The following is a 455,428-nucleotide window of genomic DNA, read 5'->3' on the forward strand; positions in this document are numbered from 1 at the left end:
CTCCGAAGTTGTACACATAAATCCGAGAACACCGTTCGAGAAGGGCATCGAACGCCCATTCGTCGAGATGGCCGCATTGTCCGAAAGGTCAATGGTGGTTGGAGAGCGCTCGTCGCGAGTCATCAGTGGCGGGGCGAAGTTCAGGAACGGTGACACGTTGCTGGCGCGTATCACCCCTTGCATCGAGAATGGAAAGACCGGGTTCGTCCAGTTTCTGGATAGTGATGATGCGGTCGCCAGTGGATCGACCGAGTTCATAGTTCTCCGCAGTGCCAAGGTCAATCCATGGTGGGTCTACTGCATGGCACGCGAAGATAGCTTTCGCGAGCACGCGATTCGTAGCATGTCGGGTTCCGACGGCCGTCAGCGGGTGAACACGAAAGCGCTCTCACAGTTCGAGGTGCTGTTACCACCACAGAGTTTGCTGGCCCAGTTCGCGGAGATGGTGGGCGGTTCGTTCACTCAGATCGAGCAGCTGGCTAGTCAGAACAGCGTGCTGGTCAAAGCCCGTGATGCCCTGCTCCCCAAGCTGATGAGCGGACAACTGGACGTCTCCGGCGTCCCCCTGCCGCAGCCTGAAGCGGCTTAGCCAGGCGGATAGGTTTTCGAGACATCAACGAATGCATTACTGTTTACGTGCACGAACGCCCGGAGTCTCGCCATGCCCATCACCTCGCAGGACATCGTGCCCTTCAACAAGGCCCGCGCCGACCTGACCGGGCTGGCCGATGAAGTCCGCGCCGGCCACAAAAAGATCATCACTCGCAACGGCGAGAGCTATGTGGCGCTGGTGGACGCCCGCAAGCTGGACAACTACCACCGGCTGGAGCGCGAAACGCTGGCACGGGCCAACTCCCAACTTGGCCTGCTGAACGACGTGGCCGCCGGTTTGCAGGCCATTCGCGCGGGCAAGCCCGGCATCCCGGTGGAGGAGGCCAGGGTGCGGTCGCAGACCCGGCTGGACGCGGCCAGGGCCGCACGCAAGACGGACGTCTGACGCATGCAGGTCGTCCTGGGTGCAGTCTACGAGCGCCGACTGGACGAGGCTGTGGCGTACCTGATCGGCGTTTGCGCGGATGCCGCGGCGCAGGAGCTGCTGGACGACGCCTATGACGCCTTGCCCAAGGGCTTGGCTCACGCGCCCCGCATCGGGCGCGAATTCATCGCGCACAACCCTGAAGCGCCCGAAGTGCTCGCTGCTTGGACAGCCGTGCGCGACCTACTGGGCGATGACATCGAGCTGCGCGAGTACATTCTGGAAAAATACCTGGCGCTATATGCCATCCATCAGGACTGCATCCATCTGCTGACGCTGCGCCATCACCGCCAGTGCGGCTTCGACTTCAGCGAAGCGTAAGGCGATGAACGCACGGGGGGATTACAGCGAAGACGGGATGATCCAGAAGAATGCCGCCGCAATTCTGGGTGAGCTTGGCTGGTCGTCGATCCACGCCCAGACCGAGACCGAGGACAGGCCGCATCTCACCGGCCGTAGCAACTTCACCGAGACGGTGCTTAAGCCCGACCTGCGCGCCGCGCTGGAGCGGCTCAATCCCGGTCTGCCCGAAGAGGCCTACCAGCAGGCCATCGACCAGGCGACCGCCCACGATCATGCCAAGACCCTGGTCGCCATCAACCAAGACAAGTACGAGCTGTTGCGCAACGGTGCGCTGGTTCGGTTCAAGGACGGCGCCGGGCGAAGCGTGGAACGCCGCCTGCGCGTGGTGGATTTCAGCGAGCCCGACAACAACAGCTTCAAGGCCGTGCGCGAACTGTGGGTGCGCGGGAGGAACTACTTGCGCCGCGCCGACCTGGTGGGCTTCGTCAACGGCCTTCCGCTGGTGTTCGTCGAACTCAAGCGCTTCGACGTGGACCACAACGAGGCCTACAAGAAGAACTACCGCGACTATCGCGGCACCGATGAATCTGGCAAGCAGGCCGCCATCGAGGGCAGCGTCGAGCAGTTGTTCCATTGGAACCAGTTCGTGGTGTTCTCCAATGGTCACATCGCCAGGTACGCCAGCATCACGGCCACGCCCGAGCACCACTACCAGTGGAAGCGTCTGGACGAGGACGATCCGGAGCCGGGAAAGAGCACTATGCAGCTTCCGCTGCTGCTGCGCGGAATGATGGACAGGGCGCGGCTGCTGGACATCGTCGAGAACTTCATCCTGTTCGACACCAGCGAAGGCGGCGCCGCCAAGATCGTGGCCCGCAATCACCAGTATCTGGGGGTGAATCGCGTCATTGCGCGCCTGCAGTCGGACGATGACAAGGTGAAAGCGGAGCTGGCGAAAGGTCAGCTCGGCGTGTTCTGGCATACCCAGGGTTCGGGCAAGTCGTACTCCATCGTATTCCTGAGCGAGAAGATCCGGCGCAGGGTGTCGGCGGGCTACACATTTGTTGTCGTCACTGATCGCAGCGAGCTGGATGACCAGATCGCCGGCACCTACACCCATTGCGGGCGCGCAAATGCCAAAGATGACCAAGCCCAGAGCGGGGCGAGCCTGCGCGCCATGCTTCGCGACAGCAACCGCAGCCATGTGTTCACCCTGATCCAGAAGTACCGCGAGCGCGTGACGGAGCCTTATTCGGAGCGCGACGACATCATCGTGATCAGCGACGAGGCGCATCGCAGCCAGTACGGACGCCTGGCCCTGAACATGCGCAAGGGATTGCCCAATGCCAAGTTCATCGGCTTCACAGGCACCCCGCTGATCGAAGCGGCGGAGAGACAACTGACCCGCGAAGTGTTTGGCGGCTACGTCTCTGTCTACGACTTCCAGCGTGCGGTCGCTGATGGCGCGACCCTGCCGCTGAAGTACGAGAACCACGGTGAGAAGCTGAAGATCGTTGATGACGATCTGAACGAGAAGATCACCCGCTACATCGAGGAAGCCAGACTCGACTCCACGGCGGAAGACCCGTGGACGGACGAGAAGGAAGACAAGCTCTACCGGAAGCTGGCCAGGGAGTACACCATCTTTACCTCGCCCACGCGCCTGGACGCGGTGGCCGAGGATTTCGTCAAGCACTACTCGCAGCGCCGCAATGCCGTTTCCGGTGGCAACAGCAAGGCGCTGATGGTCTGCATCGACAAGATCACCTGCGTGAAGATGTACGACCTGATCGCAGACAAGTGGAAGGCGTTGGGCGACAAGCTGGAAGCGGAGCTGCTCGCCGATGAGGCGACCTTCAATGCCAAGTATCCGCAGCGTCCCCTGCCCAGGATCCTGCAGCAAAAGCGCGAACGCCTAGAGTGGATGCGCGAAACCGAGTTCTGCGTGGTGGTGTCCAGCGAGCAGGGCGAGGTGGAAGAGTTCAGGAAGTGGACCAACCATCGGGGTGAGCCGCTCGACATTGCGCCGCATCGGGCCAAGATGACCTCGCGCAACCTGGAGCAGGAGTTCAAGAAGGCCGAGAACCCGTTCCGGGTCGCCATCGTCTGCGCGATGTGGCTGACCGGCTTCGACGTGAAGTCGCTGGCCACCCTTTACCTGGACAAGCCGATGCAGGGCCACACCCTGATGCAGGCGATTGCCCGGGTGAACCGCGTTGGCGGGGGCAAGGCCAACGGCCTGATCATCGACTACAACGGCATGATCAAGAGCCTGCGGAAGGCGTTGGCGACGTTCGCCCAGGGCGACCGCGACGGCAAGCTGGAAGTTGGCGAAGGCGAGGACCCCGGCTATCTGGAAGACGACGCCGAAGGGATTGCCGAGTATGCCGCGAGCATCGAGCATGCGGCCGAGTTCCTGGCGGACCTTGGCTTCGAGCTGCAGGACCTAATCGTCGCCCAGGGCATGGACAAGGGCGAGAAGATCTTGGAGGCCTGCGATCTGCTGGCGGCCAGCAATGAGCGGCGCAAGACCTTTATGGTGATCGTGGAGGACGTTGCGGCAAAGTATCGCGGCCTGTTCCCGAATCCCGGCCTGTTCGCCTATGACGAGCAAGAGAGCGCCCTCAACGCCATCTACAACAAGCTGCAGGCGGCGCGCACGTCGCCGGATATCACCAAGCTGCTGCAAGGCTTCTATGACGTAGTCGACCTGGGCATTGGTCTTGAGCAGGGGGCCAGCAAGGCGCCCGCGCAGTTCGACCTGAGCACCATCGACTTCGACCGGTTACGGGCGGAATTCCAGAACATCAAGCAGAAGAACTTGGTCGCGCTGAACCTCATGGAGAAGATCGAGGAGCGACTGAAGGCCATGCTGGCGGAGAACCCGACACGGGTGGATCTGTACGAGAAGTTCCAGCGCATAGTTGCCGAGTACAACACTGACAAGGACGAGGCCGAGATCCAGAGGGTGATGGCGGAACTGTTCGCTCACCATGACGAGTTGGATGACGAGGCCAGGCGCTTCCAGCGCGAAGGCCTGGGGACCGAGCAGCAACTCGCCGTGTTCGACCTGTTACGGAAGAAGTCACTCAGCCGGAAGGATCGCGAGGCCGTTAAGAGGGCGGCCGTCGAGCTGCTAGCCAAGCTGGAGGAGCGCAATCTGCTGATGGGCCACCTGCGCGACATGGCAGCGAAGCAGGCGCAGTTGCGTCACGAGATCGAGAACCATCTGTGGGACAGCGGAATCGCCGACATGGGCTATTCCGAAGACGAGGTGGTGAGCAAGCGCGACGCCGTGTTCGCCTATCTGTTTGCCGGTGCTGCCAGCGGCAGTGCGCGGATGCTTCACTGACAGCAAGTCGAGTGGCTCTCGCATTTGACCGTGTAGCCGAATCGCCCGGCTTCTGAAGCAGACCGTTCGCACCCGACTGACGACGCCAATTTTCTAGACCGGTTGACGGCGAAGACGGCCAAGCTGCCGCCACGGGTGACGAAGCGTATCGCCCCGGACCTCTGCTGATTGGTAGCGATGGGGGTTGGGGTGGGGCCAACCACGACTGCGTCACGGCCGGAGAACGGATCGCGTGGGCAGTGACAGAACGGGAAGCAATGGCTCCCCGTTCGCGTATGTGCTTGATTCCGCGGCCGATCGTTCCGTGACCAGCGTTGATTGGTAGCGGGAAAGAGGCGTTTGCAGAAACCTTGATTTTTTCTCCATCGGTTTCCGTTTCGCCATGGGCTTCAATGCTCCGCAGCTGGATCCCATCCAGCCAGGAACTCCGGCCGGATTCCTTCCTATCACGACCCAAATCAAAAGGAATCCAACATGGAACACCACACGAACCGTCCGTCGTCGAACGCGGACTGTAATCAGCCTACCCATGAAGCCACGCGTGCGGATGGGGTCACCACCGGCTGGCCGGATGGCCCGATCCTGCGCCTCAAGGACCTTCTCAAGATGCTCTCCGTCAGCAAGAGCAAGGCGTACGAGCTGATGAAGACCGATCCGGAATTCCCGAAGGGCGTCCCGCTCTACGAGAGTGACCGGTCTCCCAAGTTTTATTGGTCCCACGAAGCGATCGCGTGGATCGAAGGCCGCGCCTCCAAGTTCCGCACCCAGCAGGAGGGCAACTGATCATGAGCATCATCACTGAAACCTGGCCAGGTGCGAGCAACCCGCTGCAGGAACTTGAACTGGCCTTGCAGCAGGAGCTGACTGGCGGCAAGAGCAAGCTCGAGATCGACTTCAAGGAGGCCTATCCGCTGTTCGAAAGGCACCTTGCACAACGGATGCGCAAGCGCAAGCTGATGGACCAGTTCAATGCTGCCTACAAGCATGATCTGAATCTCGCCCAGTTCCGCAAGTTTCTGAACGCGGAACGTGAGCGCCGCGAGACGTCGGGCGATGTGTTGGCATGTGCGGCCTGCGGGCAGCCAACGATCGCTGCCTGTACGGACATCATGGAGGGTGAGTGATGTCCGGAATGTTTACCAGGCTGCCACCGAAGTATCCGCTGGATGAGTTTCTCGTGGTTGTGCGTGATGCCGGGCACGAGCTTGTCCGTAACGTACAGGCACCGGATGCGCTGATCGGCATGGCGCTTGTCAATGCGATCTCGATGTCCTGTCAAGGACTGATTGATGTGAGGCTGCCGACCGGGCACGTGCGCCCCGTTACACAGAACTTGCTGCTTGTGGCTGAATCGGGGGAACGCAAGTCGACGGTGGCGTCGCTTTTGCTCGCTCCGTTTCGCGAAGCGGACAGGCAAGCAGCGGCAAGCCATAAGCTGAATACGGATCAGTACCGGGCTGAACTGGGATCGTGGGAGGCGAAGTCGAAAGGGATGCGTCGCGCGATTAGCACAGCGGCGAGCAAGTGCAAGCCGACTGCTGAACTCGAGGCCCTGCTGCTTGAGCACAATCGACTGAAGCCTGGCGAGCCCCGTCTTCGCTATTTTCTGCGCGAAGACATTACCGCCAAAGCTGTCATGGAGGCCTTGCAGGGTGACGGCGAATCGATCGCGATCACGACCGACGAAGGCCACATGCTCTTCAAGAGTGAAGCCATGGGCAACTTGGGACTGCTCAATCGCCTGTGGGACTCGCCCGAAGTGCTGCCGCGGGATCGTGCAGAGCACGAGTATCTGTTGGCAATGAATCCTCGCGTCTCGATGAGCATCATGACGCAGCACGCGCCGCTTAAAGCCTTCTTGGAGAAGCGCGGATCGATCGCCAGGGGCAGCGGACATTGGGCGCGGTACTTGGTCGGCTGGCCGCGTTCGACGATGGGTTATCGCGAGGTCTTCGCGAGTGAGCCGGTGTGGGAACACCTGTCGATCTTTCATGCGCGCGTCCGAATTCTGCTGGCGGAGTACTGCGCCATGATTGAATCGGGCAAGGTCGAACGCAAAATCATCGGGTTTACATTCGATGCCAAAGCGCGCTGGATTGAATTGGCAGGACAAACAGAGTGGATGTTGCGAGAGGGTGAGTACCTCAGCGACATCAATGACTTCGCCTCTAAGGTGATGGAGATCCTCGCCCGGCTCGCGGCAGCCATGCACTACTTCAGTGGCGAACTTGGGGATATTACGCTCGACACACTGGAACGTGCATTTGCCATCGTTCGTTGGCATGCCGAAGAGTATAAATACATCTTCTCACCGCAGTTCGTAGCACCCCAGCAAATGGTGGATGCGCAGGCGATAGCATCCTACCTCAGCGCCCGCATCTGGCAGGGGCCTGCGTCCGACACGTACGTTCCGAAGAACCATGTATTGCGCAATGGTCCGGTACGCAACGGCACCCGGTTGAACGCCGCTCTAGACCTGCTGCAGGCTAAGGAGGCATTGCGGGTGACGACAGGCTATCTGGACAAGAGGGCCTATCTGCAGTTGAACAACGCCTTTTTTAATGAGGTCCCCATGGCCTTGTAGGAGTTGCCAAGCGGAGCGGACCATAGCCCCGACTTGAGTCGGGGCTTTATTTCCATCGGGGGAGGCAGTATGCCAAGCGATTCTGCGACTTTGTCGCAGAATCGCGTCTCAGGGATAGCGGTGGGTCTTTGAACGCATCATGCCGCTGCTGCCGAACCGATCCTGCATTCAACATACAAAGCCTTCTCAACGTCAGCCATGCCCTCGATTAAGCGCTGCCCCAAGTGGCGTTCAGCACGCCGCTGCACGCCTTGATCACGCAGACTGCGGTGATCGACACGGGCTTTGTGCCCGTATTCGGCAAGCACTTCGTTCTCCGTGTCTGCGACAAGCTTGCGGCTCGCGGTCACCTGCTGCCGCAACTCCATTGGGCTCTTGCCCCCGCTGTCTTTGCGGCAACCGCCTGCCCTTGGCCGATTCGCGTTATAGCGGGCAAACATCCGGTCCGGTGTGCGGTCGATTCCATCTGGGATCCGGTCCGAGCACATCAGGTGGACATGGGGGTTCTGAATACCTCCCAGTTTTCCCTCCGGTGCATGGATCGCGTACTGGTACGGCTTGTTTCCGATCAAGCTACGAACCAGTCTCTCAACAAGGTCGATCAGTTGCGCCACTGTTAGTTCGTTCGGCAGAGCAATCTCATGCTCGCGATAGGCCGCACCGTTGGATCGTTCATGCCGGTCGGCCATGCTCCAGAACAGGTTAGGATCGCCGGCGGTCCAGTCCGGCATGTTTCCGTAGCTGGAGTGGATCAAGTCTCCCCGCGTGCTGTACGAACCTTGGCGATCGATGTACGTAGCGTGTCTGCGTGCACTGCCCTTCTTGCCGCTCTTGATGCTGTAGTGGAAGCTTGCCATTGGTGTATCACCCTTTCTCCATAGATAAACAAGAGCTGGCAGGAGCGCTCCTGCTAGCTGTCGTGGAGACGGGTTGCAGCCCGATCTTGGTTGTCTTGGAAGAAAAGGTAAGTGCGCGTGCTCTTCCTTCTCCTATCCGATGCATCAGCTCAGTGATCTGTCTGTGTCATCGGACTGCTGGTTCCATCTCCATATAGATGAGGGTGATGGAGTAAATATTTACCGATTCATGTCCGATTGCTCGATCACGATGTCCTTGGCCTTGTCCAAGCAAAGGAAGTTGATGCCCATCAGGCCAGTGACAACGGCGATGATGTCGTTGAGCTGGATGATGCGCAGGTACGCATCCAGACGGGACACCTGGTACTGCATCCATGCCTGATAGCTTTCACTTGTTCCAGTGAATGCTGCCTGGAACTCGTAGAGCCGATTGAGATAGATCTGGATCACGCCTTGGTGCTGGTGAGGGTCGTTCTTCCTACGTCCTTTGTCGAAGAGTCGTTGCGGGTCCTTTCCTTGATCGACCTGTCCAGGCCAGTAAGGCTTGTAGTCACTGCCAGCTACCTGTAGATATCGGAACGAACAAAGTGCGGCAACGATGTCATAAACGGACAGAATCTTGGCGTCGGCGTCGGTGCTATCGAATGAGCGATATCCATACGAGGTCAATAGTGCTTTAACCCTGACGATATGGGCTTTCAGCTGTCTCGTTGTGGTTTCGAAACCAGTTGCAAGCTCGACCAGAGATGTGACTTCCTTGGGCCATCCAAAGACGAAATGATGGAAGTTGTTGACGGAGAAGACCCGGTCGAAGGGGCTCAGTTGAGAGTGGCGGCCTTTACCGGCGAGTTGACATAGCTTATGCGCCGCGTCGCAGATGTCCCCGATCTCGTGTCCAATTCGTGTCTCTTCGAGATGCTTCGGATAATGTTGCACAAAATGACGGAATGCCAAGGTCTCCAAGTAAACGAAAGCGGATTCACTTGAAGAAGTGGCTAATTCTTGCGTGCGCTTGACGAAGATTGAGTCCATCAGGGCGGACAGCGTTCTGTACGCACTGGCCAGTTGTCGGTCATCGCCCACGACCCCGCTGGTTAGGATGTGAGTCACTTCGTCAGCGGCATGTTCGGCGTGGAGGAGCAGCTTCTCCGCGGTAGAGTGCATCTCCTTGTCACCCAGCATCCGAGAGAAGAGCTTTAGCTTCTCTGGATCAATATCGAAGGACAGGCGTTTCACCATCGAGCTGATGAGCACGGGCGCATTCTTGTCGCGCGGGATGGTGGTGACGGTGCTGAACTCCATCGTCGCTTCGTCACTCCCCTTGGGCGGCGCGAGTAGGAGGAACAAGTTCGTTTCGCAATTGGCGTCCTCAAGGTAGAGCATCTTGATCGTCTTTAGCGTCGAAACAGGAAGTTCCCGATCCGAGCTGGCTAGATCGACGCCAATGGACTGCTTGATGAACGAAAGTGTTCTTTCGAGACTCTTGACCGTGATCGGTTCGCCATTTTTCTTTGGATGTTCGACATTGAGATCTGCGATGAGATCGCGAAGGCTTCCGACATCTTCACTATGTTTGAAGTCGTAGCGCGACATTTGATTTCTGTGTTTGGGCGCGTTCATGACGTTAAGTCTAAATCACCCGGGCGCGGCTCTTACTCGGCGCCTTGCCTGGATCCGACTGGCGTGTCTAGTTCAAGATTCTGGGTGATGAAAGCGCGGTGCTTTCTTAGTTCCGGTTGAGGCCGTGGTCTCGCGAGAGCAGAACAGACTTCCAATGGCTTTCGCGTTCGCAAATGTCGGCTTCGGTGGCCGACAGGTCAGCGATTTCTAGGACGGCAAAGCGCAAGGCGTGCCGGCGCTCTTCTGTTGCCGCGATGCCGAATTCTTGGCGCAGGGCGACGTTGCCGCCGTGCCCGTTGGCTGCGTACGCGCACCAGCGCCCCCAGATGCCGCTGGCGCCCGATGCCTTGCCGACGTAGAGCCGGCCGGTGGCCGTGTCGGTGATGACGTAGACCCCCTTCACCGACGACAGGGCCGCGCGCCAGGAGGCGGACTGGTTGCGCACCACAATGTCCAGCTGCGCCTTGGTGAGGTTCACCGCCTTGAAGCCTGGAAAGTCTGCGATCGACAGTCGCTCGGGTAGCAGTTCGGCCACAGTGAGATCGTTGGCCAAAGTCTCGCCGCGGAGGTAGGAGGCCGCCCCGTGTAGACGCTTTCCAGATAGAGGCGGCCGACCCACGCCTCGCAGGAGTGCACCCGCTCAAGGGTGTAGAAGTAGTGGGGCTTCGGGTCGGCTTCTTCCGCATAGTCGATGGATCGGAATAGTCCAGCGTAGAGCCAGCGCGTGGGGGAGCCCGTGTTGACCAGCGACACGACGAACTCGCGTTGGAAGTTGCGCTTCGTCTGCCAGCGCTGCCACCAGTCGAAGGTCCCTTCCAGGAACACGTCCAGCGGCCGCTCGTTGCCGTTGTAACGCGCCAAGTGGATTTTGGCCTTCGGTGGGTCGAACGCGGGCTCCCAGACCTTGAGCAGGTCGAACAGTCGCATCGGCTTATGGTCCCGAACGGCGAGCCTGGCACCGTGCCGCGTGATCGGCCAAGTGAGCCGGGTTAGGGCGGTAGGTCGTTGAAGCGGGCAGAATCAGCTCCTTACCCTGCAAGGCAGCATAGTCGGTGGTGAGGAGGGACGGTGCCAAGGCCACCGTATGCACGGGGGTGATCCACAGTAGATGGCAATCAAAGAGCGTGTGGAGGTCGGCGCGCAGCAACAGGCCGTTGTCCAACCGGTTCGTATGCGCGCCCTTGTAAGGCAGCACGTGCGCGGCTTCCAGCACCTCCAGCGCCGAGCATCCTGTGATGGCGCAGCGACCACCGTAGGCGTCCAGCAGCTTGGCGCGGAACAACGGCTGGCCGCGGCGCTGGGTCACGGCGCGCATCGCCCACACGCGGGCGTCGTGGTCGCTGTCCACTGGAGAGGTGAACGCCTCTGCCTGCGCGTCTGCCTCCACCCGCGCCTGGTCGTCCATGAGCAGGGGCATGACTTTCCACTTTCCGTCGCCGCCCTTTTGCAGGTCCACGTGCCCGTGGTCCGCCGGTTTGAACAACACATAGCGGGTGCGCCGCGGCGGGCCGGGATCGACCAGCTTGAACAAGCGGTCGTGCGGGTGGTACTGGTCGCTGCGCCAGTTCGTGCGCGAGTAGTTGTAATGGATTCGGCTGGGGGAGTTGACCGTGAAGAGCTCCAAGTCGGCGCGGGCGTTGCCCAGCGGGTCGTGAGGGTAGTGCGACCGGTCCCACTCCTCGACCTCGACCAGCGAGGCGCTGCTCAACGCCTCGATCGCATCGACGGCTCGCCAATACTTGACGCCATCGCGTCCAGGCTTCCGTTTGGCGGCCATTGGCTACTTCCCCCGTCCAGTTGTCGCCACGCCCCGCCGAGGTGAGTCTCAAGCGCTGGGCGATGAAGAAGGCGGGATAGTACTTTCCTGTACAAGGAGGGACCATTGCTCTTCCACTCACATCGATCGTCAGGCTTCGAATCCAGTCCCTGTTCGGGGAATGTGAGTAACGATGCGAGTAAGAGCAGCCGGGCGCCTAGATTAAGTTCTTCCCTAACAACCTCTTGGGGGATGAATGTGATTGCTGGTGGGCCACCATCTCCAGATTGGTGTCAGCGAATTGAGGGCGGTGGTGCGGCGCAGCTCAGTCTGACAGCACCAGTTTTGCAGACGCAGAGATTCTCAGGCCCTCCAGAGGCTGTGTGATGGTTGGAAGCCTCCCTCGTTCCCAAGCTGCTAGACCGTTCATGGCACCGAAAACCTGACTGAGGGGGCTTGATGCTGCGCACACGTGCGGTGTGTGCGTTTCGCAACATCCTTACACCCGCACCGCTACATTGATTGATACCTGAATACGATCTGGTGGGCTTTCGGTGCGACGACGTGATGTTCTGAAGACTGCCATCGCAGCGCCGATGTTGACTGGATGGTGGCCGGCGCTGGCTGCGGCTGCCGCGCGGGCAGCCCCCGCTTCATTCGATGCCGACACGGTGCTGCAGCTTGCCCGTGCGCTGGCGGCCGAGGCATACATACCTCCCGATACGACAATGCCGCCGGCGCTCGCTGGTGCGAATTACGACCAGTACCGCGACTTCCGCTACCGCGCCGACAAGGCGCTGTGGCGTGATCGGCCGGGTGTCGATTTTCAGGCCCAGTTTTTTCATCGCGGCTTCCTGTTCAAACCGCGCATCGAGATACATGTCGTCGAGGGGGGGCAGGCGCGCGAGCTACCGTTTTCGACATCGCTGTTCGACTACAGCCCGAATCCGACGCCCGCGCTGGGCGACACCCTCGGCTTTGCCGGCTTCCGTCTGCACGCGCCGTTGAACAGCCGTGCGTATTTCGACGAACTGTGCGTCTTCCTGGGCGCGAGCTATTTCCGCGCAGTGGGCAAGGGCCTTGCGTATGGCCTGTCGGCGCGGGGACTCGCACTCGGCAGTGGCGATCCGGCGCCGGAAGAGTTTCCGGTATTCCGCGCGTTCTGGTTGCACAGTCCCGAAGCCGGCAGCGATACCATGACGATCGATGCACTGCTGGACAGCCCGAGCGTATCGGGCGCCTATCGCTTCCGGATCCAGCCGGGCGCAGACACCATATTTGATGTCGATGCGCGTCTGTTCCCACGCGTGGATCTCGACCACGCCGGCATCGCGCCGCTGACCAGCATGTACCAGTTCGATGCCGCCGATCGCACCGGCATCGACGACTACCGGCCTTCGGTGCACGACTCCGACGGCCTCGGTCTGCTGACCGGCACCGATGAGCAGGTCTGGCGACCGCTGCACAATCCATCGTCGATCCAGCACAGCGGGTTCCAGGACAGGACGCCGCGCGGGTTCGGACTGATGCAGCGCAAGCGTGGATTCGACGATTTCGAGGACGCCGAGGCAGGCTATGAGAGGCGTCCTTCTGCGTGGGTCGAACCGCTCGACGACTGGGGCAGCGGCGAAGTGCATCTGGTGGAAATTCCGACGGCCGACGAGTACCAGGACAACATCGTTGCGTTCTGGCGACCTGCCGAGCCATTGAAGGCCGGCAGCGAGAGCCGGTGGCGCTACCGGCTGCACTGGACGGACACCAAGCTGTGGAAGCCCGAGCTCGCACATGTGGCGGCAACCCGTATCGGCGCGCGCCCGGGCGAGGACCGTTCGATCCGATTGATCGTCATCGATTTCGACGGCGACATTGGCAGCGAATTGCCCCAGGTCGAGGTGGCCGCGAACAGCGGGCGCATCGCCAATCCGGTCGTGCATGCGCGGCCGGGCGGTGGCTGGCGCGTCGGCTTCGAGTTCATGCCAGAGGGGCGCACGAGCAGCGAACTGCGCGCGCGCCTGCACCGCGAGGGTGCTGCTGTGTCCGAGACCTGGATCTACCGGTGGAGTGCATGAGCGCCCTCGACCACCGCCGGATGCCGGACACATCGCCGCTGCAGATGCCGGTCCAATCCCTCCGCGAAGGCAGACTGGCCACGCGCCCGTTGCCCAGTGCGCCTACAGGCATGTTTTGGCGCCGCGCTTTTATCGTGTCGACGGCCGCGGTACTGACCATCTTCGCGACGTACCAGATCTGGTGGCTGTTGCGCATCGGCGGGATCGACCTGCTTGAGGCCTTGATGCTGCTGGTCTTCGTCCCGCTGTTCGCGTGGATCGTGCAGTCCTTCGCGAGCTCGCTCGCAGGCTTCGTGCTCGCGCTGATGAAGCGGCCGGCGCGGCTCGGTATCGATCCACAGGCGCCATTGCCCACGCTCACCGTGCGCACGGCGCTGTTGATGCCGACCTACAACGAGGATCCCGAGCGCCTGCTCGCCGGATTGCAGGCGATTGTCGAATCCCTCCAGGCGACCGGGCGCGGCGACCATTTCGATCTGTTCGTGCTCAGCGACACGCGCGATGCGGACATCCAGCAGCGCGAGGTTGTCGCATTCGAACGGCTGCGCGCGACGATGCCACAAGCACGGCTCTATTACCGGCTGCGCGAGGACAACCACGAGCGCAAGGCCGGCAATATCGCCGACTGGGTGCGGCGCTGGGGCGGCGGTTATCCGCAGTTTCTGATCCTCGATGCCGACAGCCTGATGACCGGCGACACGCTGGTGCGACTCGCGGCGGCAATGGAAGCGAACGACGACGTCGCGCTGGTGCAGACACTCCCGGTCATCGTCAACGGCGCGACCGTGTTCGCGCGCATGCAGGAGTTCTCCGGCCGGATGTACGGCCCGGTGATCGCGCACGGCGTTGCCTGGTGGCACGGCGCGGAGAGCAACTACTGGGGGCACAACGCGCTGATCCGCACGGCGGCCTTCGCCGCGCATGGTGGTCTGCCCGAACTGGACGGCACCACGCCGTTCCGCGGCGCAGTGCTGAGCCACGATTTCGTGGAGGCCGCCCTGCTGCGCCGCGGCGGCTGGGCGCTGCACATGATTCCGACGCTCGAGGGCAGCTATGAGGAAGGTCCGCCGACGCTGACCGACATGCTGGTGCGCGACCGGCGCTGGTGCCAGGGAAATCTGCAGCACGGCGGTGTACTGCCGGCGCGTGGCCTGCACTGGGTGAGCCGCTGGCATCTGCTGATCGGCATCGGCCATTACCTCACCGCGCCGTTGTGGGCGATGCTGGTGCTGATCGGACTGGCCGTGCCCTTGCAGCACGGCGCGTTCAACGATGGTCTTTCGCCTGCCGCGTACTGGATGGCGATCGACGACGGCCGCTTCCTCGGGGTGTTCGTGCTGACGATGGCGATGCTGTTCGCGCCCAAGATCCTGGGCTATATCGCGACGCTGGCCGATGCGCGCATGCGACGTGGCGTCGGCGGTGCATGGCGCGGGCTCGTGAGCCTGCTGATCGAGAACGTCCTCGCCGCATTGATGGCGCCGATCACGATGTACGTGCAGTCGCGCGGAGTGGCCGAGGTTCTGGCGGGCCGCGACTCGGGCTGGGACGCGCAGCAGCGTGACGACGGGCGTCAGACCTGGGGCGACCTGTGGCGCAACTATCGAGGGACCACGCTGCTCGGCGTGATCATGGGCGTGGGCGCCTGGATGATGTCGCCGGGTCTCGCGTTGTGGATGTCGCCGATGATCGTGGGCCTCGTGGGATCGATTCCGATCGTGCGATTGACGTCCTCGCGCCGCGTCGGTCTGGCACTGCGCCGCGCCGGATTGTTCACCACACCCGAGGAGCAGTCACCGCCCGAGGTGCTGGTGCGCGCCGCCGCACTGCGCGCCGTGGCACACCCGCCCGAAGCCGCCGTGATGATCGAGACAGGCGCGCGCGGCTAGGCGTGCGGGGTGGAGCGCTTACACTGGCGCTTCCCACCGTTTCCCGATTGCGCATGGACTTCAAGACACCCGCACTGCTCGACGCCATCGAACGCGAGACCGGTCCCACGCCATCCTGGAGCGTGATCTGGCTGCACGGCCTTGGCGCCGATGCCAACGACTTCGTCCCGCTGGTGCCGGAGCTTCTGCGCACGCACTGGCCGGCGATCCGCTTCGTGTTTCCGAATGCACCGGTGCGCGCGGTGACGATCAACAACGGCGTGCGCATGCGCGCCTGGTACGACATCGTCGATTTCGATCTCGCCAACCGCGCGGATGAAACCGGCGTGCTCGAATCGGTGGCGCAGATCGATGCATTGATCGAACGCGAAGCCGCGCGCGGGGTCCCAGCATCGCGTGTGATTCTCGCGGGCTTCTCGCAAGGCGGCGCGGTGACGCTGGCCACAGGCTTGCGGCGCGGCGTGCCGCTGGCCGGACTGGTCGCCTTGTCCACCTATCTGCCCGCGGTGCGCAATGCCGCCGCTGCACTGGTCGACGGCGCGACCTGCCAACCGGTGTTCATGGCGCACGGCACGCAGGACCCCGTGGTCCCATTGCGCGCCGGTGAACAGAGCGCCCACTGGCTGCGGGAGGCCGGCTTCGACGTCGCCTGGCATCAATACCCGATGCCCCATTCGGTCTGTGCCGAAGAGGTCGTCGCGCTCGGCGACTGGTTCGACGCGCGGTTCGCGGCAGGCTGAGCGTGACGGCGCCGGCAGTCGACGGCCTCTGGTTGCCGGACCTGTGCCGGCTGCGGCGCCTGTTGACGATGTTGGGCCTCGCCCAGCTCACGGTGCTGATCGTGCTGCTGGTGCCGAATCCCGCGGCCCTCTGGAATCTGTCGGCATTCGTCTCTGCGAGCGGTTATGCGTTGTGGCTCGCCCTGTCGGTCTCGGTGCTGGTATGCGCGTGCAGGAAGCCGTTATCGCGGTTTCCGGTGCGCGTCGGCGCGGTGCTCGCGGTCGCACTGGCGATGGCGGTCGCGCTGGTCGCCTCGGCCATCGTGCACGGTCTGTTCGCCAGTGTCGGCGCGGCGGAATTGCCGGGCTTCGGCCGCTTCGTCGGCGGCAGCGCTGCCGTCGTCGGCCTGCTCACGGGTATCGCGTTGCGCTACTTCTACGTCATCGATCGCTGGCAGGGCCAGGTGGCGGCGCACGCGCGTGCAGAAGCGGACGCGTTGCAGGCGCGGATCCGTCCGCATTTCCTGTTCAACAGCATGAACATGATCGCCACGCTGTTGCGCCGGGATCCGGTGGTGGCCGAACGCGCGGTACTCGACCTGTCGGATCTGTTCCGCGCCGCGCTTGGCGCGGGCGAGGGCACGTCGACGCTGTCCGAAGAAGTGTCGCTGGCCGAGCGTTACCTCTCGATCGAGCAGCTGCGTCTCGGCGACCGGCTCCGCGTGGACTGGCACAGGCAGGGCGACCTGCCGTGGCAGCTGGCGATGCCGCGTCTCGTGCTGCAGCCGGTGCTCGAGAACGCGGTGCTGCACGGCATCTCGCGGTTGCCCGAGGGCGGCACCATCGACGTGTATCTGACGATGGAGGCCGGCGTGCTCGAAATCGAAGTCGCCAATCCGTCGCTGCCGCCGGACGATGCGCCCGCGCAGGGCGCGGGTCACGCCCAGCGCAGCATCGCGCAGCGGCTGGGCTTCGCATTCGGGCCACGGGCACGCATGCGCTACGGGTGGAACGACGGACGCTATGCGTGCACCATCCAGGTGCCGGTGCCGATGGACGGCACCGCGTCGGTCCCGGGAGGACGCACGCCATGAAGGTGGTGATCGCCGACGACGAACCGCTCGCGCGCGAGCGCTTGCGGGTACTGCTGGCGCAGGTGCCGGGCATCGAAATCGTCGCCGAGGTCGGCGACGGCCGCAGCGCGCTGGAAGCCTGCGCCGCGCATGATCCGGCGCTCGTGCTGCTGGACATCGCGATGCCCGGCATCGACGGTCTGGAAGTCGCGCGCCATCTGAGCGCGTTCGAACCGCGCCCCGCCATCGTGTTCTGCACCGCATACGACGCGCACGCACTGAAGGCCTTCGAGGCTGCCGCCGTCGACTATCTCGTCAAGCCGGTGCGCCCCGAGCGGCTGCAGGCGGCGGTCGAACGCGCGCGCACCTTCACCGCCGGCCGTGAAGTCGGCGCCGGCACCGACGGCGCCGGCGACAAGCGCCGCACGCATCTGTGTGCGCGACTGCGTGGCAGCCTGCGGTTGATCCCGGTCGAAGACATCCGCTATCTGCAGGCCGAGGAAAAGTACGTCGTCGTGCATCACGCGCGTGGCGAGGACCTGGTCGAGGAATCGCTCAAATCGCTCGAGGACGAGTTCGGCGACCGCTTCGTGCGCATCCATCGCAACTGTCTGGTCGCCCGGCACGAGCTGGTCGAACTGCGACGCGATCTCGAAGGTCACGTGCATGCGGTGCTGCGTCACGGTGACCGGCCACTGGAAGTCAGCCGCCGCTGCGTATCGCAGTTGCGCGACACCGTGCGCCAGCTCTGATCCTGCGGCAAGCGGGCGTGGCGACGATCGCCGATAATGCCCGGATGGATCGCCTGCGCATCGCTACACGCAAAAGTCCGCTCGCCTTGTGGCAGAGCGAGCACGTGGCCGCCGCCCTGCGCGCGCGCCACCCCGGCCTGGACGTCGAACTCGTACCGCTGAGCACGCGCGGCGACGAGGTGCTGGACCGTTCGCTGGCCGCGATCGGCGGCAAGGGTCTGTTCCTCAAGGAGCTCGAGATCGCGATGCAGGCCGGCGAGGCCGACTGCGCGGTGCATTCGCTCAAGGACGTGCCGATGGCGCTCGAGCCCGGATTCGCCCTGCCGGCGATCCTGCCGCGCGCCGATCATGCCGATGGCTTCGTCAGCAATGCGTTCGATGGCATCGACGCGTTGCCGATCGGCGCGCGCGTCGGGACGTCTTCGTTGCGTCGCCAGGCACAGCTGCGCGCGCGGCGGCCGGATCTCCAGCTCGTGGACCTGCGGGGCAACGTCAACACGCGGCTGGCCAAACTCGACGCCGGGGACTACGACGCGATCGTGCTGGCCTGCGCAGGTCTGCAGCGGCTGGGCCTCGAGACGCGCATCCGCGCGCGGCTCGACGCACCCGACTGGTTGCCGGCGCCGGCGCAAGGGGCGATCGCGATCGAATGCCGCGACGATGCCCCGCAGCTGCACACCCTGCTGGCCACGCTCGACGATGCGCCGACGCGGCGCTGCGTCGAGGCCGAGCGCGCGATGAACCGGGCGCTGCACGGCAGTTGCCACGTGCCGGTCGCGGCGTATGCCTGGCTCGACGGCGAGCGGCTGCGACTCGAAGGCCTGGTCGGGTCGGCGCAGGACGGCCGCGCGGTGCGCGCGGGTGGCGAGTCGACGCATGCAGAGGGCGATGCGCTCGGCGCGCGGGTCGCGTCACTGTTGCTGGAAGCTGGCGCCGGGGCTTTTTTGCCGGGCTAGCAGATCCAGCGATCCGGGCGACGGGTTTCGCTGCGCGCTCCCCGAACCCACGGCAGCGCTGCGAGGTCAGAACGTGCGTCGGAGTTTGACCGAGCCTTCGGTGTCCGTGCTGCCGCGGCCGCCGTTACCCAAGGTGTCGTGGCGGAGCTCGAAATCCGAGCGCAGCGTCCATTCCGGGAACAGTTCGTAGTCGAACGCGAGCGTCTGCCGCAGGAAGGTGTTCTCGCGCCCGGTCTCCACCTGCACCTCCTGGGTGAAGGAGGCGCGACTGCCCAGTTCCTGCGACAGCCGCACCTGGCCGGTCGCGATCGGACCCATCGCCGCGGTACCGAAGTCGGTGTAGGGCTCGATCCGCACGCCAGTGCCGAATTCCAGACGCAACGAGGTCTCCGGGCTGCGGATCGCCTCGAGGCCGTACCGGGTATCCCACTTCACGTGGTTGCCGCCCGAGCGCACGAACTCCCGGCTCGAGAATGGCGAGTGCAGTGGCGCCAGACGCCGGTCCGGCAGCTTGACCAGCGGCTGGGCGACGGTCCGCGGACGCACGCCGGGTGCCTTCGGCGACCAGATCCGCTGGCGCGCGGCGCCCGCCGTCCACTCCGCGTCGCGGCATGACAGCCGATAGCAGGGACGGCGCAATGGCACCTGCCGCGCCGCCACGGCGACGACGGCGGGCAGCTCCGGTGCGGCAGGGAGCGGTTGTGTATAGATCGGCAGGCCCGCGACGGCCAGCCACCAGCCAGCAAGCATTTCAGCTATTCATGTAAGCGGTTACAGCTTGATTATGCCGAAGCCTTCGCCGGAGTTGGCACTTTCCGCGGATCGCCGTCGAGGCTGGCTTCAGGAATCGTGACCGGCATCGCGCTGCAGCCCGGTGCCTTCGTCGAGGAACAATCGGTGTTCCAGGGCGGCGGCGCCAAGCAGGGCGGCGGCTGCCAGCAGCAGCGGCACGAGTGGCGGCAGGCCACCGCCCAGCGCCATCAGCCAGCACAGCAGCGGCGCGCCGGCGGCGAGGCCCATGACCGCGATGCGCGCGCGCCGAAGCGGCGACGGCGCGATGCCGAACGCCGGCAACTGGTCCAAGGCGCGCCAGTAGAGGCCTTTGCACAGGGCCAGGCAGGCGCCGAGTCCGGTCAGTGTCGCCAGCATCGTGCGACCGTCGTTGCCGGATACGAACAGCCGGTCCATCAGCAAATAGAGCAGGGCGAGGCCGGTGCTCATTGCGAACAGCAGCTGCACCGGCAGCACCAGCGGTTGCTGCCAGGGTGCGGGCGCCGCAGGGCCCGCGAATCCATGCGCAGTCGCGGCAACGGTGCCGAAGGCGGCCAGCAGCGACAGCAGGCCCAGGCCCACGAGCAGTGGGCCGGGCGCCTCCGACGAGCCGACGGCCAGCAGCGCCCACAGCAGGGCAGCGCTTGCCAGCGTTGCCAGCAGCAGCGCGCGCGCTGCATGGGAGGTGCTCGGAACAGCGGGGCGCGCGAATCGCCGCGCCAGTGTCCCGCCCGCTACGAGGATCCAACCCGCCAGCAGGCCGAGCAGCTGCAGCTGGTGCAGCGTCGAAGGAGCATCGGGCCGCATCTGCAGCAGCGCGGTCGTCATGCCGCTCCACATCAGCAGGCCCAGGCCGGCGCCAGTCAGCGGCATCGCGGCGATCCTCAGCATCTGGCGCATCCTGCAGTCCGGTCGGGTGGTCGCCGCGCAGCGTGCCACGCGGCCCGGGCGCTGCACAGTCAGAACGGGAAGAAGCGCGGAATGAGCAGCGTGGCGGTGACCAGGAAGATGAGGTTGAGCGGCAGGCCGATCTTCACGAAATCGCTGAAACGGTAGTTGCCGGCGGTGTAGACCATCGTGTTGGTCTGATAGCTGATCGGCGTGGCGAAACTGGTCGATGCGGCAAACGCGACCGCGATCAGGAAGGGCTTGGGATCCACACCCAGCGAATCGGCGGTGGCGATGGCGATCGGCACCAGCAGCACGGCCGAGGCGTTGTTGCTCATGAACTCGGTCAACGTCGAGGTCATCAGGTAGATCGCCGCCAGCGTGGCCGTGGGGCCGTAATGCCCGACCAGATTGATCAACTGGTCGGCCGCCAGCACCGCGCCGCCGGTTTTCTGCAGCGCGATGCCGAGCGGAATGATGCCGGCCAGCAGCAGGATCACGCGCCAGTCGATGGCCTCGTAGGCTTCGTCCGGATCCAGCAGGCGCAGCACCACGAGGGCGACGCAGCCGAGCAGGGCGGAGGCCACGATCGACATCCAGCCGAGCGCAGCGGCCGCGATCGCCGCGGCCATGACGATCGCAGACAGGGTCGCCTTGGTCGTATCGACTTTCCGCTGCGCGCGCGAGCCCAGCACGATCAGGCCGCGGTCGATGCGCAGATCGGCGATCGCCTTCACCGGCGCATCCAGCAGCAGCACGTCGCCGACATGCAGCGGCACCTGGTCGAGCGGCTGGCGGATGCCGAGCTGACGGCGGTGCAGGCCATGCACGCGGGCCCGGTAGGTATGGCCGAAGCGCATGCCGGCCAGCGTGTGGCCGATCAGGTGCGAACCCGGCGCGACCATGGCTTCGACGTGCAGGCGCTCGGCATTGAGATCGCCGTCGAGATCGCGCGCCACGTGGTCGAACTTGAGCTTCATGGACTTGCGCGTCGCGTCGATGTCCTGCCACAGGCCACGCAGCAGCAGGCGATCGCCGGCCTCGACCCGCACATCGTCTCCACGCACCGCCGCGCCATTGCGCAGGATCTCGAGCACGGTCACATCGTTGCTGCCGTCGGGCAGCACCTCGCTGCGTTGGCGACCGATCACCGCGGCGCCCTCGGCCACCAGCAACTCGGCGACATAGCGGCCGATGTGGTCGGCAGTGGCGCTGCCCGGCACGCCGCGATCCGGCAGCAGCAGGCGCCCGACCGTCATCAGGTAGACCATGCAGATGCCGACGAACACGACGCCGAGCGGGGCGAATTCGAACAGCGTGAAGCCAACGGCGTCGGCTTCGCGGGCCATCGAGTCGACCAGCAGGTTGGTCGAGGTGCCGATCAAGGTGCACACGCCAGCAGCCTGCGAGATGTAGGACAGCGGGATCAGGAACTTCGAAGGCGCCCAGCGGTTGGCGGTCGTGGCGGCCAGCACCAGCGGCAGGAACACCGCGACGGTCGCGGTGTTGTTGACGAACGCGGCCACGCCCGCGACCAGACTCATCATCACCAGCAGGAACAGCCACTTCCAGCGGATGCGTGCCAGCAGATCGCCGAGCGCGACCAGCGCGCCGTTGCGCTGCAGCGCGCCGCTGAGCACGAACATCGCCGCGACCATCACCGTCGCCTGGTTGCTGAAGCCCGACAGCGCCTCGGGCAGCGTGACCACGCCCAGCACCAGCAGCGACACCGCAACCAGCAACGCGACCACGTCGACGCGCAGCTTCTCGGTCACGAACAGGAACACCGCACCGGCCATCACCGCCAGCGTCAACCACAGATCCACGCTGTCTCCTTCTTCATCGTGCGGTCCCGCTGCCGTCTGCGGCAGTCCGGCAAGAGTGCCACCGCGGGCGCTCGCAGCGGGTGAGGCGGCGCGCCATCGCCGTGGCGCGCCATGGTACGGAAGCGGATGGGATACTGCGCGTCCCCGATGGCGCAGGACCCCCGATGACCGCAGACGCAGCCGCCCCGGCCCCGGCCCTGGACGATGTCGACGTGCTGGTGATCGGCGGCGGCGCGAGCGGCGCCCTGGTGGCGCTGCATCTGCTGGATCACGATGGCCTGCACGTGGCGCTGGCCGAGCCGCGGCCGGCGCCGGCGCGCGGGGTCGCGTATTCGACGCCGCGCGTCGAGCATGTGCTCAACGTCAACGCCGCGCGCATGAGCGCCTTCGATGCGGCGCCTGACGATTTTGTCGCCTGGCTGCGCACCCAGCCCGAATCCGTCGGCATCGACGACGCAGCGCTGGCCGCGCAGTTCGCGCCGCGGCGTGTCTACGGTCGCTATCTCCAGGCGCGGCTCGATGCGCATCCGGCGCGTGCGTCGCTGGCCCTGCGGTCGGAGGCCGTCGTGGATCTGGAGCGTGATGGCACAGGTTTTATCGCGACGTGTGCGTCCGGCGCGCAACTGCGCGCGAGCGCCGTGGTCCTGGCGATCGGCAACCAGCCGGCAGCGTTGCCCGGGGGCGCGCAGGTCGCGGGCACGGTCGAGGCCTGGGATTACGACGCAGTCGCGGCGATCGCGACCGACGCCGATGTGGCCATCGTCGGTGCGGGGCTGAGCATGGTCGACGTGCTGCTGACCCTGCAGGCGAACGGACATCGCGGACGCGTGTTGGCGATCTCGCGCAACGGCCTGATGCCGCTGGCGCATGCGCCGGGCACCGTGCCGCAGCCCGGCGGCGTGGATGCGCTGATGCCGCTCGGCGTGCGCGCCCGCATGCGCCTGTTGCGGCAATGGGCGAGGGAGGCGGTTGCGCAGGGTCGCCCCTGGCAGGACGCGCTGGAGCGTCTGCGTCCGCACGTGCGCGCGCTGTGGCAGGCCTGGCCCGAGACCGAGCGTCGCCGCTTCCTGCGCCACGCCGTGCGGCAGTGGGACATCCACCGCCATCGCATCGCGCCTGGCGTTGCGGCGGTCGTCGAAGACATGCAGGCGTCGGACCGTTTTTCGTTGCAGGCCGGGCGCGTGTCGTGCATCGAGGCGCGCGATGGTCGCGTGGGCATCGACTGGACGCCGCGCGGCAGCGCGCCGACGTCGACGATCGTCGATGTCGTGGTCAACGCAACCGGCATGGAGAAGCGGCTGGCACGTGCGCCGGGGCCGCTGCTGCCCGCATTGCATGCGCGCGGCCTGGTCGCGCCCGGCCCACTCGATCTGGGGCTCGCGACGCACGGCGACGGCGAACTCCTCGACGCGAACGGTGATGTGGTGCCCGGGCTGTGGACGCTCGGCGCGACGCGCATCGGTGATCTGTGGGAAACCATCGCGATGCCCGAACTGCGCGGGCAGGCAGAACGCGTGGCCGCCGGCGTGCGGCAGGCGCGCGCCGTCAGCTGAGCCTTACAGGCAGAACTGCTGCAGGCGACGGATCTCCTCGCGGGTCAGCTCCGCATCGCCGCCGGTGCCGAGGTTGCCGATGTTGCGCCGGATCTGCGGGCAGGGATCCTGGTTGTAGACGGGCCCGCCGAACAGCTGACCGATGCCCTTTGCGATGTCTGCGGGTGTGATCGGGCCCCGCATCGCGAAGCGGCCGTCCGCAGCTGGTGGCGGCCGATGTTGCAGCGGGTCGTGCGCGAAGTCCGCGGCCGGCGCCTGCTGGCGCGCCCAGTCTCCGGCCTGTTCCAGCAGCGCCGTGGCAGTCGGCAGCGGGGCTTGCGCCTTGTCCGGTGGGCTCGCAACGTCCACGGCCTGCAGTGCGCTGCGCGGCGTGCGCACGCGAGACGATGGTGGCGGCGTGTCGGTGGTGGCGCGTGCGGGTGCCGGATGCAGCGAGTCTGGCGGGATCGCGGGCGGCGGCCGTTCGATGAAGGTCACCGCCAGCGCGGTGTCGTCGCGCTCGGGCGCTGCATGCCGCAGGCCCATCAGCCACCAGGCGATGCCTGCGTGCACCAGCACTGTCGCGCCCAGCGCGATGCCGACGGTCCTGTTCCGCGTTCCCTGCGTCATGTCGATCCGGTCGCACTCCGATGCGGGAGTCTAGGCGGCCGCGGCCGCCGCACGCGTTAACCACCTGTTATCCGGTCGACGGTCACGCCGTCGCGGCAGACTGGCGCCATAATCGGCCGCATGGACCGATACGAACGCATTCTCTCGCTGCATCGCATCCTCAAGACCTCGCGCTATCCGGTGACGGTGGCCAAGCTGCAGGACGAGCTCGAATGCTCGCGGGCAACGGTCTATCGCGATCTGGCCTTTCTCCGCGACGCATTGATGGCGCCGATCGTCGGCGACGGCGACGCGGGCTTCCGCTACGACACCGACGAGGGCGGTCGCTTCGAATTGCCGGGGTTGTGGCTCAACTCCGAAGAGCTGCACGCCCTGCTCGCGGCGCAGCAGCTGATGTCGCGCAGCAGCGGCGGCGTGCTGTCGAGTGCGCTGGCGCCGTTGCAGTCGCGGATCGAGAAGCTGCTCGACGAACACTCGGCCGGCAAGCAGTGGCCGGTGCAGCGCGTGCGCGTGATCCCGCACCGCGGGCGGCGCATGGACGAGCACGCGTTCCGCAACGTCTGCTCCGCGGTGCTGCAGCGCAAGCAGCTCGCATTCGAATACCGCGCGCGTTCGACCGACGAGAAGACCCGCCGCACCGTGTCGCCGCAGCGCATCACCCATTACCGCGACAACTGGTATCTCGACGCCTGGGACCACGAGCGCGACGCGCTGCGCAGCTTCTCGGTCGACCGCATCGCGAACGCCCGGGTCCTCGCCGCCGATGCGCGCGATATCGAGGACGCCGAACTCGACACGCATCTGGCCGGCAGCTACGGCATCTTCTCCGGTCCGCCCAAGGGCATCGCCACGATCCTCTTCAGTGCCAAGGCCGCGCGTTGGGTGGCCGACGAACACTGGCACTCCCAGCAGCAGGGACGGTTCCTGCCCGATGGCCGTTTCGAATTGAAGGTGCCCTACAGCGGCGCCCGCGAGCTGTTGATGGACGTGCTGCATTACGGCGCCGATGCCGAAGTGATCGAGCCGGTCGCCCTGCGCGAACAGGCACGTTCGTTGCTGATGATGGCGCTGCAGAAGTACGAAGGCTGAGCACCTGTTCAATGTCCGACTGCGCTTGCCCGCTGGCGCGCGTGCGATGCCCGGAAGCAGCCGCGCGGCAGCGGTTAATGGCAGCGTGCGTCGCTGGTCCGCACGGTGGGCGGCATGCGTGGCGTCCACAATGCGCACGTACCACGCGCCACCTGGTGGCGCCCGTAGCGGACCTTGAACAGGTTCCGGGAAAATCGCATGAAGATGCCTGAGCCTGTCGCACTGGCGCTGGGCGCCGGCGGCGCGCGCGGCCTCGCGCAGATCGGCGTCATCGAAGTGCTGGAGGAGCGCGGCTTTCCGATCGTCACGGTCTCGGGCGCCTCCAGTGGCGCCTTGGTCGGTGGCATCTATGCCGCCGGGCGGCTGCGCGAGTTCGATGCGCGGATCCGTGCGATGTCCCGGCGCGATTTCATCCGTCTGCTCGATCCCGGCTTCCGTCGCGCGGGCGTGCTCGCCGGCAGGCGGCTTGTGGACACGATGCGAGAGGTGGTCGGCGATCCGTTGATCGAGACGCTGCCGATCGAGTTCACCGCGGTCGCGGTCGACCTGCAGCGTCAGCGCGAAGTCTGGATCCAGGACGGTCCACTGTGGGATGCGCTGCGCGCGTCGTTCGCGATCCCCGGCGTGTTCACCCCGCACGTCGTCAATGGACGGCCGCTGGTCGATGGCGGCCTGCTGTCGCCGTTGCCCATCGCCGCGACGCGGCTGTCGGACGCGTCGCGCCTGATCGCGGTCGACATGCACGGCTGGCCCTCGCAGCCGCCGGGCTCCCCGGCGCGACAGGGTGAAGCGCAGGACGATACCGACGCCGCGCCGCGCGGTCTTGTCGAGGTGATGTCGCGTTCGCTCGACACCATGCAGGCACAGATCTCGCGCGTGCAGCTGGCGCTCGATCCGCCGGAACTCGTCATCCGCATCCCGCGCGATGTCTGCCAGTTCTACGAGTTCTGGCGGGCCGCGGAACTGATCGATATCGGTCGCCACCAGGCGACGCGCGCGCTGGACGAAGCCGGGTACTGAGCGGCTGTCCGGCCGAACGAAAAACGGTGAGCAGCTTTCCCTCCGGGAGAGCGCCTGCCCCGGACTCGATCCGGGGGCGACGCGCATCGCGCGTCGGGTGAGGGTTGGACTTTCAAGTGGTCTCGGCGGTCCGGCTTTAGGTCGGTGCTCTGATTTTTTCCTCGGACAGCCCAAGGGTCGCAGCCCATGAGATGCGCGCCGCACAGACTGCGGCCATGCCCAGCCGGGCCATCGATCACCGCGTCCAGGAGCTGCCGAGATGTCCCGTATCGCCCATGCCTCGCCCGATGCCGATGTTTCCGCCGATGCCACCCTGCGCGCGATGCTGACCGCAGCGATGTTCTTGGGCGCGGTCGCGCTCCTGTCGTTTCCCGGTCTGCGGACCGGTGTCACCGCGGTCGGCTGGCCGCCGCTGTGGCTGATCGGCATGCCGGCGGTCGCCTGGCTCACCCTGTTCCTGCGTCGCCTGCCGCGCCGCCGCAAGCTGGCCTCGTCAGCGGTCTTGCGGCGGCGTCGGCCAGGCCTTGCCCAGGCCCGGCGCCAGCCGGCACCACGTCGTCGCGGGCGGATTTCGGTGCGTGCGGCCCTCGCTGCGGCCGGGCTGTTGCCGCTGCTGCGCTGACCGACAGCGGCGGCGCCCGAAGCCGCCGCATCGTGACTTTGGTCATGCGGCCCGCGACCGGGCTGCGTGCTAGCGTTGGCGGCTGTCTGTCCATGCGCCACCGGAGTCGTCATGTCCCAACTGTCCAAGCTCTGCCTCGCCGCGGCCGTCGTCGCCGGCCTGTCGATGGGCGCCGCATCTGCCCAGGAGGCCGCCGTGTCCGATCCCCACCAGTGGCTCGAAGCCGTCACCGACGAGAAGGCGCTGGATTGGGTCCGCGCGCAGAACGCCCAAGCCGAAGCCGAACTGGCCGCGACGCCGGAGTTCAAGCAGCTCGAATCCGACCTGCTGGGCATCTACGACTCCGACGACAAGATTCCCGCCGTCTACAAGCAGGGCGAGTGGTACTACAACTTCTGGCGCGACCGGAACCACGAGCGCGGCATCTGGCGCCGCACCACGCTCGAGGAATACCGCAAGCCGCAGCCGAAGTGGGAGACCGTGCTCGACCTCGACGCACTCAACACCGCCGAAGGCGAGAACTGGGTGTGGCATGGCGCGAATTGCCTGCGTCCGGCGTATACGCGCTGCCTGATCGCGCTGTCGCGTGGCGGCGCCGATGCCGATGTCACCCGCGAGTTCGATGTCGCATCGAAGTCCTGGGTCGACGGCGGTTTCTTCCGCGAGGAAGCCAAGGGCGCGCTGGGCTGGATCGACCAGGACAACGTCTATGTCTACACCGACTTCGGCGACGGCTCGCTGACGTCTTCGGGTTACCCGCGCATCGTCAAGCAGCTCGCGCGCGGCCAGTCGATGGACCAGGCCACGCTGGTCTACGAAGGCCAGCCGGACGACATGTACATCGCCGCGATGCACGACGACACGCCGGGCTTCGAGCGTGATTTCGTCAGCCGCACGCTGGCTTTCTACAACGACGAGCTCTACCTGCGCGGCGCCGATGGCCAGCTGACCAGGATCGACGCGCCGAATTCGGCGAACAAGTCCGTCCACCACGACTGGCTGATGCTGGAACTGCGCGAGGCCTGGGAGGTGGGCGGTCGCACGTATCCGGCCGGATCGCTGCTGGCGACGAACTTCGACGCCTTCATGGGCGGCGAGCGCGCGTTCGACGTGCTGTTCGAGCCGAGCGAGACCACATCGCTCGCCGGTGCGACATGGACCAAGAACCACCTCGTCATCAACGTGCTCGAGGACGTCAAGAACAAGCTCACCGTGCTGACGCCCGGTGCGGACGGCTGGGCGCGCAGTGCCTTGGCCGGCGTGCCGGAACTCGGCACCGTCGCGGTCAGCGCTGTCGACAGCGACGAGTCCGACGCGGTGTGGATGACGGTCACCGACTACCTGACGCCGAGCACGCTGATGCTGGCCGAGGTGGGCGGCACCGCCGCGCCGGAAACGCTCAAGACCATGCCGGCGTTCTTCGACGCCAGCACGCATGAAGTCGAGCAGCACTTCGCCACCTCCAAAGATGGCACGCGCGTGCCGTACTTCCTCGTGCGTCCGAAGGACATGCAGCTCGACGGCAGCAATCCGACGCTGCTCTACGGCTACGGCGGCTTCGAGATCTCGCTGACGCCCGGCTACTCCGGCGGCGTCGGCAAGGGCTGGCTGGAGAAGGGCGGCGTGTACGCGGTCGCCAACATCCGCGGCGGTGGCGAGTACGGCCCGCGCTGGCACCAGGCGGCGCTCAAGGCCAACCGCCACAAGGCCTATGAGGACTTCGCCGCGGTCGCGCAGGACATGATCGAGCGCAAGATCACGTCCCCGGCGCATCTGGGTATCCGCGGCGGCAGCAACGGTGGTCTGCTGACCGGCAACATGCTCACGCAGTATCCGGAGCTGTTCGGCGCGGTCGTGATCCAGGTGCCGTTGCTCGACATGCAGCGTTATCACAAGCTGCTGGCGGGCGCGTCGTGGATGGCCGAGTACGGCAATCCGGACAAGCCGGAAGAGTGGGAATTCATCCGCACCTTCTCGCCCTATCACCTGTTCGATGCCGCGAAGGACTACCCGCCGACGCTGATCCTCACCTCGACCCGCGACGACCGCGTGCACCCCGGCCACGCCCGCAAGATGCACGCGTTGATGTCCGAAGCCGGCAAGGACGTGCGCTACTACGAGAACATCGAAGGCGGCCACGGCGGCGCCGCGAACAACCGGCAGCAGGCGCACATGGACGCGCTCTACCTGACGTTCCTGTGGCAGCAACTGGGCAAGTGATTCGATCCCGCACCGGCCGCATTCGCGGCCGGTGTCTTATCTGGCGTTGCAATCGCGACGAATGGACCCAACGATGAAGACACCTTTTCCCCGCGCCGCCCTGTTGCTGGCCGCGCCGATCCTGACGAGCCTGAGCCTGATGAGTGTTTCCCCCGCTACACGTGCCGCCGCGCCGGTCCCGCCCGACGCCGAGCAGCGCCCGCACACCGTCAAGGCGCCGCACGGTGCGACGCGCGAAGACGTCTACTACTGGCTGCGCGACGACACGCGTGAAAACCCGGAGATGCTGGCCTATCTCAACGCCGAGAACGCCTACGCCGACGCGATGCTCGCGTCGCTGAAGCCGGTCGAGGACACGCTGTACGACGAGATCGTCGGCCGCATCCAGCAGGACGACAGCTCGGTGCCGTACCGCGACCGCGGCTTCTGGTACTACTCGCGCTTCGAAACCGGCAAGGACTATCCGGTGCACGCGCGCCGCGCCGATGGCGCCGGCGTCGATGCGCTGTCGATCCAGGCCGCGAACGCGCGTGGCGATTTCAGCGGCGAGCAGGTCATGCTCGACGTCAACACGCTCGCCGACGGCAAGGACTACTACGCGGTCGGCGACTGGGACGTGACCCGCGACAACCGCATCCTCGCCTACGCCGACGACACCAACGGCCGTCGCCAGTACACGATCCGCTTCAAGAATCTGGAAACGGGCGAGATCTATCCCGAATCGATTCCGGGCGTGTCGGCGAATCTCGTCTGGGCCGACGACAACAGGACCCTGTTCTACGTCGAGAACGATCCGGAAACGCTGCTGACCGTGCGGGTGAAGAAGCACGTGCTCGGCACGCCGGTCACTGATGACGTGCTGGTGTACGAAGAGAAGGACGACAGCTTCTACATGGGCATCGACCGCACGCGCGACGACAAGTACATCGTCATCGGCGTCGGCAGCACCGTGTCGAGCGAAACGCGTTACACCCCGGCCGACAATCCCGAGACCTTCGCCGTGCTCGCGCCGCGTGCGCGCGATGTCGAATACGACGCCGACCATTACGACGGCCGCTGGGTGATCCGCACCAACGCCGACAAGGCGACGAACTTCAAGCTCGTCACCGCGCCCAGCGACGCGACCTCGCGCCGGCAGTGGACCGACTTCGTGCCGCATCGAGACGACGTCTACATCGAAGGCTTTGAACTGTTCGATGGCTTCACCGCGATCGAGGAGCGCGCCGAGGCGTTGACCCGCGTGCGCGTGCTCAAGCGCGATGGCAGCGACGAATTCGTGCAGGCCGACGAACCTGCGTACGCGATGGGTCTGGCGGTGAACTCCGAGCCCGACACCGACTGGCTGCGCTACGGCTATACCTCGCTGACCACGCCGGCGACGACGTTCGAGGTCAACACGAAGACGGGCGAGCGTCGCCAGCTCAAGCAGCAGGCGGTGATCGGCTACGAGCCGTCGAACTACGTCACCGAACGTGTGTGGACGACGGCGCGCGACGGCAAGCGCATTCCGGTGTCGCTGGTCTACCGCAAGGGCTTCGAGAAGGACGGAACCGCGGCGCTGCTGCAATACGGCTACGGCAGCTACGGCGCGTCGATGGATCCCGGGTTCTCGGTCACCAACGTCAGCCTGCTCGACCGCGGCATGGTCTACGCCATCGCGCACATCCGCGGGGGCGAGGAAATGGGCCGCGCCTGGTACGACGACGGCAAGCTGCTCAACAAGATCAACACCTTCACCGACTTCATCGACGTCACCGATGATCTGGTCAGGCAGGGCTACGCCGCGCCGGACCGCGTCGCGGCCTTCGGCGGCAGCGCCGGTGGCCTGCTGATGGGTGCGATTTCGAACATGGCCCCGGAGAAGTACCGCGCGATCCTGTCGCAGGTGCCGTTCGTCGACGTGGTCACGACGATGCTCGACCCGAGCATCCCGCTGACCACCAACGAATACGACGAGTGGGGCAACCCGGAAGACAAGCGCTACTACGACTACATCCTCGGCTATTCGCCCTACGACAATCTCGAGGCCAAGGCCTATCCGGCGATGTTCATCGGCACCGGCCTGTGGGACTCGCAGGTCCAGTACTGGGAGCCGGCGAAGTACGTGGCCAAGCTGCGCGACCTCAACACCGGTGCGTTCCCGGTGGTGTTCCGCACCAATATGGAAGCCGGCCACGGCGGCAAGTCGGGCCGCTTCCGTCGCTACCGAGAATCGGCGGAGATGTACGCCTTCATGCTCGATCAGCTGGGCCTCGCGGCCGCACCGTCGGCGAAGTGACGTGACCGCGGCGCGGTCGGCATGTCCGGCCGCGCCGATTGACGCAGACGCGAGGCTTGGGCAGAATGCGCGGCTCGTCGCGGGAAGTTCCGCACGACCGATGGCTATGTAGCTCAGCCGGTTAGAGCACGTCACTCATAATGACGGGGTCGGTGGTTCGAGTCCACCCATAGCCACCAACGCGAAAGCGTCGAGAAAAACCCGCCGGAAGGCGGGTTTTTTGTGGGGCAACGCCTACGTTCAGTTCCGGCTTGTTCCCCAGGGCGGCGCGTGGCAGAGTCGATGCCAGTGACGCAAGTCAATCGCATTAGGAGTCCGCATCGTGATCGATCCGGACGGGTTCAGGCCCAATGTCGGCATCGTGCTGATGCACCCGGACGGCCGTGTCTTCTGGGCGCGTCGGGTCCGGCGTGATGGCTGGCAGTTCCCGCAGGGCGGGATGAATACCGACGAGACGCCGCTCGAGGCCATGTACCGCGAGCTGCACGAGGAAACCGGACTGCTGCCGGAGCACGTCGCCGTGCTCGGCGCGACACCGGGCTGGTTGCGCTACCGCTTGCCGCAGCGCGCGATCCGTCGCAACGACCGCATCGTCTGCGTCGGCCAGAAGCAGGTCTGGTTCCTGCTCAAGTTCGTCGGGGATGAGGCGCATCTGCGGCTGGATCTCACCGAGACCCCGGAGTTCGACCATTGGCGCTGGGTCGATTTCTGGTACCCGCTCGAGCATGTGGTGATCTTCAAGCGGGGCGTCTACACCAGCGCGCTGAGCCATCTGGCCAAGTACGCCCGCCAGGTGGCAGGCGCGCAGGCCATTCCGCAGCCTGCGATCGAGCTGCGACCCCGCGGTCGTCGTCCGCAGCGGCGGGGACCGCGGCGCGGTCCGGAAGCCGTGGTACGCGGCCGCGATGACAGCGGCGCGGGCTGAACAGTTCTTATTTGACACTGATTCTCGTTTATGGCGGAATGGCGACTCCAGCCCTCCGCCAGGACCACAGCCTTGTACGTGTGCATCTGCAACGGCGTCACCGACTCCCAGATCCGCCAGGCTGCCGTCAACGGTTGCCGGGAAACGAGTGAGCTGACGATGCGCACCGGCTGCGGTGCGACCTGCGGCAGTTGCCTGGACATGGCGACGGCCCTGCTGGACGACTATCACGCCGCGCGCCGTGCACCGGTCATCGATCTGCCGCTGATCGCGTCGGCCGCCTGATCCACGGCGCTCGTCGCCGCGCCCCGACTAATGATCACGATTCGCGTTCCGTCATGCGGTGCGCGCGATCGCTAGAGTGTGCGCATTCCGCGATATCAGGAGCACCCTCGATGAAGGGCGACGCGCAGGTCATCCGCTTTCTCAACCAGGCGCTCTACAACGAGCTCACGGCGATCAACCAGTACTTCCTGCACGCCAAGATGCTGAAGAACTGGGGCCTGGACGAACTCGGCAAGCGCGCCTACAAGGCGTCGATCGACGAGATGAAGCATGCCGACAAGCTGTCGGAGCGCATCCTGTTTCTCGAGGGCCTGCCGAACTTCCAGGCGCTGGGCAAATTGCGCATCGGCGAGGCGCCGGTCGAGACGCTGGAATGCGATCTCGCGCTGGAGATGGACGGTCTGCCGACATTGCGCGAGGGCATTGCGCACTGCGAGACCGCCGGCGATTTCGTCAGCCGCAAGCTGCTGGTCGAGATCCTCGAATCCGAAGAGGAACATGTCGACTGGCTGGAAACCCAGCTCGATCTCGTCTCGCGCATCGGCGTCGAGAACTATCTGCAGAGCCAGATCGACGACGACTGAGCCTGACCCGCTTCACCCGCCCGCATGCTGCGGGCGGTGGCGTCAGGTGACGCCCTGGACCCGGCCTTCGCGCAGCATCCGCCGCGCACGCGCGAATTCGTTCGACACCAGTGCAACGGCCACGGCCGGGCGTTCCAGATTGCGCTCACGGGCGCCTGCCTCGATGCGCCGCGCCGCCGCCGACAGCGACATCGCGCCGAGATTCGCACTCGACGATTTGAGCGAATGCGCGGCATCGCGCAGACCGTCGTAGTCCGGTCCGTCGACCGCGTTCTCCAGCGCCGACAGCAGGCGCGGGGTGTCGTCGAGGAAAAGATCGATCAGCCGATCGACCTCGTCGCCGAGCACGCTCCTCAGATCATCGAGGACTTCGTGGTCGATGACCGGTGGTAGCGGCCCGCGGTCCAGGACGGGGCCGGGTGCTGACACGGGAATCGCGGCGGGCATCGGCGTATCGATTGCATCCGGCTGGGGCGGCGTCGACTGCGTCGGGGTGGTCCACTCGTCGGGCGACATCGGCTGGCTGATCGCCTCGGGCGCGGGACTCGCGTGTTCGAGGACGGCGGGCGCGGCGTCCGGATCCCACCAGCGATAGATGCAGCGTTCGAGTTCGCTGCGCGTGACCGGCTTGGCGAGGTAGTCGTCCATGCCCGCATCGAGGCACTTCTGGCGATCGCCGGCCATCGCATTGGCGGTCATCGCGATGATCGGCAGACGGCGCGCGCTGCGCTCGGCGGCTTCGTGTTCGCGCCAGCGGCGCGTCGCGGTATAGCCGTCCATGACCGGCATCTGGCAATCCATCAGCACGATGTCGTAGCGCGACGCGGCGATGCGCAGCAATGCGGCTTCGCCGTTGCTGGCCGTGTCGCAGGTGATGCCCAGCACCGACAGCAGGCGTTGGCCGACCATCAGATTGACCGGATTGTCTTCGACCAGCAGCACGCGCGGTTTGCGCGGACCGTCGCTGCGGGCAGCCTCGATAGCGCCGACGGTTGGCGGGATGGGAGAAGAAGGCGCCTGCGCACCAGTGGTAGCCGATCCGAACGCCGGCGACGTGGCGCCATCGTCACGCCCGAGCGAGGCAGGCGCGTTCGACTCGATCAGCGACGGATAGGACGGCTCACTGGGCGCGGGGGCACTCTCGGTATCGAGGACCGCTTCGCGCAGGTCGGCGTCGGGCGATTGCCGGCTCAACAGCGTCGCCCCCTGGCGCAGTTCCTCCGAGACCGGCTCGTCGCCATACAGGCACACCAGACGCAGACCGCCATAGGCCGACTGACGGGTCACGTTGCGATACAGCGCAACCGCGGTATTGCGCATGCCGGCGAGGTCGGCGACGACGACCGAGTAGGCCCACGGCGGCCCCTGGTTCGCGGCGGTGCGCAGACGGTCCAGGGCCTCCTGCGTGGTTTCCACCGAGCTCACCCGCAATCCCCAGTTGGGCAGCAGCATGCTCAGGCGCAGACGCAGGCGCGGATCGGCACTGAGCAGCAGCGCGCGTCCGTCGCGGGGAGTCGCGTCCTCGGCCGGCATGTCGCCCTGGGTCTTGCGCAGCGGGATCTCGAACCAGAACGTCGAGCCGGCGCCGGGCTCGGAGTCCACGCCGATCCGGCCGTCCATCAGTTCCACGATCCTGCGCGAAATCGCCAGACCGAGCCCGGTCCCCCCATACAGGCGCGTGGTGGATGCGTCGGCCTGGCTGAAGGCCTGGAACAACCGCGTACGGCCTTCGGCACTGATGCCGATGCCGGTATCGCGGACTTCGAAGCGCAGCTGATGTTGCGCCGCGGTCTCACCGAGCCGGCGCACATGCACGGACACGCTGCCGCGCTCGGTGAACTTGACCGCGTTGCTGATCAGGTTGCCCAGGACCTGGCGCAGACGGACAGGGTCTCCACGGACGGGCAGGCGCACGACCGGATCGATCTGCAGTCCCAGCCGCAGCCCCTTGGTCTGCGCGGCGCGCTCCATGACCTGGATCACGCCGTCCATCAGCTCGCGCAGGTTGAACCCGGTGACCTCGAGATCGAGCTTGTTCGATTCGAGTTTGGAGTAGTCGAGGATGTCGTCGACGATGCGCTGCATCTGCTGCGAGGACAGGAACGCAGTGCGCACCAGCTCGGCGTGGTCGGGGGCGAGTCCGGCGTGCATCAGCAGGTCGAGCATCGGCGTGATGCCGTTGAGCGGTGTGCGGATCTCGTGGCTCATCGTGGCGAGGAACTCGCCTTTGGCCATCACCGCCGATTCCGCGGCGTTCTTGGCCTGGCGGAGCTCTTTTTCCAGCTCGGTGCGTTCTTCGAGTTCGCGCTGCAGTTCACCCAGCGCCAGCTCGTCCTGGCGCAGACGCTCATCGGCCGCTTCGAGTTCGCGCACACCCTGGTGCATGTGCACGCTGACGCCGATCGATGCGGCCACGGCCACCAGCGACAGTGCCAGCGCCAGCAGTTGCCACGGACCGGGGATCGCCAGCGCAGCCAGGCCCATGGTCAGCGCGGCACCGCCGGCTGCCCCCAGCGCAAGCCAACGCAGCACGAGGGCGGATGGGCGACGGCGCGCGATCATAAGCGTCTGCAGGCCCTAGAGCACGGAGTGGTGGAAGTCGAAATCGAGGACGTTCGCAACGCGCTGGACGAGATTGCCCTGGATGAAATCGATGCCGCTCATCCAGAGCGTCGCCGCCGCTTGCGGGTCTTCGACCTGCTGGCCGATCACCTGCAGCCCGAGCCGGTGCGCGTGTTCCACCGCGACCCGCATCTCGTCCCGGACGCGGGGTTCGTCGAGCTGGCGCGAGTAACGCGCCGCGAGGCGCACGAAGCCGAGCGGCAGCTGCGCGAGCAGCGCGTCGGCCTCTTCGCTCGCGCTGTACTGGCCCAGGCACAGCTGCACCCCGGCCGGCACCATGCGCGCGCAGAAATCCTGCAGCGAGAGTGCATGGATGAGTGCATCGTCCTGACGCACGTCGATGACCAGCGACGCGCCCGGCACACCGGACAGCTCGATCTGCTCCAGCAGCCAGTCGGCGTAGCCGCCCTGGATCAGGCTGCGCGAGGACTGCGACACGAACAGGCGCATCGTGCTGCCCACGCGCTGGCGCTCGACGAGAGTCGCGATCGCCAGTTCGACGACGCGGCGGTCGATCTCGAGCAGCAGGCCCGCGACTTCAGCGGCCGGCAGCACGCGCGCGGCCGAATGCAGTTCGCCGTCGCGCCCCCGCAGGCGCAGCAGCGTCTGGTACTGGGCCTCGTCGCCGCCGGCGACCGCAACGATCGGCTGGAATGCGAGCTCGATGCGCTGCTCGGCCAGCGCATCGCGCAGATCGTCGGCCAGGCCACCCTGGGCTTCGCCGGGTGCGACGCGGGGCGCAGGAATATGCACGGCGATGCCGATCGGCGTGCCACGCGACTCGCGCAAGGCCTGCTCGGCGGCGGCCAGCGCAGTGCCGGGCTCGTCGTAGCCGTGGACGAGGTCGGCATAGCCGACCAGCGCGCGCAGGCGGATGGTCTGGTCGGCGAGCGGGAACGGATGGCTGCCGATCCCGTCCCGCAGGCTGCGGGCCCAGGCGTCGAGATCGATACGCGCCACGTCCGGCGCGAACACCAGGAAGGTGTTGTCGTTGAGCCGTGTCGCGGACGCGTCGCCCACCAGCGTCCGCAGATGTCGCCCGGCGTCGGTAAGCACGGTCTCCAGGCCTGCATAGCCGTAGCGGTCGCGCAGCGCCGTGATGCCTTCCACCTCGACGAAACCGAGCGCGCCACGCGGCGCTGCCGGAATGGCATCGGCCAGATGCTGCAGCAGTTGCAGGCGGCTGTTGAGGCCGGTCAGCGCATTGCGCCCGGGATCGGGCATCTGCTGCAGCGCGCGGGCGCGACGGATGCGGTTCTGCACCGCGGCGATCAGATGCCTGGGGCGCACCGGCTTGGTCAGGAAGTCGTCTGCGCCGACTTCGAGGGCTTCGAACTGCCGCTCGGGATCGGCGTCGCCAGTCAGAAACACCACCGGAATATGGGAGAACGCCGCCTGGCCACGTAGCAGCGCGGTCAATTCGGAACCGTCCATGCCGGGCATGTGCAGGTCCATCAGCACGAGGTCGGGCTGGAACTCACCGAGCGTTGCCATGAATTCCGAAGCGACCGCCACGACCCTGGCCTGCAGGCCAGCCCCATTGAGCACGCTCTCGGCGAACAGCGCCTGGCTGGGATCGTCCTCGACGATCAGCACGCGATGCGGTGCCTCGGTCGCGTCGCCCGGCTGCGCAATCGACGGCGCGGCGGCAGCGCCTGCAGCGTCGGCGGCGGGATCTCCGGGGAGCGTGGGTTGACCGGCGTCGGCGACCCAACGCCGCCAGTAGGCGGACGGGGGGAACTCGGCGCGTTGCTTGCTGTCGGCATCGGACATAGGAGCGGCACTGTGACGCGATGTGGGGGATCAGGCAACTTTAACCGGCACCCCTTGAATCGCGGCCGCAACAGCCGACCTGGGCGGTTTTCAAACGGCCCCGGTCGCCCGCGGCGCGCGATGCGACAGACGTCGCCACAGCCACCACACCGCCACCGCGAAGGGCAGCGCGAATGCGGCCACCAGCGCCAGCGCCAGCCACGGCGACACCAGCGCCAGCGACAGTGCGCCGACGGTGACGACATCTTCGGTCATGGAGGCGGCGAGGTTGCTGACCGGCTCGGGCGAGGCATTGAGCAGCAGGCGGCCACCGGCCTTGAGCGCATGGCTGGCGAAGGCCACACCGGCGCCGGTCGCCAGCATGCCGGCGCCGAGATCCCCGTCGGGCGACAACGTCGCGGCAGCGAGAAACGCACCCGCCGGTACGCGGGCCAGCGTCTGCAGCAGATCCCAGCCCGAATCTACACCGGGAATCTTGTCGGCGAAGAATTCCACCAGGGCCAGCGCGCCGGACACCCCCAGCACCCAGGGTGATGCGGCGGCTTCGAGCGCAGGCGGCAGATCCAGCCAGCCGAACACGCCGGCCAGTCCGACCCCGAAGACCGTCAGATAGGCGCGCACACCGGCCAACCAGGCGAGCAGCACGCCGGCGGCGAAGAGGTGGGCTTCCGACATCGCGACGCTCCGTGGCAAAAGACAACGCGTGCACAACGCGGGCGAGTATAGGACCGGCTTCGCCTTGACGCGGTGCGACGGCGCTGGCTATACCGTGGCGATGACCGACACCCCACCTCCTGTCGCCAAGCCGCCCGCGGCCAGCCGCCGCGCGCGCGGCCCACGCATCGTCATCGTCCTCGCGGGGGTTGTCGCCCTCTCGTTGCTGTTCGGCCTCTGGGGCGCTTGGCAGACCTTCGTGCCGGGCTCGGATAACCCGCAGCGCCAGCTCGCCGAGCAGCAGAACGCGCTCGAACGCCTGCAGCAGCAGGTGTCCACGCTGACGCGATCCGACCAGATCAGCCGCGATGCGAACCGCGAGCTGCAGGGCACGCTGGCCGAGCGCGACGAGGAGATCGCCGCGCTGCGGGCCGATGTCGCGTTCTATGAGCGCTTCGTCGGCGCGACCGCGCAGCGCAAGGGACTGACCGTGCACGAGCTGCGGATGCAGGCCCGCACCGACCAGGGCTGGCACTACACCGCGACGCTGACCCAGAGCCTGAGTCGCGAGGCGGCCAGCGTGGGCACGATGCGGCTGTCGATCGAGGGCACGCGCGACGGGCGTCTGGAGACGCTGGAGTGGGACCAGTTGCGCCAGCGCGACGATGCAGCCCGCGTCGCCTACTCGTTCAAGTACTTCCAGCAGGTCGAAGGCGACATCGTGCTGCCGGACGGTTTCCAGCCCCTGCGTGTGCTGGTACGGCTCGAGCCCGAGCGCGGCAGCGCGGTCGAGCGCTCGTTCAGCTGGGCCGACGTGACGCCACGTTCCGCGCCCGGCGCTTGAAGCGGGGGGCACGCAGCCCCATCCTGTGTGCCATGAATGACGTGCTCACCATCGAAGGTCCCGGCTACCAGTCGCTCGAACGCCCACTGGATTTCACGCCGGCTGCCGCCGCCAAGGTGCGCGAGCTGATCGAGGGTGAAGGCAATGCCGCGCTCAATCTGCGCGTGTACATCCAGGGTGGTGGCTGTTCGGGCTTCCAGTACGGGTTCGAGTTCGACGAGCAGCGCACCGACGACGACCTGGCCGTGGTGACCGACGACGTGACCCTGGTGGTCGACCCGCTGAGCCTGCAGTACCTGATGGGCGCGTCGGTCGATTACGTCGAAAGCCTGCACGGTGCGCAGTTCACGATCCGCAACCCGAACGCCAAGTCGACCTGCGGCTGCGGCAGCAGCTTCAACGTCTGACCGCGTCGGCTGCCTGACGACGCCAGACGCCGCGCAGGGCGATAATCCGACGATGGACTTCAGTTTCGTCGACGCGCCGCTCGACCGCGCAGAACATCTCCGCACCGATTCCCACGCGCTCGCGCGCCTGTGGCCGGAGGCCCGTGTGCTGGTGCTCGACGCCAGAGGCGATGCACACGTGGATGCGCACGGCATGCCGCCCGCGCTCGACGGCACGGTCGTCGGCACACGCCCTGCATCTGCGGTGTTCCTTGGCCTGCACGAGACGCAGGGCTGGTTCGCACTGCCCGCGGTCGATGCACCGTCCACGCTCGCCGTGCCTGCGACGATCGATCTGCGCACCGCCGCTGCGCAGTGGCCGGTCCGTGAAGCGACCGCCTTCGCGCAGGCGCGCGCGGTGCTGCACTGGCGTGACCGCCACCGCTTCTGCGGTGCCTGCGGTGCGCCGCTCGACTATGCGCGTGCCGGCTGGCTGGGGCGCTGCACCGGGTGCGGCATCGAGCACTACCCGCGCACCGACCCGGCGGTGATCGTCGCGGTGACCGACGGGTCGCGTCTGCTGCTGGGGCGTCAGGCCGCGTGGTCGCCAGGCCGGTATTCGACGCTTGCAGGTTTCGTCGAGCCGGGCGAGACGCTCGAGCAGACCGTCGTGCGCGAAGTGTTCGAGGAAAGTGCGGTGCGCGTGACCGGGTGCCGCTATCTTGCCTCGCAGCCGTGGCCGTTTCCCGCTTCGCTGATGCTCGGCTTCATCGCCGACGCCGGGCCCGATGCGCCGCAGGTCACCGACGAGCTGGAAGACGCGCGCTGGTTCGACGTCGACACGATCGGCGCCGCGTTGCGCGATGCGCATCCGGAATTGAAGCTGTCGCCGAAGTCGTCGATCTCGCGCTGGTTGATCGCGCACTGGCATGCGCAGCAGACGGGCACCACGACTGGCTGAATATTGAGATCAGCCCGGCGCGAGCAGGGTGAACGGAAACCACGGCAGGTTGCGCGCGATCCAGTACACCAGCAGCAGCGCGACCCAAGGTTTCCAGTCTGCGGCAACGCGGGCAAGCCGCTGCAGCCACGGCGGACGCCAGCCCCAGTGCCAGGCCACGAGCAGCGGTGCCAGCGCGAGCAGCGCGAACAGCAACGGGTTCATCGAGAACGCACGCGGCAGATCGCCGTGCGCCAACGCGTGCAGGCATCGCGTCAGGCCACAGGCCGGGCAATGCCAGCCGGTGGCGCTGTAGAACATGCACGGCGGAAACGGATTGCCGGGCGCATTCGGATCGAAGGTGCGCAGCAGCCACGCGCCGGTCGCCACGAGTGCCACGCCGCCGCCTGCGAAGGCGACGGTCGAGGCACGGATGCGGCGTGGCGCGTGGCTGCCGGCCACCGACATCAGCTGCCGGCCTGCATCTGATCCATGATCATCTGCCACTGCGCCATGCCGCCGCCGAGCGTGAACGAGTAGATCGTCCACAGCAGGCCGATGATGCACAGACCGGTGGTGACCCAGCACCAGACCTTGGCGGTGTTCGACGCGCGCTGGGCGCCGGGCAGATCGCCCTGGCCGAGCAGCGTGTTGACCTTGGCCGAGAACACGATGGCGACGATGCCCGGAATCGTGCCGACGATGCAGCACAGGCACAGCGACAGCACGGTCACCACGATGGACCAGGCGAGGTAGTTGGGCACGGTGCCCGGTGCGATCGGCGTGCCGGGAAGCGGCGCCTCCGGCGTGCCGTAGGTGCCCGGGGGCGGCGGCGGAATCGAACTCATCGAAAAAACTCCTTGTGCTGCAACGGATGGGAACTGTCGATGACCGCCGTCCTTGGACGGGGACGGCTTACTGTAGCGCCAGACATGCGCGATGCGCCGCCGCCGCGCGCCTCAGGCCGCGTCGCCGCGCAACATCCGCACCTGGGCTTCGAGGGTACCGGCATCGATCGATGCACCGTCTTCGATCCGCGGACCGGCGACGACATCGACGTGCGCGCGCGCCCGGCGCGGGACACGCATCCGGCCCAAGCGGGAATCGCGATGGCTCCACATGCTCGACCACATGCCGCGCAGCGCCATCGGCACCACCGGCACGCGTTGGCCACGTTCCGCTGCGCGCGCGAGGATGCGCTCGACGCCCGACTTGAACGCGGCGATCTCGCCGTCGCGTGTCAGCTTGCCCTCGGGGAAGATGCCGACCAGCTCGCCTTCGGCCAGCGCTGCATCCACTGCGTCGAACGCGCGCTGCATGAGCTCGGGATCTTCCTTCGCGCCGGCGATCGGAATCGCCTTCGCGTTGCGGAAGATCCAGTGCATGCCGGGCACGTTGTAGATGCGGTGATACATGACGAATCGCACCGGCCGGGGGATCGCCGCCGACAGGATCAGCGCGTCCATGTAGCTGACATGGTTGCAGACGATCAGGGCCGGGCCGTCCGACGGTACCGAGGACTCGATGTCGCGCAGCCGCAGCCGGTAGAGCACGCGCACAAGCAGCATGCTGACGAAGCGCATCAGGAACTCGGGCACGATCGTGAAGATCCACAGGGCGACGAGTCCGTTGGCGATCGCCAGCGCCAGGAACACCTGCGGAATGCTCAGTCCGGGCAACGGAATGCGCATGCTGCCGATAGTGAAGCCGTCCATCTGCAGCAGCACGCCGAGGATCGCGGCGGTCACGATGAACAGCGAGTTCTGGATATTGAGCCCGGCGATCACGCGCGAGAGCTCCGACTTCGGTGTGCGGCTCTGGATCAGTGCGAACAGCGGCACGACGAAGAAGCCGGTGAACATGCCGATGCCGGTCAGGTCGATGACGATGCGCCAGCCGGTCCAGTCGCCGAGGAACTGCGCGATCGTCAGGCCGGTGGCCGGCGGAGCGCCGGGTCGCGCCAGATACAGGTCCAGCAGGAACGCGGTGATGCCGATCGCGCCGACGGGCACGAGGCCGATCTCGACCGAGCGGCCCGACAGTTTTTCGCACAGCAGCGAGCCGACGCCGACGCCGATCGAGAACAGCGCCAGCGCGAAGATGTACAGCGCGGTGTCGTTGGCCACGCCGCCCAAGTGCAGCTCGGCGTAGGTCGGCAGCTGCGCGGTCAGCACCGTGCCGACGAACCAGAACCACGACACGCCGAGGATGGCGTTGCGCACCGCCAGCTGGCGCTTGGCCAGACGCAGGATCGCGCGCGATTCGGGAATCGGATTCCAGTTGACCTTGAGTTCGGGCGCGCCGGCATCGACTTTCGGAATCATCCGCGCGACCACATTGCCCGCTACCGCCAGCGTGACCACCGACAGCGCCGCCGCCTCGGGACCAAAGCTGCCGGCGATCTTGAACACCAGGCCGCCATAGATCATGCCGGCGAGGATCGCGATCGACGTGCCCATTTCGACCAGGCCGTTGCCGCCGGTGAGCTCTTCCGGCCGCAGTACCGACGGCAGGATCGAGTACTTCACCGGGCCGAACAGCGTGGACTGCGTGCCGGTCAGAAACAGCGCGACCAGCAGCACCGGCATGTTCTCGAGCAGGAAACCCGCGGCCGCGATCGACATGATCACGATCTCCATCGTCGTGGTGATGACGATGAGCTTCTGTTTTTCCACCTTCTCGGCAATCTGCCCGGCGATCGCCGAGAACAGGAAGTACGGCAGGATGAAGAGCGCCGGCGCGAGGTTGGCGTAGAGCGTGCGCTCCGACATGCTGACGCCGAGAAACAGCAGCAGCGCGATGATCGACTGGCGGTAGACGTTGTCGTTGAACGCGCCCAGGGCCTGGACGGTGAAATAGGGCAGGAAACGGCGCTGCTTCAGCAGTGCGAACTGGGACTGGCCGGCCATGCAGGCTCCTCGACGGATGCGCGGAGCCTAGCAAAGCCGCATGTCACTACGCGATCAGTCGGTCGCGTCGGGAAATGTCTCGCGGACGGCGCGGTAGCGCTGCTCGAGTTCCTGGCGGATCTCGCGGCGCTGGCGCCCCTGTTCGAACCGTCGCCGTTCTTCGGCCGTCTGCGGTTCGCGTGGCGGCACCGGTGTCGAGCGGCCGTCCTCGTCCATCGCCACCATCGTGAAGAAGCAGCTGTTGGTGTGGCGCACCGCGCGGTTGCGGATGTCCTCGGTGATGACCTTGATGCCGACTTCCATCGACGTGCGCCCGGTGTAGTTCACCGACGCGAGGAAGGTCACCAGCTCGCCGACGTGGATCGGCTCGCGGAACGTCACCTGGTCGACCGACAGCGTGACCACGTAACGACCGGCGTAGCGGCTGGCGCAGGCGTAGGCCACTTCATCGAGATACTTCAGCAGCGTGCCGCCGTGGACGTTGCCGGAGAAGTTCGCCATGTCCGGCGTCATCAGCACGGTCATGCTCAGCTGGGCGTTGCCTGGGATCACGTGTGTGGCCTTGGCGGGAGGGAAGGGGTCAGGCGTCGCCGCGTTCGCGTGCGATCGCGCGCCAGCCGATGTCGTGGCGATGGAACTCGCCCTGCCAGGAGATGCCGGCGAGCTCGCCGTAGGCGCGCGTCTGCGCATCGGCGACGGTCTCACCCAGCGCAGCCACACATAGTACGCGGCCGCCGGCGGTGACGGCCTGGCCGTGCGCGTCGAGCTTCGTGCCGGCATGGAACACCTTGGTGTCGGCCAGCGGCGGCGTGTCCCAGGTATTGATGACGTCGCCGGTGCGCGGCGTGTCCGGGTAGCGTTCGGCGGCCATCACCACGCCGAGCGAGGGACGCGGATCCCATTGCGCCTCCACGCCATCGAGCCTGCCGTCGATCGCGGCTTCGACCAGATCCAGCAGGTCGGACTGCAGACGCAGCATCACCGGCTGGGTTTCCGGATCGCCGAAGCGCACGTTGAACTCGATGACCTTCGGCGCGCCGTGCGGGTCGATCATCAGGCCGGCATACAGAAACCCGGTGAACGGCACGCCGTCTTCGATCATGCCGCGCACGGTCGGCTCGACGACCTCGCGCATCACGCGCGCGTGCACGTCCGGGGTCACCACCGGCGCGGGCGAATACGCGCCCATGCCGCCGGTGTTGGGGCCGGTGTCGCCATCGCCGACGCGCTTGTGGTCCTGGCTGGTCGCCATCGGCAATGCGGTCGCGCCATCGACGATCGAGATGAAGCTCGCCTCCTCGCCGTCGAGAAATTCTTCGATCACCACGCGCGCGCCTGCCGCGCCGAAGGCGTTGCCCGAGAGCATGTCGGCGATCGCCGCTTCGGCCTCCTCCAGCGACATCGCGACGATCACGCCCTTGCCCGCGGCAAGACCGTCGGCCTTGATGACGATCGGCGCGCCGTGCTGGCGCACGTATTCGACCGCGGTGTCGGCGTCGGTGAACACCGCGTAGCCCGCGGTCGGAATCGCGTGGCGTGCGAGGAAATCCTTGGCGAAGGCCTTGCTGCCTTCGAGCTGCGCGGCGGCCGCAGTGGGGCCGAAGATGCGCAGGCCGGCCGCGCGGAAGCGATCGACCACGCCGGCGACCAGCGGCGCCTCGGGACCGACCACGGTCACATCGACCGCTTCGGATGTCGCCAGCGCCAGCAGCGCATCGAGATCGGTCGCTGCCACGTCGACATTGCGGCAACCGGGTTCCTTCGCCGTGCCGGCATTGCCCGGCGCGACCAGCACCTCGCCGACTTGCGACGACTGCGCGAGCTTCCAAGCCAGCGCGTGTTCGCGACCGCCGGAACCGATGACGAGGACCTTCTTCATGCGCGACAGACCGGATGCAAAGGGGCACCAGTTTACGGCGTGGCAGCGCCCCTCGCTGCGCGTGGCGTCGGCGGTGCTGCACTGTCGACCGGACGTCGCGGATGCGGATGCTAGGCTCGATCGCTTCGCCCGCAACGGAACCCTGCCCGCCGATGGATCTGGTCCAGCTGATCGAGCGCACCCTCTCGCCCATCGTCGGCGGCATCAACGGCGTGCTGTGGAACTACTTGCTGGTCGGCGTGCTGCCCCTGGTCGGCCTCTGGTTCAGCGCGCGCCTCGGCTTCATCCAGTTCCGCCGGTTTCCCAAGATGATCTCCGGCCTCGTGCGGGGCACAGGAGACGACACCGCCGGCATCTCGCCGCTGCAGTCGCTGTGCACGAGTCTGGCGTCGCGCGTGGGCACCGGAAACCTGGTCGGCGTGGCCATCGCGCTGACCGTCGGCGGTCCCGGCGCGATCTTCTGGATGTGGCTGGTCGCCTGCTTCGGCATGGCTACCGCGTATGTCGAGAGTGCGCTGGCGCAGCTGTACAAGCGTCGCGACGCCGAGGGCCAGTACCGGGGCGGCCCCGCGCTGTACATGGCGTACGGCCTGCGCAAGCCCTGGCTGGGCGCGATCTTCTCGGTGTGCCTGATCCTCGCGTTCGGGCTGGTGTTCAGTGCGGTGCAGGCCAATTCGATCTCCGAAGCAGCGCGTGGCGCCTGGGGCATCGAGCCGGTGTGGACCGCCGCCATCCTCGTCGCGCTCGCAGCGCCGGTGATCTTCGGTGGGCTGCGCCGGGTGGCGAAGCTGTCGGAAGTGATCGTCCCGGCGATGGCGCTCGCCTATCTGGCGCTGGCGGCGTGGGTGATCGTCGGCAATCTCACCGAGGTGCCGGCGATGCTGGCCCTGATCGTGCGCAGCGCCTTCGGTCTCGACCAGGCGGCCGGCGGCGTGCTCGGCGGACTCGCGGTCGCGCTGCTCAACGGGGTCAAGCGCGGTCTGTTCTCCAACGAGGCCGGCATGGGCAGCGCGCCGAACATCGCCGCCTCGGCCACGCCGGCGCCGCACCATCCGGCCAGCCAGGGCCTGGTACAGGCGTTCGGCGTGTTCGTCGACACGCTGGTGATCTGCACGGCGACGGCCTTGATGATCCTGCTGTCGGGTGCGCTCGACACCGCAGGCGGCGACGGGGTGGTGCTCACCCAGCAGGCCATGGCGATTCACTTCGGCGGCTGGGGCCCGGTGTTCATCGCCGTGGCGCTGTCGTTCTTCGCGCTCACGTCGATCCTGGGCAACTACGCCTACGCCGAAAGTGCGGTGGTCTTCCTGCGCGGCGGGCGCGCCGGCATCCTGCTGCTGCGCCTGGGGTGTCTGGCGATGGTGGCCTGGGGGGCGTTCGCCAAGCTCGATCTCGTCTGGGACACCGCCGATGCCGCGATGGGTCTGATGGCGATGGTGAACCTGATCGCCGTGATGCTGCTGTCGGGCGTTGTGATCAAGCTGACGCGCGATTACGACCGCAAGATCCGCGCCGGTGAAGTCTCGCCGCGGCTCGATGCGGACGATTTCCCCGAGCTCGGCGACACGATCGACCGCAGCATCTGGACAGCGGAGAAGACGGTGGCGCCGGTCGCAGCTCCGAAATAGGGACGCGTCGGCAGAATCGCCTGCGCGGTCCCTGCATCGCGTCACGGCACGGCCGACGGTACGAATTCCGCGCTGGCCGCATGCTGCAGCGCGTTGGCATCGCTCAATCGCAGCCTTCGCGCTGCAGCGCTTCGGGCACGGTCCAAGTGCCGCTTGCCGCATCGAACGGGACCAGTTGGGTGCGCTCGACGCGGCGGCCGCAGGCTTCGCCCTCTTCGCGCACGCGCAGCGGCCACGCGACTGCGTCGGCCTTGCGATTGTCGAGTGCGAGGTCGAACGTCAGGTCGTAGGCCGTATCCGGCGCGCAGTCGTCGCGCTCGGCGCAGCCCGCCATCGCACCCAGATTGTCGAGGCTGCTGCGCAGCGACGCGGCGACCTTGAACCCGTCGCCTTCGGGCAGAACGAGACTGGTGTTGCCGACCGTGATGCCCTGCGCGGTGAAGCCATCCTCGACGACGAATCCGTAAAGGCGCGGGCCGAAGCGGCGCACGTCGACGCCGGCGACATCGCCGGTGCTGCCGAAGCCGTCCATGTGTGCGCGTGCGGCGGCGGTCACGGTGTCTCCGTTCGTCTGCAACAGGAAGAGGTCGATGCGCGCGGTGGTCGCATGCCCGGCGTCGTCCGGCACGCCGCACACGGCGACGAGTTCGGCTGGCGCATCCGGCGTGCCCATTGCCTCGCGTGCGCAGACCTCGCGCGACGCAGCATCGGTGCCGAGATCCCCGGCGAGCGGCGTGCCCGGCCAATCGCCCGAAAGTTGCGCGAGTTCACCGTACTGGCTGACGAGAAACGTACGGACTGCGCCGCCATCGAGACCGGCGACCGGCATCGCCGCGTCGCCCGGCAATTCAACCGGACGTGCGGTGATCGCGTCCGCGGTCGAGGCCGGCGGCACTGCGGCGGCCGGTGGCACGGATGATTCGCCACAGGCGCCGAGTGGCAGCAGCAGACAGGCGGGAAGTGCGGCGCGCGACAGCGTCGAGCGGGCGTACAACATCGGCGCATCCTGCGGAAAAGATGCGCCGGACTCTAGCAGCGGCGTCGGCGCGCACCATTCACGTCGACGTGCATGCGCGATCAGTGACGGAAGTGGCGCACGCCGGTGAACACCATCGCGATACCGTGCGCGTCTGCAGCGGCGATCACCTCGCTGTCGCGCATCGAACCGCCGGGCTGGATGACGGCTCGGATGCCGGCTTCGGCGGCGGCGTCGATACCGTCGCGGAACGGGAAGAACGCATCCGATGCCATGACCGAACCCGGCACGACAAGCCCGGCATCGCCGGCCTTGATGCCGGCGATGCGCGCCGAATACACGCGGCTCATCTGTCCGGCGCCGACGCCGATCGTGCGGTGGTCCCTGGCGTAGACGATCGCGTTGGACTTCACGAACTTGGCGACCTTCCATGCGAACAGCAGATCGTCGAGCTGCGCGGCAGTGGGCACGACCTGCGTGACCACCTTGAGCTCGTCGCGCGCGACGTCGCGGTTGTCGGCGCTCTGCATCAACAGGCCCGAGCCCACGCGCTTGACGTCGACGGTGTTGCGGCCGTCGCCATGCGGGATGCGCAGCACGCGAACGTTGGCCTTCTTGCCTGCGTACGCCAGCGCGGCGGCATCGAAGTCGGGCGCGATCAGCACCTCGACGAACTGGCGGTCGAGAATGACCTTCGCCGTCGCCGCATCGAGCTTACGGTTGAACGCGATGATGCCACCGAACGCCGAGGTCGGATCGGTCGCGTAGGCGAGCTCGTAGGCATCGCCGCAGGCCGCGCCCACCGCCACGCCGCAGGGATTGGCGTGCTTGACGATCACGCAGGCCGGCGCATCGAACTGGCGCACGCATTCCCAGGCGGAATCGGCGTCGGCGATGTTGTTGTAGGAAAGCGCTTTGCCCTGCAGCTGTTCGAATGTCGCCAGCGTGCCCGGCGCCGGATACAGGTCGCGATAGAACGCCGCCTGCTGGTGCGGGTTCTCGCCGTAGCGCAGGTCCATGACCTTGACGAAATTGCCGTTGCTCTGGCCGCCGAAGGGCGCGCGCTGCGCGGCGCCGGCATCGGAGGGTTCGGCAATCGACGACAGCACGTCGCTGATGCGCGCGTCGTACTGCGCGACCCGGTTGAACGCGGCGACCGACAGCGCGAAGCGCGTCTGCGCCGATAGCGCGCCGCCGTTGGCGTCGAGTTCTGCCAGCAGCGCGTCGTACTGCGCCGGATCGGTGGCGACCGCGACATGGGCGAAGTTCTTCGCCGCCGCGCGCAGCATCGCCGGGCCACCGATGTCGATGTTCTCGACGATGTCGTCGAACTTCGCGTCGGGCGCGTAGGCCACGCGCTCGAAGGGATAGAGGTTGAGCACCAGCAGGTCGATCGCGTCGATGCCGTGTTCGGCCATCACCGCATCGTCGGTACCGCGGCGCCCGAGCAGGCCGCCGTGTACTTTCGGGTGCAGCGTCTTGACCCGGCCGTCCATGATCTCGGGAAAGCCGGTCACGTCACTGACGTCGCGCACCGGCAGGCCGGCTTCGCGCAGCGCCTTCGCGGTACCGCCGGTCGACAGCAGTTCGACGTTGCGCGCTGCGAGCGCGCGGGCGAGATCGAGCAGGCCGGTTTTGTCGGAGACCGACAACAGGGCGCGACGGATCGCGGTGGGCGCGCCGGACGGAACGGAAACGGTCATGGGAATCGACTGCGGGCGAGGGAGCCGGGAATTATAACGGCCGTGCGCCGGCGACTCAGACCAGCGCGTACTCGCGCAGTTTCTTGCGCAGCGTGGCGCGATGGATACCGAGCATCGCCGCTGCGCGGCTCTGGTTGCCGTCGCAGAAGTTCAGCACCTCGACGAACAGCGGAATCTCGAGTTCGCGCAGCGCGACCTCGTAGAGATTGTCGGTGTCGTTGCCGTTGAGATCGCCGAGGTAGCGCTGGATCGAGGTCGCGACATGTTCGCGCAGGGGCGTGCGCGGCGCTTCGCGCGTGCTGCTGTCGGTGCGGTCTGCGTTCAAGTCGACTCTCGGAAATTCAGCGTCGCTGTGGCAACGTCGGGTCGATGACGACGGCACGCGCGGACGGCGGAACGGCCGGCCAGTCTAGCGCGGCCCTTGGGCACCTGCCAGCGTGCGCTCAGAGAAAATCGAAGGCGAACGACACCGCGCGCGCGTCCGGTTCCACCAGCTGCAGGCGCGCCTGCGCGGTGTCGCCAGCGGCCAGCGCCGGCGGGTGCATCGCAACGTCCAGATACTCCTGCGACGTGAACACGCGGGTGCCCACCGCGCGCCCGTCGATGTCGGACAGCGTCAGTTGCAACCGGGGCCAGGCCTGCGCCCAGCGTGCATCGTTGCGGAACGTCGCGGTGGCGACCAGCTGGCCGGGATGCGCGCGGTCTGGGCGCACGTCGCGTGCCAGCACGGTGAGCGCGGTCGGTTCACGCCACGGCGGCAGACTGCAGCCCAGCACGCCGCACAGGCGCGCGAGCGTCGGCCGCCAACCGGGATCGCGCGCGAGACGTGCGCGGTCGGCCAGCAGCACCTGCAGGCCGAGCAGCAGCGTCAGCGCGACGACGGCCCCGGACAACAGGCGATGCTGGCGACGCGTGGGCGCATCCGGCGCGCCCGAGACGCCGCGGCGCGCGAAGCTCGGCGAGGTGCGTACGGCGATGGATTTCGATGCAGGCGTGGCCGCTGCAACACGCGTCTCTGCGGCGGCGGACGCGGTGTCGTGTGCGCCCGTGATCATGTCCACGTCGGCGTCGTCGGTGACGACGGGATCGACCGTGTCGGCAGGGGCGACCGGCGCGCCACGCTCGTCCTGCTTGGACACACGCGGTGTGGACACCTCGGTCCGAAACGCGTCAGGCTCGTCCGACGCGTTCATCGCGGGCGGAACAGGCGCGAGGACGACAGGTGCGACTGGCGGTTCGTGCGGCGGCGCTGGATCGACGAGCGGCGTCGGTGTCTTCAGCAGCGACGCGACCGACAGCTGCGGCACGGCACTGCGCAACACGCCACGGCAACGCGGGCAGCGTTCCGGCGGCTGATCGGTCGCGGGGTCGGTGGCAACCAGCGAACCGCAGTGCTTGCAGTTGATGAACATGCGGCTATTGAATCACGCCGCCGCGCTGTCGGATGCGGCCCGTCAGGCCGGCTTGCGGACGCCGTCGATGCGCACCCAGTCGCCTTCGCGGGTGACCGCCAGTTGTTCGAACCAGGGTCGGTAGCGACGCAGGAGCTCTTCTTCCTGGCCGTCGAGAATGCCCGACAGCGCAATGCGACCCCCCAGCGCGACGCGCTCGGCCAGCGTCTCGGCGAGTGCGTCGAGCGCGGTGGCGAGGATATTGGCGACGACGACCGGATACGTGCCCTGCGGCGCTTCGGCCGGCAGGAACACATCGAGCGCGGCGCCGACCTCGTTGCGGTCGGCGTTGTCGCGCGAGGCGATCAGGGCCTGCGGATCGTTGTCGATACCGACCGCACGCGCGGCGCCGAGCTTGAGCGCGGCGAGCGCGAGAATGCCACTGCCACAGCCGTAATCGAGCACTTCGGCATCGGCGAGCACGCCATCGGCCGAGAGCGCGTCCAGCCACTGCAGGCACAGCGACGTGGTCGGATGCGTGCCGGAACCGAAGGCCAGGCCCGGGTCCAGCCGGATCACGACGGCATCGTCGCCGGCGGCCTCGGGCAGCTCCGCATTCCACGGCACAATCCAGGTGCGCGCACCGAACTGCAGCGGCGCGTACTGGTCCATCCACGCGCGTTCCCAGTCCTGGTCCTCGACCTTGCGGAAGCTCGCGCGGCTCCAGTCGAGGCCCGCGTCGAACGCCTCCAGCGCGGACAACACCAGCAGCGCATCGGTATCGTCCTCGAACAACGCAGTCAGCACGATCGCGTGCCACAGCGGCGTTTCACCGACGCCCGGTTCCAGAATCGCCTGTTCGTCTGTGGTGTCGGCATCGGCATCGATCATCGTCACCGCCAACGCACCGATGTCTTCGAGGGCGTGGGCGTAGCGCGGCTGCTCGGCTTCGGTGCAGCGCAGGCTCAGTTCGAGGAAAGGCATCGGGTGGTCCGGGTGGCGCAGGGGGCCGGGCATCTTGGTGCCCCGGTGGGGGCGCGTAAAGAGGCAAACGCGGCAGCGCCTCCGGGCCGGCCTGCGTGTGTCCGGGTGGGATGTGCGCGCCGTCGCGGTCAGGACGGGAATGGGCGCACGTGCCGCACGGCAAGACTGTGGACCCGGCGGCGGTCGGCTAGAATCGCGTTCCGAACTGCGTCGTCGCCTCTGCGACGCCGTCGACCGGCTCGCCGACAGGTGGCCGGCTGCCGCAGGATCCGACGTGACCGTCCGAGTGTTCGCCACCATCGCGCTGCTGGGAATCCTCGTCGCCACCCTGGTGATGTGGCGTCCCGTCGTGCCCGGCGCGGGCGAGGTGGATGTCGACGTCGATGCCGACGCAGCCTGGATCAACGATGCCGAGCGTCCCGTGTTCATCGGTGCTTCCACGGCGGCCTCCGCGCCGACGGTGGCGGATATGGACCCGATCGCCGCGTGGTCGGGGTCGACGGTGCGTCCGCTGCGACGCGCGTTCGAGCGCGCCGAGGATCTGTTCGCGTTCCGCCAGCAGTTGCAGCCGCTGGCCGAGTCCGGCGACGCCGATGCCCACTGGGTGCTCAGTCGCGTCGACGAATACTGCGCCGGCTTCGCGCGTGATCCGGCCGGTTTCGAGCGCGACAGCGTGCTGATATCGGACCTGCCACTCGATGCGGCGCGCGCGCTGGGCGCGGCCCGCGACCGCATCGGCACACGCTGCGGCCGCTTCGTGCCGCGCGATGCGCCGACATTCGTGCAGCTGGTCGAACGGCGACAGGATGCGGCCGAGGCCGGCAGCCTCGCCGCCGAGGCCGCGCTGCTGGCGATGGGTACGCCGTTGCAGGACGACGTGGATTATCGCCGCGGGCTGGTGGAGCGCGTGCAGGCATCGCGCGATCCGGAAGCGTTCTTTGCGCTGTCGCCGGCGATGGGCGTCGCGGCCAGCGGCGACGTGGCGCTGGCCGCAACGGTCGCCGGGACCCAGGCCAGCGAACTGGCCTGGCAGCTCGCCGCCTGCGATCTCGGTCTGGACTGCAGCGCCAGTGGTGCGCTGATGACCGAGTACTGCGCCAACGGCGGCATCTGCGCGCGCGATGCGCGGCAGGACTTTTCCTCGTTCGTGCGCGATGCGGCGGTGCCGCGTCAGGGTGCGGAAGAGATCGATCGGATGAAGAAGACCCTGGTCGAGGGCGCCCCCGCGTCCCGACACCTGCTCGGAATGGTGACACCATGAAACGCATGCTCCCCCGCAAGCTCCGCTTCTGGCTCTGGGCCGCCCTGTTCGTCGGGTACTCGGTCGCGGTCGCTGGCGTCGTCGTCGACGCCGTCGGCGAGAACTACCGGCGCCTGACCCAGGTCGCGCAGACCACGACGACTGCGCCGCTCGAACAGCGTCAGCTGGGCGCCGCGCAGATCGCCGCGCTGTACCGCGCGCAGAGTCCCACCCCGTTCCTGGCGCTGCCCCCGGGCAACACCTTCCGTGTGGTGTGGCCGGACGGATCCACCGAACTGGTGCGGATCGTCAGCCAGTCGAGCGCGCATGGCGCGGTGCCGGTGGACGGCAGCCAGATCGAGGCCGCCCCCGTGCTGGATGGTGCGCAGGCGGAGCTGCAGGTAGTGCCGGTTTCGGTGGCGCCCCGCCGGACAGCGGTCGCGGAGTAAGCCGCTCAGCCCACGCGGCGTCGCACGGCACGTGCATGGCGTCGTCGTTCGACGACGCCCGCCCAGAACATTGCCGAGTGGAACTGCGCGACGCAGAGCGCGAGCAGCGTCCAGGCGACGTCGAGATTGAGATACACCCCCGCCGCGCGATTCACGGCTGTCCACTCCGACCGCCGCATCGCCAGGCTGCCTTCGCCGAACACGCGGTGCAGGACCTGACCGGTCGACAGCGACTGCCAGTCACCGAAGCGCAGCAGGCCGGACGCGCCCATGCCGATACAGGCCACGATCCCAAGCGCCCAGGCGATCGCCAGCCACATCGGCGCGCTGTGCAGCATGCGTGCGCGAGGTGACAACTGGATCGCACCGAAGGACCACGCCAGCAGGAGCAGCGCGGACATCTGGAGAAACACCATCGACGGCTTCCTGCGCGCAGCTAAAAGGCGCCACAGGATGACGGGCCCACGCCGGCTGCGGGATGAAGCCGCGTGACGGGGTGTATCCTGACGCCCCGTCGCGGCGGGCGCCCGAGCGTCATCGGCCGCTGCGCGATCCGCCTTCCACGCGCCCCTCAGCCCCGCAGACACGATGACCGGTTCCAAGCTCCCGTCCTACGACGCGCATGCCGATGTCTACGCGGCATCGCTGCGTCTGTCCGTCGCGCCAATGATGGACTGGACCGATGTGCAGTGCCGCGAATTCCACCGGCTGCTGGCACCGGGCGCGCGGCTGTACACGGAAATGGTGCATGCGAAGGCGGTGATCCACGGCGACCGCACGCGGCTGCTGGCGAAGACGCCGCTGCAGTCGCCGCTCGCGTTGCAACTGGGGGGCAGCGAGCCGGACGCACTCGCGCAGGCCGCGCGCATCGCGGCCGATCACGGCTTCGACGAGATCAACCTCAACTGCGGCTGCCCGTCGGATCGCGTGCAGGCCGGGCGTTTCGGCGCCTGTCTGATGCGCGAACCGGCGCTGGTCGCCGACTGCGTCGCGGCGATGGTGGCCGCCAGCGACGTCCCGGTGACGGTGAAGTGCCGGCTGGGTGTGGACGACGACGACGATTACGACACCTTCGCGCGCTTCATCGACGGCGCGGTGGCTGCAGGCGCATCGATGATCGTCGTGCATGCCCGTAATGCATGGCTCAGCGGACTGTCGCCGAAAGAGAACCGCGACATCCCGCCGCTGCGCTACGACTGGGCGCACCGGCTCAAGCGCGAGCGGCCCACGCTGCCGGTCGTACTCAACGGCGGCATCGCCACGCGCGCGCTCGCGCTCGAACACCTGTCGCACGTCGATGGCGTGATGCTGGGGCGCGCGGCGTATCACGATCCCTACCTGCTGCATGCGCTGGACGCCGCGCTGTCCGGCGCCACGCTGCGGCCGCGCGCCGAATTGCTGCGCGCCTTGCGACCCTATGTGGAAGCGCGGATGGCCGAGGGTGTGGCCCTCAAGCACATCGTCCGGCATCTGCTCGGCCTCTTCCATGGCCAGCCCGGCGGCCGGTTGTACCGGCAGGTGCTCAGCGAAGGATCGCACCTGCCCGGTGCCGACTGGTCACTGTTCGAGCAGGCGCTCGCCGCGACGGAAGCGTCCGCTGCCCGGTACGCGGCATAGCGGGTGTGACGGGCCGATCGTGCGGAAAGCCCGGCGTCATGCGGTTTGGGCTGAACGGATACAGCCTTGTCAACGAAAAGTTAAGGACGGATTCACCGCTTTCCGTCGACCATCGGGCGTCTGAAAGATCGCCCGCCCCATCAGGAGTGACTGTGTCCGTGCCGTCGTACCGTCATCCGTTGTGCGCCCTGACCGCGGTGCTGCTGTGCGCGGCCGCGACGGCCGTGGCCGCGCAGGATCCGCCCCCGCAGGGGGCCGCAACACGCGGCCCCGACATGCGTGCGTCGGCGCCGCGGCCGGAGAGTGGTCGCCGGCGTGCGCAGGACTCGATGACTGAATCCGTGCGGCGGATCGAGCGCAATACCCGCGGCCGGGTGCTCAGCATCGAGCAGATGCATTCCGACGGTCGCGACCTCAACCGCGTCAAGGTGATGGACGACAGCGGCCGCGTGCGTATCTACGTCGACGATCCCGGACAGCGCGCCCCGACGTCCCGTGCACGCGGCGACGACGATTGATCCTGCATCCTCGCCCCCATTCACGGCCGGGCCGGCCGTCAGACCGGAGTTGACCCATGCGAATCCTGCTCGTCGAAGACGAAGCCCCCCTGCGTGAGACCCTCGCCGCGCGCCTGAAGCGCGAAGGCTTCGCCGTCGATGCCGCACAGGATGGCGAGGAAGGGCTGTACATGGGGCGCGAGGTGCCGTTCGATGTCGGCATCATCGACCTCGGCCTGCCGAAAATGTCGGGCATGGAGCTGATCAAGGCCCTGCGCGAGGAAGGCAAGCAGTTCCCGGTGTTGATCCTCACTGCGCGTTCGAGCTGGCAGGACAAGGTCGACGGCCTCAAGCAGGGCGCCGACGACTATCTCGTCAAGCCGTTCCACGTCGAGGAGCTGCTGGCGCGCATCAATGCGCTGGTGCGTCGTGCCGCGGGCTGGAGCAAGCCGACGCTCGAATGCGGCACGGTCACGCTGGATCTGGCCGCACAGACCGTGAGCGTCGAGGGCAAGAACGTCGACCTGACGAGCTACGAGTACAAGGTGCTCGAGTATCTGATGATGCATGCCGGCGAGCTGGTCTCGAAGGCCGACCTGACCGAACACATCTACCAGCAGGACTTCGACCGCGACTCCAACGTGCTGGAGGTCTTCATTGGCCGTCTGCGCAAGAAGCTCGATCCCGAAGGCACGCTCAAGCCGATCGAAACCGTGCGCGGTCGGGGTTACCGGTTCGCGATTCCCCGCAACGGCGAGGGATGAGTTGGCGACGCCGGTCGCGGATTTCCGCGCTGGCGCCGCGCCTGTCCGTCCTGCCGTCGTGCTTGCGGCTTGCGTGTTCGATCTGACCGATGGCTGATACACGACTCACTGCGCGGCTGCGTCCGCGGTCCCTGCGGGCGCGCCAGTTGCTGGCCGCCAGTATTGGCCTGCTCGCATTCCTGGCGTTGGCTGGTTACGCGCTCGACCGCGCCTTCATCGACGTCGCCAGCGAGGGTCAGCGCGACCGTTTGCGCAATTACGTGTATGCCTACGCCGGGGACATCGAGTTTCTGCGCAGCGGCGATATCTATCCCTCCGAATCGCAGCCCGACGACCGCTTCCTGCGGCCTGGCAGTGGCCTGTATGCGGAGGTGGTGCTGCCATCCGGGGATTCATGGAGATCTCCTTCGGCCTCGGGACCGCAGTTGCCGGAAGCGACAATGCTGTCGGCGCGCGAGGAGAAGTTCGACGGTCCGCTGCCGATGGTGCGCAGCGACGGTACGCCCGGCGAGGCCTATCGCTACGGTCTCGGATTGGTCTGGTCGCCGGACGGCCGTAGCGACACGGAGTTCGCCTACACCATCTATGTGATGGAAGACGCCGGCATCGTGCCGCGCCAGGTCCGCATCTTCCGGGCCGCGCTGTGGGTCAACCTCGGCGTGGCGGGCGTGATTCTGCTGCTTCTCCAGGGTCTGATCGTGCGCTGGAGCCTGTGGCCGCTGCGCCGCGTCGAGCACGAGCTCGTCCGCGTGCAGCGCGGCCTGTCCGATCGCATGGGCATGCAGCATCCGCATGAGCTGCAGCCGTTGACGGAGAGCATCAACGCCCTCATCGACAGCGAGCGCGAGCATCTGACGCGCCAGCGCAACACGATGTCCGACCTCGCGCACAGCCTGAAGACGCCGCTCGCGGTGTTGCGCTCGCGCCTCGATGCGGGCAGCGACGACGCCGAGTTGCGCGAGGAAGTGGAGACCCAGCTGCAGCGCATGAACGACCTGGTGACCTACCAGCTCGCACGCGCGGCCTCGAGCGGGCATCAGCTGTTCTCGGCCCCGATCGAGATCGAACCCAGCGCCGAGCAGATCGTGCGCGGCCTGGAGAAGATCTACGCGGCCAAGGGCGCGGTCTGCGAGTTCGAAATCGACCCGAGCGCGCGCTTCCACGGCGAGCAGGGCGACCTGCAGGAACTGCTCGGCAACCTGCTCGAGAACGCGTTCAAGTGGGCGAAGTCGCGCGTGCTCTTGACCGTCCGTCCCGGTGAGACCGCGCCGAACCGGCGCCCGGGTCTGGTGCTGGTGGTCGAGGACGATGGTCCAGGCATTCCCGCCGATCGTGTGGCGTCGATCCTGCAGCGCGGTGTACGCGGCGACGAGCGCGTGCAGGGGCACGGCATCGGCCTGTCGATCGTGCAGGACATCGTGCACAGCTATCGCGGCGAGCTGCATGTGGGCCGCTCCGAGGAACTCGGCGGCGCCTGCTTCTCGGTGCGCCTGCCGCCGGGGTTCTAGGGTTTCGCGTCGAATGGCGAGGGGCCGTAGAACCGCGCCAGATGCGCGGCGACATCCGGCAGGACTTCCCGCAGCAGCGCGGGCGCACTGAAGTGGTATTCGCTGCAGACGGCGAAGAATTCTTCCGGCGCTTCGGCGGCATAGGGATCGATCGGCATCTCCTCTCCGGCATCCACGCGCTCGACGAAGGCATCGAAGCTGCGCTGGAAATCCGAGGCCCACGCGCGCTGCCAGTCCCGCGGCAGCGGCGGCGTGCCGTCGAGCAGACCGTCGAGCGCATCGATCTTGTGCGCCATCTCGTGCACCGCGACGCAGAAGCCGGCATCGGGCTCGGCGATATCGGACGCGACATCCGCCCACGACAGCACCATCGGGCCACTCTCCCAGGACTCGCCGATCAGTTCGTCATCCCACTCGTGCATCACGCCCGCGGCATCGACGTGGCTGCGGTTCACCCGGAACGCTTCGGGATAGACGATCAATTGCGACCAGCCGTGCAGGCCTTCCTCGCCGAACTCGATCAACGGCAGGCAGCACAACGTGGCCAGCGCGAGGCGGTCCCCGGTGTCCAGCGCCAGGCCGCCGACCGGCGTGATCGCTTTACGGTGCAGGAACTGTGCGGCCAGTGCGCGCAGCGTCGACTGTGCGGCGGGATCGCATGCGCGCACCCATGGCAGACGATCGACGGCAGCCGACCAGTCGGTGTCGGGAATCGGTGGCGGCGCGCCCGCGAACAGGCTGCGGATCAACGAACGCACGTGCCTGGACAGGCCGTCAGCGGAACATGCCCGGCAGGAAACTGTGCCAGCGCGGCCCACGCGCCGGACTTTCCGTCTCGCCGCCACCGCTGACGGACGGGCGGACCTTGGACGCGCTGCCTGCTGCGGGCGCACGGCGCACGTTGGCGGTGTCCAGCGACGGCTCACTCTGCGGGGCATTGGCCGTCGGCGGGCACGGCGTGTCGGCAGCCGGGTCCGTGATGGCATCACGCGCAACGACCGGCAGGCTCGCGCCCAGCAACAGCATGCAGACCATCAGACGTGCGGACATCGGTTCACCCTGGAAGGAAGCAGGACGCGCAGCCCACTGATCATAGCGCAGGTTCCGCCGGAGCAACGCCGTGCCGCGGGGCAGGGCGACACCCGGCGCCACGCTCGCCGATAATCGGTGGAATGCCTCCCATGCCACCACCCGCGCTTCCGACCGAGCAGCCGTCCGAACGCGCACTGCTGCAGCGCCTGATCGAGGGGCCGGTATCGGGTCTTGCGCTGGCCCGGGAATCGGGCCACACCCGGGCAGCGGTCTGGAAGCGGATCTCCTTGCTGCGCGAGGCGGGCGTGCCGATCGTCGCGCGTCCCGGCGCCGGCTACGCCCTGGCACAGCCACTGACGCTACTCGACGCCGACGCGATCCTCGGCGCGCTGCGACCCGCTGACCGCGCGCGCCTGGCGTCGCTGGAGGTGGCCTGGAGCATCGATTCGACCAATGCCGAACTGCTGCGTCGGCCGACGCCCGGCATGAAGGCGAACGTGCTGTTGGCCGAACGCCAGACCGGCGGCCGCGGGCGCCGCGGGCGCCGCTGGGAATCGCCATTGGCCGCGCATCTGTATCTGTCGTTCCAGCGGGGCTTCGAAGGCGGGCTCGCGCGGCTCGGCGGGTTGAGCCTGGTCGCGGGCGTCGCCGCGGTCGAGGCGTTGCGGGCGCTCGGAATCGAGGCCGTGTGCCTGAAGTGGCCGAACGATCTGGTCGTCGTCGACACGGACGGCCTGCGCAAGCTCGGCGGCATCCTGGTCGAGGGCGGCGGCGAGCATGGCGGCCCGGTCCGTGCGGTACTGGGCATCGGTGTCAATGTGCGCATGCCCGAGGCGCACGCCGTCATGATCGACCAGCCGTGGACGGATCTCGCCACCTGCTGTGCGGATGCGCCGCCTGCGCGCGATGCGCTGGCGACGGCGCTGGTGCAGGCGTGGGTGCAGGCCCTGGACGTGTTCGACCGCGACGGCCTCGCGCCGTTCCGCGCGCGCTATGCCGCCATCGATGCGCTCCAGGGCGCGCCTGTGGCGATCCGTACCGGCAACGAGACGCTGCACGGCATCGCCGAAGGGATCGAGGACGACGGCGCGCTGCGTGTTCGCGTGGACGGCGCGCTGCGCGCCTTCCATGCGGGCGAGGTCAGCGTTCGCAGGGAGGGACATGCATGAGCACCTGGCTGTTCGATCTGGGCAACACCCGGCTGAAGTTCGCGCCGCTCGCTGACGACGGCCAAGTCGGCGCGGTGCAGGGGACCGCGCATGTCGAGGGCGGGTTCGATCCCGACTGGCTCGAGGGACTGCCGGCACACATCGACGTCGCGATCGTCGCCAGCGTCGCGTCGCCCGCGCTGCGGATGATCCTGCTCGATGCGCTGGCCGCCCGCGGCGCGCAGGTGCAGCTGGCGCACACGCTGCCAGCGCTCGATGGCCTCACGATCGCCTATGCCGATCCGTCGCGTCTCGGCGTCGATCGCTTCCTCGCGCTGCTCTCCGCGCATGCCGAAGGCGTGCCGGTGCTGGTGGTCGGAGTGGGCACTGCACTAACCATCGATCTGGTCGATGGCGCCGGACGCCATCTCGGCGGACGCATCGCACCATCGCCGACGTTGATGCGCGAGGCATTGCACCGGCGGGTGGCCCAGCTCGCACCCAGTGGCGGTGCGTATGTCGAATTCGCCGACGACACCGACGACGCCTTGGCGTCGGGCTGTGAAGGTGCCGCGCTGGGACTGGTGGAGCGCAGTCTGCTGGAGGCGACCGCGCAGCTGGGCGCGCGGCCCCGCCTGCTGCTGCACGGCGGCGGCGGCGAGGCGCTGCGTGGCCGGCTGCCCGACGCACGGTGGCGCGCCGATCTGGTGCTGCACGGACTCGCGCGCTGGCACCGCGCGAATGCCGGCGTCGTGTCTCCGGAAGGTTAGGATCGCCCCATGCTGCTGCGCGCGACCGTCGTCCTGCTGGTGATCCTCAACTTCGGTGTTGCGGCGTGGTGGACCTTGCGTGGTGAACCGGGCGACGCCGCCGCGCTGGCCGACGCCGGGCCATCGACGTTGCAACTGGTCGGTGAGCCGGCAGTGCCTGGCGCCGACGTGTCCGCGTCCGTCGAGTCCGGATCAATCGAGTCCGGTCCGATGGAGGTCCCTGCCGGGACAGACGAGGACGCGACTGTGGATACCTCGCCGCGCGCTGCCGATCCCGCGCAATGCGTCGCCCTGGGGCCGTTCGCCGATGCGGGGGCCCGCGATGCGGCGTTGGCACAACTCTCGCCGGTGGCCGTGCAGGTCGCCGCGCGCGATGTCGGCGAAACGCCGCGCGGCTGGCGCGTCTGGATGGCGCCGCTGGCCGACCGCGCCGCGGCCGATGCGATGGTGGTGCGGCTGCTCGCGGCCGGCTTCAACGACTACTACGTCATCGCCGATGGCGCCGAGGCCCACGGTATCGCCCTGGGCCGGTTCGGCAGCGAGCCCGCGGCCCAGGCCCGTGCGGGGGCGCTGCGCGATGCCGGCTTCGACGCCGATGCTGCGCCGCTTGGCAGCACGCTCACGCGCCACTGGATCGACGCGACGCTGGCCGAAGGCGACACCGGTGAGGCCCTGCGCGCACGCATCGGCGCCGCACGTGTCGAGACGCGCGAATGCAACGCGCAGCAGGTTGCAGGTTAGAATTCCGCAGCGGCCCCGCCGCATGCCATGCCGGCATAGCTCAGTTGGTAGAGCAACCGCCTTGTAAGCGGTAGGTCCCCAGTTCGAATCCGGGTGCCGGCACCAGTTCCGACGTCGTTTTCGCGTGCGCCCGCGCCTGCCTGGCGCCTCCCCATGGCCACCCGGCGTCGATGCCATTCCCCGCCACCGCCCGTGCGCGATGGCCGCGCATTCGCTCAGGAGAGGTCATGCTGCAGACGTATTCCCCCGTTTCGATCTTCGGCGTGCCCACCGACGTCGGTGCCGGTCGCCGCGGCGCCTCGATGGGTCCCGAGGGCCTGCGTGTCGCCGGCCTGGTCGAGGCGTTGATCGCGCGGGGCGTCGATGTCGACGACCTGGGGGATCTCAAGGGTCCGAAGAATCCCTGGACCGGACCTCGCGAGGGCTATCGGCATCTCGACGAGGTGGTCGCCTGGAACCGCGCGGTGCTGGAAGCGTCCAGCGCGGAACTCGCGCGCGGGCGTATGCCGATCATGCTCGGTGGTGACCACTGCCTGGCGATCGGCTCGATCGCTGCGGTCGCCAACCACTGCCGCACGACCGGCCGCAAGCTGCGCGTGCTGTGGCTGGACGCGCACACCGACTTCAATACCTCGCAGATCACGCCCTCGGGCAACGTGCACGGCATGCCCGTGGCCTGCCTGTGCGGGATCGGCCCGGATGCGTTGACCGGGCTCGGTGGCGTGTCGCCGTCGATGCAGGTCGCGCAGTTCCGCCAGATCGGCATCCGCTCGGTCGATCCCGACGAGAAGCGCCTGGTCAAGGAACACGGGCTCGATATCTACGACATGCGCTACATCGACGAGGTGGGCATGCGCCGGGTGGTCGAGGAGGCGCTGGATGGGCTCGACGACGAGACCCATCTGCATGTGAGCTTCGACGTCGACGTACTCGACCCCACCATCGCGCCCGGCACGGGGACGCCGGTGCCGGGCGGCATCAACTATCGCGAGGCGCAGCTGGTGATGGAGATGATCGCCGACAGTGGACGACTGGGCTCGCTGGACATCGTCGAGGTCAACACCGCGCTCGACCAGGGCAACACGACGGCGGAACTCGCCGTGGACCTCGTGGAAAGCCTGTTCGGCAAATCCACGCTGATGCGCGACTGAACTCGCGGCCTTCACGCTGTGCGCGCATCATTGAACGCGCGATGCGGACGTCCGGAGAGGTGCACGCGGCTTTCACGGCGCAGGTTCCTATAGTCGCCTCCATGGTTGCGGAAGTCCGCAGCTGTTCGCAACGAAACCGGAATCCTGGAGAATCCCATGAAGCGTTTGACCGCACTGATGCTGCTCGCCATGTTCACCGTTGGCACCCTGTCCGCCTGCAACACCATGAAGGGCGCGGGCCAGGACGTGCAGAAGGTTGGCGAGAAGGTGGAAGAGAGCGCCAACAACACCGGCGGCACCACCACGCGTCCCTGATCCACGCAGTCCATCGCACGAAGAAGGCCGGCATTGCCGGCCTTTTTTTATGCGTGGGGTCCGCGCCTGGTGGAGCGCTCACTCAGCGAGGTGACGACCCGGCTTACGAATTCTCGACCCTGGTTTGATGGCCGCGATGCGAAGGTGGCTTCGCGGTGACGGAACACGCATGCGCCAATGCGTCCGCGCCGCATCCACCCGAAGACAGGAACAATCGCCATGAACAAAGACATCATTGCCGGCAAGTGGACCCAGGTGAAGGGCAAGGCGCAGGCCAAGTGGGGCGACCTGACCGACGACGTGTTCGATGTCGCGGCCGGCGACAGCAAGTATCTCGCGGGCAAGCTGCAGGAAAAGTACGGCTGGGAGCGCGATCGCGCCGAGCAGGAAGTCAAAGACTTCGAGAAGACGCTCGACGGTTGAGGCGTACCCCGGGCGTTGCGGCGCACGGGGCCGAGAAACGAGAACGGACCGGGCTGCCCCGGTCCGTTTGCATGTACGGCGTCGAAAAATCCGCGTGGATCAGGGGTTGGGTACGAAGCCGCCGGGAAACGCTTCGGGGCGAGGCGCTAATGCCCAAGCGCGATGCCGCGGCAGCACGCCACGAGCCACCAGCGCATCGACGCTGTCGTAGCGCAGCGTGGTCACCTGCACCGGATTGCGCGTGGCCCGCTCGAACGCAGTCGACGACACCGGCGACCATTCGCGTGCGCCATGGCCTGTGCCGATGCTCTGGCGCTCGGCGCGCATGTCTGAGGCGCTTGATTCGGCCGCAGCCGCCGAGCGTCCGTGCGCACCGGGCGCAGGCGGCGATGGCGATGCCGGATAGGGCGACCGGGAGACCGCGACGGGCGGCGGCGGTGCGCGCTCGCCGAACACGGCGACGCCGATCATGCCGACATTGTCCGGACGACCGGTACGCGCCGCATAACTGTCGCCGAGCGCAGCGAACTCAAAGCGTGCGACATCCGCGTGCGACTTGCGCCAGCCGGTGATCTCGGTCGTCTGCCAGGGCGCGAGCACGTAGCCGGTCTGCGATGGCGCAGCGGTTTCGCCGCTGATCGCATTGATGCCGTCGACCGACAGCACGACCAGGACGCGCGCGCCGGTCGTATTGGTCAGGCGGATCGCGTACGGCGCGCCGGGGGTCCCGGCGATCCAGGTGTCGCCACGATGCGACACGGGCTGGGCAGTGATGCCGGTGTCGCGGTCGACCACCTCGATGCGGACACGTTCGTGCGCCTTCCAGGCGCGGGCCGCATGGGCGGCGGGCATCGCCAGCAGGCTGCTCAGCAGCAACCAGGCGGCGGCGGATCGGACGGAACGGGATGCGTGCATGGCGGTCTCTCGCGGGTGGTGGGATGACGAACGGCCCCGCGTCGCCAGTGGGGTTAAGGCCGGCCGCACGTCGGCCAGCGGTTAGACTGGCGCCCTGTTTTCCGCAGCCTGTCGCCCATGTCCCAGCGTCCCCAGCGCGTCCTCACCGGCATCACCACGTCCGGCACGCCGCACCTCGGCAACTACGTCGGCGCCGTGCGTCCGGCGATCACCGCCAGCCGCGCGCCGAACACCGAGAGCTTTTATTTCCTCGCCGACCTGCACAGCCTGATCAAGGCCCAGGACCCGGCCCGCACCCAGCGCTCGACGCTGGAGATCGCGGCCACGTGGCTCGCGGCCGGACTGGATCCGTCGAAGGTGTGGTTCTACCGCCAGAGCGATGTGCCGGAGACGACCGAACTGATGTGGCTGCTGACCTGCGTCGCAGGCAAGGGCATCCTCAACCGCGCGCATGCGTACAAGGCGGCGGTCGACAAAAACCGCGCCGACGGCGAGGACGACGATGCCGCGGTGACGGCCGGTCTCTTCATGTACCCGGTGCTGATGGCCGCCGACATCCTGATCTTCAATGCCGACCGGGTGCCGGTGGGTCGCGACCAGATCCAGCACATCGAGATGGCGCGCGATTTCGCCCAGCGCTTCAACCATGTCTACGGCCGTGACTGGTTCACGCTGCCGGAGGCTGCGATCGACGACAACGTGGCGACGTTGCCCGGCCTCGACGGCCGCAAGATGAGCAAGAGCTACGACAACACCATTCCGTTGTTCGTACCGCAGGCGCAGCTGAAGAAACTGGTGTTCTCGATCCTCACCGATTCGAAGATGCCCGGCGAAGCGAAGTCGACCGACGGATCGGCACTGTTCCAGCTCTACCAGGCGTTCGCGACGCCGGACGAGACCGCGGGTTTCGCGACCGCATTCGCCGACGGCATCGGCTGGGGCGACGCCAAGCAGCAGCTGTTCGACGTCGTCGAGCGCGAGATCGCGCCGATGCGCGCACGCTACGAGGATCTGATCGCGAAGCCGGGCGACATCGAGGACATCCTGCGCGATGGCGGCCAGCGTCTGCGCGAGCGCTATGCGATTCCACTGCTGCGCGAACTGCGCGACGCGGTGGGCCTGCGCGATCTGGGCAAGGTGGCGGTCGCGACCGGAGACACGGCGGACGTCGCGCCCGCCGCGCGGCCGCTGGCGGTGTTCAAGCAGTACCGCGAACCGGACGGCAGGTTCTATTTCAAGCTCGTCGATGGCGAACGCGTGCTGCTGCAGAGCCATGCATTCGATGCACCGCGCGATGCGGGCCAGACCATCGCGCGCCTGCGCAATGGCGAACTTGCGCTCGCCGATGCGCCGGCGTCGCCGGGTGAGGGCATTGAAGCCGCCACGGTGCAGGCGGCGCTCGACGCGCTCGCTGCCGCGGATGCCGAGAAGGCCGCCTCGTGAACCCGGCCGTCGCCCAGAATCTGGCGCTGCTGCTGTTCCTGCCGTGGTTCCTGATCCTCGGCGTGCTGTTCTGGGCCTATCCGCGCCAGCCGCGCGGCACGCGGCGCATCGTCTTCGATCTCGTCAGCCTCGCGGCGTCGGCGATCGCGTTCCTGCTGTCGATCCACTGGGCGCACGCGGTGGCCGATCGCGGTCACGGTTCGATGTGGGCGCAGATCCTGGCGACCGCGGTCGGTTACGGGGTGTTTCTCGCGGTGCTGGGCAGCGCATTCGCGCTGCGCACGCGCGTGCTGCGACGTCGTCTCTGAGCGGTTTCGACCCAGGTCGTATCGGGCGTCTACATCGCGCGCCCTAGACTGTCGGTTCTGTCCAACGGGAGACGCGCGATGCAGGATCATGCGATCACGATCATCGACACCGGCTACGTCCGCCCCGGCCTGTGCGCGGCCTATCTCGTCGAATCCGGCGGCCGCGCGGCCCTGATCGACTGCGGGACCGCGACCTGCGCGCAGACCGTGCTCGATGCGATCGACGCGGCCGGCGTCGCGCGCGACGCGATCGACTGGCTGATGGTCACCCACGTGCATCTGGACCACGCCGGTGCGGCGGGTCCGCTGATCCGCGCGTTGCCGAACGCGACGCTCGTCGTGCATCCGCGCGGCGCGCCGCACATGATCGATCCCACGAAACTGATCGCAGGTGCAAAGGCCGTCTACGGCGAGGCGATGTTCGAGCGCGACCACGCGGGCATGCTGCCGGTCGCCGAGGAGCGCGTGGTCATCGCCGAGGACGGGCATGTCGTCGAACTCGCCGGACGCCCGCTGCTGTGCATCGACACGCCCGGCCACGCGCTGCATCACTACAGCGTCTGGGACGCCACGACGCGCAGCTGGTTCGCGGGCGACACGTTCGGACTGTCGTATCGCGAACTCGACACCGCGCACGGCGCGTTCGCGTTGCCGACGACCTCGCCGGTGCAGTTCGATCCCGACCAGATGCATGCCTCGATCAACAGGCTGCTCGCGAAGTCGCCGGTCTCGATCCGCATCGCGCATTACGGCGAGGTCACCGAGTGCACGCGGCTCGCCGCCGATCTGCACGCGCAGATCGACGCGATGGTCGAGATCGCCCGCGATGCGCACGGGCATGCCGACCGCCATGACCGCATCGTCGACGGCCTGACGCGGCTCTATTCCGATCGAGCGCTCGCGCACGGCATCGACGATGCGGAGGCGCGCGTGCAGGCGATCCTAGGCGACGACATTGTCATCAACGCGCAGGGCCTCGGCGTCTGGCTGGACCGGCAGGCGCGCGCCGGCTGAGTCCGCCCCGTCGCACGGAGTGACGCCCGCTCGGCGCCTGGTTCACGCAGAAGATCATGCCTGCGTCCGCACACCGACGCGTGGCGTGCGCCCTCAGGCGTCGCTGCCGCGCCCGGGCCCGACGTGCGTGCGCACCTCGAACAGTTCGGGGAAGAAGGTCAGCTCCAGCGCCTGCTTCAGGAATCCGACGCCGCTCGATCCACCGGTGCCGCGCTTGAAGCCGATGATGCGCATCACCGTGCGCATGTGGCGGAAGCGCCAGAGCTGGAACTGGGTTTCCAGATCCACCAGGTCCTCGCACAGCGCGTATTCCCGCCAGTAGCGGTCGGTGTCCTCGTAGATCGATTCGAACACCGGCACCAGGGTGCCATCGAAGGTATGCGGCTGGCGCCAGTCGCGCTGCAGGTGCCGCGGATCGACCGGATGGCCCCAGCGGGCGAGATAGCACAGGAACTCGTCATAGAGGCCGGGCGCCTCGAGCACGCCCTGCAATGCCGCCTGGCCATCGGGGTCATGCGCGAACACATCCAGCATCGCCGCGTTCTTGTTGCCGAGCAGGAACTCGACCGTGCGGTACTGCAGCGACTGGAAACCGGACGAGGGGCCAAGTACGTCGCGGAATTCCATGTATTCGGCCGGCGTCATCGTCTCCAGCACCGACCACTGCTCGGTCAGCTGCCGCAACACCTGCTTGCAGCGCGCCAGCACCTTTCGGCAGCGCCAGACCTCGTCGCGCCGCAGGTGGCTGATCGCAGCCGACAGCTCGTGGATCATCAGCTTGAGCCACAGCTCCGAGACCTGGTGCTGCACGACGAACAGCATCTCGTCGTGGTGCGGCGGCTGCGACAGTGGCTGCTGCGCGGCCAGCAGCAGGTCTAGGCGCAGGTAGCCGCCGTAGGTGATGCGGCCGGAGAGGTCGCGATGGATGCCGTCTTCGAGAGGGCGCTGGTTGCGTTCGATCGTCATCGGCGCAGATTACCGCAGCGCCGGACGGGCTGACGCGTTGTGACCGGAAGTGCCGATCTGCGTCATGCAATCGACATTGATCAGGGGCACAATCGGGCCCGAGGCGCTGTCGCCGGGAACTCCATGGGGATTCACGCATGACTCGAAACACCCGCCGGCTGCTGTCGGCCTTGTTGCTGTGTGGCGCCGTGGGCGCCGCGCAGGCAGATGTCGTTGTCAGCCAGGCCTATGGCGGCGGCGGCAATAGCGGCGCGCCCTACAACGCGGACTTCATCGAGCTGCTCAACACCGGCGATCTGCCGGTCTCGCTCGGTGGCAAGTCGGTGCAGTACGCCAGCGCCAGCGGCACCGGCAATTTCGGCTCGGGCGCGGGCCAGATCGTGGTCCTGCCGGATGTGGAGATTCCGGCCGGTGGCTACTTCCTCGTCGGCCTGGCCGGCGGCGCGACCGGCGGTCCGCTGCCGACGCCCGATGCCAGCGGCACGATCAACATGTCCGGCACGGCCGGCAAGGTCGTGCTGGCCGATACCACCACCAGCCTGGGCTGCAACGGCGGCAGCACCGCCTGCACGCCGACGCAGCAGGCGCTGATCCTCGATCTGGTCGGGTTCGGCAGCGCGAACTTCTTCGAAGGCGGCGCGCCTGCACCGGCGCCGAGCAACAGCACGTCGATCCTGCGCGCCGGTGACGGCTGCACGGACACCAATGACAACGCCGCCGACTTCGCGACCGGCGCACCGGCGCCGCGCAACGCCGCCAGCATTCCGAACATCTGCAGCGGCGGCAGCACGCTCTATCTGAGCATCACCGACGCCAGCGGCGCCGAGGGTGACAGCGGCGCCACACCGTTCTTCGTGACCGTGTCGCTGAACCAGCCGGCCGGCCCCGAGGGCGTCAGCTTCACCTACACGACCGCCGATGGCACCGCGACCGTCGCCGGCAGCGACTACATCGCGCGCTCCGGCACGATCAGCTTCGCCGAGGGCGAGCGCGAACTGACCCTCAGCGTGGATGTCGTCGGCGATGAGGCCGTCGAGCCCGACGAGATCTTCTACATCAACCTCAGCGAGGTGTCGGGCGCGGAAGTGGCGAAGGCCCAGGCCATCGTCACGATCCTCAACGACGACGTGACCACGCTGCCGATCCACGCGATCCAGGGCAGCGGCGAACGCTCGCCGGTCGACGGCCAGCCGGTCGCGACCACGGGCATCGTCACCGGCCGCAAGAACAACGGCTTTTTCATCCAGACGCCGGATGGCGAGGACGATGGCAATCCGGCGACATCGGAAGGCCTGTTCGTGTTCACCAGCAGCCCGCCTTCGGCCGATGTTGTGGTCGGCAACAACGTGCTGGTGCAGGGCACGGTGACCGAGTACGTGCCGGCCGCCGATCCACTGCAGCTGCCGCTGACCCAGATCACCAACGCCTCGGTGGTCAAGCTGTCGGAGGGCAACCCGCTGCCGGCCGCGATCGCGCTGACCAACGACATGCCCAATGCCACCGGCGGCCTCGGCCAGCTGGAACATCTGGAAGGCATGCGCGTCACCGCGCCCAGCTTCACGGTGGTCGCGCCGACCACGGGCAACACCAACGAAGCGCAGGCGACCGGCAGCAGCAATGGCCGCTTCGCCGTCGTCGTCACCGGCACGGCGCGTCCGTTCCGCGAGCCGGGCATCCAGATTCCGGATCCCGATCCGCTGGGCAGCAGCGCGCCGAACATCCCGCGCTGGGATTACAACCCCGAACTGATCGCGGTCAACAGCGCCACGATCGGTGCACCGACTGCGGATCTCGCGGCCGGTTGCCGCATCACCGACGGGTCGTTGACCGGCCCGCTCGACTACACCTTCCGTCGCTACACGATCTATCCGGAAGGCGCGCTCACCAGTGACTGCACGGGCGCCGGCGAACCGCGTCCATCGATGCTGCCGGGTCCCGACCATGTGACCTTCGCGACCTACAACCTGCAGCGCTTCTTCGACACGGTGAACGATGCCAACAGCGGTCCGACACTGACTGCCGAGGCGCTCGAACGTCGTCTGTCGAAGGCGTCGATCGGCATCCGTGCATATCTGCATACCCCGGACGTCGTCGGTGTCACCGAGGTCGAGAACCTGTCGGTGCTGCAGACGCTCGCCAACCGCATCAACGCCGATGCGATCGCCGCTGCCCAGCCGGATCCGGGCTATGTCGCGTATCTGGAAGAAGGCTTCGACGTGGGCGGCATCGATGTCGGCTTCCTGGTCAAGACCGCGTCGGTCGGCAGCGTCGCCCGCATCGCGGTGGGCGCGGTCGAGCAGGTCGGCACCGAGGAAGTGCTGACCAATCCGAACGGTTCGACCAGCGTGCTCAACGACCGTCCGCCGCTGGTGCTCGACGCAGTGGCGCACTTCGCCGACGGCCGCCGCTATCCGTTCACCGCGATCGTCGTGCACCAGCGTTCGCTGAGCGGCATCGAAGCCGATGCCGCCGGCAGCAACGGCTGGGCCACCGGCGGCCAGCGCGTGCGCGACAAGCGTCAGAAGCAGGCCGAGTACCTGGCGACGTTGATCGACGGCATGCAGCAGGAGGATCCGACGCGCCACGTCGTGGTGCTGGGTGACTTCAACGCCTTCGAGTTCAACGACGGCTACGTTGACGCGATGGGCACGGTCACTGGACTGCCGTCGCCCGATGGCGAAACCGCGGTCGACAACGATGGCGCGGTACTGATTGCGCCGTCGCTGCTCAACATGACCCTGGAAGCGTCCGAGGAGGAGCGCTACTCGTTCGTGTTCGACTACCAGGCGCAGTCGCTCGACCATGTGCTGGTGAACCAGGCGCTGGTCGATTCGCCGATGGTCGTCGGGCTCGACGTCAGCCACGCGCGCATCAATGCCGACTTCCCCGAAGTCGCGCGCAACGATGCGGCCACGCCGACGCGTCTGTCCGATCACGATCCGACGGTTCTGCTGGTGCGTCTGCAGCCGGCGACCGTCGCTGATCTGGGCATCACGGTGGAAGCGGCGAATGCGGAAGTGTTAGCGGGCGACACGCTGGCGTTTACCGCAACGCTGGTCAACGCCGGTCCGGATGCCGCGCATTTCCCGGGTTTCGGTGCGGTGCTCGACGCCGAGCTCGATGACCTGCTGGTCACGCCGCCGGCCGACTGGAGCTGCGATACGCCGGCCGTGGCCGACGGCAGGACCACACTGTCGTGCAGCAGCGAGACGCTGGCGAATGACGGCGAGGCAGTGTTCGCCTTGTCGGCACTCGCGCCCGAGTCGCTGATCGACGAGACCGTGACGCTGACCGTCGCCGCGAGTTCGCAGACGCAGGATCCGAACGCGGCCAACGACAGTGCCGTCGCAGCGGTGTCCATCGTCGAGGATCCGGCGACGGCCGCACAGCCGCTGGTCAACGGCGTGCAGGTTGGCGGCATCGAAGGAGCGGCGGGCGAATCGCGTCTGTTCCGCATCGACGTGCCGGCCGGTGCGCGCAACCTGCGCATCCTCACGGCCGGCGGCACCGGTGACGTCTCGCTGTATGCGAGTCACGACGTGCTGCCGACGGCCGATGCCTGGCAGCTGCGTTCGCAGCGTCCGGGCAACAACGAAACGGTGACGCTCGCGGCGCCGCAGGCGGGCACGTGGTATGTGCGCGTCGTCGGCGAACGCGCCTTCGGCCGTCTGACGGTGCGGGCCAGCTACACGCCCTGATCGTCGACACGGATCGACGGAAAACCCCGGCCACGTGCCGGGGTTTTTCGTTGGAAGGGGGCCGGCCGGCGCGGCGACACGCGAAGCGGGGCTGCTAGGATGCCGGGTCGAATGCCAGCAGGGGAGACCGTCGAATGCGCCAGCCCAGTCCCGAGATCGCCGCGCCGCGCGGTGTCGTCGCCCGTTTCCTCGATGCCGTCGAACGGGTCGGCAACAAGCTGCCAGATCCGGCGGTGCTGTTCCTCGGCCTGATGCTGGTGGTCTGGGTGGTGTCGGCGCTGCTGGCCAACGTCAGCTTCGCCGAGATCGATCCGCGCAGCGGCGATCCGATCCAGATCCGCAACCTGCTGGCAGGCACCAGCTTCACGACCTTCATGGCCGACATGGTCCGGACCTTCGTGACCTTCGCGCCGCTGGGCGTGGTGCTGGTGGCGATGCTGGGCCTGGGCGTCGCCGAGCACACCGGTTTCATCAACGCCGCGCTGCGCGCAGTGCTGTCGGTGACGCCGAAGATGCTGCTCACCCCGATGCTGATCGCGGTGGGCATTTTCAGCCATGTCGCGGTGGATGCCGGCTACGTGCTGGTGATCCCGCTGGGCGCGGTGATCTTCTACGCGGCCGGGCGCCATCCGCTAGCGGGTATCGCCGCGGCGTTCGCCGGCGTGTCGGGCGGCTTCTCGGCGACCTTCATTCCGTCGAGCCTCGACCCGCTGCTCGCCGGCCTGACCCAGGAAGCGGCGAACCTCATCGACCCGTCGGTGATCGTCAATCCGCTCAACAACTACTACTTCACCACCGCGTCGACGGTGCTGATCGTGCTGGTCGGCTGGTTCCTGACCGACCGCGTCATCGAACCGCGCCTGCGCGGCACGCCGGTCGACGGCGACGCCCAGGACATGCCGACGATGGAGGCGCTGACCGCGCCCGAGCGTCGCGGCCTGTGGCTGGCGGTGCTGGCGATGCTGGTGGTGGCCGTTGCCGTTGCAGTCACGGCAATGGCCGCCGGTTCGGCCTGGCGCGCGCCTGCGGATGCGGCGACGGGCGCGGGCGAACTGCTGGTGGCCAATGCGCCGCTGATGCAGTCGATCGTGCCGCTGATCTTCATCCTGTTCGTCGTGCCGGGCATCGTCTACGGCTACGCGTCCGGCGGGGTCAAGAGCCACCGCGACATCATCGCCGGCATGAGCAAGGCGATGAGCGGCATGGGTTACTACATCGTCATGGCGTTCTTCGCCGCGCAGTTCATCTATGCCTTCGGCCAGAGCAACCTCGGCGCACTGCTGGCGATCAAGGGGGCGAACGGCCTGCAGGCGCTGGGCCTGCCGACCGGCGTGACGCTGGTCGGCATCGTGTTCCTGTCGGGCTTCGTCAACCTGCTGGTGGGTTCGGCGTCGGCCAAGTGGGCGCTGATCGGCGCGATCATGGTGCCGATGCTGATGCAGCTGGGCATCTCGCCGGATCTGACCCAGGCCGCGTACCGCGTGGGAGATTCGAGCACCAACATCATCACCCCGCTGTTGCCGTACTTCCCGCTGATCGTGGTGTTCTGCCAGCGCTACGTGAAGTCCAGCGGCATCGGCACGCTGCTGGCGCTGATGCTGCCGTTCTCGATCACGCTGCTGATCGTCTGGTCCGGATTCCTGCTGTCGTTCTGGGCGCTGGGCATTCCGCTCGGTGTCGGCGCGAGCTACGTCTACCCCGCGGGCTGAATACGCGGATGACATCGGCGGGCCGATGCGTTGCGACACGCGTCGGCCTGCAGGGGTGGCAATGGTCACTTTCCATGTGGTCCGGGCGCCGCTAAGTTAGCGCGTCGCCCGGGCCAGGCCCGGGGCACTCGATCAACGTCAGGAGTCGCCCTACGTGTCAATGAATCCGTACGCCGCCGAGGAACAGAAAACCATCCTCGGCCATCCGCGCGGCCTGTTCGTGCTGTTCTTCGCCGAAATGTGGGAGCGGTTCTCCTACTACGGCATGCGCGCGCTGCTGATCTTCTATCTCGTGCAGCACTGGATGTACTCGGATTCCGAGGCGTCGGTGATCTACGGCGCGTACACCGCGCTCGTCTACATCGCACCGGTGGTCGGCGGCTATCTGGCCGACCGCTACCTGGGACAACGCAAGGCCGTAGTCTTCGGCGCGGTGTTGCTCACCTTCGGTCATTTCCTGATGGCATTCGAAGGCGACGGCGGCCAGTCCGCGGCCGAGATCAACATCTTCTGGCTGGCGCTGGCCTTCATCATCGTGGGTTCGGGCTTCCTGAAGGCCAACATCTCGGTGATGGTCGGCCAGCTGTATCCGCGGACCGACATCCGCCGTGACCCCGCGTACACAATCTTCTACATGGGCATCAATCTCGGCGCGGCGCTGGGTGCATTGATTGCCGGTTACCTCGGCCAGACCCACGGCTGGGCCTACGGCTTCGGTGCTGCGGGCGTCGGCATGCTGCTGGGCCTGATCGTGTTCGTGCTCGGCAAGCCGCTGCTGATGGGTCGTGGCGAATCGAAGGTGCCGGAGCGTCTGGCGGCGCCGGTCATGGGCATCCGCTTCGAGTGGCTGCTCTATGTCTCCGGCGTACTCGCCGTCGGCGTGGTCTGGTTTCTGATCCAGTACCAGAAGCTCGTCGGTGGCCTGCTGATGGGCACCGGTGCGCTGCTGATGGGCTTTGTGCTGTACACGGCCGTGTTCAAGCTCGAGCGTGAGGCGCGCAACCGGATTTTCGCCGCGCTGATCCTGATTGTCGGCTCGATCCTGTTCTGGGCACTGTTCGAACAGGCAGGCGCGTCGCTGAATCTGTTCACCGACCGCTCGGTGGATCGTCAGATCTTCGGTTGGGAAGTGCCAGCATCGATGTTCCAGTCGTTGAACTCGATCTACATCATCCTGCTTGCACCGATATTCGCGATGGCCTGGCTGTGGCTGGGGCGCCGCGGCTGGGAGCCGTCGACGCCGATGAAGTTCGCGCTCGCCGTGATCCAGGTGGGCTTGGGCTTTCTGGTCCTGGTCTGGGGTGCCAACAGCGTGGGTCCGGGCGAAATGACGCCGGTGCTCTTCATCTTCCTGATCTATCTGATCCACACGACGGGTGAGCTGTGCCTGTCGCCGGTCGGCCTGTCGGCGATGAACCGTCTGGCGCCCGCGCACATGGCCAGCCTGATCATGGGCACCTGGTTCTTCGCATCGGCGACCGGCAACTTCGCTGCAGGTCTGATTTCGGCCGCTACTGGCGGCGAAGGCGCTGGTCCGGGACGCGTGCTCGAGGTCTATTCGAACGTGGGTTGGCTGGCGGTCGGTGTCGGCATCCTGATGATGCTGGTGTCGCCTCTGATCCGCCGCCTGATGCATCTCGACACGCTGAAGGACGACGAGCCCTCGCTCGCCGGCCAGGACGTGATCGGCGAACCGATTGCTGCCGGGACCCGGCTTGACGAGGAACGCCGTCCATAACCGGACGGATCTTCCGACACGAAAACAGCGCCCTCGGGCGCTGTTTTTTTTTATGGAGTCGCTGACGCAAACGTGCCGCGCAGCGTCAATCCTTCAGCGGCGCCTCGAGCTTGGCCATCATCGCGGCGAAGGTCGCGCGCTCGGCTTCGTCCAGCGGCGCCAGCACGTTGCGCTGGTATTCGAGCGCCAGCGGCACGATGACATCGTAGACCGCGTGGCCGGCTTCGCTGAGTTCGAGCACCGATCGGCGACGGTCACTGTCGTGCATCTCGCGTTCGATCAGCGCGCGTTCGAGCAGGCGCGCGACTGCGCGACTCACTGCCACCTTGTCCATCGCCGTGCGCTCGGCTACGCCATTCGCCGACAGGCCCGGATAGCGTCCCAGCACTGCGATCACCCGCCACTCGGTCACGCTGATCCCGAACCGCTCGCTGTAGATGTCGGCCAGGCCGCGGCTGATGCGGTTGGTCAGCACGCTCAGCCGGTACGGCAGAAACTGCTCGAGATCGAGGCGCCGGTGACCGTGGCCTGCGTGGGCGTCGTCGGGATCATTCGGAGCAGCAGGGGGAGCCGCGGCGTGGGTCATGGTGCGATGCGCCTTGCAATTAGGTTGCATTCGTAACTATAAAGGACGATCTGAAACCGCCCGTTCCCGGCCGGCCCCATCGCCACGGAGTATCCCATGAGCGCTCACGCACACACCGCCCCCAATCTCGGCATGGAAGTGACCACGTTCGAGAACCCGATGGGCATCGACGGCTTCGAGTTCGTCGAGTTCGCCGCGCCTGCGGGCCAGGCGGATTTCATGCACGCCTATTTCCGCAACATGGGCTTCACCGCGGTGCTCAAGCACCGGTCGCGGGCGATCACCGTGTACCGGCAGGGTGGCGTGAACTTCCTGCTCAACGAAGACCCGGATTCCTTCGCCGCCGAGTTCGCCAAAGCGCACGGACCGTCGGCGTGTGGCTTCGCGATCCGTTTCAAACAGCCGGCGAACGAGGTCTACGGCAAGGTGCTCGAGAACGGCGGCGAAGCGATCGGTGCGCGCGAATCGAGCAAGGCCGTCGACGCACCGGTGGTCAAGGGCATCGGCGATTGCATGCTGTATCTGGTCGACCGCTATGGCGCGTCGGGTTCGATGTATGACGACTACGTCGCGATCGACGGCGCCGACCAGCACCCGACCGGGTTCGGTCTGACCTTCATCGACCATCTCACGCACAACCTCTACTTCGGCAACATGCAGAAGTGGTCGGACTACTACGAGAAGCTGTTCAACTTCCGCGAGATCCGCTACTTCGACATCAAGGGCGCCAAAACCGGCCTGAAGTCGAAGGCGATGACCGCGCCGGACGGCGTGGTGCGCATTCCGCTCAACGAGTCGAACGATCCGAAGTCGCAGATCAACGAGTACCTCGATGCGTACAAGGGCGAGGGCATCCAGCACATCGCCTGTTTCACCGACGACATCTACGCGACGATCGAACGGATGCGCGAGAAGGGCATCTCCTTCCTCGATACGCCGGAAACCTACTTCGATGTCATCGACCAGCGTATCCCCGAGCATGGCGAGGACGTCGAGCGCCTGCGCCGCAACAAGATCCTGATCGACGCCGATCCCGAGACCAAGCAGCGCAAGCTGCTGCAGATCTTCACCACCAACGCGTTCGGTCCGATCTTCTTCGAGATCATCCAGCGCAAGGGCAACGAGGGCTTCGGCGAAGGCAACTTCCAGGCGCTGTTCGAGAGCATCGAACGCGACCAGATGAAGCGCGGCGTGCTCTGACACATCGATGCAGCGTCGCATTCCGCGCCCGTGAGGCGCGGGGCGACGCAGGCGGCAGGGCTGCAGCCGTGGTGCCTGCACACGCGGGCAGGCGCGGCACAACATTTTCCCGGGTGAAGTGATGAACGCATCGACCGACGACACCGTCATTCCGTTGCCGCGCAACGGCGCGCACGCGCCCGCGCCGCGTGAGTACATGTCCGGTTTCGGCAACGAATTCGCGACCGAGGCCGAGCCCGGCACCTTGCCTATCGGCCGCAACTCGCCGCAGCGGGTCGCGCATGGCCTGTATGCAGAGCAGCTGTCGGGCACCGCGTTCACCGCGCCACGCGGCGAGAACCGACGCAGCTGGCTGTACCGCATCCGCCCGGCGGCGATGCACGGCACGTTCTCGCCGTTCCAGCAGCCGCGCTTCCACGACGGATTCGATCGCGGCCCGGTGCCGCCGGACCAGATGCGCTGGAGCCCGTTGCCGATCCCGGAGACGCCGGTCGATTTCGTCGATGGTCTGTTCTCGATGGCCGGCACCGGTGGTCCCGGCGCGCATGAGGGCGTGGGCATCCACGTCTATGCGGCGAACGCGTCGATGACCGATCGCTTTTTCTACAGCGCCGACGGCGAGCTGCTGCTCGTGCCGCAGCAGGGACGCCTGGTGCTGGCGACCGAGTTCGGCGTGCTCGACGTCGAGCCGCAGGAGATCGCAGTGATCCCACGCGGTGTGCGCTTCCGCGTCGAACTGCCCGATGGCCCGAGCCGCGGCTACGTCTGCGAGAACCAGGGCCTTGCGATGCGCCTGCCTGATCTCGGCCCGATCGGCGCGAACGGGCTCGCCAATCCGCGCGATTTCCTCGCGCCCGTGGCCGCGTACGAAGACATCGAAGGCGATTTCACCCTGATCGCCAAGTTCCAGGGCCACCTGTGGCAGGCGCCGATCGATCACTCGCCACTCGATGTCGTCGGTTGGCACGGCAATTACGCGCCGTACAAATACGACCTGCGCCGCTTCAATGCGATCGGCTCGATCAGCTTCGACCATCCCGATCCGAGCATCTTCACCGTGCTCACCTCGCCCAGCGACACGCCCGGCACCGCGAACATGGATTTCGCGATCTTCCCGCCGCGCTGGCTGGTCGCGCAGGACACGTTCCGCCCACCGTGGTTCCACCGCAACGTCGCCAGCGAGTTCATGGGCCTGGTGCACGGCCAGTACGACGCCAAGGCCGACGGTTTCTCGCCCGGCGCGTGCTCGCTGCACAACTGCATGAGTGGACACGGTCCGGACGCGGCGACGTTCGAGAAGGCCAGCGCGGCCGATCTGTCGAAGCCGGACGTCATCAGCGGCACGATGGCCTTCATGTTCGAGACGCGCGCAGTGATCCGGCCGACGCGGCAGGCGCTGGATGCCGTGCACCGCCAGGGCGATTACCAGGATTGCTGGGCGGGGTTGCAGCGCAACTTCGTACCGCCGCGCGGCTGAGCGATGCGCGGTGGCGTCAGGCCACCGCGCCGTCTGCGCTTTCGAGCGAGAGTGCGGCCAGCGCCGGCAGGTGCGGCTCCGGTAGGACCTCGGCCACGCGTTCGCGCACGCGTGATGCGTATCCGGCCTTGGTGAAGGCTGGCAAGCCAGCAATCGCATCGAGGATGGCGGCAACGGTCGCAGCCTCGTCTGCGCTGCCGACCAGGCGCGCGCGCAATTCAACCGCGGCCGGCGCGCGCTGGAGCTCCAGCATGCTTTGCACGTAGATGCGCGCCGCGCTCAGCGACCGGCGGCGTGCTGTGACGTGTTGCAAGGGCGGCGCGCCATGGACGACGCCAGCAGGCGCGGGTGCAGGCGAGGCGCCGGCCGCATCGACTGCTTCGAGATAGCCCAGCACCTGCAACTGCAACAGCAACGCGGGCGTATCCGGCCCGAGCATCCGCGTGAGTTCGGGCGTCGTGCGCTGCCCGTCGCAGAGGATCAGCGCGCGGCGCTGCCGCAGGTCGAGCGGCGCGCCATGGGTGGCCAGCGCGCAATGTGCGAGTTCGGTCTTGCGGGCAGGCACGGACAGCGGCTTCCAGCGGCAGGCGTGCAGCATGGAAAGTCACGATGAAACGTCCGTGACAGGGACGGCCGCCCACCTCGATCCCCGGGCCACATCCTGTTCACGGGCGCGCGCTAGTCTCGCCCGGTCACTGTCCAGGAGCTTTCGCATGCATTTCCATCGCGCCTTGCCGGCCATCGCCGTGCTGTCCCTCGCGCTCGCCGCCTGCCAGGGCGAAACGCCGCCTGCCGAGCCTGTTGCCCCGGCGTCCGCGCCGGCCGATCCCGCAGCGCCTGCTCCCGTCGGCGACCAGCCCGACGCGCACGTGCCGCCGGCCACTGCGATGGGCACGAATGTGCCCGAGGTTGTTGACGGCGTGGTGACCTTCCAGGGTTTCGGCCCCGCTGTTTTCGGCAGCGACGCCGAGCAGGTCCGCATGGCCTGGGGCAACGATCTCGGCGACGCCTCGCCCTCCGAACCGGGCGGCTGCTATTACCTGACACCGCCGCCGGTGGGCACCACGCGCTACGACATCGGCTTCATGATCGAGGGCGACCGCTTCTCGCGTATCGATGTCGGCAACGACGGCTATACCGCGCCAGGCGGTGGCAAGGTCGGCATGGCGCGTGCGGAAATCGAGCGGGTGTATGCAGGCCGGGTCGAGGCATCCCCGCACAAGTACGTCGAAGGTGCGCACACGCTGCGCGTGACCGATACCGGCGGCGGCACATCCGCGCTGGTGTTCGAGACCGATGCAGGCGGCACGGTGACCGGCTGGCGCGTCGGCGTGCCGCCGCAGGTCGATTACGTCGAACGTTGTGGTTGAAGCCTGACGCCGGGTCGCGCGTGTCGCGGCCCGGTTTCAGTTGCGGTCGGACGGTGCCGGATCCTCGCGATCGACCATGCGCTCGTCCGCATCCGGTGTGCGCTCGGGATGTGGCGGGCGCTCGTCCATCAGCGACAGCGCTGCGCGCGACATGAGATGTGCACTGATCGGTGCGGTCAGGAACAGGAATACGGTGATCAGCAGCTCGCGTGGATGCACGCCGCTGCCGTTGACCCAGTGGTAGATGATCGACGCGAACAGGATGCAGCCCACGCCCAGCGTGCTGGCTTTCGCCGGTCCGTGCAGGCGACGGAAGAAGTCCGACAGCTTCACCATCGCCACGCCGCCGAGCAGGGTGAAGAAACAGCCGATCACCAGCAGGGTCACGACGACGATCTCGAAGAGGGTGCTCATTCGACGATATCCCTCCGGATGACGTACTTGCTCAGCACCACGGTGCCGACGAAGCCGAGCATCGCGATGATCAGCGCCGCCTCGAAGTACACCTCGGTGTCGAGCAGCATGCCGAACAGGATGAGCTGCGCGATCGCGCTGATGTACAGCGTGTCCAGCGCGAGGATGCGGTCGGGTGCGGTGGGGCCGCGCAACAGGCGCCACAGCGCAAAGATCATGGCGAGGCCGACCAGATGCATGCCGGCGACGATGACGATGTCGATCATGGAAAGATCTCCCTCAGCGGCGCTTCGTACCGGGTCTTGATCTGCATCACCAGCGCGTCGGGATCGTCGACGCTCAGGCAATGCAGCAGCAGGTACCGCCGGTCTTCGGACAGCTCGGCCGACACGGTGCCGGGCGTCAGCGTGCAGACGCTGGCGAGCGCGGAAATGCCGTGGATGTTGGTCAGGTCCAGCGGCACCCAGACGAACTGCGATTTGAGTCGCGATTCGGGCCCCAGCACCTGGCGGGCGACCGTGACGTTGGCGACCACGATGTCGCGCAGCACGACGCCCATCAGGCGCAGGCCCCCGCGCAGCCGGCCCAGGCGCGCGAACTCGCGTTCCAGGCGCGCGGCCAGCAGCGGCATCAACCAGGCCAGCAGCAGCGCGAGGATCACGTTGCCCGCGCTCACGTCCTGGGCCATCAGCAGCCAGAACGCGAAGACCGTCAGGCTCTGCGGGATCGAAGGCAGCATGCGACGCTTCATCGTGCGGGCTCCCGGATCAGCGGCGCGGTGTCACGCAACACCTGGATGTAGGTGTCCACGTCCAGCACCTGCGCGGCCGCGGCGTCGGTGTAGCGCAGCACCGGGCCGGCGAACAGCGTCATCGCCACGCCGTACCCCAACAGGATCACCGTGGCGGCGATTTCCGAGCGCCGCAATGGCGGGCCGGGCGTGGTGTCGGGCGCGGGATCGACCCGCCAGAACAGCCGCGTGCCGCTGCGCGACAGGCCGATGATCGTCATCAGGCTGCTGCCCAGGATCACGGTCCAGATCCAGCCCATCTGGGCCTCGGGCACCGAGTTGAGCAGCTGCAGCTTGCCGATGAAGCCCGACAGCGGCGGCAGGCCTGCGATCGATACCGCGGCGATCAGGAACAGCGCTGCCGGCAGCGTCTTGTTCGGCATCGAGGCGATCGGCATCAGATAGTCGCCGTTGCTGCCGCGATGGCGCTGGATGATGTCGGCCAGCAGGAACAACGCGGCGCTGACAAACACGCTGTGCGCCAGGTAATAGAGACCTGCCGAGATCGCACCGGCATTGCCCAGCGAGAACGCCACGAACAGCGTGCCGGCCGACAGCAGCACCAGATAAGCCACGCCGATGCGCAGCCGCGGTGCGCCGATGACGCCGAGCGCGGCGAGGACGACCGTCGCCGCGCCGGCGGGCAGCAGCCAGTCCCAGGCGATGTTCGCCAGAGGCCCCGCGGCCTCGCCGAACATCAGCGTGTAGACGCGCAGGATCGCGTACAGACCGACCTTGGTCATCACCGTGAACAGCGCCGCGACCGCGGCGGGCGCGCGCGCATAGGCCTCGGGCAGCCACAGGTACAGCGGCAGCAGCGCAGCCTTGGCGCAGAACACCAGCAGCAGGAGCCCGGCGCCGGCGTGGATCAGCATCGTCCGCTCCGGCGGCGCGACTGCGATGCGTGCCGCCATCTCGGTCATGTTGAGCGTGCCGAGCATGCCGTAGAGCAGGCCGAGTGCGAGCAGGAACACCACCGAAGCCGCGATGTTGAACACCACGTAATGCATGCCGGCCTTGATCCGTGCACCACGCGCGCCGCTGAGCAGCAGGCCGTAGGACGCGATCAGCATCACTTCGAAGAACACGAACAGGTTGAACAGGTCGCCGGTCAGGAACGCGCCGTTGAGACCGGCCAGCTGCATCTGGAACAGGGCATGGAAATGCAGCGCACGCTTGTCCCAGCCCGCGCACGCGTACAGCAGACAGGGAATCGCCAGCAGCGTGGTGGTGAGCACCATCAGCGTCGACAGGCGGTCGGCCACCAGCGTGATGCCGAGGCGCGCCGGCCAGTCGCCGAGCAGGTAGACGAGCATGTCCTCGCGTTGCACCTGCACCAGCAGCGCGACATTGACCGCCAGCAGCGCGAGCATGCCGATCCACGCCCAGGTCCGCAGCACCGAGGTGCGATGGCGGCGCTCGAGCAGCAGGAGCAACGCGCCGGTGACAATGGGCACCAGGACGGGAAGCACGGGCAGATGGTTCATCGCGCGCCTCCCTGCTGCTGCTCGTCGGGTTCCTCACCGTCGACGTGGTCGGTGTGCAGGTCTGCGTGCTCGCGCATCGCCACCACGACCGCGACCGCGGTCATCGCGAACGCGATCACGATGGCGGTCAGCACCAGCGCCTGGGGCAGCGGGTCGGCGTAGTTGGCGAGCGTATGCTCGACGCCGTCGCGCAGCACCGGCGGCTTGCCGACGACCGGTCGGCCGGCGGCAAAGATCATCAGGTTGGTCGCATACGACAGCAGGGTCAGGCCGAGGATCACATCGAAGGTGCGTGCACGCAGCATCAGGTACAGACCCGACGCGGCCAGCACGCCGATGGCGGTGGCGATTGCGAATTCCATCAGTGCACCTCCTGCTGGGCCTGGCGATGTTTGACCGTACCCAGCGTGGCGAGCATCAGCAGCGTGCCGGAGAACACCACGAAATAGACGCCGGTATCGAAGACCAGCGCGCTGGCCAGCGGCAGCATGCCGATCAGCGGCAGTTCCAGATCGAGGTGGCCACTGGTCATGTACGGCAACCCGAACCACCACGAGCCCACGCCGCCCAGCACTGCCAGCAGCAGGCCGATCGCGATGCCGCGCAGGTAGTCGAAGCCGAACGTGGCCTCGACCACGCGCGCGCCCTGCAGCACGTACATCACCAGCACCGGCACCGCGAACACCAGGCCGGCGATGAAGCCGCCGCCCGGCGCGTTGTGACCGCGCAGGAACAGGTAGATCGAGACCGTCAGTGCCAGCGGGAACAGCAACTGGGTCAGGTCGGTGGCGATCGGCAGGTGCACGGGCGGGCCGGGCATGATCTCGTCCGGCTCCAGGCGCGACCAGCGCAGCAGGGCATGCACCACCAGCGCAGCGACGCCGAACACGGCGATCTCGCCGAAGGTATCGAAGCCGCGGAAGTCGACCAGGGTCACGTTGACCACGTTGCGGCCGTAGGCTTCGGGCAGCGCACGCACCAGCAGCTCGCTGGAGATCGTGTCGGCCGGCGACATCATCATCGCGTAGGCCAGCACCGCCAGGCCGCCGCCGGCGACGACCGCGAGCGCGAGATCACGCGCCCGGCGCAGCGGCCGATGCGAGACCTTGGACTGCTTGGGCAGATAGTTCAGCGCCATCATCATCAGCGCGATGGTCACCATCTCGACCAGCAGCTGGGTCAGCGCCAGATCCGGCGCCGAGAGATAGACGAACACCAGGCTGACCGCCAAACCGACCGCGCCGATGACGACCAGTGCGGTCAGGCGCTTGGCGTGGACGACCACGGTGCCGACGGTCGCGGCGATCAACAGTCCCCACAGCACCCAGCCGATCACCGGCAGCGGTTGCGGCGCGCCCAGACCCATCAGCAGGGGCAGGGTGCGGCCCAGCATCGGGACGCCGGCCAGCACCACGCCGACCGCGATCATCAGGAACAGGCTGCGCTGCAGGCTGCCGTTGGCGACGCGCGCGGTGAACCGGCGGGCCAGCGCGAACAACGCCTCGACGTTGACATGGAAGGCGTTGCGCCCGATCGAGCGGGTGACCACCGCGTGGAAATCCAGCAGCCGGCGCAGGCCGAAGTACAGCGCCACGCCGAGCACCAGGCTGGCGATGCTCATCATCAGCGGCAGGTTGAAGCCGTGCCAGACCGACAGGCTGAATTCCGGCGCGGCATCGCCCAGCGTGCCGCGGACCATCGTGTGCAGCAGCGGGCCGATGGTCAGCGCCGGGATCATGCCGACGATCACGCACAGGATCGCCAGTACGCCGACCGGAATGCGCATCCAGCGCGGCGGCTCGTGCGGCACCACGTCGAGCGCGCGCGGGCCGTTGCCGAAGAAGGTGTCGTGCACGAAGCGCAGGCTGTAGGCGATGCCGAAGATGCCCGCCAGCAGCGCGGCGATGCTGAGGATCACCCGCATCGTGCCGTGGCCACCGATCTCCAGTGCTTCGGCAAAGAACATTTCCTTCGACAGGAAGCCGTTGAGCAGCGGGATGCCGGCCATCGCCAGCGACGCGACGATTGCCAGCGCGCTGGTCATCGGCATGTAGCGTCTGAGATTGCCCAGCCGCCGCATGTCGCGCGTCCCGCACTCGTGGTCGATGATGCCGGCGGCCATGAACAGCGAGGCCTTGAACGTCGCGTGGTTGAGGATGTGGAACAGACCCGCGACCACCGCCATCTCGGTCGAGATGCCGAACAGCAGCGTGATCAGGCCGAGGTGGGAGATCGTCGAGTACGCCAGCAGGCCCTTGAGGTCGTGCTGGAAGATCGCGAACCAGGCGCCGACCAGCAGGGTCGTCGCGCCGACGCTGGTGACCACGTAGAAGAAGAGATCCGTGCCGGCGAGCGCCGGATGCAGGCGCGCCAGCAGGAACACGCCGGCCTTCACCATCGTCGCCGAGTGCAGATAGGCTGACACCGGCGTCGGCGCGGCCATCGCGTGCGGCAGCCAGAAGTGGAACGGGAACTGCGCGCTCTTGGTGAAGATGCCGAGCAGCACCAGCGCCAGCGCCCACGGATACAGATGGCTGGCGCGGATCAGGTCGCCGGAGGCCAGCACCACGTCGAGGTCGTAGCTGCCGACGATGCGGCCGATCAGCAGCACGCCGCCGAGCAGCGCCAGGCCGCCCATGCCGGTGATCGTCAGCGCCATGCGCGCGCCCTGGCGGGCGTCCTGGCGATGCGACCAGAAGCCGATCAGCAGGAACGAGCTGATCGAAGTCAGCTCCCAGAAGATCGCGAGCAGCAACAGGTTGCCGGCAGTGACCATGCCGACCATCGCGCCCATGAAGAGCATCAGATAGGTGAAGAACCGCCGCGGGCTGTCCTTCGCCGACAGGTAGTAGTGGCCGTACAGCACCACCAGGCCGCCGATTCCGAGCACCAGCAGGCCGAACGTCCAGGCCAGTCCGTCGATACGCAGGCTGAAATCGAGCCCGGCCTCGGGAATCCAGGCATAACTCGCCCGCGCGATTTCGCCGTCGAAGACGCTGCCTGCCAGCAGCGCGAGGATGCCCAGTCCGAGCAGGGGGGCCAGGCCGGCGAGCACGGCAATGCTGCGACGGGAGGCATTGCGCGACAGCGCAATGACCAGCGCCAGCACGAAGGGCAGGGCCAATAGAAGTTCGAGCATCGGGCTCCTTGTGGAGGCAGGTCGGCCAGTCGGCCGGCGGGTCACGCAAGGGCCGAACAGTCTAACCGATGCCTGTCGACGGCGGGTGGTCGCGGCCCGATATGCTATGTCCCATGACGTCGACGCCTGCCGTTCCGCCCGCCCGCCCGCGTCATGCACTGGTCTTCGGTGCCAGCGGCGCGATCGGTGCCGCCCTGCTGGCGCGGCTGCTCAATGCGGGCTGGTCGGTCGACGCGCTCTCGCGCGTCGACCGCGCCGATGTCGGGCGACTGCGGTGGCATACGGGCGCATTCGATGCGATGCCGGGCACCCTGCCGGCCCGGGTCGACGCGATCTTCAGTTGCGGGCCGCTGGACCGGTTTTCGCTGTGGTACGCCGGGTCCGCGATCGCGTGCCCGCGCATCGTCGCGTTCGGGTCGACCAGCGACGCGACCAAGCAGTCGGCCCGGGACCCGGCCGAACGTGAGCTGGCCACGCGCCTGCGCACGTCGGGCGAGCGTGTGTTCGCGGCGGCCGGCGCGCGTGGCGCGACGGCGACCCTGCTTCGGCCGACGCTGGTCTACGGCAGCGGGCGCGATCGCAACCTCAGCCTGATCGTCGCGCTGGCGCGTCGCGCCGGCGTGTTCGTGCTGCCCATGGATGCGCGCGGCAGACGCCAGCCGGTGCATGTCGACGATCTCGCCGCGGCGGCGCAGGCCGCGCTCGACGCGCCCGCCGCGCACGGGCATGCCTTCGCATTGCCGGGCGGCGAGACCCTCGACTACCGCACGATGGTCGCCCGCACGCTGACCTGTCTGCGGCCCGCGCCGCGCCTGCTGGTGGTGCCGGGCGCGCTGTTCGATGCGGCGCTGTGGGCGGCGCATCGCGCCGGCCGCCTGCAGGGTCTGCCATCCGGCGCGGTGGCGCGCATGCGCGAGGATCTGGTGTTCGACGCCGCACCTGCACGCGAGGCGTTCGGCTATGCGCCGCGGGCGTTCCGCCCAGATCCCGCGATGTTCGGCGTCGCCTGACGCGCGCGTTCGCGCGCGGATCGGATTACGGTCCCGCCATCGGCTCCTCGACCAGCTTGCGCGATTTCTGCAGGGCGCGCAGCGCGATCACCAGCACGCCGCCGAGGACCATCGCGCCGCCGATCCACAGGCGTGGGCCCGGCCGGTCGCCCCAGAACGCGACGCCCAGCCCGATCGCCAGCACCGGCACCAGCAGCAGCCACGGCGTGACCATCGCGACCGGATAGCGCTGCATCAGCACGTAGTACAGGCCGTGGCCGAGCAGCGAGGACACGAACGCCGCATAGGCCGCGCCGCCCCAGCCGGCCCAACCGGCGTTGCCCAGTTGCGCGAGACCGCCAGGTTCGAACAGCAGGCTGATCGCCAGCAACGGCAGCACGCTGATTACCGCGGTCCAGCCCTGCATGTTCCACACGTCGACCTTGCGCAGCGGTTTCATCAACACCGTGCCGATCGCCAGCATCGCTGCCGACGCCAGCATCGTCAGCAGCGCGGTCGGGTTGGCCAGCACCACCGGATCGAAGCCCAGTACCAGCACGCCGCAGAAGCTCACGCCGATCGCCAGGCCCGTGCGCCAGGCGAAGCGCTCACCCAGCACCAGCCAGGCGAGCAGCGCCGTCATCGGGATGTAGCTCTGCATGACGATGGCCGGCGACGACAGGTCGCTCGACAGCCGCAGCGCGAGGAAGCTCAGGCCGAAATGCAGCACGCCGATGCACAGGCACACCGCGATCAGCCGCGGCCATTGCCCCGGGGCTGGTGGCCGCAGCAGCCACACCAGCGGCAGCGCCAGCATCGCGAAGCGCACGGCGGTAAACAGGAATGGCGGAATCTCGCGCAGCGCATTGGCCGAGACGAGGAAGTTCAGCGCCCAGGCGATGCAGACGAGGAGAACGAGAACGAGATCGCGGGGCGACACGGCGGGCACCGGAGACGGGCGCGCAAGCATCTCACGTCACCGGCGCTGCTTCCCGCGCAGCCGGGGAAGGTCGACGCTCAGTAACGCCAGCCGAGCCTGCGATACAGCTTCGCCAGTACCCAGGCCGGACCGATCAGCAGATACGTCAGATCCGTCAGGAAGCTCGGTTTCTGGCCTTCGACCTTGTGGCCGACGAACTGTGCGATCCAGGCCACGACGAACACCGCGATGGCGGCCGTCAGCAGTCCGCGCGTGCCCAGCGCCTGATGCAGCGCCCAGGTCAACGCCGCCAGCAGCAGGAACACCGCGAACATGCCGAATCCCAGTCGCGGCGACGCGCGCTGGTAGAACCGCCACGCGGCGAACATCGCCAGCGCCGCCCAGATGCCGGGCTTGAAGATCGTGCCGCCGGGAATGCACCACAACAACGCGATCACGCTCCACAGGATCGCCGGAACGGCGAACACGTGGATCCACTGGTTGGTGTCGTTTCGATGGTCGGCCGAATAGCTGGCGAACCAGCGGTCGATCGGACGCGTCTGCGCGTCGTCGTGTGTGGCGTTCATCCGCCCTCCCCGGGTCGATTCGTGTCGACGTTCGAGAATACCGGCAATCCGGCGCGCGGGACGCAGCCTTCAGTCGATCGAGATGTCGGCCAGCTTCTGCAGCGCTTCGGCGTAGCGCGCGCGGGTGCGTTCGATGACTTCGGCCGGCAACTTGGGGCCGGGCGCGGTCTTGTCCCAGTCCGTGGTTTCCAGATAGTCGCGGACGATCTGCTTGTCGTAGCTCGGAGGGCTGGTGCCCACTTCATACGCATCGGCCGGCCAGTAGCGCGACGAATCCGGGGTCAGCACCTCGTCCATGACATAGAGACGGCCGTCGGCATCAGTACCGAACTCGAATTTGGTGTCGGCGAGGATGATGCCGCGCTCGGCGGCATAGGCGGCCGCGAACGTGTACAGGCGTAGCGTGGCTTCGCGCACCTGCTCGGCGAGGTCGGCGCCGATGAGGCGGACCATCGTGTCGAAATCGATGTTCTCGTCATGGTCGCCGACGGCGGCCTTGGTCGACGGGGTGAAGATCGGCTGGGGCAGGCGCTCGGCCTGGCGCAGGCCGTCGGGCAGGGCGATGCCGCTGACGCGCCCGGTGCGCTGGTAATCCTTCCAGCCGCTGCCGATCAGATAGCCACGCGCGATCGCCTCGACCGGCACCGGCTTGAGCTTCTTCGTCACCACCGCGCGCTTCGCATACAGCGCCGGGTCGACGCCCTCGGGCAGCACGCTGTCGACATCGATGCCGGTCAGGTGGTTGGGCATCAGCGCCGCGGTCTGTTCGAACCAGAAATTGCTGATCTGGCAGAGCATCTCGCCCTTGCCGGGAATCGGATCCGGCAGCACCACGTCGAATGCGCTCAGGCGGTCGGTCGCGACGATCAGCAGGCGCTCGTCGCCGAGTTCGAACACGTCGCGGACCTTGCCGCGGTGACGCAGGTGAAGGCCGGGGAGGTTCGCTTCGAGCAGGGTCGTCGACACGGTTGACATTCCGGGTGGATCGCAAGCGGCCGGCAAGTGTAGTGCGAACCGCAGCGCCTTGCAGTGAGCCGCAACCGCTGGCATCACGGTGGCCGGCTACACTGTCGGCCATGCAACGCTGGTACGGAAAACTGCTGGGCTTCATCGCCGGATGGCTGCTGCTGCGCCACCCGGCCGGCGGCGTGATCGGCGCCGTCATCGGCCATGCTTTCGATGCCGGCTGGCTCGCGCCGCGTCGCTACAAGGATCACCAGGTGTTCGGTCTGGGTCCGGACGCGAGCCGCGAAGAGATCGACCAGGCCTATCGCAAACTGATTTCCCAGTACCACCCCGATCGCGTCGCAGGCGCAGCGCCGGAACTGCGCGCCCAGGCCGAAGCGCGCGCCGCCGAACTCAATGCCGCCTACGACCGCCTGCGTCGCGGCCGCGACGGCCGCAAGACGCGCCGCTGACGCGTCGCGCGTCTTCTCCGTCCGCAGCTTCGCGCGAGCCGACCGATCGCAGGATGGGTAGAGCGTAGCTGACCCATCGTTGCCATCCCGCCGCCCGCGACAGCAGTTCGCGGAGTAATGCTGCGCGCGCGCAGCGTGGGGTTCCGGGCGGACGACAGAACACACGGCATGGCATGCCTCATCCAGTCGCACGCGCAGTCCGTGGTGCGCAGAAGCGATGGGCTTCGCTGTGCTCCATCCGCTACAGACGCAAAAAAAAGAAGCCGGCTTGCGCCGGCTCCCTCATGACTCGGTGACGCTGTCGCGATGGATCAGAAGCGCCAGTTGACCGTGGCGCGCGCGGCGCCGTAGTCGAAGTCCTTGTCGCTGCGGCGCATGTCGGTGCCGGCCGGGTTGACGATCAGGAAGGGGTTGCTCGCAGGCGCGGTGCCCGGACCCGTGCGCACGCGCTGGTCGTCGGCTTCCAGGCTCGTGAACAGGTATTCCAGGCCGACCGACACGTTCTGGCCGAGCTTGCGCTCGTAACCCACGCCGGCCTGCCAGCCGAAGCCGGAGGTGTCGCCGTTGCTGGTGAACGAATTGGCGCCGTTGCTGGTGGTGAACTCGTTGTCGATCTTGGCATGCGCCATGCCGCCGGTCAGGTAGACCAGGTTCGCCGAGTCGGCGCCGAAGGCGTAGCCCGAACGCAGACGCAGGGCGGCGATGCGGTCGACCTTGCGGAACATCGTGTAATAGGCGGGCGTGGTGCTGAACGAGCTCACGGCATCGCGGACGTCGTTCGCGCCGTACTCGCCGACGACACCGAAGACCCAGCTGCCCATCTGCCAGTCGTAACCACCGCGCACGCCGTAATCGGCGCCGCCGCGGTTCTTGGTGCAGCCTGCCGCAGGCGTCGCGCCCTGGGCCGCGCCGTTGCAGGAGCCGGGCGAGAACGCGTCGGCGCCGGCGCCGGTGCGCACGGTGTCACCGTACACGCGGTCGAGATTGGTATCGAAGATGAAGCGGTCGTCGCTGTTGTCTTCGGGGCTGTCCACGACACCGCCGTACAGACCGACGTAGCCGCCGGTCCAGGTGTCGTCGGTGGACTGGGCAAATGCGGCGCCGGTGCTGGCGGCGAGCAGCGCGATGCTGGCGGATGCGGCGTGGATCATCTTCATGGGGTAGCTCTCCATTCTTGTTTTTGCCGGCCGAACTCTGTCGGCGCGGTGCGGGGCACGGTCGCCGGGGGACGGCCGCGCGAGAGAGATACGCAGGCAAGCGTGACGGGGGATGCATCCACGCATCAGATAAATGAATGAATGCGGCTATGAAGTTCAGGGATCTCGCCGGAAGGACCGTGGGGGGTGCGGGGCTGCCGCGGGTTCCACGCCTTAGAATGTCGCGCTGCGGCCGTCAGTCCGCGCCCACTTCACGATCTGGAATCGCCCATGCAGCCCGCCGTCATCGCGCCTTCGATCCTGTCCGCGAACTTCGCCCGTCTCGGCGAGGAGGTCGACAACGTGCTCGCCGCCGGCACCGACTGGGTGCATTTCGACGTGATGGACAACCATTACGTGCCGAACCTGACGATCGGCCCGATGATCTGCGAGGCGCTGCGCAAGCACGGCGTGACCGCGCCGATCGACGTCCACCTGATGGTCGAGCCGGTGGACCGCATCGTGCCCGACTTCGCCAAGGCCGGCGCGTCGCTGATCAGCTTCCATCCCGAGGCCAGCCGCCACGTGCACCGCACGATCCAGCTGATCAAGGCCGAAGGGTGCCAGGCCGGTCTCGTGCTCAATCCGGCGACGCCGCTCGATGTCCTCGACTACGTGCTGGAGGATCTCGACATGGTGCTGTTGATGTCGGTCAATCCCGGCTTCGGCGGCCAGGCCTTCATTCCGTCGACGCTCGACAAGCTGCGTCAGGTGCGCGCGCGCATCGACGCGACCGGCAAGCCGATCCGGCTCGAGATCGACGGTGGCGTGAAGCCGGACAACATCGGCGAGATCGCCGCGGCGGGCGCCGACACCTTCGTCGCCGGTTCGGCGATCTTCGGCAAGCCGGACTACCGCGCGGTGGTCGAGGCGATGCGCGCCGAGATCGCACGCGCGACCTCACTGCGCGCGTGAGCACGGGCATCGTCACCTGCGATCTCTGCGACGCGCACCCGGATGCGGTGCGCGTGCTCGATCTGCCGCTGCGCGATTTTGGTGGGCGTATCGCGTTCGCCGGCATCGTCAGCACGGTGCTCGCGCTGGAGGACAATTCGCGCGTGCGCGAGGCTGTTGCAGAGCCTGGCGCGGGCCGCGTGCTGGTGATCGATGGCGGCGGCGCCACGCGCCGTTCGATGCTCGGCGACCTGCTGGCCGAACAGGCGGTCGCCAACGGCTGGGCCGGGGTGCTGGTGCATGGCGCGATCCGCGACAGCGTCGCGATCGGCCAGCTCGATCTCGGCGTCAAGGCACTGGGCACGGTGCCGCTGAAGACCGAGAAGCGCGGGCAGGGCGTGCGCGATGTGTCGGTGACCTTCGGCGGCATGACGATCCGGCCCGGCGACTGGCTGGCCGCGGATTCGGATGGTGTGCTGGTGGCGGATCGGCCGCTGGTCTGAGCGCTGCACGTTCGTCCGGTGTTCGAGCATCCGGGAATTACCGGGCATTCGCCCTTACCCGCCCTCACCCCACCGTCCGCGCTGTGGACGGTTCCCCCCTCTCCCGCGCATGCGGGAGAGGGGCCTCGGCATCCTCCGCTGCGCGGAAGATGCATTTTGTTTTGGAGGCTGATCCTGCCTCCGCCCGTCGTCCCTGCTATGGCCTTCCATGCTCCGGGCGTTCGATGACCGGCTGATGACACGCGTGAGGACCGATTAACGGCGGCGCGTCGGGCATCCGCTACGCTCCGCGCCACCTCCACCACCCGCACGACCGCCCGCATGCCTGCACCGCTTTGGCGCCTGATCCTCAATGGCAAATCCGCGGACGACGAGGCCGTGCGCAACGCGGTCGCGGCCATCCGTGCGCGCGGGGTCCATATCGATGTCCGGGTGACCTGGGAAGCCGGCGACGCCGAGCGATACGTCGCCGAGGCGCTGGTGGAGTCGGTGGACACGATCATCGCGGCCGGCGGCGACGGCACGCTCAATGCCGTGGTCTCGGTGCTCGCCGCGCAGTCCGCCGATGCGAATGACCTGCCGTCGCTGGCGCTGCTGCCGCTCGGCACCGCCAACGATTTCGCGACTGCTGCCGAACTTCCCGAATTGCCGGAAAATGCGTTGGCCCTGGCGCTCGACAGGCCGGCCGTGCCGGTCGACGTGCTGCGCATCGAAACCGGGGAGGGTGTGCACTGGTGCGCGAATCTCGGTTCCGGTGGCTTCGGCACGCAGGTGACCGTGGAGACGCATGCCGGACTGAAGAAAGTACTCGGCGGACTCGCGTACTTCATCACCGGCCTGTCGCGCCTCGGCCGCATCGAGCCGCTACAGGCGCGGATCACCGGGCCGGATTTCGCGTGGGCTGGCGATTTCATCGCATTGGGCATCGGCAACGGCCGTCAGGCCGGCGGCGGGCAGGCGCTGTGTCCCGATGCCTGCATCGACGACGGCCTGATCGACGTCACCATCGTTCCCGAACTCGAAGGCGAGCTGGTCAACACGTTGCGCACCGCGCTGACCGAGGGCAAGGTCGCCGCGCTGGACCAGGTCGCCGTGCGCGCGCAGCTGACCGAGCTCGTCGTCGAGTCGGACACGCCGCTGGTGCTCAATCTCGATGGCGAGCCCGCGCGCGCGCGCCGGTTTGCGATCACCTGCGTGCCCGGACGTCTGCGGCTGCACCTGCCGCAGGACTGCCCGCTGCTCGTCGGGTCCCGGCGCGCCGCCACGGCCTGAGGCTGTCGCGCGTTTCCGGCCGAGCCGCTACAGTAGCCGCCATGCACGCGTCCGCACTCCCGCATTTCCGTTTGCCCGACGCCGGCTGGCGATGGTGGCGTACCGCCTCCGTTGCCCCCGTTCGTCCGACTGACCAGGAAATGCCGCGTGATCACGCAGACCGAGTTCCAGCACTACGCCGCTGACGGCCACACCCACGTTCCCGTGGTCCGCGAGGTCCTGAGCGATCTCGACACGCCGCTCTCGGTCTATCTCAAGCTCGCCGACGGCCCGCATACCTATCTGTTCGAATCAGTGGAAGGCGGCGAGCGCTTCGGCCGGTACTCGATCATCGGTCTGCCGGCCGAGCGCGTGTACGCGTTCCACGGCCACACGCTGACGGTGCGCGAGCATGGCGAAATCATCGAAACGCGCCAGGTCGACGATCCATTCGCCGAAGTCGAGCGCCTGCGCACCGCGCATTCGGTGCCGCAGATCGACGGCCTGCCGGACTTCACCGGCGGCCTCGTCGGCTGGTTCGGCTTCGAATGCATCGAGTACATCGAACCGCGTCTGCGCGACGCCCAGCGCGCCGACGTGCGCGACGAACTCGGCACGCCCGACATCCTGCTGATGCTGAGCACCGAGGTGGCGGTGTTCGACAACCTCAAGGGCCGGCTGTATCTCGTGGTCCACGCCGACACGCGCGAACCGCAGGCCTGGCTGCGCGCGAACCGCCGTCTGGATGCACTGACGCATCGCCTGCGCCAGGGCGGTGCCGGGTATCCGGAAACGCTGCAACCGGCTGCGCTCGACGAATCGGATTTCGTGTCCGGCTTCACCCGCGAGGGCTTCATCGACGCGGTCGCGAAGACGAAGGAATTCATCGCCGCCGGCGACGCTTTCCAGGTCGTGCTGTCGCAGCGCATGTCGGTGCCGTTCAATGCGCGACCGGTCGACGTCTATCGCGCACTGCGCGCCTTGAACCCGTCGCCCTACATGTATTTCCTCGATGTCGGCGGCACCCAGGTCGTCGGCTCCTCGCCGGAAATCCTCGTGCGCCTTAAGGATGGCGAGGTCACCGTGCGCCCGATCGCCGGCACGCGGCCGCGGGGCGCGACGCCGGCCCAGGACCAGGCGCTGGAAGCCGAGCTCCTCGCCGATCCCAAGGAGCGCGCCGAGCACCTGATGCTGATCGACCTGGGCCGCAATGACGTGGGCCACGTGTCGGCGCCGGGCACGGTCGAACTGGGCGAGCGCTTCGTCATCGAGCGCTACAGCCACGTCATGCACATCGTCAGCGAAGTGACCGGTCGGCTGAAGGACGGCCTGAGCTACGCCGACGTCCTGCGCGCGACGTTCCCGGCCGGCACCGTCAGCGGCGCGCCCAAGGTGCGCGCGCTGGAGATCATCCGCAGCCTCGAACCGGTGAAGCGCAATGTCTACTCGGGCGCGGTCGGTTACATCGGCTGGCACGGCGACGCCGACACCGCGATCGCGATCCGCACTGCGGTGATCCAGGACGGCCGCCTCTACGTGCAGGCCGGCGCCGGCATCGTCTACGACTCGGATCCGGACATGGAATGGGCCGAGACCATGAACAAGGGCCGCGCATTGTTCCGCGCGGTCGCGCAGGCGGCGAAGGGCTTGTGATGCGACGCGCCGATCCCTCTTTGAATGCCCGATCAGCCGGAACCGCCCCATGCTGTTGATGCTCGACAACTACGACAGCTTCACCTGGAACCTCGTGCAGTACCTCCAGACGCTGGGCGCCGAGGTGCGGGTGGAGCGCAACGATGCGCTGACGGTCGACGAGATCCAGAAGCTCGCACCCGAGCGCATCGTGATCTCGCCGGGTCCGTGCACGCCGAACGAGGCGGGCGTGTCGCTGGAGGTCATCGAGCGTCTCGGCGCGACGACGCCGATCCTCGGCGTGTGCCTCGGGCACCAGGGCATCGGCCAGGCCTACGGCGGCAAGGTCATCCGGGCGCAGCGGATCATGCACGGCAAGACCTCGGCGATCCGCCACGCAGGCCGCGGCGTGTTCGCCGGTCTGCCGGACGGGTACGAGGCCACGCGCTACCACTCGCTGGTGGTCGAGCAGTCATCGCTGCCGGCATGCCTCGAAGTCACCGCGTGGACCGAGCACGACGACGGCAGCCGCGAGGAGATCATGGGGCTGCGCCATCGCACGCATCCGGTCGAAGGCGTGCAGTTCCATCCCGAGTCGATCCTGACCGAGCATGGGCATGCGCTGCTGAAGAATTTTCTGGAGAGGTGAAGCGACCGGCGTCCGGATGCCCGTCATACCCGCTTGCGCGAGCATGACCGCACGTTTTTTTACGAATCACGAATCACGAATCACGGCTTTCGACGGACGAACGTCCGGTCATCACGAATCACGAGTTCCCCATGCCCATCACCCCCAACGAAGCCCTGCAACGCACCATCGAGCACCGCGAGATCTTCCGCGACGAGATGGTCGAGCTGATGCGCCAGATCATGCGTGGCGAGGTGTCGCCGCTGATGACCGCGGCCATCCTCTCCGGCCTGCGGGTCAAGAAGGAAACGGTCGACGAGATCGCCGGCGCGGCGCAGGTGATGCGCGAGTTCGCGCTGCCGGTGCCGGTCGCAGACGCGGATCGCGCGCATCTGGTGGACATCGTCGGTACCGGCGGTGATGGCGCGCACACCTTCAACATCTCGACGGCGAGCATGTTCGTCGTGGCCGCGGCCGGGGCGAAGGTGGCCAAGCACGGCAACCGCAGCGTGTCGTCGAAGTCCGGCAGCGCGGATGTGCTCGAAGCCCTCGGCGCGCGCATCGATCTGCAGCCGGCCGATGTCGCGCGTTGCATTGCCGCGACCGGCATCGGTTTCATGTTCGCGCCGGTGCATCACCCGGCGATGCAGGCGGTCGCGCCGGTGCGCCGCGAAATGGGCGTGCGGACGATCTTCAACATCCTCGGGCCGCTGACCAATCCGGCCGGCGCTCCGAACATCCTGATGGGCGTGTTCCACCCCGACCTCGTCGGTATCCAGGTCCGCGTGCTGCGCGAACTCGGCGCGCAGCGCGCGCTTGTGGTCTGGGGCCGCGACGGCATGGATGAAATCTCGCTCGGCGCCGGCACGCTGGTGGGCGAGCTGCGCGACGGCGAGGTGCGCGAGTACGAGATCCATCCCGAGGATTTCGGCATCGCAATGGCGGCCAGCCGCAATCTACGCGTCGAGAACGCCGACGAATCGAAGGCGCTCTTGCGCCAGGCGCTCGACGGCACGCCGGGTCTTGCCCAGGACATCGTGAGCCTCAATGCGGGCGCGGCGCTGTACGTGGCTGGCGTGGCGACGTCGATCGCTGACGGCGTCGAGCGCGCGCGCGGGGCGATCACTTCGGGCGAAGCGCTGCGTCGATTGGAGACGTTCGTCGCGGAAACGCGTAGCACACGGCCCTGAAGCCGCGTTTGCAGTTCCGCACGGTACTGACGACAGGTATGCTGAATACGACGCAAGGATGCGGGCCCCCCGCGATTTCCCAAGCGATCCTGCATGCCTCATTCCGTATTGCCCCGTCCGCCGTATCACGTCGTGATCTTCCGCTACCGTCGCAATGGCGATGCAGCAGGCTACGGCGATGCGCATCGCAACATGATCGAGACGGCGCAACGTCAGCCCGGCTTTCTCGGCGCGGAATCGGTCGAGGGCGCGAGCGGAGACGGCGTGACCCTGAGCTACTGGAGCGACGAGGCCTCGATCCGGGCCTGGCGTGCGCTGGATGCGCAGGGCATGAGCCGCGAGAAGGATCGCCGCGGCTGGTACGACCACTACACCCTGCAGGTCGCGCAGGTCGAACGCGCCTACGATTGGTCGCGCGAGGAAGGGGACGCTCCGGTCAACCCGTCTACGGTCTGAGGGTCCGGCGCACCGTCGCCTGCGTTATCGTGGGCGGCCTTTCCAGACCGGCGCCCTGCGCTGGCCCATGGTGCAGATCTTGAACGACGTCCTGCAGCGCATCCTGGCGCGCAAACACGAAGAAGTCGCTGCGCGTCGCGCGGCAATGCCGTTGGCCGAGGTCGCCGCGCGCGCCGCTGCCGCGCCGCCGGTGCGCGGGTTCGCTGCCGCCATCGAAGCGAAGATTGCTGCCGGCCAGACGGCGATCATTGCCGAGGTCAAGAAGGCCAGCCCGTCCAAGGGCGTGATTCGCGCCGACTTCCGGCCTGCCGACATCGCGCGCAGTTACGCGGCCGGTGGTGCGGCATGCCTGTCGGTACTGACCGATATCGATTTCTTCCAGGGCGCGGACGAATACCTCGTGCAGGCGCGTGCAGCCTGCGCACTGCCGGTGCTGCGCAAGGACTTCATCGTCGATCCCTGGCAGGTCCACGAGGCGCGCGCACTCGGCGCGGATTGCGTGCTGCTGATCGTTGCCGCGCTGGACGATCGCCAGCTGGTCGAGATCGCCGAGCTGGCGATGTCGATCGATCTCGACGTGCTGGTGGAAGTCCACGACATCGACGAGCTCGAACGCGCGCTCCAGGTGCCGGCGCCGCTGCTGGGCATCAACAACCGCAGCCTGCGGTCGTTCGAGGTCTCGCTCGACACCACGCTCTCGCTGCAGAACGCGGTCCCGCGTGACCGTCGTCTGGTCACCGAGAGCGGCATCCATACCACCGCCGACGTCGCGCGCATGCGCGAGGCCGGCATCGACGCATTCCTGGTCGGCGAAGCCTTCATGCGCGAGCCCGATCCGGGGGCCGCGCTGCGCACGCTGTTTGCAATGCCGGGCGCGCATGCGATCGACAGCCGGCCGGTCGCCGATATCTCGGCGATCGCGATCGCCGCCGCGACCACGCCTGCGTCTGTCGCGGCGGATGTGGCTAGCGCCGATCCCGGCGCGCCGGTCGTCGCCCAGTTGCTCAAGGATACGGCCGCCAACAATGCCGTTCGGACCGTGGTCTTCGATTTCGACCACACGCTCTACGACGGAGACTCTGGCACCCATCTGTTCCGCTGGCTGATCACCCGCAGCGCCTGGCGCACGGCGCTCGCCTGTCTGGCCGCGCCGGTGCTCGGTCCGATGATCGCGTGTCTGCCCACGCGCCGCTACGGCATTTCCGGCTTTGTGTGGATCGGTACCGTCGGTCTGCACAGCCGTGGCGTGCTGGACCGGTTGATCGATCGCTACGTGGCCGACAATGCCGCGCTGATCAAGCCCAGACTGTTGCCGATCGCGCTCGATGTGCTGCATGCGCATCGCGTCGCGGGCGACAACGTGGTCATCGCGACCGGCGCGCCGCCGGAGCTCGCGCGTGCGATCCTCGCCTTCGTGGCGCACGAGGCGGTGCCGGTGATCGGCACCGCGGTCGGGCCGAAGTTCGGCGCCGTCGTCGCCACCCGCCACTGCCATGCTGAAGAGAAGATGCGCATGCTGCGCGAGCGCGGCTACGGCGCGATCGACATCGCGTATTCGGATTCCTCGGCCGACCTGCCCCTGCTCAAGGCCGCGAGGGCGCCGGTGGTGGTCAATCCGAAGGCGTCCAACGTCGACATGTTCCGCCGCGCGTTGCCGCCGGGCACGCCGGTGCTCAACTGGGGCTGTGCCGATCGGGGCGGCGATCCCGTGGCTGCTGCGCCCGCCGCCGGCTGAGGGCTAGGCCAGCAGCGTCCGACCGATCTGGTACAGGCTGATCGCCATCACCAGTACGCCCACCGCGAACAGCACCCAGCGCTCGCGCACGTGCTTGACGAACAGCGCAGCCAGCGGCGCGGCGATCACGCCGCCGACCAGCAGACCGAGGATCACGTCGAGGTGCTGCAGGCCCATCGTCAGGAAGAAGGTCACCGAGATCGATACGGTGACCAGGAATTCGGCCGCGTTGACGGTGCCGATCGTGGTCCGCGCCGTGCCGCCGCGGGCCAGCAGCGTGGACGTGGCGACAGGTCCCCAGCCGCCGCCGCCACTCGCATCGAGCAGGCCGGCGAAGAAGCCGAGTAGCGGCACGCGGCGCACTTCTCCCTTCGGCATCAGCCTGCCGGCTGCACGCAGCAGGATCACGATCGACAGGATCAGCAGGTAGGCATAGATGAAGGGCCGGATCACGTCACCCGGAAGCCGGGTCAGCACGTAGGCGCCGATCGCGCCGCCGACCATGCCGGGCAGTGCCAGACGCAGGAACAGGCGCTTGTCGACATTGCGCATCGCCAGATGCGAGGCGCCCGAGGCGCCGGTGGTGAACACCTCGGCGGTGTGCACGCTGGCACTGACCGCTGCCGGGGGGACGCCCATGCTCAGCAGGACCGATGACGACACGAGGCCGAAGGCCATGCCCAGCGCGCCGTCGACCAGCTGCGCGGCCAGTCCGACCAGCACGAAGAACAGGAATTGATCGCCGAGTTCCATGCTGCGGACTCCGAAGGCAGGCGCAGTCTGCAGCGGACGCGTGATTGCCGCGTGTGGCCGCTGTCGCTGCCCGGGTCAGGCGTCGCCGAGCCGCTTGATGAAACGCAGGGTGCCGTCGGAAAAGCCGCAGGCCTTGTAGAACGCGTGTGCGTCGGCGCGTTGCGAACCGCTGACCAGTTCCAGGCGCGCGGCGCCGGCGAAACGGGCCCGGCGATCGGCTTCCTTGAGCAGCTGTCGCCCGAGGCCTTTGCCTTGCGCATCGCTGGTCACGACCAGCGCGGTGATGCGGCAGGTCGTCGAGCCCAGCGGCAGGTAGTACATGAAGTCCAGCGCGATCAGGCCGCACACACGGCCGCCGCTGCGCGCGACGACCAGCGCCTGGCGGTCGTTGGCGGTGATCTGACGGATCCGCTCGCGGGCTTCGGTCTCCGTGCAGGGGTAACCCATCTCCGACAGCAGCGCGGCGACATCGTCGGCGTCTATCGCCGACGCGCTGCGCAGGTCTGCATCGGGCAGGTCGCCACGCGGGCCGAAATGGCCGAGGCTCATGCGGGCCGCGCCTATCGCGTGCCGAACAGCACGATGGTCTTGCCGCGCGCGGTGAGCTTGTTCTCCGCCTGCAGCTTCTTGAGCACGCGACCGGCCATCTCGCGCGAACAGCCGACCAGTCGCGCCAGTTCCTGCCGCGAGATCCGCAACTGGGTGCCCTGGGGATGGCTCATCGCCTCGGGCTCGCGCGTCAGGTCGTGCAGCGTCCGGATGATGCGGTCGGTGACGTCGAGGAATGCGAGACGTCCCGCCTTGCGACTGGTGTCCAGCAGGCGCCGGGACAGCTGCGCACCGATCGCGTACATGATCGAGGTCGCGTCATTGGCCAGCACGCCGTCGAACAACTGGTACAGCCGCTCGTAACTGATCTCGGCAAGTTCGCACTGGGTCCGCGTGCGCAGGATGACCTCGCGCACGTCGGACTCGATGAACAGCCCCATCTCGCCGACCAGTTCGCCGCTGCCGAAATAGCCCAGGATCAGTTCGCGGCCATCGTCCTCCTCGGTGATGATGCTGACCGAGCCGCTGACCACGAAATACAGCGTGCCGGCCGGATCTCCGGGGCGGAACACATCGCTGCGCGGCGGATAGCGGCGGCGGTGGCAATGGGCGAGAAAGCGCTCGATGGCTGCGGGCGTGGGCGCCATCGGGTGCGGGGGGCGGGCGAGGGGATTGATCAGGGCCACGGGTGTCGGGGTCATGGGCTTCGGATCGGGGGAATGAGGCAGAGTAGGCGCTCAGGCTGTCCGGGGCAAACCCGCGTGATCCTCGAGGTCGCAGGGCAAGGGCGCTTTGCCGCATAATCGTCGTTTCGCCCAACCCCCGAGGGTCGACCGCCGTGGTCAAACCGCTCCCGCGCCTGAAGCTCCAGGGCTTCAACAACCTGACCAAGGCTCTGTCGTTCAACATCTACGACGTGTGCTACGCCGCGTCCGAGGACGAGCGCCAGCGCTATATCGCGTACATCGACGAGGTCTACAACGCCGACAGGCTGACCCAGATCCTGACCGACGTGGCCGAGATCATCGGTGCGAACATCCTCAACGTCGCGCGACAGGACTACGAGCCCCAGGGCGCGTCGGTGACCATCCTCATTTCCGAGGAGCCGGTGATCGACAAGGCGCAGGCGAAGGGCGTGATTTCCGACGCGGTTGTCGCCCACCTCGACAAGTCGCACATCACGGTGCACACGTATCCGGAGACCCATCCGGACAACGGCATCGCGACGTTCCGCGCCGACATCGACGTCGCCACCTGCGGCGTGATCTCGCCGCTGAAGGCGTTGAACTATCTGATCGAGAGCCTCGAGTCCGACATCGTGGTGATGGACTACCGCGTGCGCGGGTTCACCCGCGACGTGAAGGGCAAGAAGCACTACATCGACCACAAGATCAATTCGATCCAGGATTACCTGGCGAAAAACATCAAGTCGCGTTACGACGCGCTCGATGTGAACGTCTACCAGGAAAACATCTTCCACACGAAGATGCACCTGAAGGAGTTCGATCTCGACCAGTACCTGTTCGAAGAGAAGGCGCGCAATCTCTCGTTCAAGGAGCGCATGAAGATCGAAGCGCGCCTGCGCCGGGAGATCGAGGAGCTCTATCACGGGCGCAATCTGGTGGATTGATGTGGCGCCGTGATCGGTGATGACCGGACGTTCGTCCGTTGAAAACCGTGATGGGTGATCGGGACACGCGGATCACACGCACAAAAAAGGCCTCGCACGATGCGGGGCCTTTTTTCGTCTGCGGGTCGGAGTTCGAGCCCTGTCAGCCGACGGGCCACCGCTTCGTCGAATCGATTGCCACCCGTCCGGTCTTCCCGCTCACAGCCTGTACGCCACCGCCTTCATCAGACTGGATGCGGTGGCCATCAGCGACGGCACCGGCCACGGCAACACGCGCGCCCCTGCCTGCTCGGCATGCTCGGCGTGGCGGGCCTCGTCTTCCTTCATCTGCTTGAGGATCTCGCGGCTGCGCTGGTCGGCTTCCGGCAGCGTCTGCAGATGTTCGTCGAGATGCGCTTCCACCTGGCGTTCGGTTTCCACGACGAAGCCCAGATTCCAGCCGTCGCCGCGCAGGCCGGCGACGACGCCAAGGGCGTAGCTGCCGCCATACCACAGCGGGTTGAACATGCTGGGTCGGCTGTCGAGTTCGCGCAACCGCTGCGCGCACCAGGCCAGGTGATCGGTTTCCTCCTGCGCGGCGTCGAGCAGGTGCGCACGGGTGTCAGGCTCGCGGGCAACCGCGGCCTGGCCGAAGTACAGGCCTTGGGCGCAGACCTCGCCGACGTGATTGATCCGCATCAGGCCGGCGGCGTGGCGGCGCTCGGCATCGTTGAGCACGACATCCGGTGTTTCGACGGCGGGATTCGGGCGCGTGGCCGACGGATTGCCGAACACCGTGTCGAGCGCGCGCTGGGTTTCGACCAGCAACTGGTCGACGGGATTGAAGCGGGGCCGGGGGAGGGGCATCAGGTCGGATTCCTGCTGCGCGGCAAAAGGCCGCGTCGCGTACCATTCTCGGCCCTTGCCCGGTGCTGCGCCAGCGGCTGGCACCACCACGGCCCTCCAACTTGCGTGGCGGGGGGCAGGCGGCTATCATCCCGCTTCTGTGTTGCACGCTCTACAACGCGAGGCGACGTTCCGCCGGCCACCGGCGCAACCAGCCCGACCAGTCACCCACCGAGTATTCCCATGAAGACCTTTATTGCCAAGAACGAGACCGTCCAGCGCGACTGGTATCTCGTCGACGCTTCCGGCAAGACACTGGGCCGCCTGAGCGCGGAAATCGCCCACCGTCTGCGCGGCAAGCACAAGCCCGTCTACACCCCGCACGTCGACACCGGCGACTACATCATTGTGGTCAACGCCGAGAAGATCGCCGTGACCGGCAAGAAGATGACGGACAAGCTCTACCACCGTTTCACGGGCTACATCGGCAACCTGAAGACCGAGACCCTGGGCCAGGCGCTCGAGCGCCACCCGGAGCGCGTGATCGAGATCGCCGTCAAGGGCATGCTGCCGAAGAACACCCTCGGCCGCGCCATGTACCGCAAGCTCAAGGTCTACAAGGGTGCCGAGCACCCGCACGCCGCCCAGCAGCCGCAGCCCCTGGAACTCTAAGTCATGGCAATTACCCAGAATTACGGCACCGGCCGTCGCAAGTCCTCCGTCGCCCGCGTGTTCCTGCGCAAGGGCAGCGGCAAGATCACCGTCAACGATCGTCCGCTCGACGAGTTCTTCGGCCGTGAGACCGCGCGCATGATCGTGCGCCAGCCGCTTGAGCTGACCCAGAACACCGAGACGTTCGACATCCTGGTGACCACCACCGGTGGTGGCACGACCGGCCAGGCCGGTGCGATCCGCCTCGGCATCTCGCGCGCGCTGGTCGAATACGACGAGACGCTGAAGGTCGAGCTGCGCAAGGCGGGCTTCATGACCCGTGACGCACGTGAAGTCGAGCGCAAGAAGGTCGGTCTGCACAAGGCACGTCGCGCCACGCAGTTCTCGAAGCGCTGATCGCGCTGTGTCGGATCCGCGCGAATGCGTGGATCCGGCGCTCGCCGAAGCTTGCGGAGCACTGCGGTTTCGGCGTTACAATATGTTCATAGCCCCGTCGCCAAGCGGTAAGGCACCTGACTCTGACTCAGGCATTCGGAGGTTCGAATCCTTCCGGGGCTGCCACATCGAAAACAAAAAAGCCCGCCGAAAGGCGGGCTTTTTTGTGGCTGTCCTTTTGCCGGCACTGCGTTCTGCGCGCTGTGGATCACGTTCGCTTCGGCGTGTGCCAGCGTGGTGCGTTTGCCGTTCGATAGAGAATCGATCCGCAGATTCGGGAATCGGGCCGACGTCGGTTGTCTCGCGCGTCCTGGTGTTCCTGCGGTATGCGTGGTGCGCGCAACGACTGCATTCCATGGATGTGCACGCCGATGCGCTGCACGCGCATCGATGCGGCTCTAGAATTCCGCGATGAACGCATTCCCTCCGCCTTACACCGCTGCCGACGCAGTGATCGACACCTTGCGCACACGCGGCTGCGCAGTGCTGGCGCCGTCGACGCTGGCCGCCTGTTGCGGCGTACGCATCGATGAGCTCGAGGCCTGGCGCGCGGACTGGGAGGACCTGCCGCCGGACGCCTATCTCAAGGACGGTGGACGCTATCGCCGACGTCGCCACGGTTGTTTCGTGCAGCACGAGGATGCGCTTGAACAGGTCCCGCATCGCGCGCACTGGCAGTCCGAGGATTACAACGCACTGCACGGCGGCATGCATCGCCGGTTCGAGCCCCTGTCGCAGACGCTGGTCGCCGATCCGGTCTGGACGCGGCTCGTCGCTGGACTCGGCCACGTGTTCGCGCAGGTACGTAGCGACGGCGACTGGCATGTCGAGGCGCACCAGTTCCGCATCGACACCACCGATGGCATCGGCCGGCCGACACCCGAAGGTGCGCATCGCGACGGCGTGGATTTCGTGGCCGTGCTGCTCGTGGGGCGCAGCGGCATCAAGGGCGGCGAGACGCGTGTGTTCGAAGCCGACGGCCCGGCGGGCCAGCGTTTCACCCTGACCGAACCGTGGGCGGTTCTGCTGCTGGACGACCATCGCGTCATCCACGAATCCACACCGATCCAGCCGACGGGCGATGCAGGTCACCGTGACACTCTGGTGCTGACATACCGCGGGCGCGCGTTCCAGGGCGAAGACTGAGCAACTGATACACACGACAGCGCCTGTGCCGACGCGACACATGCCGCTGGTAAAAGAACCGCGCGAAAAGCGGTCTTCTGATGCACATGCGCTGGGTTTGCGAAGATCACGAACAGGCTGCGCAACGCTTCGTTACAATCGCAACAATTAGCCGACGTCAACCGGAGTTGCCATGAAGCTGGGTTCTTTGAAGGAGGGCGGCCGCGACGGCACCCTGATCGTCGTGTCGCGCGACCTGGGCACCGCGGTGCGCGCGACCGGCATTGCGGCGACGCTGCAGCAGGCGCTCGACGACTGGTCGAACGCCGCGCCGCGTCTCAACGCGCTGTACGAATCGCTCAATGCCGGCGACGCCGACGGCGTGTTCGATCTGGATGTCGCGCGCCTGGCCGCGCCACTGCCCCGGGCCTACGAGTTCGTCGACGGCAGCGCCTATCTGCCGCACGTCGAGCGTGTGCGCCGCGCGCGTGGCGCCGAAGTGCCGGAGAGCTTCTACACCGATCCGCTGATGTACCAGGCGACCAGTGCCGGTTTCTACGGCCCGCGCGACACCGTCAAGGTGACCAGCGAAGACCACGGGATCGATCTCGAGGCCGAGATCGTCGTGATCACCGACGACGTCCCGATGGCAGTCACGCCCGAGCAGGCCGCGGGACATATCCAGTTGATCGGTCTGGTCAACGACGTGAGCCTGCGCAGCCTGATCCCGGGCGAGCTGGCCAAGGGCTTCGGCTTCCTGCAGGCCAAGCCGCGTTCGGCGCTGAGCCCGGTGTTCGTCACCCCGGACGAGCTGGGCGTTGCCTGGCAGGACAACAAGCTGCACCTGCCGTTGCTCACGCACATCAACGGCGAGTGGTTCGGCGCGCCCGAAGCGGGCGTCGACATGCAGTTCGACTTCTCGCAGCTGGTCGCGCATGCGGCGAAGACGCGACCGCTGGTCGCCGGCACGATCGTCGGCTCGGGCACGATCGCCAATGCGGACACCTCGAAGGGTGCGTCCTGCTTCGCCGAGAAGCGCACGGTCGAAACCCTGGAGCAGGGCGCGCCGAAAACGCCGTTCATGGCGTTCGGCGACACCGTGCGCATCGAGATGCTCGACGCCGATGGCGCGAGCATCTTCGGTGCGATCGAACAGGTGATCGAACGCCAGGCACTGCCGGAGTAAGCCGATGACCGCCGCGCTGACGCTGCACACCTACTGGCGTTCCAGCGCGGCCTATCGCGTGCGCATCGCTCTGCATCTCAAGGGCTTGGCATTCGACAGCGTGCCGGTGCATCTGGTGCAGGACGGCGGCGAACAGCGCTTGCCGGCATTCGCCGCGCGCAATCCGCAGCGGCTGGTGCCGACGCTGCAGCATGGCGAAGCGGTGCTGACCCAGTCGCTGGCGATCATCGAGTACCTCGACGAGACCTTTCCGGACGTGCCGCTGCTGCCGCGCGATACGCTGCCGCGTCAGCGCGCGCGCGCCCTCGCGCAGCTGGTCGCCTGCGACATCCATCCGCTCGGCAACCTGCGCGTGCTGCAGTACCTCGAGCACGAACTGCAACTGCTGCCGGATGCGCGCACGCGCTGGGTCGCACGCTGGGTGCAGGATGGTCTGGAGGCGTTCGAGGCGCTGTTGCGCCAGTACGGCGCCGGCGACTTCTGCGTCGGCGACGCGCCGACGATCGCCGATTGCGCCCTTGTGCCCCAGCTCTACAATGCGCGTCGTTTCGGGATCGATCTGGCGCCGTATCCGGCGATTTGCCGGATCGAAACGGCCTGCGCCGCGTTGCCCGCTTTCGACGCCGCGGCGCCGGAACGACAGGCGGACGCGCCGCCCGCCTGACCGCGCCTCAGTGGTCGGTGGCAAACACGTCGGCATAGGGGTCGTGACTGCCGGAGCCGCCTTCCGACAGACGGAACTTCAAGTCCAGGCCATCGCGCGAATCTGCCGCGCGCAGGGCGGTCTCGCGCTCGATCCGGCCCTCCTTGTACAGCCGGAACAGGCACTGGTCGAAGGTTTCCATCCCTTCTTCGAGCGAGTCTTCCATCGCCTGCTTGATCTCGTGCACCTGGCCGCGGCGGAGCAGGTCGCGGATCATCGGCGTGTTGAGCAGGACCTCGGTCGCCGGCAGGCGCCGACCGTCCTTGCCGGCCACCAGACGCTGCGAGACCACCGCGCGCAGGTTCAGCGCGAGATTCATCAGCACGTTCTTGTGCGCGGCTTCGGGGAAGAAGTTGAGGATGCGCTCGATCGTCTGGTCGGCGTTGTTGGAGTGCAGCGTCGCCAGGCAGATGTGGCCGGTCTCGGCGAAGGAGATCGCCGCTTCCATCGTCGTCGCGTCGAGGATTTCGCCGATCAGGATGACGTCGGGCGCTTCGCGCATCGCGTTCTTGAGCGCGTTGTGGAAGGTCAGCGTGTCCAGCCCGACCTCACGCTGGTTGACCAGCGACTTCTTGTGCCGGTGCAGGTACTCGATCGGATCCTCGATGGTGAGGATGTGCCCCGAGCTGCTGGCATTGCGGTGGTCGATCATCGAGGCCAGCGTGGTCGACTTGCCCGAGCCGGTGGATCCGACGATCAGCACCAGCCCGCGCGGGGCCATGATGATGTCCTTGAGGACCTGCGGCAGCTGCAGTTCCTCGATGCTCGGAATGTTGCTGCGGATCGCACGGATGACCATGCCCGCCTCGCCGCGCTGCTTGAACACGTTGACGCGGAAGCGCCCGGCGTCCTGCAGCGAATAGGCCATGTTGAGCTCGAAATCGCGCTCGAACTGCTGGATCTGGCTCTCGTCCATCAACGAGTAGGCGATCTTGCGGACCATGCCGGGCGGCAGGCCGGTGCTGCCCAGCGGGTAGAGCTTGCCTTCGACCTTGATGTACACCGGCGCGCCCGTGCTCAGGAACATGTCGGACGCATTTTTCTCGGTCATCAGCTTCAGGAAGTAGCCGATATCCATGTACGAACTCCCCTGGTGCGACCGGCCTGCGTTGCGCATCCGGTGGCGGCTGACCACAATGACCCGATCACGCGTCCGGGCACGATTTTCGATGAACACAAGCTTCGCATACATCCGTCCAATGCTGCAGGGCCTCGCGCTCGCAGGCGTGCTGGGACTCGCCGGTTGTGCGAGTACGCCGCCGCCGACCGAGGAACTCGCCGCTGCGCAACTGTCGATCACCCGCGCTGGTGATGCGGACGCTGACCAGTACGCGTCCGCCGATATCCAGCAGGCCCGCCGCGCGCTGTCGCAGGCGCAGGCCGCGATGGGGATGGACCGTGCCGACGAAGCGCGCACGCTCGCGCTGTCCGCCAGCGCGCTGGCCGATCTCGCCCATGCCCGCGCCCGCCAGGCAGAAACCGAATCCGAACTGTCCGCCCGCCGGGCCGAGATCACCAACCTGCGCCAGCGGCTGCAGGTGGAGGAATGAGCACGATGCGATCGATGACTCCTTACGCGTTGGCGCTCGCCCTGCTGGTGCCGTTCGCCGCCAGCGCCCAGTCCACGCAGGAAGGCGAGGCGGCCCGTCTGCAGACGCGACTGCAGGCGATCGATGCCAATCCCGACACCGCGGGCACTGCCGCCTATGAGCGTCTTCAGGCGCGTCAGTCGCTGGCGGCGTTGCTCGAGGCCCGCAGCAGCCAGCGGGCTTCTGCGCTGCAGATCGCGCAGTGGCGCGTCGAGACGGCCGAACTCGCGGCGCGCACGGAGGCCACGCGCCGCGAGCTGACCCAGCTCGAGCGCGAGCGCAGCGCGCTGATCGTCGAAGCCAGCCGTCAGGACGCCGTGCGCGCCAGGCAGGAAGCAGAGCGCCTGCGCATCCAGGCGCAGATCCAGACCGAGGAAGCCGCGCGTCTGCGTCTGGCGGCCGAGGAAGAAGTCACCGCTCGCCAGCAGGCCGAAACCGTGCTGCAGGGCGTGGCCAGTGGCGAGGCCGCCAAGCTGCGCGCCGCCCGCCAGCGCGACGCGGAATTGCGTCGCCGCGAGGCCGAGTTGCTCAAGAGCCTCGAGCAGCCGTAATCCAGGATGGCCGGCGCCCGCCGGTCCGCACGCGCACTGCACGCCGACGTGCAGCAGTGCGTCGCCTGACGACGGCTTGTTAGTTTTTCGTCAGACTGAATCCAATTGGAATCAATGACTTGAGCGGATTTCCGCGCCTGCGCCGCGTCGTGGCGCGGTTCTTCGATGCGCGCACTGGAAGCGTTTCCGCCCCTGACGACGCGCCCGGTACGCAATCGGGTTTTTCGCCCTTGTGGGGCCTCGATCCGAGGAGTAGGGTCGGTTGTCCGGGTGGCACCGATTTCGTCCGCCATCCGGTTACTGAGCCAGGCCGATGACCGAGATGATCCCCCGCGAGGTCCCCGCATTCCGTCCAGAGGACGGCGACGGAGACCTGATCGGATCAATCGCCCCACGTTCCTGGATGCAGCCCACGTAGCGCCCCGTCCGTCGCCGGTCGGGGCGTTCGTATTTCCAGTCAGGAGGATTCCATGTTCGAAGCGCAATCGCAGACCGAACTCGAAGAGATCATGAAAGGAAACGTCGAGTTCCGGCAGCTCTACTACCGGCACAAAGAGCTGGACAAGAAAGTGCTGAACGCAGAGCTCGGCGTGTTCGCCATCGATGAGACCACGCTGTCGCAGATGAAGCGCGAGAAGCTCGCGGCCAAGGATCGCCTGATTCAGATGTACGACCAGATGCAGAAACACTAGGTTCCGGCTGTCGCGGGCGGTGGCGGCCATCCTCGTCGGTCGCCATCGTCCGCGGATGTTGTCCGCGGGATGCGATAATCGTCGCCTGTCTCGCTGCAACCCGGACCCGCAATGCCGATCGCCGATTCCGTTCTCGACCTGATCGCCGACACGCCCATCGTGCGTGCGCGCCGCCTCGACGCGGGTCCCTGCGAACTCTATTTCAAGCTCGAGAGCCAGAACCCGGGCGGTTCTATCAAGGACCGCATCGGTCTGCGCATGATCGAGGCCGCCGAAGCACGCGGCGACATCGCGCCCGGCGCCACGCTGGTGGAAGGCACCGCCGGCAATACCGGCATCGGCCTGGCGCTGGTGGCCCAGCAGAAGGGCTACAAGCTGATCCTCGTGGTGCCGGACAAGATGAGCCGCGAGAAGATCTTCAACCTCAAGGCGATGGGCGCCGAGGTCGTGCTGACCCGCTCCGATGTCGCCAAGGGTCACCCGGAGTACTACCAGGACCTCGCCGAGCGGATCGCCCGCGAGACGCCTGACGCCTATTTCATCAACCAGTTCGGCAATCCCGACAACCCGGCCGCGCACGAGCACGGTACCGGGCCGGAGATCCTGCGGCAGATGAGTGAGGTGGGTGGGCTGGACGCGATCGTATTCGGTTGCGGCAGCTCGGGCACGATGACCGGCCTGTCGCGCTGCTTCGCCAAGCACGCGCCGGATGTCGAACTCGTGCTGGCCGACCCGGTGGGCTCGATCCTCGCCGAGTACATCAATGACGGCGTGCTCAGCGACAAGTCGGGCAGCTGGATGGTCGAGGGCATCGGCGAGGATTTCCTGCCGGGCATCTCCGACTTCTCGCGGGTGAAGAAGGCGTACGCGATCAGCGACCAGGAAAGCTTCCTCGCCGCGCGCCAGCTGCTGCAGACCGAGGGCATCCTCGGCGGCTCGTCGAGCGGCACATTGCTGGCCGCCGCGCTCAAGTACTGCCGCGAACAGACCACGCCGAAGAAGGTGCTGGTGTTCGTCTGCGATACCGGCAACAAGTACCTCAGCAAGCTCTACAACGACTACTGGATGCTCGACAACGGCTTCCTGGAGCGCGAACAGTACGGCGATCTGCGTGATCTGATTCTCCGTCCGTACTCGCGCCGCGACACCGTGGTGCTGCGGCCGACGGATCTGCTGGTGACGGCCTACCAGCGCATGAAGCTCTACGAGATCTCGCAGCTGCCCGTGATGGACGGCGATCGCATCGTCGGCATCCTCGACGAAAGCGACGTGCTGCTGCACGTCTACGGCGACGAGGCCCGGTTCCGCGAGCCGGTATCGTCGGCGATGGTCAGCAAGCTCGACTTCCTCGACGTCAAGGCGCCGGTCGAAGCCCTGCTGCCCGTGTTCGACCGCGGCCAGGTGGCGATCGTCACCGATGGCGACACATTTCTCGGTCTGATTACCCGGATCGATCTGCTGAACTATCTGCGCCGGCGCGTGCAGTAACCCATACCTGTGGAGCGCCGCGGCTCTGAACCTGTCGTTCAGGGCTGCTGGCTAGAATCTCTCGTCCTTTCAGGAAGCTGTCATGTCCGAATCCAGTTCCCGGCATCGCGATTACGCGCTGGCCACGTTGGCCATCCATGCCGGCCAGTCACCCGACCCGTCGACGGGCGCGGTGATGCCGCCGATCTACGCGACGTCCACGTATGCACAGTCCAGCCCGGGCGAGCACCAGGGCTTCGAGTATTCGCGCACCCACAATCCCACGCGCTTCGCCTACGAGCGCTGCGCGGCGGGCCTGGAAGGCGGCACCCGCGGCTTCGCGTTCGCGTCCGGCATGGCGGCGACGGCGACCTTGCTCGAACTGCTGGACAGCGGCGACCACGTCATTGCGATGGACGACCTCTACGGCGGCAGCTACCGCCTGTTCGAGCGCGTGCGCACGCGCAGTGCGGGGCTGTCCTTCAGCTATGTCGACATGACCGACCCGTCGACGTTTGAAGCCGCGATCACCGACAGGACGAAGCTGCTCTGGATCGAAACGCCGACCAACCCGATGTTGAAGATCGTCGACATTCGGGCAATCGCGGACATCGCGCACAAGCGCGGCCTGATCGTCGTCGTCGACAACACCTTCGCCTCGCCGATCCTGCAGCGCCCGATCGAACACGGCGCCGACATCGTCATGCACTCGGCCACCAAGTACCTCAATGGCCACTCCGACATGGTCGGCGGCATGCTGGTGGTTGGCGACAACGCCGAACTCGCCGAGCAGCTCGCCTTCTTGCAGAACTCCGCCGGCGCCGTGCAGGGGCCGTTCGACAGTTTCCTCGCGCTGCGTGGCCTCAAGACGCTGCACCTGCGCATGAAGGCGCACTGCGAGAACGCGCAGGCGCTGGCCGAATTCCTCGACGCCCACCCGGCGGTCGAGCAGGTGATTTACCCCGGGCTCGTCTCGCACCCGCAGCATGCACTCGCGAAACGCCAGATGGACGGCTTCGGCGGCATCATCTCGGTCCGCATCAAGGGCGGTTTCGACGCCGCGAAGCGTTTCTGCGAACGTACCGAACTGTTCACCCTGGCCGAGTCGCTGGGCGGGGTGGAAAGCCTGGTCAATCATCCGGCGGTGATGACGCATGCATCGGTGCCGGTGGAGCGGCGGGCGGCGCTCGGGATCCACGATGATCTTGTGCGGTTGAGTGTGGGGGTGGAAGACGTTGCCGATCTGCGCGCGGATCTCGATCGCGCCCTTCATGCGGAAGGCTGAGTGGCCATTGCATCTGCGTTCGGGCGGCACAGGGCGCTTGCGCTCCAGCTGACGCGCCGCGACATCGAGGGTCGATATCGCGGCGCGAGCTTCGGCATGCTCTGGTCGTTGATCAGTCCCTTTCTCCTGTTGTTGATCTACACGCTGGCATTCGGTTTCATTCTCAAGAGCCGTTGGCCCGGCACCAGCGGTTCGACCTCGGAATTTGCACTCATCCTGTTCGCGGGATTGACCGTCCATGCATTCTTCGCCGAATGCCTGGTCCGTGCGCCGATGCTCATCGTCGGGCGAACTGCCTACGTCAAGCGTGTGGTGTTTCCGATCGAGATCTTCGGCTGGACCACCATGTTCGCAGCCGCGTTTCACATGGCGATGAACCTTCTGGTTCTCCTGCTGCTCAACCTCTGGTGGCGGGGTGACATGCATGTAACGGCGTTGCTGCTTCCTGTGGTGTTGATGCCACTGGCGGTGCTGGCGGTTGGGGTGGTCTGGCTGGTCTCGGCTCTCGGCGTCTACCTGCGCGACATCGGTCAGGTCGCCGGGGTCGCCGCCACTGCCATGCTGTTCCTTTCGTCGGCGATCATTCCGATCGAATCCATCCCCGAGTCGTACCGGATCATCTTCGAGCTGAATCCAATCACCCTGATCATCGACCAGGTGCGCAACGTCGTGATCTGGGGACGGCTGCCGGACTGGAGCGCGTTGGCTGTATACGCTGCCTTCGCTTCGGTATTCACCGCATTCGCGTATGGCGTCTTCCGTCGCCTGCAGACCGGGTTTGCCGATGTACTCTGATGCGTCCTCGCCACCCGCTGACATCGTCATCTCGGCGTCGGGTGTCACCAAGTCCTACGGACGGCACGACCGCCCGTCGCGCCGGTTGTGGCAGGCGCTGTTCCAGCGTCGCGGCAGCGAGGTAGATGGATTTACCGCGCTGCATGCGCTCGATCTGGAGATTTGTCGCGGCGAGACCGTCGGCATCATCGGACGCAACGGCTCGGGCAAATCCACGCTGCTCCAGATCATCGCCGGAACCCTCACTCCAACGCGTGGCGACGTGCGCGTCAACGGGAAAGTCGCCGCGCTGCTCGAGTTGGGCAGCGGATTCGACCCGGAATTCACGGGGCGCGAGAACGTCTACCTCAATGCGGCGATCCTCGGGCTGTCGCGGGAGCAGGTGGACGCGCGTCTGGAGGATATTCTCGCGTTCGCGGAAATCGGCGACTTCATCGACCAGCCCGTGCGCAACTACTCGAGCGGAATGGCGGTGCGGCTCGCGTTCTCGGTAGTGGCGCATGTCGATGCGGATGTTCTGATCATCGACGAAGCCCTGTCGGTCGGCGACGCTTTTTTTGCGCAGAAATGCATGCGGTTCCTGCGCCGCTTCCAGCGGTCGGGCACCCTGCTTTTCGTCAGTCACGACGCAGCGGCGGTCGTGAACCTGTGCAGACGTGCGATCTGGCTGGATGGAGGCCGCATGCGCATGCAGGGTGCCGCGCAGGACGTGATGGAAGCCTATATGGCCGAGCAGCACGCGGCATCCCGTCAAGGCTCCGATGTGAAAATCGAGCGCAAGCGCCGTGAGCCCCGACCCGATGGCGATATCGACATTCGGGCAGCCCTCATGCGCGAAGAGGGAGTCCGCAACCGGTTCGCGTTGTTCGAGTTCGACCCCGATCTGGTGGGCACCGAATTCGGTGCGCAGGCGGCCCGGATCGAGTCCGTGTTCCTGGAGAATGAGGCCGGAGAGCGGATCTCGGTCTTCGAGGGAGGCGAAGTGGTTCGTCTGGTCGTCGCTGCACGATTACGCGAGCGTCTGGACCAGCTCATCGTCGGCTTCTACGTCAAGGACAGGCTGGGTCAGCGCCTGTTCGGCGACAACACGTTTCTGGCCTACCGGGAGTCGCCACTGTCGGGCAATACAGGCGACGGACTGCGCGTCGCGTTTACTTTCCGGATGCCCTTTATGCCGTCCGGTTCCTACATGATCGACGTCGCCATCGCGTCCGGCGACCAGAACGAGCACACGCAGCAGCACTGGGTCCACGATGCGCTGGAGTTCCGTGCTCTCGACGAGACGATGCGGCATGGTCTGGTCGGCCTTCCCATGCTGGCTATCGACGCGGAGATCGAACACACATGATCGAGTTCACGGGGGAGCGGTTCGTTCCGTCGGAAGACGGAGAGATCGCCTACGAGCACTGGCACCGCTACGGCTGGTGCCGCGAGCTGGTCACCGGACGCCGCGTGCTCGACATCGCCTGCGGCGAGGGATACGGCGCTGCTTTGCTGGCGACGGCTGCATCGGAGGTGGTGGGTGTGGATCTCTCCGAGGAGGCGATCGCCCACGCGATGCAGGCGTATGCCGGGATATCGAATCTGGCGTTTCAACAGGGCAGCGCCACGGCCATTCCGTTTCCGGATGACACCTTCGATGTCGTCGTGTCATTCGAGACCGTGGAGCACCTGGCCGAGCAGGCGACCATGATGGCCGAGTTGCGTCGGGTGCTCCGGCCAGACGGTGTGCTCGTGATCTCCTCCCCGAATCGCATCGTGTATTCGGACGCGCGGGATTACCGCAACGAGTTCCACGTCAGGGAACTCGATCTGGCGGAGTTCATCGCGCTGCTGGAGGTCGAGTTCGGCACGATCCGGTTGTACGGGCAGCGCCTGGCAACCGGGTCGTTCATCCTGCCGGATGCGAGCAGCGAGGAAGCGTACCGGGCGGTGACGCGCGGAGAAGGGGCGAGCCTGCGCTACGAATCCGCCAACCTCGATCGGGTGATGTACTACGTCGCGCTCTGCGCGGCGCGGGGTTGCGATCTCCCCTCGCTCGCGCCCTCGGTATATCTGGATCATTCGGTCGATCTGTATGCGCGTTACCAGGAGGTTGCGCGCTGGGCATCGGATATCGATCGGCAGTTTTCCGAACTCGGGGATGCGCATCGCAGGCTTCAGCGTGAACACGACGAGCGAAGCCGCTGGGCGCTCGAACTCGATCATGAAATCGGGCGGCTGGCGGGGCAGCTGAAGGACTTGCAGGCGGAACTCGACGAGCGGACGCGCTGGGCCATCGAGACCGATCACGCGCGGCTCAAGGCCGCCGAGGATCATGAGGCGCTACAGAAGGCGTTCGAGGAGAAATCCCGTTGGGCGCAGGGGCTGTCGGAGGAACTCGAAGCACTGAAGCGGGGCGCTGCGATCCCCGCGTCTCCCGAACGCCCCAAACACGCGAGCTGAGGGCACACAGCGGGCACGCACGCCTCGGGGCCGCATCCCGCGCACGTGATCTCGTGCGCGGGCACGTCGTCCGGACGGTTCGTCGCTGACGCACCCTGTCCGGGTCAGGACGGGATTATTCGACGCGGAACTCGGTAATTCCAATCGGGATGCTGTCGGCATCGATCTGGACGTTGTACTGGCCGGGGACCATGCCGTCGGCGGCCGAGAAGCTGAAGTTCACGTGCTCACCCGAGGCCCCGGTCTTCGACTCCATTTTGTGGGTCTGGCCGTCCTGGAAGGTCCAGTAGACGTCGTATTTGGTGCTTGCGGCGGCGGCCTTGGCGCTCGCGTAGACGGTATCGCCGCTGGTGTAGGCCGCTTTGGCGGCCGTGGCCTGCCCGGATGCGCCCGCAGCGGTTCCGACGACCACGCTATCGGCGGCCACTTCGGCCGGCACGTAGGCGTTCGGGTCGTCGGCAGGATCGGTCGCCCAAGCGCCGTTGTCGCGTGCTTCGCTTCGTGTTGAAGCCGCGGTGTCGACGTCGGACTGCGCCGGCGCGGGGGGCGCCTCGGCAGAGCAGGCAGCAAGTGCCAAGGCGGCAATCAGGGACATTGGAGCAAGCCGGGTGCGCAGGATCATCGGGCGCGACTCTTGATTGGAGGATCGCGATCCTAAGCAATCGGGCGTGAGCAGCGCAACACGTCGAGCTGGAATCGGCGGTGATGCGTCCGTGCCGACTTCGTGGTGGATCTGGCCGCGGCCAAGGGTGCCCTGTTGCAGCCCTCGTCACTGGTCGGCGGGAGCATCGCCCGCGGTCACCAAGCGCTGGCGCTGATGAACCCGGTCGACAGACTGTATGGCGTTGCGCCGGACGCTTCGCTAGCTCGAGCGCAATATCTCTGGCACGGATACGCACGCCGTCTGGCGTAGAGCCAGACGTCTACTAAGAAATCTTCCTGCGGAACCTCATATAAAAAACGGGCGGCCCGAAGGCCGCCCGTTCCCGTATTGCTACTTGCGCTCGAAATCAGAGCGGGCTGTTGCCCCGGTGCAGCTGGCGCTGCTCGACTTCGGCGTCCGCGTCGGTCAGGTTGGTGATCGTGCCGTTGGTGGTGTTGCGGTTCAGGCCCTGGACCAGCATGCCCTGGAACTCGCCGGTCACTTCCAGACGCCACTTGCCCACGCCGTCACCCAGCGAACCTGCCAGCATCTTGCCGGCATTGCCGTTCTCGAGGTCTTCGGAGTTCACCTGCATCGATGCACCCGACGGGAGGTCGAACGAGACCGAACCATTGCTGCGGTTGCCGGCGTCGTCGATGCCGACGATCGTCACGCGGCCGCCGATGTTCGACGGGTTGATCACGCGCACGAACGACTGGGCGGTAGTGTTACCGGCCGGGTTGACGTGGTAGACGTTGACCACCGAGCCGTTGTACTGCAGCGGGGCAACGTTACAGACCGAACCGGCGAACGCACCGTTCACGCCGTTGCGGACGTTGAAGGTCTGCGCAGCGATCTGGGTCTCGCCGTCCACGGTCACGCAGAGGTTGCCGGCGACGTTAGCGCCGGTGAAGCCGTCGATCTCAAGGGTTGCGAGAGTGCGAGCATCGTTGAAGGTGTAATCACTGTCCGGAATTTCAACCGCACAGGTCGCGTCCGTCGCCCAGAACACGCGGTCGAAGCCGGCAAAGTTACCGACAATTTCCGAATTCACAGTCGTGTCTGCAGTGAACTCAAAGCCCGCGCTGGCGGCGAGAGAGATCGTGCCGAGGCTGGTGGTCGTTTCCTCGCCCGCGCCAATCGCATAGCCGCCGTCTTCAAACGAGACGAAACGCGCCTTCGGGAACTCGCCGCCCACATCGATGCGGTCTGCCGGGTTGGTGGGATCGCAGGTCACCGCAAGGCCACTGGTACGCGTGATGATTTCCTGCGTCGACGACTGCAGCTGGTTGCCGCCAACCGGATCATTGATCTGCACCGACATCCGGGTCGGACCGGTCGTCCGCACGTTCTCGAGGACGAGGCCCTCGAACTGGAGGATCGTGCCGACCGAAACGGTGGCGTTCGCGCTGTCGGGTGCCACGGTGAAGACGGCGTCCGACTCGCCCGGGTTGCCGCCGGCCGCAAGGGCGATCGTCCATTCCCCTTGGAGCCCGGCACCTTGGCTCAAGGCCAGCGTTGCGCCCTGGTCGCCAAACTGAGCGCCATCTTCCAGAGAAACGAGCAGCTGGAAGCCAGTGGTGCGGCCGATGATGACGTCACGGATCTGCACGACCAGGTCAACCGACTCGGCCATGGTGACATCGTTACCCGCCTGGATCGCGATAGCCTCCGCGGTGGTGTCGCCATTGGTCTGAACCTGGAACGCAAATGCGGCGGCGGGCGCCATGAGCGCCGCGACGAGCGCGACGGCCAGGGTCTTCTTGCTGTACTTCGACATGTCGAAACTCCTGAATGACACTGAAAATAAGTTGTGTGGTCGCAGTCGCGCCGGGTTCATGTTGAGGGCCTGGTACCGGGCCGCAACATGAACCTAGCTGTCCGTGGCTAGCGCGTCTTTGGAACCAAGAAGACCCCGGCGGCGCCGAGCCTTCCCCCTTGGACCGCGAACTGCGGACGTGAAACTAACTGACGCCTTAACCCCCGTCAATGCACGGCACGTGAAAACGAAACTTTAGTGCTTTTCGAACATCTTGTTTCGGCTGTTCATTACGGCAATAGGACAACTGGTTAGACTTTTCGACTTCGTATCGCGCCGGTTCCGGTGATGTGCGAGGTGGAATGCGATGACGCACTGGGGCGCTGATGAACATGAATACCGTTGAGCGCTCGCGTGTCGAGCCGGTGCCGTCGATCGCGGCGCGGCTCGGCGATCTGCTGGTGAAGCAGGGGCTGATCAGCGAGGCCGATCTGGCACGTGCCCTCGACCTGCAGACGCGGCTGGGCGGCCGGCTGGGCAGTGTGCTGGTCCGCATGGGCGCGCTGAGCGAGGACAACCTGCTTGCGGTCCTCGGCCAGCAGCTCGGCTTGCCGGTGCTGGGGATCGACCTCCCGTTGCCGGACGAGGACGGTCTTGTGGTGGCAGCCGAACAGGTGCCCGCCGGCGTGGACTGGCTGGTCGATCGCGGGGTGTTGCTGTGGCTCGCGGCGGACGGTCGCGTGCACTGCGGAAGCCGGGATCCCCTGGATCCCGTGCTGCGGGAGCTGATGCGCCACGCGTTGCCGGGTCGCCGTCCCGTCTATTGCCTCGCGCGCTCCCAGGATGTCGATCGCCTGCTGGACGGGCTCGCCCGCCGCGGCGCGTCGGCGGATGCGGCGGGCGATGCGGCCAGTCTGCGTGAGATGGCGGAAGAGGCGCCCACGGTCGAACTGGTCAACAACCTGATGGCCCAAGCAGTGGAGCAGCGCGCCTCGGACATCCACATCGAACCGGAAGAGCGCAGCTTCTCGGTGCGGTTCCGGATTGACGGCGTGCTGTATGCGCGGCTCAGCCTGCCCCGGCAACGATTCGACGCGGTCGCCTCGCGACTCAAGCTGATTTCGGGAATGGACATCGCCGAGCGGCGTCTGCCGCAGGACGGGCGGCTCAGTACGCGTGTGGGCGGCCAGGAGATGGATATCCGCGTCTCGGCTCTGCCGGGGGTTCACGGTGAGTCGATCGTGATGCGTCTTCTGCCCAAGGAGCGCAAGGATCTCGGCCTCGCGCGTCTGGGGTTCGAGCGCGATCACCTCGCCTTGATGGAAGCCTGGACCCGCGAGGCCAACGGCATCGTGCTGGTCACCGGCCCGACCGGGTCGGGCAAATCGACCACCCTGTACGCGGCGCTCGCTGCCGCCAACGACGGGCTCAAGAAGATCATCACGGTCGAGGATCCGGTCGAGTTCCGGCTCCCGGCGATCACCCAGATCCAGGCCCATGCGGACATCGGGTTGACCTTCGCCAATGCGCTGCGTTCGATCCTGCGCCAAGATCCCGACGTGATCATGATCGGCGAGATCCGAGATCTGGAGACCGCCGAGATCGCGATCCAGGCGGCATTGACGGGCCACCTCGTGCTCTCGACGTTGCATACCAACAGCGCGATCAGTGCGTTCACCCGTCTCGTCGACATGGGCGTGGAGCCATTCCTGGTGGCGACACCCGTGCGTGCGGTCCAGGCGCAGCGCCTCGTTCGCCGCCTGTGCGGCTGTTCGCGCCCGGTATCGGTGCCTGAAGCGATCCTCGCGGAGGTTTCGCCCCATGCTGCGCGTGTGCTGGATGGCGTCGGCCCGACGTTCCGGGAGGCCGTGGGGTGCGCGGACTGCATGGGCACCGGCTACCGGGGCCGTCTGGGAATCTACGAGATGATCCCGGTGGATGACGACATGCGGCACCTGATCGTGTCGGGTGCGAGCGTCGAGGAGATGAAGGCGCTCGCGCGCAACCAGGGCCACCGATTCCTGCGCGACGACGGTCTTCTGAAGGCCTGGCAGGGCCTGACGACCGTGGAAGAAGTGCTGCGCGTGGTGGGTCACTGACCGATGCAGTTGTTCGCATACGAGGCGGTGAACGCGGAAGGACGCTCCAGCAACGGGCATCTGCGCGCCGAGAGCGAACGTCAGGCCCTCCGCTCGCTGGAGGGGCGGGGGCTGTCGGTGATCGCGATCCGTGCGAGCTCGGGACCGAATCGCACACGTCGGAGCGCGCGGCTGCGTACGGCCGACGTCATCATCTCGCTCCAGGAGCTGGGCACGATGCTGACATCCGGTGTGCCAGTGGCCGATGCCGTGGCGTCGCAGGCGATGTCGGTGCACCACCCACGGATCGTGTCGGCGTTTGCCGGCATGTCGACCGGTCTCCAGCGAGGGCAGGGCTTTTCGCTGGTGCTGGAGGCGAGCGGATTGCCCCTGCCTGGCTATGTGATCCAGCTCGTCCGGGCCGGCGAACTGACCGGCGAACTCGGTCGCGCGATCCGTGACGCCGGCCAGCAGATGGAGTATGAGCAGCGCGTCCGCAACGAGATCCGGAATGCGCTCGTGTATCCGATGGTGCTGGTGGTCGCCGGCATCGCGGCGGTCGTGCTGATGTTCGTCTTCGTGGTGCCCAAGTTTTCCAACATGCTGGACCGGGCCGACGCGCTGCCGTTTCTGGCCTGGGCTGTTCTGGCCAGCGGCGTCTGGATGCGCGCCAATTTCTTTTTTTTCCTGGGTGGTCTCGTAGCCGTCGCGGTGGCGGCGTACGTGATGTCCCGGCGTCCGCCTGTACGCGTGGCGGCAGTCGATGCGCTGGCACGGCTGCCGCTCGTCGGCGCCTGGCTGATCGAGGCGGACACATCGCGGTGGGCGCGAATAATGTCGGCACTGCTCACCAACCGGGTGCCGTTGATGCGTGCGCTCGAACTCGCGGCGGGTGGCGTGCAGATTCCATCCCGGCAACAGCGCATGCAGGAAGTCACCCGCGCTGTTCGCGGAGGCACTGCCCTGGCGCCTGCGCTCGAGACGCAGGAAGCGCTGACGCCGACAGGCTACAATCTTGTGCGCGTCGGCGAACGCGCCGGAAAGCTGCCGGAGATGCTGGAATCGCTTGCCAGGCTTTACGAAGATTCGGGCCGGAACCGGATGAAGCGGCTGCTGTTGCTGATCGAACCAGTGGCGATCCTTGTGATCGGCAGTGTCATCGGCACGATCATCCTGGGCATCATCCTCGCCATCACCAGTGCGAACGATCTCGCGATCTGAACGAGGCAAACAACATATGAAGTCCAGGCTTTCCCGTTTTTCCGCACGTCGTTCCGCACGTGGTTTCACGCTGCTCGAGATGATCGTCGTACTGGTGATCATCGGCCTGATCATGGGTCTCGTCGGACCGCGTCTGTTCGGGCAGGCGGACAAAGCCAAGGTCCAGGCTGCGAATACACAGATCAAGATGCTTGGTGGTGCGTTGCAGACGATGCGACTCGACATCGGCCGCATGCCGGGCGAGGACGAGGGGCTGTCGCTGCTCGTCCGCCGCCCCTCTGACGAGCGGACTGCTGCGCGCTGGAGCGGTCCCTACATCGACGGTGAGGTCCCGGATGATCCCTGGGGACGTCCATATCGTTATTCACCATCGCCTGCGGCGAGTCAACCGTTCACTCTGTACTCGCATGGCGCGGATGGTGTGCCCGGCGGAGAAGGTCTCGATGCAGACGTGGGCTATCTGCCGTCCAGGTAAGCGGTGCATGCGCGGGTTCACCCTGCTCGAGCTCCTGGTGGTGCTGGCAATTCTGGGCCTGGTCGCGGCTATCGCCGTTCCTGGAGCGATCCGCACCATCGGCGCGTGGCAGCGGCAAGCGCTGCTCGATGAGATCGTGATCCAGGTGCGTGCGTTGCCGGTGCAGGTACGTGCGTCGGGCCGGCCCCTCGTGCTCGAAGCAGTGGGTGAGGTGAGGGACGATTCCTGGGACGCCCTCTCGCTTCCGGAAGGATGGGCGGCGGATGCCGAGCAGCCGCTCCGGGTCGAGGCCAATGGGGCATGTTCGGATGCGCGTCTCGTCTTCGAGGCGGACGGCTGGCGGCGCGCGCTCGCGGTGGAAGCGCCGTTCTGCGACGCGCGCTGGGTGGACTAGTCCATGCACGGGCGCTCGGGCCGCGGACGTCAGTCTGGCTTCACACTTCTCGAGGCGATTGTTGCGCTGGTGATCTTCGGGATCGGGGCGATGTCGCTGTACGCCTGGCTGGGCGTGAGTCTGGAGGCGCTGCAGGCGACTTCACGCGCGCAGGATCGGGTGGTTGCGACCACCGCTGCACTCGAAGTCGTCCGGAACATCAATCCGATGCTTCAGGCATCGGGCGACGTCGAAATTGGCGGAGTTCTTTATAGCTGGAGCGCGCGCCCGGTCGACGGTCCGAAGCAGGCTGTCACGCAACTCGGCGCGCCGACGGTGTTCCAGGTGGCGTTGTTCGACGTGGACGTCGTCGTGACGGGAGCCGACGGCGCAGAGACCCAGAGGCTGACCGTGCGGCAATTGGGCCATCGTCAGTTGCGGCCACTCGAGGAGGACTGACGCATGCGGAAGCAGTCGGGCTTCACGCTGATGGAAGCGCTGGTCGTGCTCATGCTCGTCTCGATCGTGGTCTCGCTGGCCTTCGAAATGCTGGGCGCTTATCGGATTGCGAAGTCGAGAGTGTTCGATACTTCGGCCGCGACGGATCGCCGGGCACTGGTCGAAACGTGGTTCGCCGACTCGATACGTGGGCTGGTGGCACTCGAAGGCGCGATGCCTTCGGGGACTCCGACGCTCCTGGCAGGTGTGACGCTTTCGCCTGCGATGTCGCCTTCTGGCGGGCCGGTTCCGGTGGAGTGGGAACTGGTCGCCGACCTCGACCAGGTTGATCTTGTGTATCGGGAATATGGTCAGGAGAGGTGGCGCGTGCCCACCCGGACTGTGCCCGGCGAGGCACTCTTCTCATATGCGGGTCCGGACGGGCAGTTATCGGACCGCTGGCCGCCCGCCCTCGGCGTGCAGGGCGAGTTGCCGCGGCTGGTCGTGCTTGCACTCGATGGGCAGGATGGGGGCCTTCAGCTGGTGGCCTCGCCCCGCAGCGGCACGCTGACACGTGCCGAAGCGTTCGAAATCGAGACCGATTGACATGCGATTCCAGGCCTCAACCGAGCGGCGCGCGCGCGGGTTCGTCCTCGTACTCGTCCTTGTGATCCTCGTTGTCTTGACCATTCTCGCCACAACCGTGGCCACGCTTGCCCAGTCCGCGCGCGACAACCAGCTGGAGCGTCTGGACGAGGCGGACGCGTCGATCGACATCGAGTCCACGCGTGCGACCGCGCTCTACATGCTGCTGACCCAGCGGGTGACCTTCGCGGGCCTGACGGTCGATGACAGGATGGTGCTGAGCGAGGATGAGCGTGCCATGGCAGGGCAGGGCGACTCTCCCTTCAGTTACATGCCTGTCGGCAACGAGATCGCCCTCGACGGCACGGTGTACCGCGGCCGCGGCCGCGCGATGTTTTCCATCCAGGAGGATGCCGGACGCCTCTCGGTGAACTGGGCGCCCCAGATCGTGCTGGAGCGGTATCTCGGCATCGGTTCGGCGGACCCGACGCCCTTCACGACGCTGCGGAACCGCCTGTTGGACTACCAGGATGCAGACAGTCTGAAGCGCTTGAACAGTATGGAGCGGCAGGATTACCTCGACGCCGATCTTGCGCCCCCGAGCAATCGGGTACTGTCCACGCCGCTCGAACTGCGCCGTATTCCCGGGTGGCGCGAGCGACTTCCTGCTGATGACGCGGCAGTGCTGCATGCCTTGTCGGTCCAGCGACAAGTGGTGGTGAACGTCAATTCCGCCCCGGAGGACGTGATCGCCTCACTGCCGGGATTGGACGGGACGGTGGCGGCTCGCATCATCGCATTGCGTCGTCTGCAACCCTTTTTGACTGTCAGCGCGTTCCAGCAGGCATCGGGTAGCGTGCTGGCAGACGAGAATTACGTGGGCCTGTATCCTTCCTCTTCGGGAACTCTCGCTGTCTGGGTGCCGGGTCGCGGACCTGTACGTACGACGCACTGGATGCTGACTCCGCGTGATGATGGGGGGCGGCCATGGCATGAAACCTATGAACTCTATGTCTCCGCAGCAGATGAGGAACCCGTCGGCATGGCTCGCCCGCCAGCGACGCCGCTTTTTGCCGACCCGGTGGCTGATCAGCCGTGACGGTGTCACGCGCGTGCTCGCCCGTGGGCGACAGGAGGAATGGCTTGTCGGGCGCGAACTCTGTGCGTTCACGTCCATCGATCTTTCCCTCGTGCCGGTGGCAAAACGCAAGACGTATGTGCGAACTGCCGTCCGCCGGCTCGCGCCGTTTCTCGACAGCGACAGTCATGCCGAGTTTTTTGGCGCGAGGGCCATGGTATGGATGTGGGACCGCGCTGCGCTCGCCGAATCGGCGCGCGCGAGCGGTCAACTCGCGAAAGCCGGTCGCATTTTGCCGGAAAGTCTGTTCCGCGGCGCGCCCAATGAGGACTCCGGCATCGAGTTGATCAAGCTGGACGCGGGATGCGAGGCGCGCGCGTGGCGTGGCGGCGCACTGATCGCTTCGGAATGGTGGCCCGATGTGCCGGGTGAGCGCGAATGGGCCGAGTTCGTGCGCGGCGCTGGTTTCGACATGCTGCCTGTTCCGGATGCCTCGTTTGCCCCGTTGTCGGAAACAGCGTGGGGCGGAGGTCGTGCGTCATTACAGGATTTCGGTTCGCGGTTGCGTGCTCCCGGTGCGGTGGTGACAGCGGGTCTTGTGGCTTTGGTATTCGCTGTTCCAATCGGAAGCATTGTTCGATTGAAGGCACAGGAAGCGGCGATCGACAGAGCGATGGATTCCCTGGATCAAGGGCTGCAGACCATCATGCTGGCGCGTGAGAACGCGGAGCGTGACGCCGAAGAGGTGAGCCGTCTGCTGGCATTGCGACCACCGAGCGGTGTGACGAACGCCTGGGCTGCGATGGTCAGCGCTACTCCTGGCGGTAGCTGGCAGCTTCTGGAGTGGAGGCTTCTGGATCCGCGTACGGTCGAAGCAGTGCTGCGGATCGAGCGGCCCGATCTGGAGAGTCTCGTGGCGTCCTGGGAGGCCTCGGGCACATTCGTCGACGTCACTGCCGAGATGGGGCGCACAGCCGACGAAGTGACGATGCGGGCGACGCTTTCAGCAGGCGGGACTCCTTGATGGCGAGGTTCGCATCAGTGCTCGGCCCCTTGCAGGACCAACTGCGCGCGAATGCTCGTCTGCGCTTCGGCGTAATCGCAATTGCAGGAATTCTCGCTGTCTATGTATTTCTCGCGCTGGTGGACTGGCGGGCTTCTGTGGCGGACCGCTATGTGGAGAAGCGCGACCAGTTGTGGAGGATGCAGGCCGTGGCAGGCGAGGATTATTGGGCGGAGCGCGCTGTGGCTGCTGACGCCGCCCGAACCCGGCTTGCGGCGGAGATTCCGGTTGCGAAGACGACCGGTCTCGCTCAGGCCGCCGTCCAGGCGCAAGCCAGGGATTTCGCGGATTCCACGGGAACGAATACCCGGATCCAGCCAGAAGCGCCCACGCGTGTGGAAGGTTGGGACGACATCTATCGTTTGCCTGTCGTAATCAGCGGAACGTTCGAACCTGCCGCGCTGGTGCAACTCGTGCGGCGCATCGAGTCGGGGAGCAACCTGGTCACGATCGAATCGGTGGCGCTCATGAACCGTCAGTCGAAGACGGCCGCGCTCACTCTCGTATTCTTCTACCGGATCGTCCCCGATGATCAGCCGATTGATTGACCGAGCGCGCGCGCGGCCTCAGGCGACTACGGTTGTAGCCGGTCTTCTGATCGGCTTTACGGCGGGCCTGGCGTTGCCTCCGCCGTCGGCGCGAGACTGGACTCCAGGTGACGCGGCTTGGGCGCTCCCCTCGCAGGAACGTCTCGATCGTGTCGCTCCAGGAGCCTTCGAGACGCTACGCAACGCGGCTCCGTTCAGGTCCCAGACGGGAGCCGGGCGTCAGGGTGCGGCTCCTTCGTGGAAGCTTGCCGGTATCATGTCCAACCCGTCGCCCGTGGCGATGGTCATCGGGGACCAAGGCAAAATCCTGCAGGTCCCGCTCGATAGTTCATTGCCTGATGGCGCGCAGCTGACATCCGTTGAGATCGTCTCGATCGGATATACGCGAGACGGCTGCGAATTCACTCGGAAGCTGTACGACGCGACGGAGCACCGTGGCGCCTGTCTGAACGCAGCCGGTGCGGCACAAGAGGAAAACGGTCGGAATGAATAACGCGTTGGTAAGAGCCCTGGTGGTGGTGCTTCTGCTGGGAGGCTGTGCGCGCCCGGTCAAAGTCGACCTTCCTCAGCCGCTGTCGCGCGCGGAGCGCGCGCGGGCTGCCGACGAAGACCAGGCGCTCATGTCGCCGGAGTCCAGGCCCGAGTCGTTGAGGAGGAGTGCGACACCCACCTCGAGCTACGAGCCGGCCGTGGCGGGGACGGGTGCTGGTTTCGGAATTCCGCCTGTCAGGGGGGAGCCACTGAGCGTCAACATCGAAGGCATGCCGGTTCCGGCGTTCATCAACGAGTTTTTCGGAACAATCCTCGGTGTGGGCTTCCAGCTCGATCCGTCGGTGGCGAAGATGAACGATCTGGTGACATTGCGGACGCCCGGCCCGCTTCCGCCGTCCGACTTCTACCAGCTGGCTGTTCGTGTTCTCCGGACCTACGGCGTCGAAGCGCGGTATGAAGGGGATCGGGTGCGTTTCCTTCTGGCGGGCAGGGGGGATGCATTCGAGCCGCCTCTCGTGCTGAGCGGGCGCGCTGCCCCCGAGGTGCCCATTTCGCACCGACCGATCTTCCAGATGGTGGAGTTGAGTTCCGTCCGCAACGCGGACGTTACCAACTGGCTGAAGGTTGCGTTCCGTACGGACGGCTTGGAAATCCAGGACGATCTCAATCGCAATGCGGTGGTCTTGTTCGGGCGGCCCGAAATCGTTCGGCAGGCGGCGGCGGCCATTCGGGTTCTCGACCGTCCCTTCATGCGGGGGCGGGTCAGTACGCGCATCGAACCAGCGTTCGTGAGTGCCGAGGAGCTGGCCGCGAAACTGGTGGACGTGCTGCGCGCCGAGGGATATGCGGCAGCAGTGCATGGCGGCGGCGCAATGCCGCAGGCGAGTGCGATTCTCGTCATGCCAATGGGCGCGGCGAATACCGTGCTCGTGTTTGCAGGTGAGGGACAGGTGTTGGAGCACGTGGTGCAGTGGGCGAGGACGATAGACGCGCCGAATCCTGTGGGCGGCGATCAGAGCCTCTTCTACTACACGGTGCGTAACACGAGCGCGCAGGATGTGGTCTCGACGCTCAACGGCGTGCGCGGGACGACGAGGTCGGGAATCCAGGCGCCACGCAATGCCGTGAGCGGTGCCGACACGGGTTCGCGCTCGAGCGCGAGCCTGAGTGGTGCCCAGGATCCCTCCTCTCAGAGCTCCCCAACGACAACGACAGGGGACCTCGCCGACAACCTCGGCGTGTCCTCGGGACGAGTCATTCTCGACGCTCCGCGCAACGCCATCATTTACCGCGGCGACGCGCAGGACTGGGCCCGTCTTCTGCCGTTGATCAGGCAGATGGACCGTGCCGCGCGGCAGGTCATGATCGAGGTGACGATCGCCGAGGTGACGCTTGATCGTGATGAACAGTTCGGAGTGAGCTGGTTGGCGAAGGGCGGGGTCGACCGGTTTGGTGGCACCGTGACATCCGGCACCCTGGGCGCGACCGAAGCCTTGGGGGGGTTGACGTATCTTCTGGATGTAGCAGGCCAAACTCGCGCTCGCTTGCGTGCGTTCGCCGAAGACAGTCGGGTCACCGTGCTGTCGTCGCCACGTCTCATGGTGAAGAGCGGCGAGCAGGCAAGCATCGATGTCGGTACGGAGATACCGACGCTGTCGTCGCAGACGGCGTCGAACCAGCAGACCGACGGCAACACGAACATTCTGCAATCCATCCAGTACCGCAAGACCGGCATCATTCTCGAAATCAAGCCGATCGTGTATTCGGATGATCGCATCGACTTGGAGATTCGCCAGGAAGTGAGTGAAGCATTGCCACTAGGGGCGAACTCGCCGGTGCAATCACCATCGATTTTCAACCGTGCGGTGTCCAGCAATCTGTCATTACGCGATGGAAGTTCGATTCTGATTGGCGGCCTGATGTCGAACAGGTCGACCACGAGCAACGATGGTGTGCCTTACCTCAAGGATGTTCCGGTACTGGGGAGCCTGTTCCGCAGCAGTGGAAACAACAGGACACGGACCGAACTTGTTCTAATGATCGTGCCCTACATCGTCGAATCCGACGGGCAGGCCGTCGAGCTGACGCGTTCACTTGGTGAGCGGCTGCAATTCCTGGACCTACCGGCTATGGGTACGGAGATGCCAGCGCCGGAACCGTCCTACGATCCGACCCTGCGCCCGCCCGGACCCTGAATACAGGATTCGCTGCAAGAGGGGTTCGCGCCGTGGAGCCAATTGGGCCTAATGCGCTGGCGCCAAGCCTCATGGCGTCAGATCGCCGGTGTTCTTCGTTGCATCTGATCTTCTGTCATCACGAGTTGCGCGTCTAGCTCCGGCTCAGTCGGCAATATCGACTCCATAGCGACGTTCAAGTTCGCGGACTTCACGCGCGAACAGGCGCTGAAGCCAGGGGCGCACGAACCGCGCGGTCCAATCCCGCTGCCAGTCTCCAGAGAAAATTTCCTTGAAGACGGGGCTGTCGTTGAGCGGAGCGACACCGATAAATCTAAACACCCTGTCGAGCGTGTCTTGGGGGGCGTCTCTGAGATCTTGGTTGCGGAGCACGAGGATCTGGTCTTTAGGAAATCTCGCGTATAACGCATCGAGCTGTCGCACATAAAGTCCGCGCGCGATGTAACTATGGCGACGCAACGGTGAGTTCGAAGAGAAGTCCTGCTCATGGCCCTTGAGGCGCCAATGTTCAGCGAGTAGGGCCACTGGCAGTGGCAGGTGTTCGTCACCTCGGCCTTTTTCCATAAAGTAGTGAGAGATTGCACGAGTTGCTGGATCGCGCAGGATCACGATCCATCGCATGGTCGGGTTATACCGAGCAATTCTGCTGACAAACTCGGTATGAAACATCGAAATTGGAGTCGCGTCACCATGCAGGACGCCGGCTCTCTGGTCGAAGCCCCCTTCAAACTTCGATGCGAAGATCGCATCGACTTCATGAGCAGCGATACCCTCATCGAATCGGTCTGTATCGAATACGTGGGCTTCTTTCATGGAGGGCAGCCGGACATCGGGGTGTGCCGAGAGAAAATTTGCGAGGGCGGTCGTTCCACCCTTCTGAACACCACCGAGCATGAAGCCGATCCGGGGAGAGTACGTACCGATATTCATCGGGGCATGCCTGCCGAAAGCCGGATCGCGAGCGAGTCGACATCCGCGTCCGAGTACCAAATTGACCATCTCGCCCGGCCGGAAGAGCGCGCGCGCCTCAAGCCATCGACCAGACGTGCAATGTCCACGCCGGCGTAGACCGGGTTGCTGTTGCGTATCTCGAGATCACCGCGTGGCAACGCACTCAGCCCGGCTGCCTTACGCAATTGGGCTCCCTGTGTTGCAACCATGTCCTCATAGCGCAAGACGGACGAAGATGCGAGGTGATCGTGGAATCGAGTGAAAAACCAGTCGAGGACGATACATTGGCGTTCAATTGTGTCCGGCGTCGCTTCCAAGCGCGTGCGCAGGGCTGAATCGAGTCGCTCCGCTGCAGGTATGCGTCCCCGGCCGACGGGTAGGTCCACCGTGTTCCAAGATGCGAGCACAGCAACCGGATTTCGCACGATGGCCAGCACCGGCATTCGATCACCGAGCTGTGGCAATAGGCTGGTGAATAGCGCGTTGTGTTTGATTGCCAGAGTGAAATTTTCGGGTTGTCGCCCGACATCGATGAGACCACGCCTGGTGCGATCCTGGCGCAACATACCGGGTCCATCTGTCTGGTCGAATGGGTTGTCCGGCACCACGCCGCCACGGTGCTTGCTGGTGCCCCTTCCCTCTAATATCAACTGGCTCCGCATTTCCGAATAAAAATCGGCGATCGCGTCGACGGCGCCGCCGACATTGTCTGGCACGCGCAAAACATCCATCGGTTCGAAGAGTGAGACGGCGCCTTCGCATTCCCCAAGAAGTTGACACGCGAGTGTCGTGCCGCCGCGGGGAACCCCGGTGAGCGCGATATCACGGCCTCTCATATCGAGCTCCAAAGAGTATCCAGCCGATCGAGCACACTATGGAACGCCTCTCGCTCAGCGGACTGAGTGAATGCAAGCGCGGTCTCCTTCCCGACTTTCCGCAACGCGCTGCAAACTGATGTGTCCTGAAGCAGCTCAATTACCGAAGCTGTGATTGCACTTATATTGAGCGGAGGCATCAAGGCGTTCACGTTGTCTCGCGCATAGGCACGATTGCCGATGCAATCAGGCACGACGACCGTGCATCCCAGCGCCATTGCCTCGAGTCCCGGTAGATAGAATCCCTCGTGCCGATGGGGCAGCAGGACTGCAATATCGGCAGCGGCAAGGCGTTCGAGATACTCAGAGCGTGGTATTCGTTGCGTGACCAGCGACACATCCACCGTCGTACCCAGGCTTTCAGCCACCGCAAGGCCGATTGCCGGTTGCTTGATCGCATCTATGAACACAGAGGCAGGCACAACGTCTGGCCGCTCGACTGCAGGTAGGTCGAGCGCTGCTTCAATCACGATAACGGGACCGCGTACACGGCCAGTGGACTCGATCGCATCTGCAACCGCTTGGCTCACGCAGATTCGGACTGCCGGGCGCGAAAGATGCGCCCGTAATGGATGTCCAAGAGCGGCGTGCCGCACATGCTGGACAAGATTGATGACGGGCTTGCCCGGTAGATCCGAGGGGTATGCGACCCAGTCCATGCCTGCGATAAAGAGTGCATCAGCGGCGCAGGGCGAATAATCGCCGACACGCTGATCGCGCAGAGCCGCCCAGGGATTCTGGTCCCATATACTGTTCGTCGTCATGTAAACGGACGGGCGCCAGTTGTCATGTGCCTCGGCATGCCGGAAATAGTCGAAAACCTTTCCATGCCCCCCTGTGTACTCGACGAACTCGCGGTGGAATAGCAGTCGTCTGATCATCGTTCAATATGAATGTCCATAGGGACAGGATACAGGCCGGTGAAAAACTCGCGACTGTCGTCCACGACTTCGAATGACAGAGCGCCTTCTTGGCGCGCAAGCACGGCGGTCTGCGCCAATGATGGCGCGTCGACCACGCGGGTCCTGATCCGATACACCCCTTGCTGAAAAGCGGCGTTCAGACCTATCGTCAGTCGCGATGACTTGCCGACGGATGTCGTCCTCGGAAGCGCAATCCGGCGGCCGCATAGCTGAAGCCCCTTGCCGTCCATGATGTCAACTATTATGGCGGGATGCTGGACATCCTCGCGAAGCGCGACCACTAGGCAGATCTCAAGCTTTGCATCGAATGCAACCGTTGCGTGCCGAGCTCCATTGATGGAGCCTTCCACCACCCGAACATCTTCAAAGCCGTAGCCGTCGTCGAAGCGTTCGACTCCGGCTCCGGACGTTCTCTGGCGCTCTACAAGCGCCTTGCGATGCGTGCGATATAAGTATTCGGTGATAACCTCATCAGGAAGGCCTCGAAGTACCACTTCGCCGCGTTCAAGCAGCATCGCCTCGTGACAGAAGGCCTTCACGGCATTCAGGTCGTGGCCGACAAACAACAGCGTGGTGCCGCGTGCGAGGATCTCGTCTATGCGCGTCATCGCTTTGGCCTGGAACGCTGCATCGCCTACCGCGAGTGCTTCGTCGACAATCAGGATGTCGGGCTCGGTGTGAACCTGGACGGCAAATGCAAGCCGAAGCGCCATTCCGGAACTGTAGGTCTTCACCGGCTCGTCGATGTAGTTCCCGATATCGGCGAAATCGACGATAGCATCGAAGACGCGATCGATCTGCAGGCGCGATAACCCGAGGATCGCAGCGTTGATTCGGATGTTCTCGCGACCGGTCAACTCAGGATTGAAGCCTGATCCAAGCTCGAGCAAGGCGGCGACACGTCCGCTGATCCTGACTTCGCCAGTGCTGGGCGCCATTACCCCCGCAACGATTTGCAACAAGGTGCTCTTGCCGCTTCCGTTCAGGCCCACGATGCCAAGCGCGCGTCCATGCGGAAGCTCGAAGCTAATCCCCTTCAGCGCCTCGTGCCGATGCAGGCGCCGCTCTGCTGCATTCACCAGCCTCGCGGAGAGTCCTGGCATGAATGCTTGGCTTGCCCGGGCCATTCTCATCAGCAGTGGGTATAGAAGCCGAGCGCCGGGAGTGGGCCAGAGGCGGTAGGTCTTGCTGACCTCAGAGACCTGGATCGCAAGTTTGGTGTCGTGTGGCGAGGTATGCATTGGTGCCTATGATCCTCTATCGCCGGGCTCCGGTCACGGCTCCTAATCCGACCTGCCGCGCTTACAATTGTGCATCCCCTCCCCCCGCAGACTCCACCGTCGCGTGGGCCTTGATCGCGCTGGAAATGGAGCATGTCGCAACCCATGAATTGGACCCTACCGATCCGCCACAGATCCCTGATAGGAGTGTTGACCTGGCGCGAGATTGCGGGGCGGTACCGTGGAGCACTCCTGGGTGTCGCGTGGGCTGTCGTCACGCCGTTGCTGATGCTGGCAGTCTTTACCTTGGTCTTCGGCGTGGTGCTTCAGTCACGGTGGCCTCAAACCGAGAACCAGGGCATTGGCATGTTTGCGCTCCAGCTTCTCGCTGGATTGCTGCTCCACGGAATTCTCGCGGAATCATTTGGTCGAGCGCCGACGCTTGTGGTGCAACAGCCCAACTACGTGAACAAAGTCGTATTTCCGCTGGAGGCACTTGCTTGGGTGGCATTGTTGTCGGCCGCGTTCCACGGTGCTGTGGGATTGATGCTGCTCTGGTTGATCAACGGCATCTGGGGGACGGGATTCTCAGTGACTCAGTTGGCATTGCCGCTCGTTGTAGCGCCGTACATCCTGCTGCTGACGGGGCTGACCCTTTTGTTCGCCGCGTTAGGCGTTTATCTCCGCGATCTACAGCAGATCGTGGGATCGCTTGTCATGGTCTGCATGTTTCTAGGTCCCGTTTTATTTCCTCGTTCGAGTATGCCTGCAACGCTACAGGGCTGGCTTTTGCTGAATCCACTCACGGTCCCGGTAGAGCAGTTTCGGCGTGTTCTGTTCCAGGAGGCATGGCCCGACTGGACCCCACTGGCGTCTTATGCCCTTGCGGCCTTGATTGTCTACGCATCGGGTGCAGCCGTGTTTGGTCTGCTGAAGAGAGGGTTTGCAGATGTGGTCTGAGCAAAGGTGAGTTCGTCGAGAATCGCCAGCTTTCCTAGTTAAAGTTAAACATGAAATCTTCTCGATTGGAGCAATCGACTTTTGGCTGAACTGGAAAAATTAAAGTCAGGGGCGCCGTCACCGGTAGCTATCCTTGTTCTCGGTATGCACAGGAGCGGCACCTCCGCTGTCAGTGGCGCGCTTGAAATTGCGGGTGCCGTGCTTGGCAGCAGTTTGATGGCGCCCGGTGCAGACAATCCGAAGGGATTCTTCGAGCACGTTGGGGTCGTGGAAATCCACGATACCCTGCTCATGGCGTTGGGGCGCTCTTGGAACGATCCCCGCCCGTTGCCAAGTGACTGGCTTTACAGCCCGGCTGCCCACAAGGCCTCCGCAGCTCTCGAAGCGCTGTTGCGATCGGAGTTCGGAGATTCCAGCTTGTGGGTTGTCAAGGATCCACGTCTGTGCCGGCTGCTTCCGTTGTGGTGGCCGATTCTGGATCGTATGCGGGTGACGCCAGCTCCCCTGCTCGTCATGCGTGACCCTCGCGAAGTTGCAGCGTCGTTGAAGATGCGAAACGCCTGGCCCGAAGGCCTATCGAAGCTGTTGTGGATTGAGCATCTTCTCGATGCGGAGCAGGCAACGCGAGGCAAGCGGCGGGCAGTACTCTCCTATGCGGAACTTTTGGCCGACGCGCCTGCGACGCTCATGCGAGCACTCAAGAATCTCGGCGTTGCGCAAGTGCTTTCACTCGATGCCCCTCGGGCGGCCCAGATCAGCGACTTCGTGTCGCCCGACGACAGGCATCACATCTCTGGAAAGGTCTGTACGCCGGGCTGGGAACTACCGTGCGCCATGTTCGAAATGGTAGCGGGTGCGGAGGGGGATGCTCTTGCCCAGCTCGCGCCGTTCTCTGAGCGCTTCGAGGAGGCGAGGCATCTGTTCGCCGACGCACTGGAAGGATTCGCGAAGCAGGCGGTCCAGGCGCGGGCCGAACGGGGGGCGCTGCTGGATCGAATTGAAATTTTTGAACGAGATCTCGGCGAGCGTGATCTGGCCATAGACTCGCTCAGTCGGCAATTGGTGGCTCGCCAAGTCAGTTATGACGCTCTGCGAAGCGCTTTGGACGAGCGTACGCACTGGGCACGTACTCTTGAAAAGACGCGCAAGACGCTTGATTCCAAGGTGAGTGAGCTTGTTCGAAACTTCGAGGCGCGTACGCGCTGGGCCGGCTCCTTGGATGACGAGTTGAACTCTCTACGCCTGCGACATATGCAACTCCAGGACGAGTTTGATGAGAGGACAGCTTGGGCGTTGGGGTTGGAAAGCGAGCTGCGCACCTTCGCCTCGCGTTGCTCGGAGATGGAAGTCGAGTTGGAGGAAAGAACGGCTTGGGCGTTGAGGCTTGAGAACGAGCGGGGCACTCTTGCCTCACGGATATCGGAGCTGGGGGACGAGGTTGAGGAGCGGAAACGTTGGGGATTGCGTCTGCAGGTCCGCGTCGAGGAGCTTGTGCGGGAGCATGAGAAACTAGCCGAGATTTTGGGGCTGCCCGGCATCATGGATCACGTGGAAACGTCGTCAGCTGACCAAGAGCTGGACGGAGAGCCGCAGATCGGTTCTCGAAGTCTGGTTGACGCGGTCCGCCAGTTGTCGAGTACCTCAGCGCATCTGTCTCAGAAGGTGGTGTCTCTAGAACACGAGGTAGTCTCGCTACGCGCCTCGCTTGATGCTGTCTTGCATTCCAGATCATGGCGCCTGACCCGACCATTGCGCGTATCAGCGCGCCTGCTCCGCGGTGACTGGACCGGGGTCCTGGAAAGCATGCGCGGCACCTGGTTGGCACGCATGCCTCTCTTGGCGCCTCTGCGTGAGCCCGCGCGGAGGTTTCTGCTTCGCCGACGTGGGCAAGCGCAGCCGCTGGCCCGTGCTGCGCCGGTTACGGAAGCCTCGGTCGAGACCACGCTGGATTCGCTCGAGTTTTCGCCAAGTCTCAGCCCTCGCGTCAGCATCATCATTCCGACCTACGGAAATCTCCCAGTGACCGCTGCGTGTCTGCGTTCGATTGCGGCGCATCCGCCGGCCGCGACTTATGAAATCATCGTCGCTGAGGATGCGTCCGGAGACCCGGAGATTCACCGGCTTGCCGACGTGCCGGGCCTCCGATATCTGAGAAATCCGCAAAATCTCGGTTTTCTCAAATCGTGCAACCGAGCTGCGTCCCAGTCCCGGGGCGAGTTTGTTTATTTCCTCAACAATGATACCGAGGTGACGCGTGGTTGGTTGGACGCTCTGCTGTCAGTGTTCGAGCGCTCCGATGCCGGGCTCGTGGGATCTAAGCTTGTGTATCCGGATGGACGTCTGCAGGAGGCAGGGGGCATCGTTTGGAACGACGGTAGCGCTTGGAACTTCGGACGTCTCGATGATCCTAGAAAGCCCGAGTACTGCTATCTGAAGGAGACAGATTACGTATCAGGAGCGTCGATTATGTTGCGACGCTCGGTGTTCAACCGGTTGGGCGGTTTCGACGAACTCTACGCGCCCGCCTATTACGAGGATACCGATATCGCATTCCGGGTGCGCGATCTGGGCCTGAAGGTCTATCTGCAGCCCGACTCCGTCGTGGTCCATCATGAGGGTGTGTCTAGCGGCGTCGATGAATCCTCAGGCGTGAAAGCCTATCAGGCAATCAATCGCGAAAAATTCTTGGAGCGTTGGTTGCCGCTATTGTCGGCGCACCATTTCCCGAATGGCCAAAACGTCGCGCTCGCGCGCGATCGTTCAAATGGCCGGCCTAGGGTCCTTGTGGTGGATCACTATGTTCCTCAACCGGACCGAGACGCGGGGTCGCGGGCGACGTGGCACGTGATCCAGTGCCTGGTGGAGCGGGGCTATCACGTTACATTCTGGCCGGAAAATCTTCATCGGGATCCCGATTACACTCCAGCGCTACAGCAAATCGGGGTCGAGGTCCTTTATGGAGACGCCCACTGGGGCCGATTCGAGGCTTGGATCGAAGCGTATGGGGAATCGCTGGATGCTGCAGTCCTCAACCGGCCGCACGTCTCGGTGAATTTTATTGATGCGCTTCGCAGTCACAGTCGCGCGCGTGTGGTGTATTACGGTCATGACATTCATCACCTCAGGTTGCTCGAGCAGCTGAAGTTGGGAGCTGACGACGTAATTGAAAAGGAGGTCGGGAAGTTCCGTGCGCTTGAGCACGCATTATGGAAAGCCTCCGATGCCATTCTTTATCCCTCCGACGATGAAACTCGACATGTCACCGATTGGTTGAATGAGAGGGGCCTTGACGCCAAGGCAATGACGGTTCCGCTCTATGCGTACGAGTTCGGTGACGATGAAAAGGTGCCAGGTCCGGGACAGCGTGCCGGCATCCTTTTCGTCGCGGGATTTGCGCACCCACCCAATGTGGATGCGGCATGCTGGTTCGTTCGCGAAGTCTTGCCGCTCGTCCGTCAACAGATTCCGGACATCCACCTTGCGCTGGTTGGTTCCAACCCGCATCCCGCGGTATCGGCGCTTTCCGGTCCCGGGATTGAGGTGACCGGCTACGTGAGTGATGCAAAGTTGGAGGAGTATTACCGGCATCGACGCGTAGCAGTAGCGCCACTGCGTTTCGGCGGCGGTGTGAAGGGGAAGGTGCTTGAGAGTCTTCGCTTCGGATTGCCGTGCGTCACTACGTCCACCGGAATGCAGGGGCTATCTGGTGCGGCGGCCTTCATGCGCGGCGAGGACACGCCGACACGAATGGCCGAGGCGGTGGTGACGCTGTTGCGCGATGATCGAAGCTGGCTCGACGTGTCGTCGCGCTCGCGCATTTTCATCCGCCAATGCTATTCAAAGGATGCGGTGTGGCGGACCTTGTCGGCTGCGCTTGCTAATACGAAGCCAAACTAAACAAGCCCAAAGCCGGCCTAGTCGGCTGGCGGCGGTGTCAAGGATAACTGATGTCCAGCATCAAGCCCCTACATGGCACATCGGCGCGTTGGCGCGGCTTCTTCCGGAGGGGCTGCGGCACGCTCCTCTGCACGGCACTCGCGCTCGCGGCGCTTCTGGTCTTTGCCTACGCCAAGATCGGTGAGTTCCCCGGCATCGATGGACCCATCTCGTTCGACGGTAACTACTACACGCTCATCGGCAGCGAGGGCTACCGCTTCAGCGGAAACATCGAGGAACAGAACAATACAGCGTTCCTGCCGTTGATGGGGCTTGCTATTCAGGGGGCGCGCCTTCTCATACCGGGCCATTTCCCGCTGGCAGAAGTGGCGGCTCTAGGATTTGTAATCCTGCTTGCCACCTTGCTGGGAATTCATCGTCTAACGCTCGCACTTTCCAATGATGTCGGCGCCGCCGCAATAGCTGCCGCGTTCTGGGCCTTCTCGCCCATCGCCTTCTACAATTTTGTGGGATACGCCGATCCGCTTTACGCGCTATTGACTGTGTGGTCGCTGTTCTTCGTAGTGAGGGAGAGGTTCTGGGCTGCGTGCTTCCTTGCGGGCCTAGCAATGCTGACCCGGCCGCAGGCGGCTGTGCTCGTGGTGTTCGTGCTCTGTATGTTGGCCTTGCATCAACGGGCGGACTGGCGATCGATCCTTTCCAGCGCCGCCCCGGCCCAGGCGGCCGTCACGGTAATGCCTATCCTGTTGTTCGCCACCTACTGCGCAGTCGCTTTTGGTGATTCGGCGCTGTATGTCAATTCTCTCGAGGCTTGGCGGAACGGCAGCTTCTTGGATGGAAATCTTCCCGTGTGGAAGGCCGTGCCATACTTCGTTTCCACTGCGTCGGAGGGTGCGAACGCGTTGAGCGTATGGACGATCTTTCTGGCCTCTACGACGCTCTGCCTGGTATTTGGACTCTTGCTGTTTGCGCTTAGCGCATCTCGTGTGGTCGCCGTGTTCTACGTGGCGACTTTGCTATTCCTCGCGGCGACCATCTCTTTCGATGCGATTAACTTCGCGCGGCACATGCTGTTTCTTGTCCCGTGGGCAGTGCTCGCCGCGATCGCGCACGTGCGCGCCGTGCCCACCTGGTGGGCACGCATACCCATTCTTCTGGCGTGGATTGGGTTCTCGCTCTCGGTCAATCTGGTCGCGGTAGGACGTTATTATCGTGGGGAGTGGGTATCGTGACAACGCGCGGAATTGTCACTGCAGCGAACCTGATCCTGATCGCGGGCGGTCTCACTTGGGGCCTGTGCCTGCTGGGAACGGCTCGTAGCAAGGCGGACTACGTGACCGATCGTGTCGGAGATGTGCCGCTTCCGTGTGCCTGGTCCTCGCTCGGGAACCCGGACATAAAGACGCTTGGCCTTAGTCACGAACCTCACCATTCCTGGAGTGATCGGCGCGTCGTCTACATTGCTTTTCGTGCTCCTCCGCTGCCCCAAGGCGGCAGCGCGGAGTTCGAGGTAATCGCACTTCTTGGTAAACGCATCGACGTTGCCATGAGGGGGGAGGATGGACGTGCACGCGTGAAGGATGGCGGTGTCCATCGGATCCCGCTTTCACCTTCGGATACGTCAACCATCCGTGTCATCGAGATGCGGACACAGAGAATGCAACCGCCGACGGCGGGCGGCGACAGCCGTTGGCTGGGCGCCGCGATTAGCCGGTTCAGGGCATGTCCCGCGGGCGAAGGGTGATCCGGCCCACCTTGCCGGTGGCCGGATCTTGAGGTTATTGCGCGCAGTTGATCGGCGCGAACGATGCGCGCGCGAGGACCTGCTGACTCTCCGCCTCAAGCAGAGAAAGTGTCGTGCCGGATGGAACACGAGCAGCCATTTCGAGTGGGAGCGTGTTGTTGTCGTGCTCCGAGATCAGGATGCGCGGATGCCCCGGGGTATCGATCCACAACTGCAGGCGGCCGGCCGCCGCCCCCTGGTTGGCGCGTATTCGGATCATCTGCGCGCCACTCGTGTCACCGCATCCTTCTGCGCCGGCAAAGGCCTGCAGCGTGATTCCCAGCTGAGCCTCGTCACCGTCTACCGTCACCTCAGCGGCTTCAGTTTCCGTCTCGTCGAGCGTTTGTACGAGGCCGGGCACGGTCTGGGCAGATGGGTAAAGTCGATTACGCATCTGGAACGCGGGCGAAAAGATGTTGAGTTGGTGCCCGGCGAGAAGTGCCATCAGGCGTTCGCGCTGCTCCGGGGGGTATTCGCACACCGTCAGGATGTCTGGGCAAGCCGATGCATTCGTGGGGTCGTCGGCTAGACGCTGCATGACCAGTGATGCATTTTGCCAATAGGGCGTCAGATAACGGGGGAGTTGCCAACTCGCACGTGTGACGGCCAGTTGGGTGAGCAGTAACGCAAGTGAGACGACGAGAATGGCCAATGTCTCGATGTCTCGGCGGCGAGTCATCGATGACGGGGAGGTCACGCCGAGCCGGTGGACGAACAAGACCACTATGGCGACTAGGCCCAGCTGATAGAACAGGGCATAACGGGGTTGGTGCAGATAGCCCCAGCCGAAGGTCGGCACACGGCCGAACACGATTCCAGCCGTCAAGGCATAGGACAGCAGCATCAGAAACACGGCGATTGCAAGCACGCGGCTACGGCTGCCCGAACGGGCAGCGGTCAGTGCGACTGCCCAGAAATACACATGCAGCAACCCGACAAAGAGTGCCAGGCTCGCCATGGCTACACCGGGCGACTCCGGAAAGAAACGCTGCAGGTGTTCGGCGTGAACGAGGCCGTCAGAAAACGGGATCATCGCGCCGCGAATCGCCTCGGTCGATAAGAATAATTCGACGAGACTGCGCCCAGAATCTGAAGAGGTTCCGAGGCCGCGGCTCGAAGCGACATAAAGAACGACGCGCGCCACCAGCAGACCGCCGAGCGCAGCTGCTCCCGCCACGATCTTGTTGCGCCGCGACGCCGGCGAGAACAGGCCGATCGCGATGACGGATGCCACGAAAACGATGATCGCCACCTCGTCGATCACCAGGCCTTGCAGCAGTCCAAAGGGCGCCATCCACCAGACATGACGGCCTTCGACGATACATACGGCGGCAATGAAGTAGAGGGTGGCAGCGAGCAACGTGACGTAGATCAGGGTGACGAGCGACCACGTGAAGACGTTGGTGCTGTTGATCGAAAGGCCCAGCACAAACACGAGTGCCAAGACGGCCGGAGTGCATACGTGCGTCAGACCCTCACGCCGCTGCGAAACCCAAGACGCGAGGGTCAACGTACTGCACCATGCGATGCCAAAGACCGTGCCGATCAGCCCTTCCACCCGGAAATCCATGTCGAAGTACCGGGTGTGAAACAACAGGATCAGCTTCTGGAGCGGCTGGGCGTGATCGCTGCCTCCGCGCTGCACGAACAGATCCCAGAAGCGCAAAGAGCCGTCGAGATACTTCGAGACGAACACATCGAGGAAGTACCAAGCGTCGGCCTGCAACAGCGGCCCCGCGGCAACGCTGCTGAAAGCCCATGCATTAAGAACGGCGCAGCCGGCGATAAGCAGGCCAATCCCGAGCCCCGTTCTGATCGCCAATGGCGTCTCCAGCCAACGGCGCCATCGAGGCAACGTGGTGGAGATGCTCCAGGATGCGGAGTGCATCATCGTCAAAGTGTTCCCAGGGCCGCGTCTGCTGCGTCCAGCACCCTGTCTATCTGGTCTTCCAAACCGACCCACAAAGGCAGTCGGACGAGGCGCTCGCTCTGGCGATCCGTCACATTCATAGATCCGCTGTGCCGGCCCACACGCGTGCCCTCCGGAGCGGAATGCAGCGGGATGTAATGGAAAACCGTTTGCACACCAGCCGACTTCATGTGCGAGATGAAATGAGCGCGGGTCTCTTGGTCGGGCAGCAGGAGATAGTACATGTGAGCATTGTGTTGGCAATCCGCCGGTACGACTGGGCGACGCACCAGGCCGCCAGCTTCGTGGCGGTCAGCCCAAGTGTGATAGCGGTCCCAGAGCGCGAGTCGGCGCGCTGTGATGTCGTCCGCGGCCTCCATCTGGGCCGCTAGGAATGCTGCGGTGATTTCACCGGGCAAGTAGGACGACCCCAGATCCACCCATGTGTACTTGTCCACTTGGCCGCGAAAAAAACGACTCCGGTTGGTGCCCTTCTCACGGACGATTTCAGCGCGCTCGGCGAACGTGGCGTCTCGGCAGAGCAGGGCGCCACCTTCGCCCGAAATGATGTTCTTGGTCTCGTGAAAGCTCAGCGCGCCGAGATCGCCGATTGTTCCAAGTGGGTGACCCCTGTAAGTCGACATGACGGCTTGCGCTGCGTCCTCGATCACCCGCAATCCGTGACGCTGAGCGATCTCCATGATGACGTCCATCTCACATGCGACCCCGGCGTAATGAACCACGCAGATCGCCTTCGTGCGGGGGGTGATTGCCGCCTCGATACGCGCCTCGTCGAGATTGAGAGTGTCCTCTCGAATGTCGACGAAGACCGGTACCGCTCCGCGCAGCGCAAACGCATTCGCCGTTGAGACAAACGTGTACGACGGCATAATCACCTCGTCGCCCGGGACGAGGTCTAGCAGCAGCGCAGCCATCTCCAGCGCTGCAGTACAGGAGTGTGTGAGCAAGGCCGTCGAGGCCTGCGTCGTTTCACGTAGCCACGCGTGACACTGCCTCGTGTACGGACCATCCCCAGAAAGATGACCGTTGCTGTGCGCCTGCGCGATGTAGGAGAGCTCGCGGCCGGTCATATAGGGTTTGTTGAATGGAATCATGCCGATCTTCTTCTAGTAACGTGGAGGCGAACCCGGTCAACCTCTGCTGAGGACGGCCAAACCGGCAATGACGAGGAAAAGGCCGACGATCTTCGGACGCGTCAGCGCCTCGCCGAACAGCGGAATAGCCAAAAGACCGACCAGCAGGAAGTTCAGAGCCATAAACGGGTAGGCTTTGCTCAGCTCCAGCCGTGACATGGCCGCCATCCAGCATAACGATGCCAGGAATGCGGCTGCGAGAGCAGAGATCACCCAAGGACGCATAAGCAGGACGATCATTGCCGGCCAGTCATCCATAAAGCGGAATGGCGGTGTAGCGGGCGTTGTGACCTGCCACTTCAGAACGAGCTGGCCGTAGGTGGTCAGCAGGATGGTGGCGGCCACCATCAGCCAGGGAAAGATCATGGGCATATTGGTTATGCTCCGCGCGCCGACGGCGAGACGTTGACGTGGTAGGTGTCAAAAGCGCGATCGATCACGAGCCCGGCGCGGGCCCATACACGTTGCACCCCGTAGTTCCATACTTGCGTAGAGATCACGAGGGACTCGAAGCCAGCGTGGCGATAATGCGCAATGAGAAAGTGCAGCAACGAGGAATAGAGACCTCGGCCGGCCCAAGCCGGATCGGTCGCATTGAGGACAATTTCGATTTCAGAGTGATCCGTTTGCAGTTTGCAGGTTGCGAAACTGCGAACAGCGCCGTCGATACGGTGCACCCAAGTTTGCTTTCCGTCGGAGGGGCGGATCGCGTAATCCAATGCCCATTCGACATAACCCTCGAGGATCGCTACCGCTGGCAGCAGGGGGTTGGCATGGTAATGGTTGCGGTAGCCCTCAAAACTTCGTCGTACAACCGTTTCGAGCGACACGGCATCGCCGCTCTCAGCTTGGCCAATGCTTGCCTCCCTGTTCGAGACAGGTGTGTTTGGCGATGCGTCGAGCGGTATTCGGTAGTAAACGAGCGTATCGGCGTGGATTGGCACCAGCCCGGAGTCCGCCAGAGCGCCGATCTGTCGGACGTCGCCAGCTTCGCAACGAAAAATCGCGATATCGGGGCGCAGAGCGGCGATGTCCGTGCTGACCTGATCGCAGGGGGCGTCCTTGTTGACGACTCCTCTCGCGATCCGCAAGCCGAACCGGTGGGATTCCAGCTCGGAATGCTTCAGCGCGTGCGATGCACCGTCACGCATGCTCCGCTCCCGTGTCGTCGGCAACGATGAAGTTGGGGCGATGCTTTACTTGGCCGTGGAGCTTACCTACGTACAAGCCGACGATGCCTACGCTGGAAACTACCACGCCCCCGACCAGCCATATGGACGCGACGATACTGGTGAAACCGGCGACTGCGATATCACCGACGGCGTAGCGATACACGCTCAGCGCGACTATGCATAGTGAAAGAAACGCGAATGCGAGCCCCGTGCGCACGACAAGCCGCAACGGCTTGTCGGAAAACGAGAGCGCTACATTAGTTGCCAAGCGCATAAGCTGGCGCAAACTGTAGCCGCTTCGCCCCTCTGCGCGTCGTGCATGTGTGACCGGTACGAGTGACGCGGTAAAACCGGTCCATCTAACGAGGAGCGGGAAAAAGCGATCAGCTTCCGGCATCCTGTTTACCGCATCAATGACCTTGCGCGAATATGCGCCGTAATTTGCAGTCGACGCATCGTACGCACTGCCGGTGAGCCATCCCAGCAATCGGTAAAAGCCACGTGACCCAGCTTTCTTGAGATACGAGTCTTGTCTCTCCGTGCGACTTGCGAGTGCCACATCGGCACCTCGGCGCACGGCGGCGAGCAGCGCGGGAATCTCCTCGGGAACATCTTGCAGATCGCAGTCCATCACCACGACCACCCGTCCGCGGCTGTGTACTAGCCCGGCGCTGATCGCAGCGTGCTGACCGAAGTTGCGCGAAAGGCGCAGTCCGCGTACTTCCGGGCGTGCGGACGCGATCTCGGTGATTCGTGACCAGGCGTCGTCGGGGCTCCGGTCATCGACGAGGATGATCTCGTACGAGACGACTTCGGATGCGATGGCGGCTGCAACCCGGTCGACGAGTTCCTCCAGACAACCTCGGCAGCCATATACCGGCGAAACGACGGACAACTCCGGCCCGGGAGACTCATGCGCCGGATGTTGCGTGGACACGACTCGGCTCTCCAAAGTAGAAGCGCTCACGGCGCGCGCAACCGGCCGGCCGCGGCAGCAACGATAACGCAGGTGCAGTCGCGATGCGCAGCTTGATCAGCCATTGAGCTGTGCTTCGAGTTCCGGCAGCACCTTGAACAAATCGCCCACCAGTCCGATGTCCGCGATCTCGAAGATCGCCGAGTCGGCATCCTTGTTGATCGCGACGATGGTGCCGGCGTCCTTGATGCCGGTCAGGTGCTGGATCGCGCCGGAGATGCCGATCGCGATGTAGAGCTCGGGGGCGATGATTTTGCCGGTCTGGCCAACCTGGAGTTCGTTGGGCACGTAGCCGGCATCGACCGCAGCGCGGGAGGCGCCGACGGCGGCGCCGAGCTTGTCGGCGAAATCGAAGATGATCTTGAAGTTCTCTTCCGAGCCGACACCGCGGCCGCCCGAGACGACGCGCTTCGCGCTCTGGAGATCGGGACGGTCGGTGCTGCCTGCGGCAAGGCCGATGAACCGGGTGTGCGTGGGCAGGTCGGCGTCGACACTGGTCGTCTCGACCGAGGCGTTTGCGCCGCGCGCCGCTTCCTGCCAGGACGCGGTGCGCACGGTGGCGACGACCGGCTGATCAGCCGGTGCTTCGACGGTGATGATCGCGTTGCCCGCATAGATCGGGCGCTTGAAGACGTGGCTGCTCTCGACCGTCATCAGGTCGGAGATCTGGTTCACGCCCAGCAGGGCGGCCACGACCGGCATGAGGTCCTTGCCGAAGGTCGTCGATGGCGCGAACACGTGGCTGTAGCTCGCGGCGAGCTTGGCGACCTGCGGGCCCAGCACCTGCGCCAGTGCCTGCGCATTGGACGGGTTGGCGACCGCGAGCACTTTCGATACACCGGCGATAGTGGCCGCGTCGGTGGCGGCGCTGGCCGGATCGGCGGCGAACACCGCGACATCGATGGAGTCGGGCGACAGCGCCTGCGCCGCGGCGACGGTCTTGGCGGTCGCGCTGGCGTTCAGGGTGCCGTCGAGGTGCTCGGCGATGACAAGGACTTTGGACATGTTGGCAATTCTCCGAATACGTCGGGGAGTCGCGCTTCGCGTCGGCGCGCCCTCACCCCAACCCTCTCCCGCGAGCGGGATAGGGGGCTAGAAGCGTTACAGCAGGCCCTTGGCTTTCAGGGCGGCGACAAGCTCGGCTGCGTCCTTGACCATGACACCTTTGCCGCGTTTGGTCGGCGCCTCGTAGTGCGTGGTCTTGAGCGTATCGACGGACTCGACGCCGAGGTCCGCGAACGGAATCGACTCCATCGGCTTGGATTTCGCCTTCATGATGTCCGGCAGCTTAATGAAGCGCGGCTCGTTGAGGCGCAGGTCGGTCGTGACGACGGCCGGCAGGTCGACTTCGAGCGTCTCCAGGCCGGCATCGACCTCGCGCGTCACCGTCGCCTTGCCGTCGGCGATCTCGACCTTGGAGGCGAAGGTCGCCTGCGGACGTCCCCACAGCGTCGCCAGCATCTGGCCGGTCTGGTTGGCGTCGTCGTCGATCGCCTGCTTGCCGAGGATCACCAGGTCCGGCTGTTCCTTCTCGACCAGCTTGAGCAGGGTGCGGGCGGCCGTCAGCGGCTGGATCGCCTCGTCGCAGACCACATGGATGGCGCGGTTGGCGCCCATGGCCAGCCCGTTGCGCAGGTGCGCCTGAGCGTCGGCAGGCGCGATCGTCACCACCACGACCTCGGTCGCGATGCCTTTGTCGCGCAGGCGCAGGGCTGCTTCCAGCGCAATTTCATCGAAGGGGTTGGCCGACAGCTTGACGCCATCGGTGACCACGCCGGAACCGTCCGGCTTGACCTGGATGCGGACGTTGTAGTCCACCACGCGCTTGTAGGCGACGAGGATCTTCACGGAAAAACGCTCCTTGGGTATCAGCTGGAATGCGGCGTTGCAGGGGTGGTCCCGTCACGCGACCCTTGATTCTAACTCGGGGGCATCCAGTTGCGAACTTGACGACGCGTGGGCCGGTGGGTGACGCATGACAACGCGTCAGCCAGCAGCGTTTTCAGACCCTCCCGCGTACAATTGACGGATGGAAACCGCAGCGCACTTCGTATCATCTTCGCGATCCGACGTGTCGTCTGGCGCGTCCGTTCTGGATCGTCTGGAGGCTGAAAGCATCCATATTTTGCGTGAGACGGCTGCCGAGTGTTCGGCGCCTGTCTTGCTCTATTCGATCGGAAAAGACAGTTCCGTCCTGTTGCACCTGTTGCTGAAAGCCTTCGCGCCCGGCAGTCCCTCAATTCCGTTGTTGCACGTCGACACGCGATGGAAGTTTCGAGAAATGATCGAATTCCGCGACCGCCGCGCGGCTGAGACGGGTGTCAGGTTGCACGTGCATATCAATCCAGAAGGTGTGCGCGATGGGATCGATCCGCAGGTGCATGGCGCCGCCCGGCACACAGAGATCATGAAAACCTTTGCTCTCAAACAAGCGCTTGAGGCAGGTCATTACGATGCGGCGATTGGTGGTGCGCGGCGGGACGAGGAGAAATCGCGGGCGAAAGAGCGTGTGTTTTCGTTCCGCGACGGACGGCATCGTTGGGAGCCCAGGCAACAGCGGCCGGAACTTTGGGACCTCTACAATTCGCGTGTCTCGGCGGGCGAAAGTGTGCGTGTGTTTCCGCTTTCAAATTGGACCGAGCTCGATGTCTGGCGTTACATCAGGCGTGAGGACATTCCCGTAGTGCCGCTGTATTTCGCGAAACCCAGGCCGGTCGTGAAACGCAACGGTGTCTATCTGATGGCGGACGATGGGCGGTTCCGGCTGTCGCCTGGCGAAAAGATCGAGATGCGCAGCGTCCGGTTCCGCACACTGGGTTGCTACCCGCTGACGGGCGCCGTGGCGTCAGAGGCGACCGACCTCGACGCCATCATTCTGGAGATGGAATCAGGGCGGCAGTCTGAACGTGCGGGTCGCCTGATCGACCATGCTGAAGGCGATTCGATGGAGAAGAAGAAGCGCGAGGGATACTTCTAATGCCGCGTGACGCCTCTGAATTCCTGCGACTAGTCGCCTGCGGAAATGTCGACGATGGGAAAAGCACACTGATCGGGCGTCTTCTGTATGAAAGCGGCAGCGTGCCTGATGACGAGATCGCGGCTCTGGCGAAAGCAAGTGCGTTGCACGGAACGCGTGGAGGCGAACTCGACTTCGCGTTGTTGCTCGACGGCCTCGAGGCCGAGCGTGAGCAGGGCATCACGATCGACGTGGCATGGCGCCACCTCGATACGCGCACCAGGCGCTTCCTCATCGCCGATTGTCCTGGGCACGTGCAGTACACACGCAACATGGCTACGGGCGCCTCCAAGGCCGATGTCGCGATCATGGTCGTCGATGTTGTCAAAGGGCTTTTGCCGCAGACCTTGCAGCACACCACCATCGTTGCGCTGCTTGGCGTCAAGCATGTGGTGCTTGCGGTCAACAAGATGGATCGGGTCGATTACGACCGTGCGATTTTCGATGACCTCGTCGCGCGCTATCGAGAGCACGCCGCACAGCTTGGCGTGCTCCACGTCGAAGCGTTGCCTGTCTCTGCCGCCCTTGGAGTAAATGTTTCTAGACGTTCGGGAGAGGCTCCTTGGTACGAGGGGCCGAGTGTTCTTGAATTGCTGCAGTCGATCGAAGTGAGTACTGTTCGCTCCGCTCCGCGTCTGGCGATTCAGCAGGTCATACGGGATGATTCGGGCGCGCGCTGGCTGGCCGGGAGCCTGACCGGCGGTTGTCTCGAAACCGGCGCTCGGGTGCGAGTGGAACCCTCCGGTGCCGTCGCTAACGTCGAATCGATTCTGCGTGCAGGTGAGGAGGCGTGCGTCGCGGATGCCGGCGATGCGGTGGCCATTCGTCTTGGCCAGGATGTCGATGCAGGTCGAGGCGACGTGTTGACGCCTGTCGATGCGCCGTTTCAAGTCAGCGACCAGTTCGCGGCCGACGTTTTCTGGTTCGATGACGTTCCGCTGGTGGCAGGAAGGCGCTATCGCTTCAAGCTTGCAAGCCGGACTGTCGGTGCGCGCGTCGTCGAGATTCGCCATCGACTGGATCCGGAAAGCCTACAGTCGTTGGCAGCCCGTCAGCTCGATTTCAACGGTATTGGCGTCATTTCATTGGCGCTCGACGCGCCCGTTGCATTCACACCGTACCGTGAGAACCGTGGGCTTGGCGCCTTCATCCTCATCGACTCGATCAGTAACGCGACCGTCGGGGCTGGGATGATCCGGCATGGCTTGCGTCGTGCGGACAACGTGCCGTGGCAGATGGTCGACGTAGACCAAGCCGCGCGCGCCGCGCTCAAAGGCCATCGCGCGCGCTGTATCTGGTTTACGGGTCTGTCGGGTGCGGGCAAAACGACCATCGCCAACCTGGTGGAGCGGGGACTGGCTTCGCGCGGTCTGCACACTTATCTGCTCGACGGCGACAACCTGCGGCATGGGCTCAATAGCGACCTTGGCTTCACCGACCGCGACCGAATCGAAAGCCAGCGCCGTGTGTCGAATGTGGCCAGACTCATGACAGACGCCGGCTTGCTGGTTCTTGTCAGCTTGATCTCGCCGTTTCGTTCAGAAAGGGATGCGGCACGCGCACTGTTTGCGAAGGGCGACTTCATTGAGGTCTTTGTGGATACGCCGATCGAGATCGCTGAGCGACGCGATGTCAAAGGGTTCTACGCGAAAGCACGCCGTGGTGAGCTGCCTAACTTCACCGGAATCGATTCGCCTTACGAGCTTCCGATGTTTCCGGAGCTGGTGCTGAATACGTCGGAAGCGCCCCCAGAAGTTTTGGCCGAGCAAGTCATCTCCTATCTCTTGGAGAGGTAAGCAGGAGGACGGAGGCAGCTTTGTCCCAAGGTCATTCAGGCGCGAGAGGACGTCATCCCTACCGCTGGGTCCTGCAGGATCGCAGAGATCGCCCGGTTTGGATGGGCGGCTCCGGTCAACTGGGTAACGGTACGTGCTTGCCGATATCCTTTCGGTTTTGCGCATAGCAGATCAGATCCATTCAACAGGAGAGCGTTAGTGCCTATTTGGCTCGTCACCGGCGGCGCCGGCTTCATCGGCGGAAATTTCGTACTGGAGGCCGTGCGTCGCGGCGTCCGCGTGATCAATCTCGATGCCCTGACCTATGCGGGCAACCTGCAGACCCTGGCGTCGATCGAATCCGATCCCAACCATGTGTTCGTGCACGGCGACATCGGCGACCGCGCGCTCGTCGCGGGGCTGCTGGCCGAGCATCAGCCCGATGCGGTGCTGAATTTCGCCGCAGAAAGCCACGTCGACCGTTCGATCGACGGCCCGGCCGCGTTCATCGAAACCAACGTCGTCGGCACGCTCGGCCTGCTCGAGTCGGTGCGCGACTACTGGAAGGCGCTGCCGGACGGCCGCCGCGAGGCATTCCGTTTTCTGCATGTCTCGACGGACGAGGTCTACGGCACGCTGGGTGAAACCGGCAAGTTCTCCGAGACCACGCCTTACGCGCCGAATTCGCCGTATTCGGCTTCCAAGGCCGCGTCCGACCATCTGGTGCGTGCGTTCCACCACACCTACGGATTGCCGGTGCTCACCACCAACTGCTCGAACAATTACGGCCCGTACCATTTCCCGGAGAAGCTCATCCCGCTGGTGATCGCCAAGGCGCTGGCCGGCGAGCCGCTCCCGGTCTACGGCGACGGCAAGCAGGTCCGCGACTGGCTGTTCGTCACCGACCACTGCGCCGCGATCCGCACCGTGCTCGAGAAGGGGCGGGTCGGCGAAACCTACAACGTGGGTGGCGATTCCGAGCGTCAGAACATCGAGGTGGTCGAGACGATCTGTCGTCTGCTCGACGCGCGTCGTCCTCGAGAGGATGGACAGTCGCGCGCCACGCAGATCACCTACGTGACTGATCGTCCGGGCCACGACCGCCGCTATGCGATCGACGCGTCGAAGCTGCAGGGCGAGCTCGGCTGGAAGCCCGAGCACACGTTCGAGAGCGGCATCGAGGCGACCGTGGACTGGTATCTCGACAACCAGCCGTGGGTGCAGCGCATTCTCGATGGCAGTTACCGGCTTGAGCGCATGGGAGCCGACGCATGACCGCGCGCAAGGGCATCATTCTCGCCGGCGGATCGGGCACGCGGCTGTATCCGATCACCAAGGGCGTCAGCAAGCAGCTGCTGCCGGTCTACGACAAGCCGATGATCTATTACCCGCTCAGCGTGCTGATGCTGGCCGGCATCCGCGAGGTGCTGATCATCAACACGCCGCACGAGCAGGTGCTGTTCCAGACCCTGCTCGGCGATGGTTCGCAGTGGGGCATGGACATCCAGTACGCCGTGCAGCCGAGTCCGGATGGTCTGGCACAGGCCTATCTGATCGGTCGCGATTTCGTCGGCGGCAAGCCGAGCTGCCTGGTGCTGGGCGACAACATCTTCCACGGCCACGGCCTGACCGACACGCTGAAGAGCGCCGATGCGCGCGGCGATGGCGCGACGGTGTTCGGCTACTGGGTCAACGATCCGGAGCGCTACGGCGTGGCCGAGTTCGATGCCGCGGGCAAGGTCATCGACATCGCCGAGAAGCCGGAGACGCCGCGTTCGAACTACGCCGTCACGGGCCTGTATTTCTACGACGGGCGTGCCAGCGACTACGCCGCTGAACTGAAGCCTTCACCGCGTGGCGAACTGGAGATCACCGATCTCAATCGCCGCTATCTCGACGAAGGCGCGCTGTATCTCGAGCAGCTCGGTCGCGGCTTTGCGTGGCTCGACACCGGCACGCACCAGTCCCTGCACGAGGCCTCCAATTTCATCCAGACCATCCAGGACCGTCAGGGTCTGCAGGTGTGCTGTCCGGAGGAAATCGCGTACGGCAACGGCTGGATCGACGCCGAGCAGTTGTTGGCGCTCGCCAGGCCGCTGTCCAAGAATGGCTATGGCCAGTACCTGATGTCGCTTCTTGAACGCGGGATTGTGCGTTGAAGATCGTCGAGACAAAACTGCCGGGCGCCTTCGTCATCGAGCCTACGGTGTTCGGTGACGCACGTGGCTTCTTTTTCGAGACCTGGAATGCCGAGCGTTTCGGCCAGCACGGTTTGCCCGCAAACTTCGTGCAGAGCAACGTGTCGTCATCGTCCAAGGGCGTGCTGCGTGGGTTGCATTACCAGTGGCCACGGCCGCAGGGCAAGCTGGTCAGCGTGCTGCGCGGCGAGGTGCTCGATGTTGCCGTCGACATCCGTCGCGGATCGCCGACGTTCGGGCAGTGGGCGGGAATGATCCTCAGCGAGGAGAACAAGCGCCAGTTCTGGATTCCGGAAGGATTTGCGCATGGTTTCGCGGTCCTGTCCGACAGCGCGGTCTTCAGCTACCTCTGCACCGATGTATACGTGAAGGAAGCAGATGCCGGCGTGCGCTGGAACGATCCTGCGATCGGTGTCGATTGGCAGCTTGATGCGCCGCTGCTGTCCGACAAGGACACCCATGCGCCTTTGCTGGCCGACATCGCCGAGGATCGGCTGCCGGTGTTCGCCGCATGATCTCGCTGCTCTTCGGTGCGAACGGGCAGGTGGGGCAGGAACTGCTGCGCGCGCTGGCGCCGATGGGCGAGGTGGTCGCCACGACCCGGACCGGCATGCTGCCCGACGGCGACGCGTGTCTGACCGCTGACTTTTCGGATCCTGGATCGATTGTGGCGCTACTCGACGCAACGCGACCGACACGGGTGATCAATGCCGCCGCGTACACCGCGGTCGACAAGGCCGAGAGCGAGCCCGCGGCGGCGCAGGCCGCGAATGCGGAGACCCCAGGCGCGATCGCGCGCTGGTGCGCCGCGCATGCTGTGCCGCTGGTGCATTACTCCACGGACTATGTGTTCGATGGCAGTGGCTCGCGTCCGTATCGCCCCGATGACGCCACGGCGCCGCTCGGCGTCTACGGCGCGAGCAAGTTCGCGGGCGAAGAAGCGATCCGTGCTGCCGGGGGGCGCCATCTGATCTTCCGCACCGCATGGGTGTATGCCGCACACAGTCAGAATTTCCTGCGCTCGATGCTGCGCGTCGGCGCCGAACGCAATGTGCTGCGCGTCGTGGCCGACCAGATCGGCACGCCGACGCCTGCGGCGTTGATCGCCGACGTCACCGCGCAGATTTTGCGTGCTGACGATCCGGGATCCGGCACCTGGCATCTCACGGCGACCGGGGAAACCAGCTGGCACGGGTTTGCCGGAGCGATCTTCGACGGCGCGGTCAAGCGCGGACTGATCGCACGTGCGCCGAGAGTCGAAGCCATCACCACGGCCGACTATCCGACCCCCGCCAGGCGTCCTGCCTATTCGCGACTGGACACCACGACGCTGGAACACGACTTCGGGATCGCGCTGCCGACCTGGCAGGCCGGGTTGGACGGCGTGCTCGATACGCTGGCAGCCGCGCAGCGCTGAGCCTGCGGTGTCGCGGACATCAGAACGGCGCCGCCGGGCGCCGTTCTGCGTTGAAATGATTCGCGCCGATCAGGCGCGTCCGTAGGTGTCCTCGAAACGCACGATGTCGTCCTCGCCCAGATAGCTGCCCGACTGCACTTCGATCAGTTCCAGCGGCACCTTGCCCGGGTTGCGCAGCCGATGCGTCACGCCGAGCGGAATATAGGTGCTCTGGTTCTCGCCCAGCAGCAGCACGTCGTTGCCGCGCGTGACTTCAGCCGTGCCGCTGACGACGATCCAGTGCTCGGCGCGGTGATGGTGCATCTGCAGGCTCAGCACGCCGCCGGGTTTGACCGTGATGCGTTTGACCTGATGCCGCGGCCCGTTGTCGATCGAGTCGTAGGCGCCCCACGGGCGGTAGACCTTGCGATGCCAGGCCGCCTGCGGCAGCTTCCGTGACTTGAGCTCGGCCACCACGTCCTTGACCTGCTGGATGCGGTCGCTGCGGCCGACCAGGATCGCGTCGGGCGTTTCCACGACGATCGTGTCTTCCAGCCCGATCATCGCGATCAGGCGTTCGCCGTAGGCATAGGTGTTGCGGCAGTCGATCGACACGACCTCGCCATGATGGGCATTGCCGTCGGCGTCCTGCGGGGAGACGTCCCGCAGACTGGCCCACGAGCCGACGTCGCTCCAGCCTGCGTCCAGCGGCATCACCACCGCAGCATCGGTCTTTTCCATGACCGCGTAGTCGATCGAGTCCGACGGACTTGCGGCAAACGCGTCGGCATCGAGACGGGTGAAGTCGACATCCTGGCGCGCGGCCGACCACGATGCGCGCACCGCAGCCAGCATGGCGGGCGCATGGCGCTCCAGTTCTGCGAGATAGACATCGGCGCGGAACAGGAACATGCCGCTGTTCCAGAAGTGATCGCCGGACGCGACGTAGGCCTGCGCGCGCGTCAGATCCGGTTTCTCGACGAAGGCTTCGACTGGCGCGGGACCCTCTCCTGTACCCGTCGTCGCCTTGATGTAGCCGTAGCCGGTTTCCGGCCCGCGCGGCACGACACCGAACGTCACCAGCTTGCCGGCCTCGGCCGCAGGCAGTGCGGCGCGCACAGCGGCGTGGAAGGCCTCGGGGGTCTGCACGACGTGGTCCGACGGCAGCACCAGCAGGACCGCATCCGGGATATTGCGCAGCGCTTCGAGTGCGGCTGCGGCAATTGCTGGCGCCGTGTTGCGACCGACCGGTTCGAGCACGATCGCCGTTGATGTCGCACCGACCTGCTGCAACTGCTCGGCGACAACGAAGCGGTGCGCCTCATTGGCGACGACGATCGGGCCGGCCTCACCTGCCAGCGATGCGACACGGAGCCAGGTGGCCTGCAGCATCGTGTGGTCACCCACCAGCGGCAGAAACTGTTTGGGATGCATTTCGCGTGACAACGGCCACAACCGGGTGCCGGAACCACCGGAAAGCAGGACAGGAACGATCTTGGACATGAAGGAATCTCAGGGCTTGGCCGACAGCAGGTCGGAAATTTCACGGGTACGCGCGTCGAGCAGAGCCTGATTCGCGCGGGTCTCGATATTGAGCCGCAGCAGCGGTTCGGTATTTGAACTGCGCAGGTTGAAGCGCCAGTCGCCGAAGTCGGCGCTGATGCCGTCGGTGCGGTCGATGTCAGGTGACTGCGCTGCGTAATGCGTCATCACGCGATCGACCGCAACTTTCGCATCCGCGACACGGAAGTTGATCTCGCCGCTGCACGGGAATTTCGCGACGCGCTCGGCCACGAGATCGCCCAACGAGCGTCCGCTGGTGGAGACGAGCTCGGCGATCAGCAGCCACGGAATCATGCCGGAGTCGGCATACGCGAACTCGCGGAAGTAGTGATGTGCGCTCATCTCGCCGCCGTAGACCGCGTCTTCGGCGCGCATTTTTTCCTTGATGAAGGCGTGGCCGCTCTTGCACAGCACAGGCACGCCGCCGGCGGCTTCGACCTGCTCGACCGTGTTCCAGACCAGGCGCGGATCGTGCACGACCTTGCCGCCGGGCTGCTTGGCGAGAATCGCCTCGGCCAGCAGGCCGACGAGGTAATAGCCTTCGATGAACGCACCCGTCTCGTCGAAAAAGAAGCAGCGGTCGAAATCGCCGTCCCAGGCGATCCCGAAATCCGCGCCATGTGTGCGCACTGCGTCTGCGGTGGCTTGGCGGTTCTCGGGCAACAAGGGGTTCGGGATGCCGTTCGGGAAGTTGCCGTCGGCCTCATGGAATACGCGGACGAATTCGAACGGCAGATGGGGGGCGAGCAGGTCGATGATCGTGCCCGCGCCGCCGTTGCCGGCATTGACGACGAGCTTGAGCGGACGCAGCGTCGCGCGGTCGACATAGCCGAGCAGGTGAGTGATGTAGGCCGACTTGTCGTGCATGGGTGTCTCGCGGCCCGGCGTCGCGACCGGCCCCGGCAGGTTGCGGGCCTCGACCGCATCGGAGATCGCGAACAGGCCCGTGTCCGAACTGATCGGCCGCGCATGCTCGCGCACCAGCTTCATGCCGTTGTAGTCCATCGGATTGTGGCTCGCGGTCACCATGACGCCGCCGGCGGCGCCGAGGTGATCGACCTGGAAGTAGACCTCTTCCGTGCCGCCGACACCGATGTCGATGATCTCGCGTCCCTGGCTGCGCAGGCCTTCGGACAACGCCGTCTGCAGTTCAGGACTGCTCAGGCGCACGTCGCGGCCCAGCACGATCGCGCCTGGCGGCAGCTGGCCGGCCAGTGCGATGCCGATGTCGCGGGCGAGGGCGGGATTGAGTTCGTCCGGCACGCGGCCGCGGAGGTCGTAGGCCTTGAAGGCGGGCAGGGGCATGTTCGATCCATCGGTGGGGAAGCCCGATTCTAGCGGCTCGCGTGGAGGGGACCGTTTGCGCCACTGCACCAAGGTCCAAGGCCGCGACCACGCGCAGCCGGTAGAATCGAAGGCCGTTGCGCCATGAGGATCACAATGAGCGAGCAGAGTTCCGCCGCGGGTCGACGCGGCAAGCAGTATCCCGATGCCGCGACGGCATTGGCCGACATCGTGGCCGACGGCCAGACCTTCGCGGTCGGCGGCTTCGGCCTGTGCGGCATTCCCGAGGCGCTGATCGCCGCGCTGCGTGATTCAGGCGTCAAGGACATCACCGCGATCTCCAACAACGCGGGCGTCGACGGTTTCGGCCTCGGTCAGCTGCTGGAGACCCGGCAGATCCGCAAGATGATTTCGTCGTATGTCGGCGAGAACAAGGAGTTCGAGCGCCAGTACCTCGGCGGCGAACTGGAGCTGGAATTCAACCCGCAGGGCACGCTGGCCGAGCGGCTGCGCGCCGGCGGTGCCGGCATCCCGGCGTTCTTCACCGCAACCGGCTACGGCACCATCGTCGCCGAGGGCAAGGAAACGCGCGAGTTCGACGGCAAGCACTACGTGCTGGAGACCGCGCTGACCGCCGATGTCGCGCTGGTCAAGGCGTGGAAGGCCGACAAGGCCGGCAATCTGGTGTTCCGCAAGACCGCGCGCAACTTCAACCCCGCCTGCGCGATGGCCGGCAAGATCTGCGTCGCCGAGGTCGAGGAGCTGGTCGAGATCGGTGACATCGATCCCGACCAGGTGCATCTGCCCGGTATCTACGTCGACCGCATCGTCGTCAACGCGACGCCCGAGAAGCGCATCGAACAGCGCACCGTGAAAGTCGGAGGAGCGAACTGATGGCCTGGACCCGCGATGAAATGGCCGCGCGCGCGGCGCGCGAACTGACAGACGGCGCCTACGTGAACCTCGGCATCGGCCTGCCGACGCTGGTGGCCAACCATATTCCGGACGGCATGAACGTCTGGCTGCAGAGCGAGAACGGTCTGCTCGGCATCGGCCCGTTCCCGACCGAAGACGAGGTCGATGCCGACCTCATCAACGCCGGCAAGCAGACCGTCACCGCGCGCATGGGCGCGAGCTACTTCGGCAGCCACGACTCGTTCGCGATGATCCGCGGCGGCCACATCGATCTGGCGATCCTCGGCGCGATGCAGGTCACCGGCAGCGGCGATCTCGCCAACTGGATGGTGCCCGGCAAGATGGTCAAGGGCATGGGCGGCGCGATGGATCTCGTCGCCGGTGTCAAGCGCGTCGTCGTGCTGATGGAGCACGTCGCGAAGGACGGCAGCCACAAGATCCTGCCCGAGTGCACGTTGCCGTTGACCGGCGTCGGCGTGGTCGACCGGATCATCACGGATCTCGCGGTGTTCGATGTGACCGCCGATGGGCTCGTGCTCGTGGAAACTGCCGATGGAGTTGATGCGGTAGAGCTGCAGGCCAGGACAGGCGTGCGTTTTCGCTGATTTAAGTCGCATGCTTTCGAGCGGCTCGCCGGCCAGAGGCGGCGAGCCGCTTGAATTCAGTCGCAGACAGGGCCGGCAACAACGGCGCGCGCGAGTTCGGTTTTCTCATTGCTGTCCTGAAGTACGAAAGTCATGCCGGGTCGCACCCAAGCCCCTGTTTCGCTACTGCCAGCTGCGCCACCCTCTGCAAACAGCTCGCCGGTGTCTTCGACAAGTACATCGACATCCGTCACACCGCTCGATTCGGCGATATCCCAACTGACGACCACGCTTCTAGGTGTGCAATCCAGAAGCGCTGCGGGATCCACGCGCAGCGGATCTGCCACCGGTGCACTACTGGTGATGGCGGGCGCTGCGGGCGCTTCGTGATCGGCGGCAGGGCGGTTGCAGGCTGAGAGGCAACCGATGACGACCGACAAGCTGATCAGTTGAGTGCGCATGCTGGGATAGCTCCTTGTTGATAGATAGCAACGAGATCGACGGTTCAGTCGATTCGGTTCTGCAGAAGGGGAAGTATCTGTGAGCTTGAAGGCTCCAGCCAACTGGTGCTTTGAGGCGGGGCTTCAGTTTCCAGTTGCAAGAGTAAGCTTGTGTTGAGAGATCCCGACATTCTGTTCTATCCAGCCTGGCTACCTCTAGGCGATGCGGATGCGCTGCATTCGGAACTGGTTGATGCCCTTCCTTGGGCCCGCCATCGCCTGCGCATCTTCGGGCGCCAGGTCGAGGCGCCGCGGCTCAGTTGCTGGATAGGCGATCCGGGCGCGATGTATCGATATTCGGGCACGCGGTTCGCGCCGGAGCCTTGGCCTGCGGCATTGGTGCCGGTGCGCGATGCGGTGTCCGAGACGGCGGGCATCGCTTTCAACAGCGTCCTCGCCAATCTGTATCGCGATGGACAGGACGCGATGGGCTGGCACAGCGACGACGAGCGCGAGCTCGGTCCCGAGCCGGTGATCGCGTCGCTGAGCCTCGGCGCGACGCGGCGGTTCGTGCTGAAGGCGCGTGCGCCGTATGCGGACGGCCGGTTCGCACGGCATGTACTCGAACTGCCGCACGGCAGTCTGCTGGTGATGCGCGGCGACACGCAGACCCGGTTCCGGCATGCGCTGCCGAGGACTGCGCGCCCGGTCGGGCCGCGGATCAATCTGACGTTCCGTCAGATTCTGTACTGAGGCGCGCGATGGCGGCCTGATCCACGGATCACGCGCAGCGCCGCAGGCGTCATGCGGCCGCGAAACGAAGGCCGATTGCTGCGCTACATCGGTGGGCTCTGAGCGAAAAACTCATCGCAGCGACGGCGTTGACACCGCAGGCCGGCGATCGTGTGTCGTCTCGTGTGCGTTGCCGGATTCGAGGATCCAGCCCACCATCTCGCCGCTGATGCCCTGGAGTGCAACCGAGAACGCATCGACGACCTGCGCGACTTCGGTGCTGGATGCGGGCTGCGCTGCGAGGAACGTGCGGGAACCCACCACGGTCTGATCAATGTTGTGGATCAGCTTGACGTTGGCCTCGATGGTGGCCGCCGGCAGCACGTTGCCGTTGTAGTCGGCTTCGAAGCGGCGCAGGTCGATGACCAGCTTGTAGTCGGCGGTGATGCCGGCGCCCTGCCGCGCGACCGCGGAGATGTGCCCCGAGTCCTCGAGCGTGCGCAAAACGGTGTCCTGGAGCATGTCGGTCGGTGTCTTGGACCAGCTGGCGCCCCGGTAGACCTGCAGCTCGGCCGGGGTCGGCCGCACCGCGATGCGGAAACTGTCGATCATGCGCGCCGCCGTAGGCGGGCTCAGCATGAGCTGCCAGTTCGCATGCGGCCATGCCGGATTCGCATCGACGCGCGGGTCGGGCGCGTAGATCGTCGAGCGCTCGCGGTCGCCACCACCTCCGCCCAGCAGCGAACTGCAGCCGGCGAGCAGGGTGCCGAAGGCGAGTGCGATGGCGAGACGGGGCAGGACGCGCCGCGCGGAAGTCGTGAGCGTGATCATTCGGGTTCGAATTCCTTGGGCGCGTCGCGACCGAGCAGGTAACGCGCGGGATTGGCATCGAGACGGTCGCTGATGCGGCGCAGGTCGCGAACCAGCGAACGCAGTTCGCCGAGCGTCGGTCCGAGCTGCGACAGTCCGTCGTTGGCGAAGCTGCTGATCGCCGCGCGGTTTTCGTTGAGGATGGTGTCCGCGCCGCCGGCAGCCGAATCCATGCGCGCCAGCGTGCTTTCCAGACTTGCGACGAGCGTCGGCAGCTTCTGCACCAGCTCGCGGTCGAAGTTGGTCATCGCCCGGTTGGTCGTGGTCAGCGTCTGCTCCAGCTGCTCGCTGGCGGTGCGCGCGTTGACGATGATCGCGGCGAGGTCCTCGCGCTGGCCCGCGACCGAGCCGGTCATGCCTTCGATGTTCTCCAGCGTGTTGGAGATGCGCGCGACGTTCTCCTCGCTGAGCACCTGGTCGAGGCGCTCGACCAGGCGGTTCGCGGTATCGGAAATGTTCTGCAGCGCCGAGGCCTCGGTCTGGATGATCGGCACGCGGTCGCTGTCTTCCGACACCAGCATTGGCGCTTCGGGCGAGCCGCCGGTGAGCTGGATGATCGGCGAGCCGGTCAGGCTGGTCATCGACATGCGCGCGCGGGTGTCGGTCTTGACCGGGGCGTTGGCCTGGATGCGCAGGCGCGCGATGACCTGGCGCGGGTCCTGCGGCGCGAGCTGCAGGTTGTCCACCGTGCCCACTGCGATGCCGTTGTACTGCACGCTGCTGCCTTCGCTCAGACCGGTCACCGGCTCACGGAAGACGACGTCGAACTCGTTCCAGCTGCGGTCGGACGAATACTTCGCCGCCCACAGCGCGAAGCCGAGCAGCGCGATCGACGCGATGAGCGTGAACGCGCCGATGAGGACGTAGTTGGCTCTGGTTTCCATCAGTGGGCTCCCGAGGCGTGGGCCTTGGCATCGCGTGCGGCACGGCCGCGCGGGCCGTGGAAATAATCCTGTATCCAGGGGTGATCGACCTGCTCGATCTCCGCCACCGGCGCCACCGCGATCACCTGTTTGTCGGCCAGTACCGCGATCCGGTCACAGATAGCGTACAGAGTGTCGAGGTCGTGTGTGATGAGAAACACCGTCAGTCCCAGCGCTTCCTGCAACGTGCGGATCAGACGGTCGAACGCGGCCGCGCCGATCGGGTCGAGGCCGGCCGTGGGCTCGTCGAGAAACAGCAGCGGCGGATCGAGTGCCAGCGCCCGCGCCAGGCCCGCGCGCTTGCGCATGCCGCCCGACAGTTCCGCCGGCAGCTTGTCGAGTGCGTTGGCCGGCAGGCCGGACAGCTTGACCTTCAGCAGCGCCAGTTCGTAGCGCAGCGAATCGCGCAGGTCCGGGTGGTGTTCCTTCAGCGGCACCTGCACGTTTTCGCCGACGGTCAGGGACGAAAACAGTGCACCGTCCTGGAACAGCACGCCGGTATTGCGCTCGATGTGCCGGCGCTCTTCGACATCGCGCGAGAGCGCATCCGCGCCCAGCACCTCGATGGTGCCGGCCTGCGGCGGACGCAGTCCGAGGATGCTGCGCATCAGCACCGACTTGCCGGTGCCCGAGCCCCCGACCACGCCGAGGATTTCGCCGCGGCGCACGTCGAGATCGAGATTGTCGTGCACGGTCTGCGTGCCGAACTGGTTGACCAGGCCGCGCACACGGATCGCGATCTCGTCGCCGAGGTCGTCCTGCGCTTGCGGGTCGCGGGCGGGCGTCTCGGACATCGTCACCATCCCACGTGCATGAACCAGATCGCGGCGAACGCGTCGAACACGATCACCAGCGAAATCGTCTGCACCACGCTCGAGGTGGTGCGCTCACCGACCGACTGCGCCGTGCCCTTGACCTGCAGGCCTTCCAGACAGCCGATCAGACCGATCACCATCGCGAAGATCGGCGCCTTGGACATGCCGACGAAGAAGTGGCGGACGTTCATGGTCTCGTACATGCGCGCCATATAGGCCTGCGGTGGAATGTCGAGGCTGAAGGCGCCGACGCACAGGCCACCAACGAGGCCGGCAATCATCGCGACGAAGGTCAGCAGCGGCAGCATCACCATCAGCGCGACCACGCGCGGGATCACCAGCAGGTCCACCGGGTCCAGACCGAGGGTGCGGATCGCGTCGACCTCCTCGCGGCTCACCATCGCGCCGATCTGCGCGGTGAACGCGCTGGCGGTGCGACCGGCGAGCAGGATCGCCGTCAGCAGCACGCCGAACTCGCGCAGGAATGCGATCGAGACCAATTCCACGACGAAGATCGTCGCGCCGAATTCCGACAGGACGGTCGAACCGAGAAAGGCGATCACCGCGCCGACCAGGAACGACAGCAGCGCGACCAGCGGCACCGCGTCCAGGCCGACCTGCTCCATGTGGTGCACGGTCGACGTCAGGCGGAAGCGCCGCGGCGACACCACCAGACGGCCGAGCTTGATCAGGGTTTCGCCCAGGAAGCTGACCAGCGAGACGATCTCGCGCCAGTTGTCGTGCATCGTCTCGCCGAGCCGCGCCAGTGCGGCCTGGAAGCCGTAATCGCGCTTCTTCTTCGGGCGGTCGTAGGCGACATCCTCGATCGCTTCGACCAGCGCGTGGTGGTCGTCGCGGAAGCGGAACGTCGAAAAATCGAGGTTGCGCTTGTGGGCGAAGCGCAGCAGTTGCAGCACGCCCACCGAATCCAGCCGGTCGACGCCACTGGCATCCACCACGCCCGACGGCGCCTCTTCCGCGCGCAGCACCCGCTCGATGTCGGTGGCGTGCGCCAGCGTCCACTGCCCGTGCAGCCGCAGCGACCCACCGTCACCGGAATCGGCGCTGGGCGTGGCGTGTCGAGGGACGGTCATGCAGGCATCGGTCGGTCGAGGTGCAAACGCCGGTGAGCATACCGAAATCAGGTGTGACGCTGCGCATCACGGCGGGGCGGCCTACCGGGCGCCGGACGCCCGTGCGATCCTGTACCGATGTCCGGCGCCACTCCGCTCACCACTGCCAGCTACGCCACGCGCATCGCCTTCGTGGTCGAGTTGGCCGAGCATCTGCACGCCTATGGCACCACCGCACAGCGCCTCGAAGGTGCGGTGATCGCGGTGACCCAGCAACTCGGGATCGACTGCGAGCCCTGGGTCAACCCGACCGGCATGGTGCTGTCGTTCAGCGATCCACTGCGGCCGCCGGGTGACAGCGATACCACCCGAGTGATCCGCATGTCGCCGGGCGACGTGGATCTCTACAAACTGTGCGAGACCGACCGGATCGCCGAGCAGGTGATGGCCGGCGAAATGGACCTGGCCGAGGGCTACGCCGCCTTGCGCGCGCTCGACGCGCGCGAGCCGCGCGCTTGGGGCAAGGCGGCGCAGGTCATGGGCTTCGCGATGGTGGCGATGGGCGTCGCCGGTCTGTGGCGGCTGCCGTGGGCCGACATCGCGACGGCCGGCACCATCGGCCTGCTGATCGGCCTGCTCGACATGGTCACGCGCAACGGCACGCGGCTGAAGGAAGCGCACGAGGCGCTGGCCGGCATGCTGGCCGGCCTGGTCGCGATCCTGGTCTCGGCCTTCGTCGCCCCGCTGAATCTCAATACCGTGGTCATCGCCTCGCTGATCGTGATGCTCCCGGGTATGGCGCTCACCAACGCCATCAACGAACTGACCAGTCAGCATCTGGTGTCGGGTACTGCGCGCTTCGCCGGTGCGATCACCACCGTGCTCAAGCTCACCATCGGCACGATCATTGCGCTGACGTTGATGCAGCTGCTCGGTGTCACCCCGAACGTCCGCGCGCTGCGACCGCAGCCGGACTGGGTGGAGTGGGCGGCATTGGCCACTGCGGCGGGTGCGTTCGCGATCCTGTTCCGGGCCGGGCGCCGCGACGTGCTGCTGGTGATGGCCGCCGCTGCATCGGGATATCTGATCTCGCGTTGGGTCGGCGCGGCGCTGGGGCCGAACATCGGCCTGTTCGTTGCGGCGCTGGTGACCACCGCCGCAGGCAACGGCTACGCGCGCTGGGCGAACCGCCCGGGCGCGGTGATCCGGGTGCCGGGCCTGATCATGCTGGTACCCGGCAGCAACAGCCTGCGCGGGCTGATGAATCTGGTCCAGCAGCAGGACATGGCCGCAGGCCAGGAAGCCGCGCTCGTGGTGATGAACATCGTGCTGGCCCTGATCGCCGGTCTGCTGTTCGGCAACGTCGTGTTGCCGGCGCGCAAGAATCTCTGACGCCGCACACGAAAACGCCCTCCATGCGGAGGGCGTCGTCGAGGCGTGTCGCGCGGCTCGCGCCGCCACGATCACTTCTGGATCAGGAACTCTTCCAGCTTGCGGCCCTTCTTGGTGTGCGCGGCCAGCCACAGCGGCTGCTTGCCACGACCGGTCCAGGTCTCGTTCTTGTTCGCGGGGTTGCGGTACTTCGGCGCCACCTTGCCGAGTTTGCGACCCTTGGTCGCGCTCTTGCGCGTCGCCGGGGCTGCGGCCGACGTCGCGCGCGGCGCGCTGCCACCGAACAGCTCGGCGATGCTGTAACCCTCGGCCGCGGCCATGTCGGTCAGCTTCTTGCGGACGGCCGTCAGCGGCTTGCGCTTCTTGAGCGTGGTCTTGCGCTCCTTGGCCTGGGTGATCAGCGCGTCGAGCTGCTGGGGGGAAAACGCATTGAGGTCAAACGCCATTCGAGTCGGCTCCGGCTGATTATTGGGAATACCAGTCCATTGGCATGGGCCGCATCTTAATCCTGTTTATCCCGGGCCAACAAACCCGCCACGCGCGACCGCGCGACCCGCATGGGCGGGCCGCGTGCGGGTCCGGGATTATCCGGCGGTAAATACCGCCGGTTCCGCCGCGGAAACCTTCAGCCGCGCAGGCGCGAAAACAGCGCTTCGCGGTCGAGATTCTCGGCCTCGCTGGCATTGCGTGCGCGATATTCGAACGCGCCCGACTCCAGGCCGCGCGCCGATACCACGACGCGATGCGGGATGCCGATCAGCTCGATGTCGCCGAACATCATGCCCGGGCGCAGGCCACGGTCGTCGAGCACGGTGTCGAAGCCGGCCGCGCCGAGTTCGCGATACAGAGCGTCCGCGGCCTCGGCCACGTGCGCCTCGTTCTTCGGGTTGATCACGCACACCGCCACCTGCCACGGCGCCATCGCGAGCGGCCACAGGATGCCGTTGGCGTCGTGGTTCTGCTCGATCGCCGCGGCGACGATGCGCGACACGCCGATGCCGTAGCAGCCCATGAAGGGCACGGTCGCCTTGCCGTTCGCGTCGAGCACCTTGAAGTTCATGGCCTCGGCATATTTGCGGCCGAGCTGGAACACGTGGCCGACCTCGATGCCACGGGCGACTTTCAGTTCACCGCCGTCTTCGGCGCGATCGCCCGCGACGACGTCACGGATATCGGCGACGATGTCGGCCTCGGGCAGGTCGCGTCCCCAGTTGACGCCGGCGATGTGGAAACCGGATTCGTTGGCACCGACGACGAAGTCGGCAAGTGCGGCGACTTCCAGATCGGCGACGACGCGGATCGGCCTGGCGGCACCGATCGGCCCGAGGAAGCCAGGCGCGGCGCCGAGATGCGCGGCGATTTCCGCTTCGGTCGCCATGCGGTAATCGGCCAGGCCTTCGACCTTGGCGAGCTTGATCGCATTGACCGCGTGGTCGCCGCGCACCAGTGCGAGCACGAAGGCTTCGCCGGCCATCAGTGCGATCGATTTCGCAGTGCGCGCGAGCGGAATGTCGAGCAGGGCGGCGACGTCCTCGCAGGTTTTCTGTGTCGGCGTGTCCACCTTGCGCAGGTCTTCCGACGCTGCCGGACGCGGCGCGGGCGCCGCGGCGCGCGCGGCTTCGACATTCGCGGCGTAGTCCGAGCCGGTCGAGAACACCAGCGCGTCCTCGCCCGAATCGGCGATGACGTGGAACTCCTGCGAGGCGTCACCGCCTATCGCGCCCGAGTCTGCCTGCACGGAGCGGAACTCCAGGCCCAGTCGGGTGAAGATGCGGGTGTAGGCGGCATGCATCTTCTGGTACGAGGCGGCCATGCCGGCCTCGTCGATGTCGAACGAGTAGGCGTCCTTCATCAGGAACTCGCGAGCGCGCATCACGCCGAAACGCGGGCGGATCTCGTCGCGGAACTTGGTCTGGATCTGGTAGAAGTTCACCGGCAGCTGCTTGTAGCTCGCCAGTTCGCTGCGCGCGAAATCGGTGATGACTTCCTCGTGCGTCGGGCCGAAGCAGTACCAGCTCTCCTTGCGATCCTGCATCTTCAGCAGCTGGCCGCCGAATTTTTCCCAGCGGCCGGTTTCTTCCCACAGCTCGCGCGGCTGCACGGCCGGCATCAGCAGTTCGATCGCGCCGGCGGCGTCCATCTCCTCGCGCACGATGCCCTCGACCTTGCGCAGCACGCGCAGGCCCAGCGGAGACCACGTGTAGAGGCCGGCGCCCAGCTTGCGCAGCATGCCGGCCTTGAGCATCAGCTTGTGGCTGGTGACCTCGGCATCGGCGGGCGTTTCTTTCTCGGTGCGGAGATGGAACTGCGACAGGCGCATCGGCGGCTTCTGGCTGGGAACGGGGGGCGATAGTGTGCCACGCGCCCCGCGCGTCCCGGCCCGCCGGCCGGGGTGTCAGCGGCAGTAGGCGCGCACCGCGGCTTCCGACAGCGCGAGCTGGTCGGCGCGTTCGTTGCCGGCCAGTTCGCGCGGCTTGCCGTCGGCACCGAGCTGCTGCACCGCGCCTTCGCCCTTGAGCGCTGCGACGTTGCTGCGGGCGAGTTCGCACTGGCTGGTGTCGCCGCCGGCGTTCGCGGTCGTCGCTGCGGCCGCAGGCGCGGCGACGGGTGCAGGCGTCGTGGGCGTGGACGAGGCGGCCGTGCCGTGCACGTTGCGCACTTCGAAGCGCGTGCCCGCGGGCGGCGGCGTCTGCGAGTAGTGGGTGACGCCGCGCGCGTCCTTCCAGCTGTAGACCTCGCTGGCGGCAAGCGGAGTGGCGAGCAGGGCGGCGGTGATGAGCAGTGCAAGGGCGGTCACGGAAGTGCGGCGCATGGCGGTCCCCGGCAGGTGCTCGAATGTGGCGGCGATTGCAGCACTCCGGGGCCGCATGCGCAACCGCTGTCGCCGGGCGGCCCGATGCAGGCGCTACACTGGCCCGCATGAGCCAACCCGACCCGACCCCGCGCCGCGGCCGCGGCATCTACCTGCTGCCGAACCTCTTCACGACCGGCGGCCTGTTCGCGGGGTTCTTCGCGATCATCGCCGCCTCGCAGGGGCGCTTCAGCGCCGCCTGCATCGCGATCTTCGTCGCCGCGGTACTCGATGGGATCGACGGCCGGGTCGCGCGCCTGACCAATACCCAGAGCGAGTTCGGCGTGCAGTACGACTCGCTGGCCGATCTGATCAGCTTCGGCCTGGCGCCGGCGCTGGTGATGTACCACTGGTCGCTGATGGCGATGCGCCTCGACGGCACGACGCTCGGCAAGATCGGCTGGCTGGGTGCATTCCTCTACGCCGCGTGCGCGGCCTTGCGTCTGGCGCGCTTCAACAGCCAGGTGGCCACCGTCGACAAGCGGTATTTCGTCGGCCTGGCAAGTCCGGCCGCGGCAGGTCTGATGGCGAGTTTCGTCTGGACCTGCCACGAACTCGATTTCACCGGCGACGCGCTGCGCTATGTCGCGCTCGCGGTCACCGTGGTCTGCGGCCTGCTGATGGTCAGCCGGATCCGCTACACCAGCTTCAAGGGCAGCGGCACCGGACCGAAGGCCGATCGCGTGCCGTTCGTCGCGCTGGTCGTCGCGGTCGGCCTGCTGATCGCGATGTGGGTGGATCCGCCCAAGACCCTGCTGATCGCCGCCGTGCTGTACGCACTGTCGGGACCGGGTCTGTGGGTGTGGCGCCGCCGCCGCGGAGGCGCGGAGACCGCATCGTGACCTGGGACGCGCTGCAGATCGCGGCGCTCGATGCGCTGGGCTTTGAGCGCTACCGCGTGCAGGTGCCCGGTCAGGTGTTGCCGGACGATCCGCTGGTGGACCCGTTGCTGCGAGCCGCAGGCCTGCATCGTGATGGCGACGGCGCGTTCGCGCTCGTGCGCAGTCTCGGCGCGTTGTCGGATCTGCGCTCGGCGTCGGCCAAGCGCGCGCTGTGGCCACGCCTGCGCCGGATGCGCCGCAATGGCAGCTGAGCCCGACACCCGGGCGATGCCGGATGTCGCCGCTGCGGCGCGCGACTGGGCGCTGCGGCCGATGCGCGCGACCGATGTCGACGCGGTCATGGAGATCGAACTGCGCGCGTATCCGTTCCCGTGGACGCGCGGCATCTTCGACGACTGCCTGCGCGCGGCGTACCCGGCGTGGGTGCTGCATGTCGACCGGCGGCTCGCCGGCTACGGCGTGCTGAGCGTCGCCGCCGGCGAAGCGCACGTGCTCAACGTGTGCGTCGATCCCGACCTGCAGGGCCGAGGCCACGGCCGCCGCCTGTTCCGCGCGCTGGTGGATCTGGCCCGGCAACACGGCGCGCAGCGCGTGTTTCTCGAAGTGCGACCGTCGAATCCCAATGCGGTTGCGCTCTATCACGACGAAGGCTTCAACGAGATCGGCCGGCGGCCGCGTTACTACCCGGCGCACAACGGCCGCGAGGACGCGATCGTCATGGCCCGCGAACTGTTCGGCGCGGACTGAATCCCGCCGCCGCGTTGCATCCGGCGCGCGCTGCGCGCCCCGACCGGAGGACCGCCATGGGCGAACACACCCGCATCGACAACGAGAAACGCATCGCGCTGCTGATCGATGCCGACAACGCGCCGGCGGCGAAGATCGACGTGATCCTGGCCGAAGTCGCGCGCCATGGCGCCGCCAATGTGCGCCGCGCCTACGGCAACTGGAAGAGCCAGCATCTCGTGAGCTGGGAGAAAGTGCTGCACGAATATGCGATCCGACCGATCCAGCAGTTCGCCTACAGCACCGGCAAGAACGCGTCCGACATGGCGATGGTCATCGACGCGATGGACCTGATGTACGCGCGCAATCTCGACGGCTTCGCCATCGTGTCCAGCGATGCGGATTTCACCCCGCTGGTGATGCGGCTGCGCAACGACGGCTACGCGGTCTACGGTTTCGGACAGGAGAAAACGCCGACGCCGTTCGTCAAGGCATGCTCGACGTTCCTCTATCTGGAAAAACTGCGCGCGGCCGACGAGGTCGACAGCGGCGGCACGACCAAGCCGCGCACCGGCGGCGAACTGCAGGCCGATCGCGAACTCGTGCAATTGCTGCGTAACGCAGTGTCGGCGGGCGCCGACGATGCCGGCTGGTCGCATCTGGGCGAAGTCGGCAGTCACGTGCGCAACCAGGGCTCGTTCGACGCGCGCAACTATGGCTATCGCAATCTCAGTGCACTGATCGATGCGACCGGGCTGTTCGAAGTGCGCCGGGTCGGGCAGGCGGTCGAGATCCGCGAGGCGCCGAAAAAGCCGGCCGCGAAACAGGCCTCGCGGGCACGCGGTCGCCGCAAACCTGCAGCGACCGACTGACGCAACCGCGTTCCGGTCGACTCAGTAGAGATCCACCGGATCCACATCCAGCGACCAGCGTGCGCGGCGCGCTTCGGGCAGCGCGTGGATCAGCGGCAGGGCCGCATCGAGAATGGCGTGCAGGCGCGGACGCTGATCGGTGGCGATCAGCAGTTGCGCGCGATACACGCCGGCGCGGCGCGGCATCGGTGCGACCACCGGGCCATCGAGCAGCAGTGTCGGCATGCCGGCGGCGTCGCGTCCGGCATGCGGGGCCAGCACGCGGCGTGCGGCCTGCAGGAACGCCATCGGCGGTTCCGCCTGCTGCGATTCGGCGCGCAGCAGCGCGAGCGGTGCGAACGGCGGAAAGCCGGCGGATTCGCGCTGCATCAGTTCCTCGGCGGCGAAGGCGTGATAGCCACCGCGGATCAGCGTCAGCAGCAGCGGGTGCTCCGGATGATGGGTCTGCAGCAGCACGGTGCCGGCTTTCTCCGCGCGTCCGGCGCGGCCCGCGACCTGGATCAGCAGTTGCGCGAGTTTCTCGCCGGCGCGGAAGTCGGCCGAGAACAGGCCTTCGTCGATGCCGACCACGCACACGAGTGTGAGATTCGGCAGGTCGTGGCCCTTGGCCAGCATCTGCGTGCCGATCAGGATGCCCGGCTGGCTGCCGAGTTCGCCGAGCAGGCCTTCGAGCGCATCGCGGCGGCGCGTGCTGCCGCGGTCGATGCGCAGCACCGGCACGTCATTGAAGCGCGCGGCCAGCAGCTCTTCGATACGTTCGGTGCCCACGCCCTGTGGCTGCAGGCCCAGACTCGCGCAATCGGGGCAGGCCGGCGGCGCGCTCGCGCGATGGCCGCAGTGATGGCATTGCAGGCGACGGCCGCCGGCGTGCACGGTCATCGGATGCGGACGATCGGGTGTGCTGCAACGCGGGCAGTGCGCACTCCAGCCGCAGTCGTGGCACAGCAGCACCGGTGCGTAGCCGCGGCGGTTCTTGAACACCAGCACCTGTCCACCGGCGGCGAGTGCGGCGGAGATCGCTGCGAACATCTCGGGTGACAGGCCGGCCTCGAGCGGGCGCTTGCGCACATCGAGCACGCGCACGGTCGGCGGCTTGGCCGCACCCGCGCGATGGGTCAGGCGCAGATGCGCGTAGCGGCCGGAGACGGCGTTCTGCAGCGATTCCAGCGACGGCGTCGCGCTGCCCAGCAGCACGGGCACATCGAGCGCCTTGGCGCGCACCAGTGCAAAATCGCGCGCGTGATAGCGGATGCCGTCCTGCTGTTTGTAGCTGCCGTCGTGTTCTTCGTCGACGACGATCAGCCCGGCATCGGGCAGCGGCACGAATACGGCCGACCGGGTGCCGACGACGACGCGCGCCTCACCGCGCGCCGCGGCCGCCCAGACCCGCGCGCGCTCGCCATCGCCCAGCCCCGAGTGCAGCGCGTGGACGGGCACGCCGAGGCGGGCACGGAAGCGCGCCAGCGTCTGCGGGGTCAAGCCGATCTCAGGCACCAGCACCAGCGCCTGCCGTCCGCGCGCCAGGCACTCCGCGATCGCCTGCAGATAGACCTCGGTCTTGCCGCTGCCGGTCACGCCATCGAGCAGCAGCGCGGCGAAACCGGTACACGCGGCGACCGCATCGACCACCTGTTGCTGCTCGTCGTGCAGTGCGGGACCGGGTTGCGGCGTGGGGGCCAACTGCGAGGCGGGAATCGCGAAGCGTTCGGCCAGTCCCCGACCGGCCAGCGTGCGCGCGGCGGCGCGCCAGCCGTCCATCGCCAGATCCAGTGCGTCCTCGTCGCGCGGGGTCGGCGCGAGCAGGGTGGCCAGGCGCTGTGGGCGGCCACCGGCCTTCAGTCCGGACAGCGCCGTCTGGCCGGCTTCGGTCAGTCGCCAGGCCCAGGCGTGGGTGTCGGGCAGTGCCTCGCCGCGGCGCAGGGCCGCGGGCAGTGCCGTCGCCAGGACCTCGCCGAGCGGCGCGTGGGTGTAACGGGCCAGCCAGCGCAGCGACGCGGCGAGCTCGCCGCGCAGCAGCGGGGCATCGTCGCGCCATTCGATGGCGGTGCGCAGTGCCTGCGACGGATCGTCAGGCGGGCCGACCGCGGCGACCACACCGATCAATTCGCGCGGTCCGAAAGGCACCCGCACGCGTCGGCCGACTGCATCCGAAGGGACGGGCGTGCCGCCCGGCGCGATGTAGTCGAACAGGCGCGGCAGCGGCACCGGCAGGGCGACCTGGAGTACGGGAGCAGGAGGGTTCGAAGCGGTCACCGGCAAAGTCTATCGGGTCGCTCGCGGGGGTCACGCATTTGCGCGCGTAACCTCGCTTGACTTGGACGTTGTGGTCGCAAGTGCCGGAAAGGAAAGGGTTTGCCGCTTATCCACACGATCTGTGGATAAGCCTGTGCATACACACGTCCGAATGCGACGTTATGCGGTATTCAGTGCGGTAAAGGATGGGTTGGACAAAAAAGTGCCATATGCCGAATATCCATACATATCAAACACATAGCCGTGAAACATTGTTGTCATGCAGCATCTGCACCTCGTCATCTTCAGCTGGGTGACAGCGTTGTGAACCCTGTGAACAACCACTTGCGCGCGCCGCGGCCTGTGGAACGTTTTCGATGCGCGCTGTCAAGGGTGGGGCAACGGCGCCGGATGGCTATCATGCGCGGTCGCACACGCCGGCCCCGATGACCACGCCCTCCCAGTCAGCGCCCCCAGGTATGTCCTCCGCCGTCGCTGCGTTCCTGCGCGGGGTGGAGCGGCGCGCGGCCGCGTTCGCGCAGTGGCAGAGCGGCGACATCGAGACCGGTGATGCCGCGCTGGCGGCCGCAATGACCGATTTCGGCCAGCTGGCGACCAATACCCCGTTTCCTGACTGGCCGCGCCGGTTCTGGGCCCAGCTGCTGGCCTCGCCGGCGCTGCGTGCGCCGGCGGTGCTGCCCGACGATGCCGATGGCCTGCCGGCACTGGCGGGGCTGTCGGGTGGTCCGCGGGTGACGGTGCTGCTGCGGATGGTGGCCGGACTGCCGGAGCACGAAGCGGCCGCGGTGCTCGGCGTGACCCGGGCCACGTATCGGCTGGGCCTGCAGCGGGCCCTGCCGCATCGCGAGGACGGCAGTCCCGATCCGGAAGCCTGGCGCCGCATCGCGGAAGCCGCGCAGGCGGCCATCCGCGCGCTGCCGCCGGACCGGCTGGCGCGCCTCGCCGGTCTGCGCGAGGCGGCGCTGCGCGGCCAGGTGCCGCCGCTGCGCCGGTTTCCGCTGCAGCGTGCGGTCGTCGCGCCGCCACCGGCGGAGGCCGCCGCGCCGACGGCGCGGACGCGCGCGCGCTGGCTGTGGCCGGCGCAGGCGGTCGTTCTGGTCGCGATGCTGGGCGCGCTGGCCTGGACCTGGCGCGATGCATTGCCGGGTGGCGGTCTCGACGACGACACGACGATCCGGATCGAAGCCTTGCCCGACGCGCAGGCGCCGGCCTCGACCTACGACGACGAGATCGCGCTGCTGACCGCGCCCGAGTTCGAACTGCTGACCGAGACCGACACCGCGATCTGGCGCGAGGACCCCGCGTTCTATGCATGGCTGTCCACGCAGATCGAAACCCCGACCGACGACACCCGTGACGCCCATCTCGACGATGTGCCGGACGCCGCCGATGGCATGGAAACCACCGATGCCGAACTCTGAGCGCGTGCTGTGCAGCGCCGGCCTCGCGTTGCTGCTGCTCGCCGCGCCATTGGCGCAGGCCGCGCTGCCGGCTGCGCTCAAGGCGGACACGCTGCCGGCCGCCGAACGCGCGCAACTCGAAGCCCGGGCCGCGCGTCTGGCGCGGATGACGCCTGCAGAGCGCGACGCACTGCAGGCGCGTCTGGCGGCATGGCAGATCCTGCCGGCCGCCGAACGCGCGCGTCGGCGGATCGCCTGGCAGGCGGCCGACACGCTGCCGCACGCCGAGCGCATGCAGCTGCAGCGGGCGGCTGCGCATTTCGACACGTTGCCAGAACCCGAACAGCGCGCACTGCGACTGGCCTTCGAACAGCTCGATCTGAGCCTGCGCCGCGGCTGGCTGCTGGGCCCGGTGCTCGGCGTCGACTGGCCGCGCCTGCATCCCCTGTTCTCGGCGATGCCAGAAGCACAACGCGTCCCGGTGCTGCTCGCGCTGCGCGCGACTTCGTTGCAGGCGCGCGACGATCTGGCCGCACTCGCGCAACGCACGCCGCCGCACGAACGCGACGCGTTGCGCGCGCAATGGCTGGCGGTGCCGGCCGACACGCGCGATGCGTGGTTGCGCGCCCGGGTGACCGGCACGCCCTGAGGGTTTCGAGCGCGACGCTACAACGCGTACAACGCGTAGCCCGCCATCGGAATGGCGACGCTGAGGAACAAGGCGAAATACAGCATGCCGATGACGGCGAACTTGACCAGTGTCCATGGCCACGACTGGCCGTAGACGCGCTTCTGCATCAGCAGCAGATAGACCGGCATCGCCCACAGCAACAGCGCCTGCAGCAGTCCCACGACGCCGGTTGCCCACGCCGCATGCGTGGTCAGCCAGGGCATCGCGAGCGCGCCGCAGAACACCAGCAGCAGACCCAGCATCAGCGCCGCGTGGCTGTAGAGGCCGACGACGACGTGTTCGAGATACAGCCGCCGCTGGAACAGGTAGAGCAGCTTGAGCAGCACCGCGAACAGCGGCACCAGGATGAACAATGCGGTCGGGGCGACGCCGAGCACCGCGCGCGCATAGAGCTGCGGATCGTCGCGCAGACGCGTGACGTTGCGCTCGATGCGTTCGCCGATCGGGCCGCCGACGGTGGGTGGCGCGCGGGACGTGGCCACCGTGTCAACCGGCGTGGCGGTCGTGGCCGGTGTCTCGGCGGGTGGCGCTGCAGAGTCGGCGAGCGCGGGCGCTGGGGACTCGTCCGGAGATTCCTGCGGCGCGCCGTCAGCTGCCAGTTCCGCAATGCGCGCGTCCGCATGGGCGCGCACCTCCGCCTCCGCGATGTCCAGCTGGGGCGTCACGCCCGGCACCGCGCCCACGGTGCGCCGGGTTTCGGCGATGTCGGCGAGTGCGTCGTCGCGCATCGTCCGCACGGCGTCGATGGTGTGCGCCTGCGAGAATTCGGTGGTGACATCGTCGGTGCGCACCATCTGGCCAGGCTCGAGCGCCTGCATCGCGTCGAGAACGACGAACTTCGCGACGAAGAACGTCAGCAGCGTCAGGATCACGAACAACCGCATCGGGGCCACGTAGCGCACGCGGTGGCCGGCGAGATAGCGGTTGGCGATGCGGCCGGGCACGAACAGGTCGCGCACCGTGCGGAAGATGCGCCCGTCGAGATGCCAGAACGATTCGAACACTTCCTCCACCGCATGCGCGACGTGGCGCACGGGGCTGTGCGTGGACTGGCCGCAGGCGTGACAGAAATCGCCGTGCAGCGGCGTACTGCAGTTCTCGCAGGCGGACGGGTGCGGATGATCGGACGTCAGTGACGGCGGGGCGGCGTGGGACATGCGCGGACGGATTCCTGGCAAGGCCGCAGCGGCGCGGCTGCGGACACGGAAAAAGACGGGGCTGGCGCACCGCGCGTGTCGCTCCCCTGCGCGGCGTGGCGCTAGAATGCCCGTCCTTCGCGCCCCGGTGCCAGCGCACGCATCCGTCGTACGCGCGGCCGCAGTCGCAGAGTCGCCCCATGTCTTCCATCATCACGCCGCCGCCCTTCGGTCACGAAGTGCGGCGCACCGCCGTTCTGGCGGCCCCGCTGGTCGCCGGCCATGTCGCTACCGGCCTGATCGGCTTCGTCGATTCCGTCATCGCCGGCCACCACGGCACCGCCACGCTGGCGGCGGTCGCGGTGGGCACGGCGATCTTCTGGCTGCCGTTGATGGTGCCGATGGGCACGCTGATGGCGGTGCCGCCGTCGGTGTCGCAGCTCGACGGTGAAGGCCGCCACGCCGAAGTCGGCCCGCTGTTCCGCCAGGCGTTGTGGCTGGCGGCGGGGCTGGGGCTGGCGCTGTTCGGGCTGCTGACGGCGTTGGCCGCCGGGCTCGGCCCGTTCGGCATCGCCCCGGACATCGTGCCGGGCGCGACCGCGTTCCTGCACGGCATCCGCTGGGGCGTGCCGGCGCTGACGCTGTACTTCTGCATGCGCTATCTCAGCGACGGCCTGCACTGGACGTTGCCGACGATGGTGTTCGGCTTCGGTGGCCTCGCCGTGCTGGTGCCGATGGGCTATGCGCTCGCGTTCGGTTGGGGGCCGTTCCCCGAGCGCGGCGCCGGCGGCCTGGGGGTCGCGTCGGCGATCATGATGTGGATGCAGTCGATCGCGTTCGCGCTGTATCTGGCGCTGTCGAAGCGCTTCGCCCGCTATCAGCTGTTCACCCGGTTCGATCCACCGCGCTGGGCGGAGATCCGCGCGCTGCTGCGCACCGGCCTGCCGATCGGCGTGACGGTGACGATGGAAGGCAGCCTGTTCGTCGTGACCGCGCTGCTGATCGGCCGGCTCGGCGAGATCGAGGCGGCCGCGCACCAGATCGCGATCAACGTCGCCGCGCTGTGTTTCATGGTGCCCTTCGGCCTGGCCGAGGCGACGACCGTGCGCGTGGGCAATGCGATCGGCCGCGGTCTCGGCAGCGCCGGCGTGCGCCGCGCAGGGTTCGCGGGGCTGACCCTGGTGCTGATCACGCAGACGATTTCGGGTGTGCTGCTGTTGCTGGGCCACGATCACGTCGTGGGGATCTACACCGAGGACGCCGCGGTGGCCGCGCTCGCCGGCTCGCTGCTGCTGTATGCCGCCGCGTTCCAGTTTCCGGACGGCATCCAGGCGCTGTCGGCCGGCGCGCTGCGCGGGCTCAAGGACACCCGCGTGCCGATGTTCCTGGCCGCAGCCGCGTACTGGGGCGTGGGCATGGCGCTGGGCGCCACGCTTGGTCTCGGCCTGGGCTGGGGACCGAAGGGCATGTGGATCGGCCTGATCGCCGGCCTGGCCGTCGCCGCGGTGCTGCTGGGCACCCGATTCCTGCGCAGCAGCCGGCGCGTGCCTGCGCCGACCGTGGATCCGACGGCACAGTGACGACCGGCGCATGCATTGGCCTGCCGCGCCCGGTAGGCTGCGCCCTGGGATGGACCATGGCCGCACCGCTGCCGGCGGCCGACGCCCGACACTTTTTCTGATGGAGCCGTTTCACGCATGAGTACTGTGCAGCCACGCGCGCCGCTGACGCGCTTCATTGTCGGCATCTGGGACGGGATGAATTTCATCCGCCGGTTGATCCTCAATGTCCTGTTCTTCGGCCTGCTGTTCCTGTTCGCGCTGCTGGTGCTGATCGCCATCGTCGGCGGCAGTTCGCGGCAGTCGCCACTGCTCGACCGCACCACGCTGGTCATCGCGCCCGAAGGCGCGCTGGTCGAGCAGTACAGGTCCGACCCGTTCATGCGCGCGCTGGCCGAAAGCAGCGGCAGCGGCGTGGGCGAAGTGCAGCTGCGCGACGTGCTGCGCGCGCTGGAAGCGGCCAAGACCGACGACCGCATCGAACGCGTGCTGCTGCGCACCGATCGCATGACGTTCTCCGGCTACGCGTCGATGCGCGAAGTGGCCGACGCGATTGCCGAAGTCCGCGCGGCCGGCAAGCAGGTCGTCGCGTTCGGCGAGTATTTCGGACAGCAGCAGTATCTGCTCGCCGCGCAGGCCGACGAGGTCTATCTCGATCCCGAAGGCGGCATGATGCTCGAAGGCCTCGCCGGCTACCGCCAGTACTACCGCGAGGCGCTGGAAGACAAGCTCGGCGTGGACGTCCACCTGTTCAAGGTCGGCGAGTACAAGTCGGCGGCCGAGCCCTACATCCTCGACGGCGCGTCGCCGGAGTCCAAGGAAGCCGATCTCTACTGGATGAACGACATCTGGCAGCGGCACATCGCCGACATCGCCAGGGTGCGCGGCACCACGCCCGAGGCGCTCAACGCCGGCGTCGACACGCTGCCGCAGGGCATCGAAGCTGCGCAGGGCGATCTGGCGCAGTACGCCCTGTCGCAGAAGTTCGTCGACGGGCTGAAGACGCGTGGCGAGGTCGAAGACCTGCTGGTCGAACGTGGCGTCGCCGACGAAGATGCCGAGGGCGGGTTCCGCCAGGTCTCGATGCGTGATTTCCTCGCGCACGTGTCGCCGGCCAGTTCGGCTGCGGACCGTCGCGCCCAGGTCGCGGTGGTCGTCGCCGAAGGCGGCATCACCGGTGGCGAGCAGCCGCCGGGCACGATCGGTGGCGAGTCGACCTCGGCCCTGCTGCGCGAAGCGCTCGAAGACGAACACGTGAAGTCGGTCGTGCTGCGCGTGGATTCGGGCGGCGGCGAAGTGTTCGCCTCCGAGCAGATCCGTCGCGAGGTCGATGCGCTCAAGGCCGCAGGCAAGCCGGTGGTGGTGTCGATGGGCGATGTCGCCGCATCGGGCGGCTACTGGATCAGCATGAACGCCGATCGCATCTACGCCGATGCGTCGACGATCACCGGTTCGATCGGCATCTTCGCGCTGGTGCCGACCTTCCCGCGCACGCTGGAAAAGATCGGCGTGCGGACCGACGGCGTCGGCACGACGCGCTTCGCCGGCGCGTTCGATCTGACCCGCGAGCTGCAGCCCGAAGCCGGGCAGGCGATCCAGGCGATCATCGATCGCGGCTACGCCAATTTCATCGGCAAGGTCGGCGAGGCGCGTGGCCGCAGCGCGGACGAGATCGACATGGTCGCCCGCGGTCGCGTGTGGAGCGGCACCCAGGCGCTTGACCGTGGCCTCGTCGACGAACTCGGCGGTCTGCGCACGGCGATCGCCAAGGCTGCCGAGCTCGGTGGGCTGGAGGAAGGCAAGTGGCGCACGCGCTACGTCGAGCGGACCGCGACCCCGTTCGGGCGTTTCCTGACCGGGTTCGTCAGCGGCGGTCTTGGCGGCGCGCTGGTCGGCCACAGCGATATCGCACGCGGCATGCTGGCCCGCGTGGTCCCGCGTGCCGAGCAGGACCTGCAGCTGCTCGAAAGCGTGATCACCCCGCAGCCGGGTCGTCCGGTCAAGGCGGTCGCGTACTGCTTCTGCGAGCTCTGACGCCGCGCAGGTTCCGAAACGCAAACGGCCCGCCAATGGCGGGCCGTTTGCGTTGGTCTGTCACAACCCGCTCAGCGGCGTACGTCGAGCCGCGCGCTGTCGACCAGTGCATCCACGTCGGCGACACCGACCAGATTGAAGTCGCCCGGCACGCTGTGCTTCAGCCGCGCCGCCGCGAGGCCGAACGCGAGCGTGCGCGCGTCGTCCAGGCCCGACAGCACGCCGTGCAGCACGCCGGCAGCGAATGCATCGCCGCCGCCGATCCGGTCGACGATGGCGTCGACGGGCAGGGCGTCGATCCGCTGCACGCTGCCACCGCGGCGCACCAGCAACGCGCCGAGCGCGTGGCGGTCCACGCTGTGCACCGTGCGTTGCGTGCACGCAATGCACTGCAGATGCGGGAACGCGGCGAACGCCCGTGCGGATGCCTGCAGGGTGCGTTCGGCGCTGGCGTGTTCGCCGGTCTCGGATGCCTCCACGCCGAGCGCGAGATCGATATCCCGGTGATCGATGAAGGCGATGTCCGCTTCCGCCAGCAGGCCACGCAGCAATGGCGCCGGTGTGTCGTTCCACGTGACCCACAGTTTCGGACGGAAATTGCCGTCGAACGAAACCGTCGTGCCGCGGGCGCGTGCGGCGCGCACCGCGGCGAGTGCCGCATCGGCCGCATTCGGGCCGACTGCCGGGGTGACGCCCGAAACGTGCAGGCAGTCGATACCCTCGAGCAGGGCCGGCCAGTCGTAGGTGGCCGGCGCAGCGCACGCAAACGCGGAATTGGCCCGGTCGTAGACCACGTCGCTGGGCCGTAATCCGGCGCCGGCGGCAAAGAAGTACAGGCCCATGCGACCGGGGGCCCGGATGACCCGCGAGACATCCACACCATGACGGCGCAATTCGCCCAATGCGCCGTCGCCCAGCGCATTCGCGGCGACCGTACCGGCAAGCGCCGTCTCATGGCCGAAGCGCGCCAGCGAGACCGCGACGTTGGTTTCCGCCCCGCCGACGTGGACGGCCAGATGACGCGATTGCAGCAGCAATTCGCGCCCGGGGGCGCCCAGGCGCAGCAACAGCTCGCCGAAACAGAGAACGCGTTTGCCCATCGTGGCAGTGCCTTTCGATCGGGCCCGGCGGGGGAGCGGGCGAGTGGATGTGGCGGCGCAACATGCTTTGCAGAATCGCCTCTGCTAGCGTTTGACCCGCGGTGTCATTCCGGCACCGGCGAACACCATAGCAAGCGCGTCCATGCAGTCAAGACGCGCCGAGACCGCTTCGCACCCTGGGAGGGGAACGACATGACGCAGTTGTTCGGTACAAAAAAGACACCGGTTACCTTGCTGGCTGCGGGTATCGCCCTCGCGCTGCAGGCGGTGGCCATGCCCGCTTTTGCGCAGACGGCCGGAACCAATGTAGAGGACGGGATCGAAGAGACCGCGACCACCGGTGACGCGACCCAACTGGAGGTCGTGCGCGTGGTCGGCTACCGCGCCAGCGTCGAGAAGGCGCTCGACATCAAGCGCGGCGAAGCCGGCGTGGTGGATGCGATCGTCGCCGAGGACATCGGCAAGTTCCCGGACCTCAATCTCGCCGAATCACTGCAGCGCATCCCGGGCGTGGTGATTGCGCGCGATGCCGGCGAAGGCCGCCAGATCACCGTGCGTGGCCTCGGCCCGGACTTCACGCGCGTGCGCATCAACGGCATGGAAGCGCTGACCACCGTCGGCGCGTCCGACCAGAGCGGCGGTTCCAACCGCGGCCGCGGCTTCGACTTCAACGTGTTCGCGTCCGACCTGTTCTCGCAGCTGATCGTGCGCAAGACCGCATCGGCGGATGTCGAAGAAGGCTCGCTCGGCGCGACCGTCGATCTGCGCACCGCGCGCCCGTTCGATTACGACGGTCTGACGATCGTCGGCAGCGGCCAGGCGAGCTACAGCGACATGGCCAACAAGGCCGATCCGCGCGTCGCCGGCCTGATCGCCAACACCTGGGCGGACGGCAGGTTCGGCGCACTGCTGTCGGTCGCCTACAGCGAGCGGCAGGCGCTCGAGGAAGGCAGCGGAAGCGGCCGCTGGGCCAATGGCGAGAGCAACGGTCGCTTTAACGGCTGTCCGACGCCGACGAATCCTGTCAATACATCGCCATTCCCGAACGCCTGTAACGCCAACGTCTTCCATCCGCGCTTCCCGCGTTACACGCTGATGGAGCATGAGCAGAAGCGCACCGGCGTCACTGCCTCGCTGCAGTTCAAGCCGACCGATCGCCTGGAGTTCTCGCTCGACGGTCTGTATTCGAAGATCGACGCGGTCCGGGACGAGAAGTACATCGAGGCGATCTCGTTCAGTCGTGGTGACAGCCGGTTGAACGGCGTCCAGCAGCCCATCGCTGGAAAACCGCAGACGATCGTCCGCGACGGTGTGATCGACGGGAATGGCGCGCTGGTCTATGGCCTCTTCGACAATGTCGACATCCGCTCGGAGAACCGCCACGACGAGTGGAACACGGTCTTCAAGCAGCTGACGCTCGATGGGAAGTTCGATGTCACCGATGATTTCACCCTGTCCGGAAAGGTTGGTACCTCGAGTTCCGTGCACGAGAACCCGATCCAGACCACGATCATCATGGACAAGTACAACGTCGACGACTACAGCTATGACTATCGTGGTGATCCCTACAAGCCGGTGCTGAACTACGGCATCGACCCGCTCGATCCGAATGGATGGACGCTGGCCGAGATCCGTCTGCGCCCGCAGTACGTCGAGAACGAGTTCGACACCGCACAGCTGGATTTCAACTGGAACATCAGCCCGGGCTTCCGTCTCAAGGGCGGCGTGCAGGCCAAGGACTATTCGTTCTCCACGCGCGAACTGCGCCGCAGTTCGGAGATCAGCGTGCCGCGCTTCGGCAACGGCAGCCTCATCGTGCCGACGGATCTGACCAGCCAGGCCGCGCTCAGCGGAATCGACGGTTCGCCGGGCCGCTGGGTCATTCCGAGCTACGAGCGCATCGCCGATTTCTTCGACATCTACAGCAACACCGGTACGTTCGCCGTGCTCGACCGGCCGGTGAACAACCGCAGTGTCGAGGAAGAAGACCGCGGCGTGTATCTGCAGGGTGAGTTCTCGACCGATCTGGGCTCGATTCCGTTCTCGGGTAACTTCGGCGTGCGCTACGTGCGCACCAAGCAGAGCTCCACCGGCACCGCCACGGTGACCGGCACGGCAGTCGCATCCACGGTCTCGCGCGAGTACAGCGACACGCTGCCGTCGATGAATCTCGTGGCCGAGGTCGCGCCGGACTTTCTGGTCCGTTTCGGCGCAGCGCGGGTCATGTCGCGCCCGACGCTGGGCTCGCTGACACCGGGTGTGACGGTCAACGTAAGCGGCGGCGCCCGTACCGTCAGCGGCGGCAATCCCGCGCTGGATCCGGTGCGCGCCGACACCGCCGATCTGGGCTTCGAGTGGTATTTCGACGAAGGCGCGATGCTCGGTCTGGGCCTGTTCTACAAGGACCTGAAGACCACGATCCAGAACTCGCGCGAAATCCGCAGCTATGCGTCGAGCGGTCTGCCGGCCAGTCTGCTTGATGGCACCGGCGCAAGCGTCAATGACGATTTCGCGTTCACCGTGCCGCTGAACACGCCGGGCGGTCCGCTGAAGGGCTTCGAAGCCAACTACGTGCAGCCGTTTACGTTCCTGTCCGGCTTCTGGAGCGATTTCGGGCTCCAGCTCAACTACACCTACGTCGACACCGAGATCCAGTACCTGACGGCCTCCGGCGCGAACTCGTTGCGCACCTCGCTGCTGGGCTCGTCCAAGACGTCCTGGAACGCGACGCTGTTCTACGAGGGCCAGAGCTTCTCCGGCCGCATCTCCGCAACCAACCGCGACGACTATCTGATCCAGGTGCCCGGCGTCGAGCAGGGATTCACCGACGACGTGCACGGGCAGAACGGCACGACGGTGCTCGATGCATCGCTACGCTACAAGATCAGCGAGCAGATCGAGCTGAGCCTGGAAGGCATCAATCTGACCAACCAGCCGTCGGAATCGTGGGTCGGCGCGAACTCGCGACTGCCGCTCGATTACAGCGAGACCGGTCGCCAGTACCTGCTGGGACTGCGCTACAAGTTCTGATTGCGATGCGTGACGCAACGAAGAGGCCGGAGCGGCGACGCTCCGGCTTTTTTTTTGCGCTGCGATACGCGTCGCAGAACGCATGCGGCACATGCACGGAATCGCGCTTTTGAACGCGCGCATCCGCTGCCGTCTTGTTGCGTTGCAAGATGTCGCTCGCGGCATGCGCTGTTAGGTTACGCGCCTCGATGACCATCGGTGTCATTGATGGCCCAGAGGAGGCGCCGCGCGCGACCTCCCGCAGACAGCACACACCATTCGTTTCGGGGAGAAGCTTGCAAATGGATCGTATCCGTGACTGCCGGAAGACACCGGTTACCTTGCTCGCCGCCGGTATTGCGGTCGCCCTCTCGTCGCCCTTGATGGCGCAGCAGTCCACGGACCAGGAGCGCGCCGTCGACATGGCCGCCGTGACCGTGACCGGTTACCGCGAAAGCCTGCAGAAGTCGCTCGACGAAAAGCGCTACAGCGTGGAACAGGTCGATGCGATCTTCGCCGAGGACATCGGTAAGTTCCCGGACCAGAACCTGGCCGAATCGCTGCAGCGCATCGCCGGCATCTCGATCGACCGCGAAGGCGGCGAGGGCCAGCGCATCTCGGTGCGTGGGCTCGGGTCCGACTTCACCCGCGTGCGCCTCAACGGGCTCGAGGCGCTGGCGACCGCCGGCAGCGGCAGCGCCGGCGTCAACCGCTCGCGCGGTTTCGACTTCAATACCTTCGCTTCGGAGCTCTTCAGCCAGGTCAAGGTCAACAAGACCCAGTCGGCGCAGATGGACGAAGGCTCGCTGGGCTCGACCGTCGACCTGCGCGGCTCGCGTCCGTTCGATTTCGACGGCTTCCGCGCATCCGCCAGCGGCCAGCTCGGCTACAACGAACTCTCGCGCGAGAACGATCCGCGCGTGTCCGGGTTGATCAGCAACACCTGGGCCGACGGCCGTGTCGGCGCGCTGCTGTCGGCGTCCTACAGCCAGCGCACGATCTTCGAGGAAGGCTACAACCCGGTCCGCTGGGAGCACGGCAACCACCGCAACTCCAACCAGTCGACGGCCACCAACAACGGCACCTACGGCTTCTGCTCGCCGCTGGGCTACAACCCGCAGACGCCGCGCAACCCGGTCGCCAGCGAGATCTCGAATCCCAACAACAACAACGGCTACGGCACCTGGGGTGTCGACGCGGCCAATTGCGGTACGGGCCTGCCGCGTCCGGCCGCCACGCCCGAGAACATCGCCGCCTACGAGACGGCGACCAACGCATGGATTCCGCGCTATCCGCGCTACATCCGCACGCAGCACGAGATCGAGCGGCTCGGCGTCACTGGCGCGTTCCAGTTCCGCATCAGCGACGACACGCTGCTGAGCTTCGACGCGATGTACTCCAAGCTCGACAAGGACCAGCGCGAGGATTCACTGGGCGCCAACCTGCATCGCACCGGCAACCTCGGTGGCAAGACCCAGATCGTCGTGCGCGAGGCCGAAGTGGACGACCGCAACCGTCTGCAGTACGGCGTGTTCGACAACGTCGACTTCCGCACTGAATCGAGCCAGATCGAGGAGTCGACCGAGTTCAAGCAGTTCAGCCTGCAGCTCGAACACCGCTTCAATGACGCGGTGCGCCTAGATGCGACGCTCGGCCGCTCGACGTCCGATTATTCGCGCCCGGTGTTCTCGATGGTCAGCTTCGACAATTCGAATCTCGACGGCTTCGTGCTCGACCTGCGCGGCAATCCCGAGATGCCGAGCATGACCTTCCCCTTCGACACCAGCAGCGCCGATGCCTGGCAGTGGCTCGGTTACGGCACCGTGCCGGTCAACAGCAACGGCACCGCGCGCGGCTCCAACATCAGCGAGGTGCGCCTGAATCCGAACTACGTCAGCAACGCCTTCGATACCGCGAAGGTGGACCTGGCGTTCGACGTCAATCCGAGTCTGACCTTCCGCACCGGCCTCGCGTGGAAGGACTACGACATGAGCACCGAGGAATACCGGCACATCAGCTACGGCCGCCTGCCGCAGGCGCTGCCGGCCGGCGTGACCCTGGGCGATCTCAGCACCACGCTCGACGGCTTCGGCCGCAATCTCGACGGCAGCATGCCGCCCTCGTGGCTGATCCCGGATTTCGACCGCATCGCCGAGGCGCTCAACATCTACAGCAATGCCGACAACGGCGTGCCCGGTGGTGACTACCGCCTCGCCGGCGTCGGTCATTTCGGGGCTTCGAACAACAATTTCGAGGTCAACGAGCGCAGCCTGGCCACCTATGCGCAGTTCGATTTCAACACCGATCTGTTCGATCGCGCGCTGCGCGGCAACGTCGGCGCGCGCCTGGTCAAGACCCAGATCTCGGCCTCGGGCTGGGCACCGTGCCCGACCGGCGGCGAGGCGAACTGCACCCGGGTCTTCGGCGTCGCCAACGCGACCTCGGCCGCCGGCGACCGGTTCGTCGTGGGCACCACCGTCGACCACAGCTACACCGACGTGCTGCCGTCGCTCAACCTGTCCTGGGATGTCGCCGACAGCGTGGTGCTGCGTTTCGGCGCGGCCAAGACCATGGCCCGCCCGACGCTGGCCTACATGTCGCCGTCGGTCAGCGGCGGTCCGACCAACTTCTTCGACGACGGCCGCTTCTACTCGATCAACCTCGGCAATCCGAAGCTCGATCCGTTCCGCTCGACCAACTACGACCTCAGCGCCGAGTGGTACTTCGCCGACGGTGGCCTGCTCTCGGCCGCGGTGTTCTACAAGGACATCGAGAGCTACGTGCAGCGCACCCGCCTGCTGACCACGTGGTCGGAGCTCGGCTATTCTCTGGACCTGCTGCCGCCGGGGTTCACCGCCGACACCGTGTTCAACGTGCAGAGCTACTACAACACCCCGGGTGGCCCGCTGAAAGGCTGGGAGCTGACCTACCAGCAGCCCTTCACCTTCCTGCCTGGCTTCTGGAGCAAGTTCGGCGTGCAGATGAACTACACGCACGTCGACTCCGAGATCGAATACCTGTTCAGCACCGCGGCCAGCAGCAACACGCGCGTGGTGACCACGGTGACCGAGAACCAGCTGGTCAACCTGTCGCCGAATTCGTACAACGCCACGCTGTACTACGACGACGGCAGCTTCAGCGCCCGCGTGTCGACCAGCTACCGCGACGGCTACATCGGTGAGGTGCTGAGCCGCGAGAACGTGTTCGACCTCGATGGCAACCAGTTCGCCACGGCCGACGTCACCGGCAAACACAGCGTGCGCAATGTCGACTTCAACATGTCGTACCGGATCAACAGCAAGCTCAGCCTGACGTTCGAGGCCATCAACCTGCTCGACACGCCGGACCGCCGTTACGTCGACTCGGACCTGATGCTGCCGGACCGCTACACCGTCACCGGACGCCAGTACTACGCCGGTGCACGCTACCGTTTCTGAGGCCTCCCCACGTCGCCCGCGGCCGCCGCTCCGGCGGCGGTCGTGGGGGCGTGTCTTGATGCTCGCGCTGCCGGCTCTGGTCGGCTGCGCGACGCAGGCGCCGTATGCGCCTGTGCGCGATTTCGAGGTACGGGCCGACGGCCCGTTCGCGGATGTGCAGACGGCGGTGGACGCCGCCGTCGCCGGCGGGGCGCCCGCGCGCATCCGCATCGCCGCCGGGACGTGGCGCGGCGTCATCGACGTGCCGCCTGATTCGCCGCCGATCACCCTGATCGGTGCTGGATCCACGGCCACCGTCCTGGTCAACGGCCATGCCGCGTCGCAGGTCGATCCGCGCACGGGACGTGCCTACGGCACCTACGGGTCGGCGACGATGTTCGTGCGCGGCGACGATTTCCGCGCCGAACGGTTGACGATCGAGAACGATGCCGGCGCGGTGGGCCAGGCGGTCGCACTGGTGGTGGACGGCACGCGGGCGGCGTTCGACCAGGTCCATGTGCTCGGCCACCAGGACACGCTGTATCTGCGCACTCCCGGGGCCGTCGTCTGGTTCCGCGACTGCCGCATCGAGGGCAGCGTGGACTACATCTTCGGCGCCGCCACCGCGCTGTTCGAGGGCTGCGCTCTGCATTCGCTCGGTAACGGCTACGTCACCGCGGCGTCCACGCCGTCCGGACAGGCGTACGGCTTCGTCTTCCGGCGGTGCCGGCTCAGCGTGTCGGCCGGGGTGTCGCGTGTCTATCTGGGGCGCCCCTGGCGACCGCATGCGGCGGTGCTGTTCGCCGATTGCGCGCTCGATGCCCCGGTGCCCGAGCCGGGCTGGCACGACTGGGATCAACCGGACGCCCGCACGACCGTGCGCTTCGGCACGATCGACACCCGCGGATCGGTCGGAACGTCTCTGCCCGATGCGCCCTGGGGCGGCGAGCCGCCCGCATTGCCGACACCCGTCATGCTGTTCGGCGACTGGAGACCCTTCGAATGAGCCGTTCCGTGCCGGCCGCGCTGCTGTCCGTCGTCCTGCTGCTCTCTGCGGGCGTGACCCCGGCTGCCGGGCCCGCGCGCACCGAGCCGGCCGCCGAGCGCATGCTCGCGGCGCAGACCGCATCCGGCGGCTGGCCCAAACACCTCGCGGGCCGCGCCGTCGTCTACGACCGGCCCTTCGATGCCGCCGCCCAGGCGGCGCTGGATGCTGCCGACCGCGCCGACGAGGCGACGATCGACAACAACGCGACCACGCGCGAGATCCGCTGGCTCGCCGCGGCCTTCGCGACCACCGGCAACCCCGCCTATCGTGATGCTGCGCGCCGCGGCGTGGACTACCTGCTCGGCGCGCAGTATCCGAATGGCGGCTGGCCGCAGTTCCACCCCGACCGGTCGGGCTACCGGGCGCAGATCACCTTCAACGACGACGCGATCGTCCATGTCGTCGAACTGCTGCAGGACATCGCCGACGCCCGCGGCCCGCTGTCGGCGCTCACGCCGGAGCGTGGGCCCCAGGCCGCGGACGCGGCCTCGCGTGCGCTCGCGCTGATCCTCGATCTGCAGGTGGTCCTCGACGGCACGCCGACGGTCTGGGCCGCCCAGTACGACCCCGACACGCTGCAGCCCGCGACCGCGCGCAGCTACGAGCTGCCGTCGCTGGCGAGCAGCGAGTCGGTGTCGATCGTGCGTCTGCTGCTGCGCCAGCCGTCACCGTCGCCGCGCCTGGTCGCCGCCGTCGACGCGGCCGAGATCTGGTTCCGCGCCCGCGGGCTCGCCGATCTCGCCTTCGAACGCAGCGGCCGTGGCGACACCGCCGACGCACGCCTGCGCGCGCAGCCCGGCGCCGTGCTGTGGGCCCGTTTCTACGACCTCGAGCGCCAGCAGCCGCTGCTGGTGGACCGGGGCGGCGTCGTCGTGCCCGCGCTCGACGCGATGTCGCGCGAGCGGCGCGGCGGCTACGCCTGGTACGGCACCTGGCCGCAGCGCCTGCTCGACCGCGACCTGCCGGCGTGGCGCACCCGTCACGGCCTGCCGGCCCCCACTTCACACGCCGTGCGCTGAGCGCACGCAGGCGGTCGCCGCCCCGGGCGGCCGCGTCATTCGCCGAACAGGGAGATCCGATGTCCAGATTCCACCGTCGCCGCATCCTCGCCGCCAGCGTGCTGTCGCTGGCGATCGCCGCCGCACACGCTGCCGATGCGCCGCGCCTGCTGTTCCATGTCTCGGCCGACCAGGATTTCGTCGCCGATACCGCGGCCGGCGATCCGGTGCCCAACTTCAAGGACAAGGTGCGCCTGGTCGATGGCGGCGCACGCGGCCGTGCGATCGAATGGGACGACGACGGCGTGCTGTCGTGGAACGCGCCCGGCAACATCGATGCCGCACGCGGCACGCTGAGCTTCTTCTGGCGTTCGCGTGATCCGGTCGGCGAGGCGCCGTTCGTGATCTTCCGGGTCGGTTATGCCGACCACTCCAGCTGGGACATGGCGTGGATGCGCATCGATTGGAACGGCGAGGGCTTCGATGCCTTCGTCACCGATGCCAACCTGTCGCGCTCGCGCGTCTCGTTCCGCATGGACACGCCACCGTCCGCCGACGCGTGGACGCATGTCGCCTTCGCCTGGGACGAGACCGTGGGCGTGCGCCTGTACGTCGACGGCCGCGAAGTCGCACGCGAGGAACGTCCCGCAAACCAGCAGGCGGGCTTCGACTTCGACGCCGGCCTGGACCAGTTCGGCCTGGCCGCGCGCATCCTCGCGCCGCACCAGGTACAGAGCCGCTACAACTTCCTGCGCGGCAGCGATTTCGACGACATCCGCGTGCACGACCGCATGCTCGATGCCAACGGCGTGCAGGCCGTGCGCGGCTTCCGCGCACCGACGAGTGCCGTGGCGCCGGACGATCGCCATGCCGCATGGCTGTTCCGCCACGGCTGGCAGGACGGCGCCGCGCCGCCGCTACTGAGCACTGCCACGACGTCGATCCGCAAGGTCGAGTTCGCCGATACCAAGGACCTGAAGCAGTGGATGTGGAAGGCCACCGACGGCATCGCCGAGACCACGTGGCCGGGCGTCTACAACCGCTCGCGGCTGCGTGGCCGCGACGATTATTTCCAGCTGCCCGACTGGGACACCTACGTCGACGGCGGCAAGGCGCTGGACCTCACCCTGCCGGACGAGCCCTTCAATCGCATCGAACTGCGCGGCGCCGCGTACGGCGAAGCGACCTACGGCGCCGATGTCGACACGCAGCAGCCGCTGTTCTCGCGGCCGCAGGGCGTAGTGCGCAGCGTCGACGATTTCGACACCCGCCGCGGCGGCCATCTGCGCTTCGCCAACACCGCCCAGGAAACGCCGATCCAGCAGATCTGGGCCTATCACGTCAGTGACGCAGCCGAGCCTGCGGGTTCGGTCAAGCAGGCGTATACGATCCGCAGCAACGCCGAGATCGACTACACCAACCTCGTCGATCTGCGCACGTACATCGAGGGCCGCTTCGCGCCCGAGGAACGCAGCATGGCGCTGGCACTGCCGGGCCGGGCGGCGTTCCGGACGCGCGAGGCGACGCCGGTTGCCGGCGCGCAGCCGGTGGTGCACGTGCTGATTCCCTCGGGCATCGGCGATGCGCCGGCGGCGCAGCCGCTGATCCGCAGCTGGGCGCACAGCTGGGAGAACATGTACGACGGGCTCGACGGCATCGCCATCGACATTCCCGCGCTGGATCTGCCGGCCACGCACACCGTGGACGGCGCGCCGGCGATTCCGCTCAACATCCGCATCAAGGATCCGATCTGGCCGGCGCGCGACATGATCGACGTGTCGGTGTCGGTGACGCCGGGCGAGAAGCGCACGCTGTGGCTGGACCTGCGCGACCGCATCCTGACGAAGGACAGCCTGTGGATCAGCATCGCCTCGGCCGCGCCCGGGTTCGATGCGACGGCGCTCGACGGCGCCGAAGTGCGCATGGTCTACAAGCCGCGCGACGAGGCGATCGCCGAGCATGTCGCCGACCGCTTCAACCAGGTCCGCGACAACTGGGGTTTCCTCGTGGAGGAACACACGACCTCCAAGCGCCAGCGCCTCTACGCGCGCGTGTTCGCCGACATCAGCGATCTGCTGCGGGTGGATCCCGACCACGAACTCAGCCGGCGCTACTGGAACTACATGAGCTACAACAGCCAGGGCCTGCCGCCGTTCGAGCAGCCCGAGGCGCCGGCCGGCGTGCCGCTGTGGGCGTTCCGCCAGCTCGAGGATCTCAAGGCCGTGCGCCGCTTCATCGAATGGTGGGTCGATGAGCGCCAGGTCGAGTTCGGCGATTTTGGCGGCGGCATCTCCGACGACAGCGATCTGTCGCAGCAGTGGCCGGGCCTGGCGCTGATGGGCGTGATGCCCGACAAGCTCAATGCCTCGATCACCGCGCTGGCCGATGCGGCCTATGCCAACGACATCTTCGCCGGCGGCCTGTCGACGATCGAGACCGACGAGCTGCACGCCTACGAGGAGGGCATCAACACCAACAGCGCGATGGCCCTGCTCAACTGGGGCGATCCGCTGACGATGACGCGTCTGATGGAGACCGTGCGCGATCTCGACGAGAAGATCGTGCTGCGCAATCCGCAGGGCCATCTGCTGTTCTCCAGCAACTGGTTCGGCGGCAACAAGGTCTATCGCGAACCGCGCTGGCAATGGCAGAAGCCGTACTCGTTCCCGGTGCTGCATCCGGCCTTCGTGCTCGGCGTGTTCAATGCCGACCCGACCAGCCGCGCGATGATCACCGGCCTGGCGGATGGCTATCTCGCCCACGCCTACACCGACGAGAAGGGCGCGTGGCAGCTGCCCAACGAGATCAACTGGGCGACCGGCGAGCGCCGCGGCGGCGATCTGTTCGACGGCTCGGGCGGCGCCGACACGATGCATCTGTACTGGGCCGCGTGGCGCTGGACCGGTGACGACAAGTACCTGCAGCCGCTGCAGTACCGCGTGGATCGCAGCGGGCCGGCGGGCCTGTCGAATCTCGCCGAGAACTACGTCGATGCACTCGGCAGGCGCGAGGACTGGGGCACGCGTCTGCAGCAGTCGGCCGACAGGGGCGAAACCGGCGTGCAGAGCGTGTTCGCCTGGCAGCAGACCGGCGACAAGGCCTACCTCGAAGCCCTGCATGCCGATGGCATCCAGGCCAAGGCGATGCGCGAATACATGAACACCGAAGGCCACTGGTGGTCGGACCGTGTCGATGCGCCCAGCGAGTTCCTGCAGCGTGCGCGCCTCGGTGGTCTGGCCCTGCGTCGCAACACCACGTATCCCGGCCACACGGTGAGCTGGCGCTTTGCCGACGACGCGCAGGCGGAAGCCGTCGCGTTGCTGGTGTCGGCGCCGTCGCGCGAGGCGTTCAAGGTGATCGCGCACAACACCGGCGCGCGCACCGCCAACGCGGCGATGACCGGCTGGAACGTCGCGCCCGGCCGCTGGCGCATCACCAGTGGTGTGGACCGCAACGACGACGAGGCCATCGACGGCCGTGCGCAGACGCGCGAGGTGATGCTGGAGTCGAGCGCATCGGTGGACCTGTCGTTCGCGTCCGGCCAGACCCAGGTATTCGAGTTCGAACTGATCGAAGCCGGTACGCCGGTCGAGATGCGCGCCGACATCGGCATTGGGCGCGGCGACGTGCGCGTGGTCGACGGGGCGGTCGAAGTGACCGTGCACAGCCTCGGCCATGCCGATGCGCCGGGTGGCGTCGCGATCCTCGAGGACGCGCGGGGCCGCGAGCTCGCCCGCGCCGACATTCCCGCACTCGAAGCGCCACGCGATCTGCGCCCGCGCAACGCGACGCTTCGTCTCGAACACGCAGCGGGTGTCGATCCGCGCGGCGGACGCGTGCGCATCGCGCTGCCGGGCGATGGCGAGGAAGTGACGCGACTCAACAACGTCGTGCAGGTGCGTTGATGCGCGCGCTTCGCGGTCTTCGGGCTGCGCTGCTGGCGGGCGCGATCGCCGGTGCCTGCGCGGCGCCGGCCATCGCCCAGCCGCCGATGGCGCACGGCGTGTGGAGTCCGGACCAAGGCGGCGGCAGCTACATCAATCCGATCCTGGCCGGCGACTATTCCGATCCGGACATCGTCCGGGTCGGCGAGGACTACTACCTCACCGCATCGAGTTTCGCGAATGTGCCCGGCCTGCCGGTGCTGCATTCGCGCGACCTGGTGAACTGGACGCTGATCGGCCATGCGCTGACCCGCCTGCCACAGGCGCATCACGATGTACCGCGTCGCGGCGGTGGCGTGTGGGCACCGGCGATCCGCCATCACGATGGCCTGTTCCGCATCTTCTGGGGTGACCCGGATTTCGGTATCTACACCGTGACCGCGGCCGATCCGGCCGGGCCGTGGAGCGATCCGATCCTGGTCGACAATCCCGGCGGCGCGATCGATCCGGCGCCGTTCTGGGATGACGACGGCCAGGGCTGGATCGTCTATTCGTATGCGAAATCACGCTCGGGCAAGATCAATCTCGTTGCGCTCAAGCGCCTCGACGACAGCGGCACGCGCGCGGTCGGCGAGGAACGCATCATCGTCGATGGCGACGCGCTGGCGCAGGTCGAGACCTCGGACGGGCCGAAAGCCTGGGTCGTCATCGAAGGCGGCAAGCTCTATAAGCGCGACGGCTGGTACTGGCTGTTCGCGCCGTCGGGCGGGGTCAAGGGCGGATGGCAGGGCGTATTCCGCGCGCGCGATATCGCCGGGCCCTACGAGGCCCGCAACGTGCTCGATCAGGGCGACACCCCGGTCAACGGTCCGCACCAGGGCGGCTGGGTCGACACACCGCAGGGCGAATACTGGTTCGTGCATTTCTCCGATGCGGATTCGTACGGGCGCCGCGTCCATCTGCAGCCGATGACCTGGAACGACGACGGCTGGCCGCTGATCGGCGCGCCGCAGCCGGGCACGCATCGCGGACAACCGGTGCTGACGCATGCCAAGCCTGTATTGCCACCGCAGACGGCGCGTGCGCCAGTCGTCGATGACACCTTCGACGACGGCTTTCATCTGGGCTGGCAGTGGCAATCGAACCAGGCGACCGACTGGCACGATGCATCGGCCAAAGGCGTGCTGCGGCTGAAGTCGGCGTCGTCGCCTGCCAATCTGTGGGAAGCCGGGCACGTGCTGTCGCAGAAGCTGCCCGGCATGACGTTCAGCGCGACGACGACGCTGGACTTCGCACCGGTCGCGCTCGGCGAGCGCGCGGGCCTGACGCTGTTCGGCGCGGCCTACGGCTGGATCGGACTCGAGCACACCGCGAACGGCGTGCGCCTTGTACAGGTCACGCGCGAGGACGCGGCGGGGCAGGGCGAAGCGCGCAGTGTCACTGCCGATGTCGCGATCGACGGGCCTGTGCATCTGCGCGTCGATGTCGCGCCAGTCGAGGTCGCAGTCGCGCCGCCGGCGGATCCCACGCGTTACTGGCCGTCGATGGAACGCGCGTATCACGCGCGCGCACAGTTCCACTACAGCCTCGACGGCGACACTTGGACCGCGCTCGGCACCCCCGTGGATGTCCTGCCTGGTCGCTGGGTGGGATCGCAACTGGGCCTGTTCGCGCAGAGCCCGGCGGGCACGCCGGCGTTCACTGCGACACGGGTCGGGTATGCGGACTTCGACGACTTCGAGGTCCGCTAGGGATCAGGCTCGGCGCGCGGCGCCGTGATCCTTTCGGGGTCACCATAGAGCGCCCGGCATCCGCGTCCGTGGACCCGTGATCGGGCGCGATGGCGCGTTGCCGGTAACGCTTTGTTCGTGCGCGAGCGCGCTCCTACAACAGAGCGATCAGCAGCCGACATATGCGGTGTGTCGGGCCGGCACGCCCGCATGCGCGTCCCCTCAGGGAATCAGATTGCGTCTCAGCGCCGGCACCTGCTGCGCGAGTTCGTCGGCGACGATCGCCGCGAACAGCGCGGCGCCCTCGGGCCCGAGATGTGTGTAGTCGAACGCGAGCTTGGCCTGGCCCATCGGCTCGGCGGCGGCGTTGTCCTGCGCGGTGGCGGTCACCGGCGCAGTGGCGGTCGCTGCGGGTGCGGCAGAGGGCGGCGTGCCGATCGTCGTGCCCGCCTGCGCGGCGACGACCTGTTCCGGCATCGCCGGTCGCTGCGCGGCGCGCATCGCGAGCACCGGGCCCATGCCCTGCACGAGGTCCCGGCTGCGCGCGTGCAGATCGACCAGCGGCACGTCGAGTTCGCGCGCGACCGCACGCGTTGCCTCGGCCCAAGGCGCGAGATCGTCGAGCAGACGGCCGTCCTCGAACTGGCGGCGCGTCAACGGTGTCACCAGGACCGGGTGCGCGCCGGCGGCGCGGATCTCGGCGACATAGCGGCGCAGGTTGTCCGGGAACTCGGTGATCAGATCGGTCGAACGGCCGGGCTTGCCCGGCTGGTCGTTGTGGCCGAACTGCACCAGCACGTAGACCGCTTCGAACGGGCCGGTGCGCATCTCGTGCAGCGCGATGACCCAGGAGCCCTCGGCGCGGTAGTTGTAGGTGCTGCGGCCGCCGCGGGCCAGATTGATGCATGCCAGGAACGAGGCCACGTGGCGATCGCAGAACGCGCCGCCCCAGCCGCCCTGCACGGCGGTCGTGGAATCGCCGACGAGTACGATCTTGCTGGCCTGGATCGGCGCGACCGGCGGGCGCATCGGATTGTCCGCGCCGAAGGCGGCGACGGGACAAGCCACCGACAGGACGAGGGTGAGCAGGCGCGGATGGCGCATGGATTGGATTCCGGAAGCGGGGTGGATGCGCGTCGAGCGCGGATATCAACGCACGAAGGGATCGATGGTGCGGATGCGGCCGTCGGCCTCGTGCACGAGTTCGGCCACCTTCGCGCTGCGCAGGTGGGTGCGGTCCGACAGTTCGGTGTCGTGATAGAACAGCCACCAGCGGCCGTCGACCTCGACGATCGAGTGGTGCGTGGTCCAGCCCTGCACTGGCGCCAGCACCACGCCGCGATACGTGAACGGCCCGTACGGCGAGTCGCCGGTGGCGTAGGCGATCGTGTGGGTGTCGCCGGTCGAATACGTGAAGTAGTAACGCCTGTCGTGCCTGTGCACCCACGCGGCTTCGAAGAAGCGCCGGTCGAGATCGCCGCCGCGCAGCGGTGCACCGTCGTCGTCGAGCAGCATCACCTTGCGCGGCCTCTCGGCGAAGGACAGCAGATCGTCGGACAGCCGGGCCACGCGCGGCATCAGCGCCGGCGCCTCGGGTTGCTGCAGGTCGGTGATGCCCATGGACGCGTCGTAGCGGCCCGATACCCAGCGCTGCAGCTGGCCGCCATGGATGCCGCCGAAGTACAGGTAGCGCGCGCCGTCGTCGTCGGCGAACACCGCCGGGTCGATGCTGTAGCTGCCCGGGATCGGCTCGGGCTGCGCGGTGAACGGACCTTCGGGCCGGTCGCCGGTGGCGACGCCGATGCGGAAAATGCCGTCGTGGTCCTTCGCCGGGAAGTAGAGGTAGTAACGGCCGTCGCGCTCGGTCGCATCAGGCGCCCACAGCTGCATCGAGGCCCACGGCACATCCTCGAGCCGCAGGCCAGGCGCGTGCACGGTGACCGCTCCGCCGATGCGGTCCATCGACAGCACGCGGTAGTCGCGCATCACAAAGGCGCTGCCGGGCTCGTCATCGCGCGGTGGCTCGTCGACATCGTGCGAGCCGTAGACGTAGATGCGGCCGTCGAAGACATGCGCGGACGGGTCGGCGATGAACAGGTCGCGGACCAGCGGCGCGTGCCGGAACGTGGCCGCGCCAGCTGCTGGTGTGTCGTTCGCGGTCGAAGCGCAGCCGGCGAGCAGCGCGACGGTTGCGAGGATCACTGCGGCATGGCGTGGGTTCACTGCGTACCTCGCTGGATGAAGGGTGCCTGCTGGTAGAGCATGCGCTCACCGCCGCGTGGATCGTGTTCGAGCCGCGCAGCGGCATCGAACACCATCGTCTCGCGTGCCGCCATCGAGTACGGCGCCCAGACCGGCATGCCGGCATGGTTGGGATCGCCGTTGCGGGCGAAGGCCAGCAGGGCGTCACGCATCGTGTCTGCCACGGCGCGCGCTTCGACCGTGTCGCCGGTCTTCGCGCCGGTGACGCCCGTGTTGCCGAACACCAGGGGGATGTCGAGTGTGTGGAAGGCGCGCATGCGCGCGCCTTCTTCGGTACGTGGATACCAGTCGAGCTGGTAGGCCCAGGTGTTGGTGCCCTGTGCAGCGCGCACTTCGAGCTCCTCGACCGCGCCACGCCACGAGCGTCCGGCGGTGGTCGCCGCGAAGAACACCTCCGACGGTGTGGAGTCCGGATACAGGCGCCGGTACCCGGCGACGACAACTGCTGGATCGAGATCGACGAACTGCTGCGTGCGCAGCTTCGCCGGCAGCGTTTCCCAGGTCAGCGTGAAGTTGTCCGGATCGTTGCCGAGGAAGGCCCGTGTCTCGTCGCGGGTGTTTCCGATGACCATCGGAATGCCGGCCGACTGCGGTGGCGCGTCTGGCCAGAATGGATGCCGCGGCAGGTTGACCGTGTCCACGACCGGTCCAAAGTAGAGCGCGCTCTCTTCCACGCGCGAGGGGTCGCGCACCGTCTGCGCGTCAAGCAGCGCCTGCATCGGCAGCGTGCGCAGCCGGTCGATCTCTGCCGGCTGCACGCCGAGTGCATCGAGGTAGATCTGCGCACGCTGGGTGGCGGCGCGCGGGCCGGCGGCAGTGACCTGCTGGCCGCTCATCGTCCAGGCCCGGTGGAACAGGCCGCGCGCCGCCGGCATCGCCATCAGCGTCGCGATCTTCGCGCCGCCGCCGGACTGGCCGAACACGGTGACGTTTCCGGCGTCGCCGCCGAATTCGGCCGCATGCCTTTTCACCCATTCCAGCGCCTGCACCAAGTCGAACTGGCCGACGTTGCCGGCGTGCGCGAACGAGGCGTCGCCGAGATCGCGCAGATGCAGATACCCGAATGCGTTGAGCCGGTGATTGACGGTGATCACCACGACGTCGCCGCTGCGGCACAACGCGCCGCCATCGTAGAGCGGGTCGCTACCCGAGCCGGTGTTGAAACCGCCGCCGTGGATGTAGACCAGCACCGGGCGCTTTGCGCCGTCGCGCAGCGCGGGCGTCCAGACGTTGATGCGCAGGCAGTCCTCGCTACCGGGCCCCTCGCTGCCGCGCTGCGGCGCAGACGGCCCGTACTCGAACGCATCACGCACGCCGCGCCATGCGGTTGCCTGCAGCGCCGGCTGCCAGCGCCGCGTCGCGGTATCGGCGCCGTAAGGCACGCCGCGGAACACGTGCACGCCCTGTTCGACGCTGCCGCCGATGCGACCGCTTCGCACGCGTGCCACGGTGGTCTGCGGCAATGTGGCGGCGAACGCACCGGGCAGCGCGGACAGCGCCGCGGCGCCGGCGCCGACACGGAGCCAGTGACGGCGAGCGGGATCAGCGGGTAGGTCGGTCATGGGTGTGCAGCCTGTTCCTGGATCCAGTCGAGGGCCAATTGCGGCCAGCGGGCGAGCGCGCCGGCCGCGCCACGCGTGCCGAAGCCGTGTCCGCCGTGCGGGAAGATGTGCAGCGACGCAGGCACGCCTGCGCGCAAGGCGGCGGCATGCATCGCCAGCGCATTGCCGACCGGCACGACATCATCGTCCTGTGCATGCAGCAGAAACAGCGGCGGTGTGTGGTCGTCGACGTGCAGGTCGGGGGAAAGCCGATCCAGCGCCCTGGCTTCGTTCGTGTCGTCTGCCGCCAGCACACGCGCACGTGAGCCGGGGTGCGCCAACGGTGCGTGCATCGAGATCACCGGATAGACGAGCAACGCGAAATCGGGTCGCGATGACTGCGTATCCGCCGCATCGGTGGCGGGGTAGACCGCCTCCTGCGTCGTCGCCAGTCGCGCGGCCACATGGCCGCCCGCGGAAAAGCCCATGACGCCGACCCGTGCAGGATCGATGCCGTACTCGGACGCGTGCGTGCGGATCAGCCGCATCGCGCGCTGCGCATCCGCCAGCGGCGCATCGGCGCCCTCGGCATGGGCGCGATCGGGGAGGCGATAGCGCAGCACGAAGAGGGTGACGCCGGCGGCGTCGACGAAGGCCGGCACCAGCGCGGTGCCCTCCTTGTCGAGCACGATGCGCGCGTAGCCGCCGCCCGGGGTCACCAGCAACGCGATGCCGTTCGGGCGTTCGGGTGCGTAGACGGCGAGATAGGGCGCTCGGACGTCTTCGATGATGCGGTCGGGTACCGCGGCATCCTCGCTGCGCTCGGTGATCCGACCCGGCGAAGCACTGGACCGGGTGTCCCACAGCACGATGGTCGGCACCGCGTCGTCGCGCGCAGGGGCGGCATGAACGATTACAGGCAGCGCGAGCAGAAAGCCGCACAGAATCGCTGAAAATCCGCGTTTTCGCATCGCGACCGCTTCCTCTCCAAACCGCGTATTCGAGCTTTTTGCCGCAGTGCACATTGAAGATGACACCGGTTTACCATACAAGACACTTCCAGGCATCGCGATCTGCGGTGCAGCAAACGGACACAGGCCAGGAGCAACCCGCTTGAACAACGCCTCCGCGCATCCGTCGACGTCGAATCAGACGCCGGGCGACGCCACCCGCGGCATCGTCGACGCCTTCCTCGACGCACGCCGCAACGGGCAGTCGCTGCCCGGTTTCCCCGGTGACATTCCCGACAACCTCGTCGCCGCCTACACGGTCCAGGACGCCGCGATCGCGCAGTGGCCCGACACCGTGGTCGGCTGGAAGGTGGGCTATATCGCACCCGAGAAGCGTGACGCGTCCGGCGACGAGCGCCTGCTGGGACCGGTGTTCCGCAACCGTCTGCAGCAGGCCGGTGACGCCACCGAGTTCCATGTCTTCGCGGGTGGGTTCGGTGCGATCGAGGCGGAATTCGTGCTGAGGCTCGACGCTGACGCACCAGTGGACAAGATCGACTGGACACCCGAAGAAGCCGCCGCAGTGCCGGCTACATTGTTCATCGGCCTGGAGGTCGCCAGCAGCCCGCTGGCCACGATCAACCAGCTCGGCCCGCGGGTCGTGGTGTCCGATTTCGGCAACAACAATGGTCTCGTCGTCGGCAGCGAGATCCCGGACTGGACAACGCTCGACGAAACCACGCTGACCGCCGAAAGCTGGATCGACGACATCCGTGTCGGCACGGGCGGCGCGACCACGCTGCCCGGCGGTCTGCGCGCGGCGTTCGCGTTCGCGCTCTCGCGCTCGGCACGTCGCGGCCGTCCGCTGAAAGCTGGCGAGCTGATCGCGACCGGCAATGCCACCGGTATCCACGACATCCTGCCGGGCCAGCTGGCCCGCGTGGTGTTCCCGGGCCACGGCGAGCTGGTGCTCACCGCACGCGCGGCGACACCGCAGACGGAGGAGAGCGCGGCATGACGACGCGGCGCGCCTTCCTCGCCGGGCTCGGCGCGGCCTGCGCCGCGCCGTTGCTGCCGTCCGTGTTGCGTGCCGACGAGGCGAGCACGGTGCTGACCGCCACCGACGTCCACGTCGCCAACTACCCCACCGTCGAGGCGGTGCAGTGGATCGGCGAGACGATGGCGCGCGAGACCGGTGGCCGCGTGCGCCTGCGCCAGTACCACTCGGGACAGCTGGGCCGCGAGTCGGAAGCGATCGACATGGCGCGCTTCGGCGCGATCGACATGACCCGGGTCTATGCCGGTGCGCTCAACAACGCATTCCCGCTGACCACCGCGTTGTGCCTGCCGTATGCGTTCGACTCGGTCGCGCACATGCGCCATGCGCTCGACAGCGGCGTGGCGCAGACCGTGCTCGACGGCTTCGGCACGCGTGATCTGGTCGGACTGGCGGTCTACGACAGCGGCGCGCGCTGCTTCTACAACACGCGCCATCCGATCGTGACGCCGAAGGACCTGCACGGACTGAAGCTGCGTGTCGCCGCCTCGGACATGTTCATCGATCTGGTGCGGTTGCTCGGCGCCAACCCGACGCCGATGTCGCTCGGTGACACGTTCTCCGGCATGGAGACGCACATGATCGATGGCGCCGAGAACAACATGCGCAGCTTCCATTCCAGCCGCCACTTCGAGGCTGCACGCTACTGGTCGCAGAGCGAGCATTCCTACGCGCCCGACATCCTGCTGATCTCGCGCCGCTCGCTGGATGCGCTGCGTCCCGGCGATCGCGACCTGTTGATCGACACCGCGCGCGCGTCGGTGCCGGTGATGCGTGGCTTGTGGGACGCGTCCGAAGGTGCGGCCCGCGAAACGGTCGCCGATTACGGCATCGCGTTCAACGATGTCGACATGGACGCCTTCCGCACCGCGGCGCAGCCGATCCGCGATCGCTATCTGCAGCAGCCGGATCTGCAGGCCCTCTACCGTCGCATCCGCGACCTCGCCTGATCCGCCAGGATCCGACACGGGAATCCACGATGTCCGAAGACACGATCCTCGCGCCCGAAGACGCGCCCAAGCGCGCGCTCGATCACGTGGCCGATGCCGTCATCGCCGTTGCCGCCACCGCCCTGTTCGGGCTGGTGATCGTGCAGGGCTGGCAGGTGTTCGCCCGCTATGTGATCAACGATTCGCCCAGCTGGACCGAGCCGGTGACGCTGCTGCTTCTGAGCACGGCGATGAGCCTGGGTGCGGCTGTGGGTGTGCATACCAACCGCCATTTCGGCTTCTTCCTGTTGCAGGAGCACATGCGCCCGGCGATCCGGCGCGTGGTCGAACTGCTGGTGCCGCTCGTGATCGTGGCGATCGGCGCGGTCATCGCCTGGTGGGCCACGATCCTGCTGTTCGATGGCCTCGGCATCAAGGCGGCCGGCGCGAATCTGCCACAGAGCATCAACTATCTGCCGCTGGCGATCGGTGGCGCGCTGATGGTGCTGTTCGCACTCGACCGTTTCGCGCGCGTCCTGCGTCCTGCGCCGGCCGGGGAGGGCCACTGACATGGCGATCGCGCTTCTGTTCATCATCTTCGCAGTGCTGCTGATGCTCGGCGTGCCGGTGGCGTTCGCGCTGGCCGCTGCCGCGCTGGCGACGCTCCTCTATCTCGATCTGCCGACGATCGTGCTGGTGCAGCAGATCTCGGCCGGTACCGGCACCGCCTCGCTGATCGCGATTCCGCTCTTCATCTTCGCCGGCGAGATCATGATGCGCGGCGGTATTTCCGAGCGCCTGATCGCGCTTGCGTCGTCGCTGGTGGGCCGGATGCGTGGCGGCCTGGGCCAGGTGTCGGTGCTGTCGTCGCTGTTCTTCGGCGGTGTGTCGGGCTCGGCGATCGCCGACGTGTCGGCCGTCGGCGGCACGATGATCCCGCAGATGGTCAAGCGCGGTTACGACCGCGACTTCGCGGTCAACGTCAGTATCACCGCGGCGCTGGTCGCATTGCTGGTGCCCCCCTCGCACAACCTGATCCTCTACACCGCAGCGGCCGGCGGCGGCCTGTCGATCGCCGATCTGTTCGCGGCCGGCATCATGCCGGCGCTGCTGATGACCGCGGCGCTGATGCTGACCGGCTATCTGGTCGCGCGGCAGCGTGGTTACGGCGTGGAGATCTTCCCGGGCTGGCGTGCTGTGCTGCTGCGGCTGGTGTCGGCGCTGCCGGGCCTCGGCCTGGTCGCGCTGATCTTCGTCGGCATCCGCATGGGCATCTTCACCGCGGTCGAGAGCGCGGCGGTGGCGGTGTTCTACGCGTTGCTGGTGACGACCGTGCTGTACCGCCAGCTGCGGCTGCGCGAGTTCATGGAGACGATCGTGCACGCGGCGCGCAGCACGGGCGTGATCCTGTTCGTGATCGCGACGGCCTCGGTGTTCGGCTGGCTGCTGGCCTATCTCCAGGTGCCGGCGGCGGCGGTCGACTTCCTGCAGTCGTTCGCGCACAGCAAGCTGGCCGTGTTGCTGATGATCATCCTGGTCCTGTTGCTGCTGGGCACGTTCATGGATCTGGCGCCATTGATCCTGATCTGCACGCCGATCTTCCTCCCCGTCGCACGCGCGTACGGCATCGATCCGATCCATTTCGGCCTGGTGCTGGTGCTGGCCGGCGGCCTGGGTCTGGTGACGCCGCCGGTGGGCTCGGTGCTGTTCATCGGCACCGCGATCGGCAAGATCACGGTCGTGGAGAGCATGCGCACGATCTGGCCGTTCTGGATTGCGGGCTTCGTGGTGTTGTTGATCGTGGCGCTGTTCCCGGAAATGTCGTTGTGGTTGCCGGGGGTATTGCGCGCCTGATCGGTGAGTGGTTATTGAACACGAGACGGCCCCGCTTGCGGGGCCGTTTCTTTTTGTTGAACCAGCCTTGCGTTGATTGTGTGTTCGTTTGTGCCTTCGCTTTTCGCTGCTGTTTGCCTTCGCTCCACCGCCGTCATTCCCGCGATCGCGGGAGGCGCTTTTCAACAGCGCTTAGCGTTGGTCATCCATGTTGATTGTGCTTTGGCTATCGTTTCGTCCCTTGCCTTGCCTTGCCTTGCCTTGCCTTGCCTTGGCTTTCAGCTTTTGACTTCAATTGAGCCGTAAAGCGAGCCGAGCATCGCAGGGCGGCGGGGTCGAAGAGCAGCCCATGTCTGAGCGAAGCGAGTTTGGGCTGCGTGCCCCGCTGCCCGAGAAGCGCAGGGGACCGCCGCGGCTGTATCGCGGCGGATCGCGTCCGGCGAAGACGGTTTTGCTTACTTTTGCCAAGACAAAAGTAAGCCGCGCGACAGCGCGGAAGCCCTGTACTTGATCTTCGCGAAGCGGGCGTTTCGCTTCAGTGCGCGTAGCGCCAATGGGGAAGCCAAGGCCAAGGCCGAAAAGCTCAAGCAAGTGCAGGGCTTTCGCCCGCTGCGCGTGCGAGTCCCTTTTGGATGGACCCAAAAGGAACCAAAAGGTCCCTTCGCCGGACGCGAGCCGATGCGATGAAGCCGCATCGGTCCCCTGTGCTCCTCGCCTGACGCGGCACGCAGCCCAAACTCGCTGCGCTCAGACATGGGCTGCTCTTCGGCCCCGCCAGGCTCCGGTGCTCGGCTCGCTTTACGGCTCGATTTCAAATCAAAAGCTGTAAGCCAAAGCCAAAGCCAAAGCCAAAGCCAAAGCCAAAGCCAAAGCCGAACGCGGGGCGGGGTACAGCCAACGTTCCGCTCGGATAGAACACTGGAGCGTGTTCGAGTCCGGCGTCATGGGACGGGCCCAGGCGCTGCGGCACAGGCAGTCTGCGCGCGCGAAGTGTGCCCCTGGCCAAAGCTGTTCGCGCGCAAGCGCGCTCCTACACATCGGGCCGCCTCGTGACTTTGCAGGAGGGCGCTTGCGCGCGAGGACCTTTCCACGTGCGCACGCAGACGCGGAGTGATCTTGCCGGACATCCTTCGCGCGCGAGCGCGCTCCTGCAGGAAGCATCGGATGATCGAATGCAGGTGCCCGGACGCAGCGCCAATGACCGGAGGTCTCAGCGCACGCGCAGGTTCAGGCCATCGCCGCGCGGCGCGCTGCCGCCTGCGCCCATCGGTCGGCAACTGCCGGCGAGGTCAGGCAGGCAACCGTATCGGTCACGGTGGTCACCGCGCGTTCCAGCAACTGGATGTCCGCCTCGTGCTGGCGCGCGACATGTGGATCCTCGAAGAACACCGCGCGCTGACAGCGGCCGGACAGCACCAGGTCCGCGATCTGCGCGTCGCCACCGAGCGGGCCACTCTGGAAGCGCTGCGTCCAGGGCTGATCGATCGGCCAGCCACGCTGCCATGCGAGTTCGTTGAGCAACTGGCCGGTGGTGCCGGTGGCGACGCGCCCATCGAAGCGCGACAGCAGATCGAAATGCTGTTCGACGAACGCGAGCATCCGCGGCTTCATCGCATCGTGGGCGATCAACGCGAGTGTCTGCTGTTCGAACGCGTGCAGATCGTCGGCGCCCGGATCGGCCGGCAGGCCGGCGTGCAGGCGCTCGCTTTCGATGAAATCGCGCGCCGAGGCCACGGTCGACAGGAATGGTTTGCCCTGGATCACACACTGGCGTTTCAAGGCCACCGCTTCGGGAAAGATCGACGACGGATCCACCGGATCGATCAGATAGACCACACCGTCGAGCGTGCGCGCCGGGCCGAGGCCGACGATCTCGGCGACCAGCGTCATCAGGCCGCCTTCGCGCCCGTAGGGATAGCGCTGCAGGCCGGCATGGCCTGGGAGCGCGTCACGTTCGACGATCGCGTCGTACGTACGGCCCACGGCGTGCAGGCCGATGTCCAACGCCCGTATGCCCGCGCCGCTGGCGCGAAGCCAGCGGAACAGGGCGGCATCCGGACGCGCGTGATGCAGCCGGTTCGCCGCCAGCCCCAGCCGCATCAGCCTTCCATCTGCTCGAGTTCGCGGCCGCGGGTCTCGTTGACGTAGCGCAGCACGAACACCACCGACAGCGCCGCGGCGATCGCGTACAGGCCGTAGGCGCCCGCGAGACCGATGCCGGCCAGCAGCATCGGGAAGGTCCAGGTGATCAGGAAGTTCGCGCCCCACTGGAACAGGCCGGCGACCGCCAGGCCCGAGCCGCGGATCTGGTTGGGGAACATCTCGCCGAGCATCACCCACATCACCGGGCCCCACGAGGCGTTGAAGAAGATCACGTAGAGATTCGCGGCGACCAGTGCCAGCATTCCCATCGAGTCGGACAGCACCAGGCGACCGTCATCGCCGAGCGTGCCGGTCCAGAACGCCGCGGTCACCGCCGCCAGCGTGACCGCCATGCCCGCCGAGCCGATCCACAGCAGCGGCTTGCGGCCGATGCGGTCGACCAGCAGCAGCGACACGATGCAGGCGCCGATGCTCAGTGCGCCGGACAGCACGTTGATCAGCAGCGCGTCGTTCTCCGAGAAGCCGACCGCCTGCCAGAGCACCGCGCCGTAATAGAACACGACATTGATGCCGACCAGTTGCTGGAACACCGCCAGACCGATGCCGACCCAGACGATCGGACGCACGCGCCCTGTGACCTTGGACACGAGATCCGAGAACTTGGGGCGGTGCAGATCGGCGGCCAGCGAATCGCGGATCTCGCCGAGTTTGCGGCGTCCATCGACATCACCGTACAGGCGCACCAGCACGCGTTCGGCTTGTGCCAGCCGGCCGCGCGCGACCAGGAAGCGCGGGCTCTCGGGAATCGCGAACAGCGCAACGAGAAACAGCGCCGCCGGGACCATCTCGATCCAGAACATCCAGCGCCAGGCAGCGTAGCCGGCCCAGAATTCCACCGTCGAGCCGCCGGCCACGCGCGCCAGCAGGTAGTTGCTGAGGAACGCCGCGAACAGGCCACCGATGATCGCGATCTGCTGCACCGTCGCCAGCCGGCCGCGGTAGCGCGCCGACGACACTTCGGCGATGTAGGCGGGCGACATGACACTCGCCGCGCCGACGGCGAGGCCGCCGATGATGCGGTAGAGCACGAATTCCAGCGAACCGGTCGCGATACCCGAGCCCCAGGCCGAGACCAGGAACAGCACGGCGGCCACGATCAGCAATGTGCGGCGGCCGAACACGTCGGCCAGCCGGCCGGCGAAGAACGCGCCGACCGCGCAGCCCAGCAGCATGGACGCGACATTGAAGCCGGTGCCCACGGAGTCGGAATTGAACGCCCGCTGCAGGCCGTCGACCGTGCCGTTGATGACGCCGCTGTCGAAGCCGAACAGGAAGCCGCCGATCGTGGCGACACAGCTGATCAGGATGATCAGCCGCGTGTTCTCGCCGCTCTGTGTTGCCGTCATGTGCATCCCCTCCCGAGGGCGTGTCGTGATGTGCGCAGCAGGCTCGAATTCAACACGCGCTTCTCAGCGCCACTCGTCCGCGGCGCTGGCGCGGTTCGCCGGAGCGTAACGCAATCGCGGGCAGGTGCCGCTGCCTGTGGTCGCGATTGGCGACGACGGACGCGTTGCCGCCGTTGCACTCGCGGACCGTGGGCTAAGGGGCGGTACTGCGGCCACATGATGGGCATCGCGCCTGCCACACGCGTGCGAGTGGTCGATCGGCCAGCCGGACCCGGCGAGGGCGATGCACGAAGCGGTTCCGTGGACCGGCCGTTCGAGGCGCCGGGCGCCCGTGCCGAGGCGTGAGACACGATCATGCGTTCCGTACCCGGCGGCCATGCGTGCGGTTGGCTTTCGGTGTCATCCGGTTGTGTCGTTGGGCAGTGTCATCGCCGCACGACTCTAACGGCCGCGCTCGAAAAACCCTTGCTGCGACGCAAAATGCCGGATCGCAACTGCTCTGTTACGGTCGGTTGGCCATCGGTGTCATTTTACGTCCCATGGCGTGTCCCGCTTGATTGCCGTTCCGGAGAACCTGATGCCGTTTTTGAACACACGTGTGCCTGTCCTGCTCGCCGCATGTCTGGTGGGCCTGTCGCTCACTGCTGGGGTTGTCGCCGCGCCGGCGGGACCGGCGGCGTCCAACTGGGCGCGTGGCATCGAGAACCAACGCAAGGCCGATCTCGGAGACGGCACCTTCCTCAACCCGTTGTTCGCCGGCGATCGCCCGGATCCGTCGGTGCTCAAGGATGGAGACGACTACTACCTCACGTCATCCTCGTTCGATGCCTATCCGGGCTTGCCGCTGTGGCATTCGCGCGATCTGGTGAACTGGCAGCCGCTGGGCCATGCGATCACCAAGAACGTCGGTTCGATCTGGGCGCCGGACATCATTAAGCACGGCGCGCGCTACTACATCTATTTCCCCGCGCGCACCGGCGGCACCGAGGGCAGCGAGCGCAGCAACTACGTGGTCTGGGCCGACGACATCAAGGGGCCGTGGAGCGAGCCGGTCAACATCGGCCTCGGCCGCTACATCGATCCCGGCCACGCGGTCGGCGAGGACGGCAAGCGTTATCTGTTCCTCAGCGGCGGCGCCTACGTCCCCCTGTCGGACGATGGCCTCAGCGTGGTCGGCGAGCCGAAGCACGTCTACGACGGCTGGCAGTATCCGGAAGAATGGGATGTCGAGGCCTACGCGCAGGAAGGCCCGAAGATCAATTTCCGTGACGGCTGGTACTACATGACCACCGCCGTCGGCGGCACGGCCGGTCCGCCGACCGGTCACATGGTGATCACCGCGCGCTCGCGTTCGATCCACGGCCCGTGGGAGAACTCGCCGCACAACCCGATCGTGCGCACCGTCGATCGCGCCGAGCCGTGGTGGTCACGCGGCCACGCGACCATCGTAGAGGGCACCGACGACCGCTGGTGGATGATCTATCACGGCTATGAGAACGGATACTGGACGCTCGGTCGGCAGGCGTTGCTCGAGCCGATCGAATGGACCGACGACGGCTGGTTCGTCGCCAAGGGGGGCGATCTCGGCCAGCCACTGGCCAAGCCCGCCGGCGAGTCGGTCGGCCAGCACGGCATGGCGCTCTCCGACGATTTCAGCGGTGACACCCTCGGCGCGCAATGGTCGTTCTACGATCCCACGCAGACCGAATACGAGCGCCTGTCGTTCGGTGACGGCACGCTGACGCTGCAGGGCAAGGGCAGCCAGCCGCGCGACAGTTCGCCGCTGACGGTGATCGCCGGCGACAAGTCCTACGAATTCCAGGTGGAAATGGAGATCGAGCCTGGCGCGCAGGGCGGCGCGCTGCTGTTCTACAGCGACAAGCTGTATGTGGGCGTGGGCAGCAACGGCGAGCGTTTCATCATGCATCGCTACGGCGAGGAGCGCCCCAACCAGATCGCGCCCGCCGCGGGCGGCAAGCTGTGGATGCGGGTGCGCAACGACCAGCACATCGTCACCATCCACACCAGCACCGACGGCGAGACCTGGACCAAATATCCGGTGCAGATGGAAATCTCGGGCTACCACCACAACGTGGCCGGCCGCTTCCTCGCGGTGAAGCCGGCGATCTACGCAGCCGGCGAAGGCAAGGTGCACTTCCGCGACTTCCGGTACCGCGCGCTGGACTGACAGCTCCGCCCGGGTGACCGGCGCCGCCGCACGGCGGCCCGGGAACTGCCGCTAGAATGGAAACCGCGCGACAACCCGACGGACGGAACGGCCGATGCCTGCAGCAAAGAAGACACCCAAGGCGCCGGCCGTGCGGGACCCATCGCGTCCCGCGACGATCAACGACATTGCCCGGCTCGCAGGCGTGTCGAAGAAAACCGTGTCGCGGATCATCAACCACTCGCCACTGGTGCGCCAGGACACGCGCGAGAAGGTCGAGACGCTGATGCGCGAGGTCGGCTATTCGCCCGATCCGCTGGCGCGCGGACTCGCGTTCCGCCGCTCGTTCCTGATCGGCATGGTCTACGACAATCCGACCGCGCAGTTCATCGTCAACATGCAGTACGGTGCGCTGGATTCGTTGCGCGGTTCGGGCTTCGAGCTGGTGGTGCATCCCTGCGACAGCCGCAGCCCCGATTACGTCGACGGCGTGCGCCGGTTCGTGCAGCAGCAGAAGCTGCACGGCGTGATGCTGGTGCCGCGCGTGTCGGAAGATCCGGCGCTGGCGGCGATGCTCGATTCGATCGGCGTGCGCTACGTGCGGATCGCGGCGGTCTCGATGGACAAGCCCGAGCGCATGGTCGTCACCCACGATCACGACGGCGCCGCCGAGGTCGCCGATTACCTGCAGTCGCTGGGTCACCGCGATATCGCCCTGATCACGGGTCCGCGTGACTACCGTTCCTCGATCGAACGCACCGGCGGCTTCCTGTCGGCGCTGCAAAAGCGCGGCATCGAACTGCCGAAGTCGCGTGTCGTCGAGGCGGGCTATACCTTCGAATCCGGCGTCGCCGCGGCGGAAAAACTGCTGTCGGGCAAGAAGCGCCCGACCGCGATCTTCTGCGGCAACGACGAAATGGCCGCGGGCGTCTATCGCGTGGCGATGCGTGACGGCATCAACGTGCCGCGCGACCTGTCGGTGGTCGGCTACGACGACAGCCCCCTGGCCACGCGCCTGTGGCCGCCGCTGACCTCGGTCCGCCGCGACACCCGCGACACCGGCCGCATCGCCGCGGCGATGCTGATCCAGCCCGAAGACGGCCCGAGGCCACTCGCCAGCGTGCGCCCGCATCTGATCCTGCGCGATTCCTGCCAGCCACCCCGCTGAGAAATCATCTGCCGCAGAAGGCGGCAGATACCGATGCCCCTCTCCCTCCGGGAGAGGGGAGGACCGCCTGCGAAGCAGGTGGTGGGGTGAGGGGCTCTTGCGAACCCTCAGCGCACAGCTGCGGCGTATCGTTTCAGTTGACGATCAATCCAACGACCGTCATTCCCGCGAAAGCGGGAATCCAGTGGCTTGGCGTACGCAGGACGCGCGTTGTCGACGTGGGCCACAGATGTTGCTCTTTGACGCGCCGAAGTGCGGGTCAGCAGAAATGCTGATCGTCCAGGATGCCCAAAGGCGCTGGATTCCCGCTTGACCAGATGAAGTCCGCGGGAATGACCGAGGGGGGCTTCCAACCCGCATCACTCGCGAAGCCTCAGCTTGGAACGCTGGGGCATTGTGAAGCGCCACTGCTCGCCAATCACACCCATGCCGCGTCGCGGAATGACACCGGTTACCGGACATCATAGAATGGCCGTCCGCGCAAGAACCCGGCGCCGTGCCGTGGTGACCGTGCCCTGTCCCGTCTGGAGCCCGTCATGTACCAGAAGACCTATCACGCGACCCATCCCGGTGTGATGCAGGGCATCGACAACGACGCACTGCGCGATCTGTACCTGCTCGACGGTCTGTTCGCCGACGACGCGATCCGTCTGAGCTACACGCACTACGAGCGCTTCGTCCTCGGCGGCGCGTCGCCGGTCGCCGGTCCGCTGTCGCTGCCAACGCAGACCGAACCCGCGTCCGCGGCGGGCCGACCGTTCCTGGAGCGTCGCGAACTCGGTATCGTCAACGTCGGTGCAGGCGCCGGTACGGTGACGGTCGACGGCACCGCATACGCGCTCGCGCCGAAGGACGGACTGTACGTGCCGATGGGCAGCGCCGAGGTCGTGTTCGCGTCCGACGATGCATCCGCGCCCGCGAAGTTCTATCTCGCCTCGACCCCCGCGCATGCGCGCTTCGAGACGAAGAAGATCTCGATTTCCGATGCGGTCCCGCTCGAGCGCGGAGCACTGGAGACCAGCAACGAACGCACCATCTACCAGTACATCGTGCCGGCCACCTGCCAGTCCTCGCAGCTGCTGCTGGGTCTGACGATCCTCAAGCCGGGCAGCGTCTGGAACACGATGCCGCCGCATCTGCACGACCGTCGCAGCGAGGTCTATTTCTACTTCGATCTCGGCGACGCCGATCGCGTCTACCACTTCATGGGCGAACCCGACGCGCAGCGCCACATCGTCATGCAGAACAACGAGGCCGTCGTCTCGCCGCCGTGGTCGATCCACATGGGCGCCGGCACGTCGAACTACTGCTTCATCTGGGCAATGGGCGGCGAGAACCTCGATTACACCGACATGCACGTGCTGGACATCTGCCAGCTCAAGTAACCGGCCGCACGTGGCCACTCACGCATCGCAACAGGGAGCAACGCAATGACGAATCCGTTCAGTCTCGAAGGCAAGGTCGCGCTGGTCACCGGCGCCAATACCGGCCTGGGGCAGGGCATCGCAGTGGCACTGGCCGAGGCTGGCGCCGACATCGCCGCGGCCGGCATCAGCCCGCCGACCGAAACCGAAGCCAAGGTCAAGGCGCTGGGTCGGAAATTCGTCGCGATCGAAGCCAATCTGACCAGCATCGAGCCGGTCGCGCGTCTGCTGCGCGAAACGCTCGACGGCCTCGGCGGCGTCGACATCCTGGTCAACAACGCCGGCCTGATCCGCCGCGCCGACGCGGTCGATTTCAGCGAGCAGGACTGGGACGACGTGATGAACGTCAACATCAAGTCCGCGTTCTTCCTGTCGCAGGCCGTCGGCCGCCACTTCATCGCGCAGGGCAGCGGCAAGATCATCAACATCGCCTCGATGCTGTCGTTCCAGGGCGGCATCCGCGTGCCCTCGTACACTGCCAGCAAGTCGGGCATCGCCGGCATCACCCGCCTGCTCGCCAACGAGTGGGCCGGCAAGGGCGTCAACATCAACGCCATCGCGCCGGGCTACATGGCGACCGACAACACCGCGCAGCTGCGCGCGGATGAGGCCCGCAACAAGTCGATCCTCGATCGCATCCCGGCCGCGCGCTGGGGCGAGCCTTCGGATCTCGGCGGCACGGCGGTGTTCCTCGCCAGCCGCGCGTCCGATTACGTCAACGGCGCGGTGATCCCGGTCGACGGCGGCTGGCTCGCCCGCTGATCCCATCCCATTTCCGCGGAGCACGCCGGGCCGGTGTGTTCCGCAGTTCCACCTCCCCTCGAATCACGCAAAGAGAGTCTTCATGAAAATCGCACTGATGCAGGAATTCAGCCAGGCCGCCAAGAACCCGGTCGTGCTGGAACAGCTCAACACCGTCGCCGCCGAGAAGGGCCACACCGTCTTCAACGTCGGCATGGACGGCGACAACGACCACCGCCTGACCTACATCCACCTCGGCATCATCGGCAGCCTGCTGCTGAATTCGAAGGCGGTCGATTTCGTCGTCGCCGGCTGCGGCACGGGCCAGGGCGCGCTGATGTCGCTCAATGCCTGGCCGGGCGTGTACTGCGGCTACTGCATCGAGCCGACCGACGCCTTCCTGTTCGCCCAGGTCAACAACGGCAACGCGCTGGCCATTCCGTTCGCCAAGGGCTACGGCTGGGGCGCGGAAATCAACATCCGCTACATCTTCGAGAAGGCGTTCGACGGCGAGCGCGGCCAGGGCTACCCGGCCGAGCGCAAGGAATCGCAGATGACCAACGCCGGCATCCTGGCCGACGTCAAGAAGGGCGCGTCCAAGGATTTCGTCGAAGGCCTGAAGGCGATCGACCAGGAGCTGGTGAAGCAGGCCGTCGGCGGCGAGCGCTTCCAGAAGGCGTTCTTCGACAACGCCCAGGACGACGCCATCGTCGCCTACGTCAAGGGTGTGCTGGGCAAGTAAGCCCCGCGCGAACCGTTGCACGACGCAGGTCGTCGCCATGGCGCGGCGGCCTGCGGTTCCATCCCGAATTCCGCAGGGCGCCGTCATGATGCAACGTCTGCTGTCGCTCTTGCTCCTGTGTGCCGCGGGCACCGCGTTCGCCGCGCCGCCCGCACCGCACCGCATCTTCATCGCCGGTGATTCCACCGCGGCCGCCTACGGCGCCGAGCGCGCACCGCAGGCCGGCTGGGGCCAGAAGCTATCGAACTGGACGACTGAGGACTGGGATGTCCGCAACCACGCCGTGGGCGGGCGCAGCACGCGCAGCTTCATCGACGAAGGTCGGCTCGACGCCATCGCCGGCGAGATCGGCGCAGGCGACGTCCTGCTGATCCAGTTCGGCCACAACGACGCCAAGCGCGAGGACGCCACGCGCTATACCGACCCCGCCACCGATTACCCGCAGCTGCTGCAGCGCTATGTCGACGTCGCACGCGCAGCCGGCGCCACGCCGATCCTGATCACCCCGGTCGCCCGACTGCTCTACGATTTCCGTTCGCTGGTCGACACGCATGGCCGCTACACGCTGGCGATGCAGGATCTCGCGACACGCGAAGATGTCGCGCTGATCGACCTCAACGCCACGTCCAGCGACTGGATCCGCGCGCACGGCGAAGAGGGCGCCAGGCCCTACTTCATGCACGTGCCCGCGCAGGGCAAGACCGACGGCACCCATTTCAGCGAGGCCGGCGCCGATGCGGTGGCCTGCCTCGTCGCGGCCGGCTGGCGCGGCATCGATGCCGATGCGCCGGTGAAGGCCGTGACCGCGGCCGACTGCGAAGCGCTGCCGGCCCCGCCCGCTGCGCCCGTGTCGCCTTCGGTCGTCGTGCAGGAGCGCGACATCGCGATCACCCAGCCCGGCCCGCACGACGGCCTCGGCACGACCACGGCGTATCCGTTCTTCTCCGATGCGACGGGGTTCGACCTGATCTTCCGCAAGCGCGCCTTCCATCCCGGTGCGACGATCGGCGATCACGTCAACGACAAGGACGAGATCTACTACGTGCTGTCGGGCCGTGGCCGCCTGACCTTGAACGACACCGTGCGCGAGGTCGGCCCCGGCGACGCCATCCTGACCCGCAACGGCGACCGCCATGCGCTGGAACAACTGGGCGACGATGAGCTGGTGATCTTCATCGTGTATCAGCCGGTGAAGCGCTAGGGCCATTTCCAACGAATCGCTTTAGGCGTTCTGACGGGGTAGGTAGGCTTTCGAGCGGTTCGCGAATCGCTGAAATCGTCGTTCCCGCGCAGGCGGAGGTGTCTTGCAACAGCCCGAAGGGCTGGTCAATCCAAGGACGTTTGTGCCTTCCCAAGCGAAAGTCCCTGGATCCCCGCCTTCGCGGGAATGACGGCCGTTTGCCCGATGGTGTCGGAGAAAGCCCCCTCGTTTCTGAGCCCGTGCAGCAAGGCTTCGAGCCACCGCGGAACAGATCCTTGGCGGGCCAAGCGTGAACGCCAGGCCGGGTTTCCGGTGATCGCAGCCAGTTTTAGCAGGCGTCGCAGGGACCTCGCCCAGCCGTGCGATGGCACCGCCCCCGCCAATCGGCGAAAATGTCCCGGCCGCGGATCCCATCCGATCCCCGGTACGGTCACGCACCAGGCGCCCCCGCCGCCAGCGCGACCACCTCTACGCCCGCGAAGGCCGATCGGCCGATGCACCGCACGCCCCCCACCCGACACCGGCGCCCCGCGTCCTGCGTGTCGCGCACGCCCCACGGACACGCTCTTGAACTCGATCTCCGCACCGCCCCCGGCATCCGACGCCGACGACTCCCTGCCGCAGCGCGCACGCATCGCCGCCGACCTGCTCGAGGCGATCCGCGACGACCGCAGCGTGCTCGACGGTCTGCCCGACGAGGTCCGCATCCGCCTGCTGCAGGCGGTCGCACTCGTGCACCATCCCGAGCCGCGCGCGCGTCGCAAGCAGGCCAAGGAAGCGCTGCGCGAAGCCAACCGCGAGAAGGTGCGCCGCACCGAGGCGCTGCTCGACCAGACCGGCATCCGCACGCTGCGCCGCAAGCCGGTGTTCACCACGCCGAACTATTTCCCGCCGCAGCCCCCGGGGCAGCACGATCCGCGCAACGCCGCGCCGGAAGAGCTGCCGTATGCCGAGTCGCCGGAACTGCTGCACTGCTACGTCTGCAAGCAGAAGTACACCCAGGTGCACCACTTCTACGACCAGCTGTGCCCGACCTGCGCGGAACTGAATTTCGTCAAGCGCACCGAAACCGCCGACCTCACTGGGCGCGTCGCGCTGCTGACCGGCGGCCGGGTCAAGATCGGGTACCAGGCCGGCCTGAAGCTGTTGCGCGCCGGCTGCTCGCTGATCGTCACCACGCGTTTCCCGCGCGATTCCGCGCAGCGTTACGCGCAGGAGCCGGACTTCGGCGAGTGGGGCCACCGGCTGGAAGTGTTCGGCCTCGACCTGCGCCACACGCCGAGCGTCGAGGCGTTCTGCGCCGAACTCGTCGCCACCCGCGACCGGCTCGACTTCATCGTCAACAACGCCTGCCAGACCGTGCGCCGTCCGCCGGCGTTCTACGCGCACATGATGGCCGGCGAGACCGCCGCGGTGGAGACGTTGCCCGAGCACGTGCGCAAGCTCGTCGGCGGTTACGAGGGTCTGCGCGCGGCCGATCTGCTGCCGGGCGGCAGCCAGTCGCTGGTCGGCGGCGACACCAGCCGCGCCGGTTTCGCGCGCGCCGCGGAACTGTCGCAGGTGCCGCTGCTCGCCGACGAACTGGTCGGCCAGGCGCATCTGTTCCCGGAAGGCCGCGTCGACAAGGATCTGCAGCAGGTCGATCTGCGCGGGCGCAACTCATGGCGCCTGCAGATGGATGAAGTGCCCGCGGTCGAACTGCTGGAGACGCAGCTGGTCAACGCGGTCGCGCCCTTCATCCTCAACGCGCGCCTGAAGACGCTGATGCTGCGCACGCCCGAGCGCGACAAGCACATCGTCAACGTGTCCGCGGTCGAGGGGCAGTTCTACCGCAACTTCAAGACCACCAAGCACCCGCACACCAACATGGCCAAGGCCGCGCTCAACATGATGACGCGCACCTCGGCCGCGGATTACCACGGCGACGGCATCCACATGAACGCCGTCGACACCGGCTGGGTGACCGACGAGGATCCGGTGGAGATCGCCGAACGCAAGATCGTCGAGGAGCGCTTCCATCCGCCGCTCGACATCGTCGACGGCGCGGCGCGCATCGTCGATCCGATCATCGACGGCCTCAATACCGGCAACCACGTCTGGGGCCAGTTCCTGAAGGACTACAAGCCGACGGACTGGTGAGTCGTCGGAACGCCGGGGCCGCTCAGCCGCCGGCGTCTTCGATCGCCTTGCGTTGACGCTGCGCATCGGCGTCGACGGTTGCCTGCGTCGCGCGCGCGTTGTCGAGTGGCTTTTGCATCGCGTCGCGCAAATGCGTGGCCCGCGGTTCGGTCGGCTTTTCCGTCGGCTCGTTCGGCGGCGGCGTACAGGCCGCGCAGCCGAGCAACAGCAGCGCACCGATGCAGATGCGGACGCGGTGATTGACGGTAGCGGGATGCGGATACACGCGTTGACTGGTCATGCGGCACTCCGACGGACGGGCTCGGCGCTATCCTAACGCCGACACAGATCAGGGAATGACGATGGATCCGCACCGCTGGCGCCTGGATGGACAACTGGCCCTCGTGACGGGCGGCAGCGCCGGCATCGGCCGCGCGATCGCCCGCGAACTGACCGGCTTCGGCGCGACCGTGCTGATCGTCGGCCGCAATGGCGATGCACTGGAATCGACGCGCGACGAACTGCTCGAGGAATTTCCGCAGGCCGACGTGCGCGCGATGATCGCCGACGTCGTCGACGAAGAGCAGCGGCGCGAGATTCTCGACTGGGTCGAAGACCAGGGCGACGGACTCGACATCCTGGTCAACAACGCCGGCGGCAACCTGAGCCGCGCGGCGAACGATTACGCCGAAGACGAGTGGCGCGAGATCTTCGAGGTCAACGTGTTCAGCGCGTTCGAACTTGCGCGTTACGCGCATCCGCTGCTCGCGAGCCGCGGCAGCTCGGCCATCGTCAACGTCGGCAGCGTGTCGGGCATCACCCACGTGCGCAGCGGCGCGCCCTACGGCATGAGCAAGGCGGCGCTGCACCAGATGACCCGCAACCTCGCGGTCGAATGGGCCGAGGACGGCATCCGCGTCAACGCGGTGGCGCCGTGGTACATCCGCACCCGGCGTACCTCGGGCCCGTTGTCGGACCCCGACTATCTCGACGACGTGCTGCTGCGCACGCCGATGGGCCGCATCGGCGAACCGGAAGAAGTCGCCGCAGCGGTCGCGTTCCTGTGCCTGCCGGCATCGGCCTACATCACCGGCGAATGCATTGCCGTCGACGGCGGATTCCTGCGCCATGGTTTCTGAGCCGCTGGATGTCGCGCCGCGCGCACCCTGGCTGGTGCGCAGCACATCGCCGGTGCAGTGCATCCTGGCGTTCGCCGCGGGCGCCGGCCTGCAGCATGCGTTCGGTCTGCCGCTGGCGCCGGAAGGCATTCGCCCCGCGCTGCATCTGACGGGCACCCTGCTCGCCGATGCCGGCCTGGTGCTGGCGGTGTGGGCCTTCGCGCTGTTCGCGCGGCGCAGGACCACGATCATTCCCGCGCATACGCCGGCGCGACTGATCCTGCGCGGCCCGTTCCGGTGGACGCGCAACCCGATCTACCTGGCCCAGGTGCTGGCCTATGTCGGCCTGGCGCTGATGCTGGATCTGCCCTGGGCGCTGCTACTGCTGCCGTTGCCCGTGCTGGCGCTGCAGCACGCGATCATTCCGTTCGAGGAAGCGCGCCTGCGTGCGTGCTTCGGTTCCGAATACGAGGCCTATCGGGCGGCCGTGCCACGCTGGCTCTAGTCGGCTGCGGGCGCGACGGCGGCGCCCGGACCGCACGTGCTGTCGCGCCAGGTGGTGAACAGCTGTTCGTACTCGAAGCGCAGCGGTGGCTGCTCGCGTCTCTGTGCATAGCGCCACCGGAACTCCGCTTCGCGCACGCGCGTCTCCCAGGTGCTGCACAGCGCATCCGCCGGCACCGCCTCGCAGACGTCCGCGACCTGCTCGCAGGCCTGGCCTGCTTGCATGCCGGGCAGTCCGCCGATGCCGACGGTCTGCATCGGGCGGCAGCGCAGTGGCGGTGTGTCGTCTTCGCGCCAGTAGGTGCTGTTGTCGAAGACGCGACAGGCGAACAGTGCAGGCGGTGGATCGGGGGCGTCGTCGTCCTCGCGTGGCACGACCGGTTCGGCGGCGGGCAGGCTTGAGATCAGCGGCACCTGCGGCGGGGCAACGGGCGTTGCCGGCGGCGACACGAATGCGGGCATCGGCGTGGCCATTTCGACGACGCGACGTTCCTGTTTGTGTCCGGTGGGGCAAGCCGTGCCGTTCTGGAACGTCACCGCGCCGGCTGCATCGGTGCAGCGGTAGATGACCGTGGTCACCGCATCACTGCCAGCACTCGCCAGCGCGCACGTGAGCGCGATGGACAACACGACGCCCTGTTTCACCGGTCGCAATCCTGCGACAGACGCGTGTTGATCGCCTGCTCTTCGTTCGTCAGCTGGCTGCGCTCGGTCGGCTGCGCATTGAAGAAGCGGCGGCGGATCTCTTCGCGGCGATTGCCCAGCAGGCTGCAGACTTCGCCCTGCGGCATCTGCCGGCACTCGTCGCGGATCCAGGTGCCCGCGCCGTAATAGCCGCCGCGTGCACGCGGCCGTGTATCGACGCCGGAATCCACTTCGATGCTGCCGCGTCCGCCACCGGCTTCGACACGCGTCGACGCGCCACGTCGCGTGGGCCCGTAGCCGAGCGTCCACAGCGGCACCCAGCGCGGATTGCCGTCGGACGAATCACTGGTGTAGTCGCTGCCATCGGGACGGACGCAGCGGTACATCGGCTGCGGTGGACGCAGGACGATGACCTGCGGCGCCGGCGGATCGACGACGGCCACGGTGGGTTCGCTCGGACGCGGCGGCGGCGGCGTGCCATCCACCGGGCGCAGCATGTTGCGGACTTCCTGCGTCGCGCCGTCCGCGCACGGCGAGTCGCGCAGGGCGACGCGGCCGTTCGCGTCCGTGCACCGGTACACCGTGACCTGCGGCAGTGGCGGGGCCGGAGCGGCCAGCGCCGACATCGCACAGACGCTGCCCAGCAGCATTGAAAACATGCGGCAGGCAGGGCGGGGAACAGGGGCGGTCCGTCGCGTATCCATGTCCGCATCATGCAATGCGCGGCGCCGCACGCGCATGCAGCGTGCGCCACAGGGTCCGTTGCGATTCAGCCGACGGCGGTCCCGGCCGCAGAAAATCTGGGACGTGACTGCTGCAATGCGGCATGTAAACGTTTCCAAGCGGTGCTAGCGTCCGCCTCACTGACGAGGGCGGACGTTCGAATGAGCGCGGGGGCGGTCGGGTACGGAGACCATGCGGCGGCAGGCTGCCGGGCAGCTTCGCCCCTTGAGATCCCGGTGATCGTCCTCGTAGACGGCAGCTCCTCGCAGGATTACGATGCGCGCCGACCCGCTCCACCGCGCCCCCTCGTCACTCGAGGCCGCTCGGCTGGTGCTGGCGCCGGCGCCCGCCGCGATCTCGTGCCCAGGCACGGGCCGCGGCTTGGCGCGATCGGTGGAGACCGATCCGGCCAGGAGATGGATGCGCCCCGGCATCCGCGCTCCGCCCCGTCGACCTACAGGCTCATTCCCGCTTCCGAAGCGCCGGCCCAGGCCGGTGCGCGGTTGCGCGTGGGCGTGCCGCAACGCTGTGCCGCTGTGCCGTTGTCTCGATCCCAAAAAAAAATCAGCAATCACGCAACTGAAGTCCCTCGGAGGGGATGCCATGAAAGCCAATCGCACTTCGCGTGCCCCCAAACCCAGCCTGCTCGCGTGTGCGCTGCTGGGGTGTCTCGTCGTCGCGACGCCCGCGTTCGCACAGTCCACCGGCGCCACGCTGCGCGGTCAGGTGTCCTCGCAGGCGGGCGCTGAAGCCGGCACCACCGTGACGGCCACCAACACCGCGACCGGTGCCGTGCGTCGCACGCAGACCGGTGCGAATGGCAGCTACACCCTGATCGGCTTGCCCCCGGGCACCTATCGCGTCGACGCGGGTGGGACCCAGCAGACCGTGACGCTGTCGGTGGCCTCGACGTCCACCCTCAACCTGCAGGGCACGACCAGCCAGACCGGCACCGCCTCCGGCGATGTGACCGACATCGGCGCCGTCACCGTGACGGCCCCGCTGCTGCGCGACGTCAAGACCTCCGAGGTCGGCAACACGATCTCGCTGCGCCAGATCCAGCAGCTGCCGCAGGCGACGCGCAACTTCCTCGAGTTCGCCGACACCGTGCCGGGCATGGCGTTCACCACCGACGCGCAGGGCTTCACCTCGCTGCGCAGCGGCGCGACCAACAGCTCGTCGGGCAACCTCTACATCGACGGCGTCGGCCAGAAGGGCTACGTCGAGGGTGGTGGTGTCGCCGGCCAGAACAACTCGCGCGGCAACCCGTTCTCGCAGCTGGCGATCGGCGAGTACAAGGTCATCACCTCCAACTACAAGGCCGAGTACGGCCAGGTCACCGGCGCGGCCGTGACTGCCGCGACGAAGTCGGGCACCAACGAATTCGAAGGCGAGGCGTTCTATCGTTTCACCAACGAGGGCCTGCGCGAGAAGCGCCCGGACGAAGAAGCGCCGGGCAAGGAGAAGGTCGACTCGCAGACCAAGGAATGGGGCGTCGCCTTCGGCGGCCCGATCATCCAGGACCGCATGCACTTCTTCGCCGTCTACGAGAAGAAGGACCTGATCACCCCGCGCAGCGTGGTGCCGGATTCCAACGCTTCGCAGTTCGTGCAGTACCTGCCGGCCGACGTGCAGGCGCGTTTCGGCCCGATCAGTGCGCCGTTCGAGGAAGACCTGTACTTCGGCAAGATCAGCTGGAACGTGACCGACGACGACCTAATCGAACTCAGCGCGCAGGTGCGTGACGAGGTCCAGGTGGACTCGGTCGGCGACCAGCGCGCCGCCGAGCATGGCCGCGACGTCATCAACAAGGACAAGCGCATCAACCTGCGTTGGCAGCACAGCGCCGCGTCCTGGAACAACGAACTGATCCTCAGCACCGAGGACACGCAGACCAACCCGTTCCCGATGAGCCTGGGCAACGGCATCATCTACACCTACATCGAGCGCAATCCCAACGGCACCGTCGCCAACGAGCGCACGCTGGTCGAGACCGGTCCGGCCGGTGGCTTCGACGCGTTCCGCCGCGAGCAGGACGGCTGGTCGCTGATCAACAACACCACGTTCCAGGGCTTCGAGTTCGCGGGTGAGCACACCTTCAAGGTGGGCGTGAGCTACAAGGACATCACGCTCGCCTCGCAGGACGCCGGTGCGATCAATCCGCAGTTCCGCTACGAAGTGACGACAGCAGGCGTCAAGCCGACGCCGTTCAACGTCGATTTCCTCTCTCCCTACAACGTGCCCGGCCAGCGTCCGTCGGTGGAGACCGATTCCAAGCAGTACGGGTTCTATATCCAGGACGACTGGCAGGTGAACGACCACCTGATCCTCAACCTGGGCGTGCGCTGGGACTACGAAAAGAATCCGGCCTATACCGACTTCGTGACCTCGCAGGCCTTCGTCGATGCGCTGTACTCGCCGGATCCCGCGCCGCAGAACGCCGGCCAGCCCTGGGCCAACCGCCTGCTCGCCAGCGGCATCGATGCGCGTGACTACATCAGCACAGGCGACAACCGCAGCGACTTCAAGGACGGCTGGGCGCCGCGCTTCGGCTTCGCCTGGGATCTCGATGCCAACGAGCAGCACGTGATCCACGGTGGCGCCGGCCGGTCCTACGACCGCAACCTGTTCAAGCTGCTGTCGCTGGAAGTCAGCAAGGCCGCGCTCTCGCCGGTCAACGTGCGCTTCCAGGATCCCCTCACCGGGCAGTGCTACCGCCCGAACGAGGAAGGCCGTCCGTGCGTCGCCTGGGACGAGCGTTATCTCACCGGCATCGAGCAGCTGTGGTCCATCCCCGGCACCGCCGGCAGCGCCGAGCTCTTCATGCTCAACAACGATCTGCGCACGCCCTACAGCGACCAGTTCAGCCTAGGCATGGCCAACCAAGTCGGCGACTGGCTGACCGACGTGACCATCCAGCGCATCAACAGCTACGACGGTTTCGTGTTCACGCTGATCAACCGCTTTCCCGACGGCAGCTACTTCCAGAACGGTGACGCGCCGTGGGGCCAGGCGGTCCCGGGTTACGCGAACACCATCCTCGGCAGCAACGGCATCGAGACCAAGAACGACCAGTTGCTGATGTCGGCCGAAAAGCCCTACACCAGGGACTCAGGCTGGGGCGTCAGCTTCGCGTACACGAAGACCGACGCGATCCACAACCGTTCGCGTGACGAGGCCTATGCCTTCGACAAGCCGACGATCGAAGGCTATCCCTTCATCTACGCCAATGACGTGCCGGAGCACCGCCTGGTGATGGCGGGTTCGGTGGATGGTCCGTGGGGCCTGACGTTCGGCGCGAAGATCGTGCTCGAGACGCCGCGCTACCTCAACGACGTCCGCGACTACGGCGCGCGTCCGGCCGACGGTTCGTTCGGCCAGCCGATCGCGTTCAAGTCACCGGGCACCGGCAAGTTCCTGGTCGGTGGCGATATCTGGGGCTACCGCACCGTCGACCTGCAGGCGACCAAGGAATTCGCACTGCCGGGCGACACCGCGTTGACCGCGCGACTGAACGTGCTCAACGTGTTCAATTACCAGAACTTCTCGTCGTTCAACCTGATCAGTGCGGGCGCAGGTGGCAACTACTCGCCCAACATCACGGTCAACGAGTTCGGCAACATGTACTACGTGCCGCGTACGCTGAGCGTCGAGCTCGGTGTGAAGTTCTGACGCCTACCCCCGCGTCCGTGTGACCACGACGGGACCTGCGGGTCCCGTCGTGCTGTGTGTCTTCGCCATCGCATCAGGAGACCGGAATGGATCGTCTGCAACGCATCGTCATCGTCGGCGGCGGTACCGCAGGCTGGATGACTGCGGCCGCGCTCGCGCGCGTGCTGGGGCCCGGCTACGACATCACGCTGGTCGAATCGGAACAGATCGGCACCGTCGGCGTGGGCGAAGCGACCGTGCCGCACATCAAGGCGTTCAACCAGCTGCTGCGCATCGACGAGGCCGATTTCGTGCGCAGCACGCAGGGCAGCTTCAAGCTCGGCATCGAGTTCGTCGACTGGCTCGATGTCGGTGAACGCTATATCCACGGCTTCGGCAGCGAGATCGGGCATCCGCTCGGGCTGCTGCCGTTCCACCAGTACTGGCTCAAAGCGCGGCATGCCGGACGCGCGGGTCCGCTCGGCGACTACACCCTCAACACCCTGGCCGCGCAGCGCGGCCGTTTCATGGTGTCGGCGACCGACGTGCCGGCGGGGTCACCGCTCGGCAATATCGCCTACGCCTACCACTTCGATGCCGGACTCTATGCGCGGTATCTGCGCGGCTACGCCGAGCAGCGCGGCGTGCGCCGGCACGAAGGCATGATCGATGACGTCGCGCAGCATGCCGAAAGCGGTTTCGTGACCTCGGTGCGGCTGCACGACGGCACCGTGCTCGAAGGCGATCTGTTCGTCGACTGTTCGGGTTTCCGCGGCCTGCTGATCGAGCAGACGCTCAAGAGCGGCTACCACGATTTCACCCACTGGCTGCCCTGCGACCGCGCGCTGGCCGTACCGAGCGCGAACATCGGACCGCCTGCACCGTTCACCCGATCCACTGCGCGCCCGGCGGGTTGGCAGTGGCGCATTCCGCTGCAGCACCGCACCGGCAACGGGTACGTGTATTCGAGCGCGCACGTCAGCGACGACGAGGCCGCCGCCACGCTGCTGGCGAACCTGGAAGGCGAGGCGCTGGGCGATCCGCGACCGCTGCGTTTCACCACCGGGCGCCGCAAGCAGTGCTGGAACCGCAACGTCGTCGCGATCGGACTGTCGAGCGGATTTCTCGAGCCCCTGGAATCGACCAGCATCCATCTGATCCAGTCGGGCATTTCCAAGCTGCTGGAGCTGCTGCCGCGCGAGGGCTTCAACCCGGTGCTCGCCGAGCGATACAACGCGCAACTCGCGTTCGAGTTCGATCGCATCCGCGATTTCGTCATCCTGCACTACAAGGCGACGCGTCGCGACGACACGGCGTTCTGGCGCCAGTGCCGGACGATGGACGTGCCCGCGGAACTGCAGGGCGTCATCGATCTGTTCCGCGACAGCGGCCGCTTCTTCCGCAATGCCAGCGAGATGTTCGCCGAGATCAGCTGGGTGCAGGTGATGATCGGGCAGGGCATCGTGCCGCAGGGCTGGCATCCGCTGGTCGACAACGTGCCGGACGAAGAGGTCCATCGCTTCATCGACAGCATCGGCCGCACGCTGTCGGCCTGCGTGGATGCGATGCCGCCGCACCAGGCGTTCATCGATCGACACTGCAAGGCGCCGCCGCCGGCCTGATCTGCCAGCGCGTGTCTGGACGTGCGGCGATCCGCGCCTTCCCCCGCGTGCGGGGGTAAGGCCGTCACCAGCGGCAGGCTGAGGCGGATCGCGAGTCGCTCGCGGCAGATCCTCAGATCGCGTCGAGCGCTGCCATCTTCGGACGTGCGCGTTTGCGCAACATGCGCGCGATGCTGGCGGCCGCGTCGCGGCCCTCCTGCACGGCGGTGACGACGAGATCGGCGCCGCGTACGGCATCGCCGCCGGCGAACAGCTTCGGATGCGCGGTCTGGTAGGGCAGGCGACGTTCGCCGCCCACACCGATGCGCCCGTTGCCCTTGGCTTCGACGCCGTGCGTCGTGAGCCACTCGGGCACGACCGGCGAGAAGCCGAACGCGATGATCACGACATCGGCATCCAGCAGCGATTCCGTGCCGTCGACCGGCACCGCGGCGCGGCGGCCGTTGGCATCGGGCTCGCCGAGTGTCGTTTCGACCACGCGCACGCCGGCGACATCGCCGGCCGCGTTCGCTTCGACGCCCAGCGGCTGGCGGTTGAACAGGAAGCGCACGCCTTCCTCACGCGCATTGCCGACCTCGCGCGCCGAGCCGGGCATGTTGGCTTCGTCACGGCGATACGCGCAGGTCACGCTGGCTGCGCCGAGCCGCACCGCGGAACGCACGCAGTCCATGCCGGTGTCGCCGCCGCCGAGCACGACGACGCGCTTGCCTTCGAGTTTGGGCAGCGTCAGCGTAGTTTCCCAACCGGCAACGGGACGGCCCCAGGTATCGCCGCCGGTGACGATGCGGCCGTTGTGCACGAGGAAGGGCAGGGCCGGCAGCACGCCCGGGAGATCCTGGCCGGGCAGGCCGCCGTCGGTGTAGCGGTACGCGCCGGTGCCGACGAACACCGCATCGAACTCTTCGAGCAGGGTGTCGATGGCGACATCGCGACCGATCTCGACGCCGAGGCGGAATTGCACGCCCATGCCTTCGAGCACTTCACGGCGCGTCGCGATCACCGACTTGTCGAGCTTGAAACTCGGGATGCCGAACTGCAGCAGGCCGCCGATCTGCTCGTAACGGTCGTAGACGACGACCTGGATGCCGGCGCGCGCGAGACGGTCCGCGCAGGACAGGCCCGCTGGCCCGGCGCCGATCACCGCGACACGCTGACCGGTTGCCACGACCTTCGACAGATCCGGTCGCCAGCCCTGCGCGAACGCGGTGTCGACGATGTACTTCTCGACCGCGCCGATGGTCACCGCACCGAATCCGTCGTCGAGCGTGCACGCGCCTTCGCACAACCGGTCCTGCGGACACACGCGGCCGCACATCTCGGGCAGCGGATTGGTCTCGTGGCACAGCGCCGCGGCTTCGAGTACGCGGCCTTCCTGCACCAGCTTGAGCCAGTTCGGAATGTAGTTGTGCACCGGACACTTGGCTTCGCAGTACGGATTGCCGCAGTCCAGGCAGCGATCCGCCTGATGCGCCGCCTCGCGATCCTCGAAGCTGCCGTAGAGCTCGTTCCAGTCGCCGTCGGTGCGCAGCGGCAACGGCACCTTCTCTGGCATCTCGCGGGGTTCGTTGAGGAACCGGAAGACGTCGCGCTTGGTCATGAGCGGTAATTCGTGATTGGTAATGACCGGACATTCGTCCGTTGAACGCCGTGATTGGACAGGGCAGTCGTGCGTCGACAGACCGATGGCTGCGCGAGGCAGTCAGACGAACACGCAGAGACCTGTCCGCCCGCGCAGAGCCGCCGTTTCGAATCACGAATTACGAATCCACCAATCACGCCGCCCGCCTCAGATCTTCGGCCAACGCTTCCAGACTCGCAGCCTTCGGCTTGACCAGCCAGAACTTGCCGACGAAATCGCGGAACTCGTCGAGGATGCGCCCGCTCCATGCGCTGCCGGTCAGGCGTGCGTGGGTCTCGATCAGATCGCGCAGGTGCGAGCGGTAGTTGTCGAAGGCTTCCGGCGTGACGCGCAGGATGTCGATCAGTTCGTGGTTGTAGCGGTCGACGAAATCGCGATCGAGATCGAGCACATAGGCGATGCCGCCGGTGAAGCCGGCACCGAAGTTCAGGCCGATGCGGCCGAGCACCGCGACCGCGCCGCCGGTCATGTATTCGCAGCAGTGATCGCCGGCACCTTCGATGACCGCGACCGCGCCCGAGTTGCGCACACCAAAGCGTTCGCCCGCACGGCCTGCGGCGTAGAGTTCGCCGCCGGTCGCGCCGTACAGGCAGGTGTTGCCGAGGATCGGCGTGTTGCGCGAATCGAACACACTGCCCGCCGGCGGACGCAGCACGATGCGGCCGCCGGCCATGCCCTTGCCGACGTAGTCGTTGGCGTCGCCTTCGAGATCGATGTGCAGGCCGCCGGCGTTGAACGCGCCGAGGCTCTGGCCGGCAGTGCCGCGCAGGCGCAGCGTGACCGGACGATCGCTCATCGCGGTGTTGCCGTGATGGCGCGCGATCAGGCCCGACAGACGCGTGCCGATGCTGCGGTCGGTGTTGCGGATCTCGAAATCGAATTCACCACCGTCACCGCGTTCGATCGCCTTCGAGACGCGCGTCTCCAGTGCCGCAGCGAGACCATCGGGCGGGGACTGCAGCGCCGGCGTGCCGCAATAGGACAGCGGCTTGTCCGGATCGCGGCGCAGCAGCATCGACAGGTCGATGTCGACCGCATCGCGGGTGTGGCGCAGATGCTGTTCGAGCAGATCGGTGCGGCCGACGATCTCGTCCAGCGAACGCACGCCGAGCGCGGCCAGATGTTCGCGCACGTCTTCGGCGACGTTGCGGAAGAACGTCTCCACACGCTCGGGCAGGCCCTTGTAGTGATTCGCACGCAGGCGCTCGTCCTGCGTGGCCACGCCGGTCGCGCAGTTGTTGAGATGGCAGATGCGCAGGTACTTGCAGCCCAGCGCGATCATCGGCGCGGTGCCGAAGCCGAAGGTGTCGGCGCCGAGCATCGCGGCCTTGATGACGTCGAGCCCGGTCTTCAGGCCACCATCGGTCTGCAGCAGCACCTGACCGCGCATGTCGTTGTACTGCAGTGCCTGCCGCGCTTCGGACAGGCCGAGTTCCCACGGCGCGCCGGCGTAGCGGATCGAGCCCAGCGGGCTCGCGCCGGTGCCGCCGTCGTGGCCGGAGATCGTGATCAGATCCGCGCCGGCCTTGACCACGCCCGCGGCGATCGTGCCGACGCCCGCATGGCTGACCAGCTTCACAGAGATCAGCGCGTCGGGGTTGACCTGGCGCAGGTCGAAGATCAGCTGCGCGAGATCCTCGATCGAATAGATGTCGTGATGCGGCGGCGGCGAGATCAGGCCGATGCCGGGCTTGGCATAGCGCAGGCGCGCGATCAGCGGATTGACCTTGCTGCCGGGCAGCTGGCCGCCTTCGCCGGGCTTGGCACCCTGCGCGACCTTGATCTGCAGCACCTCGGCGTTGATCAGGTATTCCGGCGTGACGCCGAACCGGCCTGACGCGATCTGCTTGATCTTGCTGCGGCGATCGGTGCCGTAACGCTCGGGATCCTCGCCACCTTCGCCGGAGTTGCTGCGGCCGCCCAGACGGTTCATCGCGATCGCCAGCGCTTCGTGCGCTTCGGGCGACAGCGCACCGAGGCTCATCGCCGCCGAATCGAAGCGGCGCACGATCGAGGCGACCGGCTCCACGTCGTCGATCGAAATCGGCGTTCCCACCTTCGGACGCAACAGATCACGCAGCGCGGCAGGCGGGCGCGTGTCGACGAAATCCGAGTAGCGCTTCCAGTCTTCGCGCTCGCCGGTCAGCACCGCGCGCTGCAGCGAGGTCACCACGTCCGGATTGAACTGGTGGTATTCGCCGCCGTGCACGTAGTGCAGCAGGCCGCCGGGCTCGGGCAGCGCGGTATCGTCCCAGCCCTGCTCGGCGAGATGGCGCGCGTCGGCTTCCAGGCGCGCGAATCCGGCGCCGCCGATGCGCGACGGCGTCGCTTCGAAGCACAGGTCGACGACTTCCGGCGCGAGGCCGACGATCTCGAACAGCTGCGCACCGCGATAACTGGCGATGCTGCCGATGCCCATCTTGGACATGATCTTCAGCAGGCCCTTGCGGATGCCGCGGCGGTAGCTGCGACCGAGCTGCAGATGTTCGTTGCCGACCTTGGTCGCCAGCACGCCGCGGCGGCCAAGCGCGTGCAGGGTCTGGAACGCGAGATAGGGATAGACCGCCGTCGCGCCGAATCCGATCAGGCAGGCGAAGTGGTGCGGGTCGCGCGCGGTGCCGGTTTCGATGACGAGGTTGACGTCGCAGCGCAGGCCGGCGCGCACCAGGTGCAGATGGATCGCACCCGTCGCCAGCAGCGCGTGCACGGGCACGGTGCCGCGCTTGGGATAGCGGTCGCTGAGCAGCAGGATCTCGACCCCTGCACGCGTCGCGGCTTCGGCCTCGGCGCACAGACGGTGCAGCGCGCTTTCGAGGGTTTCGGTGTCGGCGTCGAAGTACAGATCCAGCAGCCGGTTGGATTCCGCGAACCGCGGCAGCGCCAGCAGCTGGCGCAGTTTGCGCTGTGACAGCACCGGCGAGTTCAGCAGCACGTGGTGCACGTTCTCGGCGCGGTCGAAAAAGATGTTGCCCTCGCGGCCGATCTGCGTGGACAGCGTCATGACCGCGCCTTCGCGCAGCGGATCGATCGGCGGATTGGTGACCTGGGCGAACGCCTGGCGGAAACAGTCGTAGAGCGGGCGCACGCGCTGGCTGATTGCCGCCATCGGCACGTCGTCGCCCATCGACCCGATGCCTTCCTGCTCGGTCTCGGCCAGTGGCCGCAGCACCGATTCCTGTTCCTCGCGGGTGAGCTGGAACAGCTTCTGGAACGCGAGCAGGGTGTCGGGCGCGAACGGTTCGGCGGCGAGTGCGGGATCGATCAGTTCGGTGTGCAGATAGCTCATGCCGCGCTTGAGCCATTGCTTGTACGGGGCGCGCGCGCGATTGACCGCGTCGATCGCGTCGTTGTCGAGCAGCGTGCCGGAGGTCAGATCGATCGCGATCATCTCGCCCGGGCCCAGCTTGCCCTTGGCCTTGACGCGTTCGGGCGCGACATCCCAGACGCCGGCCTCCGACGCGATGACGAAGATGCCGTCCTGCGACAGCGTCCAGCGCGCAGGACGCAGGCCGTTGCGGTCGAGCGTGCACGCGGCATGGCGGCCGTCGCACATCACCACGCCGGCCGGGCCGTCCCACGGCTCGGAATTGATCGCGTAGTACTCGTAGAACGCGGCGAGATCGGCGTCCTTGTATTCCAGCGACTGCGTGGCCGGCGGCATCAGGATGCGCATCGCCTGCAGCAGGTCCATGCCGCCGAGCAGCAGCCATTCCAGCATGTTGTCGAGCGTCTGCGAATCGGAGCCGTGCATGGTCACGGTCTCGTCGAACTCGCCGATGTCGAGCTGCGGTGACGCCCACACGCCACGACGCGCCTGCGCCCAGCGACGGTTGCCCTCGATGCTGTTGATCTCGCCGTTGTGCGCCAGGCGCCGGAACGGATGCGCCAGCGGCCAGCGCGGCAGCGTGTTGGTCGAGAAGCGCTGATGGAAGACGACGGTCTTCGCTGCGAGATCTTCGCGCGCGAGATCCGGAAACAGCTGGGTCAGATGTCCCGGCAGCACCATGCCCTTGTAGCCGAGCAGGCCGGGGGTGAGACCGACGACGTAGAAATGTTCATGCGCGCGCAGCGCCTGTTCGGCGCGGCGGCGGGCGAGATACAGCACGCGCTCGAAGCTCTGCACGTCGTCGCCGTCGGCAGTCACGAACACCTGTTCAATGCGCGGCATCGAGTTGCGTGCGAGCGCGCCCAGCGCCGCGTCGTCGATGGGTACTTCGCGCCAGCCGGCGACGCGTACGTCGACATTGCGCAGCAGCTGCGTGAGCGTCTCGCGGCACTGTTCGGCGGCGTCTGCCTCGTGCGGCAGGAACACCATGCCGGCGGCACGGCGCGCGCCTGAGAATTCGAATCCGGCCTCGGTGGCGAGCGTGTCGACGAACGCATCGGCGGCGTAGAGCAGCACGCCGCAGCCGTCGCCCGACAGACCGTCGGCGGCGATGCCGCCGCGATGCGCCATGCGGGACAGCGCCTGCAGTGCACCGTCGACGATCGCGCGCGAGGCGTCGCCGCCGATCGTCGAAATCAGGCCGAAGCCGCAGGCATCGCGTTCGTCAGCGGGGTCGTAGAGGCCCCGATCCGGGTGTTCCCGCATCGTCGTCATCGCAGTCCGTGGAGAGGTGCCAGGCCGGCGCGGGGATCGGAGCGCCAAGGTCCTTGCATCGCGACATCGCGTCCACACCGGGTCTCGACTAGAGCATAGTTTGTGCAGTGCGGCAACCCGGTTTTCCGCGGCATTTCAGTTGCGAATGCAACCTCACGGCAACCGCCGCGATTGCGCGCACAGGCGACGGATTCGAGGCTCCGGTGTGCACGAACGCGTGGCCACCAGCGCGCGCAACGGCGTCGCTTCGGACAACGTCGCAGGGTGGATCAGGCGCGTACCAGGTCTCCGGTCAGCGCGTCGCGGATCGTCGACGGGCCCGTGCGACCGCCGGTCCTGCCGTCGAGCACGCCGTCGACGCGCGTGAGCAGTCGCACATCGAGCGCATCGCGCTCGGCGACCGCGGGCTCGCCGGTCAGGTTCGCGCTGGTGGAGACGAGTGCGCCACCGAACGCCGCGCATAGCGCCACGACATCGGCGTGTGCGCTGACGCGTACCGCGACGCTGGCATGCACGCCGGTGATCCAGGCAGGCACGTCCGCGCGTGCGGGCATCACCCAGGTATTCGGGCCGGGCCAGCTATCGGTCACACGCTGGCGGGTGGCGTCGGGCAGGCGCGTCCAGTCGACGATCGCGTCGAGTTGCGCGCGCGCGCCAGCGATCAGGATCACGCCCTTGTCGACCGGGCGCTGCTTGATGTCGAGCAGACGTTCCACCGCGTCGCGATCGAACGGATCGCAGCCCAGGCCCCACACGCCTTCGGTGGGGTAGGCGATCACGCCGCCGCGCGCGAGCAGCGCGGCGGCGGCGGGGATGTCGAGCACCGGCGCGGGCATGCGCGGCGCCTCAGAACGGCGCGTCGTCCGTGACCGGCGTGTCGCTGCCGGCCTTGACCACGCGCTTCTTGCCCGGCGTGACCTTGGACGCGGTCAGCAGGGGCTTCGCCGGCTCGATCGCAGGCGCGACCGGCCTGGCGGTCTTCTTGGTCGCCTTTTTCGCGGTCTTCTTGGCGGCCTTCTTCGCAGGTGCCTTCTTGGTCGCGGCCTTCTTGACGGCCGGTTCCTTCTTCACGGCGACTTTCTTCGCTGCGACCTTCTTCGCCGGTGCCTTCTTGCCGAAGCCCTTGCGCACCGGCTTGCCGGTTTCCTCGAGCAGCTTCGTCACTTCATCGAAGGTCAGCGACGCCGGCTCGCGATCCTTGGGGATCTTGCCGTTGAGCTTGCCGTCGCTGATGTACGGGCCGAAGCGGCCGTTGAGCACCTGGATATCGCTGTCCGGGAACTCCTTGATGATGCGGTTGCGCGCGATTTCTTCCTTCTCTTCGATCAGGAACACCGCGCGGGCGAGGTCGACCTTGTACGGATCGTCTTCCTTCTTCAGCGAGGCGTAGACGCTGCCGCGCTTGGCGAACGCGCCGAACCGGCCGATGCCGACGCTGACATCCTCGTCCTTGTCCTGGCCGAGGATGCGCGGCAGCAGGAACAGCTCCAGCGCGTCCTCGAGCGAGATCGTGTGCATGCTCTGGCCCGGACGCAGCGATGCGAACTTGGGCTTGTCCTCGGCGTCCTCGGCGGTGCTGCCGATCGCGGCATACGGCCCGAAGCGCCCCAGTCGCACGCTGACCGGCTTGCCGGTCTTGGGATCGGTGCCCAGCTCGCGCGCGCCGGTGGCCTCGTTGCGGTCGACCGATTCGGACTTCTCGTCGACGAGCTCCTTGAACGGGGCCCAGAACTTCTCCATCAACGGGATCCAGTCCTCCTCGCCGCGGCTCACCGCATCGAGATCGTCCTCGAGCTTGGCGGTGAAGTCGTAGTCGACGTAGCGGGTGAAGTGGCTGGACAGAAACTTCGACACCGCCCGGCCGACGTCGCTCGGACGGAAGCTGCGGCCTTCCATCTCGACGTACTTGCGGAACTGCAGCGTCTGGATGATCGAGGCATAGGTCGACGGCCGGCCGATGCCGTATTCCTCGAGCGCCTTCACCAGCGCCGCTTCGGTGAAGCGCGGTGGCGGCTGGGTGAAGTGCTGCTCGGCGATGATGCGGTCGAGCGGCACGCGGTCGCCGGTTTTCATCAGCGGCAGTTTGCGGCCTTCGTCCTCGTCTTCCTTGCCCTTGGTGTCCTTGCCTTCCTCGTAGACCGCGAGGAAGCCGGCGACGACGACGGTGGTGCCGCTAGCGCGGAAGCTGTGTTCGCTGCCCGCGGCCAGATCCACCGACACGGTATTGAGCGTCGCCGGGATCATCTGCGAGGCCACGGCGCGCTTCCAGATCAGTTCGTAGAGGCGGCGCTCGTCGTCGCTGAGGAAACGCGCGACCTGCGCCGGCGTGTGCAGCGCGGACGTCGGGCGCACGGCCTCATGCGCTTCCTGCGCGTTCTTGGATTTGGTCTGGTAGGTGTTGGGCTGGTCGGGCAGCGAACTGGTGCCGTAGTCGCGCGCGATGACGTCGCGGATCTCACTGATGGCGTCCTGCGACAGGCTGACCGAGTCGGTACGCATGTAGGTGATCAGGCCGACCGTGCCTTCGTCGCCGAGCGCGATGCCCTCGTAGAGCTTCTGCGCGACCTGCATGGTCTTGCGCGTGGTGAAGCCAAGCTTGCGCGCGCCTTCCTGCTGCAGCGTCGAGGTGGTGAACGGCGCCGCCGGACGGCGCTTGCGTTCCTTCGCGCCCACGTCGGTGACGTGCAGCGCGCCCTGGGCGGCGGCCTGGATGCGCGCCCGCGCCGATTCGGCGGTGTCGCCGTCGGTGACGGTGAACTGTTCGAACTTCTGCCCGTCGAGCTTGGTCAGGCGCGCGGTGAACGGCTGCACCTGGTGCGCGCACGCGGCGTCGATCGACCAGTACTCGCGGGCGTTGAAGGCTTCGATCTCTTCTTCGCGCTCGACGATCATGCGCAGCGCCGGCGACTGCACGCGGCCGGCCGACAGCCCGCGCTGCACCTTGCGCCACAAAACCGGCGAGAGGTTGAAGCCCACGAGATAGTCGAGCGCGCGGCGCGCCTGCTGGGCATCGACGAGATCCGACGCGATCGCACGCGGCCTGAGCATCGCTTCCTTGATCGCCCGCGGGGTGATCTCGGTGAACACCACGCGCTGCAGGGTCTTGTTCTCGAGCAGGCCGCGCTCTTTCAGGATTTCCGCGATGTGCCAGCTGATCGCCTCGCCCTCGCGGTCCGGGTCGGTCGCCAGGTAGATGTCGTTGGCGCTCTTGGCGGCCTTGGCGATCGCCTCGACGTGCTTCTCGTTCTTCTCGATCAGGTCGTAGCGCATCGCGAAGTTCTGCGTCGGGTCGACCGCGCCTTCTTTTGGGATCAGGTCGCGCACGTGACCGTAGGAGGCGAGGACGTGGAAATCCTTGCCGAGGTATTTGTTGATCGTCTTGGCCTTGGCGGGCGATTCGACGATGAGGAGGTGCTTGGCCATGGCGGCGTGGTCCGGGGCACGCCCGCAGGCGGCCCAACAAAAAAGGTGAAGATGACGACGCCCGGGGACGGACCCCGGGCGTCGGTTGCTTTTATAGTGGAATCACGCACGGGGTGGCCTGTCAAGCGCGGCCGTGGCTGCCGGTCAGGAAAAGGCCGCGATTCCGAGCAGCGCGAGGAGCGCCAGCAGCCCCAGTCCGGCCAGGATGCCGACGAGCACGAGGACCACCACGGTGACCGTGCCCAGCTCCCGGCGCTGCAGTTCCGGCCGGTCGGTGAAGGCCCAGCGGTCGACGACCAGGGTGTCACAGACCATGTCGTGCAGCGCCTGCTTGCGCTGGGTGAACCCGGCCATCAGGAAGCCGATCATCAGGATCAGGCTGCTGAGGATGGTGGCGAAGTAGCGGCCGATGCCGCGCAGGAAGGAGATCCGCGCGCCATCGAGGCGGATCACCTTGATGCCCACGGCCATCTTCCCGGGCGTCGCCATCGCGTACGCGGCGTGGAACCAGGCGAAGTAGAGCGCCGAGAGGGCCAGCGACACCGTATTGACGACGATCTGCTCCAGCCAGAGACCGCGCCCGAAGCCGCCGACGCCCAGCAGCTCGTAGACCAGGCTGCCGACGACCGCGCTGGCGATGCCGACGATCACGGCATCGATGGCATAGGCCGCCAGGCGCTTGCGGAACCCGGCCAGCACCACGTCCCCCCCGTGGACGATGCTGTCGGGCTGGGCCACGTTGGCCGTCGGCGGCGCGTAGGGCGAGCCTGCGTCGCCGGTTCCGCCCGCGCCGGTGGCGGTGAGCGGGCGCCAGCTCGTCTCCGCCTCGTCGCCCGCAGCCGCCGTCTCGGCCGGCGCCACCGGCTCCAGCGCCCACGCCTCGATGCCGGCGACAGGCGCACGGCCCAGCTCGGCGGCCAGTTCACCGAACGGCTGCCAGTCGGCCAGACCGTCGCGCCAGACCAGGGTGTTGTCGCCGACGATGCCGTCCTGGCGGAGCTGCAGCAGCGCGTCCCGTGTGACGGGTCCGTGGCGCGTGTTGCGTGTGTCGGCGTAATACCAGTCGGTCATCGGTGGACGTCCTTGTCGTGTGGTGGATGGGAAAGCAGGGCCGCCTGCCGCGGCACGTCGCGGCTCAGAACGCGGCGGCAATGCCGGCGAGGACGACGAAGCCCACGCCGAGCAGAAGCAGCAGCGCCCAGATCACCAGGATCACCGTCGCCACGGTGCCGAGCGCGCGCTGCTGGCGTTCGGGGTGCTCGGTGTAAGCCCACTGGTCGACGACGTAGGTGCTTGCCACCATGTCGTGCAGGCCCTGCTTGCGCTGGGTGAACAGCGTGACGAGATAGCCGATGTAGAGGGTCAGGTAATTGAGCAGGTGCGATGCCCAGCGGCCGAGCGCGCGGGCGCGTGTGATGCGGGCCCCGTCCAGGCCGGCCACCTTGATGCCGACTGCCATCTTGCCCAGCGTCGCCTGGCGCGCGGACGACTCCATGGTCACGTAATAGAGTCCGCTGATCAGCGGCCAGGACAGGTACACCGCCCCCAGTAGCGCGACGGTGCCGACGCCGAAATCCGGAGTGCCGCTGCCCATCCGGCCCAACGCATCGCCGAGTCCGAACAGCAGGACCGCCGCGATGACGATGGCGTAGTAGACGGCGGTGAGCAGGAGCGAGTCGATCAGGAGAGCCGCGGCGCGCTTGAGGAAGCCGGCGTCGACGACCTCACCGCCATGGACGACCGTCGCCGCGCGCACCACCGGCGCGACCGGCGGCGTATAGGGCGATGCGGCATCGGATACGGCCGCAGACGACGGCGCGTCACGACCGTCATCGCGCGGGTGCCAGGCGCTGTCGACGGCATCGGGCGCGTGGGGCGCCAGCGGTTCCACGGCCGCCTGTTCCGCCGCGATCGCAGGCGCTGCGGGCGTATCGTCCATGGCCGGACCGGCGACGCCCAGTTCGTGCGCCAGCGCGCGCAGCGGCGTCCAGGCCTCCAGCCCGTCTCGCCACAGCAGTGTGTCGTCACCCAGCGTGCCCTGCTGGCGCAGCTGCAGAAGCGCAGGCGTCGTGATGGGCCCCTGGCGGGTGTTGGTGGAGTCGGCGTAGTACCACTCGGTCATCGGGAAAACGTCCTGTGTTGATCGTCGCGCCCTGCCGGTTCGGCCGTACCGGCAGGACAGGTTTCAGTGCCGGCAGACCGTCGGCAGATAGCGCTCGGCGACCGTGCCGCCGCAGGTCCACCGGCCGGACGCCGGGTCCAGCCACCAGCTGAGCCTCTTGCCATCGATCGCCCCCTGCTCGAACCCTTGCAGGTTGACCAGGATCTCGCAACGGACGCCCGGATCGAGGTGCCGTGCGTCCACGTCCAGCGTGCCCCGCGTCGTCAGCACGCTTTCGACGCGTGGATGCGCGAGCAGTCGGGATCGCGCAGCGTCGATATCCGCATCGGAGAGTGCGGTGCGGTCGGCGCCTGGCACGCGACTGGACGTGGTGATCGGACAAGGGCTGCCCTGGGTCTGCGATGCCTGTACCGCCAGCTGCAACGCCGCTGCATGGGCGACTACCTCGGCGAGGCCCGATCGCGCGCGGTAGTCGTTGTAGGCTGGAAACGCGATCGCTGCGAGGATCCCCAGCACGGGCACGGCCAGTCCCGCGACCACCAGCAGCACGATCCAGATCCAGTGCAGTCCGCGACGTGGCGGCACGGTCCGGGGCAGGGGCGGCGGCATCACCGGCAAGCCCAGCGCGGGCGCCACGGACGTCAGGGGCGCCCAGTCGGCCATGCCTTCGCGCCAGACTGGCGTCGATGCGTGGATACGGCCCGCCTGGAACAGGCGCACCAGATCGTCGGCCCGCATCGGGCCGTTGCGCCCGCCGTCGGGCGTCGCGTGGAACCAGGTGTCCGCCATCGAAAATCCCGCGGGCCGGACGTCCGGCCACTCCCCGCGTTCATCCTACAGCGCGGACGGGAACGGCCCAAGGCGCCTGTCGGTCGTCTTTCGGATCGATGCGTCAGTGCACCGGTTCGGGCTCGTCGGCGAACATCTGCGTTTCCATCCATGCATAGGCCGCTTCGCTGCCGGGCTGGTTGAACAGCACCATCAGCACGACCCATTTCAGATCGTCGAGATCCAGCTCGTCCTGGTCGAGCGCCATCGCCCGGTCGAGGACCAGTTCGCGCTGGTCGGCGTCGAGCACGCCGTGCTGTTCGAGGAACAGCAGGAAACCGCGGCAGTCGACATCGAGCCGGTCGAGCTCGGGGCCGGAGAACACGCGGGTGGGACCGTTGGCGCGGACCACCGGCACGGCCGGGCGCTGATCGGCCAGGGCATCGAGCCAATCGAAGGCTTTGCTGACTTCCGCTGGACTGAAGCCGGCCTGGAGCAGGCCGCTCTGGAGGGAATCGCGATCACGGACGAGGTCCGCATCCTCGGTGAAATAGTGTTCGAACAGGTACAGCAGTACATCCAGGATGCTTTCTTTCATTTCCCCTCGGCCTGCGCCCTTGGGCGCGTCGTTTCAGGACTTTCGGGAATACCGACCGTGCAGCAGAGCCACACGTCCATCCAGCTCCATGGACAGCAGCATGGCCGACGCCCGGGCGACCGTCAATCCACTGCGCGCGACCAGTTCATCCATACCGGTTGGGTCGTGCCCGAGGGCTTTCCACAACCGGTGGTAGTCAGGGTCGAGGCTGTCGGGATCGGACGGGACGCCTGCGCCAGCCGTGTTCAGTATCGTCTCGCCGCTCTGGATGGGGGCGTCGAGCCGCTCGCGCAAGGCATCGGCGAGTTCCCCGGCGATCGCCGACAGGGCGCCGGTCACCTCTTCGGGCGCTTCGACCAGGGTCGCGCCGTCTCGAAGCAGCCGATGGCAGCCGCGTGCCATCGGGTTGTGGATCGAGCCCGGGATCGCGAAGACCTCGCGGCCCGCGTCCGCGGCCAGGCGCGCGGTGATCAGCGCGCCCGAGCGCTGCGCGGCCTCGACCACCAGAGTGCCGAGCGCAAGACCGGCGACGATCCGGTTGCGGCTGGGAAACTGCTCGCGCCGCGCCGGCGTGCCTGGCGGGTATTCGCTGACGACGGTGCCCGCTTCGACGATACGTGCGTGCAGGCGCAGGTTCGAGCGCGGATAGGGGGTGTCGATGCCGCTGCCGAGTACGGCGACGGTATCGCCGCCGGCGTCGAGCGCCGCGGTGTGCGCGGACGCGTCGATGCCGCTGGCCAGCCCGCTGACGACGGACAGACCGGCGGCGGCGAAGCGGGCCGCGAACAGCGCCGCGTTGTCGCGCCCGCCCGCAGTGGGCGCGCGGCTGCCGACCACAGCCACGCCGGCGCGCCACAGCCGCCAGGGGTCGCCTTCGACGAACAGGGCCAGCGGCGGCGCCTGCATGCGCTTGAGCAGCACGGGGTAGTCGGGATCGTGCCAGCCGATCACATGGCGGGCGGGGGCGGCTGCGCGCCAGCGTCGCCAGTCGTCGACCGCATCTTCCGGCCCGGCCAGGGCCGCGCGCTGCGCGGCATCGAGACCCGCGTCGCGCCAGGCCGAAGCGCCGCCTGCCAGTGCTGCGGCAGGGCCTTGGGCATGTTCGAGCAGGCGGCGGCGCGGGGCCGCGGCACCGCCGGCGTGAATCAGGCGCAGCAGCGCGTGGAGATCGGCTTCGTGGTCCATGCAGGCAGCCTAGGCCGCACATGAAAACGGCACCCGAAGGTGCCGTCGTCTGATGCCGTCGGGAAAGCCCGCGCAGCGCGGGTCGCCCCTTACTGTTCGGCGTCGGGGTGCTTGAGCGTGTAGCCGACACCGGCCGGCTTCTCGCCTTCCATCACCAGCGCGTAGCTGACGAAGTCGAAGGTCAGGAAGACCATCGCGTGCGCCGCATACTCGTCGGGCAGGCGGTCACGGCGCGTGCCCGCGTTCGGCGACTCGGTGATGCGCGAGGTGTTGGGGTGGTTCACCCGGTCGACGACGTGCGAGCCCGTGCGCCAGACCGAGAACACGGTGCCGTTGTCGACGCCGTTCTGGTGACCGGCCGAAATCGCGATGACATCGCGCGGACCGCCGGTGACCAGCATGTCGGCGACACCGATGACGCGGGCGTCGGACGACAGGGCATCGGCGCTCGGCGGATGCGGGAAGAACTGCAGGTCGTACGGCTGCGGATTCACCGGCACGATGCGGTCGCCAGCGCGGGCCTCGTAGCCGTTGTTGTCCAGCGCCAGCGCGGTGGTGTCGCTTTCCGCGGTCGGGCCGTGCACGACCGTGCCGACGCCCATCTGCACCATCTCGTAGCCGAGGAACGCGTCCTGCTGGCGCGACTCCGGCTGGGTCTGCGACCACAGGTTGCTTTCGCCCGGGATGCGCGCGCCGCGGAAGTCGAGGTCACGCGAACGACGTGCGCCGTAGAACTCGGTGGCCGGGCGCAGCACGGCGTAGCGTTCGCCCGGACGTGCAGCGTCCAGCCCCTTGATGTAGACGTTGCGGTCGACGCTGCCGCGCAGGCGCCCGTCTTCGTAACCGAGCACGTAGGGCAGGGTCTCGAAGTCGAACACGATGCGACGGTTCTTGAGGAACGGCTCGACATCCGACAGCGGGATCGCGCCGATCGGCGCGGCGTCGACCGGGCGCGGGCCCGGACGCATCGTCACGCGGTTGAGATACGCCAGGCTGATCACGTCGCCCGGATAGATCAGGTGCGGATTCGCGATCTGCGGATTGGCCTGCCAGATTTCCGGCCACAGCCATGGCTTGTCGAGGAACCGGCCGGCGATACCCCAGAGGGTGTCGCCGCGGACCACGACATAGGTCTCTGGATGATCGCCGCGCATCTGCTGGGCAGCTGCGAACGTGGTGACAGTCAGCAACGCGACGGCGCAGCCCGTGCGGAACGACCTTGAAAGGCGTTGAAGCTTGCCGGCCATCTACCTGCTCCCCTTGGATTTTTCCCCTTGCAGCGGCGCAATATAGCCTGAAAGGTCTGCGCGGACGCAAGTGTGCGGCACGTTACAATGCTCGTTTCGTCCCCGCGGCTGTGACCGCCTTCGCTCTTCGACCCCATGGCCCTGCTCGAGATCCTCGAATACCCCCATTCCCGCCTGCGCAAACTGGCCGAGCCGGTCGCGGCCGACCGGTTCGCCGATCCGGCGTTCCAGCGCCTGCTCGACGACATGTTCCAGACCATGTACGAGGCGCCCGGCATCGGCCTGGCCGCGACGCAGATCGACACCCACGAGCGCTTCATGGTCATCGACGTGACCGAAGGCCGCGAGCAGCCGCTGGTGTTCGTGAACCCGGAGATCCGTGACCGCTCGGCGGACCTGCGTGTCCATACCGAGGGCTGCCTGTCGATCCCGGGGATCTTTGCCGACGTGACCCGCGCCGACGGGATCACCGTGACCGCGCTCGATCGTCACGGCAAGCCGTTCGAACTCAGTGTCGATGGCCTGCTGGCGACCTGCGTGCTGCACGAGATCGACCATCTCGACGGCAAGCTGTTCATCGATTATCTGTCGCCGCTCAAGCGCGACCGCGCGCTGAAGAAGCTCGAGAAGCTGCGCAAGGACGAGCGCGACTGAGCCGTCCGCCGCGCGCGGCGCCGATGGATCCGACCTGCGCGCGCGGCGTCATCGCGCGCCGTCCCCGCGCTACGCGGCCTGCCCAGGCAGGACGCCTTCCAGGACACAACGCCCCATGAAAATCGTCTTCGCCGGCACGCCGGATTTCGCCGTGCCCTCGCTGCTCGCGGCCGATGCGCGCCATGAAGTGGTCGCCGTCTACACCCAGCCTGATCGTCCCGCCGGCCGCGGCCGTGCGCTGACCGCCTCGCCGGTCAAGCAGATGGCGGTCGAGCGCGGCCTGGCCGTGCACCAGCCCGAGCGCCTGAAGGGCGCCGAAGTGCTCGACACGCTGCGCGCGCTCGAACCCGATCTGATGATCGTCGTCGCCTACGGACTGCTGCTGCCGCAGGCCGTGCTCGACATCCCCAAATACGGTTGCTGGAACGTGCACGCCTCGCTGCTGCCGCGCTGGCGCGGCGCGGCGCCGATCCAGCGCGCGATCCAGGCCGGCGACACCGAGACCGGTGTGTGCCTGATGCAGATGGAGAAGGGTCTCGACACCGGGCCCGTGCTGCTGCGCCAGTCCACGCCGATCGCGCCCGAGGACACCGGCGGCAGCCTGCATGACCGCCTGGCCCAGCTGGGCGCCCAGGTACTGGGCGACGGCCTCGGCCTGTTGCGCGCGGGCATGCGCCTGGGGCAGGCCGTGCAGCCGGAGACCGGCGTCACCTATGCGCACAAGCTCGACAAGGCCGAGGCGCGCCTGGACTGGTCGCGTCCGGCACGTGAACTCGCCGACACGGTACGTGCGTTCAACCCCTGGCCGGTGGCGGAGGCGGATGTCGCCGGCGAACGCCTGCGCATCCATGGCGCGAGTCTCGCGCCGCTGGTGCACGGCCAGTCACCGGGCAGCGTGCTGGCCGCGGGCCGCGAGGGCATCGTGATCGCCTGCGGTGAAGGTGCGCTGCGCCTGCAGCGCGTGCAGCGTGCCGGCGGCCGCGTGATCGATGTCGCCGACTACCTCAACGCGCGCAGCGACCTGCGCCGCTCGGGCGTCTGACGTGGACCACGGCGCACAGGCGCGACTGGTCGCGGCGCGCGTCATCGATGCGGTGCTGCATCACGGGCGCTCGCTGAAGGCCGAGCTCGCGACGGCCCTGGCCGGCATCGAGGACGTGCGCGACCGCGCCCTGGTCGAGGCGATGGCGTTCGCGGCGATCCGTCACCACGGCCGCTATGCCGCCGCGCTGTCGCGCTGGATGCCGCGCCCGCCCGGCGCGCGCGATGCGCCGTTGCGCGCGCTGCTCTACGCCGGCTTCGCCCAGCTCGATCCGATGGGCCTGCCTGCGCACGCCGCGCTCAACGCCACCGTCGACGCGGCGCGTCTGCTCGGCCGTGCGCACCAGGCCAATCTGGTCAACGCGCTTTTGCGGCGCGCGCAGAAGGACGGGCTGCCGCCCGCGGCGGGCGATGCCGCCTGGCCGGCGTGGCTGCTCGCCGAAGTGCGTGCCGACTGGCCCCGCGATGCCGACGCCATCCTCACCGCCAGCGCCGCCGCGGCGCCGCAGTGGCTGCGGGTCAACGCGCGGCGCGGCACACGCGATGCCTATTACACGCGACTGGTCCAGGCCGGCCTGCAGGCCGAGGTGCCGGACGCCATGCCCGAGGCCTTGCGCCTCGCCGCACCGGTGCCGGTGGATGCGCTGCCGGGCTTCGCCGACGGTGACGTGTCGATCCAGGACGGCGCCGCGCAACGCGTGGCCGACGCCCTGCGGCCCGCGTCCGGCGCGCGCGTGCTCGACGCCTGCGCCGCGCCGGGTGGCAAGAGCGCGCATCTGCTGGAACGCGATCCCGCGCTGCGCCTGCTGGCGATCGACATCGCCGCGCCGCGTGTCGCGCGCATCGAGCAGACCTTCGCGCGACTGGGCATCGGCGCACAGGCCCGGGTGCGCACCGCCGACGCGCTCGACCTCGGGCGCTGGTGGGACGGCGCGCCGTTCGATGCCGTGCTGCTGGACGCGCCGTGCTCGGCCACCGGGATCGTGCGCCGCCAGCCCGACGTGCTGCTGCACCGTCGGCCGAGGGATCTCGATGCGCTGGTCGCACTGCAGGCGCAGTTGCTCGATGCGCTGGCGACGGTGCTCGCACCCGGCGGCGTGCTGCTGTATGCCACGTGTTCGATCCTGCGGCGGGAGAACGCCGCGCAGGTGGAGGCCTTCCTCGCGCGCCATCCGGACTTCACGCTCGCGCCGCTCGATCGGCGCTTCGGGCACGACACCGGTGCCGGCCACCAGCGGCTGCCGGGTGAGGGCGGAATGGACGGCTTCTTCTACGCCCGGCTGGTGCGGAGCGCCTGAGGCCCAGCCGCTTTTCCCGTTGCAACGCAGGGTTGGTTAGAATCCAGTGCATGGACAAGCCTGCCGCCAGCGTTGTTTTCAGTACCTACAATCAACCGGACTGGCTGGAGAAAGTCCTGCTCGGCTTCACCGCACAGAATCGGCGGGATTTCGAGGTGGTGATTGCCGACGACGGCTCGAACGCGGAAACCCGCGAGCGTATCGAAGCGATGCGGCCGGGCTTGCCGTTCCCGTTGCAGCATGTCTGGCACCCGGACGACGGGTTTCAGAAATGCCGGATACTCAACAAGGCGATATCGGCGAGCCGTAGTGATTACTTAGTTTTCACGGACGGAGATTGTATTCCCCGAAATGACTTTGTCGCTGCGCATTTGGGCTTGCGCGAGCCGGGCAGGTTCCTCTCCGGCGGCTATTTTAAGTTACCAATGGCAATCAGTCGCGAAATCAATGCCGAGGATATTTCCACCAATCGGGCCTTCAGCCTCGAGTGGCTGCGTACCCGGGGTCTGCCGTTTAGGGCACGCGATGTGAAGCTTGTGGCCCGCGGGAAGGCAGCCTTCCTGCTGGATATGGTAGTGACCACCCGCGCGAGCTGGAATGGACACAACGCCTCATGCTGGAAGTCTGACCTGATTAGCGTCAACGGATTCGATGAGCGGATGGGCTATGGCGGCGAGGATCGTGAGCTCGGTGAACGTTTGACGAATGCCGGTTTGCGTGGAAAGCGGATTAGGCATCGCGCGATCCTCTTGCACCTAGACCACCCCCGCAGCTATGTCCGGGAGGAAATCGTGGCGGCCAATAACGCGGTCCGCGCTGCGACAAAAACTCGGCACTCAACTTGGACCGAGTACGGGCTGATTAAAGGCCCTGGCGGCTAGATTTCCCACGCCGTACATGTGGGTTTTCGGATTAGGTTCAGTGCCGCTTGGCATTCAGCGTGTTAAGGGTCCGATATTTTTCCAGGATGTACACGGAGTTTTCGCGGTGATATGACCAACCGATGCGCCCGTCTATCCAGGCGCCGCGTAGCAGGTACTGCTTGAGCAGATAGGCGGTTGCGTGAACGAGGCCGTCCCATCGGAAAGCACGTTTGCCCGCTGCATGTCGCTGATGGGCCCATAGCGAGGCATACCGCGACAGTTTCTCGACTTGTTCCGCGTGGGAGCGCGCGGTGTCGTGCTCGATCCCGGCGTCAAGTCGGCGTACGGTCTTGTTGGCGAGATCCGGACGTTCGTGCACAAGCTCAGGCAAGAAACGCCACCCTGGACGCACCAGCCTTGCTACCGATTCGCCACCGCGGAGGCGGCGGCCAAGGAACCAATTGCGCCGGGTCAACACCCAGGCATCCGCAGTTTCGACGCGGCCATCGGAAAAAAGCGCGCGTATCGCAGTATCCGCGCCGTCCGCGAGCCATTCATCGGCGTCGAGCATCAGCAGCCATGGCTGCGTCGCGAGCGAAATCGCATGATTCTTTTGCGCGGCGTAGCCGAGCCAAGTCTGGTGCAAGACGCGCGCGCCGAAGTGCGTGCCGACTGGCCCCGCGATGCCGACGCCATCCTCACCGCCAGCGCCGCCGCGGCGCCGCAGTGGCTGCGGGTCAACGCGCGGCGCGGCACACGCGATGCCTATTACACGCGACTGGTCCAGGCCGGCCTGCAGGCCGAGGTGCCGGACGCCATGCCCGAGGCCTTGCGCCTCGCCGCACCGGTGCCGGTGGATGCGCTGCCGGGCTTCGCCGACGGTGACGTGTCGATCCAGGACGGCGCCGCGCAACGCGTGGCCGACGCCCTGCGGCCCGCGTCCGGCGCGCGCGTGCTCGACGCCTGCGCCGCGCCGGGTGGCAAGAGCGCGCATCTGCTGGAACGCGATCCCGCGCTGCGCCTGCTGGCGATCGACATCGCCGCGCCGCGTGTCGCGCGCATCGAGCAGACCTTCGCGCGACTGGGCATCGGCGCACAGGCCCGGGTGCGCACCGCCGACGCGCTCGACCTCGGGCGCTGGTGGGACGGCGCGCCGTTCGATGCCGTGCTGCTGGACGCGCCGTGCTCGGCCACCGGCATCGTGCGCCGCCAGCCGGACGTGCTGCTGCATCGTCGCCCTGGCGATCTCGACGCACTCGCCGCGCTGCAGGCGCAGTTGCTCGATGCGTTGGCCCAGGTCGTCGCACCGGGCGGCGCGCTGGTGTACGCCACGTGTTCGATCCTGCGACGCGAGAACGCAGGGCAGGTGAACGCCTTCCTCGCCCGCCATGCGGACTTCACGCTCGCGCCGCTCGACGACCGCTTCGGACGCGACACCGGCGCCGGCCATCAACGCCTGCCCGGCGAGGACGGGATGGACGGCTTCTTCTACGCCCGGCTGGTGCGCGCCCGATAGAGGCCGGCTGCGCGTGCCCGGTTAGAATCGCGACCATGTCGACGCCTGCCGCCAGCCTGATCATCAGCGCCTACAACAACGCAGACTGGCTGCAACGCTGCCTGTGGGGGTATGCGCATCAGGACCGCACGGATTTCGAAGTTATCGTCACCGACGACGGCTCCGGGCCGGCGGTCGCCGCGCTGGTCGAGCGCATGGCCGGCGAACTGCCGTTTCCGCTGCGCCATGTCTGGCACGAGGATGCGGGCTTCCGCAAATGCACCATCCTCAATCGCGGCATCGAGCAGGCGCGCAGTGATTATCTGATCGTCTCCGACGGCGACTGCGTGCCGCGCGCGGACTTCGTGAGCCAGCACCTGCGCCTGCGCGCGCCGCGGCGGTATCTCGGCGGTGGCTACTGCAAGCTGCCGATGGACGTCAGCCTGAAAATCGACAAGGACGTCATCGCGCGTGGTCTGCACACCGAGCTCGACTGGCTCAAGGCCCAGGGCCTGCCGCGCAAGAAGCGCTCATTGAAACTCTGGGCGCGCCCGGGCTGGCGCGAGCGTCTGCTCAATGCGACCACGCCCATACCGCCGCGCTGGGCCGGCAACAATGCGTCGGGCTGGAAAGCGGATTTGGTGCGCGTCAACGGTTTCGACGAGCGCATGACCTACGGCGGCGAGGATCTCGAACTCGGCGAGCGGCTCGCGAATGCCGGCGTGACCGGCAAGCAGATCCGCTTCTCCGCGGTGTGCATCCATCTCGACCACGCGCGTGGCTACGTGAAGCCGGAAATGAAGGCGGCGAACCAGGCGATCCGCGATGCGGTGAAGGCCGGACGGCTGACCTGGACCGAATTCGGACTGGTGCACGGGCCGAAGGCCTGAGGGCGAGCCAGGGGCGGCGTGCGTGTGCGCATGATGGTTGCGTCGGAGCGGCCGTTCGCGCGCGAGCGCGCTCCTACGATGTGTGTGCGTGCAGATCGCGCAGGTCCTTCCGCGCGGCGTTTGCATCGTCGGCGAGTACGGCGGGCGAGGCCGTTGATCCACAGGGCGGGTACTGGTAATGGCGCTGATCGATCGAACCCGCTGTAGGAGCGCGCTTGCGCGCGATCGGGCATTCCGCGAGCGCCGTTCGCGCGCGAGCGCGCTCCTACAGAATGATGCAAGCAGGCCGATCGCTCAGGACACCGCGCGCAGGCGCCGGTATTTTTCCAGCACGTAACCGGCCTGCGCCTTGTGGAAGCGCCAGCCCTGCGCGCCGTCGAGAAAGGCGCCGCGCAGCAGGTACTGCTTGAGCAGATAGGCGGCTGCGTGCAGCGGGCCGTCGAGTGCATTGGCGCGCTTGCCGGCGTCGTATCGCTGCTGCGCCCACAGCGCGGCGTACTTCGACAGCTTGGTGACGTGCTCGGCGTGGCTGCGCGAGGTGTCGTGTTCGAAATCGGCGTCGAGTTTCGCGACGGTCTTGCCTTCGAGATCCGGGCGTTCGTGCACCTGCGAAGGCAGGTAACGCCAGCCCGCGCGGACCAGCCTTTCCATCGGTTCGCCGCCGCGCAGTCGATGGCCGAGGAACCAGTTGCGACGGGTCAGCAGCCAGGCGTCGGCGGTCTCGACACGCCCGTTCGCGAACAGCGTGCGGATCGTCGCCTCGGTGCCCGGCGACAGCCATTCGTCCGCGTCGAGCAGCAGCAGCCAGCCGTGCGCGGCGAGCGTATTGGCAAAGGTTTTCTGCGCCGCGTAGCCCAGCCAGTCCTGGTGCACGACGCGCGCGCCGTGCGCGGTGGCGACGGAGACGGTGTCGTCGGTCGAGCCGGAATCCACGACGATCAGCTCGGCGCACAGGCCGCGCATCGAATCGAGGCAGCGGCCGATGCGGTCACCCTCGTTCTTGGTGATGACGACGCCGGAGATCGGCAACGGCGCGGCGGGTGCGGGAATCGACATGCGGCGATTGTCGCCGATCGCGCCGGCGGCGTCCGGGCGCGGCGAGGCGCGTTGGTATGATGCCGGCGCCGCATGCGCGGCGTCGCTCCGATGTCCATGACCGCTCCCATCCGCCCCACCGTCAGCGTGCTCGTTTCGAGCTACAACTACGCCGCGTTCGTCGTCGAGGCGATCGAGTCGGTGCTCGCGCAGACGGAAAACGCGCTGGAGATCATCATCGTCGACGACGGCTCGCGCGACGGCTCGCCCGAGCTGCTGCGTCGGCACTACGGCGCCCATCCCAAGGTCACGCTGATCGAGCAGGCCAACGGCGGGCAGCTGCAAGCGTGGATCACCGGTTTCTCACAGGCGCGTGGCGACATCGTCGCGCTGCTCGATTCCGACGACCGCTGGAATCCCGACTACCTGCAGCGCATCGTCGACGTCTACGCCGCGCGCCCCGAAGTCGATTTCGTCTACACGAACATGCAGCTGTTCGGCGATCTCGACGAACCGATGTTCAAGCCCGGTCCGGATCGCGACCTCGGCCTGTCGATCCTGCTCAACGCCTATTACCACCGCTTCCAGGGCGCGGCGACGTCGGCGGTGAGCCTGCGCAGCACCCTGATGGCACGACTGTTGACGTTGCCACCCGAGCGCGCCGCCGACTGGCTCTCGCGTCCCGACGACTGCATCGTCTACGGCGCCGACATCCTCGGCGCGCACAAGGTGTATCTGTCCGACACTCTGGTCGGCCACCGCGAACACGGCAGCAATGCGCTCAAATCCTTTGGGCCGTCGCCGCTGCGCGTGTACCGCCACGTGGTGGGCAGCGAGCGCATGCTCGAGTTCTACCGCCAGCAGGCCGGCATCACGCCGCGCTGGTTGCGCATGGCCAAGGCCGAATTCCGCACCAAGCCGGCGCCGACGTTCTGGGAATTGCGCGCCTACAGCTGGCTGCTGTTCCAGGCGCCGATGCCGCTGGCCAAGCGCATCGAGCACTGGGTCGGCATGCTGTCGCACTACCTCAAATCGCGCCGCTGACCGCGGCGTACTGATTCACCAGCGCAGCGGTCGCCTGGCGATCGCCTGCGCGAGTGTCGCGTGGATGCGCGCGGCATCCTCGAGCGGCAGGAAACGCAGCCGCAGCGGTACGGTCAGCGGATTGGCACCTGCGGTATCGAGCCACACCGAGGCCATGCCGAAGCGACGGTCCAGCGGCGACTGGCGCAGTTCGACGGCCTGCAGCTTGCCGAGTTCGGCGAAACGCCAGGTGCGCGACCACCAGCCCTCGCGCACCGCCACCAGTGCATCGTCGACTGCGTAGCCGGCGCGCGCGGCATGGCGGCGGGCGACGAACATCGACCACGGCAGCCACAGCAGGCCCAGCGCGCCCCACCACTGGAAGAACCAGGCCAGCGCGGCGCACAGGCCCACGGTCACGAACAGATCGCCGAGCATCAGGCGCTGCCAGGCGCGCGGATGCAGCGGCTGCCAGTGTTGCGGCGGCCACGACGGCAGCAGGGCGATGTCGCGCACGATCGCATCGCAGGTGCCCGGCGGCGCGATCGGCGCGAGGGCGTCGAGCCCGCGCTGCGCGTTCGCGTTGCCCTGGCCGTCGCCGGTGCGCGCGCTGGCGGTGTCGATCTCCAGCGTGCGCCGCGCGAACAGGCGATGCAGCACGCCTTCCTGCAGTGTCCACGCCTGGATGCGCCGACGCGGCACGCTGCTCCGCGAGCGACCCAGCAGGCCGCGCTCGACGGTCAGGCGTCGCCCCTGCCGCTGCAGACGGAACCCGTGGTAGCGCAGCAGCGACAGCAGCACCGAGAACGCGCGGATCAGCACCAGCGCCGTCGCGACGACGCCCATCAGCACCAAGCCCTTGGCCATCCACGTCGTTGCGAAGCCGCTGGCGTAGCCGAAGGCCTCGCGGCCGTACTCGACCAGCAATCGCCCCATCGCGCGCTCGGGCATGACCTGGAACGACAGCGCGGCCGCGCCGGCGACGACGATCAGCCCGCGGTTCGAGATCAGGCCGAGCTTGACCACTTCCCAGGTCGACAGCGCCAGCAGCGTGGTGCCTTCGGGCGCGGCGACCGGTGTGCCATCGGGCGTCGCAGTGACCACATCGGCACGGCCGCGATCGCGGATCAGCTGTTCGAGCGCCAGCGCCTCGGGCATCCGCAGCACACGCATCTGCGCTTCGGGCTTCGTGCCACCGGCCGATTCCAGCCGCACTTCGGCGACGCCCATCACGCGGTGCAGCAGCGTCTGGTGGATGGCGACGTTGTGGATGCGCGAATACGGAATCTGCCGGACGCTGCGCTCGAGCAGACCGCTGCGCACGATCAGCCGGTCGTCGTCGATGCGGTAGCGGAAGGTCAGGTACTGCCAGACCGACACGACGACCAGTGCGCCGACGCCGATCATCGGCAGCCACCACGGATACCCGTCGTCGCGGCGGCCGCCGGCGAACAGCAGCACCGCCAGTGGCACGATGAACTGCCGCAGGTTTTGCAGCAGCACGAACAGCCACGAGCCCGGATGCAGGCGGCGCTCGTGGTCTTCGGGCAGCAGCGCCTCGGGTGCGGCCGGCTCAGGCGTCGTCATGATCGTTGTCGCGGGCGGCGCGCGCGGCCAGGGTGTCGCGCAGACGCTCGGCTTCTTCGAAGTCCAGACCCGACAGCGACAGCGCGCTGTTGCGGGTGCCGGCGGTGTGCACGATCAGCGTCGCCAGTCCGAACGCGCGTTCCAGCGGGCCACGGCGCACGTCGAGATGCTGCACGCGATTGCCGGGCACGCGCGTGTCGCTGCGCCACAGGTGTCCGCGGCGCACGCCGAAGCCGTCGTCGTCGAGCCGCCAGCGCGTGCGCAGCCAGCGCCGGCGCGCGATCCAGACCGTCCACGCCGGAATCACCAGCAGCAGCGCGCCGGCGATCGCGAACGACAGCGGCTGGCGGTCGGCGGCGATCAGGCCGACGCCGAGCGCGATTGCGAGCGGAATCAAAGTGCCGATCAGGGTGGCGATCGTCGCCAGCGTGCGTGCACGCAGCGGCAGCGGCTGCCAGACATCGGTCTCGACCTGTGGCGCGGGCGCCACCGGCTCGTCGAAGGGCAGAGGCGGCGGTGTGGACACGTGGTCTTCGCTGGCGGTCATCGGCGCGTGCTCATCGTCGACGTTCGAGGTCGAGATAGGGATTGTCGTCACCCGAGCCGGACGGCCGGGCCTTGTAGCGTTTGTAGGTCCACTGGTACTGCGCCGGATCGCGTCGCGCGATGTGTTCGACGCCGGCGTTGAGCGCGGTGGTCGCCCGCACCAGATCGGTATCGGCGATCGCGGGATGCGCGGGTTCGACGCGCAGCGCGAACTCCGGCCCGTCGCCGATCCGCTCGCAGTACGCGAACAGCACGGTCGCGCCGGTGCGTTCGGCCAAGCGCGAGGCCAGCGTCATCGTCAGCGCGGGCATGCCGAAGAACGGCGCGAATTCGCCGTCGCCGGCCTTGGGCTGCTGGTCCGGCAGGATGCCGACCACGCCGCCGTCCTTGAGCGTCTTCCACAGCTGCCGCACGGCCGGGCCTTCGGCCCGCACCTGGCGCACCCGGTCCGGTACGCCGGCGCGCACGCGGCGCAGGAAGGCTTCGCCGACTGCCGAGTCCGGCGCGCGATAGAGGATCGAGATCGGCGTGCGTGCGGCCAGCCACTGGTTGAGCAGTTCCCAGTTGCCGTAGTGCGGCGCGCAGACGATCAGACCGCGACCATCGGCCAGCGCCGCGTCGAACAGTCCGACGCCGTGCTGCTCGCGCAGCATCCGCAGGTTGCGCGCATGCGGCCGCGTCCACAGGCGCAGCGTTTCCAGCGTCTGCAAAGCGGTCGTGCGCAGCACATTCTTCTGCAGCGCCGCGCGTTCGTCGTCGGTCAGTTCGGGATAGGCGAGTTCGAGATTGCGCAGCGCGACCCGGCTTTCGCGGCTGCCCGCGAGTCGTCCGAGCGCAGCGACCACGCTGGCGATGCCGCGCAGCACCGGCGCCGGCAATGCGCCGACGAGCGTGGCGAGCAGATAAAGGATGCGTGCGATCAGATCGGGCATGCCCGAAGTCTAGGCGGTGTCGCGCGGGTGGGGATAGGTGCCGGAAGTCGGCCGTGTCGCAGACGCTGGCGTCGTACGTCTACGGCCGGGCGAACGCTCGTGCATTGCGTCGGCCTTCGTGACTGTCGTTGCTTCGGCTGTGGCTTCGGCTTCGGCTTTGGCTTTGGCTTCCAGCTTTTGATCTGAATCGAGCCGTAGAGCGAGCCGAGCATCGCAGGGCGGCGGGGTCGAAGAGCAGCCCATGTCTGAGCGCAGCGAGTTTGGGCTGCGTGCCCCGTCGACCGAGAAGCGCAGGGGACCGCCGCGGCTGTATCGCGGCGGATCGCGTCCGGCGAAGACGGTTTTGCTTACTTTTGCCAAGACAAAAGTAAGCCGCGCGACAGCGCGGAAGCCCTGTCTTTGATCTTCGCTCTTGCTGTTGATTCGTTTCTCTCAAGCCGAAGAATCAAGTCGTAAAGCGACAAGCAAAGAGGCGCGAGCAAGTGCACGGCTTTCGCCCGCTGCGCGTGCGAGTCCCTTTTGGATGGACCCAAAAGGAACCAAAAGGTCCCTTCGCCGGACGCGAGCCGATGCGATGAAGCCGCATCGGTGCCCTGTGCTCCTCGCCTGACGCGGCACGCAGCCCAAACTCGCTGCGCTCAGACATGGGCTGCTCTTCGGCCACGCCAGGCTCCGGTGCTCGGCTCGCTCTACGGCTCGATTCGAATCAAAAGCTGAAAGCCAGAGCCAGAGCCAGAGCCAGAGCGAAAGCCAAAAAGCCAACGCGAAAGCCAAAGCCAAAGCCCGCAGACAGCACAAAGCAAAACGCCGCCCGAAGGCGGCGTTTTCACCCAACAACCAGCAATCAGTCGCGGTCGACGTCGATCGCGGTGCGCTCGCTGGCGAACGGGTTGAGGCGACGGATCTTCCACGGCTCGTTCGGCCAGTTGCCGGTCAGCGACGGGTGATCGGGCTCGTTCTGCTCGAGCACGCGACGGGCATCGGCGGCCAGGGTGTCGTTGCCGAGGTTGGCGTAGCTCGCTGCGAGCAGCGCGACCGCGTCGTTCTGGTACTCGCTCTGCGGGTAGGTCTCGAGCAGGTAGGTCGCGCGCTGCGCGGCGGCCACGTAGGCCTCGCGGCGCAGGTAGTACAGGCCGGTCTCGATCTCGTGGCGCGCAAAGGTATTGCGCAGCGTGGCCATCTGCGCGCGGGCGTCGGCGGCGTAGCGGCTGTTGGGGTAGCGGTCGGCCACGGTGTTGAAGTCCGCGTACGCCTGGTTGGGCGAGGCGAGATCGCGGCGGCTGCTGTCCAGGCTCCACACGCGCTGCAGGAACACCGTGTCGCGGTTGGAGTTCACCAGGCCGCGCAGGTAGTACATGTAGGGGATGTTGCGATGCGTGGGATAGGTGCGGATGAAGCGGTCGATGCCCGAGATCGCTTCCTCGTTGTTGCCCATCTTGTAGTGGGCGTACGCGGTCTCGACCAGCGCCTGCTCGGTATACGGGCCGTACGGGTACTGGGCGACCAGGCGGCGGAACGACGTGGCGCCGTTGCTCCAGTTGCCCTTGCGCATCGAGTCGTGGCCCTTCTGGTAGAGCTCGGCGACGGGCACGCCTTCGTTCTCGTCGTCCCTGGTGTCGCGGGAGCAGCCCGCGGCGACCATGACAACCAGCAACAGAAGCATCGAGGTGCGGGCCAGGGCGCGGATCGGCGAGGCGAGGCTTGGGGTCATGGGGGCAATTGGGCGTATGGGCACGAACCGCGGATAATAACAGTCCGGGTGGATCGCCCGGCTTTCCCCGCCTGAACCCGAGCCGTCCCGATGCAGCAAGACCCCAGCGACCACCCCGACCACCGCACCGCCACGGTGCCGGATGCCGCGGCAGGGCGCCGTTTCGACGCCGTGCTCGCCGAACTCTTCCCCCAGTTCTCCCGCTCCAAGCTCACCACCTGGATCAAATCCGGCGAAGTGCTGCTCAACGGTGAGGTGCCGCGCCCGCGCGACGCGGTGGTGGGCGGGGAGACCGTCAGCCTGAACGTCGTGCTGGACACCCAGACCACCGCCGAGCCCCAGGACATCCCGCTGTCGGTGCTGTTCGAGGACGACCAGGTGATCGTGGTCGACAAGCCGGCCGGGCTGGTCGTGCACCCGGGCGCCGGCAACTACGACGGCACGCTGGTCAATGCGCTGCTGTTCCGCGATGCCTCGCTGGCGACGCTGCCGCGCGCGGGCATCGTGCACCGGCTCGACAAGGACACCTCGGGCGTCATGGTGGTCGCGCGCACGCTCGAAGCGCATAACGCGCTGGTCGAGCAGCTGTCGGCGCGCGATGTGCATCGCCAGTACCTGGCCGTCGTGGTCGGTGCGCTGGTCTCGGGCGGCACCGCGGATGCACCGATCGACCGGCATCCGCGCGACCGCCTGCGCATGGGCGTGCGCGAGGACGGCCGTGAAGCCGTGACCCATTACCGTCTGCGCGAACGTTTCCGCGCGCACACCGCGCTCGAATGCCGGCTCGAGACCGGTCGCACGCATCAGATCCGCGTGCATATGGCGCATCTGCGGCATTCGATCCTCGGCGACCCGCTCTACGGCGGTTCGCTGAAGCTGCCCAAGGGCGCGTCCGACGAGATGATCGCGACGCTGCGCGGTTTCCGCCGCCAGGCGCTGCACGCCGAGACGCTGGAGTTCAAACATCCGGTCACCGGCGAAGCCGTGCGCTGCAGCGCGCCGCTGCCGGACGACATGCAGGTCCTGCTGAAAGTGTTGCGCGCGGACGCGATCCAGCACGCGGAGATGGGCCGCCGGTGAGTGCGCTGCTGTACGCCGACTGGCCCGCGCCGCGCGGCGTGCGCGCGCTGACGACGCTGCGCCGCGGCGCCGGCGTGTCGCAGGCCCCGTTCGACAGTTTCAATCTCGGCAACCACCGCAGCGCTGCCGGTGACGCGCCGGAGGCGGTCGCGCGCAATCGCGATGCGCTGGTCGTGATCGCTGGCCTGCCCTCGCCGCCGCACTGGTTGCAGCAGGTGCATGGCGTCGAGGTCGCGCGCTTCGTCGCGCCGGCAGGCGCTGCGCAGCAGGCGCTGGTGGAGGCCGACGCGTCGGTGACGTCGGAAGCGGGCGTGGTGCTCGCGATCCTCACTGCCGACTGCCTGCCGGTGGTGTTCGCCGCCGATGACGGCAGTGAGATCGGCGCGGCGCATGCGGGCTGGCGTGGACTCGCAGCGGGCGTGCTGGAAGCGACGGTCGCGGCGATGCGCACGTCGCCGGCGCAGCTGCGGGTCTGGCTCGGGCCGGGCGCGGGACCGGCGTCGTACGAAATCGGGGCCGAGGTGCGTGATGCGTTCGTCGCAGGCGATCCGGGCGCGGACGCCGCGTTCGTCGCGACGCGCGATGGTCACTGGCGCGTCGATCTGTACGCGCTCGCGCGTCGGCGTCTCGAAGCGGTGGGGATTCGCGGTGATGCGATCCACGGCGGTGATCGAGACACGATCGCCGAACCCGAAACGTTCTTTTCGCATCGTCGGGATCAGCGCACAGGGCGGATCGCGACGCTGGTGTGGATGGCATAAGCCCTCCCCCGCTTGCGGGGGAGGGTTGGGTGGGGGCGAACTTTCAGCGACGCGCTGACAACGATCTCAGCCAAACGTTGCTTGAAGTCCGTCGTCAAGCGCTCGGAGGGTTTGCCCCCATCCCAGCCTTCCACCCGTAAAGGGCGCAATGCCCCGCATACGGGGGAAGGGGCAGGTCATGCGCTCTGCGGCGGCGACGCCTCGATCAGAACGCGTACCGCACCCGCGTGTAGTAGTACGCGCCGCTGCTGCCGATCCCCGACAGCACGTCGTAGGGCAGGTTGCCGAAATAGAAGATGTCCTCGTTCGACAGGTCGGCGTATTCGTCGGTCAGGTTGAGGCCGCCGACGGCGAGCGTCCATTGCGCGCCGAGGCGCACTTCGGCTTCGGCATCGAACTGCCACTTGGCGCCGTAGACCTGCTCGGGCTCGAAGCCGCCGCCGAAGTTGAAGACGCGCTTGGTGCCGCCGTGGCGGGTCACGCGGGCGAGCAGGTTCCAGGTGTCGTCCCCCCAGCTGCCGGTAAACGCCGAGCGCGTGCGCGGCGCGGCGTCGGTCAGCGTGTTGCTTTCCTCGACGCCGAACAGCACCGCGTCCGGCACCACCGCCGACAGCGCGGCCGGTGTCGCGACGATGCGCTTGATCTCGGTGTCGGCGTAGCTCCAGGTGCCGGTCAACAGCAGCGAACCGCCGGCCAGCGGATGGCGCCAGTTGGCGACGGCCTCGGCGCCGCGCGTGCGCGTGTCGGCGGCGTTGGTGAAGAAGCTGACGCTCTGCACACCCGGCACGCCGAACTGCGCGTCGATGAAGTCGGTCAGCGCATCGCTGGTGATCGCTTCCGACAGCGCGACGCGGTCGTCGATGTCGATCTGGAACAGGTCCAGCGAGAAGTCGAAATTCTCACCGACGCGGCTGGTGAAGCCGAGGCTCGCGTTGATCGACTGTTCGGGCGTGAGATCGGTCGCGCCGAGCGCGCGGGCGATCGGGTTGTTGACCGACAGCAGACGGCTCTGGATCAGCTGGCCCGCGGCGTTGTAGCCGGTGCCGGTGGATTCGTAACCGATCTGGCCGAGCGACGGCGCGCGGAAATTCTTCGACAGCGCGCCGCGCAGCGCGAACGCAGGCACGAATTCGTAGCGCGCGGCGAGCTTGCCGGTCACTTCGCCGCCGAAGTCGCTGTAGTGCTCGTAGCGCACGGCGGCATCCGTGCTGAGCTTCTCGCCGAAGCTGCTCGACACGCTGGCGTAGACGCTGGCGACATCGCGGTCGAGGTCGGCTTCGTCCTGCGGGGTCAGGCCGCCGCCGGCCTGCGAGCCCGTCGGGCGATCGGTGAACGGACCGGCCGCGTAGCTCGCCGGATCGCCGGCGCCGGTCTCGTAGTTCTCGACGCGGAATTCCACGCCGGTGGCGAAGGTGTGCAAGGTGTCGCCCTGCGCGAACAGACGGCTGACGTCGACGTTGGCCAGCGTCTGGTCGAACGCGTAGTCGCCGGTCTTGAAGCGCGTCGGGCTGGACGGGCCGAGCGAGGCATTGATCGAATCGCGCAGGCGATAGGTGAACGCGTTGCGGCCGTGGTTGAGGCTCGCGTCGACATCCCAGTCGCCCCACTGCGTGCGCACACCGGCGACGCCGGCGACGTCGAGGTTCTTGCCGATCGACACCGGGCGGAACCCGTTCGGATACACCTCCAGCCAGTTCGCTTCGCCATCGGGATAGCGGAAGTAGTTCGCGCCTTCGGTGTCGCGTTGGGCGTAGGTGCCGAACGCATAGAACGTCGCGGCGTCACCGAGCGCGATCTCGGTATTGAGCCAGCCGTTGATGTCCCGGGCCGCGCCGTTGCCGGCCTGGTAGTTGCGCTGGCCCTGCAGTTCGAGATTGCGCGGCGTCTGGTCCCACGGCGGAATCTGGTCGAAGCCGGCGCGGTTGGTCGGCGAGAGTTCCTTGTATTCCAGGCCCACGCGCAGGAAGCCGTCCTCGCCGAGCGCGGTGCCGACCTTCGCCGCGAGCGATGCGCTCTGGCCGTCGGTGATGCGCTGGTCGGTCGGCTCGAACTTCGTGTGGTGCGCGCCGTAGCTCGCTTCGATCGCGCCGCCATCGCCACCGTCATCGAGGATGATGTTGATCACGCCCGCGACCGCATCGGCGCCGTACTGCGCGCCCGCGCCGTCGCGCAGCACTTCGATGCGCTTGATCGCGCTGAGCGGAATCGCGTTGAAGTCGACCGGCGTGGTGCCGCGTCCGGTCTTCGAGCCCGTGGTCACCAGCGACGAGACATGCCGGCGCTTGCCGTTGATGAGCACCAGAACCTGGTCCGGGGAGAGGCCGCGCAGCTGCGCGGCGCGGATGTGGTCGGCGCCACCGGAGTTCGACTGGCGCGGAATGTTGAACGAGGGCAGCAGGGCCTGCAGTGCGCTGCCGAGTTCGCCGTTGACCGCGCCGGCGCGGCGCAGATCGTCTGCGTCCAGCACGTCGATCGGCGAGGTCGATTCGAGCACCGTGCGATCGGTCGCGCGGGTGCCGGTGACGATGACCGCATCGAGTCGGGTCGCGCCGTCGTCGGGCGTGGCCTGCGCGAACGCGGGCGTGCCCAGGGCGAGGGCGATGGCGGCGGCGAGCGGCGCGGACGCGCGGCGGAGGGACTGCGGCACGGACATTCCTGTGCGGGCGGAGAGGCGTCGCGCGACATCGGACTCCGCCGGCGGGACCGGGGGGAGGTGCGTGCGGAATCCGATGCCGGCGACGCGCGGCCGCGGTGGCCGGCCGCCATTAGTCGCAGAACGCTATCGATGCGTCCATCCGGATAAAGCGATACAGTGTTGCGGCAGCGCAACAATTTCCGGCGCCCCGGCTCCCTACGATGACGGGCCGCCGTTTTCCCAGGAAGTCCTCATGGCCGTTGTTCTTGCCGATCTCCGCGTCCTGCCGCCGCTGCTCGCGGCGCTGTGCCTGGCCGCCTGCGCGGGCACGCCGTGGGCAGGTGCGGCGCCGCCTGCGCAGGTCGCCACCGCCGCTTACCACGGCGATGCCGGGCGCCCGGCCGAGGGCAAGGGCTGGGTGCGCACCGAACTGTATTTCGCGACCGGCCAGTGGAACGCCTCGGCCGAGGATGCCGCCGCTGCCGAGCAGCGTTGGCTCGACTTCCTCGACCGCGAAGTCACGCCGCGCTTTCCCAGCGGCCTGAGCGTGCTCGATGTCTATGGACAATGGCTGCCACCGGGCGCGACCACGCCGTCGCGCCTGCGTTCCAAGGAGCTGGTCGTGCATCATCCCGATACTCCGGAACAGGCCGCCGCGATCGAGGCGATCCGCGTCGCCTGGAAGCAGGAAACCGGCCATCTGTCGGTCTTGCGCTCGCAGCTGCACGCCGACGTTTCGTTCTGACCATCCCGCGTTCCCTTCCGTCCGCCGAGGTTCCTCCGATGTCGTCCAGCCGCGCCCGCCCGACTGCGTTCCGTCCCGCCCGACTTGCCTTCGCGCTCGCCTGCGCGCTGCCGGCAGGGGCCTTCGCCCAGGACGCGGCGACGCCGGCCAGCCCTGCCACGCTGGATGCGGTGCAGGTCACCGCGCAGCGCCGGGTGGAGAACATCCAGGACGTGCCGGTGTCGATCACCACGCTCGATGCCGAGAAGCTCGGCGTGCTCGGCAGCGGCGGCACCGACATCCGCTTCCTGTCGGGCCGCGTGCCCAGCCTCAATATCGAATCGAGCTACGGCCGCGCGTTTCCGCGCTTCTACATCCGCGGCCTCGGCAACACCGACTTCGATCTCAACGCCTCGCAGCCCGTTTCGCTGATCTATGACGACGTGGTGCTGGAAAACCCGCTGCTGAAGGGGTTCCCGGTGTTCGACATCGCCGGCGTCGAAGTGCTGCGCGGCCCGCAGGGCACGCTGTTCGGCCGCAACACGCCGGCCGGCGTGGTGAAGTTCGATTCGGTGCGCCCGAGCCAGGACTTCGAGGGCTACGGCAAGCTCGCCTACGGCAGCGACAACATGTGGAATTTCGAAGGCGCGGTCGGTGGCGCGCTGACCGAGCGCTGGTCGGCGCGCGTGTCGGCGCTGTACCAGCGCCGCGACGATTCGGTGCGCAACACCCTCGCCGGAGCGCCCAACGACGGCTTCGAGGGCTATGACGAATCCGCCGCGCGCGTGCAGTTCCTCTACGAGGGCGACGGCTTCGAAGGCCTGTTCAATCTGCACCGCCGCGATCTCAACGGCACCGCGCGCCTGTTCCGGGCCAACATCGTCGAGCCGGGCAGCAACCGCTTCGTGCCCGGCTTCGATCGGGATTCGGTCTCGCTCGACGGCGTCAACTTCTCCGACCTCGAAACCTGGGGCGGCAGCGCCCGCCTGCGCTGGGATTTCGGCCAGTACAGCCTGTACGCGATCACCGGCTACGAGACGCTGGAATCCTTGAACCGCGGCGACATCGACGGTGGTTTCGGCGCTGCGTTCCTGCCGGTGTCCGGCCCGGGCTTCATCCCGTTCGCGGCCGAATCGGCCGACGGCATTCCGGACCACAAGCAGATCACCCAGGAAGTGCGCCTCGAGTCGAATCTCGACGGCCCCTTCGACTGGCAGGCCGGCGCGTTCTGGTTCCGCGAGGAACTGACCGTCGACAGCCTCAACTACGATTCCCTCGCGCCCGGCAATCCGCAGACCGGCCACGCCGTGCAGGAACAGCGCAACACCGCCTGGGCGCTGTTCGCGTCCGGCGAATACGACGTCAGCGACAAGCTCAAGCTGCGCGGCGGCCTGCGCTACACGCAGGACAAGAAGGACTTCAGCGCCAGCGTGCTGCAGGCCGTGCCGTTCGGTACGCCGGTCGGCGGCCCGTTCTTCGAGAACACCGATGTCGACGACATCAGCTGGGATGCCAGCGCGGTCTACGAGATCAACGACGACGTCAACGTCTACGGCCGTGTCGCCAAGGGCTTCCGCGCACCGTCGATCCAGGGCCGTCTCGCATTCGGCGGCATTTCGGTCGCCGATTCGGAAGAAGTGATTTCGTACGAGGTCGGCATCAAGGCGGACCTGTGGGATCGCCGCGGCCGCATCGGCTTCAACCTGTTCCGCTACAACGTCGACGGCCAGCAGCTGATCGCCGTCGGTGGCGCGACGAACCAGGCGATCCTGCTCAACGCCGACACGTCGATCGGGCAGGGCGCCGAACTCGATCTGCAGGCCTGGCTGACCGACACGCTGCTGGTGACCTGGGGCTCGAGCTACAACGACACCGAGATCCGCGACCCGAATCTCGCGGTCGCGGTCTGCGGCGGCGGCTGTACCGTGACCGATCCGACAGTGGACGGCTTCGCGCTCGTGGACGGCAACCCGCTGCCGCAGGCGCCGAAGTGGATCCACAACCTCACCGCGCGCTGGGCCACGCCGGTCGGCGACGACGCCGAGTTCTACGTCTACACCGACTGGGCGTATCGCGGCCAGGTCAACTTCTTCCTGTACGAATCGCCGGAATTCCGCGGCCGCTCGACGCTGGAAGGCGGCCTGCGCGTGGGCACGAACTGGAACCAGGGCGCCTACGATCTCGCCGTGTTCGGCCGCAACATCACCGACTCCGCGCGCATCGTCGGCGGCATCGACTTCAACAACCTGACGGGTTTCATCAACGAACCGCGGACCTGGGGCGTGGAGTTCACGGCGAGGTTTTGAGGTGGTTTTGCCTTCATCACGATTTCTGTGATGGAACTTGATCCTGTTGGATCGTGCGACGAGATACGGCTGCGCGTGAATCCTATTCTCGTCATTCCGGCGAAAGCCGGGATCCAGTGACTTCCGCTTGCTGCCCACCCTGCCCGCGGGTCAATACGAGATGCATGAGGCGCTGGATTCCGGCTTTCGCCGGAATGACGACTCAAGCGATATCTCGAGGCGCTTCGTCGGCTGCAAGTCCGGCGACTTCTGAACAGTTTCAAGGACCGCTATGTTTTCTGCGCCGAATCCCGCACGCGCTTCGCACGCATCGCCCTCCTGGTTAGTCCCCGGCGACATCAACGGCTTTTTCGGCCTCGTCGTCGACAACCTGTCCATCCTCGGCTTCATCGCCGCGGCGCTGGTCGGGATCTTCGGCGTGCCGGCCGACATCGTGTTCGGGCGCATGTTCCCGGGCACGGCCTTCGGCGTGCTGGTCGGCAACCTGATGTACACGTGGATGGCGCGGCACCTCGCGCAGCGCACCGGGCGCGACGATGTCACCGCAATGCCGCTCGGGCTCGATGCGCCGACCAGCATCGGCATGGCGCTGCTGGTGCTCGGCCCGGCCTTCGTCGCGTTCCGCCAGCAGGGCATGGATGCGGACGCGGCCGGCATCGCGACCTGGCAGCTCGGCATGGCGTCGCTGGTCGTGATGGGCGCGCTGAAACTCGCGCTGTCGTTCGCCGGCGACTGGATCACCCGCGTCGTGCCGCGGGCTGCATTGCTGGGCTCGATCGGCGGCGCGGCGCTGATGCTGCTCGGCTTCCTGCCGCTGATCGAGACGCTGCGCTCGCCGGTCGCCGGTTTCGCGACACTCGGTCTGCTGCTGTACGTGCTGGTCGCGCGTGGGCCGGTGCCGTTCCGGCTGCCCGGCGTGCCGTTCGCCTTGCTCGTCGGCCTCGCGCTGTACTACGGCCTCGGTCTCGCCGGTCTGTCGCCGGGCTTCGCCTTGCCGGAGGCCAGCTGGCCGGCGCCCGCACTGCCGTGGCCGAATCTCGGCTTCGTCGACGGTCTGCCGGCGACACTGCCGTATCTGTCGCTGCTGCTGCCGTTCGGCCTGCTGATGGTCGTCGGCGGCATCAATGTCAGCGAGAGCGCGCGCGCGGCCGGTGACGACTACCGCACGCGTGACGTGCTGCTGGTCGAAGCGGTGTCGACGCTGGTCGCCGGCGTCTGCGGCGGTGTCGCCCAGACCACGCCCTACATCGGCCAGCCGGCTTACAAGCACATGGGCGCGCGCACCGGTTACACGCTGCTGACGGGTCTGTTCATCGGCGTCGGCGGCATGCTCGGCCTCGTGTCGGGGCTCGTGCAGTGGTTGCCGGTCGCGGTGCTCGCGCCAATCATCGTCTTCGTCGGCATCGACATCACCGTGCAGGCCTTCCACAGCACGAAACGCGAACATGCGATCGCGGTGTCGCTGGCGTTCCTGCCGGCCATCGCCTATCTGCTCAACATCAAGTTCGGCAATCCGGCGTGGATCGACCCGGAGCGTATGGCCGCGCTGTACGCGCAGGTCGATGCCGGCCACGGCCTGCCGGAGATGGCGACGATCGTCGTGCTCGGCAACGGCTTCATCATCACCGCGATGCTGTGGGCGACCGCGCTGGTCGCGCTGGTCGACCGGCGCCCCGGCATCGCGGTCGCAACCCTGCTGGCCGCCGCCGTCGCCACCCTGTTCGGCGTGATCCATTCGGTGCATCCGACCGGCGCGCTGGTGCTGCCGTGGCAGCTCGACGGCCTGCGCCAGGCGATCGCGTTCAACTTCGCCGCCGCCTATGCGGTGTTCGCCGCGCTGGTGGGCCTGCTGGCACTGCAACGCCAGCCGACGCCGACAACGCCGGACTGATCGAAGCGGGCGCACAGGCGCTATCCTGCGCCGCCCGGATCCGACCTGCCGCGCGATGACGCCGACCCTCTACCAGACTCTGCTCGGCGCCGCGTTCTTCCGCCTGCCCGACGCCTTGCGTGCGCTGCACGGTGTGCATGGCACGGCGCGCTACGCCGGCGAGGTGACGGTGGTGCGCGGCACAGGGCTGTTGTCGCGCGTATGCGGGCGTCTGGCGGGCATGCCGAGGGCGATGGCCGGGGCGCCGATCACGGTCGATTTCGCCAGCGGCCCGAAGGGCGAGGTCTGGTCACGCGTGTTCGGCACCCCGCCGAAGGCCTCGCGCATGCGCTCGCGCCTGTCGCATCGCGATGGCGAATTGCGCGAGCGCATCGGGCCGGTGCATTTCCGGTTCGTGCTGCATGCCTGGGACGGCACGATCTTCTGGAACGTCGCCGGGGCGCGTCTGCTTGGGGTGCTGCCGCTGCCCGCTGCGCTGTTCCGCGACATCCGCTGCAACGAACGGGATGTCGACGGGCGTTACACGTTTGAGATCGAAGCCGCGTTGCCCCTGGCCGGGCCGGTGGTGCGCTACCACGGCTGGCTGCTGCCCGAGTCCGCCGACGCCGCGTGACCGCGGCCTTGCGGCGGCTTCGCCGATAATGGACGGCCCGACCACAGGAGCCCGTGCCATGACCGCACACAGCCTTGCCGACCTCGCCAGCGTACCGGGTGTCGCCCCGCGCGACGCCGCCACCCGCGATTTCGTGTTCAACCACACCATGCTGCGGATCAAGGATCCGGTGGCGTCGCTCGACTTCTACACCCGCGTGCTCGGCTTCACCCTGGTGCGCAAGGCCGATTTCGAACAGGCGAAGTTCTCGCTGTTCTTCCTCGCGCTGGTCGACGACACCGCCGGCATTCCCGATGATGAGGACGCGCGCCGCGAATGGCTCGCGCGTCGGCCGGGCGTGCTCGAACTCACCCACAACCACGGCACCGAATCGCAGGACGGCGCGGTCTACCACGACGGCAACAGCGACCCGCGCGGCTTCGGCCACATCTGTGTCAGCGTGCCGGACGTGCGCGCGGCGTGTGCGCGATTCGAGGAACTCGGCGTGCCGTTCCAGAAGCGCCTGACCGACGGCACGATGAAGTCGATCGCCTTCATCAAGGATCCGGACGGGTACTGGGTGGAGATCATCCAGCCCGCGAAAATGTGATGTCTTCCGCCGCAGGCGGATGACGCGTTGGCCCCTCTCCCTCTGGGAGAGGGGAGGACCATCGGCGGATGCCGATGGTGGGGTGAGGGCGGGGCTTCGCCGAACTTTTGAGCTCTGTTGCGTAGCGCGCGAAAAGCGCCCTCACCCCAACCCCTCTCCCGGAGGGAGAGGGGCTCAAAGCGCATGCGGCTCGACATCGCGCGATCTATCGGATGCACAACGCGCACCAGCGGACCAGCACCTCTCCCTCCGGGAGAGAGCCTGCCCCGGACCCGATCCGGGGTCGACGCACGCAGTGCGTCGGGTGAGGGTTGAACGTCAGCAGCAACGCCTGCCGATCCGCGGCATCGCGAACCAGACGATCAACCTTCGCGCGCGGGAGATGACGGGTTTTACTTCACTCCAACCATCTTGCGAAACGCGACGGCTCAGCGCCGCGTCGCCGCCAAGCGCGACAGGAAATCCTTCCGCCACGCGTGGATGTCGTACTCGCGGATGCGGGTGATCATCGACTGCCAGCGCTCGCGTCGCGCTTCCAGCGGCATCGTCATCGCCGCCGCAATCGCGTCGGCGACACCGTCGCTGTCGAACGGGTTCACCAGCAGCGCGCCGTCGAGCTCGCGCGCGGCGCCGGCGAAGATCGACAGCACCAGCGCGCCGGGATCCTCGCCGTCCTGCGCGGCCACGTATTCCTTCGCGACCAGGTTCATGCCGTCGCGCAGCGGGGTGACCAGCGCCATGCGCGAGAGACGGTAGAAGCCGGTCAGCGCGGGATGCGGATAGGTGCGGTTGACGTAGCGGACAGGTGTCCAGTCGGGCTCGGCATGGGCGCCATTGATGTGGCCGGCGTATTGCTCGAGCTCGCGCCGCAGCGTGCGGTAGCTGGCGACGCCGCCACGCGAGACCGGTGCGATCTGCAGATAGGTCAACTTGCCGCGCTGGTCGGTGTGGCGCTCGAAGAAGCGCTGGATCGCGCGGAAACGTTCGGGCAGACCCTTCGAGTAGTCGAGCCGGTCGACACCGATCGCCAGTGCGCGGCCGTTGAGGCTCGCGTGCATGCGTTTGGTCGTCGCGCTGCGCGCCGCGGTCTCGGCCAGCGATTCGATCACACCGGCATCGATACCGATCGGGAATGCAGCCGCGGTGAAGCGACGGCCGTCGTGGTCGCGCAGATCGCCCTGGCCGGCGACCTGGCCGCCGCGGAACAGGCGGATGTAGTCCTGGAAGCGTTCGAGATCGCGCTCGGTCTGGAAACCGACGAGATCGTAGGACGACAGCGCGCCGAAGGTCTTCTCGTGGTGCGGCAGGCCGGCGACGATGTCCGCCGACGGAAACGGCACGTGCAGGAAGAAGCCGATGCGTGCGCGCACACCACGCTTGCGCAGCTCCTGCGCCAGCGGGAAGAGGTGGTAGTCCTGCACCCAGACGATGTCGTCGTCGCGCAGTTCCTTCGACAGCTTCTCGGCGAACAGCGCGTTGACGCCGCGATAGGCGGCCTGAGTGAGCGCGTTGTAGTCGACGAGATCGAGCCGGAAATGCAGCAGCGGCCACAGCGTGCGGTTGGAAAAGCCGTTGTAGTAGCCCTCGTAGTCCTCGCGTGACAGATCGACGGTGAGGTATTCGATGCCGTCGGCCTGCTGGTGGTGCAGCTCGCCCGAATGCGCGCGTGCGACCTTGCCGCTCCAGCCGAACCACAGGCCGCCGGTTTCCTGGAGCGCCGCGTCCAGCGCGGTCGCGAGGCCGCCGTTCTGGCTGGCGCCGGGCAGCGCGACGCGGTTGGAAACGACGACCAGGCGGCTCACGCGGCCTCCTGCCAGGACCGCGACAACCGCATCGCCGCCATGATCAGGCCGACATGCGAATAGGTCTGCGGGAAGTTGCCCCAGGCCTCGCCGGTCTCGAACGAGAGATCCTCCGACAGCAGCCCGAGATGGTTGCGGCGCGACAGCAGGGTCTCGAACAGTTGCCGCGCCTCGTGCGTACGACCGATCGACGCCAGCGCGTCGATGTACCAGAACGTGCAGATCGTGAAGCTGGTCTCGGGCGTGCCGAAATCGTCGGGCGTGACGTAGCGGAACAGGCCGTCGCCATGCCGCAGCGACTTGCCGATCGCCTCGACCGTGCCGATGAAGCGCGGATCTTCCGGGGTCACGAAACCGAGGTCGGCGAGCAGCAGCAACGAAGCGTCGAGCCGGTCGCCGCCAAAGGCATCGGCGAAGTGGCCGAGCTGGGCATTCCACGCTTCGCCGAGAATCCGCTCGCGCATGCCGTCGGCGCGCTCACGCCAGTACCCAATGCGATCCTCGATGCCGAGCTGCCCGGCGATGCGGGCCAGACGGTCGCAGGCCGCCCAGCACATCACGGCGGAATAGGTGTGCACATGCGCCTTGCCGCGGAACTCCCACAGGCCGGCGTCGGGCTGATCGAAGAGCTTGAACGCGAGTTCGCCCAGCGGCTCGAGCTTGCGGAACGTCGCCTCGTCGCCGCGGTGTTCCAGCCGGCGATCGAAGAACAGTTGCGTCGAGGCGAGCACGACGCTGCCGTAGGTATCGTGCTGACGCTGCACGTAGGCGAGGTTGCCGCGGCGCACCGGGCCCATGCCGCGATAACCGTCCAGCGCCGGCATCGTCTCTTCGGTCAGTTCATGCTCGAAGCCGATGCCGTAGAGCGGCTGCATGTCGCCGTCGTCGCTGACCGTCAGGTTGAAGATGTAGCGGATGTACTCCTCCATCGTGCGCGTCGCGCCGAGACGGTTGAGCGCGCGCACCACGAACGCCGAATCGCGCATCCAGCAGTAGCGGTAGTCCCAGTTGCGCTCGGTGTCGGCGGCTTCGGGAATCGACGTCGTCATCGCCGCGATGATGCCGCCGCTGTCCTCGTACTGGCACAGCTTGAGCGTGATCGCGCTGCGGATCACCGCCTCCTGGAAGTCGAGCGGGATCGACAGGTAGCGCACCCACTCGCGCCAGTAGTTCGTCGTGCGGTGGATCGCGTCGCGCACGAATTCCGGCAGTGGCTGGGTCAGGGTCTCGTCGGGGCCGAGCAGGAAATGCAGGTCGCGGTCGAGCACGAAGGGCAGGCCGTCGCGCAGCAGGCGGATCGGCAGATCGGTGGTTGCGCGCAGGTTGAAACCCGGCAGCACGTAGCGGATGTGGTTGCTGCCCCAGGTGCTGTCGGGCACGCGCGAGCCCCAGTCGGCGAGCGGGCGCAACAGCACGCGGATGCGCGGGCTGCCCGACAGAAGGCGCACGCGCCGCATCAGCATCACCGGACGATAGAAGCGGTCGTGCTGGCGCCAGCGCGGCGCGAAATCGGTGATCTCCAGCGACGCGCCGTGACGGTCGTAGAGCACGGTGCGCAGGATCGCGGTGTTCTCGACGTAGCTCTGCTCGCTGCGTTCGAAATCGTCGAGCTCGATCGACCAGTCGCCGTGGCCTTCCTTGGGTGACAGCAGCGCGCAGAACGCGGGATCGCCATCGAACGCCGGCAGGCAGGACCACACCAGACGCGCGTTGCGGTCGAACAGCGCGCCGAAACTGCCGTTGCCGACGAGGCCGAGATCGAGGCTGGGGGCGAGCGGTTGGGTCATCGGGAAGTCTCCGGGTTCGGGTCTGCGGGCACACCGAGCCACGCATGGACTGCGGCGGGATCGGACAGACGGAAGCGGGCTGCGCTGCCGGCACGATCGCCGACCAGCACGCTGATGCCGCCACGGGCGTTGACGGCGCGGAAGCCCGGCTCGTCGGTGAGATCGTCGCCGGCGAACACCGGCACGCGGCCGGCGAACGGTGCCTCTTCGAGGAATGCCAGGATCGCGCTGCCCTTGTCGGCATGGCGCGGGCGAAGTTCGATCACGTGGTCGCCGGGCTGCAACTGGTAGTCGGGCAGTCCGCTGAGCGCACCGGCGGCGAACGCACGTAGTGCGAGTGCGGCCGCGGCCTTGTGCTCGGGCGCGACCATCCGCCAGTGCAGACCCAGCGCCGCGCCCTTGTCTTCGACCAGCGCGCCCGGGTGCGCGTCGATCAGTGCGATCGCCGCATCGCGTGCGCGCACCAGCGCGGGCGGCACATCGCCGGCAACACCGGTGTGTCCGGGACGGCGCCGCTCCACGCCATGCAATCCGGCGGCGGCGAACACCTGCGGCGCGAACAACTGGTCGAGCGTGGCGAGATTGCGGCCGCTGACCAGCGCCAGTGCACCGCCCAGGGCCTGTTGCAACACGATCAAACGCGCGAGCAGTGCGGGCGGCACTTTCACCGCATCGGGACGGGGCGCGAACGGCAGCAGGCAGCCGTCGACATCCAAAAACAGGGCCGCATCCTTTGGCAGCGCAGGGGGCAGGGGCAACGCGGTCGCGGCCGGTGCGGGGAACGGCGGGGTGGCTTCCGGTGATTGGCGCATTGCAGCATGATGGCCACGCAACCGGAAAACCGATGTGAATCCCGCCAGCCCGCCCGAGCCATCCACTGCGCCGCACACGGGGTCGATCGTCGTGTTCGACGGCGTCTGCGCGTTGTGCAGTGGCTGGGTGCGCTTCCTGCTGCGCCACGACCGCCGCGCGCGATTCCACTTCGCTGCGATGCAGGAGGCCGTGGGTCACGGCCTGCTGGTCGCACACGACATCGATCCGGCCGATCCGGTGTCGTTTCTGCTGGTCGATGGCGATGCCGCCTGGCACGACAGCGATGGCGTCATCGAAGTGCTGCGTCGCCTCGGCGGCGTCTGGCGCGCGGCGGTGCTGCTGCGCGTGGTGCCACGCGCGCTGCGCGATCCCGCGTACCGCCTGCTCGCGCGCAACCGCTATCGCGTGTTCGGGCGCAGCGATGCGTGCATGGTGCCGCCCGCCGCAATGCGCGCGCGGTTTCTGTAAGCCCGAACCGGGGGCTGCTGGAACCGACGACGCGGGCGTCTGCCCGTTCGCCCCCACCCAACCCTCCAACCGTAACGGGCGTAATGCCCCGCAAGCGGGGGAGGGTTTTTGCGCCGCGCGCCGGGCCCATTGCTCACTCCTTCCGCAGGCGGGAAGGCCGAGTTTTATCCCCCATAAGGGCGGAGGTCTTTGCTCCCTGCGCTTGGACCCCCCACCGCTCAATCCTTCCCCGCAATCCCCCCATCCAGCTCCGGGTAATGCCGGAAGATTCCGTTGGTGTTGAACGCAAGCCTGCGCTCCGACGCCAGATACGCGGCGATGTTCGGCCGCTCGGCGATCCGCGCCTCCAGCCTGCGGAGCTGCGGAATCGTCGGCGCCAGTGCGGCCATCGCTTGCGGGTACGCGTAGTCGAGCCCGCGCACGATCTGGAACAGCGACAGGTCGACGTAGGAATGGGCGCCCAGTGCATGGCCGTTGCCGCGACCGACCACCTGTTCGAAATAGCCGAGGAACTTCGGCAGCCGGTGCGTGCGCAGATCCACGGCGCGATGCTTTGCGGCGTCCTTCTGGTCCTCGTAGTACGCGGCGCTGGCGATCGGATGGTGGCTGTCGTGGATTTCGGTCACGAGGTCGGCAATGGTGAGCTGCAGTTGCAGCGCCTGCAGCCGCGCCGCTTCACCGCCGGGCGCCAGATCGAGCCGGGGACCGAGGAAGTGCAGGATGGCGGCGACCTGGGCCACGATGATGTCACCGGCCTTCAGGAAAGGCGGGGCGAATGGACGGGCGCCGTCCCGCTCGCCGTCGAGGAAGGGCTGCAGCGCGGCGTCACCCGCTTCCCGGGCGACATCGACATAGCGTGCGCCGGTGTCCTCCAAGGCAAGCCGGACGAACTCGCCGCGCCCCTGGATGCCGGTCCAGTAATAGAGCTGGTAATCCATGTGCCGCTCCGGGATGGGGAAGGCGTACCGTAGGCCCAGCCCCGCAAGCATCGGGTGAGCGCCCCCGCAGGATTCCGTCGACGCAGGGGTCCGTCGCAGGCCCGTCCGCGCTTGCAACCCGCGGCTTCGACCGCATCTGAGAGACATTGCCGGCGTCCGCCGGCCCTTCATGCTCCCGAGGATTCCCCGATGCGGATGGACAAGCTCACCTCGCGTTTCCAGCAGGCGCTGAGCGACGCGCAGTCGCTGGCCGTGGGCCGCGACCACAATTTCATCGAACCGGTGCACCTGCTGCTGGCGCTGCTCGACCAGCAGGGCGGCGGCACGCGGCCGCTGCTGGGTCAGGCCGGCGTCAACGTGCCGGTGCTGCGCGAACGCCTGACCGAGGCGATGGAGCGGCTGCCCAAGGTCACCGGGCAGGCCGGCCAGCTGTCGGTCGGCAACGATCTCTCGCGCCTGCTCAACGTCACCGACAAGCTGGCCCAGCAGCGCGGTGATGCGTTCATCGCGTCCGAACTGTTCGTGCTGGCCGCGCTGGATGACAGCGGCGACGCGGGCAAGGCGCTCAAGGCCGCCGGCGCCGACAAGGCGCGGCTCGAAGCCGCGATTACCAAGGTGCGCGGCGGCGAGAGCGTCAAGGACGAGAACGCCGAGGACGCGCGTCAGGCGCTGGAGAAGTACACGATCGATCTGACCGCACGCGCCGAGAGCGGCAAGCTCGATCCGGTGGTCGGTCGTGACGAGGAGATCCGTCGCACGATCCAGGTGCTGCAGCGCAGGACCAAGAACAATCCGGTGCTGATCGGCGAGCCGGGCGTGGGCAAGACCGCGATCGTCGAAGGCCTGGCCCAGCGCATCATCAACAACGAAGTGCCCGAAGGCCTGCGCGGCAAGCGCGTGCTGTCGCTCGACATGGGCGCACTGATCGCCGGCGCGAAGTACCGCGGCGAATTCGAGGAGCGCCTCAAGGGCGTGCTCAACGATCTGTCGAAGAACGAAGGCCAGATCATCCTCTTCATCGACGAGCTGCATACGATGGTCGGCGCCGGCAAGGCCGAAGGGTCGATGGACGCCGGCAACATGCTGAAACCTGCGCTCGCGCGCGGCGAATTGCACTGCATCGGCGCGACCACGCTCGACGAGTACCGCAAATACGTCGAGAAGGATGCCGCGCTGGAGCGTCGCTTCCAGAAGGTGTTCGTCGGCGAGCCGAGCGTCGAGGATACGATCGCGATCCTGCGCGGCCTCAAGGAACGCTACGCGGTGCACCACGGCGTCGAGATCACCGATCCGGCGATCGTCGCCGCGGCCACGCTGTCGAACCGCTACATCGCCGACCGCCAGCTGCCGGACAAGGCCATCGACCTGATGGACGAGGCGGCGTCGCGCATCCGCATGGAGATCGACTCCAAGCCCGAGGAACTCGACCGCAAGGAACGCCGGCTGATCCAGCTCAAGATCCAGCGCGAGGCGCTGAAGAAGGAGAAGGACGCCGAATCGAAGCAGCGCCTGGCGGATCTCGAAGCCGAGATCGCCACGCTCGAGCGCGCCTACAACGACATGGAGGAAATCTGGAAGGCAGAGAAGGCCAGCGTGCAGGGCGCGACGAAGATCAAGGAGCAGATCGAGGCGGCCAAGCACGATCTCGAGTCCGCGCAGCGCACCCAGGATTACGCGCGCATGAGCGAGATCCAGTACGGGCGCATCCCGGAACTCGAGAAGCAGTTGCAGGCTGCGCAGGAGGCCGAAGCCCAGGGCTTCACCCTGTTGCAGGACAAGGTGACCGCGGAAGAAATCGCCCAGGTGGTCGCGCGCTGGACCGGTATCCCGGTCAGCAAGATGCTCGAGGGCGAACGCGAAAAGCTGCTGGCGATGGAGTCGCAACTGCACACGCGCGTGATCGGCCAGGAAGAAGCGATCAAGGTCGTGTCCGATTCAGTGCGCCGCTCGCGCGCCGGACTCAGCGATCCCGATCGTCCGACCGGCTCGTTCCTGTTCCTCGGCCCGACCGGCGTCGGCAAGACCGAGCTGTGCAAGGCGCTGGCCGAATTCCTGTTCGACAGCCAGGACGCGATGGTGCGCATCGACATGAGCGAGTTCATGGAGAAGCATTCGGTCGCGCGCCTGATCGGAGCGCCCCCGGGTTACGTGGGCTACGAGGAAGGCGGCTATCTGACCGAGGCGGTGCGGCGTCGGCCGTACAGCGTGATCCTGCTCGACGAGGTGGAGAAGGCGCATCCGGACGTCTTCAACATCCTGCTGCAGGTGCTCGACGACGGCCGCCTGACCGATGGGCAGGGTCGCACCGTCGACTTCCGCAACGTCGTCATCGTGATGACCTCGAATCTCGGCTCGCACCAGATCCAGGAAATGAGCGAGCGCGGCACGGACGCCGACAGCGCCGAGGGCTACACGCAGATGAAGGCCGCGGTGATGGGCGTGGTGCAGGCGCACTTCCGCCCGGAGTTCATCAACCGGCTCGACGACATCGTCGTGTTCCATCCGCTGCACAAGGCGCAGATCCGAGAGATCGCGAAGATCCAGCTGCGCGGCCTGGACAAGCGTCTGGCCGAACGCGGGCTGCGCATCGAGCTGTCGGACGCCGCCTTCGATCTGCTCGGCAATATCGGTTTCGACCCGGTCTACGGCGCGCGCCCGCTCAAGCGCGCGATCCAGCAGCAGCTGGAGAACCCGCTGGCGCAGCGCATCCTGTCGGGCGCGTTCGTCAGCGGCGACACCATCAAGGTTGATGCCGCTGGCGGGCAGCTGGCGTTCGAACAGGGCTGACACCCGCCGCAGTGGCGCCGGTCCACCGCATGTGCGGTGGCCGGCGTCGCGGTGCGACTGCGTCATGAGACGAAAAGCGCGTTGACGCATGCTCACGCGGCGACTGCCACGATGGCGTTCATCCGCGGCCCGAGGCACACCCATGCGTATCCTGATCACCGGCGGCAGCGGCTTCATCGGCAGCGCGCTGACCGCCCACTTGCAGCGCGACGGCGCGCACGTCACCTGGTTGTCGCGGCGCGCGTCCACGCCCTCGCCCGAAGGTGTGGATGTCCGCGACTACGCTTCGCTCTGGGCCGACGACCGCTTCGATGCGGTGGTCAGTCTCGCCGGCGCCGGCATCGCCGACAGCCGCTGGAGCGCATCGCGCAAGCAGACGCTGCGCGACAGCCGGCTGATTCCCACGGGCGTGCTGACCGACTGGATCCGCTCGGCACACACGCCGCCCAGGGTCCTGCTGAGCGGTTCGGCGATCGGCTGGTACGGCGCCCAGGGCGACGCGCCGTTGGACGAGGGCAGCGCGCCGCACGACGAATTCCAGCATCGGCTGTGCGCCGACTGGGAAGCCGCGGCGCGCGTGGCCGAGGATCGCGTGGCGGTGGTGGTGCTGCGCACCGGCGTCGTGCTGCATCCGGCCGGCGGCATGCTGCAGCGTCTGCGGATGCCGTTCCAGCTCGGACTCGGTGCCCGCCTCGGTGACGGGCGCCAGGTGCTGAGCTGGATCGCGCGCGAGGACTGGATCGATGCGGCGGTGTCGCTGCTGCGTGCGCATCTCGACGGCGCTGTCGATGCACCGACCGGCGCGTTCAATCTCACCGCGCCCGAGCCCGTCGCCAATTCCCTGTTCACCCGCGCACTGGCCGATGCCCTGCGCCGACCGGCGCTGCTGGCGGTGCCGGCGAAGGCGCTCGAACTCGGCTTGGGCGAGATGGCGACGCTGCTTGTGGACGGCCAGTGCGTGCTGCCCGCGCGCCTGCAGCAGCGCGGCCACGCGTTCGCGTGGCCGACGCTGGAGCCGTATCTGGAATCCGTGCTGCGCTGAGCGCCCACTGCGCAAGATCGGGTACGCACGGCACCCGCCACCACCGGATACTCGCGGCAAGCCCATCGCGAATGCCGCCATGAAAGCCGATACCCGGACCCGCCTCGCGCCGCGCATCGCCGCCGTCGCCGGACACCTGCAGAGTCTCGTCGCCGAGGGCGCGTCGGCGCCGCCGCTGGAGACGCTCGCGCGCCAGGCGAATCTGTCGGCGTTCCATTTCCATCGCGTGTGGCGCGCGGCGACCGGCGAAACGCTCGGTCGCACGCTGACGCGGCTGCGCGTGTCGCGCGCACTGCAGATGCTGGCCGCCGGCGAGACGGTGACGCGGGTCGCGCTCGCAGTGGGCTACGCCAGCCCCCAGGCACTGGCCCGCACGTTCCGGCAGACGCTTGGCGTCACGCCCGCGGCGTTGCGCGGTCAGACCTCACAGGCGACTGCGCTGCTGGATCGCCTGCAACCGCCTCCGCCGCAGGCATTCGACGCACTGGCTGTCGAGCTCGTCGAAATCGCGCCGTTCGAGGTCGTGGCGTTGCGCGCGCGCGGCGCATTCGACGATCTCGACGATGCCTTCGGCCGCCTGTTCGGCTGGGCGGAAGCCGCAGGCCTGGTGGACGGTATCGAAGCGCTGATCGGTGTGCCGCTGGGCGATCATCGCGATCTGCCGCCGCACGCGTTGCGTTTCGACGCCGCGGTGCGTCTGCCAATACCTGGGCGCGTGCCGCGTCCGCTGCGCAGGCTGGAAATCGGCGGCGGTCGCTACGCCCGGGTGCGCCATGTCGGCGCGTACTCGGGACTCGAGGATGCGACCGATCGCCTACTGGCGCAGTGGTGGCCTGCGAGCGGCGAACGCCTGCGCGATGCGCCGCTGCATTACCACTTCCTCGACGATCCCGAGCAGGTGGCCGAAGCCGACCTGCGTGCCGACATCCTGCTGCCGCTGGACGACTGAGTGCAGCGCTCAGGCCGCGAGCACACGCCGTGGATCGTCCGGCGTCCGTTGCAGCCGCGCACGCAGTTGCGCCATGCCGGCCGTCGCAGTCAAAGGCCAGTGCGCGGTCGCACGCGACGACAAAGGAGTCGCCTGCGGATTGATCTCGAGGACCGGCGTGCCGGTGCGCACGGCGCGTTCGGGCAGCCCCGCTGCGGGCCACACCAGCGAGGACGTGCCGACGACGACCAGCAGATCGCAGGCGTCGACGGCGATCTCCGCGGCGTTCCAGGCGTCGGTCGGCAGGGATTCGCCGAACCACACGACGTCGGGCCGGAACGCGGCGCCGCAGGCAGCGCACGCAGGCGGCGTCTCGCGCGCGCCGCCATCGGGCGGCGAGGGCGGCGCGAGGATCGGATCGGGCGTGACCCGCGCACCGCAGCCGATGCAGCGCGAGGCCAGCAGACGGCCATGCAGATGCAGCACGTCGCATGCGCCGCCGCGTTCGTGCAGGTCGTCGACGTTCTGGGTGACCACCGTCAGCGCGTGGCCGTCGTCGAACAGTGCCGCGACGTCGAGGTGCGCGGCATTGGGCTGCGCTGCGGCGACCATCGCCGCGCGCCAGCGGTACCAGCCCCAGACGAGCGCGGGATCGGCGCGGAACGCGTCCTCCGTCGCCAGACGCTCGGCGTCGAAGCGCGCCCACAGTCCGGTCAGCGCGTCGCGAAAGGTCGGGATGCCGCTCTCGGCCGACATGCCCGCACCACTGAGCACGACCAGACGCATCGTCAGCCCGGCTGCGCCGCCTCGTCCGCCACCGAACCCGGGCGCACCGGCCGGAACGGCGGCGTCGACATCACCATTTCGGCCAGCGAATACGCCAGCTCGCGCTCGGCCAGCACCGCGCCGTCGGCGCCGTGCTCCAGCAGATGTCGAACCTCGCCGTCGCTGTGCGCGCGCGCCAGCACGGTGAGCGCGGGGTTGACCGCTTTCATGCGTTCGATGGCCTCGCCGGCCTCCAGCGCCTGTGGAATCGCGAAGATCGCCAGCGCGGCGCGATCGGGCGCCGCATCGAGCATGACCGGCTCGGACGCGATGTTGCCGCGCACGACGATGAAGCCGCGCTCTCGACCGCGGCGCACCAGCTCGTTGTCGTCCTCGACGATCACCAGCGGCACGCCGCGCTGCTGCAGCAGATCGGCGAGCTGGCGACCGACCCGGCCGTAGCCGACCAGAATCGCGTGCCCACGCAGGTCCTCGGGCACGACGTGCTCCGGCGGCAGGGGCGGCTCATGTGCGTCGGACGCGGCGCGCGCGGCCAGCTCCTGCTTCGCCAGCCAGCGGTCGAGCCATGCGAACAGCAGCGGATTGACGACGATCGACAGCAATGCGCCGGCCAGCACAAGATCGCGGCCGGTCTCGGGCAGCAGCTGCAGGGCGACGCCGAGGCCGACGAGGATGAAGGAGAACTCGCCGATCTGCGCCAGGCTCGTGGAGATCGTCAGTGCGGTGGAGCGCGGGTGCTTGAACAGCCGAACGATCCAGTACGCGGCGATCGACTTGCCGACCACGATGATCAGGAACGTGGCCAGGACCTGCCACGGATGCTCGATCAGGATGTTGGGATTGAACAGCATGCCCACCGAGACGAAGAACAGCACGGCGAACGCATCCCGAAGCGGCAGCGAATCGTTTGCGGCCTCGTGGCTGAACTCCGATTCGTTGAGCACCATGCCGGCGAAGAAGGCGCCGAGCGCGAACGACACCCCGAACAGGGTCGATGCGCCGAATGCGACACCCAGCGCGATCGCGAGTACCGACAGGGTGAACAGTTCGCGCTGGCCGGTGCCAGCGATCCGCTCGAGCATCCACGGGATCACCCGCCGGCCGACGAGCAGCATCACCGCGACGAAGGCACTGACCTTCAGCAGCGTCCAGACGATCGTCAGCACGATCGCGCCTGCGCCCGGCGCCGCGCCGTCGCCGCGGTCGGTCGTGATCTGGGCCAGTACCGGCAGCATGACCAGCGCCAGCACCATCACCAGGTCTTCGACGATCAGCCAGCCGACCGCGATCTTGCCGCGCCGCGTATCCAGCAGCCGGCGTTCCTCCATCGCGCGCAGCAGCACCACGGTACTGGCGACCGACAACGCCAGACCGAACACGAAGCCACTGACCAGTGGCCAGCCCATCAGCCACGCCAGTACCCAGCCGAGCACGGTCGCCACGGTGATCTGCGCGATCGCGCCGGGAATCGCGATGGACTTCACGTCCATCAGGTCCTTCAGCGAGAAGTGCAGGCCGACGCCGAACATCAGCAGCATCACGCCGATCTCGGCGAGCTGGTTGGCGAGGTCCTGGTCGGCGACGAAGCCCGGCGTGAATGGTCCGACGACGATGCCCGCGACCAGATAGCCCACCAGCGGCGAGAGCCGCAACTTGTTGGCGAGCGCGCCGAACACGAAGGCCATGCCGAGGCCGACGGCGACGATGTTGATCAGGTCGGTGTTGTGCGGCATCGAGACTTCGCGCTGGACTGGTCTTGCAGTGTCGCCGACGCATTGCGACAGGGGCAAGCAGCAATGTGTGCGTTCTTCGTCGATTTCCGGTGTTGGCGATGGCAAAGGCCGCGAACGGGCGGGAATGTGCGGTTCAAACGGATGGGATCGATATTGCATCGAATGTCTGTGTTCACCCTTGGACATGCGTGAGTGCTGCCAGGGCCCCTCTTGGGCGATGGCGCTCGGTGGAACCAAACATCCGAAGCAGCAGAACCCGACGACTCGACAGCGGCCGGGCGGGCGCGGGCCGCGCCGAGCGCGCCATGGATGGTGCGCGCCCGAGTCAGGGCATGACGCCCTGACCGAGGGAAGAGCGGTTCGCGCCCGCCCGGCCGCCGGGTCTCCCAAGTCATGCCGTTCGATCAGGGCTCGCCAGCGTCCGGAAGAAATCCAGAACCCCGAAACGACGATGCCCCGGCAAGCCGGGGCATCGAGCGCAATCGATAGAGCCGATTACCAGTTGTAGGCGACCTTCGCGTAGGCGAACGCGCCGCCGAAGCCGAACGGCGAGAGGTTGCTGTAGGGGAACTGCCCGTTGGTCGAGTTGCCGAAGATGTTCTCGTCGGGGTACTCGTTGAGCACGTTGTCGGCGCCCAGCGTCAGTGCCCAGTTGTCGCCCGGCCGGAACGTCGCCGACAGGTCGAGCAGCCACTTGGCGCCGTACTTCTGGTCGAGCGCGGCGTTGTTCGGCGTGGTGCGCACGCTGCCGTAGCGCGTGGTCGACACCGCGAACGCCCAGTCGTCCACGTTCCACGTGCCCGAGAGCAGCAGCTTGTTGCGCGGGAAGCCATCCTCGATGCGGCCGATCTCGACGCGGTCGATGCGTTCGAGGTTGAGGCCGTTCTGCGCCAGTTCCTCCGGGTTCGCCGCGATGCGGGTGATCTCGGTCTTGGTGTGGTTGTAGCCGGCGGTCAGATCCACGCTGCTGGCGGCGAGATCCCAGCGATAGCTGCCGACGACATCGATACCGCGCGTGCGCGTGTCGATGGCGTTGGTGAAGTAACGGCCACCGGTGATGCCGAAGATGCCCTGCGATTCGAGCAGACGACGCACCGCGTCACCGGTGAGGTTGGACGACAGCGCGATGCGGTCGTCGACATCGATCTGGTAGGCGTCGACGGTGACGTAGAGATTGTCGACCGGCTGCAGCACCAGACCCAGGCTGTAGGACAGCGATTCCTCGGGCTTCAGCGCCTCGGCGCCGAATGCCTGCGCGACCGGACTGCTGGCCGGGAACGTGCGGATCTCGAACGGCGTGGTGACACCGGCAATGAAGGTGGTGCTGACCGTCTGGAAATACTGCTGCGCCAGCGACGGCGCACGGAAGCCGCTCGACACCGTGCCGCGCAGCGCGACCGCATCGTTGAACGCGTAGCGCGCCGAGAGCTTGCCCGAGACCTGGCTGCCGAAATCGTCGTAGTCCTCGTAACGCGCCGCGGCGCCGGCCGAGAACTTCTCGGTGAGGTCCGCTTCCAGACCCGCGTACACCGCGTGGCTGTCGCGGTCGAAGGCCCCGGCGACTTCGGGCGCGAAGCCGCCGAAGCCCTGCGCACCTGCGCCCGCACCGGGCGCGCCGAGGCCGGCGTTCGCGTAGGAGCCGAATTCGCCCGGCGACTGGTTCCACTTCTCGTTGCGACCCTCCACACCGAACGACAGCGTCGCCGGATAGGCCAGACCGATTTCCAGCGGACGGCTGATGTCGAGGTTGACGATGTTCTGCGTCGTCTCCAGCGCGCCGTCGTAGAACGAGGTCGGCGAGGTCGGGCCGAGGCTCGCGTTGAGCGTGTTGCGGGTATAGAACTCGAGATGGTTGTAGCCGTAGTTGTAGCTGAGGTCCCAGTTCCAGTCGCCGGCATGGCCCTTGACGCCCGCGACCAGCGAGCGGTCCTTGGAGATGTTGTTGATCTCCGGCAGGAAACCGTCGGGATAGATGCTGCGGATGTTCTGCGTGGTGTTGTTCGGGGCGCGGAAGAATGCGAACGAGGTGACATCGCGATTGCTCGCGGTACCGAAGCCGTAGACGCGGATAGTGTCGGTCAATGCGAAATCGGTATTGAAGCCGACCGCGCCGAAATCGACCTCCGGCTCGCCGATCACGAAGGCCTTCTGGCCGAGCGCGGGCTGGGTGGCGCCCGGCGTGCCGGCAAACGGACGTGCGCGGTTGGTCTCTTCCTGCTGGCCCACCTGCGCCGACAGGTGCAGGAAGCCGCGGTCACCGAGCGCAAGGCCGGTGTCGCCGGCGATCTGGGTCTGCTTGCCGTCGCCGGCCGAGTACTGGCCCGCGCTCAACGACAGGCTGCCGCCTTCGGACGATCCCTTGAGCACCACGTTGACCACGCCGGCGATCGCGTCTGAGCCGTACTGCGCCGAGGCACCGTCGCGCAGCACTTCGACGCGCTCGATCGCCGAGACGGGAATGGTGTTGAGGTCGACCGGCGCGGAGCCGCGGCCGATCGTGCCGTTGAGGTTGAGCAGCGACGAGGTGTGGCGGCGCTTGCCGTTGACCAGCACCAGCACCTGGTCGGGCGCGAGACCGCGCAGCTGCGCCGGGCGGATCGCCGAGGTGCCGTCGGTCAGCGCCGGGCGCGGAAAGTTGAGCGAGGGCAGGGCGCGGGCGAGCGCGGTGGCGAGCTCGGTGGTGCCGGTAGCGGTCAGCGCTTCGGACGTGATGATGTCGATCGGCGACTGCGACTCGGCGACGGTACGGTCCGCGACGCGGGTGCCGGTGACGATCAACGTGTCGAGCGTCGAGGTGCGCGCGGGTGCCTCTGCGGGCGTCTGCTGGGCGAATGCGACGGCCGGAAATACCAGCGCGGCGGCGACGGCGAGGGTCAAACGGTGGGGGCGGAGCATCGGGGGAGGCCTGTTGTTGGAAATCCGTAAAGGCGATTGGAGCGCGTTGTCCTGAAATCGTCAATGATCATAAAAATGCGATCCAATCGTTCTTTAAATGGAACAATCGCAGCGGTCCAAACGAAGACGCCCCGGCAGGGCCGGGGCGTCGAGGCATCGAGCGTGGCGGCTGCGCTCTACCAGCGGTAGGCGACGTTGGCGTACACGAAGGCGCCGTTGAAGCCGAACGGCGAACTGCCGCTCCACGGCAGCTGGCCGCCGGTGGAATTGGCGAACAGCACTTCGTCCGGATATTCGTTAAGCACGTTGTCGCCGCCGACGGTGAACTTCCACTTGTCGAGCGCGAACGAGAACGCGAGATCGAGCGTCCAGGCCGCGTCGAAGGTCTGGTCCAGCGCAGCGGTGCTGCCGAGGACGCTGAATTCCCCGTAGCGCGTGGCATTGGCGGTGGCCTCGAAGCCGCCGGCGGTCCAGGTGCCGCCGACCAGCACCTTGTCGCGCGGCGCGCCGACCTCGAAGCGGCCGCGTTCGACCCGGTCGAAGCGCACCGCGGCCGGATCGATCGCGGTCAGCGTGGCCGGGTTCTCCGCCACCCGGTCGATCGTGGTCTTGTTGTAGTTGTAGCCCAGCGTCAGATCGAGCTGGCTGTTGTCCAGCGCCCAGCCGTAGGTGCCGACCAGGTCCACGCCGCGGGTCGTGGTGTCGATGGCGTTGGTGAAGTAGCGGCCGCCGCCGACGCCCGCGAAGCCGTTGACCTGCAGGTAATTGCGCACCGGCGCCGAGGTGAGATTGGCCGACAGCGAGATGCGGTCCTCGACCTCGATCTGGTAGGCATCGATGGTGACGTAGAGGTTCTCGACCGGCTGCAGCACCAGACCCAGACTGTAGTTGGTCGATTCCTCCGCGCGCAGCGGTTCGGCGCCCAGCGCGATCGCCGCCGGGTTGGTCACGCGGAAGGTCACGATGTCGAACGGCAACGTGCCCTGCGGGGTGGCGATGAAGTTCGTCGCCGTGGACTGGAAATACTGCTGCTGCAGTGACGGCGCGCGGAAGCCGGTCGAGGCCGTCGCGCGAAGGGCAACGGCGTCGGTGAATTCGAAGCGGCTGGAAATCTTGAAGTTGCTGGTGTCGCCGAAATCGCTGAAGTCCTCGAAGCGACCCGCTACGCCGAGCGACAAGCGGTCGGTGAGGTCGGCTTCCAGGCCCGTGTAGAACGACAGCGCGTTGCGGTCGAAATCGCCGCCGTCGCCGGGACGGAAGCCGGCGAACACCTGCGCGCCCGGCAGCGGCGTGGTCTGGCCCGGCGCGACGACACCGCCGTTCGCATACGACAGCGGTTCACCCGGCGACTGGATGAAACCGTCGCCACGCCACTCGGCGCCGTAGGACCAGGTCACCGGATAGTCGAGGCCCCATTCGAGCTGCTTGCTCAGATCGAGATTGAGCACGTGCTGCCGGACTTCCAGCGCGCCGGCGTAGAACTGCGTCGGCGACGTTGGCCCCAGGCTCCGGTTGAGCGTGTTGAGGATGTCGAACGTCATCTCGCTGTCGCCGTAGGTGTAGCTGAAGTCGATCGCGGTGCCGCCCGCGGTCTCGGCCTTGAAGCCCGCGGTGAAGTGATGGTCGGTGGTGACGTTGTTGATCTGCGGCAGGAAGCCGTCGGGATAGATGGACGGAATGTTGCGCGGGTCGCCGGCCGGGCGGAAGAAGCCGTTGGAGAGCGAATCGCGCCTGGTATAGATGCCGGTGCCGTAGAACTGCAGGTACTCATTGACCGGCAGCTCGGCGTTGAACGTGACCGAGCCGTGGTCGACTTCGGGATCGCCCTGGCGCTGCACCACCTGGCCGAGCGGCGCCGACGTCGCAGTCGGCGTGCCGATGAAGGGCCGCGCCCGGTTGGTCTGGTCCTGGTGCGCGCCCTGCGCCGACAGATGCACGAAGCCCTCGTTGCCGATGCCGAAACCGGCATCCGCCAGCACCTGGTACTGCGCGCCATCGCCGGCGCTGTACTGGCCGTAGCGGCCGGAGACCCCGCCGCTGCCGGCGCGCCCCTTGAGCACGATGTTGATCACGCCGGCGATCGCGTCGGAGCCGTACTGCGCCGACGCACCATCGCGCAGCACTTCGACGCGTTCGATCGCCGAGATCGGAATGGTGTTGAGGTCGACCGGCGACGAGCTGCGACCCTGCGAGCCGTTGACGTTGACCAGCGCGCCGGAGTGATAGCGCTTGCCGTTGACCAGCACCAGCACGTGGTCCGGCGACAGGCCACGGATCTGCGCAGGGCGCACGGCGTCGGTGCCGTCGTTGATCGCCGGGCGCGGGAAGTTCAGCGACGGCAGTGCACGCGACAGCGCCGTCGCCAGTTCCGGTGTGCCGGTGGCGGTCAGCGTTTCCGGCGTGAGGATGTCGATCGGCGATTGCGATTCGGCCACCGTGCGGTCGGCGACGCGGGTGCCGGTGACGATCAGCGTGTCGAGTGTGCGCGGGCTCTGCCCGGCGGGTGCGTCCTGGGCGAGGGCAGGGCCTGCGGCGAGCGATGCGAGCAGGGCGAGATGCAGCGGGTGTCGGGTCATGCGGCGATCCTTGTGGGGGTGAGGAGAGCGATGCGTACGAAACGACTGCACTCCGGCTTTAACACGCTCGTAACAAACCGGTCAAAGGTTTCATCGGCATCGAAAAGGCCGCCTCCAGGCCGCCTCCGCGTTCTTGCAGACCGCCGCCCCAACCTCCGGAAAGCCGCCCGACAGGCGGCGTCCGGTAGAATTGCCGACATGATCTCTTTCAAGAATTTCGCCCTGCGGCGCGGCGAACGGCTGCTGCTGTCCGAAATGGACCTGACCATGCACGCCGGTTGGCGCGTGGGCGTGGTCGGCCGCAACGGCACCGGCAAGTCCTCCCTGTTCGCGGCCGTGCGCGGCGAGGTCGAGGCCGACAAGGGCGATCTCGACCTGCCCAACCGCCTGCGCCTGGCCAGCATCGCCCAGGAAATGCCCTCGCTGCCGGACCCGGCCATCGACTTCGTGCTCGGCGGCGACGCCGCCGTGGCCGCCGTGCTCAAGGCCGAGGCCGACGCGCTGGCAGCCGAGGACTGGGAAGCCGTCGCCGACGTGCATATGCGCATGGCCGAGGTCGGCGCCTACGACGCCGGCGCGCGCGCGGGCAAGCTGCTGCATGGTCTGGGCTTTCCGGCCGAGACCCATCAGCGCGCCGTTGCGACGTTTTCCGGCGGCTGGCGCGTGCGTCTGAATCTCGCCCGCGCGCTGATGACGCCCAGCGACATGCTGCTGCTCGACGAGCCGACCAACCATCTCGATCTCGACGCCGTGCTGTGGCTGGAGCAGTGGTTGCTGAAGTATCCGGGCACGCTGCTGCTGATCTCGCACGACCGCGAGTTCCTCGACAACGTCTGCACCCACACGCTGCACCTGCACGGCGGCAAGGCCAAGCTGTATTCCGGCGACTACACCTCGTTCGAGCGCCAACGCTCCGAGCAGCTGCGCCTGCAGCAGATCACCCACGAGAAGTCGCAGGCCGAGAAGGCGCATCTGCAGAAGTTCATCGACCGCTTCAAGGCCAGTGCGGCCAAGGCCAAGCAGGCGCAGTCGCGGGTCAAGCGCCTGGCCAAGATGGCCGATACCGAGGCCGTGCGCGCCGAGCGCGAGGTGCAGATCGATTTCCCGGCGCCGGTGAAGCTGCCGCACGCGCTGCTGCGCATCAACCACGGCACCTGCGGGTATCCGACTGCGGACGGCCAGGTGGTGATCCTCGACAACGTCGGCTTCGGCCTCGAAGCCGGCGATCGCATCGGTCTGCTCGGCCCCAACGGCGCGGGCAAGTCGACGCTGGTCAAGACGCTGGTCGGCGAACTGCAACTGCTGGACGGCGAGCGCTACGCGCACCCGGACCTGCGCATCGGCTACTTCGCCCAGCACACGGTGGAATCGCTGGTCGCCGGCACCTCGCCGATCGATCATCTGCGCGAGATCTCGCCGACCGCATCGATCCAGTCGTTCCGCGACTTCCTCGGCAAGTGGAGCTTCCCGGGCGATCGCGCGTTCGAAAGCATCGACGGGTTCTCCGGCGGCGAACGCGCGCGTCTGGCGCTGGCGCTGATCGCCTGGCTGCAGCCGAATGTGCTGCTGCTCGACGAACCGACCAACCATCTCGATCTCGAAATGCGCGAAGCCCTGGCCGAAGCGCTGAGCGATTTCGCCGGCGCGATCGTCCTGGTCTCGCATGACCGCCATCTCATCGGTCTGGTCAGCGACACCTTCTGGCGCGTCTCCGACGGCGTGGTGATTCCATTCGACGGCGACCTCGACGAATACGCCGCATGGCTGCGCGCGCGCGGCAATGCGGGCGAATTGCGCACGCCGCCGCCGACCAGGGTCGCCGCGCCGGCACCCGCTGCCGCACCGGCCGCGGCTCGCCCGAAGGCCAATCCGCACAAGCTGCAGAAAGCGGAAGGGCGCGTCGCCGAGCTCGAGCAGGCGTTGTCGGAGATCGACGGCGCACTCGCCGATCCCGAGACCTATGCCGATCCCGACAAGGCCACGACGCTGGGCCAGCGGCAGGCCGCACTGCGCGCCGAACTCGAGCAGGCCGAAGGCGATCTGCTGGCACTCTACGAAGCGGCGTGAGGGCGAACCCCGGGTCTGCCCGGGTTGCCGCGGTTGCGGGTGCCGGTTAGGGTGATGCGATGAACCCGAATCCGCTTCGTCTCGCCCTGCTCGCCACCGTACTCTCGCTCACCGCCTGCGGTGGCCAGGAATCCGCTGAACCCGCGCGGCCCGCCGCGGCCAATCCCACCGCCGATGCCGCCGCTGCTGCCGCAGCGGTCGACGCCGCCACCGAGCGCGTGCCCGCCGACGAGTTCCTCGCCGCGATCGCCCGCCACTGCGGTGAAGCCTTCGCTGGCCGCATCGTCGCCAACGAGCCGGCGCCCGCGCCCGGCGCCGAGCCCGATCCGTTCGAGGGCAAGGAACTGGTCATGCACGTGCGCGATTGCAGCAACCGCAAGGAAGAGCTGCGCATCCCGTTCCATGTCGGTGACGACCATTCGCGCACCTGGATCCTGACCCGCACCGAACACGGCCTGCGTCTCAAGCACGACCACCGCATGCCCGACGGCAGCGACGATCCGGTGACCATGTACGGCGGTGAATCGCAGAACGCCGGCACCGCGCAGCGCCAGGAATTCCCGGTCGACGCCGAGTCGATCGAAATGTTCGAACGCGAAGGCCTCAACGCTTCGGTCACCAACACCTGGGCGATGGAGATCGAGCCTGGCCAGCGCTTCGTCTACGAGCTGGCCCGTCCGGGCGGCCGCAAGTTCCAGGTCGAGTTCGACCTGACCAGGACCGTCGCCGCGCCGCCGACCCCCTGGGGCTACTGACCGCCGCGGCAGTCGCGCGCCGTCAGGGCGCGCCAGGCGTCAGCGCGTTCTGCGCCTGCAGCCACAGGCGCAGTTGCTTCACCGGTTCGCGCTCCGGTCGTGAGCGCAATTGGGTGAACCAGTAGCGGCCGAGATCGATGCCGATGTCGAACGGCTGCACCAGGCGGCCTTCGCGCAGCTCACGCCCGAACATCGTCAATGGCAGCAGGGCGATGCCGGCGCCTGACGCGGCGGCGCCGGCAAGCGCCAACGACGAATCGAACACCGCGCCCCGCGCCTCCACGCCATCGATGCCTGCGGCCTCGAACCAGCGCGGCCATTCGTCCTCGCGATACGACCGCAGCAGGGGCAGCGCGGCCAGATCCTGAGGCACACGCAGACGGTGCACGACCGACGGCGCACAGACCGGTGCGAACCGGGTGTCGGCAATCGGCGTGCACTCCAGGCCCTGCCAGTCGCCGTGGCCGAACCGGATCGCCGCATCCAGCCCTTCGCTGGCCAGATCGATGCGGTTGTTGTGGGTGGACAGGCGCAGGTCGACGCCGGGATGGTCCGCCTCGAACCCGGTCAGGCGCGGCAGCAGCCAGCCGTTGACGAAGGTGCCCACCGCGCCGAGCGAGACCACCTCGCGCCGGGCGGTCGAGCTGGCCCGGTTGAGCGCTGTGGCAATGCGGTCGAAGGCTTCGTTGAGCACCGGATACAGGGCAGCCGCTTCGTCGGTCAGGGCCACGCCGCGCGGCAGGCGGTGGAACAGGCGGATGCCCAGACTGTCTTCCAGCTTGCGGATCTGATGGCTCAGCGCCGCCTGGCTCACGTGCAGCTCCAGTGCCGCCCGGGTGAGGTTCTGGTGGCGGGCGGCGGCCTCGAAGGCGCGCAGCGCGTTGAGCGGCAAGGGCGGTCGGGACATGCGCTTAGCAATGAGCGGAATCGATGGATGGTCGCACGCCTCGCCTCCACTGAAGGCCCTGGTCGCGCCGGACATGAGTTTTCTTGGGGGCAGGCACCGAATAAACGCGCTGGTGGGGCCTGCGCTCGCGTTCCAGACTCGCAGCCCATCCCACTGGAGACACGCGATGCACGGACGACGCAGCTTCCTGAAAACCGCGGGCGGCGCGGCCCTGTTGACGGCTGTGGCGCCGTTGATCGCCAGCGCGGCCGACGCGGACACATCCGCTGTGCAGACCGCTGTGGACCCCGCCGCGCTGGAAGCGGCCAGCGGCGGGCGCCTCGGCATGAGCCTGGTGCATCCCGAACGCGGCCAGGTCATGGCCCATCGCGCGCGCGAGGAATTCCCGACGGCGAGCACGATCAAGTTCGCGCTGATCGCGGCGGTACTGGCGCAGGCCGACGCCGGCGCGCTTTCGCTCGACGACCGGATTCCGGTGCGCGCGCAGGATGTGCGCTCCGGCGCGCCGGTCAGCGGACGTCATGTGGGCAAGGACATCACCGTGCGCGACCTGTGTCGGGGCGGCATGGTGTGGAGCGACAATCCGGCCGTGCGTCTGCTGCTGCCGCTGGTGGGTGGCGAGGCCGGGTTGCAGGCGTTCCTGCGCGGGCACGGCGACATGGAGACCGATCCGCGCGGCATCATCGACGGCGGCAGCACCACCACGCCGCAGGCCATGGCCCACAACCTCCGGCGGTTCGTGCTCGAAGACGCGCTGTCGCGACCGTCGCGCCTGCAACTGGCCGACTGGCTGATCGAGAACCGTACCGGCGACGCGCGGATCCGGGCTGCGATGCCGGAAGGCTGGCGGGTCGGCGACAAGACCGGCGGCATGCAGGGCGTCAGCAACGACATCGCGGTCCTCTGGCCTCTGCACGGGGGCGCCCCCTGGATCCTGACGCTGTACCTGCGCGATTCGTCGCTGGATGCGGCCGGGCGCGACGCGGTGCTGCGCCGGGCGACCGAACTTGCGGCGGTGCATCTGGCCACGGGATGACGCGGGCGTCGGCCCGCCAGGGCAATTAAGAACCGCGGGGTTTCAAAATCCCGCACAATCGCGCCCCGACCGGCTTGAACCGGCCCGGGGCGTCCGCATGTCGGTCGTCCGCAATCTCCAGCAACTTCAGCCAGCGCCCCGCCATGCCGATCTATGCCTTCCAGTGCGCCGAATGCGGCCACAGTTTCGACCGTCTGCAGAAGATGTCCGATCCTGATCCCGAGACCTGCCCCGAGTGCGGCGCGTCCGCGGTCAAGCGGCAGCTCACCGCGCCGTCGTTCCGTCTCGCCGGCAGCGGCTGGTACGAGACCGACTTCAAGAAGGACGGCGACAAGAAGCGCAACCTGGTCGAGAGCGGCGACGGCGCCAAGTCCGGCGGTGACAAGCCTGCGGCCGATGCGCCAGCGGCCAAGGCCGAGTCCAAGCCTGCGGCCACCGAATCCAAGCCGGCCGCCAAGCCGGCTGCGAAGCCCGCCTCGGCGGACTGACGCGCCTGCCGCCGCGTCCGCGGCGGTGACGCCTTAAACTAGCGGGCTTGCATCCAGCACGGTCGTCGTCACGGCGGCCCGTGCGCCCGCGCTTTCGTGTCCGGAGTTCCCATGCGTACCCATTTCTGCGGCCTGATCGACGAATCGCTGATCGGCCAGACCGTCACCCTGTGCGGCTGGGCCGACGTCGCCCGCGACCTCGGCGGCGTCTGCTTCATCGACCTGCGCGACCACGAAGGCATCGTGCAGGTGGTCGCGGAATCGTCGGATGCGGACGGCAATGCCGCCGTCGTCGCGACCGCCGAGAAGGTGGGCTACGAGGACTGCCTGCGCATCACCGGCACGGTGCGCGCGCGGCATTCGGTCAACGCGAAGATCCGCACCGGCCAGGTCGAGATCGTCGCCACGCAGATCGAGGTGTTGAACAAGGCCGAGCCGCTGCCGTTCCACCATCACGAGAATCCGGGCGAAGAAACGCGCCTGAAGTACCGCTATCTCGACCTGCGGCATCCCGAGATGCAGCGCCGCATGCGCACGCGCACCAAGCTGGTCAGCGCACTGCGCCACTGGCTGGACGACAAGGGCTTCCAGGACATCGAGACGCCGATCCTGACCAAGGCGACGCCGGAAGGCGCGCGCGACTTCCTGGTGCCGGCGCGCATGCATCCGGGCGAGTTCTACGCGCTGCCGCAGTCGCCGCAGCTGTTCAAGCAGATCCTGATGATGGCGGGCTTCGACCGCTACTACCAGATCGCGCGCTGCTTCCGCGACGAGGCGCTGCGTGCGGACCGGCAGCTGGAATTCACCCAGCTCGACATGGAGTTCGCGTGGGTGTCGGAGCGCGATGTGCAGGATCTCGTCGAGGCGATGATCCGCGACGTGTTCCGCGATGTCGCCGGCGTCGAACTTGCCGCCGAATTCCCGCGCATGACGTATGCCGAGGCGATGCGTCGCTTTGGGTCCGACAAGCCCGACCTGCGCATCGCGCTAGAACTGGTCGACGTGGCCGATCTGGTCAAGGACAGCCAGTTCGCCGTGTTTACCGGCCCGGCGAACGAGGCTGGCGGCCGCGTCTGCGCGCTGCGCATTCCGGGCGGCGCGAGTCTGAGCCGCAAGCAGATCGACGAATACGCCGCGCATGCGGCGAAGTACGGCGCGAAGGGCCTGGCCTACATCAAGATTTCGGAGGCGGGCGAGGTGTCGTCGCCGATCCAGAAGTTCTTCGATGAGGCCGCGTTCGCGGGCCTGGTGTCACACGTCGGCGCCGGCAATGGCGACCTGGTGTTCTTCGGCGCCGGCACGTATTCGACCGTCAGCGACTTCATGGGCGCGGTGCGCCTGAAGGCCGGCAAGGACTTCAGCCTGATCAATGAGGGTTGGGCGCCGCTGTGGGTCACCGACTTCCCGATGTTCGAATGGGACGACGAGGCGCAGCGCTATGTCGCCCTGCATCACCCCTTCACCGCGCCGTCGGTCGACGACGAGGCCGACCTGCGCGCGAATGCCGCGACGGCGGTGTCGCGCGGTTACGACATGGTGCTCAACGGCAACGAGATCGGCGGCGGTTCGATCCGTATCCACCGTTCCTCGATGCAGTCGGCCGTGTTCGAACTGCTCGGCATCGGCGCGGAAGAGGCGCAAGCGAAGTTCGGCTTCCTGCTCGACGCGCTGAAGTACGGCGCCCCGCCGCATGGCGGCATCGCATTCGGCATCGACCGCATCGCCGCGCTGATGGCGGGCACCGAATCGATCCGCGACGTCATCGCCTTCCCCAAGACCACCGGCGCACAGTGCCTGATGACCGACGCGCCGTCGCCGATCGCTGACGCGCAGCTGGCCGAAGTACACATCCAAGTCAGGCCTGTCGCGCCGAAGCCGGCAGCCTGATCCGCCGATGACGACGCTCCGCCGCGCCACCGTCGACGACGCGCAGACGCTGTCGACGCTGGCCGCGCGCACGTTCACCGAGACCTTCGGCCATCTGTATCCGCCGGAGGATCTCGCGGCGTTCCTCGCCGATGCCTACGCAGTAGAGAAGCAGCGCGTGATCCTTGCGCATCCGGACTACGCGGTCTGGCTGCTGGAAAACGCCGGCGAGGCGATCGGCCATGCCGCGGCCGGTCCCTGCGGGCTGCCGCACGCCGATGTCGCCCGGGGCGACGGCGAGCTCAAGCGGCTCTATCTCGTGCAGGGCCATCAGGGTGGCGGCAACGGCACGCGGATGATGGACGCCGCGATGGCGTGGTTGCTTCGCGATGGTCCGCGCACGCTGTGGGTCGGCGTGTGGTCGGAGAACCTCGGCGCGCAGCGCTTCTATGCGCGCCACGGCTTCGAGCAGGTTGGCGACTACATTTTCCCCGTCGGTTCGATCAACGATCTGGAGTTCATCCTGCGCCGACCGGCGCGGCTTTGAATCCGGTGCGCGGCGCGGGGGTCGCGTCGGCCGCGTGCATCGCATGAAAAAGCCGGCCGCACGGGTGTGCGGCCGGCGATGCATGGCGTGCAGCGAGCGGTCTAGCGACGCAGGAAGGCGAGCAGGTCCTGATTGAGCCGGTCCTTGTGCGTGTCGGTGATGCCGTGCGGTGCGCCGGGGTAGAGGATCACCTCGGCCTGCGCCACGTGGCGCGGCACCAGCTGGGCCGACATCGCCGGCGGCACGATCTGGTCGTCGCCGCCGTGGATCACCAGTGTGGGCACGTCGAACTTCGCGAGGTCGGGACGGAAGTCGGTGGCCGAGAACGCGGCGATCGAGTCGAAGGTGTTCTTGTGGCCGGCCTGCATGCCCTGCACGTAGAAGTTCTGCACCAGCCCCGCGTTGACGGTGGCGCCGGGCTGGTTGAAGCCGAAGAACGGACCCGAGGCGATGTCGAGGTACTGCTGCGCCCGGTTCGCCTGGGCTGCGGCGCGGAAGCCGTCGAACAGTTCGATCGGCGCGCCGTCGGGGTTGTCGTCGGTCTTCAGCATGAAGGGCGTGACCGCGCCGACCAGCACCGCCTTCTTCACCCGGCCGGTGCCGTGGCGGCCGATGTAGCGTGCGACCTCGCCGCCGCCGGTCGAGAAGCCCACCAGGGTGACGTCGCGCAGGTCGAGCGCTGTGATCACCGCGGCGAGGTCGTCGGCGTAGTGGTCCATGTCGTTGCCGTCCCAGGGCTGGCTGGAGCGGCCGTGGCCGCGACGGTCATGGGCGACGACGCGATAGCCCTGCCCGGCGAGGAACAGCATCTGCGATTCCCAGCTGTCCGAGTTCAGCGGCCAGCCGTGGCTGAAGGTCACGACCGGGCCGTCCTTCGGGCCCCAGTCCTTGACGTAGAGACGCACGCCGTCGGCGGTGACGACATAGGTGCCGTCGACGGTGGCGGCGGCGATCCGGGCGGGTTCGACAGACGGCGCGGCGTGCGCGGCGTGGAGGGCGGTGGCCAGCAGGCTGGCGGCGACGGTGCGGGTGAAAGCATTCATGGCGGATCCTCGTGTGTGGGATGGATGCGGGGCGGGGCGGGTGCGGGTGGATCAGTCGGCGATCGACAGCGTCACGTCGATGTTTCCGCGCGTGGCGTTGGAGTAGGGGCAGACGATGTGGGCCTGCGCGACCAGGTCCTGCAGCACCTCGCGGTCGATGCCGGGTGCGTCGATACGCAGGGCGGCCTCGATGCCGAACCCGGTGGGAATCGGACCGATGCCCACCGTGCCGGTGACGGTGGTGGTCGCTGGCAGCGCGACCTTCTGCCGGCCGGCGACGAACTTCAGTGCGCCGAGGAAACAGGCCGAGTAGCCTGCGGCGAACAGCTGCTCGGGATTGGTGCCGGGGCCGCCGGCGCCGCCCAGTTCGCGGGGCGTGGACAGGGCGATGTCGAGCACGCGGTCGGAGGACAGGGCGCGGCCGTCACGACCGCCGGTGGCGGTGGCCGAGGCGGTGTAGAGGGTCTTCTCGATGGACATGGCGGAATTCCTGGTGGTGGGCGGGTGCCGCCCGGTGAGTGCACTGTGCGCGCCGCTGTGGAACCTTGGGTGATATAAAGTCCATAAAATTTGATCTGGAGTCCGGATGTGGCAGATCGTCTTGCGGCGCTGATGGCGCATTTCCCGATGAACGCCCGGGTGTTCAACGCCCGTGCGCTGTGCGGCATCAACACGCTCGACAGCGACGGCGTCCACGGCCAGCTGCACCTGGTGCGCAGCGGCGCGGTCGAGGTGCACTACGGGAGCACAACGCGGTCGATCACCGGCCCCGGTCTGCTGCTGTTCCCGCGCCCCACCGCGCATCGCTTCGTCACCGATCCGGGCCGCGGCGCGGACATGGTCTGCGCCCATCTCGGCTTCGAGGGCGGTGCGGACAATCCGGTCGCCGCCGCCCTGCCGGAGGTCGTGTGTCTGCCGCTGGACGAGATCGCCGGCGCAGCACCGGTGCTGGCGCTGCTGTTCGAGGAAGCCTTCGACCAGCGCTGCGGGCGCCTGGCCCTGATCGAACGCCTGTTCGAGGTGGTGATGATCCAGGTGCTGCGCCAGTTGATGGAGCGGGGCGAGGTGCAGGGCGGGCTGCTGTCCGGCCTGTCGCACCCGCGCGTGCGCAATGCGCTGGTCGCGATGCACGAGGCGCCTGCTGGCGCGTGGACACTCGACGCGCTCGCGCAGGCCGCGGGCATGTCGCGCAGCGCATTCGCGACCACCTTCGTCGACAGGGTCGGCATGACCCCCGGGCAGTACCTGCAGGACTGGCGCGTGCGCCTGGCCAAGCAGGCGCTGCGCCGCGGCCGGCCGTTGAAGCTGATCGCCGACGAAGTCGGCTACGGCAGCGAGGCCGCGCTGTCGCGTGCGTTCAAGGCGAACAGCGGTGTGTCACCGCGGGCCTGGCGGCAGGCGCGTGCGGCGCGCGAGGCCGTCGCATGAGCGCGCCCACGCGGGTGCTGTTGCTGCACGGCATCTGGATGGTCGGCCTGACGATGCGCCGCTTCGCGCGCGGTCTGGCCGAGGCGGGTTTCGAACCCGAGATCATCGGGTACCCGAGCATCGCCGGCGGGCCGGATGCGGCGGGCGAGCGGCTTGCTGACGCCCTCGCACAGGGGCCGGCCCACGTCGTCGGCCACAGTCTGGGCGGCCTGTCGGCGCTGCGGGCAGCAGGTGCGACGCCGGATCTGCCGGTGGGCCGCATCGTCTGCCTGGGCTCGCCGGTCTGCGGCAGCGGCGCGGCGCATGCACTGGCACGGGTGCCGATGTCGCATCTGTACTTCGGCCGCAGCGCCGAACTCCTGCATGCCGGTTGCGTCGAATGGCCGGCGGGTCTCGAGGTCGGCATGGTCGCCGGCTGCGTGCCGCGTGGGCTGGGCGCGCTGCTGGCGCGTTTCGACGGGCCGCACGACGGCACGGTATCGGTCGAGGAGACCCGCGCGCCTGCGCTGGCGGATCACATCGTGGTGCAGGCGAGCCACAGCGGCCTGCTGCTGTCGGCCGATGCGGTGCGACAGACCGTCGGATTCCTCCGCCACGGCCGCTTCGAGCACGCGCGGTCGCGGCATGCGGAGTAAAATCGCCGGCTTCCAACGCCAACAGACCTGACGACCCATGGGACGAGGACCTTCGATCGAGGCCCGCAAGAACGCGACCGACGCCAAGCGCGGCAAGATCTTCACCAAGATCATTCGCGAAATCGGCGTGGCGGCGCGTGCCGGCGGCGGTGATCCGTCGAACAACCCGCGCCTGCGCACGGCGATCGACAAGGGCATGGCCCAGAACATGACCAAGGACGTGGTCGAGCGCGCGATCAAGAAGGCGACCGGCGAGCTCGAAGGCGTCGAGTACGAGGAGATCCGCTACGAGGGCTACGCCCCGGGCGGCGTCGCCGTGATCGTCGACACGCTGACCGACAACCGCGTGCGCACCGTGGCCGAAGTCCGCCACGCGTTCGGCAAGTGCGGCGGCAACATGGGCACCGAAGGCTCGGTGGCCTTCATGTTCAAGCGGCTGGGCGTGCTGAGTTTCGAAGGTCTGGACGAGGACGCGGTGACCGAGGCCGCGATCGAGGCGGGCGCCGACGACGTCGTCGTGTATCCGGAAGACGGCGCGATCGACGTGGTCACCAGCGCGGATGCGTTCGAATCGGTGCGTGACGCGATGACCGCCGCCGGTCTGGTGCCCGGCCATGCCGAAGTGACCTTGCGCGCCGACAACGACATCGCCGTCGACGGCGAGACGGCCGAGCAGGTCCGCAAGATGCTCGATCTGCTCGAGGATCTCGACGACGTGCAGGCGGTCTACTCGAACGCGCAGTTCGAGGGCTGACGGGCAGCGCCTGCCGCCGATGCGGACTTTCCTGCTCTGGGTTGGCTGGGCGTCCGTCGTGGGCAGCATCGGCGATGGCCTGATCGCGGTACTGGCACTGGTCGTGGTCGGCAATGCGGGCTGGGCGATGCCCGGGCCATCGGTCGATGCGCTGCTGGCCGGCCACCTGCCGGCGCTGTACTGGGTGAAGTCGGTCGCGCTGCTGGCCATGCCCAGTGGAGTCGTCGCCTGGCTGTTCGCGCTGCCGGCGCTGGTGTATTTCCCGGCGCGCATCGCGATGAGCGCGCTGATCGGCTGGGCGGCCTTCGTCGCCGCACGGCGCCTCGCGCCGCGCCAGTCGCGCCCGCCGCAGGCCGTGGCATGACCCGCATCCTCGGCATCGATCCAGGTTCGCAGCGCACCGGCGTCGGCATCATCGACGTCGATGCAAGCGGAAAGGTCACGCATGTGTTCCATGCACCGCTGGTGCTGGTGACCGCGGGGGAGTTTCCCGCGCGCCTGCGTCGGCTGCTCGATGGGCTGACCGCCTTGATCATCGAGCATCGGCCCGACGAGGTCGCGATCGAAAAGGTATTCATGGCGCGCAATCCCGACTCGGCGCTCAAGCTCGGCCAGGCGCGGGGCGCGGCGATCGGCGCGGTGGTGCTGCGCGATCTGCCGGTCAGCGAGTACGCCGCCACCGAGGTCAAGCTGGCCGTGGTCGGGCGGGGCAGCGCCGAGAAGGCGCAGATCCAGCACATGGTCGGGCTGATGCTCGGACTGTCGGGCAAGCTGCAGGCCGACGCCGCCGATGCATTGGCGGTCGCGATCACGCATGCGCACGTCAGCGCGACCGCGAAGCGGCTCGGCGTCGACGTGAAGCAGGCCTGGGGGCGCAAGTGACCGGCTGCGTCTCTATCCTATCCACCGTCATTCCCGCGAAAGCGGCTTGACGGCCTCACCGTAAGCGTCGGACTCGGATACCCATGATCGGAAGACTGCGTGGCACGCTCGCCCACAAGGCACCGCCCTGGCTGGTGATCGACGTGGGCGGCGTCGGCTACGAACTCGAAGCGCCGATGAGCACGTTCTACGATCTGCCCGAAGTCGGCCGCGAGGTCGCGCTGTTCACGCACTACGCGCAGAAGGAGGACAGCGTCTCGCTGTACGGCTTCCTGCACGAGTCCGAGCGGCGGCTGTTCCGCGACGTGCAGAAGGTCACCGGCATCGGCGCGAAGATCGCGCTGGCCATCCTGTCGGGCGTCAGCGTCGACACCTTCGCGCGCCTGGTGCACACCGGCGATGTCACCGCGCTGACCAAGATCCCGGGCATCGGCAAGAAGACCGCCGAGCGCATGGTGGTCGAACTGCGCGACCGGGCGGCCGATCTGGCAGGCGCGGGCGGGGCGATCGGCGGCGTGCAGGTCCCGGCCGATCCGATGTCGGAGGCGGTCGTGGCGTTGCAGCAGCTGGGCTACAAACCCGCCGATGCGGCGCGGATGGCGAAGGCCGCAGCGAACGAGGGCGACCCGCCCGAAATCATCATCCGGAAAGCGCTACAGTCCGCGCTTCGCTGACACTCCACACACTCGTCGGCAGGGTCGACACCACATGTCACACGCCAGCAATCAGCCCGGCACGGGCCCGCGTACCCACGGTACGGGACATGGCAAGGTCGGGCTGGCAGGACTGATCGCCGGCGCGATCGGCGTCGTCTTCGGAGACATCGGCACCAGTCCGCTGTACACGCTGCGCGAGGCGTTCTCGCCGCATTACGGCCTGATCGCCAACCACGACACCGTCCTCGGTGTGCTGTCGATGATTTTCTGGTCGCTGATGCTGGTGGTGACGCTCAAGTACGTCACGATCATCCTGCGCGCCGACAACGACGGCGAGGGCGGAATCATGGCGCTGATGGCGCTGGCCCAGCGCTGTCTCGCCAAAGGCGGGAAGTCGGGGTACCTCGTCGGCATCCTCGGCGTGTTCGGCGCCTCGCTGTTCTTCAGCGATGGCGTGATCACACCTGCAATTTCTGTGCTGTCTGCAGTCGAGGGCCTGGAGGTCGTCGCGCCGGGGCTGCATGCGTGGATCATTCCGGTGACGGTCATCGTGCTGGCAGCGCTGTTTGCGACCCAGCGCTATGGCACCGCCAAGGTCGGCCGCGTGTTCGGCCCGATCACGATCCTGTGGTTCCTGTCGCTCGCGGCGCTCGGTGTGTTCAACATCCTGCACGAGCCGGAAGTGCTCAATGCGATCAACCCGCTGTGGGCGGCCCGCTTCTTCCTCGAGCACAGTTGGGGCGGCGTCTTCATTCTCGGCGCCGTGGTGCTGGCGGTGACCGGCGGCGAGGCGATCTACACCGACATGGGCCACTTCGGCGCCAAGCCGATCCGGTACGCCTGGTATTTCTTCGTGCTGCCGTCGCTGATGCTCAACTATCTCGGCCAGGGCGCGCTGGTGCTCGAGGATCCGGCGGCGATCCAGAACCCGTTCTACATCGGCGTGCCGGAGTGGGCGCGCTGGCCGATGATCGTGCTGGCGACCTGCGCCACGGTCATCGCCTCGCAGGCGGTGATCACCGGCGGTTTCTCGGTCGCACGCCAGGCGATGCAGCTGGGCTATATCCCGCGCATGCACGTGCGCCATACCTCCAGCGACACCATCGGCCAGATCTACATCCCCGGCATCAACTGGGCGATGGCGATTGTCGTCATCGCACTGGTGTTGACCTTCCAGACCTCATCGGCGCTGGCCGCGGCCTACGGCATCTCGGTCTCGCTGACGATGCTGATCGACACCCTGCTGCTGATCGTCGTCGCCCGCGCGCTGTGGCCCCGTTGGCGGCGCTGGGTGTTGCCGTGCTGCGCGGTCTTCATCTTCATCGACGTGGCGTTCGTCGTCGCCAACGGCGCCAAGGTGCTGCAGGGCGCGTGGTTCCCGCTGGTGCTCGGCATCACGCTGTTCACCCTGCTGCGCACCTGGCGTCGCGGGCGCCAGCTGCTGCACGCCGAAATCCAGAAAGAAGGCATCCGCCTCGACACCTTCCTGCCGGGCCTGATGCTCGCCCCGCCGGTGCGCGTGCCCGGCACCGCGGTGTTCCTGACCAGTGACCGCGGCATCGTGCCGCACGCGCTGATGCACAACCTCAAGCACAACAAGGTGCTGCACGAGCGCAATGTGTTCCTGACCGTCGAAACCCTGACGCTGCCCTACGCGGCGCCGGACCGGCGCCTGAAGATGGAATCCATCGGCGACGACTTCCACCGCATCACGATCCGCTTCGGTTTCATGGAAACGCCCGACGTGCCGATGGCGCTGATGCGGTGCGGCGACATCGAGAACGGCATCGTGCTCGATCCGATGGACACGACCTACTTCACCAGTCGCGAGACGGTGGTGGCGAGTCCGCATCGCGGGATGCCGGTGTGGCGCGACAAGCTGTTCGCCTTCATGCACCGCAATGCGGCGCCGGCGACGGTGTTCTTCCGGATTCCGGGGAACCGGCTGGTGGAATTGGGGTCGCAGGTGCAGATCTGAGGGCCGTGCGCGCGTTCACGCAAGTTGTCCATCGGCGCTCAACTTGCCGGGCGTGTGGTCGATAACGGTGTAATGCTGTCGAAGGGTTGCCTCGTATGCCAGCGCACCAAACGATCGACCAGAGTCCGGTTCTGCCGCAGCGCGTGCTGGTGGTTGAGAATTCGCGCGCATACGCACAGGCGATCGCCGGTGCAATCGAGCGGCAGCTCGAACTCCCCGTCGTCGTCGCCTCCACGCTGGCCGAAGCGCGCGGGTTTCTCGACCGTTACGACGACTGGTTCCTCGCACTGACGGGCTTGGTGCTGGCCGACGGCGACCGCGAGACGGTGATCGACTGCTTCCATGACCGCGGCATCTCCACCATCGTCGTGACCGGCGTCTATGACGAGGATCTGCGCGAGCGCATGCTGCGGCGCCGGGTCATCGACGTCGTGCTCAAAAGCACGCCGGGCAGCCTGGATTACATCGTCTGGCTGGTGAAGCGTCTGGAGCGCAACCGGCGCATCTCGGCGCTGGTGGTCGACGATTCGGTGTCCGCGCGGCTGCACACCGTCGCGCTGCTCGAGACGTTCGGTTATCGCGTGGTCCAGGCTGTCGACGGAAGCACCGCACTTCACGCGCTGGAATCGGACCCGACGATCCGTCTGGCGATCATCGATCAGGAAATGCCCGGCATGCAGGGCGTGGAGCTGACGCGGCGCCTGCGCGCGCTGCGCGCCCGCGACCGCGTCGCGGTGATCGGAGTGTCGGGTCGCGAGGACGCCAGTCTGGTGGCGCGTTTCCTCAAGAGCGGCGCAAACGATTTCCTGCGCAAGCCCTATTCGAGGGAGGAGTTCTTTTGCCGGGTGTCGCAGAACGTCGATCAGCTGGAGCTGATCGGCAGCTTGCAGGATCTGGCCACCCGGGATTTCCTGACCGGCTTGCCGAATCGCCGCCACTTTCTCGATCAAGCCGAGCAGATGGTGGAGCGCACCCAGTCCGTGCGGCGACCGCTCGCAATGGCGATTCTGGATGTCGACCACTTCAAACGCATCAATGACGGCTGGGGCCACGAGGCCGGTGACCATGCGCTGCGCGAGGTTGCGACTGCCCTGTCGCTGCATGCGCGCCCGGAGGATCTGGTGGCACGGTTCGGTGGCGAGGAGTTCTGTGTGCTGGCGCCCGATCTCGAGCGTTCCGCGCAGGAAGCGTACTTCGAGGCGCTGCGTCAGCGTATCGAAGATCTGAACATGGACACGCCCAGCGGTGCGTTGCGAATGACGGTCAGCATCGGCGTACGGAGCGCACGCGCCGGAGATGGTCTGCATCAGCTGCTGGCCGAAGCCGACAGGCGCCTGTACCTCGCCAAGGCGCGCGGGCGCAACCGGGTCGTCGAAACAGGTTGAGCGCGCACGCGTGGCGGCGTGCCGGACGCGCTCGACGGCGGGTCGACGCTCATCAGGCGTGACATCCGCGGTCAGTGTCGGCTCGGTTTGCTCGCGCTCGGCGCACGAGAGCGTCCTACTGATGTGGTGGATTCCTGGCGGGATGGCCCCATCCTCTGGAGATGCCTACCTCATCCAGTCCCACTCCATATTCGATTCTCGATCTCGCCCCGGTCACCGAAGGCAGCACGCCGGCCGAATCCTTTGCCCGTTCGCTCGATCTCGCCCGCCATGGCGAGGCGCTCGGCTACGCGCGCTACTGGCTGGCCGAGCACCACAACATGCCCGGCATCGCCAGCGCCGCGACCGCGGTGCTGATCGGGCATATCGCCGGCGGCACATCGACGATCCGCGTCGGGTCGGGTGGGGTGATGCTGCCCAACCATGCGCCGCTGCAGGTGGCCGAACAGTTCGGCACGCTGGCGTCGCTGTATCCGGGGCGCATCGATCTCGGTCTGGGTCGTGCGCCCGGCACCGATCAGCCGACGACGAAGGCGCTGCGGCGCTATTACGCCGGCGCGGATGCGTTCCCGTCCGATGTCATGGAGCTGCTGCGCTACTTCGAACCCGCGCAGCCTGGCCAGCCTGTCCAGGCCGTGCCTGGCGCGGGTCTCGACGTGCCGGTGTGGATTCTCGGTTCCAGCCTGTTCGGCGCCGGTCTCGCGGCGACGCTCGGCCTGCCGTATGCGTTCGCCTCGCATTTCGCGCCCGCTGCGATGTCGGAGGCGCTGGCGCTGTACCACCGCGATTTCCGTCCCTCGAAGCACCTGCGCCAGCCGCACGCGATGCTCGCGCTCAACGTGGTCGCGGCGGATACCCGCGCCGAAGCCGATCGCCTGTTCACCACGCAGCAGCAGAGCTTCGTGCGCCTGCGGCGCGGCACGCCCGGGCTGATCCCGCCGCCGATCGACGATATCGAGGCGTTCTGGTCGCCAGCCGAAAAAGCGATGGTCGCCCAGTCGCTGGCGTGCTCGGTGATCGGCGATCCGGCCGACGTGCGTGACGGCATCGCCGAGTTCATCGCGCGCCATCGCCCGGACGAGCTGATGCTGACCGCCAACATTTTCGACCACGACGCGCGCAAGCACAGCTTCGCGCTGGCCGCGGAGGCGATGCGCGCCTGATTGGACCCCGTGGGAGCGCCCTCGGGCGCGTTGCGCTGTGCTGAAGGCATCGCGCCCGACGGCGCTTCCGCGGCATGACCGCGCCCGCGGCATGCGATCATGCGTGCATGACCGCAGACCGCATCATCGCCGCCGACGCCACCCGCGAGGACGACGCCATCGAGGCGAGCATCCGGCCGCAGCGGCTGGACGAATATCTCGGCCAATTGCCGGTCCGCGAACAGATGTCGATCTTCATCGAGGCCGCGAAGCAGCGCCGCGAGGCGCTCGACCATGTGCTGATCTTCGGGCCGCCGGGCCTGGGCAAGACCACGCTGAGCCACGTGATCGCCAACGAGCTCGGCGTCGCACTGCGCGTGACCTCGGGGCCGGTGATCGAGAAGGCCGGTGATCTCGCCGCGCTGCTGACCAATCTGCAGCCGCACGATGTGCTCTTCATCGACGAGATCCACCGCCTGTCGCCGGTGGTGGAGGAGGTCCTGTACCCGGCGATGGAGGATTTCCAGCTCGACATCATGATCGGCGAGGGCCCCGCGGCGCGTTCGATCAAGATCGATCTCCCGCCGTTCACCCTGATCGGCGCGACCACGCGCGCGGGCCTGCTGACCGCGCCGTTGCGCGATCGCTTCGGCATTGTGCAGCGGCTGGAGTTCTACAGCGCCGAGGAGCTGACCCGGATCGTGCGCCGCTCGGCGCAGATCCTCGGCCTGTCCTGCGAACCCGACGGCGCTGCCGAGATCGCGAAGCGCGCCCGCGGCACACCGCGTATCGCCAACCGCCTGTTGCGCCGCGTGCGCGACTATGCGCAGGTGCGCGCCGGTGGCCGTATCGACCGCGACGTGGCGAACGCCGCGATGCAGATGCTCAAGGTCGATCCGGAGGGCTTCGACGAACTCGATCGCCGGCTGCTGCATCTGATCATCGAGAACTTCGACGGCGGCCCGGTCGGGGTCGAGTCGATGGCGGCCGCCCTCAGTGAGGAACGCGGCACGCTCGAAGACGTCATCGAGCCCTATCTGATCCAGCAGGGCTATCTCGTGCGCACCGCGCGCGGCCGCATGGCGACCACCAAGGCCTGGCGCCATCTGGGGCTGGAACCGCGCCGCGACGCCACCGCGACCCCCGGTCACCTGTTCTGATGCCCTGCGAGGTGCGGCTTTGACAGCGATTTCCAGCCCTGCGACCGGTCCGACCGGTCTATTCAGTTGGCCGACACGCGTCTATTGGGAAGATACCGACGCAGGTGGCGTCGTCTATCACGCGCAGTACGTGGCTTTCATGGAGCGCGCGCGCAGCGAGTGGTTGCGCGCCCAGGGCTACGGACAGCAGATGTTGCGCGATACGCACGGCACGGTGTTCGCGGTCCGTGCGATGCGGATCGATTTCCGGAGTCCGGCGCGGCTCGACGATGCGCTGGAGGTCAGCGTGGCGCTGCGGCAGTGCCGGCGTGCAAGCGCGGTGTTCGTGCAAGAGGTGCGCCGTAACGGCGAACTTCTGCTCGATGCCGAGGTGCGTGTCGCGGCACTGTCGGCATCCGATTTCAGGCCGCGTGCGATTCCGGACGCGCTCTACACACAACTCAAGTCACTCGAAACGTCAGCGGAGTAATCCTGGATGAGTCTCATGCCCGTGCTGTTGCAGTCCGCCGCCCAGGTGCAGGCGTTGCCCGAAGAGGCCGCCGCAGGCGCGACCGAGCTGGCGAACACCGGTGCCGCCGCGGCGGCGACCGCGCCGCTGCCCAACGACCTCAGCATTCTCGAACTGGTGCTGCACGCATCGATTCCGGTGCAGCTGGTGATGTTGCTGCTGTTGTTCGCGTCGGTGTCTTCGTGGGTGATCATCTTCCGCAAGAAGCGCCTGCTCGACCGTGCCGAGAAGGAAGCCGATCGCTTCGAAGAACGGTTCTGGTCGGGCGCCGAGATCAGCAAGCTCTACGCGTCGGCGACCGAGCGTAACCGTGAGATCGAGGGCCTGGAGGCCATCTTCGAAGCGGGCTACCGGGAGTATTCGCGTCAGCGGCAGCGCCGCGGCGTCGATGCGCGTACGCATCTCGAAGGCGCGCAACGCGGCATGCGTGTCGCCGGTGCGCGCGAACTCGACGGGCTGGAGAGCAATCTGGAATACCTCGCCAATGTCGGTTCGATCGCGCCCTACGTGGGCCTGCTCGGCACCGTGTGGGGCATCATGATTTCGTTCCACGGCCTGGCCAGCGTCAAGGAGGCGACCATCGCCACCGTCGCGCCGGGTATCTCCGAAGCGCTGATCGCGACTGCGATGGGCCTGTTCGCCGCAATCCCGGCGGTGTGGGCCTACAACCGCTTCGCGACCAAGGTCGAGCGCGTCGCCACGCGCTTTGAAGCCTTCTCCGACGAGTTCTCGTCGATTCTCGAGCGCCAGACCGGCGTCGATTGATCTCCTCCGGCGCGCGTGAGCGCGCCGGATCGCACGTTCTCGAACGCCCCCGCATCCGGATTCCGCCATGTCGTCGATCTCCCTTCGCCGTTCCAAGCGGCGCAAGCTCAAGAACGAAATCAACGTCGTGCCCTACATCGACGTGATGCTGGTGCTGCTGATCATTTTCATGGTCACCACGCCGCTGATGAATCTGGGTACCGACATCAACCTGCCGGACTCGCGTGCGATGTCGCTCGGATCTCCGCAGGATCCTGTGGTCGTCAGCGTCTATCCCGATGGCCAGCTCGCACTGATGGTCGAGCAGCAGAACACCTCGGTGTCGCGTGAGGATCTGGTCGCGCGCCTGCGTGGCATCCACACCCAGAACCCCGACGCGACGATCCTTGTCAGCGGCGACGGCGCGGCCAGCTACCAGCGGATCATGAATGCCATCGACCTCATCAACGAGGCCGGCATCACCAAGGTCAGCCTGATCAGCCGTCCGGCGGAAAGCGCGAACTGAGATGCGCGAGTCGCGTTCCGACAATGCGGTGGCAATCGGACTGTCGATCCTGGTCCATGTGCTGCTGTTCGGCCTGATCCTCCTCGGCGCGCTGTGGAATGCGTCGTCGCGGCCCGAATCTGCGATGGGCTCACCGGTCTCGGCCGACCTCATCGACCCCAACGCGCTGAGCGCGGCCGACCAGCGCGCGTTGGCCAGCAGACCCGAACCGTTGCCCGATCCGCAACCCGCGCCCGAGCCGGTCCCCGATCCGTTGCCGGAACCGGTGCCCGAGCCGATCGAGGCACCCGCGGCCGCGCCGCCGCAGCCCCTGCCCGAGCCGCGTCCCGAGGACGCCGTCGAGCAGCGTCAGCCGCAGCTGCAGGAAGTCGTGCCCGAGCCCGACTCCGTTTCGCAGGCCGCCGTGCGGCGCGATGCACTGGCCGCCGAGCAGCGCGAGAAGGAGCAGGAAGAGAAGCGTCGCCAGGCGCAGATCGAGCTGGCCGAGCAGCAGAAGCAGCAGGAAGCCGAGGAGAAGCGCCGGCTCGCGCGCCAGGAACTGGAGAAGCTGCGCGCCGAGCGCGAGAAGACCCAGCGCGAAGCGCAGCTGTCGGAGCAACGCCTGAAGCAGATCGCCGAGCGCAACGCGCAGACGGCGTCCGACCAGCGCGCCGCCGCGTCCGCCGCGAGCCCGCCGCCGGGCCGTCCTGATGGCGACAGTGGCCTGGCCGCAAAGTACGCCGCCGCGCTGCAGGAAGCGATCCGACGCAACTGGCGCCGTCCCGACAACGTGCCGCTGGGCCAGCGCTGCCGCCTCTACATCACCCAGTTGCCGGGTGGCGAGGTGTTGAACGTCGAATTCGACGCGTCGTGTCCGTATGACGCGCAGGGCCGGCGCTCGGTCGAAGCCGCGGTGCGCGCCGCCGAGCCGCTGCCGTACGAAGGCTTCCAGTCGGTCTTCAACCGCAGACTCAACCTCAACTTCACGGCGCAGGATTGATGCCGGCGCGCCGCGTTGCGCGCCCTCCCGTCTTCGCTTCGTGCGGTCTGCGCCCGGCCGCCGCGCCGGTGCCCTGCGCGGACTTCGCGCCGGCTTTCTCGCGCGGCTTCACCATCCTGTTCACCTGTGCGGCGCGATGATTGCGCTGGTATTCATCCTGTTCCCCGGTGCAGCGGCCAAGCTGCGCGGGTTCACTCTCTTCAAACCGGTAAGCCGATGAAACCCATTCTGATCCGTTGTCTGTTGGCTCTGCTCGCGCTCGGCCTGCCCATGATGGCGAGCGCGCAGCAACAGGGGCTCGAGATCGACATCACCGGCGGCAGCGCCCAGGCGATGCCGATCGCCGTCGTGCCGATGCCCTACCAGGGCAGTGGCACCGCGCCCGATACCGATGTCGCCGCCGTGGTGCGCGCCGACCTCGACCGCTCCGGCCAATTCCGCACGCTGCCCGAACGCGACATCGTCGAGCGGCCGACGCGTGGCAGCGAGGTCCAGTACCCGACCTGGCGCGCGCTGCGGCAGGATTTCCTGGTCGTCGGCCGGGTCGTCGACGCGGGCGGTGGCAGCTATCGGGTCGAATACGAACTGTTCGACGTTGCCAAGCAGGAGCGTGTGCTCGGTCTGGCGATGACCGGCCGCCCGAATGCGATGCGCGATGTCGCCCATCAGATGGCCGACGCGATCTACGAGAAGATCACCGGTGTGCGTGGTGCCTTCTGGACCCGAATCGCCTACATCACCCAGACCGGCGTCGGCCCGAGCGCGCGGTATGCGCTGATCGTGGCGGACTCCGACGGCTACAACCCGCAGACGGTGGTGCGCTCGAACGAGCCGCTGATGTCGCCGAGCTGGAGCCCGGACGGCCGCCGCGTGGCCTACGTCAGCTTCGAGAGCGGCAACTCGGCGATCTACATTCAGGACATCACCAGCGGCGGTCGTGAGCTGGTCTCGAGCTTCCGCGGCATCAACGGCGCCCCGGCGTTCTCTCCCGATGGGCGCCGCCTGGCCCTGTCGCTCTCACGCAGCGGCAACCCCGAGATCTACGTCATGGACCTCGGCAGCAAGTCGCTGACCCAGGTCACCAACCACTTCGCCATCGACACCTCGCCGTCCTGGGCGGCCGACGGCGGCAGCATCTACTTCATCTCCGATCGGGGCGGCCGCCCCCAGGTCTACCAGGCGCCGGTGTCCGGTGGCAGCGCCACGCGGGTGACCTTCGAGGGCAGCTACAACGCCGACCCGTCGGTGTCTTTCGATGGCAAGAAAATCGTCGTGGCGCAAGGTTCAGGCAACGTGTACCGTATTGCCTTGCTGGATCGCAGCCTGGGGTCGCCCCGCTGGTCCACGCTGTCGCCCGGGTCGCTCGACGAATCGCCGAGTTTCGCCCCGAACGCCGGCATGGTCCTGTACGCGGCGCGTGAGGGGCGCAGGGGTGTGTTGTATGCGGTGTCCTCGGATGGCCGTGTGCGTCAGCGCCTCGTCCTCGCCGATGGCGATGTGCGCGAGCCGGCATGGGGACCGTACCGGGAACAGCGCTGACGTTGCCTGCACGACCCGTCCAATCACAATTGCCCTGTTGCCATAGAAAACCAAGGATCGACGAGATGAAGATGACCACCCGTTTGATGCTGGCCGCGATGCTCTGCACCGCCGCCGTTGCGTGTTCCAAGAAGGTCAAGGAAGAGGCACCGGTCGATACCGGTCCGTCGACCGGCACCGTGGCTCCGGCCCCCTCGACCGCGGGCGCATACTCGCCGGCCGACCTCGACAGCGACGCATGCCTGCGTCAGCGCGTCGTCTACTTCGATCTGGACCAGGACAACCTGCGTCCGGAGTTCCAGGCCGTGATGGCCTGCCACGCCAAGTACCTGCGTGACCGCAGCGCTTCGCGCATCTCGCTGGAAGGCCACGCCGACGAGCGCGGCAGCCGCGAGTACAACCAGGGTCTCGGCGAGCGCCGTGGCAATGGCGTGTCCTCGGCGCTGCAGGCCAACGGTGGTTCGGCTGCCCAGCTGGCTGTCGTCAGCTACGGCGAAGAGCGTCCGGTCTGCAATGACTCGAACGAAGATTGCTGGGCCCGCAATCGTCGCGTCGAGATCATCTACACCGCTCGCTGATGCGTTCGATGCGTCATTGGCTGGTACTGCCAGTCGCGTTCGCGGCGACCCTCGTGGTCGCCGCGCCCGCATGGGCGCAACGGGCGAGCCTCGCGGACCGCGTGGCTTCGCTCGAAGCGCGCGCCGGTGATACCAGCGCGAACGTCGATCTGCTGAACCAGCTCAACCAGCTGCGGCAGGAGATCGTGTCCCTGCGCTCGCAGGTGGAAGAACTCCAGCAGCAGAACGAGCAGCTCAAGTCCAGCAACCGCAGCCAGTACCTCGACATCGACGGCCGGCTCAACCGGCTCGAGAGCGGGCAGGGCGGCGGTGGCGGTGGTCTGGAACTGCCCGATCCCACCGGCGATGCAACGCCGGCCCCCGCGGCAGGCGCGAATGCGCAGGCCGCGCGTGGCGCCGCGACGGGCGCTGTGCCCGCTGCACCGCAGGCCGCACCTGCCGACGAACGCGCCGCTTACGAGCAGGCGTTCGATGCATTGAAGAATGCGCGTTACGACGAGTCCGCCACGCTGTTCCAGGGCTTCCTGCAACAGCACCCGCAGGGCAGCTACGCGCCGAACGCGCTGTACTGGCTCGGCGAAAGCTATTACGTCACCCAGAATTACGCGTTGGCGCAGGAGCAGTTCCTTTCGCTGCTGCAGCGCTATCCGCAGAGCGACAAGGCCCCGGGCGCGATGCTCAAGGTCGGCCTGTCGCAGTACGGCCTGAAAGACCTCGACGGCGCCGAGACCACGCTCGCCGATGTCGGCAGGCAGTATCCCGGCACCGATGCGGCACGCACCGCCGCCGACCGGCTCCGCGCGATCCAGCTCTCGCGCCTGCGCTGATCCATGACCGCCGTCGCGCCCGATGCGGTCGCCGCATCCGCGGCCGACCGGCTCAAGCTCACCGAAGTCTTCCTGTCGTTGCAGGGCGAAGCCCGCGATGCCGGCTGGCCGACGGTCTTCGTCCGCCTGACAGGCTGTCCGCTGCGCTGCACCTATTGCGACACCGCGTACGCCTTCCACGGCGGCGACTGGTGGACGGTCGACGACATACTCGCCGAGGTCGCGAAGCATGGCGTCCGCCATGTGTGCGTGACCGGCGGCGAACCGCTGGCGCAGAAGCGCTGCATCGGCCTGCTGCGGCGTCTGTGCGATGCCGGTTACCAGGTATCGCTGGAAACCTCGGGCGCGCTCGACATCAGTGACGTGGATCCCCGCGTGAGTCGCGTGCTCGACATCAAGACGCCTGCATCCAACGAGGCGCACCGTAACCGCTGGGACAACCTGCCGCTGCTGACCGCTCACGACCAGATCAAGTTCGTCGTCTGCTCGCGGGCCGATTACGAGTGGGCACGCGATATCGTGTTGACCAAAGGTCTGCCGCATCGCTGCGACGTGCTGTTCTCGCCGAGCAAGGGCGAGATCACGGGTCGCGAACTGGCCGACTGGATCGTCGCAGACCGTCTGCCGGTGAAGTTCCAGATGCAGCTGCACAAGTTGCTGTGGGACGACGAACCGGGCCGTTGAGCCCCGCGTCCGCCCCGGGGCTGCGCTGGCCTGTCACGCGTCATCCGAATTTCCGTTCCGCATCCAGATCTCTCCCATGAAAAAAGCCGTTGTCCTGTTGTCCGGAGGCATGGACTCCGCCGCCGTCATCGCCATCGCCCAGGAACAGGGCTTCGATGTGCATGCGCTGAGCGTGCGCTACGGGCAGCGCCATACCTCCGAGCTGGACGCGGCCGTGCGCGTCGCTGCGGCGATGGGCGTCAACGTGCACAAGACCGTCGATGTCGACCTGCGCAGCATCGGCGGCTCGGCATTGACCGACGACATCGACGTGCCGGAAGCGGGTGGATCCGGTATCCCGGTGACGTACGTGCCCGCGCGCAACACGATCATGCTGTCGCTCGCGCTCGGCTGGGCTGAAGTGCTGGGCGCAGCGGACATCTTCTGCGGCGTCAACGCGGTCGACTATTCCGGCTATCCCGACTGCCGCCCCGAATTCGTCGAGGCGTTCGAACGTCTGGCCAACCTCGCGACCAGGGCGGGCGTCGAAGGCGCCGGCATCCGCGTGCACGCACCGCTGCAGCGCATGGGCAAGGGCGACATCGTGCGCGAAGGCGTGCGGCTCGGCGTCGATTTCGGGCTCACGGTGTCCTGCTACAACGCCGACGCGCAGGGCATGGCCTGTGGCCACTGCGACGCCTGCCGCTTGCGCGCGGACGGATTCACCGCTGCAGGCGTCCCTGATCCCACGCGCTACGCGCAATCGGCCGATTGAGGCCGACGCGCCGCCCACATTGCGCTAGAATGCGCCCCCTGCGCCGGCCTCGCTGCCGGTGACTGTCTTCCGGGTCGTTAGCTCAGTCGGTAGAGCATCGGACTTTTAATCCGCTGGTCGATGGTTCGAATCCATCACGACCCACCAGCTTCCAGCGCGTAGGCGCAGCGATCGTCACGATCGCAGAGACGCCATCGTCCGCTGCGCGCGTCGCGGCAACCAGCTGGCGCCTGGACCGCCGCCGGATCTGCGAACGCCGGCACGGTGCGATCACCGCTCTCGATCAGCAGACCGCACGCGCCGCTCAATCCGCGTCCAGCACTGTTTCCAGCACGGCGTCGCCGTAGCGTTCCAGCTTACCGGCGCCCACGCCGCCGATGCCGCCCAGCTGGCCGTGGCTGATCGGGCGCAGGCGTGCGATCTCGCGCAATGTGGCGTCGTGGAAGATCACGTAGGCAGGGACGTTCTGTTCGCGCGCCAGGCGTCCGCGCAGGGCGCGCAGTGATTCAAAGAGCGGCCGATCGGCCGGCGCGAGATCGATGTCGGCACCGGTGGCCGCGCGTGACGTGCGCGCCCGTTCCTTCGTATTCGTCGGTTTGCGCAGCATCACCTGCGTTTCGCCCTTGAGCACGCCGCGGCTGGCTTCGGTCAGGCGCAGGCCGCCGTAGCCTTCGGCGTCGACATCGAGCAGGCCCTGCGCGACCAGCTGGCGCAGCACGCTCTTCCACACGCGCGCATCGACGTCCGTGCCCACGCCGTAGGTGCTGAGCTGGTTGTGGCCGAACTGGCGGATGCGTTCGCTCTCGCTGCCGCGCAGGATGTCGATGATGTGCGCGGCGCCGAAGCGCTGGCCGCTGCGGTACACGCAGCTCAGCGCCTTCTGCGCGGGCACGGTGGCATCCCACGCGGCCGGCGGGTCCAGGCAGTTGTCACAGTTGCCGCAGGGCTGGCCGGCGCCCTTGGCCGCGTAGTCCTCGCCGAAGTTCGCCAGCAGCACCTGGCGGCGGCAGCGCATCGTCTCGCAATAGCCGACCAGTGCGTCGAGCTTGCGGTGTTCGAGCCGCTTGCGCTCGTCGCCGGATTCGGACTGCTCGATCATCTGCCGCAGCAGTACGAGATCGCCGAGGCCGTAGCACATCCACGCATCGGCCGGCTCGCCGTCGCGGCCGCCACGGCCGGTTTCCTGGTAGTAGCCCTCGATGGATTTCGGCAGGTCGGTATGCGCGACGAAGCGCACGTCCGGCTTGTCGATGCCCATGCCGAATGCGATCGTCGCCACCACCACCACGCCGTCGCTGCGCAGGAAGCGGCGCTGGTTGGCGGCGCGCAGCTCCGAATCCATACCGGCGTGATATGGAATCGCATCGATGCCCTGACCGGCGAGGTACTCGGCGGTTTCCTCGACCTTGCGCCGCGACAGGCAATAGACGATGCCGGCCGCGCCGCGATGCCCCTGCACGAAATCGAGCAGCTGGCGCTTGGCGTTCTCTTTCTGCACGACCGTATAGCGGATGTTGGGCCGGTCGAAGGAACTGACGAAGCGGCGCGCGTCCTCCAACTGCAGGCGCTCGGCGATCTCGCGCTGGGTGGGCGGATCGGCGGTGGCGGTCAGCGCGATGCGCGGCACATCGGGCCAGCGCTCGTGCAGGATCGTCAGCTCGCGGTATTCGCGGCGGAAATCGTGGCCCCACTGCGACACGCAGTGCGCTTCGTCGATCGCGAACAGCGCCAGCGGCGCGCGATCCAGCAGCGACAGGAACCGGGGCGTGAGCAGCCGTTCGGGCGCGACGTAGAGCAGGTCGAGTTCACCGGCGAGCAGCTCGCGCTCCACCCGCTGCGCGGTCTCAGCGTCGAGCGTCGAATTGAGAAATGCCGCGCGCACGCCGGACTGCAGCAACGCGTCCACCTGGTCCTGCATCAGCGCGATCAGTGGCGAGACCACGATCGCCACACCATCGCGCAGCAACGCCGGCACCTGGTAGCACATCGACTTGCCGCCGCCGGTGGGCATCAGCACGAGGGCATCGTGGCCCGCAGCCACGTGTTCGACGATGGCGGCCTGTTCGCCGCGGAACGCGGCATGGCCGAAGACGCGCTGCAGGGTGGCGAGCGCGTCGCCGGCGATGCCGGCAGGGGGAAGCGAAGACATGCGCCAAGGATACCGGCTGGCGCTCGGACCAGGCGCCGTATCGGTCCGTCAGAAGATGCCCGGCGCTTTGCTAAGCTGCCCCACCTCTGCCCAGGATCGTTCCCGATGACCTCGACCCCCAGCGCCGACGGCATGCCGCTGCACACCAAGATGCTGATCGGGTTCGTCATCGGCACCGTGGCCGGCCTCGCAGCGAACTTCTACGTCGCCGATGCCGGCTGGCTGGACGGGCTGATCACCTACGTCACCGATCCGGTCGGCCAGGTGTTCCTGCGTCTGTTGTTCATGCTGGTGATCCCACTCGTGTTTTCGGCGCTGGTGCTGGGCGTGGTGGAGATCGGCGATCCGGCATCGCTCGGGCGCATCGGGCTCAAGACGCTGCTGTGGATCCTGGCCGTCACCACGATGGCGGTGCTGATCGGCCTGGTCGCGGTCAACCTGTTCCAGCCCGGACGCGGCATCGATCCCGAGGTCGCGCAATCACTGCTGGCGGCGAGTTCCGATCGCGCGACCGAGATCGCCGGCGCACGCGAGGGCGTCTCCGGCATCCAGATCCTGCTCAACATCGTGCCGCGTAATCCGGTGGACGCCGCCGCCCGTGGCGATCTGATCGCGGTGATGTTCTTCGCCCTGATGTTCGGCATCGCCGCCACCGCGCTGCGCACGCCGGGCACGCGCAGCTTTGTCGCCGCGGTGCAGGGCGTCTACGACATCTGCCTGAAGCTGATCGGCTGGGTGATCGCGCTGGCGCCGTACGCGGTCGCGGCGCTGCTGTTCTCGATCACCGCGCGCCTCGGCGTCGATGTGCTGGTGCAACTCGCCCGGTTCGTCGGCACCGTGATCGCGGCGCTGGGCTTCCACTTCTTCATCGTGATCCCGATCCTGTTGTGGGTCTTCGGGCGCATGAGTCCGCTGACGTTCTTCCGCGGCGCGCAACCGGCGCTGCTGACGGCGTTCTCCACCTCGTCGTCCAGCGCCACGCTGCCGACGACGCTCAAGGTCACCGAAGAGAATCTCGGCGTGCCGCGCCGTGTGGCGCGTTTCGTCTGCACACTCGGCGCCACCGCCAACATGAACGGCACGGCGCTGTTCGAAGGCATCACGGTGCTGTTCCTGGCGCAGTTCTTCGGCGTCGAACTGGGCATGGGGCAGCAGGTGCTGATCCTGCTGCTGTGCATCCTCGGCGGTGTCGGCGCCGCCGGTGTGCCCGGCGGTTCGCTGCCGGTGATCGCGATGATCCTGGCGATGTTCGGAATTCCGCCCGAGGGCATCGGCCTGATCCTCGGCGTCGACCGCCTGCTCGACATGTGCCGTACCGTGGTCAACATCGGCGGCGACATGGCCGGCTCGGTGGTGATCGGGCGTTCGGAGCCGGCCGATGCACCGGAAGCGGACCTCGATGCGGCACTGGCCGAGCCGGATCCGCGCACGCTCTGAGCCGACGGCGACACAGGCCGCCCGGCAGCGCGGCGGCAGGCATGGGACAATTGCGGGCTCCCGCCCGCTGCCGCCCGTCTACGAGCCCATGACCACGCCGACCCGCCGCGAACTCGCCAACGCCATCCGTTTCCTCGCCATCGACGCCGTCGATGCCGCCAAGTCCGGCCATCCCGGCATGCCGATGGGCATGGCCGACATCGCCGAAGTGCTGTGGAACGATCATCTGAGCCACAACCCGGCGAACCCGCAGTGGTTCAACCGCGACCGCTTCGTGCTGTCGAACGGCCATGGTTCGATGCTGCACTACGCGCTGCTGCACCTGTCGGGCTACGACCTGCCGCTGGACGAGCTGAAGAACTTCCGCCAGTTGCACAGCAAGACCGCCGGTCACCCGGAGCGCCACGAGACGCCCGGCGTCGAGACCACGACCGGCCCGCTGGGCCAGGGCTTCGCGAACGCCGTCGGCTTCGCCCTCGCCGAGCGCCTGCTCGCGCAGCACTTCAACCGTCCCGAATTCGCCATTGTCGATCACCGCACCTGGGTGTTCATGGGCGACGGCTGCCTGATGGAAGGCATCTCGCACGAGGCCGCGTCCCTCGCCGGCACGCTGGGCCTGGGCAAGCTCGTCGCGTTCTGGGACGACAACCGTATTTCGATCGACGGCAATACCGAAGGCTGGTTCACCGACGACACCCCGGCACGCTTCGAGGCCTACGGCTGGCGCGTGGTCCGCGACGTCGACGGGCACGACGCCGATGCGATCTCGCGCGCGATCGAGGCCGCCACTGCGAAAGACGACACGCCGGTGCTGGTGTGTTGCCGCACGACGATCGGCTTCGGCTCGCCCAACCGCGCCGGCAAGGAATCCTCGCACGGCGCGCCACTGGGCAAGGACGAGTCCGACGCCACGCGCGCCGCGCTCGGCTGGAACCACGGTCCGTTCGAGGTGCCGCAGGCGCTGCGTGATGCCTGGAATGCGGTCGAGGCCGGCAAGCGCCGCGAATCCGAATGGAACCAGCAGTTCGATGCCTACCGGACGAAGTACCCGGACCTGGCCGCCGAGTTCGAGCGCCGCATGCAGGGCACGTTGCCCGCGGGTTTCGAGGGCGAGGCCGATGCCTTCATCGCCAAGCTGCAGAGCGAAGGTCCGACCATCGCCTCGCGCAAGGCCTCGCAGATGTCGATCGAGGCCTTCGCGCCGCTGCTGCCCGAACTCATCGGCGGCTCGGCCGACCTGGCGCACTCCAACCTGACCCTGTGGAAAGGCAGCACGTCCGCGGCCAGCACCGATGCCAATGCGAACTACGTCTATTACGGCGTGCGCGAGTTCGGCATGAGCGCGATCGCCAACGGCCTGGCGCTGCACGGCGGTTTCATTCCGTTCGACGCGACGTTCCTCGTCTTCAGCGACTACGCACGCAACGCGGTGCGCATGAGCGCGCTGATTCCCGCCCACGCGATCCACGTCTACACGCACGATTCGATCGGCCTCGGCGAAGACGGCCCGACCCACCAGCCGGTCGAACATCTGGCCTCCTTGCGTTACATCCCGAACAACGACGTGTGGCGCCCCTGCGATGCGGTGGAATCGGCGGTGGCGTGGAAGTCGGCGATCACGCGTCAGGACGGTCCGAGCTGCCTGGTGTTCTCGCGACAGAACCTGACCCACCAGCCGCGCGACACGCCGCAGGTCGCGGACATCGCGCGTGGTGGTTACGTACTGAAGGATTCCGTCGGTACGCCGGAGATCATCCTGATCGCGACCGGTTCCGAGGTCGGCATCGCGACGCAGGCGGCCGAGCAGCTGGGCGATCACGTGCGCGTGGTGTCGATGCCGTCGACCGACGTGTTCGACCGCCAGGACGCGGCGTATCGCGAATCGGTGCTGCCCAACGCGGTGCGCAAGCGCGTCGCGATCGAAGCCGGCGTCACCCCGTTCTGGCGTGCCTACGTCGGTCTGGACGGTGCGGTCATCGGCATCGACACCTTCGGCGCCTCGGCCCCGGCGGACCAGCTGTACAAGCATTTCGGCATCACGGTCGAGAAGATCGTCGAAGCGGCGAAGGCGCTCTGATCGATCGTTGCGATCCAAGGCAGTAAACGAAAAGGCCCGCGCAAGCGGGCTTTTTCTTTGGGTTAGCTCGCTGCCAGCGTAAAGCGTTCAAGTTCGCATTGAGTTCGAGCGACACGTTGCGTTGAGCCCCTCTCCCTGTGGGAGAGGGTTGGGGTGAGGGCGGATGCTCGCGTAGATCCAATCGTGGCCTGCGGATGGCCGACGAATTGACGGGTGTCGCCGCGCTCTACCCATCCACGGAAGCAGCGCTTCACCCCACCGGCTTGTCGTGCTTGCTCCCGCCCCGGCAATGGGGCGAATCCGGCACCTGCACTTCCGCCGCCCATTCCTCGGGCGTGAACGTGTGCAGCGCCAGCGCATGGATCTGCTGCATCTGCGCACCGAGCGCGCGATAGACGGCCTGGTGGCGCTGGATGAGGCGTTTGCCTTCGAACGCCGCGCTGACCACGACCGCCTTGTAGTGGGTCTCCAGCCCCCGGCTGTGCATGTGGCTCTCGTCCTCGACATCGAGGTGCGTGGGCTGCAGCGCGGCAAGGGCATCGCGAAGCTGGTCGGCGCGGGTGGTCATGGTCGGGTCCTGCACGGGTGTCGTCGAACGAGATGGAGGCGCGTTGCGCCTTCGCAACCGCCCTCAAGCAGCCGACGTCGGCGCGATGAGGTCTTCGGGCGCGCCGGGCCGCGCGGTGCGGCGCAGGCCGAGCGACACCAGCCGCGCCATCAGGTGTTCGTTGAAGCCGCTGGGCGCCTGCAACTGCATGCGCGCGAGCGCCGGCGTGTCGTCGCCGATGCCTGCACGCAGCGCATCGAACACCGTCGCGAGCTTGCCGCGACGCGTCGCGGTCTGCGTGCGCAACCAGGCCAGGGCGCGCAACAGGCGCTGTTCGACGACATCGAAATCACTGCCCAGCGGGTAGTCGGGCAGGCTGCCGTCGGCGCGCAGCGGCGCCAGCGTCTGCCGCAGTGCATCCGGCGTGTTGCGCTGCCACGGCGCAGGCACGACGAAGCGCGCATCGAGCTTGCCGGCCGCCTGCGCGCGCGTCACCAGCCCCGCCTGATGCGACGCCTCTGCGATCCGCACCATCGCACGCGTGCAGTCCTCGTCGGTCGCGCCGCGGATGTCGGCGATCCCGTATTCGGTGATGTAGACATCGCGCAGGTGCCGCGGAATCGTCGTGTGACCGTAGTGCCAGCGGATGTTGCCCTCGCGCACGCCGCCGGCGTCGCGCGCGGCGCGCAGCAGCAGTACCGAGCGCGCGTCGGGCAACGCGTGGCCCATCGCGACGAAGTTGTACTGGCCGCCGACGCCGGACACCACACGGCCGTCTTCCAGCCCGTCGGACACGGCTGCGCCGAGCGCGGTCGCCATCATGCAGCTGTTGAAGAACCGCGCATCGCGGCGCTGCAGGCGCTCGAGGCCTTCGTCGAGACCGTAGAGCTCGTTGACCTCGCCGACGCGCTTCATGCCGATGCCGCGGCGCGTTTCGTCGTCGAGACCGCGCAACCACGCGTAGAAGTCCGGCGAGCCGAGATAGAACGCGCCGTGCAGGAATTCGCCGTTGCGCTCGATGAGTTCGCGATCGAGCGCGCTGGCAGTGCCGTCGTTCGCTCGGCGCATCAGGCTGGCCTTGTCGACGACGCGGCGCTTGATGACGCCCACTTCGACCAAGCGCTTGAAGCCCTCGTTGATCATCTCGCTGCAGCCGTAGAGGCCGGTCTCGAACGGGTCGAGGCCGCCGACGGCCTGCACCGTGCGATGCGTGGCGAGGTCGGGATCGAGTGCGTGCAGCACGCGCCGGTAGGCCGCGTTGTCGGTGTGGCGCAGCGCCAGCGCGTGGCACAGCGCATCGGCGAGTGCACCGATGCCGATCTGCAAGGTGCCGCCGTCGCGTACCAGTGCACTGGCGTAGAAGCCGATCGCGTAATCGGCATCCGAGACGGGCTGGCGCGGCAGGCCGAACAGACGCGGGTAGGGCGGCGGCGGGGCGATCACCACGTCGAAGAACGCGGCGTCCACCGTTGCGGTGCCGTCGAGCCACGGCAGCGCCGGATCGACTTCGCCGACGACCAGGGGCCGTGGATGACCGGCCGCCACCAGCGCATCGATCGCGTCGAAGGTCAGATCGGTATTGGACGACAGCGAGAAGCGCGAGCCGTCATCGTTGGCGGCGACCTTCTGCACCAGCACGTTGACGCCGCGATCGGCGAGCGCACGCGCCACATGCGTGTAGTTGAGGCTGGCGTAGCGGCGCTGCGCCTGCGAGGAGTGCAGCATCGCGCCGGACTGCATGTAGAACTCTTCGATCTCGACATGCGGCGGCAGCGCGTTGCGGCGCAGCGCGTCCACGTACTTCAGCCGCACGAAGTCTTCGCCGAAGTGGCGCTTCGCGAACGGACCGATGAAGCGACCCTCGAGATCGTCACCGCCCGACGGCGGATCCAGCGACAGCGCGGTGTACAGCGTGAATCTCCGGGCGGGATCCGCGACGGCGGCATCGTAGAGCGCGTTGAGCAGGCGGTGGGGTTTGCCGATGCCGAGCGGCGCACCGATGTGCAGGGCACCGTCGACATGCGCACGGATGCGGCTGACGGCGTCTTCGATGGAGTCGACGTAGGCGGTCATGGCGAGAGGATACGCAGGCGCACGTGAATAGGCGGCCGCTCGCGTGCTGGCAGTGCAAGCGTTCGGGCCGGGTCTGCCTCTCTTCCAGAAGTGGCGCTGGCGCGCGACATCCGTGCTCGGCGCGCGACCGACTCTCAGCGGGAGGGCGTGGCCCGCGGCCGCACGCGGATCGCGTCGGCGTCGGCGGTGATCTCCGCGTTCGCGTCCTGACCCAGCAGCGTCAACACCGCGCCCAGAGGCATGCCATCGAAGTGCAGCGACACCGTGTGATCGAGGTTCACGCCGTCGGCGATGTCCAGCGGCACGCCACTGGCACTGGCGATGCGTGCCAGCACGTCGCGGGCGCTCACTTCGGTGACGGAGAGCGCGATTTCCGCCTGTGCTCCGGTCGCCGCGTAGCTGGTGCCGGAGGTGAAGCGCACTTCACTGTTCGTGCCGACCGGAGCCGGCGCGGTGGTGGCCACGGGTGCGGCGGCGCTGTCCGGCGGCATCGCCGCTGCTGCACCGCTATCGGTGTCGTTGCGACAGGCGGACAGCACGGCAGCGATCGCGAGCATCACCAGCAGCGTGGGTTGACGGTAAACACGGGCATTGCGCATCGGATGCTCCTCAAGTGCGACGGATCGGATCGGAAGCGTGGAAGTACGCGCGCGAATCGCGGGTTCAGGACCCGGAACCGGGCGGCGTCCGCGGACGCACCCGGATGCCATCGGCGTGGGGTGTGATCACGGTGCCCGTTTCGTCTCCCGCCAGCTGCAGCACCGTGCGTATGGGAGCGCCGGTGAAATTCATCGACACACGCCGCTCCAGATCGAGGCCGGGGGCAATGTCCAGACCGGTGTCGCCTGCCGTCGCAATCTGCTCCAGCACATCGATGACGCGTTGGTCGAGCGCCAGCAGATCGAGTTCTGCGCGCGCATTGATCGCGGCGTATGGCGCGCCGCGCACGAAACGGACGCGGCCCGCTTCGATCTGCGCGCGCAATCCGGCGTCGCGCGCGATCGCGTCGAGCGTTTCGGCGGGGTCGAGGCCGGAAAGGTCGCGCCGCGCGCGCGGCACGCGCGAAAGCGCATCCGGATTTGCGAGTGTCCAGCCACCACGCGAAGCCGCATCCTGCGCACGCCCGAGGGCGACGTGGTCGGGCCCTTCAAACAGACCGTCTGCGTCGGCATCGTCCGCCGGCGCTTGGGCCGTGATCGCCGAGAGCTCACCTCCCGGGGCGGCATCCTGACGACAACCGGTCGCCATCACGATCGCGGCGAACGCAGCAAAGGTCAGCGCACTTTCAAATCGAACCTGCATTGCGGACTCCATTTCGTGATCAGGGAGCGGTTTCGGTCGATGCCATGCATGCAGAACTGTAGCGCGATGCCCTGACGTCGAGCGCTAGGATTCCAGCATCTCCGGCTTGAACAAAGCCCGCCGCGAGCGCGTCTCGCCGCCGAGCATGAACTGTCCGTCGCCACGGTAATGCACGGTGCGCGGCCATTTCGGTCGTGTCGCCGCGTGCGCGGCGACGACGCGCCAGACGAACAGTGGATAGTCTGCGGTGATCCGCGTTTCATGCAGGCGGCATTCGAAGCGGGCGTGGCACTCGCCGATACCGGGCGCGTCGACATCGCTGCTCTCCACCGCCGTCAATCCGAAGCGTTCGAACTTGTCCGCCTCCGTACTGCTGCAGTTGCCGATGCGCACCACGGTATCGAGCATGTCGGCGGTCGGCAGGTTGATCACACATTCGCGGCTGGCGCGCGCCAGCGCATGGCTGCGGTTGCCGGGGTCGATGTAGGTGCCGACGAGGTCGTAGCCCAGCATCATGTGCCAGCCCAGCGTCATGATGCCCCGCTCGCCATTGTGCGCGGTCGACAGCAGCACCACCGGCCCGGGTTCGAGATAGCGGCGCGTCTGGTCGGGCGGGATCGCGTGGGTGCGGGGCATGGCGCGGACCTTCAGGCGGGCCTGCGATTGCCGCAGGTCGGGGGTGAACGCGGTGTCGCCTGCTCAGTCGAGCGTGTGCACGGCGTCGGCCAGGCGACGCACATCGTCGCTGGTGTGGCTGACGTAGAGCATCGGCAGGCGCACCTCGTCGCGCACACGCTGCAGCCACGGAATCAGTTCTTCCCGCCGTGCTTCGTCGAGCGCCGACAGTGGTTCGTCGAACAGCAGCACCGCCGGCTGGGAGAGCAAAGCCCGGCCGATCGCGACGCGCTGCGCTTCGCCGCCGGACAGATTCGCTACCCGACGCTGCAGCAGGCCGCCGATGCCGAGCAGTTCGACCACGTGATCGAGTTCGAAGCGGTCGGCGCCGTCGTGGTGGCGGCCGTAGCGCAGGTTGCGCAGCACGTCGAGGTGTGGAAACAGGCGTGCATCCTGGAACACATAGCCCACGCGCCGGCGATGCGCGGGCACGTCGATGCGTGCGGCACTGTCGAACAGCACGCGGCCGTCGATCTCGATGCGTCCCGCGCGCGGACGCACGAGGCCCGCGATCGCGTTGAGCACGCTGGTCTTGCCCGCGCCCGACGGCCCGGTCAGCGCGAGCACACGCTGCGCGGCTTCGATGCGGATGTGGCGCGCGAAGCTGCCGCGGCGCAGGTCGATGTCGACGTGCAGCATCAGTCGTGCACCTCGCCGCGCTGGCGACGGACCAGCCACTCGGAGGCGAGCAGCGCGGCCAGCGAAATCGCGACCGAGACCGCCGCCAGCCGCCAGATGCCGGCTTCGCCATCGGGCACCTGCATCAGCCCGTAGATTGCCGACGACACGGTCTGCGTCTCGCCCGGAATGTTGGAGACGAAGGTGATCGTCGCGCCGAATTCGCCCAGCGCCTTCGCGAACGCAAGCACTGCCCCGGCGATCACGCCCGGCCACGCCAGGGGCAGGGTGATGGTGAGAAACACGCGCCACGGACTGGCGCCGAGCGTGGCCGCCGCTTGCTCGAGCCGCCGGTCGACGCTCTCGATCGACAGGCGGATCGTGCGCACCATCAACGGAAATCCCATGATCGCGCTGGCCAGCGCCGCGCCGGTCCAGCGGAACGCGAACGAGATGCCGAGCGTTTCTTCCAGCCAGCGACCGATCACGCCGTTGCCGCCCAGCAGCACCAGCAGTGCGTAGCCCACGACGACCGGCGGCAGCACCAGCGGCAGATGCACCAGTGCATCGAGCAGCGACTTGCCGAAGAACCGCCGGCGCGCGAGCAGCCAGGCGATCGCGATGCCGAATGGCAGGCTGCACAGCGCCGCGGCCGCCGCGACCTTCAGGCTGAGCCGGATGGCGAGGAGTTCATCGGGCCCGAAGCCCAGCAGGGTGCCTAGTTCGGCCATCGGTCAGCGGATCGAAAAGCCGTGCTGGCGGAAGATCGCCGACGCGGTTTCACCATCGAGCCAGCGTACGAAGGCATCGGCCTGCGGGTGGCGGCTGGCGGCGACGCGCGCGACCGGATAGACGATGGCCGGGTGGCTGTCGGCCGGGAATGTCGCCAGTACCTTGACCCGAGGTTCGGCTTTCGCATCGCTGCCGTAGACCACCCCCAGCGGCGCCTCACCGCGTGCGACGAGCGTCAGTGCCGAACGCACGCTGTCGGATTCGGCGATGCGCGGTTGCAGCGCGGGCCAATGGCCCAGCGATTCGAACGCAGCCCTGGCGTACTTGCCGGCCGGCACGCTGGCGGTCAGCGCCAGCGACAGGCGGCCGCGCGCGCCGAGCAGCGGCAGCAGATCGGTGTTGCGGGTGAGGTCGAATGGTGGCGCGGCGTTGCCTGCCGGCGCGACCAGCACCAGGGTGTTGCCGAGCAGCACGCGGCGTGAACCCACATCGATGCGCTTGCGCGCCTGCAGCCAGTCCATCCATTCCAGATCGGCGGAGACGAAAACGTCTGCCGGCGCGCGCTGTTCGATCTGCCGCGCGAGCGCGGAACTGGCGGCGTACGACACGCGCACCGGCTGCCCGGTGTCGCGCTGGTAGCGCGCGGCGGCGGCGTCCATCGATTCCTTGAGGCTGGCAGCGGCGAAGACCGTGATCGGCGCGCGTGCCTGCGCTTCGGGCGGCAGGACGGCGAGCGCGGTGAGCACGAGGAGCAGTAGGCTGGCGGATGCGCGCAGCCAGCGGCGAGCGCGGCGCAGGTCCATGTGGATTCCGGGGATCATCGCGACAGGATCAGGGCGCGGCGATGACGGTGATGCGTTCGACCTGACGCAGGCTGCGGGCCGGCTGCGTGTCATCGGGCACCAGCAGGCGCAGCGGACCGCTGTCGGCGTCGAGCGGCGCGTCGTCGCAGCGGTCGACCAGATAGACGCCGCGGTTGCCGAGCGTGGCATCGAGTTCGCCGAGCGAGAACACCGCGCGCGTGCCGCCACGCGCGCTGACCAGGACGTAGCGATCGAGCTGGGCACCGTGCAGTGGCGCATCCGGCATCGCGCCGCTGGCCTGCAGCAGCGCGGTCAGCGCGACGCCCTCGCAGCGCAGAGGTTCGCCTTGCATCACGGCTTCGACCCGATGCCGGGTCAGCGACGCACGCGCGGCCGGATCGAGCGGCACGACGACAGGCGAGGGGGTGACCGGCAGGCCGGCCCGCTGATGTGCGGCCGGGTCATGCAGCCCGGGCGTCTGCGCGTGGGCCGTGGTCGCGCACAGCAGTACCAGCGCGAGCAGATGTGGGCCACGGAACATGGAGCGCCCTCCTGACGAGCGATCGAGCATAGCGACGGGTCTTCGCTGCGACAACGCGGCTTCAGACCGTGTCGATCGGCAGTTTCATGTAGCGCACGCCGTTGGATTCGGCTTCCGGCAGCGCGCCGGCGCGGATGTTGGTCTGCACCGATGGCAGGAGCAGCGCCGGCATCGGCAGCGTGGCGTCGCGGGCCTCGCGCAGGGCGACGAAGGTGGCCGCGTCGATGTGGTGGCCGACGTGGATGTTCTCGCGCTTCTGCGCGCCGATCGTGGTTTCGCAGGCCACCGCGCGGCCGCCGGGGCCGTAGTCGTGGCAGACGAACACACGCGTGGCGTCGGGCAGTTCGAACATGCGCTGTATCGAGCGGTACAGCGTGGCCGCGTCACCGCCGGGGAAATCGCAGCGCGCGGTGCCGCCGTCGGGCATGAACAGCGAGTCGCCGGTGAACAGCGCATCGCCGATCAGATAGGCGTTGCTGTCGCTGGTGTGGCCGGGCACCGGAATCGTGCGGCCTTCGAGCGTGCCGATCGCGAACCGGTCATCGGCGGCGAACAGCCGGTCGAACTGCGAACCGTCGACCGGAAAATGCGCGTCGAGATTGAAGATCGGCCGGAAGGTCTTCTGCACCGTGCGGATGCCGTCGCCGATCGCGAGCCGTGCATCCGGCAGTTGCCGGCGCAGCCAGTCGCCGGCCGAGAGATGGTCGGCGTGGGCGTGCGTTTCGAGGATCCACTGCACGTCGAGGCCGTGCGCCTGCACGTGCCCGAGCAGCAACATCGCCGAGGCCGTCGACGTGCGCGCCGAGGCCATGTCGAAGTCCAGCACCGGATCGACGATCGCCGCCGCGTTCGAGGACGGATCGCGCACGATGTAGCTCCACGTGCCGCTGCCGGCGTGGTGGAACGGGGTGACCTGCGGTTGCGGCATCGCGACCTCCAGCCCGTGGGACATGGCCGATGCTAGTCCACGCGGCGCGCGTGGAGGTTGCGATCGCGTAATGTCAGCGTTGCGCCGGCGTGGCGAGCGCGGCGTTCAGCAGTGCGCCGAGACGGGCGCCCGCATCGCGCAGTTCCTGCTCGGCCTGCGGTAGGTGCGTGGTCACGTAGGCCTCGTTGACACGCGCGCGGCGCGGGTAGACACCCGGCGACACCGCGATGCGGCAGGCAGCTTCGGCCCAATCGGCAGCCGGTGGCGGCAGGCGCACCGGGGCGTTGGCATTGGCCGATGGCGCGCGCGCACCGATCCGCGCCAGCCAGGCATCGCCGGACAGGTTCTGGCTGTTGAGCATGCCGCTGTCCCAGAACGCGTGCAGGTTGGTACCGCGTCCGCGGAAACTGATCTGCCGATTGTTGCCGCCGCGGTCGTGGCCGTAGCCGGCATGCATCGGCTGGTGCGCATCGCCGGTGAAATGCACGACGAACTTCAGCGCCTGCGCCCGCTCGGCGCGTGGGCGGGTGCGGTCGGCGAGGATCGCGGTCTGGGTCTTCAGCGCTTCGACCACGCAGTTGCCGTCAGGACAGTCGCGTTGCATCTCGTAGCGACAGTTCGACTCGCCGATGTTGACGTAATGCCAGCGCGCCGAGCGCTTGCCCAGGTCCGGATCATGCTCACGCAGTTCGTCGGCCCAGCTGGCGACGCCGGGCAGGGTGGGATCGGGTTCGCCGGCCAGCAGCCGGGCCACCTCGGCGCGCGCGGCAGGCGTCAGATCGCGCTCGGCGACCTGCGCCACCAGACGGTGGCCGAGCTTGCCCCAGGCGAGGGCGGAAGAGGGGAGGGCGAAGGCGGCCAGCAGGCCGCCGCACAGAAGGATTCGACGCAGCATGGGCGCAGTTTAACCGGCCGGGCTCCGCCGGGCTCAGCGGCGGGGTTCTCGTGCTCGAATCCGTACATCAGCGGCGTCCCATGTTCGGGCGAATCGATGCCGGGCACGCGTGCCAGTGGCGCCTGGGCGAAGACGTCATGCCGGAGAAGGTGCTCGTTCGGGTGAACGGGTCTGGTCGCGCGCCGCGCCTGCTGCGAAGGGCGCGCCCTGCTGGGGCGCAGCCAGCGCCAAGGGTTCGATTTCAACCCTGGCAATCAGGCGCTTGGTGAAGTAGCTGTCTGTGTAGTAGCGGATTTTCCTACACAGCACCGGGTGTGCGAGGCCTTCGTAGAGCACGATCTCCTTCGCGGGCCCCATCGCTTTGAGTTCCTGCGGCAGCATCAGCGCGCGGCGTTCCAGCACCTCGTTGTCGGACACGTTGCTGACACCGCCATGCGAACGCGTGCGCGCTCGGCGACGGACAGTGGTGAAGCCCAGCATTTCGGAATAGTCGTTCGCGTCCTGCTGCTCGCGCGGGGCGTAGATGATCTGGAGCGCGTGGTTCGTGATGATCGTGCGCGAGAGTTCTTTGCCGTAGACCGCGTCCAGCTGCGCCATCGACTGGATGATGGGAAGCAGGCGCAGGTTGTAGCCGGCCATGTAGGCAACGGCTTTGGCGATGATGTCGACACGGCCGATCGAGGTGAACTCGTCCATCAGCAGCAGGCACTGGTGCTTCAGTGACGCGTCGTTCTGCGGCAGCGTCCGGGTGTTGACGTTGATCAACTGGCTGAAAAAGAGATTCACGATCAGGCGGCTTTCGGCCAGCTTGTTGGGCTGGATGCCGACGTAGATCGTCATGCGCTTGCGCCGGACATCGTCAAGGCGGAAATCATCGCCGCTCGTGGCGGCGTCGAGCACCGGATTGAGGAATGCGTTGAGGGGCTCGCGGAACGTGCCGATGATCGAGGCGAACGTCACGTCGGCTTGCGAGAGCAGGCCTGCAAATGCCGTGCGCGCCTGGGCGCTCAGAAAAGGTGCGCTTGCCAGTATCTGGATATGGGGTTTGAGCTCGGTGCCATTGCCCGACGCGAGGCGCAGGATCTCGCCGAGCGTGGGCTTCGGTGCGTCGTCGATCGCATCGGCCTGTTCGAACAGATACAGCGTGAAGCCCAGGAATGCGTTCCGCGCCTGGCCGGTCCAGAACTTGTCTTTGTCATCGCCATCCGGATAGAGCATCGCGGCGATCGCCTGCACGTCCGATACGCGGAACGAAGGATCCGAAGACACATAGGTCATCGGATTCCAGCGGTGCGAGCACCTGTCCTCAGCGAACGGGTTGAACAGGAAGACATCGTGTCCGATCGAGCGGCGCCAGCCCGAGGTCAGGTCGAAGTTCTCCTGCTTGATGTCGAGTACCACCGCCGACTCGCGGTAGTCGAGCAGGTTCGGGATCACCACCCCCACGCCCTTTCCGGAGCGGGTTGGCGCGGCCAGGATCACGAACTGCTGACCCGAGAGGCGCAGCAGCTTTCCATTCATCCGACCAAGCAGAATGCCGTCGTCGCGATGTTTCAACAGGCCGTTGTTGGCAAGGTCCAGCATGCCCGCGAAGCGCGCTTTGCCGTGGATGTTGCGATGGCTGCGGAGCTTGAACAGCATCACCACCAGCGCCAGCCAGACCAGACACATGAGTCCGAAACCGATGGCGCCGGCGGTCCAGATCCGCCATGCATAAGGTGCGACCTGTGGATGATCGACGACGCTGACGTAGGCATACCAGGTGCCGATACCGAGCAATGCGGTATCGAGTCCGAGCAGGACCAGCACGAGGTAGCCGGACAGATAGAGCGCTGCGACAGCAGCGCCGGCGGTCGCGAGCGCTGCGCAGATCCAGCGTTCAGTCGACATGTCGCCCCCTGCACGCAAGTTTCTTCAGAGCGATGCGCATGGTCATGATCATGGACCCGCCTCGCGTGCGTCGACGAAGACGTAGTGGTCGTTTGACGGCCAACGCCGGAGTCCGTCCTCGAGCTTGACGCAGGGGCGGCCATCGCACGCGGTGATCGAAACCTGCTGCAGGGCCTCCAGCACCTCTGCGCGCACGCTCGCGTTTGCGGCGCGTTCCAGATTGAGTTTCGCGACATACGCGCTTGCGCCCACAACGGCGACGCCGCCGAGGACGAGTGCCAGCAGCGCACCAGTTCCCAGAAGTCGCGTCCGGGCACCCAGCCCGGCATGGGTGCGTTCAAGGTGTGCGACAAGATGTTCAAGACGGCGCGCAGCGGCGTCCGCGCGCCCGGTCGTGACGTCAAGCTGGCCTGTCAGAGCGTCGCGCACGGCCGTCGCGGTGGAACGGAGCAGTGCATCGCGTCCAGCCGCTGCGTGTTCCGCGACACCGGATGCAGCCTCGCGCAATGCACTGGCGGCCATGCGTTGATCCGCCGTTGCCTGCTCGCATTGTTGCGTCAGGTGCGCGGCCAGTAACGCAGCGCTCGCGACGAAATCTTCCATCTGGGCCCGGTCCATCGCGCGCTCTGGTGCGTTTGCGTTGAAGAAGAGAATGCGGGTCGAGGCATCGCAGGTGCCGCTGTGATTCTCCGGAGTAACGGGTCGGAAAATCACCCGACTGCATGCGGGCATCGCGTCATCGCGTGTCGGGTACCTCCGCGCGCATCGCAGGAAACAGCGCTTGGCGCGCAGGCCAGGCCTGAGCTAACTCCCGTATTTCAGGCGAAATCCCGCGTGTGTTGCGTTGGTCGCCGGCAGAGGGCGCAGGGCGACCATGCGGCGCGAGGACGCGTTGACGCGAATTTTCCGGCTCGTTTAGCTTCGAGGCGTCATCGCTTTGCAGGCCGACCGACGAGGTGTCATGCAGAGCGGCCAGGGGACGTGCTTCCGGCATCCGTGTGCTTGATCGAGTGCAGGCCACGCCGTCGGACGCACATATCAGGGAAGAGTCGCGTGGTTACGAGCAGACCAGTTACGGGATGGCTATCCGCAGGCGTCGTCAGCATCTGGCTGGCCGCGATGGCGGGGTGCGCAACGCCGCAGGCCGCAGACCCTCGTGGAAAGTGGCGCCCGGTCCACCAGTTCTCGGAGGTGCCGCAGGCGATTCCGCTGCAACAGGCTTACGTGTTCCAAGCGTTCCCGTCGGATCAGACCCTCAAGTCATTGCTCACACGCTGGTCCAGCGATGCCGGTCTGCGCCTGTCCTACCTCCACGCGAGCGATTACACGCTGCACGCGCCTGTCGCCCTGCTCAGGACCACGAGCATCCAGCAGGCCTCCGCAGCGCTCACCGCGGCCTACGCGGCACAGGGCGTTCAGGTGTCGGCGGAGCGTGGCGCGATCGTGGTGAGTCGAGCGCAGGCGGCAGAGGCCGGTGCCGCTGGCGGCGCGGACTGACGGGGCGGTCATGTTCTCCAAGCGCGCCCAATCGCCCGAGATCGACCGTGCCGTGGCGCACGGCGTCAGCTACGAGCTCACCTTGACCGATCAGATGCGACGCAGCGAGCGCCGGGCCTGGCGTGTGGCCGGCTGCGCTGTCGCGATGTCGCTGGTGCTCGCCGGCGGCTACCTGCTGTTCCTGCCGCTGAAAGAGCGCGTGCCGTACCTGGTGATGGCCGATCCCTACACGGGGACCGCCAGCGTCGCGCGGTTGTCCGGCAACTTCAACGAGCGCGACGTGACGATGGAAGAAGCGGTCAACAAGAGCAACGTCGCCCAGTTCGTCTTGGCACGTGAATCCTACGATTCGGGACTGATCGGCCAGCGCAACTGGCGAACCACCCTCTCCATGGCCGGTCCGGCCGTGGCGCCTGCCTACATCAATCTGCATTCCGAGCACAATCCAGAACGCCCGTTCCGCCTCTACGGCACCGGCCGTTCGGTGCGGACACGGATCCTGAGCATCGTGCTGATCGGCGGCGGCGAGGGGCGGCGTCCGTCAGGGGCGACCGTGCGCTTCCAGCGCAGTCTGTACGACAAGTCCAACGGGCGGGTGGAACCGATCGACGCGCGGATCGCGACGCTCGAGTTCGCCTACAACGCCGAGCTCCGGCTGAGCGACGAGGATCGCCTGCTCAATCCGCTCGGCTTCCGGGTGAGCAATTACCGCGTCGATCTCGACTTCGCTGCCGGGCCTGTTCCGGAACGCGACTTCCCGCGCCCTGCGGCATCCCTTCCGGCGAATGCGGACGCCATGCCGCCTCAGGCGTGGGCCGCCGGCGACGACGATGCCGAGCCGATCGCCCCTGCCATGACCGGAGACACCCCATGAGGCGCGGTGTACAGATTTGCTCGATCGCGTCCGTCATCCGCGCGACGGCAGTGCTGCTGCTGGCCTGTTCGCTGCCGGCGGGCGCACAGGTGGTGGAGGAATACGCCTACCAGCCCGATGCCGTCTACCAGGTGCGGACCGGTCTGGGCATCACGACCCAGATCGAGCTCAGTGCGCACGAGCAGATCCTCGACTACAGCAGCGGGTTCAGTGGCGGATGGGAGATCAGCCGCCGCGACAACGTCTTCTACGTCAAACCGAAGAACGTCGATGTCGACACCAATCTGCTGGTGCGCACCGCCGCCCATGCCTACATCTTCGAGATGAAGGTCGTCGCGAGCGACTGGCGCTCCCTCGACCAGGCACGGGCCGCGGGCGTCCAGTACAAGATCCGCTTCAGCTATCCGGGGGATACCCGTTTTGCACCCGATGCCACCGAGCCAGCCGAGGTCGCCACCGAGCTGAGCACCGGCTTGCAGCCGGATCGCCAGTATCACTTCCGCTACGACTACACACAGCACCGGCGCACGCCGCACTGGCTGGTGCCCTCGACGGTCTACGACGACCGGCGTTTCACCTACATCCGTATGGGTGACCGCACCCGATTCCCCAGCGGCAACTTTCCCGCGGTGTTCGCTCGCGACAGTGAGGACGGCGACGAGTTCGTCGTCAATTCGACGGTGGAGGGCGATGTGATCGTGGTCCACGGGACGTATCCCTATCTGGTTGTCCGACACGGTGCCCACGTGGTCGGCCTGCGCAGGAGCAGCGAGCCATGAGCGAGCATCCCGTCGACAGCGGTCGCGCAACGGACCCGGACCGCAGGGGCCCGGCGAATCCGTACGAGGCGCGATTCGGCCCACATGCGGATCTCGACGCGGATGCGCCGGTGCTGCAGTCGGCCGATGTGCAACGCCTCAACCGCCGCGCGCTCGTGTTTCTAGCGGGCATCGTGGTGCTGCTCGGAGGCCTCGCGTTCTGGGTATTCTCAGGAGGTGGCCCGACCGGTGAGGATGCACGCCCCCGGACGCAGGCTGCAGAACAGATCGTGATCCCGGCGGCGCCGCGGGATCTCCCCGAACTTCCGGTCGCCAGGGCGGAGGTACCGCCGCCGGAGTTGCCTCCGCTGCCGGTGATCGAGGATCCCCGTGCACCCACATCGGGTGGTATGGGCGAGGCACTGTCGGGCGGCGCGTTCTCCGGCAGCCAGTTGCCGTCGCTGCTGGAACGACGGATGCAGGATGTCGCAGGCAGCTCGGGCATGTCCGCCATGCCTGGCGCAGGACCGGACGGGATGCCGGTCGCATCCGGCGGATTCGGCGGAACCGAGCCGGCATCGGTCATGCAGGCGCCCGCGGACGGGCCCACCAGTGCGCGCCCGCTTTACAGTCCCGACACGCTGCTGCTGCGGGGCACCTATATCCGCTGCGTCCTGCAGTCGCGCGTCATCAGCGACTTCCCCGGCTACACCTCGTGCATCGTGACCGAGCCGGTGTACTCGGTGAATGGCAGGCGCCTGCTGCTGCCGCGCGGCTCGAAGGTCATGGGCTTCTACAATGCCGACAGCGTCATCGGCGATCGCGCGGGAATCATCTGGGACCGGATCACGACGCCGACCGGGCTCGACGTCAACATGCGAAGCCCCGGCGTCGACGCGCTCGGCGCCGCCGGCAATGCGGGTCACTACAGCGCACACTGGGGCCAGCGGCTCGCATCGGCCCTGTTGATCAGCACCCTCAGCGACGCCTTCAAGTACGCCGCTGCAGAACAAGGCCGGCCGCAGACCTCGTTCGGCAATGGGTTCGTGGTGCAGAACCCCTACGAGAGCAACACCGCGCGCACGCTCGAGCGGATGGCCAACATGGCGCTGGAACGCAATATGGCGCGTCCGCCCACCGTCACGATCAACCAGGGCACGCTGGTCAACGTCTATGTCGCACGCGATGTCGATTTCTCGGCCGTGGTGCGCTGACCGGCCATGGATCTCCAGCCCGCCACCGTCGCGCAACTCTCCAACCGGTTTCTCGAGTACCAGTACGAGGTGCTCGGTATCGGCGCGCACATGCAGTCATCCGACGTCACCGAGATCTGCATCAACCGTCCGGGCGAGGTGTATCTGGAATCCCGTGACGGCTGGCGCCGGATGGACGTGCCCTCGCTGACCTTCGAGCGTGCGCGGCAGTTCTGCACCTCGATCGTCAACGAGAGCAACACCGGACAGCGCATCACCGACGTCGATCCGATGGTGTCGTTGACGTTTCCCACCGGGCAGCGCGCACAGTTCGTGATTCCGCCGGCCTGCGATGCCGGGCGTGTGTCGATCACGATCCGCCTGCCGTCGCGCTACGCAAGGACGCTCGACGAGTACGAGCGCGATGGCTTCTTCGGCGAAATTCCCGAGGCGTCGGCGTCGATCAGCGATCAGGACCGCGAGCTGCTCGAACTGCGACGCTCGCGTGACTACGCGCAGTTCTTCCGACAGGCCGTCCGCTACCACAAGAACATCGTCGTAGCCGGCGCGACCGGCAGCGGCAAGACCACGTTCATGAAATCCCTCGTCGACCATATTCCGGAGCAGGAGCGGCTCGTGACGATCGAAGACGCCCGCGAGCTGTTCCTGCGCCAGCCGAACGTCGTGCATCTGCTGTACTCGAAAGGCGGGCAGAGCGCGAGCAACGTCACCGCCAAGAGCTGCATGGAGGCCTGCCTGCGCATGAAGCCGGATCGGATCATCCTTGCCGAGCTGCGCGGCGACGAGTCGTTCTACTTCATCCGCAACTGCGCCTCCGGCCATCCGGGTTCCATCACCAGTTGCCATGCGGGCAGCACCGAACAGACCTGGGACCAGCTCGCGCTGATGGTCAAGGCATCGGCCGAGGGCGCTGGCCTGGAATTCGATGTCATCAAGCGCCTGCTGCGCATGACGATCGAGATCGTCGTCCACATCAAGGCGCATGCGGGCCGACGCTTCATCACCGGGATCGACTTCGATCCCGAACGGGCACTGGCGGCATGAGCCGGGCGACAACACCCCGTCGGCGCACGCCGCGCTGTGCACCCCTGTCGATGGAGGTGCTCTGATGCTGCCGGGCATGGAACTGATGGGCTGCGCGGGACTGGCGGTACCCGCCGAGGTCATGCACCACGTGGTCCGCGTCGAGTCTTCGTACAACCCGTTCGCGATCGGGGTGGTCGGTGGTCGCCTGGCGCGTCAGCCGAGGAGCCTCGAGGAGGCGGTCTCCACCAGCCGGATGCTGGAACGCGAGGGCTACAACTTCTCGCTCGGACTGGCGCAGGTGAACCGCCACAACCTCCGGCATTACGGTCTGGACTCCCACGAGAAGGCCTTCGACATCTGCCCCAACCTGCGGGCCGGCGCGCAGATTCTGTCCGAATGCCACACCCGGGCCGGCGGAGACTGGGGCAAGGCCTTCAGCTGTTACTACTCGGGCAATTTCGTCACCGGCTACCAGCACGGCTACGTGCAGAAGGTGCTCGCGTCCTGGCGGGCCGTGGCCCCTGCGCAATCGATCCCGGTGATCCGCAACGCCGCGTCATCCACGACGCCGAGCCGTACGCGCGACACCACGACGGCGTCATCGCGGGTCGCCAATCGCGTCCAGGAAGCCGCCCGCACGCAGCACGCAGACGGCTCTGCGAGTGAAGCGGCGATCGCCAGGCAGGCCACTCCTGCGGATGTGCCGGCGGGTCCAACAACGGGTGGCCACACGGTGGCCACCCTCCAGATGCCGCACGCGCCGGCCCCGCAGATCGACGACGGCGCTCCGGTGACGGTGCGGCTCAGTTCGGCACCGGCCCAGCCGAGCGCGCCGCCATCGAGCGCCTCCCGCCGACCTGTACCGCCCGGCGAACCCATCGATACCGCATTCGTGTTCTGAGCAAACCGTACTGCGCTGGAATTCCCACCGACAACGACAAGGACGAGATCATGCTGAAGACCATCACCCCGGCCCACACCCGCCATCCGCGCCCGTCGCTGGGCGCAGCGCTTGCATGCGGGGCGCTCGCATTGCTCCCCACCATTGCCTGGGCCCAGGATGTCGCTGGCGCGACCACACGGGTGCAAAGCTTTTTCGGCAACATCAACGCGTTGTTGAACGTCGCCTCGATCGCGGTCGTCACCATCGCGATCATCTTTGCCGGCTACCAGATCGCGTTCAACCACAAACGCATCGGTGACGTCGCACCCGTACTCATCGGCGGCTTCCTGATCGGCGCCGCAGCGCAGATCGCCAAGATGCTGCTGCCCGACGATGTCACCTCGACCGCCATGGCCGTGGTCCAGCTGCTGCCGGGCTATGCGTAAGGACATCCTGTTTCGCGGCTGCACGCGCCCGCCGATGTTCATGGGCGTGCCCTACCTGCCGTTCGCAGCGGGGGCGGGCGCCTGCCTGTTGCTGACGTTCTACATCGACATGTTCTTCCTGGCCCTGCTGCCGTTCGTGATCATGGTCATGCGGCAGATGGCGCGACGCGACGAGATGATCTTCCGGCTGCTCGGTCTGCGCTGGATGTTCCGGCTCAGGGCACGGGAGGTCAGCCGGCGCGGGAACGTCTGGATCTTCACGGCCAACAGCTATCGGCCTGTGATCCACGATGGCCACAGGGTCCCCTGACCGTGCGCGCGCCTGCGACGTCGATCGCCGAGTTCGTGCCTCTGTCGGCCCATGTGTCGCCGCACGTGGTCAAGACCACTGGCGGCGACTACCTGCTGACGTGGCGCCTGGGCGGGTTGCCGTTCGTCGGGCGCGAGACCTGGGAGCTCGAGCACCGGCACGCGACCTTCAACCGCATGCTGCAGACCTTGCGCGCCCCAGACTTCGTCAACGTCGCCTTCTGGGTCCACGACGTGCGCAGGCGCGGCCGTATCGAGATGCCGGCGGCATTTGACCAGGCCTTCAACCAGGCATTGTCCGACCGCTACTTCGACGCGCTCTCTTCGCAGAAGATCATGCAGAACGAGTTGTATCTGACGATGATCTTCCGTCCGGTCGTCAGCGGAAAGAAACTCGTCGAGAAATCCTCGGATCTCGCCCGCCTCCAGGCCGAGCAGGACCAGGCCGTGACCAAGCTCGTCGAGCTGGCCGGCAATGTGGAGGCTGTGCTCAGAGATTACGCACCCGCCCGGCTGGGCATGTACACCGGCGCCAACGGGGTCGTGTTCTCCGAGACGCTGGAGCTGTTCGCCTACCTGTTGAATCGCATCGACGCGCCGGTGCCGGTGCTGCGTGCACCGGTCTGTGACTATCTGCCGGTCAGCGGGCACACGTTCTCGGCGCGCACCGGTGACTTCGTGGTCAGCACGCCGGGGCGCGGCAACCAGTACGGCGCGATCCTCAACATCAAGGAATACACCGACGCGACCTGGCCCGGCATCCTCAACGCGCTCAAGTACCTCGACTTCGAATACGTCATCACCCACTCCTTCAGCCCGATGGGCCGGCAGGATGCGTTGAAGGTGCTCGACCGCACCAAGGGCATGATGATCTCGTCAGGCGACAAGGCGGTCAGCCAGATCGCCGAGCTCGACCATGCAATGGATGAAATCGCCTCGGGCAACTTCGTGCTCGGCGAATACCATTTCATCATGGCCCTGTACGCCCCGGACCAGCAGTCTCTGGCGGAGCAGATCGCCACCACGCGCGCGGAGCTTTCGAATGCCGGTTTCGTGTCGGTGAAGGAGGATCTCGCGGTCTGCGCGTCGTTCTATTCCCAGCTGCCGGCGAACTGGAAGTTCCGCACGCGGCTGGCCAACGTCAGCTCGTTGAACTTCCTCGGCCTCTCGCCGCTGCACAACTTCGCGACCGGCAAGCGCGCGCACAATCCCTGGGGAGAAGCGGTCACCGCGCTGCAGACCACGAATGGCCAGCCGTATTACTTCAACTTCCACGCGACGCATCCGGCCGAGGATTCGCTCGGGGAAAAAGCGATCGCCAATACGATGGTGATCGGCAAGTCCGGTACCGGCAAGACGGCGCTGATCAATTTCCTGCTCAGCCAGGTGCAGAAGTTTGACCCGGTCCCGACGATCTTCTTCTTCGACAAGGACCGCGGCGCCGAGATCTTCGTGCGGGCGTGTGGTGGCGCCTATCTCGCACTGGAGAACGGGGCGCCCACGGGATTCAACCCGTTCCAGTGTGAGCGCAACGAAGCCAACGTGCAGTTCCTCGCCGGGCTGATCAAGGTACTCGCCGGGAAACTCCAGTACACCGCGCGCGAGGACGAGGACATCCATCGCGCGGTAGAGAGCATTCTCGACATGCCACCGCCACTGCGGTCGATGGGCAACTTCCAGAAGAGCCTGCCCAACATGGGCGACGACGGCCTGTATGCGCGCCTGCGCAAGTGGACGGCCGGAAACGCACTGGGCTGGGTATTCGACAACCCGGTGGATGTCATCGATCTGGAGCGCGCGAACATCATCGGCTTCGACTACACCGATGTGATCGACAATCCCGAGATCCGGGTGCCGGTCATCAACTATCTCCTGCACCGGCTCGAGGCGCTCATTGATGGCCGCCGCCTGATCTACGTCATGGACGAGTTCTGGAAGATCCTCGACGGCGGCGGCGCGCTCAAGGAGTTCGCCAAGAACAAGCAGAAGACGATCCGCAAGCAGAACGGCCTCGGCATCTTCGCCACGCAAAGCCCTGAGGACGCATTGGCGAGCGACATCTCCGCCGCACTGATCGAGCAGACCGCGACGCTGATCCTGTTGCCGAATCCGAACGCCTCCCGAAAAGATTACGTCGAAGGCCTGAAGCTGACCGATGCCGAGTTCGAGGTCGTCCGCTCGCTCGACGAGCGCTCGCGCAGCTTCCTGGTCAAGCAGGGGCATGCGTCGACGGTCTGCCAGTTGAACCTGCGCGGCATGGACGATGCGCTTGCGGTCATTTCTGCGAGCACCGACAACATCGAGATCATGCATCGGGTCGTAGCCGAGCAGGCAGTTTTCGCTGGCGTGGCGCCGGGAACGCTCGATCCCGGGCAGTGGCTGCCGGCGTTCTACGCAGAACGGAAAGGATCAGGCCGAGCCCCGCCGAAAGAGATGCGCGGAGAGCGAGTCGCGCAATCCGACTTGGCGACGCCGGTGGATCGATGAGCATGGAAACCCGCACGTACACAGGAGGTGTCGCTTGAAGTCCCGGATAGCTCAACAGGCGAGAACGCGCAGCCTCGCCAGCGACCTGCAGCGCACGTTCGGATTCGAGCCCGGCTGGCCCCGCGCGAGGCGACGGTTCGTTGTCGCCATTGCTGTCGCGGCTGTTCTCGCGACGGGTGCAGCCGCGGCCGCATGGCAGGTCCACGATCGCGAGACCTACCAGCAGGTGCAGCAACTGCGCGACCGGATCGGCGGAGGCGGCAGCAACACCGTTGTGGGCGAACTGCAGAAGGTCAACACGCGATTGCAGATCGATCACAAGCCGACCAGCGAAACCGTTGAACTGCTCGCCGAGCCGGAAGGTACTGCATGGCTCGACCCTGCCGCGCCTTCGGCCGCGGCTTTGAGCATAAGCAGGCTGTGTCCGTCGGGCGTGTCAAGTGGGCTTGGACAACGGCAGCGCACGCTGTGCCGCGAAATGGTGCAGACCGAACTCGCGCAGTACGCATTTGCGATGCGCATGTTCAAGCGTGCCGCCGAACATCACGCGCGACTCGAGGCGATCGAGCAGCGGCGTCGCGCACTGGGAACCGACGATTACGCGGATCTGCAGGCCAACTCGAACGAACTGCTGGCACTGACCGCGCTGATGGACAACGACCGTGATCGCTACCAGACCTATATGCGCGCTTACGAGGCGCGGGTCGCGCACATCCGGCACACGCAGATCGCGTTGGCGCGAAATCTGTTCAAGGGCAGGGGCGGCGTGGACCTCCCCGCTTCGCTATAACGACATCGGAGTTCGACATGGACAGTCTGGCCGGCCTCGCCCAGTGGGCGTTCTTCGCGCTGATCTTCGAGTTCCTGAATTCGCAGATCGCCTCGTTCCAGACCGGTCTCATCGCGCGCGGCACCCAGTTCGTCAGTGGACTCGCCCTCACCCTGTGCACGCTCTGGGTGTTGATGCAGGGCTTCATGATCGTGACCGGTCGCAGCCGTGAATCGATGATGGGCCTGGTTGTCGGTTCCTTGCGGGTCTTCCTGATTGTCTCCGCCGCCACCGCCATGTCGTTTGCCGGGACTAACCTGACCAGCTTTCTTGCTGACGGCTTACCGAAGTCGATCAACACCATCGTGACCGGCACCGACGAAAAGCCCGAAGAGTCGATCGACAAGAACCTCAAAATCATGGGGCTGATCTTCGTGCTGGTCGATCGCATCGGCGCAGGTAATGACGATCCGGACAACAAGACGAGCCAAGACCGAACGATTACGTTGATGGGAATCGGTATCGCGGGACCCTCGGTGGTCGGTGGCGCAATGTTGCTGCTCTACAAGATTGCCTTGGTACTTTTTGTCGGCTTCGGTCCTTTGTTCATCCTGTGCCTGATGTTCGAGCAGACCAAGGAGCTGTTCAAACGGTGGTTGCTTTATGGACTCGGCACGATGTTCAGCCTTGCAGTCCTGTCCTTCATGGTGTCCGTTGCGACAAAGCTGGTCGCCATTACTGCTGCCGCTCTCCTGGTGCAATACACGCTGCTGACACAGGATGTCATCGACCTGCCGGGAGTCATTCCACCAGGTGGCCTCAACGCCGCAGCGATGCAGCAGGGCGGCATCGGCCTGCTGATGTCTGTGTTGATGGTGATGGCGCCCCCGATGGCGGCGATGTTCTTCAGCGGAACGCTTGGCCAGTTTGCTGCGAACTCCAGCTTTGGTACGCTCGGAAGGAATAGCTCCGGTCAACGAACCGACTACGAACAGCGGGTCGCTGACGATTCAGATAAGAGAAACGCAAGTGGTGGCGGATAGTTTCTTTTATGCTTGCCAGAGGAATTTGTATGAGAAGGAATCTCTTTGTTTGCGTATTAATTTCGGTGTTTTCCCTTGCCGTGCCGCAGGAGGCAGGGGCCCAGGATCCGAATTCGCAGCACTACAGAGACACGGTTGTGCTCCCCGCGCTAGGTATGGGAGATACGATTTCAGGAGATCGATCTACTGCGCGCGATCAAGGTGGAGGCTGGGGCGCACTCGCCATTAGTCAACCTTTCGATATTTTCGGAATTTCGCTCGAGCAGCACGATGAGGTGAGTGCGCAACGTCAAGCTGTCCAGATTTGTGAGGCACGCGGAGGCCAACGTTGTGCAGGGAGGCTTACGTTCCGGAATACGTGCTTTGCGTTGGCTAGCGGCGGCGGCCATTGGGGAGGCGCTGCAAGAAGTCGTCAGCGCAGTGCTGATCGAGTTGCCCTGCAGAACTGCCGGGAGTTTGGCGGCGGCTCCGAATGCGTAGTGATCGAACGGACCTGTAGATAAAGGGTGACGTCAGAAAGAAAATACATAAGCCGCCCCATACACCAGCGGATCAATTCGCGCGGCCCCCAGCTTCACCCCATCCAGCCGCACGTCGCTTTCGATATCCATCCACCGCGCGTCCAGCCGCAACTTGCCGGGTCCCGCCTGGATGTCGACGCCGGCATGCAGCGCCAGGCCCCATGAATCGCCGAGGGCGAGCTTTGCGCCCGCGAGTACACTGCGGGTCTCTTCTTCGAAGAACGTCGTGTAGTTGAGGCCGGCGCCGAGGAACGGTGCGACGCGCGCGTGGGGCGCGAAGTGGTACTGCAGGCTCAGCGTCGGCGGGAGATGTTTGGTGCTGCCGATCCGGCCGAGGCCGGCGATATCGAGATCGTGGCGGAACGGGGTGGCCGCGAGCAGTTCGACGCCGATGCGGTCACGCACGAAGTATTCGACCGCGATCGTGGGCCGGGTGCTGCCGCCGATCGACAGCGGCAGGGCGCCGCCGGCGAGGCTGCCGTTGTCGGATTTCGGATTCACGTGATGCGCGCCGAGGGCAACGGTCCAGTCGCCGGCCGACTGGGCGGCGGCGGGCAGGGCGGTCGCCAGACAGGCGAGGGCGATCAGGGAGAGGGGCAGCGTGCGCATCGAGCGTTTCCGGTCGTCGTGGGATGCTGGCAGTGTTCGGGCCGCCCGCTGCGAACGCCTTGATTGGAATCATTGCGCACGCCGCGTGGTGCTGGCACGGGGCCCGGGATCAGCGCGGCTGGTAGACTGTGCAGCGCTGTCCGGGCTGGCGCCCACGCGCCGCGCGGCCACGTCTTTCCCACTTTTGCCGCGTGCGCGCGGCTGCAGGAGTCCGGATTCATGGCGATCAAGGTTGGCATCAACGGCTTCGGCCGCATCGGCCGCAACGTGCTGCGTTCGGCAGTGGAGAACTTCGACGGCGATATCGAGATCGTCGCGATCAACGATCTGCTCGAGCCGGACTACCTGGCCTACATGCTGTCCTACGATTCGGTGCACGGCCGCTTCAAGGGCACGGTCTCGGTCGAGGGCAACACGCTGATCGTCAACGGCAAGAAGATCCGTCTGACCCAGGAACGCGACCCGGCCAACCTGAAGTGGGACGCAGTGGGCGCCGACGTCGTCATCGAGTCGACCGGCCTGTTCCTGACCAAGGACACCGCGCAGAAACACATCGATGCCGGCGCGAAGAAGGTCATCCTGTCGGCGCCGTCGAAGGACGAAACGCCGATGTTCGTCTTCGGCGTCAACGACAAGACCTATGCCGGCGAAGCGATCATCTCCAACGCCTCGTGCACCACCAACTGCCTGGCGCCGATCGCGAAGGTCATGCACGACAAGTGGGGGATCAAGCGCGGCCTGATGACCACCGTGCACGCGGCGACCGCGACGCAGAAGACCGTCGACGGCCCGAGCAACAAGGACTGGCGCGGCGGCCGCGGCATCCTCGAGAACATCATTCCCTCCAGCACCGGCGCGGCCAAGGCCGTCGGTGTGGTGATTCCGGAGCTCAACAAGAAACTGACGGGCATGAGCTTCCGCGTGCCGACGTCCGACGTGTCGGTGGTCGATCTGGTGGTGGAACTCGACAAGCCGGCGAGCTACGAGGAGATCTGCGCCGAGATGAAGGCGCAGAGCGAAGGCGCGCTGAAGGGCATCCTCGGCTACACCGAGGACAAGGTGGTCGCCACCGATTTCCGCGGCGAGACCTGCACCTCGGTGTTCGATGCCGAGGCCGGTATCGCGCTGGACCCGACCTTCGTCAAGCTGGTCAGCTGGTACGACAACGAATGGGGCTACTCCAACAAGTGTTTGGAGATGGTCCGCGTGGTGGCGGCGAAGTAACCGCCGCGTTGATCATTGCGCTACCCGAGGCCCCGCACATGCGGGGCTTCTTGTTTTCGGGAGTTCGCCGCGTAAGGTGGCCGGGGGGCGCCGTCCGGCGCAGTGGGGGTGTCATGGAAGAACTTCTCGTGCTGGTCGGGCTCGCATTGCTGGCGGTGCCGGTTCTGCTGATCGTCTGCCTGGTCATGCTGTCCGGCCTGCGCCGCCGCGTCGCGGATCTCGAAAATCTGAGCGAACGCCTGCGCGCGGAGATCGCCGGTCGGGCGATGCCGCCAGCGCCTGTCGAAACTGCGGCCCCGCGCGACGTACCCGCGGCCCCAGTGTCGACGCGCGTCGAAGAACTGTCCGCGCCAGTGCCGCCCGCCGCGACCGCGCCGCCCCCGGCGTCAGCGGCCCCGCCTGCGTCCGTGTCCGCGCCACCGCCATTGCCGCCGGCCCCGCCGCGCGAGGTCAGGCACTACCCCGCGCCTGCGCGTCCCGCACAGTCCGCGGCCCCTGCCGCGCCGGTCGGCCCCGACGTGTTCGAGCGCGGCCTGCGTCTGGTCCGGCAGTGGTTCACTTCCGGCAACGTGCCGGTGAAAATCGGCATGCTCGTGCTGTTCGCCGGCGTCGCCGCGCTGCTGAAGTACGCCAGCGACGAGGGGCTGCTGCAGGTGCCGGTGTCGGTCCGGCTCGCGGGTGTGTCGGTGGCCGCGGTCGCGGGTCTGGTGTTCGGCTGGATGCGCCGGGACAGCCATCGCACGTTCGCGCTCAGCCTGCAGGGCGGGATGATCGGCATCCTGCTGCTGGTCGTGTTCGCCGCGTCGCGGATGTTCGGGCTGGTACCGATGGAATTCGCGTTCGCCGCGAGCGTAGCCCTGGTGTTCGGCGCCGGTGCGCTGGCGGTGCTGCAGGGCGCGATGGCGCTGGCGGTGTTCGCCGTACTGGCCGGCTTCCTCGCGCCGATCTGGCTGTCGACCGGCGGCGGCAACCACGTTGCGTTGTTCGGGTACTACGCGGTGCTCAATGCGGCGATCGTCGGCATCGCGTGGTTCCGCGCATGGCGCCTGCTCAACCTGCTCGGCTTCGTCTTCACCTTCGGCATCGGTACGCTCTGGGGCGTGCTCGATTACGAGGCCACCGACTACGCGTCCGCGCAGGCGTTTCTCGTGTTGTTCTTCGCGATCTATCTGGCGGTGCCGTTGCTGCACGCGCGACGCCGGCCGATGGGGCGTCGCGATCTGATCGACGGCTGCCTGGTGTTCGGCGCCCCGCTGATCGCGTTCTCGCTGCAGTCGGGTCTGATGCGCGACGACACGACCACGCTGGCGCTGTGCGCGCTCGGGCTCGCGGCGATGTATGCGGGCCTGTCGTGGTGGCTGCGTCGGGGTGGTCGCTTCGAAGTGCTGCAGCAGTCGTACGCGCTGCTGGCCGCGGGCTTCGCGACGCTGGCCGTGCCGCTGGCGCTGTCGGCGCAGGCGACTGCCAGCGTGTTCGCGCTCGAAGGTGCGGCGCTGGTGTGGCTGGGCCTGCGTCAGCAGCGGCGCCTGCCGCGCTGGTCCGGTATCGCACTGCAGGTCGCGGCGGTGGTCGCCTACGTGTTCGCCGCAGGCAATACGACCGTCAGTGAAACGCCGTTCGCGCATGGCCTGTTCGTCGGCGCGATGCTGTTCGTGGTCGCCGGGCTCGCGATTGCGTGGGCGTACTCGCGTGCGGGCGCGGCTGTGCCCGCGCGGCTGGCCTACCTCTGGGCGATGGTCTGGTGGCTCGGCGCGTGGACGCTGGAGCTGCAGCGCGTGTTGCCGGGGCGCGACTTCCCCGATGCGCTGCTGGTCCTGGCGGCGGTCACGGGGTGGCTGGCCGCCGAGCGCAGTCGGCGCGTGTTCGATCCGCTGCTGGCCGGCACGGCCTGTGTCGCGTTGGCGGCAGCGCTGCCGTTGGCCTTCCTGCAGGCCGAGGCGCATCAGCACCCCTTCGCCGGCAACGGCCTCTGGGCGTGGCTCGTCTTCGCCGCACTCGGCGTGCGCAGCTTGCTGTGCCTGCGCGTCGGCGACAGCGGATTCGCCCGCGCTGCGCAGTTCGTCTGGTGGCTGCTGTGGCCGTTCGCGGTGTCGCTGCTGCTGGTGCAACGGTCCGAGCGGATCGCTGGCGGCGATGGCTGGTGGCTGGTCGCGGCGGTCGCACCGTGGCTGGCGATCACCACCGTGGCGCTGTTGCGCTGGCAGTGGCTCACGCATCCGCTGGGCGCGAGCTTCGACCCGATGCGCGCGGCATTCCGGACCGTCTGCTGCGCGCTGCTGATCATCTGGTGGCTGCTGGCGCTGGGCAATGCGGGCAACCCCGCGCCGCTGCCGTGGATCGCCCTGGTCAATCCGCTCGATCTCGCACAGGTCGCGGTGCTGTTGCTGATCGCGCGCTGGCTCTGGCGCGGCGATGCGCCGTTCGATGCACGCGCCCGGGTGCCGCTGCTGTCGGCCGGCGCGTTCCTGCTGGTCACCGTGATCACGCTGCGCGGCGCGCATCACTGGGGCGGCGTGCCTTGGAGCGACGCGCTCGCGGGCAGCAGCCTGGCGCAGACCAGTCTGACGATCGTCTGGAGCGTGCTCGGCGTGCTCGGCTGGGTCATCGGTTCGCGGCGCGGCCAACGTGTGCTGTGGCTGGCCGGCGCCGTGCTGATGGCGATTGTGCTGGCCAAGCTGGTGCTGGTGGACCGCAGCCATCTCGGCAATCTGTGGGGCATCGGCTCGTTCATCGCCTACGGCCTGCTGTGCACAGTCGTCGGCTTCTTCGCGCCCGCGCCGCCGCGCACCCCGATCCTCGAACCGGCACAGGAGACCGTCGCATGAACCGGACGCTGAAATGCCTGGCCGTCCTCACCGGCGGCGTCCTCTGCAGCGCGGCGATCGCGGTCAACGGCGACGACACCTTCGTTGCGCAGTGGCCGCTGGCCTTGCCGTCGCCCGATGCCGGCGCCTACCAGGTCGAACTCGACGATGCGGTCTATGCGACCACGGTCTCGCCGGCGCTGCGCGATCTGGTGGTGGTCAATGGCGATGGCCGACAGGTGCCTGCGCTGCTGCAGTCGGCCCCTGCGCCCGCGGCACGGCGCACGGCACAGGCGTTGGCCTGGTTCCCGCTGCCGGCGACGGCGGCGCGCGCAGGCAGCGACATCGCCGCGATTAGCGAAGTCGATCCCGACGGCCGCCTGCGGCGCATCCAGTGGCAGTCCGCGCCGGGCGATGCGCCCCCGGCCGCGCTGCTGGTGGATGCCGGCGCGTCGGCGCTGCCGCTGCAGGCGCTGGTGCTGGACTGGGACGTCGCCGACGTCGCGTTCGAACGCACGATGCGGGTCGAAGGCTCGGAGGATCTGCGCGACTGGCGGCTGCTGCCTGCAGGCGGCCGTCTGCTCGACCTGCGTCGCGGCGAGGCGCGCCTGGTCGAGCGACGCATCGTGTTCGAGACGCCGGTGCGCACGCGTTACCTGCGGATCACGCCGGGTGCCGGCGCCGGTACGATGCCGGCAGTCGTGTCGGTCACCGGCGAATCGCCTGCGCTGGCCGATGCGCCCGCACTGCAATGGCGTGCGCTCGAAGCCTCCGGCCCGGTCGATGCCGAAGGGGGATTCGTCTTCCGGCTTGATGCGCGCGTACCCGTGACCCACGTCGATCTCGGTCTGGATGGCAATGCAACCGCGCGCTGGACGCTGTCGGTGCGCGAGGCCGACGACGCGCCGTGGCGCACGATCGCCAATGACTGGCTCGTCTACCGGGTCGGCACGGATGCGGCCTCCCGCACGCCGCCGCGCGCGCTCGACACGACGCTACGCGCGCGGCAGTGGCGGCTGGTGCCGGATGCGCCGTTTGCCGGCGCTGCGCCGTTGCTGCGACTCGGCTACCGGCCGGAGCGTCTGGTGTTCGTCGCCGAGGGGGCTGCACCGTTCTCGCTGCGGGCGGGCAGCGGGCGCAGCGTGCGCGTCGATGCGGCGGTGGCACCGTTGCTGGCCGATCTGCGGGCGCGCAACGGCGGACGCTGGCAGCCCGCGCTCGCGACGCTGGGCGCGCGCACGGACCTCGCCGGCGCTGCCGCGCTGGACGATACGCCGCCACGTGACTGGGGGACGTGGCTGCTGTGGGGCGTCTTGCTGCTGGGCGTGCTGCTTGTCGGTGGTTTCGCGCTGAGTCTGCTCAGGGCACCGAAGCCGCATTGAGGTCGCGATGTGGGCGCGCGCTAGTGCCCGCATCCCTCTTCGGGGACGCGCGATCGGGCTTCGTCGGGAGGGCTCCGTCGCGCGCGAGCGCACTCCTACAGGCCAGGCGATCGCTCGGTTTGCCTGCCCGCGGGCACACCGCGGACAATGGGCGGCTGACGCACCCGCGTTCTCCTTCCGGATACAGCGAGCCCAGCGCCATGACCGTCGTCCGCATGACCGACCTCGATCTTTCGGGCAAGCGCGTGCTGATCCGGCAGGGCGAGCCGGTCTGAGCGGACTGCCGTCAGGCAGATCGCGCGGCGGGCAGGTGGCTGCGACTGCAGTCATGTCACGCCGTGGAAGGCATGGCGCACATCATTCCCATCATTCAAGAGAGTCCAGACCCATGACCATTGTCCGCATGACCGACCTCGACCTCTCCGGCAAGCGCGTGCTGATCCGGCAGGACCTCAATGTGCCCGTCGACGGCGGCAAGGTCACCTCCGACCAGCGCATCACCGCGTCGCTGCCGACGCTTCGCTACGCGCTGGAGAAGGGCGCGGCGGTCATGGTGACCTCGCATCTCGGCCGTCCGAAGGAAGGCAGCTGGAGCGAGGCCGATTCGCTGGCGCCGGTCGCCGCGCGCCTGTCCGAACTGCTCGGCATCGAGGTGCCGCTGGTGCGTGACTGGGTCGATGGTGTCGAGGTCGCGCCGGGCCAGCTGGTGCTGCTCGAAAACTGCCGCATGAACGTCGGCGAGAAGGACGACGATGAAGCGCTGTCGAAGAAATACGCCGCGCTGTGCGACGTGTTCGTCATGGACGCCTTCGGCACCGCGCACCGCGCGCAGGCGTCGACGCACGGCGTGATCCGCTTCGCGAAAACCGCCGCCGGTGGCCCGCTGCTGATGGCCGAACTCGATGCGCTGGCCAAGGCACTCGACGCGCCGGCGCGACCGCTGCTGGCGATCGTCGCCGGCAGCAAGGTCTCGACCAAGCTCGAACTGCTGTCGTCGCTGGTCGGCAAGGTCGACCAGCTGATCGTCGGCGGCGGCATCGCCAACACCTTCATCGCAGCCCTCGGGCATGGCGTCGGCAAGTCGCTGGTCGAGACCGACCTGCTCGACACCGCGAAGCAGATCATGGCCGACGCCACGGCGCGCGGTGCCGAGATCCCGGTGCCGACCGACGTCGTCGTCGCGCCCGCGTTCGCGGCCGATGCGCCGGCGACGGTGAAGGCAGTGGATGCGGTGGGTGCCGACGACATGATCCTCGACATCGGCCCGGACACCGCGAAGCGCTACGCCGCGATGATCGCCGATGCCGGCACCGTGGTCTGGAACGGTCCGGTCGGCGTGTTCGAGTTCGATGCGTTCGGCAAGGGCACCGAAGCGATGGCGCGCGCGATCGCTTCGTCGAAGGCGTTTTCGATCGCCGGCGGCGGCGATACGCTGGCCGCGGTCGACAAGTACGGCATCGCCGGCGACGTGTCCTACATCTCCACCGGCGGCGGCGCGTTCCTCGAATTCCTCGAAGGCAAGACGCTGCCGGCGGTCGCCGCGCTCGACGCCCGCGGCGCGTGACGCAGGCGCTGTTCTTCGATCTCGACGGCACGCTGATCGATTCGGCGCCGGGCATCCTCGGCGGTATCGCATACACGCTCGAGACGCTGGGGCACCCGCCACTGTCGCGCGAGACGCTGCTGCCGTGGATCGGCCCACCATTGCGCGACAGCTACGAGGCGCTGTTCGACGGCGACCGCGCGCGCGCCGAGCAGGCGGTCGCGCTGTATCGCGAACGCTATGACGCAAGGGGCTGGCGCGAGCATTCGGTCTACGCTGACATTCCTGAAACGCTCGCCACGCTGCAGGCCGCCGGTCACCGGCTGGCCGTCGTTACCTCGAAGAACGAAGGCTTTGCGCGGCGCATCCTCGATGCGCTGCCGTTCGGCGCAGCGTTCGAGACCGTGGTCGGAGCCAGCAACGATGGCACGCGGCTCTACAAGCGCGAACTGATCGCCGAAGCGCTGTCGCGGCTTGCGCTGACTGCAGCGGACGCGACGATGATCGGCGACCGCCGTTACGACATGGAAGGCGCGCGCCAGCACGGCATGCGCGGCATCGGCGTGTTGTGGGGCTTCGGCGCTGCAGATGAACTGCGCGCTGCGGGCGCGGATGTCGTCGTCGATTCGCCGGCTGCCCTTGTGGCCGCTCTGGCCTGAGCGAAAGCGCCGTGCACGGGCCGCGTTCAATGCGAGCCCGGCGCCGCAGACGTCGGTTACAATGCTTGATTCAACGCTCCGCCCACCTGTGATCACCGTCTCGGTCAAGGGTGGCGTGACGGCGATCGGCCACGTACGTGAAGACAGCCGCGGAGACACGCATTCGCTGGGGTCTCGGTACTCCCGCCTGTTCGGCGCCGGCATCGCCGGTGCGAACGGATTCCCCGGCGCCGGAATGTATGACGACGATGCCGGTGTGCTGGTCGTCGAGGTGACGCTCGGCTGCGTGCCGAACCAGGCCTGGGACGAAGCGACCGACAACGTGGTGGTCCGCGCCGGCTGCGGAGTTTCGCAGTAAGCTTCAGTCACGGCGCACCGTGCACTGGTGCGCCGTTTCCATGTTGCCGTGCAACGTGCGGCTGACCACCGGTGGACATTAGACTGGGCGCCATGACCACGACCGACCTGCTTCCTGTTCCGGCGCATCGTCGCCGCACCCGTATTCTCGCCACGCTGGGCCCCGCGACCGACGCGCCCGGGGTCCTCGATGCGCTCATCGCCGCAGGCGTCAACGCGGTGCGCCTGAATTTCTCTCACGGCGATCCCGACTCCCAGCGCGTGCGTGCGGAGGCGGTGCGCGCCGCGGCCGATCGCGCTGGCGTCGAGATCGGCATCCTCGCCGACTTGCCAGGCCCGAAGATCCGCATCGAGAAATTCGCCGACGGCAAAGTCCAGCTGCGTGCCGGCGCGCGCTTCGATCTGGTCGCCGATCCCGCGGCGCCCCCGGGCACCGTCGATGAGGTCGGGGTCAGCTATCTCGGCTTGCCGGGCGATGTCGAAGCAGGTGATGTGCTGCTGCTCGACGACGGCCTGATGCAGCTGCAGGTGACCGCCGTCGAAGGCGCGCGCATCGTCACCACCGTGCTCAACGACGGCGTGCTGTCGAACCGCAAGGGGCTCAACAAGCAGGGCGGCGGCCTGTCGCTGGGCGCGCTGACCGATCACGACCGTCAGCTGATCAAGGTCGCTGCCGACATCGGCGTCGACTTCATCGCGGTGTCGTTCTGCCGCAATGCCGCCGACATGGAAGAAGCGCGTTCGATCGCGCGTTCGCATGGCTGCGATGCTGCGCTGGTGTCGAAGATCGAGCGCACCGAGGCGATCGACAACCTGGCCGAGATCATCGACGCCAGCGACGTGGTGATGGTCGCGCGCGGCGACCTGGGCGTGGAGATCGGCGATGCCGAACTGCCGGGCCTGCAGAAGAAGATCATCCGCGAGTCGCTGGCACGCAACAAAGTGGTGATCACCGCGACGCAGATGCTGCAGTCGATGGTCGAAAGCCCGATGCCGACGCGCGCCGAAGTGCTGGACGTCGCCAACTCGGTCATCGACGGTACCGATGCGGTGATGCTGTCGGCCGAGACCGCGGCCGGCGCGTATCCGGTGCGCGCGGTCGAAGCCATGGCGCGCATCTGCGTCGGCGCCGAACGCCAGTTCGCCCACGACACCGATTTCGAGAAGGCGCAGCGCAATCTGGAGCGCGCCGACCATGCGATCGCGATGGCCGCGATGTTCCTGTCCGAGCATGTGGGCGTCGGCGCGATCGTCGCGATGACCGAATCCGGCGGCACCGCGCGCTACCTGTCGCGCTTCCGCGGCGGCGCGTCGATCTACGCCTTCGCCCGCCATGACGGCGCGCGCCGGCGCATGTCGCTGATGCGTGACGTGTTCCCGTTCAACTACGACAGCCGCGGCCAGACTCCGCGCGAAGCCGCGCGCGGCAGCGTGCGCCTGCTGGTCGAAGCCGGCCTGCTCGGCCCCGGCCAGCGCGTCGTGTTCACCAGCGGCGAGCACATGGAAACCCATGGCGCCACCAACACGCTGCGCCTGCTGCAGGTCGGCGTCGACGGCCGCGCCGAGGGGCTGGGCGAGCTGTAAGGCCCGGCCCGCGTCCGCCCGCGGGGGTGCGGGCGGACGCGGACGCTGTCTCCAGAGGCCCGGCCGATGCGCCGGGCTATAATCGCGGCCCTTTCCCGTCGCGATCCCGGAACCCCGTCATGAGCATCGAACAGCTTGCCGAAACCGCCCTGGCCATGGTGGCGAAGGGCAAGGGCATCATCGCGATCGACGAGTCGACGGGCACGATCGGCAAGCGCTTCGAACAGGTCGGCATTCCGAACAACGAAGAGAACCGCCGCGCCTATCGCGAGCTGCTGCTGACCACGCCGAAGCTGTCGGAGCACATCAGTGGCGCGATCCTGTTCGACGAGACCCTGCGCCAGTCGACCAAGGCCGGCGTGCCGTTCGCGAAGTACCTGACGCAGCAGGGCATCATCCCGGGCATCAAGGTCGACAAGGGCACGCACGCGCTGGCCGGCTTCCCCGGCGAACTGGTGACCGAAGGACTCGACGGCCTGCGTTCGCGGCTCGAGGAGTACTACAAGCTCGGCGCGCGCTTCGCCAAGTGGCGGGCGGTGATCACGATCGGTGAGGACATGCCGTCGGGGACCTGCATCGACGTCAACGCCCACGCGCTCGCACGCTACGCCGCGCTGTGCCAGGAGCAGGGTCTGGTGCCGATGGTCGAGCCGGAGGTGCTGCTCGATGGCGATCACGACATCCAGACCGCGTACGAAGTCACCGAAGTGGTACTGCGCGGCCTGTTCGACGCGCTCTACAGCCAGAACGTCATGCTCGAGGGCACGATCCTCAAGGCGTCGATGGTGCTGCCGGGCAAGGACTGCGACGAAGAGGCGGATGTCGAGGAAGTCGCCGAAGCGACGTTGATGTGCCTCAAGTCGTCGGTGCCGGCGATCCTGCCGGGCATCGTGTTCCTGTCGGGCGGCCAGTCGGACGAACTCGCGACCGCGCATCTCGATGCGATGAACCGTCTCGGCCCGAATCCGTGGCCGCTGTCGTTCTCCTACGGCCGCGCGATGCAGCAGGCCGCGCTGAAGCTGTGGTCGCAGGACCTGAGTGGCAACGTGCGGAAAGCGCAGGACACCGTCTATGCGCGCGCACGCGACAACGGTCTGGCGGCGCAGGGCAAGTTCAACGGCTGATCACGACACTCGATTTTGTCTGGAAACGCCGGCCTCGTGCCGGCGTTTTCGTGTGCGGCGCTCAATCCGCGAGTGCGGCCTCGTAACGCTTCAGCATCGCAGCGTCGTGGCAACAGAACAGCACCGATGTCGGCAATGCGCCGGTCCACGCGCGCACGGTGTCGACCGCGATCGCGACCGCTTCATCGGGTGGATATCCGTAGACGCCGCAACTGATCGCCGGAAATGCGATGCGTGCGAAACCGTGTTCGACAGCGAGTGCGAGGCTGTTGCGATAGCAGGCCGCGAGCGCTTCGGATTCGCCCGCGTTGCCACCGCGCCAGACCGGTCCGACGGTGTGGATCACCGAGTGCGCCGGCAATGCGAAGCCCGGTGTGATCCGCGCTTCGCCGGTCGGGCATCGCACGCCTGGACGCAACTGGGGCAACGCCAAGCACGCCTGTAGCAAGGCGGGCCCGGCTGCGCGGTGGATCGCCCCATCGACCCCGCCGCCCCCGAGCAGGGTTTCGTTCGCGGCATTGACGATCGCATCGGCTTCGACGCGGGTGAGGTCGGCCTGACGGGCTTCGAGAATCGGCATGCGAACAGGCTCGACTTGGCGGCGTGGAGAGCGGGTGAGTCCTGCTGGCGAGGTGGCCGATTAGGCTGGTCCGGCATTTTTCGAGCGTCGAGGTCATCGATGAGCGTCGTTTCCCAATCCACACGGCTGCATGTCCCGCTCGCGGTGCACGACGCGCTGCGACGCGGCACCGCCATCGAGGCGATCAAGCATCTGCGCGATGCCAATCCCGGCCTGACACTCGCGGATGCACGCGATGCGGTCCAGCGCCTTGCGGAGAATCCGTCCGGCGCACTGGACGCCGATGATCCATTCCGGCCTGCAGGCGGCGGCGCTCCGCAAGCGAGCGGTACGCTGCCGAGCGAGGTGGCCGCGAAGCTCGCGACCGGCAACGCCGTCGACGCCGCGAAACGGCTGCGTGACGTCAAACCGGGACTCAGCGAAGAAGCGTCGCGCGACGCGATCGCGAAACATGGCTCGCCGCTGATGCGCGAGGCACGTCAGGAGACCGTCGTGCGCGGTGACAGCGGCGAGTTCGGCTGGCTGGGCTGGGTGATCGCGCTGGTGGTCGTCGGCGGCGGCCTGGCGATCTGGCTGGGTTGAGCGCTCGGCCCGCACCACCGGCAGCCTGCAGAAGCACGCGCGCGTGCGATGGGCTTGACCGGCAGTCGCCATCGCGCACGAGCGCTTCTACACCAGACCCGTGTTGGAACTCAGCCGGTCACGGCAGACCGGCCAGCCATTCGTCGTCGGAGCCCTCGTTGATGTCGGCGAACAGGGGCGTGGAGAAATAACGCTCGCCGGTATCGGGCAGCATCGTCAGGATCACCGCACCGTCGGCAGCGGTCTTCGCGACCTCGAGCGCGGCGGCGAGCGTGCCGCCGGCCGAGATGCCGACGAAGATGCCTTCCTCGGCGGCGAGTCGACGCGCGGTGTCGATCGAGTCGGCATCGTCGATCGACAGCACCCGGTGCGCGACATTGCGATTGAGCACGCCCGGCACGAAGTCGGGCGTCCAGCCCTGCACCTTGTGCGGCGCCCACTCCTTGCCCTGCAACAGTGCGGCACCCGCCGGTTCGCAGGTCACGATCTCCACCTCGGGCCGCGCGACCCGCAGCACCTCGCCGACGCCGGTGAGCGTGCCGCCCGTGCCCCAGCCGGTGACGAAGTGGTCGAGCCGTCGCCCGGCGAAATCACGCAGGATCTCGGCGGCCGTGGTCTGCCGGTGATAGGCGGGATTGGCGGGATTCTCGAACTGGCTGGCCCAGAACCAGCCGTGCTCTTCGGCCAGTTCCTTGGCCCGGCGCACCATGCCGCTGCCACGCTCGGCGGCGGGGGTCAGGATCACCTTGGCGCCGTAGGCGCGCATCAGCTTGCGGCGTTCGATCGAGAAGGTTTCGACCATCGTGGCGACGAACTTGTAACCGCGCGCCGCGCACACCATCGCCAGTGCCACGCCGGTATTGCCCGAAGTCGCTTCGACGACCGTATCGCCAGGCTTGAGCAGGCCGCGCCGTTCGGCGTCGAGGATGATCGCCAGCGCGAGGCGGTCCTTGACCGAGCCGCCGGGATTGAACGACTCGACCTTGGCGTAGATTTCCACGTTGGCCGGTGCGAGCCGGTGCAGGCGCACGACGGGCGTGCTGCCGATGGTGTCGAGGATGCTGTCGTACAGGGCCATGGGGGAACCCTTGCGAAGGCGCGGAGCGCGGGACTCCACATTGGGCCAAAACGCGTGAGGGTGCCAGCGGTTGACACGATTCGCGCACGAATACGACCCACTGATGGCATGGGTCGGCCTCACAGGTCAGCGGGTACTATCGGGCGGTTTTTCGGCCCCCTTTTCCAGGCGCTCCCTGTTCATGCATTTGCTCCCTTATATCCCGTCGCGCCCTCGCTTCGCCCTGCCGGTCCTCGCCTGCGCCCTGCTGCTCGCGGGCTGCGGCGGCGCGGCGCAACCCTCTGCGGCCGGGCCTGGAGCTGGCGGCGCTGCCGTGCCGGTGACCACTGCGCAGGTGCAGCCGCGCGAATGGAACGATTCCATCGCCGCGCTCGGCACCGTGAATGCACGCGAGTCGGTCACCGTCACCGCCAAGGTGAGTGAAACGGTGGAGCGCGTGCATTTCGACAGCGGCGATCGGGTCTCGGCGGGCGACGTGCTGGTCACACTGTCGGGCAATCAGCAGCAGGCGGCGCTGCGCGCTGCCGAGGCCGCGGCAACCGAAGCCGAGCAGCAGTACGTCCGCGGCAACGAACTGGTCGGCCAGCAGCTGATCGCCCGGGCGTCCATCGATACCCTGCGCGCGACCCGCGACAGCGCACGCGCCAACGTGGCCGAAATGCGCGCCGACATCGGCGACCGCACCATCCGTGCGCCGTTCGCGGGTGTGCTCGGGCTGCGCCAGGTCAGTCCCGGTGCGCTGGTCACACCGGGCACCGCGATTGCGACGCTCGACGACATCTCCACCGTGTATGTCGATTTTCCGGTACCCGAAGCGCGTCTGGCCCTGATCGAAGCGGGGCAGCGGGTGTTCGGCAGCAGCGCCGCCTACCCGGGGCAGATCGTGGAAGGTGTGGTGCAGATCGTGGATTCGCGGGTCGACCCCAACACGCGCGCCGTCGCGGTGCGTGCCGCGTTCGACAACCCCGACGACCGTCTGCGGCCCGGCATGCTGATCCAGGTGCGCCTGGAGCAGCGTCAGCGCCAGGCATTGATGGTGCCGGAGATCGCGGTGATCCAGGTCGGCCGGGACACCTTCGTCTACCGCGTGCGCGAAGACGAGACCGTGGAACAGGCGCCGGTCACGCTCGGCGTGCGCGGGCAGGGACTGGCGGAGATCGTCGAGGGCGTCGAGCCGGGTACCCGGATCGTCGTCGACGGCACCGGCAAGCTGCGGCCGGGCATGAAGATCGTCGAGGGCACCGTGCAGGAAGCGAAATCCCAGGCCGCGGAAGCGCCGGCCGCGGCCGAGGGTGATACCCCATGAAGATGTCCGATGTCGCCATCAAGCGGCCGGTGTTCGCGGTCGTCATCAGCCTGCTGCTGGTGGTGCTCGGCATCATGTCCTTCAGTCGCCTGACACTGCGCGAGCTGCCCAACATCGACCCGCCGATCGTCTCGGTCGACGTGTCCTATGCCGGCGCGTCCGCCGCGGTCGTGGAAACCCGCATCACCCAGATCCTCGAGGATGCGCTGGCCGGCATCGAGGGCATCCGCACGATCGAATCGCGCAGCCGCAACGGGCGCGCCGATGTGACCATCGAGTTCAACCTGACCCGCGACATCGAGGCCGCGGCCAACGACGTGCGCGATGCGATCAGCCGGGTGAGCGACCGGTTGCCGATCGAGGCCGACGCGCCGGAGATCTCCAAGGTCGAAGCCGACGCCGACGCGATCATGTGGCTCAACCTGCGCTCGAGCACGATGAACACGCTCGAGCTGACCGACTACACCGACCGCTATGTGCTCGACCGGCTGTCCTCGCTCGACGGCGTGGCGCGCGTGCAGCTCAGCGGCAGCCAGCGCTACGCGATGCGGATCTGGCTCGACCGCGACGCGATGACCGCGCGCGATGTCGCCGCGTCCGATGTCGAGGCCGCGCTGCGCAACGAGAATGTCGAACTGCCGGCCGGCAATATCGAATCGGAAACCCGCGATTTCACCCTGCGCGTGGAGCGTGGCTATCGCGAGCCGTCGCAGTTCGCGCAGATCCCGATCCGCCGCGGCGACGACGGTTACGTCGTGCGCATGGGCGATGTGGCCCGGATCGAACTCGGCTCCGCCGAGCGCCGCTCCTACATGCGCAGCAACTCGGTGCCCAACGTCGGTCTCGGCATCGTGCGCACGTCGACCGCCAACGCGCTCGACGTGGCACGCGCCGCGCGCGAAGAGGCCGAGCGGATCCAGGCGACCCTACCCGAAGGCACGGAGATCTTCGTCGCCGCCGACAACACGGTCTTCATCGATTCGGCGATCACCCGCGTCTACTGGACGCTGTTCGAGGCGATGGCGCTGGTGTTCGTGGTGATCTGGCTGTTTCTGGGCAGCCTGCGCGCCGCGATCATTCCCGCCGTCACCGCGCCGGTCTGCCTGATCGCCGCGTTCACCGCGCTGTACATGTTCGGCTTCTCGATCAATCTGCTCACTTTGCTGGCTCTGGTGTTGTGTATCGGCCTGGTCGTCGACGACGCGATCATCGTGCTGGAGAACGTGCAGCGGCGTGCCGACCTCGGCGAACCGCCCCTGGTCGCGGCACGACGCGGCACCGCGCAGGTCGCATTCGCGGTCATCGCCACGACCGCGGTGCTGGTCGCGGTGTTCCTGCCGGTCGGTTTCATGGAAGGCAATTCCGGACGCCTGTTCCGCGAACTGTCGGTCACGCTCGCCGGCGCCGTGGCGCTGTCGGCGTTCATCGCGCTGACGCTGACGCCGATGATGTGTTCGAAACTGGTGCGGCGCCACGAGACGCCGCGCGGTTTCAACAAATGGATGGGCCGCCAGCTCGACCGCCTGAGCAGCAGCTACGGCGGCCGCGTATCGGCGCTGGTCGGCATGCGCAGCGGCAAACTGATCCTGGCGATGCTGCTGGCGATGGCTGCCTGCGTCGTCGTGGCGCTGCTGCTGTTCTGGCGCGTGCCCAGCGAACTGTCGCCAGCCGAGGACCGGGGCCGCTTCTTCGTGTCGGTCGACGGTCCGGAAGGTGCGGGCTTCGACTACACCGTCGGCCAGATGCAGCAGGTCGAGGCGATCTTCGCGCCGCTGGTCGGCAACGGCCAGCCGATCGAGCGCGCCAATTCGCGCGTGCCGCGCGGCTGGGGTGGCAGCGAGGAGATGCACAACGGCCAGGTCATCGTGTTCCTGCAGGACTGGCGCGACCGCGAGGTGCCGACGACCGAAGTGGTCGAGGATCTGCGCTCGAAGTTTGCCGAACTGCCTGGTGTGCAGGTGCGCGCGAACGTACCGGGCGGCCTGATCAGCAGCCGCGGCCAGCGTTACCAGCTGGTGCTCGGCGGACCCGATTACGCGGAAATCGCGATCTGGCGCGATCGCATGCTCGCGCGCATGCGCGACAACCCGGGCATCCAGGATCCGGACTCCGACTACAAGGAGACCCGTCCGCAGATGCGCGTCGACATCGACCGCGCGCGCGCGTCCGATCTGGGCGTCTCGGTGCAGGAGATCGGCCGCACGCTCGAGACGATGATGGGCTCGCGCCAGGTCACGACCTTCGTCGACAACGGCGAGGAATACGACGTGCTGCTGCAGGCGGATCGCGAGCGGCGGATGACGCCATCCGACCTCTCTGATACGTTCGTACGCGGCCGCGACGGTGCGTTGGTACCGCTGTCGAACCTGGTCACGCTGAGCGAGATCGCCGAACCCGGCAGCTTCAACCGCTTCAACCGACTGCGTGCGATCACCATCAGCGCAGGCCTCGCGCCGGGCTACACGATGGGCGAGGCCATCGAATGGACCCGCGAGGTCGCGGCCGAAGAGCTGCCCGACTATGCGCAGGTCGACTGGAAGGGCGAGAGCCGCGAGTTCCAGGAAGCCGGCGGCGCGGTGCTGCTGACGTTCGCGATGGCGCTGCTGATCGTGTACCTGGTGCTGGCAGCGCAGTTCGAGAGCTTCATCCATCCGCTGTCGATCATGTTGACAGTGCCGCTGGCAGTGCTCGGCGCGCTGATCGGCTTGTGGGCCACAGGCGGCACGCTGAATCTCTTCAGTCAGATCGGCATCGTGATGTTGATCGGCCTGGCGGCGAAGAACGGCATCCTGATCGTCGAGTTCGCCAACCAGCTGCGCGACGACGGACGCAACGTGCGCGACGCGATCACCGAGGCGGCGTCGGTGCGTCTGCGCCCGATCCTGATGACCGCGGCGGCGACGATCGTCGGCGCGGTGCCGCTGGTGGTCGCCGGTGGGCCGGGGTCGGCCAGTCGCGCGACGATCGGTGTGGTGATCATCTTCGGCGTCGCGTTCTCGACGCTGCTGTCGCTGTTCGTCGTGCCTGCGTTCTACGCGCTGCTGGCGCCGTTCACGCGTTCGCCCGAAGCGCTGGCGCACGAACTCGAGCGCCTGGAAGCGGAGACGCCCGCGGTCAGCGGCCATGCCTGATGCCGCGCGCTGGGATGCGGTGCGCCTCGACGGCGCGGGCTTCGTGCTCCGCCGCTGGCGCGCCGACGATCTCGACGCGCTGCTGCGTCATGCCGATGATCCGGCGGTCGTGCGCGGGCTGAGTCATCGGTTCCCGACGCCGTACACGCGCGCCGACGGCGAGGCGTTTCTCGCCGGGCGGGTCGTGGACTTCAATGATCCGGTGTTCGCGATCGAGGTGGATGGCGTCGCCTGCGGTGGCATCGGTGCGCGGGCCGGTGTCGGTGAGCGCGCGCAGTCCGCGGAGCTCGGCTACTGGCTCGGCCAGGCGCATTGGGGACGCGGCCTGATGACGCGCGCCGTGGGGCTCTACACCGCCTGGGTCTTCGAAGCGCTGCGCCTGCATCGATTGCAGGCGACGGTGCTGGACTTCAACGCAGGTTCGGCGCGCGTACTGGACAAGAACGGCTTCCTTGAGGAGGGCCGCATGCGCCGCGCGGTGATCAAGGACGGTCGACTGTTTGATCTGCGGTTGTTCGCCCGGACGCGCGCACTCGATTGATCGTGTTTCGTGTTTGCGCGCGATTGATGGAGAATCGAACGGTCCCGCTGCTGCGCGGGTTCGCCTTCAACCCGGGGAGCGCCGCATGGAACAGATCGTCAACACCCTCAACAGCGTGATCTGGAGCCCGCCGCTGATCTGGCTGTGTCTGGGTGCCGGCCTGTATTTCTCGGTGCGCACGCGCTTCGTGCAGGTGCGCCAGGTCGGCGAGATGGTGCGTCTGATGCTGGCCGGCGGCAAATCGGAGGCCGGCGTGTCCTCGTTCCAGGCGCTGGCGATGTCGCTGTCGGGGCGCGTGGGCATCGGCAACATCGCCGGCGTCGCCACGGCGATCGCCTTCGGCGGTCCGGGCGCGGTGTTCTGGATGTGGGTCGTGGCGTTCCTCGGCGCGTCGACGGCCTACGTCGAATCGACCCTGGCCCAGATCTACAAGGAAAAGGACGACAGCGGGCGTTACCGCGGTGGTCCGGCGTACTACATCGAAAAGGCGATGGGCCAGCGCTGGTACGCATGGCTGTTCGCGATCGTGACCATCGTCGCCACCGGCTTCCTGCTGCCCGGTGTGCAGGCCAACGGAATCGCCGCGGCGGCGCAGAATGCGTGGGGCCTTCCGCCTGCCGTGACGGCGGCGATTGTGGTGGTCGGACTGGGCTTCATCATCTTCGGTGGCGTCAAGCGCATCGCGCGCTTCGCCGAGATCGTCGTACCGTTCATGGCGCTGGCCTACATCCTGGTCGCGCTGGTGATCCTGTTTCTCAACGTCTCGGCGGTGCCGGAGATGTTCGGGTTGATCCTGCGCAGCGCCTTCGGGCTCGAAGCCGGCATGGGCGCGGTGCTCGGCCTCGCGATCGAGTGGGGCGTCAAGCGCGGCATCTATTCCAATGAAGCGGGTCAGGGCACCGGGCCGCACCACGCGGCGGCGGCGGAAGTGTCGCATCCGGCCAAACAGGGTCTGGTGCAGGCGTTCTCGGTCTACGTCGACACCCTGCTGGTGTGTTCGGCGACCGCTTTCATGATCCTCTCGACCGGCATGTACAACGTCATCGCGCCGGGCGGCGGCATGCTCTTCGAGGCGCTGCCCGGCATTGCGGTCGGCCCGGGCTATGCGCAGGCGGCCGTGGAATCGGTGCTGCCGGGCTACGGCGCCGGCTTCGTCGCACTGGCGCTGTTCTTCTTCGCGTTCACGACGATCATCGCCTACTACTACATGGCCGAAACCAACATCGCCTATCTCAACCGGCGCATGCACCGGCCGTGGATGGTGTTCGCGCTGCGCATCGCGATCCTCGCCGCGGTGACGTTCGGTTGCATGCGCACGGCGGAGATGGCGTGGACGCTGGGCGACATCGGCGTCGGCCTGATGGCCTGGCTCAACATCGTCGCGATCCTGATTCTGCAGAAGCCGGCGCTGCTCGCGCTGCGCGATTACGAAGCCCAGCAGAAGCAGGGCCTCGACCCCACATTCGATCCAGACCGGCTCGGCATCCGCAACGCCGACCTCTGGCGCAAGGACCCCTGATATGACGAAGTCCCCCTGGTCCGGCGGCAGCCGCGACACGCCCCGTACGCCGGCGCCCGCGCCTGGCCGTGACAGCCCGTGGGGCGCGCGCTCGCGTCCTGCGACGCCCGCACCGCCACCGCCGCGCGCTGCTGCGCCGCGGCCCGATACGCGCGTGGACGAGGCGGAGGTCGGCGAGACCGAAGACCGCCGCGAGATGCGGCTCTACGGTCGCAACGCGATCGAGGCCGTGTTCGCGCGTCGTCCCGAGGCGATCCGCAAGCTGTACCTGCTCGAGGCCCGCATTCCACAGCTGCAGCCGCTGCTGAAGTGGTGCGCGGCGAACCGCGTCGGCTATCGCGTCGTCGCCGAAGACGATCTGCGCAAGCTCGCCGCCAGCTCCCACCACGAAGGTGTGGTCGCCGACGTGCTGCGGGAAGCACCGCAGTCGCTGGGCAACTGGCTGCAGACGCTGCCGGCGGGTCCGTTCTGTGCGCTGTGGCTCGATGGGGTGGGCAACCCGCACAACCTGGGCGCGATCCTGCGTTCGGCCGCGCACTTCGGTGCCGGTGCGATCCTGCTGCCCAAGACCTCGCCGCTGGCGCTCTCTGGCGCCGCTGCGCGCGTGGCGGAAGGTGGCGCCGAATCGGTCCCCTTCGTGCGTCTGGGCCGTGACGACAACGCAATCGCCCAGCTGCGCAGCGTCGGCTTCTCGCTCGCGGCGACCGTCGTACGCAGCGGCGACAGCGTGTTCGCACGTCCGCTCCCCGAGCGGGTCGTGTTCGTGATCGGCTCGGAAGGCGAAGGCATGGATCCCGAGCTCGCCAAGGCCTGCGACCTGCGCCTGGGCATTCCCGGCAGCGGCAAGGTCGAAAGCCTCAACGTCGCATCGGCAACCGCCGTGCTGCTGGCGCAGTGGACGCACAATCGGACATGAGTCAATGGCGTGATCTCGCTTCGTGGCGCGAGGATGCCCCCGTTGCGAGAGCGTCAGACAGCGTCTTGCTGCTGGATGGGCGCCTGCTTCCCGGCGTGTGTGATCTGTGTGGGTCGTCGCGGGGATTCTCGCCCGCAATCGATCCGGCCGACGCCCGGGAGGGGCTTTGTTGCATGACCTGCGGATGCAATGCGCGTCAGCGCGCCGCAGGTGCTCTGCTTGTGCGGCAGTTGGGTGAACACAATCAGCCGCGGATCCATTTGACGGAACAGGCGAGCCGTCTCTATCTCGCCGTGCGGCGGCGGTTTCCGCGAACGACCGGCGCGGAGTTCGTAGGCAGTTGGCGCAAGCGCCTGCGTCTTTCGTTCTGGCTATGGCGACAAGGCCTGTTCGAGATCGTCCAGCACGGCGATATCACTGCATCCGGCCTGGCGGATGGTGCCGTGGATGCCGTGCTCAGCCTCGATGTGCTCGAGCACGTGCCGGACGCGCATTCTGCGTTCTCGGAACTGGCACGCGTCATTCGACCCGGCGGCGTACTCGTGGCGACGATTCCGTTCTACGACGATGCGTTGCAGAGCAGGCAGATCGCGACGCTGTCCACCTCGGGAGAGGTGGAGTTCGTCGGTGCGCCCGAGTATCACGGCGACCCATTGGGGAGCGGCGTCCCCTGTTTTCATCACTTCGGCTGGGGCTTGTTGCAGGACCTGCGTGATGCCGGCTTCAGCGACGCGGCCGCGCATCGCGTCTCCGGTGCCACACGCGGTCTTCCGCACGGCATCTGGGTCATTGTTGCGAATCGCTGACCGCGATTCGTAGCCGCTTCAGTGCTCCGGCGTCGCTTCGGTCTTCGGCGCGCTGCCGAAGCCGCCTTCCGATTCCGCCGCCAGCCACGCGAACACCGCGTAGGCCGCGGTGTTCTGCGCGACGGCGTCGGGATCGACCTTGTCCAGCGTGTCGTTGGCGTTGTGGTGCAGGTCGAAGTAGTCGGTGCCGTCCTGGCCGAGCCAGCCCCAGGCGCCGCCCTTGGCGGCCAGCGGGGAGATATCCGGGCCCGGGCCGCCCTTGTCCTGCAGATAGTCGATGCCGAGCGGGCGCAGCACTTCGGCGATCGCGTCGCTGGTCGCGCGCTGTCCGGCAGGCGCGCTGGTGTTGAAGCCATAGATGCGCCCGGCGCCGAAGTCGCTTTCCGCGCCGACGATGTGCTTGGCGATGACCTCGGGGCCGCCATGTGCCTCGGCGTAGGCGCGCGCGCCGAGCAGGCCCTGTTCCTCGTTCGCGAACGCGACCACGCGCATCGTGCGACGCGGACGCTGCGGCAGCTGCGCGATCAGGTGACCGGCGGCCATCGTGATGCCGATGCCGGAAGCATCGTCGACCGCGCCGGTGCCCAGGTCCCACGAATCCAGATGCCCGGCGATCAGCACGATTTCGTCCGGCGCTTCGCGGCCGGTGAGCTCGCCGATGACGTTCTGCGAGGTGTACTCGCCGTTCCAGCCGACATCCAGCGCCAGGTGCACCTGCACCGGTCCGCGCGTGAGCAGGCGCGCGAGCTGATCGGCATCGGGCAGCGACAGCGCGGCGGACGGAATCGGGGTGACGTCGGCATCGAAACGGGTGATGCCGGTATTGGCGACGCGGTGCGGGCTGGTGCTGATCGAACGCATCAGATAGCCGGCGGCGCCCTTGCGCGCGGCGATCGACGGGCCGCGCCCGCGCACCGGGCCGGCAGCGCCGTAGCCGCTGCCGTCGCGCGAGCGCGCCATCGGCACGTCGACGAAGGCGAGCTTGCCGCGCACTGTCGCGGGATCGGCCGCCTCCAGTGCGGCGATGCTGTCGAAGCGCACCAGTTCGGCAGTGACATCGCCTGCGGGGCTGCCGCCGAGCGCGGTGATCACCAGCGGCTGCGCATGCGCGCCGACGACCGCCGCATGCTCGCTGCGACGCTCCCACTTCGGGAACGTCACCGGCTCGGTCCACACCTTGTCGTAGCCCAGCGCCTCGAAGCGCGCCTTGGCCCAGGCGACGGCGCGCGCATCCGCTTCGCTGCCGGGCAGGCGCGGGCCGATTTCGGTGGTCAGCGATTCGATCAATGCATAGGCGGTGCCGTCCTGCGCGGCACGTTCGCGCAGTTGCGCAGCCTGTTCGAGCGCGGCCGGCGAGAGCGGCGCGGCCTCACGCGATTGCGCGAACGCGGGAGACGCTGCGAGCAGTGCGGTCGACAACAGGGCAATGGCCAGTGGCCTGATGGACGGGACGCGCATACGGACGACTCCAGCAATGAAAAGATGGGCGAAACAGAAACGGGCCGCGGCATTGTCGCGCGCGGCCCGTCGGATTGCGAAAGCGTGATCTGGATCGCAGCGTCAGGGTTGCGGACGCAGGGCGTCGCGGATCTCGCGCAGCAGCTTCACTTCCTCGCTCGGCTCGGCCGGCTTGGCCGGTTCCGGCGCCTCGGCCTGCTTGCGCTTCAGCCGGTTGATGAACTTGACCGCGAGGAAGATCGCGAACGCGACGATGGTGAACTGGATCAGGGTGTTGATGAAGATGCCATATCCGATCGTGACCGCCGGAATCTCCTCGCCGGTAGCCGCATCGAGCGTCGCGGCGCGCAGCGTGATCGCAAGCTCGGTGAAATCGACGTTCCCGATCAGCATCCCGATCGGCGGCATGATGATCTGGTCGACCAGCGCGGTGACGATCTTGCCGAACGAGGCGCCGATGATGACGCCGACCGCGAGGTCGATGACGTTGCCGCGGACCGCGAATTCCTTGAATTCGGACAGAATGCCCATGGATCACTCCTGCACTGGATTGGGAAAACGAACGCGGGCGACTATACCGACGGCGAAGTGATCCGCAGATGCAGTTCGATCACGTCGTCGAGCCTCGCGACGCACTGATCGCCCGGCTGCAGCGCGGCCACGCCGGCAGGCGTGCCCATGAAGACGAGATCGCCGGCGCGCAGTGCGAACAGCTTCGACAGTTCGTGGAGGATTTCGGGCACGTCCCAGATCAGCTGGTCGAGCGTCGACACCTGGCGCCGGGCACCGTTGACCTCGAAGCTGAGCGTGCGTGATTCGAGTGCGCCGATCTGAGCGGCGGGCACCAGTTCGCCGACCGGCGCGGACGCGTCGAAGCCCTTGGCGATGTCCCACGGCAGGCCTTTGGCCTTGGCCGCCGCCTGCAGGTCGCGACGCGTCAGATCGAGGCCGATGCTGTAGCCGAACACCAGTGCCTGCGCATCCTCGACCGCGAGTACGCCCGCTGGCGCGTCCGCGCCGAGCGCGACGACCAGTTCGACTTCGTGATGCAGATCGTGCGTGGCGCTGGGGTAGGGCACCGTATCGCCGGTGACCACCGCATCGGCCGGCTTGGCGAAGAACACCGGTGTGCCGCGCTCGGCCTTCGAGGCCGGCGCCTGCGCGCCCATCTCTTTCGCATGGTCTGCGAAGTTGCGGCCGACGCAGTAGACACGGCGCACCGGAAAACGGCCGCCACCCCGCACCGACAGGCGCACGGGCTCAGGAGCGGGCACGACATCGCGCGCGGGATCGGTCATCGCGGGTCCTCGGCGCTGCAGCGCGCCATCAAGTAGGAGGCAGGCGCGGCGCGCTGGCCGCGTCGGTGGATCAGCGCAGTGCGGCGTGGTCGCGATTGCGGACGACGCGGTACTCGGCATCGACGATGCGCGTGTCGCGACGCGGTGCGGCGGGCCGCGCGAGCAGCCGACGGGCGATGCCGAACAGGATCATCGCAGCGCCGATGAAGACGCCGGCGACGAGCAGCACCGCGAGCATCGCCACGCCGACCAGACCGAGCGCGATGCGCAGCAGGGGGTGACGCGGTTTGCGCGGCGCGAACATCGCGCGCACGCCGGAGGCGTCGAATCGGGCATGGAGATCGCGGAAGAAGGGCTTGGACATGGGTTCCGTCAACGTCGTGACACAATGCGGTCTGTGTGACCGGTGACCAGTATCGGGCCGGGGCCGACTGGAGTTGTAATGTCTTCGTTAAATCCACGTGAGGCGCATGCGCCACTGCTCGCGCTCGACGCCATTGCCGACGGCGGATTCGCTGAAGTGGAAGCGACGCTGGACGGCGATGCCGAGTCGCTGGTGCTGTTCCGCGACGGCACACACGTACGCGCGTGGTTGAACATCTGCCCGCACGCCGGGCGTCGTCTCGATTGGGCACCGGGGCAGTTCCTGCGCGCGAAGACCGGTGAGCTGGTGTGCGCGGCGCACGGTGCGAGTTTCTCGCCGGTCGATGGGATGTGCGTGGCGGGTCCGTGCCGGGGCGAGTCGCTGCGCGCGGTGCCGGTCAGCGTGCTGGACGGGCAGGTCGTGCTGGACTGAGTGCGGCGCGGTGGGCCCGGCTTGTGTCGCCGGCTGGGGACGCGATTGATCCAGATCGGTCAGAACAGCAGATTGACCATCAGCACGATGATTGCCGTGTAGAGCAGCGAGATCGGCAGACCGATCCGCCACAGCTCGCGCGCCTTGTAGCCCGCAGGCCCGATGATCATCGACATCACCGGATTCGACTGGGTCATGAAGTTGTTCGATGCCGAAAGCGCGACGATCAGCGCGAACGCAGTCGGATTGCCGCCCACCGCGAGCGCGAGATTGATCGCCAGCGGCACGACGACGATCGTCGCGCCGACGTGACTGATCACAAGTGAGAACGCAGCGGTCAGCAGCGCCACCGCGATTTCCAGTACCCAGATCGGCAGTCCGCTCGGCAGGCGTTCGATCGTATGCCCGGCGACCCAGGCCGCTGCGCCGCTGGAGTCCATCGCCCAGCCCAGCGGAATCAGGCAGGCCATCAGGAACACGGTCTTCCAGTTGATGGCGCTGTAGGCCTCGTCCATCTTCAGCACGCCGAACACCAGCATGCCGGCGACACCGGCCATCAGCGCGACCGAGGTCGGCACGCGCGAGGACAGCGCGATCAGCATCGTCACCGCGAAGATCGCCATCGCGATCTTGAACTTGTGCGGGCGCTGCTCGCCCTTGGGGTAATCGGTGACGATGATGAAGTCGAGCGACTTCGCGGTCTTCGCCAGGTCCTGCCAGATGCTGTGCAGCACCAGCATGTCGCCGGCGCGCAGCGTCATCGAGCGCACGTTCTCGCGGATCACCTGCTTGTCGCGGTTGATCGCGAGCAGGCGCACCCCGTACTCCTTGCGCAGGTTCAGTTCGCTCGCGGACTTTCCGATGAACTTCGACGTCGGTGGCACCACGGCCTCGGCGATACCGGCGCGGCTGGGATTGAACAGGTCGCCGAAGTTGCGCAGGCGCGTGCTCAGACGCAGGAACTGGTTCTGGGCGAAATCCGCCACCTGCTGGCGCTGGCCCATCGCGCCGATCACGCTGCCCACCCAGATGCGCGCATCGGCCGGCGGCGCGAGCCGGGATTCGTTCTCCGATTTCAGTGCGAGCAGCACCGGCGCATCGTGGATCGACTCGGCCTCGCCGAAGGTCATGCCGACCAGCGGGCTTTCGGCGGTGACCACGAGCTCGTAGACGTCGCCGTCGATGCCGTAGGCGCTGGCGAAATAGGTCTGCGTGCGCGCCGGCGTGACCGTGCCGTCGCTGCCGTCGTCCAGTTCGCGCAGCTGGCGGTTGCCGCGGAAGTGGAAGTAGGCAAGGCCGGCGGCCAGCAGCGCCAGGCCGATCGGCAGCGGCGCGAACATGTTCAGCGATTCCAGCGTCGCCGCGCCCGAAGGCAGGTTGGCGTTGGCAGCGGTCAGCAGGTCGTTGAGCAGGATCAGCGGCGACGAGCCGACCATCGTCAGCGTGCCGCCCATGATGACGGCCACGCAGATCGGCAGCAGCATCTGCGCGAGCCGCAGACCCGAGCGCGACGCCAGTCGCGCGGCGACCGGCATGTACAGGGCCATGACCGACGGGTTCTGCATCACCGAGGAATTGAGGCCGGCGATGCCGGCGGTCAGCATCAGCAGCCGGTCTTCCCGGCCTTTCGCACGCCGCAGCAGCCAGCCTGCGAGGCGGTTCAGTGCGCCCGTGCGGTCCAGGCCCATGCCGAGAATCATCGTGGCGATGACGCTGATCGTCGCGTTCGACGAGAAGCCGTTGAACACGTCCTCCGGCGCGACCAGGCCGGTCAGGCCCAGCATCACCAGCACCACCAGCGCCACGAGATCCGCGCGCACACGCTGGAACACGAACAGCACCATCGTCAGGCCCACGAGGGCCAGAACGATCTTCATGTCGGTGGTGAGCGCGAGCGCGGTGTCCATCAGCGTCGCGGGCCGTCCTGGCAATCGGTGACGCGTGGATCGGAGTGAACGCAGGTCATCGCCCACAGACTGCGCGGCGCCGCGTGCAGCGGATGTCGAACCCGGCGTCCTGGGGCCCGTGTCACGGCACTAGCGTCCGGCGGCGTCTTCGGCGACGCGGTCGTACAGCAGATCCCAGACGCCGTGCCCGAGCTTCTGCCCGCGGGTCTCGAAATGGGTCTGCGGTCGCCACGGCGGTCGCGGCACGTGGCCACGTGGGCCGGCGCGATTGCGCAAGCCCGGTGTCGCGTCGAGCACGTCCCACATCTGTTCGGCGTAATCGGCCCAGTCGGTCGCCAGGTGCAGGCGGCCATCAGCGCTGAGCTTGCGCACCAGCAGCGCGGCGAACTCGGGCTTCACCAGCCGGCGCTTGTTGTGGCGCTTCTTGTGCCAGGGATCCGGGAAATAGATGCGGATCTCGTCGAGCGCGCCGTCGGCGATCTCGTGTTCCAGCACTTCGACCGCGTCGTGGTGATACACACGGACGTTGTCGTTGCCGTCCTCGGCCAGCGCATTGAGCACGCGTCCGACGCCTGGCGCGTGTACTTCGATGCCGATGTGGTCGCGCGCGGGGTCCAGTTGCACCGAGTGCCGCAGCGCAGCCCCGTTGCCGAAGCCGATCTCGACGATGCGCGGCGCGCTGCGGCCGAAGGCGGCGTCGAAATCGCGCGGCGTGCCCTGGTAATCCAGGCCGAACTTCGGCCACGCGTCGTCGAACGCGCGCTGCTGGGCCGGCGTGAACCGGCCCTGGCGCAGCACGAAGCTGCGGATCTCGCGACGGCCCTCGGTCGCCGTGAACGGCTTGGGCGGAGCCTTGGCGCCTTCGCTGGAGAACGGGTTGGTCATCGCGCGTCGATCAGCCCAGCAGGCCGTCGACCGGCGAAGAGGCGCTGGCGAAACGCTTGCGCGGGATGCGGCCGGCGAGGAACGCCTCGCGGCCGGCCTCGACCGCCTTGCGCATCGCACTGGCCATCAGCACCGGATGGCGCGCGCCGGCGATGGCGGTGTTCATCAGCACGCCGTCGCAGCCGAGCTCCATCGCGATCGCCGCATCGGACGCGGTGCCGACACCGGCATCGACGATGATCGGCACCTTCGCGTTTTCGATGATCTCGATCAGGTTGTACTTGTTCTGGATGCCGAGGCCCGACCCGATCGGCGCGGCCAGCGGCATCACCGCGGCGCAGCCGATCTCTTCCAGACGCTTGGCCAGGATCGGATCGTCGGAGGTGTAGACCATGACGTCGAAGCCGTCCTTGACCAGTTGCTCGGCGGCCTTGAGCGTCTGCACGACGTCGGGGAACAGCGTGCGCTGGTCGCCCAGCACTTCGAGCTTGGTCAGGTTGTGACCGTCGAGCAGCTCGCGCGCCAGGCGGCAGGTGCGCACGGCGTCTTCGGCGGTGTAGCAGCCGGCGGTGTTGGGGAGGATCGTGTAGCGGTCCGGCGGCAGCACGTCGAGCAGGTTGGGCTCGCCCGGGGTCTGGCCGATGTTGGTGCGGCGGATCGCGACGGTGACGATCTGCGCGCCCGCGGCCTCGGTGGCCAGGCGGGTCTCGTCGAGATCCTTGAACTTGCCGGTGCCGGTCAGCAGGCGGGAGGAATAGGTCTTGCCGGCGATGATCAGGCCGGCATCAGCGGGGGATGCAGTGGTCATCGGGGGATTATCGCCGATGCGGCCGGCGGATGCGGAACGGATTCCGCGCCCCGCAGGATTGCGTGCGGTGATCGGAACCGGTGACCTCGCGCCAGCCAGCGCCACCCGGGTACGGCAGCGCCGGATCGCAGGCCGCCCTGCGCTGGCCTCAGCCGCCGCCCAGGGCGTGCACGATCTCGATCTGATCGCCCTCGTGGATCGCGTGATCGGCATGGCGACCGCGCGGCACGATCTCGCCGTTGACCTCGACCGCGACGCGGCGGTCGGCCAATCCCTGTTGCGCGAGCAGTGCGGCGATGGTGCTGCCGGTGTCGATGGCGAGATCCTCGCCGTTGAGTCGGATGTGCATGGCGGAATTGTCGCCGTATCGGGCAGCCGACGCACGCGTGCCGCACTGCGGCGTGCCGGCGCCGGAAACGGCGTGGGATGATCCCGCGATTCGGCGCCATGCGCTGCCGGATGGACCGGCGGGAACGCGCCGGCCAACACCAATTCCCAGGAGAACCCCCCAGATGTCGTCCAGGCCCATCCGTGCCGCCCTTGCTGTCGCGCTTGCCGCGGCCGCCACCCTTCCCGCATCCGCTGCCGAGCCGTTCTCGCGCACGGTGTTCTTTGGCGACAGCCTCACCGATTCGGGCTACTTCCGCCCGGTCATCGTCCAGACGGTCGGCCCTTCCGGCGCGATCCTCGGCCGTTTCACCACCAATCCGGGCCTGGTCTGGGCCGAGCATGTCGCGAACCGCTATGGCACCAATGCCAGCGCGAACGGCAATGGCCAGACCGGCGACAACTACGCTGCAGGCGGCGCGCGCGTGTCGGCGACAGCCGTCACTGCGCTTGGCCTGGCACCGTCGCTGGCCTCGCAGGTCAACACCTATCTGTCCGCCAACGGCGGCCGCGCCGATGCGAATGCGCTGTACACCGTGTGGGGCGGCGCCAACGATCTGTTCGCGGTCGCCGCCAATCCTGCGCAGGCGCAGCAGATCATCGGCTCGGCGGTCACCGCGCAGATCGGCCTCGTCGGCACGCTGCAGGGCGCGGGCGCCCGCTATGTGCTGGTGCCGTCGATTCCTGACATCGGCCTGACCCCGCAGTCGCGCGCCGGCGGCCCCGTCGCGATCGCGACCGGCACCGCGCTCGCCAATACCTACAACACCGCGCTCTATGGCGGTCTGGCCAGCCAGGGTTTGCGTGTGATCCCGGTCGACACCTTCCACTTCCTGCAGGAGGTCTCCGCCGATCCCGCGCTGTACGGCTTCACCAACGTGACTTCGGCCGCGTGTGGCGCGCAGCCCGGCATCGGCGATTCGTCGGTATTCTGCAACCCGAACTCGCTGGTCACCCCGTCCGCGGCCGACACCTATCTGTTCGCCGATGGCGTGCACCCGGCCAGCCGTGCGCACGAGATGATTGCCGACCTCGCGATCGCGATGATCGACGGCCCTCAGCAGATCGCGGTACTGCCGCAGTCCGCAACCGTGACCGGGCGCGCGCGCGCCGATCGCATCAACAACCGCCTGAGCCTGGCGCCGGCGCGCAGCGAAGGCCGCAGCTGGTGGGCCGACGTGCGCGCCGACATGCAGCGCTACGACCATGGCGACGCCTACGACGGCGTGGGTCCGGCGCTGACCGCGGGCCTGGACTGGACCTCGGGCAACACGACCTTCGGCGGCTTCGTCGGCTATGGCAAGCAGGGCAACGACTGGGGCATGCGGCGCGGCAACTGGGACCAGACCGAAGCCACGGCCGGCGGCTTCGTCGGCTGGCGCGCCGACAGCGGCGCCTGGATCAATGGCCAGCTCAGCTATTCGTGGCTCGACTTCGACACCGACCGGACTGTGCAGATCGGACCGGTGACGCGCGTGCATTCCGGTCAGGCCGACGGCAGCAATGTCACCGCTGCGATCGGCGCCGGCTGGAACTTCGGTGCAGGCGCGCTGCAGCACGGTCCGGTGCTGTCGCTGGTCGCGCAGCGCATCGAAGTCGATGGCTTCGCGGAGAGCGATCCAACGGTGTCGAGCTCGCTTGCGTATCCGTCGCAGGACATCGATTCGCTGATCGGCAGCGCCGGCTGGCAGTTCGCCTATGCCGCCAGCGATGCGTTCCGTCCGTATGCGCGCGTGACCATCGACCGCGAGTTCGAAGACGCGCCGACCGAGGCCTTCGCGCAGTCGCAATCGCTGCCGTCGACGCTGCCTTACGCAGTGCCGGCGCGCGGTTACGACAACAGCTACGCCACCGCCACGCTGGGCACGCAGACGAAGCTGTTCGGCCTCGACGCCAACGTCGGCGCCAGCCTGACGGTCGGCCAGAAGGGCGGCAGCCACACGACGGCGTTCGCGACGATCGGCGCCGGCTTCTGAGGCCTGTGTCGACAGGCAACGACGCCGGGGCGGCGTCGTTGCCAATGCGCGCAGGCCCGGCATAGACTGCCCACCTCGCGCGGGTGTAGCTCAATGGTAGAGCTGTTGCTTCCCAAGCAACTGACGAGGGTTCGATTCCCTTCACCCGCTCCAACAGGGTTTCGTGACATCCGTGCGGCGACACCATCGAACTGGTGTCGCCGTTTTCGTTGGGGGTCCGCTTCTCCTCTGGTGTGTTCTCCTCGCTGTGCCCCGTCCGGTGATTCGATGAAGCTCGCGATCCTCTCCCGCAATACCAAGCTCTATTCGACCCGTCGCCTGGTCGAGGCCGCGCGCGTGCGCGGACACACCGTGCGCGTGCTCGATCCGCTGCGCTGCTACATGCGCATCAGCAGCGAAGGCTTTTCGATGCGCTACAAGGGCAAGCCGATCGTCGGCTACGACGCGGTGATTCCGCGCTTCGCGGCGTCGGTCACGCGTTACGGCAATGCGGTGCTGCGCCAGTTCGAACTGATGGGCACGTTCGCGCCGAATCCGTCCGCCGCGTTTGCACGCGCACGCGACAAGTTGCTGTGCCAGCAGTTGCTCGCCGCCGAAGGTCTCGGTCTGCCGGTTACGGTGTTCGGCGACAACCCCGACGACACAGACGACCTGCTGGCGATGCTCGGCCCGCCGCCGCATGTCATCAAGCTCAATGAAGGCAGCCAGGGCGCGGGCGTGATGCTGACCGAAAAGCCCTCGGCATCGCGTGGGGTCGTGGAAGCGCTGCGTGGGCTGTATGCGAGCTTCGTCATGCAGGAATTCATCGCCGAGGCGCAGGGCGCGGACCTGCGGTGCTTCGTCGTCGGCGACCGGGTCATCGGCGCGATGCAGCGTCAGGCGCCGCCCGGCGATTTCCGTTCCAACCTGCACCGAGGCGGCACGGCCAGCCCGGTCGAGACGACCCCTGAGGAGCGCGCGGCCGCCGTGCATGCCGCGCAGGTCATCGGTCTGGGCATCGCAGGCGTGGATTTGATCCGCTCGGCGCGGGGGCCGCTGGTGCTCGAAGTCAATGCGTCACCGGGCCTGGAGGGGATCGAAGAGGCGACCCGCGATGACATCGCCGGCGGCATCATCGAGTACCTCTCGGCCCACGTTGCGGCGAAGACGCCGGCCCGTCGCACGCGGCGTGTGATTCCGAACGGAACTTGAACGTTTTTTTTCCGGTTTTTGACGCTGCGACGCCTAAGCTGCACGTCCGGAATGCGCTCGCGCTCTCTCTCCGCCCCGGGTCACCGGGGCCGCGGCGGATGACGGCAATCGGGGCAATACTCTTCGACCCGGACGGTTTCCGTCCGGGTCTTTTTATGTGTTGCCCGCGTGCCGTTGTCGATGGCGCGAGAGTTCGCGCATCGCGCCGGACGATCTTGTATGCGCGACGACGACGGTCGTCGTGGAAGCATTGCAACGCTGTGCCATCATCCGGCCCAGACCCGTATTCACCGTAACGCGCCCCCGCGGGCGCGACGCCAAGGACATCCAATGCACATCCTCGTCATCGAAGACAACCAGGACATCGCCGCCAACCTCGGCGACTACCTCGAAGACCGCGGGCATACCGTCGACTTCGCCGCCGACGGGGTCACCGGCCTGCATCTGGCCGTGGTTCACGACTTCGACGCGATCGTGCTCGATCTCAACCTGCCGGGTATGGACGGCCTGGAGGTCTGCCGCAAGCTGCGCAACGACGCGCGCAAGCAGACGCCCGTGCTGATGCTCACTGCGCGTGACAGTCTCGACAACAAGCTCGCCGGTTTCGATTCGGGCGCCGACGACTATCTGGTCAAACCCTTCGCGCTGCAGGAAGTGGAAGTGCGGCTCAACGCGCTGTCGCGCCGCGGCAAGGGCACCCATACGCGCGTACTCGATGTCGGCGATGTCGAATACAACCTCGACACGCTGGAAGTGCGTCGCGGCGGCAAGCTGCTGCAACTCAATCCGACCGCGCTGAAGATCCTGCAGTCGCTGATGGAGGCCTCGCCGGCAGTGGTCACGCGACAGGAGCTGGAAACTCGCGTCTGGGGCGAGGAACTGCCGGATTCGGACTCGCTGCGCGTCCACATCCATGGCCTGCGTGCGGTGATCGACAAGCCGTTCGACACGCCGTACATCCAGACCCGTCACGGCATCGGCTACCGCATCGCGGTTCCCGATGCGGCCACCTGAGGCCAGCCAGGGCCGACCGGCCCGGACACGCGGGCGTCGCCGTTACCGGCGGCGGCTGCGCAGTCGCATCATCCTGTCGTTCGTGTTGCTCGGTCTCGGGCTCACGACGCTGTTCGCGTTCCTGACCCAAGAAGCGCGCGACCGCGTGGAAAACACGCTGGTCGAAGACCTGATGAACCGCAACATCGACGAGTACGCACGCCGCTACTACGTGGACCCGGCGCGCAATCCGGCGGTGCCGCTGGAGCAGATCCGCGCACGCGTGATCAAGCGCGACCGTTTCGAGGAATTGCGCCGCGAGCAGCCCGACTGGTACGAACTCGGCGACGGCATCCACAACCTTAGTGGTGTCGACGAGGACGGCACGCCCTTCATGTACAAGCTCGCGGTGCGCAAGACGCCCGACGAGTGGTTCTTTCTCGCCTACGACATGAGCGAGACGATGCGCGGCGCGACCCAGTTCCAGCGTGCGATCTTCGGCTCTGTGGTACTGGTGTCGCTGTTGTCGCTGCTGATCGGTTGGTGGTCGGCAGCGCGTGTCATGAGCCCGGTCTCGGCACTGGCGAACCGGCTGCGCAGTTCCGGCGATACCTCGACGCCCGAGGCCCTGGCGCCGCACTTTCCCGATGACGAAGTCGGTCAGCTGGCGAGCGCGCTCGACGACTACGCATTCCGTCTGACGGAAGTCGTACAGCGCGACCGGGAGTTCAACGCCGACGTCAGCCATGAGCTGCGCACGCCGCTGGCGGTGATCAAGGGCGCGGTGGAGCTGTTGCTGTCACGGCCGGAACTCGACGACAAGACCCGTGCGCGCCTGCAGCGCATCCAGCGTGCCGAGCAGCAGTGCACCGATCTGATCAGTGCGCTGCTGCTGCTCTCGCGCAACGAGCGTGGGCATGGCGCAACGGATGTCGGACGCGTGGTGGAGCAGCTGTTCGACGCGCACCGGGGTCAGCTGGCCGGCAAACCGTTGACGCTGCAGCTCGAGGCCGGCGCGCAGCCGCTGGTCGTCGACGCTCCGGAGTCCGCGGTGACCGTCGCACTCGGCAATCTCGTCGGCAACGCGATCAAGTACACGCTGGAAGGCGAGGTGGTCGTGCGCCTGGGCGAGTCCACCGTCGAAGTCGCCGATTCGGGGCCTGGCCTCAGTGCCGAAGATGCGGCGCGGCTGTTCGAGCGCGGCTATCGCGGCACCCATGCCGAGCACTCGCAGGGTGGTGGCATCGGCCTGTCGATCGTGCGTCGTCTGTGCGCACTGTATGGCTGGCAGGTGCGTGTGGTGCCGGGCGCCGTGCGCGGTGTCGTCGCGACGCTGTCGTTCGGGCCCGAGCGGCCGTCGATGCCCGCGGACTGACGCGGGCGACGCGCCCCGCGCGCAGGCGTCATCGCTGTCTTACAGGCTCACCCACCAGCAACCGAGATGCCGGCGCAGGCCGAACACGGTGGTCACGGTGCCGCCGCTTGCGCCGGTCTGATCGAGACGTAGCGAAGTCGGTGGCCGCTCGGGTTGTGCGGTGGGGATGTCGCGCGCGCTGACCCAGCCGGAGAACCCGATGCGTTCCTGCGCGACCACCGTCTGCGCCGGCCGTTGCGCGGTGATGTTGACCAGTGGCCGCTGCGCGATCGCGTCGAGGCGTTCGAGGATCTGGTAACCGCCGCTCTGGCTCAACCCCTGCCAATGATAGAGACCCGCCAGGCGGTTGGTGTCGCGCTGGTGGATCGCGAAGCTCAACTCTTGGATCAGCCCTCGCAGCTGTCGCTGGCAGCTGATCCGCGGCAGGCTCGACGGCCCGGGGGGCTGGCGGGGCACGCTTGAGGTCGCGCCCACGGCTGCGCAGGCGCGATCGGTGTAGATGGTGCCGCCGTCGGGCCCGGTACAACGCCGCACCTGGGCCGACGCGCCGGACGGCAGGCACACGCCCGCGAGCGCCGAGGCGGCCAGCAGCAGGGCGGAGTAGGGACGGCGGGGCATCGGCGCAGCCTAGCGGCTGGCCGGTGATGGCGACAGTGGCGTGCCGCGCGCTTCGCTCAGGACAGGCGTGCGAGTACGGCCTGGGTCGGCTTCGACAGGTTGAGTGTGTAGAAGTGCAGGGCAGGTGCGCCGCCTGCGATCAGACGTTCGCACAGACCGGTGACCACGTCCGTGGCCAGTTCCCGGATCGCATCGGCATCGTCGCCGTGCGCGATCATCTGGCGCTGCATCCAGCGCGGGATCTCGGCGCCGCAGGCCTCGGAGAAGCGGCGCAGCTGGCCGAAGTTGGAGATCGGCATGATGCCGGGGACGATCGGGATGTCCACGCCCGCGCGCCGCGCGGTGTCGACGAAATGGAAGTAGGCGTCGGCGTTGTAGAAGTACTGGGTGATCGCTGCGTCCGCGCCGGCATCCACCTTCGCCTTGAAGTGGCGCAGGTCCGCGCGGGCGTCGTCGGCCTGCGGGTGGACCTCGGGATAGCAGCCGACTTCGATGTGAAAGGTGTCGCCGAATTCGCTGCGGATGAAGGCGACCAGATCGGCGGCGTAACGCAGGTCGCCGGGCCGTCCCATGCCGGACGGCAGGTCGCCGCGCAGCGCGACGATGCGGGTGCAGCCGATCGCGCGGTAGAGCGTCAGCAGTTCGCGGATCTCCTCTCGGCTGCCGCCCACGCAGGACAGGTGGGGGGCGGCCTCAAGGCCATGTTGCTGCTTGAGGCGGCGCACGGTCTCGGGGGTGTGGCTCAAGGTCGAACCACCGGCGCCGAACGTGCACGACACGTATTCGGGCGCATGCGCGGCGAGCCTTTTCGCGGTGCGATCCAGCTGGCTGCGCTGGTCGTCGGTCTTGGGCGGATAGAACTCGAAGCTGAGCGGGAGCATGCGCGGCCTGCGACGACGGAGTCGCCTGATTATATCGCTTGATCGCGATGCATGCGAAAACACGGTGCGCAGTCCCGCGGCTGCAACAGGCTTTTCCGCTGCCTCGACGCATGCCCGACCTATAATTCGCCTGCCGCCCGGCCCACGCCGGGCCGTGCCCCTCGGCGGTCCTGGTGCCGCCGACCGGCGTCCTCCCCCAAGGATCCCGTCATGAAGAAATTCCTCAAGGCCCTCGTCGGCCTCGTCGTGCTGGTGGCGATCGCTGCCGGCCTGTTCCTGTACTGGCCGCTGTTCGAGCGTTCGCCCCCCGAGCCGGTGAACCCGGAGCCCGTGGACGTGTTGCTGATCGGCGCCGGTGTCATGAGCGTCACGCTGGCCACCTACCTGCAGGAACTCGAGCCCGACTGGCGCATCGAGATGTACGAGCGCCTCGACGGCGTCTCGCTGGAGAGTTCCGATGGCTGGAACAATGCAGGCACCGGGCATTCGGGTTTTGCCGAACTCAACTACACCCCCGAGCGCGAGGACGGCAGCATCGAGACCGCGCGCGCGGTCGACATCGCCGAGCAGTTCGAGATCTCGCGCCAGTTCTGGTCGCACCAGGTCGAGGCCGGCCGTCTCGGCGCGCCGGGCGAGTTCATCAACGCCACCCCGCACATGAGCTTCGTCTGGGGCGACGCCAACATCGACTATCTGCGCCGTCGCCACGCGGCGCTGTCGAAGGAGCCGTTGTTCAACGGCATGGTGTACTCGGAAGACCCGCAGCAGATCGCCGCCTGGGCGCCGCTGATGATGCAGGGACGCGATCCTGCGCAGAAGATCGCCGCGACCTGGATGCCGCTGGGCACCGACGTCAATTTCGGCGTGATCACCCGCCAGCTGACCCAGGCGCTCGAGCGCAGCCCGAAGTTCGGCCTGCATCTGCGGCATGAGGTGCGCCAGTTGAAGCGCGGTGACGACGGCCTCTGGACCGTTGCCGTGCACGATCTCGCCACCGACACCACCCGCTCGATCCGCGCGAAATTCGTGTTCGTCGGTGCCGGGGGCGCCGCGCTGACGATGCTGCAGCACTCGGGTATTCCGGAAGCCGCGAACTACGGTGGCTTCCCGGTCGGCGGCCAGTTCCTTGCCGCCGACAACCCGGCGGTCACCGCACGCCACGAGGTCAAGGCCTATGGCAAGGCGGAGGAAGGCTCGCCGCCGATGTCGGTGCCGCATCTCGATGCGCGCATGCTCGACGGCAAGCCGGTGCTGCTGTTCGGCCCGTTCGCGCTGCAGAGCACGCGCTTCCTCAAGCACGGCTCGTGGTTCGACCTGTTCTCCTCGGTCAACAACCACAACGTTGTCGGCATGATGCGCGTCGGCGCCGAGAACCGGGATCTGGTCGGTTATCTCATCAGCCAGGCGCGCCTGTCGGATGCCGATCGCATGGCCGAACTGCAGAAGTACTACCCGGGCGCGCAGCCCGCCGACTGGCGCCTGGTGACGGCCGGCCAGCGCGTGCAGGTGATCAAGCGCGATCCGGACCAGGGCGCGATGCTGCAGTTCGGGACCGAGATCGTCACCGACACCGACGGCAGCATCGCCGCGCTGCTGGGTGCGTCGCCGGGCGCGTCGACGTCGCCGAAGATCATGCTCGACGTGATGCGCAAGGTGTATCCCACGCAGATGGAGGGCCCGTGGCGCGAACGTATCGAGCAGATCGTCCCGTCATTCGGGCAGACGCTCAACACCGACGTCGCGTTGACCAACCGCATTCGCGGCATGACCAGCCGCGTGCTGCAGCTGCCGTATCACGAAGTGCCGGGTGCGGCGATCGGCGACGGTCAGCCGCCGGCCGCGAACGACGAGCTGCATGGTCCCGACGAAGGCCCGGACGAGGCCGATCTCGACCGGCGCACGCAGGCGCTGTAATCGAAACGAAGAGGCGGGCCTTCGGACCCGCCTTTTTCTTGCGCGATGTGGGCGCGTGACGCTTTCGCGCCGTCTCATGCGCCCGGCGCGATGTCCTGGCGACCCGGTTCGCCGTACTCTCCGCATATGCCGAGCACGCCTGTCACCTACGACCGCAGCGCCCAGCGCGCCCGCAATCTGTTGATCCAGGAAGTGGTGGAAACACGCCAGCGCGCCCGGCTCGGCGGCTGGTTCTACGGCGTCGCCGCGACGCTTGCGTTCGCGGTCACCGGGTTTTCGACCGGTTACCGGATGTCGGCGTTGCTGGTCATCGGCATGCTGCTGGCACTCGCCGTCGTGCGCGTGCTGATCCCCGTTCCGGCCGCGCCGGACGAACGCGAGGCACGCCGTTATCTACGCAGGCTGTGGGGCGTCGTGCTTGCGACGACGGTCGTCTGGGGCGGCTTCAGCGCATGGAGCCAGTCCGCGCTGCCCGAGCCCGCGCCGCTGATCGCGCTGTTGTTCTCCGGTGCGTTCGGCATGGCGCTCGCACATACGCTGTGCATGCGTCGGCTGCCCTCAGCGCTGGCGATTCTCGCGGTCATGGTGCCCCCGCTGGTCGTGCTGTGGCGCGAGGTCGCGCTCAGTGTCGGCGCCATGTGGATCGTCTACATGGCCTACATGCTGCTGGTCATGCGGCGTAGCCATCGGGAATACCGCGCGCGGCTGGAACTCGAAGAAGACCTGCGCCAGCAGCGCGATCTGTTCGCGACCCAGAGCCGCGTCGATGGTCTGACGCTGCTGCCCAACCGACGCGAGTTTTCCGAGTCGCTGGAACAGGCGATCGTGCTGGCTGGCGACGGCCGCGCACTGTCGCTGCTGATCCTCGACATCGACCATTTCAAGCGCATCAACGACAGCTTCGGCCACGTGGCCGGCGACGCTTGCCTGGTCGAATTCTCGCGCCGGTTGCACGCGTCTTTCGACGGCCCGGGCGAGTTGTGCGCGCGTCTCGGCGGCGAGGAGTTCGGCGTGCTGCTGCCTGCAGACTGCACCGTGGCCCACGCGCGCGCCGAACGCTTCCGCGAGACGCTCGCGCAAAGTCCATTGGTCTTCGATGGCGTGCAGGATGTCGTGACGACGAGCGTGGGCTGCAGCAGCTTTGACGCGTCCCGCCACGCCGATGCCGGTGCGCTGTACCGCGAAGCCGATGCCGCGCTGTATCGCGCCAAGATGGGCGGCCGCAACCGCACCGAGCGCACGCTGTAACGCGTCCCGCTTTTCTGATCCCAGGACCCGCATGTCCATCGTGCTTACACCCTTCGCCCGCCCCCGTCTGTTTCCCCGCACACCGCGCGGCAACACCATCCAGGACATCACGCCCGCGCAGTTCGAGGCGCATCTCAACAGTGAAGTGCCGCACGCGGTGCTCGGTGGCTACGCGCCGTTCTGCAAGCTGCACGTGCACCGCAACTGGACCTCGACGCGATGTCTGACCGTGCCGATCACCGACGCCAACCGGCACCTGCTGCGCTCCGGCTACGAGGCACGCAACAGCGCCGAACTGCCCGTGCTGGTGCGCTGGTTCGAAGGCGTGGAGTCGCCACGCGCCGAGTACCTCGTGGTGATTCTCTACAGCGCCGAACAGCTCGCGAAGGAAGGTGCACCGATCGATGCGGACTGGGGCATCGTCGGCTGCATCTACACCGCCGAGCCGGAAGAGATTCCGATGGCCCCGATCACGATGCTGCGCAATGCGCTCGGTGTGGACGAAGGCGGCTCGGGCGTTCCGCTCGATCGCGAGGCCTACCGGCGCAGCGTGGAATTCTGGGACGCGAACGCGAACTGGCGCCCCTGACCCGCATCCGCGCGCGTTGGCGATCCCGGTCCGACACGTCGCGCAGGCTCAGCGGGGGCCCGCGACACGACGCATCCCGCGGTACTCGGCGCGATAGCGCCTTCGCCGCGTGTAGGAAAGGGCGTAGGTGAGCACGGCGCAGATGCCGGCATAGACCAGCAGACGGCCCGCAGCCGATTGCCAGGCGGCCGCGTCGATCGCGATCGAGATCGCCATCGCCGACAGGGCATAGACGAGCAGCACGACGGCGGTGACACGCGCGATGCGCAGTTCCCGCAGGCCGGCGCGCAGCTGCGACAGGCGCACCTGCGCATAGGTCGCGACGTTGAGCGTCGCGGCATCCATCCGCGGCTGCGGCACGCGCAACAGCAGCCACCACGCCGCCGGCATGTAGACCGCGAAAAACGGCATGACCAGCCAGTACGCCGGGGTGACCGCGGCGCCGGCCAACGGCCGGAGCAGCATCGCGATCGCGGTCAGCGTGATCGCGATCTCCAGCCCGCGTCGCAGCCGCAGCCGCAATTGATGGCGGCGCACGCGCTTGATCAGCGCCGCGCTGTCCGTCGACGGCCGTGCGGCCTGCCATGCACTCTGGAGCAGATCATCGAACTCGTTCACGGCGTGGTCTCCTCACGGGCTTGCAGGGTTTTGAGCTGGGCGCGGGCGCGATGCAAGCGCACACCGACGTTTTCCATCGAGATGCCGAGGAGCTCGGCGATCTCGCCGTAGTCGAAGCCTTCGAGCTGCAGCATCAGCGGCTGGCGCAGCGTCAGCGGCAGAGTGGCGAGCGCCTCGAACAGCCATTCGCTGCGCGCGCGGTCGGCGTCGGCGACCGACGCCGGGTCGGGCACGTCGTGAACGCCGGCGTCCAGCGGAAACGGCGCAGGGGTCCGGATGGCCGAGCGCACGTGGCTCGCCCCCAGGTTGTGTGCGACCCGCAGCGGCCGATGCGCTGGGTGCAGGCGGTCGGCTACGAAGCCGATCTGCTGGTGCTCGACGACGATCCGCTGCTTGATCTGGCGCAGGCACGCGATGCCCGTGCCGTGGTGCTCGATGGCCGCTATCTCGATCGCGCGGCGCTGGTCGCGCTGCGGGGTGACGAATGAGCGCGCGTCGCGACGGCGGCGTGCGCCGGCCCTGGCGCTGGATCGCGCTCGGTGGCGTGGTCTGCCTGCTGGCGTGGATCACGCTCGCTGTGGGGCTGACGCTCGGCGTCGACCGGACGACGCGGATCGTGCTGGTCACCGTGGCCGCGGTCACGACCGAAGGGCTGGTCTGGCTCAGCGCGTTCCTGCTGGGGCTGCGCGTGTTCGAGGCGCGGCAGCGGTTGTGGCAGGCGCTGCGGTCGCGCTTCGTCCGCTGAGCACACAAAAAAACGGGCGCCTTCCGGCGCCCGTTCCCTGTTCCGCGATGACCGGCGAACCGATCAGTAGCGGTAATGGTCAGGCTTGAACGGGCCTTCGACCGCGACGCCGAGATAGTCGGCCTGGTCCTTGGTGAGCTTGGTCAGCTTCACGCCGATCTTCTCGAGGTGCAGACGGGCCACTTCCTCGTCGAGATGCTTGGGCAGGATGTAGACCTTCTTCTCGTAGGTGTCCTTCTTCTCCCACAGGTCGATCTGCGCGAGTGTCTGGTTGGCGAACGAGTTCGACATCACGAAGCTCGGGTGGCCGGTGGCGCAGCCCAGGTTCACCAGGCGGCCGTCGGCCAGCAGGAAGATCGCGTTGCCGTTGCCGAAGACGTACTTGTCGACCTGCGGCTTGATGTTGATCTTCTCCACGCCCTTCAGCGCGTTGAGCGCATCGACCTGGATCTCGTTGTCGAAGTGGCCGATGTTGCAGACGATGGCCTGGTCCTTCATCGCCTGCATGTGCTCGACGGTGATGATGTCCTTGTTGCCGGTCGTGGTGACGTAGATGTCGCCGCGGCCGAGGGTCTCTTCGATCGTGGTGACCTCGAAGCCTTCCATCGCCGCCTGCAGCGCGCAGATCGGATCGATCTCGGTGACCACGACGCGCGCGCCGTAGTTGCGCAGCGACGCCGCCGAGCCCTTGCCGACATCGCCATAACCGCAGACCACGGCGACCTTGCCGGCCAGCATCACGTCCATCGCGCGCTTGAGGCCGTCGGCCAGCGACTCGCGGCAGCCGTAGAGGTTGTCGAACTTCGACTTGGTAACCGAGTCGTTGACGTTGATCGCCGGCACCAGCAGCTTGCCGGCCTCGGCGATCTGGTACAGGCGGTGCACGCCGGTGGTGGTCTCTTCGGACACGCCCTTCCACTCGGCGACGGTGCGGGTCCAGAAGTCCGGACGCTCGCCGCGCACGCGCTTGAGCAGGGCCTTGATGACCTGCTCCTCGTGGCTGCCACCGGTGCTGTTGACCCAGCTCTCGTCGCCCTGTTCCAGCTCGTAGCCCTTGTGGATCAGCAGGGTCACGTCGCCGCCGTCGTCGACGACCAGCTCGGGGCCGATCAGGCCGCCCTTGCCGTCGGGGAAGCTCAGCGCTTCCAGCGTGCAGTCCCAGTATTCCTCCAGCGTCTCGCCCTTCCAGGCGAACACCGGGGTGCCGGTCGCGGCGATCGCGGCGGCGGCGTGATCCTGGGTCGAGAAGATGTTGCAGGACGCCCAGCGCACGTCGGCGCCGATGTCCTTCAGCGTCTCGATCAGCACCGCGGTCTGGATGGTCATGTGCAGCGAGCCGGTCACGCGCACGCCCTTGAGCGGCAGGGTGGCGGCGTGCTTCTTGCGGATCGACATCAGGCCCGGCATCTCGTGCTCGGCGATGTCGATTTCCTTGCGGCCCCAGTCGGCGAGGCCGATGTCGGCGATCTTGTAGTCGCCCTCGGTGGAGAAGGTCTTCAGTTGTGCGTTCATGCTGTGCTCCGTAGTGGAATACCGTGCGGGTATTCGCGTTACGGGCGCCGTTGTCGCAGGAACACCACGCCGAGCCTGGCCGTCCTGACCGCGCGATGCATCACGCGGGCGAACCGGTCGCAGCGCCCCTCGGCGGGGCAGGCCGACATTCTATCGCAGGGTCGGATCGGATCGGATGCCCGACGCATTCACCCTGAACCCCGCTTCATCCATGCGCCCACCCCCTAGGGTCGACCCCAGTGCGCCCCGTCCCAAGGTGCGTCAGCATGCGGCGCTTGTCACGATCGGCTGCAAGGCCATTGATCGACGACGCATCCGCCGGCGCAGGACGCACCGGATTGGGGGCCGCGCGATGCGGCCCGTTTTTCTTCCGGTACTGCGTGACCCGTTTCACGCCTGCGCGCAAGTCCCGACGGTCCCGGCCCGCAGGCGGCTGCGCGCGCATTGGGCGCGGTTATGCTCGACGACCCGTGTGCTTTCGGATCGCTTGCCGATGTCTTCCGCTCCCGCCCGCTGCCGTCTGTCCGTCGTCGTTTCCGCCACGCTGCTCGCCGCGACGTTGTCGTGGGGGGCGCCCCTGTTCGCGCAGGGCGCGAATGACGCAGATGCGGCCGCGTCCGCCGACACCGGTTACCGGCTCCCGCCCGAAGCACTGCAGGCGATCGTCGATGCACCGCGTCCGCCGCGGCTGTTGCTGAGTCCGCAACGCGATCTCGTCGCGTTCCTGCAGACGCCGGCCTTGCCGGGCATCGCCGAGGTGGCGCAGCCCGAGCTCAAGCTCGGCGGCATCCGCATCAATCCGAAAACGTATTCGGCCAGTCGCGCGTCGTACGTCACCGACCTGTGGCTCAAGCCGGTGGATGGCGGCGGGGAGCAGCGCATCGCCGGCCTGCCGGAACCGTTGTCCCTGGCCTCGCTGCTGTGGTCGCCGGACCAGCGCCACATCGCCTTCAGCCAGGTCGACGTGCGCGCCGGTGAAGTGCAACTGTGGGTGATTGATGTGGCCACGCGCCAGGCGCGGCGCCTGCTCGCGCAGCCGCTCAACGCGGTGGTCGGCAACGGCTTCGAGTGGATGCCCGACAGCGCCGGGCTGCTGGTGCGCCTGCGCCCCGAAGGGCAGGGCAGCGTGCCGCAGGACGCGGGCATTCCCGCGGGCCCGAACGTGCAGGAAACCGGCGCCGGCGGCACGGTGCAGCAGTTGCGCACCTATCAGGATCTGTTGCGCAGCGAGCAGGACGCGCGCGTGTTCGCGCACTACATGACCAGCCAGCTCGCCCGCGTGGCGCTCGACGGCGCGGTGTCGCCGATCGGCGCGCCCGGCCTGACCACCAGCGCGACCCTTTCGCCCGATGGTCGCCACATCCTGCGCCAGCAGATCGATCGTCCGTTCTCCTATCTCGTGCCGTATACGCGATTCCCGCGGCGCATCGAAGTCGTCGGCCTGGACGGCCAGGTGCAGCACACCGTCGCGACACTGCCGCTGGTCGAAGGCCTGCCGGTCGGCAACGACGCGGTGCCCACCGGCAAGCGATCCGTGTCCTGGCGCAGTGATGCGCCGGCCACGCTCGCATGGGTCGAAGCGCAGGACGGCGGCGACCCCGCCCGCGAAGTCGCGGTGCGCGACATCGTCTACATGCAGGCGGCGCCGTTCCGCGGACAGCCGCAGGTGCTGGCCGAACTCTCGATGCGCTACGCCGGCACGCAGTGGGGCAGCGGCGATCTCGCATTGCTGACCGAGTACTGGTGGAAGACGCGGCGCATCCGCGAGTGGCGCCTGCAGCCCGACGGTGGCGAGCCGGTCATGGTGCGCGACGGGTCCTACGAGGACCGCTACGCCGATCCGGGCATGGCCGTGACGATGCCCGACGCGACCGGCAACAGCCGCCTGCTGATCGCCTCCGACGGCAACAGCATCTACCGCATCGGCGATGGCGCCTCGGAGGAGGGCGACCGCCCGTTCCTCGACCGCCAGAACCTCGCCGACGGCAGCACCACGCGCTTGTTCCATTCGCAGGCGCCGTACTACGAATCGCCCAGCGCAGTGCTCGATGCCGACGCGACGCGCCTGCTGACCTCGCGCGAGACCCAGACCGAGCCGTCGAACTACGTCGTGCGTCGCCTCGACGCACCCGATGCCGCGCCGGTGCCGCTGACCGCGTTCGAACACCCGACGCCGCAGTTGCGCGACGTGCAGAAGGAACTCGTGCGCTTCAAGCGCAAGGATGGCGTGGATCTCACCGGCACGCTGTACCTGCCCGCCGGTTACGACGCCACGCGCGACGGCCCGCTGCCGATGCTGATGTGGGCGTATCCGGGCGAGTTCAAATCCGCAGACGCCGCCAGCCAGGTCACCGATTCGCCGTACCGCTTCAATGCGGTCGGCTACTGGGGCCCGCAGGCGTTCCTGGCGATGGGCTACGCGGTGTTCGCCGACGTGTCGATGCCGATCATCGGTGAGGGTGCTGCCGAACCCAACGACACCTACATCGAACAGCTGGTCGCCAGCGCCGAAGCCGCGATCGACGAAGCCGTGCGCCGCGGTGTCGCGGACCGTCGACGGGTCGCGATCGGCGGGCACTCCTACGGCGCCTTCATGACCGGCAACCTGCTCGCGCATTCGCGCCTGTTCGCCGCCGGCATCGCCCGCAGCGGCGCGTACAACCGCACGCTGACGCCATTCGGCTTCCAGGCCGAGGAACGCAACTACTGGCAGGCGCAGGAGACGTACCTGCAGATGTCACCGTTCAATTACGCCGGCGAGATCAAGGATCCGATCCTGCTGATCCACGGCGAAGAGGACAACAACTCCGGCACGTTTCCGATGCAGAGCGAACGCATGTTCGCCGCGATCAAGGGCCTGGGCGGCAACGCGCGCCTGGTGATGCTGCCCAAGGAGTCGCACGGCTACCGCGCGCGCGAATCGATCCTGCACATGCTTTACGAGACCAATGCCTGGCTCGACCAGTATGTGAAGAACAGGCCGGCGGAAGATGCGGCTCGCTGAGCGTCGAAACCTCTGACGTGCGCGCGACGCCTCCGAGGCGTCTCGCGCGCGTCATCTCAGCCTGGAGGCAATCCGCACCTCTCCCTCCGGGAGAGGTCGACGCGCGAAGCGCGTCGGGTGAGGGTCGGGACCTGACACGCAGGCTGCCGAAAGCAGCACCCGCATCCGCCTTCTGGCACACCGTCTAGCCAGCGGGCACGTTGCCCCGAAGGCGGCAGGAGAAACACCTATCCGTCGCCTCGACTTCGATTCAAATGCGCGCACCACGCATATCGGCGCGCGGCACCGGCGCTCGAATCAAGCCCACTCCGGCGACGGCAGCTCCGCCACTGCGTGACGCATGCTGTCGTTCCATCGGCTGCGGATCGACTGCAGATAGGCGTCGCCGTCCTCGAAGCGCTGCTGGATCTCGACCTTCAGGCTGTCGCGCTTGTAGACCAGCAGGTCGATCGGCGGGCCGACCGAGAGGTTGGAGCGGATCGTCGAATCGAACGACACCAGCGCGCACTTGGTCGCGGTGACCAGGTCGGTGTGCTTGGTGATCACCCGGTCGAGGATCGGCTTGCCGAACTTGATCTCGCCGGTCTGGAAGAACGGCGTCTCGCCGGCGCTCTCGATGAAGTTGCCTTCCGAGTACACGAGGAAAAGGCGGGGCGCTTCGCCGCGGATCTGGCCGCCGACGATGAAAGATCCGCTGGGATCGATGCCGCCGTCGCGCAGATAGGCTTCGTCGCGGCCGCGGATCTCGCGCATCGCATCGCCGACGACCTGCGCCACCTGGAACATCGACTGCGCGTTGAGAATGCCGATGCGTTCCGGCTCGTGGCGGGCGCGATGCTCGAGCAGATTGAGCACGTTCTGCGTCAGCGAGAGATTGCCCGACGACAGCGTCACCACGACGCGTTCGCCGTCCTGGGAGAAGACCCTCATCTTTCCCGCACGGCGGATATGGTCCACGCCGGCGTTGGTGCGCGAGTCGGAGGCCAGTACCAGGCCCTCGTCGAGGTTCAGTCCGATGCAGTAGGTCATGTCGTATCGCGGTACAGCGCAATCGCCATTGTGCCCCGCGGCGGCAGGCAGTGACAGCTCAGGACGTGCGCTGCCATTGCGACTGGCGCATGACCGGCGGTGCGACGGGCGCCGCGCCGGTGGTCATGAACTGCCGGTGGATCTCGGTGCCGAGCTTCGACAGGCGCGCCATGGTGTCCTGCAGCCACGATTCCATGCCGCCGGCGATGATCTCGTCGATGTGTGCGTAGCGCGCCTGCGCGGCCAGTGCGCCGGCCTGCCGGGCGACCTCCAGCGACTCGCCGCCCGACAGCTGCTGCAATATCTGGTGGATCGCGCCGACGCAGGTCTGCAGCGAGCGCGGGTTGTCGTCGTTGAGCAGCATCAACGACGCGACGCCGGCCGGACTGACCGACTCGCGATACAGGCGGCGGTAGGTTTCGAACGCCGACAGCGCCTGCAACAGCGCGCTCCACTGGAAATACTGGGTCGCGTCGCGCGCTTCGCCGGTTTCCGGCAATTCTTCGTCGCTGCTGATCATGTCCAGCAACCGGATCGACCAGTCCGCGCGTTCAATGAAGGCGCCCATCTGCAGGAACTGGTAGCCCTCACCACGGCCGAGCGTGCCGATGGTGATGCCGCGGAACGCCGCCGAGCGGGTCTTGACCCATTCCAGCGCACCGCTCAAGCCGTCCTGGCGCAGGCGCGCGCTGTCGAAGCGCCGGATCTCCAGCCACGAACTGTTGAGGTCTTCGTACATCTCCGCGGTGATCGCAACGCGCTGCGCGCGGGCATTCTCGCGCGCAGCGCGCAGACAGCTGTAGATCGACCCGGGATTGGTCGGCGAGAGCAGCAGATGCTGGACCACGCTCTCGGCATCAATGCGGCCGTGGGCCTGCTCGAACTCCTGCGCCGAACCCAGGGAATCGAGTGCACGGCGCCAGGGCGCAGACTGCGCCTTGCCGCGGTCCAGGCGCTCGGGCAACAGCGCAATGCGCTGGGCCATGTCGAGCAGGCGCGCAGTGTTCTCGGCGCGCTCCATGTTGCGGGCCACCCAGTAGAGATCGTTCGCGGTGCGGCAGAGCATGGGTCAGCGCCTGTTCGGATGGCCGGCGCGTAATGCGCCGGATAACAAGGGAGCGAAACGCTGGGTCATCGCGCGGACGTTGCAGGCACAGCAGTGGAGGCGCCTCATGCCTCCATGACCCAGGTGTCCTTGGTGCCGCCGCCCTGCGACGAGTTCACGACCAGCGAGCCCTCGCGCAATGCGACGCGCGTCAGGCCACCCGGAATCACATGGATACGGCGTCCAGTGAGGATGTAGGGACGCAGATCGATATGGCGGGGCGCGAGACCACTTTCGACATAGGTGGGGCAGGTCGACAGCGACAGCGTGGGCTGGGCGATGTAGTTGCTCGGATCGGCGAGGATGCGCGCGCGGAACTCCTCGATCTCGGCCTTCGTCGACGCGGGGCCCACGAGCATGCCGTAGCCGCCCGCGCCATGGACTTCCTTGACCACGAGTTCCGGCAGGTGCTCGAGCGTGTACTTCAGATCATCCGGATTGCGCAGCTGCCAGGTCGGCACGTTGTGCAGGATCGGCTCTTCACTGAGGTAGTAGCGGATCATCTCCGGCACGTAGGGATAGACCGACTTGTCGTCGCCGACGCCAGTGCCCGGCGCGTTCGCCAGGGTCACGTTGCCGGCGCGATAAGCGCCGAACAGGCCCGGCACGCCGAGATGCGACTCGGGGCGGAACACCGTCGGATCGAGGAAGTCGTCGTTGATACGGCGATAGATCACGTGGACACGCTGCGCGCCGCGCGTGGTCTGGGCGTAGACCATGTCGTTCTGCACGAACAGGTCCGCGCCCTCGACCAGTTCCACGCCCATCTGCTGGGCCAGGAACGCATGTTCGAAATACGCCGAGTTCGCGGCGCCCGGGGTCAGCACTGCCACCACCGGGTTGTCGACGTTGGCCGGTGCGCACTCGCGCAGGATGTCGAACAGGGCATCGGGGTAGCGCTCGACCGGCGCGATCTGCTGGCGCGCGAACACTTCAGGCAGCAGACGCGCCATCATCCGCCGGTTCTCCAGCATGTAGGACACGCCGGACGCCACGCGCAGGTTGTCCTCGAGCACGTAGTACTCGCCGTCGCCGGCGCGCACCAGGTCGATGCCCGAGACATGGGAATAGGTGTTGCAGGCGACCCTGAGGCCCTGCATCTCCTTGCGGTACTCGCTGTTGTCGAGCACCAGTTCGGTCGGGATGCGGCCGTCGCGCAGGATGCGCTGGTCGCCGTAGATGTCGCCGAGGAACAGATTCAGCGCATGCACGCGCTGGCGCAGGCCGGCTTCGAGCATCTTCCATTCACGCGCCGGCAGTACGCGCGGCACGATGTCGAACGGGATCAGGCGTTCGTTGCCGGATTCCTCGCCATAGACCGAGAACGTGATGCCCACACGGTGGAAGGAAATCTCCGCCTCGCGGCGCTTGTGCGCGACCTGCGCGTCGGGCGTGGCCTGCAGCCAGTCGTCGAAACCGCGATAGTGCGGGCGGACGTGCCCGTCGGCATCGTGCATTTCGTCGTAGCTGGGCGGCATCGGGTGACAGGCTCCGTAGGCAGTGCGCAGGCGGATCCGTACTGCACTGCACAGATAGCATGCGAACTCCGCGATGCACAACGGGTGACGGCGCCGGCACATCGTCCAACGCAGAACGGGCCGCATGTGCGGCCCGTTCCGGAGGTGTCGCGGTCGCGGCGGAGGCCGCGCCTGGATCCCTTACTTCAGCTTCGCATCCGCGCGCAGTGCGTCGGCGCGATCGGTCTTCTCCCACGAGAACGACGTCGCGCTCTGCGACTTGCCGGCCGCGTCGGTGTAGCTGAAGTCCTTCGGCTTGCGGCCGAAGTGGCCGTAGGCCGCCGTCTGCTGGTACATCGGGTGGATCAGATCCAGCATCTGGATGATGCCGTACGGGCGCAGGTCGAAATGCTTGCGGATCAGCTTTTCGATCTTCTCGTCCGGAATCTTGCCGGTGCCGAAGGTGGTGACCGAGATCGAGGTCGGCTCGGCGACGCCGATGGCGTACGAGACCTGCACTTCGCAACGGTCGGCCAGGCCCGCGGCGACGACGTTCTTGGCGACGTAACGCGCCGCGTATGCGGCCGAGCGGTCGACCTTCGACGGATCCTTGCCCGAGAACGCACCACCACCGTGGCGCGCCCAGCCGCCGTAGGTGTCGACGATGATCTTGCGGCCGGTCAGGCCGCAGTCGCCCACGGGGCCGCCGATGATGAACTTGCCGGTCGGATTGATGTGGAACTTGGTGCCCTTGTGCAGCCACTTGGCCGGCAGCACGGGCTTGATGATCTCTTCGCGGACGGCCTCGATGAGGTCCTTCTGCTTGATGCCCGGATCGTGCTGGGTCGACAGCACCACCGCATCGATCGCGGTTGCCTTGCCGTCTTCGTAGCGCAGGGTGACCTGCGACTTCGCATCGGGCCGCAGCCACGACAGGTTCGAATTCTTCTTCTTGCGGACCTGCGCCTGGCGCTCGACGAGGCGGTGCGACAGGTGGATCGCGGCCGGCATGAAGCTGTCGGTTTCGTTGGTGGCATAGCCGAACATCAGGCCCTGGTCGCCGGCACCCTGCTGCTCGGGGTTCTTGCGGTCCACGCCCTGGTTGATGTCGGGCGACTGCTTGCCGATCAGGTTCAGCACGCCACAGGTCTCGCCGTCGAAACCGACGTCGGAGCTGCTGTAGCCGATGTCGAGGATCACCTTGCGGGTCAGCGCTTCGAGATCGATCCAGGCACTGGTGGTCACTTCACCGGCGACGATCGCCACACCGGTCTTGACCATCGTCTCGCAGGCCACGCGGGCGCGCTTGTCCTGCGCGAGGATCGCGTCGAGGACGGCATCGGAAATCTGGTCGGCGATCTTGTCCGGGTGGCCTTCGGAGACCGACTCGGAGGTGAAGAGATAGCTGGACATCGGGGCTATATCCCTATATTCGGATGAAAAGATGGGCCGAAATGATACAGCGCCGGCCGTGGAATTGCATTGTGCCCTGCGGCGGATTGCACTGCGGTTAAGTACCCGGCCGCCCGCCGGTCGACTGTCACGCGCCTGAAAGCGGACTGCAATCCGGACGACGTGGGGCGGGCCCAGGCTGCGCGCATCCCCGCCCGACCTGGCACCCATGCTCCGGATCGAGGATCGTCTCAGGCAGCGTTGGCCCGACTGGTTCCGCGGCCGCCGCGCCCGCATCGTCCGCCCGCTGCTGCGTGGCATCGGCCATTGGTCGCGTTTCGATGACATCGACACGTTCCTCACCGGGACCGCGCATCTCGCCGGGTTCGACTTCGTCGCCGCCTGCAGCGAACACCTGGGCCTGCGCTTCCACGTGACCGATGCCGACGTCGCCCGGATCCCGGCGCGCGGACGTCTGCTGGTGGTCGCCAACCATCCTTCCGGTGCGCTCGATGCCCTCGCGCTTCTGGCCTGCATCGGCCGGGTGCGCCGCGACGTGCGCATCGTCGCCAACGATCTGCTGGCGACGGTCCAGCCGCTGGCGCCGCTGATGCTGGGCGTGCGGATCCTCGGCGGCAGGCCGACCGAAGCCAGCATCGCCGCGGTCGAGGCCGCGCTGCGCGATGAGGCCTGCGTCGTGATTTTCCCGGCCGGCGAGGTGTCGCGGCTCGGGCCGGCCGGGGTGCGCGATTCGCGCTGGCGTCGCGGCGTATTGCGCTTCGTCCGCAACACCGGTGCGCCGGTGTTGCCGGTCCGCATCGACGCGCGCAATTCGCCGCTGTTCTATGGCGTCTCCGCGCTGTACCGGCCGGCGGGTACCGCGCTTCTGGCTCGCGAGATGTACGCCCGGCGCGCCCGGCCGCTGCGGTTGCGCGTCGGCACGCCACTGGCCTTGCCCGCGGATGGCGACGACGACGCGGTGTTGCGCTCGCTGCGCCGTCAGCTCTATGCGATCGGCACCCGCCGCGAGGCCTGCGCCGACGGCCAGGCGCCGCTCGCGCGTCCGGTGTCGCCAGCGCATCTCCGCGCGGCTGTCATGTCGACCGAATGCCTGTGCGAACTCGGCGTGGGACAACAGGTGCGGTTGCTGCGAGGGAATCTGCGCAATCCGCTGCTGCGCGAGATCGGCCGGCTGCGCGAGCTGACGTTCCGCCGGGTCGGGGAGGGCACCGGGCGCGCACGCGATCTCGACGCATTCGATGCGCACTACGACCACATCGTGTTGTGGGACGACACCGCGGCGCGTGTGGTCGGCGCGTACCGCGTTGCTTGCGGCGCGGAGGTCCTCGCGCGGCGCGGACTCGAAGGCCTCTATTCGGCCTCACTGTTCCGTTATGCCGACGCGGCGCTGCCGCGTTTGCAGGCCGGCATGGAACTCGGCCGCAGCTTCGTCGTGCCCGAGTGTTGGGGCGGGCGTGGACTCGACGCCCTGTGGCAGGGCATCGGCGCGTATCTGCGGCGCCACCCGCAGGTGCGCTGGCTGTACGGACCGGCTTCGATCAGCGCGGCCCTGCCGCGCGACGCCCGCGAGCAACTGGTCGCCTACTTCCAGCGTTATCACGCTGGAGATGGACTCGCGGTCGCACGTCGGCCGTTCGCATTCGCGGGCGCGCCGCCGTCGTTCGGCGATCTCGATCAGGCATCCGCCCTGGCGCGACTGAAGGCCGGACTGGCCACGTTCGGCGCCGGCGTGCCCACGCTGTATCGCCAGTACGTCGAACTGTGCGAGCCGGGCGGCGCCCGCTTTCTCGCATTCGGCGTCGATCCCGGCTTCTGCAATTCCGTCGACGGCCTGGTCGAACTGGACCTGCACCGCCTGCGTCCGCACAAGCGGCGCCGCTACCTGGGGAAGACCGACGCATGAGCCAGCCTGCCCGACTGCCACCACCACGCCCCCATCACCGCACCGTATTCGTGTCCGACGTGCACCTGGGCGCCAAGCATTGCCACGCCGCGGAACTGGCCTCCTTTCTGGATGGCCTGCGCTGCGACCGGCTGTACCTGGTCGGCGACATCGTCGACCTGTGGTGGATGGCGCAGCGCCGCGCGCGCTGGGGAGCACCGCAGGTCCGCGTGATCGAAGCGCTGCATGCCTTGCGTCGCGCCGGCACGACGATCGTCTACGTGCCGGGCAACCACGACCGCGCGCTGCGGCGCGTCTGCGGCCTCGCGCTGCCGGCGATGCAGGTGCGCCGCCGAACCGTGCACGAGACGGCGGACGGACGTCGCCTGCTGGTCACGCATGGCGACGACTACGATGCCGTGACGCACTTCGGCGGCCTGCAGGAACGTTTCGGCGACTGGCTCTACTACCGCATCCTCACCGGCAACCAGTGGCTCAACCGTGCACGCAGGCAGCTGGGCATGCGCTACTGGTCGCTGTCGGAATTCCTCAAGCAGCGCAGCGGCGCAGCCGAACGCTACATCGAACGTTTCGTGCAGGCCGGTCTTGCCGATGCGCGGCGGCGCGGTCTCGACGGCATCGTCTGCGGCCATATCCATCGCGCGTCGCTGATCGAGCGCGACGGTCTGGTCTATGCCAACGATGGTGACTGGGTCGAAAGCCTGACCGCGCTGGCCGAAGCGCAGGACGGCAGCCTGCGTCTGTTGTCGCATCAGGGGGAAGTGCTCGCGACGCTGCCCGCGCGTGCCGCGACGGTGCCCGCCGTGCCGGTGTCACGCGCGGCCTGAGACCTCGACCCGCGGCGCCGGCTGCTAGCATCTGCGGATGGATTCCCTGACCCAGATCGTCCTCGGCGCATCGGTCGCCGCCGCCATCGTGCCTGCCGCCCATCGCCGCGCCGCGCTCGCGGCCGGTGCCGTACTCGGCACCCTGCCGGACCTGGACGGCATTCCGATCGCGCTGATGACCGACGACCCGGTCCTGCGCATGACCATGCACCGTGGGCTGACGCATTCGCTGCTGGTGTTGCCGCTGGTCGCCGCAGCGATCTGGTGGCTGTTCAAGCGCTTCGGCAAGGGCCGCGTCGCCGCATCGCCGGCGCGCTGGTTCTGGGCGATCGCACTGGCGCTGATCACACACCCGCTGCTCGATGCGTTCACCGTCTACGGGACACAGCTGTGGTGGCCGCTGACGCCGCCGCCGGCGATGTGGTCGAGCGTCTTCATCATCGATCCGCTCTACACCGTGTGGCTGCTGATCGGTGTGCTGTGCGCCGCGTTCGCCGGTCCGCGCCTGATCGCCGGTCGCTTGATCGCGGCAGGGCTGGTGCTGAGCACGGCGTATCTGGGCTGGTCGTTGATCGCGAAAGGCCTGGTCGAACGGGAGGCCGATCGCGCGCTGGTCGCGATGGGCCTCGGCGATGCGCCCCGGTTCTCGGTGCCGATGCCGGCCAACACATTGCTCTGGCGCGTGGTTGCCATGACCGATGACGGTTACGTCGAAGGCTTCCGCTCGCTGGCAGTCGATCGCGGTCCGATGCAGTTCGCCGCCTATTCCTCCGATGTCGCCGCGCTGCGCGAGAACGCCGGGCTGCCTGCAGTGCAACGACTCGCGTGGTTCAACCACGGCTTCATGGGCGCGGCGGTTGTCGAAGAGCGCCTCCAGCTCAGCGACCTGCGTATGGGCAACGAGCCGGACTATTTCTTCCGCTTCGCGGTCGCACAGCGCACAGCGGGTCGCTGGCAATCGATACCGCCAACGCAGGCGCCGATGGCGCGCGATATCTCGGAAACCTGGAACGCGACTTGGGCGCGGATCTGGCACGAGCCGGCAGCGCCGGGTCTCGACACCGTCGACACTGGCGAGGCGGTGGGCAGTCACTGACGCTTCGTAGAACGGGCAGGCTCAAGCCGCGAGTGTCGGCCGGACGTCCCCGGTCACCAGCGCATCGAAATAATCACGCGTCAATGCGAGCTGCGCTTCAGCAGTCTCGGCGCGGTTGACCACGCTGCGGAAGGCCGCGTTCTCGGGCCGGTCCTTGGCGTACCAGCCCAGATGCTTGCGCGCGATGCGCACGCCGGACGTCTCGCCGTAGAACGCGTGCAGTGCTTCGAGATGGCCGAGCAGGATGTCGCGGATCTCGCTCAGCGTCGGCGGCGGCAGATGCGTGCCGGTGGCGAGGAAGTGCGCGATCTCCCGGAAGATCCAGGGCCGGCCCTGCGCCGCTCGGCCGACCATCACCGCGTCGACGCCGGTGTGGCGCAGCACGGCCAACGCTTTCTCCGGTGAATCGATGTCGCCGTTGGCGAGCACCGGAATCGACAGTGCCGCCTTGATCGCGGCGATCGTGTCGTACTCGGCGGTGCCGGTGTAGTGCTGGTCGCGCGTGCGGCCGTGCACCGCGAGCGCAGCGATGCCGGCGTCTTCGGCGATGCGCGCGATGGTCGGCGCATTGCGGTGCTCGGCGCACCAGCCGGTGCGGATCTTGAGCGTCACCGGCACCTCGACCGCACGCACCACGGCGTCGAGGATGCGCGCGACCAGCGCCTCGTCCTGCATCAGCGCCGAGCCGGCCCAGGCGTTGCAGACCTTCTTCGCCGGGCAGCCCATGTTGATGTCGATGATCTGCGCGCCGTGATCGACGTTGTAGCGCGCCGCGTCGGCCAGCATTGCCGGCTCGGTGCCGGCGATCTGCACGCCGACCGGCGCAGGTTCGCCGTCATGGTCCATGCGTCGCAGCGACTTCTCGGTCTGCCAGAAGCGCGGGTCGCTGATCGTCATCTCCGACATCGCCAGTCCCGCGCCCAGCCGCTTGCACAGTTGCCGGAACGGCTTGTCGGTGACCCCGGCCATCGGGGCCAGGACCACGTTCGGTTCGATGCGGTAGGGGCCGATCTGCATGGCGCCATTGTCGCTGATCGGCGGACGCCGGCTAGGCGCGGCCGGCGAGAGGCGTTCAGCCGGCTGCGGTGAGCCGGGGCATCGCCAGCGCGGCGCCGACGTGCTCGGTCGACAGACCCGCATAGCGGTTGGCGAAACGCACATGCTCGGCGAACGGGTGCGCGTGCGCGGCGGCGTAGGCCGCGGCGAGGGCGCCGTTGAACGCATCGCCGGCGCCGGTCGTGTCTACCGGCTCCACCTTGTCGGCGGCGACGCGATAGAACGGCGCGACGTCGCCGCGCAACTGGTCCTCGCGGTGGGATACGAACGCGCCGGCGGCGCCGAGGGTGATCACCACTGTGCCTCGCGGCAGCAGGGTGCGGCACAGGCGGTGCAACTGCGCATCGGATGTCGTGGCGATCGTCTCGCTTTCGATGCGATGGCTGGTGTGGCGTTCCAGCAATGCAGCGAACTCGGTTTCGTTCGGGGTGAGGATGTCGGCCGCGGCCAGCAGTTCGCGCAGGCACTGCGCGTTCGCCGGCGCCGGGTTGAGCATCGTGGTGGTGCCGGACGCGCGCGCCAGGCGCATCGCCTCGAGCACGCTGTCGAGCGGCGACTCGAGCTGCGACAACAGTACCCGCGCCCCGGTGAGCGCTTCCGCCTGTCGGCCCAGCCACGCGACGCTGAGGTCGGCATTGGCGCCGGCGCCGATGACGATGGTGTTGTGGCCGGCTTCGTCGACATAGATGCCGGCAGTGCCGGTGGGCTGGCTGCTGTCGTGCACGCGCAGATCGATGCCGTCGGCTTCCGCGAGCGCGCGTGCCTGACGGCCACCGTCGTCGTCGCCCAGCGCGCACAGAAAGCCGGTCTCGGCGCCAGCGCGTGCCGCCGCGACCGCCTGGTTGAAGCCCTTGCCGCCGGGACCGGTGTGGTAACGCCCGCTCAGCGTTTCGCCCAGGCGCGGCAGAGTGGCGCAGTTCCAGACATGGTCGACATTGAACGACCCGACGACAACAACATGGCTCACTTCACATCCCCTGGTGCATCGGTTCGAGGTGCTGGCACCGCGGCTGGATCACCATGCCGCCGACAGCACGCCGGCGATCGTCGCCGTCATCATCGTCGCGATCGATCCACCCAGCACTGCACGCAGGCCCAGCCGCGCCAGGTCGGCGCGGCGTTCGGGCGCGATACCGCCGATGCCGCCGATCTGGATCGCGATGGAACTGAAGTTGGCGAAGCCGCACAGCGCATAGGTCGCGATCAGCGCGCCCTGCGGCCCGAGCGTCACGCCCGCCACGTTGCCCTGCAGGATTTCACCGAGCTGCATGTAGGCGACGAATTCATTGAGCACGACCTTGGTCCCGATCAGGCCGCCGACCGTGGCGGCATCTTCCCAGGGCACGCCGATCAGCCAGGCGAGCGGCGACAGCGTCCAGCCCAGCAGCGCCGAGAGATCGGTCGGACGGCCGAGCAGCGTCTGCAGACCGGTCACTTCGCCCATCCACACCAGCGGTGCATTGAGCAGGGCGATCAGGGCGATGAAGGCCAGCAGCATCGCGCCGACGTTCAGTGCGAGTTTCAGGCCATCGGCCGCGCCCGCGGCGGCCGCGTCGATGACGTTGGCCGTGGTCTTTTCCACGTGCACGCGTACTGCGCCAAGGGTCTGCGGTACGCCGGTCTCGGGCACCAGGATCTTGGCGATCACCAGTGTCGCCGGCGCCGCCATGACGCTGGCGGTGATCAGGTGCTTGGCGTACACGGCCTGTTGCGCCGGATCGTTGCCGCCCAGCAACAGCACGTAGGCGCCGAGCACGCCGCCGGCGATCGTCGCCATGCCGCCGACCATCAGCGTCAGCAGCTCCGAGGTCGTCATGCCGGCGATGTACGGACGCACCACCAGCGGCGCCTCGGTCTGGCCGATGAAGGCATTCGCGCAGACCGACAGCGTTTCAGCGCCGGAGACGCGCATCGCCTTGGTGATCACCCAGGCCATACCCTGGACGATCTTCTGCATCACGCCCATGTGGTAGAGCACGCTCATGAAGCTGGCGAAGAAGATGATCGTCGGCAGCACCTGGAAGGCGAACACGAAGCCGAACTTCCCGGCATCGCTGAAGTCGCCGAAGATGAAACGCGCGCCTTCGGTGGTGAAGCCGAGCAACCGGACGAAGCCGCCTGACAGCGTGTCGAACACGCTCGCGCCCCAGGGCGTCAGCAGGACCACGCACGCGATCACGACCTGCAGCAGCAGGCCCATGCCGACCAGACGCCAGTCAACCAGGCGACGGTTGTTGGAGAACAGCCACGTGATGCCGAGCAGCACGGCAAGACCAAACAGGCCGAATCCGGCCCGCAGCAGGAAATCCATGGTCGCGTGGCCCCCGGGCCCTTCGTCGAGTCGCGCAGCCTAGTGCAGCAGGGCGGCCCGGGCAACCACAGGGCCCGTGAAAACGCCGTCGTTCAGGCGTCGCGCGCTTCCACGCGGTTGCGCCCCGCCCGCTTGGCCTGCTGCAGGCGGCGGTCGGCCACACCGAGCAGGGCCGACACGTCGCCACCATCGGGCGGGAATGCGGCAAGGCCGGCACTGAAGCTCAGCGGCAGCGGGCGACCCTCGCGGTCGACGACCAGCGGCTGGATGCACATCTCGCGTCGCAGACGGTCCAGCCGCTCCCAGGCACTGCCGGCCGGACAGCGCAGCAGCAGCACGAACTCCTGGCCGCCGATCCGCGACAGCGACTCGTCGTCTTCCAGCATCGTCTGCAGGCGCAGGGCCACGCTGCGGATCGCGCGGTCGCCGGCGCGCGGGCCCGCATCGGCATTGATCCGGCGGAAGCCGTCGAGGTCGAGCAGGCCCAGCGTCAGCGAGCGGCCCTCGCGACGCGAGTCGGCGAGCTGCCGTGGTGCGTGCTGCAGCAGCCATGCCCGGTTGGGCAGGCCGGTCAGGCCGTCACGGCCGGAGAGATCCACCAGGCGCTGCATGCGATAGACGATGGCGCAGGCGATCACCGTCATCATCGCCAGCAACAGGAGGCGTTCGACCTGTCCGGCGACTGAGGACACGCCATAACCCAGCGACGCCGGGCGTGCCTCGCCGGTGCCGGCCATCAATGCGATCGCCAGGACCGCGTACTGCGCGACCGCCAGCCCCCCGACGTAGAGCGCCAGACGTCCGTCGTTGCGCAGCGCGGTGAGCGCGATCGCCAGCATGTAGAAGTTCCACACCACCACGCTGTTGAGCGCGGCGGCCGGTTCGCGGGTCGCCAGCAGGACCAGCACCAGCGTGGTCATGCTGACGTCGTAACTGCCGGTCGCGTAGGGCAGCCAGGCATGCCGGCGCTGGCGACGGGCGAGTGCCAGCCACACCTGCGCCATGAGATTGCCGAACACCGCCAGGACCAGGCCGACGACGACCGTCCGCGTGCCGTGGCCGCCACCCGCGGCGATCAGCGGCAGCAGCAGGATCAGCAACGACAGCAGGGCGCGGACGCGCGCGACCATGAGTTCGCCGCCGGCGCCGAGTTCGAGCATCACCTCGTCGGCGCGGCCGAACAGCGTGGCGACGATGCCCTGCCGGGTACGTTGCGGTGCGCGCATCAAGACGGTCCCTGTGGCAGCTGCGGCAGCATAGCGCGGGCGGTCTTCCGCACACGGCGGGCATACTTGGCCACCGCATCCGCCCGACCCAGGAGTTCCCATGCAGTACCGCCGCCTCGGTTCGTCCGGCCTGCAGCTGTCCGCATTGTCGTTCGGGGCCTGGGTCACCTTCGGCAGCCAGATCGGCCGCAGCGAAGCGCGCAATCTGGTCGCGGCCGCGTGGGACCACGGCGTCAATTTCTTCGACAACGCCGAGGGCTACGCCAACGGCGTGGCCGAGCAGGTCATGGGCGATGTCATCGCCGATCTGCGCCTGCCGCGCGACGGGTACTGCGTGTCGAGCAAGGTGTTCTTCGGCGCGGCCGCCGATCCGCGTCCCACCCAGCGCGGACTGTCGCGCAAGCACGTGCGCGATGCCTGCGACGCGGCATTGAAGCGACTGCGGGTCGAACATCTCGATCTGTACTTCTGCCATCGTCCGGATCCCGAAACCCCGGTGGCCGAAACCGTGTGGGCGATGGACGCGCTGATCCGTCAGGGCAAGGTGCTGTACTGGGGCACATCCGAATGGCCGGCGGCGCTGATCCGTGAGGCCGCCCAGATCGCGCGCGCGCACCATCTGCACGGCCCGACGATGGAGCAGCCCGAGTACAACCTGTTGCGCCGCGAACGCGTGGAGCTGGAGTACGCGCCCCTGTATGCCGAACTCGGACTCGGCACGACGATCTGGTCGCCGCTGGCCTCCGGCCTGTTGACCGGCAAATACGCCGACGGCGTGCCGGCCGACAGTCGCCTCGCGCAACCGCAACTCGAATGGCTGCAGGGCAGCGTGCTGGGCGATGCGAAGGCGAACCGTGTCGCGCGAGCGGCGCGCTTCACCGCGCTCGCCGACGAACTCGGTGTCGCGCCTGCGCCGCTGGCGATCGCGTGGTGCCTGACCAATCCGCATGTCTCGACCGTGCTGCTGGGCGCGAGCCGGGTGTCGCAACTGCTTGAGAACCTGCAGGCGTTGGAGCTGCTCGGGCGATTCGATGAGAGTGTGTGGCGGCGGGTGGAGGCGGTGACGGGGTGAGTGCGCTCTGAGAGGCGCTCCTGGATCTGGCGCGACGCTTGAGTCTTGCGTTGTATGCGCGCGCGTCATCGGCCGAGCGTCCTCCCGCGCGCTGCGCGGGGCCGAACGGGTCGGGGAAGAGGAAAGGATCGGGTTCCCGTGGATGGCCGGGCGTTGCAGGTATCAATGCGCATCGCGCTTCCGACCGCGCTCGACATGGGTCGATCTCGCACTGGACGTTCGCATCCACCAACCACTCGAAGAGCGGGGCGTGCGACACACGCCGTGGTTGAGAGCACTCGCCATCCGCTGTTGACTAGCGAATGAGAATCACTATCATCGGGGTCCCCTATCGGAGGTTCCCGACATGCGCATGTCCCAATTCCAGGATGCATCCGCGCCCCGTGACGCCACGGAGTCCGGCAATGTCCATCCGTTGACCCGCGCCGCCGAGGTCATCGAACTCGACAGCGTGCAGTTGCTGCGCGGCCAGCGCGAATTGCGCATCCGCCATGGCAACGAGATCTATCGCCTGCGCCACACCCGCAACGACAAGCTGATCCTCACCAAGTAATCCGCGCTCCCGCGTGGTCGCCCGGTCCCGATGGATCGCGCGGTGTACGCGCCGTGTCGTCCTCTCTCTCTCTCCCGAGGCCGCCTGCCTTCGCGAACCGTTCGCTTGCGCCAGTTCGCCGATCCACTTTCCGCGAGCGCCCATGCGTCCCAGCCTGCTGTCCGTGTCCCTGTGCCTGTCGTCCACTGTCGCCATCGCCGCAGTCCACGGCGTGCACTCGAAGACGAAGGTCGAACACATGGCGCAGGTCGTCCCGTTCTTCGAACGGGCGCAGGCCGTGCAGGGTGGCCGCAGCATCCGCGACGCGCAGATCGATGCGGTGTTCGCGCAACGGGTCAACACGCCGCGTGACTGATGCTCTGGCTCACCGCGCTTGTGAGCGGTTGTCGTGCCGATCACGTACCGCTCGAAGTCATGTCCGCCGAAGCCTGACCTTCTGCACCGCCCGACCTGTCCGGCTGGAGTGAGGGCAGGGTGCTTCCGCAGACCGGTTCGCGACACCCCTGCGCCTATACTCGAAGTCAGCGGCATCAGCCGCCCGAAAAGGGGTCGATCAATGGGAACCGGATTGTTTCTCGCCGTGGTGCTGGCGTTCGCCGGCGTCATCGTGCTGTTCAAGACCGTGCGCATGGTGCCGCAGGGATTCGAGTGGACGGTCGAGCGCTTCGGCAAATACACGCACTCGATGACGCCGGGCCTGCATTTTCTGGTGCCGATCGTCTACGGCGTGGGCCGCAAGATCAACATGATGGAGCAGGTGCTCGACGTGCCGAGCCAGGACGTCATCACCCGTGACAATGCGGTGGTGCGGGTTGACGGCGTCGTGTTCTTCCAAGTGCTGGACGCGGCCAAGGCGGCGTATGAAGTCTCGAACCTGGAGATCGCGACGATCGCCCTGGTGCAGACCAACATCCGCACCGTGATCGGCTCGATGGATCTCGACGAATCGCTGAGCAACCGCGAGACCATCAACGCGCAGCTGCTCAACGTCGTCGACCAGGCCACCAACCCCTGGGGCATCAAGGTCACGCGCATCGAGATCCGCGACATCCAGCCGCCGCGCGACCTGATCGATTCGATGGCGCGGCAGATGAAGGCCGAGCGCGAGCGCCGTGCGGTGATCCTCGAGGCCGAGGGCCACCGCAGTTCAGCGATCCTGCGCGCCGAGGGCGAGAAGCAGGCCGCGATCCTCGAGGCAGAAGGCGAGAAGGAAGCGGCATTCCGGGAGGCCGAAGCACGCGAGCGCCTGGCCGAGGCCGAGGCCAAGGCGACCGAGATGGTGTCCAACGCGATCGCCCAGGGCGATGTGCAGGCGATCAACTACTTCGTCGCGCAGAAGTACGTCGAGGCGTTCAAGGAGCTCGCGACGGCGCCGAACCAGAAGTTCGTGCTGATGCCGATGGAGACCAGCGGACTCATCGGTTCGATCGCCGGTATCGGCGAGCTCGCCAAGGAAGCGCTGAGCAACCAGAAGGCAGCGCCCGCACGGGTGGTGCCGCCACCGCCGCCTTCGCGCGCAGGCCTCTGACATGGAGTGGCTGCGCTGGGATGTCGTGAGCTGGGGCGCCGTCGCACTGCTGCTGATGGCGGCCGAGACCCTGGTGCCGGGCGCGTTCCTGCTGTGGATGGGATTCGCTGCCGCGGCGGTGTTCCTGGTCACGCTGTTCGTGCCCGGCCTGACGGTGCTGGTCCAGGTCGCGCTGTTCGTCGTGTTGAGCTTCGTATCGGTGCTGGTCTACCGCACATGGTTCCGCGGCCGCGAGCGCCAGAGCGACCACCCCACGCTCAACCGCCGTGCCTCGCAGCACGTGGGGCGGGTGCTGCCGCTTGAACAGGCCATTGTCGCCGGGCGTGGCCGGGTGCGGATCGGCGATGCGTTCTGGGTGGCCGAAGGTCCGGACCTGCCGGCGGGCGCGTCGGTGCGCATCGTCGGCACCGACGGCGTAAACCTGCACGTCGAAGCGGCCTGAGTCGGACTGGGCCGGCCCCCACATGCGGGGGTGAATGCGATCAGATTGCGCGCGGCACTGCCGCACGAATCGTCTGACGATTTACGCGCGGCGCCGGGCCGGCGGGGTCGAGTGAGGCGACCCCGGTTATCGGTCGCCCCATCAGGCGCAGTGCGCGCCGTCTGACACATCGCTGCGACCGATCCGCCGCGACTGGCATGGCCAACCTGCGATAATTCCGGTTTTCCGCTTGCGAGCCGGCCAGATGACGCAGAAGACGATCCTCAACGATGCCCACCGTGCGCTCGGCGCACGCATGGTCGATTTCGGCGGCTGGGACATGCCGCTCAACTACGGCTCGCAGATCGAGGAACACCATCACGTCCGCCGCGACGCCGGCATGTTCGACGTCAGCCACATGACCGTCGTCGACCTGCGTGGCGCGGGCACGCGCGACTTCCTGCGCCGTCTCGTCGCCAACTCGGTCGACAAGTTGAAGGTGCCGGGCAAGGCCCTCTACACCTGCATGCTCACGCTGGAGGGCGGCATCGTCGATGACCTGATCGTCTACTTCATGGCCGACGACTGGTTCCGCCTCGTCGTCAACGCCGCGACGCGCGAGAAGGACCTGGCGTGGATCGCCGCGCAGGCGGCCGACTTCGATGTCGCCGTGACCGAGCGTCCCGAACTGGCGATGATCGCCGTGCAGGGCCCGCATGCGCGCGACACGGTCGCCGCGTTGCTCGGCGAGGGCAACGGAAAGACCGTCGCCAAGCTCGGCCGTTTCGCCGCCGCCGCGCTCGAGGGCACCGCGTTCGGCGATCTGTTCGTCGCGCGCACCGGCTACACCGGCGAGGACGGTTTCGAGATCGTCGTCGGCGAATCGCACGCGGTCGCCCTGTGGACCGCGCTGCACGAAACCGGCGTCGCCCCGGCCGGTCTCGGCGCGCGCGACACGCTGCGCTTGGAAGCCGGGCTCGCGCTCTACGGCCAGGATATGGACGAGACCGTGTCGCCGTTCGAGGCCGCGCTCGGCTGGACCGTCGCGCTCGACGCAGGTCGCGCGTTCAACGGCCGCGCACTGCTCGAGTCGCAGGCCGACGGCGCACCCCGGCAGATGATCGGCCTGGTGATGGACGACAAGGGCGTGCTGCGTCACGGCCAGACGGTGGCGACCGCGAACGGCGCCGGCGAGATCCTGTCGGGCACGTTCTCGCCGACGATCGGCAAAGCGATCGCGTTCGCGCGCGTGCCGGCGGGCGACCCCGGTGAGGTGACCGTCGATATCCGCGGACGCCAGGTGCCGGTGCGCGTGGTGAAGTTCCCGTTCGTGAAAAACGGACAGCCGGCAGACGGCGTCTGATGCGCGTCACTCGGCATCGTCGTTACACTAGCGCCACCTTCCCGATCGAACGTTTTCCCCGGAGCCGACCATGAGCGAAATCCCTGGTGACCTGAAATTCCTGAAGTCCCACGAGTGGGTCCGTATCGAAGGTGACGGCAAGGTCACCGTCGGCATCTCCGACCATGCCCAGGGCCTGCTCGGTGACCTGGTCTATGTCGAACTGCCCGCCGTCGGCGACGACATCCAGGCCGGTACCGGCGTGGCCGTGGTCGAGTCGGTCAAGGCTGCTTCCGATGTGTACGCGCCGGTGTCGGGCACGATCACCGCGGTCAACGAAGCGCTTGCCGACAAGCCGGAGACGATCAACGAAGACGCGTATGGCGAAGGCTGGTTGTTCGTCGTCGAATTGAGTGAGCCCGACCAGCTCAACGAGCTGCTGGCGCCCGACGACTATGCCGAGCAGCTCGAGGGCGAAGAAGACTGACGTCTTCGCGCCAACCGTCTTGCACATCGACCGGTGCGTTCCGAGAGGAACGCGCCGGTTTTCGTTTCGGCCGTTCCGATTCTTCGACGTGACGGCGGCGTCGCGCGAGCGCGCCACTGCATGACCCGTCGAGTACTTCGAAGCACGACGCGCGCATCGTTCGACGCGTTCGAAGGCCGCGCATTTTTCGCGCAAACCGATCCCGCAACCGCGCAAACGCGGCGCATGCATCACGGCGAGATTTACGTTGCGGTGGGGTGGGTGATTGTTTTTTCACCACGCCGAGAATGCGCGTTCGCGCATCGCCGAAAAACAGGTCTCGGAAGTACCACGATGTATTGGTGCCTTTTTTTATGATGTTTTGCGACGGCGTTTCGCGCGCGATGTTTGCAGTCGTGTGTCGTATCGACTCATATGCCGGGTGGCGCAGCGACGCTTTGCCCCGCACGCATGGAGACGGTGCGGAAAAAAAAGTGCGGCGACCTGTTGACAGTGGAAAAAACCGTGTTTAGGTTTCGCCGCAACACACGTCCGCACCGAAACGAGTGAGTCGAACCACGACACCAGCGCGCAGCACAACTCGAACCTCTGCCAGGAACATCACACGGTGGATGCGGGCGTCGTCTCCGCTGCGAAATCTCCCAACCCTTTTCCAGACCTCCGCGACAGTGTTGGCGCGTGCAGGTTTCGCTTTGCCGGGGCGATGTCGTGCAGTCGACGACCCACCCTTCGAATCCGGTCCGATGCGCGGTGCGCGTCGGCGGTTGTGCGCGGGTCCAACTCCCGCGTGCCGTTTGAGAACTGGGCCGCTGTACCTGCAAGTCCACTGACGAGGAGAGCCATTCCATGGCCACGAAGAAAGCCGTAAAGAAAGCGCCTGCCAAGAAGGCGGCCAAGAAGACCGCGAAGAAAACCACCGCCAAGAAGGTGGTGAGCAAGGTCAAGAAGGCTGTGAAGAAGGTCGTGAAGAAGGTCGCCAAGGTCGCCAAGAAGAAGCCGGCGGCGAAGAAGGCCACCAAGAAGGTCGCGAAGAAGAAGGTCGCTGCCAAGAAGACTGCGAAGAAGGCAGCAAAGAAGACCACCAAGAAGGTCGCCAAGAAGAAGGTCGCCAAGAAGTCCGTAGCGAAGAAGGCCACCAAGAAGGCTGCCAAGAAGTCGACTGCCAAGAAGACTGCGAAGAAGGCGACCAAGAAGTCCGCAACCAAGAAGACTGCGAAGAAGTCGACTGCCAAGAAGGCCACGAAGAAGGCCGCCACCAAGAAGGCAGTGACCAAGAAGGCTGCGACCAAAAAGTCTGCAACCAAGAAGGCCGCCACCAAGAAGCGTGCACCGGCCAAGCGCACCAAGAAGTCCGCGCCGGTCGTGATTCCGCAGATGCCGACGCCGCTGATCTGACGTAGCTTCAATTCGTCATCGAAAGCGCTTCCTCCGCGTGCCCAGGCGGAGGAGGCGTTTTTTTTGGCCTGTCGTCAGGGGCTCGAGTGTGCAGTCCCAGGCGAACAAGTATCCGGTCGTTTTACTGGGGGCCGCGTTGACGGATCGCCGCATGACGCAGGGACAGAGCGAAGCGACACCATCGCCCCGCTTCGAGCGACGTACATTGCAGGCATCCCGGGTCCAGCGAACCGGGAGGGCTCACACGGTCCGTGACGCACAGTGCGCGCACGCGAAAGCGCAGACGTAGAAACGGACAAGGCCGCCCGAAGGCGGCCCCGTCATCTCTGGAGTGCCGACCGCGTTTACTCCGGCGTCGCCGCCGCGCGGTGGGTGGTGCTGCCGGCCGACTGCGTCGAGGGCTGCGATGGGGCGCGCTGCGCATGCAGCGTCTCGAGGTTGGGATCGACATCCAGCCAGCGTTGCGGCGGCAGACCGATCGCGCGGTCGAGGATCGTCGGCAGCAGGCCGGAGGGCAGGCTGCTCTCGCTGTTCCACAACACCACCATGCCGAAATCACGGTCGGGAATCATCGCCATCAGGCCGCGATAGCCCTGCACGGCACCGCCGTGGAAGACCACGCGCTGGCCGGCGTAGTCGTAGACGCGCCAGCCCAGGCCATAGCCCGCGGCGTCGAGCCGATCGCGGCGCCACGACGAATTGCGCATCTCCGGCGGTGTGCCGACGATCGGAGCCTGCAGCGTCGCCAGCAAAGGCGCGGGGAGCACGTCGGGGCGATGACCGGTCTGCGCAACCAGCCACTGCGCCATGTCGCTGATGCTCGCATTGACGCCGGCGGCCGGCGCGAGCCGGTAGTAAGTGGGCTTGGGCATCAGCGATGTCCAGCCGCCACCGGCGCGCACGTGCGGCTTCGCCCAGCGCGTGCTCGCCTGGATCCCTTCAAGCCCGTAGCTCGCGTCGTTCATGCCGAGCGGCTTGAAGATCCTGCGCGAGACAGCCTCACTGAAGAACTGGCCGGACGTCGCAAACACCACGTCGCCGACCAGGCTGAAAGCGACGTTCTGGTAGGCGTAGCAGTTGCCCGGCTGGCAGCTCATCGGCGCGGCCGCGAGACGCTGCACGAGATCGTGATAGTCGGCGTTGCGCTCGATATCGCGATCGTAGGTATTGCGGCCCAGACCGACACGATGGCTCAACACGTCGGCGACGGTGAGCTGCTGCGCGGCCAGTGGATCGGAGAACCGCAGCGACGGCAGGTAGTCGACAATGTGGCTGTCCCAGCGCAGCGCGCCTTCGGACACGAGCATGCCGGTCACGGTGCCGGCGAAGGACTTCGACAGCGACGCCAGCCGGAACACGGTGTGTGCATCGACCGGTTCGGCTGCCTTGACGTCGGTGATGCCGTAACCGCGCGCACTCAGGATCTGGCCCTTATGCACGATCGCCATCGCGAGACCCGGCACGCGCTGGTTGGCGACGAGATCCTGGGCCATCGCCTCGAGCAAGGTGACGTCGAACGTGGATGCCAGCGGCTTGTCCTGACCGGGCACGCGCGGCTGCGGCTTGACCGCGTCCTCGCGGCTGACGATGGCCGGCCGGTTGGCCTGCTCGTCGAGCGGCACGATCGCCGTGATCTCGTCTTCGCTTTCGTTCTCGATGACATCGGTGGATGTCGGCGCCTGTGCGGCAGAGCCCAGTGCAGCAGGCAGCAGCAGGCCGATGAGACCCAGCCGGACGAGCGGCCGGCGATACGGATGTCGGCTTTTCATCGGACCTGCCCCCTGCGTATGCTCTGGTGCTGCGGCGATGATAGCGCCTGTGTAATGGATTGCATGAACAAGGGGAAGTTTGATGGCTAGCGCGTTGATCCTGCTGGTATTGCTCGTTGTCGTGGCCGCGGGTCTGGCGCTGTGGGGCGTCGGGATCTACAACGGGCTGATCACCGCCCGCAATGCATACAAGAATGCGTTCGCCCAGATCGACGTGCAGTTGCAGCGCCGTTTCGACCTGATTCCGAATCTGGTCGAGACCGTCAAGGGCTACATGAGCCACGAGCGCGAGACGCTCGAAGCCGTGACACAGGCGCGCAACCTGGCGCAGGCCGGCCTGTCCGCGGCGAAGGCCGATCCCGGCGATCCGGCGGCGATGGCGCAGCTCGCGCAGTCGCAGGGCATGCTCAACGGCGCGCTCGGTCGTCTGCTCGCGGTGTCGGAGGCGTATCCGGACCTCAAGGCCAGCCAGAACATGATGCAGCTCACCGAGGAGCTGACCAGCACCGAGAACAAGGTCGCGTTCGCGCGTCAGGCCTACAACGATTCGGTGATGGCCTACAACAACAAGCGCGAGGTGTTTCCCTCGAGCGTCCTCGCCGGCATGTTCAATTTCAAGGAAGCGGCCTTGCTCGACATTCCGGCAGATCGCGCGGAAGTGCGCGAGGTGCCGAAGGTGTCGTTCTGAAGCCGTGATTGGTGATTCGGGATTGGTGCTTCGAAAGCGCAGAGGCAGGTGCGCGCCACCGGCACGTCGGGTGGCGCGTGGCGGGCACGTGTTCTGCCGGCCTTCGCTTCTTTCAGTCAGGGCTTTCAACGGACGAATGTCCCCATTACCAATCTCGGCCTCTGCATGAACTTCTTCGAACGCCAGGCCCAGGCGCGGCGCAACAGCACACGACTGATCGCGCTGTTTTCGCTCGCGGTGCTGGGCATCGTGCTGATGGTCGGCGTGCTGGTCCTGCTGATCGTCGGTCCGCGCCCCGGCCCGCTGCTGGCGGCTGCGGTGGCAACGCTCGCGGTGATCGGCCTGGGATCGCTGTTCCGCATCGCGTCGCTGCGCAGCGGCGGCGACACCGTGGCCCAGCAGCTCGGCGGCGTGCCGGTGGCGGAAGACACGCGCGATCCGCAACTGCGACGGCTGCGCAACGTGGTGGAGGAAATGTCGATCGCGTCCGGCGTGCCGGTACCGAAGATCTACGTGCTCGAGCAGGAAGCCGCCATCAACGCGTTCGCGGCCGGGTACTCGACATCGGACGCCGTGGTCGCGGTGACCCGCGGCGCGCTCGACCGGCTCAACCGCGATGAACTCCAGGGCGTGGTCGCACACGAGTACAGCCACATCCTCAACGGTGACATGCGGCTCAACATCCGGCTGATCGGCGTGCTGTTCGGCATCCTGATGATCGGGATCATCGGCCGCAAGATCCTGATCCACGGCCGCGGCTTCCGGAACAGCGCGACGATCGTAGTGATCGTGGGTGCACTCGCGGCGATGGCGGTCGGCAGCCTCGGCATGTTCTTCGGCCGCATGATCAAGGCCGGCGTCAGCCGTTCGCGCGAAGTGCTGGCCGATGCATCGGCGGTGCAGTTCACCCGGCAGACGGCGGGCATCGCCGGTGCGTTGAAGAAGATCGGCGGGCTCGACAGCGGCTCGCGCCTGGCGCATCGCGAGGATGCGGAGGAAGTCAGCCACATGCTGTTCGGCGACGGTGTGGGCCTGAGCGGCCTGTTCGCCACACACCCGCCGCTGATCAAGCGCATCCAGGCGTTGGAGCCCGGCTTTCGTCCCGAACAGCTGGCGCGTCTGCAGCAGCAGTGGATGGCGACGCCACCCGACGGCCTGCAGGAAGACGTGGCGCTGGGCCTGGTCGCGCCTGGCGAGGCATTGCCGCAGCGGGAGCGCGCGCTGGCGGTCACGCCGCCGATGGTTGCGGCGCAGGTCGCGCATCCGCACGACGACGACTACGCCCGCGCGCATGCGCTGGTCACCGCCATCAGCGATCCGCTGCACGACGTCGCGACGCATCGCGAAGCGGCGATGCCGCTGGTGCTCGCACTGCTGTTCGACGACAGCGATGCCGTGCGCGGTCGGCAGCACACCGAAATCGTCGCACGCATGGGCGCGTCGGTGGCGACGGAAGCGGCGCATCTGCGCGAGACCCACCTGCTGGCGCTGCACCCGATGCTGCGCATGCCGCTGGCCGCGCTGGCGTTCCCGGTGCTGCGTCGGCGCCCCCGCCCGGAACTGGCGACGTTTCTCGACACCGTGCACGCGGTGGTGCACGCCGATGCGCGGGTTTCGCTGTTCGAGTACTGCCTCGGCCGGCTGCTGGAAGTGCAGCTGCGCGAGACGCTGGATCCCGGACGTCACATCCGGTTCGGCCGCCGCAAGCCCGGCAACGTGAAGCAGGAATTCGCGACGCTGCTGGCCGTGGTCGCGCAGGCCGGCAATCCCGGCGACAAGGCCGCCGCGCAACGTGCCTACCTCGCTGGCATGCATCGCGTGCTGCCGCGCGATCACGTGCCCTACGCGCCGCCGGCCGGCGGCGTGCAGGCGCTGGACGATGTGTGGGAGCCGCTCGACGCGCTCGATCCGCTGGCCAAGCAGGTGATGGTCGAGGCGATCACCGCGGCTGTGAGTCACGACGGCCTGGTCAGCGTCGCCGAGTCCGAACTGCTGCGCACGATCTGCGGCGTGCTGCATTGCCCGTTGCCGCCGACGCTGGAACAGCTTCCGCATTGAGCCGCTTCGCCGAAGGTCGCAGTGACGCGCATGCGCCGGGGGTCGAGGATGACGGTACCGCCTGACCGGAATCCGCAATGACCGAACCGCGTCCTGGCGCGTCGCACACCACGCTCGGGACGGCGTTCGTGCTGCTGTGGTGCACCGGCTACATCGCCGGCAAGCTGATGGTGGACCACGCGGCGCCGTTGACGGCACTCGTCTGGCGCTTCGGCCTGGCAGGTCTCGTGTTCGCGGGCCTCGCGCTGGCCGCGCGCGTGTCATGGGGCGATGCGCGATCGCTCCTGCACAGTGCGGTGACCGGCGTGCTGATGCTCGCGCTGCAGTTCGGCGGCGTGTATCTGGCCTTGTCCTGGGAGGCGAGCGCCGGCGTGGCAGCGCTTGTCATCGGCACGATGCCCATGGTGGTGGCAGTGCTGGCGGTAGCCGGCGGTGACGAACGTCTGGCGCCGATCCAGTGGGCCGGTTTGCTGCTCGGCCTGATGGGCGTGGCACTGGTGGTCGTGGATCGCATCGACGGCGCAACCGGATGGGCTGCGTGGCTCGCGTTGCTCATCGGCCTGGTAGGGATCAGCGTCGGTACCGTGTACCAGAAACGGTTTGCCTCGCTGGGCGATCTGCGTGCGGGGCTGGCGGTGCAGAACCTGGCAGCGACCGCCGTCCTGCTGCCCGGTGCGCTTTGGCTGGAGGGGTTCCGCTTCGCGCACGCGTCCGACTTCTATCTGCCCATGCTGTGGACAGTGGTGGTCAACTCGCTCGGTGGGTTCGCGCTGCTGTTCGTGCTGATCCGGCGGGGCGCGGCAACGCGCGTCGCCGCGTTGTTCTTCCTGATGCCGCCGGTGACGGCCGTGTTCGGCAGCTGGGTGCTCGGCGAGCATCTCACTGTGCTCAAGCTCGGCGGCTTCGCGCTTGCGGCCATCGGGGTGTGGCTGGTGACGCGACCGGCTGTGTCCGCGGTGCGTTAGCCCGCGCGGATCGCGGCGGCAGCCCGCTCCGCGATCATGATCACCGGTGCATTGGTATTGCCGCCGGGCAGCGTCGGCATCACCGAGGCGTCGATGACGCGCAGGCCCTCGACGCCGCGCACGCGCAGTTGCGGGTCGACCACCGCCGCGTCATCGCCGCCCATGCGGCATGTGCCGACCGGGTGATAGACGGACTCGGCCTTCGCGCGGACGAAATCGGCCAGTTCGGCATCGGTGAGGTCGTTGCGTGCCGGGAAGATCGGCGCGCCGCGGATGCCGTCGAACGCGGCCTGCGACAGGATCGTGCGCGAGATCCGCGCGCACTCGACCATCATCTTCAGATCGAATCCATCGGCATCGCTGAGGTAGTTCGCCTCGATGCGCGCCTTGTCACTGATGCGATTGCTGACGAGGGTGACACGGCCGCGGCTGCGCGGACGCAGGAAGCACGCGTGCAGGGTGTAGCCGTCGCCGGCCAGGCGATTGCGACCATGGTCGTCGAGCATCGCCGGCACGAAATGGAACTGGATGTCGGCGCGGTCGTCGGGCGCCAGCGGCGAGCGGTAGAAGCCGCCGGCTTCGGCGATGTTGCTGGTGCCGGGACCGCGACGGCCGCGCGCGAAGTAATCCCACGCGATCGCGACATCGCTTGCGCGGTCGTAGGTGATGCGTTGCGTCGCATGGAACAGGGTGCAGATATCGAGATGGTCCTGCAGATTGCCGCCGACGCCGGGCGCATCGAGCACGATCTTCAAGCCCTGACGGCGCAGATCGTCCGCCGGGCCGATGCCCGAGAGCATCAGCAGCTGCGGCGTGTTGATCGTCCCGCCGCACAGCAGCACCTCGCGCGTCGCCGGCTGGTGGAACGCGCCGCGCGCGGTCGAATACACCACGCCCGTCGCACGCCCGTGTTCGAACGTCACGCGGCTGGCGACCGCGCCGGTCTGGATGGTCAGGTTCGGGCGCGCCCGGGTGTCGCGATCGAGATAGGCGGTTGCCGCCGAACATCGCGCACCATCGCGCTGGGTCACCTGGTACAGGCCGACGCCCTGTTGTCGCGGGCCGTTGAAGTCGTCGTTCGCCGGTAGCCCCGCCTGCTGCGCGGCTTCGATGAACATCCGGGAGACCGGGTTGACGTAACGCAGGTCGGACACCGTCAGCGGACCGTCGTCGCCATGCAGTGCATCGGCGCCGCGCGTGTTGCCTTCGCTGCTGCGGAACCACGGCAGCACGTCGTCCCAGGACCAGCCCTGCGCGCCCTGTGCGGCCCAGTCGTCGTAGTCCGCCGCGACGCCACGGATGTAGCACATGGCATTGATCGAGCTCGAACCGCCGAGCACCCTGCCGCGCGGCCACCACAGCGTCCGGTTGTCGAGCTGCGGCTCGGGCGCGGTGTCGTAGTCCCAGTTCACGCCCTTGCGGTTGACCAGCTTCGCCAAGCCCGCGGGCATGTGGATGAAGGGATGCGTGTCGTTCGGGCCCGCTTCGAGCAGCAACACGCGCACGCCGGGATCGGCGCTGAGCCGGTGGGCGAGCACGCAGCCGGCGGAACCGGCGCCGACGATGATGTAGTCGTAGACAGGAGCAGGGCGGGGAGGCATCGCGGCAAGGTAGGCAAGGGGGCTAGAGCATATGCTCCGCGCAACCACCCGTGCGGGCGACGTGCTGGTCGACGCCCGGGTGTTGCGTTAACGTGCCGCGTCCGCCAGGAGCCCGCCATGCGCCCCCCCGTCATGACGCCGCCACGCCCGCGGCTGCGCGCCGCGCTGGCGGAGTCGCCGCCGCTGTGGTGGGCGCTGCTGTATTTTTTCTGTCTGCTGTGCGGCTATTACGTGCTGCGCCCGGTGCGCGATGCGATGGGCGCCTCATCGGATGCGTCGGTGGTATTTCCGACCTTCCTGCTGGACTGGGCCGCAACGCGCGGCATTGCACTGGGCGATTTCACGCTGCAGGTGCTCTTCAGCGCGACTTTCGTGGTGATGCTGCTGCTGCAGCCATTGTACGGCGCGCTGGTGTCACGCTTTCCGCGACGGGTGTTCCTGCCCGTGGTGTATCTGGTCTTCATCGTCTGCCTGCTGGGCTTCCGCTGGGCGTTCGATACCGATCTGTCGGGCCGTGGCGCGCTGTTCTTCGTCTGGATCGCGGTCTTCAACCTGTTCGCGGTGACCGTATTCTGGAGTTTCATGGCCGACGTGTTCGACAACGAACACGCCAAGCGCTACTACGGCTACATCGGCGCGGGTGGGACCATCGGTGCCTTCGTCGGACCTTTCATCACCGCGGTGCTGGTGGAGCGCATCGGCGTGGCGAACCTGACGCTGGTATCGGTCGGGTTCCTGTGCGTCTGCCTGCTGTGCATCCTCAAACTGCGCGGCTGGGCGCAGCGCAACGAGGCGACACGGGCGGAGCAGGGGGAGCAGGCGATCGGCGGTTCGATCTGGGCGGGCCTGAAACTCATTGCCGCCGATCCGCTGCTGCGCGGTCTGGCGATGCTGATGTTCTTCGGCGTGGGCGTCGGCACGCTGCTCTACAACGAGCAGGCCGCGATCGTCCGCCAGTACTACCCGACTGCCGAGGCCGCGACGCGCTACTACTCGATCATCGACTGGGCGGTCGCGAGCCTGACGATCCTGGTGCAACTGCTGTTGACGCGCTGGCTGCTGCGTCGCTACGGCGTGGCGCCGCTGCTGCTGCTGCCGGCAGTGGCCATCCTGATCGGCTTCGCGCTGCTGTCCGCGTCGCCGCTGCCGCTGCTGATCGCGACCGTGCAGGTGATGACCCGTGCCAGCGAGTTCTCGCTGGCCAAGCCCGCGCGCGAGACGCTCTACACCCGGGTGAGCCGCGAATCGCGCTACAAGGCCAAGGCGGTCATCGATACCGCGGTGTACCGGGGCGGCGATGTGACTTTCGTGTGGGTGCACAAGGCGTTGTCGGTGCTGGGATCGCAACTGGTCTTCGTGGCCGGCATCGGTATCGCGCTGGGCATGACCTTCGGCGCATGGCGGGTGATCCGCGCCGAGCGCAGGCTGCCGGAACAGCCGGCACCTGCCCGGCCTCCGGAGCACAGTCATGGCAAGCCGTCGTGAGTTCCTCGCCCACAGCCTGGCCGCCGCGGCGCTCACCGCGCTGCCGGGCGCCGTCTTCGCATCGACCGGGCGCGCCGCGCGTCCGCTGAAACTACTGATCCTTGGCGGCACCGGCTTCCTCGGCCCGCACTTCGTCGAGCACGCGCATGCGCGCGGCCACACGCTGACCCTGTTCAACCGCGGCCGCAGCAACCCGACCCGCTTCGACGGCACGCCGCTGGCCGGCATCGAACAGCTGCGCGGCGATCGCAAGGACGATCTCGCCGCGCTCGAAGGCGATCGCCGCTGGGACGCGGTCCTCGATACCTCGGCGTATTTCCCCGACGACGTCGCGCGCAGTGCGGCGCTGCTGGCGGACCGCGTGGCGCACTACCAGATCATCTCGTCGATCTCGGTCTACGCCCGCAACGACATCGCCAACGACGAGGACAGCCCGCTGGCGACGCTCGACGATCCCGCCACCCGCACGATCAGCGGCGAGACCTACGGCGGTCTCAAGGCCGCCTGCGAGCGCGCCGCGCAAAGCGCGTTGCCCGGCCGCACATCGGTCGTACGGCCCGGGCTGATCGTCGGACCGGGCGATCCGACCGACCGCTTCACACACTGGCCCGCACGCGCCGACCGCGGCGGCGAAATCGCAGCGCCCGACGCACCCGACAATCCGACCCAGTGCATCGACGTGCGGGATCTGGCCGAGTTCCTGTTGCAGCTGATCGAACAGGACACGACCGGCGTGTTCAATGCCGATGCGGCGCCCGGTACGCTCGCTATGGGGCGTCTGCTCGACAGCTGCCTGCGGCAGGCGAAGGCGGCCGGCGGCGCACCGGATGCACGGCTGACGTGGTTGCACGCGGAATTTCTCGAGGCGCAGGGCGTGAAAGCCTGGTCGGACATCCCGGTCTGGATCGCACCGGTGGGCGAATACGCCGGCTTCGGCCGGACGCGCGTCGATCGTGCGATCGCGGCCGGGCTCACCCATCGTCCGATCGACGACACTGTGCGCGACACGCTGGCCTGGTGGCGTGCACAACCGGCCGAACGCCGCGCCGCGCTCAAGGCAGGACTGACGCCGCAACGCGAGACCGAGGTGCTGGCTGCGTGGCACGCGCGCAGCGCCTGAAGATGCGTCTGTAGGCGTTCGCTCGCGATGGGCCTTCAACAGGCGCCCCATCGCGCGTGTGCGCTCACCGCCGAAGCTCAGCACACCACGGCCGCGGTGAACAGCATCGCGCCGACAACCAGCGCCGCGCTCAACGTGTGCACCAGCGGATGGTGGACGCGCAGCCTGACGAACTGGAACACAAGCCGCAGCCACCAGAAGCCGGCCATGCCTGCAAGCAGGGCCTGGGCGAGCCGCGGAGTCGCGAGCTCGGCCGGCATCAGGAAGCAGAGCAGGGCGACCGCGCCGAACACCCACACCAGCTGCGCATTCGCGATCTGCAGGATTGCGCGGTTGGGACGCGTCGCGTTCTGCAAGGTGCGCGGCCAGTCGAACAGCCGCCAGAATCCGCGATGGAACAGCGCGCAGGCTGCGCTGTGCAGACTGCAGCCGAGGACCCGCTAGTCGAAAACGGGTTGCATGTGTCGGCGTTCAACCGTTCCGTGCGCCGCGCGGCGACACCCACATCGCGATCTGTGCGCGGAATACGGCATCGCCGGCCGGATCGCGGATCACCACGTCGACCGGCAAGGCATAGCCCGCTCCAGACACGACCGGTTGGGCCGCAGGTGTCGCCGTGGCGTGCATCGTGCCCACGGCCTTCTTCAGATATTCGACGGTCATGCCCTTCGGGATCCAGCGCATTGACGCGGGAATGCTGACGTCGGTGGTCAGGCCGCCGATCAGCTCGGCGAGGTTGCACAGCGCAATCGCATGCACGGTGCCGAGGTGGTTGGTGACCGCGCGACGGTGGCGCATCGTCGCTTCCCCGTGGCCCGCGCGCAGCGTGGTGATGCGCGGCACGATGCTGGCGAAGTAGGGCGCCTTGCGGCACACGAGAAATCCGAACAACCAGGCTCCGCCCGGCCATCGGATGAGGCGATCGCGCAACGTCAGCAGTGGGGCGGCCATCGCGTGCTCCGAATACAGGGTGAAAAGCGGAATGCCGGATACGACAACGGCGGGCCAGGCCCGCCGTTGTCGGTGTCACGTCTCGCGCTTCGCTCAGGCCGCTTCGCGCGACTCGCTCGAAGGCTGCGTCGGCGCGCGGTACCCCGCCGAACGCAGTTCCTCGGTGTCGAAGTCATCGACGGTGATCGCGTCCAGCGTGAGCTCACGCAGCTCGACCAGCAGGGCGCGCTCCTCGGCGGTGATGTGGCCTTCGCGCACTGCTTCGTCCAGCTGCGCGTCGTAGTCCAGCGCCTCGATGCCCTTGCTCTTCATGGCCTTGAGGAACTTGCGCTCCACCGGCTCGGCCGCAATCGCCTTGGCGAGATAGCTGTCGATACGGCCGCCCGGATTGTTCTCGCAGGGCGTCATGAACACACCGTCGGCCAGACGCGAACGCGCTTCGTTCGGCGCCATCAGCAGCGCGGCGACGCGACGCGACAGGCGATCGCCCGGCGCCTCGGCACGACGGCCCCAAGGGAAGATCAGCAGCCACATCAGCCAGCCGACCGGACGGATCGGGAAGTTACGCAGCGCAGCCGACAGCGCGAGTTCGATCTTGTGCACGCTGTCGTGGAAGGCCCACGCCAGAAGAGGCTGGTCTGCCTGCGGCGCGCCTTCATCGTGATAGCGCTTGAGCATCGCGCTGGTCATGTAGACATGGCTCAGCACGTCGCCCAGACGACCCGACAGCGATTCCTTGAACTTCAGCTTGCCGCCGAGTGTCAGCATCGACACGTCGGCCATCAGTGCGAGATTCGCGGAATAGCGGTCGAGCTTGCGGAAGTAGCGGCGCGTGTAGTCGTCACCGGGTGCCGCACCGATCTTCGCGCCGGTGAGGCCGAACCAGAACGACCGTACGGCGTTGGAGATCGCGAAGCCGATGTGGCCGAACAGGTTGCGGTCGAATTCCTCGAGCCCGCGCTGCGCGTCCGGATCCTGCGCCGCCTTCATTTCCTTCATGACCCATGGGTGGCACAGGATCGCGCCCTGACCGAAGATCAGCAGACTGCGCGTCATGATGTTCGCGCCTTCCACGGTGATCGCGATCGGCGCCGCCTGCCAGCTGCGGCCGGCAAAATTCTTCGGGCCGAGGATGATGCCCTTGCCGCCGACGACGTCCATGACGTCGCTGATGACTTCACGACTCATCGAGGTGCAGTGGTACTTCGCGATCGCCGACGGCACCGACGGCACGTCGCCGCGATCGACGGCGGCCGCAGTCGCCTGCGACAGCGCGCTGATCATGTAGGCCTTGCCGCCGATGCGCGCGAGCGCTTCCTCGACGCCCTCGAAACGACCGACCGACAGGCCGAACTGCTTGCGGATACGCGCATACGCACCGGTCACGACCGCACCGGCCTTCGCGCCGCCCGAGGCGGTGGAGGGCAGGGTGATGGAACGGCCCACGGCGAGGCATTCGTTGAGCATGTTCCAGCCCTTGCCGGCCATTTCGGCACCGCCGATCAGCTGGCTCAGCGGGATGAAGACATCCTTGCCGTGGATCGGGCCGTTCTGGAACGGCGAGTTGAGCGGGAAGTGGCGACGTCCGATTTCGACCCCCGGGGTCTCGCGCGGCAGCAGCGCCAGCGTGATGCCGATGTCGTTGGTGTCGCCGATCAAACCGTCCGGGTCGTACATGCGGAACGCGAGGCCGACCAGCGTCGCCACCGGCGCCAGCGTGATGTAGCGCTTGTCGAAATTCAGGCGCACGCCGAGCACGTTCGCGCCGTTCCACTCGCCCTTGCAGACGATGCCGTAATCGGGAATCGAGGTCGCGTCGGAGCCGGCGAACGGACCGGTCAGGCCGAAGCAGGGAACTTCCTGGCCGATCGCGAGGCGCGGCAGGTAATAGTCCTTCTGTTCCTTGGTGCCGTAATGGTTGAGCAGTTCGCCCGGACCGAGCGAGTTCGGCACGCCGACGGTCGAACTGACGACACTCGACATCGAGGACAGCTTCTGGATGACCTTGTGGTGGGCCAGCGCCGAGAAACCGAGGCCGCCGTATTCCTTCGGAATGATCATGCCGAAGAACTTGTTGACCTTGATGTAGCGCCAGAGCTCCGGCGGCAGATCGGCGTGGACGTGGGTGATTTCCCAGTCGTTGATCATGCTGCACAACTCTTCGACCGGCCCGTCGAGAAACGCCTGCTCTTCAGCAGTGAGTTGCGGCTTGGGATAGTCGAGCAGCTTCTGCCAGTCCGGATCGCCGGTGAACAGTTCGCCTTCGAAGCCGACCGAGCCGGTTTCAAGCGCGATGCGTTCAGTCTGCGACAGCGGCGGCAGCACCTTGCGGAAGAATTTCAGCAGCGGCGTGGTGATCAGCGACTTGCGCACCGACGGGATCAGCAGCGGCACCGCGATGGCCGCGACCAGCAACGCGGCGATCAGCGTCGCAACGCCGTTCGCGCCGAGCAGCCAGCAGGCAAGCAGTACGGTGACCGTGATCGCCGCCCAGTAGACGAGACGAAGACGGTGGTAGGCGGCGAATGCACCTACCAGCAGGAAGGCGAGAAACGGGATCGCGACGCTCATCATCAACTCCGGCAATCGGTACTACAGAAAACGGGACCGGCACTGGGCCGGCTGCACGGGCGGGATCCCGATGCTAACCGTACGGTCGAGTATGGTGGTGGTTTCCGGTGCTGTCAATGCTGCCACTCGGCCCGTGTCCGACATGTCGATACTGTTGCGGATGGATGCGTATGGATAGACTGTCGCGATGAGCAGACCTGCCCCGAAATCCGCGGTGACCCTCCAGTCGGGGGACGCTTCGCCCACCGAACGTCCAAGCCGCCTGAGCGCTGATGACTGGGCGCAGGCCGCGCTCGACCTGATCGCCGAAACCGGCGTCCAGGCAGTGGCGGTCGAGCCGTTGGCACGTCGGCTGGGCGTGACCAAGGGCAGCTTCTACTGGCACTTCCCATCGCGTGACGCGTTGCTGCAGGCGGCGCTCGAGCGTTGGGAGAACGTCGAGCAGGAGGCCCTGTTCGGTGCGCTGGAGAAAGTGCCGGACGCCCGCGAGCGTCTGCGTGCGCTGTTCCACATGGTGGCCCGCGAATACAAGTCGCACGTGATCTACAGCGCACTGCTCAAGGCGCAGGACCATCCGACTGTGCAGCCGGTGATCGAACGCGTCTCCAAGCGCCGCCTCGACTATCTCACCGCGTCGTTTCGTCAGGCAGGTCTCGTGCGCGAGGATGCGCAGCATCGTGCACGCCTGACGTACGCCGCGTACGTCGGGTTTTTGCAGCTCAACCTGCAACTGCACCAGGCGCGGATGCAGCAGGACGAGTTTGACGCCTATGTCGAGCATCTGGCGCAGACGCTAGTGCCGGCCTGATCCACTCGGGTCGCGCGACGCTGCAGTGGACGATGCGCACGGGTCAGTGGATTCCCGCTCTCCGATTGAGATCTCCAATCGCGGAAACGATCAGAGTGACCGCGTCGCGTTCGGCATCGGTCAGGTAGGGGTTCCATGTATCGAACAGGAGAACGACGCGTGTGCTGGCGCCGTGATTCCAAGCTTCGTGCTCGAACGTGTCATCGAACGTAACGCATCGATCCTGTTGCCAGGAGTGCTCGATCCCAGCTACGCGCAATGCGCAGTCAGCGGGGACGATGAGCGGCAGGTGTGTGACGACGCGCGTGTTGGTGACGCCGTGGTGGGGCAGGATGTCCGAACCGGGACCCAGTACCGAGAATAATGTTTCCGGCGCATGCCCCGTGATACGTACGACTGGGAGGGCGTCGATCGCTGCAGCTGTCAGCGGGCACCTCGCGCAGTTGTCTTCGTATCTTTGCCCGTGACGATAGAAAAAATACGCGTTCCACTTCGGTGTCCCGGTTGTGCGTCCACCGAGATAACGCGATGACATGCCGGGAGGCGGCACGCCGAGAAATGGCTCGAAGGATCGATCTTCCGAAAGCAGCGTGAGGAGTTCGTTCCGAATCGCCTGGGCACTCGCCTCGAGATCCCGGTGCCAGGGAAAAAGTGACCGGTCAAGGTAGGGCGTCTCGGGTAGATCCGGAAAATAGAGAAATTTTGGCTGCTGCAGGCTGTTGCCGGGCTCTATTCGGATCGCGCCGAGGTGATTGGCCAGCATGCGTTCGACACGGCCCATCGAGTCCATTCCGTGGCGGCGGTAGACGGGCGCCATGACGTCGTCGAACAATTGCCTGCGCCCTTCCGCGATACGTGCGATCGCATCTCTCACAGGTCTCCTCAGCCCCGGCGCGGTGGTGAATTCGTCGAACCACTGCCCTGCGGCGCGCGCCTGCGTCACCGCTCGGAGATAGGCAGGCAGCGCTTCTTCCTTGCGGTTTAGTCGATCAAGCAGCGCTGCCCGATGCAGCTGGGCAACGTAGAAGTCGGGCGCAATCAGAAGCGCCTGGTCGAGGGCGCGGAGTGCGCCTTCGCTATCGCCGAGGAGCAGTAGACAGTTGCCCAGGTTTTTCCAGCTGGCAGCGTCATTGGGATCTGAATCAACGGCCTGCTTCAGGAGAGCGTGTGCCTCGATCGTCAGCCCTTTACCGATGGAAACAGCTGCCAGGAAGTTGAGAGCCTCCAGATCCTGCGGTATTGCGGAGATGAGTCTGGAATAAATCAGCGCTGCCTCGTCGAGCGCCCCTCTCTCGACATGCGCTCGAGCCGCCGCACGCAACGAATCCGGCTGTGCGGATGGCGTGGGCCCGCGTGGCGGTTCGGAAGTGGTCATGCGTTTTCCGGTAGGAGGACCTGCCAGCGCATCGTGAACACGCGCGAGGATGAAGACAAGGCCGAGTTGTCCCTGCAATCGCTTGCAGTCTTTGCTTTCGTATCAGCGCCGCAAAAAAAAGGCGGCCCCGGAGTCCGGGGCCGCCAGTTTCAACGCAATCCTGGATCAGAAGCGCTGCGTGTACTGCATGTAGAGGAACGTGCCGGGCGTGTCGTACTGGGGATCGAACGAGTTGGCAAACGCACGGTATGCAATCGGCGGATCGCGATCGAACACATTGTTGGCGCCGATAGCGATGGTCGCGTTCCACGGTGCCGTGTAACGGGCCTGGACGTCGTGATACGTCACCGAGGCGATGCGATTGCGAGGCGCGGGGCCGGTGTCGATACGACGATCGGGGTCCGAACAAAGCTCCTGGGCGACTGCACCCGTGAAGGCGCAGGATTCAACCAGGCTGGAACGGTAGCGCGCACCCCAGGTGAAGCCGAAATCTCCGAGCGACCAGTCAGTGCTGAGATTGGAACGCAGACGCCAGGTGGGCGCGCTCTGGGTGTAAAGACCGACGGAGTTGTCGAACTCGCCATCAGGCGTGGCGCGGCTTTCGTACTTGCTGATGTACGAACTGTCGGACGTGATCCGGAAGTTTCCGAAACGCGTTTCGGGAGTGCGATACGACATCGTGACGTCGTAGGCTTCGACGTTGATCTGCGCGAGGTTCAAGAGACCGAGATCGAAATCGGTGATCCGCCCCGATGCGTTCCTGACGACGCGATCGGAAACCAGCTGACAGTAACCGGCATCGCCTTCGATGAAGCACTGGTCGAGTACGAAGGTCGCAGTGGGACGGGAAATGCCGTTCTCGATCTGGATATCGTAGTAGTCGACGGACATATTGAAGCCGTCGAAGAAGCTGGGGCTGTAGACGAAACCAAGCGTACGGGTCGTCGCGCTTTCCGGCCCGAGATCCGGATTGGCAACCAGGTTGAACGGATCGATCGTCTGGCCGAAGTAGCCGTTGCCCTGATTGGTAACCTGGACATAGCCCGCGGGCACGCCTGCCGCTGCGCATCGGGCAGCTGCCTGCGCAAACTGCGGGGCATCTGCCGAGCAGGGGTCGCCGAACTGCACGAACGAATCAGCAGCGCCACCGAAGAGGTTGGAGATCGTCGGCGCGCGGAATCCTTCCGCGTAGTTGCCGCGGATCAGCAGGTCTTCAACAGGCTTCCACTTGAAGCCGATCTTGCTGTTCGTGGTATCGCCGAAGTTGCTGTAATCAGAGTAACGGCTTGCCAGACTGAACTCGAGCTGGTTGAAGAACGGAACATCCGCCAGCACCGGAATCAGGAACTCCGCGTACACCTCGTCGAGCTTGTAGCTGCCCTGCGTGGGCTGCCGTCCATTGCCCGAGGTCAAGCCCGCTGCAACGAACGCATCGGGGGTATCGCGGCCGCTTTCCTCGCGACGCTCGAGGCCGACAGCGAAGCCCAGAGGGCCAGCGGGAAGTTCGAACAGCGAGCCGGAGAGGTTGGCGGTATAGCTGATCGTCTCGTGCTCGAACGAATCCTGCGCAGTGAACAGGATGTAGCTCAGCATCTCGTCGGTCACGCCACCCGGCGAGCTGAGCAGGTTGACCGGCACGCAGCCAGCAATGATGGCTCCCGGGGTACCACAGACGACCTGGCCCGACACCGGATCGAGGAACGACGGACCGATGCCCTGGTCGAGGTTGGCGATGTTGACGTCGCCGATCTGCTGGTCGTTCTGGTTGTTGCGGTTGTAGGAGTAACCCACATCCCAGTCGAAGAAACGATCGCCGACTTCGAAGCTGCCGTCGAGCCCGCCGAAGAAGTGGTAGGTCTTGACGTTCTGCCGGTACTCGCGCGCCTGCTCCACGAGCCTGCGGCTGAAGTCGACCTCGATGCCGGGGCCTCCATTCTGCACGGCGTAGGGGTTGTAGTAGCTCTCTCCGCTGATGCCCTGGCCGCCGAAGAACAGCGGACCACCACTCAGCGGGAAGCCAGCGAGCAATTGCTGCGACTTGCGCTCGTTGTAGAGCATGTCGGTGACGAACGACACCGAATCAGTGATGTCGAAACGGCCCTGCACATAGAGCGACGTACGCTCCTGCGGCGTGCGGAGGAAATTGTCGGCTGCGAAGTTGTACGCGTCGGTGGCGGCGGTGAAAGGCCCGTAGTTCGCCAGATTGCGTCCATCCGCACCGTCCCGGACGACGAGCCGGTCGTCGGCATCATCGGGGTACCAGATCTGCCCTCTCGCGGAGAACGCGCTGTAGCCGGCCGCGCCACGACCGAACACCGGGTCGCGCGAGATGGCCCGATCACCCGCGCTCACGGCGTCGGACTTCACGTAGGACGCGCCGAGCACCAGGTTGCTGCGATCGTTGCTGACGCCCAGGGTCATGTCATAGGCCTCTTCCTGGCCGTCCCCCTGGCTGAACTGTCCGAACTTGACGCGTGCTTCGGCGCCGTCGAAATCCTGGCGGGTAATGAGGTTGACCACGCCTGCGATGGCGTCGGAACCGTAGATCGCTGAAGCGCCGTCCTTCAGAACCTCGATCCGCTCGATCACCGCGGTGGGGATCGTATTGAGGTCGACGGTGCCATCGAGGCTCGAGACCCAGCGGCGGCCATTGACCAGCACGAGTGTGCGCGAGGATCCGAGACCTCGCAGGTCGACGCCGGACGAACCATCGCCGCCGTTGTTGAACTGGGTGTTGATGGCTGCGCCATTGGTTGAAATCTGTTGCAGCACGTCAGCGACCGAAGTGAAGCCCTGCTTCTGGATTTCGTCACGGCTGATGACCAGCAAAGGCGCCTGGGTCTCCACATCCGCCGAGCGGATACGCGAGCCCGTCACCTGGATCCGGTCAAGCGTGGTGGCTTCTTGGCCCGACTGGGCGAAAGCGGAGCCGGTGCCTGCGAACGCGGTGGCGCCAGCGGCAAGTGTGAGCGCGACTGCATCCCGAAGCTTTGTCGTCTTCAATGTCATCTCTCTCCAACGTGAGGCGGGCAAATACCCGCAGAACCCTTGGTCAGATGCCGTCAAGTTAGACGCCAAACTCGGCAAGGTTCTCTCGATAGTAAAGCGAGAGTGAAATTAATTAAAGAGGTGTTAAGTCTTGTCGGAAGTATCCTTGCAGTCGCATCACAGCGCGTCTTGACCTGAATAGCCGGAGAAAACAAGGCGAGCGTGAGCGCAGGCGTCGTAGGCGAGCGCCTGAAAAGTTGCTGCGGGAGGACGCTTCAAAGGTCCTGCTGGTACCTGATGTAAGGCACCGCGCCTTCGTCATCCGCGCTCTCGGTCATTTTCGAGAACGGGTTCTTGCCCCGGGTGATCACGTTGTCAGCGCCCACCGTGAGCTGACCGCTCCACGGCGTGCGCCAACTGACACCGAGGCCCACGCCCTCCCATTTCGGAAGGCCGGGCGTGTCGACGACCTGGCCGACAATATTGGCGCTGAAGCGCCCGATGCCGCCGCCGACACTGAGGCTTCGGCTGGTCCAATGATCGTTGAGGGTTGCAGGGGCCGCCGATGTCGGGATCAGCGTGGCCTTGGCCAGAGTGCCTGCGAGCGAAACATAAGCGTCGTCGCCAATGTCCTTCTTGGCAAAAACCGTCAGGTCATGCAGGTCGACTTGCCTTGCCGGGCCGACTCGCGAGGGACTGAGAAAACTCGGCAACGTATCGCGACCTTCGCCGAGGGTCAGGCCGACGCCACCGCCTGGACGACTCATGCTCGCCGTTGCACTGGCGCGGCGGCTCCCGAGTGTGTTGTCTCCGACCGAAGCCAGCTGGCAATTGCGCGCCAAGCTGCTGACTGCACCGTTGAAGCTGCTGCCAGGGCTGCACAACAGCGCAAGCGAGCTGCCCGATTCGAGACCGAACGCCGCGTCGAACTGGCTTTCGCCAAAGCGCCAGCGGCGGCTCGACTGGTTGGCGGTCGCGGGCTCAAGGACGAGGAACGCCTCGACTTTGCCGGACGTGTCCAGCACTGGCAGCACGGTCTGGTTGCGTTTTTCCTGCGCAGCAGCGCCCGAGGCCGCCGAGAGGGCAAGGCCGAGGGCAAATACCAAGCGCGTGGCGGTCAATCGCATAGCCGTAAGACCCGGGCACGGCCCGGAAGTTCCCCTGTCGTTCAGTTAAGAACTCTAGAACATTTATATTTCTTTAACAATCCGGATGCGCAACGGAATTCTGCTATTGCAACCGGTCAGACACTTCTACATCGACTTCGGGCGTTTCGAGGAGTCGATCGACATCCCCGGCACTGAACACATAGTGCTGACCACAGAACTCACAGATCACCTCCGCCTTCCCGTCGACGATCGCTGCGCGGGCCTCGTCGGCGCCCAGCGATGCCAGCATCTCTTCCACGCGCGCTCTGGAGCAGGAACAGCCGAAAGCCAGTTCGCGCGCCCCGAGCACCTCGGGTGCATCCTCCGGAAACAGGCGCGACAGCAGCGTTTCGGTGGGCCATCGAAGCAGTTCGGCCGTAGACAGCGTGTCAAACAACAGGCTCGCACGGTTCCATCCGTCCTCGTCGCCCTCATCCCCCGGCAGCTTCTGCAACATCAGGCCCGCCGCCTCGTCGCCGTTGACCGTGAGCAGGACCCGTGTCGGGAGTTGCTCGGACTGGCGGAAATAATCCTCGAACGCGCCCGACAGCGACTCGGCCGTCAGCGCCACGAGACCCTGATAGCGGTTGGGCTCGCGATGCGGGGAAGGGTTCTCGATCGTGATCGCCAGCAGCGCGTCATCGCCGAGTGCGCGCAGGTCGCGCGAAACATCCGCGCCGTCGCCGTCGAAGCGGGCGATGCCGCGGATCGTGCCGGCGGCCGTGCATTCGGCGAACAGGGTGCGCATCGGGCCCGGCGCGCGCAGTTGCACCGACAGGCGGCCGTCGACCTTGGCGTGACCCGTGAACAGTGCCGACGCCACACAGGCTTCGCCCAACATCTCTTCGATCGCCGGCGGATACGGGCCATTCGCGCGCACGGCCCGCCAGGCTTCGCGCAGATGGACGCGCACCCCGCGTACGCCGGCGGTCTGCAGCAGGAAGCGGGACAGGCGGTCACTGTCGGGCTGGGCGGTGTCGGTCATATCGGCTCGCAAGGGAATTTCGATTGGCGGCGTCGAGGGTGACCGATAGAGTGGCCGCCATGGAACAACCGGCTCTCCGAGATGGGGACGGCACTGCCGTCCCGCAAGCACGCCCCTCGTTCGCCCGCCGCTGGCTGCGCCGGCTGGTGGGGCTGGGCGTCCTGCTCGCCGTGCTGCCGGTGCTGCAGGTGCTGGCGCTGCGCTTCATCGATCCGCCGTTCTCGAGCTTCATGGCGATCCGACAGGCCGAAGCCTGGATCGGCAGCGAGCGCGATTTCGAACTCTATTACCAATGGCGCGATCTGGACCGCATCGCGTCTTCGCTTCCGGTCTCGGTGATCGCGGCCGAGGACCAGAACTTCGCCAGGCACCGCGGCTTCGATCTGGACGCGATCGAGCAGGCACGCGCGCACAACGCGAGCGGTGGCCGCATGCGTGGCGCCAGTACGATCAGCCAGCAGACCGCGAAGAACCTGTTCCTGTGGGGCGGACGCAGCTGGGTGCGCAAGGGCCTGGAGGCGTACTACACGCTGCTGATGGAAACGCTGTGGCCGAAGACGCGAATCCTCGAGGTCTACGTCAACGTGGCCGAGTTCGGCGACGGCATCTACGGCGCCCAGGCCGCCGCGAAACGGCACTTCGGCAAGGATGCAGCGCAGCTGAGCGCAGGCGAGAGCGCGCGACTGGCCGCGGTGCTGCCGAGTCCGCAGCGCTACAGCGCCTCGCGGCCCGGGCCTTACGTGCAGAGACGCGCGCAATGGATCCAGCGCAACGCGCGCCAGATCGGTGGCGAGTCGTATCTGGAGACGCTCAAGTGAGCGGGCACGATCGACTGACCATCGTCATCGCCGCGTTCGACGAGGCCCATGCGCTTCCGGTCCTGCATCCGCGCATCGCCGCGGTCATGGAGACGCTCGCTGCAGATGGCATCGAAACGCGGGTGCTGTATGTCGACGACGGCAGTGGCGATGCGACCTGGCAGGTTCTGCAGGGCATCGCGGCGGGGGATGCGCGCGTGGCGCTGCTGCGGCTCTCGCGCAATTTCGGTAAGGAGGTCGCGCTGACCGCGGGTCTCGACATGGTGACCGAAGGCGCGGCGATGATCCTCGATGCAGATGGACAGGACCCGCCGGAACTGATTCCGCAGTTCGTCGCGCACTGGCGCAACGGCTACGACGACGTGCACGGCACGCGGCTGAGCCGCGACGGCGAGAGCTGGCTCAAGCGGTCGACCGCGCATGTGTTCTATCGCGTGATCCAGCGGCTCGCGAAGACACCGGTGCCGGCCGACACCGGAGATTACCGGCTGTTGTCGCCGCGTGCGCTCGATGGGCTGCGCCAGTTGCGCGAGCGGCATCGTTTCATGAAGGGGCTGTTCGGCTGGATCGGGTTCAACCGCATCGCCGTGCCGTACGCGCGCGAACAGCGGATTGCGGGACTCACCAAATTCGGCTTCTGGCGCCTGTGGAATTTCGCGCTGGACGGCGTGACCAGCTTTTCGACCGCGCCCTTGCGTCTGGCGACCTATGTGGGTGTGTTGACCGCATGCGGCGCGTTCGCGTTCGCGCTGTACGTGATCGGCAAGGCCTGGATGTATGGCGACCGGGTGGCCGGTTGGCCGACGATGATGGCGGTGATCCTGTTCCTGGGCGCCGTGCAGCTGGTCGCGCTGGGCGTGATCGGCGAATACCTGGGCCGCTTGTATGAGGAATCCAAGCAGCGTCCGCTCTATCTGGTCAGCGCCTGGCATCCGGCACCCGGGCCGGGCGCTCTGAACCGCCCCGGCGACGTGTGATCGCCTATTTGGCGTAACGCCCGCCGCAACCGCTGTCTTCGCCGCCGCCCAGTTCCAGTGTGGCGAGCAATGCGGCGGGTGGCGCAATCGAGCCTAGCGCAAGTGCGATGGCGCCACGCAGGCCCAGGCGCGCGAGATCCGGGCGGAAGCTCGGCGAGGCGAATGTGCCTCCGATCTTGAGCGGCGTACGCAGAGCGAGGATGCTGCGGTCCTTCGGACGGGGTCGCAGCAGCAGATCCAGCTGTTCCTCGCGCAGGTTGATCGTGCCTTCGCCGAGAATGATGGTGTCCGTGGTGTCGAACGCGAACGCGCGGCTTTCCATGACGCCGCCCTGCACGCCGAAATCCGCGAATGCGCAGCGCACCGGAATCTGCTTGTCCTTGCCGATCAGGTATTTCAGCGTCTCGTAGACGTCGATGCCAGCCAGTTCGACGAGCAGGTTGCTGACCCGTCCGGCGCCCATGCCGACCGCGACGTCGCCATTCGCGCTTCCGAGCATCGCGGCGACCGAATTCCCGGTGCCGACGAGATTGAGATCGCCGCCGATCCGGCCCACCGCATCGCCAGCGAGTGTGTCGGGCGGGAACAGGCCACCCAGGCTGATGCCACGCACCGAGGCCTGCAGTCGGGTCTGGATCGCATCCCGGCGCGCGTCGAGCCGGATGTTGGAACGGATGTTGCCGCCGGCGATGCCGAAGTTCAGCGGCTCGAGCTGCAACAGACCCGCATCGAGCTTGAGATGCGCGTCCATGTTGTCGATCGGCAGCTTCGGCGCGTTGATGCGCTGCGCGCGCAGGCGCACGTCGGCATCCATGGATCGCAATTTCGTGAGGTCGTAAGGGGTGTCGGGCAGCACGCGGCCCTTCGCCGCGAGCGCGCGCTCGCGCTCGACGAGTTCGGGATCCAGGGCGTCACCTTCCGCGTCCGGGGTGCCGCCGATGAAGCCTGCGAGATCGTCGAAGTCGAGACGTTTGGAGACCAGGTCCGCCTTCAGGAACGGGCGTTCGCCGCCGAGCGTGATCGCTGCAGAACCGCCGAGATCGCTCTGGCCCACCTTGCCGGTGAAGCCGTCGTAGTGCCAGGTCGTCGCGTCGCGTGTGAGGCGGCCATCGAGTGCGTAGGGCGGCGTGTCGGGCAGTGCGACGCCGACGAGTGGGAACAGGTCGGCGAGGTTACGGCCGGACAATGCGAATTGCAGGTCGAAGTCGCGCAGCTGGAAGGGCGCGATGAGGGATCCGCGGACGTGCGCGCGGGTTGCGCCGGCACGTGCGCGCAGATCGATGCGGTAGGGCGTGTCGGTGTCCTGCAGCGCCAGCGGCGATTCGGTCACGCCTTCGAGCGTGAACGGATTCTGCGTCCATGTGCCGCCACCTTCGATTCCGATCGCGGGCGCGGCATCCTCGCCGCGTCGCGATTCACGACTCGCCAGTCGCACATCGATGTCGGTTCCGCCGGGTACGTCGAGATAGCGCAGGCGCCCGTCTTCAACCCACAGCCGTCGGATCTGCGGTGAGGGCCCGTCGCCTCCGTCGCCGAACGCGAGGTCCCAGTTGCCGCTGCCGCCTTCGGGGTTGGTTTCCAGGCGCAGGATCGGTTTCACGAGCCGGATCTCGGGCAGTCGCACTTCGCGCTTGAACAGCAGCGGCAACACCTCGATCTGGATCTCCAGCCGCTCCACCGACGCCATCGTTTGCGAGTCTGACCAGTCCGCATTCGCGAACCGCAACGCGTCTGCACGCACAGTCACCGTGCGGCCCAGATCGACGTCAAGGTCGCCGCCGATGACCAGCGTGCGGCCGGTGCGGGCTTCGACGGCCCGTTCGACCGGACCCTTGAACCAGTTCCAGTCCCACAACAGCACCAGCACCACGATCGCGACCAGCAACACCAGCGCGACGATGCGCACTGGTGAAGACGAGGCGAAACGCCGGAAGCGTGCAGAGGACGATGCAGCAGGTGGGGGCGTGGTGGTCATGGGAGGCCTTGTTCGGCCCCAACCATCGACGCGCCGCGGTCAACTGCGGGTGAATGTTCCGTTGCGGTTCGGAATCACGACGTGCCCGCGGGTTCGGACTCCGGAAGTGCAGTCTCGGTGCAGCGCACGGTGCGGCCGTTGTCCTGCGACAGCTCGGCGCCGTCGTCGATGGTGATGAACCGCAGGCCGACTTCGGACCACACCGGCGGCTGGCTGCCGCGGATCACGCCGAGATTGACGATGCGTCCATCGGTCATGCGCAAGCGCGCGAAACGGCCCTCGCGGATGATCTCGACAATGGCGGCTGTCGGGCAGTCGTAGGCCGCGATGACGGTTTCAGGCGACGGCGCAGGCGTGGCCGGCGGCGTGGGCGCGTTCACGGGTGCAGGCGGCGCCGGCGGTTCGGCGGAACAGGCCGCCAGCGTGACGACGGCGAGTGCGGACAACATCTGGACGGATCGCATGCAGAACTCCGGCGTGGACGGCGACCGTTTGATTGTCGCGACGCGCGCGCCTGCGATCAACGCGCCGGTACGACCTGGGCCAGCACGGCGACGTAATGGCACACGCTGCCACCGATGCAGAACAGGTGCCAGATCGCATGCGCATAGGGAATCGATTCGCGCATGTAGAAGAAGGTGCCGGCGGTGTAGAACACGCCGCCAGCGATGATCCAGCTCAGCGTCCAGGTGTCGAGCGCGGCGGCGACCGGGCCAATCGCGATGACTACCAGCCAGCCCATCGCGACATAGATGGCCGTCGACAGCCCGCGGAAGCGGCCGGTGTAGAACAGCTTGAACACCACGCCTGCCAACGCCAGCGTCCAGATGACGCCGAACAGCCACCAGCCCAGCGTGCCGCGCAGACCGATCAAGGTGAAGGGCGTATAGGTACCGGCGATCAGCAGATAGATCGCGCAGTGGTCGAATACCTTCAGCCGGCCCTTGACCACCGGATGTTCGACTGCGTGGTATAGCGTGGACGCCAGATACAGCAGCAGCAGCGAGACGCCGAACACGATCGACGCGCCCAGCTGCCACCGATTGCCGTACAGCGCTGCGAGGGTGATCAGGACCGCGCCACCGGCCAGGGCCGCGGTCGCGCCCAGGCCATGGGTCAGGGCGCTGGCGAACTCTTCACGCTTCGCGCGGAGCGAGCGGGTTGGGGCGGTGGTCATCGACGTCCGGTTGGGGGTGGACCGCGGTCAAGTATGACCGCGCGTCCGTAATCTGTCAGAGGCCTCGACGGTGATCAGTCCACCGACACCGCATGTGCATGCTCACGCGTGGCGAGGAACTCCACGCCTTCAGCACGCTCCTGGGCCAGCTGCAGGTTCACCCGCGTTGGCGCGAGATAGACGAGCTGATCGGCGGCGTCGTAAGCCAGGTTCATCGCGTGCTTGTCGCGGAACGCCTCGAGCGTCTTCGCATCCTTGCAGCGGATCCAGCGGGCGGTGTTGACCTGCACCGGCTCGAAGCTCGCATCGACGCCGTATTCGTCCTTCAGGCGATAGGCGACCACGTCGAACTGCAGCACGCCGACCGCGCCGAGGATCAGGTCGTTGCTCATCAGCGGCTTGAAGAACTGGGTGGCGCCTTCCTCCGACAGCTGCGCGAGCCCCTTCTGCAGCTGCTTGAGCTTCAGCGGATCGCGCAGGCGCGCGCGGCGGAACAGTTCCGGCGCGAAGTTCGGGATGCCGGTGAAGGCGATGTTCTCGCCCTCGGTGAATGTATCGCCGATGGAGATCGTGCCGTGGTTGTGGATGCCGATCACATCGCCCGGATACGCCTCGGCGGCGATCTCGCGATCACTGGCCATGAAGGTCAGCGCGTTGGCGAGCTTGAGCGGCTTGCCTGTGCGCGGATGGAAGGCCTTCATGCCGGCTTCGAACCTGCCCGAACACACGCGCATGAACGCGACGCGGTCACGGTGCATCGGGTCCATGTTCGCCTGGATCTTGAACACGAAGCCGGTGAGCTTGTCTTCCTGCGGCGCGACTTCGCGCGTCGTCGTCTCGCGCACCTGCGGCGGCGGCGCGTGTTCGACGAAGAAGTCCAGCAGCGGCTGCACGCCGAAGTTGTTGACGCCCGAGCCGAAGAACACTGGCGTCTGCGTGCCCGCGCGGTAGGCCTCGAGGTCGAAGGGATGGCTGGCGCCCTGGACCAGTTCCAGCTCGTCGCGCAGGTCGGCCAGCATCTTCTCGCCGATCTTCCCGGCCAGTCCGGGCGCGTCGATCGACGGGAAGATCGTCGAATCCTGGCGGGTGAAGTTGCGGCCCGGCTCGTAGAGATGCACTTCGCCGGTCACCAGGTGCACCACGCCCTTGAGGCGCTGGCCCATGCCGATCGGCCAGGTCACCGGCGCGCATTGGATGCCGAGCACGGTCTCGACCTCGTCGAGCAGGTCGATCGGGTCCTTGCCTTCGCGGTCGAGCTTGTTGATGAAGGTCATGATCGGCGTGTCACGCAGCCGGCAGACTTCCATCAGCTTGATCGTGCGTTCCTCGACGCCCTTGGCGACGTCGATGACCATCAGCGCCGAGTCGACCGCGGTCAGCACGCGGTAGGTGTCCTCGCCGAAGTCGGCGTGGCCGGGCGTGTCGAGCAGGTTGACCACGCGGCCCTCGTAGGGGAACTGCATCACCGAGCTCGTCACCGAGATGCCGCGCTCCTTCTCCAGCGCCATCCAGTCGGACGTCGCGTGGCGCGCGGCCTTGCGGCCCTTGACCGAGCCGGCCATCTGGATCGCACCGCCGAACAGCAGCAGCTTCTCGGTCAGCGTGGTCTTGCCGGCGTCGGGGTGCGAGATGATCGCGAACGTGCGGCGGCGGGAACTTTCGGAGGCGATATCGGACATGCGGGCGGCCGCGCGGGTGCGCGCAGGCTGGAATCGGGAAGCCGCCGATTATACGACGCCGTGCGGCGGGCTCAGGGCGGGGCGAGGTTTGCGTCGGGCTGCACCTGTCCGAAGCGCAGCGGCCCGTCGGGCCCAGCCATCCGGAACGGCAGCGATTCGAGCCGCATACCGCGGTTGGCCTGGACGACGAAGTGCAGATGCGGCGCCGTGCTCAGGCCGGTATTGCCGGAGAACCCGATGATCGTGCCGCGCAGCACGCGGGCACCAGGCGCGACGACGACGCCGGCCTGCTGCAGATGCGCGTAGAGCGCCATCGTGCCGTCGTCGTGGAGGATGCGGACGAAGTTACCCCGCACGCGGTCGTCGGCGGGGTCGAACGCAATACGCGGGTCCAGGCGTGCGGTCGCATCGGATTCGACCTGCATCACCACACCATCGCGCGCGGCCAGTACCGGCGTGCCGGGCTTGACCGCGAAATCGACGGCGTGACGGTTCTCCGCATCGGCATGGCTGAAACCGCCGCCGTAGCCCTGGGCGATCTGCAGCGGTGCATCGCGCAGGGGATAGAGGTACTCCACATTCCGCGCACGTGCGGTCGGCAGGCCCGGGATGGCCACGAGCCTCAGTCGCGCACCTGCGGTGCCATCCTGCAGGTGCGCGACCACGAGGCGGCTGCCGCCCGGCACGGTGACGCGTGCCGGCAGGGCCGGCGTTGCGAGCAGCGGCGGACCGTCCGCCAGCAGGGTCACTTCCACCGGCCCGGCGAGATGGTTGATCGCGGTCGCTTCGGTGCCGCCGAAGCGCGGGCGGAGTTCGAGTTCGACGCTCGAAACGCGGGTCGGCGCCATCACGGCTTCGTGTGAAAGCGCGGGCGGTGGCGTGTGCGTACCGGGCCAGCGGCCGCTCGATGGCGTCTGCGCGAATACAAGGCCGGATGCGCAGATCACCACTGGAACGAGCACTGACGGCCATCGGCGCCTCGGCATCTGCAGGCTCAGCGGCTGCAGTCGGGGTCGAGCTGCAACGCGGTTGCGACCTCGCGCAGATCGAAGGCGACGACCGACGCATCGTCGTCGACCGCGAACAGCGCACCGGACGGGAAGCGCGCGGTGGGCGAGGGATGCAGGGCGATGCCATCGGTGGCCGCGACACGGGCGCCGGTGAAGCTGCCTGCCAGCGTGAGCTGCGCACGATCGAACACGCGGAAGACGGTACGTGGCCGCAGCTGGTCGACCACGATCCAATAGCCGCCGTCGACGCTGCACGACCACAGCGCGATCCCTTCGGGCTCCGCCTCGAACGTGCCGGCCGCCAGGGCGCGACCGGTGTACGCGCCTTCGAACGTGTAGGCGTGGATGGTGGCGTTGTGCCGCACGTCCTCGTCGGCGATCAGCAGCTGCGCGTGCGCCGGATCACCGGCGATCGACTCGACGATGCGCAGCGCGGTCTGCGCATCGGTGGCGCCGAAGCTGCCGAGCGCGGTGACTTTCGGCGCTGCGCCATCGTGCGCCTCGAAACGGTAGCGGTGCACGCGGCGGTCAAGGCTGGCGAAGTCCGGGACCTGTCTGTGGTCGGCCCCTTCCATGAAACTGTCGGTGACGTAGACCTCGAGGGTGTCCGGCGCGGTTTCGTGCAGCCACAGACCATAGGGGCTCTGCAGTGCGCCAGCGCCGAACGTGGCGATCGGGGAAAAGCCGGGCAGTGATAGGACCTGCACGCGGTGATTGTCGCGTTCGACCACGAAGACCAGATCAGCGTGCACCGCGATGCCGTTGGGGCGATCGAACGTGCCGGGCGCTGTCCCGCGGGCGCCGACTGTGCGCAGCACCGCACCGGTGTCGGCATCGAACACGCGCAGTTGATGCGTGCGTTTGGCCGTCGCGATCAGCCAGGTGCCGCCCTCTGGCGTCGGCCAGGTCGCCAGCGAGTCCAGCTGGTCCTCGGCGTGTCCGGACGAGTGCCAGGCTTCCACGATCACAGGTCGATCGGTCGCTTCCACGCCGGGCATGGTGTCGGCCTCGGGTGCGAAGGGACGTGGGGAACTGGTCGTGCAGCCGGCCAGCAGGGCGGCCGAGAACAGGAGGGCGATGCGCATCGCCGGATTATGCCGGGCGCCGCATCGTCGAGGTCACCGGTTGCACCCGAAAGTATCCATCGCTACATCCGGATGAAGCGATTGACTTTACGGAACCGCGCTGGCAACCTGCCCGCATCCATCGAGACCGGCGGAGGGGCAGGCCCTTTGATGCCGGGGCAACCTGATGGGATCCGCGCGTTGCGCGGCGTCCATCGCGGTGCCAAGTCCTGCGGGGACCTTGTGTCCACCGGAAGATGGTGATGCCGTGTCGGCGTTCGCGCCGATGTTGTATTCCGCCGACAGGCGACTTCCGGTGATTCCCGCGAGACGCGATGGCCCAGCCCATCCGGAATCCCGTGCCATGAGTCTCGTCGACACCGCCTACCGCCCCGAACCCACGCCCGATGCGGCGTACGTGCATGCGCTCGCTGCCGATGTGCCGATCGCGCACGACGTCACCCGCGGCAGCCTCGACGTGCAACTCGCCACCCGGCATGCCGGCATGCGTCAGGTCACGCTGCGGTATCAGCTGCAGGGCCCGGCAACGGCGCCGGTGGTGTTCGTCGCCGGCGGCATTTCCGCGCACCGGCATCTGGCTTCGAACGCCGCGCATGCCGAAGCCGGCTGGCTGGAAGAACTGGTCGCGCCGGGCCGCACGCTCGATCCGTCGAACCTGCGTCTGCTGGCCTTCGACTTCGTCGGCGCCGATGGCACGCTCGACGCGCCGATCGACACCACCGACCAGGCCGATGTAATCGCCGCGCTGCTCGACGCGCTGGGCATCGCGCGTCTGCATGCGTTTGTCGGCTATTCCTACGGCGCGCTGGTGGGCCTGCAGTTCGCGGCGCGCCACGCGACCCGTGTACAGCGGCTGGTCGCGGTCAGTGGTGCCCATCGCGCACATCCCTATGCGGCTGCCTGGCGCGCGCTGCAGCGACAGGCGGTCGCGCTGGGACAACTGCAGTGCGCCGATGCACAGGGGCTTTCGCTGGCGCGCCAGTTCGCGATGCTCAGTTACCGCACGCCGGAAGAATTCGCCGCGCGTTTCGACGCCGCGCCCGAGATCGTCAACGGCCGCGTGCGCGTCGCCGCCGAGGACTATCTCGACGCCGCCGGCGCGCGCTACGTCTCGCGCACACCGGTCACCGCGTGGCTGCGCTTGTCCGAATCCATCGATCTGCACCGCGTCGATCCGCGTGACATCCGCGTGCCGACCACGGTGATCGCCGTCGAAGGCGACCGCCTGGTCCCGCTCGCCGATGCAGTGACGCTGCTCGAAGGGCTGGGCCCGAGCGGCCAGCTGCGCGTGCTGCGCTCGCCGTACGGCCACGACGCCTTCCTCAAAGAAACCGACCGCATCGATGCGCTGCTCGCCACCGCGCTGCGTGCCCCCACATCCGGAGACCAAGCATGAGCATCCACGCCCCGACCGACGCCGCCTGTCAGCCCGCGACCCGCGCCGTGCGCGCCGGCATCGATCGCGATCCGGCTTATGGCGCGGTGACACCGCCGATCGTGCTGTCGAGCAACTTCAGCTTCGCCGGCTTCGGCGAGAAGCGGCAGTACGACTACACCCGCAGCGGCAATCCCACGCGTGATCTGCTCGGCGAAGCGCTGGCCGAACTCGAAGGCGGTGCGGGCGGGGTGGTCACGTCCACCGGCATGGCCGCGATCACCCTGGTGCTCAATGCACTGCTCGAACCCGGCGATCGTCTGGTCGTGCCACACGATGCCTACGGTGGCAGCTGGCGCCTGTTCGACGCACTGGCACGCAAGGGCCACTTCGAGCTGGTGACTGCCGATCTCACCGATCCACGCGCACTGGCCGACGCGCTGGCCACGCAGCCGAAGCTGGTGCTGGTGGAGACACCATCGAACCCGCTGCTGCGCATCACCGACCTGCGATTCGTCATCGACGCCGCGCACCGCGCTGGCGCGCTGGTGGTGGTCGACAACACCTTCCTGTCGCCGGCGCTGCAGCGTCCGATCGAATTCGGCGCCGACGTCGTGCTGCATTCGACCACCAAGTACATCAACGGCCACAGCGATGTCGTCGGCGGCGCGGTCATCGCGCGCGACGCCGAGCTGCACGCCCAGCTCGCCTGGTGGGCGAATGCGCTGGGCATCACCGGCTCGCCGTTCGACAGCTTCCTGACCCTGCGCGGCCTGCGCACGCTGGATGCGCGCCTGCGCGTGCATCAGGAGAACACCGCCGGCGTGGTCGCGCTGCTCGACGCCCATCCGGCTGTCGCGCGCGTCCACTACCCCGGTCTGGTCGATCATCCGGGTCATGCGATCGCCGCGCGTCAGCAGACCGGCTTCGGCGCGATGCTGTCGTTCGAACTCGCGTGCGCCCCCGGCGTGGCGCAGGACGACGTGGTGCGCGCATTCGTCGACGGCCTGCGCCAGTTCACGCTGGCCGAATCGCTCGGCGGCGTGGAAAGCCTGATCGCGCATCCGGCGACGATGACGCATGCGGCGATGACACCGGCGGCGCGCGCTGCGGCCGGGATCTCCGACGGCCTGCTGCGACTGTCGGTCGGCATCGAGGCGCTGGACGATCTGCGGATCGACATCGAGGCCGGGCTCGCCCGTGCCGCGACCGTGCTGGACGCGGCGACGCGCCCGTCCCGCGCAGGCATCGAAGCATGAGTGCCGTCGTGCAGTTGCGGCAGGGGCGCCGGGCGCAACCGCGGCCCGCGCGTCTGGCGCTGCTGGGCACCGGCACGGTCGGCTCGGCGTTCGTCGAGCGCTATGCGCGACTCGCCGCGCAGGGCGTGGCGCTGCCCGAGGTCGCGTGGCTGTGCAATTCGCGCACCCAGGTCGGCGGTGGCGACGATCTGCACGCCGCGCTCGCGCAGGCCCGTGCCGCAGCGCGACGGCGCGGCGGATTTCCCCCGTGGGCCGAAGGCGAAAGCCCGAAGCCGGGCGACATCATCGTCGACGCCACCGCCAGCGAAACCGTTGCCGACTGGCATCCCGAATGGCTGACGCGCGGCGTGCACGTGGTCACCGCCAACAAGCTCGGTACCGGCGGCGATCTGGGTCGTGCACTGTCGATCGACGATGCGCGCGCGATCGGTGGCCGCTACGGCGACAGTGCGACGGTCGGCGCAGGCCTGCCGCTGCTGCGCAGCCTGCGCGCCCTGATCGATGGCGGCGACCGCATCCATGCGATCGAAGGCGTGCTGTCGGGTTCGCTGGCCTGGCTGTTCTCGCATCATGACGGCAGCCGGCCGTTCTCGGCGCTGGTGCGCCAGGCGAGCGCGGCCGGTTACACCGAGCCGGATCCGCGCGTCGATCTGTCGGGCGAGGATGTGCGACGCAAGCTGCTGATCCTCGCGCGCGCCGCGGGCATCGCCTTGCCGGCGCATGAAGTCGTCGTCGAATCGCTGGTGCCGGACGTGCTCGCGCGCGCTGCGGAGGCGGACGTCGATCAGGCGCTGGATGCACTCGACGACACGCTGGAAGCGCGCCGCGCGGAGGCTGCGGCGAACGGTAACCGCCTGTGTTTCGTCGGCCGTTTCGACGCCGACGGTGCACGCGTGGGTCTGCGTGCATTGCCGGTCGACCATCCGCTATGCGCGGGCAACGGCACCGATAACCGCGTCGCGATCCACAGTGATCGTTACAGCGCCCAGCCGCTGGTGATCCAGGGGCCGGGCGCGGGTGCCGAGGTCACGGCGGCGGCATTGCTCGACGACGTGCTGGCGATCACCCACGCGCAGGTGAGCTGACGGGAGGACGGGGCGGGTTTCCCGACTGGGGTGAACCCTAGATCGGGTGCGCCCCGGTGTCGTGCGGGCCGCGTGCGCGCTGGAATAGCGTCATTCAGATTCCATCCAGCCAGGGGCTCACCGTGACCGACCACCTCAGCATTTCCGTCTCGCTCAGCATCAGCGGCCAGCTGCCGGCTGTGCAGAGCGCCGCCAGTACGCAGCGCACCGCCGACGGGCGCGTGCAGTTCGAGAACGACAACTACCGCATCACCGCCGGTGACAACGACGAGGTGATCGTCTTCAACAAGGCCACGGGCGAGAACTACCGGATCTGGGGCGACCCGCATGTCGAGATCGACGGCAAGCACGCCTTCGATTTCTGGGGCCAGACCACGTTCCAGCTCGATGACGGCACCAAGGTCACGATCGAGACCACGCCGTGGGCGCAGGGCGGCGACGGCGCGACCGTGGCGTCCGTGGTGACGATCACCGACGGCGATTACGGCGTGCAGATCAGCGGCGTGGACAGCAACACCCATGGCGATCTGTCGTTCCAGGAATTCGCCGGCGGCGGCCGCGTGCTCGATGCCGCGGTGCGCGACGGCAACGTGCTGCTGGAGAACGAGAACGGCAGCGGCTTCATCGCCGTCGACCAGAACGGCAACCTCCAGAACGTCGATCAGGCCTTCATTCTGGCCACCGACGAACTGAAGAACGGCGGGCCGGATTTCCTCGCCCACTTCGCCGAGATCTTCTCGTTCTTCACCGGTTTGATGGCGATCAGCTTCAACGGCGGCCTCGCGCTCGGCAGCGACAACGTCCATCGCGATCCAGAGCCGGCCGCCAAGCCGGTGGTGCCGTGGCAGTTCAGCCTGACGATGTCGATCAGCGCCTGAGGCTGCGCTCTGTTGCGAACGGCGCGCCGCGGACGCGGTGCGCCGTTCTCGTATACAGGGCGATGTAGGCCTGCCGTCGCTGCTGTCGGAACGCGCGCGACGCCGGCGATGTCGCGCGCACCCGTTGGGCCGTCAGCACTCGATGACGTTGACCGCCAGGCCGCCGCGCGAGGTTTCCTTGTACTTGTCGCGCATGTCGCGGCCGGTGTCGCGCATCGTGCGGATCACCTTGTCGAGGCTGACCTTGTGCTTGCCGTCGCCGCGGAAGGCCATGCGCGAGGCGTTGATCGCCTTGACCGCACCCATCGCATTGCGCTCGATGCACGGGATCTGCACCAGCCCGCCGATCGGATCGCAGGTCAGACCGAGGTTGTGCTCCATGCCGATCTCGGCCGCATTCTCGATCTGGCTCGGCGTGCCGCCGAGCGCGGCGGTCAGACCGGCGGCGGCCATCGAGCAGGCCACGCCCACTTCGCCCTGGCAGCCGACTTCCGCGCCCGAGATGCTGGCGTTCTCCTTGTAGAGGATGCCGACGGCCGACGCGGTGAGCAGGAAATCAAAGATGCCCTGCTCGGTGGAATTCGGGCAGAAGCGGTCGTAGTAATGCAGCACTGCCGGCAGGATGCCGGCCGCGCCATTGGTCGGCGCGGTGACGACGCGGCCACCCGCTGCATTCTCTTCGTTGACCGCAAGCGCGTAGAGGTTCACCCAATCGAGGACGGTCAGCGGATCGCGCATGCCGGCTTCGGGCTTCGACGACAGCTCGGCATGCAGCGCCGGCGCGCGGCGGGTGACGTGCAGGCCGCCGGGCAGGGTACCGGTCTGGCGGATGCCGCGCGCGACGCAGGACTGCATCGCCGCCCACAGTTCGCGCAGGCCGTCGCGGATCTCGCCCTCGCTGCGCCAGACCTTCTCGTTCTCCAGCATCAGCGTCGCGATGCTGAGGCCGTGTGCGTTGGCCTGCGCGATCAGCTCGTCGCCGCTCGAGAACGGGTAGGGCACGTCGGTGGTGTCGGCGACGATGCGGTCTTCGGCCGCCTCGTCCTCGTTGACGACGAAACCGCCGCCCACCGAGTAGTAGTCGCGCGTCGCGATGACCGCGCCGTCGGCGTCGTAGGCGGTGAAGCGCATGCCGTTGGTGTGGAACGGCAGCTTCTGCCGCTTGTTCATCACCAGATCGGATTTCTCGTCGAATGCGATCTCGTGCATGCCGCCGAGCCGGATGCGCTTGTCGCCGCGGATGCGAATCAACGCATCGGGAATGATGTCCGGGTCGATCTGGTTCGGCATGTGGCCTTCGAGCCCCATCATCAGCGCCTTGTCGGTGCCGTGGCCGCGACCGGTCAGGGCCAGCGAACCGAAGACTTCGGCTCGGATACGCGCCACGTCATCCAGCCGCCCCGGCACTTCCAGCCAGCGGCGCACGAAGCGCGCGCCCGCGCGCATCGGCCCGACGGTGTGCGAGGAACTCGGCCCGATGCCGATCTTGTAGAGGTCGAACGTGCTGACTGCCATGGGGCTATTCTACGGCCCGCGCCTGCATCCAGGCCCGCCGCGACGCGACATGACCGCTCCGACCCTGATCCTCTACCAGCGCGACGACTGCCATCTGTGCGATCTGGCGCTGGACGTGCTCGCCAACGCCGGCGTCCCGGCGTTCGACAGTGTCTTCATCGACGGCGAGCCGGCACTCGAAGACCGGTATGGCGTGCGCGTGCCGGTGCTGCGCGACGAGCGGGGCGGGTGCGAACTCGACTGGCCGTTCGACGCCGATGCTGTGCGCGGCCTGTTACGGGATCACGCGTAAGCACCCGCTGGCGCTCGCGCCTCAGGGCGTGAGGCTGCCGTCAGGCTCCATCGGGAAGAGGGTGAATCCTCGGCCGGGCGCGCGCACTTCGTCCACATCCATTTCTCGAAGTACACCCGCGCATCCTCTATCCGGTCGTCCGGAGACACGCGCTCGAACTCGGACTCGGCCCGCAGAAGCCCCAGCGCTGCCGCCTCGTCTGCCCGGGCGGATGGCGCCTCTACAAACCGGGCGGCTTAGAAACCAACTGGCGCGGGATGCCCAGCCGGTGCGCCGGGGAAATGTTCGCCGCGGACGCAGCACCGGAAGATCGGCACGGTCTGGACGCTCACTTCGCCGGCTGCAGATACACCCGGGTGCTGACGGCGATTTCGTTCGGAATCGTGCCGGTATCGGCCCAGTCGCCGCCGCCGACGCCGAAATCGAGGCGACGCACGGTCGCGCGGCCCGACAGCAGCGGACGCGCGCCGTCGGTCCAGGTGAAGGTCAGGGTCACCGGCTTGCGCACGCCGCGCAGTTCCAGCGTGCCGTCGGCGGCGTACTGCCCGTTGCCGAGATCGCGGAAGCCCGTGGCGCTGTAGGTGGCCTGGGCAAACTTCGACGCGTCGAAGAACGCGTCGCCGCGCATCTCCGAGTCGTAGTCAGCGTTCTGCGTGGTCGCGGTGGCCACGGGGATGGTCACCGCCAGCTTGCCGGCGGCCAGGTTGGCCGGGTCGAAGCTGACCGTCGTGCGGAAGCCGGGAAAGGTGCCGGAGAACGTCTCGCCCTGGTACTTGCCGGCGAAGGCCAGCGAGGAACCGGGCGCCTGCACGTAGTCGGCGGCGAAGGCGGGCAGGGTGAGCGCGGCGGTCAGCACGCCGAGGGTGAGGGATCGGATCATGCGCATGCGTCAGTCCTGTAGAGAGGAGGTCGGAGTACGGCGGCGCAGCCAGCCACGCGGCAGCATGCGCGCCAGTGTGTCGTCGCGCTGGAAGAAGTGATGGTAGAGCGCGGCGACCGCGTGCAGCAGCGCGAGGCCCACCAGCGTCCAGAACAGCAATTCGTGCACGTTGCCGGCGAGCTGGCGCAGGTCTGCATCGCGCGTCACCAGCGCAGGCAGGTTGAACAGCTTGAACCACTGCAGCGGATAGCCGGCTGCGGAGTTGAAGGTCCAGCCGCTGAGCGGAATCGCGAACAGCAGGCCGTACAGAAGCCAGTGGGTGACCGACGCGATCCGGTCCTGCCAGCGCGGCGTGCCGGGCACCGGACGCGGCGCACCGGCGTAGAGACGCCACAGCAGCCGCAGCGTGGCCAGCGCGAGAATCGTCAGGCCCAGCGATTTGTGCAGGGCGTAGAGCTCGATCTTGGTCGGGCTGTTGCGCATGTCGCCCATCACCAGCCCCAGGGTGCCGGTCGTCAGGATCAGCGCCACGACCAGCCAGTGCAGCAGCTGGCTGACGCCGCCCCAGCGGTCGGGTGGATTGCGGAGCGTCACCGGTTCGGCTCCGTCGCCGGTGGTGCAGGTGCCTCTTCGACAGGCGCGTCGGGCGCCGGCACTTCGGCATCAGGCACGTCGTCCGCGGCATCCGCATCGTCACCTGATTCCGTAGCGCCGCGACTGCGCGAGGCTTCCACTTCGAGCCGCAGTTCGACGGTGTCGCCGATCACCGACTTCCACGCATCGATGCCGAACTCGGCGCGGGACAGCGCGGCGGTCGCGGAGAAGCCCACGGTGCGACGGAACGGCGGCAGCGGATAACGCTTGAGACCATTGAGCACGACCTGCAGCGCGACCTCGCGGGTCTCCCCGCGCAGGGTCAGATCGCCGTGCACGATGGCGCGCTGTGCGTCGATCGGTTCGATCCGGGTGGAGACGAAGCTCGCGACCGGATGACGCTCGCCGTCGAGCAGGTTGCGCGCGAGCGTGGCCTGGTTCCACTTCGCGTCGCCGAGGTCCACACGCGCGATCGGAATCGAAACCTCCACGCGCGCCGTGCTCCAGTCGTCGGGATCGAACACGATCGTGCCGGTACTGCCCGAGACGGTCCCGATCGCCTTCGAAAAACCGGCGTGGTCGATCGCGAACTGCACCCGGGTGTGGACCGGGTCGAGCGCGTACTGCGCCGGCGCGGCCCATGCGGGCGCGCCCAAGCCGATCAGCACAAGGGATGACAGGACGAACTTGCACGGCAGTCGCATCGGAGAGTCCGGATGGCCGCCAAACGGGCGGTCTTGCCGATTCTAGGCGCGTGCCGTCGGCGCGGCGCAACTTGCGGTGGCAACGCAGCGTTGCGAGGATGCTGGTCGGGACGCGCGGCCAACGCGCGGCAGCGGGGTCGGGGAGCGGGATGCGTCTTGCAGGGATGATGCTGGTGGGATGGCTGTGCAGCCTGTGGGCTGGCGTCGTATGGGCGCAGGACGCGGCGGTCACGGCCAGCATTCCGCAGCCGCGGCAGATCGGCGTGCTCGACGGACTGCCGTCCAATCGCGTGAACGCCATTGCCGAGGACCAGCAGGGCTATCTGTGGATCGCCACGCGCGACGGCCTCGCCCGCTACGACGGTGTGGGCTTCCGCGTCTGGCGGGTCGACGAGGGGCTTGGTGACAATTACGTCTGGACCGTGCATGTCGATGCGCAGGACCGCGTCTGGGTGGGCACGCGGCGCGGTGGATTGACGATGCTCGATGCGAGCCGCACCACCTTCACCCATTACAACCACGACACCTATCCGGAGATCGGTGTCGACGATGTCTGGGCCGTGATGTCGATGCCGGACGGCGCGATCTGGTTCGGGACGTCTGAATCCGGACTCTACCGGCTTGCACCCGGCGGGAGTCTGCAGCACTTCGAATCGGATGCGGACGATCCGCGCAGCCTGCCGTCCAACGGCGTGAGCTACCTCGTGCCGGCGACCGACGGGACATTGTGGATCGGCACCAAGAACGGTGTCGCGCGCTGGACAGGTCGCGATTTCGAACCGTTGCGGATGCCGGCGAACGCGTCGCGGATGGTCAACGGGCTCGTCTCGGATCTGTCAGGCGATCTCTGGATCGGTCTGCAGGGAAATGGCGCGGTACGCCGTGCAAATGGCCTGACCGAGATGATGACGGACATCGATCCGGTCCTGCGTGCGCCGGTGCTGCACATGCTGGTCGAGGATCGACAGGGTGCGCAATGGTTCGATACGCGCAGCGGGCTTGCGCGCAAGGTCGATGGCCGCATCGAGGACGTACCGCTCTACAGCTTCGCGAGTCGTGGGCCGGTGCGACCTGCCTGGTCTTCGGCGTTCCAGGATCGCGAGGGCGGCCTGTGGTTTGCGAGCATGGATGCCGGCCTGTGGTACCTGCCGGCCAACTGGCGCAACTTCACCGTCATGCAGCGGCGCGTGTCGGACCCGAAGACGCCGGCCAATGCGTTCGTGCACGGGGTTGCGCGCGCCGTCGACGGCGGGTTCTGGCTGGTCGGCAACGGCGGCGTGCTCGACCATCTCGATCCTGCGACGGGTGCCATCGAACACCGCCTGACCCAGGTCTGCGGCAGCGAGGCGAACCGCAGCGTCCACGAGACCCGCGGCGGCATCGTCTGGATCGGCTGTTTCCGGCAGCTGGTGCGCTTCGACCCCGCTACCGGGCAGACCACACGCTGGCACAAGGGAGACGCTGTGGATCCCGCGCCTGACGGCCAGCACATCGACAGCATCGTGGAGCAGCGCGACGGCACCGTCTGGTTCGGCAGTGACCTGGAAATCCAGGCCCGTGCGACCGATGGGCGCGTGATGGAGTCCATCCAGGCGGGCGACGGCCGTGGAATCCCGGAACGCGTGCGGCCCATGACCATCGCGGCCTCGCCCGATGGCGGTCTGTGGCTCGCCACCACGCGCGGTGTCTACATGTGGAATGCCGTGGACCGCAGGTTCGAGCCTGTACCCGGTGGGCCGCAGCGGACGATCGGCGCGCTGGTCTGGCAAGGCGCGGACACAGTCTGGCTTGCCGGCCCGGAACGGCTGGAGGCCTACCACTGGAACGGCGCGCTGCTCGCACTGCAGCGCGCATTCGATCGTGACGACGGGCTGCCGCAGGTGATGCCGGGCGGCATAGGCGTCGATGCCAGCGGTGTCCTGTGGATCACGACGCCGCGCGGACTCGTCCGTTTCGATCCCGCCACCGCGCGTGCCCGCGTTTATGGCGTGCGCGACGGCCTGCCCAGCCAGGAATTCAGCGAGCAGCAGATCGGCGTGTCCCGCGACGGCCATTTCGCGGTCGGGACCGGCGAAGGCCTGCTGCTGTTCCATCCTGACCATGTACACCGGCGTGAGGAGACACCACCTCTGGTGGTCGAATCGATCGACCTGCGACGCGGGGACGACGAGATCGACCTGCCCACACGGGGCGCGATCATGCTGCGTCATGGGGACCGCGACCTGCGCGTGGTGGCGCGACTGTTGTCGTTCACCGACGCGCACACCCATCACTACCGTTTCCGCCTCGACGGTTACGAGTCGGAATGGATGGACGCGGACGCGCACGCAGAGCGCGTGTTCCCGCGCCTGGAGCCCGGTCGCTACACCCTGCTGGTCGAAGCGCGCACGGAAGACGGCGAGTGGACCGCGCTGCGGCCGCTGGTGATCCAACAGGCGCCGCCATGGTGGCGAACGCCGTGGGCACTGCTCGCCGCGCTTCTGGTCACCGTTCTGTGCATCTGGCGGATCGCGCACGCCTATCGCGCGCGCCTGAAGCGCCGCCACGCCTGGCAACTCGCAGAAGACAAACGCCAGGTGGCCGAGCAGGCCTCGCTGGCCAAGACCCGGTTCCTTGCCACGCTGGGCCATGAAGTCCGCACGCCGATGACCGGCGTGCTGGGCATGAGCGAACTGCTGCTCGACACCGCGCTGGATGCGCGGCAGCGGGGCTATGCCGAATCCATCCGCCGCGCCGGCGATCATCTGATGCGACTGGTCAACGATGCGCTCGATCTGGCGCGTATCGAGGCCGGAAGACTGGATCTCGACGCGCAACCGTTCGAGCTGGCGCGCCTGGTACAGGATGTGGTCGGGATGTGCGCGCCGCTGGCCCGGCAGAAATCGCTGGCATTCGACACCGTCATCGAGACCGGCGTGCCCGAGTGGGTGCACGGGGATTCCGGACGCGTCCGGCAGATCCTGCTGAATCTGCTCGGCAATGCGGTCAAGTTCACGGAACGCGGCAACGTGACGCTCCGCGTGACGACGGATGCGGACCGCGCGCTGGTGTTCGTGGTCAGCGACACCGGTCCGGGGCTGGATCCGGAGCAGCGCGAACGCCTGTTCCGGCGGTTCGAGCAAGCCGAAGGCGTGCGCACCGCCTCGCGCTATGGCGGAAGCGGTCTGGGGCTGGCGATCAGCCAGGAGCTGTCGGCAGCCATGGGCGGACACATCGACGTCGACAGCACGCTCGGCACCGGCACGCAGTTCCGCGTCGTACTGCCGCTGCCGACAGTCGACGATCCGCCAGGGCCACGCGCCGACACGAGCTACGGACAGATCACCTCGGCGGTGGGGCTGGAGATCCTGCTGGTCGAGGACGATCAGACCGTCTCGGAGGTGATTTCGGGATTGCTGGCACTGCAGGGGCACGAGGTCGTGCACGTCATGCACGGGCTTGCCGCGCTGTCGGAGATCGCCACGCGCAGCTTCGATCTGGCACTGCTCGATCTTGACCTGCCCGGCGTCGATGGGCTGACGCTGGCCGGCATGATGCGCGCGCACGGGTTCCTGCAGCCGATCGTCGCCGTCACCGCGCGTGCGGACATCGATGCGGAGGCCGCCGCGCGCGCGGCAGGGTTTGACGGCTTCCTGCGCAAGCCGCTGACGGGCGAAATGCTCTCCGACATCCTCGCCTGGAGCTGGCGCCCCACGCGCGACGACGACGAGCCGGAGGCCGGGCTCTGAGGATCCACGCCGGCGCGCGCCACTGAACGGCGCGCGCGGCGAAGCTCGCGCGTCTCAGCCATCGCGACGCCGCGACGGCAGGCTTGGCGCCTCGTGCACAAGCCGCTATCCAGACTGCGCCCATGGCCGTCGCGTCCAACGATCTGATCCAGCTGCGTCCGGAAGGGCTGTACTGTCCTGCCGGCGATTTCCATATCGATCCGTGGCGGCCGGTGGCGCGTGCGGTCATCACGCATGGTCACGGCGATCACGCCCGAACCGGCATGGGCGCCTATCACACCACCCGTATCGGGCTGCCGATCCTGGAATGGCGGCTGGGCGAGCAGATCTACGCGGCGCACGAATACGGCGCGCCGTTCCAGATGGGCGCGGCCACGGTGTCGCTGCACCCGGCCGGGCACGTGCTGGGGTCGGCGCAGGTGCGGGTCGAGGTCGACGGCGAGGTCTGGGTCGCATCGGGCGACTACAAACGCCAGCACGACCCGACCTGCGACCCGTTCGAGGTCGTGCGGTGCGACACCTTCATCACCGAGGCGACGTTCGGTCTGCCGGTCTACCGCTGGCCCGACACGTCCGAGGTCGCGCGCGATATCGTCGCCTGGCGCGACCACTGCGCCGAACGCGGCGAAGCGGCCATTCTTTACTGCTACGCCCTCGGCAAGGCCCAGCGCGTGCTGGCGGAACTCGCGGTGCATACCGATGCGCCGGTCCTGCTGCATGGCGCGGTCGCCAATGGCGTGGACGTGTACCGCCGCGCCGGCGTGCCGATGATCGACACCTTGCCGGTGTCGGATACCGACAAGGCGGCCGATTTCGCCGGCAAGCTGGTGCTGGCGCCGCCGTCCGCGGCGGGCAGTGCCTGGATCCGTCGCTTCCGCCGCGCGCAGCAGGGCTTTGCTTCGGGCTGGATGCAGATCCGCGGCAACCGCCGCCGTCGCAATTACGACCGCGGGTTCGTGGTGTCCGACCACGCCGACTGGCCTGACCTGATGCGCACCGTGCGCGAGACGGGTGCGTCGCGGGTGATCGCGACGCACGGCAACACCGACGCGATCATTCGGGCGCTCAACGAAGACGGGATTGCGGCCGAGGCATTCCGGACTGATTTCGGGGGTGAGGAGTGAGGCTGCTTCGCAGTGCGCTCGCCGCGTCGGCGCGATCGGCATGAAGCGCTTCGCCCAGCTCTACCGTGAACTCGACCAGAGCACCGCCACCCTCGACAAGCGCGCCGCGCTGATCCGCTATTTCCGCGAGGCACCGCCGCGCGATGCGGCTTGGGCGTTGTATCTGCTGTCGGGCGGCAAGGTCGCCAGCGCCCGCAAGAAGATCGCCAACACGCGCGAGTTGCGCGAATGGATCGCGATCGAGTCGGGTACGCCCGACTGGCTGGTCGACGACAGCTACGACCAGGTCGGCGATCTGGGCGAAACGCTGGCCTTGCTGCTCGATGATCCCGACGAAGCCTCGCCCGATATCGCGCTGGCAGACTGGATCGAAACGCGTCTGTTGCCGATCGCCAACAAGGATGTGGACATCCGCCGCGCGGTGATCGTCGACGCCTGGCGCACGCTGCGCTTCGACGAGCGGCTGCTGTTCAACAAGCTGCTGACCGGCGCCTTGCGTGTCGGCGTCTCACAGCGGCTGGTGCAGCAGGCGCTCGCCGAACTCACCGGCATCGACATCGCGCGGCTTGCGCAGCGCATGCTCGGCAGCTGGGCGCCGACGCCGGCGTTCCTGCGCGATCTGTTGACGGTCGAAGAACTCCCCGGTGATCGCCAGCAGCCGTATCCGTTCTTTCTCGCCTCGCCGCTGGAATCGGCGTTGCGTACCGAAGCGGGTTTGCCCGAGGCCGCGCCGGCCGAGGACGGTGAGCCGCCGATCGCGCCGGACATCATTGCGCTCGCCAACGATCCCGATGCCGTCGCGCGCGCGCTCGGGCCGATCGACGACTGGCTGCTCGAATGGAAGTGGGACGGCATCCGCCTGCAGCTGCTGCGCCGCGATGGCGAGGTCGCGCTGTGGTCGCGTGGCGAAGAACGGCTCGATGGCCGCTTTCCGGAGATCGAGGCGGCCGCACTGTCGCTGCCCGACGGCGTGGTCCTCGACGGCGAGCTGCTCGCGTGGCGTGCCGGAGACGACGCGCCGTTGCCGTTCACTGCACTGCAGACGCGCATCCAGCGCCTCAAGCCCGGCCCCAAGACCCTGGCCGACACGCCGGTGCGCCTGCAGGTCTACGACCTGCTCGAACGCGATGGCGACGACTGGCGCGCGCGTCCGCAGCACGAGCGGCGTGCGGCGCTCGAGGCCCTGATCGCCGCGCATGGCGATCCGCGCATCGTGGTCTCGCCGCGTGTCGAGGTCGCAGACTGGTCAGCAGCGGCACAGTTGCGCGAGGAAGCGCGCGACCGCGGCGTCGAAGGCCTGATGCTCAAGCGCGCGGACGCGCCATACCAGACCGGTCGGCGGCGCGGCGACTGGTGGAAGTGGAAGATCGATCCGCTGACCATCGATGCGGTGCTGCTCTACGCGCAGGCCGGCCACGGCCGGCGCAGCACGCTCTACACCGACTACACCTTCGGCCTGTGGGATGGCGACACCCTGGTGCCGGTCGCGAAGGCGTACTCGGGGCTCGACGACAGCGAGATCCTCGCGCTCGACAAGTGGATCCGCGGCCACACGCTGGAACGGTTCGGGCCGGTGCGCTCGGTGAAGGCGCATCACGTGTTCGAGCTCGGCTTCGAGGCCGTCAACGTGTCGAAGCGGCACAAGTCGGGAATCGCGGTGCGCTTTCCGCGGATCCTGCGCTGGCGCCAGGACAAGCCGATGGCCGAGGCCGACCGGCTGGACACGTTGAAGGCCCTGGCGCGATGACGCCACGCGCGAGCCGCCCAGCTGCGTCGACAGCTGCGGCGGGACAGGATGACGAGATCGCAGTACCGGCAACGAAGCGTCTGCGCGGCCCGGATTCGCCGATGCGTGCGTGGTTCGAGGCGCAGGGCTGGACCGCCGCGCCGTTCCAGCGCGAGGTCTGGAAGCGCTATCTCGCCGGAGAATCGGGACTGCTGCAGACGCCGACCGGCAGTGGCAAGACCCTGGCCGCGATCGGCGGCCCATTGCTCGAAGCGCTCGCCTCTGCGCCCACCCCGAACGCATCCTCGAAGCCGGGCAAACGACCGCCCACGCGTCCGTCCGGCAGCCTCAAGGTGTTGTGGATCACGCCGCTGCGCGCGCTCGCCGTCGACACGACCCGCGCGCTGCGCGCGCCGATCGAAGCGCTCGGTCTGGACTGGGTGGTCGCGATGCGCACCGGCGATGCCAGTGCGCGCGACCGGCGTCTCGCAAGCAGCGGGCAGGCCGACGTGCTGGTCACCACGCCCGAATCGCTGTCGCTGCTGCAGTCCTATGCCGACACCGCGCCGCAGCTCGCGCAACTGCAATGCGTAGTCGTCGACGAATGGCACGAACTGCTCGGCAACAAGCGCGGCGTGCTGCTGCAGCTCGCGCTCGCGCGTCTGCGCCGTCTGAATCCCGCGCTGCGGATCTGGGGCGTGTCGGCGACGCTCGGCAATCTGGACGAGGCCCGTGACGCGTTGTTGCCGCATCTGCCCGATGCACCGCTGGTCGCGGGCGTCGCGCCGAAGCGCTTCACGCTCGATACCCTGTTGCCGGGCGAAGACGAGCGCTTCCCGTGGGGCGGCCATCTCGGTCTGGCGCAGTTGCCGCGTGTGCTCGAACGCCTGATGCGCGAGCGCACCAGCCTGCTGTTCGCGAACACCCGCTCGCAGGCCGAGCTGTGGCACCGCGCGCTCAGCGCGGTCTGGCCGGAAGCCCCGGAGACGCTGGCGCTGCACCACGGCTCGCTCGATCCCAAGCTGCGCGCAGCGGCAGAAGAAGGCCTGCGTGACGGCAGCATCCGCTGCGTGGTCGCGACGTCCAGTCTCGATCTGGGCGTGGATTTCCCCGCCGTCGACCAGGTGCTGCAGATCGGCAGTCCGAAAGGGGTCTCACGCCTGCTGCAGCGTGCCGGCCGCGCGCGGCATCGTCCCGGTGAAGCGGGGCACGTGGTCTGCGTGCCCACGCATGCGCTCGAACTCGTCGAATACGCCGCCGCACGCGCCGCGGTCGCGGCCGGCACCATCGAATCGCGGCCGCCGCCGGTGCTCAGCCTCGACGTGCTGGCCCAGCACTGCGTGACGCTGGCACTGGGCGGCGGCTTCGAGGCCGATGCATTGCTGGACGAAGTGCGCGATACACACGCCTTCCGCGCGCTCGACGACACGGCCTGGCGCGCGGTGCTCGACTTCATCGTGCAGGGCGGCGCCGCGCTCGCGCACTACCCGGATTTCCGCCGCGTGGTGCGTAGTGACGACGGGATCTATCGCGTCGAGGACCGGCGCATCGCGCTGCGCCATCGCCTGTCGATCGGCACCATCGCCAGCGACGGATCGGTGCGCGTGAAGCTGATGCGCGGCGGCGGACTGGGCTCGGTGGAAGAGAGTTTCATCGGCCGCCTGCGGCCACGCGACAGGTTCCAGTTCGCAGGACGCACGCTGGAACTCGTGCGGCTGGAAGACATGACCGCCTATGTGCGCGTGGCGAAGTCCGGCAGCGGCACGGTGCCGAAGTGGTCGGGCGGCCGCATGGCGCTGTCGGGCACGCTGGCGCACGAGGTGGAGCGACTGTTCGAGGCGCCACGCGACGTGCCGGAGCTGCGGGCGATCGGGCGCCTGCTCGATCTGCAGCAGCGCCTTTCCGCCTTGCCCGCACCCGGCCGCCTGCTGGTGGAATGGATCCATGTGCGCGGCGGCCGGCACCTGTTTCTGTATCCCTTCGCCGGCCGCCAGGTCCACGAAGGTCTCGCCGCGTTGTGGTCGCTGCGCTGGGGGCGACTGCATCCCAACAGTTTTTCGTTCGCGGCCAACGACTACGGGCTGGTGCTGTCGCCTGCGCAGGATGTCGAGCTCGATGTCGACGACATTGCCGCGTTGCTGACGCCGGATTCGCTGCTCGAGGATCTGCGCGAAAGCCTCAACCTCGCCGAGCTCGCGCGCCGCCAGTTCCGCGACATCGCGCGCGTTGCCGGTCTGCTGCCACCGTCGCTGCCCGGCCGGGCGCCGCGTTCGATGCGCCAGCTGCAGGCATCCAGCGGCCTGTTGTTCGACGTGCTGCGCCGGCACGACCCCGACCACATGCTGCTGGCGCTGGCCGAGCGCGAGGTGTTCGCCGCGCAGCTGGAAGTGGTGCGCCTGCGCGAGACGCTGGAGGATTGCAGCGGCCGCGCCCTGTCCCTGCATGCATTGAAGACGTTCACGCCGATGTCGTTTCCGCTGTGGGCCGAGTCGCTGCGCGGCCAGCTCAGCACCGAGGACTGGCGCACGCGCGTGCAGCGCGCCGCCGCGCAGCTGGAGAAACGCAACCGTGGTTGAGACGTCGGTCCCGGGCAGCCTCGTCATCGAGCTGGCGGGCGAATCGCTGGTGCTGCTCCCCGGGCGCGCGCTGTGGTGGCCGCGCATGTCGCTGCTCGCGATCGCGGATCTGCATCTGGGCAAGGGCGATCATTTCCGCCGCGCCGGCATCGCGCTGCCCAGCGGCGGGACTGCGCATGACCTGCAGCAGCTCGATGGCCTGCTCGCATCGACCCGTGCCGCGCGCCTGCTGGTGCTCGGCGATCTGCTGCATGCAGCGGTGACCGATGCGCCCTGGCGTGACGCCTGGATCGACTGGCGCAGAGGACGCGCCGCGCTGTCGGTGGAACTCGTCAGCGGCAACCACGACCGCGCGCTGCGCGCCCGTCCCGGCCTGGCCACGGAACTGGGCATCCATGTCCACGGCGCGGCGCTGGCATTCGCACCCTTCCAGTTCGTGCACGACCCGGCCGACATCAGCGACGCGGCCGCGGGCTACCGGCTCGGGGGGCATCTGCACCCGGTGGTGCGGCTGCCCGGCGTGCCGCGATTGCCGGCGTTCCGCTTCGATGCCACGTCGGGCGTGCTGCCGGCGTTCACGGCGTTCGCCGGTGGCTGGCGCGTCGAACCAGAGCCCGGCACGCGGCTGTTCGCATGTGCGCCGGACGTGGTGGTGGACCTGTCGTCGGGTTGAGTGATCGCGGCAGGCGCGGGCAGTCCATCGATCGGTCCACAATGTCCGCCATGGATCCCGTGCCCGGCCTCGATCTCGACCAGCCGCCCTTCGACCTGCTCGATGCGCCCGGTCGCGCGCGTCTGCAGGCCAGCGTGGACATCGGCTTCCATCCCGCAGACACCACACTCATCGAGGCCGGCCAGGCGTCGCCGCACGTCTACGTCATCCTCAAGGGCGTCGTGCACGCCTACGCACGCGATGTCGACGGGGTCGAGCAGCGTTTCGCCGACTACGGTCCGGGCGATGTGTTCGGCGCCTGGGCCGTGCTGGCCGGTCGCGCGCGGTTGCGTTACCGCACCGCAGGCGAGTGCCTGTGCTTTTTGATACCGGCCGAGGTGTTTCGCGCGCTGATCGCCGGCAACTCCCGGTTTGCGGCGTATTTCAACGAGGGGCTGGCGACCAAGGGGCAGTTGTCGGTATCGGGCGACGCCAGGCGCGAGTCCGCCGAGCTCATGATCATCCGCGTCGACGAAGCGCAGCTGGCGCCGGCGATCCAAGTGCCCGACGCCCTGTCGATTGCAGACGCCACCGCGCGCCTGCGCGAGGCGGGCGTGGACTGCCTGCTCGTCGACACGCCGGGCCTTTCCGAGCCGGGCATCGTGACCCGCACCGATCTGCTCGACGCGATCGCGCTGCAGCGGTTGCCGCTGGAGGCGCCGCTCGGGCCACTGGCGAACCGGCCGCTGGTCTGCGTGGACGCGCATGAGGTGCTGTTCCAGGCGTTGATCGGCATGACCGAGCGCCGCATCGAACGTGTGGTGGTGCGGACACGCGACGGCGGTATCGCCGGCACCCTGGGCATCGCCGAGGTGCTGTCGCATTTCGCCAGCCATTCGCATCTGATCAGCCTGCGCCTGGCCCGGGCGCACAGCCTGGACGAGATCACCGCCGCCGCCAGCGGCATGACCGGCCTGGTGCGCAGCCTCGCCGCGCACGGTGCCCGCATGCCGTATCTGATGGGCCTGGTCAGCGCGCTCAATGAGCGGGTCATGGCGCAGGTGTTCGAGCAGGTCGTGCCGGCGGAATATCGCGACCGCGTCTGCCTGCTGGTCATGGGCAGCGAAGGCCGCCGCGAGCAGTTGCTCAAGACCGACCAGGACAATGCGCTGGTGCTCGCCGACGATCTCGACTGGCCGGAACTCGACGCCGCGATGGACCGCTTCAGCGCCGCGCTTTCGACGATCGGTTACCCGCCCTGCCCCGGGCGGGTGATGGTCGACAACCCGCACTGGCGCATGACCGCGCGTGAATGGCAGGCGCGTGTCACGCACTGGCGCGGCCACTACGGCGGGGAGGCGGCGCTGGATCTTTCGATCGCACTCGACGCGCGGCCGATCGCCGGCAATGCCGCCTTGTTCGCGCCGGTCAAGACCGCGCTGATGACGCTCGGACAGGACGAGATCCTGATGCACCACCTGGCGGCCGGCGCACTGGGATTCGGCGCGCCGTTGACGTTCTTCGGACGGATGCGCAGCGATGCCCAGGGCATCGACCTCAAGAAGGGCGGCATCTTTCCGGTCGTGCACGGCTTGCGTTGCCTGGCACTGCGCCACGGCATCGGCGCGACCGGTAGCATCGATCGTTGCGAAGCGCTTGCGTTGCAGGGCGCGTTGCCCGGTGGCCTCGAGCGCGACCTGCCGCAGGCGCTGAACGTGTTCCAGCGGATGCGCCTGGACGCGCAGCTCGCGGCGCTGGACGACGGTCGCGTCGCCGACAACCACGTCGACACCGCGGGACTGCGTCGCCTCGACCGCGAACTGCTGCGCGATGCCCTGCATGTGGTCAAGGCATTCCGCGAACACGTGCGGCGCGTCTTCCACGTGCCGGGCTGAGCGCGCATGACGCCGTTGCAGCGGTGGTGGTTGCGACGCCGGCATGGCGAGGGCGCCTGGCGCGGCCTGCTGCAGCGTCCGCCCGCCAATGAGTGTGTCAGTCTCGATCTGGAGACGACCGGACTCGATCCACGCCGCGACCACATCCTGAGCCTGGCCGCAGTGCCGGTGCGCGGCGGCCGCGTGGTGCTGTCGGAACGCTTCGAGCGGCGCGTGCGCCCCGACCGCGACTTCGACATCGGCTCCATCCGCCACCACCGGATCACGCCGGAGGAAGCCGCCGACGGCGCGTCGGTCACGCCGGTCGTGGCGGCGTTCCTGCAGTGGCTCGGCAGTCGCGCGCTGCTCGGCTACAACCTGCGCTTCGATCTCGCCATGCTGGCGCCGCACGTCCAAGGCCTGACCGGATTTCCACTGCCCAACCCGCGCGTGGACCTGGCCGATGTCTACGCCACGCGCGCACGCCGCGCGCGTCCGGATGTGCCCCCCGATCTCGATTTCGCCCACATCGCCGAAGCGCTGGGTGTGCCGGTGCTCGGTCGCCACAGTGCGCTCGGTGATGCCACCACGGTGGCCCTGTGCTGGCTCGCATTGCGCGGCGAACGCGGCTGATCCGACGGGCGTCGATGCGCATCGGCGCCGTTGCCGGGTTGGCGCATTGCCATGCGGCGCTGGCATGATAGGACCGAAGGATTGGGGAGCGGCCGCGCAGGCGGCGCGCAACAGGGAGTTGGACGGGCATGGCGGAATTCGTGAGCACGGCGCTGGGCTATCCCACGCTCGTCTACAGCATCGTGCTGGCGTTCTGCACGATCTACTGGCTGCTTGCGGCCACCGGCCTCGTGGATCTGGATCTCGACGGTCTCGATGCCGTCGAGTTGGGCGACACCTCCGGCCTGGCCGGCATGCTCGGCCGCTTGGGGCTGGATCGTCTGCCGCTAATGCTGGTCGTGACCCTGGTCGCGTTCATTGCCTGGTTCCTCACCTATTTCGCCCACTTGTTCGTACTCGGCCACTTCGCCGGCTGGCTGCGCTGGCTGGTCGGCAGCGGCGTCGCGCTTATGGCGTTCGTCGCGTCGGTGTTCATCGCCTCGGCCGTGCTGCGTCCGCTGCGCCGCTGGCTGCTGTCGCGGCGCACGCCGGCGCAGCGGTCGCTGCTCGGGCAGGTCGCCGTGGTGCGCACGGCGCAGGTGTCCGAGCGCGCCGGTACGGCCGATGTCGACGATGGCGGCGCCGGTCTGATCCTGCAGGTGCGCGCCGAGCCCGGCACCGAATTGCGTCGCGGTGACCGAGTCGTGCTGGTCGCGTTCGATGCCAGCACCCACGCCTGGCGCGTGCTGCCCGAAACCAACTACCGAACCCTTTGATCCCACGGCCCGCGTCCGCGGGTCTCATGTGCAAGGAGCTGCAATGAGCGTTGCCACGATCGCCCCCTTCCTGATCGGCCTGGGTGTGCTGCTGGTCGCCCTGCTGGGCATCGCCGGCCTGTTCAAGGCCTTCTACAAGAAGGTCGACCAGGGCACCGCGCTGATCGTCAATGACATGAGCGCGCAGCCCAAGGTGCATTTCACCGGCGCGCTGATCGTGCCGGTGCTCTACCGCGCCGAGCTGATGAAGATCAGCCTGATCACGCTGCAGATCGACCGCCGCGGCAAGGAAGGCCTGATCTGCCGCGACAACATGCGCGCCGACATCGCGGTCGCGTTCTACCTGCGCGTCAACGAAACCCAGGCCGACGTGCTGCGGGTGGCGAAGTCGCTCGGTGCCGATCGCGCCTCCGACAAGCACGCGGTCGACGAACTGTTCAACGCGAAGTTCTCCGAGGCCCTGAAGACGGTCGGCAAGAAGTTCGAGTTCACCGACCTGTTCGAGAAGCGCCAGGAATTCCGCGAGGAGATCATCGCGGTCATCGGCAACGACCTCAACGGCTACGTGCTCGAGGACGTCGCGATCGACTATCTCGAGCAGACGCCCAAGCACGTGCTCGATCCGCACAACATCCTCGACGCCGAGGGCATCCGCAAGATCACCGAGCTCACCGCGACCCAGAACGTGGTCACCAACGAGCTCGAGCAGAACGAGCGACTGGCGATCACCAAGAAGAACGTCGAGACCCGCGAGGCGACGCTCGCGCTCGAGCGCCAGCAGGCCGAGGCCGAGGCGCGGCAGAAGCGCGAGATCGAGACCATCCAGGCACGCGAGACCGCGGAAACGCAGAAGGTGCAGGAAGAGCAGCGCCAGATGTCGGAGAACGCGCGCATCGAGGCGCAGCAGCTGATCGACATCCGCGAGGAGAACCGCCTGCGCGAGGTCGAGGTGGCCACCCAGAACCGCCAGCGCGCCGTCGCCATCGAGGCCGAGCGCGTCGAGCGCGCGCGCAAGCTCGAGCAGGTCACGACGGATCGCGAAGTGCAGCTGCAGGGCGTGGAACGCGACAAGGTGGTCGAACAGGGCCGCATGGACGTGGCCAACATCACCCGCGAGCGCATCTCGATCGATCGCACCGTCGCGGCCGAGGAAGAACGCATCAAGGAACTGCGCGAGGTCTCCGAGGCCGATCGCCTGAAGCAGATCACCATCCTCGATGCCGAGGCCAAGGCCCAGGAATCGATGGTGCGCCAGGTCAAGGAAGCCGAGGCACGCGAGACCGCGGCCCGGCACCGCGCCGTCGAGATCACCACGCTGGCGCAGGCCGAATTCGATGCGTCGGGCAAGCAGGCCGAGGCCAAGAAGCTGCTGGCCGAGGGTGTGCGGGCCGAGCGCGCCGCGCCGGGCCTGGCCGAGGCGCAGGTCAAGGAAGCCGGTGCGTCGGCGATCGAGAAGGTCGGCATCGCCGAGGCACGTGTCGTCGACGCGATGGCCGATGCCAACCTCAAGCAGGGTTCCGCCGAGGCGAAAGTGCTGGCCGAGCAGCTGGCCGCGCGCGCGCAGGGCGAGGAGCAGATGGGCCGTGCCAAGGCGACGGCGACCGAGTCGCTGGGCCTGGCCGAAGCCAGCGTGATCGAGAAGAAGCTCTTCGCCGAGGCGGAAGGCCTGACGAAGAAGTTCGGCGCGATCGACGCGCTCAGCGACACCGCGCGCGGCCACGAGGAATTCCGCATGACCCTCGACACCAGCCTCAAGCAGGCGCTGGCGGCGTTCGAGGCCGGCAAGGAAGTGTCGAAGGAGAATGCCGAGGTCATCGCGACCGCGCTGCGCAATGCCAACATCGATCTGATCGGCGGCGACGGCGGCATGTTCGAGAATGTGGTCAAGGCGGTCTCGCTGGGCCGCTCGATCGAGGGCATCACCGAGAAGAGCCCGATCCTGCAGGACCTGCTGCAACGCTATCTCGGTGTCTCGAGCTCGGCCCTGCCGGCAGCGGCCGGCAGCACGCCGGCGCGACCCGTCGTCGAGGGCGATCCCGCCTGAACCCGCACGCGGCCCAGGTCGCCATCTCGAACGCAGGGCGTTGCCGTGACGGCACGCCCGCGCCAGCCCGGATCGTGAGCCGATGACCGAACAGACCCAGGACGCCGCAACGGCGTCCACCGAAGATGCCCACATCGACCAGGCCGTCGCCCGCGGCGGTGCCTACGAGGTGCTGCGCCGGCGCCTGGTGGAGCAGGGCGCGCGCCTGCTCGCGCTCGCCGAATCGCTCAACACGCGACGCCTCGCCGAGTTCGGCGACAGCCGCATGGAGGTGGTCGGGCGCTTTCGCATCCGCACCGAGAACAACTGCGTCGGCCGCGACGTGGTGCAGGTGCCCGGCGACCAGGTGCTGTTCGGCTACAACGTCTTCATCGGGCTCAAGAGCAAGACCCGGATCGAGGACGTGTTCGGCCTCTATCGCCTGGTCGAGGCCGACGGCGGTTACGACGTGGTGCCGGTGGACCCGGCCGGCACGTTCCTGGCGGAGTCTGCATTCGTCCACGATTTCACCGAGCTCTACGCCTATTACAAGCATGCCCGCCTGCTGCAGCTGATCGTCCGCGACGGCCGCCTGCTGGCGACGTTCCAGATCGGCGAGCGCAGCACCGACGTGCGCGTGTTCCGCTG

403 protein-coding genes, 5 tRNA genes, 3 pseudogenes and 2 riboswitches (2 of these 413 only partly in view) are annotated in these 455,428 nt (G+C 67.2%); of the genes and pseudogenes, 247 read left to right on the forward strand and 164 right to left on the reverse strand.

Going from position 1 to position 455,428, the window contains the following annotated elements; genetic code table 11:
* The 7 genes from AC3IRM_RS02355 to AC3IRM_RS02385 all read left to right on the forward strand — a co-directional run.
* Positions 1-589 carry the 3' portion of a restriction endonuclease subunit S gene (locus AC3IRM_RS02355; protein WP_489204686.1) on the forward strand. The gene continues 464 nt to the left of window position 1, outside the view, so only the last 589 of its 1,053 coding nucleotides appear in the window; its start codon lies off the left edge, out of view; its stop codon occupies positions 587-589.
* Positions 590-661: 72 nt separating this feature from the next.
* Positions 662-997 (forward strand): type II toxin-antitoxin system prevent-host-death family antitoxin, encoded by a 336-nt coding sequence (locus AC3IRM_RS02360; protein ID WP_489204687.1) that lies wholly within the window; start codon positions 662-664, stop codon positions 995-997.
* Between the two features lie 3 nt (positions 998-1,000).
* Positions 1,001-1,357 (forward strand): hypothetical protein, encoded by a 357-nt coding sequence (locus tag AC3IRM_RS02365; RefSeq protein WP_489204688.1) that lies wholly within the window; start codon positions 1,001-1,003, stop codon positions 1,355-1,357.
* Positions 1,358-1,394: 37 nt separating this feature from the next.
* Positions 1,395-4,691, forward strand: a complete 3,297-nt coding sequence (locus tag AC3IRM_RS02370) for a type I restriction endonuclease subunit R (RefSeq protein WP_489204689.1) — start codon at positions 1,395-1,397, stop codon at positions 4,689-4,691.
* A 474-nt stretch (positions 4,692-5,165) separates the two neighbouring features.
* A complete protein-coding gene (locus AC3IRM_RS02375) occupies positions 5,166-5,474 on the forward strand; it encodes a helix-turn-helix transcriptional regulator (RefSeq protein ID WP_489204690.1) in 309 nt (102 codons plus the stop codon).
* 2 nt (positions 5,475-5,476) lie between these two features.
* Complete coding sequence (locus tag AC3IRM_RS02380; protein WP_489204691.1) at positions 5,477-5,815, forward strand: hypothetical protein; 339 nt, start codon at positions 5,477-5,479, stop codon at positions 5,813-5,815.
* Positions 5,815-7,275: a YfjI family protein gene (locus AC3IRM_RS02385; protein ID WP_489204692.1), complete on the forward strand. Its 1,461-nt coding sequence runs from the start codon at positions 5,815-5,817 to the stop codon at positions 7,273-7,275. The genes AC3IRM_RS02380 and AC3IRM_RS02385 overlap by 1 nt, the downstream gene beginning before the upstream one ends.
* 137 nt (positions 7,276-7,412) lie before the next feature.
* Here the strand turns inward: AC3IRM_RS02385 and AC3IRM_RS02390 are convergent, their stop codons facing one another.
* The 5 genes from AC3IRM_RS02390 to AC3IRM_RS02410 all read right to left on the reverse strand — a co-directional run bounded on the left by AC3IRM_RS02390 (position 7,413) and on the right by AC3IRM_RS02410 (position 11,529).
* Positions 7,413-8,132 carry a MobA/MobL family protein gene (locus tag AC3IRM_RS02390; protein ID WP_489204693.1) on the reverse strand — a complete coding sequence of 240 codons (720 nt, stop codon included), beginning with the start codon at positions 8,130-8,132 and terminating at the stop codon, positions 7,413-7,415.
* A 219-nt stretch (positions 8,133-8,351) separates the two neighbouring features.
* Positions 8,352-9,752 carry a hypothetical protein gene (locus AC3IRM_RS02395; RefSeq protein ID WP_489204694.1) on the reverse strand — a complete coding sequence of 467 codons (1,401 nt, stop codon included), beginning with the start codon at positions 9,750-9,752 and terminating at the stop codon, positions 8,352-8,354.
* 106 nt (positions 9,753-9,858) lie between these two features.
* Positions 9,859-10,230, reverse strand: coding sequence for a GIY-YIG nuclease family protein (locus AC3IRM_RS02400; RefSeq protein WP_489204695.1), 372 nt, complete (start codon positions 10,228-10,230; stop codon positions 9,859-9,861).
* Positions 10,227-10,679, reverse strand: coding sequence for a hypothetical protein (locus AC3IRM_RS02405; protein ID WP_489204696.1), 453 nt, complete (start codon positions 10,677-10,679; stop codon positions 10,227-10,229). The genes AC3IRM_RS02400 and AC3IRM_RS02405 overlap by 4 nt, the downstream gene beginning before the upstream one ends.
* Before the next feature lie 4 nt (positions 10,680-10,683).
* Positions 10,684-11,529, reverse strand: coding sequence for an HNH endonuclease (locus AC3IRM_RS02410; protein WP_489204697.1), 846 nt, complete (start codon positions 11,527-11,529; stop codon positions 10,684-10,686).
* Between the two features lie 575 nt (positions 11,530-12,104).
* Here AC3IRM_RS02410 and AC3IRM_RS02415 point away from each other — a divergent pair.
* The 6 genes from AC3IRM_RS02415 to hemC are packed head-to-tail and all read left to right on the forward strand — an operon-like array spanning position 12,105 to position 18,966.
* Positions 12,105-13,577: an OpgD/OpgG family glucan biosynthesis protein gene (locus AC3IRM_RS02415; protein WP_489204698.1), complete on the forward strand. Its 1,473-nt coding sequence runs from the start codon at positions 12,105-12,107 to the stop codon at positions 13,575-13,577.
* Positions 13,574-15,466, forward strand: a complete 1,893-nt coding sequence (gene mdoH, locus AC3IRM_RS02420; RefSeq protein WP_489204699.1) for a glucans biosynthesis glucosyltransferase MdoH — start codon at positions 13,574-13,576, stop codon at positions 15,464-15,466. Before AC3IRM_RS02415 ends, mdoH begins: the two co-directional genes overlap by 4 nt.
* Positions 15,467-15,519: 53 nt before the next feature.
* A complete protein-coding gene (locus AC3IRM_RS02425) occupies positions 15,520-16,206 on the forward strand; it encodes an alpha/beta hydrolase (RefSeq protein WP_489204700.1) in 687 nt (228 codons plus the stop codon).
* A gap of 2 nt (positions 16,207-16,208) precedes the next feature.
* Positions 16,209-17,279 (forward strand): sensor histidine kinase, encoded by a 1,071-nt coding sequence (locus AC3IRM_RS02430; RefSeq protein ID WP_489204701.1) that lies wholly within the window; start codon positions 16,209-16,211, stop codon positions 17,277-17,279.
* Positions 17,276-18,010 carry a LytR/AlgR family response regulator transcription factor gene (locus AC3IRM_RS02435; RefSeq protein ID WP_489204702.1) on the forward strand — a complete coding sequence of 245 codons (735 nt, stop codon included), beginning with the start codon at positions 17,276-17,278 and terminating at the stop codon, positions 18,008-18,010. Before AC3IRM_RS02430 ends, AC3IRM_RS02435 begins: the two co-directional genes overlap by 4 nt.
* A 44-nt stretch (positions 18,011-18,054) precedes the next feature.
* A complete protein-coding gene (gene hemC, locus AC3IRM_RS02440) occupies positions 18,055-18,966 on the forward strand; it encodes a hydroxymethylbilane synthase (protein ID WP_489204703.1) in 912 nt (303 codons plus the stop codon).
* A 66-nt stretch (positions 18,967-19,032) separates the two neighbouring features.
* Here the strand turns inward: hemC and AC3IRM_RS02445 are convergent, their stop codons facing one another.
* The 3 genes from AC3IRM_RS02445 to AC3IRM_RS02455 all read right to left on the reverse strand — a co-directional run bounded on the left by AC3IRM_RS02445 (position 19,033) and on the right by AC3IRM_RS02455 (position 22,451).
* Positions 19,033-19,716, reverse strand: coding sequence for a DUF481 domain-containing protein (locus AC3IRM_RS02445; protein WP_489204704.1), 684 nt, complete (start codon positions 19,714-19,716; stop codon positions 19,033-19,035).
* A gap of 90 nt (positions 19,717-19,806) precedes the next feature.
* The gene (locus AC3IRM_RS02450) at positions 19,807-20,628 is read right to left on the reverse strand and encodes a hypothetical protein (RefSeq protein ID WP_489204705.1); all 822 of its coding nucleotides are present in this window, start codon (positions 20,626-20,628) and stop codon (positions 19,807-19,809) included.
* Positions 20,629-20,696: 68 nt separating this feature from the next.
* On the reverse strand, positions 20,697-22,451 hold the full coding sequence (locus AC3IRM_RS02455; protein WP_489204706.1) for an SLC13 family permease: 1,755 nt from the start codon (positions 22,449-22,451) through the stop codon (positions 20,697-20,699).
* 164 nt (positions 22,452-22,615) lie between these two features.
* Between AC3IRM_RS02455 and AC3IRM_RS02460 the strand changes: the two genes are divergently transcribed.
* Positions 22,616-24,004, forward strand: coding sequence for an FAD/NAD(P)-binding protein (locus AC3IRM_RS02460; protein WP_489204707.1), 1,389 nt, complete (start codon positions 22,616-22,618; stop codon positions 24,002-24,004).
* A gap of 3 nt (positions 24,005-24,007) precedes the next feature.
* Here AC3IRM_RS02460 and AC3IRM_RS02465 read toward each other — a convergent pair whose 3' ends face one another.
* Positions 24,008-24,613, reverse strand: coding sequence for a hypothetical protein (locus AC3IRM_RS02465; protein ID WP_489204708.1), 606 nt, complete (start codon positions 24,611-24,613; stop codon positions 24,008-24,010).
* 120 nt (positions 24,614-24,733) lie between these two features.
* On the opposite strand from AC3IRM_RS02465, the gene AC3IRM_RS02470 reads away from it, so the two are divergent.
* The 9 genes from AC3IRM_RS02470 to bfr all read left to right on the forward strand — a co-directional run bounded on the left by AC3IRM_RS02470 (position 24,734) and on the right by bfr (position 33,636).
* Positions 24,734-25,702 (forward strand): helix-turn-helix transcriptional regulator, encoded by a 969-nt coding sequence (locus tag AC3IRM_RS02470; RefSeq protein ID WP_489204709.1) that lies wholly within the window; start codon positions 24,734-24,736, stop codon positions 25,700-25,702.
* 198 nt (positions 25,703-25,900) lie between these two features.
* On the forward strand, positions 25,901-26,722 hold the full coding sequence (locus AC3IRM_RS02475) for a patatin-like phospholipase family protein (protein ID WP_489204710.1): 822 nt from the start codon (positions 25,901-25,903) through the stop codon (positions 26,720-26,722).
* Between the two features lie 259 nt (positions 26,723-26,981).
* Entirely contained in the window at positions 26,982-27,344 is a 363-nt protein-coding gene (locus AC3IRM_RS02480; RefSeq protein WP_489204711.1) for a hypothetical protein, read from the forward strand.
* Positions 27,345-27,455: 111 nt separating this feature from the next.
* Positions 27,456-29,564 (forward strand): prolyl oligopeptidase family serine peptidase, encoded by a 2,109-nt coding sequence (locus AC3IRM_RS02485; protein WP_489204712.1) that lies wholly within the window; start codon positions 27,456-27,458, stop codon positions 29,562-29,564.
* Between the two features lie 73 nt (positions 29,565-29,637).
* Positions 29,638-31,842, forward strand: a complete 2,205-nt coding sequence (locus tag AC3IRM_RS02490; protein ID WP_489204713.1) for a S9 family peptidase — start codon at positions 29,638-29,640, stop codon at positions 31,840-31,842.
* Positions 31,843-31,944: 102 nt separating this feature from the next.
* A tRNA-Met gene (locus AC3IRM_RS02495) sits at positions 31,945-32,021 on the forward strand.
* A gap of 143 nt (positions 32,022-32,164) precedes the next feature.
* Positions 32,165-32,767, forward strand: coding sequence for an RNA pyrophosphohydrolase (locus AC3IRM_RS02500; protein WP_489204714.1), 603 nt, complete (start codon positions 32,165-32,167; stop codon positions 32,765-32,767).
* Positions 32,768-32,839: 72 nt separating this feature from the next.
* Complete coding sequence (locus tag AC3IRM_RS02505) at positions 32,840-33,052, forward strand: (2Fe-2S)-binding protein (protein WP_489204715.1); 213 nt, start codon at positions 32,840-32,842, stop codon at positions 33,050-33,052.
* A gap of 110 nt (positions 33,053-33,162) precedes the next feature.
* A complete protein-coding gene (bfr, locus tag AC3IRM_RS02510; RefSeq protein ID WP_489204716.1) occupies positions 33,163-33,636 on the forward strand; it encodes a bacterioferritin in 474 nt (157 codons plus the stop codon).
* Positions 33,637-33,678: 42 nt separating this feature from the next.
* On the opposite strand, the gene AC3IRM_RS02515 is transcribed toward bfr, so the two are convergent.
* The 3 genes from AC3IRM_RS02515 to AC3IRM_RS02525 all read right to left on the reverse strand — a co-directional run bounded on the left by AC3IRM_RS02515 (position 33,679) and on the right by AC3IRM_RS02525 (position 38,706).
* Positions 33,679-36,198: a hybrid sensor histidine kinase/response regulator gene (locus AC3IRM_RS02515; RefSeq protein ID WP_489204717.1), complete on the reverse strand. Its 2,520-nt coding sequence runs from the start codon at positions 36,196-36,198 to the stop codon at positions 33,679-33,681.
* Between the two features lie 15 nt (positions 36,199-36,213).
* The gene (locus AC3IRM_RS02520) at positions 36,214-38,031 is read right to left on the reverse strand and encodes an EAL domain-containing protein (protein ID WP_489204718.1); all 1,818 of its coding nucleotides are present in this window, start codon (positions 38,029-38,031) and stop codon (positions 36,214-36,216) included.
* Positions 38,032-38,121: 90 nt separating this feature from the next.
* Complete coding sequence (locus tag AC3IRM_RS02525; RefSeq protein WP_489204719.1) at positions 38,122-38,706, reverse strand: DUF4126 domain-containing protein; 585 nt, start codon at positions 38,704-38,706, stop codon at positions 38,122-38,124.
* A gap of 100 nt (positions 38,707-38,806) precedes the next feature.
* Between AC3IRM_RS02525 and AC3IRM_RS02530 the strand changes: the two genes are divergently transcribed.
* From AC3IRM_RS02530 to nudC, 3 genes are read left to right on the forward strand one after another with little or no spacing between them, the layout of a single operon-like run.
* On the forward strand, positions 38,807-39,529 hold the full coding sequence (locus AC3IRM_RS02530) for a DUF6776 family protein (RefSeq protein ID WP_489204720.1): 723 nt from the start codon (positions 38,807-38,809) through the stop codon (positions 39,527-39,529).
* A 32-nt stretch (positions 39,530-39,561) separates the two neighbouring features.
* Positions 39,562-39,936: an iron-sulfur cluster insertion protein ErpA gene (gene erpA / locus AC3IRM_RS02535; RefSeq protein ID WP_232117933.1), complete on the forward strand. Its 375-nt coding sequence runs from the start codon at positions 39,562-39,564 to the stop codon at positions 39,934-39,936.
* A gap of 52 nt (positions 39,937-39,988) precedes the next feature.
* Positions 39,989-40,876: an NAD(+) diphosphatase gene (gene nudC / locus AC3IRM_RS02540; RefSeq protein ID WP_489204721.1), complete on the forward strand. Its 888-nt coding sequence runs from the start codon at positions 39,989-39,991 to the stop codon at positions 40,874-40,876.
* A gap of 9 nt (positions 40,877-40,885) precedes the next feature.
* Here nudC and AC3IRM_RS02545 read toward each other — a convergent pair whose 3' ends face one another.
* The 5 genes from AC3IRM_RS02545 to purD form a co-directional block, all read right to left on the reverse strand.
* The gene (locus tag AC3IRM_RS02545) at positions 40,886-41,323 is read right to left on the reverse strand and encodes a DUF2752 domain-containing protein (protein WP_489204722.1); all 438 of its coding nucleotides are present in this window, start codon (positions 41,321-41,323) and stop codon (positions 40,886-40,888) included.
* Positions 41,323-41,703, reverse strand: coding sequence for a CD225/dispanin family protein (locus tag AC3IRM_RS02550; RefSeq protein WP_489204723.1), 381 nt, complete (start codon positions 41,701-41,703; stop codon positions 41,323-41,325). Before AC3IRM_RS02550 ends, AC3IRM_RS02545 begins: the two co-directional genes overlap by 1 nt.
* A gap of 111 nt (positions 41,704-41,814) precedes the next feature.
* Positions 41,815-43,764, reverse strand: coding sequence for an MFS transporter (locus AC3IRM_RS02555; RefSeq protein WP_489204724.1), 1,950 nt, complete (start codon positions 43,762-43,764; stop codon positions 41,815-41,817).
* Between the two features lie 54 nt (positions 43,765-43,818).
* Positions 43,819-44,289, reverse strand: a complete 471-nt coding sequence (locus tag AC3IRM_RS02560) for an acyl-CoA thioesterase (protein WP_489205808.1) — start codon at positions 44,287-44,289, stop codon at positions 43,819-43,821.
* A gap of 55 nt (positions 44,290-44,344) precedes the next feature.
* Positions 44,345-45,643, reverse strand: a complete 1,299-nt coding sequence (purD, locus tag AC3IRM_RS02565) for a phosphoribosylamine--glycine ligase (RefSeq protein ID WP_489204725.1) — start codon at positions 45,641-45,643, stop codon at positions 44,345-44,347.
* Positions 45,644-45,795: 152 nt separating this feature from the next.
* Here purD and AC3IRM_RS02570 point away from each other — a divergent pair, with 152 nt between their 5' ends.
* Complete coding sequence (locus AC3IRM_RS02570) at positions 45,796-47,271, forward strand: alanine/glycine:cation symporter family protein (RefSeq protein ID WP_489204726.1); 1,476 nt, start codon at positions 45,796-45,798, stop codon at positions 47,269-47,271.
* A gap of 103 nt (positions 47,272-47,374) precedes the next feature.
* Here the strand turns inward: AC3IRM_RS02570 and AC3IRM_RS02575 are convergent, their stop codons facing one another.
* From AC3IRM_RS02575 to prmA, 5 genes are all read right to left on the reverse strand, one after another.
* Positions 47,375-48,268 carry a hypothetical protein gene (locus tag AC3IRM_RS02575; protein WP_489204727.1) on the reverse strand — a complete coding sequence of 298 codons (894 nt, stop codon included), beginning with the start codon at positions 48,266-48,268 and terminating at the stop codon, positions 47,375-47,377.
* Between the two features lie 80 nt (positions 48,269-48,348).
* Positions 48,349-49,950, reverse strand: coding sequence for a bifunctional phosphoribosylaminoimidazolecarboxamide formyltransferase/IMP cyclohydrolase (purH, locus tag AC3IRM_RS02580; protein WP_489204728.1), 1,602 nt, complete (start codon positions 49,948-49,950; stop codon positions 48,349-48,351).
* 55 nt (positions 49,951-50,005) lie between these two features.
* Positions 50,006-50,275: a DNA-binding transcriptional regulator Fis gene (gene fis / locus AC3IRM_RS02585; RefSeq protein ID WP_159677666.1), complete on the reverse strand. Its 270-nt coding sequence runs from the start codon at positions 50,273-50,275 to the stop codon at positions 50,006-50,008.
* A 118-nt stretch (positions 50,276-50,393) separates the two neighbouring features.
* Positions 50,394-51,362 carry a DUF3426 domain-containing protein gene (locus AC3IRM_RS02590; RefSeq protein ID WP_489204729.1) on the reverse strand — a complete coding sequence of 323 codons (969 nt, stop codon included), beginning with the start codon at positions 51,360-51,362 and terminating at the stop codon, positions 50,394-50,396.
* A 42-nt stretch (positions 51,363-51,404) separates the two neighbouring features.
* Positions 51,405-52,325: a 50S ribosomal protein L11 methyltransferase gene (gene prmA / locus AC3IRM_RS02595; protein ID WP_489204730.1), complete on the reverse strand. Its 921-nt coding sequence runs from the start codon at positions 52,323-52,325 to the stop codon at positions 51,405-51,407.
* Between the two features lie 334 nt (positions 52,326-52,659).
* Here prmA and AC3IRM_RS02600 point away from each other — a divergent pair, with 334 nt between their 5' ends.
* A complete protein-coding gene (locus tag AC3IRM_RS02600) occupies positions 52,660-53,586 on the forward strand; it encodes a hypothetical protein (protein WP_489205809.1) in 927 nt (308 codons plus the stop codon).
* Positions 53,583-54,014 (forward strand): hypothetical protein, encoded by a 432-nt coding sequence (locus AC3IRM_RS02605; RefSeq protein WP_489204731.1) that lies wholly within the window; start codon positions 53,583-53,585, stop codon positions 54,012-54,014. The genes AC3IRM_RS02600 and AC3IRM_RS02605 overlap by 4 nt, the downstream gene beginning before the upstream one ends.
* 5 nt (positions 54,015-54,019) lie before the next feature.
* On the opposite strand, the gene AC3IRM_RS02610 is transcribed toward AC3IRM_RS02605, so the two are convergent.
* Entirely contained in the window at positions 54,020-54,415 is a 396-nt protein-coding gene (locus AC3IRM_RS02610) for a hypothetical protein (protein WP_489204732.1), read from the reverse strand.
* A gap of 187 nt (positions 54,416-54,602) precedes the next feature.
* On the opposite strand from AC3IRM_RS02610, the gene dusA reads away from it, so the two are divergent.
* The 4 genes from dusA (at position 54,603) to AC3IRM_RS02630 (ending at position 58,400) form a co-directional block, all read left to right on the forward strand.
* The gene (gene dusA, locus AC3IRM_RS02615) at positions 54,603-55,631 is read left to right on the forward strand and encodes a tRNA dihydrouridine(20/20a) synthase DusA (RefSeq protein WP_489204733.1); all 1,029 of its coding nucleotides are present in this window, start codon (positions 54,603-54,605) and stop codon (positions 55,629-55,631) included.
* A 158-nt stretch (positions 55,632-55,789) separates the two neighbouring features.
* Positions 55,790-56,149 (forward strand): hypothetical protein, encoded by a 360-nt coding sequence (locus AC3IRM_RS02620; protein WP_489204734.1) that lies wholly within the window; start codon positions 55,790-55,792, stop codon positions 56,147-56,149.
* A gap of 56 nt (positions 56,150-56,205) precedes the next feature.
* Positions 56,206-56,892 carry a response regulator transcription factor gene (locus AC3IRM_RS02625; protein WP_096007476.1) on the forward strand — a complete coding sequence of 229 codons (687 nt, stop codon included), beginning with the start codon at positions 56,206-56,208 and terminating at the stop codon, positions 56,890-56,892.
* Positions 56,893-56,981: 89 nt separating this feature from the next.
* Positions 56,982-58,400 (forward strand): ATP-binding protein, encoded by a 1,419-nt coding sequence (locus AC3IRM_RS02630; protein WP_489204735.1) that lies wholly within the window; start codon positions 56,982-56,984, stop codon positions 58,398-58,400.
* Here the strand turns inward: AC3IRM_RS02630 and AC3IRM_RS02635 are convergent.
* On the reverse strand, positions 58,397-59,077 hold the full coding sequence (locus AC3IRM_RS02635) for a M90 family metallopeptidase (RefSeq protein ID WP_489205810.1): 681 nt from the start codon (positions 59,075-59,077) through the stop codon (positions 58,397-58,399). The genes AC3IRM_RS02630 and AC3IRM_RS02635 overlap by 4 nt on opposite strands.
* Before the next feature lie 97 nt (positions 59,078-59,174).
* Positions 59,175-59,450 (reverse strand): hypothetical protein, encoded by a 276-nt coding sequence (locus AC3IRM_RS02640; protein ID WP_489204736.1) that lies wholly within the window; start codon positions 59,448-59,450, stop codon positions 59,175-59,177.
* 131 nt (positions 59,451-59,581) lie between these two features.
* Here AC3IRM_RS02640 and birA point away from each other — a divergent pair, with 131 nt between their 5' ends.
* The 7 genes from birA to AC3IRM_RS02675 all read left to right on the forward strand — a co-directional run bounded on the left by birA (position 59,582) and on the right by AC3IRM_RS02675 (position 63,980).
* Positions 59,582-60,601, forward strand: coding sequence for a bifunctional biotin--[acetyl-CoA-carboxylase] ligase/biotin operon repressor BirA (birA, locus tag AC3IRM_RS02645; RefSeq protein ID WP_489204737.1), 1,020 nt, complete (start codon positions 59,582-59,584; stop codon positions 60,599-60,601).
* A complete protein-coding gene (locus AC3IRM_RS02650) occupies positions 60,598-61,350 on the forward strand; it encodes a type III pantothenate kinase (RefSeq protein WP_489204738.1) in 753 nt (250 codons plus the stop codon). Before birA ends, AC3IRM_RS02650 begins: the two co-directional genes overlap by 4 nt.
* Before the next feature lie 9 nt (positions 61,351-61,359).
* Complete coding sequence (locus AC3IRM_RS02655; RefSeq protein ID WP_489204739.1) at positions 61,360-62,091, forward strand: SPOR domain-containing protein; 732 nt, start codon at positions 61,360-61,362, stop codon at positions 62,089-62,091.
* Between the two features lie 29 nt (positions 62,092-62,120).
* Positions 62,121-62,196: transfer RNA gene (locus AC3IRM_RS02660), tRNA-Thr, on the forward strand.
* A gap of 122 nt (positions 62,197-62,318) precedes the next feature.
* On the forward strand, positions 62,319-63,242 hold the full coding sequence (gene rocF / locus AC3IRM_RS02665; protein ID WP_489204740.1) for an arginase: 924 nt from the start codon (positions 62,319-62,321) through the stop codon (positions 63,240-63,242).
* A gap of 156 nt (positions 63,243-63,398) precedes the next feature.
* Complete coding sequence (locus AC3IRM_RS02670) at positions 63,399-63,557, forward strand: entericidin A/B family lipoprotein (RefSeq protein WP_310152056.1); 159 nt, start codon at positions 63,399-63,401, stop codon at positions 63,555-63,557.
* 219 nt (positions 63,558-63,776) lie between these two features.
* Complete coding sequence (locus AC3IRM_RS02675; protein WP_465076297.1) at positions 63,777-63,980, forward strand: CsbD family protein; 204 nt, start codon at positions 63,777-63,779, stop codon at positions 63,978-63,980.
* Positions 63,981-64,079: 99 nt separating this feature from the next.
* On the opposite strand, the gene AC3IRM_RS02680 is transcribed toward AC3IRM_RS02675, so the two are convergent.
* Positions 64,080-64,895 (reverse strand): hypothetical protein, encoded by an 816-nt coding sequence (locus AC3IRM_RS02680; RefSeq protein WP_489204741.1) that lies wholly within the window; start codon positions 64,893-64,895, stop codon positions 64,080-64,082.
* Positions 64,896-65,012: 117 nt separating this feature from the next.
* On the opposite strand from AC3IRM_RS02680, the gene AC3IRM_RS02685 reads away from it, so the two are divergent.
* The 3 genes from AC3IRM_RS02685 (at position 65,013) to AC3IRM_RS02695 (ending at position 67,660) form a co-directional block, all read left to right on the forward strand.
* A complete protein-coding gene (locus AC3IRM_RS02685) occupies positions 65,013-66,338 on the forward strand; it encodes a tryptophan--tRNA ligase (protein WP_489204742.1) in 1,326 nt (441 codons plus the stop codon).
* Positions 66,335-66,646, forward strand: coding sequence for a hypothetical protein (locus tag AC3IRM_RS02690; protein WP_489204743.1), 312 nt, complete (start codon positions 66,335-66,337; stop codon positions 66,644-66,646). The genes AC3IRM_RS02685 and AC3IRM_RS02690 overlap by 4 nt, the downstream gene beginning before the upstream one ends.
* A gap of 78 nt (positions 66,647-66,724) precedes the next feature.
* Positions 66,725-67,660, forward strand: a complete 936-nt coding sequence (locus AC3IRM_RS02695; protein ID WP_489204744.1) for an MBL fold metallo-hydrolase — start codon at positions 66,725-66,727, stop codon at positions 67,658-67,660.
* A 93-nt stretch (positions 67,661-67,753) separates the two neighbouring features.
* Here the strand turns inward: AC3IRM_RS02695 and AC3IRM_RS02700 are convergent, their stop codons facing one another.
* Positions 67,754-68,626, reverse strand: a complete 873-nt coding sequence (locus AC3IRM_RS02700) for a tryptophan 2,3-dioxygenase (protein ID WP_489204745.1) — start codon at positions 68,624-68,626, stop codon at positions 67,754-67,756.
* Positions 68,627-68,763: 137 nt separating this feature from the next.
* On the opposite strand from AC3IRM_RS02700, the gene AC3IRM_RS02705 reads away from it, so the two are divergent.
* From AC3IRM_RS02705 to AC3IRM_RS02715, 3 genes are all read left to right on the forward strand, one after another.
* Positions 68,764-72,324: a Calx-beta domain-containing protein gene (locus tag AC3IRM_RS02705; RefSeq protein ID WP_489204746.1), complete on the forward strand. Its 3,561-nt coding sequence runs from the start codon at positions 68,764-68,766 to the stop codon at positions 72,322-72,324.
* A gap of 134 nt (positions 72,325-72,458) precedes the next feature.
* Positions 72,459-74,033 (forward strand): AbgT family transporter, encoded by a 1,575-nt coding sequence (locus AC3IRM_RS02710; protein WP_489204747.1) that lies wholly within the window; start codon positions 72,459-72,461, stop codon positions 74,031-74,033.
* Positions 74,034-74,193: 160 nt separating this feature from the next.
* On the forward strand, positions 74,194-75,771 hold the full coding sequence (locus AC3IRM_RS02715) for a peptide MFS transporter (RefSeq protein WP_489205811.1): 1,578 nt from the start codon (positions 74,194-74,196) through the stop codon (positions 75,769-75,771).
* A gap of 85 nt (positions 75,772-75,856) precedes the next feature.
* Here AC3IRM_RS02715 and AC3IRM_RS02720 read toward each other — a convergent pair whose 3' ends face one another.
* Complete coding sequence (locus AC3IRM_RS02720) at positions 75,857-76,357, reverse strand: MarR family winged helix-turn-helix transcriptional regulator (protein WP_489204748.1); 501 nt, start codon at positions 76,355-76,357, stop codon at positions 75,857-75,859.
* 132 nt (positions 76,358-76,489) lie between these two features.
* Here AC3IRM_RS02720 and hppD point away from each other — a divergent pair, with 132 nt between their 5' ends.
* Both hppD and hmgA read left to right on the forward strand, forming a co-directional pair.
* Positions 76,490-77,557 carry a 4-hydroxyphenylpyruvate dioxygenase gene (gene hppD / locus AC3IRM_RS02725; RefSeq protein ID WP_489205812.1) on the forward strand — a complete coding sequence of 356 codons (1,068 nt, stop codon included), beginning with the start codon at positions 76,490-76,492 and terminating at the stop codon, positions 77,555-77,557.
* Positions 77,558-77,753: 196 nt separating this feature from the next.
* Complete coding sequence (hmgA, locus tag AC3IRM_RS02730) at positions 77,754-79,034, forward strand: homogentisate 1,2-dioxygenase (RefSeq protein ID WP_489205813.1); 1,281 nt, start codon at positions 77,754-77,756, stop codon at positions 79,032-79,034.
* Between the two features lie 16 nt (positions 79,035-79,050).
* Here the strand turns inward: hmgA and AC3IRM_RS02735 are convergent, their stop codons facing one another.
* Positions 79,051-79,632 (reverse strand): hypothetical protein, encoded by a 582-nt coding sequence (locus AC3IRM_RS02735; RefSeq protein WP_489204749.1) that lies wholly within the window; start codon positions 79,630-79,632, stop codon positions 79,051-79,053.
* A gap of 115 nt (positions 79,633-79,747) precedes the next feature.
* Between AC3IRM_RS02735 and AC3IRM_RS02740 the strand changes: the two genes are divergently transcribed.
* The gene (locus AC3IRM_RS02740; protein ID WP_489204750.1) at positions 79,748-80,404 is read left to right on the forward strand and encodes a lectin; all 657 of its coding nucleotides are present in this window, start codon (positions 79,748-79,750) and stop codon (positions 80,402-80,404) included.
* A 36-nt stretch (positions 80,405-80,440) separates the two neighbouring features.
* On the opposite strand, the gene AC3IRM_RS02745 is transcribed toward AC3IRM_RS02740, so the two are convergent.
* From AC3IRM_RS02745 to AC3IRM_RS02770, 6 genes and pseudogenes are all read right to left on the reverse strand, one after another.
* The gene (locus tag AC3IRM_RS02745) at positions 80,441-80,818 is read right to left on the reverse strand and encodes a Na+/H+ antiporter subunit G (protein ID WP_489204751.1); all 378 of its coding nucleotides are present in this window, start codon (positions 80,816-80,818) and stop codon (positions 80,441-80,443) included.
* Complete coding sequence (locus AC3IRM_RS02750; protein WP_310152095.1) at positions 80,815-81,084, reverse strand: K+/H+ antiporter subunit F; 270 nt, start codon at positions 81,082-81,084, stop codon at positions 80,815-80,817. Before AC3IRM_RS02750 ends, AC3IRM_RS02745 begins: the two co-directional genes overlap by 4 nt.
* A complete protein-coding gene (locus tag AC3IRM_RS02755) occupies positions 81,081-81,569 on the reverse strand; it encodes a Na+/H+ antiporter subunit E (RefSeq protein ID WP_310237111.1) in 489 nt (162 codons plus the stop codon). Before AC3IRM_RS02755 ends, AC3IRM_RS02750 begins: the two co-directional genes overlap by 4 nt.
* The gene (locus tag AC3IRM_RS02760) at positions 81,566-83,095 is read right to left on the reverse strand and encodes a monovalent cation/H+ antiporter subunit D (protein ID WP_489204752.1); all 1,530 of its coding nucleotides are present in this window, start codon (positions 83,093-83,095) and stop codon (positions 81,566-81,568) included. Before AC3IRM_RS02760 ends, AC3IRM_RS02755 begins: the two co-directional genes overlap by 4 nt.
* Positions 83,092-83,457 carry a Na+/H+ antiporter subunit C gene (locus AC3IRM_RS02765; protein ID WP_489204753.1) on the reverse strand — a complete coding sequence of 122 codons (366 nt, stop codon included), beginning with the start codon at positions 83,455-83,457 and terminating at the stop codon, positions 83,092-83,094. The genes AC3IRM_RS02760 and AC3IRM_RS02765 overlap by 4 nt, the downstream gene beginning before the upstream one ends.
* A gap of 29 nt (positions 83,458-83,486) precedes the next feature.
* Positions 83,487-86,234 (reverse strand): annotated as a pseudogene (locus AC3IRM_RS02770) (monovalent cation/H+ antiporter subunit A); the annotation flags it as partial.
* Positions 86,235-86,347: 113 nt separating this feature from the next.
* Between AC3IRM_RS02770 and AC3IRM_RS02775 the strand changes: the two are divergent.
* Positions 86,348-87,244: an NAD-dependent epimerase/dehydratase family protein gene (locus tag AC3IRM_RS02775; protein WP_489204754.1), complete on the forward strand. Its 897-nt coding sequence runs from the start codon at positions 86,348-86,350 to the stop codon at positions 87,242-87,244.
* Positions 87,245-87,269: 25 nt separating this feature from the next.
* Here the strand turns inward: AC3IRM_RS02775 and AC3IRM_RS02780 are convergent, their stop codons facing one another.
* The 3 genes from AC3IRM_RS02780 to AC3IRM_RS02790 all read right to left on the reverse strand — a co-directional run bounded on the left by AC3IRM_RS02780 (position 87,270) and on the right by AC3IRM_RS02790 (position 89,695).
* On the reverse strand, positions 87,270-88,163 hold the full coding sequence (locus AC3IRM_RS02780) for a DMT family transporter (protein ID WP_489204755.1): 894 nt from the start codon (positions 88,161-88,163) through the stop codon (positions 87,270-87,272).
* A 77-nt stretch (positions 88,164-88,240) separates the two neighbouring features.
* Positions 88,241-88,729: an Mpo1 family 2-hydroxy fatty acid dioxygenase gene (locus AC3IRM_RS02785; RefSeq protein ID WP_489204756.1), complete on the reverse strand. Its 489-nt coding sequence runs from the start codon at positions 88,727-88,729 to the stop codon at positions 88,241-88,243.
* 69 nt (positions 88,730-88,798) lie between these two features.
* On the reverse strand, positions 88,799-89,695 hold the full coding sequence (locus AC3IRM_RS02790; RefSeq protein ID WP_489204757.1) for a phosphoribosylaminoimidazolesuccinocarboxamide synthase: 897 nt from the start codon (positions 89,693-89,695) through the stop codon (positions 88,799-88,801).
* A 110-nt stretch (positions 89,696-89,805) separates the two neighbouring features.
* Here AC3IRM_RS02790 and AC3IRM_RS02795 point away from each other — a divergent pair, with 110 nt between their 5' ends.
* Positions 89,806-90,147 (forward strand): J domain-containing protein, encoded by a 342-nt coding sequence (locus tag AC3IRM_RS02795; protein WP_159677726.1) that lies wholly within the window; start codon positions 89,806-89,808, stop codon positions 90,145-90,147.
* Between the two features lie 311 nt (positions 90,148-90,458).
* On the opposite strand, the gene AC3IRM_RS02800 is transcribed toward AC3IRM_RS02795, so the two are convergent.
* Positions 90,459-91,304 carry an outer membrane protein gene (locus AC3IRM_RS02800; protein WP_489204758.1) on the reverse strand — a complete coding sequence of 282 codons (846 nt, stop codon included), beginning with the start codon at positions 91,302-91,304 and terminating at the stop codon, positions 90,459-90,461.
* Between the two features lie 270 nt (positions 91,305-91,574).
* Here AC3IRM_RS02800 and rpe point away from each other — a divergent pair, with 270 nt between their 5' ends.
* From rpe to AC3IRM_RS02845, 9 genes and pseudogenes are all read left to right on the forward strand, one after another.
* Positions 91,575-92,258, forward strand: coding sequence for a ribulose-phosphate 3-epimerase (rpe, locus tag AC3IRM_RS02805; RefSeq protein WP_489204759.1), 684 nt, complete (start codon positions 91,575-91,577; stop codon positions 92,256-92,258).
* Positions 92,255-92,740 carry a ribonuclease E activity regulator RraA gene (rraA, locus tag AC3IRM_RS02810; protein ID WP_489204760.1) on the forward strand — a complete coding sequence of 162 codons (486 nt, stop codon included), beginning with the start codon at positions 92,255-92,257 and terminating at the stop codon, positions 92,738-92,740. The genes rpe and rraA overlap by 4 nt, the downstream gene beginning before the upstream one ends.
* A gap of 321 nt (positions 92,741-93,061) precedes the next feature.
* Positions 93,062-94,012 carry a lipid kinase YegS gene (gene yegS, locus AC3IRM_RS02815; protein ID WP_489204761.1) on the forward strand — a complete coding sequence of 317 codons (951 nt, stop codon included), beginning with the start codon at positions 93,062-93,064 and terminating at the stop codon, positions 94,010-94,012.
* A gap of 147 nt (positions 94,013-94,159) precedes the next feature.
* A complete protein-coding gene (gene trpE, locus AC3IRM_RS02820) occupies positions 94,160-95,644 on the forward strand; it encodes an anthranilate synthase component I (protein ID WP_489204762.1) in 1,485 nt (494 codons plus the stop codon).
* A 49-nt stretch (positions 95,645-95,693) separates the two neighbouring features.
* Positions 95,694-96,272, forward strand: a complete 579-nt coding sequence (locus tag AC3IRM_RS02825) for an anthranilate synthase component II (RefSeq protein WP_489204763.1) — start codon at positions 95,694-95,696, stop codon at positions 96,270-96,272.
* Positions 96,273-96,403: 131 nt separating this feature from the next.
* Positions 96,404-97,441: an anthranilate phosphoribosyltransferase gene (gene trpD / locus AC3IRM_RS02830; protein ID WP_489204764.1), complete on the forward strand. Its 1,038-nt coding sequence runs from the start codon at positions 96,404-96,406 to the stop codon at positions 97,439-97,441.
* A 93-nt stretch (positions 97,442-97,534) separates the two neighbouring features.
* A complete protein-coding gene (locus AC3IRM_RS02835; RefSeq protein ID WP_489204765.1) occupies positions 97,535-97,897 on the forward strand; it encodes an antibiotic biosynthesis monooxygenase family protein in 363 nt (120 codons plus the stop codon).
* Positions 97,898-97,976: 79 nt separating this feature from the next.
* Positions 97,977-98,759 (forward strand): annotated as a pseudogene (gene trpC, locus AC3IRM_RS02840) (indole-3-glycerol phosphate synthase TrpC); the annotation flags it as partial.
* 138 nt (positions 98,760-98,897) lie between these two features.
* Positions 98,898-99,632 (forward strand): haloacid dehalogenase-like hydrolase, encoded by a 735-nt coding sequence (locus tag AC3IRM_RS02845; protein ID WP_489205814.1) that lies wholly within the window; start codon positions 98,898-98,900, stop codon positions 99,630-99,632.
* Between the two features lie 3 nt (positions 99,633-99,635).
* Here AC3IRM_RS02845 and AC3IRM_RS02850 read toward each other — a convergent pair whose 3' ends face one another.
* The 3 genes from AC3IRM_RS02850 to crp all read right to left on the reverse strand — a co-directional run bounded on the left by AC3IRM_RS02850 (position 99,636) and on the right by crp (position 101,581).
* Positions 99,636-100,385, reverse strand: coding sequence for a sulfite exporter TauE/SafE family protein (locus AC3IRM_RS02850; protein ID WP_489204766.1), 750 nt, complete (start codon positions 100,383-100,385; stop codon positions 99,636-99,638).
* Between the two features lie 75 nt (positions 100,386-100,460).
* Positions 100,461-100,934 carry a GNAT family N-acetyltransferase gene (locus tag AC3IRM_RS02855; protein WP_489204767.1) on the reverse strand — a complete coding sequence of 158 codons (474 nt, stop codon included), beginning with the start codon at positions 100,932-100,934 and terminating at the stop codon, positions 100,461-100,463.
* A gap of 11 nt (positions 100,935-100,945) precedes the next feature.
* Positions 100,946-101,581 carry a cAMP-activated global transcriptional regulator CRP gene (gene crp / locus AC3IRM_RS02860; RefSeq protein WP_489205815.1) on the reverse strand — a complete coding sequence of 212 codons (636 nt, stop codon included), beginning with the start codon at positions 101,579-101,581 and terminating at the stop codon, positions 100,946-100,948.
* Between the two features lie 191 nt (positions 101,582-101,772).
* On the opposite strand from crp, the gene speD reads away from it, so the two are divergent.
* Positions 101,773-102,564, forward strand: a complete 792-nt coding sequence (gene speD / locus AC3IRM_RS02865) for an adenosylmethionine decarboxylase (protein ID WP_489204768.1) — start codon at positions 101,773-101,775, stop codon at positions 102,562-102,564.
* A gap of 198 nt (positions 102,565-102,762) precedes the next feature.
* On the opposite strand, the gene coq7 is transcribed toward speD, so the two are convergent.
* On the reverse strand, positions 102,763-103,410 hold the full coding sequence (coq7, locus tag AC3IRM_RS02870) for a 2-polyprenyl-3-methyl-6-methoxy-1,4-benzoquinone monooxygenase (protein ID WP_489204769.1): 648 nt from the start codon (positions 103,408-103,410) through the stop codon (positions 102,763-102,765).
* A 222-nt stretch (positions 103,411-103,632) separates the two neighbouring features.
* Here coq7 and rplM point away from each other — a divergent pair, with 222 nt between their 5' ends.
* The 6 genes from rplM (at position 103,633) to maiA (ending at position 107,471) form a co-directional block, all read left to right on the forward strand.
* Positions 103,633-104,061 (forward strand): 50S ribosomal protein L13, encoded by a 429-nt coding sequence (rplM, locus tag AC3IRM_RS02875; protein ID WP_159677749.1) that lies wholly within the window; start codon positions 103,633-103,635, stop codon positions 104,059-104,061.
* 3 nt (positions 104,062-104,064) lie between these two features.
* Positions 104,065-104,457, forward strand: coding sequence for a 30S ribosomal protein S9 (gene rpsI, locus AC3IRM_RS02880; protein ID WP_332078235.1), 393 nt, complete (start codon positions 104,065-104,067; stop codon positions 104,455-104,457).
* Positions 104,458-104,547: 90 nt separating this feature from the next.
* Positions 104,548-104,622: transfer RNA gene (locus tag AC3IRM_RS02885), tRNA-Gln, on the forward strand.
* Between the two features lie 285 nt (positions 104,623-104,907).
* A complete protein-coding gene (locus AC3IRM_RS02890; RefSeq protein ID WP_489204770.1) occupies positions 104,908-105,642 on the forward strand; it encodes a 2OG-Fe dioxygenase family protein in 735 nt (244 codons plus the stop codon).
* A 172-nt stretch (positions 105,643-105,814) separates the two neighbouring features.
* Positions 105,815-106,807: a fumarylacetoacetate hydrolase family protein gene (locus AC3IRM_RS02895; RefSeq protein ID WP_489204771.1), complete on the forward strand. Its 993-nt coding sequence runs from the start codon at positions 105,815-105,817 to the stop codon at positions 106,805-106,807.
* Between the two features lie 4 nt (positions 106,808-106,811).
* Positions 106,812-107,471 (forward strand): maleylacetoacetate isomerase, encoded by a 660-nt coding sequence (maiA, locus tag AC3IRM_RS02900; protein ID WP_489204772.1) that lies wholly within the window; start codon positions 106,812-106,814, stop codon positions 107,469-107,471.
* A 7-nt stretch (positions 107,472-107,478) separates the two neighbouring features.
* Here maiA and AC3IRM_RS02905 read toward each other — a convergent pair whose 3' ends face one another.
* Positions 107,479-108,588, reverse strand: a complete 1,110-nt coding sequence (locus AC3IRM_RS02905) for a PilT/PilU family type 4a pilus ATPase (RefSeq protein WP_489204773.1) — start codon at positions 108,586-108,588, stop codon at positions 107,479-107,481.
* Between the two features lie 91 nt (positions 108,589-108,679).
* On the opposite strand from AC3IRM_RS02905, the gene AC3IRM_RS02910 reads away from it, so the two are divergent.
* From AC3IRM_RS02910 to AC3IRM_RS02945, 8 genes are all read left to right on the forward strand, one after another.
* A complete protein-coding gene (locus tag AC3IRM_RS02910; protein ID WP_489204774.1) occupies positions 108,680-109,060 on the forward strand; it encodes a DUF4398 domain-containing protein in 381 nt (126 codons plus the stop codon).
* A gap of 5 nt (positions 109,061-109,065) precedes the next feature.
* On the forward strand, positions 109,066-109,650 hold the full coding sequence (locus tag AC3IRM_RS02915) for a hypothetical protein (RefSeq protein ID WP_489204775.1): 585 nt from the start codon (positions 109,066-109,068) through the stop codon (positions 109,648-109,650).
* Between the two features lie 470 nt (positions 109,651-110,120).
* Positions 110,121-110,342, forward strand: a complete 222-nt coding sequence (locus AC3IRM_RS02920; protein ID WP_489204776.1) for an HP1242/YdcH family protein — start codon at positions 110,121-110,123, stop codon at positions 110,340-110,342.
* Positions 110,343-110,453: 111 nt separating this feature from the next.
* Positions 110,454-111,830 (forward strand): pyridoxal-phosphate dependent enzyme, encoded by a 1,377-nt coding sequence (locus AC3IRM_RS02925; RefSeq protein WP_489204777.1) that lies wholly within the window; start codon positions 110,454-110,456, stop codon positions 111,828-111,830.
* An 82-nt stretch (positions 111,831-111,912) separates the two neighbouring features.
* Positions 111,913-113,094, forward strand: a complete 1,182-nt coding sequence (locus tag AC3IRM_RS02930; RefSeq protein WP_489204778.1) for a cystathionine gamma-synthase — start codon at positions 111,913-111,915, stop codon at positions 113,092-113,094.
* Positions 113,095-113,889 carry an ABC transporter permease gene (locus AC3IRM_RS02935; RefSeq protein WP_489204779.1) on the forward strand — a complete coding sequence of 265 codons (795 nt, stop codon included), beginning with the start codon at positions 113,095-113,097 and terminating at the stop codon, positions 113,887-113,889.
* Positions 113,843-115,237: an ABC transporter ATP-binding protein gene (locus AC3IRM_RS02940; protein ID WP_489204780.1), complete on the forward strand. Its 1,395-nt coding sequence runs from the start codon at positions 113,843-113,845 to the stop codon at positions 115,235-115,237. Before AC3IRM_RS02935 ends, AC3IRM_RS02940 begins: the two co-directional genes overlap by 47 nt.
* Positions 115,234-116,334 (forward strand): class I SAM-dependent methyltransferase, encoded by a 1,101-nt coding sequence (locus AC3IRM_RS02945; protein WP_489204781.1) that lies wholly within the window; start codon positions 115,234-115,236, stop codon positions 116,332-116,334. Before AC3IRM_RS02940 ends, AC3IRM_RS02945 begins: the two co-directional genes overlap by 4 nt.
* 115 nt (positions 116,335-116,449) lie before the next feature.
* Here the strand turns inward: AC3IRM_RS02945 and AC3IRM_RS02950 are convergent, their stop codons facing one another.
* Both AC3IRM_RS02950 and AC3IRM_RS02955 read right to left on the reverse strand, forming a co-directional pair.
* Complete coding sequence (locus AC3IRM_RS02950; protein ID WP_489204782.1) at positions 116,450-116,956, reverse strand: hypothetical protein; 507 nt, start codon at positions 116,954-116,956, stop codon at positions 116,450-116,452.
* 388 nt (positions 116,957-117,344) lie between these two features.
* Positions 117,345-118,757, reverse strand: a complete 1,413-nt coding sequence (locus AC3IRM_RS02955) for a hypothetical protein (RefSeq protein WP_489204783.1) — start codon at positions 118,755-118,757, stop codon at positions 117,345-117,347.
* Between the two features lie 371 nt (positions 118,758-119,128).
* On the opposite strand from AC3IRM_RS02955, the gene AC3IRM_RS02960 reads away from it, so the two are divergent.
* The 11 genes from AC3IRM_RS02960 to AC3IRM_RS03010 all read left to right on the forward strand — a co-directional run bounded on the left by AC3IRM_RS02960 (position 119,129) and on the right by AC3IRM_RS03010 (position 129,282).
* On the forward strand, positions 119,129-120,835 hold the full coding sequence (locus AC3IRM_RS02960; protein ID WP_489204784.1) for a GspE/PulE family protein: 1,707 nt from the start codon (positions 119,129-119,131) through the stop codon (positions 120,833-120,835).
* A 3-nt stretch (positions 120,836-120,838) separates the two neighbouring features.
* On the forward strand, positions 120,839-122,035 hold the full coding sequence (locus AC3IRM_RS02965) for a type II secretion system F family protein (RefSeq protein ID WP_489204785.1): 1,197 nt from the start codon (positions 120,839-120,841) through the stop codon (positions 122,033-122,035).
* A gap of 16 nt (positions 122,036-122,051) precedes the next feature.
* A complete protein-coding gene (gspG, locus tag AC3IRM_RS02970; RefSeq protein ID WP_489204786.1) occupies positions 122,052-122,510 on the forward strand; it encodes a type II secretion system major pseudopilin GspG in 459 nt (152 codons plus the stop codon).
* 7 nt (positions 122,511-122,517) lie between these two features.
* Positions 122,518-122,904 (forward strand): type II secretion system protein, encoded by a 387-nt coding sequence (locus AC3IRM_RS02975; RefSeq protein WP_489204787.1) that lies wholly within the window; start codon positions 122,518-122,520, stop codon positions 122,902-122,904.
* Positions 122,905-122,907: 3 nt separating this feature from the next.
* On the forward strand, positions 122,908-123,342 hold the full coding sequence (locus AC3IRM_RS02980; RefSeq protein ID WP_489204788.1) for a prepilin-type N-terminal cleavage/methylation domain-containing protein: 435 nt from the start codon (positions 122,908-122,910) through the stop codon (positions 123,340-123,342).
* 3 nt (positions 123,343-123,345) lie between these two features.
* Positions 123,346-123,927 carry a type II secretion system protein gene (locus AC3IRM_RS02985; protein ID WP_489204789.1) on the forward strand — a complete coding sequence of 194 codons (582 nt, stop codon included), beginning with the start codon at positions 123,346-123,348 and terminating at the stop codon, positions 123,925-123,927.
* A 1-nt stretch (position 123,928) separates the two neighbouring features.
* Positions 123,929-125,005, forward strand: a complete 1,077-nt coding sequence (locus AC3IRM_RS02990; protein WP_489204790.1) for a hypothetical protein — start codon at positions 123,929-123,931, stop codon at positions 125,003-125,005.
* Entirely contained in the window at positions 124,917-126,008 is a 1,092-nt protein-coding gene (locus AC3IRM_RS02995; protein WP_489204791.1) for a hypothetical protein, read from the forward strand. The genes AC3IRM_RS02990 and AC3IRM_RS02995 overlap by 89 nt, the downstream gene beginning before the upstream one ends.
* A complete protein-coding gene (locus tag AC3IRM_RS03000) occupies positions 126,008-126,595 on the forward strand; it encodes a hypothetical protein (protein ID WP_489204792.1) in 588 nt (195 codons plus the stop codon). The genes AC3IRM_RS02995 and AC3IRM_RS03000 overlap by 1 nt, the downstream gene beginning before the upstream one ends.
* 256 nt (positions 126,596-126,851) lie before the next feature.
* A complete protein-coding gene (locus tag AC3IRM_RS03005) occupies positions 126,852-127,088 on the forward strand; it encodes a hypothetical protein (RefSeq protein WP_489204793.1) in 237 nt (78 codons plus the stop codon).
* Positions 127,081-129,282, forward strand: coding sequence for a secretin N-terminal domain-containing protein (locus AC3IRM_RS03010; protein WP_489204794.1), 2,202 nt, complete (start codon positions 127,081-127,083; stop codon positions 129,280-129,282). The genes AC3IRM_RS03005 and AC3IRM_RS03010 overlap by 8 nt, the downstream gene beginning before the upstream one ends.
* Positions 129,283-129,426: 144 nt before the next feature.
* Here AC3IRM_RS03010 and AC3IRM_RS03015 read toward each other — a convergent pair whose 3' ends face one another.
* Genes AC3IRM_RS03015 through AC3IRM_RS03030 form a run of 4 tightly spaced genes read right to left on the reverse strand, consistent with a single transcriptional unit; the run spans position 129,427 to position 133,272 of the window.
* Positions 129,427-130,212, reverse strand: coding sequence for a sulfotransferase family protein (locus AC3IRM_RS03015; protein WP_489204795.1), 786 nt, complete (start codon positions 130,210-130,212; stop codon positions 129,427-129,429).
* A complete protein-coding gene (locus AC3IRM_RS03020) occupies positions 130,209-131,069 on the reverse strand; it encodes a hypothetical protein (protein WP_489204796.1) in 861 nt (286 codons plus the stop codon). Before AC3IRM_RS03020 ends, AC3IRM_RS03015 begins: the two co-directional genes overlap by 4 nt.
* A complete protein-coding gene (locus AC3IRM_RS03025) occupies positions 131,066-131,989 on the reverse strand; it encodes a glycosyltransferase (RefSeq protein ID WP_489204797.1) in 924 nt (307 codons plus the stop codon). Before AC3IRM_RS03025 ends, AC3IRM_RS03020 begins: the two co-directional genes overlap by 4 nt.
* Entirely contained in the window at positions 131,986-133,272 is a 1,287-nt protein-coding gene (locus AC3IRM_RS03030; protein ID WP_489204798.1) for an ABC transporter ATP-binding protein, read from the reverse strand. The genes AC3IRM_RS03025 and AC3IRM_RS03030 overlap by 4 nt, the downstream gene beginning before the upstream one ends.
* A gap of 132 nt (positions 133,273-133,404) precedes the next feature.
* On the opposite strand from AC3IRM_RS03030, the gene AC3IRM_RS03035 reads away from it, so the two are divergent.
* The 3 genes from AC3IRM_RS03035 (at position 133,405) to AC3IRM_RS03045 (ending at position 139,340) form a co-directional block, all read left to right on the forward strand.
* Positions 133,405-134,211 (forward strand): ABC transporter permease, encoded by an 807-nt coding sequence (locus AC3IRM_RS03035; RefSeq protein ID WP_489204799.1) that lies wholly within the window; start codon positions 133,405-133,407, stop codon positions 134,209-134,211.
* Between the two features lie 81 nt (positions 134,212-134,292).
* Positions 134,293-138,108: a glycosyltransferase gene (locus AC3IRM_RS03040; RefSeq protein ID WP_489204800.1), complete on the forward strand. Its 3,816-nt coding sequence runs from the start codon at positions 134,293-134,295 to the stop codon at positions 138,106-138,108.
* 50 nt (positions 138,109-138,158) lie between these two features.
* Entirely contained in the window at positions 138,159-139,340 is a 1,182-nt protein-coding gene (locus tag AC3IRM_RS03045; RefSeq protein ID WP_489204801.1) for a hypothetical protein, read from the forward strand.
* A gap of 546 nt (positions 139,341-139,886) precedes the next feature.
* Here AC3IRM_RS03045 and AC3IRM_RS03050 read toward each other — a convergent pair.
* The 7 genes from AC3IRM_RS03050 to AC3IRM_RS03080 form a co-directional block, all read right to left on the reverse strand.
* On the reverse strand, positions 139,887-141,782 hold the full coding sequence (locus AC3IRM_RS03050; RefSeq protein ID WP_489204802.1) for a hypothetical protein: 1,896 nt from the start codon (positions 141,780-141,782) through the stop codon (positions 139,887-139,889).
* 2 nt (positions 141,783-141,784) lie between these two features.
* Complete coding sequence (gene rffA / locus AC3IRM_RS03055; RefSeq protein WP_489204803.1) at positions 141,785-142,915, reverse strand: dTDP-4-amino-4,6-dideoxygalactose transaminase; 1,131 nt, start codon at positions 142,913-142,915, stop codon at positions 141,785-141,787.
* 36 nt (positions 142,916-142,951) lie between these two features.
* Positions 142,952-143,320, reverse strand: coding sequence for an EamA family transporter (locus tag AC3IRM_RS03060; RefSeq protein WP_489204804.1), 369 nt, complete (start codon positions 143,318-143,320; stop codon positions 142,952-142,954).
* Positions 143,321-143,331: 11 nt separating this feature from the next.
* Entirely contained in the window at positions 143,332-144,105 is a 774-nt protein-coding gene (locus AC3IRM_RS03065) for a GNAT family N-acetyltransferase (protein WP_489204805.1), read from the reverse strand.
* Positions 144,098-145,063: a glycosyltransferase family 2 protein gene (locus AC3IRM_RS03070; RefSeq protein ID WP_489204806.1), complete on the reverse strand. Its 966-nt coding sequence runs from the start codon at positions 145,061-145,063 to the stop codon at positions 144,098-144,100. Before AC3IRM_RS03070 ends, AC3IRM_RS03065 begins: the two co-directional genes overlap by 8 nt.
* Before the next feature lie 96 nt (positions 145,064-145,159).
* Positions 145,160-146,107, reverse strand: coding sequence for an electron transfer flavoprotein subunit alpha/FixB family protein (locus tag AC3IRM_RS03075; protein ID WP_489204807.1), 948 nt, complete (start codon positions 146,105-146,107; stop codon positions 145,160-145,162).
* Between the two features lie 96 nt (positions 146,108-146,203).
* Positions 146,204-146,950 carry an electron transfer flavoprotein subunit beta/FixA family protein gene (locus tag AC3IRM_RS03080; RefSeq protein WP_489204808.1) on the reverse strand — a complete coding sequence of 249 codons (747 nt, stop codon included), beginning with the start codon at positions 146,948-146,950 and terminating at the stop codon, positions 146,204-146,206.
* Positions 146,951-147,131: 181 nt separating this feature from the next.
* Between AC3IRM_RS03080 and cysD the strand changes: the two genes are divergently transcribed.
* The 6 genes from cysD (at position 147,132) to rfbD (ending at position 153,508) form a co-directional block, all read left to right on the forward strand.
* Positions 147,132-148,079 (forward strand): sulfate adenylyltransferase subunit CysD, encoded by a 948-nt coding sequence (gene cysD / locus AC3IRM_RS03085; protein WP_489204809.1) that lies wholly within the window; start codon positions 147,132-147,134, stop codon positions 148,077-148,079.
* A complete protein-coding gene (gene cysC, locus AC3IRM_RS03090) occupies positions 148,079-149,914 on the forward strand; it encodes an adenylyl-sulfate kinase (RefSeq protein WP_489204810.1) in 1,836 nt (611 codons plus the stop codon). The genes cysD and cysC overlap by 1 nt, the downstream gene beginning before the upstream one ends.
* 198 nt (positions 149,915-150,112) lie before the next feature.
* Complete coding sequence (gene rfbB / locus AC3IRM_RS03095) at positions 150,113-151,168, forward strand: dTDP-glucose 4,6-dehydratase (protein ID WP_489204811.1); 1,056 nt, start codon at positions 150,113-150,115, stop codon at positions 151,166-151,168.
* Positions 151,165-152,052, forward strand: coding sequence for a glucose-1-phosphate thymidylyltransferase RfbA (gene rfbA / locus AC3IRM_RS03100; protein WP_489204812.1), 888 nt, complete (start codon positions 151,165-151,167; stop codon positions 152,050-152,052). The genes rfbB and rfbA overlap by 4 nt, the downstream gene beginning before the upstream one ends.
* On the forward strand, positions 152,049-152,606 hold the full coding sequence (gene rfbC / locus AC3IRM_RS03105) for a dTDP-4-dehydrorhamnose 3,5-epimerase (RefSeq protein WP_489204813.1): 558 nt from the start codon (positions 152,049-152,051) through the stop codon (positions 152,604-152,606). The genes rfbA and rfbC overlap by 4 nt, the downstream gene beginning before the upstream one ends.
* Positions 152,603-153,508, forward strand: coding sequence for a dTDP-4-dehydrorhamnose reductase (rfbD, locus tag AC3IRM_RS03110; protein ID WP_489204814.1), 906 nt, complete (start codon positions 152,603-152,605; stop codon positions 153,506-153,508). Before rfbC ends, rfbD begins: the two co-directional genes overlap by 4 nt.
* A 69-nt stretch (positions 153,509-153,577) precedes the next feature.
* Here the strand turns inward: rfbD and AC3IRM_RS03115 are convergent, their stop codons facing one another.
* Entirely contained in the window at positions 153,578-154,990 is a 1,413-nt protein-coding gene (locus tag AC3IRM_RS03115; RefSeq protein ID WP_489204815.1) for a mannose-1-phosphate guanylyltransferase/mannose-6-phosphate isomerase, read from the reverse strand.
* A gap of 9 nt (positions 154,991-154,999) precedes the next feature.
* Positions 155,000-156,355 (reverse strand): phosphohexomutase domain-containing protein, encoded by a 1,356-nt coding sequence (locus tag AC3IRM_RS03120; protein WP_489204816.1) that lies wholly within the window; start codon positions 156,353-156,355, stop codon positions 155,000-155,002.
* A 135-nt stretch (positions 156,356-156,490) separates the two neighbouring features.
* On the opposite strand from AC3IRM_RS03120, the gene AC3IRM_RS03125 reads away from it, so the two are divergent.
* On the forward strand, positions 156,491-157,228 hold the full coding sequence (locus AC3IRM_RS03125) for a CoA transferase subunit A (protein WP_489204817.1): 738 nt from the start codon (positions 156,491-156,493) through the stop codon (positions 157,226-157,228).
* Entirely contained in the window at positions 157,228-157,854 is a 627-nt protein-coding gene (locus AC3IRM_RS03130; protein WP_489204818.1) for a CoA transferase subunit B, read from the forward strand. Before AC3IRM_RS03125 ends, AC3IRM_RS03130 begins: the two co-directional genes overlap by 1 nt.
* 56 nt (positions 157,855-157,910) lie before the next feature.
* On the opposite strand, the gene AC3IRM_RS03135 is transcribed toward AC3IRM_RS03130, so the two are convergent.
* Positions 157,911-158,294 carry a hypothetical protein gene (locus tag AC3IRM_RS03135; protein WP_489204819.1) on the reverse strand — a complete coding sequence of 128 codons (384 nt, stop codon included), beginning with the start codon at positions 158,292-158,294 and terminating at the stop codon, positions 157,911-157,913.
* A 153-nt stretch (positions 158,295-158,447) separates the two neighbouring features.
* On the opposite strand from AC3IRM_RS03135, the gene AC3IRM_RS03140 reads away from it, so the two are divergent.
* Complete coding sequence (locus tag AC3IRM_RS03140) at positions 158,448-159,026, forward strand: alpha-ketoglutarate-dependent dioxygenase AlkB family protein (protein ID WP_489204820.1); 579 nt, start codon at positions 158,448-158,450, stop codon at positions 159,024-159,026.
* A 111-nt stretch (positions 159,027-159,137) separates the two neighbouring features.
* On the opposite strand, the gene AC3IRM_RS03145 is transcribed toward AC3IRM_RS03140, so the two are convergent.
* The 4 genes from AC3IRM_RS03145 to AC3IRM_RS03160 are packed head-to-tail and all read right to left on the reverse strand — an operon-like array spanning position 159,138 to position 162,707.
* Positions 159,138-159,836, reverse strand: a complete 699-nt coding sequence (locus AC3IRM_RS03145) for an ABC-type transport auxiliary lipoprotein family protein (protein WP_489204821.1) — start codon at positions 159,834-159,836, stop codon at positions 159,138-159,140.
* Complete coding sequence (locus tag AC3IRM_RS03150; protein ID WP_489204822.1) at positions 159,833-160,759, reverse strand: MlaD family protein; 927 nt, start codon at positions 160,757-160,759, stop codon at positions 159,833-159,835. The genes AC3IRM_RS03145 and AC3IRM_RS03150 overlap by 4 nt, the downstream gene beginning before the upstream one ends.
* Positions 160,759-161,592: an ABC transporter ATP-binding protein gene (locus AC3IRM_RS03155; RefSeq protein ID WP_489204823.1), complete on the reverse strand. Its 834-nt coding sequence runs from the start codon at positions 161,590-161,592 to the stop codon at positions 160,759-160,761. Before AC3IRM_RS03155 ends, AC3IRM_RS03150 begins: the two co-directional genes overlap by 1 nt.
* Positions 161,593-161,594: 2 nt before the next feature.
* Positions 161,595-162,707: an ABC transporter permease gene (locus AC3IRM_RS03160; protein ID WP_489204824.1), complete on the reverse strand. Its 1,113-nt coding sequence runs from the start codon at positions 162,705-162,707 to the stop codon at positions 161,595-161,597.
* Positions 162,708-162,824: 117 nt separating this feature from the next.
* Between AC3IRM_RS03160 and AC3IRM_RS03165 the strand changes: the two genes are divergently transcribed.
* Positions 162,825-164,078, forward strand: coding sequence for a threonine/serine exporter family protein (locus tag AC3IRM_RS03165; RefSeq protein WP_489204825.1), 1,254 nt, complete (start codon positions 162,825-162,827; stop codon positions 164,076-164,078).
* Between the two features lie 71 nt (positions 164,079-164,149).
* On the opposite strand, the gene AC3IRM_RS03170 is transcribed toward AC3IRM_RS03165, so the two are convergent.
* The 3 genes from AC3IRM_RS03170 to AC3IRM_RS03180 form a co-directional block, all read right to left on the reverse strand.
* Positions 164,150-164,524, reverse strand: coding sequence for an H-NS histone family protein (locus AC3IRM_RS03170; RefSeq protein ID WP_489204826.1), 375 nt, complete (start codon positions 164,522-164,524; stop codon positions 164,150-164,152).
* Positions 164,525-164,703: 179 nt separating this feature from the next.
* The gene (locus AC3IRM_RS03175) at positions 164,704-166,398 is read right to left on the reverse strand and encodes a proline--tRNA ligase (protein WP_489204827.1); all 1,695 of its coding nucleotides are present in this window, start codon (positions 166,396-166,398) and stop codon (positions 164,704-164,706) included.
* A gap of 75 nt (positions 166,399-166,473) precedes the next feature.
* On the reverse strand, positions 166,474-166,890 hold the full coding sequence (locus AC3IRM_RS03180) for a DUF4124 domain-containing protein (RefSeq protein ID WP_489204828.1): 417 nt from the start codon (positions 166,888-166,890) through the stop codon (positions 166,474-166,476).
* A 107-nt stretch (positions 166,891-166,997) separates the two neighbouring features.
* Between AC3IRM_RS03180 and pssA the strand changes: the two genes are divergently transcribed.
* The 4 genes from pssA to AC3IRM_RS03200 are packed head-to-tail and all read left to right on the forward strand — an operon-like array spanning position 166,998 to position 169,369.
* Entirely contained in the window at positions 166,998-167,771 is a 774-nt protein-coding gene (pssA, locus tag AC3IRM_RS03185; RefSeq protein ID WP_489204829.1) for a CDP-diacylglycerol--serine O-phosphatidyltransferase, read from the forward strand.
* Positions 167,768-168,022 carry a hypothetical protein gene (locus AC3IRM_RS03190; RefSeq protein WP_489204830.1) on the forward strand — a complete coding sequence of 85 codons (255 nt, stop codon included), beginning with the start codon at positions 167,768-167,770 and terminating at the stop codon, positions 168,020-168,022. The genes pssA and AC3IRM_RS03190 overlap by 4 nt, the downstream gene beginning before the upstream one ends.
* A 16-nt stretch (positions 168,023-168,038) precedes the next feature.
* Positions 168,039-168,518 carry a ribosomal protein S18-alanine N-acetyltransferase gene (rimI, locus tag AC3IRM_RS03195; protein WP_489205816.1) on the forward strand — a complete coding sequence of 160 codons (480 nt, stop codon included), beginning with the start codon at positions 168,039-168,041 and terminating at the stop codon, positions 168,516-168,518.
* 56 nt (positions 168,519-168,574) lie between these two features.
* The gene (locus AC3IRM_RS03200; RefSeq protein ID WP_489204831.1) at positions 168,575-169,369 is read left to right on the forward strand and encodes an NYN domain-containing protein; all 795 of its coding nucleotides are present in this window, start codon (positions 168,575-168,577) and stop codon (positions 169,367-169,369) included.
* A 21-nt stretch (positions 169,370-169,390) separates the two neighbouring features.
* On the opposite strand, the gene AC3IRM_RS03205 is transcribed toward AC3IRM_RS03200, so the two are convergent.
* A complete protein-coding gene (locus tag AC3IRM_RS03205) occupies positions 169,391-171,622 on the reverse strand; it encodes a primosomal protein N' (RefSeq protein WP_489204832.1) in 2,232 nt (743 codons plus the stop codon).
* Positions 171,623-172,080: 458 nt separating this feature from the next.
* Here AC3IRM_RS03205 and AC3IRM_RS03210 point away from each other — a divergent pair, with 458 nt between their 5' ends.
* Together AC3IRM_RS03210 and AC3IRM_RS03215 are read left to right on the forward strand one after the other, a co-directional pair.
* Positions 172,081-173,043: a hypothetical protein gene (locus AC3IRM_RS03210; protein ID WP_489204833.1), complete on the forward strand. Its 963-nt coding sequence runs from the start codon at positions 172,081-172,083 to the stop codon at positions 173,041-173,043.
* Positions 173,030-173,671, forward strand: a complete 642-nt coding sequence (locus AC3IRM_RS03215) for a DUF3106 domain-containing protein (RefSeq protein ID WP_489204834.1) — start codon at positions 173,030-173,032, stop codon at positions 173,669-173,671. Before AC3IRM_RS03210 ends, AC3IRM_RS03215 begins: the two co-directional genes overlap by 14 nt.
* 17 nt (positions 173,672-173,688) lie before the next feature.
* On the opposite strand, the gene AC3IRM_RS03220 is transcribed toward AC3IRM_RS03215, so the two are convergent.
* A complete protein-coding gene (locus AC3IRM_RS03220) occupies positions 173,689-174,870 on the reverse strand; it encodes a DUF3667 domain-containing protein (protein ID WP_489204835.1) in 1,182 nt (393 codons plus the stop codon).
* 179 nt (positions 174,871-175,049) lie between these two features.
* On the opposite strand from AC3IRM_RS03220, the gene AC3IRM_RS03225 reads away from it, so the two are divergent.
* Both AC3IRM_RS03225 and sppA read left to right on the forward strand, forming a co-directional pair.
* Positions 175,050-176,429, forward strand: a complete 1,380-nt coding sequence (locus tag AC3IRM_RS03225; RefSeq protein WP_489204836.1) for an MATE family efflux transporter — start codon at positions 175,050-175,052, stop codon at positions 176,427-176,429.
* A 117-nt stretch (positions 176,430-176,546) separates the two neighbouring features.
* Positions 176,547-178,442: a signal peptide peptidase SppA gene (gene sppA, locus AC3IRM_RS03230; protein ID WP_489204837.1), complete on the forward strand. Its 1,896-nt coding sequence runs from the start codon at positions 176,547-176,549 to the stop codon at positions 178,440-178,442.
* 71 nt (positions 178,443-178,513) lie between these two features.
* On the opposite strand, the gene AC3IRM_RS03235 is transcribed toward sppA, so the two are convergent.
* Positions 178,514-179,542 (reverse strand): sugar kinase, encoded by a 1,029-nt coding sequence (locus tag AC3IRM_RS03235; RefSeq protein WP_489204838.1) that lies wholly within the window; start codon positions 179,540-179,542, stop codon positions 178,514-178,516.
* A gap of 192 nt (positions 179,543-179,734) precedes the next feature.
* Here AC3IRM_RS03235 and AC3IRM_RS03240 point away from each other — a divergent pair, with 192 nt between their 5' ends.
* From AC3IRM_RS03240 to AC3IRM_RS03265, 6 genes are all read left to right on the forward strand, one after another.
* Positions 179,735-182,572, forward strand: coding sequence for a TonB-dependent receptor (locus AC3IRM_RS03240; protein ID WP_489204839.1), 2,838 nt, complete (start codon positions 179,735-179,737; stop codon positions 182,570-182,572).
* A gap of 281 nt (positions 182,573-182,853) precedes the next feature.
* On the forward strand, positions 182,854-185,988 hold the full coding sequence (locus AC3IRM_RS03245) for a TonB-dependent receptor (protein ID WP_489204840.1): 3,135 nt from the start codon (positions 182,854-182,856) through the stop codon (positions 185,986-185,988).
* A 58-nt stretch (positions 185,989-186,046) separates the two neighbouring features.
* Positions 186,047-186,973, forward strand: a complete 927-nt coding sequence (locus AC3IRM_RS03250; protein ID WP_489204841.1) for a pectinesterase family protein — start codon at positions 186,047-186,049, stop codon at positions 186,971-186,973.
* On the forward strand, positions 186,970-188,034 hold the full coding sequence (pelA, locus tag AC3IRM_RS03255) for a pectate lyase (protein ID WP_489204842.1): 1,065 nt from the start codon (positions 186,970-186,972) through the stop codon (positions 188,032-188,034). Before AC3IRM_RS03250 ends, pelA begins: the two co-directional genes overlap by 4 nt.
* Positions 188,035-188,093: 59 nt before the next feature.
* Entirely contained in the window at positions 188,094-191,918 is a 3,825-nt protein-coding gene (locus AC3IRM_RS03260; protein WP_489204843.1) for a LamG-like jellyroll fold domain-containing protein, read from the forward strand.
* Positions 191,918-193,648, forward strand: a complete 1,731-nt coding sequence (locus AC3IRM_RS03265; protein WP_489204844.1) for a glycoside hydrolase family 43 protein — start codon at positions 191,918-191,920, stop codon at positions 193,646-193,648. The genes AC3IRM_RS03260 and AC3IRM_RS03265 overlap by 1 nt, the downstream gene beginning before the upstream one ends.
* A gap of 201 nt (positions 193,649-193,849) precedes the next feature.
* Here the strand turns inward: AC3IRM_RS03265 and AC3IRM_RS03270 are convergent, their stop codons facing one another.
* The 4 genes from AC3IRM_RS03270 to AC3IRM_RS03285 all read right to left on the reverse strand — a co-directional run bounded on the left by AC3IRM_RS03270 (position 193,850) and on the right by AC3IRM_RS03285 (position 198,401).
* On the reverse strand, positions 193,850-194,656 hold the full coding sequence (locus tag AC3IRM_RS03270; RefSeq protein ID WP_489205817.1) for a rhamnogalacturonan acetylesterase: 807 nt from the start codon (positions 194,654-194,656) through the stop codon (positions 193,850-193,852).
* Between the two features lie 120 nt (positions 194,657-194,776).
* Positions 194,777-195,808 carry a glycoside hydrolase family 43 protein gene (locus AC3IRM_RS03275; protein WP_489205818.1) on the reverse strand — a complete coding sequence of 344 codons (1,032 nt, stop codon included), beginning with the start codon at positions 195,806-195,808 and terminating at the stop codon, positions 194,777-194,779.
* A 38-nt stretch (positions 195,809-195,846) separates the two neighbouring features.
* On the reverse strand, positions 195,847-197,451 hold the full coding sequence (locus AC3IRM_RS03280; protein WP_489204845.1) for a carboxylesterase/lipase family protein: 1,605 nt from the start codon (positions 197,449-197,451) through the stop codon (positions 195,847-195,849).
* Complete coding sequence (locus tag AC3IRM_RS03285) at positions 197,448-198,401, reverse strand: alpha/beta hydrolase (protein WP_489205819.1); 954 nt, start codon at positions 198,399-198,401, stop codon at positions 197,448-197,450. Before AC3IRM_RS03285 ends, AC3IRM_RS03280 begins: the two co-directional genes overlap by 4 nt.
* Positions 198,402-198,543: 142 nt before the next feature.
* Between AC3IRM_RS03285 and AC3IRM_RS03290 the strand changes: the two genes are divergently transcribed.
* The 4 genes from AC3IRM_RS03290 to AC3IRM_RS03305 are packed head-to-tail and all read left to right on the forward strand — an operon-like array spanning position 198,544 to position 202,220.
* Positions 198,544-199,398: a 2-keto-4-pentenoate hydratase gene (locus tag AC3IRM_RS03290; RefSeq protein WP_489204846.1), complete on the forward strand. Its 855-nt coding sequence runs from the start codon at positions 198,544-198,546 to the stop codon at positions 199,396-199,398.
* A complete protein-coding gene (locus tag AC3IRM_RS03295) occupies positions 199,395-200,387 on the forward strand; it encodes a TRAP transporter substrate-binding protein (protein ID WP_489204847.1) in 993 nt (330 codons plus the stop codon). The genes AC3IRM_RS03290 and AC3IRM_RS03295 overlap by 4 nt, the downstream gene beginning before the upstream one ends.
* A gap of 29 nt (positions 200,388-200,416) precedes the next feature.
* Positions 200,417-200,935: a TRAP transporter small permease gene (locus AC3IRM_RS03300; RefSeq protein ID WP_489204848.1), complete on the forward strand. Its 519-nt coding sequence runs from the start codon at positions 200,417-200,419 to the stop codon at positions 200,933-200,935.
* Position 200,936: 1 nt separating this feature from the next.
* Positions 200,937-202,220 (forward strand): TRAP transporter large permease, encoded by a 1,284-nt coding sequence (locus AC3IRM_RS03305; RefSeq protein ID WP_489204849.1) that lies wholly within the window; start codon positions 200,937-200,939, stop codon positions 202,218-202,220.
* Positions 202,221-203,426: 1,206 nt separating this feature from the next.
* Here the strand turns inward: AC3IRM_RS03305 and AC3IRM_RS03310 are convergent.
* A complete protein-coding gene (locus AC3IRM_RS03310) occupies positions 203,427-204,299 on the reverse strand; it encodes a methylglyoxal synthase (RefSeq protein ID WP_489204850.1) in 873 nt (290 codons plus the stop codon).
* Positions 204,299-205,708 carry a sugar porter family MFS transporter gene (locus tag AC3IRM_RS03315; protein WP_489204851.1) on the reverse strand — a complete coding sequence of 470 codons (1,410 nt, stop codon included), beginning with the start codon at positions 205,706-205,708 and terminating at the stop codon, positions 204,299-204,301. Before AC3IRM_RS03315 ends, AC3IRM_RS03310 begins: the two co-directional genes overlap by 1 nt.
* A gap of 577 nt (positions 205,709-206,285) precedes the next feature.
* Here AC3IRM_RS03315 and AC3IRM_RS03320 point away from each other — a divergent pair.
* The 7 genes from AC3IRM_RS03320 (at position 206,286) to AC3IRM_RS03350 (ending at position 215,290) form a co-directional block, all read left to right on the forward strand.
* Positions 206,286-207,896 (forward strand): family 43 glycosylhydrolase, encoded by a 1,611-nt coding sequence (locus AC3IRM_RS03320; RefSeq protein ID WP_489204852.1) that lies wholly within the window; start codon positions 206,286-206,288, stop codon positions 207,894-207,896.
* A gap of 94 nt (positions 207,897-207,990) precedes the next feature.
* Positions 207,991-209,043, forward strand: coding sequence for a LacI family DNA-binding transcriptional regulator (locus AC3IRM_RS03325; protein ID WP_310237379.1), 1,053 nt, complete (start codon positions 207,991-207,993; stop codon positions 209,041-209,043).
* Positions 209,044-209,579: 536 nt separating this feature from the next.
* Entirely contained in the window at positions 209,580-210,428 is an 849-nt protein-coding gene (gene kduI / locus AC3IRM_RS03330) for a 5-dehydro-4-deoxy-D-glucuronate isomerase (RefSeq protein WP_489204853.1), read from the forward strand.
* Positions 210,429-210,473: 45 nt separating this feature from the next.
* Positions 210,474-211,229, forward strand: a complete 756-nt coding sequence (gene kduD, locus AC3IRM_RS03335) for a 2-dehydro-3-deoxy-D-gluconate 5-dehydrogenase KduD (RefSeq protein ID WP_489204854.1) — start codon at positions 210,474-210,476, stop codon at positions 211,227-211,229.
* An 82-nt stretch (positions 211,230-211,311) separates the two neighbouring features.
* Positions 211,312-211,950 carry an RpiB/LacA/LacB family sugar-phosphate isomerase gene (locus AC3IRM_RS03340; RefSeq protein ID WP_489204855.1) on the forward strand — a complete coding sequence of 213 codons (639 nt, stop codon included), beginning with the start codon at positions 211,312-211,314 and terminating at the stop codon, positions 211,948-211,950.
* An 88-nt stretch (positions 211,951-212,038) separates the two neighbouring features.
* Positions 212,039-213,151, forward strand: coding sequence for a GDSL-type esterase/lipase family protein (locus AC3IRM_RS03345; RefSeq protein ID WP_489205820.1), 1,113 nt, complete (start codon positions 212,039-212,041; stop codon positions 213,149-213,151).
* A 567-nt stretch (positions 213,152-213,718) separates the two neighbouring features.
* Positions 213,719-215,290 carry an SDR family NAD(P)-dependent oxidoreductase gene (locus AC3IRM_RS03350; protein ID WP_489204856.1) on the forward strand — a complete coding sequence of 524 codons (1,572 nt, stop codon included), beginning with the start codon at positions 213,719-213,721 and terminating at the stop codon, positions 215,288-215,290.
* Positions 215,291-215,312: 22 nt separating this feature from the next.
* On the opposite strand, the gene AC3IRM_RS03355 is transcribed toward AC3IRM_RS03350, so the two are convergent.
* On the reverse strand, positions 215,313-215,570 hold the full coding sequence (locus AC3IRM_RS03355) for a hypothetical protein (protein ID WP_489204857.1): 258 nt from the start codon (positions 215,568-215,570) through the stop codon (positions 215,313-215,315).
* Between the two features lie 61 nt (positions 215,571-215,631).
* On the opposite strand from AC3IRM_RS03355, the gene AC3IRM_RS03360 reads away from it, so the two are divergent.
* Positions 215,632-216,408 (forward strand): SDR family oxidoreductase, encoded by a 777-nt coding sequence (locus AC3IRM_RS03360; RefSeq protein ID WP_159677844.1) that lies wholly within the window; start codon positions 215,632-215,634, stop codon positions 216,406-216,408.
* Complete coding sequence (locus AC3IRM_RS03365; protein WP_489204858.1) at positions 216,398-216,892, forward strand: methyltransferase family protein; 495 nt, start codon at positions 216,398-216,400, stop codon at positions 216,890-216,892. The genes AC3IRM_RS03360 and AC3IRM_RS03365 overlap by 11 nt, the downstream gene beginning before the upstream one ends.
* Here AC3IRM_RS03365 and AC3IRM_RS03370 read toward each other — a convergent pair.
* Together AC3IRM_RS03370 and AC3IRM_RS03375 are read right to left on the reverse strand one after the other, a co-directional pair.
* Positions 216,889-217,536, reverse strand: coding sequence for a DUF4124 domain-containing protein (locus tag AC3IRM_RS03370; protein WP_489204859.1), 648 nt, complete (start codon positions 217,534-217,536; stop codon positions 216,889-216,891). The genes AC3IRM_RS03365 and AC3IRM_RS03370 overlap by 4 nt on opposite strands.
* The gene (locus AC3IRM_RS03375) at positions 217,533-218,186 is read right to left on the reverse strand and encodes a DUF4124 domain-containing protein (RefSeq protein WP_489204860.1); all 654 of its coding nucleotides are present in this window, start codon (positions 218,184-218,186) and stop codon (positions 217,533-217,535) included. Before AC3IRM_RS03375 ends, AC3IRM_RS03370 begins: the two co-directional genes overlap by 4 nt.
* Positions 218,187-218,862: 676 nt before the next feature.
* On the opposite strand from AC3IRM_RS03375, the gene AC3IRM_RS03380 reads away from it, so the two are divergent.
* Entirely contained in the window at positions 218,863-221,931 is a 3,069-nt protein-coding gene (locus tag AC3IRM_RS03380; protein WP_489204861.1) for a TonB-dependent receptor, read from the forward strand.
* An 86-nt stretch (positions 221,932-222,017) separates the two neighbouring features.
* A complete protein-coding gene (locus AC3IRM_RS03385) occupies positions 222,018-223,532 on the forward strand; it encodes a tryptophan halogenase family protein (RefSeq protein ID WP_489204862.1) in 1,515 nt (504 codons plus the stop codon).
* Positions 223,533-223,644: 112 nt separating this feature from the next.
* On the opposite strand, the gene AC3IRM_RS03390 is transcribed toward AC3IRM_RS03385, so the two are convergent.
* The 10 genes from AC3IRM_RS03390 to AC3IRM_RS03435 all read right to left on the reverse strand — a co-directional run bounded on the left by AC3IRM_RS03390 (position 223,645) and on the right by AC3IRM_RS03435 (position 239,114).
* Positions 223,645-225,129: an FAD-dependent oxidoreductase gene (locus AC3IRM_RS03390; RefSeq protein ID WP_489204863.1), complete on the reverse strand. Its 1,485-nt coding sequence runs from the start codon at positions 225,127-225,129 to the stop codon at positions 223,645-223,647.
* A 175-nt stretch (positions 225,130-225,304) separates the two neighbouring features.
* Positions 225,305-229,762, reverse strand: coding sequence for a glutamate synthase large subunit (gene gltB / locus AC3IRM_RS03395; RefSeq protein ID WP_489205821.1), 4,458 nt, complete (start codon positions 229,760-229,762; stop codon positions 225,305-225,307).
* Between the two features lie 278 nt (positions 229,763-230,040).
* A complete protein-coding gene (gene tsaC / locus AC3IRM_RS03400) occupies positions 230,041-230,607 on the reverse strand; it encodes an L-threonylcarbamoyladenylate synthase type 1 TsaC (RefSeq protein ID WP_489204864.1) in 567 nt (188 codons plus the stop codon).
* A 10-nt stretch (positions 230,608-230,617) separates the two neighbouring features.
* A complete protein-coding gene (locus tag AC3IRM_RS03405) occupies positions 230,618-233,194 on the reverse strand; it encodes a DNA topoisomerase I (protein WP_489204865.1) in 2,577 nt (858 codons plus the stop codon).
* A 144-nt stretch (positions 233,195-233,338) separates the two neighbouring features.
* Positions 233,339-234,265, reverse strand: coding sequence for an RDD family protein (locus tag AC3IRM_RS03410; RefSeq protein WP_489204866.1), 927 nt, complete (start codon positions 234,263-234,265; stop codon positions 233,339-233,341).
* Between the two features lie 64 nt (positions 234,266-234,329).
* Positions 234,330-235,316 (reverse strand): RDD family protein, encoded by a 987-nt coding sequence (locus AC3IRM_RS03415; RefSeq protein WP_489204867.1) that lies wholly within the window; start codon positions 235,314-235,316, stop codon positions 234,330-234,332.
* Between the two features lie 63 nt (positions 235,317-235,379).
* Positions 235,380-236,105, reverse strand: a complete 726-nt coding sequence (locus AC3IRM_RS03420) for a GYF domain-containing protein (RefSeq protein ID WP_489204868.1) — start codon at positions 236,103-236,105, stop codon at positions 235,380-235,382.
* 103 nt (positions 236,106-236,208) lie between these two features.
* Positions 236,209-236,682: a DUF494 family protein gene (locus tag AC3IRM_RS03425; protein WP_310152417.1), complete on the reverse strand. Its 474-nt coding sequence runs from the start codon at positions 236,680-236,682 to the stop codon at positions 236,209-236,211.
* 33 nt (positions 236,683-236,715) lie between these two features.
* Positions 236,716-237,867, reverse strand: a complete 1,152-nt coding sequence (gene dprA, locus AC3IRM_RS03430; RefSeq protein WP_489204869.1) for a DNA-processing protein DprA — start codon at positions 237,865-237,867, stop codon at positions 236,716-236,718.
* A gap of 89 nt (positions 237,868-237,956) precedes the next feature.
* Entirely contained in the window at positions 237,957-239,114 is a 1,158-nt protein-coding gene (locus AC3IRM_RS03435) for a LysM peptidoglycan-binding domain-containing protein (RefSeq protein ID WP_489204870.1), read from the reverse strand.
* A 135-nt stretch (positions 239,115-239,249) separates the two neighbouring features.
* Between AC3IRM_RS03435 and def the strand changes: the two genes are divergently transcribed.
* The 4 genes from def to AC3IRM_RS03455 all read left to right on the forward strand — a co-directional run bounded on the left by def (position 239,250) and on the right by AC3IRM_RS03455 (position 242,988).
* Positions 239,250-239,768 (forward strand): peptide deformylase, encoded by a 519-nt coding sequence (gene def / locus AC3IRM_RS03440; protein ID WP_489204871.1) that lies wholly within the window; start codon positions 239,250-239,252, stop codon positions 239,766-239,768.
* 115 nt (positions 239,769-239,883) lie between these two features.
* The gene (gene fmt / locus AC3IRM_RS03445) at positions 239,884-240,810 is read left to right on the forward strand and encodes a methionyl-tRNA formyltransferase (protein WP_489204872.1); all 927 of its coding nucleotides are present in this window, start codon (positions 239,884-239,886) and stop codon (positions 240,808-240,810) included.
* Entirely contained in the window at positions 240,758-242,107 is a 1,350-nt protein-coding gene (rsmB, locus tag AC3IRM_RS03450) for a 16S rRNA (cytosine(967)-C(5))-methyltransferase RsmB (RefSeq protein WP_489204873.1), read from the forward strand. Before fmt ends, rsmB begins: the two co-directional genes overlap by 53 nt.
* A 50-nt stretch (positions 242,108-242,157) precedes the next feature.
* Entirely contained in the window at positions 242,158-242,988 is an 831-nt protein-coding gene (locus AC3IRM_RS03455; RefSeq protein WP_489204874.1) for a glycosyltransferase family 2 protein, read from the forward strand.
* Positions 242,989-243,025: 37 nt separating this feature from the next.
* Here AC3IRM_RS03455 and AC3IRM_RS03460 read toward each other — a convergent pair whose 3' ends face one another.
* Positions 243,026-243,616, reverse strand: a complete 591-nt coding sequence (locus tag AC3IRM_RS03460; RefSeq protein ID WP_489204875.1) for a glycosyltransferase family 2 protein — start codon at positions 243,614-243,616, stop codon at positions 243,026-243,028.
* Between AC3IRM_RS03460 and AC3IRM_RS03465 the strand changes: the two genes are divergently transcribed.
* Positions 243,611-244,486 (forward strand): SAM-dependent methyltransferase, encoded by an 876-nt coding sequence (locus tag AC3IRM_RS03465; RefSeq protein WP_489204876.1) that lies wholly within the window; start codon positions 243,611-243,613, stop codon positions 244,484-244,486. The two genes, AC3IRM_RS03460 and AC3IRM_RS03465, sit on opposite strands and share 6 nt — an antisense overlap.
* A 35-nt stretch (positions 244,487-244,521) precedes the next feature.
* Positions 244,522-245,355, forward strand: coding sequence for a glycosyltransferase family 2 protein (locus AC3IRM_RS03470; protein ID WP_489204877.1), 834 nt, complete (start codon positions 244,522-244,524; stop codon positions 245,353-245,355).
* 294 nt (positions 245,356-245,649) lie between these two features.
* On the opposite strand, the gene AC3IRM_RS03475 is transcribed toward AC3IRM_RS03470, so the two are convergent.
* Positions 245,650-246,411: a glycosyltransferase family 2 protein gene (locus AC3IRM_RS03475; protein ID WP_489204878.1), complete on the reverse strand. Its 762-nt coding sequence runs from the start codon at positions 246,409-246,411 to the stop codon at positions 245,650-245,652.
* Positions 246,412-246,507: 96 nt separating this feature from the next.
* Here AC3IRM_RS03475 and AC3IRM_RS03480 point away from each other — a divergent pair, with 96 nt between their 5' ends.
* Positions 246,508-247,434: a glycosyltransferase family 2 protein gene (locus AC3IRM_RS03480; protein WP_489204879.1), complete on the forward strand. Its 927-nt coding sequence runs from the start codon at positions 246,508-246,510 to the stop codon at positions 247,432-247,434.
* A 15-nt stretch (positions 247,435-247,449) separates the two neighbouring features.
* On the opposite strand, the gene AC3IRM_RS03485 is transcribed toward AC3IRM_RS03480, so the two are convergent.
* From AC3IRM_RS03485 to AC3IRM_RS03500, 4 genes are all read right to left on the reverse strand, one after another.
* Positions 247,450-249,000, reverse strand: coding sequence for a PH domain-containing protein (locus tag AC3IRM_RS03485; protein WP_489204880.1), 1,551 nt, complete (start codon positions 248,998-249,000; stop codon positions 247,450-247,452).
* Positions 248,987-249,547, reverse strand: coding sequence for a PH domain-containing protein (locus AC3IRM_RS03490; RefSeq protein WP_489204881.1), 561 nt, complete (start codon positions 249,545-249,547; stop codon positions 248,987-248,989). Before AC3IRM_RS03490 ends, AC3IRM_RS03485 begins: the two co-directional genes overlap by 14 nt.
* Before the next feature lie 10 nt (positions 249,548-249,557).
* Complete coding sequence (locus tag AC3IRM_RS03495) at positions 249,558-250,478, reverse strand: lauroyl acyltransferase (RefSeq protein ID WP_489204882.1); 921 nt, start codon at positions 250,476-250,478, stop codon at positions 249,558-249,560.
* An 844-nt stretch (positions 250,479-251,322) separates the two neighbouring features.
* The gene (locus AC3IRM_RS03500) at positions 251,323-252,189 is read right to left on the reverse strand and encodes an outer membrane protein assembly factor BamD (RefSeq protein ID WP_489204883.1); all 867 of its coding nucleotides are present in this window, start codon (positions 252,187-252,189) and stop codon (positions 251,323-251,325) included.
* 90 nt (positions 252,190-252,279) lie between these two features.
* Between AC3IRM_RS03500 and rluD the strand changes: the two genes are divergently transcribed.
* Complete coding sequence (rluD, locus tag AC3IRM_RS03505) at positions 252,280-253,269, forward strand: 23S rRNA pseudouridine(1911/1915/1917) synthase RluD (protein ID WP_489204884.1); 990 nt, start codon at positions 252,280-252,282, stop codon at positions 253,267-253,269.
* The gene (pgeF, locus tag AC3IRM_RS03510) at positions 253,266-254,030 is read left to right on the forward strand and encodes a peptidoglycan editing factor PgeF (RefSeq protein ID WP_489204885.1); all 765 of its coding nucleotides are present in this window, start codon (positions 253,266-253,268) and stop codon (positions 254,028-254,030) included. Before rluD ends, pgeF begins: the two co-directional genes overlap by 4 nt.
* Before the next feature lie 205 nt (positions 254,031-254,235).
* On the opposite strand, the gene AC3IRM_RS03515 is transcribed toward pgeF, so the two are convergent.
* A complete protein-coding gene (locus AC3IRM_RS03515; protein ID WP_489204886.1) occupies positions 254,236-256,683 on the reverse strand; it encodes a TonB-dependent receptor plug domain-containing protein in 2,448 nt (815 codons plus the stop codon).
* Positions 256,684-256,918: 235 nt separating this feature from the next.
* Between AC3IRM_RS03515 and AC3IRM_RS03520 the strand changes: the two genes are divergently transcribed.
* From AC3IRM_RS03520 to gloA, 5 genes are all read left to right on the forward strand, one after another.
* Positions 256,919-257,410 carry a DUF3574 domain-containing protein gene (locus tag AC3IRM_RS03520; RefSeq protein ID WP_489204887.1) on the forward strand — a complete coding sequence of 164 codons (492 nt, stop codon included), beginning with the start codon at positions 256,919-256,921 and terminating at the stop codon, positions 257,408-257,410.
* Between the two features lie 38 nt (positions 257,411-257,448).
* The gene (locus AC3IRM_RS03525; RefSeq protein WP_489204888.1) at positions 257,449-259,695 is read left to right on the forward strand and encodes a TonB-dependent receptor; all 2,247 of its coding nucleotides are present in this window, start codon (positions 257,449-257,451) and stop codon (positions 259,693-259,695) included.
* Positions 259,696-259,966: 271 nt separating this feature from the next.
* Entirely contained in the window at positions 259,967-261,586 is a 1,620-nt protein-coding gene (locus AC3IRM_RS03530) for a SulP family inorganic anion transporter (RefSeq protein WP_489204889.1), read from the forward strand.
* A gap of 55 nt (positions 261,587-261,641) precedes the next feature.
* Positions 261,642-262,199, forward strand: a complete 558-nt coding sequence (locus AC3IRM_RS03535; protein ID WP_489204890.1) for a DUF4166 domain-containing protein — start codon at positions 261,642-261,644, stop codon at positions 262,197-262,199.
* A 58-nt stretch (positions 262,200-262,257) separates the two neighbouring features.
* Positions 262,258-262,788, forward strand: a complete 531-nt coding sequence (gene gloA, locus AC3IRM_RS03540) for a lactoylglutathione lyase (protein WP_489204891.1) — start codon at positions 262,258-262,260, stop codon at positions 262,786-262,788.
* Between the two features lie 428 nt (positions 262,789-263,216).
* Here gloA and AC3IRM_RS03545 read toward each other — a convergent pair whose 3' ends face one another.
* From AC3IRM_RS03545 to otsB, 3 genes are read right to left on the reverse strand one after another with little or no spacing between them, the layout of a single operon-like run.
* On the reverse strand, positions 263,217-264,590 hold the full coding sequence (locus tag AC3IRM_RS03545) for an alpha,alpha-trehalose-phosphate synthase (UDP-forming) (protein ID WP_489204892.1): 1,374 nt from the start codon (positions 264,588-264,590) through the stop codon (positions 263,217-263,219).
* Positions 264,587-266,377 carry a glycoside hydrolase family 15 protein gene (locus AC3IRM_RS03550; RefSeq protein WP_489204893.1) on the reverse strand — a complete coding sequence of 597 codons (1,791 nt, stop codon included), beginning with the start codon at positions 266,375-266,377 and terminating at the stop codon, positions 264,587-264,589. Before AC3IRM_RS03550 ends, AC3IRM_RS03545 begins: the two co-directional genes overlap by 4 nt.
* A complete protein-coding gene (gene otsB / locus AC3IRM_RS03555; RefSeq protein WP_489204894.1) occupies positions 266,374-267,189 on the reverse strand; it encodes a trehalose-phosphatase in 816 nt (271 codons plus the stop codon). The genes AC3IRM_RS03550 and otsB overlap by 4 nt, the downstream gene beginning before the upstream one ends.
* 34 nt (positions 267,190-267,223) lie before the next feature.
* Between otsB and AC3IRM_RS03560 the strand changes: the two genes are divergently transcribed.
* Complete coding sequence (locus tag AC3IRM_RS03560) at positions 267,224-267,658, forward strand: thiol-disulfide oxidoreductase DCC family protein (RefSeq protein WP_489204895.1); 435 nt, start codon at positions 267,224-267,226, stop codon at positions 267,656-267,658.
* Positions 267,659-267,876: 218 nt separating this feature from the next.
* Here the strand turns inward: AC3IRM_RS03560 and AC3IRM_RS03565 are convergent, their stop codons facing one another.
* The gene (locus AC3IRM_RS03565; protein WP_489204896.1) at positions 267,877-268,647 is read right to left on the reverse strand and encodes a glutathione S-transferase; all 771 of its coding nucleotides are present in this window, start codon (positions 268,645-268,647) and stop codon (positions 267,877-267,879) included.
* A 138-nt stretch (positions 268,648-268,785) separates the two neighbouring features.
* Here AC3IRM_RS03565 and clpB point away from each other — a divergent pair, with 138 nt between their 5' ends.
* From clpB to AC3IRM_RS03580, 3 genes are all read left to right on the forward strand, one after another.
* Entirely contained in the window at positions 268,786-271,383 is a 2,598-nt protein-coding gene (clpB, locus tag AC3IRM_RS03570; RefSeq protein WP_489204897.1) for an ATP-dependent chaperone ClpB, read from the forward strand.
* A 142-nt stretch (positions 271,384-271,525) separates the two neighbouring features.
* Entirely contained in the window at positions 271,526-272,425 is a 900-nt protein-coding gene (locus tag AC3IRM_RS03575; protein WP_489204898.1) for a TIGR01777 family oxidoreductase, read from the forward strand.
* 79 nt (positions 272,426-272,504) lie between these two features.
* Positions 272,505-273,374, forward strand: a complete 870-nt coding sequence (locus AC3IRM_RS03580; protein WP_489204899.1) for an AraC family transcriptional regulator — start codon at positions 272,505-272,507, stop codon at positions 273,372-273,374.
* A gap of 9 nt (positions 273,375-273,383) precedes the next feature.
* Here the strand turns inward: AC3IRM_RS03580 and AC3IRM_RS03585 are convergent, their stop codons facing one another.
* The 4 genes from AC3IRM_RS03585 to AC3IRM_RS03600 all read right to left on the reverse strand — a co-directional run bounded on the left by AC3IRM_RS03585 (position 273,384) and on the right by AC3IRM_RS03600 (position 281,343).
* On the reverse strand, positions 273,384-274,139 hold the full coding sequence (locus tag AC3IRM_RS03585; RefSeq protein ID WP_489204900.1) for an SIR2 family NAD-dependent protein deacylase: 756 nt from the start codon (positions 274,137-274,139) through the stop codon (positions 273,384-273,386).
* A 2-nt stretch (positions 274,140-274,141) separates the two neighbouring features.
* On the reverse strand, positions 274,142-275,872 hold the full coding sequence (gene ybaL, locus AC3IRM_RS03590; RefSeq protein ID WP_489205822.1) for a YbaL family putative K(+) efflux transporter: 1,731 nt from the start codon (positions 275,870-275,872) through the stop codon (positions 274,142-274,144).
* 495 nt (positions 275,873-276,367) lie between these two features.
* A complete protein-coding gene (locus AC3IRM_RS03595) occupies positions 276,368-278,767 on the reverse strand; it encodes a TonB-dependent receptor plug domain-containing protein (RefSeq protein ID WP_489204901.1) in 2,400 nt (799 codons plus the stop codon).
* Positions 278,768-278,943: 176 nt separating this feature from the next.
* Complete coding sequence (locus tag AC3IRM_RS03600) at positions 278,944-281,343, reverse strand: TonB-dependent receptor plug domain-containing protein (RefSeq protein ID WP_489204902.1); 2,400 nt, start codon at positions 281,341-281,343, stop codon at positions 278,944-278,946.
* 198 nt (positions 281,344-281,541) lie between these two features.
* Here AC3IRM_RS03600 and AC3IRM_RS03605 point away from each other — a divergent pair, with 198 nt between their 5' ends.
* Complete coding sequence (locus AC3IRM_RS03605; protein ID WP_489204903.1) at positions 281,542-283,410, forward strand: ABC-F family ATP-binding cassette domain-containing protein; 1,869 nt, start codon at positions 281,542-281,544, stop codon at positions 283,408-283,410.
* 59 nt (positions 283,411-283,469) lie between these two features.
* A complete protein-coding gene (locus AC3IRM_RS03610) occupies positions 283,470-284,165 on the forward strand; it encodes a hypothetical protein (RefSeq protein ID WP_489204904.1) in 696 nt (231 codons plus the stop codon).
* A 22-nt stretch (positions 284,166-284,187) separates the two neighbouring features.
* On the opposite strand, the gene AC3IRM_RS03615 is transcribed toward AC3IRM_RS03610, so the two are convergent.
* The gene (locus tag AC3IRM_RS03615; protein ID WP_489204905.1) at positions 284,188-285,072 is read right to left on the reverse strand and encodes a LysR substrate-binding domain-containing protein; all 885 of its coding nucleotides are present in this window, start codon (positions 285,070-285,072) and stop codon (positions 284,188-284,190) included.
* A gap of 166 nt (positions 285,073-285,238) precedes the next feature.
* Here AC3IRM_RS03615 and bla point away from each other — a divergent pair, with 166 nt between their 5' ends.
* From bla to AC3IRM_RS03635, 4 genes are all read left to right on the forward strand, one after another.
* Entirely contained in the window at positions 285,239-286,108 is an 870-nt protein-coding gene (bla, locus tag AC3IRM_RS03620) for a class A beta-lactamase (RefSeq protein ID WP_489205823.1), read from the forward strand.
* 143 nt (positions 286,109-286,251) lie between these two features.
* Entirely contained in the window at positions 286,252-286,596 is a 345-nt protein-coding gene (locus AC3IRM_RS03625) for an FmdB family zinc ribbon protein (protein ID WP_489204906.1), read from the forward strand.
* 111 nt (positions 286,597-286,707) lie between these two features.
* Complete coding sequence (gene aspS / locus AC3IRM_RS03630) at positions 286,708-288,483, forward strand: aspartate--tRNA ligase (RefSeq protein ID WP_489204907.1); 1,776 nt, start codon at positions 286,708-286,710, stop codon at positions 288,481-288,483.
* Positions 288,484-288,490: 7 nt separating this feature from the next.
* Positions 288,491-289,009: a GNAT family N-acetyltransferase gene (locus tag AC3IRM_RS03635; RefSeq protein WP_489204908.1), complete on the forward strand. Its 519-nt coding sequence runs from the start codon at positions 288,491-288,493 to the stop codon at positions 289,007-289,009.
* Positions 289,010-289,110: 101 nt separating this feature from the next.
* Here the strand turns inward: AC3IRM_RS03635 and AC3IRM_RS03640 are convergent, their stop codons facing one another.
* Together AC3IRM_RS03640 and AC3IRM_RS03645 are read right to left on the reverse strand one after the other, a co-directional pair.
* Positions 289,111-290,052 (reverse strand): alpha/beta fold hydrolase, encoded by a 942-nt coding sequence (locus AC3IRM_RS03640; protein ID WP_489204909.1) that lies wholly within the window; start codon positions 290,050-290,052, stop codon positions 289,111-289,113.
* A gap of 51 nt (positions 290,053-290,103) precedes the next feature.
* Positions 290,104-290,532: an organic hydroperoxide resistance protein gene (locus AC3IRM_RS03645; RefSeq protein WP_310151758.1), complete on the reverse strand. Its 429-nt coding sequence runs from the start codon at positions 290,530-290,532 to the stop codon at positions 290,104-290,106.
* Between the two features lie 108 nt (positions 290,533-290,640).
* Here AC3IRM_RS03645 and AC3IRM_RS03650 point away from each other — a divergent pair, with 108 nt between their 5' ends.
* The 20 genes from AC3IRM_RS03650 to AC3IRM_RS03745 all read left to right on the forward strand — a co-directional run bounded on the left by AC3IRM_RS03650 (position 290,641) and on the right by AC3IRM_RS03745 (position 307,358).
* Entirely contained in the window at positions 290,641-291,480 is an 840-nt protein-coding gene (locus AC3IRM_RS03650; protein WP_489204910.1) for an AraC family transcriptional regulator, read from the forward strand.
* Complete coding sequence (locus AC3IRM_RS03655; protein ID WP_489204911.1) at positions 291,477-292,115, forward strand: esterase/lipase family protein; 639 nt, start codon at positions 291,477-291,479, stop codon at positions 292,113-292,115. Before AC3IRM_RS03650 ends, AC3IRM_RS03655 begins: the two co-directional genes overlap by 4 nt.
* A 37-nt stretch (positions 292,116-292,152) precedes the next feature.
* Positions 292,153-292,869 carry a YebC/PmpR family DNA-binding transcriptional regulator gene (locus AC3IRM_RS03660; protein ID WP_489204912.1) on the forward strand — a complete coding sequence of 239 codons (717 nt, stop codon included), beginning with the start codon at positions 292,153-292,155 and terminating at the stop codon, positions 292,867-292,869.
* Between the two features lie 19 nt (positions 292,870-292,888).
* Positions 292,889-293,233 (forward strand): hypothetical protein, encoded by a 345-nt coding sequence (locus AC3IRM_RS03665; RefSeq protein WP_489204913.1) that lies wholly within the window; start codon positions 292,889-292,891, stop codon positions 293,231-293,233.
* Positions 293,230-293,751, forward strand: coding sequence for a crossover junction endodeoxyribonuclease RuvC (ruvC, locus tag AC3IRM_RS03670; RefSeq protein ID WP_489204914.1), 522 nt, complete (start codon positions 293,230-293,232; stop codon positions 293,749-293,751). Before AC3IRM_RS03665 ends, ruvC begins: the two co-directional genes overlap by 4 nt.
* Positions 293,752-293,834: 83 nt before the next feature.
* Complete coding sequence (ruvA, locus tag AC3IRM_RS03675) at positions 293,835-294,425, forward strand: Holliday junction branch migration protein RuvA (protein ID WP_489204915.1); 591 nt, start codon at positions 293,835-293,837, stop codon at positions 294,423-294,425.
* Between the two features lie 34 nt (positions 294,426-294,459).
* Positions 294,460-296,385, forward strand: a complete 1,926-nt coding sequence (locus AC3IRM_RS03680; protein WP_489204916.1) for a potassium transporter Kup — start codon at positions 294,460-294,462, stop codon at positions 296,383-296,385.
* A 95-nt stretch (positions 296,386-296,480) separates the two neighbouring features.
* Complete coding sequence (locus AC3IRM_RS03685; protein ID WP_489204917.1) at positions 296,481-297,770, forward strand: diguanylate cyclase; 1,290 nt, start codon at positions 296,481-296,483, stop codon at positions 297,768-297,770.
* Between the two features lie 161 nt (positions 297,771-297,931).
* Positions 297,932-298,933, forward strand: coding sequence for an LLM class flavin-dependent oxidoreductase (locus AC3IRM_RS03690; RefSeq protein ID WP_489204918.1), 1,002 nt, complete (start codon positions 297,932-297,934; stop codon positions 298,931-298,933).
* A 107-nt stretch (positions 298,934-299,040) separates the two neighbouring features.
* A complete protein-coding gene (ruvB, locus tag AC3IRM_RS03695) occupies positions 299,041-300,072 on the forward strand; it encodes a Holliday junction branch migration DNA helicase RuvB (RefSeq protein ID WP_310232277.1) in 1,032 nt (343 codons plus the stop codon).
* 19 nt (positions 300,073-300,091) lie between these two features.
* The gene (gene ybgC, locus AC3IRM_RS03700) at positions 300,092-300,541 is read left to right on the forward strand and encodes a tol-pal system-associated acyl-CoA thioesterase (RefSeq protein WP_489204919.1); all 450 of its coding nucleotides are present in this window, start codon (positions 300,092-300,094) and stop codon (positions 300,539-300,541) included.
* A gap of 6 nt (positions 300,542-300,547) precedes the next feature.
* Positions 300,548-301,345 carry a protein TolQ gene (tolQ, locus tag AC3IRM_RS03705; protein WP_489204920.1) on the forward strand — a complete coding sequence of 266 codons (798 nt, stop codon included), beginning with the start codon at positions 300,548-300,550 and terminating at the stop codon, positions 301,343-301,345.
* 67 nt (positions 301,346-301,412) lie between these two features.
* On the forward strand, positions 301,413-301,850 hold the full coding sequence (locus tag AC3IRM_RS03710) for an ExbD/TolR family protein (protein ID WP_159677951.1): 438 nt from the start codon (positions 301,413-301,415) through the stop codon (positions 301,848-301,850).
* Position 301,851: 1 nt separating this feature from the next.
* A complete protein-coding gene (locus tag AC3IRM_RS03715) occupies positions 301,852-302,829 on the forward strand; it encodes a cell envelope integrity TolA family protein (protein WP_489204921.1) in 978 nt (325 codons plus the stop codon).
* Between the two features lie 216 nt (positions 302,830-303,045).
* Positions 303,046-304,368 carry a Tol-Pal system beta propeller repeat protein TolB gene (tolB, locus tag AC3IRM_RS03720; protein ID WP_489204922.1) on the forward strand — a complete coding sequence of 441 codons (1,323 nt, stop codon included), beginning with the start codon at positions 303,046-303,048 and terminating at the stop codon, positions 304,366-304,368.
* 65 nt (positions 304,369-304,433) lie between these two features.
* Complete coding sequence (pal, locus tag AC3IRM_RS03725) at positions 304,434-304,946, forward strand: peptidoglycan-associated lipoprotein Pal (protein WP_489204923.1); 513 nt, start codon at positions 304,434-304,436, stop codon at positions 304,944-304,946.
* Positions 304,947-304,954: 8 nt separating this feature from the next.
* Entirely contained in the window at positions 304,955-305,773 is an 819-nt protein-coding gene (ybgF, locus tag AC3IRM_RS03730) for a tol-pal system protein YbgF (protein ID WP_489205824.1), read from the forward strand.
* Positions 305,774-305,776: 3 nt separating this feature from the next.
* Positions 305,777-306,457 (forward strand): 7-carboxy-7-deazaguanine synthase QueE, encoded by a 681-nt coding sequence (gene queE / locus AC3IRM_RS03735; RefSeq protein WP_489204924.1) that lies wholly within the window; start codon positions 305,777-305,779, stop codon positions 306,455-306,457.
* A 76-nt stretch (positions 306,458-306,533) separates the two neighbouring features.
* Complete coding sequence (queC, locus tag AC3IRM_RS03740; protein ID WP_489204925.1) at positions 306,534-307,211, forward strand: 7-cyano-7-deazaguanine synthase QueC; 678 nt, start codon at positions 306,534-306,536, stop codon at positions 307,209-307,211.
* A 71-nt stretch (positions 307,212-307,282) separates the two neighbouring features.
* Positions 307,283-307,358, forward strand: a tRNA-Lys gene (locus AC3IRM_RS03745).
* A gap of 157 nt (positions 307,359-307,515) precedes the next feature.
* Here AC3IRM_RS03745 and recQ read toward each other — a convergent pair.
* Positions 307,516-309,360, reverse strand: coding sequence for a DNA helicase RecQ (gene recQ / locus AC3IRM_RS03750; protein ID WP_489204926.1), 1,845 nt, complete (start codon positions 309,358-309,360; stop codon positions 307,516-307,518).
* Between the two features lie 105 nt (positions 309,361-309,465).
* Here recQ and AC3IRM_RS03755 point away from each other — a divergent pair, with 105 nt between their 5' ends.
* Complete coding sequence (locus tag AC3IRM_RS03755) at positions 309,466-310,797, forward strand: dicarboxylate/amino acid:cation symporter (RefSeq protein ID WP_489204927.1); 1,332 nt, start codon at positions 309,466-309,468, stop codon at positions 310,795-310,797.
* A gap of 88 nt (positions 310,798-310,885) precedes the next feature.
* Complete coding sequence (gene tkt / locus AC3IRM_RS03760) at positions 310,886-312,874, forward strand: transketolase (RefSeq protein ID WP_489204928.1); 1,989 nt, start codon at positions 310,886-310,888, stop codon at positions 312,872-312,874.
* Between the two features lie 250 nt (positions 312,875-313,124).
* On the opposite strand, the gene AC3IRM_RS03765 is transcribed toward tkt, so the two are convergent.
* From AC3IRM_RS03765 to AC3IRM_RS03825, 13 genes and pseudogenes are all read right to left on the reverse strand, one after another.
* Complete coding sequence (locus AC3IRM_RS03765) at positions 313,125-313,442, reverse strand: BolA family protein (RefSeq protein ID WP_489204929.1); 318 nt, start codon at positions 313,440-313,442, stop codon at positions 313,125-313,127.
* Positions 313,443-313,505: 63 nt separating this feature from the next.
* The gene (locus tag AC3IRM_RS03770; protein ID WP_489204930.1) at positions 313,506-315,494 is read right to left on the reverse strand and encodes an acetyl-CoA hydrolase/transferase C-terminal domain-containing protein; all 1,989 of its coding nucleotides are present in this window, start codon (positions 315,492-315,494) and stop codon (positions 313,506-313,508) included.
* Positions 315,495-315,628: 134 nt separating this feature from the next.
* Positions 315,629-316,093 carry a hypothetical protein gene (locus AC3IRM_RS03775; protein WP_489204931.1) on the reverse strand — a complete coding sequence of 155 codons (465 nt, stop codon included), beginning with the start codon at positions 316,091-316,093 and terminating at the stop codon, positions 315,629-315,631.
* Between the two features lie 64 nt (positions 316,094-316,157).
* On the reverse strand, positions 316,158-316,808 hold the full coding sequence (locus tag AC3IRM_RS03780; RefSeq protein WP_489204932.1) for a hypothetical protein: 651 nt from the start codon (positions 316,806-316,808) through the stop codon (positions 316,158-316,160).
* Between the two features lie 72 nt (positions 316,809-316,880).
* Entirely contained in the window at positions 316,881-317,432 is a 552-nt protein-coding gene (locus tag AC3IRM_RS03785) for a flavin reductase family protein (protein WP_489204933.1), read from the reverse strand.
* A 63-nt stretch (positions 317,433-317,495) separates the two neighbouring features.
* On the reverse strand, positions 317,496-318,110 hold the full coding sequence (locus AC3IRM_RS03790) for an ATP-binding cassette domain-containing protein (protein ID WP_489204934.1): 615 nt from the start codon (positions 318,108-318,110) through the stop codon (positions 317,496-317,498).
* A complete protein-coding gene (gene modB, locus AC3IRM_RS03795) occupies positions 318,110-318,820 on the reverse strand; it encodes a molybdate ABC transporter permease subunit (protein WP_489204935.1) in 711 nt (236 codons plus the stop codon). Before modB ends, AC3IRM_RS03790 begins: the two co-directional genes overlap by 1 nt.
* A gap of 3 nt (positions 318,821-318,823) precedes the next feature.
* Positions 318,824-319,618 (reverse strand): molybdate ABC transporter substrate-binding protein, encoded by a 795-nt coding sequence (gene modA, locus AC3IRM_RS03800; RefSeq protein ID WP_489205825.1) that lies wholly within the window; start codon positions 319,616-319,618, stop codon positions 318,824-318,826.
* 34 nt (positions 319,619-319,652) lie between these two features.
* Complete coding sequence (locus tag AC3IRM_RS03805; protein WP_489204936.1) at positions 319,653-320,165, reverse strand: molybdopterin-binding protein; 513 nt, start codon at positions 320,163-320,165, stop codon at positions 319,653-319,655.
* Between the two features lie 61 nt (positions 320,166-320,226).
* Positions 320,227-321,093, reverse strand: coding sequence for an MBL fold metallo-hydrolase (locus tag AC3IRM_RS03810; RefSeq protein WP_489205826.1), 867 nt, complete (start codon positions 321,091-321,093; stop codon positions 320,227-320,229).
* Positions 321,094-321,166: 73 nt separating this feature from the next.
* Positions 321,167-321,955, reverse strand: a complete 789-nt coding sequence (locus AC3IRM_RS03815; protein ID WP_489205827.1) for a S1/P1 nuclease — start codon at positions 321,953-321,955, stop codon at positions 321,167-321,169.
* A gap of 255 nt (positions 321,956-322,210) precedes the next feature.
* Positions 322,211-323,878, reverse strand: a pseudogene (locus AC3IRM_RS03820) (type IV secretory system conjugative DNA transfer family protein); the annotation flags it as partial.
* Positions 323,879-323,926: 48 nt separating this feature from the next.
* Positions 323,927-324,592: a hypothetical protein gene (locus AC3IRM_RS03825; RefSeq protein ID WP_489204937.1), complete on the reverse strand. Its 666-nt coding sequence runs from the start codon at positions 324,590-324,592 to the stop codon at positions 323,927-323,929.
* A gap of 477 nt (positions 324,593-325,069) precedes the next feature.
* Between AC3IRM_RS03825 and AC3IRM_RS03830 the strand changes: the two genes are divergently transcribed.
* The 12 genes from AC3IRM_RS03830 (at position 325,070) to AC3IRM_RS03885 (ending at position 335,687) form a co-directional block, all read left to right on the forward strand.
* A complete protein-coding gene (locus AC3IRM_RS03830; RefSeq protein ID WP_489204938.1) occupies positions 325,070-325,375 on the forward strand; it encodes a hypothetical protein in 306 nt (101 codons plus the stop codon).
* The gene (locus tag AC3IRM_RS03835; protein ID WP_489204939.1) at positions 325,353-326,249 is read left to right on the forward strand and encodes a VirB8 family type IV secretion system protein; all 897 of its coding nucleotides are present in this window, start codon (positions 325,353-325,355) and stop codon (positions 326,247-326,249) included. Before AC3IRM_RS03830 ends, AC3IRM_RS03835 begins: the two co-directional genes overlap by 23 nt.
* Positions 326,246-327,028: a TrbG/VirB9 family P-type conjugative transfer protein gene (locus tag AC3IRM_RS03840; protein WP_489204940.1), complete on the forward strand. Its 783-nt coding sequence runs from the start codon at positions 326,246-326,248 to the stop codon at positions 327,026-327,028. Before AC3IRM_RS03835 ends, AC3IRM_RS03840 begins: the two co-directional genes overlap by 4 nt.
* Positions 327,025-328,221 (forward strand): TrbI/VirB10 family protein, encoded by a 1,197-nt coding sequence (locus AC3IRM_RS03845; RefSeq protein WP_489204941.1) that lies wholly within the window; start codon positions 327,025-327,027, stop codon positions 328,219-328,221. The genes AC3IRM_RS03840 and AC3IRM_RS03845 overlap by 4 nt, the downstream gene beginning before the upstream one ends.
* Positions 328,222-328,227: 6 nt before the next feature.
* Positions 328,228-329,265: a P-type DNA transfer ATPase VirB11 gene (virB11, locus tag AC3IRM_RS03850; protein ID WP_489204942.1), complete on the forward strand. Its 1,038-nt coding sequence runs from the start codon at positions 328,228-328,230 to the stop codon at positions 329,263-329,265.
* A 76-nt stretch (positions 329,266-329,341) separates the two neighbouring features.
* Positions 329,342-330,148, forward strand: a complete 807-nt coding sequence (locus AC3IRM_RS03855) for a lytic transglycosylase domain-containing protein (protein WP_489205828.1) — start codon at positions 329,342-329,344, stop codon at positions 330,146-330,148.
* Between the two features lie 50 nt (positions 330,149-330,198).
* Positions 330,199-330,576: a TrbC/VirB2 family protein gene (locus tag AC3IRM_RS03860; RefSeq protein WP_489204943.1), complete on the forward strand. Its 378-nt coding sequence runs from the start codon at positions 330,199-330,201 to the stop codon at positions 330,574-330,576.
* Entirely contained in the window at positions 330,569-330,886 is a 318-nt protein-coding gene (locus AC3IRM_RS03865; protein ID WP_489204944.1) for a VirB3 family type IV secretion system protein, read from the forward strand. The genes AC3IRM_RS03860 and AC3IRM_RS03865 overlap by 8 nt, the downstream gene beginning before the upstream one ends.
* 2 nt (positions 330,887-330,888) lie before the next feature.
* A complete protein-coding gene (locus tag AC3IRM_RS03870; protein WP_489204945.1) occupies positions 330,889-333,372 on the forward strand; it encodes a VirB4 family type IV secretion/conjugal transfer ATPase in 2,484 nt (827 codons plus the stop codon).
* Positions 333,373-333,406: 34 nt separating this feature from the next.
* Entirely contained in the window at positions 333,407-334,162 is a 756-nt protein-coding gene (locus AC3IRM_RS03875) for a hypothetical protein (RefSeq protein ID WP_489204946.1), read from the forward strand.
* A 17-nt stretch (positions 334,163-334,179) separates the two neighbouring features.
* Positions 334,180-335,184, forward strand: coding sequence for a TrbL/VirB6 family protein (locus AC3IRM_RS03880; RefSeq protein ID WP_489204947.1), 1,005 nt, complete (start codon positions 334,180-334,182; stop codon positions 335,182-335,184).
* Positions 335,185-335,339: 155 nt separating this feature from the next.
* Entirely contained in the window at positions 335,340-335,687 is a 348-nt protein-coding gene (locus tag AC3IRM_RS03885; RefSeq protein WP_489205829.1) for a DUF4189 domain-containing protein, read from the forward strand.
* A 9-nt stretch (positions 335,688-335,696) separates the two neighbouring features.
* Here AC3IRM_RS03885 and AC3IRM_RS03890 read toward each other — a convergent pair whose 3' ends face one another.
* On the reverse strand, positions 335,697-336,314 hold the full coding sequence (locus tag AC3IRM_RS03890; protein WP_489204948.1) for an OmpW/AlkL family protein: 618 nt from the start codon (positions 336,312-336,314) through the stop codon (positions 335,697-335,699).
* Positions 336,315-336,533: 219 nt separating this feature from the next.
* Between AC3IRM_RS03890 and gap the strand changes: the two genes are divergently transcribed.
* The 8 genes from gap to AC3IRM_RS03930 all read left to right on the forward strand — a co-directional run bounded on the left by gap (position 336,534) and on the right by AC3IRM_RS03930 (position 346,991).
* Positions 336,534-337,538, forward strand: coding sequence for a type I glyceraldehyde-3-phosphate dehydrogenase (gene gap / locus AC3IRM_RS03895; protein ID WP_489204949.1), 1,005 nt, complete (start codon positions 336,534-336,536; stop codon positions 337,536-337,538).
* A gap of 113 nt (positions 337,539-337,651) precedes the next feature.
* On the forward strand, positions 337,652-340,363 hold the full coding sequence (locus AC3IRM_RS03900; protein WP_489204950.1) for a DUF2339 domain-containing protein: 2,712 nt from the start codon (positions 337,652-337,654) through the stop codon (positions 340,361-340,363).
* Positions 340,360-341,724, forward strand: a complete 1,365-nt coding sequence (locus AC3IRM_RS03905; protein ID WP_489204951.1) for a DUF3999 family protein — start codon at positions 340,360-340,362, stop codon at positions 341,722-341,724. The genes AC3IRM_RS03900 and AC3IRM_RS03905 overlap by 4 nt, the downstream gene beginning before the upstream one ends.
* Before the next feature lie 388 nt (positions 341,725-342,112).
* Positions 342,113-343,288 (forward strand): phosphoglycerate kinase, encoded by a 1,176-nt coding sequence (locus AC3IRM_RS03910; protein ID WP_489204952.1) that lies wholly within the window; start codon positions 342,113-342,115, stop codon positions 343,286-343,288.
* Positions 343,285-343,926: an HAD hydrolase-like protein gene (locus tag AC3IRM_RS03915; protein WP_489204953.1), complete on the forward strand. Its 642-nt coding sequence runs from the start codon at positions 343,285-343,287 to the stop codon at positions 343,924-343,926. Before AC3IRM_RS03910 ends, AC3IRM_RS03915 begins: the two co-directional genes overlap by 4 nt.
* A gap of 61 nt (positions 343,927-343,987) precedes the next feature.
* The gene (locus AC3IRM_RS03920) at positions 343,988-344,284 is read left to right on the forward strand and encodes a hypothetical protein (protein WP_489204954.1); all 297 of its coding nucleotides are present in this window, start codon (positions 343,988-343,990) and stop codon (positions 344,282-344,284) included.
* A gap of 92 nt (positions 344,285-344,376) precedes the next feature.
* Entirely contained in the window at positions 344,377-345,867 is a 1,491-nt protein-coding gene (pyk, locus tag AC3IRM_RS03925) for a pyruvate kinase (RefSeq protein ID WP_489204955.1), read from the forward strand.
* Between the two features lie 119 nt (positions 345,868-345,986).
* The gene (locus AC3IRM_RS03930; RefSeq protein WP_489204956.1) at positions 345,987-346,991 is read left to right on the forward strand and encodes a class I fructose-bisphosphate aldolase; all 1,005 of its coding nucleotides are present in this window, start codon (positions 345,987-345,989) and stop codon (positions 346,989-346,991) included.
* Positions 346,992-347,052: 61 nt separating this feature from the next.
* Here AC3IRM_RS03930 and AC3IRM_RS03935 read toward each other — a convergent pair whose 3' ends face one another.
* Entirely contained in the window at positions 347,053-347,571 is a 519-nt protein-coding gene (locus AC3IRM_RS03935) for an O-acetyl-ADP-ribose deacetylase (RefSeq protein WP_489204957.1), read from the reverse strand.
* Between the two features lie 99 nt (positions 347,572-347,670).
* Here AC3IRM_RS03935 and AC3IRM_RS03940 point away from each other — a divergent pair, with 99 nt between their 5' ends.
* Positions 347,671-348,153, forward strand: coding sequence for a hypothetical protein (locus tag AC3IRM_RS03940; protein WP_489204958.1), 483 nt, complete (start codon positions 347,671-347,673; stop codon positions 348,151-348,153).
* A 118-nt stretch (positions 348,154-348,271) separates the two neighbouring features.
* On the opposite strand, the gene cysK is transcribed toward AC3IRM_RS03940, so the two are convergent.
* A complete protein-coding gene (cysK, locus tag AC3IRM_RS03945; RefSeq protein ID WP_489204959.1) occupies positions 348,272-349,231 on the reverse strand; it encodes a cysteine synthase A in 960 nt (319 codons plus the stop codon).
* 181 nt (positions 349,232-349,412) lie between these two features.
* On the opposite strand from cysK, the gene AC3IRM_RS03950 reads away from it, so the two are divergent.
* The 6 genes from AC3IRM_RS03950 to AC3IRM_RS03975 all read left to right on the forward strand — a co-directional run bounded on the left by AC3IRM_RS03950 (position 349,413) and on the right by AC3IRM_RS03975 (position 357,450).
* Positions 349,413-350,537: an efflux RND transporter periplasmic adaptor subunit gene (locus AC3IRM_RS03950; protein WP_489204960.1), complete on the forward strand. Its 1,125-nt coding sequence runs from the start codon at positions 349,413-349,415 to the stop codon at positions 350,535-350,537.
* Positions 350,534-353,668 carry an efflux RND transporter permease subunit gene (locus AC3IRM_RS03955; protein WP_489204961.1) on the forward strand — a complete coding sequence of 1,045 codons (3,135 nt, stop codon included), beginning with the start codon at positions 350,534-350,536 and terminating at the stop codon, positions 353,666-353,668. The genes AC3IRM_RS03950 and AC3IRM_RS03955 overlap by 4 nt, the downstream gene beginning before the upstream one ends.
* Complete coding sequence (locus tag AC3IRM_RS03960; protein WP_489204962.1) at positions 353,661-354,209, forward strand: GNAT family N-acetyltransferase; 549 nt, start codon at positions 353,661-353,663, stop codon at positions 354,207-354,209. Before AC3IRM_RS03955 ends, AC3IRM_RS03960 begins: the two co-directional genes overlap by 8 nt.
* A gap of 85 nt (positions 354,210-354,294) precedes the next feature.
* Positions 354,295-355,728 carry an alanine/glycine:cation symporter family protein gene (locus tag AC3IRM_RS03965; RefSeq protein WP_489204963.1) on the forward strand — a complete coding sequence of 478 codons (1,434 nt, stop codon included), beginning with the start codon at positions 354,295-354,297 and terminating at the stop codon, positions 355,726-355,728.
* Between the two features lies 1 nt (position 355,729).
* Complete coding sequence (locus tag AC3IRM_RS03970; RefSeq protein WP_489204964.1) at positions 355,730-356,644, forward strand: TrmH family RNA methyltransferase; 915 nt, start codon at positions 355,730-355,732, stop codon at positions 356,642-356,644.
* The gene (locus AC3IRM_RS03975; RefSeq protein ID WP_489204965.1) at positions 356,641-357,450 is read left to right on the forward strand and encodes a class I SAM-dependent methyltransferase; all 810 of its coding nucleotides are present in this window, start codon (positions 356,641-356,643) and stop codon (positions 357,448-357,450) included. The genes AC3IRM_RS03970 and AC3IRM_RS03975 overlap by 4 nt, the downstream gene beginning before the upstream one ends.
* A gap of 18 nt (positions 357,451-357,468) precedes the next feature.
* On the opposite strand, the gene AC3IRM_RS03980 is transcribed toward AC3IRM_RS03975, so the two are convergent.
* The 4 genes from AC3IRM_RS03980 to AC3IRM_RS03995 all read right to left on the reverse strand — a co-directional run bounded on the left by AC3IRM_RS03980 (position 357,469) and on the right by AC3IRM_RS03995 (position 360,570).
* Complete coding sequence (locus AC3IRM_RS03980) at positions 357,469-358,893, reverse strand: M28 family peptidase (RefSeq protein WP_489205830.1); 1,425 nt, start codon at positions 358,891-358,893, stop codon at positions 357,469-357,471.
* Positions 358,894-359,010: 117 nt separating this feature from the next.
* Positions 359,011-359,439 (reverse strand): large-conductance mechanosensitive channel protein MscL, encoded by a 429-nt coding sequence (gene mscL, locus AC3IRM_RS03985; RefSeq protein ID WP_489204966.1) that lies wholly within the window; start codon positions 359,437-359,439, stop codon positions 359,011-359,013.
* Positions 359,440-359,480: 41 nt separating this feature from the next.
* Complete coding sequence (locus AC3IRM_RS03990) at positions 359,481-360,206, reverse strand: fumarylacetoacetate hydrolase family protein (protein ID WP_489204967.1); 726 nt, start codon at positions 360,204-360,206, stop codon at positions 359,481-359,483.
* Positions 360,207-360,276: 70 nt separating this feature from the next.
* Positions 360,277-360,570 carry a hypothetical protein gene (locus tag AC3IRM_RS03995; RefSeq protein WP_489204968.1) on the reverse strand — a complete coding sequence of 98 codons (294 nt, stop codon included), beginning with the start codon at positions 360,568-360,570 and terminating at the stop codon, positions 360,277-360,279.
* A 78-nt stretch (positions 360,571-360,648) separates the two neighbouring features.
* On the opposite strand from AC3IRM_RS03995, the gene AC3IRM_RS04000 reads away from it, so the two are divergent.
* Positions 360,649-361,002, forward strand: a complete 354-nt coding sequence (locus AC3IRM_RS04000) for a Rieske (2Fe-2S) protein (RefSeq protein ID WP_489204969.1) — start codon at positions 360,649-360,651, stop codon at positions 361,000-361,002.
* Positions 361,003-361,061: 59 nt separating this feature from the next.
* Here AC3IRM_RS04000 and AC3IRM_RS04005 read toward each other — a convergent pair whose 3' ends face one another.
* The 4 genes from AC3IRM_RS04005 to thiS form a co-directional block, all read right to left on the reverse strand.
* Positions 361,062-362,909 (reverse strand): SLC13 family permease, encoded by a 1,848-nt coding sequence (locus AC3IRM_RS04005; RefSeq protein ID WP_489204970.1) that lies wholly within the window; start codon positions 362,907-362,909, stop codon positions 361,062-361,064.
* A gap of 129 nt (positions 362,910-363,038) precedes the next feature.
* Positions 363,039-363,794, reverse strand: a complete 756-nt coding sequence (gene trmB, locus AC3IRM_RS04010) for a tRNA (guanosine(46)-N7)-methyltransferase TrmB (protein WP_489204971.1) — start codon at positions 363,792-363,794, stop codon at positions 363,039-363,041.
* Positions 363,795-363,804: 10 nt separating this feature from the next.
* Entirely contained in the window at positions 363,805-364,602 is a 798-nt protein-coding gene (locus tag AC3IRM_RS04015) for a thiazole synthase (protein WP_487628690.1), read from the reverse strand.
* Positions 364,603-364,750: 148 nt separating this feature from the next.
* Entirely contained in the window at positions 364,751-364,951 is a 201-nt protein-coding gene (gene thiS / locus AC3IRM_RS04020) for a sulfur carrier protein ThiS (protein WP_489204972.1), read from the reverse strand.
* A gap of 163 nt (positions 364,952-365,114) precedes the next feature.
* Between thiS and AC3IRM_RS04025 the strand changes: the two genes are divergently transcribed.
* The 5 genes from AC3IRM_RS04025 to AC3IRM_RS04045 all read left to right on the forward strand — a co-directional run bounded on the left by AC3IRM_RS04025 (position 365,115) and on the right by AC3IRM_RS04045 (position 370,524).
* Positions 365,115-366,965, forward strand: a complete 1,851-nt coding sequence (locus AC3IRM_RS04025; protein WP_489204973.1) for an autotransporter domain-containing protein — start codon at positions 365,115-365,117, stop codon at positions 366,963-366,965.
* A 79-nt stretch (positions 366,966-367,044) separates the two neighbouring features.
* Positions 367,045-367,118 (forward strand) — tRNA-Gly (locus AC3IRM_RS04030).
* A gap of 114 nt (positions 367,119-367,232) precedes the next feature.
* Entirely contained in the window at positions 367,233-368,156 is a 924-nt protein-coding gene (gene rimK / locus AC3IRM_RS04035) for a 30S ribosomal protein S6--L-glutamate ligase (protein ID WP_489204974.1), read from the forward strand.
* A gap of 330 nt (positions 368,157-368,486) precedes the next feature.
* Positions 368,487-369,170 carry a response regulator transcription factor gene (locus AC3IRM_RS04040; protein WP_159678036.1) on the forward strand — a complete coding sequence of 228 codons (684 nt, stop codon included), beginning with the start codon at positions 368,487-368,489 and terminating at the stop codon, positions 369,168-369,170.
* Positions 369,157-370,524 (forward strand): sensor histidine kinase, encoded by a 1,368-nt coding sequence (locus AC3IRM_RS04045; protein WP_489204975.1) that lies wholly within the window; start codon positions 369,157-369,159, stop codon positions 370,522-370,524. Before AC3IRM_RS04040 ends, AC3IRM_RS04045 begins: the two co-directional genes overlap by 14 nt.
* A 39-nt stretch (positions 370,525-370,563) precedes the next feature.
* Here AC3IRM_RS04045 and AC3IRM_RS04050 read toward each other — a convergent pair whose 3' ends face one another.
* Both AC3IRM_RS04050 and metF read right to left on the reverse strand, forming a co-directional pair.
* Positions 370,564-371,142, reverse strand: a complete 579-nt coding sequence (locus AC3IRM_RS04050) for a hypothetical protein (RefSeq protein ID WP_489204976.1) — start codon at positions 371,140-371,142, stop codon at positions 370,564-370,566.
* A 56-nt stretch (positions 371,143-371,198) separates the two neighbouring features.
* Positions 371,199-372,023: a methylenetetrahydrofolate reductase [NAD(P)H] gene (gene metF / locus AC3IRM_RS04055; protein ID WP_489204977.1), complete on the reverse strand. Its 825-nt coding sequence runs from the start codon at positions 372,021-372,023 to the stop codon at positions 371,199-371,201.
* A gap of 210 nt (positions 372,024-372,233) precedes the next feature.
* Here metF and mqo point away from each other — a divergent pair, with 210 nt between their 5' ends.
* From mqo to AC3IRM_RS04070, 3 genes are all read left to right on the forward strand, one after another.
* A complete protein-coding gene (gene mqo, locus AC3IRM_RS04060; protein WP_489204978.1) occupies positions 372,234-373,937 on the forward strand; it encodes a malate dehydrogenase (quinone) in 1,704 nt (567 codons plus the stop codon).
* 126 nt (positions 373,938-374,063) lie between these two features.
* Positions 374,064-375,185 carry a GGDEF domain-containing protein gene (locus tag AC3IRM_RS04065; RefSeq protein WP_489204979.1) on the forward strand — a complete coding sequence of 374 codons (1,122 nt, stop codon included), beginning with the start codon at positions 374,064-374,066 and terminating at the stop codon, positions 375,183-375,185.
* 31 nt (positions 375,186-375,216) lie between these two features.
* Positions 375,217-375,774 carry a DUF3228 family protein gene (locus tag AC3IRM_RS04070; protein WP_489204980.1) on the forward strand — a complete coding sequence of 186 codons (558 nt, stop codon included), beginning with the start codon at positions 375,217-375,219 and terminating at the stop codon, positions 375,772-375,774.
* A 48-nt stretch (positions 375,775-375,822) separates the two neighbouring features.
* On the opposite strand, the gene AC3IRM_RS04075 is transcribed toward AC3IRM_RS04070, so the two are convergent.
* Positions 375,823-376,392, reverse strand: a complete 570-nt coding sequence (locus AC3IRM_RS04075; protein WP_489204981.1) for a hypothetical protein — start codon at positions 376,390-376,392, stop codon at positions 375,823-375,825.
* Complete coding sequence (locus AC3IRM_RS04080; protein ID WP_489204982.1) at positions 376,389-376,682, reverse strand: sigma factor-like helix-turn-helix DNA-binding protein; 294 nt, start codon at positions 376,680-376,682, stop codon at positions 376,389-376,391. Before AC3IRM_RS04080 ends, AC3IRM_RS04075 begins: the two co-directional genes overlap by 4 nt.
* Between AC3IRM_RS04080 and AC3IRM_RS04085 the strand changes: the two genes are divergently transcribed.
* Both AC3IRM_RS04085 and AC3IRM_RS04090 read left to right on the forward strand, forming a co-directional pair.
* On the forward strand, positions 376,683-376,880 hold the full coding sequence (locus AC3IRM_RS04085) for a hypothetical protein (RefSeq protein ID WP_489204983.1): 198 nt from the start codon (positions 376,683-376,685) through the stop codon (positions 376,878-376,880).
* Entirely contained in the window at positions 376,877-377,137 is a 261-nt protein-coding gene (locus AC3IRM_RS04090) for a hypothetical protein (RefSeq protein ID WP_489204984.1), read from the forward strand. Before AC3IRM_RS04085 ends, AC3IRM_RS04090 begins: the two co-directional genes overlap by 4 nt.
* A gap of 63 nt (positions 377,138-377,200) precedes the next feature.
* Here the strand turns inward: AC3IRM_RS04090 and ahcY are convergent, their stop codons facing one another.
* Positions 377,201-378,649 (reverse strand): adenosylhomocysteinase, encoded by a 1,449-nt coding sequence (gene ahcY / locus AC3IRM_RS04095; RefSeq protein WP_489204985.1) that lies wholly within the window; start codon positions 378,647-378,649, stop codon positions 377,201-377,203.
* Positions 378,650-378,684: 35 nt separating this feature from the next.
* A riboswitch (S-adenosyl-L-homocysteine riboswitch) is annotated at positions 378,685-378,786 on the reverse strand.
* 356 nt (positions 378,787-379,142) lie between these two features.
* Between ahcY and AC3IRM_RS04100 the strand changes: the two genes are divergently transcribed.
* Entirely contained in the window at positions 379,143-381,653 is a 2,511-nt protein-coding gene (locus AC3IRM_RS04100; protein WP_489204986.1) for an alpha/beta hydrolase family protein, read from the forward strand.
* Between the two features lie 297 nt (positions 381,654-381,950).
* Here AC3IRM_RS04100 and AC3IRM_RS04105 read toward each other — a convergent pair whose 3' ends face one another.
* The 4 genes from AC3IRM_RS04105 to metK all read right to left on the reverse strand — a co-directional run bounded on the left by AC3IRM_RS04105 (position 381,951) and on the right by metK (position 386,657).
* On the reverse strand, positions 381,951-382,682 hold the full coding sequence (locus AC3IRM_RS04105; RefSeq protein ID WP_489204987.1) for a proteasome-type protease: 732 nt from the start codon (positions 382,680-382,682) through the stop codon (positions 381,951-381,953).
* 58 nt (positions 382,683-382,740) lie between these two features.
* Positions 382,741-383,748 carry an alpha-E domain-containing protein gene (locus tag AC3IRM_RS04110; RefSeq protein WP_489204988.1) on the reverse strand — a complete coding sequence of 336 codons (1,008 nt, stop codon included), beginning with the start codon at positions 383,746-383,748 and terminating at the stop codon, positions 382,741-382,743.
* Between the two features lie 104 nt (positions 383,749-383,852).
* Positions 383,853-385,265 (reverse strand): circularly permuted type 2 ATP-grasp protein, encoded by a 1,413-nt coding sequence (locus AC3IRM_RS04115; protein WP_489204989.1) that lies wholly within the window; start codon positions 385,263-385,265, stop codon positions 383,853-383,855.
* Between the two features lie 180 nt (positions 385,266-385,445).
* Positions 385,446-386,657: a methionine adenosyltransferase gene (gene metK, locus AC3IRM_RS04120; RefSeq protein WP_489204990.1), complete on the reverse strand. Its 1,212-nt coding sequence runs from the start codon at positions 386,655-386,657 to the stop codon at positions 385,446-385,448.
* A gap of 208 nt (positions 386,658-386,865) precedes the next feature.
* On the opposite strand from metK, the gene olsF reads away from it, so the two are divergent.
* The 3 genes from olsF to AC3IRM_RS04135 are packed head-to-tail and all read left to right on the forward strand — an operon-like array spanning position 386,866 to position 390,483.
* On the forward strand, positions 386,866-388,560 hold the full coding sequence (gene olsF, locus AC3IRM_RS04125) for a bifunctional ornithine lipid synthase OlsF (protein WP_489204991.1): 1,695 nt from the start codon (positions 386,866-386,868) through the stop codon (positions 388,558-388,560).
* Positions 388,557-389,387, forward strand: a complete 831-nt coding sequence (locus AC3IRM_RS04130) for a UDP-2,3-diacylglucosamine diphosphatase (RefSeq protein ID WP_489204992.1) — start codon at positions 388,557-388,559, stop codon at positions 389,385-389,387. The genes olsF and AC3IRM_RS04130 overlap by 4 nt, the downstream gene beginning before the upstream one ends.
* Positions 389,388-389,424: 37 nt before the next feature.
* On the forward strand, positions 389,425-390,483 hold the full coding sequence (locus tag AC3IRM_RS04135) for a metal-dependent hydrolase (RefSeq protein WP_489204993.1): 1,059 nt from the start codon (positions 389,425-389,427) through the stop codon (positions 390,481-390,483).
* Positions 390,484-390,504: 21 nt separating this feature from the next.
* Here the strand turns inward: AC3IRM_RS04135 and dusB are convergent, their stop codons facing one another.
* From dusB to AC3IRM_RS04155, 4 genes are all read right to left on the reverse strand, one after another.
* Positions 390,505-391,500: a tRNA dihydrouridine synthase DusB gene (dusB, locus tag AC3IRM_RS04140; RefSeq protein ID WP_489204994.1), complete on the reverse strand. Its 996-nt coding sequence runs from the start codon at positions 391,498-391,500 to the stop codon at positions 390,505-390,507.
* Between the two features lie 55 nt (positions 391,501-391,555).
* Positions 391,556-392,506 (reverse strand): ribokinase, encoded by a 951-nt coding sequence (locus AC3IRM_RS04145; RefSeq protein WP_489204995.1) that lies wholly within the window; start codon positions 392,504-392,506, stop codon positions 391,556-391,558.
* A 48-nt stretch (positions 392,507-392,554) separates the two neighbouring features.
* Complete coding sequence (locus AC3IRM_RS04150; RefSeq protein WP_489204996.1) at positions 392,555-393,850, reverse strand: NupC/NupG family nucleoside CNT transporter; 1,296 nt, start codon at positions 393,848-393,850, stop codon at positions 392,555-392,557.
* A 92-nt stretch (positions 393,851-393,942) separates the two neighbouring features.
* Positions 393,943-395,076, reverse strand: a complete 1,134-nt coding sequence (locus AC3IRM_RS04155) for a GGDEF domain-containing protein (protein WP_489204997.1) — start codon at positions 395,074-395,076, stop codon at positions 393,943-393,945.
* A gap of 100 nt (positions 395,077-395,176) precedes the next feature.
* Here AC3IRM_RS04155 and AC3IRM_RS04160 point away from each other — a divergent pair, with 100 nt between their 5' ends.
* The 8 genes from AC3IRM_RS04160 to AC3IRM_RS04195 all read left to right on the forward strand — a co-directional run bounded on the left by AC3IRM_RS04160 (position 395,177) and on the right by AC3IRM_RS04195 (position 401,874).
* Complete coding sequence (locus tag AC3IRM_RS04160; RefSeq protein WP_489204998.1) at positions 395,177-396,148, forward strand: aldo/keto reductase; 972 nt, start codon at positions 395,177-395,179, stop codon at positions 396,146-396,148.
* A 346-nt stretch (positions 396,149-396,494) separates the two neighbouring features.
* Complete coding sequence (gene hemP, locus AC3IRM_RS04165) at positions 396,495-396,701, forward strand: hemin uptake protein HemP (protein ID WP_489204999.1); 207 nt, start codon at positions 396,495-396,497, stop codon at positions 396,699-396,701.
* 142 nt (positions 396,702-396,843) lie between these two features.
* Positions 396,844-397,056, forward strand: a complete 213-nt coding sequence (locus AC3IRM_RS04170; RefSeq protein ID WP_489205971.1) for a hypothetical protein — start codon at positions 396,844-396,846, stop codon at positions 397,054-397,056.
* A 201-nt stretch (positions 397,057-397,257) separates the two neighbouring features.
* Positions 397,258-398,229: an SPFH domain-containing protein gene (locus AC3IRM_RS04175; protein WP_310151444.1), complete on the forward strand. Its 972-nt coding sequence runs from the start codon at positions 397,258-397,260 to the stop codon at positions 398,227-398,229.
* Positions 398,230-398,239: 10 nt separating this feature from the next.
* Entirely contained in the window at positions 398,240-398,671 is a 432-nt protein-coding gene (locus AC3IRM_RS04180) for an NfeD family protein (RefSeq protein ID WP_489205831.1), read from the forward strand.
* Positions 398,672-398,915: 244 nt separating this feature from the next.
* Positions 398,916-400,013, forward strand: coding sequence for a glycine cleavage system aminomethyltransferase GcvT (gcvT, locus tag AC3IRM_RS04185; protein ID WP_489205000.1), 1,098 nt, complete (start codon positions 398,916-398,918; stop codon positions 400,011-400,013).
* A 70-nt stretch (positions 400,014-400,083) separates the two neighbouring features.
* Positions 400,084-400,479, forward strand: coding sequence for a glycine cleavage system protein GcvH (gcvH, locus tag AC3IRM_RS04190; protein WP_159678074.1), 396 nt, complete (start codon positions 400,084-400,086; stop codon positions 400,477-400,479).
* Positions 400,480-401,325: 846 nt separating this feature from the next.
* Positions 401,326-401,874, forward strand: a complete 549-nt coding sequence (locus tag AC3IRM_RS04195; RefSeq protein ID WP_489205001.1) for a hypothetical protein — start codon at positions 401,326-401,328, stop codon at positions 401,872-401,874.
* A gap of 344 nt (positions 401,875-402,218) precedes the next feature.
* On the opposite strand, the gene AC3IRM_RS04200 is transcribed toward AC3IRM_RS04195, so the two are convergent.
* The gene (locus AC3IRM_RS04200) at positions 402,219-403,643 is read right to left on the reverse strand and encodes a serine hydrolase domain-containing protein (RefSeq protein WP_489205002.1); all 1,425 of its coding nucleotides are present in this window, start codon (positions 403,641-403,643) and stop codon (positions 402,219-402,221) included.
* Positions 403,644-403,725: 82 nt separating this feature from the next.
* On the opposite strand from AC3IRM_RS04200, the gene AC3IRM_RS04205 reads away from it, so the two are divergent.
* The 3 genes from AC3IRM_RS04205 (at position 403,726) to AC3IRM_RS04215 (ending at position 407,354) form a co-directional block, all read left to right on the forward strand.
* Positions 403,726-404,331: a LemA family protein gene (locus tag AC3IRM_RS04205; RefSeq protein WP_489205003.1), complete on the forward strand. Its 606-nt coding sequence runs from the start codon at positions 403,726-403,728 to the stop codon at positions 404,329-404,331.
* Positions 404,332-404,496: 165 nt separating this feature from the next.
* Positions 404,497-406,389 (forward strand): M48 family metallopeptidase, encoded by a 1,893-nt coding sequence (locus AC3IRM_RS04210; RefSeq protein ID WP_489205004.1) that lies wholly within the window; start codon positions 404,497-404,499, stop codon positions 406,387-406,389.
* A 77-nt stretch (positions 406,390-406,466) separates the two neighbouring features.
* Entirely contained in the window at positions 406,467-407,354 is an 888-nt protein-coding gene (locus tag AC3IRM_RS04215) for a DMT family transporter (protein WP_489205005.1), read from the forward strand.
* Here the strand turns inward: AC3IRM_RS04215 and AC3IRM_RS04220 are convergent.
* Positions 407,351-408,955: a GMC family oxidoreductase gene (locus tag AC3IRM_RS04220; RefSeq protein WP_489205006.1), complete on the reverse strand. Its 1,605-nt coding sequence runs from the start codon at positions 408,953-408,955 to the stop codon at positions 407,351-407,353. The genes AC3IRM_RS04215 and AC3IRM_RS04220 overlap by 4 nt on opposite strands.
* 117 nt (positions 408,956-409,072) lie before the next feature.
* Between AC3IRM_RS04220 and AC3IRM_RS04225 the strand changes: the two genes are divergently transcribed.
* Both AC3IRM_RS04225 and AC3IRM_RS04230 read left to right on the forward strand, forming a co-directional pair.
* Entirely contained in the window at positions 409,073-410,440 is a 1,368-nt protein-coding gene (locus AC3IRM_RS04225) for an NTP/NDP exchange transporter (protein WP_489205007.1), read from the forward strand.
* On the forward strand, positions 410,424-411,560 hold the full coding sequence (locus AC3IRM_RS04230; RefSeq protein ID WP_489205008.1) for an NAD-dependent epimerase/dehydratase family protein: 1,137 nt from the start codon (positions 410,424-410,426) through the stop codon (positions 411,558-411,560). The genes AC3IRM_RS04225 and AC3IRM_RS04230 overlap by 17 nt, the downstream gene beginning before the upstream one ends.
* 77 nt (positions 411,561-411,637) lie before the next feature.
* Here AC3IRM_RS04230 and AC3IRM_RS04235 read toward each other — a convergent pair whose 3' ends face one another.
* From AC3IRM_RS04235 to AC3IRM_RS04245, 3 genes are all read right to left on the reverse strand, one after another.
* The gene (locus tag AC3IRM_RS04235) at positions 411,638-411,916 is read right to left on the reverse strand and encodes a hypothetical protein (protein WP_489205009.1); all 279 of its coding nucleotides are present in this window, start codon (positions 411,914-411,916) and stop codon (positions 411,638-411,640) included.
* A gap of 115 nt (positions 411,917-412,031) precedes the next feature.
* On the reverse strand, positions 412,032-412,511 hold the full coding sequence (locus AC3IRM_RS04240) for a hotdog fold domain-containing protein (RefSeq protein ID WP_489205010.1): 480 nt from the start codon (positions 412,509-412,511) through the stop codon (positions 412,032-412,034).
* A gap of 93 nt (positions 412,512-412,604) precedes the next feature.
* Positions 412,605-415,082 carry an acyl-CoA dehydrogenase gene (locus tag AC3IRM_RS04245; protein WP_489205011.1) on the reverse strand — a complete coding sequence of 826 codons (2,478 nt, stop codon included), beginning with the start codon at positions 415,080-415,082 and terminating at the stop codon, positions 412,605-412,607.
* Positions 415,083-415,269: 187 nt separating this feature from the next.
* Between AC3IRM_RS04245 and AC3IRM_RS04250 the strand changes: the two genes are divergently transcribed.
* Positions 415,270-415,890: a TetR/AcrR family transcriptional regulator gene (locus AC3IRM_RS04250; protein ID WP_489205012.1), complete on the forward strand. Its 621-nt coding sequence runs from the start codon at positions 415,270-415,272 to the stop codon at positions 415,888-415,890.
* A 43-nt stretch (positions 415,891-415,933) separates the two neighbouring features.
* On the opposite strand, the gene AC3IRM_RS04255 is transcribed toward AC3IRM_RS04250, so the two are convergent.
* The 4 genes from AC3IRM_RS04255 to hslO all read right to left on the reverse strand — a co-directional run bounded on the left by AC3IRM_RS04255 (position 415,934) and on the right by hslO (position 422,386).
* Complete coding sequence (locus tag AC3IRM_RS04255; protein WP_489205013.1) at positions 415,934-417,265, reverse strand: aspartyl/asparaginyl beta-hydroxylase domain-containing protein; 1,332 nt, start codon at positions 417,263-417,265, stop codon at positions 415,934-415,936.
* A gap of 165 nt (positions 417,266-417,430) precedes the next feature.
* A complete protein-coding gene (locus AC3IRM_RS04260) occupies positions 417,431-420,274 on the reverse strand; it encodes a TonB-dependent receptor (RefSeq protein WP_489205832.1) in 2,844 nt (947 codons plus the stop codon).
* A 254-nt stretch (positions 420,275-420,528) separates the two neighbouring features.
* The gene (locus AC3IRM_RS04265; protein WP_489205014.1) at positions 420,529-421,374 is read right to left on the reverse strand and encodes an XOO1806 family protein; all 846 of its coding nucleotides are present in this window, start codon (positions 421,372-421,374) and stop codon (positions 420,529-420,531) included.
* A 109-nt stretch (positions 421,375-421,483) separates the two neighbouring features.
* Positions 421,484-422,386 carry an Hsp33 family molecular chaperone HslO gene (hslO, locus tag AC3IRM_RS04270; protein ID WP_489205015.1) on the reverse strand — a complete coding sequence of 301 codons (903 nt, stop codon included), beginning with the start codon at positions 422,384-422,386 and terminating at the stop codon, positions 421,484-421,486.
* 59 nt (positions 422,387-422,445) lie between these two features.
* On the opposite strand from hslO, the gene mtgA reads away from it, so the two are divergent.
* Together mtgA and AC3IRM_RS04280 are read left to right on the forward strand one after the other, a co-directional pair.
* Positions 422,446-423,204, forward strand: a complete 759-nt coding sequence (gene mtgA, locus AC3IRM_RS04275; protein WP_489205016.1) for a monofunctional biosynthetic peptidoglycan transglycosylase — start codon at positions 422,446-422,448, stop codon at positions 423,202-423,204.
* On the forward strand, positions 423,201-424,181 hold the full coding sequence (locus tag AC3IRM_RS04280) for a glycosyltransferase family 2 protein (protein ID WP_489205017.1): 981 nt from the start codon (positions 423,201-423,203) through the stop codon (positions 424,179-424,181). Before mtgA ends, AC3IRM_RS04280 begins: the two co-directional genes overlap by 4 nt.
* A 4-nt stretch (positions 424,182-424,185) precedes the next feature.
* Here the strand turns inward: AC3IRM_RS04280 and AC3IRM_RS04285 are convergent, their stop codons facing one another.
* The 6 genes from AC3IRM_RS04285 to AC3IRM_RS04310 form a co-directional block, all read right to left on the reverse strand.
* Complete coding sequence (locus AC3IRM_RS04285) at positions 424,186-426,156, reverse strand: AsmA family protein (RefSeq protein ID WP_489205018.1); 1,971 nt, start codon at positions 426,154-426,156, stop codon at positions 424,186-424,188.
* Positions 426,157-426,230: 74 nt separating this feature from the next.
* The gene (locus AC3IRM_RS04290; RefSeq protein WP_489205019.1) at positions 426,231-426,620 is read right to left on the reverse strand and encodes a hypothetical protein; all 390 of its coding nucleotides are present in this window, start codon (positions 426,618-426,620) and stop codon (positions 426,231-426,233) included.
* A 56-nt stretch (positions 426,621-426,676) separates the two neighbouring features.
* Positions 426,677-427,333: a PAQR family membrane homeostasis protein TrhA gene (gene trhA, locus AC3IRM_RS04295; RefSeq protein ID WP_489205020.1), complete on the reverse strand. Its 657-nt coding sequence runs from the start codon at positions 427,331-427,333 to the stop codon at positions 426,677-426,679.
* Positions 427,334-427,407: 74 nt separating this feature from the next.
* Entirely contained in the window at positions 427,408-429,012 is a 1,605-nt protein-coding gene (locus AC3IRM_RS04300; RefSeq protein WP_489205021.1) for a peptide chain release factor 3, read from the reverse strand.
* Between the two features lie 71 nt (positions 429,013-429,083).
* Positions 429,084-429,860, reverse strand: a complete 777-nt coding sequence (locus tag AC3IRM_RS04305; RefSeq protein ID WP_489205022.1) for a M23 family metallopeptidase — start codon at positions 429,858-429,860, stop codon at positions 429,084-429,086.
* 146 nt (positions 429,861-430,006) lie between these two features.
* Complete coding sequence (locus tag AC3IRM_RS04310; RefSeq protein ID WP_489205023.1) at positions 430,007-431,107, reverse strand: NHL repeat-containing protein; 1,101 nt, start codon at positions 431,105-431,107, stop codon at positions 430,007-430,009.
* 115 nt (positions 431,108-431,222) lie between these two features.
* A riboswitch (SAM riboswitch) is annotated at positions 431,223-431,350 on the forward strand.
* A gap of 241 nt (positions 431,351-431,591) precedes the next feature.
* Between AC3IRM_RS04310 and metX the strand changes: the two genes are divergently transcribed.
* The 4 genes from metX (at position 431,592) to AC3IRM_RS04330 (ending at position 435,704) form a co-directional block, all read left to right on the forward strand.
* Positions 431,592-432,503 carry a homoserine O-succinyltransferase MetX gene (metX, locus tag AC3IRM_RS04315; RefSeq protein ID WP_489205833.1) on the forward strand — a complete coding sequence of 304 codons (912 nt, stop codon included), beginning with the start codon at positions 431,592-431,594 and terminating at the stop codon, positions 432,501-432,503.
* A complete protein-coding gene (locus AC3IRM_RS04320; protein ID WP_489205024.1) occupies positions 432,500-433,741 on the forward strand; it encodes an O-succinylhomoserine (thiol)-lyase in 1,242 nt (413 codons plus the stop codon). Before metX ends, AC3IRM_RS04320 begins: the two co-directional genes overlap by 4 nt.
* Positions 433,738-434,826 (forward strand): Rossmann-fold NAD(P)-binding domain-containing protein, encoded by a 1,089-nt coding sequence (locus AC3IRM_RS04325; RefSeq protein WP_489205025.1) that lies wholly within the window; start codon positions 433,738-433,740, stop codon positions 434,824-434,826. The genes AC3IRM_RS04320 and AC3IRM_RS04325 overlap by 4 nt, the downstream gene beginning before the upstream one ends.
* A gap of 122 nt (positions 434,827-434,948) precedes the next feature.
* Positions 434,949-435,704, forward strand: coding sequence for a DUF1521 domain-containing protein (locus AC3IRM_RS04330; protein WP_489205026.1), 756 nt, complete (start codon positions 434,949-434,951; stop codon positions 435,702-435,704).
* 132 nt (positions 435,705-435,836) lie between these two features.
* Here AC3IRM_RS04330 and AC3IRM_RS04335 read toward each other — a convergent pair whose 3' ends face one another.
* On the reverse strand, positions 435,837-437,219 hold the full coding sequence (locus AC3IRM_RS04335) for an L-serine ammonia-lyase (RefSeq protein WP_489205027.1): 1,383 nt from the start codon (positions 437,217-437,219) through the stop codon (positions 435,837-435,839).
* Positions 437,220-437,268: 49 nt separating this feature from the next.
* Here AC3IRM_RS04335 and AC3IRM_RS04340 point away from each other — a divergent pair, with 49 nt between their 5' ends.
* Positions 437,269-437,511: a glutaredoxin family protein gene (locus AC3IRM_RS04340; RefSeq protein WP_489205028.1), complete on the forward strand. Its 243-nt coding sequence runs from the start codon at positions 437,269-437,271 to the stop codon at positions 437,509-437,511.
* Positions 437,512-437,839: 328 nt separating this feature from the next.
* Here AC3IRM_RS04340 and AC3IRM_RS04345 read toward each other — a convergent pair whose 3' ends face one another.
* The 3 genes from AC3IRM_RS04345 to AC3IRM_RS04355 are packed head-to-tail and all read right to left on the reverse strand — an operon-like array spanning position 437,840 to position 439,689.
* Positions 437,840-438,391 (reverse strand): YceI family protein, encoded by a 552-nt coding sequence (locus AC3IRM_RS04345; RefSeq protein WP_489205029.1) that lies wholly within the window; start codon positions 438,389-438,391, stop codon positions 437,840-437,842.
* 9 nt (positions 438,392-438,400) lie between these two features.
* Positions 438,401-438,985: a cytochrome b gene (locus AC3IRM_RS04350; protein WP_489205030.1), complete on the reverse strand. Its 585-nt coding sequence runs from the start codon at positions 438,983-438,985 to the stop codon at positions 438,401-438,403.
* Positions 438,982-439,689, reverse strand: coding sequence for a YceI family protein (locus AC3IRM_RS04355; protein ID WP_489205031.1), 708 nt, complete (start codon positions 439,687-439,689; stop codon positions 438,982-438,984). The genes AC3IRM_RS04350 and AC3IRM_RS04355 overlap by 4 nt, the downstream gene beginning before the upstream one ends.
* Here AC3IRM_RS04355 and AC3IRM_RS04360 point away from each other — a divergent pair.
* From AC3IRM_RS04360 to AC3IRM_RS04405, 10 genes are all read left to right on the forward strand, one after another.
* Entirely contained in the window at positions 439,659-443,417 is a 3,759-nt protein-coding gene (locus tag AC3IRM_RS04360) for a hybrid sensor histidine kinase/response regulator (protein WP_489205032.1), read from the forward strand. The genes AC3IRM_RS04355 and AC3IRM_RS04360 overlap by 31 nt on opposite strands.
* Before the next feature lie 122 nt (positions 443,418-443,539).
* Positions 443,540-444,541 carry a ligase-associated DNA damage response exonuclease gene (locus AC3IRM_RS04365; protein WP_489205033.1) on the forward strand — a complete coding sequence of 334 codons (1,002 nt, stop codon included), beginning with the start codon at positions 443,540-443,542 and terminating at the stop codon, positions 444,539-444,541.
* A gap of 40 nt (positions 444,542-444,581) precedes the next feature.
* Positions 444,582-446,288 carry a cisplatin damage response ATP-dependent DNA ligase gene (locus tag AC3IRM_RS04370; protein WP_489205034.1) on the forward strand — a complete coding sequence of 569 codons (1,707 nt, stop codon included), beginning with the start codon at positions 444,582-444,584 and terminating at the stop codon, positions 446,286-446,288.
* A gap of 101 nt (positions 446,289-446,389) precedes the next feature.
* Positions 446,390-448,843 carry a ligase-associated DNA damage response DEXH box helicase gene (locus tag AC3IRM_RS04375; RefSeq protein WP_489205035.1) on the forward strand — a complete coding sequence of 818 codons (2,454 nt, stop codon included), beginning with the start codon at positions 446,390-446,392 and terminating at the stop codon, positions 448,841-448,843.
* Positions 448,836-449,516, forward strand: a complete 681-nt coding sequence (gene pdeM / locus AC3IRM_RS04380) for a ligase-associated DNA damage response endonuclease PdeM (protein ID WP_489205036.1) — start codon at positions 448,836-448,838, stop codon at positions 449,514-449,516. Before AC3IRM_RS04375 ends, pdeM begins: the two co-directional genes overlap by 8 nt.
* Positions 449,517-449,566: 50 nt before the next feature.
* Complete coding sequence (locus tag AC3IRM_RS04385; protein ID WP_489205037.1) at positions 449,567-451,390, forward strand: DUF294 nucleotidyltransferase-like domain-containing protein; 1,824 nt, start codon at positions 449,567-449,569, stop codon at positions 451,388-451,390.
* Between the two features lie 6 nt (positions 451,391-451,396).
* Complete coding sequence (locus AC3IRM_RS04390) at positions 451,397-452,002, forward strand: 3'-5' exonuclease (protein WP_489205038.1); 606 nt, start codon at positions 451,397-451,399, stop codon at positions 452,000-452,002.
* 128 nt (positions 452,003-452,130) lie between these two features.
* Positions 452,131-452,757: a hypothetical protein gene (locus AC3IRM_RS04395; protein WP_489205039.1), complete on the forward strand. Its 627-nt coding sequence runs from the start codon at positions 452,131-452,133 to the stop codon at positions 452,755-452,757.
* A 43-nt stretch (positions 452,758-452,800) separates the two neighbouring features.
* Complete coding sequence (locus AC3IRM_RS04400; RefSeq protein WP_489205040.1) at positions 452,801-454,801, forward strand: flotillin family protein; 2,001 nt, start codon at positions 452,801-452,803, stop codon at positions 454,799-454,801.
* 82 nt (positions 454,802-454,883) lie between these two features.
* Positions 454,884-455,428: the start of a DNA repair ATPase gene (locus tag AC3IRM_RS04405; RefSeq protein WP_489205041.1), read on the forward strand. It continues 4,789 nt past the right edge of the window; only the first 545 of its 5,334 coding nucleotides appear in the window; the start codon lies at positions 454,884-454,886; its stop codon lies beyond the right edge, outside the window.

The sequence above is a fragment of the Luteimonas sp. KH_071 genome (assembly GCF_057838005.1).

Excerpts from the sequence above, each read along its gene's own strand:
- dprA (WP_489204869.1), bottom strand. The coding sequence starts at position 237,867 with ATGGACCACGAAGCCGATCTCCACGCGCTGCTGCGCCTGATTCACGCC.
- AC3IRM_RS03390 (WP_489204863.1), bottom strand. The coding sequence starts at position 225,129 with ATGACCAAGCGCGACGTCTTCCGGTTCCTCAACGAACCCCGCGAGATG.
- AC3IRM_RS03250 (WP_489204841.1), top strand. The coding sequence starts at position 186,047 with ATGCTCGCGCTGCCGGCTCTGGTCGGCTGCGCGACGCAGGCGCCGTAT.
- fmt (WP_489204872.1), top strand. The coding sequence starts at position 239,884 with ATGAAAATCGTCTTCGCCGGCACGCCGGATTTCGCCGTGCCCTCGCTG.
- AC3IRM_RS03970 (WP_489204964.1), top strand. The coding sequence starts at position 355,730 with ATGACGAAGTCCCCCTGGTCCGGCGGCAGCCGCGACACGCCCCGTACG.
- AC3IRM_RS04290 (WP_489205019.1), bottom strand. The coding sequence starts at position 426,620 with ATGCGATCCGTCCAGATGTTGTCCGCACTCGCCGTCGTCACGCTGGCG.
- AC3IRM_RS02720 (WP_489204748.1), bottom strand. The coding sequence starts at position 76,357 with ATGACCCACGCCGCGGCTCCCCCTGCTGCTCCGAATGATCCCGACGAC.
- ybgF (WP_489205824.1), top strand. The coding sequence starts at position 304,955 with ATGCGTCATTGGCTGGTACTGCCAGTCGCGTTCGCGGCGACCCTCGTG.
- AC3IRM_RS04015 (WP_487628690.1), bottom strand. The coding sequence starts at position 364,602 with ATGACCACTGCATCCCCCGCTGATGCCGGCCTGATCATCGCCGGCAAG.
- AC3IRM_RS02735 (WP_489204749.1), bottom strand. The coding sequence starts at position 79,632 with ATGCTGCACGCCTGCCGCTGGAAGCCGCTGTCCGTGCCTGCCCGCAAG.
- AC3IRM_RS04395 (WP_489205039.1), top strand. The coding sequence starts at position 452,131 with ATGGCGGAATTCGTGAGCACGGCGCTGGGCTATCCCACGCTCGTCTAC.
- hslO (WP_489205015.1), bottom strand. The coding sequence starts at position 422,386 with ATGACCGACACCGCCCAGCCCGACAGTGACCGCCTGTCCCGCTTCCTG.
- AC3IRM_RS04155 (WP_489204997.1), bottom strand. The coding sequence starts at position 395,076 with ATGCGCGCACCGCAACGTACCCGGCAGGGCATCGTCGCCACGCTGTTC.
- AC3IRM_RS03215 (WP_489204834.1), top strand. The coding sequence starts at position 173,030 with ATGCCGAACTCTGAGCGCGTGCTGTGCAGCGCCGGCCTCGCGTTGCTG.
- AC3IRM_RS03585 (WP_489204900.1), bottom strand. The coding sequence starts at position 274,139 with ATGCGTCTGGTCGTGCTCAGTGGTGCGGGCATGTCGGCCGAGAGCGGC.
- AC3IRM_RS03495 (WP_489204882.1), bottom strand. The coding sequence starts at position 250,478 with ATGCCCGATCTGATCGCACGCATCCTTTATCTGCTCGCCACGCTCGTC.
- AC3IRM_RS03520 (WP_489204887.1), top strand. The coding sequence starts at position 256,919 with ATGGCCGTTGTTCTTGCCGATCTCCGCGTCCTGCCGCCGCTGCTCGCG.
- AC3IRM_RS04100 (WP_489204986.1), top strand. The coding sequence starts at position 379,143 with ATGTCTTCCGCTCCCGCCCGCTGCCGTCTGTCCGTCGTCGTTTCCGCC.
- AC3IRM_RS03260 (WP_489204843.1), top strand. The coding sequence starts at position 188,094 with ATGTCCAGATTCCACCGTCGCCGCATCCTCGCCGCCAGCGTGCTGTCG.
- AC3IRM_RS04400 (WP_489205040.1), top strand. The coding sequence starts at position 452,801 with ATGAGCGTTGCCACGATCGCCCCCTTCCTGATCGGCCTGGGTGTGCTG.
- AC3IRM_RS03610 (WP_489204904.1), top strand. The coding sequence starts at position 283,470 with ATGAACCCGAATCCGCTTCGTCTCGCCCTGCTCGCCACCGTACTCTCG.
- AC3IRM_RS03755 (WP_489204927.1), top strand. The coding sequence starts at position 309,466 with ATGACCTCGACCCCCAGCGCCGACGGCATGCCGCTGCACACCAAGATG.
- AC3IRM_RS03770 (WP_489204930.1), bottom strand. The coding sequence starts at position 315,494 with ATGACCGCCTACGTCGACTCCATCGAAGACGCCGTCAGCCGCATCCGT.
- AC3IRM_RS03280 (WP_489204845.1), bottom strand. The coding sequence starts at position 197,451 with ATGACCGACCTACCCGCTGATCCCGCTCGCCGTCACTGGCTCCGTGTC.
- AC3IRM_RS02965 (WP_489204785.1), top strand. The coding sequence starts at position 120,839 with ATGCAGTTGTTCGCATACGAGGCGGTGAACGCGGAAGGACGCTCCAGC.
- AC3IRM_RS03410 (WP_489204866.1), bottom strand. The coding sequence starts at position 234,265 with ATGACCGACTGGTATTACGCCGACACACGCAACACGCGCCACGGACCC.
- AC3IRM_RS04310 (WP_489205023.1), bottom strand. The coding sequence starts at position 431,107 with ATGCGCATCGCCCTCCTGTTCTCGGCCGCCCTGCTGGCCGGCTGCACG.
- clpB (WP_489204897.1), top strand. The coding sequence starts at position 268,786 with ATGCGGATGGACAAGCTCACCTCGCGTTTCCAGCAGGCGCTGAGCGAC.
- thiS (WP_489204972.1), bottom strand. The coding sequence starts at position 364,951 with ATGCACATCCGACTCAACGGCGAGGATCTCGCCATCGACACCGGCAGC.
- AC3IRM_RS03790 (WP_489204934.1), bottom strand. The coding sequence starts at position 318,110 with ATGCTGCACGTCGACATCGACCTGCGCCGCGGCAGCTTCGCGCGCCAC.
- AC3IRM_RS03690 (WP_489204918.1), top strand. The coding sequence starts at position 297,932 with ATGCCTACCTCATCCAGTCCCACTCCATATTCGATTCTCGATCTCGCC.
- AC3IRM_RS02890 (WP_489204770.1), top strand. The coding sequence starts at position 104,908 with ATGAACGCATTCCCTCCGCCTTACACCGCTGCCGACGCAGTGATCGAC.
- AC3IRM_RS03530 (WP_489204889.1), top strand. The coding sequence starts at position 259,967 with ATGTTTTCTGCGCCGAATCCCGCACGCGCTTCGCACGCATCGCCCTCC.
- AC3IRM_RS02530 (WP_489204720.1), top strand. The coding sequence starts at position 38,807 with ATGACCGACACCCCACCTCCTGTCGCCAAGCCGCCCGCGGCCAGCCGC.
- AC3IRM_RS03715 (WP_489204921.1), top strand. The coding sequence starts at position 301,852 with ATGCGCGAGTCGCGTTCCGACAATGCGGTGGCAATCGGACTGTCGATC.
- AC3IRM_RS02480 (WP_489204711.1), top strand. The coding sequence starts at position 26,982 with ATGTCCCGTATCGCCCATGCCTCGCCCGATGCCGATGTTTCCGCCGAT.
- AC3IRM_RS03890 (WP_489204948.1), bottom strand. The coding sequence starts at position 336,314 with ATGCGCACGCTGCCCCTCTCCCTGATCGCCCTCGCCTGTCTGGCGACC.
- AC3IRM_RS03120 (WP_489204816.1), bottom strand. The coding sequence starts at position 156,355 with ATGCCCCTGCCCGCCTTCAAGGCCTACGACCTCCGCGGCCGCGTGCCG.
- AC3IRM_RS03015 (WP_489204795.1), bottom strand. The coding sequence starts at position 130,212 with ATGAATATCGGTACGTACTCTCCCCGGATCGGCTTCATGCTCGGTGGT.
- AC3IRM_RS03065 (WP_489204805.1), bottom strand. The coding sequence starts at position 144,105 with ATGCGTGACGGTGCATCGCACGCGCTGAAGCATTCCGAGCTGGAATCC.
- AC3IRM_RS02750 (WP_310152095.1), bottom strand. The coding sequence starts at position 81,084 with ATGATCGACATCGTCATCGTCGCCGGCATGCATCTGGTCGGCCTCGCC.
- trmB (WP_489204971.1), bottom strand. The coding sequence starts at position 363,794 with ATGACCAACCCGTTCTCCAGCGAAGGCGCCAAGGCTCCGCCCAAGCCG.
- AC3IRM_RS04220 (WP_489205006.1), bottom strand. The coding sequence starts at position 408,955 with ATGCCTCCCCGCCCTGCTCCTGTCTACGACTACATCATCGTCGGCGCC.
- AC3IRM_RS02650 (WP_489204738.1), top strand. The coding sequence starts at position 60,598 with ATGAGCACCTGGCTGTTCGATCTGGGCAACACCCGGCTGAAGTTCGCG.
- AC3IRM_RS02490 (WP_489204713.1), top strand. The coding sequence starts at position 29,638 with ATGAAGACACCTTTTCCCCGCGCCGCCCTGTTGCTGGCCGCGCCGATC.
- AC3IRM_RS03625 (WP_489204906.1), top strand. The coding sequence starts at position 286,252 with ATGCCGATCTATGCCTTCCAGTGCGCCGAATGCGGCCACAGTTTCGAC.
- AC3IRM_RS04370 (WP_489205034.1), top strand. The coding sequence starts at position 444,582 with ATGAAGCGCTTCGCCCAGCTCTACCGTGAACTCGACCAGAGCACCGCC.
- rfbA (WP_489204812.1), top strand. The coding sequence starts at position 151,165 with ATGACCGCGCGCAAGGGCATCATTCTCGCCGGCGGATCGGGCACGCGG.
- AC3IRM_RS03210 (WP_489204833.1), top strand. The coding sequence starts at position 172,081 with ATGTCCTCCGCCGTCGCTGCGTTCCTGCGCGGGGTGGAGCGGCGCGCG.
- AC3IRM_RS03455 (WP_489204874.1), top strand. The coding sequence starts at position 242,158 with ATGGACAAGCCTGCCGCCAGCGTTGTTTTCAGTACCTACAATCAACCG.
- hemP (WP_489204999.1), top strand. The coding sequence starts at position 396,495 with ATGCGCATGTCCCAATTCCAGGATGCATCCGCGCCCCGTGACGCCACG.
- AC3IRM_RS04040 (WP_159678036.1), top strand. The coding sequence starts at position 368,487 with ATGCACATCCTCGTCATCGAAGACAACCAGGACATCGCCGCCAACCTC.
- AC3IRM_RS02785 (WP_489204756.1), bottom strand. The coding sequence starts at position 88,729 with ATGAACGCCACACACGACGACGCGCAGACGCGTCCGATCGACCGCTGG.
- purH (WP_489204728.1), bottom strand. The coding sequence starts at position 49,950 with ATGACCGTTTCCGTTCCGTCCGGCGCGCCCACCGCGATCCGTCGCGCC.
- AC3IRM_RS03525 (WP_489204888.1), top strand. The coding sequence starts at position 257,449 with ATGTCGTCCAGCCGCGCCCGCCCGACTGCGTTCCGTCCCGCCCGACTT.
- AC3IRM_RS02605 (WP_489204731.1), top strand. The coding sequence starts at position 53,583 with ATGAAACGCATGCTCCCCCGCAAGCTCCGCTTCTGGCTCTGGGCCGCC.
- pssA (WP_489204829.1), top strand. The coding sequence starts at position 166,998 with ATGAGCCAACCCGACCCGACCCCGCGCCGCGGCCGCGGCATCTACCTG.
- AC3IRM_RS03810 (WP_489205826.1), bottom strand. The coding sequence starts at position 321,093 with ATGCCGCAACCGCAGGTCACCCCGTTCCACCACGCCGGCAGCGGCACG.
- AC3IRM_RS04285 (WP_489205018.1), bottom strand. The coding sequence starts at position 426,156 with ATGACCACCACGCCCCCACCTGCTGCATCGTCCTCTGCACGCTTCCGG.
- AC3IRM_RS02600 (WP_489205809.1), top strand. The coding sequence starts at position 52,660 with ATGTGGCGTCCCGTCGTGCCCGGCGCGGGCGAGGTGGATGTCGACGTC.
- AC3IRM_RS04300 (WP_489205021.1), bottom strand. The coding sequence starts at position 429,012 with ATGTCCGATATCGCCTCCGAAAGTTCCCGCCGCCGCACGTTCGCGATC.
- ruvA (WP_489204915.1), top strand. The coding sequence starts at position 293,835 with ATGATCGGAAGACTGCGTGGCACGCTCGCCCACAAGGCACCGCCCTGG.
- AC3IRM_RS03025 (WP_489204797.1), bottom strand. The coding sequence starts at position 131,989 with ATGATCAGACGACTGCTATTCCACCGCGAGTTCGTCGAGTACACAGGG.
- AC3IRM_RS04070 (WP_489204980.1), top strand. The coding sequence starts at position 375,217 with ATGTCCATCGTGCTTACACCCTTCGCCCGCCCCCGTCTGTTTCCCCGC.
- gcvH (WP_159678074.1), top strand. The coding sequence starts at position 400,084 with ATGAGCGAAATCCCTGGTGACCTGAAATTCCTGAAGTCCCACGAGTGG.
- trpD (WP_489204764.1), top strand. The coding sequence starts at position 96,404 with ATGCCCATCACCCCCAACGAAGCCCTGCAACGCACCATCGAGCACCGC.
- AC3IRM_RS03420 (WP_489204868.1), bottom strand. The coding sequence starts at position 236,105 with ATGGCGGACACCTGGTTCCACGCGACGCCCGACGGCGGGCGCAACGGC.
- metF (WP_489204977.1), bottom strand. The coding sequence starts at position 372,023 with ATGCTCCCGCTCAGCTTCGAGTTCTATCCGCCCAAGACCGACGACCAG.
- AC3IRM_RS03075 (WP_489204807.1), bottom strand. The coding sequence starts at position 146,107 with ATGTCCAAAGTCCTTGTCATCGCCGAGCACCTCGACGGCACCCTGAAC.
- pyk (WP_489204955.1), top strand. The coding sequence starts at position 344,377 with ATGACCACGACCGACCTGCTTCCTGTTCCGGCGCATCGTCGCCGCACC.
- crp (WP_489205815.1), bottom strand. The coding sequence starts at position 101,581 with ATGGCGCCCACGCCCGCAGCCATCGAGCGCTTTCTCGCCCATTGCCAC.
- AC3IRM_RS04245 (WP_489205011.1), bottom strand. The coding sequence starts at position 415,082 with ATGAGCGTCGCGATCCCGTTTCTCGCCTTCCTGCTGGTAGGTGCATTC.
- hemC (WP_489204703.1), top strand. The coding sequence starts at position 18,055 with ATGGATCGCCTGCGCATCGCTACACGCAAAAGTCCGCTCGCCTTGTGG.
- AC3IRM_RS02385 (WP_489204692.1), top strand. The coding sequence starts at position 5,815 with ATGTCCGGAATGTTTACCAGGCTGCCACCGAAGTATCCGCTGGATGAG.
- AC3IRM_RS03485 (WP_489204880.1), bottom strand. The coding sequence starts at position 249,000 with ATGACGACGCCTGAGCCGGCCGCACCCGAGGCGCTGCTGCCCGAAGAC.
- rluD (WP_489204884.1), top strand. The coding sequence starts at position 252,280 with ATGCAGCAAGACCCCAGCGACCACCCCGACCACCGCACCGCCACGGTG.
- dusA (WP_489204733.1), top strand. The coding sequence starts at position 54,603 with ATGACCGGTTCCAAGCTCCCGTCCTACGACGCGCATGCCGATGTCTAC.
- sppA (WP_489204837.1), top strand. The coding sequence starts at position 176,547 with ATGAGTACTGTGCAGCCACGCGCGCCGCTGACGCGCTTCATTGTCGGC.
- AC3IRM_RS04130 (WP_489204992.1), top strand. The coding sequence starts at position 388,557 with ATGAGCCAGCCTGCCCGACTGCCACCACCACGCCCCCATCACCGCACC.
- AC3IRM_RS03130 (WP_489204818.1), top strand. The coding sequence starts at position 157,228 with ATGGCCTGGACCCGCGATGAAATGGCCGCGCGCGCGGCGCGCGAACTG.
- pal (WP_489204923.1), top strand. The coding sequence starts at position 304,434 with ATGAAGATGACCACCCGTTTGATGCTGGCCGCGATGCTCTGCACCGCC.
- AC3IRM_RS03160 (WP_489204824.1), bottom strand. The coding sequence starts at position 162,707 with ATGACCGTCCCTCGACACGCCACGCCCAGCGCCGATTCCGGTGACGGT.
- tsaC (WP_489204864.1), bottom strand. The coding sequence starts at position 230,607 with ATGCCCGCGCCGGTGCTCGACATCCCCGCCGCCGCCGCGCTGCTCGCG.
- AC3IRM_RS03345 (WP_489205820.1), top strand. The coding sequence starts at position 212,039 with ATGCAACGTCTGCTGTCGCTCTTGCTCCTGTGTGCCGCGGGCACCGCG.
- AC3IRM_RS03285 (WP_489205819.1), bottom strand. The coding sequence starts at position 198,401 with ATGCGAAAACGCGGATTTTCAGCGATTCTGTGCGGCTTTCTGCTCGCG.
- AC3IRM_RS03950 (WP_489204960.1), top strand. The coding sequence starts at position 349,413 with ATGCATTTGCTCCCTTATATCCCGTCGCGCCCTCGCTTCGCCCTGCCG.
- AC3IRM_RS04000 (WP_489204969.1), top strand. The coding sequence starts at position 360,649 with ATGTCTTCGTTAAATCCACGTGAGGCGCATGCGCCACTGCTCGCGCTC.
- AC3IRM_RS02985 (WP_489204789.1), top strand. The coding sequence starts at position 123,346 with ATGCGGAAGCAGTCGGGCTTCACGCTGATGGAAGCGCTGGTCGTGCTC.
- AC3IRM_RS03415 (WP_489204867.1), bottom strand. The coding sequence starts at position 235,316 with ATGACCGAGTGGTACTACGCCGACTCCACCAACACCCGCCAGGGGCCC.
- AC3IRM_RS02895 (WP_489204771.1), top strand. The coding sequence starts at position 105,815 with ATGAAGCTGGGTTCTTTGAAGGAGGGCGGCCGCGACGGCACCCTGATC.
- AC3IRM_RS03880 (WP_489204947.1), top strand. The coding sequence starts at position 334,180 with ATGGACAGTCTGGCCGGCCTCGCCCAGTGGGCGTTCTTCGCGCTGATC.
- AC3IRM_RS03910 (WP_489204952.1), top strand. The coding sequence starts at position 342,113 with ATGACCATTGTCCGCATGACCGACCTCGACCTCTCCGGCAAGCGCGTG.
- AC3IRM_RS03000 (WP_489204792.1), top strand. The coding sequence starts at position 126,008 with ATGGCGAGGTTCGCATCAGTGCTCGGCCCCTTGCAGGACCAACTGCGC.
- AC3IRM_RS02625 (WP_096007476.1), top strand. The coding sequence starts at position 56,206 with ATGCGAATCCTGCTCGTCGAAGACGAAGCCCCCCTGCGTGAGACCCTC.
- AC3IRM_RS03930 (WP_489204956.1), top strand. The coding sequence starts at position 345,987 with ATGAGCATCGAACAGCTTGCCGAAACCGCCCTGGCCATGGTGGCGAAG.
- AC3IRM_RS02630 (WP_489204735.1), top strand. The coding sequence starts at position 56,982 with ATGGCTGATACACGACTCACTGCGCGGCTGCGTCCGCGGTCCCTGCGG.
- AC3IRM_RS04005 (WP_489204970.1), bottom strand. The coding sequence starts at position 362,909 with ATGGACACCGCGCTCGCGCTCACCACCGACATGAAGATCGTTCTGGCC.
- AC3IRM_RS03475 (WP_489204878.1), bottom strand. The coding sequence starts at position 246,411 with ATGTCGATTCCCGCACCCGCCGCGCCGTTGCCGATCTCCGGCGTCGTC.
- AC3IRM_RS03220 (WP_489204835.1), bottom strand. The coding sequence starts at position 174,870 with ATGTCCCACGCCGCCCCGCCGTCACTGACGTCCGATCATCCGCACCCG.
- AC3IRM_RS02955 (WP_489204783.1), bottom strand. The coding sequence starts at position 118,757 with ATGTCGAAGTACAGCAAGAAGACCCTGGCCGTCGCGCTCGTCGCGGCG.
- AC3IRM_RS04340 (WP_489205028.1), top strand. The coding sequence starts at position 437,269 with ATGACCGCTCCGACCCTGATCCTCTACCAGCGCGACGACTGCCATCTG.
- AC3IRM_RS02485 (WP_489204712.1), top strand. The coding sequence starts at position 27,456 with ATGTCCCAACTGTCCAAGCTCTGCCTCGCCGCGGCCGTCGTCGCCGGC.
- AC3IRM_RS04160 (WP_489204998.1), top strand. The coding sequence starts at position 395,177 with ATGCAGTACCGCCGCCTCGGTTCGTCCGGCCTGCAGCTGTCCGCATTG.
- AC3IRM_RS02765 (WP_489204753.1), bottom strand. The coding sequence starts at position 83,457 with ATGGAATTCGCAATCGCCACCGCCATCGGCGTGCTGGCCGCGTCGGGT.
- AC3IRM_RS03300 (WP_489204848.1), top strand. The coding sequence starts at position 200,417 with ATGTCCGAAGACACGATCCTCGCGCCCGAAGACGCGCCCAAGCGCGCG.
- AC3IRM_RS02640 (WP_489204736.1), bottom strand. The coding sequence starts at position 59,450 with ATGTCCGCACGTCTGATGGTCTGCATGCTGTTGCTGGGCGCGAGCCTG.
- metX (WP_489205833.1), top strand. The coding sequence starts at position 431,592 with ATGCGTCAGGTCACGCTGCGGTATCAGCTGCAGGGCCCGGCAACGGCG.
- AC3IRM_RS02980 (WP_489204788.1), top strand. The coding sequence starts at position 122,908 with ATGCACGGGCGCTCGGGCCGCGGACGTCAGTCTGGCTTCACACTTCTC.
- AC3IRM_RS04065 (WP_489204979.1), top strand. The coding sequence starts at position 374,064 with ATGCCGAGCACGCCTGTCACCTACGACCGCAGCGCCCAGCGCGCCCGC.
- AC3IRM_RS03480 (WP_489204879.1), top strand. The coding sequence starts at position 246,508 with ATGACCGCTCCCATCCGCCCCACCGTCAGCGTGCTCGTTTCGAGCTAC.
- hppD (WP_489205812.1), top strand. The coding sequence starts at position 76,490 with ATGGAAGTGACCACGTTCGAGAACCCGATGGGCATCGACGGCTTCGAG.
- AC3IRM_RS03380 (WP_489204861.1), top strand. The coding sequence starts at position 218,863 with ATGAAAGCCAATCGCACTTCGCGTGCCCCCAAACCCAGCCTGCTCGCG.
- AC3IRM_RS03855 (WP_489205828.1), top strand. The coding sequence starts at position 329,342 with ATGGAACTGATGGGCTGCGCGGGACTGGCGGTACCCGCCGAGGTCATG.
- AC3IRM_RS03775 (WP_489204931.1), bottom strand. The coding sequence starts at position 316,093 with ATGCGCAATGCCCGTGTTTACCGTCAACCCACGCTGCTGGTGATGCTC.
- rocF (WP_489204740.1), top strand. The coding sequence starts at position 62,319 with ATGCTGCAGACGTATTCCCCCGTTTCGATCTTCGGCGTGCCCACCGAC.
- AC3IRM_RS02560 (WP_489205808.1), bottom strand. The coding sequence starts at position 44,289 with ATGACCGTGCTGATGACGCCGGACATGGCGAACTTCTCCGGCAACGTC.
- AC3IRM_RS03965 (WP_489204963.1), top strand. The coding sequence starts at position 354,295 with ATGGAACAGATCGTCAACACCCTCAACAGCGTGATCTGGAGCCCGCCG.
- AC3IRM_RS03515 (WP_489204886.1), bottom strand. The coding sequence starts at position 256,683 with ATGTCCGTGCCGCAGTCCCTCCGCCGCGCGTCCGCGCCGCTCGCCGCC.
- AC3IRM_RS04195 (WP_489205001.1), top strand. The coding sequence starts at position 401,326 with ATGGCCACGAAGAAAGCCGTAAAGAAAGCGCCTGCCAAGAAGGCGGCC.
- AC3IRM_RS04200 (WP_489205002.1), bottom strand. The coding sequence starts at position 403,643 with ATGAAAAGCCGACATCCGTATCGCCGGCCGCTCGTCCGGCTGGGTCTC.
- pelA (WP_489204842.1), top strand. The coding sequence starts at position 186,970 with ATGAGCCGTTCCGTGCCGGCCGCGCTGCTGTCCGTCGTCCTGCTGCTC.
- metK (WP_489204990.1), bottom strand. The coding sequence starts at position 386,657 with ATGTCCAGCTATCTCTTCACCTCCGAGTCGGTCTCCGAAGGCCACCCG.
- prmA (WP_489204730.1), bottom strand. The coding sequence starts at position 52,325 with ATGCCTTTCCTCGAACTGAGCCTGCGCTGCACCGAAGCCGAGCAGCCG.
- AC3IRM_RS02825 (WP_489204763.1), top strand. The coding sequence starts at position 95,694 with ATGCTGTTGATGCTCGACAACTACGACAGCTTCACCTGGAACCTCGTG.
- bla (WP_489205823.1), top strand. The coding sequence starts at position 285,239 with ATGCACGGACGACGCAGCTTCCTGAAAACCGCGGGCGGCGCGGCCCTG.
- AC3IRM_RS02960 (WP_489204784.1), top strand. The coding sequence starts at position 119,129 with ATGAATACCGTTGAGCGCTCGCGTGTCGAGCCGGTGCCGTCGATCGCG.
- AC3IRM_RS04335 (WP_489205027.1), bottom strand. The coding sequence starts at position 437,219 with ATGGCAGTCAGCACGTTCGACCTCTACAAGATCGGCATCGGGCCGAGT.
- AC3IRM_RS03905 (WP_489204951.1), top strand. The coding sequence starts at position 340,360 with ATGAACCGGACGCTGAAATGCCTGGCCGTCCTCACCGGCGGCGTCCTC.
- AC3IRM_RS03170 (WP_489204826.1), bottom strand. The coding sequence starts at position 164,524 with ATGGCGTTTGACCTCAATGCGTTTTCCCCCCAGCAGCTCGACGCGCTG.
- AC3IRM_RS02465 (WP_489204708.1), bottom strand. The coding sequence starts at position 24,613 with ATGACGCAGGGAACGCGGAACAGGACCGTCGGCATCGCGCTGGGCGCG.
- AC3IRM_RS04025 (WP_489204973.1), top strand. The coding sequence starts at position 365,115 with ATGTCGTCCAGGCCCATCCGTGCCGCCCTTGCTGTCGCGCTTGCCGCG.
- AC3IRM_RS04110 (WP_489204988.1), bottom strand. The coding sequence starts at position 383,748 with ATGCTCTGCCGCACCGCGAACGATCTCTACTGGGTGGCCCGCAACATG.
- AC3IRM_RS02555 (WP_489204724.1), bottom strand. The coding sequence starts at position 43,764 with ATGGCCGGCCAGTCCCAGTTCGCACTGCTGAAGCAGCGCCGTTTCCTG.
- AC3IRM_RS04090 (WP_489204984.1), top strand. The coding sequence starts at position 376,877 with ATGAGCGCGCGTCGCGACGGCGGCGTGCGCCGGCCCTGGCGCTGGATC.
- AC3IRM_RS04230 (WP_489205008.1), top strand. The coding sequence starts at position 410,424 with ATGGCAAGCCGTCGTGAGTTCCTCGCCCACAGCCTGGCCGCCGCGGCG.
- AC3IRM_RS02590 (WP_489204729.1), bottom strand. The coding sequence starts at position 51,362 with ATGTTCATCAACTGCAAGCACTGCGGTTCGCTGGTTGCCACCGACCCC.
- rffA (WP_489204803.1), bottom strand. The coding sequence starts at position 142,915 with ATGATTCCATTCAACAAACCCTATATGACCGGCCGCGAGCTCTCCTAC.
- aspS (WP_489204907.1), top strand. The coding sequence starts at position 286,708 with ATGCGTACCCATTTCTGCGGCCTGATCGACGAATCGCTGATCGGCCAG.
- AC3IRM_RS03645 (WP_310151758.1), bottom strand. The coding sequence starts at position 290,532 with ATGTCCATCGAGAAGACCCTCTACACCGCCTCGGCCACCGCCACCGGC.
- AC3IRM_RS03600 (WP_489204902.1), bottom strand. The coding sequence starts at position 281,343 with ATGACCCGACACCCGCTGCATCTCGCCCTGCTCGCATCGCTCGCCGCA.
- AC3IRM_RS03385 (WP_489204862.1), top strand. The coding sequence starts at position 222,018 with ATGGATCGTCTGCAACGCATCGTCATCGTCGGCGGCGGTACCGCAGGC.
- AC3IRM_RS03020 (WP_489204796.1), bottom strand. The coding sequence starts at position 131,069 with ATGAGAGGCCGTGATATCGCGCTCACCGGGGTTCCCCGCGGCGGCACG.
- AC3IRM_RS02835 (WP_489204765.1), top strand. The coding sequence starts at position 97,535 with ATGCCTCATTCCGTATTGCCCCGTCCGCCGTATCACGTCGTGATCTTC.
- AC3IRM_RS02360 (WP_489204687.1), top strand. The coding sequence starts at position 662 with ATGCCCATCACCTCGCAGGACATCGTGCCCTTCAACAAGGCCCGCGCC.
- mscL (WP_489204966.1), bottom strand. The coding sequence starts at position 359,439 with ATGGGCATTCTGTCCGAATTCAAGGAATTCGCGGTCCGCGGCAACGTC.
- AC3IRM_RS03005 (WP_489204793.1), top strand. The coding sequence starts at position 126,852 with ATGTCCAACCCGTCGCCCGTGGCGATGGTCATCGGGGACCAAGGCAAA.
- birA (WP_489204737.1), top strand. The coding sequence starts at position 59,582 with ATGCCACCACCCGCGCTTCCGACCGAGCAGCCGTCCGAACGCGCACTG.
- AC3IRM_RS03045 (WP_489204801.1), top strand. The coding sequence starts at position 138,159 with ATGTCCAGCATCAAGCCCCTACATGGCACATCGGCGCGTTGGCGCGGC.
- rimI (WP_489205816.1), top strand. The coding sequence starts at position 168,039 with ATGCCGGATGTCGCCGCTGCGGCGCGCGACTGGGCGCTGCGGCCGATG.
- AC3IRM_RS03375 (WP_489204860.1), bottom strand. The coding sequence starts at position 218,186 with ATGCTGCTGGGCAGCGTCTGTGCGATGTCGGCGCTGGCCGCTCCGGCC.
- tolQ (WP_489204920.1), top strand. The coding sequence starts at position 300,548 with ATGAGTCTCATGCCCGTGCTGTTGCAGTCCGCCGCCCAGGTGCAGGCG.
- cysC (WP_489204810.1), top strand. The coding sequence starts at position 148,079 with ATGCCGCGTGACGCCTCTGAATTCCTGCGACTAGTCGCCTGCGGAAAT.
- olsF (WP_489204991.1), top strand. The coding sequence starts at position 386,866 with ATGCTCCGGATCGAGGATCGTCTCAGGCAGCGTTGGCCCGACTGGTTC.
- AC3IRM_RS04175 (WP_310151444.1), top strand. The coding sequence starts at position 397,258 with ATGGGAACCGGATTGTTTCTCGCCGTGGTGCTGGCGTTCGCCGGCGTC.
- AC3IRM_RS02850 (WP_489204766.1), bottom strand. The coding sequence starts at position 100,385 with ATGGAACTCGGCGATCAATTCCTGTTCTTCGTGCTGGTCGGACTGGCC.
- AC3IRM_RS02915 (WP_489204775.1), top strand. The coding sequence starts at position 109,066 with ATGCGATCGATGACTCCTTACGCGTTGGCGCTCGCCCTGCTGGTGCCG.
- AC3IRM_RS04305 (WP_489205022.1), bottom strand. The coding sequence starts at position 429,860 with ATGGCGCCGACCCGCGTTTCGAGCGTCGAACTCGAACTCCGCCCGCGC.
- yegS (WP_489204761.1), top strand. The coding sequence starts at position 93,062 with ATGCCTGCACCGCTTTGGCGCCTGATCCTCAATGGCAAATCCGCGGAC.
- virB11 (WP_489204942.1), top strand. The coding sequence starts at position 328,228 with ATGGATCTCCAGCCCGCCACCGTCGCGCAACTCTCCAACCGGTTTCTC.
- AC3IRM_RS03035 (WP_489204799.1), top strand. The coding sequence starts at position 133,405 with ATGTCGCAACCCATGAATTGGACCCTACCGATCCGCCACAGATCCCTG.
- AC3IRM_RS03470 (WP_489204877.1), top strand. The coding sequence starts at position 244,522 with ATGTCGACGCCTGCCGCCAGCCTGATCATCAGCGCCTACAACAACGCA.
- AC3IRM_RS03165 (WP_489204825.1), top strand. The coding sequence starts at position 162,825 with ATGTCCGGCGCCACTCCGCTCACCACTGCCAGCTACGCCACGCGCATC.
- AC3IRM_RS03320 (WP_489204852.1), top strand. The coding sequence starts at position 206,286 with ATGCCGTTTTTGAACACACGTGTGCCTGTCCTGCTCGCCGCATGTCTG.
- AC3IRM_RS02550 (WP_489204723.1), bottom strand. The coding sequence starts at position 41,703 with ATGAGTTCGATTCCGCCGCCGCCCCCGGGCACCTACGGCACGCCGGAG.
- AC3IRM_RS03180 (WP_489204828.1), bottom strand. The coding sequence starts at position 166,890 with ATGCGCCGCACTTCCGTGACCGCCCTTGCACTGCTCATCACCGCCGCC.
- gcvT (WP_489205000.1), top strand. The coding sequence starts at position 398,916 with ATGACGCAGAAGACGATCCTCAACGATGCCCACCGTGCGCTCGGCGCA.
- AC3IRM_RS02525 (WP_489204719.1), bottom strand. The coding sequence starts at position 38,706 with ATGTCGGAAGCCCACCTCTTCGCCGCCGGCGTGCTGCTCGCCTGGTTG.
- AC3IRM_RS04260 (WP_489205832.1), bottom strand. The coding sequence starts at position 420,274 with ATGACATTGAAGACGACAAAGCTTCGGGATGCAGTCGCGCTCACACTT.
- AC3IRM_RS03900 (WP_489204950.1), top strand. The coding sequence starts at position 337,652 with ATGGAAGAACTTCTCGTGCTGGTCGGGCTCGCATTGCTGGCGGTGCCG.
- AC3IRM_RS03355 (WP_489204857.1), bottom strand. The coding sequence starts at position 215,570 with ATGACCAGTCAACGCGTGTATCCGCATCCCGCTACCGTCAATCACCGC.
- AC3IRM_RS03780 (WP_489204932.1), bottom strand. The coding sequence starts at position 316,808 with ATGGAGTCCGCAATGCAGGTTCGATTTGAAAGTGCGCTGACCTTTGCT.
- AC3IRM_RS02705 (WP_489204746.1), top strand. The coding sequence starts at position 68,764 with ATGACTCGAAACACCCGCCGGCTGCTGTCGGCCTTGTTGCTGTGTGGC.
- AC3IRM_RS03270 (WP_489205817.1), bottom strand. The coding sequence starts at position 194,656 with ATGCGCCCGCCGGTCGCGCCGATCCAGGCCAGCAAGATCGTACTCGTC.
- AC3IRM_RS02395 (WP_489204694.1), bottom strand. The coding sequence starts at position 9,752 with ATGAACGCGCCCAAACACAGAAATCAAATGTCGCGCTACGACTTCAAA.
- AC3IRM_RS02425 (WP_489204700.1), top strand. The coding sequence starts at position 15,520 with ATGGACTTCAAGACACCCGCACTGCTCGACGCCATCGAACGCGAGACC.
- AC3IRM_RS04390 (WP_489205038.1), top strand. The coding sequence starts at position 451,397 with ATGACGCCGTTGCAGCGGTGGTGGTTGCGACGCCGGCATGGCGAGGGC.
- mtgA (WP_489205016.1), top strand. The coding sequence starts at position 422,446 with ATGGAACAACCGGCTCTCCGAGATGGGGACGGCACTGCCGTCCCGCAA.
- AC3IRM_RS02905 (WP_489204773.1), bottom strand. The coding sequence starts at position 108,588 with ATGGATATCGGCTACTTCCTGAAGCTGATGACCGAGAAAAATGCGTCC.
- bfr (WP_489204716.1), top strand. The coding sequence starts at position 33,163 with ATGAAGGGCGACGCGCAGGTCATCCGCTTTCTCAACCAGGCGCTCTAC.
- AC3IRM_RS02610 (WP_489204732.1), bottom strand. The coding sequence starts at position 54,415 with ATGTCCGCGCTGCTCCTGCTGGCGTGGTCCTTCGGTGCGATCCAGTTG.
- rpsI (WP_332078235.1), top strand. The coding sequence starts at position 104,065 with ATGGCAATTACCCAGAATTACGGCACCGGCCGTCGCAAGTCCTCCGTC.
- AC3IRM_RS03685 (WP_489204917.1), top strand. The coding sequence starts at position 296,481 with ATGCCAGCGCACCAAACGATCGACCAGAGTCCGGTTCTGCCGCAGCGC.
- AC3IRM_RS03920 (WP_489204954.1), top strand. The coding sequence starts at position 343,988 with ATGCTTGATTCAACGCTCCGCCCACCTGTGATCACCGTCTCGGTCAAG.
- AC3IRM_RS02700 (WP_489204745.1), bottom strand. The coding sequence starts at position 68,626 with ATGACGATCGAACGCAACCAGCGCCCTCTCGAAGACGGCATCCATCGC.
- queE (WP_489204924.1), top strand. The coding sequence starts at position 305,777 with ATGACCGCCGTCGCGCCCGATGCGGTCGCCGCATCCGCGGCCGACCGG.
- queC (WP_489204925.1), top strand. The coding sequence starts at position 306,534 with ATGAAAAAAGCCGTTGTCCTGTTGTCCGGAGGCATGGACTCCGCCGCC.
- AC3IRM_RS02410 (WP_489204697.1), bottom strand. The coding sequence starts at position 11,529 with ATGGCCGCCAAACGGAAGCCTGGACGCGATGGCGTCAAGTATTGGCGA.
- AC3IRM_RS04240 (WP_489205010.1), bottom strand. The coding sequence starts at position 412,511 with ATGGCCGCCCCACTGCTGACGTTGCGCGATCGCCTCATCCGATGGCCG.
- gloA (WP_489204891.1), top strand. The coding sequence starts at position 262,258 with ATGACCGCACACAGCCTTGCCGACCTCGCCAGCGTACCGGGTGTCGCC.
- AC3IRM_RS03145 (WP_489204821.1), bottom strand. The coding sequence starts at position 159,836 with ATGATCACGCTCACGACTTCCGCGCGGCGCGTCCTGCCCCGTCTCGCC.
- AC3IRM_RS02710 (WP_489204747.1), top strand. The coding sequence starts at position 72,459 with ATGCGCCAGCCCAGTCCCGAGATCGCCGCGCCGCGCGGTGTCGTCGCC.
- dusB (WP_489204994.1), bottom strand. The coding sequence starts at position 391,500 with ATGCAGATCGGCCCCTACCGCATCGAACCGAACGTGGTCCTGGCCCCG.
- coq7 (WP_489204769.1), bottom strand. The coding sequence starts at position 103,410 with ATGCCCCTCCCCCGGCCCCGCTTCAATCCCGTCGACCAGTTGCTGGTC.
- tkt (WP_489204928.1), top strand. The coding sequence starts at position 310,886 with ATGACCACGCCGACCCGCCGCGAACTCGCCAACGCCATCCGTTTCCTC.
- AC3IRM_RS03295 (WP_489204847.1), top strand. The coding sequence starts at position 199,395 with ATGACGACGCGGCGCGCCTTCCTCGCCGGGCTCGGCGCGGCCTGCGCC.
- AC3IRM_RS03765 (WP_489204929.1), bottom strand. The coding sequence starts at position 313,442 with ATGACCACCCGCGCCGACCAGCTTCGCGATGCCCTTGCCGCGCTGCAG.
- gltB (WP_489205821.1), bottom strand. The coding sequence starts at position 229,762 with ATGCGGGAACACCCGGATCGGGGCCTCTACGACCCCGCTGACGAACGC.
- AC3IRM_RS02920 (WP_489204776.1), top strand. The coding sequence starts at position 110,121 with ATGTTCGAAGCGCAATCGCAGACCGAACTCGAAGAGATCATGAAAGGA.
- AC3IRM_RS02775 (WP_489204754.1), top strand. The coding sequence starts at position 86,348 with ATGACGTCGACGCCTGCCGTTCCGCCCGCCCGCCCGCGTCATGCACTG.
- AC3IRM_RS02795 (WP_159677726.1), top strand. The coding sequence starts at position 89,806 with ATGCAACGCTGGTACGGAAAACTGCTGGGCTTCATCGCCGGATGGCTG.
- AC3IRM_RS03885 (WP_489205829.1), top strand. The coding sequence starts at position 335,340 with ATGGGAGATACGATTTCAGGAGATCGATCTACTGCGCGCGATCAAGGT.
- erpA (WP_232117933.1), top strand. The coding sequence starts at position 39,562 with ATGAATGACGTGCTCACCATCGAAGGTCCCGGCTACCAGTCGCTCGAA.
- AC3IRM_RS02855 (WP_489204767.1), bottom strand. The coding sequence starts at position 100,934 with ATGAGCCTCGGCCATTTCGGCCCGCGTGGCGACCTGCCCGATGCAGAC.
- otsB (WP_489204894.1), bottom strand. The coding sequence starts at position 267,189 with ATGCGCCAATCACCGGAAGCCACCCCGCCGTTCCCCGCACCGGCCGCG.
- AC3IRM_RS03845 (WP_489204941.1), top strand. The coding sequence starts at position 327,025 with ATGAGCGAGCATCCCGTCGACAGCGGTCGCGCAACGGACCCGGACCGC.
- AC3IRM_RS03840 (WP_489204940.1), top strand. The coding sequence starts at position 326,246 with ATGAGGCGCGGTGTACAGATTTGCTCGATCGCGTCCGTCATCCGCGCG.
- AC3IRM_RS03580 (WP_489204899.1), top strand. The coding sequence starts at position 272,505 with ATGAAAGCCGATACCCGGACCCGCCTCGCGCCGCGCATCGCCGCCGTC.
- purD (WP_489204725.1), bottom strand. The coding sequence starts at position 45,643 with ATGAAGAAGGTCCTCGTCATCGGTTCCGGCGGTCGCGAACACGCGCTG.
- AC3IRM_RS03680 (WP_489204916.1), top strand. The coding sequence starts at position 294,460 with ATGTCACACGCCAGCAATCAGCCCGGCACGGGCCCGCGTACCCACGGT.
- tolB (WP_489204922.1), top strand. The coding sequence starts at position 303,046 with ATGAAACCCATTCTGATCCGTTGTCTGTTGGCTCTGCTCGCGCTCGGC.
- AC3IRM_RS02715 (WP_489205811.1), top strand. The coding sequence starts at position 74,194 with ATGAATCCGTACGCCGCCGAGGAACAGAAAACCATCCTCGGCCATCCG.
- AC3IRM_RS03425 (WP_310152417.1), bottom strand. The coding sequence starts at position 236,682 with ATGAAAGAAAGCATCCTGGATGTACTGCTGTACCTGTTCGAACACTAT.
- AC3IRM_RS03325 (WP_310237379.1), top strand. The coding sequence starts at position 207,991 with ATGCCTGCAGCAAAGAAGACACCCAAGGCGCCGGCCGTGCGGGACCCA.
- AC3IRM_RS02740 (WP_489204750.1), top strand. The coding sequence starts at position 79,748 with ATGCATTTCCATCGCGCCTTGCCGGCCATCGCCGTGCTGTCCCTCGCG.
- AC3IRM_RS03995 (WP_489204968.1), bottom strand. The coding sequence starts at position 360,570 with ATGTCCAAGCCCTTCTTCCGCGATCTCCATGCCCGATTCGACGCCTCC.
- AC3IRM_RS02675 (WP_465076297.1), top strand. The coding sequence starts at position 63,777 with ATGAACAAAGACATCATTGCCGGCAAGTGGACCCAGGTGAAGGGCAAG.
- AC3IRM_RS03490 (WP_489204881.1), bottom strand. The coding sequence starts at position 249,547 with ATGACCGCCAGCGAAGACCACGTGTCCACACCGCCGCCTCTGCCCTTC.
- AC3IRM_RS04150 (WP_489204996.1), bottom strand. The coding sequence starts at position 393,850 with ATGGATTTCCTGCTGCGGGCCGGATTCGGCCTGTTTGGTCTTGCCGTG.
- AC3IRM_RS02655 (WP_489204739.1), top strand. The coding sequence starts at position 61,360 with ATGCTGCTGCGCGCGACCGTCGTCCTGCTGGTGATCCTCAACTTCGGT.
- AC3IRM_RS02940 (WP_489204780.1), top strand. The coding sequence starts at position 113,843 with ATGGCGTCTTCCGTCGCCTGCAGACCGGGTTTGCCGATGTACTCTGAT.
- AC3IRM_RS03935 (WP_489204957.1), bottom strand. The coding sequence starts at position 347,571 with ATGCCGATTCTCGAAGCCCGTCAGGCCGACCTCACCCGCGTCGAAGCC.
- AC3IRM_RS03960 (WP_489204962.1), top strand. The coding sequence starts at position 353,661 with ATGCCTGATGCCGCGCGCTGGGATGCGGTGCGCCTCGACGGCGCGGGC.
- AC3IRM_RS03640 (WP_489204909.1), bottom strand. The coding sequence starts at position 290,052 with ATGAATGCTTTCACCCGCACCGTCGCCGCCAGCCTGCTGGCCACCGCC.
- AC3IRM_RS03315 (WP_489204851.1), bottom strand. The coding sequence starts at position 205,708 with ATGACGGCAACACAGAGCGGCGAGAACACGCGGCTGATCATCCTGATC.
- AC3IRM_RS02405 (WP_489204696.1), bottom strand. The coding sequence starts at position 10,679 with ATGCGACTGTTCGACCTGCTCAAGGTCTGGGAGCCCGCGTTCGACCCA.
- AC3IRM_RS04345 (WP_489205029.1), bottom strand. The coding sequence starts at position 438,391 with ATGATCCGATCCCTCACCCTCGGCGTGCTGACCGCCGCGCTCACCCTG.
- AC3IRM_RS04170 (WP_489205971.1), top strand. The coding sequence starts at position 396,844 with ATGCGTCCCAGCCTGCTGTCCGTGTCCCTGTGCCTGTCGTCCACTGTC.
- AC3IRM_RS03405 (WP_489204865.1), bottom strand. The coding sequence starts at position 233,194 with ATGGCCAAGCACCTCCTCATCGTCGAATCGCCCGCCAAGGCCAAGACG.
- AC3IRM_RS02695 (WP_489204744.1), top strand. The coding sequence starts at position 66,725 with ATGCAGGATCATGCGATCACGATCATCGACACCGGCTACGTCCGCCCC.
- AC3IRM_RS04325 (WP_489205025.1), top strand. The coding sequence starts at position 433,738 with ATGAGTGCCGTCGTGCAGTTGCGGCAGGGGCGCCGGGCGCAACCGCGG.
- AC3IRM_RS03615 (WP_489204905.1), bottom strand. The coding sequence starts at position 285,072 with ATGTCCCGACCGCCCTTGCCGCTCAACGCGCTGCGCGCCTTCGAGGCC.
- AC3IRM_RS03660 (WP_489204912.1), top strand. The coding sequence starts at position 292,153 with ATGGGACGAGGACCTTCGATCGAGGCCCGCAAGAACGCGACCGACGCC.
- AC3IRM_RS03265 (WP_489204844.1), top strand. The coding sequence starts at position 191,918 with ATGCGCGCGCTTCGCGGTCTTCGGGCTGCGCTGCTGGCGGGCGCGATC.
- AC3IRM_RS02755 (WP_310237111.1), bottom strand. The coding sequence starts at position 81,569 with ATGAAGCGTCGCATGCTGCCTTCGATCCCGCAGAGCCTGACGGTCTTC.
- AC3IRM_RS03990 (WP_489204967.1), bottom strand. The coding sequence starts at position 360,206 with ATGACCGATCCCGCGCGCGATGTCGTGCCCGCTCCTGAGCCCGTGCGC.
- AC3IRM_RS03010 (WP_489204794.1), top strand. The coding sequence starts at position 127,081 with ATGAATAACGCGTTGGTAAGAGCCCTGGTGGTGGTGCTTCTGCTGGGA.
- AC3IRM_RS03365 (WP_489204858.1), top strand. The coding sequence starts at position 216,398 with ATGGTTTCTGAGCCGCTGGATGTCGCGCCGCGCGCACCCTGGCTGGTG.
- AC3IRM_RS02435 (WP_489204702.1), top strand. The coding sequence starts at position 17,276 with ATGAAGGTGGTGATCGCCGACGACGAACCGCTCGCGCGCGAGCGCTTG.
- AC3IRM_RS02475 (WP_489204710.1), top strand. The coding sequence starts at position 25,901 with ATGAAGATGCCTGAGCCTGTCGCACTGGCGCTGGGCGCCGGCGGCGCG.
- AC3IRM_RS02945 (WP_489204781.1), top strand. The coding sequence starts at position 115,234 with ATGATCGAGTTCACGGGGGAGCGGTTCGTTCCGTCGGAAGACGGAGAG.
- AC3IRM_RS02925 (WP_489204777.1), top strand. The coding sequence starts at position 110,454 with ATGCCGATCGCCGATTCCGTTCTCGACCTGATCGCCGACACGCCCATC.
- AC3IRM_RS02375 (WP_489204690.1), top strand. The coding sequence starts at position 5,166 with ATGGAACACCACACGAACCGTCCGTCGTCGAACGCGGACTGTAATCAG.
- AC3IRM_RS03125 (WP_489204817.1), top strand. The coding sequence starts at position 156,491 with ATGAGCGAGCAGAGTTCCGCCGCGGGTCGACGCGGCAAGCAGTATCCC.
- AC3IRM_RS04250 (WP_489205012.1), top strand. The coding sequence starts at position 415,270 with ATGAGCAGACCTGCCCCGAAATCCGCGGTGACCCTCCAGTCGGGGGAC.
- AC3IRM_RS02800 (WP_489204758.1), bottom strand. The coding sequence starts at position 91,304 with ATGAAGATGATCCACGCCGCATCCGCCAGCATCGCGCTGCTCGCCGCC.
- ahcY (WP_489204985.1), bottom strand. The coding sequence starts at position 378,649 with ATGAACGCACAACTGAAGACCTTCTCCACCGAGGGCGACTACAAGATC.
- AC3IRM_RS04205 (WP_489205003.1), top strand. The coding sequence starts at position 403,726 with ATGGCTAGCGCGTTGATCCTGCTGGTATTGCTCGTTGTCGTGGCCGCG.
- AC3IRM_RS04215 (WP_489205005.1), top strand. The coding sequence starts at position 406,467 with ATGACCGAACCGCGTCCTGGCGCGTCGCACACCACGCTCGGGACGGCG.
- mqo (WP_489204978.1), top strand. The coding sequence starts at position 372,234 with ATGAAGAAATTCCTCAAGGCCCTCGTCGGCCTCGTCGTGCTGGTGGCG.
- AC3IRM_RS03940 (WP_489204958.1), top strand. The coding sequence starts at position 347,671 with ATGAGCGTCGTTTCCCAATCCACACGGCTGCATGTCCCGCTCGCGGTG.
- AC3IRM_RS03535 (WP_489204890.1), top strand. The coding sequence starts at position 261,642 with ATGACGCCGACCCTCTACCAGACTCTGCTCGGCGCCGCGTTCTTCCGC.
- AC3IRM_RS02470 (WP_489204709.1), top strand. The coding sequence starts at position 24,734 with ATGGACCGATACGAACGCATTCTCTCGCTGCATCGCATCCTCAAGACC.
- rplM (WP_159677749.1), top strand. The coding sequence starts at position 103,633 with ATGAAGACCTTTATTGCCAAGAACGAGACCGTCCAGCGCGACTGGTAT.
- AC3IRM_RS04255 (WP_489205013.1), bottom strand. The coding sequence starts at position 417,265 with ATGACCACTTCCGAACCGCCACGCGGGCCCACGCCATCCGCACAGCCG.
- AC3IRM_RS02390 (WP_489204693.1), bottom strand. The coding sequence starts at position 8,132 with ATGGCAAGCTTCCACTACAGCATCAAGAGCGGCAAGAAGGGCAGTGCA.
- AC3IRM_RS03135 (WP_489204819.1), bottom strand. The coding sequence starts at position 158,294 with ATGCGCACTCAACTGATCAGCTTGTCGGTCGTCATCGGTTGCCTCTCA.
- AC3IRM_RS03240 (WP_489204839.1), top strand. The coding sequence starts at position 179,735 with ATGACGCAGTTGTTCGGTACAAAAAAGACACCGGTTACCTTGCTGGCT.
- gap (WP_489204949.1), top strand. The coding sequence starts at position 336,534 with ATGGCGATCAAGGTTGGCATCAACGGCTTCGGCCGCATCGGCCGCAAC.
- AC3IRM_RS03360 (WP_159677844.1), top strand. The coding sequence starts at position 215,632 with ATGGATCCGCACCGCTGGCGCCTGGATGGACAACTGGCCCTCGTGACG.
- AC3IRM_RS02415 (WP_489204698.1), top strand. The coding sequence starts at position 12,105 with ATGTTGACTGGATGGTGGCCGGCGCTGGCTGCGGCTGCCGCGCGGGCA.
- AC3IRM_RS03575 (WP_489204898.1), top strand. The coding sequence starts at position 271,526 with ATGCGTATCCTGATCACCGGCGGCAGCGGCTTCATCGGCAGCGCGCTG.
- AC3IRM_RS04105 (WP_489204987.1), bottom strand. The coding sequence starts at position 382,682 with ATGACCTACTGCATCGGACTGAACCTCGACGAGGGCCTGGTACTGGCC.
- AC3IRM_RS03665 (WP_489204913.1), top strand. The coding sequence starts at position 292,889 with ATGCGGACTTTCCTGCTCTGGGTTGGCTGGGCGTCCGTCGTGGGCAGC.
- ruvC (WP_489204914.1), top strand. The coding sequence starts at position 293,230 with ATGACCCGCATCCTCGGCATCGATCCAGGTTCGCAGCGCACCGGCGTC.
- AC3IRM_RS03860 (WP_489204943.1), top strand. The coding sequence starts at position 330,199 with ATGCTGAAGACCATCACCCCGGCCCACACCCGCCATCCGCGCCCGTCG.
- AC3IRM_RS04320 (WP_489205024.1), top strand. The coding sequence starts at position 432,500 with ATGAGCATCCACGCCCCGACCGACGCCGCCTGTCAGCCCGCGACCCGC.
- AC3IRM_RS03435 (WP_489204870.1), bottom strand. The coding sequence starts at position 239,114 with ATGGCCGGCAAGCTTCAACGCCTTTCAAGGTCGTTCCGCACGGGCTGC.
- trhA (WP_489205020.1), bottom strand. The coding sequence starts at position 427,333 with ATGACCACCGCCCCAACCCGCTCGCTCCGCGCGAAGCGTGAAGAGTTC.
- ruvB (WP_310232277.1), top strand. The coding sequence starts at position 299,041 with ATGACCGCAGACCGCATCATCGCCGCCGACGCCACCCGCGAGGACGAC.
- AC3IRM_RS03565 (WP_489204896.1), bottom strand. The coding sequence starts at position 268,647 with ATGCTTGCGGGGCTGGGCCTACGGTACGCCTTCCCCATCCCGGAGCGG.
- mdoH (WP_489204699.1), top strand. The coding sequence starts at position 13,574 with ATGAGCGCCCTCGACCACCGCCGGATGCCGGACACATCGCCGCTGCAG.
- AC3IRM_RS02680 (WP_489204741.1), bottom strand. The coding sequence starts at position 64,895 with ATGCACGCATCCCGTTCCGTCCGATCCGCCGCCGCCTGGTTGCTGCTG.
- kduI (WP_489204853.1), top strand. The coding sequence starts at position 209,580 with ATGTACCAGAAGACCTATCACGCGACCCATCCCGGTGTGATGCAGGGC.
- AC3IRM_RS04355 (WP_489205031.1), bottom strand. The coding sequence starts at position 439,689 with ATGCGACTGCCGTGCAAGTTCGTCCTGTCATCCCTTGTGCTGATCGGC.
- AC3IRM_RS02515 (WP_489204717.1), bottom strand. The coding sequence starts at position 36,198 with ATGATCGCGCGCCGTCGCCCATCCGCCCTCGTGCTGCGTTGGCTTGCG.
- AC3IRM_RS03595 (WP_489204901.1), bottom strand. The coding sequence starts at position 278,767 with ATGCTCCGCCCCCACCGTTTGACCCTCGCCGTCGCCGCCGCGCTGGTA.
- rsmB (WP_489204873.1), top strand. The coding sequence starts at position 240,758 with ATGTCGCCGACTACCTCAACGCGCGCAGCGACCTGCGCCGCTCGGGCG.
- AC3IRM_RS03710 (WP_159677951.1), top strand. The coding sequence starts at position 301,413 with ATGTCGTCGATCTCCCTTCGCCGTTCCAAGCGGCGCAAGCTCAAGAAC.
- rpe (WP_489204759.1), top strand. The coding sequence starts at position 91,575 with ATGCAGCCCGCCGTCATCGCGCCTTCGATCCTGTCCGCGAACTTCGCC.
- AC3IRM_RS03975 (WP_489204965.1), top strand. The coding sequence starts at position 356,641 with ATGAGTCAATGGCGTGATCTCGCTTCGTGGCGCGAGGATGCCCCCGTT.
- AC3IRM_RS02570 (WP_489204726.1), top strand. The coding sequence starts at position 45,796 with ATGGATCTGGTCCAGCTGATCGAGCGCACCCTCTCGCCCATCGTCGGC.
- AC3IRM_RS02670 (WP_310152056.1), top strand. The coding sequence starts at position 63,399 with ATGAAGCGTTTGACCGCACTGATGCTGCTCGCCATGTTCACCGTTGGC.
- AC3IRM_RS02745 (WP_489204751.1), bottom strand. The coding sequence starts at position 80,818 with ATGAGCACCCTCTTCGAGATCGTCGTCGTGACCCTGCTGGTGATCGGC.
- AC3IRM_RS03955 (WP_489204961.1), top strand. The coding sequence starts at position 350,534 with ATGAAGATGTCCGATGTCGCCATCAAGCGGCCGGTGTTCGCGGTCGTC.
- AC3IRM_RS02545 (WP_489204722.1), bottom strand. The coding sequence starts at position 41,323 with ATGTCGGTGGCCGGCAGCCACGCGCCACGCCGCATCCGTGCCTCGACC.
- AC3IRM_RS02445 (WP_489204704.1), bottom strand. The coding sequence starts at position 19,716 with ATGCTTGCTGGCTGGTGGCTGGCCGTCGCGGGCCTGCCGATCTATACA.
- AC3IRM_RS02370 (WP_489204689.1), top strand. The coding sequence starts at position 1,395 with ATGATCCAGAAGAATGCCGCCGCAATTCTGGGTGAGCTTGGCTGGTCG.
- AC3IRM_RS02950 (WP_489204782.1), bottom strand. The coding sequence starts at position 116,956 with ATGATCCTGCGCACCCGGCTTGCTCCAATGTCCCTGATTGCCGCCTTG.
- AC3IRM_RS03865 (WP_489204944.1), top strand. The coding sequence starts at position 330,569 with ATGCGTAAGGACATCCTGTTTCGCGGCTGCACGCGCCCGCCGATGTTC.
- AC3IRM_RS03150 (WP_489204822.1), bottom strand. The coding sequence starts at position 160,759 with ATGGAAACCAGAGCCAACTACGTCCTCATCGGCGCGTTCACGCTCATC.
- AC3IRM_RS02910 (WP_489204774.1), top strand. The coding sequence starts at position 108,680 with ATGAACACAAGCTTCGCATACATCCGTCCAATGCTGCAGGGCCTCGCG.
- AC3IRM_RS03060 (WP_489204804.1), bottom strand. The coding sequence starts at position 143,320 with ATGATCTTTCCCTGGCTGATGGTGGCCGCCACCATCCTGCTGACCACC.
- AC3IRM_RS03340 (WP_489204855.1), top strand. The coding sequence starts at position 211,312 with ATGAAAATCGCACTGATGCAGGAATTCAGCCAGGCCGCCAAGAACCCG.
- AC3IRM_RS02575 (WP_489204727.1), bottom strand. The coding sequence starts at position 48,268 with ATGTTGTACGCCCGCTCGACGCTGTCGCGCGCCGCACTTCCCGCCTGT.
- def (WP_489204871.1), top strand. The coding sequence starts at position 239,250 with ATGGCCCTGCTCGAGATCCTCGAATACCCCCATTCCCGCCTGCGCAAA.
- AC3IRM_RS04210 (WP_489205004.1), top strand. The coding sequence starts at position 404,497 with ATGAACTTCTTCGAACGCCAGGCCCAGGCGCGGCGCAACAGCACACGA.
- AC3IRM_RS03245 (WP_489204840.1), top strand. The coding sequence starts at position 182,854 with ATGGATCGTATCCGTGACTGCCGGAAGACACCGGTTACCTTGCTCGCC.
- AC3IRM_RS03655 (WP_489204911.1), top strand. The coding sequence starts at position 291,477 with ATGAGCGCGCCCACGCGGGTGCTGTTGCTGCACGGCATCTGGATGGTC.
- cysD (WP_489204809.1), top strand. The coding sequence starts at position 147,132 with ATGGAAACCGCAGCGCACTTCGTATCATCTTCGCGATCCGACGTGTCG.
- AC3IRM_RS02520 (WP_489204718.1), bottom strand. The coding sequence starts at position 38,031 with ATGTCCGATGCCGACAGCAAGCAACGCGCCGAGTTCCCCCCGTCCGCC.
- AC3IRM_RS04385 (WP_489205037.1), top strand. The coding sequence starts at position 449,567 with ATGGATCCCGTGCCCGGCCTCGATCTCGACCAGCCGCCCTTCGACCTG.
- AC3IRM_RS03500 (WP_489204883.1), bottom strand. The coding sequence starts at position 252,189 with ATGACCCCAAGCCTCGCCTCGCCGATCCGCGCCCTGGCCCGCACCTCG.
- AC3IRM_RS02460 (WP_489204707.1), top strand. The coding sequence starts at position 22,616 with ATGACCGCAGACGCAGCCGCCCCGGCCCCGGCCCTGGACGATGTCGAC.
- AC3IRM_RS03305 (WP_489204849.1), top strand. The coding sequence starts at position 200,937 with ATGGCGATCGCGCTTCTGTTCATCATCTTCGCAGTGCTGCTGATGCTC.
- AC3IRM_RS04375 (WP_489205035.1), top strand. The coding sequence starts at position 446,390 with ATGCGTGCGTGGTTCGAGGCGCAGGGCTGGACCGCCGCGCCGTTCCAG.
- AC3IRM_RS03785 (WP_489204933.1), bottom strand. The coding sequence starts at position 317,432 with ATGCCCCGCACCCACGCGATCCCGCCCGACCAGACGCGCCGCTATCTC.
- AC3IRM_RS04045 (WP_489204975.1), top strand. The coding sequence starts at position 369,157 with ATGCGGCCACCTGAGGCCAGCCAGGGCCGACCGGCCCGGACACGCGGG.
- AC3IRM_RS03805 (WP_489204936.1), bottom strand. The coding sequence starts at position 320,165 with ATGTTCCGTGGCCCACATCTGCTCGCGCTGGTACTGCTGTGCGCGACC.
- AC3IRM_RS02760 (WP_489204752.1), bottom strand. The coding sequence starts at position 83,095 with ATGAACCATCTGCCCGTGCTTCCCGTCCTGGTGCCCATTGTCACCGGC.
- AC3IRM_RS03635 (WP_489204908.1), top strand. The coding sequence starts at position 288,491 with ATGACGACGCTCCGCCGCGCCACCGTCGACGACGCGCAGACGCTGTCG.
- AC3IRM_RS04365 (WP_489205033.1), top strand. The coding sequence starts at position 443,540 with ATGGCCGTCGCGTCCAACGATCTGATCCAGCTGCGTCCGGAAGGGCTG.
- AC3IRM_RS03200 (WP_489204831.1), top strand. The coding sequence starts at position 168,575 with ATGGGCGAACACACCCGCATCGACAACGAGAAACGCATCGCGCTGCTG.
- ybaL (WP_489205822.1), bottom strand. The coding sequence starts at position 275,872 with ATGCCGCACAACACCGACCTGATCAACATCGTCGCCGTCGGCCTCGGC.
- rfbD (WP_489204814.1), top strand. The coding sequence starts at position 152,603 with ATGATCTCGCTGCTCTTCGGTGCGAACGGGCAGGTGGGGCAGGAACTG.
- AC3IRM_RS03030 (WP_489204798.1), bottom strand. The coding sequence starts at position 133,272 with ATGCATACCTCGCCACACGACACCAAACTTGCGATCCAGGTCTCTGAG.
- AC3IRM_RS04135 (WP_489204993.1), top strand. The coding sequence starts at position 389,425 with ATGGATTCCCTGACCCAGATCGTCCTCGGCGCATCGGTCGCCGCCGCC.
- nudC (WP_489204721.1), top strand. The coding sequence starts at position 39,989 with ATGGACTTCAGTTTCGTCGACGCGCCGCTCGACCGCGCAGAACATCTC.
- AC3IRM_RS03115 (WP_489204815.1), bottom strand. The coding sequence starts at position 154,990 with ATGTCCAAGATCGTTCCTGTCCTGCTTTCCGGTGGTTCCGGCACCCGG.
- hmgA (WP_489205813.1), top strand. The coding sequence starts at position 77,754 with ATGTCCGGTTTCGGCAACGAATTCGCGACCGAGGCCGAGCCCGGCACC.
- AC3IRM_RS03225 (WP_489204836.1), top strand. The coding sequence starts at position 175,050 with ATGTCTTCCATCATCACGCCGCCGCCCTTCGGTCACGAAGTGCGGCGC.
- AC3IRM_RS04115 (WP_489204989.1), bottom strand. The coding sequence starts at position 385,265 with ATGCCGCCCAGCTACGACGAAATGCACGATGCCGACGGGCACGTCCGC.
- gspG (WP_489204786.1), top strand. The coding sequence starts at position 122,052 with ATGAAGTCCAGGCTTTCCCGTTTTTCCGCACGTCGTTCCGCACGTGGT.
- AC3IRM_RS03050 (WP_489204802.1), bottom strand. The coding sequence starts at position 141,782 with ATGATGCACTCCGCATCCTGGAGCATCTCCACCACGTTGCCTCGATGG.
- AC3IRM_RS02990 (WP_489204790.1), top strand. The coding sequence starts at position 123,929 with ATGCGATTCCAGGCCTCAACCGAGCGGCGCGCGCGCGGGTTCGTCCTC.
- recQ (WP_489204926.1), bottom strand. The coding sequence starts at position 309,360 with ATGTCTTCGCTTCCCCCTGCCGGCATCGCCGGCGACGCGCTCGCCACC.
- AC3IRM_RS02995 (WP_489204791.1), top strand. The coding sequence starts at position 124,917 with ATGTCTCCGCAGCAGATGAGGAACCCGTCGGCATGGCTCGCCCGCCAG.
- AC3IRM_RS02365 (WP_489204688.1), top strand. The coding sequence starts at position 1,001 with ATGCAGGTCGTCCTGGGTGCAGTCTACGAGCGCCGACTGGACGAGGCT.
- AC3IRM_RS03235 (WP_489204838.1), bottom strand. The coding sequence starts at position 179,542 with ATGGGCAAACGCGTTCTCTGTTTCGGCGAGCTGTTGCTGCGCCTGGGC.
- AC3IRM_RS02450 (WP_489204705.1), bottom strand. The coding sequence starts at position 20,628 with ATGCTGAGGATCGCCGCGATGCCGCTGACTGGCGCCGGCCTGGGCCTG.
- AC3IRM_RS03175 (WP_489204827.1), bottom strand. The coding sequence starts at position 166,398 with ATGCGCCTGTCGCAGTTCCATCTCCGCACCGAGAAAGAAACGCCCGCC.
- AC3IRM_RS02685 (WP_489204742.1), top strand. The coding sequence starts at position 65,013 with ATGTCCCAGCGTCCCCAGCGCGTCCTCACCGGCATCACCACGTCCGGC.
- cysK (WP_489204959.1), bottom strand. The coding sequence starts at position 349,231 with ATGGCCCTGTACGACAGCATCCTCGACACCATCGGCAGCACGCCCGTC.
- AC3IRM_RS02975 (WP_489204787.1), top strand. The coding sequence starts at position 122,518 with ATGCGCGGGTTCACCCTGCTCGAGCTCCTGGTGGTGCTGGCAATTCTG.
- AC3IRM_RS03310 (WP_489204850.1), bottom strand. The coding sequence starts at position 204,299 with ATGCGGCTGGGGCTGGCGGCGAACCGGCTGCATCACGCGCGTCCGGAT.
- AC3IRM_RS04050 (WP_489204976.1), bottom strand. The coding sequence starts at position 371,142 with ATGCCCCGCCGTCCCTACTCCGCCCTGCTGCTGGCCGCCTCGGCGCTC.
- modB (WP_489204935.1), bottom strand. The coding sequence starts at position 318,820 with ATGGCCGAACTAGGCACCCTGCTGGGCTTCGGGCCCGATGAACTCCTC.
- kduD (WP_489204854.1), top strand. The coding sequence starts at position 210,474 with ATGACGAATCCGTTCAGTCTCGAAGGCAAGGTCGCGCTGGTCACCGGC.
- AC3IRM_RS04360 (WP_489205032.1), top strand. The coding sequence starts at position 439,659 with ATGACAGGACGAACTTGCACGGCAGTCGCATCGGAGAGTCCGGATGGC.
- AC3IRM_RS02380 (WP_489204691.1), top strand. The coding sequence starts at position 5,477 with ATGAGCATCATCACTGAAACCTGGCCAGGTGCGAGCAACCCGCTGCAG.
- maiA (WP_489204772.1), top strand. The coding sequence starts at position 106,812 with ATGACCGCCGCGCTGACGCTGCACACCTACTGGCGTTCCAGCGCGGCC.
- AC3IRM_RS03155 (WP_489204823.1), bottom strand. The coding sequence starts at position 161,592 with ATGTCCGAGACGCCCGCCCGCGACCCGCAAGCGCAGGACGACCTCGGC.
- AC3IRM_RS04225 (WP_489205007.1), top strand. The coding sequence starts at position 409,073 with ATGCGCCCCCCCGTCATGACGCCGCCACGCCCGCGGCTGCGCGCCGCG.
- rimK (WP_489204974.1), top strand. The coding sequence starts at position 367,233 with ATGAAGCTCGCGATCCTCTCCCGCAATACCAAGCTCTATTCGACCCGT.
- AC3IRM_RS03550 (WP_489204893.1), bottom strand. The coding sequence starts at position 266,377 with ATGACCCAACCGCTCGCCCCCAGCCTCGATCTCGGCCTCGTCGGCAAC.
- AC3IRM_RS03605 (WP_489204903.1), top strand. The coding sequence starts at position 281,542 with ATGATCTCTTTCAAGAATTTCGCCCTGCGGCGCGGCGAACGGCTGCTG.
- AC3IRM_RS02930 (WP_489204778.1), top strand. The coding sequence starts at position 111,913 with ATGTCCGAATCCAGTTCCCGGCATCGCGATTACGCGCTGGCCACGTTG.